The 461,373-nt window shown below is 43.4% G+C and carries 450 protein-coding genes, 11 pseudogenes, 1 riboswitch and 1 other annotated feature (2 of these 463 only partly in view); of the genes and pseudogenes, 156 read left to right on the top strand and 305 right to left on the bottom strand.

The window, feature by feature from the left end:
* The 16 genes from NYR53_RS17775 to NYR53_RS17700 form a co-directional block, all read left to right on the top strand.
* A protein-coding gene (locus NYR53_RS17775) for a YjgB family protein (RefSeq protein ID WP_261300590.1) crosses the window boundary here: on the top strand, positions 1 to 119 show its 3' end. The gene continues 571 nt to the left of window position 1, outside the view; the window shows 119 of its 690 coding nt (coding positions 572–690); the start codon falls outside the window, past its left edge; the stop codon is at positions 117 to 119.
* 295 nt (positions 120 to 414) lie between these two features.
* Complete coding sequence (locus NYR53_RS17770; protein ID WP_261300589.1) at positions 415 to 2,226, top strand: sensor histidine kinase; 1,812 nt, start codon at positions 415 to 417, stop codon at positions 2,224 to 2,226.
* Complete coding sequence (locus NYR53_RS17765) at positions 2,223 to 3,293, top strand: response regulator transcription factor (protein WP_261300588.1); 1,071 nt, start codon at positions 2,223 to 2,225, stop codon at positions 3,291 to 3,293. The genes NYR53_RS17770 and NYR53_RS17765 overlap by 4 nt, the downstream gene beginning before the upstream one ends.
* Before the next feature lie 115 nt (positions 3,294 to 3,408).
* Positions 3,409 to 4,716, top strand: a complete 1,308-nt coding sequence (locus NYR53_RS17760) for an ABC transporter substrate-binding protein (protein WP_261300587.1) — start codon at positions 3,409 to 3,411, stop codon at positions 4,714 to 4,716.
* 82 nt (positions 4,717 to 4,798) lie between these two features.
* Positions 4,799 to 5,683: a carbohydrate ABC transporter permease gene (locus tag NYR53_RS17755; protein ID WP_261300586.1), complete on the top strand. Its 885-nt coding sequence runs from the start codon at positions 4,799 to 4,801 to the stop codon at positions 5,681 to 5,683.
* Positions 5,680 to 6,504, top strand: a complete 825-nt coding sequence (locus tag NYR53_RS17750; protein WP_261300585.1) for a carbohydrate ABC transporter permease — start codon at positions 5,680 to 5,682, stop codon at positions 6,502 to 6,504. The genes NYR53_RS17755 and NYR53_RS17750 overlap by 4 nt, the downstream gene beginning before the upstream one ends.
* Before the next feature lie 94 nt (positions 6,505 to 6,598).
* On the top strand, positions 6,599 to 7,177 hold the full coding sequence (locus NYR53_RS17745; protein ID WP_261300584.1) for a DJ-1/PfpI family protein: 579 nt from the start codon (positions 6,599 to 6,601) through the stop codon (positions 7,175 to 7,177).
* Positions 7,178 to 7,668: 491 nt separating this feature from the next.
* A complete protein-coding gene (locus NYR53_RS17740) occupies positions 7,669 to 8,226 on the top strand; it encodes a TetR/AcrR family transcriptional regulator (RefSeq protein ID WP_261300583.1) in 558 nt (185 codons plus the stop codon).
* Between the two features lie 72 nt (positions 8,227 to 8,298).
* Entirely contained in the window at positions 8,299 to 9,723 is a 1,425-nt protein-coding gene (locus NYR53_RS17735) for an MFS transporter (protein ID WP_367618540.1), read from the top strand.
* Between the two features lie 84 nt (positions 9,724 to 9,807).
* Complete coding sequence (locus tag NYR53_RS17730; RefSeq protein WP_261300582.1) at positions 9,808 to 10,095, top strand: SDR family oxidoreductase; 288 nt, start codon at positions 9,808 to 9,810, stop codon at positions 10,093 to 10,095.
* 174 nt (positions 10,096 to 10,269) lie between these two features.
* Positions 10,270 to 10,458 carry a hypothetical protein gene (locus tag NYR53_RS17725; protein WP_261300581.1) on the top strand — a complete coding sequence of 63 codons (189 nt, stop codon included), beginning with the start codon at positions 10,270 to 10,272 and terminating at the stop codon, positions 10,456 to 10,458.
* 18 nt (positions 10,459 to 10,476) lie between these two features.
* The gene (locus tag NYR53_RS17720) at positions 10,477 to 11,325 is read left to right on the top strand and encodes an MBL fold metallo-hydrolase (RefSeq protein WP_261300580.1); all 849 of its coding nucleotides are present in this window, start codon (positions 10,477 to 10,479) and stop codon (positions 11,323 to 11,325) included.
* A 248-nt stretch (positions 11,326 to 11,573) separates the two neighbouring features.
* Positions 11,574 to 11,753, top strand: a complete 180-nt coding sequence (locus tag NYR53_RS17715; RefSeq protein WP_261300579.1) for an alpha/beta hydrolase family protein — start codon at positions 11,574 to 11,576, stop codon at positions 11,751 to 11,753.
* Positions 11,754 to 11,854: 101 nt separating this feature from the next.
* Positions 11,855 to 12,325, top strand: a complete 471-nt coding sequence (locus NYR53_RS17710) for a universal stress protein (RefSeq protein WP_261300578.1) — start codon at positions 11,855 to 11,857, stop codon at positions 12,323 to 12,325.
* 63 nt (positions 12,326 to 12,388) lie between these two features.
* Positions 12,389 to 13,108, top strand: a complete 720-nt coding sequence (locus NYR53_RS17705; protein ID WP_261300577.1) for a hypothetical protein — start codon at positions 12,389 to 12,391, stop codon at positions 13,106 to 13,108.
* A 100-nt stretch (positions 13,109 to 13,208) separates the two neighbouring features.
* Complete coding sequence (locus NYR53_RS17700; protein ID WP_261300576.1) at positions 13,209 to 13,400, top strand: hypothetical protein; 192 nt, start codon at positions 13,209 to 13,211, stop codon at positions 13,398 to 13,400.
* Between the two features lie 565 nt (positions 13,401 to 13,965).
* Here NYR53_RS17700 and NYR53_RS34650 read toward each other — a convergent pair.
* A pseudogene (locus NYR53_RS34650) lies at positions 13,966 to 14,362 on the bottom strand (MerR family transcriptional regulator).
* A 194-nt stretch (positions 14,363 to 14,556) separates the two neighbouring features.
* Here NYR53_RS34650 and NYR53_RS17690 point away from each other — a divergent pair.
* Positions 14,557 to 15,777: a metallophosphoesterase gene (locus NYR53_RS17690; protein ID WP_261300574.1), complete on the top strand. Its 1,221-nt coding sequence runs from the start codon at positions 14,557 to 14,559 to the stop codon at positions 15,775 to 15,777.
* A 219-nt stretch (positions 15,778 to 15,996) separates the two neighbouring features.
* On the opposite strand, the gene NYR53_RS17685 is transcribed toward NYR53_RS17690, so the two are convergent.
* On the bottom strand, positions 15,997 to 20,400 hold the full coding sequence (locus NYR53_RS17685) for a carbohydrate binding domain-containing protein (protein ID WP_261300573.1): 4,404 nt from the start codon (positions 20,398 to 20,400) through the stop codon (positions 15,997 to 15,999).
* Positions 20,401 to 21,030: 630 nt separating this feature from the next.
* Between NYR53_RS17685 and NYR53_RS34480 the strand changes: the two genes are divergently transcribed.
* Entirely contained in the window at positions 21,031 to 21,519 is a 489-nt protein-coding gene (locus NYR53_RS34480; RefSeq protein ID WP_367618539.1) for a VanZ family protein, read from the top strand.
* Between the two features lie 115 nt (positions 21,520 to 21,634).
* Here NYR53_RS34480 and NYR53_RS17680 read toward each other — a convergent pair whose 3' ends face one another.
* Positions 21,635 to 21,787 (bottom strand): hypothetical protein, encoded by a 153-nt coding sequence (locus NYR53_RS17680; protein ID WP_261300572.1) that lies wholly within the window; start codon positions 21,785 to 21,787, stop codon positions 21,635 to 21,637.
* A gap of 120 nt (positions 21,788 to 21,907) precedes the next feature.
* Here NYR53_RS17680 and NYR53_RS17675 point away from each other — a divergent pair, with 120 nt between their 5' ends.
* The 8 genes and pseudogenes from NYR53_RS17675 to NYR53_RS17640 all read left to right on the top strand — a co-directional run bounded on the left by NYR53_RS17675 (position 21,908) and on the right by NYR53_RS17640 (position 28,601).
* Positions 21,908 to 22,312: a nuclear transport factor 2 family protein gene (locus NYR53_RS17675; RefSeq protein ID WP_261300571.1), complete on the top strand. Its 405-nt coding sequence runs from the start codon at positions 21,908 to 21,910 to the stop codon at positions 22,310 to 22,312.
* Positions 22,313 to 22,984: 672 nt separating this feature from the next.
* Positions 22,985 to 23,368 carry a DUF4362 domain-containing protein gene (locus NYR53_RS17670; protein ID WP_261300570.1) on the top strand — a complete coding sequence of 128 codons (384 nt, stop codon included), beginning with the start codon at positions 22,985 to 22,987 and terminating at the stop codon, positions 23,366 to 23,368.
* A 627-nt stretch (positions 23,369 to 23,995) separates the two neighbouring features.
* On the top strand, positions 23,996 to 24,481 hold the full coding sequence (locus NYR53_RS17665) for a DinB family protein (protein WP_261300569.1): 486 nt from the start codon (positions 23,996 to 23,998) through the stop codon (positions 24,479 to 24,481).
* A gap of 153 nt (positions 24,482 to 24,634) precedes the next feature.
* On the top strand, positions 24,635 to 25,495 hold the full coding sequence (locus NYR53_RS17660) for a protein phosphatase 2C domain-containing protein (RefSeq protein ID WP_261300568.1): 861 nt from the start codon (positions 24,635 to 24,637) through the stop codon (positions 25,493 to 25,495).
* A gap of 205 nt (positions 25,496 to 25,700) precedes the next feature.
* Positions 25,701 to 26,219, top strand: a complete 519-nt coding sequence (locus NYR53_RS17655) for a hypothetical protein (RefSeq protein WP_261300567.1) — start codon at positions 25,701 to 25,703, stop codon at positions 26,217 to 26,219.
* A 157-nt stretch (positions 26,220 to 26,376) separates the two neighbouring features.
* Positions 26,377 to 26,961, top strand: a complete 585-nt coding sequence (locus NYR53_RS17650) for a GNAT family N-acetyltransferase (protein WP_261300566.1) — start codon at positions 26,377 to 26,379, stop codon at positions 26,959 to 26,961.
* 191 nt (positions 26,962 to 27,152) lie between these two features.
* Positions 27,153 to 27,287 (top strand): annotated as a pseudogene (locus tag NYR53_RS17645) (hypothetical protein); the annotation flags it as partial.
* Between the two features lie 162 nt (positions 27,288 to 27,449).
* On the top strand, positions 27,450 to 28,601 hold the full coding sequence (locus NYR53_RS17640; RefSeq protein ID WP_261300565.1) for a serine hydrolase domain-containing protein: 1,152 nt from the start codon (positions 27,450 to 27,452) through the stop codon (positions 28,599 to 28,601).
* A 481-nt stretch (positions 28,602 to 29,082) separates the two neighbouring features.
* Here NYR53_RS17640 and NYR53_RS17635 read toward each other — a convergent pair whose 3' ends face one another.
* Complete coding sequence (locus NYR53_RS17635) at positions 29,083 to 29,226, bottom strand: hypothetical protein (protein WP_261300504.1); 144 nt, start codon at positions 29,224 to 29,226, stop codon at positions 29,083 to 29,085.
* A gap of 174 nt (positions 29,227 to 29,400) precedes the next feature.
* Positions 29,401 to 30,666 (bottom strand): IS110 family RNA-guided transposase, encoded by a 1,266-nt coding sequence (locus NYR53_RS17630; protein ID WP_261300515.1) that lies wholly within the window; start codon positions 30,664 to 30,666, stop codon positions 29,401 to 29,403.
* A gap of 151 nt (positions 30,667 to 30,817) precedes the next feature.
* On the opposite strand from NYR53_RS17630, the gene NYR53_RS17625 reads away from it, so the two are divergent.
* From NYR53_RS17625 to NYR53_RS17615, 3 genes are all read left to right on the top strand, one after another.
* Complete coding sequence (locus NYR53_RS17625; protein WP_261300564.1) at positions 30,818 to 31,090, top strand: MBL fold metallo-hydrolase; 273 nt, start codon at positions 30,818 to 30,820, stop codon at positions 31,088 to 31,090.
* A 312-nt stretch (positions 31,091 to 31,402) separates the two neighbouring features.
* The gene (locus tag NYR53_RS17620; protein WP_261300563.1) at positions 31,403 to 31,933 is read left to right on the top strand and encodes a hypothetical protein; all 531 of its coding nucleotides are present in this window, start codon (positions 31,403 to 31,405) and stop codon (positions 31,931 to 31,933) included.
* Positions 31,934 to 32,270: 337 nt separating this feature from the next.
* Entirely contained in the window at positions 32,271 to 32,570 is a 300-nt protein-coding gene (locus NYR53_RS17615; protein WP_261300562.1) for a serine hydrolase, read from the top strand.
* 373 nt (positions 32,571 to 32,943) lie between these two features.
* Here the strand turns inward: NYR53_RS17615 and NYR53_RS17610 are convergent, their stop codons facing one another.
* A complete protein-coding gene (locus tag NYR53_RS17610; protein ID WP_261300561.1) occupies positions 32,944 to 33,906 on the bottom strand; it encodes an L-lactate dehydrogenase in 963 nt (320 codons plus the stop codon).
* A 514-nt stretch (positions 33,907 to 34,420) separates the two neighbouring features.
* Between NYR53_RS17610 and NYR53_RS17605 the strand changes: the two genes are divergently transcribed.
* The 13 genes from NYR53_RS17605 (at position 34,421) to NYR53_RS17540 (ending at position 53,814) form a co-directional block, all read left to right on the top strand.
* Entirely contained in the window at positions 34,421 to 34,609 is a 189-nt protein-coding gene (locus tag NYR53_RS17605; RefSeq protein ID WP_261300560.1) for a hypothetical protein, read from the top strand.
* A complete protein-coding gene (locus NYR53_RS17600; protein WP_261300559.1) occupies positions 34,582 to 34,821 on the top strand; it encodes a DinB/UmuC family translesion DNA polymerase in 240 nt (79 codons plus the stop codon). The genes NYR53_RS17605 and NYR53_RS17600 overlap by 28 nt, the downstream gene beginning before the upstream one ends.
* A gap of 123 nt (positions 34,822 to 34,944) precedes the next feature.
* On the top strand, positions 34,945 to 35,067 hold the full coding sequence (locus tag NYR53_RS17595; RefSeq protein ID WP_261300558.1) for a hypothetical protein: 123 nt from the start codon (positions 34,945 to 34,947) through the stop codon (positions 35,065 to 35,067).
* 38 nt (positions 35,068 to 35,105) lie between these two features.
* The gene (locus tag NYR53_RS17590) at positions 35,106 to 36,338 is read left to right on the top strand and encodes a hypothetical protein (RefSeq protein WP_261300557.1); all 1,233 of its coding nucleotides are present in this window, start codon (positions 35,106 to 35,108) and stop codon (positions 36,336 to 36,338) included.
* A gap of 77 nt (positions 36,339 to 36,415) precedes the next feature.
* Complete coding sequence (locus tag NYR53_RS17585) at positions 36,416 to 37,594, top strand: HesA/MoeB/ThiF family protein (RefSeq protein WP_261300556.1); 1,179 nt, start codon at positions 36,416 to 36,418, stop codon at positions 37,592 to 37,594.
* A 274-nt stretch (positions 37,595 to 37,868) separates the two neighbouring features.
* Positions 37,869 to 38,576, top strand: coding sequence for a hemerythrin domain-containing protein (locus tag NYR53_RS17580; RefSeq protein ID WP_261300555.1), 708 nt, complete (start codon positions 37,869 to 37,871; stop codon positions 38,574 to 38,576).
* Positions 38,577 to 38,664: 88 nt separating this feature from the next.
* Positions 38,665 to 46,713, top strand: a complete 8,049-nt coding sequence (locus NYR53_RS17575; RefSeq protein ID WP_261300554.1) for an S-layer homology domain-containing protein — start codon at positions 38,665 to 38,667, stop codon at positions 46,711 to 46,713.
* Positions 46,714 to 46,933: 220 nt separating this feature from the next.
* On the top strand, positions 46,934 to 49,591 hold the full coding sequence (locus NYR53_RS34355) for a winged helix-turn-helix domain-containing protein (protein WP_290428947.1): 2,658 nt from the start codon (positions 46,934 to 46,936) through the stop codon (positions 49,589 to 49,591).
* A gap of 408 nt (positions 49,592 to 49,999) precedes the next feature.
* Positions 50,000 to 50,398: a nucleoside 2-deoxyribosyltransferase gene (locus NYR53_RS17560; RefSeq protein WP_261300553.1), complete on the top strand. Its 399-nt coding sequence runs from the start codon at positions 50,000 to 50,002 to the stop codon at positions 50,396 to 50,398.
* 390 nt (positions 50,399 to 50,788) lie between these two features.
* Positions 50,789 to 51,583 (top strand): Cof-type HAD-IIB family hydrolase, encoded by a 795-nt coding sequence (locus NYR53_RS17555; RefSeq protein ID WP_261300552.1) that lies wholly within the window; start codon positions 50,789 to 50,791, stop codon positions 51,581 to 51,583.
* A 596-nt stretch (positions 51,584 to 52,179) separates the two neighbouring features.
* Entirely contained in the window at positions 52,180 to 52,746 is a 567-nt protein-coding gene (locus NYR53_RS17550; RefSeq protein WP_261300551.1) for a 2'-5' RNA ligase family protein, read from the top strand.
* A 280-nt stretch (positions 52,747 to 53,026) separates the two neighbouring features.
* On the top strand, positions 53,027 to 53,263 hold the full coding sequence (locus tag NYR53_RS17545) for a hypothetical protein (protein ID WP_261300550.1): 237 nt from the start codon (positions 53,027 to 53,029) through the stop codon (positions 53,261 to 53,263).
* 218 nt (positions 53,264 to 53,481) lie between these two features.
* A complete protein-coding gene (locus NYR53_RS17540) occupies positions 53,482 to 53,814 on the top strand; it encodes a hypothetical protein (RefSeq protein ID WP_261300549.1) in 333 nt (110 codons plus the stop codon).
* 78 nt (positions 53,815 to 53,892) lie between these two features.
* Here the strand turns inward: NYR53_RS17540 and NYR53_RS17535 are convergent, their stop codons facing one another.
* The 4 genes and pseudogenes from NYR53_RS17535 to NYR53_RS17520 form a co-directional block, all read right to left on the bottom strand.
* Positions 53,893 to 54,393, bottom strand: a complete 501-nt coding sequence (locus NYR53_RS17535; protein WP_261300548.1) for a hypothetical protein — start codon at positions 54,391 to 54,393, stop codon at positions 53,893 to 53,895.
* Positions 54,380 to 54,793, bottom strand: coding sequence for a hypothetical protein (locus NYR53_RS17530; protein WP_261300547.1), 414 nt, complete (start codon positions 54,791 to 54,793; stop codon positions 54,380 to 54,382). Before NYR53_RS17530 ends, NYR53_RS17535 begins: the two co-directional genes overlap by 14 nt.
* 180 nt (positions 54,794 to 54,973) lie before the next feature.
* Positions 54,974 to 55,129, bottom strand: coding sequence for a hypothetical protein (locus NYR53_RS17525; protein WP_261300546.1), 156 nt, complete (start codon positions 55,127 to 55,129; stop codon positions 54,974 to 54,976).
* Between the two features lie 97 nt (positions 55,130 to 55,226).
* A pseudogene (locus NYR53_RS17520) lies at positions 55,227 to 56,352 on the bottom strand (IS110 family RNA-guided transposase); the annotation flags it as partial.
* Between the two features lie 327 nt (positions 56,353 to 56,679).
* On the opposite strand from NYR53_RS17520, the gene NYR53_RS17515 reads away from it, so the two are divergent.
* Together NYR53_RS17515 and NYR53_RS17510 are read left to right on the top strand one after the other, a co-directional pair.
* Positions 56,680 to 57,321: a hypothetical protein gene (locus tag NYR53_RS17515; RefSeq protein ID WP_261300545.1), complete on the top strand. Its 642-nt coding sequence runs from the start codon at positions 56,680 to 56,682 to the stop codon at positions 57,319 to 57,321.
* Positions 57,322 to 57,560: 239 nt separating this feature from the next.
* A complete protein-coding gene (locus tag NYR53_RS17510) occupies positions 57,561 to 57,818 on the top strand; it encodes a Crp/Fnr family transcriptional regulator (RefSeq protein WP_261300544.1) in 258 nt (85 codons plus the stop codon).
* Between the two features lie 37 nt (positions 57,819 to 57,855).
* On the opposite strand, the gene NYR53_RS17505 is transcribed toward NYR53_RS17510, so the two are convergent.
* The 3 genes from NYR53_RS17505 to NYR53_RS17495 all read right to left on the bottom strand — a co-directional run bounded on the left by NYR53_RS17505 (position 57,856) and on the right by NYR53_RS17495 (position 59,048).
* The gene (locus NYR53_RS17505) at positions 57,856 to 58,299 is read right to left on the bottom strand and encodes a DUF6326 family protein (protein ID WP_261300543.1); all 444 of its coding nucleotides are present in this window, start codon (positions 58,297 to 58,299) and stop codon (positions 57,856 to 57,858) included.
* Positions 58,300 to 58,363: 64 nt separating this feature from the next.
* A complete protein-coding gene (locus tag NYR53_RS17500; protein ID WP_261300542.1) occupies positions 58,364 to 58,759 on the bottom strand; it encodes a hypothetical protein in 396 nt (131 codons plus the stop codon).
* Positions 58,719 to 59,048, bottom strand: a complete 330-nt coding sequence (locus NYR53_RS17495; protein ID WP_261300541.1) for a hypothetical protein — start codon at positions 59,046 to 59,048, stop codon at positions 58,719 to 58,721. Before NYR53_RS17495 ends, NYR53_RS17500 begins: the two co-directional genes overlap by 41 nt.
* Before the next feature lie 283 nt (positions 59,049 to 59,331).
* Between NYR53_RS17495 and NYR53_RS17490 the strand changes: the two genes are divergently transcribed.
* Entirely contained in the window at positions 59,332 to 60,288 is a 957-nt protein-coding gene (locus tag NYR53_RS17490) for an NAD(P)-dependent alcohol dehydrogenase (protein ID WP_261300540.1), read from the top strand.
* Positions 60,289 to 60,501: 213 nt separating this feature from the next.
* Here NYR53_RS17490 and tnpC read toward each other — a convergent pair.
* Positions 60,502 to 61,308: pseudogene (tnpC, locus tag NYR53_RS17485) on the bottom strand (IS66 family transposase); the annotation flags it as partial.
* 230 nt (positions 61,309 to 61,538) lie between these two features.
* Between tnpC and NYR53_RS17480 the strand changes: the two are divergent.
* The 27 genes from NYR53_RS17480 (at position 61,539) to NYR53_RS17350 (ending at position 90,233) form a co-directional block, all read left to right on the top strand.
* The gene (locus tag NYR53_RS17480; RefSeq protein WP_261300539.1) at positions 61,539 to 62,558 is read left to right on the top strand and encodes a LacI family DNA-binding transcriptional regulator; all 1,020 of its coding nucleotides are present in this window, start codon (positions 61,539 to 61,541) and stop codon (positions 62,556 to 62,558) included.
* A 40-nt stretch (positions 62,559 to 62,598) separates the two neighbouring features.
* Positions 62,599 to 63,423 (top strand): ABC transporter permease, encoded by an 825-nt coding sequence (locus NYR53_RS17475; protein WP_261300538.1) that lies wholly within the window; start codon positions 62,599 to 62,601, stop codon positions 63,421 to 63,423.
* A gap of 34 nt (positions 63,424 to 63,457) precedes the next feature.
* Positions 63,458 to 64,489, top strand: coding sequence for an ABC transporter ATP-binding protein (locus tag NYR53_RS17470; RefSeq protein WP_261300537.1), 1,032 nt, complete (start codon positions 63,458 to 63,460; stop codon positions 64,487 to 64,489).
* Positions 64,490 to 64,513: 24 nt separating this feature from the next.
* Positions 64,514 to 65,677, top strand: coding sequence for an extracellular solute-binding protein (locus NYR53_RS17465; RefSeq protein ID WP_261300536.1), 1,164 nt, complete (start codon positions 64,514 to 64,516; stop codon positions 65,675 to 65,677).
* Positions 65,674 to 66,519 carry an ABC transporter permease gene (locus tag NYR53_RS17460; protein ID WP_261300535.1) on the top strand — a complete coding sequence of 282 codons (846 nt, stop codon included), beginning with the start codon at positions 65,674 to 65,676 and terminating at the stop codon, positions 66,517 to 66,519. The genes NYR53_RS17465 and NYR53_RS17460 overlap by 4 nt, the downstream gene beginning before the upstream one ends.
* 109 nt (positions 66,520 to 66,628) lie before the next feature.
* The gene (locus NYR53_RS17455) at positions 66,629 to 66,880 is read left to right on the top strand and encodes a hypothetical protein (RefSeq protein ID WP_261300534.1); all 252 of its coding nucleotides are present in this window, start codon (positions 66,629 to 66,631) and stop codon (positions 66,878 to 66,880) included.
* Positions 66,880 to 66,981 (top strand): glycerophosphodiester phosphodiesterase family protein, encoded by a 102-nt coding sequence (locus NYR53_RS17450; RefSeq protein WP_261300533.1) that lies wholly within the window; start codon positions 66,880 to 66,882, stop codon positions 66,979 to 66,981. The genes NYR53_RS17455 and NYR53_RS17450 overlap by 1 nt, the downstream gene beginning before the upstream one ends.
* Positions 66,982 to 67,319: 338 nt before the next feature.
* Positions 67,320 to 68,135 carry an inositol monophosphatase family protein gene (locus tag NYR53_RS17445; protein WP_261300532.1) on the top strand — a complete coding sequence of 272 codons (816 nt, stop codon included), beginning with the start codon at positions 67,320 to 67,322 and terminating at the stop codon, positions 68,133 to 68,135.
* A gap of 87 nt (positions 68,136 to 68,222) precedes the next feature.
* A complete protein-coding gene (locus NYR53_RS17440; protein ID WP_261300531.1) occupies positions 68,223 to 69,089 on the top strand; it encodes a DUF6454 family protein in 867 nt (288 codons plus the stop codon).
* Positions 69,090 to 69,640: 551 nt separating this feature from the next.
* Entirely contained in the window at positions 69,641 to 69,847 is a 207-nt protein-coding gene (locus NYR53_RS17435) for a hypothetical protein (protein WP_261300530.1), read from the top strand.
* A gap of 346 nt (positions 69,848 to 70,193) precedes the next feature.
* Positions 70,194 to 70,826: a stalk domain-containing protein gene (locus tag NYR53_RS17430; RefSeq protein ID WP_261300529.1), complete on the top strand. Its 633-nt coding sequence runs from the start codon at positions 70,194 to 70,196 to the stop codon at positions 70,824 to 70,826.
* Positions 70,827 to 71,467: 641 nt separating this feature from the next.
* Positions 71,468 to 72,802 (top strand): group II intron reverse transcriptase/maturase, encoded by a 1,335-nt coding sequence (gene ltrA / locus NYR53_RS17425; protein ID WP_261300466.1) that lies wholly within the window; start codon positions 71,468 to 71,470, stop codon positions 72,800 to 72,802.
* A gap of 264 nt (positions 72,803 to 73,066) precedes the next feature.
* Positions 73,067 to 73,420 (top strand): hypothetical protein, encoded by a 354-nt coding sequence (locus NYR53_RS17420; RefSeq protein WP_261300528.1) that lies wholly within the window; start codon positions 73,067 to 73,069, stop codon positions 73,418 to 73,420.
* A gap of 530 nt (positions 73,421 to 73,950) precedes the next feature.
* The gene (locus NYR53_RS17415; protein ID WP_261300527.1) at positions 73,951 to 74,691 is read left to right on the top strand and encodes a LytR/AlgR family response regulator transcription factor; all 741 of its coding nucleotides are present in this window, start codon (positions 73,951 to 73,953) and stop codon (positions 74,689 to 74,691) included.
* Position 74,692: 1 nt separating this feature from the next.
* Entirely contained in the window at positions 74,693 to 75,979 is a 1,287-nt protein-coding gene (locus NYR53_RS17410) for an ATP-binding protein (RefSeq protein WP_261300526.1), read from the top strand.
* A 376-nt stretch (positions 75,980 to 76,355) separates the two neighbouring features.
* On the top strand, positions 76,356 to 77,525 hold the full coding sequence (locus tag NYR53_RS17405) for a serine hydrolase domain-containing protein (RefSeq protein ID WP_261300525.1): 1,170 nt from the start codon (positions 76,356 to 76,358) through the stop codon (positions 77,523 to 77,525).
* 376 nt (positions 77,526 to 77,901) lie between these two features.
* The gene (locus NYR53_RS17400; protein ID WP_261300524.1) at positions 77,902 to 78,459 is read left to right on the top strand and encodes a DUF1700 domain-containing protein; all 558 of its coding nucleotides are present in this window, start codon (positions 77,902 to 77,904) and stop codon (positions 78,457 to 78,459) included.
* A 1,015-nt stretch (positions 78,460 to 79,474) separates the two neighbouring features.
* Positions 79,475 to 80,587: a GerAB/ArcD/ProY family transporter gene (locus tag NYR53_RS17395; protein ID WP_261300523.1), complete on the top strand. Its 1,113-nt coding sequence runs from the start codon at positions 79,475 to 79,477 to the stop codon at positions 80,585 to 80,587.
* A 17-nt stretch (positions 80,588 to 80,604) separates the two neighbouring features.
* Positions 80,605 to 82,131, top strand: a complete 1,527-nt coding sequence (locus NYR53_RS17390) for a spore germination protein (protein WP_261300522.1) — start codon at positions 80,605 to 80,607, stop codon at positions 82,129 to 82,131.
* Positions 82,132 to 82,144: 13 nt separating this feature from the next.
* Positions 82,145 to 83,335 carry a Ger(x)C family spore germination protein gene (locus tag NYR53_RS17385; RefSeq protein ID WP_261300521.1) on the top strand — a complete coding sequence of 397 codons (1,191 nt, stop codon included), beginning with the start codon at positions 82,145 to 82,147 and terminating at the stop codon, positions 83,333 to 83,335.
* Positions 83,336 to 83,500: 165 nt separating this feature from the next.
* Positions 83,501 to 83,863, top strand: a complete 363-nt coding sequence (locus NYR53_RS17380; protein ID WP_261300520.1) for a hypothetical protein — start codon at positions 83,501 to 83,503, stop codon at positions 83,861 to 83,863.
* Positions 83,864 to 84,163: 300 nt separating this feature from the next.
* The gene (locus NYR53_RS17375) at positions 84,164 to 84,700 is read left to right on the top strand and encodes a hypothetical protein (RefSeq protein ID WP_261300519.1); all 537 of its coding nucleotides are present in this window, start codon (positions 84,164 to 84,166) and stop codon (positions 84,698 to 84,700) included.
* A gap of 224 nt (positions 84,701 to 84,924) precedes the next feature.
* Positions 84,925 to 85,185, top strand: coding sequence for a hypothetical protein (locus NYR53_RS17370; protein ID WP_261300518.1), 261 nt, complete (start codon positions 84,925 to 84,927; stop codon positions 85,183 to 85,185).
* Between the two features lie 187 nt (positions 85,186 to 85,372).
* A complete protein-coding gene (locus NYR53_RS17365) occupies positions 85,373 to 85,888 on the top strand; it encodes an AAA family ATPase (protein WP_261306413.1) in 516 nt (171 codons plus the stop codon).
* Positions 85,889 to 86,191: 303 nt separating this feature from the next.
* On the top strand, positions 86,192 to 87,226 hold the full coding sequence (locus NYR53_RS17360; RefSeq protein ID WP_261300517.1) for a DUF4303 domain-containing protein: 1,035 nt from the start codon (positions 86,192 to 86,194) through the stop codon (positions 87,224 to 87,226).
* A gap of 633 nt (positions 87,227 to 87,859) precedes the next feature.
* Entirely contained in the window at positions 87,860 to 89,194 is a 1,335-nt protein-coding gene (gene ltrA, locus NYR53_RS17355; RefSeq protein ID WP_261300466.1) for a group II intron reverse transcriptase/maturase, read from the top strand.
* Between the two features lie 589 nt (positions 89,195 to 89,783).
* Positions 89,784 to 90,233, top strand: a complete 450-nt coding sequence (locus tag NYR53_RS17350) for a hypothetical protein (protein ID WP_261300516.1) — start codon at positions 89,784 to 89,786, stop codon at positions 90,231 to 90,233.
* A 153-nt stretch (positions 90,234 to 90,386) separates the two neighbouring features.
* On the opposite strand, the gene NYR53_RS17345 is transcribed toward NYR53_RS17350, so the two are convergent.
* Entirely contained in the window at positions 90,387 to 90,530 is a 144-nt protein-coding gene (locus tag NYR53_RS17345; RefSeq protein ID WP_261300504.1) for a hypothetical protein, read from the bottom strand.
* Positions 90,531 to 90,704: 174 nt separating this feature from the next.
* Positions 90,705 to 91,970 carry an IS110 family RNA-guided transposase gene (locus NYR53_RS17340; RefSeq protein ID WP_261300515.1) on the bottom strand — a complete coding sequence of 422 codons (1,266 nt, stop codon included), beginning with the start codon at positions 91,968 to 91,970 and terminating at the stop codon, positions 90,705 to 90,707.
* Between the two features lie 327 nt (positions 91,971 to 92,297).
* Between NYR53_RS17340 and NYR53_RS17335 the strand changes: the two genes are divergently transcribed.
* Positions 92,298 to 92,771, top strand: coding sequence for a MarR family transcriptional regulator (locus NYR53_RS17335; protein ID WP_261300514.1), 474 nt, complete (start codon positions 92,298 to 92,300; stop codon positions 92,769 to 92,771).
* Between the two features lie 155 nt (positions 92,772 to 92,926).
* Entirely contained in the window at positions 92,927 to 94,162 is a 1,236-nt protein-coding gene (locus NYR53_RS17330) for an MFS transporter (protein ID WP_261300513.1), read from the top strand.
* 9 nt (positions 94,163 to 94,171) lie between these two features.
* Here the strand turns inward: NYR53_RS17330 and NYR53_RS17325 are convergent, their stop codons facing one another.
* On the bottom strand, positions 94,172 to 94,369 hold the full coding sequence (locus tag NYR53_RS17325; protein ID WP_261300512.1) for a hypothetical protein: 198 nt from the start codon (positions 94,367 to 94,369) through the stop codon (positions 94,172 to 94,174).
* A gap of 348 nt (positions 94,370 to 94,717) precedes the next feature.
* Between NYR53_RS17325 and NYR53_RS17320 the strand changes: the two genes are divergently transcribed.
* The 8 genes and pseudogenes from NYR53_RS17320 to NYR53_RS17285 all read left to right on the top strand — a co-directional run bounded on the left by NYR53_RS17320 (position 94,718) and on the right by NYR53_RS17285 (position 103,705).
* On the top strand, positions 94,718 to 95,131 hold the full coding sequence (locus tag NYR53_RS17320; protein WP_261300511.1) for a membrane lipoprotein lipid attachment site-containing protein: 414 nt from the start codon (positions 94,718 to 94,720) through the stop codon (positions 95,129 to 95,131).
* Positions 95,132 to 96,085: 954 nt separating this feature from the next.
* Positions 96,086 to 96,433, top strand: a pseudogene (locus NYR53_RS17315) (hypothetical protein); the annotation flags it as partial.
* A 154-nt stretch (positions 96,434 to 96,587) separates the two neighbouring features.
* The gene (locus tag NYR53_RS17310) at positions 96,588 to 97,292 is read left to right on the top strand and encodes a response regulator transcription factor (RefSeq protein WP_261300510.1); all 705 of its coding nucleotides are present in this window, start codon (positions 96,588 to 96,590) and stop codon (positions 97,290 to 97,292) included.
* Complete coding sequence (locus NYR53_RS17305; protein WP_261300509.1) at positions 97,289 to 99,118, top strand: sensor histidine kinase; 1,830 nt, start codon at positions 97,289 to 97,291, stop codon at positions 99,116 to 99,118. The genes NYR53_RS17310 and NYR53_RS17305 overlap by 4 nt, the downstream gene beginning before the upstream one ends.
* Before the next feature lie 177 nt (positions 99,119 to 99,295).
* Positions 99,296 to 100,003, top strand: coding sequence for an N-acetylmuramoyl-L-alanine amidase family protein (locus NYR53_RS17300; protein ID WP_261300508.1), 708 nt, complete (start codon positions 99,296 to 99,298; stop codon positions 100,001 to 100,003).
* Positions 100,004 to 100,262: 259 nt separating this feature from the next.
* On the top strand, positions 100,263 to 101,825 hold the full coding sequence (locus NYR53_RS17295) for an FMN-binding glutamate synthase family protein (protein WP_261300507.1): 1,563 nt from the start codon (positions 100,263 to 100,265) through the stop codon (positions 101,823 to 101,825).
* 784 nt (positions 101,826 to 102,609) lie between these two features.
* Entirely contained in the window at positions 102,610 to 103,107 is a 498-nt protein-coding gene (locus tag NYR53_RS17290) for a pentapeptide repeat-containing protein (RefSeq protein ID WP_261300506.1), read from the top strand.
* 223 nt (positions 103,108 to 103,330) lie between these two features.
* On the top strand, positions 103,331 to 103,705 hold the full coding sequence (locus NYR53_RS17285) for a VOC family protein (RefSeq protein ID WP_261300505.1): 375 nt from the start codon (positions 103,331 to 103,333) through the stop codon (positions 103,703 to 103,705).
* A gap of 86 nt (positions 103,706 to 103,791) precedes the next feature.
* Here NYR53_RS17285 and NYR53_RS17280 read toward each other — a convergent pair whose 3' ends face one another.
* The gene (locus NYR53_RS17280) at positions 103,792 to 103,935 is read right to left on the bottom strand and encodes a hypothetical protein (RefSeq protein ID WP_261300504.1); all 144 of its coding nucleotides are present in this window, start codon (positions 103,933 to 103,935) and stop codon (positions 103,792 to 103,794) included.
* Between the two features lie 174 nt (positions 103,936 to 104,109).
* Positions 104,110 to 105,375, bottom strand: a complete 1,266-nt coding sequence (locus NYR53_RS17275; protein WP_261300503.1) for an IS110 family RNA-guided transposase — start codon at positions 105,373 to 105,375, stop codon at positions 104,110 to 104,112.
* Positions 105,376 to 105,637: 262 nt separating this feature from the next.
* On the opposite strand from NYR53_RS17275, the gene NYR53_RS17270 reads away from it, so the two are divergent.
* From NYR53_RS17270 to NYR53_RS17245, 7 genes are all read left to right on the top strand, one after another.
* Positions 105,638 to 106,144: a hypothetical protein gene (locus tag NYR53_RS17270; RefSeq protein ID WP_261300502.1), complete on the top strand. Its 507-nt coding sequence runs from the start codon at positions 105,638 to 105,640 to the stop codon at positions 106,142 to 106,144.
* Between the two features lie 94 nt (positions 106,145 to 106,238).
* On the top strand, positions 106,239 to 107,018 hold the full coding sequence (locus NYR53_RS17265; protein WP_261300501.1) for a stalk domain-containing protein: 780 nt from the start codon (positions 106,239 to 106,241) through the stop codon (positions 107,016 to 107,018).
* Positions 107,019 to 107,322: 304 nt separating this feature from the next.
* Positions 107,323 to 107,805 (top strand): AAA family ATPase, encoded by a 483-nt coding sequence (locus NYR53_RS17260; RefSeq protein ID WP_261300500.1) that lies wholly within the window; start codon positions 107,323 to 107,325, stop codon positions 107,803 to 107,805.
* Positions 107,806 to 108,395: 590 nt separating this feature from the next.
* Complete coding sequence (locus tag NYR53_RS17255) at positions 108,396 to 109,571, top strand: ankyrin repeat domain-containing protein (RefSeq protein ID WP_261300499.1); 1,176 nt, start codon at positions 108,396 to 108,398, stop codon at positions 109,569 to 109,571.
* A 507-nt stretch (positions 109,572 to 110,078) separates the two neighbouring features.
* Positions 110,079 to 110,345, top strand: a complete 267-nt coding sequence (locus tag NYR53_RS34475; protein WP_367618538.1) for a hypothetical protein — start codon at positions 110,079 to 110,081, stop codon at positions 110,343 to 110,345.
* A gap of 215 nt (positions 110,346 to 110,560) precedes the next feature.
* Positions 110,561 to 111,418 carry a hypothetical protein gene (locus tag NYR53_RS17250; RefSeq protein ID WP_261300498.1) on the top strand — a complete coding sequence of 286 codons (858 nt, stop codon included), beginning with the start codon at positions 110,561 to 110,563 and terminating at the stop codon, positions 111,416 to 111,418.
* A 249-nt stretch (positions 111,419 to 111,667) separates the two neighbouring features.
* Positions 111,668 to 112,378, top strand: a complete 711-nt coding sequence (locus NYR53_RS17245; RefSeq protein ID WP_261300497.1) for an RDD family protein — start codon at positions 111,668 to 111,670, stop codon at positions 112,376 to 112,378.
* 297 nt (positions 112,379 to 112,675) lie between these two features.
* On the opposite strand, the gene NYR53_RS17240 is transcribed toward NYR53_RS17245, so the two are convergent.
* Positions 112,676 to 113,446, bottom strand: a complete 771-nt coding sequence (locus tag NYR53_RS17240) for an SDR family NAD(P)-dependent oxidoreductase (RefSeq protein WP_261300496.1) — start codon at positions 113,444 to 113,446, stop codon at positions 112,676 to 112,678.
* A 146-nt stretch (positions 113,447 to 113,592) separates the two neighbouring features.
* Here NYR53_RS17240 and NYR53_RS17235 point away from each other — a divergent pair, with 146 nt between their 5' ends.
* The 17 genes and pseudogenes from NYR53_RS17235 (at position 113,593) to NYR53_RS17155 (ending at position 124,930) form a co-directional block, all read left to right on the top strand.
* A complete protein-coding gene (locus tag NYR53_RS17235) occupies positions 113,593 to 113,940 on the top strand; it encodes a winged helix-turn-helix transcriptional regulator (RefSeq protein WP_261300495.1) in 348 nt (115 codons plus the stop codon).
* Positions 113,941 to 114,335: 395 nt separating this feature from the next.
* Positions 114,336 to 114,533 (top strand): annotated as a pseudogene (locus NYR53_RS34470) (MerR family transcriptional regulator); the annotation flags it as partial.
* Positions 114,534 to 114,689: 156 nt separating this feature from the next.
* Positions 114,690 to 115,034, top strand: a pseudogene (locus tag NYR53_RS34465) (response regulator); the annotation flags it as partial.
* A 340-nt stretch (positions 115,035 to 115,374) separates the two neighbouring features.
* Positions 115,375 to 115,704, top strand: coding sequence for a low molecular weight protein tyrosine phosphatase family protein (locus tag NYR53_RS17220; protein WP_261306412.1), 330 nt, complete (start codon positions 115,375 to 115,377; stop codon positions 115,702 to 115,704).
* Between the two features lie 107 nt (positions 115,705 to 115,811).
* Positions 115,812 to 116,168 carry a hypothetical protein gene (locus NYR53_RS17215; protein ID WP_261300494.1) on the top strand — a complete coding sequence of 119 codons (357 nt, stop codon included), beginning with the start codon at positions 115,812 to 115,814 and terminating at the stop codon, positions 116,166 to 116,168.
* Between the two features lie 236 nt (positions 116,169 to 116,404).
* Positions 116,405 to 116,923, top strand: a complete 519-nt coding sequence (locus tag NYR53_RS17210; protein ID WP_261300493.1) for a DinB family protein — start codon at positions 116,405 to 116,407, stop codon at positions 116,921 to 116,923.
* Positions 116,924 to 117,188: 265 nt separating this feature from the next.
* Positions 117,189 to 118,037: an AraC family transcriptional regulator gene (locus NYR53_RS17205; RefSeq protein WP_261300492.1), complete on the top strand. Its 849-nt coding sequence runs from the start codon at positions 117,189 to 117,191 to the stop codon at positions 118,035 to 118,037.
* 212 nt (positions 118,038 to 118,249) lie between these two features.
* Positions 118,250 to 119,509: an FAD-binding protein gene (locus tag NYR53_RS17200; RefSeq protein WP_261300491.1), complete on the top strand. Its 1,260-nt coding sequence runs from the start codon at positions 118,250 to 118,252 to the stop codon at positions 119,507 to 119,509.
* 70 nt (positions 119,510 to 119,579) lie between these two features.
* Positions 119,580 to 119,744, top strand: coding sequence for a hypothetical protein (locus NYR53_RS17195; protein ID WP_261300490.1), 165 nt, complete (start codon positions 119,580 to 119,582; stop codon positions 119,742 to 119,744).
* A gap of 46 nt (positions 119,745 to 119,790) precedes the next feature.
* Positions 119,791 to 120,585, top strand: a complete 795-nt coding sequence (locus NYR53_RS17190) for a hypothetical protein (RefSeq protein ID WP_261300489.1) — start codon at positions 119,791 to 119,793, stop codon at positions 120,583 to 120,585.
* Between the two features lie 162 nt (positions 120,586 to 120,747).
* Entirely contained in the window at positions 120,748 to 121,284 is a 537-nt protein-coding gene (locus tag NYR53_RS17185; protein WP_261300488.1) for a histidine phosphatase family protein, read from the top strand.
* Positions 121,285 to 121,318: 34 nt separating this feature from the next.
* Positions 121,319 to 121,756, top strand: coding sequence for a hypothetical protein (locus tag NYR53_RS17180; RefSeq protein ID WP_261300487.1), 438 nt, complete (start codon positions 121,319 to 121,321; stop codon positions 121,754 to 121,756).
* A 65-nt stretch (positions 121,757 to 121,821) separates the two neighbouring features.
* Positions 121,822 to 122,190 (top strand): hypothetical protein, encoded by a 369-nt coding sequence (locus tag NYR53_RS17175; RefSeq protein WP_261300486.1) that lies wholly within the window; start codon positions 121,822 to 121,824, stop codon positions 122,188 to 122,190.
* 56 nt (positions 122,191 to 122,246) lie between these two features.
* A complete protein-coding gene (locus NYR53_RS17170) occupies positions 122,247 to 122,495 on the top strand; it encodes a hypothetical protein (protein ID WP_261300485.1) in 249 nt (82 codons plus the stop codon).
* Positions 122,496 to 122,934: 439 nt separating this feature from the next.
* Positions 122,935 to 123,384, top strand: coding sequence for a VOC family protein (locus NYR53_RS17165; protein WP_261300484.1), 450 nt, complete (start codon positions 122,935 to 122,937; stop codon positions 123,382 to 123,384).
* A 142-nt stretch (positions 123,385 to 123,526) separates the two neighbouring features.
* Positions 123,527 to 124,384: pseudogene (locus NYR53_RS17160) on the top strand (aldo/keto reductase).
* 174 nt (positions 124,385 to 124,558) lie between these two features.
* Complete coding sequence (locus NYR53_RS17155) at positions 124,559 to 124,930, top strand: hypothetical protein (RefSeq protein ID WP_261300483.1); 372 nt, start codon at positions 124,559 to 124,561, stop codon at positions 124,928 to 124,930.
* A 359-nt stretch (positions 124,931 to 125,289) separates the two neighbouring features.
* On the opposite strand, the gene NYR53_RS17150 is transcribed toward NYR53_RS17155, so the two are convergent.
* Positions 125,290 to 126,201, bottom strand: a complete 912-nt coding sequence (locus NYR53_RS17150; RefSeq protein ID WP_261300482.1) for a LysR family transcriptional regulator — start codon at positions 126,199 to 126,201, stop codon at positions 125,290 to 125,292.
* A 384-nt stretch (positions 126,202 to 126,585) separates the two neighbouring features.
* On the opposite strand from NYR53_RS17150, the gene NYR53_RS17145 reads away from it, so the two are divergent.
* Together NYR53_RS17145 and NYR53_RS17140 are read left to right on the top strand one after the other, a co-directional pair.
* Positions 126,586 to 127,164, top strand: a complete 579-nt coding sequence (locus NYR53_RS17145) for a DJ-1/PfpI family protein (RefSeq protein WP_261300481.1) — start codon at positions 126,586 to 126,588, stop codon at positions 127,162 to 127,164.
* Between the two features lie 643 nt (positions 127,165 to 127,807).
* Positions 127,808 to 128,926: an alkene reductase gene (locus NYR53_RS17140; protein ID WP_261300480.1), complete on the top strand. Its 1,119-nt coding sequence runs from the start codon at positions 127,808 to 127,810 to the stop codon at positions 128,924 to 128,926.
* A gap of 208 nt (positions 128,927 to 129,134) precedes the next feature.
* On the opposite strand, the gene NYR53_RS17135 is transcribed toward NYR53_RS17140, so the two are convergent.
* Entirely contained in the window at positions 129,135 to 129,581 is a 447-nt protein-coding gene (locus NYR53_RS17135; protein WP_261300479.1) for a MarR family winged helix-turn-helix transcriptional regulator, read from the bottom strand.
* A gap of 285 nt (positions 129,582 to 129,866) precedes the next feature.
* Here NYR53_RS17135 and NYR53_RS17130 point away from each other — a divergent pair, with 285 nt between their 5' ends.
* The 5 genes from NYR53_RS17130 to NYR53_RS17110 all read left to right on the top strand — a co-directional run bounded on the left by NYR53_RS17130 (position 129,867) and on the right by NYR53_RS17110 (position 133,803).
* A complete protein-coding gene (locus tag NYR53_RS17130) occupies positions 129,867 to 130,421 on the top strand; it encodes an NADPH-dependent FMN reductase (RefSeq protein ID WP_261300478.1) in 555 nt (184 codons plus the stop codon).
* A gap of 348 nt (positions 130,422 to 130,769) precedes the next feature.
* Positions 130,770 to 132,176, top strand: a complete 1,407-nt coding sequence (locus tag NYR53_RS17125; RefSeq protein WP_261306411.1) for an MFS transporter — start codon at positions 130,770 to 130,772, stop codon at positions 132,174 to 132,176.
* Between the two features lie 107 nt (positions 132,177 to 132,283).
* Positions 132,284 to 132,766, top strand: a complete 483-nt coding sequence (locus NYR53_RS17120; RefSeq protein ID WP_261300477.1) for a DinB family protein — start codon at positions 132,284 to 132,286, stop codon at positions 132,764 to 132,766.
* A gap of 304 nt (positions 132,767 to 133,070) precedes the next feature.
* On the top strand, positions 133,071 to 133,325 hold the full coding sequence (locus NYR53_RS17115; protein WP_367618673.1) for a MarR family winged helix-turn-helix transcriptional regulator: 255 nt from the start codon (positions 133,071 to 133,073) through the stop codon (positions 133,323 to 133,325).
* A 112-nt stretch (positions 133,326 to 133,437) separates the two neighbouring features.
* Positions 133,438 to 133,803, top strand: a complete 366-nt coding sequence (locus NYR53_RS17110) for a DoxX family protein (RefSeq protein ID WP_261300476.1) — start codon at positions 133,438 to 133,440, stop codon at positions 133,801 to 133,803.
* A 146-nt stretch (positions 133,804 to 133,949) separates the two neighbouring features.
* Here NYR53_RS17110 and NYR53_RS17105 read toward each other — a convergent pair whose 3' ends face one another.
* Positions 133,950 to 134,795, bottom strand: coding sequence for an enoyl-CoA hydratase/isomerase family protein (locus tag NYR53_RS17105; RefSeq protein ID WP_261300475.1), 846 nt, complete (start codon positions 134,793 to 134,795; stop codon positions 133,950 to 133,952).
* Between the two features lie 1,139 nt (positions 134,796 to 135,934).
* On the opposite strand from NYR53_RS17105, the gene NYR53_RS17100 reads away from it, so the two are divergent.
* The 4 genes from NYR53_RS17100 to NYR53_RS17085 all read left to right on the top strand — a co-directional run bounded on the left by NYR53_RS17100 (position 135,935) and on the right by NYR53_RS17085 (position 138,113).
* Positions 135,935 to 136,480: a tyrosine-type recombinase/integrase gene (locus NYR53_RS17100; RefSeq protein ID WP_261300474.1), complete on the top strand. Its 546-nt coding sequence runs from the start codon at positions 135,935 to 135,937 to the stop codon at positions 136,478 to 136,480.
* 268 nt (positions 136,481 to 136,748) lie between these two features.
* Positions 136,749 to 137,162 carry an NUDIX domain-containing protein gene (locus NYR53_RS17095; RefSeq protein ID WP_261300473.1) on the top strand — a complete coding sequence of 138 codons (414 nt, stop codon included), beginning with the start codon at positions 136,749 to 136,751 and terminating at the stop codon, positions 137,160 to 137,162.
* Positions 137,163 to 137,241: 79 nt separating this feature from the next.
* Positions 137,242 to 137,520, top strand: coding sequence for a hypothetical protein (locus NYR53_RS17090; protein ID WP_261300472.1), 279 nt, complete (start codon positions 137,242 to 137,244; stop codon positions 137,518 to 137,520).
* A 323-nt stretch (positions 137,521 to 137,843) separates the two neighbouring features.
* Positions 137,844 to 138,113 (top strand): hypothetical protein, encoded by a 270-nt coding sequence (locus NYR53_RS17085; RefSeq protein WP_261300471.1) that lies wholly within the window; start codon positions 137,844 to 137,846, stop codon positions 138,111 to 138,113.
* Between the two features lie 240 nt (positions 138,114 to 138,353).
* Here the strand turns inward: NYR53_RS17085 and NYR53_RS17080 are convergent, their stop codons facing one another.
* Positions 138,354 to 139,709: a catalase gene (locus tag NYR53_RS17080; RefSeq protein ID WP_261300470.1), complete on the bottom strand. Its 1,356-nt coding sequence runs from the start codon at positions 139,707 to 139,709 to the stop codon at positions 138,354 to 138,356.
* 680 nt (positions 139,710 to 140,389) lie between these two features.
* Here NYR53_RS17080 and NYR53_RS17075 point away from each other — a divergent pair.
* Positions 140,390 to 141,964, top strand: coding sequence for an S-layer homology domain-containing protein (locus NYR53_RS17075; protein ID WP_261300469.1), 1,575 nt, complete (start codon positions 140,390 to 140,392; stop codon positions 141,962 to 141,964).
* A gap of 60 nt (positions 141,965 to 142,024) precedes the next feature.
* Here NYR53_RS17075 and NYR53_RS17070 read toward each other — a convergent pair.
* The 4 genes and pseudogenes from NYR53_RS17070 to NYR53_RS17055 all read right to left on the bottom strand — a co-directional run.
* Positions 142,025 to 142,475 (bottom strand): annotated as a pseudogene (locus tag NYR53_RS17070) (NADP-dependent phosphogluconate dehydrogenase); the annotation flags it as partial.
* Between the two features lie 989 nt (positions 142,476 to 143,464).
* Positions 143,465 to 144,556 carry a GerAB/ArcD/ProY family transporter gene (locus NYR53_RS17065; RefSeq protein WP_261300468.1) on the bottom strand — a complete coding sequence of 364 codons (1,092 nt, stop codon included), beginning with the start codon at positions 144,554 to 144,556 and terminating at the stop codon, positions 143,465 to 143,467.
* A 73-nt stretch (positions 144,557 to 144,629) separates the two neighbouring features.
* On the bottom strand, positions 144,630 to 145,784 hold the full coding sequence (locus tag NYR53_RS17060) for a Ger(x)C family spore germination protein (RefSeq protein WP_261300467.1): 1,155 nt from the start codon (positions 145,782 to 145,784) through the stop codon (positions 144,630 to 144,632).
* A 12-nt stretch (positions 145,785 to 145,796) separates the two neighbouring features.
* On the bottom strand, positions 145,797 to 147,311 hold the full coding sequence (locus NYR53_RS17055) for a spore germination protein (protein ID WP_437180048.1): 1,515 nt from the start codon (positions 147,309 to 147,311) through the stop codon (positions 145,797 to 145,799).
* Between the two features lie 847 nt (positions 147,312 to 148,158).
* Here NYR53_RS17055 and ltrA (NYR53_RS17050) point away from each other — a divergent pair.
* From ltrA (NYR53_RS17050) to NYR53_RS17040, 3 genes and pseudogenes are all read left to right on the top strand, one after another.
* Positions 148,159 to 149,493 carry a group II intron reverse transcriptase/maturase gene (gene ltrA, locus NYR53_RS17050; protein WP_261300466.1) on the top strand — a complete coding sequence of 445 codons (1,335 nt, stop codon included), beginning with the start codon at positions 148,159 to 148,161 and terminating at the stop codon, positions 149,491 to 149,493.
* A 100-nt stretch (positions 149,494 to 149,593) separates the two neighbouring features.
* Positions 149,594 to 149,826: pseudogene (locus tag NYR53_RS17045) on the top strand (IS1595 family transposase); the annotation flags it as partial.
* Between the two features lie 424 nt (positions 149,827 to 150,250).
* The gene (locus NYR53_RS17040; RefSeq protein WP_261300465.1) at positions 150,251 to 151,345 is read left to right on the top strand and encodes a tyrosine-type recombinase/integrase; all 1,095 of its coding nucleotides are present in this window, start codon (positions 150,251 to 150,253) and stop codon (positions 151,343 to 151,345) included.
* A 317-nt stretch (positions 151,346 to 151,662) separates the two neighbouring features.
* On the opposite strand, the gene NYR53_RS17035 is transcribed toward NYR53_RS17040, so the two are convergent.
* The 10 genes from NYR53_RS17035 to NYR53_RS16990 form a co-directional block, all read right to left on the bottom strand.
* Positions 151,663 to 152,637 carry an NAD(P)-dependent alcohol dehydrogenase gene (locus tag NYR53_RS17035; protein WP_261300464.1) on the bottom strand — a complete coding sequence of 325 codons (975 nt, stop codon included), beginning with the start codon at positions 152,635 to 152,637 and terminating at the stop codon, positions 151,663 to 151,665.
* Positions 152,634 to 153,296: a DUF4386 domain-containing protein gene (locus tag NYR53_RS17030; RefSeq protein ID WP_261300463.1), complete on the bottom strand. Its 663-nt coding sequence runs from the start codon at positions 153,294 to 153,296 to the stop codon at positions 152,634 to 152,636. The genes NYR53_RS17035 and NYR53_RS17030 overlap by 4 nt, the downstream gene beginning before the upstream one ends.
* Positions 153,297 to 153,331: 35 nt before the next feature.
* Positions 153,332 to 154,237, bottom strand: coding sequence for an NUDIX hydrolase (locus tag NYR53_RS17025; protein WP_261300462.1), 906 nt, complete (start codon positions 154,235 to 154,237; stop codon positions 153,332 to 153,334).
* 348 nt (positions 154,238 to 154,585) lie between these two features.
* Positions 154,586 to 154,804, bottom strand: coding sequence for a hypothetical protein (locus tag NYR53_RS17020; protein WP_261300461.1), 219 nt, complete (start codon positions 154,802 to 154,804; stop codon positions 154,586 to 154,588).
* 85 nt (positions 154,805 to 154,889) lie between these two features.
* A complete protein-coding gene (locus NYR53_RS17015) occupies positions 154,890 to 156,365 on the bottom strand; it encodes a protein adenylyltransferase SelO (RefSeq protein ID WP_261306221.1) in 1,476 nt (491 codons plus the stop codon).
* Between the two features lie 221 nt (positions 156,366 to 156,586).
* Positions 156,587 to 157,030, bottom strand: coding sequence for a DUF3888 domain-containing protein (locus NYR53_RS17010; protein ID WP_261306220.1), 444 nt, complete (start codon positions 157,028 to 157,030; stop codon positions 156,587 to 156,589).
* A gap of 250 nt (positions 157,031 to 157,280) precedes the next feature.
* Entirely contained in the window at positions 157,281 to 157,934 is a 654-nt protein-coding gene (locus tag NYR53_RS17005; protein WP_261306219.1) for a M48 family metallopeptidase, read from the bottom strand.
* 176 nt (positions 157,935 to 158,110) lie between these two features.
* Entirely contained in the window at positions 158,111 to 158,647 is a 537-nt protein-coding gene (locus tag NYR53_RS17000; RefSeq protein ID WP_261306218.1) for an NADPH-dependent FMN reductase, read from the bottom strand.
* Between the two features lie 91 nt (positions 158,648 to 158,738).
* A complete protein-coding gene (locus tag NYR53_RS16995; RefSeq protein WP_261306217.1) occupies positions 158,739 to 159,140 on the bottom strand; it encodes an ester cyclase in 402 nt (133 codons plus the stop codon).
* Between the two features lie 24 nt (positions 159,141 to 159,164).
* Entirely contained in the window at positions 159,165 to 159,512 is a 348-nt protein-coding gene (locus NYR53_RS16990) for an ester cyclase (RefSeq protein WP_261306216.1), read from the bottom strand.
* Positions 159,513 to 159,760: 248 nt separating this feature from the next.
* Between NYR53_RS16990 and NYR53_RS16985 the strand changes: the two genes are divergently transcribed.
* The gene (locus NYR53_RS16985; RefSeq protein ID WP_261306408.1) at positions 159,761 to 160,528 is read left to right on the top strand and encodes an ArsR/SmtB family transcription factor; all 768 of its coding nucleotides are present in this window, start codon (positions 159,761 to 159,763) and stop codon (positions 160,526 to 160,528) included.
* 247 nt (positions 160,529 to 160,775) lie between these two features.
* Positions 160,776 to 160,928: a hypothetical protein gene (locus NYR53_RS16980; protein ID WP_261306215.1), complete on the top strand. Its 153-nt coding sequence runs from the start codon at positions 160,776 to 160,778 to the stop codon at positions 160,926 to 160,928.
* Positions 160,929 to 161,084: 156 nt separating this feature from the next.
* Here the strand turns inward: NYR53_RS16980 and NYR53_RS16975 are convergent, their stop codons facing one another.
* Complete coding sequence (locus NYR53_RS16975; protein ID WP_261306214.1) at positions 161,085 to 161,321, bottom strand: hypothetical protein; 237 nt, start codon at positions 161,319 to 161,321, stop codon at positions 161,085 to 161,087.
* A 94-nt stretch (positions 161,322 to 161,415) separates the two neighbouring features.
* A complete protein-coding gene (locus NYR53_RS16970; protein ID WP_261306213.1) occupies positions 161,416 to 165,114 on the bottom strand; it encodes an FIMAH domain-containing protein in 3,699 nt (1,232 codons plus the stop codon).
* Between the two features lie 510 nt (positions 165,115 to 165,624).
* Here NYR53_RS16970 and NYR53_RS16965 point away from each other — a divergent pair.
* On the top strand, positions 165,625 to 166,695 hold the full coding sequence (locus tag NYR53_RS16965) for an SDR family oxidoreductase (protein ID WP_261306212.1): 1,071 nt from the start codon (positions 165,625 to 165,627) through the stop codon (positions 166,693 to 166,695).
* 57 nt (positions 166,696 to 166,752) lie between these two features.
* Here the strand turns inward: NYR53_RS16965 and NYR53_RS16960 are convergent, their stop codons facing one another.
* Positions 166,753 to 167,127, bottom strand: a complete 375-nt coding sequence (locus tag NYR53_RS16960) for a winged helix-turn-helix transcriptional regulator (RefSeq protein ID WP_261306211.1) — start codon at positions 167,125 to 167,127, stop codon at positions 166,753 to 166,755.
* Positions 167,128 to 167,298: 171 nt separating this feature from the next.
* Here NYR53_RS16960 and NYR53_RS16955 point away from each other — a divergent pair, with 171 nt between their 5' ends.
* On the top strand, positions 167,299 to 168,372 hold the full coding sequence (locus NYR53_RS16955) for an LLM class flavin-dependent oxidoreductase (protein WP_261306210.1): 1,074 nt from the start codon (positions 167,299 to 167,301) through the stop codon (positions 168,370 to 168,372).
* Between the two features lie 245 nt (positions 168,373 to 168,617).
* Complete coding sequence (locus NYR53_RS16950; protein ID WP_261306407.1) at positions 168,618 to 169,007, top strand: PaaI family thioesterase; 390 nt, start codon at positions 168,618 to 168,620, stop codon at positions 169,005 to 169,007.
* 150 nt (positions 169,008 to 169,157) lie between these two features.
* Here the strand turns inward: NYR53_RS16950 and NYR53_RS16945 are convergent, their stop codons facing one another.
* The 3 genes from NYR53_RS16945 to NYR53_RS16935 form a co-directional block, all read right to left on the bottom strand.
* A complete protein-coding gene (locus NYR53_RS16945; RefSeq protein ID WP_261306209.1) occupies positions 169,158 to 170,864 on the bottom strand; it encodes an ABC transporter substrate-binding protein in 1,707 nt (568 codons plus the stop codon).
* A 95-nt stretch (positions 170,865 to 170,959) separates the two neighbouring features.
* On the bottom strand, positions 170,960 to 171,895 hold the full coding sequence (locus NYR53_RS16940) for a carbohydrate ABC transporter permease (RefSeq protein ID WP_261306208.1): 936 nt from the start codon (positions 171,893 to 171,895) through the stop codon (positions 170,960 to 170,962).
* Between the two features lie 12 nt (positions 171,896 to 171,907).
* Positions 171,908 to 172,813 (bottom strand): ABC transporter permease, encoded by a 906-nt coding sequence (locus NYR53_RS16935; RefSeq protein ID WP_261306207.1) that lies wholly within the window; start codon positions 172,811 to 172,813, stop codon positions 171,908 to 171,910.
* A gap of 174 nt (positions 172,814 to 172,987) precedes the next feature.
* Between NYR53_RS16935 and NYR53_RS16930 the strand changes: the two genes are divergently transcribed.
* Together NYR53_RS16930 and NYR53_RS16925 are read left to right on the top strand one after the other, a co-directional pair.
* On the top strand, positions 172,988 to 174,724 hold the full coding sequence (locus tag NYR53_RS16930; protein WP_261306406.1) for a sensor histidine kinase: 1,737 nt from the start codon (positions 172,988 to 172,990) through the stop codon (positions 174,722 to 174,724).
* Entirely contained in the window at positions 174,721 to 176,241 is a 1,521-nt protein-coding gene (locus NYR53_RS16925; RefSeq protein WP_261306206.1) for a response regulator, read from the top strand. Before NYR53_RS16930 ends, NYR53_RS16925 begins: the two co-directional genes overlap by 4 nt.
* A 74-nt stretch (positions 176,242 to 176,315) precedes the next feature.
* Here the strand turns inward: NYR53_RS16925 and NYR53_RS16920 are convergent, their stop codons facing one another.
* Together NYR53_RS16920 and NYR53_RS16915 are read right to left on the bottom strand one after the other, a co-directional pair.
* Positions 176,316 to 177,296: an aldo/keto reductase gene (locus NYR53_RS16920; RefSeq protein WP_261306205.1), complete on the bottom strand. Its 981-nt coding sequence runs from the start codon at positions 177,294 to 177,296 to the stop codon at positions 176,316 to 176,318.
* Between the two features lie 174 nt (positions 177,297 to 177,470).
* Positions 177,471 to 177,812: a zinc ribbon domain-containing protein YjdM gene (locus NYR53_RS16915; protein WP_261306204.1), complete on the bottom strand. Its 342-nt coding sequence runs from the start codon at positions 177,810 to 177,812 to the stop codon at positions 177,471 to 177,473.
* A 153-nt stretch (positions 177,813 to 177,965) separates the two neighbouring features.
* Between NYR53_RS16915 and NYR53_RS16910 the strand changes: the two genes are divergently transcribed.
* Complete coding sequence (locus NYR53_RS16910) at positions 177,966 to 178,346, top strand: hypothetical protein (RefSeq protein ID WP_261306203.1); 381 nt, start codon at positions 177,966 to 177,968, stop codon at positions 178,344 to 178,346.
* A gap of 73 nt (positions 178,347 to 178,419) precedes the next feature.
* Positions 178,420 to 178,962, top strand: coding sequence for an NADPH-dependent FMN reductase (locus NYR53_RS16905; RefSeq protein ID WP_261306202.1), 543 nt, complete (start codon positions 178,420 to 178,422; stop codon positions 178,960 to 178,962).
* 679 nt (positions 178,963 to 179,641) lie between these two features.
* Here NYR53_RS16905 and NYR53_RS16900 read toward each other — a convergent pair.
* The 4 genes from NYR53_RS16900 to NYR53_RS16885 form a co-directional block, all read right to left on the bottom strand.
* Complete coding sequence (locus tag NYR53_RS16900) at positions 179,642 to 180,241, bottom strand: response regulator transcription factor (RefSeq protein WP_029197103.1); 600 nt, start codon at positions 180,239 to 180,241, stop codon at positions 179,642 to 179,644.
* A complete protein-coding gene (locus tag NYR53_RS16895; RefSeq protein WP_261306201.1) occupies positions 180,238 to 181,374 on the bottom strand; it encodes a sensor histidine kinase in 1,137 nt (378 codons plus the stop codon). Before NYR53_RS16895 ends, NYR53_RS16900 begins: the two co-directional genes overlap by 4 nt.
* Before the next feature lie 78 nt (positions 181,375 to 181,452).
* A complete protein-coding gene (desA, locus tag NYR53_RS16890) occupies positions 181,453 to 182,508 on the bottom strand; it encodes a Delta(5) desaturase DesA (RefSeq protein ID WP_261306200.1) in 1,056 nt (351 codons plus the stop codon).
* A 239-nt stretch (positions 182,509 to 182,747) separates the two neighbouring features.
* Positions 182,748 to 183,596, bottom strand: a complete 849-nt coding sequence (locus NYR53_RS16885) for a helix-turn-helix transcriptional regulator (RefSeq protein ID WP_261306199.1) — start codon at positions 183,594 to 183,596, stop codon at positions 182,748 to 182,750.
* Between the two features lie 118 nt (positions 183,597 to 183,714).
* On the opposite strand from NYR53_RS16885, the gene fabF (NYR53_RS16880) reads away from it, so the two are divergent.
* Positions 183,715 to 184,950, top strand: a complete 1,236-nt coding sequence (gene fabF, locus NYR53_RS16880; RefSeq protein ID WP_261306198.1) for a beta-ketoacyl-ACP synthase II — start codon at positions 183,715 to 183,717, stop codon at positions 184,948 to 184,950.
* Positions 184,951 to 185,036: 86 nt separating this feature from the next.
* Here fabF (NYR53_RS16880) and NYR53_RS16875 read toward each other — a convergent pair whose 3' ends face one another.
* The 4 genes from NYR53_RS16875 to NYR53_RS16860 all read right to left on the bottom strand — a co-directional run bounded on the left by NYR53_RS16875 (position 185,037) and on the right by NYR53_RS16860 (position 189,223).
* The gene (locus tag NYR53_RS16875; protein WP_261306197.1) at positions 185,037 to 185,237 is read right to left on the bottom strand and encodes a CLC_0170 family protein; all 201 of its coding nucleotides are present in this window, start codon (positions 185,235 to 185,237) and stop codon (positions 185,037 to 185,039) included.
* Between the two features lie 66 nt (positions 185,238 to 185,303).
* Positions 185,304 to 186,527: a Ger(x)C family spore germination protein gene (locus NYR53_RS16870; RefSeq protein ID WP_261306196.1), complete on the bottom strand. Its 1,224-nt coding sequence runs from the start codon at positions 186,525 to 186,527 to the stop codon at positions 185,304 to 185,306.
* Positions 186,499 to 187,620 carry a GerAB/ArcD/ProY family transporter gene (locus NYR53_RS16865; protein WP_261306195.1) on the bottom strand — a complete coding sequence of 374 codons (1,122 nt, stop codon included), beginning with the start codon at positions 187,618 to 187,620 and terminating at the stop codon, positions 186,499 to 186,501. The genes NYR53_RS16870 and NYR53_RS16865 overlap by 29 nt, the downstream gene beginning before the upstream one ends.
* On the bottom strand, positions 187,568 to 189,223 hold the full coding sequence (locus tag NYR53_RS16860; protein ID WP_261306405.1) for a spore germination protein: 1,656 nt from the start codon (positions 189,221 to 189,223) through the stop codon (positions 187,568 to 187,570). Before NYR53_RS16860 ends, NYR53_RS16865 begins: the two co-directional genes overlap by 53 nt.
* A 282-nt stretch (positions 189,224 to 189,505) precedes the next feature.
* Between NYR53_RS16860 and NYR53_RS16855 the strand changes: the two genes are divergently transcribed.
* Positions 189,506 to 190,762, top strand: coding sequence for an ATP-binding protein (locus NYR53_RS16855; protein ID WP_261306194.1), 1,257 nt, complete (start codon positions 189,506 to 189,508; stop codon positions 190,760 to 190,762).
* A 110-nt stretch (positions 190,763 to 190,872) separates the two neighbouring features.
* On the opposite strand, the gene NYR53_RS16850 is transcribed toward NYR53_RS16855, so the two are convergent.
* Entirely contained in the window at positions 190,873 to 191,370 is a 498-nt protein-coding gene (locus NYR53_RS16850; RefSeq protein WP_261306193.1) for a DinB family protein, read from the bottom strand.
* Between the two features lie 73 nt (positions 191,371 to 191,443).
* Between NYR53_RS16850 and NYR53_RS16845 the strand changes: the two genes are divergently transcribed.
* On the top strand, positions 191,444 to 192,094 hold the full coding sequence (locus NYR53_RS16845; RefSeq protein WP_261306192.1) for a CGNR zinc finger domain-containing protein: 651 nt from the start codon (positions 191,444 to 191,446) through the stop codon (positions 192,092 to 192,094).
* 22 nt (positions 192,095 to 192,116) lie between these two features.
* On the opposite strand, the gene NYR53_RS16840 is transcribed toward NYR53_RS16845, so the two are convergent.
* From NYR53_RS16840 to NYR53_RS16705, 29 genes and pseudogenes are all read right to left on the bottom strand, one after another.
* Positions 192,117 to 192,803 carry a DUF7002 family protein gene (locus tag NYR53_RS16840; RefSeq protein WP_437180154.1) on the bottom strand — a complete coding sequence of 229 codons (687 nt, stop codon included), beginning with the start codon at positions 192,801 to 192,803 and terminating at the stop codon, positions 192,117 to 192,119.
* Positions 192,804 to 192,890: 87 nt separating this feature from the next.
* Positions 192,891 to 193,055: a YozQ family protein gene (locus NYR53_RS16835; RefSeq protein ID WP_261306190.1), complete on the bottom strand. Its 165-nt coding sequence runs from the start codon at positions 193,053 to 193,055 to the stop codon at positions 192,891 to 192,893.
* Between the two features lie 90 nt (positions 193,056 to 193,145).
* The gene (locus NYR53_RS16830) at positions 193,146 to 194,108 is read right to left on the bottom strand and encodes a S8 family peptidase (RefSeq protein ID WP_261306189.1); all 963 of its coding nucleotides are present in this window, start codon (positions 194,106 to 194,108) and stop codon (positions 193,146 to 193,148) included.
* A 245-nt stretch (positions 194,109 to 194,353) separates the two neighbouring features.
* Complete coding sequence (locus NYR53_RS34460) at positions 194,354 to 194,437, bottom strand: putative holin-like toxin (RefSeq protein WP_367618672.1); 84 nt, start codon at positions 194,435 to 194,437, stop codon at positions 194,354 to 194,356.
* 116 nt (positions 194,438 to 194,553) lie between these two features.
* Positions 194,554 to 194,634, bottom strand: a riboswitch (cyclic di-GMP riboswitch).
* Between the two features lie 170 nt (positions 194,635 to 194,804).
* Positions 194,805 to 195,995, bottom strand: a complete 1,191-nt coding sequence (locus NYR53_RS16825) for an alanyl-tRNA editing protein (RefSeq protein WP_261306188.1) — start codon at positions 195,993 to 195,995, stop codon at positions 194,805 to 194,807.
* 37 nt (positions 195,996 to 196,032) lie between these two features.
* On the bottom strand, positions 196,033 to 196,671 hold the full coding sequence (locus NYR53_RS16820; RefSeq protein ID WP_261306187.1) for a ThuA domain-containing protein: 639 nt from the start codon (positions 196,669 to 196,671) through the stop codon (positions 196,033 to 196,035).
* Between the two features lie 24 nt (positions 196,672 to 196,695).
* Positions 196,696 to 197,430 carry an SDR family NAD(P)-dependent oxidoreductase gene (locus NYR53_RS16815; protein ID WP_261306186.1) on the bottom strand — a complete coding sequence of 245 codons (735 nt, stop codon included), beginning with the start codon at positions 197,428 to 197,430 and terminating at the stop codon, positions 196,696 to 196,698.
* 38 nt (positions 197,431 to 197,468) lie between these two features.
* Positions 197,469 to 198,227 carry a class I SAM-dependent methyltransferase gene (locus tag NYR53_RS16810; RefSeq protein WP_261306185.1) on the bottom strand — a complete coding sequence of 253 codons (759 nt, stop codon included), beginning with the start codon at positions 198,225 to 198,227 and terminating at the stop codon, positions 197,469 to 197,471.
* A gap of 221 nt (positions 198,228 to 198,448) precedes the next feature.
* Positions 198,449 to 199,231 carry a phytanoyl-CoA dioxygenase family protein gene (locus NYR53_RS16805; protein ID WP_261306184.1) on the bottom strand — a complete coding sequence of 261 codons (783 nt, stop codon included), beginning with the start codon at positions 199,229 to 199,231 and terminating at the stop codon, positions 198,449 to 198,451.
* A gap of 31 nt (positions 199,232 to 199,262) precedes the next feature.
* Positions 199,263 to 200,450, bottom strand: a complete 1,188-nt coding sequence (locus tag NYR53_RS16800) for a GntR family transcriptional regulator (RefSeq protein ID WP_261306183.1) — start codon at positions 200,448 to 200,450, stop codon at positions 199,263 to 199,265.
* Positions 200,416 to 201,606: a trans-sulfuration enzyme family protein gene (locus NYR53_RS16795; protein ID WP_261306182.1), complete on the bottom strand. Its 1,191-nt coding sequence runs from the start codon at positions 201,604 to 201,606 to the stop codon at positions 200,416 to 200,418. Before NYR53_RS16795 ends, NYR53_RS16800 begins: the two co-directional genes overlap by 35 nt.
* Positions 201,607 to 201,623: 17 nt before the next feature.
* Positions 201,624 to 202,454 carry a carbohydrate ABC transporter permease gene (locus NYR53_RS16790; protein ID WP_261306181.1) on the bottom strand — a complete coding sequence of 277 codons (831 nt, stop codon included), beginning with the start codon at positions 202,452 to 202,454 and terminating at the stop codon, positions 201,624 to 201,626.
* Complete coding sequence (locus NYR53_RS16785) at positions 202,455 to 203,336, bottom strand: carbohydrate ABC transporter permease (protein ID WP_261306180.1); 882 nt, start codon at positions 203,334 to 203,336, stop codon at positions 202,455 to 202,457.
* Between the two features lie 65 nt (positions 203,337 to 203,401).
* Entirely contained in the window at positions 203,402 to 204,772 is a 1,371-nt protein-coding gene (locus tag NYR53_RS16780) for an ABC transporter substrate-binding protein (RefSeq protein WP_261306179.1), read from the bottom strand.
* Positions 204,773 to 204,913: 141 nt separating this feature from the next.
* Entirely contained in the window at positions 204,914 to 205,195 is a 282-nt protein-coding gene (locus NYR53_RS16775) for a late competence development ComFB family protein (protein ID WP_261306178.1), read from the bottom strand.
* 217 nt (positions 205,196 to 205,412) lie between these two features.
* A complete protein-coding gene (locus NYR53_RS16770; RefSeq protein ID WP_261306404.1) occupies positions 205,413 to 205,958 on the bottom strand; it encodes a DinB family protein in 546 nt (181 codons plus the stop codon).
* 83 nt (positions 205,959 to 206,041) lie between these two features.
* Positions 206,042 to 206,395 carry a DUF6463 family protein gene (locus tag NYR53_RS16765; protein ID WP_261306177.1) on the bottom strand — a complete coding sequence of 118 codons (354 nt, stop codon included), beginning with the start codon at positions 206,393 to 206,395 and terminating at the stop codon, positions 206,042 to 206,044.
* Positions 206,396 to 206,449: 54 nt separating this feature from the next.
* Entirely contained in the window at positions 206,450 to 206,695 is a 246-nt protein-coding gene (locus NYR53_RS16760; RefSeq protein ID WP_261306176.1) for a hypothetical protein, read from the bottom strand.
* Positions 206,696 to 206,717: 22 nt separating this feature from the next.
* Positions 206,718 to 207,893, bottom strand: a complete 1,176-nt coding sequence (locus NYR53_RS16755; protein WP_261306175.1) for an ArsA family ATPase — start codon at positions 207,891 to 207,893, stop codon at positions 206,718 to 206,720.
* Between the two features lie 47 nt (positions 207,894 to 207,940).
* Entirely contained in the window at positions 207,941 to 208,414 is a 474-nt protein-coding gene (locus NYR53_RS16750; RefSeq protein ID WP_261306174.1) for a MarR family winged helix-turn-helix transcriptional regulator, read from the bottom strand.
* A 192-nt stretch (positions 208,415 to 208,606) separates the two neighbouring features.
* Positions 208,607 to 210,094 carry a phospholipase D-like domain-containing protein gene (locus NYR53_RS16745; protein ID WP_261306173.1) on the bottom strand — a complete coding sequence of 496 codons (1,488 nt, stop codon included), beginning with the start codon at positions 210,092 to 210,094 and terminating at the stop codon, positions 208,607 to 208,609.
* Positions 210,095 to 210,312: 218 nt separating this feature from the next.
* Positions 210,313 to 211,154: pseudogene (locus tag NYR53_RS16740) on the bottom strand (uroporphyrinogen-III synthase).
* 65 nt (positions 211,155 to 211,219) lie between these two features.
* Positions 211,220 to 211,438 carry a hypothetical protein gene (locus NYR53_RS16735; protein ID WP_261306172.1) on the bottom strand — a complete coding sequence of 73 codons (219 nt, stop codon included), beginning with the start codon at positions 211,436 to 211,438 and terminating at the stop codon, positions 211,220 to 211,222.
* Between the two features lie 360 nt (positions 211,439 to 211,798).
* A complete protein-coding gene (locus tag NYR53_RS16730; RefSeq protein ID WP_261306171.1) occupies positions 211,799 to 212,665 on the bottom strand; it encodes an SDR family oxidoreductase in 867 nt (288 codons plus the stop codon).
* A 107-nt stretch (positions 212,666 to 212,772) separates the two neighbouring features.
* Positions 212,773 to 213,189 (bottom strand): Rrf2 family transcriptional regulator, encoded by a 417-nt coding sequence (locus NYR53_RS16725; protein WP_261306170.1) that lies wholly within the window; start codon positions 213,187 to 213,189, stop codon positions 212,773 to 212,775.
* Between the two features lie 68 nt (positions 213,190 to 213,257).
* Positions 213,258 to 213,614 carry a hypothetical protein gene (locus tag NYR53_RS16720; protein WP_261306169.1) on the bottom strand — a complete coding sequence of 119 codons (357 nt, stop codon included), beginning with the start codon at positions 213,612 to 213,614 and terminating at the stop codon, positions 213,258 to 213,260.
* Between the two features lie 164 nt (positions 213,615 to 213,778).
* Positions 213,779 to 214,012 carry a hypothetical protein gene (locus NYR53_RS16715; RefSeq protein ID WP_261306168.1) on the bottom strand — a complete coding sequence of 78 codons (234 nt, stop codon included), beginning with the start codon at positions 214,010 to 214,012 and terminating at the stop codon, positions 213,779 to 213,781.
* A 361-nt stretch (positions 214,013 to 214,373) separates the two neighbouring features.
* A complete protein-coding gene (locus tag NYR53_RS16710; protein ID WP_261306403.1) occupies positions 214,374 to 214,928 on the bottom strand; it encodes a GNAT family N-acetyltransferase in 555 nt (184 codons plus the stop codon).
* Between the two features lie 298 nt (positions 214,929 to 215,226).
* Entirely contained in the window at positions 215,227 to 215,781 is a 555-nt protein-coding gene (locus NYR53_RS16705; protein ID WP_261306167.1) for a hypothetical protein, read from the bottom strand.
* Positions 215,782 to 216,012: 231 nt separating this feature from the next.
* On the opposite strand from NYR53_RS16705, the gene NYR53_RS16700 reads away from it, so the two are divergent.
* Positions 216,013 to 218,157, top strand: a complete 2,145-nt coding sequence (locus NYR53_RS16700) for a GAF domain-containing sensor histidine kinase (protein ID WP_261306166.1) — start codon at positions 216,013 to 216,015, stop codon at positions 218,155 to 218,157.
* A 47-nt stretch (positions 218,158 to 218,204) separates the two neighbouring features.
* On the top strand, positions 218,205 to 218,846 hold the full coding sequence (locus tag NYR53_RS16695; RefSeq protein WP_261306165.1) for a response regulator transcription factor: 642 nt from the start codon (positions 218,205 to 218,207) through the stop codon (positions 218,844 to 218,846).
* A 6-nt stretch (positions 218,847 to 218,852) separates the two neighbouring features.
* On the opposite strand, the gene NYR53_RS16690 is transcribed toward NYR53_RS16695, so the two are convergent.
* The 3 genes from NYR53_RS16690 to NYR53_RS16680 are packed head-to-tail and all read right to left on the bottom strand — an operon-like array spanning position 218,853 to position 222,584.
* Positions 218,853 to 219,980 carry a Ger(x)C family spore germination protein gene (locus NYR53_RS16690; protein ID WP_261306164.1) on the bottom strand — a complete coding sequence of 376 codons (1,128 nt, stop codon included), beginning with the start codon at positions 219,978 to 219,980 and terminating at the stop codon, positions 218,853 to 218,855.
* The gene (locus NYR53_RS16685) at positions 219,980 to 221,086 is read right to left on the bottom strand and encodes a GerAB/ArcD/ProY family transporter (protein WP_261306163.1); all 1,107 of its coding nucleotides are present in this window, start codon (positions 221,084 to 221,086) and stop codon (positions 219,980 to 219,982) included. Before NYR53_RS16685 ends, NYR53_RS16690 begins: the two co-directional genes overlap by 1 nt.
* Before the next feature lie 19 nt (positions 221,087 to 221,105).
* The gene (locus tag NYR53_RS16680; RefSeq protein ID WP_261306402.1) at positions 221,106 to 222,584 is read right to left on the bottom strand and encodes a spore germination protein; all 1,479 of its coding nucleotides are present in this window, start codon (positions 222,582 to 222,584) and stop codon (positions 221,106 to 221,108) included.
* 276 nt (positions 222,585 to 222,860) lie between these two features.
* Here NYR53_RS16680 and NYR53_RS16675 point away from each other — a divergent pair, with 276 nt between their 5' ends.
* The gene (locus NYR53_RS16675) at positions 222,861 to 223,043 is read left to right on the top strand and encodes a hypothetical protein (RefSeq protein WP_261306162.1); all 183 of its coding nucleotides are present in this window, start codon (positions 222,861 to 222,863) and stop codon (positions 223,041 to 223,043) included.
* Between the two features lie 78 nt (positions 223,044 to 223,121).
* Here NYR53_RS16675 and NYR53_RS16670 read toward each other — a convergent pair whose 3' ends face one another.
* Positions 223,122 to 224,351 (bottom strand): MFS transporter, encoded by a 1,230-nt coding sequence (locus NYR53_RS16670; protein ID WP_261306401.1) that lies wholly within the window; start codon positions 224,349 to 224,351, stop codon positions 223,122 to 223,124.
* 180 nt (positions 224,352 to 224,531) lie between these two features.
* On the opposite strand from NYR53_RS16670, the gene NYR53_RS16665 reads away from it, so the two are divergent.
* Positions 224,532 to 225,296: a C40 family peptidase gene (locus NYR53_RS16665; RefSeq protein ID WP_261306161.1), complete on the top strand. Its 765-nt coding sequence runs from the start codon at positions 224,532 to 224,534 to the stop codon at positions 225,294 to 225,296.
* Positions 225,297 to 225,393: 97 nt separating this feature from the next.
* On the opposite strand, the gene NYR53_RS16660 is transcribed toward NYR53_RS16665, so the two are convergent.
* The 7 genes from NYR53_RS16660 to NYR53_RS16630 form a co-directional block, all read right to left on the bottom strand.
* Positions 225,394 to 225,939 (bottom strand): GrpB family protein, encoded by a 546-nt coding sequence (locus tag NYR53_RS16660; RefSeq protein ID WP_261306160.1) that lies wholly within the window; start codon positions 225,937 to 225,939, stop codon positions 225,394 to 225,396.
* 15 nt (positions 225,940 to 225,954) lie between these two features.
* Positions 225,955 to 226,320: a VOC family protein gene (locus tag NYR53_RS16655; RefSeq protein ID WP_261306159.1), complete on the bottom strand. Its 366-nt coding sequence runs from the start codon at positions 226,318 to 226,320 to the stop codon at positions 225,955 to 225,957.
* Positions 226,321 to 226,457: 137 nt separating this feature from the next.
* The gene (locus tag NYR53_RS16650) at positions 226,458 to 226,718 is read right to left on the bottom strand and encodes a hypothetical protein (RefSeq protein ID WP_261306158.1); all 261 of its coding nucleotides are present in this window, start codon (positions 226,716 to 226,718) and stop codon (positions 226,458 to 226,460) included.
* A gap of 15 nt (positions 226,719 to 226,733) precedes the next feature.
* Complete coding sequence (locus tag NYR53_RS16645; RefSeq protein ID WP_261306157.1) at positions 226,734 to 227,114, bottom strand: hypothetical protein; 381 nt, start codon at positions 227,112 to 227,114, stop codon at positions 226,734 to 226,736.
* A 14-nt stretch (positions 227,115 to 227,128) separates the two neighbouring features.
* Positions 227,129 to 228,172: a rod shape-determining protein gene (locus NYR53_RS16640; protein ID WP_261306156.1), complete on the bottom strand. Its 1,044-nt coding sequence runs from the start codon at positions 228,170 to 228,172 to the stop codon at positions 227,129 to 227,131.
* Between the two features lie 173 nt (positions 228,173 to 228,345).
* Positions 228,346 to 229,251, bottom strand: coding sequence for an S-layer homology domain-containing protein (locus tag NYR53_RS16635; protein ID WP_261306155.1), 906 nt, complete (start codon positions 229,249 to 229,251; stop codon positions 228,346 to 228,348).
* A gap of 155 nt (positions 229,252 to 229,406) precedes the next feature.
* Positions 229,407 to 230,114: a class I SAM-dependent methyltransferase gene (locus tag NYR53_RS16630; protein ID WP_261306154.1), complete on the bottom strand. Its 708-nt coding sequence runs from the start codon at positions 230,112 to 230,114 to the stop codon at positions 229,407 to 229,409.
* 137 nt (positions 230,115 to 230,251) lie between these two features.
* On the opposite strand from NYR53_RS16630, the gene NYR53_RS16625 reads away from it, so the two are divergent.
* Positions 230,252 to 231,199, top strand: a complete 948-nt coding sequence (locus tag NYR53_RS16625) for an FkbM family methyltransferase (protein WP_261306153.1) — start codon at positions 230,252 to 230,254, stop codon at positions 231,197 to 231,199.
* Here the strand turns inward: NYR53_RS16625 and NYR53_RS16620 are convergent.
* From NYR53_RS16620 to NYR53_RS16540, 17 genes are all read right to left on the bottom strand, one after another.
* Positions 231,196 to 231,705 (bottom strand): GNAT family N-acetyltransferase, encoded by a 510-nt coding sequence (locus NYR53_RS16620; RefSeq protein WP_261306152.1) that lies wholly within the window; start codon positions 231,703 to 231,705, stop codon positions 231,196 to 231,198. The two genes, NYR53_RS16625 and NYR53_RS16620, sit on opposite strands and share 4 nt — an antisense overlap.
* Positions 231,695 to 232,042 (bottom strand): DUF962 domain-containing protein, encoded by a 348-nt coding sequence (locus NYR53_RS16615; RefSeq protein ID WP_261306151.1) that lies wholly within the window; start codon positions 232,040 to 232,042, stop codon positions 231,695 to 231,697. The genes NYR53_RS16620 and NYR53_RS16615 overlap by 11 nt, the downstream gene beginning before the upstream one ends.
* Before the next feature lie 12 nt (positions 232,043 to 232,054).
* Entirely contained in the window at positions 232,055 to 232,417 is a 363-nt protein-coding gene (locus tag NYR53_RS16610; RefSeq protein ID WP_261306150.1) for a hypothetical protein, read from the bottom strand.
* 163 nt (positions 232,418 to 232,580) lie between these two features.
* Complete coding sequence (locus tag NYR53_RS16605) at positions 232,581 to 233,435, bottom strand: 3-hydroxybutyryl-CoA dehydrogenase (RefSeq protein WP_261306149.1); 855 nt, start codon at positions 233,433 to 233,435, stop codon at positions 232,581 to 232,583.
* A gap of 21 nt (positions 233,436 to 233,456) precedes the next feature.
* Positions 233,457 to 234,638, bottom strand: a complete 1,182-nt coding sequence (locus NYR53_RS16600) for an acetyl-CoA C-acetyltransferase (RefSeq protein WP_261306148.1) — start codon at positions 234,636 to 234,638, stop codon at positions 233,457 to 233,459.
* 21 nt (positions 234,639 to 234,659) lie between these two features.
* Positions 234,660 to 235,304 (bottom strand): 2-oxo acid dehydrogenase subunit E2, encoded by a 645-nt coding sequence (locus NYR53_RS16595; protein ID WP_261306147.1) that lies wholly within the window; start codon positions 235,302 to 235,304, stop codon positions 234,660 to 234,662.
* A gap of 12 nt (positions 235,305 to 235,316) precedes the next feature.
* Entirely contained in the window at positions 235,317 to 236,297 is a 981-nt protein-coding gene (locus tag NYR53_RS16590; RefSeq protein ID WP_261306146.1) for an alpha-ketoacid dehydrogenase subunit beta, read from the bottom strand.
* Entirely contained in the window at positions 236,298 to 237,308 is a 1,011-nt protein-coding gene (locus NYR53_RS16585; RefSeq protein WP_261306145.1) for a thiamine pyrophosphate-dependent dehydrogenase E1 component subunit alpha, read from the bottom strand.
* A gap of 24 nt (positions 237,309 to 237,332) precedes the next feature.
* Entirely contained in the window at positions 237,333 to 240,608 is a 3,276-nt protein-coding gene (icmF, locus tag NYR53_RS16580; RefSeq protein WP_261306400.1) for a fused isobutyryl-CoA mutase/GTPase IcmF, read from the bottom strand.
* A 26-nt stretch (positions 240,609 to 240,634) separates the two neighbouring features.
* A complete protein-coding gene (locus tag NYR53_RS16575) occupies positions 240,635 to 241,777 on the bottom strand; it encodes an acyl-CoA dehydrogenase (protein ID WP_261306399.1) in 1,143 nt (380 codons plus the stop codon).
* A gap of 86 nt (positions 241,778 to 241,863) precedes the next feature.
* The gene (gene prpB, locus NYR53_RS16570) at positions 241,864 to 242,772 is read right to left on the bottom strand and encodes a methylisocitrate lyase (RefSeq protein WP_261306144.1); all 909 of its coding nucleotides are present in this window, start codon (positions 242,770 to 242,772) and stop codon (positions 241,864 to 241,866) included.
* A 39-nt stretch (positions 242,773 to 242,811) separates the two neighbouring features.
* Positions 242,812 to 244,260 carry a bifunctional 2-methylcitrate dehydratase/aconitate hydratase gene (locus tag NYR53_RS16565; protein WP_261306143.1) on the bottom strand — a complete coding sequence of 483 codons (1,449 nt, stop codon included), beginning with the start codon at positions 244,258 to 244,260 and terminating at the stop codon, positions 242,812 to 242,814.
* Entirely contained in the window at positions 244,257 to 245,408 is a 1,152-nt protein-coding gene (gene mmgD, locus NYR53_RS16560; protein ID WP_261306142.1) for a citrate synthase, read from the bottom strand. Before mmgD ends, NYR53_RS16565 begins: the two co-directional genes overlap by 4 nt.
* A 36-nt stretch (positions 245,409 to 245,444) precedes the next feature.
* Entirely contained in the window at positions 245,445 to 246,587 is a 1,143-nt protein-coding gene (locus NYR53_RS16555) for an acyl-CoA dehydrogenase (RefSeq protein WP_261306141.1), read from the bottom strand.
* 285 nt (positions 246,588 to 246,872) lie between these two features.
* Entirely contained in the window at positions 246,873 to 248,276 is a 1,404-nt protein-coding gene (locus NYR53_RS16550) for an MFS transporter (protein WP_261306140.1), read from the bottom strand.
* A gap of 471 nt (positions 248,277 to 248,747) precedes the next feature.
* Positions 248,748 to 250,310 (bottom strand): S-layer homology domain-containing protein, encoded by a 1,563-nt coding sequence (locus NYR53_RS16545; RefSeq protein WP_261306139.1) that lies wholly within the window; start codon positions 250,308 to 250,310, stop codon positions 248,748 to 248,750.
* Between the two features lie 94 nt (positions 250,311 to 250,404).
* Positions 250,405 to 251,907: a DUF4153 domain-containing protein gene (locus NYR53_RS16540; protein WP_261306138.1), complete on the bottom strand. Its 1,503-nt coding sequence runs from the start codon at positions 251,905 to 251,907 to the stop codon at positions 250,405 to 250,407.
* Between the two features lie 145 nt (positions 251,908 to 252,052).
* Between NYR53_RS16540 and NYR53_RS16535 the strand changes: the two genes are divergently transcribed.
* Positions 252,053 to 253,852: an ABC transporter substrate-binding protein gene (locus NYR53_RS16535; protein WP_261306137.1), complete on the top strand. Its 1,800-nt coding sequence runs from the start codon at positions 252,053 to 252,055 to the stop codon at positions 253,850 to 253,852.
* On the opposite strand, the gene NYR53_RS16530 is transcribed toward NYR53_RS16535, so the two are convergent.
* The 10 genes from NYR53_RS16530 to NYR53_RS16485 all read right to left on the bottom strand — a co-directional run bounded on the left by NYR53_RS16530 (position 253,845) and on the right by NYR53_RS16485 (position 266,600).
* Positions 253,845 to 255,818: an ATP-dependent DNA helicase gene (locus NYR53_RS16530; protein WP_261306136.1), complete on the bottom strand. Its 1,974-nt coding sequence runs from the start codon at positions 255,816 to 255,818 to the stop codon at positions 253,845 to 253,847. The genes NYR53_RS16535 and NYR53_RS16530 overlap by 8 nt on opposite strands.
* A 144-nt stretch (positions 255,819 to 255,962) precedes the next feature.
* Positions 255,963 to 256,841 (bottom strand): radical SAM/SPASM domain-containing protein, encoded by an 879-nt coding sequence (locus NYR53_RS16525; RefSeq protein ID WP_261306135.1) that lies wholly within the window; start codon positions 256,839 to 256,841, stop codon positions 255,963 to 255,965.
* Positions 256,842 to 256,924: 83 nt separating this feature from the next.
* Positions 256,925 to 257,722 (bottom strand): lipid II flippase Amj family protein, encoded by a 798-nt coding sequence (locus tag NYR53_RS16520; RefSeq protein ID WP_261306134.1) that lies wholly within the window; start codon positions 257,720 to 257,722, stop codon positions 256,925 to 256,927.
* Positions 257,719 to 258,153, bottom strand: a complete 435-nt coding sequence (locus tag NYR53_RS16515) for an SRPBCC domain-containing protein (protein ID WP_261306133.1) — start codon at positions 258,151 to 258,153, stop codon at positions 257,719 to 257,721. The genes NYR53_RS16520 and NYR53_RS16515 overlap by 4 nt, the downstream gene beginning before the upstream one ends.
* 37 nt (positions 258,154 to 258,190) lie before the next feature.
* A complete protein-coding gene (locus NYR53_RS16510) occupies positions 258,191 to 258,718 on the bottom strand; it encodes a DinB family protein (RefSeq protein ID WP_261306132.1) in 528 nt (175 codons plus the stop codon).
* Between the two features lie 532 nt (positions 258,719 to 259,250).
* Complete coding sequence (gene rpiA / locus NYR53_RS16505) at positions 259,251 to 259,922, bottom strand: ribose-5-phosphate isomerase RpiA (protein ID WP_261306398.1); 672 nt, start codon at positions 259,920 to 259,922, stop codon at positions 259,251 to 259,253.
* 440 nt (positions 259,923 to 260,362) lie between these two features.
* On the bottom strand, positions 260,363 to 262,273 hold the full coding sequence (locus tag NYR53_RS16500) for an ABC transporter ATP-binding protein (RefSeq protein ID WP_261306131.1): 1,911 nt from the start codon (positions 262,271 to 262,273) through the stop codon (positions 260,363 to 260,365).
* Positions 262,270 to 264,036, bottom strand: coding sequence for an ABC transporter ATP-binding protein (locus NYR53_RS16495; RefSeq protein WP_437180153.1), 1,767 nt, complete (start codon positions 264,034 to 264,036; stop codon positions 262,270 to 262,272). Before NYR53_RS16495 ends, NYR53_RS16500 begins: the two co-directional genes overlap by 4 nt.
* A 46-nt stretch (positions 264,037 to 264,082) precedes the next feature.
* Entirely contained in the window at positions 264,083 to 265,033 is a 951-nt protein-coding gene (gene corA / locus NYR53_RS16490) for a magnesium/cobalt transporter CorA (protein WP_261306130.1), read from the bottom strand.
* A gap of 124 nt (positions 265,034 to 265,157) precedes the next feature.
* Complete coding sequence (locus tag NYR53_RS16485) at positions 265,158 to 266,600, bottom strand: CoA-acylating methylmalonate-semialdehyde dehydrogenase (RefSeq protein WP_261306129.1); 1,443 nt, start codon at positions 266,598 to 266,600, stop codon at positions 265,158 to 265,160.
* 122 nt (positions 266,601 to 266,722) lie between these two features.
* Here NYR53_RS16485 and NYR53_RS16480 point away from each other — a divergent pair, with 122 nt between their 5' ends.
* Positions 266,723 to 268,336, top strand: coding sequence for a PucR family transcriptional regulator (locus tag NYR53_RS16480; protein ID WP_261306128.1), 1,614 nt, complete (start codon positions 266,723 to 266,725; stop codon positions 268,334 to 268,336).
* Here the strand turns inward: NYR53_RS16480 and NYR53_RS16475 are convergent.
* The 11 genes from NYR53_RS16475 to NYR53_RS16425 all read right to left on the bottom strand — a co-directional run bounded on the left by NYR53_RS16475 (position 268,333) and on the right by NYR53_RS16425 (position 279,943).
* A complete protein-coding gene (locus NYR53_RS16475) occupies positions 268,333 to 268,548 on the bottom strand; it encodes a hypothetical protein (RefSeq protein WP_261306127.1) in 216 nt (71 codons plus the stop codon). The genes NYR53_RS16480 and NYR53_RS16475 overlap by 4 nt on opposite strands.
* On the bottom strand, positions 268,541 to 269,983 hold the full coding sequence (hydA, locus tag NYR53_RS16470) for a dihydropyrimidinase (RefSeq protein WP_261306126.1): 1,443 nt from the start codon (positions 269,981 to 269,983) through the stop codon (positions 268,541 to 268,543). Before hydA ends, NYR53_RS16475 begins: the two co-directional genes overlap by 8 nt.
* Positions 269,984 to 269,985: 2 nt before the next feature.
* Positions 269,986 to 271,281 carry an NAD-dependent dihydropyrimidine dehydrogenase subunit PreA gene (gene preA, locus NYR53_RS16465; RefSeq protein WP_261306125.1) on the bottom strand — a complete coding sequence of 432 codons (1,296 nt, stop codon included), beginning with the start codon at positions 271,279 to 271,281 and terminating at the stop codon, positions 269,986 to 269,988.
* Between the two features lie 32 nt (positions 271,282 to 271,313).
* Complete coding sequence (locus NYR53_RS16460; RefSeq protein WP_261306124.1) at positions 271,314 to 272,678, bottom strand: NAD(P)-dependent oxidoreductase; 1,365 nt, start codon at positions 272,676 to 272,678, stop codon at positions 271,314 to 271,316.
* 20 nt (positions 272,679 to 272,698) lie between these two features.
* Entirely contained in the window at positions 272,699 to 273,580 is an 882-nt protein-coding gene (locus NYR53_RS16455) for a nitrilase-related carbon-nitrogen hydrolase (RefSeq protein WP_261306123.1), read from the bottom strand.
* Entirely contained in the window at positions 273,577 to 274,848 is a 1,272-nt protein-coding gene (locus tag NYR53_RS16450) for a M20 family metallo-hydrolase (RefSeq protein ID WP_261306122.1), read from the bottom strand. The genes NYR53_RS16455 and NYR53_RS16450 overlap by 4 nt, the downstream gene beginning before the upstream one ends.
* A 6-nt stretch (positions 274,849 to 274,854) precedes the next feature.
* A complete protein-coding gene (locus tag NYR53_RS16445; RefSeq protein WP_261306121.1) occupies positions 274,855 to 276,228 on the bottom strand; it encodes an aspartate aminotransferase family protein in 1,374 nt (457 codons plus the stop codon).
* Positions 276,229 to 276,308: 80 nt separating this feature from the next.
* Complete coding sequence (locus NYR53_RS16440) at positions 276,309 to 277,382, bottom strand: ABC transporter substrate-binding protein (RefSeq protein ID WP_261306120.1); 1,074 nt, start codon at positions 277,380 to 277,382, stop codon at positions 276,309 to 276,311.
* Positions 277,383 to 277,465: 83 nt separating this feature from the next.
* Positions 277,466 to 278,338, bottom strand: a complete 873-nt coding sequence (locus tag NYR53_RS16435) for an ABC transporter permease (protein WP_261306119.1) — start codon at positions 278,336 to 278,338, stop codon at positions 277,466 to 277,468.
* Positions 278,335 to 279,147: an ABC transporter permease gene (locus NYR53_RS16430; RefSeq protein ID WP_261306396.1), complete on the bottom strand. Its 813-nt coding sequence runs from the start codon at positions 279,145 to 279,147 to the stop codon at positions 278,335 to 278,337. Before NYR53_RS16430 ends, NYR53_RS16435 begins: the two co-directional genes overlap by 4 nt.
* The gene (locus NYR53_RS16425) at positions 279,131 to 279,943 is read right to left on the bottom strand and encodes an ABC transporter ATP-binding protein (RefSeq protein ID WP_261306118.1); all 813 of its coding nucleotides are present in this window, start codon (positions 279,941 to 279,943) and stop codon (positions 279,131 to 279,133) included. Before NYR53_RS16425 ends, NYR53_RS16430 begins: the two co-directional genes overlap by 17 nt.
* A gap of 405 nt (positions 279,944 to 280,348) precedes the next feature.
* On the opposite strand from NYR53_RS16425, the gene NYR53_RS16420 reads away from it, so the two are divergent.
* Positions 280,349 to 280,975 carry a C40 family peptidase gene (locus tag NYR53_RS16420; protein WP_261306117.1) on the top strand — a complete coding sequence of 209 codons (627 nt, stop codon included), beginning with the start codon at positions 280,349 to 280,351 and terminating at the stop codon, positions 280,973 to 280,975.
* 60 nt (positions 280,976 to 281,035) lie between these two features.
* Here the strand turns inward: NYR53_RS16420 and NYR53_RS16415 are convergent, their stop codons facing one another.
* The 4 genes from NYR53_RS16415 to NYR53_RS16400 form a co-directional block, all read right to left on the bottom strand.
* Complete coding sequence (locus tag NYR53_RS16415) at positions 281,036 to 281,959, bottom strand: S66 peptidase family protein (RefSeq protein ID WP_261306116.1); 924 nt, start codon at positions 281,957 to 281,959, stop codon at positions 281,036 to 281,038.
* Between the two features lie 106 nt (positions 281,960 to 282,065).
* Positions 282,066 to 282,986 (bottom strand): tyrosine-type recombinase/integrase, encoded by a 921-nt coding sequence (locus tag NYR53_RS16410; RefSeq protein WP_261306115.1) that lies wholly within the window; start codon positions 282,984 to 282,986, stop codon positions 282,066 to 282,068.
* A 140-nt stretch (positions 282,987 to 283,126) separates the two neighbouring features.
* Positions 283,127 to 283,378, bottom strand: coding sequence for a YolD-like family protein (locus NYR53_RS16405; RefSeq protein ID WP_029195000.1), 252 nt, complete (start codon positions 283,376 to 283,378; stop codon positions 283,127 to 283,129).
* Between the two features lie 24 nt (positions 283,379 to 283,402).
* Positions 283,403 to 283,606: a YwbE family protein gene (locus tag NYR53_RS16400; protein WP_261306114.1), complete on the bottom strand. Its 204-nt coding sequence runs from the start codon at positions 283,604 to 283,606 to the stop codon at positions 283,403 to 283,405.
* Between the two features lie 383 nt (positions 283,607 to 283,989).
* Between NYR53_RS16400 and NYR53_RS16395 the strand changes: the two genes are divergently transcribed.
* The 3 genes from NYR53_RS16395 to NYR53_RS16385 all read left to right on the top strand — a co-directional run bounded on the left by NYR53_RS16395 (position 283,990) and on the right by NYR53_RS16385 (position 285,721).
* Positions 283,990 to 284,412 carry a DUF3995 domain-containing protein gene (locus NYR53_RS16395; RefSeq protein WP_261306113.1) on the top strand — a complete coding sequence of 141 codons (423 nt, stop codon included), beginning with the start codon at positions 283,990 to 283,992 and terminating at the stop codon, positions 284,410 to 284,412.
* 31 nt (positions 284,413 to 284,443) lie between these two features.
* Positions 284,444 to 285,307, top strand: a complete 864-nt coding sequence (locus NYR53_RS16390; protein WP_261306112.1) for a helix-turn-helix domain-containing protein — start codon at positions 284,444 to 284,446, stop codon at positions 285,305 to 285,307.
* A gap of 132 nt (positions 285,308 to 285,439) precedes the next feature.
* Positions 285,440 to 285,721, top strand: coding sequence for a hypothetical protein (locus NYR53_RS16385; protein WP_261306111.1), 282 nt, complete (start codon positions 285,440 to 285,442; stop codon positions 285,719 to 285,721).
* Between the two features lie 151 nt (positions 285,722 to 285,872).
* Here the strand turns inward: NYR53_RS16385 and NYR53_RS16380 are convergent, their stop codons facing one another.
* The 7 genes from NYR53_RS16380 to sigV all read right to left on the bottom strand — a co-directional run bounded on the left by NYR53_RS16380 (position 285,873) and on the right by sigV (position 291,319).
* Positions 285,873 to 286,544, bottom strand: coding sequence for a DUF3892 domain-containing protein (locus tag NYR53_RS16380; protein ID WP_261306110.1), 672 nt, complete (start codon positions 286,542 to 286,544; stop codon positions 285,873 to 285,875).
* Positions 286,545 to 286,631: 87 nt separating this feature from the next.
* Entirely contained in the window at positions 286,632 to 287,477 is an 846-nt protein-coding gene (locus NYR53_RS16375; RefSeq protein ID WP_261306109.1) for an ABC transporter permease, read from the bottom strand.
* Positions 287,461 to 288,264 carry an ABC transporter permease gene (locus NYR53_RS16370; RefSeq protein WP_261306108.1) on the bottom strand — a complete coding sequence of 268 codons (804 nt, stop codon included), beginning with the start codon at positions 288,262 to 288,264 and terminating at the stop codon, positions 287,461 to 287,463. The genes NYR53_RS16375 and NYR53_RS16370 overlap by 17 nt, the downstream gene beginning before the upstream one ends.
* The gene (locus NYR53_RS16365; protein WP_261306107.1) at positions 288,239 to 289,258 is read right to left on the bottom strand and encodes an ABC transporter ATP-binding protein; all 1,020 of its coding nucleotides are present in this window, start codon (positions 289,256 to 289,258) and stop codon (positions 288,239 to 288,241) included. Before NYR53_RS16365 ends, NYR53_RS16370 begins: the two co-directional genes overlap by 26 nt.
* Positions 289,259 to 289,556: 298 nt before the next feature.
* Positions 289,557 to 289,874, bottom strand: a complete 318-nt coding sequence (locus NYR53_RS16360) for a hypothetical protein (protein WP_261306106.1) — start codon at positions 289,872 to 289,874, stop codon at positions 289,557 to 289,559.
* 64 nt (positions 289,875 to 289,938) lie between these two features.
* Positions 289,939 to 290,814: an anti-sigma-V factor RsiV gene (gene rsiV, locus NYR53_RS16355; RefSeq protein ID WP_261306105.1), complete on the bottom strand. Its 876-nt coding sequence runs from the start codon at positions 290,812 to 290,814 to the stop codon at positions 289,939 to 289,941.
* Position 290,815: 1 nt separating this feature from the next.
* Positions 290,816 to 291,319 carry an RNA polymerase sigma factor SigV gene (gene sigV, locus NYR53_RS16350; RefSeq protein ID WP_261306395.1) on the bottom strand — a complete coding sequence of 168 codons (504 nt, stop codon included), beginning with the start codon at positions 291,317 to 291,319 and terminating at the stop codon, positions 290,816 to 290,818.
* Positions 291,320 to 291,523: 204 nt separating this feature from the next.
* Between sigV and xerS the strand changes: the two genes are divergently transcribed.
* Positions 291,524 to 292,606 (top strand): tyrosine recombinase XerS, encoded by a 1,083-nt coding sequence (xerS, locus tag NYR53_RS16345; protein WP_261306104.1) that lies wholly within the window; start codon positions 291,524 to 291,526, stop codon positions 292,604 to 292,606.
* A 3-nt stretch (positions 292,607 to 292,609) separates the two neighbouring features.
* Here xerS and mgrA read toward each other — a convergent pair whose 3' ends face one another.
* From mgrA to NYR53_RS16300, 9 genes are all read right to left on the bottom strand, one after another.
* Positions 292,610 to 293,599 (bottom strand): L-glyceraldehyde 3-phosphate reductase, encoded by a 990-nt coding sequence (gene mgrA, locus NYR53_RS16340; RefSeq protein WP_261306103.1) that lies wholly within the window; start codon positions 293,597 to 293,599, stop codon positions 292,610 to 292,612.
* A 519-nt stretch (positions 293,600 to 294,118) separates the two neighbouring features.
* Complete coding sequence (locus tag NYR53_RS16335) at positions 294,119 to 295,147, bottom strand: phosphotransferase (protein ID WP_261306102.1); 1,029 nt, start codon at positions 295,145 to 295,147, stop codon at positions 294,119 to 294,121.
* Positions 295,148 to 295,171: 24 nt separating this feature from the next.
* The gene (locus NYR53_RS16330) at positions 295,172 to 295,678 is read right to left on the bottom strand and encodes an ADP-heptose synthase (RefSeq protein WP_261306101.1); all 507 of its coding nucleotides are present in this window, start codon (positions 295,676 to 295,678) and stop codon (positions 295,172 to 295,174) included.
* A gap of 146 nt (positions 295,679 to 295,824) precedes the next feature.
* Positions 295,825 to 296,418, bottom strand: coding sequence for a ribonuclease H-like YkuK family protein (locus tag NYR53_RS16325; protein ID WP_261306100.1), 594 nt, complete (start codon positions 296,416 to 296,418; stop codon positions 295,825 to 295,827).
* Between the two features lie 104 nt (positions 296,419 to 296,522).
* Complete coding sequence (locus NYR53_RS16320) at positions 296,523 to 297,476, bottom strand: C40 family peptidase (protein WP_261306099.1); 954 nt, start codon at positions 297,474 to 297,476, stop codon at positions 296,523 to 296,525.
* Between the two features lie 362 nt (positions 297,477 to 297,838).
* Positions 297,839 to 298,132, bottom strand: a complete 294-nt coding sequence (locus tag NYR53_RS16315) for a hypothetical protein (protein ID WP_261306098.1) — start codon at positions 298,130 to 298,132, stop codon at positions 297,839 to 297,841.
* Positions 298,133 to 298,202: 70 nt separating this feature from the next.
* Positions 298,203 to 300,506, bottom strand: a complete 2,304-nt coding sequence (locus tag NYR53_RS16310) for a thiamine pyrophosphate-dependent enzyme (RefSeq protein WP_261306097.1) — start codon at positions 300,504 to 300,506, stop codon at positions 298,203 to 298,205.
* A 34-nt stretch (positions 300,507 to 300,540) separates the two neighbouring features.
* Positions 300,541 to 301,551 (bottom strand): 2-oxoacid:acceptor oxidoreductase family protein, encoded by a 1,011-nt coding sequence (locus NYR53_RS16305; protein ID WP_261306096.1) that lies wholly within the window; start codon positions 301,549 to 301,551, stop codon positions 300,541 to 300,543.
* Positions 301,552 to 301,664: 113 nt separating this feature from the next.
* Positions 301,665 to 301,841, bottom strand: a complete 177-nt coding sequence (locus NYR53_RS16300; protein WP_261306095.1) for a hypothetical protein — start codon at positions 301,839 to 301,841, stop codon at positions 301,665 to 301,667.
* Positions 301,842 to 302,102: 261 nt separating this feature from the next.
* On the opposite strand from NYR53_RS16300, the gene NYR53_RS16295 reads away from it, so the two are divergent.
* Positions 302,103 to 303,302 (top strand): ATP-binding protein, encoded by a 1,200-nt coding sequence (locus tag NYR53_RS16295; RefSeq protein WP_261306094.1) that lies wholly within the window; start codon positions 302,103 to 302,105, stop codon positions 303,300 to 303,302.
* A 90-nt stretch (positions 303,303 to 303,392) separates the two neighbouring features.
* Entirely contained in the window at positions 303,393 to 303,791 is a 399-nt protein-coding gene (locus NYR53_RS16290; protein WP_261306093.1) for a hypothetical protein, read from the top strand.
* 83 nt (positions 303,792 to 303,874) lie between these two features.
* Here the strand turns inward: NYR53_RS16290 and NYR53_RS16285 are convergent, their stop codons facing one another.
* The 104 genes from NYR53_RS16285 to NYR53_RS15770 all read right to left on the bottom strand — a co-directional run bounded on the left by NYR53_RS16285 (position 303,875) and on the right by NYR53_RS15770 (position 408,668).
* Positions 303,875 to 304,357, bottom strand: a complete 483-nt coding sequence (locus NYR53_RS16285) for a low molecular weight protein-tyrosine-phosphatase (RefSeq protein WP_261306092.1) — start codon at positions 304,355 to 304,357, stop codon at positions 303,875 to 303,877.
* Positions 304,354 to 305,142, bottom strand: coding sequence for a phosphonate ABC transporter ATP-binding protein (locus tag NYR53_RS16280; RefSeq protein WP_367618652.1), 789 nt, complete (start codon positions 305,140 to 305,142; stop codon positions 304,354 to 304,356). Before NYR53_RS16280 ends, NYR53_RS16285 begins: the two co-directional genes overlap by 4 nt.
* Positions 305,143 to 305,234: 92 nt before the next feature.
* Positions 305,235 to 305,624 carry a YlbF/YmcA family competence regulator gene (locus tag NYR53_RS16275; protein WP_261306393.1) on the bottom strand — a complete coding sequence of 130 codons (390 nt, stop codon included), beginning with the start codon at positions 305,622 to 305,624 and terminating at the stop codon, positions 305,235 to 305,237.
* A 109-nt stretch (positions 305,625 to 305,733) separates the two neighbouring features.
* Complete coding sequence (gene miaB / locus NYR53_RS16270) at positions 305,734 to 307,215, bottom strand: tRNA (N6-isopentenyl adenosine(37)-C2)-methylthiotransferase MiaB (RefSeq protein WP_261306091.1); 1,482 nt, start codon at positions 307,213 to 307,215, stop codon at positions 305,734 to 305,736.
* 152 nt (positions 307,216 to 307,367) lie between these two features.
* Entirely contained in the window at positions 307,368 to 307,937 is a 570-nt protein-coding gene (gene pduL / locus NYR53_RS16265) for a phosphate propanoyltransferase (RefSeq protein WP_261306090.1), read from the bottom strand.
* 95 nt (positions 307,938 to 308,032) lie between these two features.
* Positions 308,033 to 308,899: a 2-oxoacid:ferredoxin oxidoreductase subunit beta gene (locus tag NYR53_RS16260; protein ID WP_057301495.1), complete on the bottom strand. Its 867-nt coding sequence runs from the start codon at positions 308,897 to 308,899 to the stop codon at positions 308,033 to 308,035.
* On the bottom strand, positions 308,887 to 310,635 hold the full coding sequence (locus NYR53_RS16255; protein ID WP_261306089.1) for a 2-oxoacid:acceptor oxidoreductase subunit alpha: 1,749 nt from the start codon (positions 310,633 to 310,635) through the stop codon (positions 308,887 to 308,889). Before NYR53_RS16255 ends, NYR53_RS16260 begins: the two co-directional genes overlap by 13 nt.
* A gap of 205 nt (positions 310,636 to 310,840) precedes the next feature.
* A complete protein-coding gene (locus NYR53_RS16250) occupies positions 310,841 to 311,782 on the bottom strand; it encodes a dipeptidase (RefSeq protein ID WP_261306088.1) in 942 nt (313 codons plus the stop codon).
* Between the two features lie 125 nt (positions 311,783 to 311,907).
* The gene (locus tag NYR53_RS16245; protein ID WP_028558349.1) at positions 311,908 to 312,168 is read right to left on the bottom strand and encodes a stage V sporulation protein S; all 261 of its coding nucleotides are present in this window, start codon (positions 312,166 to 312,168) and stop codon (positions 311,908 to 311,910) included.
* A 114-nt stretch (positions 312,169 to 312,282) separates the two neighbouring features.
* Positions 312,283 to 313,077, bottom strand: coding sequence for a TIGR00282 family metallophosphoesterase (locus NYR53_RS16240; RefSeq protein WP_261306087.1), 795 nt, complete (start codon positions 313,075 to 313,077; stop codon positions 312,283 to 312,285).
* A gap of 117 nt (positions 313,078 to 313,194) precedes the next feature.
* Complete coding sequence (gene rny / locus NYR53_RS16235; RefSeq protein WP_261306086.1) at positions 313,195 to 314,736, bottom strand: ribonuclease Y; 1,542 nt, start codon at positions 314,734 to 314,736, stop codon at positions 313,195 to 313,197.
* Positions 314,737 to 315,121: 385 nt separating this feature from the next.
* Positions 315,122 to 315,814 (bottom strand): regulatory protein RecX, encoded by a 693-nt coding sequence (locus NYR53_RS16230; RefSeq protein WP_261306085.1) that lies wholly within the window; start codon positions 315,812 to 315,814, stop codon positions 315,122 to 315,124.
* A 78-nt stretch (positions 315,815 to 315,892) separates the two neighbouring features.
* Positions 315,893 to 316,936: a recombinase RecA gene (gene recA / locus NYR53_RS16225; protein WP_290428999.1), complete on the bottom strand. Its 1,044-nt coding sequence runs from the start codon at positions 316,934 to 316,936 to the stop codon at positions 315,893 to 315,895.
* 175 nt (positions 316,937 to 317,111) lie between these two features.
* Positions 317,112 to 318,362, bottom strand: a complete 1,251-nt coding sequence (locus tag NYR53_RS16220) for a competence/damage-inducible protein A (RefSeq protein ID WP_261306083.1) — start codon at positions 318,360 to 318,362, stop codon at positions 317,112 to 317,114.
* Between the two features lie 63 nt (positions 318,363 to 318,425).
* The gene (pgsA, locus tag NYR53_RS16215) at positions 318,426 to 319,013 is read right to left on the bottom strand and encodes a CDP-diacylglycerol--glycerol-3-phosphate 3-phosphatidyltransferase (RefSeq protein WP_057301502.1); all 588 of its coding nucleotides are present in this window, start codon (positions 319,011 to 319,013) and stop codon (positions 318,426 to 318,428) included.
* Positions 319,010 to 320,338, bottom strand: coding sequence for a 30S ribosomal protein S12 methylthiotransferase RimO (gene rimO, locus NYR53_RS16210; protein WP_047672979.1), 1,329 nt, complete (start codon positions 320,336 to 320,338; stop codon positions 319,010 to 319,012). Before rimO ends, pgsA begins: the two co-directional genes overlap by 4 nt.
* 128 nt (positions 320,339 to 320,466) lie before the next feature.
* Complete coding sequence (locus NYR53_RS16205) at positions 320,467 to 320,958, bottom strand: YajQ family cyclic di-GMP-binding protein (RefSeq protein WP_047672977.1); 492 nt, start codon at positions 320,956 to 320,958, stop codon at positions 320,467 to 320,469.
* A gap of 142 nt (positions 320,959 to 321,100) precedes the next feature.
* Positions 321,101 to 321,982: a helix-turn-helix domain-containing protein gene (locus tag NYR53_RS16200; protein ID WP_261306082.1), complete on the bottom strand. Its 882-nt coding sequence runs from the start codon at positions 321,980 to 321,982 to the stop codon at positions 321,101 to 321,103.
* 48 nt (positions 321,983 to 322,030) lie between these two features.
* Positions 322,031 to 322,774, bottom strand: coding sequence for a DUF3388 domain-containing protein (locus NYR53_RS16195; RefSeq protein WP_437180185.1), 744 nt, complete (start codon positions 322,772 to 322,774; stop codon positions 322,031 to 322,033).
* Positions 322,775 to 322,902: 128 nt separating this feature from the next.
* Complete coding sequence (locus NYR53_RS16190; protein ID WP_261306081.1) at positions 322,903 to 323,754, bottom strand: hypothetical protein; 852 nt, start codon at positions 323,752 to 323,754, stop codon at positions 322,903 to 322,905.
* 93 nt (positions 323,755 to 323,847) lie between these two features.
* Positions 323,848 to 324,099, bottom strand: a complete 252-nt coding sequence (locus tag NYR53_RS16185) for a DUF3243 domain-containing protein (protein ID WP_029195270.1) — start codon at positions 324,097 to 324,099, stop codon at positions 323,848 to 323,850.
* 96 nt (positions 324,100 to 324,195) lie between these two features.
* Entirely contained in the window at positions 324,196 to 324,951 is a 756-nt protein-coding gene (gene ymfI, locus NYR53_RS16180; RefSeq protein ID WP_261306080.1) for an elongation factor P 5-aminopentanone reductase, read from the bottom strand.
* Positions 324,948 to 326,237 (bottom strand): EF-P 5-aminopentanol modification-associated protein YfmH, encoded by a 1,290-nt coding sequence (gene yfmH, locus NYR53_RS16175; RefSeq protein WP_261306079.1) that lies wholly within the window; start codon positions 326,235 to 326,237, stop codon positions 324,948 to 324,950. Before yfmH ends, ymfI begins: the two co-directional genes overlap by 4 nt.
* Before the next feature lie 3 nt (positions 326,238 to 326,240).
* Positions 326,241 to 327,521 carry an EF-P 5-aminopentanol modification-associated protein YfmF gene (yfmF, locus tag NYR53_RS16170; RefSeq protein WP_261306078.1) on the bottom strand — a complete coding sequence of 427 codons (1,281 nt, stop codon included), beginning with the start codon at positions 327,519 to 327,521 and terminating at the stop codon, positions 326,241 to 326,243.
* 101 nt (positions 327,522 to 327,622) lie between these two features.
* The gene (gene sleB / locus NYR53_RS16165; protein ID WP_261306077.1) at positions 327,623 to 328,405 is read right to left on the bottom strand and encodes a spore cortex-lytic enzyme; all 783 of its coding nucleotides are present in this window, start codon (positions 328,403 to 328,405) and stop codon (positions 327,623 to 327,625) included.
* Between the two features lie 124 nt (positions 328,406 to 328,529).
* A complete protein-coding gene (locus tag NYR53_RS16160) occupies positions 328,530 to 331,079 on the bottom strand; it encodes a DNA translocase FtsK (RefSeq protein WP_261306076.1) in 2,550 nt (849 codons plus the stop codon).
* 64 nt (positions 331,080 to 331,143) lie between these two features.
* A complete protein-coding gene (locus tag NYR53_RS16155; protein ID WP_261306075.1) occupies positions 331,144 to 331,383 on the bottom strand; it encodes a YlzJ-like family protein in 240 nt (79 codons plus the stop codon).
* The gene (locus tag NYR53_RS16150) at positions 331,380 to 332,114 is read right to left on the bottom strand and encodes a ClpP family protease (RefSeq protein ID WP_261306074.1); all 735 of its coding nucleotides are present in this window, start codon (positions 332,112 to 332,114) and stop codon (positions 331,380 to 331,382) included. The genes NYR53_RS16155 and NYR53_RS16150 overlap by 4 nt, the downstream gene beginning before the upstream one ends.
* A 216-nt stretch (positions 332,115 to 332,330) precedes the next feature.
* Positions 332,331 to 334,007 (bottom strand): ribonuclease J, encoded by a 1,677-nt coding sequence (locus tag NYR53_RS16145; protein WP_261306073.1) that lies wholly within the window; start codon positions 334,005 to 334,007, stop codon positions 332,331 to 332,333.
* Positions 334,008 to 334,177: 170 nt separating this feature from the next.
* Positions 334,178 to 335,041, bottom strand: coding sequence for a 4-hydroxy-tetrahydrodipicolinate synthase (dapA, locus tag NYR53_RS16140; protein WP_261306072.1), 864 nt, complete (start codon positions 335,039 to 335,041; stop codon positions 334,178 to 334,180).
* Positions 335,042 to 335,068: 27 nt separating this feature from the next.
* Positions 335,069 to 336,286, bottom strand: a complete 1,218-nt coding sequence (gene dapG, locus NYR53_RS16135) for an aspartate kinase (protein ID WP_261306071.1) — start codon at positions 336,284 to 336,286, stop codon at positions 335,069 to 335,071.
* A gap of 51 nt (positions 336,287 to 336,337) precedes the next feature.
* A complete protein-coding gene (locus NYR53_RS16130) occupies positions 336,338 to 337,375 on the bottom strand; it encodes an aspartate-semialdehyde dehydrogenase (RefSeq protein ID WP_261306070.1) in 1,038 nt (345 codons plus the stop codon).
* 36 nt (positions 337,376 to 337,411) lie between these two features.
* On the bottom strand, positions 337,412 to 338,005 hold the full coding sequence (locus NYR53_RS16125) for a dipicolinate synthase subunit B (protein ID WP_261306069.1): 594 nt from the start codon (positions 338,003 to 338,005) through the stop codon (positions 337,412 to 337,414).
* Positions 338,002 to 338,901 (bottom strand): dipicolinate synthase subunit DpsA, encoded by a 900-nt coding sequence (gene dpsA / locus NYR53_RS16120; RefSeq protein WP_261306068.1) that lies wholly within the window; start codon positions 338,899 to 338,901, stop codon positions 338,002 to 338,004. The genes NYR53_RS16125 and dpsA overlap by 4 nt, the downstream gene beginning before the upstream one ends.
* 157 nt (positions 338,902 to 339,058) lie before the next feature.
* Positions 339,059 to 339,514: a dUTP diphosphatase gene (gene dut / locus NYR53_RS16115; protein ID WP_261306067.1), complete on the bottom strand. Its 456-nt coding sequence runs from the start codon at positions 339,512 to 339,514 to the stop codon at positions 339,059 to 339,061.
* Positions 339,501 to 340,757, bottom strand: coding sequence for a M16 family metallopeptidase (locus NYR53_RS16110; protein ID WP_261306066.1), 1,257 nt, complete (start codon positions 340,755 to 340,757; stop codon positions 339,501 to 339,503). Before NYR53_RS16110 ends, dut begins: the two co-directional genes overlap by 14 nt.
* 106 nt (positions 340,758 to 340,863) lie before the next feature.
* Positions 340,864 to 341,916 (bottom strand): polysaccharide deacetylase family protein, encoded by a 1,053-nt coding sequence (locus NYR53_RS16105; RefSeq protein ID WP_261306065.1) that lies wholly within the window; start codon positions 341,914 to 341,916, stop codon positions 340,864 to 340,866.
* Between the two features lie 154 nt (positions 341,917 to 342,070).
* Positions 342,071 to 344,173 carry a polyribonucleotide nucleotidyltransferase gene (gene pnp / locus NYR53_RS16100; protein WP_261306064.1) on the bottom strand — a complete coding sequence of 701 codons (2,103 nt, stop codon included), beginning with the start codon at positions 344,171 to 344,173 and terminating at the stop codon, positions 342,071 to 342,073.
* Positions 344,174 to 344,442: 269 nt separating this feature from the next.
* Positions 344,443 to 344,712, bottom strand: a complete 270-nt coding sequence (gene rpsO, locus NYR53_RS16095; protein ID WP_029195252.1) for a 30S ribosomal protein S15 — start codon at positions 344,710 to 344,712, stop codon at positions 344,443 to 344,445.
* A gap of 155 nt (positions 344,713 to 344,867) precedes the next feature.
* A complete protein-coding gene (locus tag NYR53_RS16090) occupies positions 344,868 to 345,815 on the bottom strand; it encodes a bifunctional riboflavin kinase/FAD synthetase (RefSeq protein ID WP_261306063.1) in 948 nt (315 codons plus the stop codon).
* Between the two features lie 46 nt (positions 345,816 to 345,861).
* On the bottom strand, positions 345,862 to 346,776 hold the full coding sequence (gene truB / locus NYR53_RS16085) for a tRNA pseudouridine(55) synthase TruB (protein WP_261306062.1): 915 nt from the start codon (positions 346,774 to 346,776) through the stop codon (positions 345,862 to 345,864).
* A complete protein-coding gene (locus NYR53_RS16080; RefSeq protein WP_261306061.1) occupies positions 346,773 to 347,774 on the bottom strand; it encodes a DHH family phosphoesterase in 1,002 nt (333 codons plus the stop codon). Before NYR53_RS16080 ends, truB begins: the two co-directional genes overlap by 4 nt.
* Complete coding sequence (gene rbfA / locus NYR53_RS16075; RefSeq protein WP_047672920.1) at positions 347,771 to 348,130, bottom strand: 30S ribosome-binding factor RbfA; 360 nt, start codon at positions 348,128 to 348,130, stop codon at positions 347,771 to 347,773. Before rbfA ends, NYR53_RS16080 begins: the two co-directional genes overlap by 4 nt.
* Positions 348,131 to 348,136: 6 nt before the next feature.
* On the bottom strand, positions 348,137 to 351,064 hold the full coding sequence (gene infB, locus NYR53_RS16070) for a translation initiation factor IF-2 (protein ID WP_261306060.1): 2,928 nt from the start codon (positions 351,062 to 351,064) through the stop codon (positions 348,137 to 348,139).
* Positions 351,054 to 351,383 carry a L7Ae/L30e/S12e/Gadd45 family ribosomal protein gene (locus tag NYR53_RS16065; RefSeq protein WP_261306059.1) on the bottom strand — a complete coding sequence of 110 codons (330 nt, stop codon included), beginning with the start codon at positions 351,381 to 351,383 and terminating at the stop codon, positions 351,054 to 351,056. The genes infB and NYR53_RS16065 overlap by 11 nt, the downstream gene beginning before the upstream one ends.
* Positions 351,373 to 351,687, bottom strand: a complete 315-nt coding sequence (gene rnpM, locus NYR53_RS16060; RefSeq protein WP_029195245.1) for an RNase P modulator RnpM — start codon at positions 351,685 to 351,687, stop codon at positions 351,373 to 351,375. Before rnpM ends, NYR53_RS16065 begins: the two co-directional genes overlap by 11 nt.
* A gap of 29 nt (positions 351,688 to 351,716) precedes the next feature.
* Positions 351,717 to 352,814 (bottom strand): transcription termination factor NusA, encoded by a 1,098-nt coding sequence (gene nusA, locus NYR53_RS16055; RefSeq protein ID WP_261306058.1) that lies wholly within the window; start codon positions 352,812 to 352,814, stop codon positions 351,717 to 351,719.
* Positions 352,815 to 352,850: 36 nt separating this feature from the next.
* On the bottom strand, positions 352,851 to 353,315 hold the full coding sequence (rimP, locus tag NYR53_RS16050) for a ribosome maturation factor RimP (protein ID WP_029195243.1): 465 nt from the start codon (positions 353,313 to 353,315) through the stop codon (positions 352,851 to 352,853).
* A gap of 262 nt (positions 353,316 to 353,577) precedes the next feature.
* Entirely contained in the window at positions 353,578 to 357,888 is a 4,311-nt protein-coding gene (locus NYR53_RS16045) for a PolC-type DNA polymerase III (RefSeq protein WP_261306057.1), read from the bottom strand.
* Between the two features lie 66 nt (positions 357,889 to 357,954).
* On the bottom strand, positions 357,955 to 359,403 hold the full coding sequence (proS, locus tag NYR53_RS16040) for a proline--tRNA ligase (RefSeq protein ID WP_261306056.1): 1,449 nt from the start codon (positions 359,401 to 359,403) through the stop codon (positions 357,955 to 357,957).
* Positions 359,404 to 359,424: 21 nt separating this feature from the next.
* Entirely contained in the window at positions 359,425 to 360,684 is a 1,260-nt protein-coding gene (gene rseP, locus NYR53_RS16035; RefSeq protein ID WP_261306055.1) for an RIP metalloprotease RseP, read from the bottom strand.
* A 269-nt stretch (positions 360,685 to 360,953) separates the two neighbouring features.
* Positions 360,954 to 362,099 carry a 1-deoxy-D-xylulose-5-phosphate reductoisomerase gene (locus NYR53_RS16030; RefSeq protein WP_261306054.1) on the bottom strand — a complete coding sequence of 382 codons (1,146 nt, stop codon included), beginning with the start codon at positions 362,097 to 362,099 and terminating at the stop codon, positions 360,954 to 360,956.
* A 24-nt stretch (positions 362,100 to 362,123) separates the two neighbouring features.
* Positions 362,124 to 362,918, bottom strand: a complete 795-nt coding sequence (locus NYR53_RS16025) for a phosphatidate cytidylyltransferase (protein ID WP_261306053.1) — start codon at positions 362,916 to 362,918, stop codon at positions 362,124 to 362,126.
* A gap of 45 nt (positions 362,919 to 362,963) precedes the next feature.
* Positions 362,964 to 363,737 carry an undecaprenyl pyrophosphate synthase gene (uppS, locus tag NYR53_RS16020; protein ID WP_056832853.1) on the bottom strand — a complete coding sequence of 258 codons (774 nt, stop codon included), beginning with the start codon at positions 363,735 to 363,737 and terminating at the stop codon, positions 362,964 to 362,966.
* Between the two features lie 64 nt (positions 363,738 to 363,801).
* The gene (gene frr, locus NYR53_RS16015; RefSeq protein ID WP_029195236.1) at positions 363,802 to 364,356 is read right to left on the bottom strand and encodes a ribosome recycling factor; all 555 of its coding nucleotides are present in this window, start codon (positions 364,354 to 364,356) and stop codon (positions 363,802 to 363,804) included.
* Positions 364,357 to 364,359: 3 nt separating this feature from the next.
* A complete protein-coding gene (gene pyrH / locus NYR53_RS16010; RefSeq protein ID WP_029195235.1) occupies positions 364,360 to 365,085 on the bottom strand; it encodes a UMP kinase in 726 nt (241 codons plus the stop codon).
* 92 nt (positions 365,086 to 365,177) lie between these two features.
* Positions 365,178 to 365,828 (bottom strand): translation elongation factor Ts, encoded by a 651-nt coding sequence (tsf, locus tag NYR53_RS16005; protein ID WP_161405824.1) that lies wholly within the window; start codon positions 365,826 to 365,828, stop codon positions 365,178 to 365,180.
* 113 nt (positions 365,829 to 365,941) lie between these two features.
* Entirely contained in the window at positions 365,942 to 366,640 is a 699-nt protein-coding gene (rpsB, locus tag NYR53_RS16000; RefSeq protein WP_029195233.1) for a 30S ribosomal protein S2, read from the bottom strand.
* A gap of 250 nt (positions 366,641 to 366,890) precedes the next feature.
* Complete coding sequence (locus NYR53_RS15995) at positions 366,891 to 367,406, bottom strand: hypothetical protein (protein WP_261306052.1); 516 nt, start codon at positions 367,404 to 367,406, stop codon at positions 366,891 to 366,893.
* Complete coding sequence (locus NYR53_RS15990; RefSeq protein ID WP_261306051.1) at positions 367,399 to 368,019, bottom strand: hypothetical protein; 621 nt, start codon at positions 368,017 to 368,019, stop codon at positions 367,399 to 367,401. Before NYR53_RS15990 ends, NYR53_RS15995 begins: the two co-directional genes overlap by 8 nt.
* 34 nt (positions 368,020 to 368,053) lie before the next feature.
* The gene (locus tag NYR53_RS15985) at positions 368,054 to 368,377 is read right to left on the bottom strand and encodes a hypothetical protein (protein WP_261306050.1); all 324 of its coding nucleotides are present in this window, start codon (positions 368,375 to 368,377) and stop codon (positions 368,054 to 368,056) included.
* Between the two features lie 19 nt (positions 368,378 to 368,396).
* Positions 368,397 to 369,806, bottom strand: a complete 1,410-nt coding sequence (locus NYR53_RS15980) for a flagellar assembly protein A (protein ID WP_261306049.1) — start codon at positions 369,804 to 369,806, stop codon at positions 368,397 to 368,399.
* Positions 369,807 to 369,841: 35 nt separating this feature from the next.
* Entirely contained in the window at positions 369,842 to 370,630 is a 789-nt protein-coding gene (locus NYR53_RS15975; protein ID WP_261306048.1) for a FliA/WhiG family RNA polymerase sigma factor, read from the bottom strand.
* Between the two features lie 18 nt (positions 370,631 to 370,648).
* A complete protein-coding gene (locus tag NYR53_RS15970; RefSeq protein WP_261306047.1) occupies positions 370,649 to 371,083 on the bottom strand; it encodes a hypothetical protein in 435 nt (144 codons plus the stop codon).
* Complete coding sequence (locus tag NYR53_RS15965) at positions 371,083 to 371,577, bottom strand: chemotaxis protein CheD (RefSeq protein ID WP_261306046.1); 495 nt, start codon at positions 371,575 to 371,577, stop codon at positions 371,083 to 371,085. Before NYR53_RS15965 ends, NYR53_RS15970 begins: the two co-directional genes overlap by 1 nt.
* The gene (locus NYR53_RS15960; RefSeq protein WP_437180184.1) at positions 371,574 to 372,161 is read right to left on the bottom strand and encodes a chemotaxis protein CheC; all 588 of its coding nucleotides are present in this window, start codon (positions 372,159 to 372,161) and stop codon (positions 371,574 to 371,576) included. Before NYR53_RS15960 ends, NYR53_RS15965 begins: the two co-directional genes overlap by 4 nt.
* Positions 372,162 to 372,197: 36 nt before the next feature.
* On the bottom strand, positions 372,198 to 372,659 hold the full coding sequence (locus NYR53_RS15955) for a chemotaxis protein CheW (RefSeq protein ID WP_057301540.1): 462 nt from the start codon (positions 372,657 to 372,659) through the stop codon (positions 372,198 to 372,200).
* Between the two features lie 27 nt (positions 372,660 to 372,686).
* Positions 372,687 to 374,753, bottom strand: coding sequence for a chemotaxis protein CheA (locus NYR53_RS15950; RefSeq protein ID WP_261306044.1), 2,067 nt, complete (start codon positions 374,751 to 374,753; stop codon positions 372,687 to 372,689).
* A gap of 51 nt (positions 374,754 to 374,804) precedes the next feature.
* Positions 374,805 to 375,908, bottom strand: a complete 1,104-nt coding sequence (locus NYR53_RS15945; protein WP_261306043.1) for a protein-glutamate methylesterase/protein-glutamine glutaminase — start codon at positions 375,906 to 375,908, stop codon at positions 374,805 to 374,807.
* 49 nt (positions 375,909 to 375,957) lie between these two features.
* Positions 375,958 to 376,827: a MinD/ParA family protein gene (locus NYR53_RS15940; RefSeq protein ID WP_261306042.1), complete on the bottom strand. Its 870-nt coding sequence runs from the start codon at positions 376,825 to 376,827 to the stop codon at positions 375,958 to 375,960.
* Positions 376,824 to 378,134, bottom strand: coding sequence for a flagellar biosynthesis GTPase FlhF (gene flhF, locus NYR53_RS15935; protein WP_261306041.1), 1,311 nt, complete (start codon positions 378,132 to 378,134; stop codon positions 376,824 to 376,826). The genes NYR53_RS15940 and flhF overlap by 4 nt, the downstream gene beginning before the upstream one ends.
* A complete protein-coding gene (gene flhA, locus NYR53_RS15930; protein ID WP_261306040.1) occupies positions 378,131 to 380,164 on the bottom strand; it encodes a flagellar biosynthesis protein FlhA in 2,034 nt (677 codons plus the stop codon). Before flhA ends, flhF begins: the two co-directional genes overlap by 4 nt.
* 21 nt (positions 380,165 to 380,185) lie before the next feature.
* On the bottom strand, positions 380,186 to 381,280 hold the full coding sequence (flhB, locus tag NYR53_RS15925) for a flagellar biosynthesis protein FlhB (protein ID WP_261306039.1): 1,095 nt from the start codon (positions 381,278 to 381,280) through the stop codon (positions 380,186 to 380,188).
* A 10-nt stretch (positions 381,281 to 381,290) separates the two neighbouring features.
* Entirely contained in the window at positions 381,291 to 382,091 is an 801-nt protein-coding gene (gene fliR, locus NYR53_RS15920) for a flagellar biosynthetic protein FliR (RefSeq protein WP_261306038.1), read from the bottom strand.
* A gap of 12 nt (positions 382,092 to 382,103) precedes the next feature.
* The gene (fliQ, locus tag NYR53_RS15915; protein ID WP_029195371.1) at positions 382,104 to 382,373 is read right to left on the bottom strand and encodes a flagellar biosynthesis protein FliQ; all 270 of its coding nucleotides are present in this window, start codon (positions 382,371 to 382,373) and stop codon (positions 382,104 to 382,106) included.
* 25 nt (positions 382,374 to 382,398) lie between these two features.
* Positions 382,399 to 383,172: a flagellar type III secretion system pore protein FliP gene (gene fliP / locus NYR53_RS15910; protein WP_047672850.1), complete on the bottom strand. Its 774-nt coding sequence runs from the start codon at positions 383,170 to 383,172 to the stop codon at positions 382,399 to 382,401.
* Complete coding sequence (locus tag NYR53_RS15905; RefSeq protein WP_261306037.1) at positions 383,169 to 383,798, bottom strand: flagellar biosynthetic protein FliO; 630 nt, start codon at positions 383,796 to 383,798, stop codon at positions 383,169 to 383,171. Before NYR53_RS15905 ends, fliP begins: the two co-directional genes overlap by 4 nt.
* 48 nt (positions 383,799 to 383,846) lie before the next feature.
* A complete protein-coding gene (locus NYR53_RS15900) occupies positions 383,847 to 384,209 on the bottom strand; it encodes a response regulator (RefSeq protein ID WP_047672845.1) in 363 nt (120 codons plus the stop codon).
* Between the two features lie 24 nt (positions 384,210 to 384,233).
* Entirely contained in the window at positions 384,234 to 385,523 is a 1,290-nt protein-coding gene (fliY, locus tag NYR53_RS15895) for a flagellar motor switch phosphatase FliY (RefSeq protein ID WP_261306036.1), read from the bottom strand.
* The gene (gene fliM, locus NYR53_RS15890; protein WP_261306035.1) at positions 385,513 to 386,511 is read right to left on the bottom strand and encodes a flagellar motor switch protein FliM; all 999 of its coding nucleotides are present in this window, start codon (positions 386,509 to 386,511) and stop codon (positions 385,513 to 385,515) included. Before fliM ends, fliY begins: the two co-directional genes overlap by 11 nt.
* A 35-nt stretch (positions 386,512 to 386,546) precedes the next feature.
* Entirely contained in the window at positions 386,547 to 387,032 is a 486-nt protein-coding gene (locus NYR53_RS15885) for a flagellar basal body-associated FliL family protein (protein ID WP_261306034.1), read from the bottom strand.
* Complete coding sequence (locus NYR53_RS15880; protein ID WP_261306033.1) at positions 387,033 to 387,254, bottom strand: flagellar FlbD family protein; 222 nt, start codon at positions 387,252 to 387,254, stop codon at positions 387,033 to 387,035. It lies immediately after the preceding gene.
* A gap of 61 nt (positions 387,255 to 387,315) precedes the next feature.
* The gene (gene flgG / locus NYR53_RS15875) at positions 387,316 to 388,137 is read right to left on the bottom strand and encodes a flagellar basal body rod protein FlgG (protein ID WP_261306032.1); all 822 of its coding nucleotides are present in this window, start codon (positions 388,135 to 388,137) and stop codon (positions 387,316 to 387,318) included.
* Between the two features lie 90 nt (positions 388,138 to 388,227).
* Entirely contained in the window at positions 388,228 to 388,614 is a 387-nt protein-coding gene (locus NYR53_RS15870; RefSeq protein WP_261306031.1) for a TIGR02530 family flagellar biosynthesis protein, read from the bottom strand.
* Positions 388,611 to 389,054: a flagellar hook capping FlgD N-terminal domain-containing protein gene (locus tag NYR53_RS15865; protein ID WP_261306030.1), complete on the bottom strand. Its 444-nt coding sequence runs from the start codon at positions 389,052 to 389,054 to the stop codon at positions 388,611 to 388,613. The genes NYR53_RS15870 and NYR53_RS15865 overlap by 4 nt, the downstream gene beginning before the upstream one ends.
* 35 nt (positions 389,055 to 389,089) lie before the next feature.
* Complete coding sequence (locus NYR53_RS15860; RefSeq protein WP_261306029.1) at positions 389,090 to 390,529, bottom strand: flagellar hook-length control protein FliK; 1,440 nt, start codon at positions 390,527 to 390,529, stop codon at positions 389,090 to 389,092.
* A gap of 33 nt (positions 390,530 to 390,562) precedes the next feature.
* A complete protein-coding gene (locus NYR53_RS15855) occupies positions 390,563 to 391,471 on the bottom strand; it encodes a MotE family protein (RefSeq protein WP_261306028.1) in 909 nt (302 codons plus the stop codon).
* A 24-nt stretch (positions 391,472 to 391,495) separates the two neighbouring features.
* Positions 391,496 to 391,939, bottom strand: a complete 444-nt coding sequence (gene fliJ / locus NYR53_RS15850; protein WP_261306027.1) for a flagellar export protein FliJ — start codon at positions 391,937 to 391,939, stop codon at positions 391,496 to 391,498.
* Positions 391,940 to 391,948: 9 nt separating this feature from the next.
* Positions 391,949 to 393,274, bottom strand: a complete 1,326-nt coding sequence (gene fliI, locus NYR53_RS15845) for a flagellar protein export ATPase FliI (RefSeq protein ID WP_261306026.1) — start codon at positions 393,272 to 393,274, stop codon at positions 391,949 to 391,951.
* The gene (locus NYR53_RS15840; protein WP_437180152.1) at positions 393,271 to 394,113 is read right to left on the bottom strand and encodes a FliH/SctL family protein; all 843 of its coding nucleotides are present in this window, start codon (positions 394,111 to 394,113) and stop codon (positions 393,271 to 393,273) included. The genes fliI and NYR53_RS15840 overlap by 4 nt, the downstream gene beginning before the upstream one ends.
* Positions 394,097 to 395,113 (bottom strand): flagellar motor switch protein FliG, encoded by a 1,017-nt coding sequence (gene fliG / locus NYR53_RS15835; protein ID WP_047672819.1) that lies wholly within the window; start codon positions 395,111 to 395,113, stop codon positions 394,097 to 394,099. The genes NYR53_RS15840 and fliG overlap by 17 nt, the downstream gene beginning before the upstream one ends.
* Before the next feature lie 12 nt (positions 395,114 to 395,125).
* Entirely contained in the window at positions 395,126 to 396,709 is a 1,584-nt protein-coding gene (gene fliF, locus NYR53_RS15830; protein WP_261306024.1) for a flagellar basal-body MS-ring/collar protein FliF, read from the bottom strand.
* A 43-nt stretch (positions 396,710 to 396,752) separates the two neighbouring features.
* On the bottom strand, positions 396,753 to 397,025 hold the full coding sequence (gene fliE / locus NYR53_RS15825) for a flagellar hook-basal body complex protein FliE (RefSeq protein WP_496198193.1): 273 nt from the start codon (positions 397,023 to 397,025) through the stop codon (positions 396,753 to 396,755).
* A 56-nt stretch (positions 397,026 to 397,081) separates the two neighbouring features.
* Complete coding sequence (gene flgC, locus NYR53_RS15820) at positions 397,082 to 397,531, bottom strand: flagellar basal body rod protein FlgC (RefSeq protein WP_261306023.1); 450 nt, start codon at positions 397,529 to 397,531, stop codon at positions 397,082 to 397,084.
* A 6-nt stretch (positions 397,532 to 397,537) separates the two neighbouring features.
* A complete protein-coding gene (gene flgB, locus NYR53_RS15815) occupies positions 397,538 to 397,945 on the bottom strand; it encodes a flagellar basal body rod protein FlgB (RefSeq protein ID WP_261306022.1) in 408 nt (135 codons plus the stop codon).
* Between the two features lie 222 nt (positions 397,946 to 398,167).
* Positions 398,168 to 398,953 carry a GTP-sensing pleiotropic transcriptional regulator CodY gene (codY, locus tag NYR53_RS15810; protein ID WP_261306021.1) on the bottom strand — a complete coding sequence of 262 codons (786 nt, stop codon included), beginning with the start codon at positions 398,951 to 398,953 and terminating at the stop codon, positions 398,168 to 398,170.
* A gap of 41 nt (positions 398,954 to 398,994) precedes the next feature.
* The gene (gene hslU / locus NYR53_RS15805; protein ID WP_261306020.1) at positions 398,995 to 400,392 is read right to left on the bottom strand and encodes an ATP-dependent protease ATPase subunit HslU; all 1,398 of its coding nucleotides are present in this window, start codon (positions 400,390 to 400,392) and stop codon (positions 398,995 to 398,997) included.
* 132 nt (positions 400,393 to 400,524) lie between these two features.
* Positions 400,525 to 401,079, bottom strand: a complete 555-nt coding sequence (hslV, locus tag NYR53_RS15800; RefSeq protein ID WP_261306019.1) for an ATP-dependent protease subunit HslV — start codon at positions 401,077 to 401,079, stop codon at positions 400,525 to 400,527.
* A 195-nt stretch (positions 401,080 to 401,274) separates the two neighbouring features.
* Entirely contained in the window at positions 401,275 to 402,591 is a 1,317-nt protein-coding gene (trmFO, locus tag NYR53_RS15795; protein ID WP_261306018.1) for an FADH(2)-oxidizing methylenetetrahydrofolate--tRNA-(uracil(54)-C(5))-methyltransferase TrmFO, read from the bottom strand.
* A gap of 12 nt (positions 402,592 to 402,603) precedes the next feature.
* The gene (gene topA / locus NYR53_RS15790; protein ID WP_261306017.1) at positions 402,604 to 404,706 is read right to left on the bottom strand and encodes a type I DNA topoisomerase; all 2,103 of its coding nucleotides are present in this window, start codon (positions 404,704 to 404,706) and stop codon (positions 402,604 to 402,606) included.
* Positions 404,707 to 404,775: 69 nt separating this feature from the next.
* Positions 404,776 to 405,867, bottom strand: coding sequence for a DNA-processing protein DprA (gene dprA / locus NYR53_RS15785; RefSeq protein WP_261306016.1), 1,092 nt, complete (start codon positions 405,865 to 405,867; stop codon positions 404,776 to 404,778).
* A 117-nt stretch (positions 405,868 to 405,984) separates the two neighbouring features.
* A complete protein-coding gene (sucD, locus tag NYR53_RS15780) occupies positions 405,985 to 406,917 on the bottom strand; it encodes a succinate--CoA ligase subunit alpha (RefSeq protein ID WP_261306015.1) in 933 nt (310 codons plus the stop codon).
* Between the two features lie 50 nt (positions 406,918 to 406,967).
* Positions 406,968 to 408,128, bottom strand: a complete 1,161-nt coding sequence (sucC, locus tag NYR53_RS15775) for an ADP-forming succinate--CoA ligase subunit beta (RefSeq protein ID WP_060645134.1) — start codon at positions 408,126 to 408,128, stop codon at positions 406,968 to 406,970.
* A 282-nt stretch (positions 408,129 to 408,410) separates the two neighbouring features.
* Positions 408,411 to 408,668, bottom strand: a complete 258-nt coding sequence (locus NYR53_RS15770) for a hypothetical protein (protein WP_047672798.1) — start codon at positions 408,666 to 408,668, stop codon at positions 408,411 to 408,413.
* 199 nt (positions 408,669 to 408,867) lie between these two features.
* Here NYR53_RS15770 and NYR53_RS15765 point away from each other — a divergent pair, with 199 nt between their 5' ends.
* Complete coding sequence (locus tag NYR53_RS15765; protein ID WP_261306014.1) at positions 408,868 to 410,439, top strand: YifB family Mg chelatase-like AAA ATPase; 1,572 nt, start codon at positions 408,868 to 408,870, stop codon at positions 410,437 to 410,439.
* 103 nt (positions 410,440 to 410,542) lie between these two features.
* Here the strand turns inward: NYR53_RS15765 and NYR53_RS15760 are convergent, their stop codons facing one another.
* From NYR53_RS15760 to NYR53_RS15635, 26 genes are all read right to left on the bottom strand, one after another.
* On the bottom strand, positions 410,543 to 410,920 hold the full coding sequence (locus NYR53_RS15760) for a YraN family protein (protein ID WP_261306013.1): 378 nt from the start codon (positions 410,918 to 410,920) through the stop codon (positions 410,543 to 410,545).
* Positions 410,917 to 411,234 carry an EscU/YscU/HrcU family type III secretion system export apparatus switch protein gene (locus tag NYR53_RS15755; protein ID WP_261306012.1) on the bottom strand — a complete coding sequence of 106 codons (318 nt, stop codon included), beginning with the start codon at positions 411,232 to 411,234 and terminating at the stop codon, positions 410,917 to 410,919. Before NYR53_RS15755 ends, NYR53_RS15760 begins: the two co-directional genes overlap by 4 nt.
* Positions 411,231 to 413,075, bottom strand: coding sequence for a TP0910 N-terminal domain-containing protein (locus tag NYR53_RS15750; protein WP_437180183.1), 1,845 nt, complete (start codon positions 413,073 to 413,075; stop codon positions 411,231 to 411,233). The genes NYR53_RS15755 and NYR53_RS15750 overlap by 4 nt, the downstream gene beginning before the upstream one ends.
* 74 nt (positions 413,076 to 413,149) lie before the next feature.
* Positions 413,150 to 413,797, bottom strand: coding sequence for a ribonuclease HII (gene rnhB, locus NYR53_RS15745; RefSeq protein ID WP_261306010.1), 648 nt, complete (start codon positions 413,795 to 413,797; stop codon positions 413,150 to 413,152).
* A gap of 153 nt (positions 413,798 to 413,950) precedes the next feature.
* Positions 413,951 to 414,823, bottom strand: coding sequence for a ribosome biogenesis GTPase YlqF (gene ylqF / locus NYR53_RS15740; RefSeq protein WP_261306009.1), 873 nt, complete (start codon positions 414,821 to 414,823; stop codon positions 413,951 to 413,953).
* Positions 414,824 to 414,834: 11 nt separating this feature from the next.
* A complete protein-coding gene (lepB, locus tag NYR53_RS15735; RefSeq protein ID WP_261306008.1) occupies positions 414,835 to 415,446 on the bottom strand; it encodes a signal peptidase I in 612 nt (203 codons plus the stop codon).
* A 90-nt stretch (positions 415,447 to 415,536) separates the two neighbouring features.
* Positions 415,537 to 415,878 carry a 50S ribosomal protein L19 gene (gene rplS, locus NYR53_RS15730; protein ID WP_028558249.1) on the bottom strand — a complete coding sequence of 114 codons (342 nt, stop codon included), beginning with the start codon at positions 415,876 to 415,878 and terminating at the stop codon, positions 415,537 to 415,539.
* Between the two features lie 164 nt (positions 415,879 to 416,042).
* Positions 416,043 to 416,801, bottom strand: coding sequence for a tRNA (guanosine(37)-N1)-methyltransferase TrmD (gene trmD, locus NYR53_RS15725; RefSeq protein WP_261306007.1), 759 nt, complete (start codon positions 416,799 to 416,801; stop codon positions 416,043 to 416,045).
* Positions 416,798 to 417,313 carry a ribosome maturation factor RimM gene (gene rimM / locus NYR53_RS15720; RefSeq protein ID WP_261306006.1) on the bottom strand — a complete coding sequence of 172 codons (516 nt, stop codon included), beginning with the start codon at positions 417,311 to 417,313 and terminating at the stop codon, positions 416,798 to 416,800. The genes trmD and rimM overlap by 4 nt, the downstream gene beginning before the upstream one ends.
* 81 nt (positions 417,314 to 417,394) lie before the next feature.
* A complete protein-coding gene (locus NYR53_RS15715; RefSeq protein ID WP_047672782.1) occupies positions 417,395 to 417,625 on the bottom strand; it encodes a KH domain-containing protein in 231 nt (76 codons plus the stop codon).
* A gap of 26 nt (positions 417,626 to 417,651) precedes the next feature.
* Positions 417,652 to 417,924 carry a 30S ribosomal protein S16 gene (rpsP, locus tag NYR53_RS15710; protein WP_029195333.1) on the bottom strand — a complete coding sequence of 91 codons (273 nt, stop codon included), beginning with the start codon at positions 417,922 to 417,924 and terminating at the stop codon, positions 417,652 to 417,654.
* Positions 417,925 to 417,959: 35 nt separating this feature from the next.
* Positions 417,960 to 419,318, bottom strand: coding sequence for a signal recognition particle protein (ffh, locus tag NYR53_RS15705; protein ID WP_261306005.1), 1,359 nt, complete (start codon positions 419,316 to 419,318; stop codon positions 417,960 to 417,962).
* 35 nt (positions 419,319 to 419,353) lie between these two features.
* Positions 419,354 to 419,704, bottom strand: a complete 351-nt coding sequence (locus NYR53_RS15700) for a putative DNA-binding protein (RefSeq protein ID WP_261306004.1) — start codon at positions 419,702 to 419,704, stop codon at positions 419,354 to 419,356.
* Between the two features lie 170 nt (positions 419,705 to 419,874).
* Positions 419,875 to 420,867, bottom strand: a complete 993-nt coding sequence (gene ftsY, locus NYR53_RS15695; protein ID WP_261306003.1) for a signal recognition particle-docking protein FtsY — start codon at positions 420,865 to 420,867, stop codon at positions 419,875 to 419,877.
* Between the two features lie 32 nt (positions 420,868 to 420,899).
* Entirely contained in the window at positions 420,900 to 424,475 is a 3,576-nt protein-coding gene (gene smc / locus NYR53_RS15690) for a chromosome segregation protein SMC (RefSeq protein ID WP_261306002.1), read from the bottom strand.
* Positions 424,476 to 424,570: 95 nt separating this feature from the next.
* Positions 424,571 to 425,272 (bottom strand): ribonuclease III, encoded by a 702-nt coding sequence (gene rnc, locus NYR53_RS15685; protein ID WP_047672770.1) that lies wholly within the window; start codon positions 425,270 to 425,272, stop codon positions 424,571 to 424,573.
* A gap of 61 nt (positions 425,273 to 425,333) precedes the next feature.
* Complete coding sequence (gene fabF / locus NYR53_RS15680; RefSeq protein WP_261306001.1) at positions 425,334 to 426,569, bottom strand: beta-ketoacyl-ACP synthase II; 1,236 nt, start codon at positions 426,567 to 426,569, stop codon at positions 425,334 to 425,336.
* 95 nt (positions 426,570 to 426,664) lie between these two features.
* Positions 426,665 to 426,898 (bottom strand): acyl carrier protein, encoded by a 234-nt coding sequence (gene acpP, locus NYR53_RS15675; RefSeq protein WP_028558238.1) that lies wholly within the window; start codon positions 426,896 to 426,898, stop codon positions 426,665 to 426,667.
* Between the two features lie 84 nt (positions 426,899 to 426,982).
* The gene (fabG, locus tag NYR53_RS15670) at positions 426,983 to 427,723 is read right to left on the bottom strand and encodes a 3-oxoacyl-[acyl-carrier-protein] reductase (protein WP_261306000.1); all 741 of its coding nucleotides are present in this window, start codon (positions 427,721 to 427,723) and stop codon (positions 426,983 to 426,985) included.
* Positions 427,710 to 428,663 (bottom strand): ACP S-malonyltransferase, encoded by a 954-nt coding sequence (gene fabD / locus NYR53_RS15665; protein WP_261305999.1) that lies wholly within the window; start codon positions 428,661 to 428,663, stop codon positions 427,710 to 427,712. Before fabD ends, fabG begins: the two co-directional genes overlap by 14 nt.
* A 936-nt stretch (positions 428,664 to 429,599) precedes the next feature.
* Entirely contained in the window at positions 429,600 to 430,586 is a 987-nt protein-coding gene (locus NYR53_RS15660) for a beta-ketoacyl-ACP synthase III (RefSeq protein WP_290428998.1), read from the bottom strand.
* Complete coding sequence (gene plsX / locus NYR53_RS15655) at positions 430,583 to 431,587, bottom strand: phosphate acyltransferase PlsX (protein ID WP_261305998.1); 1,005 nt, start codon at positions 431,585 to 431,587, stop codon at positions 430,583 to 430,585. Before plsX ends, NYR53_RS15660 begins: the two co-directional genes overlap by 4 nt.
* Positions 431,571 to 432,185, bottom strand: a complete 615-nt coding sequence (gene fapR / locus NYR53_RS15650; RefSeq protein WP_029195322.1) for a transcription factor FapR — start codon at positions 432,183 to 432,185, stop codon at positions 431,571 to 431,573. The genes plsX and fapR overlap by 17 nt, the downstream gene beginning before the upstream one ends.
* A gap of 119 nt (positions 432,186 to 432,304) precedes the next feature.
* The gene (rpmF, locus tag NYR53_RS15645; RefSeq protein ID WP_029195321.1) at positions 432,305 to 432,478 is read right to left on the bottom strand and encodes a 50S ribosomal protein L32; all 174 of its coding nucleotides are present in this window, start codon (positions 432,476 to 432,478) and stop codon (positions 432,305 to 432,307) included.
* A 38-nt stretch (positions 432,479 to 432,516) separates the two neighbouring features.
* Complete coding sequence (locus NYR53_RS15640) at positions 432,517 to 433,023, bottom strand: YceD family protein (protein WP_261305997.1); 507 nt, start codon at positions 433,021 to 433,023, stop codon at positions 432,517 to 432,519.
* 89 nt (positions 433,024 to 433,112) lie between these two features.
* Entirely contained in the window at positions 433,113 to 434,237 is a 1,125-nt protein-coding gene (locus NYR53_RS15635; protein ID WP_261305996.1) for a SepM family pheromone-processing serine protease, read from the bottom strand.
* Between the two features lie 126 nt (positions 434,238 to 434,363).
* Between NYR53_RS15635 and NYR53_RS15630 the strand changes: the two genes are divergently transcribed.
* Entirely contained in the window at positions 434,364 to 435,662 is a 1,299-nt protein-coding gene (locus tag NYR53_RS15630) for a nucleoside recognition domain-containing protein (protein WP_261305995.1), read from the top strand.
* Positions 435,663 to 435,667: 5 nt separating this feature from the next.
* On the opposite strand, the gene coaD is transcribed toward NYR53_RS15630, so the two are convergent.
* The 6 genes from coaD to NYR53_RS15600 form a co-directional block, all read right to left on the bottom strand.
* Positions 435,668 to 436,168, bottom strand: coding sequence for a pantetheine-phosphate adenylyltransferase (gene coaD, locus NYR53_RS15625; RefSeq protein WP_261306390.1), 501 nt, complete (start codon positions 436,166 to 436,168; stop codon positions 435,668 to 435,670).
* A 34-nt stretch (positions 436,169 to 436,202) separates the two neighbouring features.
* Positions 436,203 to 436,760, bottom strand: coding sequence for a 16S rRNA (guanine(966)-N(2))-methyltransferase RsmD (rsmD, locus tag NYR53_RS15620; RefSeq protein WP_261305994.1), 558 nt, complete (start codon positions 436,758 to 436,760; stop codon positions 436,203 to 436,205).
* Between the two features lie 420 nt (positions 436,761 to 437,180).
* Positions 437,181 to 437,426 (bottom strand): RH3 domain-containing protein, encoded by a 246-nt coding sequence (locus NYR53_RS15615; RefSeq protein WP_261305993.1) that lies wholly within the window; start codon positions 437,424 to 437,426, stop codon positions 437,181 to 437,183.
* A complete protein-coding gene (locus tag NYR53_RS15610; RefSeq protein ID WP_261305992.1) occupies positions 437,413 to 438,177 on the bottom strand; it encodes a ParA family protein in 765 nt (254 codons plus the stop codon). Before NYR53_RS15610 ends, NYR53_RS15615 begins: the two co-directional genes overlap by 14 nt.
* Before the next feature lie 200 nt (positions 438,178 to 438,377).
* On the bottom strand, positions 438,378 to 440,111 hold the full coding sequence (locus tag NYR53_RS15605) for an AAA family ATPase (protein ID WP_261305991.1): 1,734 nt from the start codon (positions 440,109 to 440,111) through the stop codon (positions 438,378 to 438,380).
* 78 nt (positions 440,112 to 440,189) lie between these two features.
* A complete protein-coding gene (locus NYR53_RS15600) occupies positions 440,190 to 440,480 on the bottom strand; it encodes a hypothetical protein (RefSeq protein ID WP_261305990.1) in 291 nt (96 codons plus the stop codon).
* A 245-nt stretch (positions 440,481 to 440,725) separates the two neighbouring features.
* Between NYR53_RS15600 and NYR53_RS15595 the strand changes: the two genes are divergently transcribed.
* On the top strand, positions 440,726 to 440,896 hold the full coding sequence (locus NYR53_RS15595) for a hypothetical protein (protein WP_154669629.1): 171 nt from the start codon (positions 440,726 to 440,728) through the stop codon (positions 440,894 to 440,896).
* 88 nt (positions 440,897 to 440,984) lie between these two features.
* On the opposite strand, the gene NYR53_RS15590 is transcribed toward NYR53_RS15595, so the two are convergent.
* Complete coding sequence (locus NYR53_RS15590) at positions 440,985 to 441,269, bottom strand: hypothetical protein (RefSeq protein WP_047672726.1); 285 nt, start codon at positions 441,267 to 441,269, stop codon at positions 440,985 to 440,987.
* Between the two features lie 182 nt (positions 441,270 to 441,451).
* Here NYR53_RS15590 and NYR53_RS15585 point away from each other — a divergent pair, with 182 nt between their 5' ends.
* Positions 441,452 to 441,946 carry a GNAT family N-acetyltransferase gene (locus NYR53_RS15585; RefSeq protein ID WP_261305989.1) on the top strand — a complete coding sequence of 165 codons (495 nt, stop codon included), beginning with the start codon at positions 441,452 to 441,454 and terminating at the stop codon, positions 441,944 to 441,946.
* A 5-nt stretch (positions 441,947 to 441,951) separates the two neighbouring features.
* Here the strand turns inward: NYR53_RS15585 and NYR53_RS15580 are convergent, their stop codons facing one another.
* The gene (locus NYR53_RS15580; protein ID WP_261305988.1) at positions 441,952 to 442,986 is read right to left on the bottom strand and encodes a WD40/YVTN/BNR-like repeat-containing protein; all 1,035 of its coding nucleotides are present in this window, start codon (positions 442,984 to 442,986) and stop codon (positions 441,952 to 441,954) included.
* Between the two features lie 216 nt (positions 442,987 to 443,202).
* Here NYR53_RS15580 and NYR53_RS15575 point away from each other — a divergent pair, with 216 nt between their 5' ends.
* Both NYR53_RS15575 and NYR53_RS15570 read left to right on the top strand, forming a co-directional pair.
* A complete protein-coding gene (locus tag NYR53_RS15575) occupies positions 443,203 to 444,237 on the top strand; it encodes a polysaccharide deacetylase family protein (RefSeq protein ID WP_261305987.1) in 1,035 nt (344 codons plus the stop codon).
* Positions 444,238 to 444,370: 133 nt separating this feature from the next.
* The gene (locus NYR53_RS15570) at positions 444,371 to 445,387 is read left to right on the top strand and encodes a CobW family GTP-binding protein (protein WP_261305986.1); all 1,017 of its coding nucleotides are present in this window, start codon (positions 444,371 to 444,373) and stop codon (positions 445,385 to 445,387) included.
* Positions 445,388 to 445,461: 74 nt separating this feature from the next.
* On the opposite strand, the gene NYR53_RS15565 is transcribed toward NYR53_RS15570, so the two are convergent.
* Positions 445,462 to 445,920, bottom strand: a complete 459-nt coding sequence (locus tag NYR53_RS15565) for a Fur family transcriptional regulator (protein WP_261306389.1) — start codon at positions 445,918 to 445,920, stop codon at positions 445,462 to 445,464.
* 157 nt (positions 445,921 to 446,077) lie between these two features.
* Between NYR53_RS15565 and NYR53_RS15560 the strand changes: the two genes are divergently transcribed.
* The 3 genes from NYR53_RS15560 (at position 446,078) to NYR53_RS15550 (ending at position 449,922) form a co-directional block, all read left to right on the top strand.
* Positions 446,078 to 447,097 carry a permease gene (locus NYR53_RS15560; RefSeq protein ID WP_261305985.1) on the top strand — a complete coding sequence of 340 codons (1,020 nt, stop codon included), beginning with the start codon at positions 446,078 to 446,080 and terminating at the stop codon, positions 447,095 to 447,097.
* Positions 447,098 to 447,123: 26 nt separating this feature from the next.
* The gene (locus NYR53_RS15555) at positions 447,124 to 448,152 is read left to right on the top strand and encodes a TIGR03943 family putative permease subunit (RefSeq protein ID WP_261305984.1); all 1,029 of its coding nucleotides are present in this window, start codon (positions 447,124 to 447,126) and stop codon (positions 448,150 to 448,152) included.
* Between the two features lie 873 nt (positions 448,153 to 449,025).
* A complete protein-coding gene (locus tag NYR53_RS15550) occupies positions 449,026 to 449,922 on the top strand; it encodes a transposase (RefSeq protein WP_261305983.1) in 897 nt (298 codons plus the stop codon).
* Between the two features lie 476 nt (positions 449,923 to 450,398).
* On the opposite strand, the gene NYR53_RS15545 is transcribed toward NYR53_RS15550, so the two are convergent.
* The 13 genes from NYR53_RS15545 to NYR53_RS15485 all read right to left on the bottom strand — a co-directional run.
* A complete protein-coding gene (locus tag NYR53_RS15545; RefSeq protein ID WP_367618651.1) occupies positions 450,399 to 451,505 on the bottom strand; it encodes a CobW family GTP-binding protein in 1,107 nt (368 codons plus the stop codon).
* Between the two features lie 89 nt (positions 451,506 to 451,594).
* On the bottom strand, positions 451,595 to 452,158 hold the full coding sequence (locus NYR53_RS15540) for a hypothetical protein (protein ID WP_261305982.1): 564 nt from the start codon (positions 452,156 to 452,158) through the stop codon (positions 451,595 to 451,597).
* A 5-nt stretch (positions 452,159 to 452,163) separates the two neighbouring features.
* Positions 452,164 to 453,327 (bottom strand): metallophosphoesterase, encoded by a 1,164-nt coding sequence (locus tag NYR53_RS15535; protein WP_261305981.1) that lies wholly within the window; start codon positions 453,325 to 453,327, stop codon positions 452,164 to 452,166.
* Positions 453,328 to 453,364: 37 nt separating this feature from the next.
* Positions 453,365 to 454,045: an SOS response-associated peptidase gene (locus NYR53_RS15530; RefSeq protein WP_261305980.1), complete on the bottom strand. Its 681-nt coding sequence runs from the start codon at positions 454,043 to 454,045 to the stop codon at positions 453,365 to 453,367.
* A 154-nt stretch (positions 454,046 to 454,199) separates the two neighbouring features.
* A complete protein-coding gene (locus NYR53_RS15525) occupies positions 454,200 to 454,670 on the bottom strand; it encodes a YhjD family protein (protein WP_261305979.1) in 471 nt (156 codons plus the stop codon).
* A complete protein-coding gene (locus tag NYR53_RS15520; protein ID WP_261306387.1) occupies positions 454,667 to 455,614 on the bottom strand; it encodes a DinB/UmuC family translesion DNA polymerase in 948 nt (315 codons plus the stop codon). The genes NYR53_RS15525 and NYR53_RS15520 overlap by 4 nt, the downstream gene beginning before the upstream one ends.
* A gap of 448 nt (positions 455,615 to 456,062) precedes the next feature.
* The gene (locus NYR53_RS15515) at positions 456,063 to 456,905 is read right to left on the bottom strand and encodes a tyrosine-type recombinase/integrase (RefSeq protein ID WP_261305978.1); all 843 of its coding nucleotides are present in this window, start codon (positions 456,903 to 456,905) and stop codon (positions 456,063 to 456,065) included.
* 203 nt (positions 456,906 to 457,108) lie between these two features.
* Positions 457,109 to 457,354, bottom strand: coding sequence for a DUF3888 domain-containing protein (locus NYR53_RS15510; RefSeq protein ID WP_261305977.1), 246 nt, complete (start codon positions 457,352 to 457,354; stop codon positions 457,109 to 457,111).
* A gap of 189 nt (positions 457,355 to 457,543) precedes the next feature.
* Positions 457,544 to 458,062 carry a signal peptidase II gene (locus NYR53_RS15505; RefSeq protein WP_261305976.1) on the bottom strand — a complete coding sequence of 173 codons (519 nt, stop codon included), beginning with the start codon at positions 458,060 to 458,062 and terminating at the stop codon, positions 457,544 to 457,546.
* A gap of 231 nt (positions 458,063 to 458,293) precedes the next feature.
* Complete coding sequence (locus tag NYR53_RS15500) at positions 458,294 to 458,551, bottom strand: hypothetical protein (protein ID WP_261305975.1); 258 nt, start codon at positions 458,549 to 458,551, stop codon at positions 458,294 to 458,296.
* Between the two features lie 139 nt (positions 458,552 to 458,690).
* Positions 458,691 to 458,891, bottom strand: a complete 201-nt coding sequence (locus tag NYR53_RS15495) for a cold-shock protein (protein ID WP_261305974.1) — start codon at positions 458,889 to 458,891, stop codon at positions 458,691 to 458,693.
* A 130-nt stretch (positions 458,892 to 459,021) separates the two neighbouring features.
* Positions 459,022 to 460,647 carry a methionine--tRNA ligase gene (metG, locus tag NYR53_RS15490; RefSeq protein WP_261305973.1) on the bottom strand — a complete coding sequence of 542 codons (1,626 nt, stop codon included), beginning with the start codon at positions 460,645 to 460,647 and terminating at the stop codon, positions 459,022 to 459,024.
* Between the two features lie 56 nt (positions 460,648 to 460,703).
* Positions 460,704 to 460,972 (bottom strand) — a binding site (T-box leader).
* 129 nt (positions 460,973 to 461,101) lie between these two features.
* A protein-coding gene (locus tag NYR53_RS15485) for a hypothetical protein (RefSeq protein ID WP_261305972.1) crosses the window boundary here: on the bottom strand, positions 461,102 to 461,373 show its 3' portion. The gene runs 244 nt beyond the window's last position; 272 of the gene's 516 nt are visible here — the last part of the coding sequence; its start codon lies beyond the right edge, outside the window; its stop codon occupies positions 461,102 to 461,104.

The following is a 461,373-nucleotide window of genomic DNA, read 5'->3' as shown; positions in this document are numbered from 1 at the left end:
ATATTTATAAAGCATCTGATGAGTTTCAACTTAAATTTATTATTCCCAAATCAAGCGGAAAAGTAGACCACATTTCTGTTTTTGATACCAAGCACTCAGTCAATAACATGGCTGGTTAAATAACAAAAAAATCAAAGGGGGTTTACCCCTTTGATTTTTTTATTCATTGCTGGAGCTAGTTTAGGGAATCCTATCCGGAAAAGCGTGTTAACACATTAAAATACCACATAATTGCGCTATTTTTATTTTTGGGATCTAGGTAATGTGTATAAAATATAAGAACGATAGATCTAAGTAATTATTGACCATTGTTCTGTAACATGCTAAATTTGTTCTCGAAAAGGAGGCAGCAAGAAGATGGCCAGAACCAAGGAATTACTATACACGAAACTAGAATAAAGGACGGAAATTATCATGACTATATCAACACTTAGCCGATTCTCCCGTCATTTACTATCCCCTTTTAACAAGAGCCTCAGGTATAAACTTATGTTGATCATGGTCGCAATTGCTGTGCTGCCGTTAAGCTTAGTTACTCTTTTCGCTACCAAAACAACAAAGCAATCGTTGAGCTTGGAAGTCATTCGTTCTAATGAATCGAGGATGGAGTGGGCTGGCAAGTACTTCAATGAAAAGTTTGATCAGCTGCAAGCGATTTCATATTCCGTTTTGTTAGATAAAAATCTATTCCCGAACACAAACTCTTCCTCCAATAACATAAATATTGATCCAGATGATGTGACTGACAGTTACATTAAAGAAAAACTGAGAGCCTTATATATTGCAAATAATAGTCAAATTGCCCGAATTTCTTTATATATGAGATTCAAGCAGCAATTGTTTATTGCAGATAAAGATGCTGTCCGTACCACATCGCAACTGAGTACGCCGAGTATGGATTGGGAAACCACCGATGATTCTTTTGAAAGCGTGAACATCATCACGAATGTCAATCGAAATTTTTTCTCAATCGTTCGCAGCATGAACCGGTTTGAGGACCGCGAAGTTCTCGGCGGGGTGTCAATGGATGTCCGGTGGCAAATGATGAACAGCGTACTAGATATGCTCCAATCGGAATCCAGCAGTCAAGTGTTCATTGTCGATAGTAAAGGTAACATGATGTATGATCCTTACTCGGGTACAGAGCAAATCACCGTAAATAAAACGCTGCTTGAGCAGATCGTATCCAATCCGACGCTACCTGGCTATCGGCAATTAAAAGAAGGCTTTCTTTTTTATCAGCCCGTTGCCTCCGATAAGCTATGGTTGATCAAGTTTATTCCGATGAGTTATGTCACGCACGGCGCTTCCTCCACACTACATTTCAGTTTCGTTACGGCTGTCATTTTCATAGGTTTCGCGATTGCGGTTTCCGTGCTGACAGCGTATTTCACGACGAAGCCGATTATCCGTTTGACAAAGTCGATGAGAGCGGTGGAGTTTCAAAATTTCGACGTCGGCGTCAGCCGGGTTAGAAGGGATGAGATCGGCACCCTGGAAAGACGGTTTAACTCCATGCTCCTCAGGATTAAAGAACTGATTCAAACGGAATACAAGACCAAGATCGAAAAGAGAACCGCACAATTAAAGGCGATGCAGGCGCAGATTAATCCGCACTTTCTTTATAATGCGCTTCAAGCGATTGGCGGTATTGCCCTTGACCGTAAGGTCCCCGAGATCTACGAGCACGTACGCGCGATAAGCGAGTTGTTCCGTTATACGATTCGAATGAAATCCGATTTGGTCACCGTGACCGATGAATTGGAACATGTAAGCAATTATTTACATATTCAGAATATCCGGTTTCACGACACGTTGACCATTCATATGGACATAGATGAAGAGTGCCGTTCTTGCCAAATTCCAAAGTTTTCGCTGCAGCCGATTGTTGAAAACTGCTTCAAGCATGGGCTCGAAGACAAAATGGGCACGTGGTCGATCACGATTCGCGTGCAAATGATTTTGGACGAGGTGGAGATCAGCATTGAAGACAACGGCATCGGCATTCCGGATGAACGGTTGTGGCAAATTCGAAAACAACTGACACTAGAATCGGACGATCAAGAGCTGGGAGATAGTCTGGGGATGAGCAACATTCATACCAGGATCAAAATGATTTTTGGCGGCGACTATGGACTCTATATCACGAGCGAGAAAGACGCAGGAACGACCGTGAAGCTTGTGATTCCGTCATTGCCGGAGCGAAGAGAGGAGATCGGAGCATGAAGGCGGTCATTATTGATGATGAATATTGGACCCGGAGCAGCATACGCCAGCTCGCCGAATGGGAACGATTCGGGATCGGACAGGTAGAAGAGGCAGAAGATGGCCTCAGCGCTCTCCAAATCATACATAGCTTTCAACCGGATATCGTCTTCACGGACATGAAGATGCGCGGCATGGATGGGGTGGAACTGTTGAAGAAGCTATCGGATGATTACCCGTTCATTCGCAAGATTGTCATCAGCGGGTATGATGATTTTTCTTATACGAAACAGGCGATTCAATCCAAAGTGGATGAGTACATTTTGAAACCGATCAATCCGGAGGAGCTGAATCGCGCTTTGGAGAAGGCTGTCAAGGAATTGCACATCGCGCGGGGACTCTATGCGGTTCAGCCGCTTGACCAAGTCATTTTAACCATTATGACAGACGCCAAGATGAGCATCGCCAGAAATTTTCAAGAGCTGCAAATGGAAGCCGTTCGAGGAAAATTTACGGAGTTGGAGTTCTTCCTGACGGCTCAAGAGCCTTTGCAGTCAGGCATCAACAACTCGCTGTACAAGCAGTTCATGATTCTCTTGGAGGAACAGGCGTCCCGGATGAAATCCGATTCGAAGTTCGTAATCACTCCTGCTGCTAGATCACTATTAGTGACGGATGACACCCCGATTGCCAAATGGATCCAGGTTTTGTCGAACTCCTACATGGCGGTTATGGAGGAGCTGGTTCATAAACGAAGAAACAAAACGCGGATCGATATCGATGCAGTCAGGCACTATATCGAACTGTCTTTTGTAGAGCCAATCACATTGGAATCCATTGCCGGGCAGTTTTTTGTCAGTAAGGAGCATCTGTCCAGAACTTTTAAGCAGGAGATTGGCTCGACAGTGATGGACCATATCATCACCCTGCGGGTGGAAAAAGCAAGGCAGCTGCTGCAGAACCCGACGACCTCCATCAAAAGCGCTGCGGAAGCGGTCGGATACTCTGATCTGACTTATTTTCACCGCATCTTCAAAAAAATCACCGGCCTGACGCCCGGGCAAATCCGAAATGATAGCAGGGAGTAAATGCCATATCAATATTGTCCAATTCATTTCGCAAATCCAGTCCAATGTGCACGCCTGCGCTTGTCAGTATACTTAAATCGTAAGCGTTACCAAAACAAAGGGAGGCAAAACGAAAATGAAGAAGGCACTTGCAATGACGGCTGCCGTCATGATGTTGGTTTCTACAGTAGCTTGTTCTTCGGGCAGCAAAGACACGGCCGGCAAACCTGCGTTAGCTCAGGATAATAAAGCCGAAGCGGCTCCAAGGAAGGTGGAGCTGAAAGTGTTTCTTGGCGGTTTAGACCGCTTCCGCGATCAGTTCGACAAATATTTCGCCCAATTTGCGGAGAAAGAGAAGAAAGAAAAAAATATCGAGGTTTCCTTTAATACTGAATTCCCGGGCTCCGAAAATGCCACACAGATTTTGAAAACACGCCTCGCAACCGGGGATGTGCCGGACATCTTCAGCATCCATGCGGTAAACGATATTCCGGATTACTATAAGGCCGGGTATTTGGCGGACTTGACCAGCCAGCCTTTCGCCGCCAAGCTTCAGGACGGCATTAAACCGATTGTTTCCATCGACAACAAGGTCGTTGCGGTTCCAATGGAAAGCTTGCAGTGGGGCTACTTGTACAATAAAAAAATATTTAATGATCTGGGGCTTAAGCCGCCTTCTACGTTGATGGAAATGAAAGCGGTTGTACAGAAGCTGAATGACAACAAAATCAAACCGTTCCTGCTCAGCTACAAAGAAAGCTGGATTCCGCAGCTGTTCCTTCCGCTGGCGGTTGGCGCGCTCGTTAATACCTCACATAAAGATTTCATCGACAAGATGAACAAAAGTCAGGGCAGCTTCGCGGATGTAAAAGAAATGTTCGATATCATTGACTTGGTCAACGCGAACGGAACGGAACGCGCCTTTGAAATTGGCAATGACGACGGTTCCGCGGATTTTGCCGCCGGTAAAGCCGCCATGTGGGTGCAAGGCCCTTGGAATGCCAACAGCATTCTGAAAGCAAACGACAAAATGGAATTCGGTGTGGCGCCGCTGCCGATCAATGACGACCCGAAAGCATCGCTCATTAACGTCTCAGTATCCACTTCGTTAGCTATGACTTCGAACGGAAAAAATAAAGAAGTTGCGCTGGATATGCTGAATTATATACTTGACGACAAAGATTCCAACGGACTTTACCAAAGCTTGAAGTTCAATCCAGTCTCCAAAAATCATACGTTCAAACCGTATCCTTGGGTAGAGGAAGCCGCAAGCTACGCCAATAAGGGACTTTATTATAAGGACCCGTCGCTTCCCGCAGCTGTGAAGGACGAAGTGGGCAAAGCGCTGCAAGCTTACTTCAACAAGAAAATGTCCAAGGACGATGTCATTAAAGACCTGGATAAGACGTGGAAAGATGCAAACGCAGCGGCGAATAAGAAATAAGCTATAAAAAGTGGACCGCAGTCATGCCCTGCTGTCGTCGCCTGACGATAACAGGGCATGAGGTTCATAAAGGAGTGGAATCATGCTGAACCGATCCTATCAAGCATCATTGTCCTTAATCCTCTTTGTATTGCCAGCCTTTACATTGTATGTCGTTTTCCTTGTCATCCCGATGATTCAAGGCTCTTATTTCAGTTTCACCAACTGGGACGGCTTGAATAAATCTTACAGCTTCGTTGGTATCCAAAACTTCGTAGAAGCAATTCGCGACGACGAGAACTTCAAAACGTCTATTCTGTTTACGGCCAAATACGTCGTTTTTGCTGTCATTTTGCAAAATGCGATCGCTCTCCTAGTTGCCTTGCTTATAGAGTCGCAGCGAAGAGCAAAGGGATTGTTTCGGACCATTTTCTTCATGCCCAATATGTTAAGCATCATTATTAGTACGTTCATGTGGGTATTCATCTTCTCCAAGGTCATGCCGGCTTTATCCAATTTCAACGCGTTGAAATTTCTAGGCATTTCCTGGCTTGGTGACCCGAATGTTTCTTTTTGGACCATTATGCTTGTATCGATTTGGGGCGGAGTCGGGACACACATGCTCATTTACATGGCTGCCATCCAGGGAATCCCACAGCATTTGAAGGAAGCCGCTATTATTGACGGAGCCACGCCTTTTCAGATGCTTCGTTATATTACGATGCCTTTGATTGCTCACGCGCTCACAATTTGCATCTTCCTGACGCTAAACAGTTCCTTTAAAGTGTATGACCTCATCTATGCATTGACCGGCGGGGGACCGGCCCGAGCTACGCAAGTCATTACCATGAATATTTTGGAGGAAGCTTATCAGCGCAATTATCGGTACGGTTACGCGAGTGCGAAGGCGATCATCCTCTTCTTGATCATTCTTGTTATCACGATGATTCAAGTATCGGTCATGAAGAAGCGGGAGGTGGAAGCGTGAGCAGACGTGTGAATTCCGTATTGTCTCTGCTTATTCTTACCGTTCTTGCGGTCTACTTCCTGTTTCCGATCTACATGGCCGTGATCAATTCCTTCAAATCGCAGAGCGAGATGTACAGTTCCGTTCTAAGTCTGCCGTCTCGCTTGCAGCTTGATAACTATGTTCAAGCGTTCAAGAAAGCGAACATGCTCAAAAGCGCTTGGAATACGATTGTCGTAACGGTTACGGGAATTGTGGGTATCGTATTTTTCAGCTCAATGGCGGGCTATAAGCTATCTCGTACTCTGGGCAAGCTGAGTCAAGCGATTTTCTTGCTGTTCGTCTCATCCATGCTGATTCCGTTTCAAACGATTATGGTTACATTGACTAAGATGGCAAAAGACTTGGGGTTGCAGGGCTCTCCGTTCGGATTGGGGGTAGTATGCGCCGGATTAGGTGTCAATATGGCCATTTTTCTGTATCACGGCTTTGTCAAAGGTGTTCCGCGAGAGCTGGATGAGTCGGCCAAGATGGACGGCTGCGGAGAATTCAGAACTTATTTTGCGATCATTTTTCCGCTGCTGCTTCCCATCACGTTTACGATCGTCATCCTGAATTTGTTGTGGCTATGGAATGATTTCTTGTTGCCCATTTTGCTGCTGACGGACTTCCGCAAGTACACGCTCGTGCTTACGATCAATATGTTTTTCGGCAAGTACAGCAGGGAATGGTCCTTGATTCTCGCGTCGCTCATTTTATCATCGATTCCGATCGTGGTCATTTTCGCTATATTCCAAAAGTGGATTATTCAAGGCATTACGGATGGCGCGGTGAAAGGATAGTCTCAATGCTTATACATGGATGCCGTCAGCGTCAGGTTGCGCTATACTAGGGATTGGGGAACGTTTCCAAAAAAATGTGAGGGGAAGTTTACAAATGAAAATAGCAATCATTTGCTTTGATGATTTTACCGATCTTGATGTGTTCCTGCCTTGGGATTTGTTGAATAGAGTGAGATTGGTCGGTGGAATCGCTGATTGGGAAGTAAAGCTGCTTGGGACCGCATCATCGCATGTGTCTATGGCGGGATTAAGAATCCCCATGCATGGGATGGTTGAGGAGGCGAATACACAGGATGCTGTCCTGTTCGCAAGCGGAAGGGGGGTACAGCCATTGTTCAAGGACCCAACTTATCTAAGTCGATTTCAACTTTCACCGGATCGGCAATTGATCGGATCTATGTGTTCGGGTGCTTTACTCTTGGGAGCTATGGGATATTTGACAGGGAATCGGGCTACCACCTATCCAACTGCGGTCGGACAGTTAGCCGCGTTTGGCGTAGAGGTAGTTAACGAAAGCTTCGTAAATAACGGTAACATCAGCACGGCTGCCGGGTGTTTGGCCGGACAAGATTTATCCGCTTGGGTGATTGATTCTTTGATTGGGAACAAAATGACCCAGCGTGTTTTGGAGACGGTTCAGCCTGTCGGCCAGGGGCTTGAAATCGAATTGTAATTATGAATTTAAGGTTTAAGAATAACCGCCAATCGGCGGTTATTCTTATTTATAAGATAAGAATTCGCGGGAGAAGGAGGAGACAAGTAGGCAAGTTGTACAATATAACACAATTTCCTTGATTATTTCTGGGCATGCTGAAGATGTTGTGTGTTGTCAATTTATCCCTTTTTTGTATGATTGAACGGATTTTGGCCGAAAATGTTGTATGTTTTGCAACAATAACGCAAAAAACGCTAATTAGCATGCAAAATGTTGTATAAACTACAACAACACGGATAAGCAAGCGGATGTTTAAAACAAATACGTCTAAAGCGCAACTTGCCTATGGATAGCTATGTGTTATATGGAGGCGCAACCAGCTTAGTCGTTTTACGGCTCTAAATGATGACGACAGGGTGCTGGGGACCATGGATTAATGGTGGCGGCTTGGATTTATTTTGCTGCTATGTCGGCTTGACTCTTACCTACTAGTAAGTTAAAATACTGTTATGGAAAATCGAAAAAAGCAAATATTAGATCTCGCATTAAAACTTATTCGAGAAAAAGGTTATGTTGCCATAAGTTACGATGATTTATCCAAACAACTGGGCGTAACCAAGGCAAGCATTCATTATCATTTTGAAAAAAAGGAGGATTTAGGAGTTGCCGTTACTGAGCGGATGCAACAAAATTTAGAGAATTTCTTAATATTTATTAATAATGCTACGATGACAGTAGAAGAGAAACTTAGGGAGTTTATTGCTAGACAAATTGAAATAAGCGGGGAAGGGATATGTCCAATATCTTCTCTCCAATCTGATTTTGTATCCTTACCTGATATTATTAGACAAAAAGTACAGGAGGTTAGTCAGTTTGAATTAAAGGTTTTAATGATTATTCTTACAGAAGGGTATAATGAAGATATCGTTCAAAAATCAGAAGATGTTGAATCATTAGCTTATGCCGTACTGTCATGTATAAAAGGTGCTTTGCAATATAAACGTACATTGGGAAACGATGTATTACCCAAAGTTCTAAGTCAGATAAACCGCCTTATTAGAAGTTAAAGGCGGTTAATATATGAAATATACTTATCAACTAGTAAGTAGAATTAACATGAGAAAGTAGGAATTACTGAAATGAAAAGAATGCTTTGGGTTGTTCTTATGATGTCCTGCGGAGCTACGTTTATCTCCTCATTATTCCCTTTATATGGGGAGCATTATCGGCTGAGCAGTCTGGAAATCACCATATTGTTTGCCGTTTATGCCGCTATCCTGCTGCCCACTTTGCTTGTCGTGGGAGCGAGAGGAAGCGCTTGGGGATTGAAACGTGTTCTTCGCTTCAGTATATGGATTTCCATCGCATCGACGTTGCTCTTTATAGGGAGTTTCAACGTTTGGATGCTCTATGCGGCAAGGATTTTGGAAGGCATCGCCTATGGCGCTTTTACAGGTACAGCCAGCGCTTTTTTATTAAAACAAACCTCTCACGATAAAGTGAGTACGGCAATTAAGTTATCAGGAGTAACAGTAACCATTGGTTTTGGCCTGGGCCCCGCCATTGCAGGTTTAGTCGTGCAATATTTGCATTTTGAGCCGCTTCGTTTGCCGTATTGGATTCTGCTCGTCATGTTATTAAGCTCCTTGGTATTTCTGGAAATATTACCGAAGCACGAAGATTCCCAAACGCAGAAACCGGCTAAAACTAAGATTTCGCTCGGTGTTCCCGACAATATTCGTTCCCATTTTTGGTCTTTTATCGGACTTCCAATCTTTACTGTTTTCACGTTAAATGGAATTGTGTTTTCTCTTATTCCTTCTTTCGCCAAGAACGTCATTCACACTGCCAATCTCTCTATTTCCGGTTTGCTAATTTTGCTGCTTCTTGGCGGTGGGGCCTTGATGCAGTTCTTTCCTTGGCCGCGTAATCCCGTTACAAGGATGTGCCTAGGAATCCTGTTTCTTGCCATTGGATCGTGGGTCATTGTTTATTCCGGACAGACAGCAAGTTTAAATTTGCTTTGGATCGGCATCTTTATTCAAGCTATCGGCGGTGGGTGGACGTTTCAAGTTTCTTTAAGATTAGCCAGTCAGTTGCCGAAGCCGGAAGAACGTCCTCGAGTTATCTCGGCTTTTTATTTATGCGCCTACGCCGGATTCATTGTTCCCCCTGTTGGCGTCGGAGTGCTGACTCAATTTTTTAGTTTGAACTTCTCGTTGGTTCTTCTAAATTTGTTTGCTGCGCTAATCGTTATCTATGTGTTGATTTATTCAGTCAGATTTAATCGTTATTATTCTAAATATTCTAAAGTTGCATCAACAGAGAAATCCATGCAAGATTTTATAAATTGTCACAATAAAATGGAAGTAATGCTGGAAATTTTAAGAGAGAATGTAAAAATCCACGGCTCAGAGAGCATACAAGCCCAAATTGCGAATGAAAATTTCCAAGCAGCGAATCAAATATTACAGTTACTAAATGAATTCACTAAAATAGAATTCAATTCAAATGCGGAGCAAATTATGGAATTTGCAAAGGAAAATTTCGGAAGAAAATATTAAAGAGCAACATCCAAGTTTGCAGTTGAAAGCTTTTCCGAAGCGTTCGCGCAAGAGTTTGCAAGCTTCGGGATCAAGACGACGATCGTGGAGCCTTCCGTGTACGCAACAAAGTTTTTTGGCGAATCGATGCAGCATACCGAGAAGAAACAAGAATATGCTCCGTTGTATGGAGCATACGAGAAAGGTATATCGAACATCGAGACCGGCGACCCGGCAAAAGCAGTGCAACTGATTATTTCTGTTATAAAAAGCGACAATTCGCCGCTTCGTTTGGCAGTTGGATCTCAAGCTGCATATACGATCCGTGAAGCTTATACCAAACGGTTAGAAGAGGTCAACACATGGTTGGAGCGTTCGGTTGAAGCGGACTAAATGAATAACACGCTGAAACCGCGGCGGCAGTCTAAGACTTTCTTTTTAGAGACTTTAACCGACGCTGTTTCTTTATAATGGATCAGCCTAAAAACATTAATTTCATCAGACATCAGCTTATGTTTCGTCCAAAGCCGCGAACGATCGGTAAGGAATTAATTATTGCAAAACAGCTTGAAAGCAGGACAACCAACTCAATCTGAAGTTGAGTTGGAAAACCATATTTTAAAACTAAAAACCGACACGTTGTCACTCATCGTATCTGGAGAATCTTTAGCCCGCATACTACATGTAATTGAAAAATACTGCTGCTATTTATTGGGTGTGGATGGGTTTTCAGTCATTCCTGAGGTTATCGTATAGTAAAAATAAAATTTAAGGATGATTAAAATATCAAACTTACAATTCGCTGAATTATGCGTAAAACGTGCCGGTCTCACAAGAAACCTGCCAAAAGGAAAAGAAGAACTTCAATGGGTTTCCAATACTGCTACTTTAATTTATGGAGAAAAAGACGCAGTTTTAGTGGATACTTTTACTACAATTGGACAAAACCAAAAATTGATTGATTGGATAAAGTCTTTTGATCGTAACTTAAAATACATCTATATCACGCATGGTCACGGCGATCATTTCTTTGGAATCAAACAAATAAAAGAGGCATTTCCAAATGTTAAAGCACTAGCAACAAAAGGATCTGTTGAAGTGAGTTATAAACAAGGAAGTCCAAAACATATTGAAAGTTTTTGGGGTAAATTATTCCCTAATCAAATTCCTCAACCCCAAGTTTTTCCCGATGTGATCGATTCAAATTCTTTTGAACTTGAAGAACATGGGTTGGAAATCATTGAAGCTGGATTTACGGATACAGCAAATACAACGTCATTATGGATTCCAGATATTGAATTACTGGTGGCAGGTGATGTTGTTTACAACGGAATCCATCAGCATCTAGCTGAAACAACAGAGAGTTCTCGACTTGAATGGATCCTAGCGATCGATGGCTTGAAAGAATTAAATTCTAAATTTGTTATTACGGGTCATAAAGTCCCTGAAAATGATAATAAACCAAAAATTTTGGATGAAACTAAACAATATCTGTTAGACTTTATTCGTTTGGATAAAGAAACAGACAACGTTTTAGATTTATACAATGCAATGCTTGATCTTTATCCTAATCGAGTAAACCCTGGAGCGCTCTGGGGTTCAGCAAATGCTGTCAAAGCTTAATTAAAAGGGATCTTCGTTAGTTTTAAAATGCACATTAGCTGTACAATGGCGGTCTTTAAATAAAGCTTACAAAGCTCTCAATCACTCCTATTCAATAGTTTGAAAGTATTAGTTTACAAAATAAAGGGTTCTAGGATAAATCAACAAAGAGCGACTGGGAAACCGTATTCGCGAATAAGTCTCAAACCACATTTGCCGAGGCATTCGCAGGAAATGTTGCCAATATTACTCCTACGCCGCTGTTAATATTGGTTGCAAAAAACGATTTTATAACTCCTACCGATTTGGCACTTGCTGCATACGAGCAAGCACTGGAGCCCAAAAAACTGGTGCTGATACCGGGAGGACATTTTGATCCGTACACGCAATATTTCGACCAATCGAGCAGCGCAGCCGTGGAATGGTTCAAGACACATTTGCTCGATTAGCAGTAATTTTCAATGAAACTATTTTTCCATTTTATCGAGCTAGTTCGCTCGTACAGATTTAATCGCTATTATTCTAAAGTTACATCACAATAATCACCGTCATGGGTTTTATTATAAAAATAAGATTTTATAAAAAGGGGAGTGACAACATGTATGAACGGTTTTTGGTTCCAGTTGACGGTTCCGAACATTCCAAACATGCACTGAAATCGGCTAAATGGTTGGCGCAAAACATTGGGATAAATGCCCGTATAACGCTTCTTCATATCATTCCTAGTAACAATATCAATACAGTTGCTTACGGAGTGGATATTGAACAATTGCAAGTAGCGGAAGTTAGGAGGATTTTAGAGGAATCCGCACAGGCCTTTTCAGGGTCATCAATACAATATGATACCGAATGCTATATTGGAGATCCTGCAGAGATGATATGCAAGAAGGCAAAAGAAGGAGATTACGACCTTATCGTAATGGGTAGTAGGGGACTTAGCCTCTTCTCAGAGTTATTCGTGGGAAGTGTAAGCCATAAAGTGGTCCAGCACTCTCATTGTGCTGTAATGATTGTAAAGTAAATAAAGGTGATTAATAAAACTCATTTTCATAGTCGAATCATCTTTCGGATTAAGGAGGAGAATATGAACAACCTATTGGCAAAAGTTATTGACACGCACGGCGGAATAGACAGATGGGAAAAATTTAGTTCACTGACTGCCACGATTGTCACCGGTGGCGGTTTATGGGCATTGAAAGGGCTCGTACAAGATTCCAATCCTCGTGAGATGACAGTCGCGCTTCATTCGGAAAACGCATCTGTTACTCCCTTTGGTCAACCGGATTGGCGTACTGCCTTTACGCCCGATCGTATCGCGATTGAGACCCTCTCTGGGGAAACCGTCCGCGAGAAATACGATCCTAGGACCTTATTTGCTAACCATACGATGAACACACCGTGGGACCCGCTTCATCGCGCATATTTCAACGGGTACGCAATGTGGACATACCTGACAACGCCTTTTTTCATGGTCATGCCAGGATTCGAGGTCAGCGAAATCACCCCATTACAAGAGGGCAACGAGCTCTGGCACGGTTTGCGTGTGCGCTTTCCCGAACACGTCGCCAGTCATAGCAAGGAGCAAGACTTCTACTTTGGCGATGATTTATTACTACGCAGGCACGACTACCATGTCGATGTTTCAGGTGGCTTTCCAGCGGCGCAATATGTCTACGACTTCGTCGAGATTGAAGGGCTTCGTTTCCCGACAAAACGGCGCGCATATCTTCGTGGACCCAATCTGGAGCCAGTCAAGGATCTGCTGCTAGTCTCGATTGATCTAAGTAACTTCCGGTTCAGTTGAACTCCGGATTCTCTTTTTAGGGAGCCAAAACGTCTGAATAAAAAGTAAATATAAGGCGAATAATTGCCTAGTAATGAAATCCACCTTAAGGAGGCTTGCAATGACTGAAAACAACCAGTTTGATGAAGTCGAAGACTTCGTGAGCTTTGAAGCTATATCGGCTATGACTGCTGCTGAAACACCAGATGAAAGCGAAAAACCTGATGATCATGCTCCGAAGAAAGATAATCAATTCGATAATCAATTCTTATATCCCCCGATTAATCCGCATCCCCGAAATGACTTAGAATAGTGTCATCTAAACGAAACGCTTCCTAGTAGTTAAGATGGCAAGAATCCAGTGGATGAGTCTTATTCACGCACGCAATTATCGCTACCGAAGTAACAGAGAACAATAGTGAAGGAGTTTGCCTCGCGGCAGCTCCTCTTTTTGTTCGGCGCTTATCCCATTTAAAAGTACACTAAGACCCGCAGCCAACGTTGCTGCGGGTCTGTTTCTGTTTTTAAATTGTTAAAAAGGCGGACAGACGGATGGTGGGCTAAATTTACTATCGCATAGGTGGTTCGACAAGTTCAAGAAAAGATGGATTATCAATAATACTTCAGAGGATGATAAATGTTTGAAGATTGTCCTCTTGCGTTAAGCGAAGTTCTAACGGAGAACGATAGTGAAATAGCTTGAATGCCGGAACGGAAATATTCATAAAACGATAACATAGAAATCTCATTCTTAATGAACAATAACCACCTATAATTCTTCAATATGAATTCAGGTGGTTTATTTTGCCTACTTCGGGCTTATGACCGGATGGGCACGTATTATATTAATCCATCAAACTGCAGGCGGTGGACGCAGCCTATTGTCGTAAAGTTGGTTTTTTTAGTGGGCAATTGATGTTGTCTTTTTCCCATTTTGCCGGATTTGTGTTATCCGGGTCAGATTATTAATAATGTCACGGTAGTGTTTTTCTTTTTTGGTTATAAATTCAGCCATTAGTTTAGCTTCTTTCAGTTGAGCTAGAACCGCTTCTTTTTGTCTCAGTATAAATCTACATATTTTTTGATGTCTTCTACGGACATACCACATTTTTTAAAGTTCTTAGCACCGATTAGCCATTTAATAGAGTCATTATTAAATATTCGATTATTATTTTTATCACGCTGTAAATCGGGAACTAGGCCCTTATCTGTATAAAAACGAATGGAATGTTCCGTTAAATTGAATAGTTTAGCCACTTCTTTCACTGAATGCATAAAGCCCTCCCTTAAAACATTTGAGATCAAGCCATCCATAGAGCTACCTTTGAGTAGAGAAGATCAGCATTAGTAACCCACAATCATAGCCTTTCGATTTACATAACCTTTAGATTGAGGATATATTCACCTTACATTACTTCGATAGATTGAGAAGGGGGCTTATCCCAATAAATGTTAGGAGGTATTATTAGATGAGCCATGATGAGGCAAGTAAAAGCATAAGCAGGAGGGATTTTATTAAAGTTGGTGGGGTGGGTGCGCTGGCGATTACGCTCGGATCAGTGGGTGTTCCCGTCGAATTGTTTGGCGGTGGAGAAGTACAGGCGGCGACCAACGATAATGTGAAACTTCAATTTAACTCTAACGGAAAGTTCAAAATCGTCCAGTTCAACGACACGCAAGATGACGAGAATATCGATCGGCGGACCGTGGAGCTAATGGAAAAGGTGCTCGATAGCGAAAAGCCAGATTTAGTTGTCCTTAACGGCGACAACATTTCCTCAGGCTGCGATACGGCGATGGCGATGAAGCAGGCGATGAACAACATAGCCCAGCCCATGGAGTTACGAGGAATCAAGTGGGCAGTAACCTTCGGGAATCACGACGAGGACTCTACTCCGAACGCCGGTCTATACGAAGAGGAAATGCTGCAATTTTATATGGCGTACAAGTATAATGTAAACCAGCCCGGAGAAAAAGGGATAACCGGGACGGGGAATACCAACCTGTTGATCCGTTCCTCCCAAGGGTCGAAAGCAGCCTTCAACATCTGGCTGCTGGACAGCGGAAGGTATGCGCCAGATACAATTGCCGGTCAAAACTTCGAAGGATATCCGACTTGGGACTGGCTGCGGTTCGATCAAGTGGCGTGGTACTACGAAACCTCCAAAAAGCTGGAGGAGAAAATGGGTTATAAAGTGCCGTCACTCATGTTCATTCATATCCCGCTCTGGGAGTACCGATTCATGTGGTACGCCAGCGTGGACGGAAGGTCAGATGCTGACCATGTTAGGGCCGTTGGCAAGCACAATATTGTAGGGGAAAGGAACGAAGACGAATGCCCCGGTCCGATCAATAGCGGTATGTTCTCGGCAATTCTGGCCCGAGGAGATGTCAAGGGCGTCTTCAGTGGCCATGATCACGTCAATACGTACCACGGTAATTACTACGGCGTGCTGCTTGGCTATGCCGGAAGCATGGGCTTCGGAGCTTATGGTTTGCCCGGCGCGGATCGGAACCGACTGCGTGGAGCCCGGGTATTCCAACTCGACGAACACACCGAGAACGTTCTTATTGATACCCATATGGTTTTTGCCAAGGATTACGGGATCGATCTTACCGCGAACGACCAAAGTGTAGAGCCCGCCCCGATCCCGGAAAACAAGAAGCAGGAAAAGATTGTGAAGCCTTAAGTCACGCTATGCGACACAAGGTACCATGTGGTATGGGATCGCCTCCCCGCTGTGAAAAGCCATTACTCATTTTAAGGGATATTATTCGGTCAGTTGACAAGCTACGGTAATATATACAGAAGAGGTCCTTGCATTCTAGCAAGGACCTCTTTGAGCCTTCTGAGCCAGGCGTATGCCGTAAGACGGTACGCGCTTATCATCCGAGAGAGAATGCAATCGTCATGGACCGGCAGTACGCAGTCTCAAAGTACCGGTCGCATTAGGTAAAATAATCTTCGCATTTGCACCCAGGGTGATAGTCGGCTTTACCGCGCCAATCCGTTCAAAGATTAGGCCCGGGGGCGCTTCAAGAACCTCGTAATTCCCGGCCGTATTCGATAGCGAACCCCAAGCGGCTGTGCCGCCGAGTGCATTGCCGTAAGCGGACAGCGTTAAATTTGATGATACTCCGTTAATCTCGACGGGATAAGAAATCGTGCCCAGTGATGCCGGTGCCGTGATATTGCTAAGAAGAAGCTGGTGCTGTCCAGGCTCTACGTTGAACGTTAATGTGCTTCCGTCTCTGTCCCAATGAACGCCGTGCGTATTAACTGTTGTTGTTACACCCTTCGGAATGCTGCGGTATTTTTCATCGAGTACTGGCGCATTGCATTGTTCAGGCGTAACGCAGGGTTTATGCAAGCTGACCTGGGCCAATTGCGTTCCTGTGATTGACAGCTCGTCACCAGAGAGAGCGATGGTGGCCGGTTGTGAGCTGTTAATCTTTGTAACTCCATTTATCACCAATTGGGTACCGCCAACGAGCAGAATGGAAGCTCCTTTGACAACAGCCGCAATACCGTCGAATTGTAGGCTGCCAGCATTTACTAAGCCGCTTTCGGCTGTTCGCACATAAACGTCCGTATTATCTGTGAAATGCAGCTTCCGATAGTTACCGAAGACCTCGTCGACAATATTCTGAGGTGTGGATTCAAGCTGATAGGGTACATAAGTGGAAACAATCGTCGCATACACCGTTTGGGGTGTCTTAAATAATGTATGAAGCCTCGTCTTACCTACATAGGCGCCTTGCGGCGGCTGTTCAACGTTGCCAGCATCCAGAAACTGGTTGGTTGGTTGGGTGGCCGTTAATCCCGAATAGTAAAGTTTGACTTTCAACGCTGCCTGATTTTTGATAATCGTTGCGCCGTTATTGCCATCCGTTGTCATGTTAGTATCGGCATGCAGCCAATATTCAAATTCAGAACCGCCTGGCTTTCGCGCTTTCATATTATCGACGACGACGAAGGCGCCAGGTTTCACATAGATCACACTGCGCTGAGCCAGGTCAAGGCCGGTATTATTGGAATCGGCATTGTAGGCTGCTTTGGCGTCACCGACTACCGCGTCAAAGTCTTTATTTGTGGCGAAGCCTGTAATTTGTCCGGAAGCTTTCATATCGAAAGTTTTCTGGCCCTTTTTGCCGTCATACGTAATCGCATTTTTGGCAAACGTCTGTTTGGCATATTTCCGGTAATGATCGTTATCGTAACCATCGTAGAACCCGCCGTCAACCGCAAGTTCCTCGCCGAAGGCTTTGATGATAATGCCATTCTGATCCGCATGGCTGTGATTAAAGCTGCCGTAAGGGCTGGATCTGAAAAAAAGCGATATTCCCTTCGGATCGAACAAACTGGAGTGCATCGCTACCGTACCTAGCTGATCGAAATACTTAGCGGTCGGCATTTCCACAGGGGGACGCGCCGCCAAGCTGCTGTCTTCATATAAATACGTCATGAAGTTGTTATAATCGTATTCGTACTGTTTTGCGTACCACTGCATCACCTGTTTTTGCTGCATCTGCGCATTACGTGTTATACTCGCAGCGACATAGTCCCGAGATATCCCATCGCTGCCGTCACCGAATACGCCGTTCTTCTGACCGAAAGGCATCATATACAGCGGGTACCAGGACTCGTTACGAAAGTAAGCTTTCTTATACCCGTTAAATCCTGTTGCTGCATAAAGGGTATCCAGGAACTGCTTGCCGGTCATGGAGGACCATTGCCAGTAGCCTTCTCCGTTGCCCCAGCCGCCGTCCTCGCCGCCCCATGTAGGCGCTAAATTGATATATGCCGGAACAACCGTGTTGAACCATTCTTGTGCTTTCGTTGAAACGACAGTACCGTTAATGTTGATGTTCTCGTGCAGCAAGGAGATTGCAATGATGCCGAGGAAACCGTTCACTGTCCAACCGTGTGAATCATAGGGGGACTTAGTAATCGGATTATTATCAAACAGGACGTCGTCTGCAATCGTTTGGCCCCGATCCAGGATCATGGCCAATACAGCATCTCGCTCATTCGGATTATCGTCAATGAGATCGTAAATCCAGTCATAGGCCATGGCGCTCATTAACGTGATTTCCCGGTGAACCTGGTCGTTTCCACCTTTATCATTGTCATACTGAGTAGGACCTTCCTGAGTTCTCCAGGTGGAAACATGCAATAACCGCTCTTTGGCAAAATTCCCGTACGCGGAATTGCCAGTAACCAAATAGAGGAAGGCTGCATTTATCATGGGAGTTGTTACCGCTCTTGTTTGAGTAAGTATATTCCCATTTGCGGCAGTAGGCTCGCCCGGCATATTATGGTCGTTTAAATTAATTAATGAAACAAGTCTATCGTAAGTCTTTTTACCGGCACCGTATTTTCTGGAGCAGAATGTACTAGTCGATACTGGGCTGCAGGATTCGCTTGTCAGAATGCGCGGATGTGAGGTTGGCACGCTATTGAGTAGACTGGATACAGGTGGAACCGCGAAGGGTACGCTATTCGCATCAATGCGGAATTTCCTGGTATCGCTCCAAACCGACCATCCATCCGTGTTATGAAACCTAACTCTCCAGTAATACGATTGTCCTTCCGTAAAGGTATTCGGGAAATTATAGTAGTTGTTGGTTATATCATTTTTCTGGTAAGTGATATTCTGGAAATTGATGTCAGTCGCCACTTGTAGTTCGTACAAATCTGCGCCTTCAACCATTGGCCAACCAAAATCAGGCGGATTCTGGGTCGTTACGAAATCTTTGCCGGGTTGAAAATGCCGTGAAAATCCAGGGTCAAGCCCAGTAGGCCATATACCGGACGCTGTTAATGATGCCTGATCGAAATAAAGTTCAGCCGTTCCGGCGTCAGGTGTGGACAGTTCCACCTGCACATGGGTCGTTCCGGCCGGCGGTTGGGTTGTAAAGGTTAGCGTTTCCCAGTTTCCCGTACCAGTCGTTTGCGCTTTCATAAAAGGTTGGCCGGACGAGCCCAGGAAGTGCATGATCAGACTACCGCCGCCAGAAATGGCCTTAGCCATGACAGTGGCCTTATACCAATTACCGGATCGGACAGGTATTGTCGGGCTTTTCACGCTGTATGCATCCGTAGGGGAGTTATCCAGCAAATGGAGCGACTTGTTGCCATGAGTCAAATATAAGGCCCCTGTCGCTGAATCAATACTGGACGGTACTCCATGATCAACAGCAGTCCAGCCGCTTGGCCTTGTGCCTGTCACAGCTTCAAAGCTTGGATTGAGCAGTACTTCGGTTGTCGTAAGCGATGCGTCATCCACATAGACCGTACCGGTACCGGGGCTGCTCGGAATGACAAGAATCAACTGTAAATATACGGTATTGTCCGGGGGCGTTGCGCTACTTTCAAGCGTTTGCCAGTATTGACCTGTACCGCTGCTGGTTTTGACATTTTGCGTATCCGATTGGCCGTCAGCCTTAAAATAACGGATGATCATGGAAAGTGCGCCAGTTTCGACCCTTGCTTTAACGCTGGCCTTGAATGTGGTCCCGGGGGAATATGGAATCATTGGACTTTGAATTCCCGCCGCATAAGTGGTGGATGTATCCGTCAACTTGACGCTGTACGTTCCTTCCGCCGTCTGGGTGGTGACTGACTCTACTGTCACGTTGGTTGGATTACCGCCCACATACTTCGTCCAGTTTACCGGCATGCCGCCGGAAACCTCTTCAAAGTTTGGGTTAAGGAGCAGTTCGGTCTTGATCGATGCGTCATCGACGTAGACCGTACCGGTACCGGGGCTGCTCGGAATGACAAGAATCATTTGCAAATTAACGGTATTGGCCGGTGGTGTTGCGCTGCTTTCAAGCGTTTGCCAGTATAGACCTGTACCGCTGCTGGTTTTGACATATTGCGTATCCGATTGGCCGTCAGCTTTAAAATAACGGATGATCATGGAAAGAGCGCCGGCTTCGACTCTGGCTTTAACGCTGGCTGTGAATGAGGTCCCGGGGGAATAAGGAATCATTGAGCTTTGTATTCCCGCCGAATAAGTGCTCGATGTATCCGTGAGTTTGACGCTGCGCGCTCCTTCCGCCACCTGATTGGTGACCGACTGGGCGGTAACGTTGGTTGCGTTGTTGCCTGCAAAATTCGTCCAGCTTACCGGCATGTCGCCGGATACCTGCTCAAACCCTGGATTCAAGAGCAGCTCGGCGCCGATGGCGGAGTTGGCGCTTGCGGCGCTTGCAGTCTGCAATGAAAATAAATTCAGAGTCAGACTTAAAACCATTACGAGTACAATCGAAGCTGAAATTTTGCGTTGCCATGTAAGGTGGATCATTTCATTCGCCTCCTGCTATTTTGAATCGTCAAAGATAACTGTTTAACAGATCACCTCCTAATCAAATTCAAAATATCTATAGGCATATTCGTGTTGTATTCTTCATTGGCGTCACAATAGCTTATAATCATGGAAAGGCACCAGATTCGACTTTTGCTTGACGCTAGCGGTATAAGGGGTTCATGGGGAATAACGTTAGAAAGCCCCACCGCCAAGTTTCAATTCGATACTCATTAGGTTGTTCGTAATGATCTAAATTGCAATTCTGTCATCAAGATTCAATTATGAATCCGCTTTCAATTATTTTTGCCTCCTTGATACAATCATTTTAAAGCGCCGCCCAAACAGGAGTAAATCAACTGAAATTATCAACTTTTAACTCTTTTACGGTTTTCTCAGAATAATACCAACTTTCGGAAAAACGACTATGTTTCTGCGCGATAAAACGAAAAAAGCGCCTTTGTAGGCGGTTTGAAACAGCTCATTTTTACGAAAGAGATCGGATCGTTCGTACAATCTTGATTCAGAAGAATGAAATTTAAGAAAAATTTTATAAATACCCCACTTTATTATTAAAGAGTTTTTCTTATCCTTATTTGAAGAAGTAAGGAGGAGCGAGGGACTAGAACAATGAATCTAACGAAACTATTGAATCGACTTGTAATGCCAGGACTGTTTGCCTTGTACATGCTTACCTTATTTAGGGTCATTTTATTTAAGTACGGCTCGATTGATATAGACTTTCTTTGGTCTCGACTGCAGAAAAATCTGGAAAAGCCTGAGTATAGTATGCACCGAATGCAGTATGGTAATTTTATTCCGCTTAAAACAATTTTCGATACCGTTCTAAGTCCGTCAAGTCATGAAGTAATCAATTTGGTCGGAAATATCGTGGCATTCATGCCCTTTGGAATTTTCCTCTTATTATTGTCTAAAAGCAAAACGATTTCGCTTATTGGAGTATTTATCCAATCACTGGGAATGAGCTTACTCTTGGAATGCTTGCAGGTCTTTTTTTCCATTGGAAATTTTGATGTTGATGATCTGATCCTGAATACTTCTGGAGGCCTACTGGGGTACTGTGTTTTTAGATTGTATAGCTCTCGTCTTAAGTCATAAACCTAACGGGTACGATTGTGAAATTAAGCAGACAGCCGCGGCCGTCTGCTTTTTTGCTTCTTACCTACTATCCCAAAGGAGGAGTTGTATTTTTTAGCAGTTCAATCTTATTGTTTTAAGCCTCGAGCGATGGGGCAATCTTACGGAACATGGGACCTTCAGTTGTTGCGATTCGATCATCTTTCCAAGGAATATCTCTTAACTGTTGAATGGAGCAGCTCGGCATTCTAACAGCAATGAAAAAGCTATCCACAATGTGGATAGCCATGGTCACCTTGTTTATATTTGGTTTATAAATGGTTAATATCGGGTTTATATTCCCCTCGTATAATGAGTGTAATAAAACATTGAATGATGGCGCGATTGCCAACCTTAGGAGGAACCAAACATGTCGAAAGAACTCAACGCTTCACTTATCTCCGCAATGGAGACCTATTTAAACGCAGGACTTGCTATGGATTTGGAGAAAATGGACGCCATCTACGCGCCTGATTTCGAAAATATCCGAATGGACCGCGACGGCCGAACCTTTACAATTACAAAAGATCAATTTATGCAGCGGTTTCATGCCATGCGGAGTCAAGGCAAAAAACTGGACACAACCGACGACGTCGAGTTCCTCGCAACCACGCTCTACGATGGTCATGGTTCTGTAATTATGAGGCGCGTGAAAAACGGCAAACCGGTGCTCTATAATTTTGTTTGGCGAATGGAAGCGGGGCATCCAAGCACGCTAATCCGCGAATTTACCTATGAAGAAGACATCTCCTATCTGACCAACCTGCTAAAATAAAGCAACCTTCAAAAAGAAAACGATTGGCGGGACTAAACCCTTACCAACCGTTCCCTATCCAGGGATTTCCATTCCGATCAGCAGCGACAGGATAATAAGACTTATTACCTTTGTTATAGGAACTTATGTTCCTATAATGAAATTTAAGGATACCAATTCGGTTAATGAAGACCAAGAAAATAGACCTCCTGACCATGAATGGCGGGAGGTCTAGCATATCAGCTGATTTTGGCAACTTTACTGACATGTAGAGTCTTGTTGCTTGTTCTTGGGGTAAGCATTGACGGTTTAATTATTGTCGTGAGATAACGTCGCCGGGCATTTCGTTTCATCCGGAAAAGGATTTTATAGAATTCATCGCCGATACTCGTAAATGAATGAGTAGGTTTAATGCTTACAACCGCTTCCCCAAACATTGCTGAGATTTGACCGTATGTGTAATGATCAGTTGTAAACTCAGGGCATAACCTTACGCATCATTGATCTAAAAGGTGAACTATAGTTCAATCATCACATGATGGCAGCCGGCACACGATCGGCTGCCGTTGTCCGTTGAAGTAACGGGCAGTAGAGCGTGGTGTCATTGGAATGCTTTTGTGGAATTATTAGGAAAAATAACGCAACGATATAGAACGTATATACGTCTAATATGTGTAGAAACGGGGCGTATGCATGATACGAACAAAGATAACGATTGGAGTGCTTATTGGAATCATCGGGGTGTTGGTAATGATCTTAGTTATTAATTTAACGACTGACAACAAAAATGCACTTGAAAGAAATGATAGTATCCTTCACCATTTTAATAAGGTGGATGTAGACCGTTTAAATGAGATGGTTCAGCGTCATAAAAATGGAAAAGGCGACTATCTCGTGCTCATTCCACCGATTATCGACGGTGGTTACTGGATTCATGATGTGCAGTCAAACGGCAGGGAGGTCATCTGGACCATTGATAATACCAGGGATGGAATGAGTTCTGAGCATGGAAAACAGGTTTACAGATGCAAGAGGATTAGTATGGATGAGACAAAAGATCATTATGTATATACTTAATCAATGTGACAAAGAAGGTGAAAAGAGCATACCAATTTTTAGCCTATTCAAGGAAGATGTTTTGTTACTGAAACGATAGATAGTTCAATCAGGACATGACGGAAGCCGACCACACGATCGGCTGCCGTTGCCCGTTAAAGTAACTGGCAGTTTAGCGCAACTTCCTTAACTGCATTTCGTCTTATTAAGGAAAATATTGATTAATTTGGAAGGGTAATCTTAAGCGAGAGGGGATTTGAATTGTTGCGTACTTTAAAATTATTTGTATCAATCCAAGTAGTAAAATTAATGAATACAAAATTGATTTTGATTATTTAGGAGAATCAGCAGCATTAAGCCCATCACTTACTCTTAAGGGTAGCTTGACTGTTTCTACAGGTTTGATTCAGCCACATACTAAAGGGTTTACACTTAACAATGTTCACTTCGAAGGTAAAAAAATCACTGATGAATACATACTTAAATGGGTGCAGGACAATAAGGATTACGAAGAATCTGCAATAGTTAATATTACAACCCAATGAACTGTTAAGCTAACGCAGAACGATAGTTCAAATACGGGAACAGCTGCCCTCGCAGAAGAGCAGCTCCCTTAGTCGCATATTAGTAAGAAGGAGTGTGGAAAGTATGTTTCATGTAAAAGATATTTTATCCGATCAGTTATTAGCAAATGCTAATGACCCTAGTTGGTACCTACCATTTTCAGATGCAGTTGAAAATTTGTCGGAGGAAGTAGCTTTTTGGAAACCTAATGAAGATAGTAATAGTATCGCTGAAATTGTGCAGCATTTACTTTATTGGAATGAAACTTGGCAAACCAGGTACCAAAAATCTGATGTCAATGCTGTGCCTTCCATAGGAAATAATAATAAAAGTTTTATAATTCCCAAAGATCAAAAATTCACTGATTTAAAAGAACGATTATTAGATGTGCTTTTAAAATGGCAAGATCTACTTACTGAAGAAAAAGTCGAAAGTGATGTAATTGGTTTCCCAGTGGCTGCCAGGTGGTGGGAGTTACTCGGAAATGTGTCAACTCATAATGCATATCACATTGGTCAAATCTGTTATATTCGGAAGCTACAAAAGAGCTGGAATGTAGATGCAAAATAAGAAAAATTATGCAGAATAATTAAGTGAAGGAGCTTGCAACGCGGCAGCTCCTCTTTTTGTTCATTCAAGTAACGGGCAGGATAGTTCCAATACTTGGTAATGGGGAAAATGGTAAAATAGATCGAGGATATTACAGATTAATTTGAGAAAGGGGTGAACAACTTGAATGTTACTTATGAGGTGATCACCAAGAAAGGCGTTGGGGTACTAAATGAGGATGCTATTATTATGCATCCGAAAGCAAATTTGTATGGAGCTTTGGATGGTGTATCTTCCTTGGTACCCTATCTAAATTCCAAAATGGAAACTGGCGGTTTTATTGCGGCGAATCTGGTGAAAAACTACTTCGAATCTGTTACTGATCCTGGAAGTTTAAAGGACCACATGATTGAGGTGAATGATTTTCTTAGGGAACAAATGGTGCTCGCTAATATTGATCTGGGGAAAAAGGAAGAACTCTGGGGAGCCGCATTGGCAATCGTTCGTATTCAGGATAATGGTGTGGAGTTCATACAGACAGGGGATTGCATGATTCTAGCCGTGTATGCTAATAAAGAGGTTCGCCCATTAACATGGAGACAAGTTTCTCACTTAGAAGCTCCAGCATTCGCTAAATGGCAGGAAGGAATAACAAAAGGATTAAAAAGCCAGAAAGAGCTTCATGAAACCGTTATTGATACAATAAGAAAGAACCGATATCGCGCTAATACAGATGGTGGTTACGGGGTTTTAAATGGGGAAAAGGATGCAGTTCTTTTTTTAGAATACGGGAAAATTAATCTGACGTATTTAAAACATATCATTTTGTTGACTGATGGGATGTTTTTACCAACGAATATCGTACCCGAACAGAGTTCGTATTGGAGCTTTGTTGCGCAAAGAATATTGAATAAAGGTATAAAACTTTATACTCAAGAATTAATAGAACTTGAGGATAGCGATCCTGAGTGTATTCAACATATTCGCTTTAAGAAATCAGACGATAAGACCGCAATGGTGATTAATTTCCATTAGCAATCATGCTAACTGGGAACGATTGTAAAGCAGTGAAGGGCTGCCACATGGCAGCCTTTACTCCGATAGTGGGCAGGTATAGCTTAATACCTACAAACTCATCTTTAGTTGAGTTAATATGGAAACGGGACTAGAGTTACTACATACATGAATAACGATTACTTCTGGAGGATTTTTAGTGAGGAAGGTAGCTTGTTTTTGCTTCATGATTGTACTTTTAATATTTTTAGTTGCTTGCGAGAAAGTAGTTCAATTCAAAAAAATTGCAGATTGTAACTCTGTTGAGCCGCCAAATACTTTAAGCTCTACAGTTCCAGAGTGGGAAATAAGACCAAATATGCTGCTTTACGAAGCCAAGCAGAACAAGCCGTTATCTATTGTTTCTTATGAGGTAATTTTAAAAAATCTCGGCACGGAGGCGGCAAGAAACATACATGTATATATCGGCAACCAACTGTTTGGTTGGGAACGTATGAGCTTTGATTCTAAATCAGAATTAGCTTGTTCAGAATTACAGCTTAATCAATTCAATATTTGGGTATGGTCGCATGGTTGGGACACTCACTTTGACCCGTCATGGCGCTCTACGATGGAACAAACTGTACAGTTGCGTTTCGTGTGGGAGGACTCAGAAGGATGGCATCAGGTTCAAGGACATTTGCCAAATCAGTATTACAGCCAAAGTTTCATGGCAAAGGATTTAAGCCCTTTATCCGAAAATTAAACAAATAAGCCGTTAGTTCAGAAGTCTGCCACCAGCAATGGATCGGCAGACTTTTGAACTAACGGGCAGTTTTCTTCATAAAGGTTATAATTCTATATTGAAGAATCTATAAAATGCTGTTAATCTTATGGAAATATTTTCTAAAGGAGGTTATTGAATGAGCATCAAACCAACCGATCCGATACTATATACGATACCTGAAAGCTTTGAAAGTAAACGATTGTTTATAAGAGCTCCATTATGGGAAGATGGCGTGAGGGTAAATGATGCAGTTAAAGAAAGTATTGAGGAATTGCGTCCCTGGATGCCGTGGGCTGTGAACGTTCCAACAATTGAAGAGTCTGAAATAAATATCCGACGATCTAGGCTTCAATTCTTGGATCGCAGCGATCTAAGATTACTCCTCATTCAGAAAGAAACAGGTCAATTAATTGGTAGCAGCGGTCTACATCGAATTGATTGGCAAACGCGAAAATTTGAAATTGGTTATTGGGTGCGTACATCTTTTGGCAATCAAGGATATATTACTGAAGCAGTAGAAGCTATTACAAATTATGCAGTGCATGAGTTACAAGCTAATCGAATTGAAATCCGATGTGACGGACGCAATACTCGAAGTTCACGAATTGCCGAACGCCTGGGATTCACATTAGAAGGAATTCTTAGAAATGATAATTGTGATGTAGGTGGATCATTGAGAGATACTATGGTATTTTCTAAAGTTCGCGGTGTGGAGTTTTAATTATTTGTCCAACCCTTTTACGACTGAAAGAGAGGTGAGACTTTTTGAGGATCGGTGAAGTAACATCCAATGGTTTTACCTTCCTTAATTTATATAAGGAAACATTCGTCGATTTTAGAGAGTGTAATGAAAATTGGGTTATGTATAATAAGAGGAAAAATAATTGGACGGATGATGAAGTTCAAGCCTATTCAAGCATCGCAAAGCAGGCTCACAAGGAGGGGCTGACGTTGAAAGAGTCTGCGTTGCGCAGCAGTTATTTAGGAGCTGAACAGTTCGATAGTTACGTTCGTCCGGAAGAGATGGTGCACCCGAAGGGAACCTAGTTGTTACCGCAGAATCGGATATTCCTTCTATGAATTAATGAAATAACGGCCCTTGATAACGGCTCTATTCACATCTTTGTGAAAGAGCCGTTTAAATTTAGTTTATAAAACCATCGTATGCTTCAGGTAAGCAATCAAAAATGCATACAGGAGGATTGAACAGTGGAAAACCAACCATCCAGCGATTTGCAACAAACCATACAGGCGATGCTTGACGAATTAACGGAGAGTGGAATAGAAATCGGCCTGCAGGCAGCAGCCTATTACCAAGGCAAGCTAATACTAAACGCGCATTCTGGGGTGATGGATGCCCTAACAAGGAAGCCTGTGGAAAGCGATACGCTCTTTGTCAGCATGTCCAGCTGTAAAGGAATTACCGCGACTGTCATTCATATGCTGACGCAAGCCGGGAAGCTCGGGTATGACGATAAGGTAGCCGATTATTGGCCTGAGTTTGCCGCGAACGGAAAAGCGGATATTACGATTCGTCAGGTACTATGTCATGAGGCAGGCATACCGCAAATGCCGAACAATGTCAGTATGGATACCGTCTTAGATTGGGGAGCTATGGTTCATGAAATCGAACAGCTGTCGCCTGTTTGGGAGCCAGGTACCAAAACCGGCTATCATGGCTTCACTTTTGGTTGGATTCTGGGCGAATTAGCTGAACGTGTTGATAAACGCAAATTCGCGCAGATTGTACAGGAAGAGATTTGTGCACCTCTTGGCATAAGCCATGAGCTTTACTTCGGCGTTCCGGATGCAGCGGAATCGAGAGTTGCCAAAATTAGCGGGGAAGAGCTTCCTTGGATCGAAATGCCCGATCATTTATTGATTAAACGAATGCTACCGACGCATCTTATGCCTATTACAAATTCAGCCTGGAACGAATCTGTATTGCATCAGGCGGTTTTGCCGTCCGCCAATGCGTGTATCACGGCTAACGCGCTTGCCCGCATGTATGCTTCACTTATCGGCGATGGTGTCGATGGCATTCGTCTGTTGAATTCCGCCCAACTGGAACAGGCTACCTTACTCCAAACCAAGGAGCCCGATGAAGTGTTTATGGGGATGGTCGCCATTCCCAAAGCGCTCGGATACTGGCTGGGGAATAACGAATCAGCTTCAGCAATGGGGGACCGCATTCATACCTTTGGGCATACCGGTATGGGCGGCATGATTGGATTTGCCGATCCGAAGCGCCACTTTTCATTCGCCTTGCTCAAAAATCGCTTTTCCTTTAATCGCGGGGATCAGGATACGGACGTACTTATTGCGAATAAGGTGCGCGAATGGATTCAAGTATTCAATTAATCCTGCAAAAATAAAATCAATAAGACAATAAAAGAGGGTCTTATTATTAAATGTTTCATTTGCAATAAACAAGATGGAACAAACAAAGTTAATTCCCTTATAAATTAACTCAATCAGGCCGGGGCAAAAAGTCAGGAGGAAAACTTTGGGGAAACGATATATGTTTTTGTCAATTGTTGTCGCGGCTTTTTTTGTTTTAACGATATATGTTCTTGTCAAAAGTCAATACGTTAGTGTCCAATGACACAAAAGTGCCTACATAATTTATTCAGTAAAGGCTTGAATAATCAGGCTTTTTTATTTTTATGTAGGCACATTTTTGTCAACTAAAAATGCACAAATGTCCTACATTGTAGTCTTACGATGCAAATTCACCTACTTTATCGAAGCTCGAATTCGGGACAGCTCCTTATTTCATTAAGCTCCCTCGGTATGATTTGATTTCCTCACGCAAGCTCGTCTATTCGCAGGATTTCATCCTTTAGATATCAATGATGAATGAAAGATAGCGAGACATATTAGGATGTGTCGTTAAAAAGGCATGCGGGAACAGAGGTGGAGTTGAATCACCCAATTCATTCCAAATGCTGCACGTATTCTCCACGATGCCCTTAGCGATTTTCACTCCCATGTCTCAACGGGTCAAGCGCCCTATCATTCCTTCGTTACATCTATCTAAGGGGTGGAGGTCGGTCTTTCTAACGGAACAGGTCAGAGCCTTTTTGCGTAATGTATCCCGATACTCCGTGCTTTCTTTGTCTCCTGCGAATACGCCAACTTGCGTGAGATAAGGTTTATTTTAAGCTGCTAATACAAAGATTTTATCGCGGTTGTAAGCTTCATCACTACGAGCCATTCCTACTAAGAGTCGAGCTAGCTTTCCACATAGCTTCATGATAGACTTCATCTTTTTAAGCTTTTTCACCTGAACATTGTAGTGGTGTATGGCTTTAAATTCTTGGTTACTCATGACCATGCACATCGTAATTAAATAAAGAAAGTGACGCAGACGTGGACGACCTCGTTTGCTGAGCTTCAGTTGTCCCTTCCATTTCCCAGAGCTTGCTTCGGTTATATTAAGTCCTGCGTGACGGAGTAGAGCGTTCCCGTGCGCATAACCTCTAAGATCCCCAGACTCTCCTAAAACACCAGCTAGAGCAATTGGACTTATTCCAGTAATGGCAAGCATTTTTCCTGAATAGGGGATACGTTCAACAACGTCTTTGGCTTCTTTTTCTATCCTCTGCAGTTGTTTAGTGGCTAAGTCATGCTCCTCAAGGAGCTGCTCTAGATGGAGTTTGTAAGCATGTGTTGCCTGCTTAGATCCAATAGTTTTCTTGGCAAGATCGATGAGTAGATGAGCTCTACGCACACCAGAATGCCGCTTCATTGATTTCTGCCATCCTTTAATTACATCGTCAGGACTTAGTTTACATAGCTCAGCCGGGAGCGGAAAAAGCCGAAGGGTTAACAATGCACCCTTGCAAGTTAAGATTTTAAAGACTTGTCTCAGTTCAGGGAAGACAATGTCGACCCAGCGGTGGATCTGGTTAACGGCACTTACGAGTCGTTTAACGACCGTTTCTCGGTTAGCCATAAGCACTCGCAGCTCCGCGTATTCGGAAGAATGGAAGCGGACAGGGGAGTAGTAGCCGTTTTTCACCATGTCGGCAATAACTAAAGCATCTTTTTTGTCGCTTTTAGAGCGTGTATTGTCGCGGTTTTCTTTATTCTTTTTAACTAGGTGAGGATTAACAAGTACGGCTTCAATGGCTTTGTTTTTGAGCCACCCGGCAAGGCTTAGCCAGTAATGGCCAGTGGGTTCCATACCAACGATAACTTGAGATAATTTAAATGAAGCTAACAAGTCGCGAATCCAACGGTCGAGGGACTTGAATCCATCCTCGTCATTACTAAACACTAAAGGATTACCGAGAGCGACACCTCGAAAGTTAACCGCTCTGGCAACATGGGCCTCCTGAGCAATGTCTACACCAACAACAATATGATTAAAGGTAATGTTTTCAATGAGTTGATTTTGCTTATCTTGTGATTTAAACTTCATAGTAGAGCGTCCTCCTGGATGATGGAATTAAAGGGCTTTTGACCCGTAGCGTACTTCCATCGTACAGAGGCGCTCCTTTTTTTACAAAGCTGAAATTTATCCATCTACAGGAATCTAACGGGAGGTTAGCCAAGCAGATTTTGATCAAGTAATGATAACTCATTTTCATGAAGATCATTCAGGTTGTGCCGCTTATATTGAAGAAACTAAGAAACTACCAATTTATTTAAATGAAAAAACAATTGATTATTGCGCACGTCGTGCAGATTATCCTTTATATAGACAACTCTTTTGGGGGAGAAGAAAGCCGTTTCATGCTAAGGCTATGCCTGAAACGTTTACATCCAGAAATGCGACATGGAAAGTAATCGATACACCTGGGCATGCTTTTGATATTTATTATCAATTAAACATAATGTATTAACTTTACAAAAAGAAGGGAATTCAGCTGAAGTTATCCGTAATAAGCACCAAAAATACCCAATTATTAAATTTTCAGGCGGAGAATGGGATTCACTACACATTGTCACTCGATAATAAATGAAAGTAATGTACTTAAACCTGATTTATTGATCTATAGCGCAATAACCAGCCAGGGAGCAACTCACCACGTCGGTAGCTGTTCCCTGGTTTCGTTAAAGCCAACGATAAGCTACTCTGAGTATTTTTTGGACGAAACGAATAAATTAAGGGACTTGGAATAACACTACAAGAAAAAAATAAGGGGTTCAATGTCATGCAAGTAATTATTCTATGGTCTTTACTAATATTACCTTGGACGTCATTGTTGTTTTTGAAAATGGATACTGTACGCAGGTATATGCCTGTCGCTCTATTTATGACCGTCCTCGATACCTTGGCTTATCAAGCTGCTTACCATTACGGATGGTGGGAAGAGACAGGTTCCAGTCTGTTCGGTTGGGACAAAATCCTCCCGGTTCCTTGGGTGTATGGAGCATACTTGGTTATTGTTATATGGATATTCCGCTTCACATTCGGGAAATTTTGGATATATCTAATTGTCAATGTCCTTTTGGACGGGCTATTTATGTACATCGTTTACCCGATATGGCAACGACTGGGGCTTGTTTCGAGTGAATCGACTTTGCCTACAATAGCTACTATTGCTATGATGGTCGGTTTTGCACTGATCATTTATCTATATCAAATGTGGCAAGATGAAGTGTTCAAGGAGCCGAAGGCAAACCATAAGAATGACCAAGAATTGAATTGGCGTCCCTTACATTGGAGAAAGAAAGCAAGGTGACCGAAACACAAAGACTTAGATTTCATTTTTCTATGGAGTAGAAAATACACATCAGAAAATAAGAACAAGGCCACTTCCGACAATGGTAGTGGCCTCATTGATTTATATTTAGGTATATTTATGTACTATTCAATATGCACAGGAGAGCCATGACACTTTGACGATAGTGCGGCCAGTGTGTGTTTTGTATAAATAAAGTATTAAACTCAAGCGGACGGCGTTGAACTAACGGGCAGTAGAGCGTGGTTTCAACCAGTAGATTTGAAAAACAAAAAAGGAAGGTCCGACAGAACCTTCCTATATCATTTATACCATAATGGCGAAATAATTATGAGTCTTGAATTTACAATTATTCCCTGTAGAATTGTGTTATCAACTAAAAGGGGATGACTCTTTGCAACTATTAGCTGTTCAGGTAAATGAATTATTATCATCATTGCAAAGTAAAAATGAATTTAGTGAATGTGTGTTGCTCTCCAAAAAAGATAAAATCATTATTAATCAAGGATATAGATTTGCAAATCGAGAGCACCAAGTAAAGAATACTGCCGATACAAAATTCAGAATTGGATCGATAACGAAGCAGTTTACAGCAATGGCAATTATGATGCTTGAGGAACAAATCTATATTCAATAACTGGAGATTTATATAAGTGGGATCAAGCGTTATATTCGGAATGCCTAATAAAAAAAGAGAGTCTCGAAAGAATGTTCACTCCCCACGATTTTGGCTATGGTTACGGTTGGTTTATAAATAATAATGGAAATCTGAGACAAATTCATCATGGAGGAGGAATAGTTGGTTTTAAAAATAAAATAATTCGAATAGTTGATGAACGGTTTACCCTAAATATTTTAAATAACTTATCATCAGTAGATGTAGATTCGAAGTTTTGGACATGCGGTTGGATTGGGATGCAGAGAGCATGATGAAAGATTTCCTCCTAGCAGGGCATAAACTTCTTACTATTCGGTACTTGATTGGATTCCCTTATTGTCCGTTTTGGGCATCACAAACTGCCGATAATAGACGCTTGGAGAAGGTGCTTACGAATTACGCTACAGGAGTAACTAAGTTTCTCTTGTTCCATATTATCGAGATGTAGCTCAACTACTTCCTTAACTCCATCTCGAGATATGATGGCAGGAACGCCAATACATACGTTTCTCTCACCGTATTCTCCATCTAAGATCGCGGATACGGCGATAATCTTATGATCATCATTTAGCACAGATCGAGTGATGAAAGCCAATGCATTGCCGATACCAAAAGAAGTGGATCCTTTAAGGTTGAATATTTCCCATCCAGCCAGTTTGGTCCGTTGCTCCAATTGATCAAGATCGACGAGACCGAATCGATGCGGATGCTGGCTTATGATCTGATGCAGCGGTTTACCGCCAATGGTTACGTGTGACCAAGCCACGAACTGGGAGTCACCATGTTCACCGAGTACATACCCTTGAACGCTCTTCGGTTCGACTGGAAAGATTTCGGATAAGATCGTTTTCAGCCGTGAACTATCGATGGAGGTGCCTGTTCCGATCACACGATTTCGGGGAAGACCCGATAATTTCCATACGATATATGTAATGATGTCCACAGGATTTGTGGCAACAAGGAAGATTCCGTTAAACCCGCTTTGGATGATCGGTTGAATGATATTCTTCATGATATGAATGGAAGATTCCATCAGATCAAGACGGTTCTGATTTTTGTTCATGCTTGCCCCAGGTGTCAGAATCACTACATCTACATCCCCACATTGATCGAAATTGCCCGCAAATACCTTGGTCCGCGATTGAGTGAAGTCCATACAGTGAGACAGGTCTAATGCTTGAGCCAATGCGTAGTCTGGCGTGCGATTAATAAGCATCAATTCTTCGCAAACGGACTGATTGATTATGGCGTAAGCACAGTTTGAACCAACTAATCCCATCCCGACAATAGCGACTTTTCTCGGTTTCCAAGCCATAGTTACCTTCCTCCTTCAAACAAATAACGCTTGGTATATTATATATGGTTTTGGTTGTACTATGTGACTAAACATGACGCAAAACCACGATTTTCGGTTGATAAGTAATATTTTCTGACATGGAATATGATCAAAACATCTCCACAAAAATTGTGTTGCATAGGCGATACGTCTTTGGTATATAACATAGAACACAAACAAAAGTTCTTATTTTTGAGGTGATTAAATGAGTGTCATTACAAATATTGAGACTGACGAGGATGTTCAATTAATCAAGGAGTTTACACTGCTTCCTATTTTGCTCGATATGCTGGTAAGGATTCGGATGAACTCAAAGTTCACAAAGATAAAATCATAAATAGTCATGTTCTGTTTCACTTAAAAGAAGTGGAGAACGCTACCTACCCTGAATTGCAAAATATTAAGAACATTATGAAAAAGCGCGACATCAAGGGATGTAGAACGTGTCTTATGGCCTTTAAGTGTAGATAAGATGTATGGAGTTGGTTCGCGCATGACGAGACACTTTGTCACACTTGGCATGACTATGATCGGTCACGTAGCCAGGATGCCGCTACACATTCTCAAACAGAAGTTTCGTGCACGCTTTGGTAAACAATCGGACAATCAAGCGGATGTCATGTGGCGTACAGCTAACGGTGTCAGCAGCGCAAAATGCATTTTGCCACGAACAATACACTAAAAGTTCTCGGGTCCGCTCGCGAGATATTTCATCGTATCTGGAATGGTCATCCGGTGCGCAAAGTCGGCGTTACGCTAGGATCACTTGATGACGAGGAAGTCACACAGTTGGATCTCTTTGAAGACGTAACGAAGCTACGAAAACTAGATAGTGTCCTTGATGGTATTAAAGACCGTTTTGGGAGTAAAGCAATTATGGACTGCGGCAAATAGCCGTAGTCTTTTAGTTATTGTCAAAAGATATAACCGGTTTATATATCTTTCGTTAGATGGCCGAAGACAATCAAATTGATAAGATGATGTTGAAGGTCACCATTTGTTAAAGGAGGATGCTTTATGTTGAAAAAAGTTGTGTTATGCCTGTTGGTCGCAGCTGTCACCTTGATTGGTTCCGGTCTTTACGGTTCCGACGATCACGCCTTTGCCAGAAAAGTAAATGAGTACGAAGGGCAGCACTGAGTTTCATGCTCCAAGAGGGCTCAACGTCAAACGGAAGGGTGGGGAAACACTGTGCCGTCGAGCTGCACGAGCTCGTTTTTTATATCGAAAATGAAGACGAGGTAGTTATCGGCCGACGGGAAACCGGAACGTTCATCGCGCTGCCTGCGATCGGTCACGAAACGATTGAATTATTGCAGCGAGGATTCACAATCGGTGAAGTGGAACGCGTTTTGTATCAAAAATACGCTGAACCTATCGACGTTACCGCATTTGTCGAAGAGCTGGAAGCACATAAACTCGTATACCGCTTGGATGGCAGCATCGTCAACAGCCGGGAGCGAATCAAGGCGCATTTCACTTGGCTTCCTGCTAAAACCGGCCGTTTTTTCTTCAATCCGGTCTCATATTTCATGTATTTAGCCATATTTCTATCCGCTGCAAGCATCGTATTCTTTCATCCCGGATACTTCCCGAGCTATAAAGACTTCCTGCGAACTCCTACTACGCCTCTAATCACCATCATTTCACTTGCCGCTTCTTGGTTTTTCCTCTATCTACATGAATTTGCGCATTTGATAGCCGCTCGTTCTCTGGGAGTCAACTGCAGAATCGGTCTCGGACACAGGTTTCTGTTTCCGGTTGCCGAAACCGATATGTCCGGTATTGTCGTCGTTCCGCGAAATCAGAGATACAGCGCTTTTTTAGCAGGAATGTGCTGGGATGTTGTTTTTTTATCGACTGGGATATGGCTCGAATGGCTTTATGACCTGCAAGTGATAGGCATGAATGAGAATGTCCTGTTCACGATCCGTTTGATCAACTGCAATGGAATGGCACTGATCCTGTTCCAGTTTCTGTTTTTTATGAAAACCGATTTATATTATGTGTTCACGAATGTTTTTCGCTGCCCGGATCTGCTTGAGCATACTTTTTTATATTTCAAGCGCTGCTTGATATCAAATCCCTATTTGACCGAGCAATGGGACGAGGTCCCGCCCCGTGAAAAGAAAATCATTTATGGATTTGCCTGGTTCTATATGGTCGGAGTTACTGTAACTGTAGCAGGATGGCTCTTTTTTCAACTTCCAAGTCTATATAGGCTCTTGACCGCTTCGCTTGCACAACTGTCCACAATGCCGCTTCGATCGTGGAATTTCGCAGCAGGCATCCTATTGATCGGTATGTGTTTGCTTCCAACCGCAATGCTTATACATTCATGGCTTCAATCGATCAGGCGCAGATTCATGAAAAATGGGTTGAAAGGAGGTGAACAAGTTGAAAAAAATTAAGATCAAACCTGTCGCAACAGTGAAAACAACAGGGCTCACCACTAACTAATCCCTGTCATACAAAGGGTGGGATGAATGTGATTATAAATATGGCCATGAAGCCAATGGTGAAAAAAACGATATTTATGAGAGAACGGGAAAAAGGGCTATTTCGCATTAGCGAGCTTTTTCCCGATCGTGCTGTTGAAATCGAGGATGAGGACGGGTTCTTTCAGCTGCTGATTCAGCAAATGGACGGTACCCGAACCATCGATCAGATTTTAGCCGAGCTGCAGAGTAGAGATACACCGGTTACGGATGATGAGCTGCTTGAGCTGATCGGCGATCTTGATGCGATCGGTTTGTTGGATAACATGGCGTCGGCCGCATACAGCAGCTTTTCTTCCGAGGAACTGGAGCGATATAAAGCGAATTTGAACTATTTTCGCTCCTTTTCCAGTCTTGCCAGCAGTCCTTGGGAGATGCAGCAAGCGCTGAAGTCCGCGAAAATAACTGTTATCGGCGTCGGAACACTCGGATCGGGCGTGCTGTTTAACCTAGCAGGACTAGGCGTCGAAAACGTTCGAATTATCGATTTTGATCACGTTGAATGGAGCAACTTGAATCGGCAGCTGTTATTTAATGAAACGGATATCGGCAGACGAAAGATCGATGCAGCCAATGAGTTTATCCACCGCTTCCATTCCCGGATGGTGCTTGATTGTATTCCGGGCGAAATCAGATCAGCTGATGATGCGGAAAAAGCCGTTACAGACAGCGATTTCGTGGTACTCGCCGCAGATCAGCCCCATTTTATGCTGGAACGGTGGGTTAATCAGGCTTGTGTTAAGCAAGGCATTCCTTTTATCGGTGGCGGGGTGAACGCTGTTGAAGGGCAGCTGTATACCGTTGTCCCTGGACAAACGGGCTGCCTGGATTGCAACTATCTGCTACGCAGCCGGCAGGACGAGGATTATCTCCGTTATATTCAAAGTTGTATCACCTCCTGCTTTAAAATGCCCAGCACGGCCATAGCGCCGAATTACATGCTGCTAACCGGCATGGTGTGCGGGGAAGTCGTGCGCATGATTACAAAAACGAATGCTTTACAATCGGCAGGAAAAGTGGTTTCCATCCATTTCGAGACGTTTCGAACGGAGATCAAGATGGACTTTGCCAGCCCAACCCCTGAGTGCCCGACCTGCGGTCATGGCAAGGGGGAGGAAGCTATTTTTCGGTATTTTCGCGAATTGGAAAAGTCAATTACACCGTGCTAAAGAGGTGATTAACATGAAAAAAATTAAAATCAAACCGGTTCAAACGGTGAATACGACCGGATTGGCAACGAATTAACGGTTCAGCATCGAAGTTGAGACTGCGGCAAACGGCCGTAGTTTTTTTATTGATAAAACTTCCATGCCGCTTAGACGGCTCAAAAGATATAACCGGTATATATAACTTTCGTTAGACGGCGTATAAGGGGATTATTGGTAAGATGAGTTACATCGGTACACCGCGAGATTGTGAACAAATGCAGGAGGATGAAGCTAGATGTTTAACCGTTACGAAATTTACGGATCCGTTCACAAAGGACTTCGCTATGCGTTAAGCGGGCTTTGCTCACAAGCGGGATCGATAGACCTCGCAAATCAGCGGAAAGTGGAGGCGTTTATTGAAGAATGGAGGCGAGTTGTGATCATGTTGGAAGCGCATTGCCATGATGAGGATGTACATCTGAACGGCGTGTATGCGCAGTTTGCGCCCGAAACGGGGAAACAGCTGGAAGAGGAGCATGAGGATCTGGATTGGAAGCTGCAAGAGATTGACAACATCCTATGCCGGATTGAACATCCGGGGACTTCGTTGGAAGACCGTCCGCAGTTGTGGTACCAGTTAGGCAAAAAGTTAAATCGTTTTACGGCTGAATATTTCGTTCACCTACAGCGTGAAGAAGGGCCTGGAATGGAAGCGTTATGGAACCATCTGAATGATGAACAAATCCATGAGTTATCTTTTAAAATACGTTCCTCTATTTCTCCGGAAGCCATGTTGGTTCTTCTGTCATATATGCTCCCCGCCATCACCCGGACGGAACGGTTAGAGCTGCTGAGCGACATCAAACGATCTGCCGCTAGCGATTTTTACGAAGAGGTGCTTTGTTTGGCGGAGAGCTGTTTGGAGCAACAAGACTGGTTGGAGTTAGCGAAGGCGTTGGAGCGGAATGAAGGTTTTGATTCGAGCGAATTCATAGTTTCTTAGTCATTGAGTGAGCAAAAATGCGTTTTAATAGTGTTTTTGATACAAAATGTATCTAAAGAGTTAAGCATTTTTCAATTGGAGGTTTGATATGAGATCTTTATTTCAGCAAAAATGGTCACTCTTGATGGCTGTCGTTCTCATCTTGCAATCGATTGTTCCGGTCTGGGCATACGGGGCTCAGAATTCGTCGAACAGTCCAAACGAGCCCGCTCAGCAACGACAGGAGCAGGAGATTTTACCTGCGTGGGCGGTGAAAGAAATATCGACATTACGTGATAAGAACGTGATTCAAGGCTATGAAGATGGCAAGTTTTATCCGGAACGGCTGATTTCCCGGGCCGAGTTCAGTGCTGTTCTGAACAGAGCATTTGGCGAATACGCGGCGGATGATGCGCAGGGGGAGGTTGCAGCGTTTAAGGATGTAAGCTCAGGTTGGGCTGCGGAGGAAGTGAAGAAAGCCGTGCTTCGAGGCTGGGCTCAGGGCTTTCCTGACGGAACGTTCCGTCCAGAGCAGTCCGTCAGCCGCCAGGATGCAGCGGTTATGCTGAATCGGATTTTGAAGCTGAACCCCGCTAAGGAACTTAATTTTGAGGATCGGAATTCGATTCCCAAGTGGGCAACCGCCGATATTGCGGCTGTCTCCGAGGCGTCCGTACTGGAAGGGTATCCCGATGGTACGTTTCAGGGCGGAAAACTGCTGACACGGGCAGAAGCTGCTGTCATCTTGTTCAGAGTCCTTGAGTATTTGCGAAAACATGGGGAATCTCATGAAGCTCGGTCGGTTGAGATTCGGGCGCTATCCGTTACCGGAGCGCCGCTTGCGGACGCCGATGTATTCGTGCGAGAGAAAGGGAAGTTATCCGTACTTCAAAAGGGCAAATCGGGATCGGACGGAAAAATAGTTTTCCGGCTGCCGAACGGCATGTATGACGTTACGCTGCAGAAGGAAGGGCTTGCGGCTTATCAAGCGGTGAAATTTGGTAAAGAGAATTCCCAAATTAGCATTCAAGCGGAGAAGGCTGCCATCATTACCGGGAATTTGCTTCTGAAGGCAGGGACGCCCGCAGCAGGAGCGAGCGTGACGTTGACGACGAACCCGACTTTCCTCGTCGTTACCGGTTCGGACGGCCGTTTTCAAGTCGGAGTGCTGCCTGAACGAAACTACAGAATGAATGTGGGAGAGGAAGACGATTTCCAAAATGGCAAGCATGAACATGAACCTCTTAGGGTGTTGAAAGCGCCGAAAGCTGGGGAGACGCTTGATATCGGGACAGTGAATTTATCCGATCCGAAACCTCCAGGCGGAGGTGGCGGTTCCGACGACCGTACGCCGCCGGCCGTACCGGCTGGCTTGCAAGCCAATGCGGGAATCGGCAGCGCGGCTTTGCAATGGTCGGCGGTGAGCGATGCCGACCTCAGCGGCTACAACGTCTATATGTCCGCAGACGGAGGAAAGACGTGGAACCCGGCCTTGAAGGCCGGCAATGTAACGCAGTACACGGTGACGGGCCTGACGGCTGGCGTCACATATACGTTCGCCGTAACGGCGGTGGACACCAGCGGCAACGAGTCGGCGAAGTCCGCGACTGTGCAGGCGACGCCGCTCCCGGCGCCGGACCGTACGCCGCCGGCCGTACCGGCAGGCTTGCAAACCGCAGCCGGGATCGAAAGCGCGGCTTTGCAGTGGACTGCAGTGAGCGATGCCGATCTAAGCGGGTACAACGTCTACGTGTCCACGGACGGCGGGACGACATGGAACCCGGCCTTGAATGCCGGCAATGTGACGCAGTACACGGTGACGGGCTTGACGGCCGGTGTCTCTTATACGTTCGCCGTCACAGCCGTGGACACCAGCGGCAACGAATCGGCGAAGTCCGCGACTGTGCAGGCGACGCCGCTCCCGGCGCCAGACCGTACGCCGCCGAGCGTACCGGCAGGCTTGCAAGCCGTAGCCGGGATCGAAAGCGCGGCTTTGCAGTGGACTGCGGTGAGCGATGCCGATCTGAGCGGGTACAACGTCTACGTGTCCGCGGATGGCGGGACGACGTGGAACCCGGCCGTGAATGCCGGCAATGTGACGCAGTATACGGTGACGGGCCTGACGGCCGGTGTCTCTTATACGTTCGCCGTCACAGCCGTGGACACCAGCGGCAACGAATCGGCGAAGTCTACAACTGTGCAGGCAACGCCGAAATCTCAACCACAGACGCCTCCCGATGGGCAGCTTCCGCCGGATCCAAGTACGCAAGCTCCTGCTCTTCCGCTGGTGGGAGCGACAACTTTTGCGGACCGCAATTCATTCTTGTATACGGGACCGAACCCCATTCAGACGGGGGTGGCGCCGGATACAATCAAGCAGGACCGGACAGCCGTATTGCGCGGGAAGGTGCTGGACGACGCCAGTCAGCCTTTGCCGGGCGTCAAGATTACGATTCAAGATCATCCTGAGCTCGGCCAAACGCTCAGCCGCATAGACGGCATGTTCGATATCGCGGTGAACGGCGGCAGCAGGCTGACAGTCAATTATCAAAAAGACGGCTATATGTCCATTCAGCGGCAGGTTGAAGCGCCGTGGCAAGATTACGCTGCATTGCCGGATGCCGTGCTGAAGGCGTTCGATAGCAAAGTGACACTAGTTAATTTAAGCAACTCGACCGAAATGCAAGTAGCCCGTGGCAATCTGACGACCGATGTGGATGGTACGCGCACGGCTACACTGCTCATTCCGACCGGCGCCAAAGCGACAATGACGCTCGCCGATGGTTCCAACGCCGCGCTGGATGCAATGCATTTCCGTGCGACGGAGTATACGGTCGGCGACAACGGGCCTAAGGCGATGCCCGGCGAGCTGCCGCAATTCGTAGGCTATACGTACGCTGTCGAGTTATCTGCGGACGAAGCGGTGGCCGCGGGCGCTTCAACAGTCAGCTTTGACCAAACGCTGTATTATTACGTCGACAATTTCTTGCAGTTCCCTGTCGGGGAAACCGTGCCTGTAGGCTATTACGACCGCAAGACCGCAGCCTGGGTTCCTTCAAACAACGGCAAAATCATCAAAATCCTGCAAACCGACGGTGGCATCGCAACGATTGACAGCGACGGGGACGGCGCCGCAGATGATGACGCGAAGCTGGATGCGCTCGGCTTTACCATGGAAGAAAGAACGAAGCTGGCAGGATTGTACACCGTAGGCCAAAGTTTGTGGCGCGTACCGGTTCGACATTTTACTCCGTATGATTGCAACTGGTTCAACAAGGCTCCGGATGATGCGATTAGACCCGATGATGATAACAGGCCGAACCAAGATAATCCGGATATCAATGATCCGTGCAAGAAGAGCGGCTCGATCATCGGCTGCGAAGAGCAGTCGCTTGGAGAAAGCGTTCCGCTGACCGGCACTTCGCTCAGCTTAAACTACTATAGTAGGAATGAACCGGGTTATTTAGAGAAGTCATCTTTGCATATTCCGGTCAGCGGTACTGACGTACCGTCTTCCATGCAGGGGATACTCGTGAAGATTGAAATCGCCGGAAAAACCGTTTACAAAGAGTTTCCGGCCGAGCCGAACCAGACTTACTTGTTCCAATGGGACGGACGAGACGCTTACGGAAGAACTCTTACGGGGAGCTATCGTTATAAAGTATCGATCGGATACAAGTATCCGGTCACGTACTATCCTTCGATCTCCGGGTATATCGATTCGTTCGGACGCTTCCCGTTGAATTTGGCTCCCATGTCTCCGCGCGGCAGTGTTTCGACTTCCTACGAAGCCAGCTTCGAAGGGGAGCTGGAAAGCCCGGAAAACCCGTACAGGGAGGAAGGAATCGGAGGGTGGAGCTTAACCACTCACCACATCCTGGATACGGCGCAGCTGTATATGGGCAACGGCTCGGTCGTGGACAGGGCGGATCAGACGGTAGGAGCTGAAGTCAACTACCGCGGGGATGCGTCGAATCCAGACAGCATCGTGCTGAAGGATCAGGTCGGCAGCATAAGCGAAATCAATAACGCCGTGGATGCGGACGGATCAATTGTTTTCACCGCCCATACGACGGACGGCAAAAGTAATATAAATGTGTATCGAAGCGCCAAGGACGGGACGCTGACGAAATGGAGCCCGGCTCCGATTGGAAATGGCCTCATATCCGGCTTTTCCCTGGATAAAGACGGTTCACTCTACACAAGCCAGTGGGCCTCTTACCAAATTGTAAAAAGAACCAAAGCGAATCCGAACACCGCTGTCGTCGTAGCCGGAAACGGCCAGTACAGCTCCGACTTTGCAACGGTTACCGACGGTGCGGACGCGAAGACGGTGGGCCTGTTCAATCCGAAAGATATCAAATTCGGGAAGGATGGCAGCGTTTATTTTATCGATAATCAAGGGCTATTCAAAGTTGGCACCAACGGCAAGATCGCGGTATTGCACCAAAGAACACCGAGAACGACAGCGAACTTCGGGGCTTCAAGCGGCTTCGCTACACAAAGTAATGTTGGCATTGTGAGCGCACTGGAAATCGGGCCGGACGGCAGTTTGTACGTATTGGATAATTACATGAACGGCTGTTCCACCTATTATAATTGCAATCATTCCCGCATTCGCAGAATCGATCCGCAAGGACAAATATCGCTCGTCGCCGGTTCGCCGAAAGGCTATGTCTCGACCTCCGGCAAACAATTCAATCTGGATCAGACTGACAAAGCGGCGGATGCCGTATTCAAAACCGATAACATCGAGATGGACCAATACGGCAATCTTCATTTCATTGAAACGCAAACGAACAAATTATTTAGAATAACGCCGGATGGCAAAGTGGAGGAACTCGCACACGATTTCGTCGAGCAAGCAGTGAACGCGGCCATAGCGGAGAGCGGCAGCACGACACTTCGACTGATCGCAGGCGGTACGGACAGCGAGATGATCTTTGCTGCTTCAAGTTTGAGTAAGCCTGGTGATTTCTTTAACCAATATCGCATCGGCAAAAGCCAGCTGGACAGCGATCATGGCATTGCAGACTCCGGCGGTACGCAATTGTTCAAGTTCGATGAAATCACCGGCCTGCATAAACAGACGCTGGATACGTTGACCGGCAGAACGGTACAAAGCTTCGGCTATGACGCGAGCGGCCGGCTTACTTCCATCACGGACGGCGACGGCAATACCGTTGTGATCGAGCGCAATGCACAGGGCGTTCCGACCGCAATCGTTGCCCCTGGCGGCCAGCGGACAGAACTTACAGTCGAGAACGGACGGCTAACGGCAGTCAAAAACCCGTCCGGTGAAGCGTATACGATGCAGTACAATACCAAGGGGTTACTGACGAAGTTTATCGATCCGCGGAATCAGGCAAGGGAGTACGTCTTCGATCCGCAAGGGCTGCTTATTAGCGCCAAAGATCCTGGCGGGGAAGCCACGCTCGTTCGGAGTTATTTTGACGGCGGGAACACGATCACATACACCAAATACGGCCAAATTACGACTTATAAAACAAGTCAAGCGGACGGTGTCATTCGCCATGATGTTACCGGCTCCACAGGAGCGACAACGACCTCTTATATCCGGGACCAAGGCATGCAGCAGGAGATTCATTACCCGAACGGAACAGTTGTCACCGAGCAGATGAAAGGCGATCCGCGCTTCGGGGTGGAAGCACTGCTGCTGGACAGCATGACCGTATCGACACCCGCGGGAAGGAGCTGGACCCTCAGCGAGAAACGATCGGTGGAAGAAGGGAACGGCTCCCATCCGCTGGGACTTAAGAAGATGACCGTCACTTACAAAACGACGGACAACAAGAGCGGCAAATCGACGACGTCAACTGTTCAATACGATACCGTGGCTAAGCAACTGACCGAAACAAGCAGCTTGGGCTATAAGACGATCACGACCTATGACGATAACGGCCATGCCAGCAAGATCGAGCATCCTGGCCAGAATCTCGACCCGACAACGTATCAATTTGATACTAAAGGACGTATGGCTCAGACCCAGCAAGGCAGCCAGACCATTCAGTATTTCTATGACGACAGGAACAATCTGATCAAGACGCTGGACGCTCACGGCAATACGAAGGAATACAGCTATGACGGTTCCGGCCGAATAACCGGCTTCAAGCTGAACGGTCAAGAGGAGATTCAGCTTGGCCGCGATGCGAACGGCAATATGACGTCTGTCACGATGCCGAATCAAGCGGTGTCCAGGCAATCGTTCGACGGACTGGATGAACTCTCCGGCTTCTTGCCGGAAGGCGATGCCGTCGGAACGCAGATGTTCCGTGCGAACGGGCAACTCGATTACACGCTGCTGCCAAGCAGCAGAACGATCGACTACACTTACGACGCTGGCGGCCGGATGACGCAAATGAATGATGCCGACTTCCTTCGTACCTTTACGTATAAGGACGCAACGGCTCGTCTCGGCAGAGCGGAATCCGTCAATTCGTCGGTCTATGGCGTCAAGCAAGCGATCGACTACACGTACGACGGCAACGATGTAACGAAGTTGGTTTGGAGCGGGAAAGCGGCAGGGCAGTTCGATTACACCTATGACAGCTATTCCAAGCCGACGAGTATGAGGGCGGCGGTAGGCGGCGTAACGACCACGATTCCGATCGGCTGGGACGATGACGACAACTTGAAAACATTCGGGCCGTTCTCTTACTTACGAGTAGGCGGTTCCGGCTATGTCAGCTCCATTCAGGAAGGTACGGCCGGCTCCACCTTCAAGGTCGATAAAGGCTACGACGCGATGGGGCGAGAAAGCTCGCTGGTCTACAGCGTCAAAGGTGCGGAGGTTTACAGAGCAGGGCAAGAGTACAACGACAGAGGGCTGATGGTGAAGCGGACGTTGACGACCGGTGTTACGGCTGCCGTTTATGAGTACGGGTATGACGATTACGGCCAGCTCATGTCGGTAAAGGTCGACGGTACCGTTCGCGAGCAGTACGGCTACGATGCGAACCATAACCGGATCATGCGCACAATGAATGCAGGGGCGCAGGAAATCAGCCTTTACGGTAGGAATGACCAGCTGCAATCGTTGAACAACGTGCAGTATCAATACGACGCCGACGGCTACTTGATGCAGAGAGGTAGTGATACGTTCAAGTACGGCGCCAAGGGTGAACTGGTTCAGGCCCAATCCGGCGGCAAAACGATCCGCTACACGTATGATTCATTTCAGCGGAGAACGGCGCGTGAAGACGGGAAAACTACGACGCTGTACTTGTACGGCAACCCGATCGACGCTCAGCAGGTGACTTCGTCGGTCTACAACGGAACAGTGACAACTTATTATTACGATGAGGCGGGACTGCTGCTATCCTTCGACCGCGGCGGAGCGAGATACTACGTTGTAACGGATAGCGTTGGAACACCTCAAGTGGTGTATGACAAGAACGGCTTAGTCGTCAAGAGCCTACGTTATGACGGCTTCGGCCGAATGCTCAGCGATTCCAATCCGGCATTCGAGCTGGCGATCGGTTTTGCCGGCGGTATTACGGATGCTGATTCGAAGCTGATCAGGTTCGGTTACCGCGATTATGATCCGGAGACAGGAAGATGGACGGCCCGCGATCCGATAATGTACGATGGAGGGCAGGCGAACCTGTACGCCTATGTTGATAACAACCCGGTCATGCTCCGCGACCCGTGCGGCATGTTCTGCGTCGGCGCCAGCGCTTACGCGGGCCTCGGTGCAGGGTTCAAGTTCTGTGTCGACGGCGACGGCATATCCGCCTGCGGCGAAGCCGGCATCGGTGGCGGTGGAGGAGTTGATATCAATCCGTTCGAGGGCATTTCCAGCGATGAAAGCTCGATTGAAGCGACTGCCAAGTTGAAGTCGCCTATAGGAGGCATTCAAGGCGGGTTCAAATATAGACAGAATTTGGATGGCAACTGCCCTGATTTCAGCCCTATTCTAAAGGCGGACGCAGGACCGTTCAGCGTCGATCTGTTGAACCGTGGCCTGAGTGAAAATGTAGGTCCTTTTAACCTCAATGTGACGGACCCGGGAAAATCGGGGTTGAAGTTTAAGATCGACGGTCTAAGCGGACCTAGCTGGGATTTAAAAAATATCAAGACCAGCTTAAAGCTCGAAGCGGCAATAAAAGGCAAAGTATGTGCACAGCATAAGTGGTAAGAAGCAGACTCTCCATGTTCACGATCTCTCGTGACGTGGGGAGTTTTGCTTTTTTTTTGCTTTTTTTTATGGAAAAAAAAGTATACTTCCAAATTACATAAAATTATACTAAAGGATGTAGGAAGCGTGCGGAAATCATGGTACTTACTTTTTAGCATATAGTTATTAACCGGCGTCCGACCGCCAAACCAATTCGAATGGAAGAAGGAACGATGCAAAGATGGACCCAATCGAGAGAAAAGAAACGTCTGTAACGGCTCTTTATAATCATCCCATTTTACTTACGAAACTGAACGTCCCCCATCAACCCACTTATCTCGTTACGAGAGACCGGCTATTTACTGCCATGTCTCGGACCTTGCAATGCAAGCTGACTTTGGTTACCGCCCCTCCCGGATTCGGCAAGTCGACGATGGTCAGCGACTGGATTCGAAGAAGGAACATTCGAGCCGGATGGATTTCTCTCGAAACCGGCGAAAATGACCTCATTCGCTTTTGGGGTTACGTCATTGCCGCTTTCGAACGTTTGCAAAAAGGGATTGGCAAAAAAGCGCTCTCCCTGCTGCAATCCCCTGTAGCCTTCTCGATTGAACAAATGGTGGCTTGGCTTGTGAACGATTTGTTTGACATGGAAGAAGACTTTGTGCTGATTCTGGACGATTTTCATGTATTGGAATCTGATGATGTGCAGCGTTCTCTCCATTATTTCCTTGAACGGCTGCCGAATCGGATTCATGTGTGTATCCTAAGCCGCAAGGAGCCCGCTTTCCCCATCGGCGCATTGCGGGCCAAAGGAGAGCTGAACCAGATCGGGATCGTCGAAATGAAATTTACGCCCAGCGAAATATCCGCCTTCTGGTATGAGCAGACGGGCGAATCTGCGGATGAAACGTCGCTTAGGCTTCTTGCTCATCGGACGGAAGGGTGGGCAGCCGGCATTCAACTGGCAGCGCTTTCCAGAAATAGCGGTCAGCCCGATACACTGCGGCAATTTACCGGCAACCACCGCTATGTCACCGATTACTTGATGGAAGAAGTGTTTCAGCGGCAGCCTGAAACCTACCGGAAATTTTTGATGCAGACGTCGATTCTCGGCAGAATGAACCGCGAGATTTGTCACGCGGTTACTGGATTTGCTGCGGAAATGGAAATGCTGCACAGCTTGGAACGGGCCGGTTTGTTCCTGATTCCGCTGGACGGGGAGCGTTACTGGTACCGGTATCACCATTTGTTTGCGGAGTTTTTACGCAGCCGCCTAGTGCAGGAATGCCCCGCGGATGTAGCTGGGCTGCATCTGAAAGCAAGTGAGTGGTTCGAGCTGCACGGTTTCATGGAAGAAGCGATTGATCACGCGTTCGCGGGTGGCGACGATGCGAAAGCGGCGGATTTGCTGGAGAATATCGCTTTTGAGCTGCTAAGACGCTGGGAGCTTTCGACACTGAACCAATGGCTGCATCGGCTGCAGCTCACGATGGAGGAGCGGCCTAATTTGCTTTTCATCCTGACGTGGACCGAATTGTTCATGGGGCATTACGACCGAGTAAAAGTTAAACTCAGCAAGATGAAATCGACGCTTGCCTCGTTTCCGGTCACCGACAAAGCGATTTTAGATAAGCTGTGGTCGGAGACGGTGATCATTGAAAACTTCCTGGCGCTGCTGCAAGGCGACTTCAACCATGCTTTCGCTTTGCTGGAAATGTTATATGCGAATGACAATCTTCCCGACGGCGAAGAGCTATTACTGACACTCGGCATCGAGTTGAACGAGGGGACGGTTCCTTTTGTCAGAGGTTACTACGGATTCAGAGGGAGAATGAAACTTGCGGACCGGTATCACCAGCTTTACAACGCATTTATCGAAAAGAACGGGTTATATCAATACGCGTACAGCGCGTATCAACGTACGGCAATGAGCGAAATATTTTATGAACGCAATGACTTGCAGCAAGCGATGCATTATGCGGAGCAAGCGAACCAAGTGGCGCGGCAGCTCGGCGTTATGGGGGCCTATGTTTCCTCGGCTGTTGTCAAATCCCGCATCTATTGGGCTTTGGGGGAAACGGCAGCGGCGTTCCGAACCGTTCGCGAGGCTATGGATTATTTGGAGCGTTCCGATCAACGCGAAACGCAGTGGCACGAATTTCTCCGCGCTTATCAGGTGCAGTGCCAACTGGCTGCGGGAGAGACGGTTCCGGTTGACCGGTGGTTGGAGCAAGGTAAGCCTGACCCGGACGCGGAGATCACAATCAATCAAGAATTCGAATGGCTGACGTGGATCCGGGTTCTTACGGCCAAAGACTGTTTGCAAGAAGCGCTGCAGCTTGCAACCCGGATGTTCTCGTCGGCTAAACAAATCGGTCGGGTCATGACAGTGCTGGAAGCCGGCATTTGCCTTGCCGTCGTTTATGACCGCATGAGCCAAATTTATGATAGTATGCGATATTTGCACATGGCGCTCGAATTGGGCGAGAAAGAAGGGTATTGCCGCACCTTCACTGATTCTCCTGGACTGACCCCGCTGCTTATGAAATATGCCGAGTTCCGTAAAAACGGGTATATGCCGGAGCTGCAGTCGAGCGTGTCACTCCAATATGTCAAGGCTGTGTTGTCCGTTGCCAGCGAAAGCCAAGATAAAGCAGCGGCTTCAGACTTGGGTGGAGGGTATGACGCCGTAGCTAGGTATGAAGCGTTGACACCCCGCGAGGTGGAGGTATTGCAGTTGATTGCGGAAGGGTTGTCGAATAAGGAAATCGCCGAAAGACTCGTGTTGACGGAAGGGACCGTGAAGCTCCACTTACACCGGATTTACGGAAAGCTTCAGGCAAAAGGACGTGTTCAAGCGATCCAGATCGCGAGGCAGAACCGATTAATTCCATGATGATGTTCGGGAGACTGCGGGGTTTGTCTTCCCCGCGATTTTCCATCGAACAGTTAGTCCTCGCTCATCAGCTGACGAATCAGATTGCTGCGATTGTTGACTCCGACCTCTAAATGTCGGGTGACAAGTCTTGACCTCTGACATGGGATGTCGAATGTCAAGAATATATACCGATTGCCAATTGATGCCAAGAATATGTACCGATTGCCGATTTCCCCGGAGTGTTTCAACCTTGTCGCAAATCTAATGTAGGAGAGCCATGATACTTTGACGATAGTGCGGCCAGTGTGTGTTTTGTATAAATAAAGTATTAAACTCAAGCGGACGGCGTTGAACTAACGGGCAGATTACTTCCAATATGTGCTAATATATATCTGTATGTTTAGAAGGTTGAAATGGGGAAACGAAATGAAATTTTACATAGCGTCCAGTCTCAAAAACATAGAAAATGTGCGGTTAGTCGCTGAGAATTTGAAAGCACTTGGTTTTCAACATACGTTCGACTGGACAATACATTCGAACATAGATTGCATCACTAAACTACGTATAATTGGCGAAGAGGAAGTTTCAGGGGTTTTGGCTTCGGATGTAGTAATTGTCATGATCCCAGCAGGGAAAGGCAGTCATGTCGAGCTAGGAATTGCTCTGGGGTCAGGAAAGAAAATCTATTTGTATTCCTCAACAAATGAACTGAATGAAATCGGGAATACATGTACGTTTTATCATGTAGATTCAGTTGAACAAAGGATTGGCTCTTTAGAAGAATTGATAAATTCAATCCGTCTTGATTACCAGGATCATCATTAAGCTATCGGATAACGTTACTTCAATAAACTACAAGATGAGGCTGCCACCGCGAAAACAAGTGGCAGCCTCATTAAGCTATCGGGCAGATTTCTTCAACCGTGGACAGGATAGTGTGGTCACTTCGCGAATACTTCAATTTCGGATATTTTATTTTAATAATATCATTTATAGAACCCTTCGAATGTCATTGCCACCTCAATTGACGCTTTTGGTTCAACCTTTGGGTCATTAACCTAACGGATACGATAGCTGAATAAACCCACAACGGCAGCCGACCAGCGATCGGATGCCGTTTTCTCATTTAACGGGCAGATTAAATAAATAGTGAGTCTAGCTTCTCTCCAGAAAATAGGTTATCATTGGAAAAATTACTTTTGGGGAGAGGTGCAGATGTCGAATATACAGGCAATTGTATTAGACTTGGACGGAACATTGCTCGGCAGTGACAAATCCATATCACCTAGAAATTATGAGACTGTAAAAAGGTGTTATGATTCTGGAATTCATATTATTGTTGCCACGGCGCGACCGCCTAGAGCGGCTAATCAATTTGTAAAGAATATTCCTTTTGTAGACTACTTGGTTTATTACAATGGTGCTCTAATAACATGTAAGTCTAAGCAAACTCAGCGGCACATTAGTATCCCAAATGAGATTAGCCAACAGATTAACAAATTCATCGAGTTACATGCTCCTCATTCGTTAATTTCATACGAGGTTAATGATTCATGGTATGCGTGTACACCAGTTCCCGACTCGCAGCGTGCTCAATTCGGTCTCCGTTCGAATGATCCGATACCCCAGGTTATGGATAACGATTTTATTAGGTCACTATCTCCAACCAAAATATTGGTTCAAGGTTACAGCACATGGAGGGATATAATTGAGCAATTCGGCGACCATGTGAACGTAATCGCAACCGATGGAGGGGTATTGATTCAAATCATGCAAAAATCAGCATCAAAGGAAGAAGCCGTGCAATGGGTACTTAACGATATCGGGGTGAAGTCAGAAAATGTAATGGTATTCGGGGATGACTTTAACGATGTAGGACTATTCCAAATGTGCGGATTTCCGATCGCAATGGAGAACGCGATAATTGAACTGAAAAATTGTGCAGTCCACGTAACTGAATCCAATGATAACGATGGTGTTGCTGTTGCTCTCGAGAGGCTAATGGTGTAATCACTTGCTGATAATGATTGAACTAACGGAGAACGTTAGTTGATAACACACATTAGATGAGCAGGCACTACGGTGGCCTGCTCATTTTATTAAGATAGTTGGCAGGGTTAATAACAAAGGAGAAAATGATTGATAACATCATAAAAGCGAGGAACCCGCGAATTATATCGCAGAGTCCTCTTATAGTGGGAAGCGGTTTATTTTAAAAATGCACTTCTAATGCTAAGTCTTACTCAAAAAGTATCGAAGTAGAAATCTCGATCTTTTTATCCTTCTTCGTGTTTTCATGGTGAATCAACAACCTTTCGAAAACCAAAATTGAATTCCGTTTTTCGCTGTTTTTTAATACCACTTCCCACTTATCGTATATTTACCCTTTTCCTAATATTTTGAATCAATTAGTGTAATATGGCTCTCAGAAAATAAAGTTTTAGATTGACTTGCTTGATTAAGCTAAAGGGCAGTTTATCATAAAGCAGGATTTGGAAAATATTTGAGGAATACTCTCTAAAAACATAAATGTTCGGAAAGTTGATGATTGAAATAAATAGGAATGCTCCGAGAAAAATACACATTATTTATAAAGAGGTGTAAAAATGCCTTTTTTTATAGGAATCGTTCCACCTGAAGATTATAAAGAACAAATTTTGGTATTTCGTAATAAATGGGCTAAGACATTTCGAAATCGATGGGATAATAACGGATTTAGGGCTCCTGTGGAGCCTCATATTACTGTTAAACTCTCAAATGGACTTACGGAGGATATGAATTGGCTTGAAAAGGTAAGAGAAACTTGTTCTTCATTTCCAATCTTCCAGTTAACTTTGTCTGAACCAGGAACATTTGGAACAGCGGTTACATTCCTTAGTGTTGAATCGAAAGAGATATATAATCTACACAAGAATTTGGTAGATGCGGTTTCCCCACCGCCCGAACTTATTGACAGTAATATAGAGTTGGATAACTTCATTCCACATTTGACTTTGGGTCAAACAAAATGGGGCATGAATGAAGCAGAAATTATAGAAATGAAATTGGCTGCAAGAGAAGCATTACCTCCTTTTCCAAACTTCGATGTAACATTCGTGCGGGTATTTGATATCAAAACAAACGTACCTTTAGAAGATATCAAACTTGCCAAGTTGTTCCAATCAGATCATTGAACTAACTGGGAACGTTAGCTTAATAAAAACAAGCTGTCGACAAGATCGGCAGCTTGTTTTGCGAACGGCTGCAATTCAACACAGAGATGAATGAATTTAGGGTCAGGGGTGGAGGAAAGGAAGTACGATTACCATGTTTCGCTCAAGACGCGCATCCAGTTATCTTGCGCAATCTTCGCGATGGTGATTGGATCGTAGCCGATATTTTGCAGTACTGTCAACAATTCGGATCGATCCAAATTGGACAAGTTTCTCGTTCCCGACCACGTGGCATTACGACTTGTTGCGGGGGTTGGATTACTTACGCAGCGCTGGTGTCGAACCTGATGAACGGGTCGCCGAGGCTGTCGGTATGGTGGCTAAGAAACAAGACCAGAACGGGAGATGGCCAATGGAGAATCCTCACTCCGATCGAGTTCACTTCGACATGGAAGGTGTGGAAGTCGAGCCTAGTCGCTGGAACACTCTCCGCGCCTTACGAGTGTTGGCTTGGTATTCAACACGTGCTAATGCTTAAACAAAATAACAATACTATGGACTCCCAAAAAAGAGTTGGAGTTCCTCTCGAAAAGTAAGTGCGTTGGTCAGCGGGATATCTGTGCCAAACCAAGTTATTTTGAATTTTTCACAAAGCCTTTTACCAAGATTGAGTTTACAATAGTTGTTCAAAAAGAGAGCATATTAAACACCATGAGAATTGCATCTTTGCAAGGAAAGATGAAAGGGTGAGGATTCATGGAAGTATATGTGTTAGAACGTTTACCAAATCCAATAATTTTAAAAAAGCTAATGAAAATCCAAGCATCACTAAATATTATTCTTTGTGAAGATGAATGGCTTCGTTACCATAGGTTTGTTCAAGATTGGGATGAGGGTGTTTGTATGGCGAAAATAGATAATGGGGCAGGATTCCATACACCAGAGAATTTTGTAGAATTTGCAGAAGGTTATTTTGAATTATCACACCAAATAGATGATGATACATTAGATTCTGTTTCTTCTATGGCTGGAAGTTACATTTTTGAAGTGGCAAGAAGGAATTATGGTGGACAATACATTTGGGGTTGAAGTGACTAAAGACAACGCTTCAGACGTTTATAAGCAATTTGGAGGCAAATAAAAAAAGCTCATGATTAAAACGACCGTCTATGATTGGCGGTCGTTTTCTGTTTTTGATATAAAGCGGTAAAATAACAGTAGGCTACTTTCCGAAAACAAGTAGATGCAATAAGAGTAGTAAATCAAATAAGAGTCTTTATAGTGAAACACGCCGGCAAGCAAGTAAAGCCACTCAAAAGCGACCGAAAGCAACGAGAAGAGTACGATATAAACGACAGTTTTCATTCCTTTTAGATGGAACAGTTCATAAAAATAGATGAAAAAATAACCGAACGGGGCATAAAGAAAATAAACGACAAAGTCCATCACGGAATATTCAGGGCCGTCCATGATATCATACAGGTCAAATATACCTCCTCCTATGGAGTTATCCAACATACAGGCAAGCGTTGAACCGTAAATAAAGAGGGGTAACGAAGTGGAGTTTGAAAAACGTTTTGGCATGAAGTAAACAATACCATATACAATGGCGATATTTGAAAGCAGAAAGTAGTCGTTGAAATCGAACTTGTTTTCAACAAATGGCATGGCTGCACATCCTTTTGAAGCCTTTCAAAGCGAGATAGGCCATGTAAAAGAGCACTAATCGGTAAAAGATTAACCAAATCGCCGTATGGAATTGATGATAAGTAATCAATAGTAAAAGGTGACTCATCAGCTCCAAGCCAACCAGAACACCAATTGCAGCTAACTGAACGGCCAGTTTTCCAGTAACTGCCTGAGATTGAATGGAAGCATTAGCCATAATCGCAATCACATTTGGAATGATCAAACTTTGAAGCAAAGAAAAGGACACATAACGCGAGGGATCTTTCGAAATATCGAAGACATGGAAAGCATCGCCGAATAGATAATATAAATTCGTATTTAAGAAATCGACGATCAAAAATAGAAAGGCAAGATCCTTGGGAGGAAATTTTTTATGCATAAAAACTGTACTTGCAAAAAGAAACCAAGACAGGGAAATATATAAAGAGATGATCATACAACCTCGCACTGATCGTTATTTTCCATAGTATGGATTTGCCGGACAATGATTATACGAATCCTTTTGGACACAGTGAAAAAAAAGGACCTGAGAGGCAGCCTCAGGACCTAATTACCGTTTCTAGCTTATGGAAGGATAGAGAAGTACTTTTCCCGCAGTCATTTGAGTCTGATAATGGCTTATTGCAGAAGCCGTCTGTTCTAACGGAAAGGTCTGGCTGATCTCCGTTTGAATACTGGAACCGATGAATTTTTTCATCGAGCTTTGTAATGACAAGAGCTTGACACTCCGTGGTATACTTAAAAAAGTGTATTGTAAATAACCGTCCCATATCGCTCGGGAAGGTAAGCCATATATTTCCATTCAAGACTACTTACTCTAAACGGAACTTTTCTTTATTAGTCAAGATGGCAAAAATCCAGTGGATGAGTTTATTCATACAAGTAATTATCGTTACTTTGAACAACTTTCCTTCAGCACGTTTTTTATCATAATAAGCCCTTAATTTCTTATTTCTATTACTACGAGTACCACATCGTACAGCTTGATACAGGGCAGTACGAAGTCTCCTAGAGCCATGCTTAGTGATTTTATTTTGGGTAGCTACAAACTTGCCTGAAGAAAAAACACTTGGATCAACACCGGCAAAGGCAACTAGTTTCTTTGCGTGATCAAATCGATCGATTTCCCCGATCTCAGCTAAAATTGTTGCCGCAATCTTAGTACCAATACCGGGTATCGATTGGATTAAATAATATTCAATTAACTCTTCAGCCAGGGCATCTACAGATTTATCAAGGGTTGCTAGATGTTCCTGGTATTGAAGAAGCAATTTGATGAGCAACTGCAAGGAGATCAAATGGCTTGAAAAAGCCGTCTCCTTAAAGGGATTTCGCTTTGCTGCAGCCCCTAGGATTTGAGCACGTTCCAAGCACCATGAGACGGATCTGCCACGTCCAGTAAGACGCCCGATTGCTGTTGTAAGCTCCAACTCGGTCATTTCTAGGACCTCTTTAGACGTTGGGTGTAGAGCCAGAAATCGAAGGGAAACCTTTGAATAAAGGTCACCAAATACGCCATGATATTCAGGGAAAACTTGATCCAAAATAGCCTAAAACTGTAGTTTTGCTTGGACATACATACCCGTTAAAGATTCATGTTGTCGTGTTAGATAGCATAAATCATGAGATGCTGCCCCCGCTTTTTATAGGGTTCAAACTCTTCTTTATAGAACAGCACTAGAACAGCACCCCTAATAGATGGGCATCTGCGGCATCCGTCTTCAACCGTCGCAAATTGGTTTTCTTGGCGTTATGTGAGATTAAAGGATTAATGACAATGTTCAAATACTGTTACTGGTGCTCATCCAGAAACTGAACAACGGGGCTATGATAATGGCCTGTTGCTTCCATAACAATGGATGGACGCATCCCTGAAGCTGATTCCACTCCTCTAATATAATTTAGAAAAGCCGCTAATCCTTCAAGATCATGATTAATGTCTTCCACACTATCGCATGTGATTCGGGATCAATGTCCCAACCAGCCTAACTATGGTTGAACAAGTAGGGGGGATGAACTGAATAGCTCTCGGGATCCAGGTCCCACGGGCAGAATCGTTCGATCCCCGGTACCGTTATCTTACGGCCTCAAAAAAATGAGGTCGACCAGAAATATCTGGTGACCTCATAATACGAACGGGCAGGATAGTCGAATAGTTTCAAGAATATTTCAATAAAGGATAATTCAATAGTTGTTCAAAAAGAGAGCATATTAAACACCATGAGAATTGCATCTTTGCAAGGAAAGATGAAAGGGTGAGGATTCATGGAAGTAAATATGTTAGAACGTTTACCAAATCCAATAGTCTTAAAAAAGCTATTGAAAATCCAAGCATCACTAAATATTATTCTTTGTGAAGATGAATGGCTTCGTTACCATAGGTTTGTTCAAGATTATGATGAGGGTGTTTGTATGGCGAAAATAGATAATGGGGCAGGTGACCATCTAATTATTTTGTTTTCCCCTGAAGGCACCATAATAAAAGGTTTCGATCATGAATCTGAATTAAGCCCATATGCTCTAGATGAACATAAAGTATTGCAAGGGATTTATGATGACGTTCCTAAGGAATTATTATCTTTACTTGAAGACGATGCAATTGAAAAAGATGATGTTACTTTTTGTATTTGGCGTGAAAACAGTGACACTAACTGGCACAAGGGAAAAGTTGAAATTCCAAAAGGTAAAAGCGATGGTTCTGATTTTTTAGTGGGCTGTATATTCCATACACCAGAGGATTTTGTTGAATTTGCAGAAGGTTATTTTGAATTATCACCATCATTAGATGTTGTTGCAAAAATTTACGATGATTTCCCCATTACGGTAGAGATGATCAATATCTTAAATCCCGACTGTGATGTAAAGGAAGTTCTTCAAGAATTAGAGTTATTACGCTCAAGGATTTAGTGAAGGTAAAGATGATTGCTGGCTGGGAACTATATGGTTCAACAATCAACAGCAACATAGAACTTTATTTTCACTGGACATAAATATCGCTAACTGTAAGTCCACTAATTACGGGGGAGCATTATGCAGAGTAGATTAGTACATCAAATATTTAAACAACCTTTTTACGAAAGCGAAAAATAAGTTCGAAGAAGAGGAAAAATTCTACCACTCAGTTAAGTTCAATACATTTAGAATATATGCGTCAATACACCTCTCTGACCGATGATGAGCAACGGACGATTGCGGATCAGCTCGTTATCGAAGCTTTTTCCAAAGGTACGGTTCTTCTTCGTCAGGGCGATCCGATCCGCGACTGTTACTTTGTGCTTAAGGGTTGTGTTCGGCAGTTCGCCCTCGATGAGAAAGGAAAGGAAACGACGTCGAATTTTTACACGGAAGAGCAGTTTATAGCGTTATTTACAATTCTTAGTAATGCCCGAAACCCGCGTTGCTAGCTCTCCTGCCTAGGCCACTTACATGCAGTAAAGATAATTAGTAACTCGAAGAAGGCCATTTCCATGCATACCAGATAATTAGACAAAGAAGAGCGACTTCTACAACAGCGCCAAACACCATGTGCACCCAAGCCTCTCCTGTCAAATTAAACAATGTATAGGGAATATACACCGCGGCAATAATGATATTTGCCCAGCGACTTACTTTTGCCGGCAGGGCAACAGAAAGGAAAATCATAAGAGCTGGAATTGTTACCGAAATCAGTGCTATCAATAGAAAGACATATGAAATGTCAAATTTAAATATTTTTCCTGCCAGAATACCTTCTATTTTGCCCGGCATATATAAGGCGAAATAATCAACATAAATATAGAGAAACATAAAACTCGCCCACAGCGTAGCAATCTTCAGTTTCGAACTGACTTTGATGTCTTCCAGTGCATTTTGTGCTTTATTTTGTGTATTCATATTAATCTCCATTCATAAATTAAAAGTAGTAATCCCTATATTCCACGTCATTTTACGATATTTATTCACAACACGCTCAAAACAATAACAATTGCTGTTGTACGCGCTCAATCACAACATCCTTCGTCAACTCTGGTAAATGATCATCGACGTCTATTCCCTCAAAACCTTGGAAAAAAGGAAACTGCTTCAAACACTCTAGCTCTGCTGGCAGTTCTGATGTATGCCTGCGTTCACCTTTGTCCAAAGTTGACGCTACGTCCATCAACAAGCGCAGCGGAAGCGGAATCTCTTTCTTACTTATGTCGACCGTAATCGTCTTCGAGTCGTCCGCATGCTTCATCACGTTGAAATTATCTTTGAGGTCACCGACGATGAAGTCTAGAAGGGCTTCTTCTGCTTTATTCATCGAGCGATCGTGAAAGTCGTCCTCATCTAACCACTCGTCGTTCTTGCTTAGCCTGCTCATCATCCAGGTTGATCACCTGATAATGTAGATCGTTGGTCCGGTCTACTAGATAGACTTTCTCATCGTCGCCGCTATACACGCTGCCGCTACGTTCCACGCCTATTAGGGTGAAGTCGAAATCACTGTTCATGCTGTGTTTTTCTCCCGCATCCTCCACCTTCGCCGTTCCGTCAACGTATAGCACGGCCTCACCATCCACTGTAACGGTAAAGTTCCCCTTGACCGTCGCACTCTCGATCATTTCCCCCGACATAGGGTTACCTGCCGTATTCGGGCTCGACGCCAATGCCACCACCGAAAACATACTCACTGCTGCCACCAACGCAACGATCATCAACACTTTGCTTTTCTTTTTCATCTCCTTTAAGGTTCTATGGTTTCTCTTGCCTACAACCTTAGTCTAAAGGAGAAGTATAAACACCCTCGAAAGCAATTCTAAAAATTTTCTAAAATATAACATTTTGAACCGAACGGGGCCGGGAAGACGACGGCACTGCAAGCTGGGGCGATTAAACCTGAAGGAATTTCTTGATATTAGTGCTTGCATTCAGGTGGAGTAGATAGGAGATGAATGAATGAAAGCTGTTTTGTACGATAAAAGAAATTCTACCAATGCCCTTGTTCTGAGGGAAATAGAAAAACCCATACCTAGAGACAATGAAGTTTTGGTTAAAATTTGTGCTGTATCGGTAAATGCTGCCGACTACCGATCCATGAAGATGGGAATTATTCCAAAAAGTAAAATCTTTGGCGCCGATATAGCCGGACGGGTTGATGCGGTTGGGGAAAACGCAAGCAGGTTTGCTATAGGAGATGAAGTGTTTGGAGATATTTCCGCTTTCGGCTTTGGAGGCTTTGCTGAATATGTTGCTGTTCCAGAAACTGCATTGGCTATGAAGCCAACTGGTGTTACGTTCGAAACAGCCGCTGCCGTTCCAATGGCGGCAGTCACTGCCCTGCAGGCGCTGCGGGATAAAGGACAAATCCAATGCGGACAAAAGGTCTTGATTTGCGGTGCCGGCGGTGGTGTAGGTACATTTTCGATTCAGCTAGCAAAATACTATGGCACGGAAGTCACAGCTGTTTGCGGAGAGAAAAATGTAAAGGTAATTCAGTCTCTCGGGGCAGACGATGTCATAAACTATAAGGAAAATGACTTTACCAAATGCGGCAAGCAGTATGATCTCATTCTAGCAATAAATGGGAGCCGTTCTTTATTTGCATATAAGCGTCTATTAGCGCCTAAGGGTGTTTGTGTCATCGTCGGCGGTAGTTTATCACAGGTTATCAAATCCTTGCTGTTTGGAGCATTGCTGTCAATTGGCAGCAAAAAGATGCGCTCTCTGGCGGCAAAGCCAAATACAAAGGATTTGGAATTTATCATCAAGCTTGTTGCGAATGGCAAAGTTCAGCCTGTTATTGACAGGCATTATCTGCTTCATGAAACCGCTGAAGCTGTGCAGTATCTCAGTGGTGGTCATGCCTTGGGGAAAGTCATTATTGAGGTTGCATCAGCTCCGGTGGTAGATTAGGCCGCATTAGAATTTCCATTGCAGAGTTTATGGTCTTCCCCGGCTCATATTCGTAATACAATCTGCTCCTTAAATGCCTTATCAAACTTCTTCCGCGGACCCAATTTTAGGATAAACGACAATTTGACTAGCAATTCACCTAGTTTGGAACTCCTAACAAGTGAAACTCAAACAGCCCCCATCTAGGGATGGGAGAGAAGAAATATCTACTGTTTAAGATTTCAAACGGCAATGTGCTGGCAGTGAGGCTGACCATGGCATAAACGGCTCCAGCGCCTGCAGATCGAGCTGACCTGTTAGCTGAGGCAGCTGTTCAAAGAGAAACTTCAAGTAGTCATATGGCTTGAGTCCATTTTCCTTAGCCGTTTCGACAACGCTGTAGATGCTTGCGCTGGCCTTTGCGCTTCTCGGGGTGTTAGCAATGAGCCAGTTTTTTCGCCCGATTACAAAAGGTTTGATTGACCTCTCGCTGCGGTTGTTGTCGATCTCGAGTCGTCCGTCTGCAAGGAATGCCGTCAGTTTCTCCCATTGATTTAAGCTGTAGGTGATCGCTTGTCCAGCCAAACTATTAGGTAACGTTCGGGACCGCTGGTGCTTCAGCCATGTATGGTACGCTTCGATCAGAGGAAGACTTCGTTTCTGCCGTGCTGCATAGCGTTCCTCCGGCGTTGCTTCCCTCAGATCCCGTTCAATAGCAAAGAGCTCGTTACAAAACTTCAAGCCTTGCTTCGCTACCGCATCCAGACTGCTCTTTGCCTCTGGTGGTGCTGCCTTCAGTGACTCGTCGTATTTACGCCGTGCATGCTCCCAGCAGGCGACAAGTGTCACATCGGTCACTTTGTTATAGCCTGGGTATCCATCGACATGCAGATAGCCCTTGAATCCGGCCAAATAGTTTCGCGGATGCTCGCCGCCTCGGGTTGTTTGGTAATCATATACGACAGCCGGAGCTACACTGCGTCCGCTGCGATATAACCACAGATAGGATGTGGATTCAGCTGATTTGCTTGGCTCGCGCAGTTTTAGTAGAAAATGTTTAAATCTTCTACACCAATTGAGGAGGTTTCTAATGCCGTTTTTATATGTAATAAAACGAGCAGGCCTCTCTATTTACTTAGAATAATTTACAATACCTCCACACACAGTTAATTTTCATCAAATAATTCATTGCTAGAATAACGTTATAAGCCAATTTGAAATAAAATAGTCGGTGTGGGAACCTTCCCACATGGGAAGAGGAGATTTATTTATTGAATTACACAATCATAGACATTGCAAATATTTCGGGGGTATCGAAGTCAACGGTTTCGCGCGTGATTTCCAATTCAGGCTATGTAAGTCCAGCGGCCCGTGAAAAAGTACTTGCTGCTATTGAGAAACTGCAGTATAGACCTAATGCTGTAGCCCGTGCAATGGTTTCTCGTCACACCAAAAATATCGGCGTTATTATTTACAGACAGCATCATCCGATTGCTTCCCATCCATTTTATGGAAAAATATTAGATGCTATTCTTGAAAAGGCATCGGAATTAGGGTATTCAATATTTGTCATGACGGATAAAGAAATAACCAGCAAGTCAGCGGATTTTTTGTTAGAGAAACGGGTTGACGGACTTATACTGATAAGCCGGCTTAATCAGGAATTAGTCGATTATTTCAAGAGCTCGCAAATTCCGTTCGTCATGGTTAACGGGACAGCCGATGACAGTGACGTGATTCATCTCGTCAATGACGATGGGCGGGGCGGAGAGCTGGCAGCCGAACACATGCTGTCTCTCGGATTGACTAGAATTGCCATCATTGCCGGGCCTCAGGAGCACCGCAGTCACTTTTTAAGGTTACAAGGGTTTCGGAACACATATAAGCAAAACGGTATTGAATTAGATGAAAATCAAATTTACTACGCTGATTCTTCGCAATTTGAAGAAGGTTACAAAGCCTTCCAATTTATGTGGGAGCGTTCCCATGATTTCCAAGCTATTTTTGCAACAAACGACATGATTGCACTGGGAGCAATAAAGGCCATTTACGAAAAAGGGCTGCAGGTCCCCAAAGACATTGCCGTCGTCGGGTTTGACGATATTGATTATGCGGCGATGTCCAATCCATCTTTAACTACCGTGCACAGCGCCAAAACAAGAATGGGCCATGAGGCGGTATTGATGCTGGACGAATGGATACATGGAAATACCAGACAGACCAGAATGCAGATGTTTTCTCCTGAGCTTAAAATCAGAAATTCTACAAAAACAAAAATATTGGAGAATTAATCATAAAAAAATCATTTCATCTGAGAGGAGTGAATTCCGTATGCGTTGGTATTTAAAAGGGCTAGGTCCTCGTAAAATCATTGAATTTATCGTTCTTGTAGTATTTATTATCTTCTTCTTAGGACCTCTGCTGAATTTGGCCATTTTGGCCTTCACCGGCACATGGAACTATCCAGATGTACTTCCGCACCAATGGTCTTTGAAATGGTGGACGTTTGTATTCCAGCAGGAGGATATCGCTAAATCGATTAGCTTGTCGTTTCTTATTGCTTCAATCGTGACTGCATTGTCTATTGTACTCTGTATTCCGGCCGCCTACGCGTTCGCCCGAATCCGTTTCCCGCTCAGCCGCTTCTTCCTGTTTTCCTTTCTGCTCACGCACGCATTTCCGAAAATGGGGCTGTATGTGTCGATTGCGGTTCTGTTCTACAAACTTGGTTTAATGAACACTTTGGTAGGCGTCGTATTGATTCATATGATTAACGTGCTCATGTTCATGACCTGGATTCCGACGGCCGCGTTCCGTAACGTTCATGCTGCCCAAGAAGAGTCAGCTAGAGATGTGGGAGCGAGCCCATTTCGAGTATTTCGCAGCATCACGCTTCCAATGGCAATGCCGGGCATTATTGTCGCTTCGATCTTTACGTTTTTGAATTCGCTCGATGAGGCGCAAGGCACATTCCTGGTCGGCATCCCTCATTATAAAACGATGCCGATCGTCATGTATTCGATCATCGCCGACTATCCTGCATATGCCGGAGCCGTATTCTCTATCATTTTAACGGCGCCAACGATCATTCTGCTGCTCGTCGCGCAGCGATTCGTCAGCGCGGATATTATGTCCAGCGGATTTCAAATCAAATGACAGCACAACGGATCAGATAAAAAAGGTGGTTAATATGGATATTCAACTTTCAGTACAAAAACTGACAAAACGCTATAAAACCGGAGAAGGCGTATCCGACATCTCGCTCGATGTTCTGAAAGGCGAGCTGATCACGCTGCTTGGTCCGTCCGGCTGCGGCAAAACGACGGTGCTTCGCAGCATAGGCGGGTTTCTAGCCCCGGATTCAGGCGACATTCTCATTGAAGGCAAAGGCGTTCTGCAGGCTCCCCCGGAAAAACGCCCGACTTCAATGGTATTCCAGGGCTATAATCTTTGGCCGCATATGACCGTTTACGAAAATTTGGCGTTCGGCTTAAAAATACGAAAAATGAAGAAGGCCGAAATCGATCAAGCGATATCCGAAGTGCTGAAGCTCGTCCGATTGCCTGGGTCGGAGCATAAATATCCGTCTCAGCTTTCCGGCGGTCAACAGCAGCGGATCGCAGTTGCCAGATCGCTGCTGTTGAAACCGGCCGTTCTGCTGCTGGATGAGCCCTTCTCAGCACTCGACGCCAAACTTCGGCACGAGATGAGAGAAGAATTGCGTGAAATCCAGGCCAATACAGGCCTGACCATGGTGTTTGTCACCCATGATCAGGAGGAAGCGCTGTCGATCTCCGATCGCATCGTCGTCATGAACCATGGACACATCGAGCAAATTGCGTCGCCGCAGCATATTTATGATGAGCCCAATACGCTCTTCGTCGCGCAATTTATCGGTAAAATGAATTTTGTTAAGGGGGTGGTAGCAGGTGATCGGGTGAGCGTTGGACAACAGTCATTCCCGAATTACAAACAGCTTTCCGGAAATGTGAAACTGGCAGTTCGCCCTGAAGATGTAATCGTAAATGGCAATGAAGGACAAGGCCTTTCAGGAACGATCAAGCAGATTATGGTACTGGGGCATTATGCTGAAGTATCCATTCATTTGCGGGATCACGGAATTATTCGAGCCTTTCAACCGCGTCATAACGTCAAAGATCTTCATACTGGCCAAGAAGTTGATGTAATCTTTGCAAAAGTAATAGCTTTTCCGGAATCCTAACTATTATTAAGGAGGAATTTATCCATGTTTAGCAAGAAAACCGCCATTATGCTTACGACTCTATTCACCATCACCGGTACTGTATTAGCAGGCTGCGGCATGAAAGAGACCCCTGCAACTGCCAATCCCGCTTCCAGCTCCAAGCCTGCTGCACAGCCTGTAGAAATTTCGCTTTATGTGACAAGCTCGCAAAACGTTAAGGATTTCTGGAATGCAGTCATTCCTAAATTCGAGAAACAAGTACCTGATGTAAAAGTAAATTTAGTATTCACTGCATCCGGCACGGGATCCCAACCGACATATGACCGCATTCTTGCTGCCAAGCAAGCGAATAAAGGCTCAGGCGATATCGATATCCTTGAAGACTCCTTGGCATCTGTGACGCGCGGCCAAAAAGACGGTCTTTGGGAGACAGTAAGCACCGATAAAATTTCGAACTTGGGCAAGGTTGATCCTTCGACGATGAAAGATATTTCCAATATGGCTGTTCCATATCGTTCATCCGCTGTCGTGTTGGCTTATAACAGCGACAAAGTAAAAAAACCTCCGGCCAACTTGGACGAATTGTACGCTTGGATCAAAGCGAATCCGCAAAAATTCGCTTATAACGACCCGTCCACCGGCGGTTCCGGCAACTCTTTTGTAACGACGTCAATTTATAAATCATTGCCGACTGAAGCGATTCACAGTTCCGATCCAAGCATTCTGAAGCAATGGGATCAAGGTTTTGCGATGCTGAAGGATCTCGGAAAATATGTGTACGGCAAAGGCATTTATCCAAAGAAAAATCAAGGAACGCTTGATTTGCTCACTAGCGGAGAAGTTGACATGATTCCGGCATGGTCCGATATGGTTCTCGATCAAACCGCTAAAGGCCAACTGCCAAAATCGACAAAAATGACGCAAATTACGCCAGGGTTTAACGGAGGACCTGCTTATTTGATGGTACCTCAGCTTTCCACGAAAAAAGAGGCTGTCTATAAATTCCTGAACTACGTCATGTCTCCGGAAGCGCAATCCGTCGTCGTCGATAGTTTGCACGGCTTCCCGGGCATCCAGCTTTCGAGTATGCCGCAAGACGTTCAAGACGCTTTCAAAGGCGCTGCAGCAGGATTCCGCTCTTTCAATATCGGCGAACTGGACAAAGAGATAAATAAACGTTGGCAAAGTGAAGTTGCTGCCCAATGAGCAAACAGGTGAAAATGGGGATATTGGGATTACTTATGGTAATCCCCTCTTTTTTATTGCTGTTCGTCACCGTTGTCATTCCGATTGTCATTTCGTTTAAAGAAAGCTTAACTAACAAGGCCGGCGGCTACGATTTGTCCAATTATCAATATTTATTTACAAATAAGCTGATGCGGTCAAACATCATTTTCACACTGGAAGTTACGATCATTTCCGTCATTCTCGTGCTGATCATCAGCTATGCGCTGGCCGTATACATGAGATTCAATACCGGAGCATTGGCTGGCTTGATTCGCAAAACGTACATGATTCCCATCTTTATTCCGTCCGTTATCGCTACGTACGGTTTAATCCAGCTGCTGGGCAACCATGGTTGGATCGCCCGCATTTTGGAGACGGCGCATGCGGGACCGCTGCCGCGCATCATTTTCGATATGAAAGGGATCATTATCGCCCAATTGTGGTTTAATATTCCGTTTACGACCATGCTGCTCGGTTCCGCCTTATCCGGAGTCCCGAACTCGGTTATCGAAAGCGCGAAGGACGTTGGAGCCGGCGGCTTGCGAATCTTTTTCCGATTTGTGCTGCCTCTTACCTTTAAAACCACGCTCGTTGCGGTCACCTTTGCATTTATGGGCGTTCTCGGTTCGTTTACTGCTCCCTTTCTTCTTGGACCCAATGCACCGCAAATGCTGGGTGTATCGATGGAGCAAATTTTCAACGTATTCCAGGAAAGACAACTGGCTGCAGCGACTGCTTTCTTTACGTTCCTGCTATGCTCCGTGATGGGGTATTTTTATATCCGGAGCATGATTAAAGAAGAGAGCGCGAAACTATCATGAGCCGAATCATCCTTGATGTACAAGGGCAAGTGACGCCTGCTACTTCGAAAATGCATATTTCCAATAAGTTTCACCTCAGTCAGCCAAGAGGAAAACTATCGATCAGCCGGTGTCGATCACCTATTTTAACATCGACGATGACGATGAGAGCATGGTAACCCGAGCCGTTCGCGCCATCACAGCAGACAAAGCTTCTGTGACGATCGGACCGCTCGTAACGTTGGAAATCAACACCGATCTTTCTTCATACAAGATTGGTGATCGTATACCGCGCCAAGATCAGCGATCTGAATACAGGTTGCATGCAGCTGCAGATTTTTCAGTGCGGAAAGGGATTTGGCAACGATTGATAACACCTTGATGTCCGTTGAAATCGGGCTCAATCTCGGAGCGGACATCGTTGAAGAAGACGTGCGAGTAACGAAGGACGGCATTCCGGTACTGGCCCATGATGATTTTTGAAATATGTCGGACGGTCGAAAGTGCCATATTTCTCAAATGACCTACAAAGAGCTAAGCGAGCGGTAGTTTCTGTGGACCCACTGCACTATCTGTTGCGCAAACCACTTATGTTTAAACCGCAGTGGGTGAACGCGGCTCTTTTACTCATGACTGCTGTACAACTTCCATCCGAAAATGGAGTGGCCCGAACGGTTTCAGCGTTTATCGAGCTCTAAGTAACTTATAAAGAAATGGATTCCCTCGATCTTCTCAGAGGGTGATCGCGAACGGCTTCAAGCGAAATGGAAATCCTCTCCGGATAGAGCCTGAACCAAGATGCATATGTAAAGGATGAATGAATGATGAATCAAGCCAATGAAGAAACCTTACTACAGTCTGCCATAGCGTATGCCAAACAAGCGGGGGATCTCATTCGCGGGCGAATGGGCAATTTAGGAGACATTCAGGAAAAAAAGAACGGCTCCGATTTAGTAACCAAAGTGGATATGCTCAGCGAATCATTATTGCGGAATCATATTTTAAAGGATTACAGTGACCATTGGATTTTGTCGGAAGAAGATAACGGTACGGTGAATTCCTATGAAGCCTTGCAGAAAAAGGGATCAGGCTTAGGCTGGATTATTGATCCGATCGACGGTACTACCAATTTTATCCACGGAATTCCCCATTTTGCCGTATCGATAGGCATTGTTCGGGATCAGGAGCCTTTCATCGGTGTCGTTTATAACCCGTTGACGGATGAATTATTACATGCCAGAAAACATTTTGGAGCTTTCCGCAACGGTGAGCCCATCCAAGCGGGAAAAGAAAAACGATTAGGCGAATCCTTGCTTGCCGCAGGCTTCCAGGCTGAGGAATGGGGACCTAATTCTCATCTTTTGAAGCAGATGGACAAGCTGACGGGAAACTGCCGCAATCTGCGGATGAACGGGGCAGCCAGTCTCGATTTGTGCTGGGTCGCCATGGGGAGGTTGACCGGCTTCTGGCATAGTGGTCTACATCCCTGGGATACTGCGGCGGGTGTGTTGATTGTTCGTGAAGCAGGAGGTCAAGTAACCGACAATCACGGTAATCCATATCAGCTGCATCATGACACATTGGTTGCTTCAAACGGAAAGATTCATTCTGAATTTCTATCAGGGATAGAGCTTTAAGGGGTTTCCTTGTTGAAAATTTTGAACTATCAAGAAACAAAAGCACAATCAATAAAACCCAGTCTAACTGTGGAAGGACAAGCACATATGGATAACCATAAACTCATCGCTCAGTTCCGAAATCTTACACGCAACACGAAATGGGAGCAAAAAGATAAGATTGATCTACAATTTAACAACTATCACTCACAAGGAATGGTTCGAATCGGGGACCTCTTCTATTTGTCCTCGGTTGAACTTATCGAAAAGCCAGTAAAATATGACCAGCCCCAGCACGGTTATGACCGTACTCCTGGAAAGGGAATCGGTCACCTGTTTGTTTTTGATAAACAGGGGAAGCTTGTGAATGATATGCCCTTGGGTGAAGGGAACATCTATCACCCAGGCGGTATTGATTTCGATGGTAATAATATTTGGGTACCTGTCGCCGAATACCGACCCAACAGCCAATCTATTGTTTACAAAGTAGATCCTAAGACTATGAAAGCAGAAGAATCGTTCCGAGTCCATGATCATATCGGAGGATTGGTCCGTGACGGTCAAAATGGAAAGCTTATAGGTAACAGCTGGGGTTCGCGCAAGTTCTATGAATGGAACCAAAATGGGCAGCAGCTGCTTGTGAAAGAAAACTCGAGTCACTTTGTGGATTATCAAGATGGTCATTATGTAGGCGAAGGGAAAATGATTTTGAGCGGTATCTCTGAGCTGGTCAATCCTGCAGGCCGCAATTCCAAGCCGTACGAGCTGGGTGGATTAGCCCTGATAGACACGAAAACGTTGGATACGATTCATGAAGTACCCATCACTGAGTTTTCTCCGCAAGGACACGTAATTACCCGTAATCCGGTGTTCGTGGAGAACACCGGTCAAGAGCTGCGTCTTTATGCTGTACCGGATGACGATCACGGGTCTATGCTGGTATATGAAACAAGCAATTTGAATAATAAACTATAATCTTATCTTGCAGTAGGACATCTGGCTCTGGTGCAACAATTAAAACTGATCAAAGAAATCCATGATATTTGGTTTGATTATGCTGTCAAACCAAACAATTTATTGATTAATTCAACTTCAGACAGGGCAGACGAATGATTGCATTCGACCTGCCCTTTTCTTATCCTATGCATTTTGACGCCTTACGATGTGGCTGTGGTAAATGCGGCGGGAGTAAGAAGAAGTCGAATGGGAGAAGTATCCCCCTATCGAACGATATCGTATTTTTATTTTGGGCAAAGAATCCCTTGCGTCCTATGTCATTACGTAGAATTCGGAAAGTTAGTATCGTGGGATCCGCCGCCCCTTGTGGAAGCCTTCTCGTAATCGGAAAATCTCTTTTCCAGGCTGCAAGATGCCTACTCAGAAACGGTTTTGTCATTGCTAGTAGCCAGACGCCAAACGGCGTAACCGGATTCATAGTGTTTAAACGCCGTCGAAGAGGTCAACCTAACTCTTGTTGCTCTGATTCACATCTAAGAGCTCCAGGAATTAAAAGGAGATCCCCAGGAGTGTACTTTGCAGATGCTGATTTAGAGTGCTCTGGGCTGTGTACAGGTAGGGATAGAGATATTGTGTATGATTGGAAATTAACACCTACGGATAAAGATAATCCAGGTAATCTAAGAATTGTAGGAAGTTCACGTAAGGTAGGTGACGGCACAGTTCAAGTAGCTGGAACTGGTACTTTTGATTTAAATGTATTAGTTACGTTTTAGTGTACCGCTGGCCCTCTCGTAACAGCACTATGTAGTAGCCAAGCAACGGTTAGATTCACCCAGTAATAGGGAGAAAGTGCAAGGAATCAAATGAGTCTTTAAATTACGGTTTTGGGGTATATTCCACACCACAGAGTATCTGTGGTGTTTTTCTTATTGAACAAACGGATACGATAGTTAAGTTGAGCAGACTGCCACGGCAGTCTGCTTTGTTCGTTGAAGTAACGGGCAGATTAGTGGAATATCGTACCAATAGAAGTTTTGTAAAAAATTCCAATTTCAATGATAACTTATTACTTATTTGCTTCGTCTAATTCGTTAGAATGAACATTGGGAGTGATGAATTTTGAAAAAGTTTGTTTTAGGTCTAATTTGCGGAATTGGTTTAACCGCGACAACTGCTGTTTATGCCTCAGACACAATTCAAGCGTATTTGTTTCCTGCGAAATTCGAAGTGAATGGACAAAACAAAGAAATCGACAGTGAATATACGGTATTAAACTATAACGGTCATGCTTACGTACCTGTACGTTTTGTAGCAGAAAGCTTGGGTCTTGGAATAAGGTATGCAGACAAAGACAATGTGATTTCGATTATGAATGAGCCAACTAATGTTGACGTAGTAACAAAAAAGGTTTGGCTGGTCCAATACCGCATAACTAACGGAGTGGACAGAAATTATGTAAAAGGTCTTTTAGGCGAACCAAGCGTAGAACGGACGAATGATGATTCACAACAAGCGGTTTGGAGATATGATATATCGCCGATCCAAGGATATAAATACGATGATTTAAACAAAATTGACGTTAAGGGTCTTGAACAAGGAGACATTAAAGCTCAGATTTTCATTCATTGGTCTAATGAAGGCAAAGTTGAAAGAATTGCATTGTGGTACACAAAAAATAAAGATAAAGATAAATGGATTCACGTGAACTATTTATACGAAGACGGTTCAACCACAGATGCTATTTACGAATAAAGCTGGAAAAGCATCATTAAAGATGGTGTATCACTACGCTAACGGAAAACGATAGTTGAGGGGCTTTCTTCGCAAGCTCCTCTTTTTGTTCATTCAAGTAACGGACAGTGCGCGCCTAGCCAAGCTAGGCACAACTTACTGATGCAAGTTCAGTCGGGGTAAGGTCCAAGCCGCCCCGTAGCTAGCAGGCAGACGTCGGCGAAATCCGGCGGCTGAAGCCCTGTGAAAAGTCGCGCCTCGCGCGATGAAGCAAATCTGCAGGCCGTAATGAAAATGAATCCTACCGCATCGTGAAACTGAACCCGGGAGGGATAAGAGGGAGCCGAGCCACGACTGCCCCGGCGAAGGCCATGGAACGCGCAAAGATCTTGGAATGCAGCGCAAAAGAACCCTCCGGTGTAAAGGGATCGGCATGCAGAGACAGTTGTGTTTGGAACTAGGGAGACCCTCCCCCGCACGAAGTTTTTTTTTTCGTAACAAGCAAACCTATAAGCCCCAAAGGTGAAATGGCGAGCTGCGGGAAGGGAGTCGGAGGGGGCCATACTACCAATGATCCGGCGGACAACATAACCCCGGGGAGGGAAGGGCGCCGAAAGGCAATACCCCACTTCGTTTACGGGATATCAAGGAGGTAAGAGCAAGTGAATGCCGAATACACGGCTAACGCCACCAATGAAAACGCTCGACAACTCCAAAATACCCTCTATCTTGCGGCTAAGGAGAACCCAAAGCGTAAGTTTCATGCGCTGTACGACAAAGTATTCCGGAAAGATATCCTGCAAGAAGCATGGAGAAGAGTGAAAACCAATCGTGGAAGTGCCGGCATCGATGGACAATCAATCGAATTCATCGTCCGAGAGATTGGCGAAGAATCCTTCATCGAAGAGATCAGGCAACAGCTAATGAATGGGGAATACCGACCTTCTCCGGTCAAACGGAAAGAGATTCCGAAGCCGGACGGAAAGGCACGTCCCTTGGGTATTCCAACAGTCCGTGACCGGACTGTTCAGATGGCAACCAAACTGGTGATCGAAGGTATATTCGAATCAGATTTTAAAGATTGCTCTTACGGATTTCGCCCCAAACGGTCGGCTCACCACGCTATAAAGAGCATCCGGGAAAGCATCAATTGGGGCGTCATCAACTGGGTGGTCGACGTAGATATAACAGGCTACTTCGATAATATCTCCCACAGCAAGCTGATGAAACTGGTCGAAGAACGCATCTGCGACAGGCGCATTCTAAAGTTAATTAGACAGTGGCTTGAAGCAGGCGTTATGAAGGATGGCGTATGGCACAAAACGGAGATCGGTAGCCCACAAGGCGGTGTAATATCTCCTCTTCTCGCCAACATTTATCTCAACTACCTCGATACGATATGGGAGAAACAATTCTCTCATCTGGGCAAGCTAGTAAGGTATGCAGACGATCTTGTCATTCTATGCCGGTACAAACCGCAGGCACTCGAAGCTATTCATGTACTCAAGGCTATCTTCGGAAAACTAGAGTTGACCATGAACACATCCAAATCAAAGTTAGTATGTCTATGGAAGAATCAGGATGGGTTTGACTTTCTTGGCTTTCACCATAGGAAGATGCCGCATCTCCATAAAAAGGGGGTTATGTATAGACTTCGAAGCTTTCCATCGAAGAAAGCGATGAAGAAGATGCGTACTCGTTTGAACGAAGAAACGGCATCCCGAGGACGGTTAAACTGGCCGTTAAAGCAAATGGTTGGGCTACTGAATCCTATGATCCAAGGGTGGCGTAACTTCTACGCTCATCTGGATGTAGATCGAAGTATGGCAAACCGTTTCCTTGCGAAAGTGGACTGGTACATCCTGAGGAGATTGAGACTGTTCTGGAATAACAAACATAGGAAGCGCAAGCGGAATTGGTCAGAAATGCATATTCTGCTTCAACGTACAGGACTGAAAACATTATGCACTTGGGTAAAACCGTACTGCCCTGGATGAAGAACGTCGGAAAGCCGTATGCGGGAAAACTGCATGTACGGTTTGATGAGGAGGGGCTGGGATCTCCAGCCCTTTACTCTACTTCCAATATTTATTGGAACAATCATGCCCCCTTTGACGTCTACTAATCAATGATGCTTATTAAGCACCTAGGAGGTGAGTGTTTATGAAACAATTCATAAAGGTGAATCTTGTGTTTCTGATAGTAACCCTTCTATTTACCGCCTGTGGTGCCAAAATGGTAAGACGCAGGAGCCATCAACATTGGACCCCGCCATTAAGAAGTTTATGGCTGAGCCAAAGCTTATTCACAAAGATGACCAATTCGAGATGAAACTGAACATTGAGAAGACGAAATTCAAAGTAGGCGAACCTATCGTTTACTCTGCATCGCTCACTTACATTGGAAACAACAAGTCAATCTTTATCTGGGGCGGTCATACATACATTCTGTTTTCCGTGACAGATGGCAAAAAGATTAAGATGGAGAGCGTGAATACGGCAGAAGTGACCGCTACGAAATTGAGTCAAGGAGAAACACACGAATATCCTTTTTTTAAAAGCGGTAGCTACTCCGCTAATGACCCTGATGCAGGATTCTGGAAGAAATTTTATTGATACTGCCAGCAGGAACGTACCTAATCACAGCCAGAAGCGACTTTTCGCTAACAGAGAAAGTTATAGATAGCCATTATAACGGTGAAGTGCACACGACAATTACCGTGGAATAAGAAGTAGGCGAGGCAGGCAATCCATGGCAGACTTTTGTTAAACTACCCTGAAAGTAGCCGATCACCAATCGAATTTTCATTATTCTGGTGGTGTCCCGTGAGGGACATGGATGGCTAACGGAATACACTATAGTTCAATCGCGAGATGACGGCAGCTGGTATACGATCGGCTGCCTTTTCCATTGAAGTAACGGGCAGGATAGTTCCAATATGTGTTAATATTAGTGAGTCCTTATATTTGATTTTTGAGGAGTAAAAGACATTCAAAACACCTCCGGAATAGAATCTCGTTCATTTGGTGTTGAGGGATTTTAATCTGCATTTCATCCAAAAGCTATCTATACAAGGTCAAAAGGTTGTATCATGCTTATATAGAGTTTTAGAATAAAGGTACTGGAAATGAGAGGTGTATCATTTTTGTATAGAGTGGCTATTTGCGATGATGAGGAAAAACAAAGAGAGCTTGTTAAAAGCATCCTAATTACTTTGTCGATAAAGACAAATATAGATTTTGAAATTGAATTATTCGACTCGGGAGAGCAATTGGTATCCGATTATGAGCGTCATGAAACTCCATTCCATATTTTAATTTTGGATATTGAAATGGGGGGGATGAACGGGATTCAAACAGCCCGAAAAATAAGAGGGTTAAATAACCTGGATGAACAAATTATTTTTCTGACAAGCTATCCTGAATATATGGTTGAAAGTTTTGATGTCATGACATTCCAGTATTTGATAAAACCCATTGCTCCTTCGATCTTGGAGGAGAAAATGATCAAGATATGCCAATACTTTCAAGCACTTGATAAAAAGTTTATGGTTATCAAATCAACCTATGAAGAAATCGTTTTAAAATATGATGACCTCATTAGTATTGAAGCTGCCAAAAGCTTAACTATAAAAAGCAAACTACATTTTACGACCACTAATCAAACATATGAAAGCAAAGGCATCATTTCAGATTATGCTTTGGCCTTGAAAGACTGTAACTTCTTGCAAATCCATCGTTCTATTATTATTAATCTGCTTCATGTGAAGAAATTTGCTAGCGGAGTTGTTCTAATGTCCAATGGGTTGGAATTACCCATAGGTCGTTCTAAAATTAAAGAGGTTAAAGATACTTACACCAAATTTATGATTACGAAGGTCGATTGATATGATTCAAAATAATTTTCCTATTGTCTTTAGCATTGTACTTGTGATGGGCGTTCAAATTAATTTTTTCTTCAACTCGGTGTTTGATAAATCAGCTAAAAAACATAACCGGTTCATTTATTTCATTACGTTTGGGTTGCTTGCTTACCTGTATCTGGTTATTCCCATCTCTCCTATTTTATCATTGATTCTATCCTTGCTCATGATATTTAGTTTTGCACAATCTTATCAAGTAGAAATTAAAGACAAGATCATTTTTTCTATGTTTTACGGTGTTTTAATATCTCTAGTTAATTTTATATCCCTTTATTTTTTTTATACCCTATATTCAGTTGAGTTTAGCTTTGACCCTGTAAATGAACATGATCAATTAGCCTACACGAAAGCTATTTTACTCAGTTGCATGATCATGTTTGCTATCATTCAGATCATACGTCTACTTGCAAAACGTAGAAGTTACTCTTTGCATTATCGTTACTACATATTTTTTTCGGTTATTCCTATAGTAAGTATAAACCAATTGAATATTCTAACTTATAAGGACGCCTATTCTTTCATATCCGTCATTGTATTACTATTTTTAAACGTTATGATTTTCTATATTTTTGATACGGTCATTGATAAATTTCAATTCATGCATGAGAATACACAGTTGCAACATCAGATGGACTATCAGGATGCGAATTACGAAAAAGTCGTTCACAGCTTCAAATCCATTAAAAGAATCATTCATGATACGAATCAGCAGTTTTTGTATATTGAAGAGTGTATTAAGCGAAATGAGTTAACAACTGCTCTGGAACATATTAAGACGACATTAAATAAAGTCGAGGGGGCCTATCAACGGGTTAACACGGGGAATCTGGTTATTGATGCCCTTGTCACAAACATTCTTAATATTGGACAAGCCAATGGCATAAGAATAGATACAAAGATTAACTTATGTTCACAAGTAGTCCATATTGACCGTTATGACTTATGTGTTGTCATTGGAAATATGCTAGATAACGCAATAGAGGCTTCTAAAAAGTTAAAAATCGCAGAAGATAGGTACATTCTGATAAAAATACATGCTACCGAGTCTACCCTTCTCATTCACATCATGAATCATATGGAGAATGAACTTGCCCACTTAAACAGTCAAAAATCAAACCCGGAATTTCATGGTATTGGATTAACGAACATAGCTAGAATCTGCGACAAGTACGGTGGTCATATGACCATTGAAACGAAACATAAAGTATTTAATAATATGGCGCTAATACCATTTTATACCAACAATTCTTAAACAACCTGTTGTTTAGGGATTGTTTTTTGCGTTTCAGGGCGCTTTTCATTCTAACAGCGTTCTTCCTTGTATGATGAATTCAGTAAGTCCATCTAGAAGGAATACGAGGAGGAATTAAAAATGAAGAAGATGGTTTGCAATAACGGTCACCCCTGATTGATTTACCCGCTCTAGGATTTGGATTGCTACCGCCTCAAAAATATGTATATACGGGCAATGGACAAAATCTCCAATCCTCTAAATCGGTCAACTAAAACGGTATGGGAACATAGAAATGAAAAAACTACTACGCTTTGGATGAAAAGATAACTTCAATGATGTATCTGATCAAAGCGCTCTTGGCCAAAATAATATGAATAGAGAAGAGGAATGCCTTATGAAAGTACGTAGTCAAATTACATTTGCAAGTCTGGCCCTTTTAATATCTGGAAGTTCCTTGCTATACACATCGCCAACCTCAATTGTAAAAGCAGAGCCTACTCAAAATGAATCTAGTTCTTTACAAACAAGCACTCAACAAGATCATAATTCCGTCAAGCAAGCTATGCAGGATACATTGCAACTTGGATTCCCGGGGATACTTGCTAAAACTTCTGAGGGTGGAAAAAAGTGGGGTTATGCCACTGGGGTAGCGAATCTGAGCACCAAGAAACCAATGGAAACAGATTATCGCTTTCGCATTGGCAGTGTGACGAAGACGTTCACCGCAACAGTTGTACTTCAATTAGCTGGAGAGAACCTCTTGAATCTAGACGACTCCATCGAAAAATGGCTGCCTGGTCTCATTCAAGAAAACGGATATAATGGTAAACAGATTACAATACGGCAAATATTGAACCATACAAGTGGTATCGCTGAATACTCAAGATCCAAAGACGTAAATTTTATGGATACAAAAAAATCGTATACGGCTGAAGAATTAGTGAAGTTGGGGATTTCTCTGCCCCCAGACTTTGTCCCAGGAAAGGGCTGGTCTTATTCAAACACAGGATACGTAATACTGGGTATTCTTATTGAAAAAGTAACCGGAAACAGCTACGCGGAAGAGATTGAAAATCGGATTATTGAACCGCTGGAATTGTTGGATACATTCCTACCTGGTAATTCAAGCGTTATTCCAGGCACCAAGCATGCCCGGGGATATTCCCAGCCAGACGAAGCAAGTGAGATAAAAGACGTAACTTATTATAATCCAAGTGCAGGTAGCTCAGCTGGAGATATGATTTCTGATGCTGACGATTTAAATAAATTCTTCTCTTACTTGCTCGGTGGCAAATTACTGAAGAAAGAGCAACTAAAACAAATGCTTACTACAGTTCCTGTAGGAATACATGGAATCGAAGGATATGGTCTTGGAATCTCTGAAATTAAGCTTTCAAATGGTGTCTCGATATGGGGACACACAGGTGGCATTCTAGGGTTTTCTACGATTGCTGGAGGTACACTTGGAGGCAATCATACGTTGGTCGTCAGTTTGAACAGTTTGGGTAGAGATAACAGTCCTAATCCTTTTAAAAATATTTTACTTGCTGAATTTAACAAGTAAGCAAAAAGGTAAAACGGAATAAATGGAATAAACGGATAAATTTTGTCATAGCCCCAACTTACTTCTAAAAATAAATTTGGGGCTTTTATGGAATTATGGCGGCAACTTTTTGAACCTTGCTCCCCTCAAAACGCGCCTGGAAAACCCGCGCAATACAAGGGGTCTTGCGCCCCTATTGCGTACATTGTCCGCTGTTTCTGCTTGCGTTCGGCGGTTGTTGGTACTGAATTTACATGAAGTAGTGGAAAGTACAGAGGGCTTGCCCCGAGAAAATATTATACCCTTACAGAAAAAGGAAACGAATACTTAAGCGCGATGTCCTTAGAATGGGATAATTTATTAACAGCTATATCAGAAATTAAAGGGGAGTTAAATTATGGATAAAATTATAAATGACTATTTTATAAAAATTGAAAAGTATTTGAAATCTATGTCCGATTCCGAGCGTATTGACATTTTAAAAGAAATCAAAAGTTTAATGCTTGAATTACAAAATAATGGTGTATCTTCTGAGAAAATCATCGAACGGTTAGGAAACCCAAAAGAATTAGCGAAAGCATACTTAGGTGAAGCCATTTCAAAGAATAGTAAATTTAGTTGGCGTAAATTCGGCGCAATATTTGCATTTTGTAACAACTTTGCAGGCTTCAACGGTATGTTACTTTTGCCTTTCATCAGTACTCTTTCCATTGCTTTAATGATTGGTGGAGTTATTACGCCGATAGGCGGAATTGTTAAATTTGTCGGGTATCTTATGGGATATGATATTGCCGGAATAACAATCGAAATGGGAGCATTTACACCAAGCATAATGCAGTTCTTGCCAATTTCTATTGTGATTGGTGTGTTAATGTTTTGGCTTGGGAAAGTCTTATGGAAGCTTACTATTAAATATATACACGCAACTAGTCAGAAAGAGAAAACATTTTATTAAAAGAACGGGGTGCGGCGATCATTCATAGATCAACGAACGTTTTGAGAGTTATACGGATCAAGTTCGGCAGGGTTGTTGATATTGATGAAGTGTTTACCCTTATAATAAACATTGGAAAAAGCCTGGATTAACCGATGAATTCAAGTTTAAGAACCACTGATCAAAATGAATCAGTGGTTTTTTATTACTGACATACAGGGAAGGTATTCAAAAGGCATCTTATTATTTTTGACAAAAAAAGAGCTGTATATAATATTATTATGAGAGTGACACGAGAGACTTTTAGAACGAACTTATTATTTGATGATCAAAAATACACATTATATAATGTGTAACAATATATTAAAACTTAGACATGGGTGTCGAATGACAAGAATATAGTCCGATTAATATCCGCCAAAATGGCGGCTTTTTTATTTTATCGGAACATATTCTTGTCATTTCTCGATGTCAAGAATATGTTCCGATTGCCGATCTAGGCCAAGAATATAGTCCGATTGCCGACAAGACCCAAATATATACTTTTGGGCATTCAGCTAACGGGCAGGATACTGAGGTGGACTTATCACATAGTATAAGAACTGGACTTATTCATATTTTGCCATTGGAGAACAATGCGGGCATTATCGTAATCTTAAAATAATCATCTTCATCCTTCAGCAACTTGGTTCTTAACGCTAATAGGTGGATTTAATGATCATTATGTTTCAATTCTCACAGACCAAGTCTGATTGTCGAATAAAAATTTTCCAAAATGAACATCATAAACTAAAATGTACCAAAAGGAGTCGTTCCCACTTGGTTTCTTTGACGTTAATATTTGTATTTTTAAGCCTCATTACGGTTTTGGCTCTTTTCGACGCAACCATCTACCAGAAATCTTTGCTTCAATCTTATCTGGAATTGGCAAGCATTCACACGAGCTTCGGGAGGCCCATCCTGCTCCTGCAATTAGTTATAGCATTGGTCGTAAGTCTATTTATGGACATCAAAAAATTTCGATCGGTAAACCGCAATGAATCCAAGTCGTGAGCAAATATCTCTATCGCAACTATTTTTGCTGATGGTTACATTTGAAACAGGCAGCGCCATCATTTTCGGCATCGGCAGCGATGCTAAACAGGACGCATGGATTTCGATCTTACTGTCGTCTGCTGTGGGAGTCGCTCTTCTGCTGATCTACTTCGGGTTTATGCTTCGGCTGCCAGAACGGAATTTCTTTCAAATCATGGAATTTGCCATGGGTAAGCCAATTGCGGCCGTATTTATTTACCTTTATGTTATATATTTCTTCTACATTTGCATACGGGTAGATCGTGACTTAATCGAGATCATGAAAACCACACTCTTGACCCAGATGCCAGTTGAGATCTTGCATCTTTTCTTTTATATCCTTTGTATGTACCTTACAAGCTCGGGGATTCAAATCATTGGTCGGATCGGAGAGTTATTTGCTCCGCTCTTGATGGGTTTTTTATTTCTGATCGGCATTCTTTTAATTGCCGACGGGGACGTCTTGTTTAAAAGACTGTTGCCCGTTATGGGCGAAGGTATCGGACCGATTATTAAAGCTGCGTTCCCGAGCGTGATTACTTTTCCGTTTGGTGAGTTGATCGCATTCACAATGTTCATTCCGTTCGCCTCGCAGTTCTCGAAAGCTCGGCGCGTCGGTGTGTTTGCTATCTTGGCTAGTTCTTTTGTTATAGTTTTCTCTTGTATTATCCAAATCGGCACGATTGGCATAGATGCAAGATCAAGGGCAAATTTCCCATTGCTTAGCGCCGCACGCATTTTAACCATAGGATATTTTATTGAACGTATTGATGCGCTAGCGACATTCATCGTGATGCTGGGCATCGTGATCAAAGTGTCCGTCTTCTTTTACGGCGGACTAAAGGGATTGGAACATTTGACGAACGTACGATATCAATTGTTTGTCATTCCAATTGGGTTGATCCTTTCGGTCTTGTCTGTTGTAGTTTCCCATAATTTTGCCGAACACGTTTATGAAGGCATTAAACTCGTTCCCTATATCCTTCATATTCCGTTTCAAATCGCTTTTCCATGCGTATTATGCGGAATCGTAATGTGGAGAACTAGAAAACGGGTAGCTGCAGGCAATAAATAGTAAGGTGGGACTTTCCGATGAATAATACAGATCAAGCAACGACGAGAAACTCGCTGCTTCCCGAAGGAATGAACAATGCTCCCTTATCGCCCATATTGGAAACGAATCTGGATAATCTCAAAACGGCGTTCGGCAATACCCTTGACATTCGCTTCGACCGGACGCTTGTGGACAGGCAAAGCGCCTTAATATGCTTTCTCGATAGTATGACTAACGCGCAAGAAATCGACACCATCAGACAGCCGTTACTGTCTCCTGCCCATGCATCCCAAGATTTCAATGACTTGGAGCATTTCCGAATGCAGCTGTTTCCGGGATTTTCTTATCTTATCGTAACCGAACTTGAGAAAGCTTTATCATGCCTATTGGACGGATATGCTTTATTATTCTTCGATCAAATTGATAAAGCTCTTGCTCTTTCAATTGTTAATCTCAAGTCCCGAAGCATCGAAGAGCCTACAACGCAAACCATCATCCGTGGTCCGAAAGATTCGTTCACGGAAAATTTGCAAACAAATATTTCCCTTGTCCGGCGCCGGATCAAACATACCGCTCTTCGATTCGAATTTCTACAGCTAGGCAAAGATACGAATACCTCGGTTGTCATGGCTTACATGCAAAATATTGCAAACGAGCACATCGTGGCGGAATTGCGCCTCCGTCTACAGCGGCTGCAAATTGGCGCGTTGATGGATTCGTCTGTTCTCGAAGAATCGCTAAGCGACAATATGTATTCGCCTTTCCCTATGTTTCTTAACACAGAAAGACCTGATACTGCAGCCGGTAGCCTAATCCAAGGGAAGATAGTTGTCATCGTGGATGGAAGCCCGTTTGCGATTATAGCTCCAGCCGTGTTCAACGATTTTTTCCGAAGCCAGGAAGATTATTATCAATCATACCTAATGTCAATGTTCATCCGTTTGATTCGTTTCATTTCGCTTTTTCTTGTTACGATATTGCCAGCGTTTTATTTGGCAGTCACGACCTATCATCAAGAGCTGATACCGTCCTTGTTGTTAATCACGATTGTTTCACAACGGGAATTGGTTCCTTTCCCTACCGTCATCGAAGTACTGCTTATGGAAACCACCTTTGAAATTCTCAGGGAAGCTGGAATACGTATGCCGAGAGCTGTCGGCAATGCGGTGTCCATTGTTGGTACTTTGGTAATCGGACAGGCTGCAGTCGAAGCTGGTATCGTGTCGAGTGTTATGGTCATTATCGTTTCACTTACAGGAATTGCCAGTTTTGTCGTGCCGGTATACTCCATGGCACTTACTCTTCGTTTGCTTCGTTTCATGTTAATCCTATTAAGTGCTGCATTGGGTTTATACGGTATCGGGTTCGGTTTAATTCTCATCATGATTCATTTAGTAAAGCTAAATTCGCTGGGAATTCCTTACTTAACACCATTAGCGCCTTCCTCTCGACGGGATATTATCGGGGTATGGATTCGTCTGCCTTATCCGAAAATGTTCCAAAGAAGCTTCTTCTTAAAAACAAAATCGCCGCTTTACAAAATGAACAAAAAAACAAAAGATTGAGGGGCCTCCAGCAATGAATACGAAACGTTCTCTATTATCGGGAATAGCACTGCTAATCCTATTGTCAGGATGTGCCACAGTTGAATTGAACAATTTATTTGTAGTATTTGGGATGGCATTGGATAAAGGCGAGAACATGAAATGGAAGCTTTCCGTACAAATTATTAATCCGACGGAAATGGGCAAAAAATCAGGGGGAGGTTCTATTCCAGCTATCGTTTATAGTCAGGAAGGGAATTCGGTAGAGGAAATACGCCGCAAAATGAATGCAGGGCTTCCTCGAAAATTGATTTATTCGCATGTTCGAGTATTTGCACTGAACGAGGAAGTGGCCCGCGAGGGCAATCTGGATTTTTTGGATTTTCTGGAAAGAGATTGGGAACTGCGGGACGATTTCAACATGGTCTTAGTTACTCGCGGCACCGCTTTGGAAGTCATCTCTACTCTTATACCGGGAGGTATTTCACCCTCGACCAAATTGTTTCGGCAAAGCGATAATTTTAATAATGATTGGGGAGGAGCTCCGCAAGTCAAGATGAAAGACATGATCGAAGCGTTCACATCTGAAGGAAGGGACCCTGTCATCGAAACGGTTACCGTCCAAGGGAATGTGAAAACAGGCTCGAAAGATGAGAATTTAAAATCCGTTATCATTCGTAATAATGTGATCTTGTCGGGACTAGGCGTGTTTAACAAACAGAAACTTGTCGGACTCCTCAATTTAGATGATACGCGCAACTACTTATGGACACAGAACATGATTAAAAACACTGTAGTGACGGTACCTTGTAAAGACAAAGGGCATTTTGATGTCAGTGTTTATGATTCAGGAACAAAAATAAAGGCGTTTTACAGTGCCGGCACCCCTATCGTAACCGTTAAAGTATTCATCAACGGCATCGTTGAGGGGATTTCATGCAAAGCCGATTTATCCAAGCCTCAAACATTCAAAAAACTGGAACAATTGGCTGAACTTAAATTAAAAGCATCCATAGAGAGTACCATGAAGAAGGTGCAGGTCGAATACGGATCTGATATTTTTGGATTCGGTGAAGATATGTACAGACAAGATACGGCCGCTTTCAAAAAAGTACGTCAAAACTGGAACGAAGAGTTCAAGCGCGCAGTGCTTAAGGCCGACATCTCCATCTATATAAGAAGAACCGGACTAAAGATGAAAAGCTATACGGATGAGATTAAGTAAAACCGAGTTCTCACTGAAGTCGAGTGGAATTATCATGTACCGCTATATGTTAAATCAAAAAAATGATTAAACTAACGGCGAACGTTAGTGCAATGTCGAACTACTACCAGGAGTTGCCAGTGGGCTTCTCATAAGTTGCATGTAGTAAATGCGAAGGTGGAATGTATGACTAAAAAACTGTTTATCTCCTTGTTCGTATCCTGTGTATTGATTCTATTGAGTATCGGGATAGTTTTATTGTCTGCTTTTGGTGTGCCAACAAAAGTACAAAGTTACGAAGATATGAAAAATGCTCAATTTGGATTTCCTATCTCATTTATAAAGCAGGATCTTATAAAATCAGGAATTACAGGATATGAGGGTGGATTTCCAGATCGTTTCGAAATGCAAACAGACTTTCTTGATAATGATATAACCATGGATTTTTCAATGATGAATTTTATCTTCTCCACGGTAATTGTTTTCGGAATGGTACTGCTACTATACATACTATTACGAAAATTCGGGTCAAAATTATGGTATGGCTGACGATATGAAATTAATGAAGTTGATATGATTTAACATGAATCTTAAACACCGAAGAGGTCAGAGGGGCGGCAGTCGTTCATTCCGCTAACGCAAACGATAGCACAATAACAACAGGCTGCCGGCTTACTCGGCAGCCTGTTGAAGTAACGGGCAGGATAGCTTAATGACGAAATAGCATTATAATTATGGGTATTAGAAACCAGACAAGAGGTGTTTTAATGTCCGAATATTCTCAAATACAAACTTATATCAAGAGTAACCCGGAAAAATTTCAAGTGCGTTATAAAGCGATTTGCAGAAGTGTTAGAATCTCTGGGACTGGACTCTAAATACTTCACAACTGAGCAGGAATGGGAACTATTACACACTACGTGGCTTGGTGGTGACGCAGAAGAACAGTTATTCCATAATGATGGGGACCAACTTCGTATTCGACCATATGTGACGGGGTGGACCCCAGAGGTAAGGAAAGAACTCCAAGATACTTGGTTAGAAGTTAGTTTACTATTCTTGACAGTAGAAATTGAAAATCGAATTGGACAGCTAAAAGATGAACACAAATCGCTCATATGGGCAATGATGGAAAAGTTCTCAAAGGAATTTACAGAAAGTGGAGTATATTTCACAAACGAAGCTACGGACGGAAGACCTTGGGAAGCTTTAATATGTGGGGAAAATGAAGACAAATGGGAATTTGATGCAACGATTCTGCCTGAAAATTTGTCTCAAATATATAAGGATTATCCTACTGAAATGTTCATTAATATTAATGAAAAAACAACTTTTGTTGCCAGGAAAGCTATCTGGAGGAGTGCACCTTGGTTGACAATTGATTAACGGGCAGTAGAGTGAAATGAAAAAGACTGAAATTCTGTAAAATGATGGAACTTTAATGAGTGTTGAACGTCTAAATGATATTAGTAACTTACAGGAGGGTGGTTCAATGCAAAATAATCACGAAACGAAACCTAGCCTGAAAGTAAGTAAACAAAACGGCATCCAACGATATTGGCAAACGGTTCCGCAAGTATCTGAAAAATGTTAGGGGGGTGATGATTAAAATGGGGAATATCGAGCAACTCATTATGAATATCATCATGTTTCTTTTTTCCAAGCATAGGCGTTTAGTGTTTACTGCATTCAATCAATCGAAATATTATGATGCTGTAAATAAATTAAAAAGTCATGGCATTTCCTATCGCAGCCGAATAACAAGTCATGACACGGGTACAGTGGGTTCAGGCAGAAATGAAAACAGCCAATACGACATCTACGTCAAAAAGAATGAGGTATATCTCGCGGAGAAGGCTATAAATCGCTAGCGGTTTAATAATAAAAAATGCTGTTGTACGGCAGCATCTCATTGAGCTAACGGGTACGATAGTTCAATCAATAAAGACAGATCGGCCGCCTTTCTAATCTAACAGACAGGTTAGTCAATACTGGAAGGATATTTAAGCAGTTTAAGGAAATAAGGATTAACAACTTTTACAAAAAGCGGTGATCCGTCTGAACAAAAACATTCCGAATAAAATACATATTATTGGCTCAGTGGGTAGCGGTAAAACCACACTTGCAAGAAATTTATCCCGTAAGTACAGTGTTCCTTACTATGAATTAGATAACGTGGTTTGGATAAGGCATGGATCCGAAGATATTAGAAGATCTGACGTAGAAAGAGATCAGTACTTAGAAAATATAATTCGTTCGGACCGATGGATTGTAGAAGGTGCTCATAGCCATGATTGGGTTTTCAAAAGCTTTCAGAATGCTGACTTAATTATTTTCTTGGACACCCCGTATGCGCTAAGAATAATTAGGATTACAAGTAGATTTATCTTGCAAAAACTAGGGATTGAAAAAGCGAACTACAATCCAACATTTAATATTTTCATGAAGATGTTCAAATGGAATGCTGGATTCGAAAAACAAAGTAAACCGATGATCTTGAATATGCTCACTCAGGAAAACATTAAGTCATTGATTTTAAAGGACAACAGAATGATTGACCAATACTTTAAGTAAGTAGAGAACATGTAAGCATTAAATTGGTTTTCATTACTATGCACCGTTGAGCTCTAACGGGACACGATAACAACAGGGAGTAGATTGCCGCAAGCGGCAGCTACTTCCTGTTTTATTGAAGTAAAGGACAGTATACTGCGATCTTGCAGCCCGCAATGGAACAGTCGCACAGACACTAGAAGCTGTCGGTTTGCGTCCCCAAATGTGGTCTTGATGTTGTCGATTTCCTTATTTCCAGTAGGAGATTAGTAAATCAAGTTGTATTTATTAGAGGACGATCAACCAAGAGGGATGTGTTCTGAGATGAGTAGTTCGTATGATGTACATATTGGCAAATTAATCAGTGGGAGACGGGCTTTAGAAGGTGACGGGATCTATCTTCTCTGCACCCCTGATAAGGAAATACTTGAGGTCGGTACTTATGGACCTCATGACGGCATCTTTATCAGCTCCAAAGACATGGAGGATGCGCTATATGATTTCTGCAAATCTGCTTTGGATGATTACATCGCAGAAGGTCACAACAAGGATGTTTACACGTTTTCAATTTTCACAGATTCCTATCACGGTAGCTATGTGATTTACATCAATAATCTGGCAGCCCTAAACCAAACTGTAGATGAAGCCTATATCGATTACCAAAAACGATATCTCGAGAAAGGCTATGACCATTATAACCGAACCCGTGAACAGCTCTACACTGAATTCAAATACGCCGAAGGCGACTACCCCTTTATGTTCGAAGAAATGCCGCAACGTCTACAGAAGTGGTTGAGTATCTTCTACAGCATCAGTGTAGAAGAGCCTAGATCACTACGAATTGAACAATGTATTATTTTTGAAAAGAAAATCGTCGACTCTCAGCTCTTCCTGATTGCAATCGATGTTATCCGTCGCCTACAGGACGATCTCAATCGATTGAATCGGACCGATGACTTCATCGCATACGTATCTGCGGCTGATGGCGTCGGCGGTGACTATTTGACGGACAGCCAGCTGATACGGAGATGTGTGAGTGAAGATCAGCTGTATAAAGCTAGGCCCGAATTAAGGGAGAAGGATTTGGCATTTAATGCAGCTGTAACGGCGGTACAACAGAGGCCTATCAACGATCAAGTCCAACATTGGATATTAGTGATCGAACGGGGAGAATTCGGTGAGGGCAGCATGCGCAGCTTTTGGAAAACTGACTATGAAGCATATGAGCAGTTAGTTACGCTCGGATCTCCAGTTGTCCCTTACATCCAAGAGTATTTGAATGACAATCTCAAGCATGATACCAGACTCATCCTTGAGAAAGTGTTGAAAGATGTGGGGAGCACTCCTAACAGCATTTAATCGTGGTTGCTGTTAAGCATCAGGGAACTATAGTTCAGCACGACATGACGGCAGCCGATACACGATCGGCTGCCGTTGTCCGTTGAAGTAACGGGCAGTGCGCGCCTAGCCAAGCTAGGCACAACTTACTGATGCAAGTTCAGTCGGGGTAAGGTCCAAGCCGCCCCGTAGCTAGCAGGCAGACGTCGGCGAAATCCGGCGGCTGAAGCCCTGTGAAAAGTCGCGCCTCGCGCGATGAAGCAAATCTGCAGGCCGTAATGAAAATGAATCCTACCGCATCGTGAAACTGAACCCGGGAGGGATAAGAGGGAGCCGAGCCACGACTGCCCCGGCGAAGGCCATGGAACGCGCAAAGATCTTGGAATGCAGCGCAAAAGAACCCTCCGGTGTAAAGGGATCGGCATGCAGAGACAGTTGTGTTTGGAACTAGGGAGACCCTCCCCCGCACGAAGTTTTTTTTTTTTCGTAACAAGCAAACCTATAAGCCCCAAAGGTGAAATGGCGAGCTGCGGGAAGGGAGTCGGAGGGGGCCATACTACCAATGATCCGGCGGACAACATAACCCCGGGGAGGGAAGGGCGCCGAAAGGCAATACCCCACTTCGTTTACGGGATATCAAGGAGGTAAGAGCAAGTGAATGCCGAATACACGGCTAACGCCACCAATGAAAACGCTCGACAACTCCAAAATACCCTCTATCTTGCGGCTAAGGAGAACCCAAAGCGTAAGTTTCATGCGCTGTACGACAAAGTATTCCGGAAAGATATCCTGCAAGAAGCATGGAGAAGAGTGAAAACCAATCGTGGAAGTGCCGGCATCGATGGACAATCAATCGAATTCATCGTCCGAGAGATTGGCGAAGAATCCTTCATCGAAGAGATCAGGCAACAGCTAATGAATGGGGAATACCGACCTTCTCCGGTCAAACGGAAAGAGATTCCGAAGCCGGACGGAAAGGCACGTCCCTTGGGTATTCCAACAGTCCGTGACCGGACTGTTCAGATGGCAACCAAACTGGTGATCGAAGGTATATTCGAATCAGATTTTAAAGATTGCTCTTACGGATTTCGCCCCAAACGGTCGGCTCACCACGCTATAAAGAGCATCCGGGAAAGCATCAATTGGGGCGTCATCAACTGGGTGGTCGACGTAGATATAACAGGCTACTTCGATAATATCTCCCACAGCAAGCTGATGAAACTGGTCGAAGAACGCATCTGCGACAGGCGCATTCTAAAGTTAATTAGACAGTGGCTTGAAGCAGGCGTTATGAAGGATGGCGTATGGCACAAAACGGAGATCGGTAGCCCACAAGGCGGTGTAATATCTCCTCTTCTCGCCAACATTTATCTCAACTACCTCGATACGATATGGGAGAAACAATTCTCTCATCTGGGCAAGCTAGTAAGGTATGCAGACGATCTTGTCATTCTATGCCGGTACAAACCGCAGGCACTCGAAGCTATTCATGTACTCAAGGCTATCTTCGGAAAACTAGAGTTGACCATGAACACATCCAAATCAAAGTTAGTATGTCTATGGAAGAATCAGGATGGGTTTGACTTTCTTGGCTTTCACCATAGGAAGATGCCGCATCTCCATAAAAAGGGGGTTATGTATAGACTTCGAAGCTTTCCATCGAAGAAAGCGATGAAGAAGATGCGTACTCGTTTGAACGAAGAAACGGCATCCCGAGGACGGTTAAACTGGCCGTTAAAGCAAATGGTTGGGCTACTGAATCCTATGATCCAAGGGTGGCGTAACTTCTACGCTCATCTGGATGTAGATCGAAGTATGGCAAACCGTTTCCTTGCGAAAGTGGACTGGTACATCCTGAGGAGATTGAGACTGTTCTGGAATAACAAACATAGGAAGCGCAAGCGGAATTGGTCAGAAATGCATATTCTGCTTCAACGTACAGGACTGAAAACATTATGCACTTGGGTAAAACCGTACTGCCCTGGATGAAGAACGTCGGAAAGCCGTATGCGGGAAAACTGCATGTACGGTTTGATGAGGAGGGGCTGGGATCTCCAGCCCTTTACTCTACTTAGTGACATAGCATGCGTGTAAGAAAGTTATAAAATGGAAACTTTTCACTTGTTCCCTTCGTCTTATTTCTAGGATTAAATGTTGGGAGAGTAATAGGGGATGGCTATGAGAAGAGTTTCATACTTTTTCTTTTTTATAATCGGAACGGCTCTGATTCTTATTGGAGCATTACCATCTGTCTTTGCTTATCCATACAGCGATGGACCCAATTCAGGACCATCAAACACATGGGAACTAGCTCTAATGATTTCTTACGAGGGATGGATATGGTTCTTGATTATTGGGCTTGCCTTATCAATTTTTTCACTTCTTAAAATAAGAAGGCAATAACAGAAGCATCTGTTTAATGATTAAATACATTATTGCACTAACAAGAGAACGAGAGCACAATATTGAAGAAGGCGTTTATTAGGAAACAACAACGATGCAAAACGATTTCATAATCTAATGTATGGTGGTGGCTAATCTGCGAATTTGGGTATATTTTATTTTTTTAACTATCTGTGTGCTTGGAATTACAACGACTACTGAAGCAACAAGTTATCCTTCTGATAGAGTGTTGTGGAACGACAACATATATGACACTTTGAAAGAAATAATTCCCATGGATAGAATTGGGCAACAAATCGGCGAAGTAAAACGCAACGTTAATCCAATGCCGAAAAAAAACGGAGATTCTAATACTATTCCTGTTGGAACAAAATTATTTGAGATAAAAGGGATTAGTACGAAAGAAGCGATTGCTGTTCAAAGAGGTGGAGAATATAACAAAGCGTTAAATCATGGGGAATTTAAAAGTGATGAAACTTCTTTAACAATGTGGTATTTAAAATTTCTACTTACGTTTTTTGTTATTCTAGGTTTGGTTTTTTTATGTTTCGTTGGTTTCGTAAAAGTAAATAAAAGTGTAGTTCTATACACCACTCCATTGTTAGTAGTGGTCCTATCTTTATAAACTGATGTCTTACGTTCAAATTGTACTTTGTGTTTAAATACATTACGGTGAACCGTACCATAGATGACAAGTCAAGTCAGGTGAGGTCATTACGCTCCCTCGGTATGATTTGATTTCCTCACGCAAGCTCGTCTATTCGCAGGATTTCATCCTTTAGATATCAATGATGAATGAAAGATAGCGAGACATATTAGGATGTGTCGTTAAAAAGGCATGCGGGAACAGAGGTGGAGTTGAATCACCCAATTCATTCCAAATGCTGCACGTATTCTCCACGATGCCCTTAGCGATTTTCACTCCCATGTCTCAACGGGTCAAGCGCCCTATCATTCCTTCGTTACATCTATCTAAGGGGTGGAGGTCGGTCTTTCTAACGGAACAGGTCAGAGCCTTTTTGCGTAATGTATCCCGATACTCCGTGCTTTCTTTGTCTCCTGCGAATACGCCAACTTGCGTGAGATAAGGTTTATTTTAAGCTGCTAATACAAAGATTTTATCGCGGTTGTAAGCTTCATCACTACGAGCCATTCCTACTAAGAGTCGAGCTAGCTTTCCACATAGCTTCATGATAGACTTCATCTTTTTAAGCTTTTTCACCTGAACATTGTAGTGGTGTATGGCTTTAAATTCTTGGTTACTCATGACCATGCACATCGTAATTAAATAAAGAAAGTGACGCAGACGTGGACGACCTCGTTTGCTGAGCTTCAGTTGTCCCTTCCATTTCCCAGAGCTTGCTTCGGTTATATTAAGTCCTGCGTGACGGAGTAGAGCGTTCCCGTGCGCATAACCTCTAAGATCCCCAGACTCTCCTAAAACACCAGCTAGAGCAATTGGACTTATTCCAGTAATGGCAAGCATTTTTCCTGAATAGGGGATACGTTCAACAACGTCTTTGGCTTCTTTTTCTATCCTCTGCAGTTGTTTAGTGGCTAAGTCATGCTCCTCAAGGAGCTGCTCTAGATGGAGTTTGTAAGCATGTGTTGCCTGCTTAGATCCAATAGTTTTCTTGGCAAGATCGATGAGTAGATGAGCTCTACGCACACCAGAATGCCGCTTCATTGATTTCTGCCATCCTTTAATTACATCGTCAGGACTTAGTTTACATAGCTCAGCCGGGAGCGGAAAAAGCCGAAGGGTTAACAATGCACCCTTGCAAGTTAAGATTTTAAAGACTTGTCTCAGTTCAGGGAAGACAATGTCGACCCAGCGGTGGATCTGGTTAACGGCACTTACGAGTCGTTTAACGACCGTTTCTCGGTTAGCCATAAGCACTCGCAGCTCCGCGTATTCGGAAGAATGGAAGCGGACAGGGGAGTAGTAGCCGTTTTTCACCATGTCGGCAATAACTAAAGCATCTTTTTTGTCGCTTTTAGAGCGTGTATTGTCGCGGTTTTCTTTATTCTTTTTAACTAGGTGAGGATTAACAAGTACGGCTTCAATGGCTTTGTTTTTGAGCCACCCGGCAAGGCTTAGCCAGTAATGGCCAGTGGGTTCCATACCAACGATAACTTGAGATAATTTAAATGAAGCTAACAAGTCGCGAATCCAACGGTCGAGGGACTTGAATCCATCCTCGTCATTACTAAACACTAAAGGATTACCGAGAGCGACACCTCGAAAGTTAACCGCTCTGGCAACATGGGCCTCCTGAGCAATGTCTACACCAACAACAATATGATTAAAGGTAATGTTTTCAATGAGTTGATTTTGCTTATCTTGTGATTTAAACTTCATAGTAGAGCGTCCTCCTGGATGATGGAATTAAAGGGCTTTTGACCCGTAGCGTACTTCCATCGTACAGAGGTGCTCCTTTTTTTACAAAGCTGAAATTTATCCATCTACAGGAATCTAACGGAGTACGATAGTTCCATAAAAAACAGAAAGCAGGCTACCGTTATTAATACGGTAGCCTGTTGAAGTAACGGCAGAATTCATCAATAAAAGATGATAAAATAAAGAAGGGAAAGATACGAACAGAATATACCGAGGAACAAGGTCAATTCCATTTTAAAAATAATTTTTTTAATATTGTTAATGCACCAACGGGTGGGAGGACAGGCCATGAACAAAGAAGAACAGGTCATAATGGGTTTCAGGGACTTATATAACAAGATGGTTTGGCTTAATAAGGATAAGATGGAAGACAGTCTTAAGGGTTATAAGTCTTCGGAAGTACATTGCATTGAATACATTGAAAGAAATGTAGATTCCAACGTGACAAATCTTGCGGAGTCCTTTTATATGACTCGCGGTGCCATAAGTAAAATAACTAAGAAGCTCATAAAAAAAGGCCTTATCGAAAGCTACCAGAAGTCGGATAACAAGAAAGAAATCTATTTTAGGCTTACTGAGCAAGGGAAAGTAATTTATAAAATCCATGAGGATCTGCACAAAGAGTTTCAAGAGCGGGATAAAGCCGTATTTGAGCAGGTAACTGAGGAGCAATTTGACAGTATGCTTAGCTTCATGGAAAAGTATAGTAGGCACTTGGATACAGAAATAAAGAAACTGGGTATAGATATGAAGTCGGAATAAATTTAAATAATGAAAATGAAACCACAGGCAGCCGGGTTCTAGTGAGAACGGGCTGCATTTTTATTGCTATTAATTTGTTGACAAGGAAACAAAAATTCGGTACGATAAATTTGTTTCCAAGGAATCAAAATTATAGCTTTTGAGGTGAGAATTAAATGTCCATATTTAGATCATACAATGAACAGAACACAGAACAAGCCGTAGATAAACACGCTTTAATATTCGGTTTTATCTCCGTGTTTCTTTGCGGTATAGGCTTCAGTATCATATCACCTGTCGTCCCATTCTTAGTGCAGCCTTTTACAAGCATTCCGGGAGAACAAGCTATAGTTGTTACGCTGCTGACCTCTGTTTATGCAGTCTGCGTGTTTTTTGCTGCCCCCGTACTTGGAGCTTTGAGCGACAAATATGGCCGTCGTCCATTGCTCTTAGTATGCCTTTTGGGTTCCGCAATCGGGTACTTCGTTTTTGGCATAGGAGGAGCTCTATGGGTCCTATTTGCTGGGCGCATAATAGAAGGTATAACAGGCGGGAGCATAAGCACTATCTTCGCATATTTTGCAGACATTATTCCTCCAGAACAGAGAACCAAATACTTTGGATGGGTGAGTGCGGTTGTAGGTGTAGGCACCGTCATTGGCCCAGCTCTAGGCGGATTAATTGCCAAGTTTGGTTATTCTGCACCCATGTATTTTGGAGCAATAATAACTTTTTTGAATGTTGTTTATGGAATCTTATATATGCCTGAGAGTCTTGACAAGAATAATAGACTGAAAGAGATTACCTTTGTAAGGCTGAATCCATTTACACAGCTTGCAAACGTACTTTCCATGAAAAACTTAAAAAGGCTACTTGTCTCAGCGTTCTTACTTTGGATTCCCAACGGATCTTTACAGGCAGTTTTTTCACAATTTACAATGGATACTTTCAGTTGGAAGCCTGCAATAATCGGACTTATGTTTTCAATTATGGGCTTCCAAGACATCATTTCACAGGGTTTCATAATGCCAAAGCTTTTGATAAAACTTAGTGATAAACAGATAGCAATTCTTGGAATGGTTTCGGAGATTATAGGCTACAGTCTTATTGCGCTATCTGCTTTGTTCTCATTTTATCCTCTTTTTATCGCTGGAATGTTTATATTTGGTTTTGGTGATTCGATCTTTGGGCCTTCATTCAATGGGATGCTCTCCAAGTCTGTCGATTCTAGTGAACAAGGAAGGATTCAAGGAGGTAGCCAATCTATTCAGGCTTTAGCAAGAATGATTGGGCCTATCATCGGAGGTCAAATCTATGTATCACTTGGTCATGCCGCACCCGCTTTTATGGGTATAATCCTTATAGTAGCGGCAATACCAGTTTTATATAAGAGAACGCATGTAAATATGTAAATACTTACTTTACATTGAATGACAATGCAATAGAGCAAAATGTAAAAACAACCTGCCCTGTGGTAAATAAAAAAAACGCATTTTTTGCAGATAGCTTGTTGCGGCAATTTTAGCGGCAAGACCAATCGGCGGTTTTGAAAATAACAAATCAAAGCCGACGTTTTCCTTTGAAAGAAAGGATTTATGAGGGAGTAATAAATGCGCCATTTTTTAAGGATACGGTGGCAATAGGTTGCGGTTCCATAATCTATTTAAAAAACCTCTGGCAGGGTGTTGTATCAGAGGTTTTTTTGCTGTTTATTCCGACGACAACTTAAAAAGGACGGCTGCCGCCTTAAAAAATAAGGGTAGAACAATTTAATCTTATTTTTTCGTGGGCGAAAAGAACCTCATCTCATTCCCACAGACCACTAATGTTCAGTCCTGCGGATTAAGAGGGACGGGCAGTAGAGTGGAATAACCAAGATGGAAATTATGTAAAATGTTGGAACTTTTGTGAATGCTGAACGTCTAATGTTTAGTAGTTAATTAGTTAATAAGAAAAGGGGTAATTTCATGAGAAAATTTATTTTCGTTGCGGTTTTAAGCATGTTTTTGCTGAGTGCATGTTCATCTCAACAAAAGTATACTTCCGTAAATGAAGCCGTGAAGTCCATCGAACATAACATTAGTCAAATAGAATCAACTGTCGAAACTCATCTTGATGGCATTCAACCTATTAGCTATGAACTGGTTAACAACGAATTCATAAGGGTTTATGATTTTGGCTCGAAAGAAAAACGAGACCTTGGAAATAAACATTTCGAAGAGAAAATACAGCTTCTCAGTTCCCACGCACCAATCGTTTATCAGTCAGGTAATTATTTAGTTCTTTATTACAGCAATGTTAACTCAACAAGTCGAACCCCTAAGTTGACCGAAACGAAATACGGAGAAAAAATACAAAAAGCACTAAATATCATAGAATAGAGGATTGAACTAACGGATACGATAGTTGAATAACACACATTAGATGAGCAGGCACTGCGGTGGCCTGCTCATTTTATTAATCTAGCTGGCAGGGTAGCTTAATAACAAAGGAGAAATTGATTGATAACATCATAAAAGCGAGGACCCCGCGAATTATATCGCAGAGTCCTCTTATAGTGGGAAGCGGTTTATTTCAAAAATGCACTTCTAATGCTAAGTCTTACTCAAAAAGTATCGAAGCAGAAATCTCGATCTTTTTATCCTTCTTAGTGTTTTCATGGTGAATCAACAACCTTTCGAAAACTAAAATTGAATTCTGTTTTTCGCTGGTTTTTAATACCACTTCCCACTTATCGTATGTTTACCCTTTTCCTAATATTTTGAATCAATAAGGGTAATATGGCTCTCAGAAAATAAAGTTTTAGATTGACTTGCTTGATTAAGCTAAACCGAGGGAAGGTGAACGTTAGTTCAATAAAACAGCGACAGTCTAGGACATTATTTTCTCGTCCTTAGGCTGTCGCTGTTCAATTTCCAGGCTCAAATTTATGGAGACTGACGATATGGCAATTCGAAAAGCCGCGTGGAATAAAGTCAACCAGTCTAACTTTATTTTCTGCCAACAAACCCTGCGGGCTTTTTGCATATTAAAACGAATAAAATCTCAATTTCATCTTTATATAATCTTCACCTCATCTTGACATGTACGCATTATATTAATACCTGTAAGAGCAAATAAAACAATGAAAAGAGGTTACTAACATGGTAAAGAATAAAAAAAAGTTATTCACTGTACTTGGTATTTCTGCAGTACTGTTGGTGGGAGCTGCTAGTGCATATGCGTCAAATGCAACCAATGCAAGCCCAAAACAAGTAAATGAGGTAGTACCCGTACAAACAACGGACAAAGTACCCACTCCTCAAGAAATTGAATCCGTATTAAAAGGTGAACCAACACCAGCAACAATTAAAGTAGAAGGTTTATTTTCCAAAGATGGTAAGCCTGATTATACGGCAGATTTTTTTCTAAACGATGAAAAATTAATTTCGTTATTAAAAATGAGCGCACAAGAATTAAAACAAGAATTAGCAACAGGGAAGTCTGTCGTTGAGATTGCTGAGTCTAGAAATGTTTCAAAACAACAACTGATTGATGCTATTGCAAAAACACAGGTTGACGCACAAATTCAAGCCGAAAATAAAGGCGAAGTTCCTAAAAGCAATAGTTCAATGGAGAAAGATGTTCAAAGAAAAGTGGTACAAGTCATCGAGCATAAAACTGAAACCGCATGGAGTAAATAAATCAACCGACCACGTGTTAGTTCAACAAAGAAAGGAACAGTTATGCCGACGGAGGCAGCTGTTCCTTTTTAATTATCTTTACATAATCTTTATTTGGCTATGTTACAACTAAGTAGGTAAGAATGGTATTGAAAAGCAACGTAGGAGCAATCATATGCAAAAAACAATTTTAATTGTAGAAGATGAAGATATTTTGCGTGAAATTATTAAAGATTATCTCATGAATGAAGGCTATCTCGTATTAGAAGCGGCCGATGGGAAAGAGGCTTTATTATTATTTCAAGCACATGACGTTCATTTAATTATGCTGGATATCATGTTGCCAGAGCTTGATGGTTGGTCTGTTTGCAGAAGAATAAGAAAATCTTCGAATGTCCCGATCATTATGTTGACTGCAAGAGTGGATGAAGATGACACATTATTAGGATTTGAGCTAGGGGCAGATGATTATGTAACAAAACCCTACAGTCCAGCTGTTTTATTAGCCAGGGCTAAACGACTGATCGATAGCAGGAATAGGGAAGAACGACAAACGGAATCCCCCATGTCTCACGCTAGCAGCGATACCTTATCTATAAATGGGATTCAGATGAATCTATCTTCACAAACGTTGACTGTAGAAGGGGAACAAGTCCACCTGACATATACAGAATTCCAAATCTTAGCCTATCTCATGCAAAATAAAGGCATCGTCATTTCGAGAGATCAGCTCATTTCGAAAATTTGGGGCTATGAATACGAGGGAGATGATCGTACATTGAATACTCATATCCGTAACCTAAGAAGTAAGCTGGGAGATAAATCGAAGCTGATTACGACGATTGTGAGGACAGGCTATAAGTTCGAGGGTAACGCATGAGAGCGAGTATTGTATTTAAACTATTTTTGCTGACCACCCTGTTATGCCTATTCCTATTAACCACGATTTATCTAGGACAAACGATATTTTTCAAGCAATACTACGCAAACAGAAAAGTAAATGACATTCAGACGAATATCCAAACCTTTAAAGAAAATTATTTAAAAAGTAGCGGGGATGTACTTTCCATTCAGAAGTTGGAACAGGATTTTTATAGGCAAAATAATGCATGGATTACGACATTAGATAGCTTTGGAAACTTAAATAATGTGAATGATTTCTATGTGGAAGTCAAGATGGATACAGCTAAATCTAAATCTAACGCGGAATTCTCTGGAAAAACGATGACCTTTCCGCTTTATCATATGGTGAACATCAATGAGATTTTAACAAGCACCCCAAGTCAAGCGAAATCCCTTCTGACCTCGAAAGCACGTGTTGCTATTGCAGCGTATAAAGAGGATCTGGCGTTAATTCCATATCGTATGCAATTGGTTGAAAAAGGAAATATAATGTGGGAAAATGAGAAAATTTCCAAAAAGATATACGATCTTCAAATTGATATTAAATATAATAAGTCAGAGAAACCCGTACTCCCTGAGATTTTACTCAACGGTTCGATTACCAAAGTACAATTCCCAACAGGGAATGAATCCTCAAGTTTTATTTACACCAATAGCTTGTTTATGGACAGATTGAAGGATTTTCAAACGAATTTAATATTCAATGATACGAAAATCAGCTATGCTTCCTTGCAAATCCTTGATTTTACGCAAAATGACGTGAAGTACAAAGTGTTCATCGACCCGTTCAAAGATCAAGAGGGAACAATACGTTATATTTTCTCCATGGCTTCGCTACAACCCGTTGATGAAGCGGTGCAGATGCTTCAAGATTATTATGTGTACTTGATTGGGCTAGTTATGCTTCTTATTGTTCTTGCTGCTTGGTATTATTCTAGAAAGATCGCGAACCCCTTGCTGCAAATCAATAGGACGACTAAGCGGATGGCAAGTTTAGATTTTTCGGAAACGATTGCCATTCGATCGAATGATGAAATCGGCGACTTGTCTCAAAGTATTAATTCTCTTTCCCAATCTTTGCACGCCTATATCGAGCAGTTGCAGATGGACATTGAGAAAGAAAAGCAATTGGAAAATACGCGAAGAGAATTTATTTCAGGGGTATCCCACGAGCTAAAGACGCCTCTCAGCATTGTGAAAAGTTGCATTTCGATTCTGAAGGATGGCGTTGCTACACATAAAAAAGATTATTATTTCAATGCCATGGATAAAGAAGTGGATAAGATGAATCTGTTGATTGAGGATATGCTTGAGTTGGCTAAGTTTGAATCAGGCACCTATACAATGAAGATGGAAACGTTTAATATCGATAAGCTTATTGAGGATATTTGTGAAAAACTATCCGTGGAGTTCAGCTCGAAACAACTTCATGTGCATACCGAGCTTGCAACCGTTGCAGTCCTGGCGAATCAACATCGGATCGAGCAAGTCCTTACAAATTTTCTAACCAATGCGATTCGCTATACGCCAGAGAAAGAGCAGATTTTCATTTCGATAAAGGAAGAACTAGATGAGGTTAAGGTATGTATTGAAAACAAGGGGGCTCACATTCCAGCAGATCAGCTAGATAAAATATGGGACCGCTTTTATCGAGGAGATACGGCACGCCACCGCTCACAAGGCGGCACAGGTTTAGGGCTTGCTATATCGAAAAATATTTTGGAGTTACATCGTATGCCATACGGCGCGGCGAACACAGAAGACGGGGTTTTGTTTTTCTTCTGGTTAAAGAAACAAGTTTAAACAGTTAATAACCACTTTTCATGACATGCTTTTTAACGTATGGAAAAGTGGTTTTTTTTCGTGTAATCTTCACCTCATCTTTATTTCGGCTCCGCTTTATCTTCATCTGCCTCTATTAAAATAACTCTATGAAATGATCATTTCAGCCAGATAGAGTTTGCTTAGAGAGGAGATCCAATGATGAAAAAAAGTATGATCCTTGCCTTATCCGCTATCCTATTATTTGTTTCTGCTACATTTGTATTTAAAATACAGGCGAATAGCCTATCTAAGAATGAAACTATGAATTCTATAAAAAGCGAATCTATCAATAAAGAAAGCCGCATTTTAGAAGGGAAAACAATTGTCATTGATGCTGGGCATGGTGGAAAAGATGTGGGTGCAACGGGTCAGACCGGCACTTATGAGAAAGATATTACGCTTCAAACAGCCCTTAATATTGAGCGAGAGTTAGTAGCGAAAACGGGAGTAAACGTCGTTTTGACACGTGATAAAGATGAATTCCTAACTTTAGATGAGCGTGTTGATATTGCGAAAAATGATTCAGCTGACCTATTTATTAGTATTCACTTTGATTCGTTTACAAGCGATGATGTAGCAGGCATAACAACTTACTACAACAAATGGGAAGATCACGAACTAGCAAATATTTTGCACAAGCAGTTATTCAAGCTGAATATGGATACGAAGGACCGTGGGGTAGAAAAGGGAGACTTCCATGTATTGCGAGAGAATGCAAGTCCATCCTTATTACTTGAACTGGGTTATATTTCAAATAAAGAAGATGAACAGCGTATCCAATCTCAAGCGTTTCAAACAAATGTAGCAAATGCGGTTACCGATGGCATTATTGCTGTATTAAATAAACAAATTTCAGTTGCTTAACTTTGGGTGATTATTCTCTATTCCAGAATCAATGATAAATAATAAATTCGATTCAAAGATATCGAAACATTGTCCGAATGAAGTACGCGTAAAGGCAACAGCGTTGAACTAAGAATTTATTTCTCATTTCTTAGTTCGCCGCTGTTTTATTTTTAATCCAAGGTAAATCTAAGATCACGTTTACAATTGAATGCTTATTGGGGAATTGAGGAAATATAAATAGGATTCGATTTACAATTTGGAAGGGGTTAAATCATGTATGTTTAATATCCTACTTATTATTTTGCTGGTTATTCTAGTGTTACCTCCAATCATTTTTTTCGGTTACATGTATGCATTATCTAAGAACCCAAAGCATTCCATCATTCGTTCGCATCCGTTTCTCGGCTGGATAAGATATTTACTAGAAAAGTTGGGGCCTGAATTTCGTCAATACTGGTTTGACAATGATACAGAAGGGAAACCTTTCTCGCGTGCTGATTATGTCGGACTCGTTTATGCCGCGAAATATCGAACTGATCTTATTTCCTTTGGAGGAAGAAGAGACTATGAGAAGCCAGGATTCTATTTGTCGAACGCCATGTTCCCCAAATTAACCAGTGAGCTAAGAGTTGATAATGAAGTGCTCTTACCTGGAAGGAAATATGTTATTACTGACGAAGGGCTTTTCACAAGGAAAGAGAAGATCGTGGATGAACAAATTAAGCCTTGGCTACTACATGATAACGATACAATCGTTGTCGGACAAAACCGCTTGTATCCATGGAAGCTAAAAGGTATGTTCGGCGCCTCGGCCACTTCGTACGGAGCTGTAGGGGAGAATTATATACTGTCTACTGGAAGCGGAGCATTCATGGCAGGCGGTTCATGGATCAATACTGGAGAAGGTGGTGTAGCGGATGTGCATCTGGCTACCGGCGTTGATGTTATTTCCCAGATCGGCCCCGGCATGTTCGGTTTCCGCGATAGTACGGGTCTCTTCTCTATAGATGCATATAAACAAAAAGCTAACACCCCTAATATCAAGGCATTCGAGCTAAAATTTCATCAAGGAGCTAAAATTCGCGGGGGGCATTTGGAGGGCTCTAAGGTTACGGAGAGAGTTGCAAGAGCTCGTTTAGTACCCGTGGGGAAAACCGTTAACTCACCAAACCGGTTCGAGTTCCTAACTAATCCCGAAGATGCATTACGCTTCATAGATAGGTTACAAAGAGAAGGAGGCAAGCCGGTAGGTGTTAAAATTGTTGTAGGCGATCCAAAGCGAATCGAACCTTTTTTTCAGGCAATGGTGGACTTGGATATGTATCCTGATTTCATTACTGTTGACGGTTCTGAGGGAGGTTCTGGAGCAACCTTCAAAGCGATGGCGGACGGTATGGGGCTGCCACTCTTTACAGCACTGCTGATTTTAGATGATACGGCTAGAAGATTCGGCGTGCGCAATCGTTTTAAAATATTCGCTTCCGGAAAGCTCGTTACTCCTGATAAAGTAGCAATCGCGTTGGCATTAGGGGCGGATTGTGTGAACTCTGCACGCGGTTTTATGATGGCTAATGGCTGTATTATGGCTATGCAGTGCCATACTGGCAAGTGCCCGACTGGCATTACGACTACGGATTTTAAATACCAAAAGGCGCTAGCTCCTGAAGAGAAACAATGGCGGGTGATGAACTATATTCTTCAGTTGAGGGAAGGCTTATTTTCTTTGGCAGCAGCATGCGGCTTGGAAACTCCTCGAGAATTTAGACGAGAACATGTGGTGTTTACTAACGAAAAGGGTCAAAGCATAAAAATCATAGACCTGTTTCCTTATCCAAAATGAATTTAATCTAGGAACTTCACCTCTACCCAAAAGAATATATAACATGATATATTGCGTTAGGTACCGGTGTTAGTCAGCCGAACTTTTAAGCGGTTGCCTTTTATAAATTTATTTTTCAGAAATGAAAAAAAGAAGCTTGAGAAATTAGGAAATTACGTCACAGTAAAAAATGCGGAAATTCCCCTGTATTGTAGTCTTGTGACAAAAAAACAACCTACATAGTAGGATTTTGAAACTTGGCAGATCCACGGACAGGATTAGAGACTTTATTACGAGCGCTGCTGAATTAGTGTTCAAGGAATTTAGCAAACCTTTTAAGACTAATGAGACGGGGACTTATATAGTTTTTAAGGTGGAATGATATTAACGAGATCGCACATTTTATTACGCAAACGAGTTACTTATACAAACTACAAATTGAGGCTACCGCTGTGAAAACGAGTGGTAGCCTCATTAAGCTATTGGGTGGATAATGGGATGGCATTGTGGAAAAAGTGACAGTGATATAGTTAAATATTAACATTTCGTTAGGAGTGATATTTTGGGTACAACAAGATCTTTATCTCATTCCCGACGGAAGGCAGGGAGGAGTATTTTCAAACTGATTAAGCTAACGGGCAGATTTGCGTGGTCGTAGCTGTATTCATATTCTTTTGATAACCTATTAGTAGCAGCCCAGAGCTATGAGGATAAATGGGGAATTATAATTGGAAAAGTACAAAATAAGTTATTTACATAAAAAGGAAAACGGAGATTTAATGCGAATATTAAATCCTATTCAATCATGACGATTCTAAAAATTCATAATGAAAGGATGTTTGCAGTGCCACTTACAGAAAAGAAAGTATTGGATTCAAATAATGGACTGGAATTGCAGGATTTAAGAAACGAAGAGATAAATAAGGTTTGTTTTAAAGGGGCGACTTTTAAATATAATGATTTGAGGGATACTTCAATTGCCCATTCGAATTTTGTGAATTCTAAATGGAATCATATCTATTTTTCGAATGTAACTATTGATATGATTCAAATGGGAGGAACTATATTTGAGAAAATTGTTCGTCCATCAGCGGAGAAAAGTCATTTACTCGAAGAGCCTGGAACTGACAATTGGGTAAACGTGGAGCCAGTAATCTTTAAAAACAGTGATTTGAGTACAGCTATATTTGATTCATGTAATCTTACAAACGTGGAACTTAAGAATTGTAATATTAATGGGTTAAGTATTGATGGAGTATTGATTAAAGATTTATTAGAACAATATAATAAGAATTTGAACTAATTTAATGGATACTTCACTTAGAGACTATTCAACTAACGGAGAAAATAGATAGTTCATTAACAACAAGAAAAGGCAACCGACCGTAGTGAATCGGTTGCCTTTTCTCAACTAACGGGCAGTATAGCGGAATTAATCACATCATTCAAATTACATAAAAAGGTAATTTTAGTTATTCGTCGAATATATCTTTACGATTTATGTAAAAACAATTGGAGGTATTGCTATGGAAGAAATGAAATTAAAAGGACCCACCATGGTATTACTTGTCAGTAATTTAGAAGATTCAATCGAATATTATAAGAAACTTGGATTCAAGTATGAACTAATTGGTGGACCTGATATACAACATGTCCATATGAGTAGAGACACGGTTACTTTCATTTTACATCCTGCGAAGAATAAAAGTGATGTTAAGCCCTTTTCCTCGGTTGAGGGTGGATTATATTTTGACGCTTTTTGTTATACAGATGTAAGACGAATTCTTGAGGAGTTTAAAACAAAAGGAATAGAGATTGTTAAAGGACCTGATTTAAATGACTTTTTTAGTGAGTTTACGATTAAAGATCCAGATGGATATAGAATTTCATTCGGTGGATAGACTCTGGCAATCAATACCTTCGTTACGCTCCCTCGGTATGATTTGATTTCCTCACGCAAGCTCGTCTATTCGCAGGATTTCATCCTTTAGATATCAATGATGAATGAAAGATAGCGAGACATATTAGGATGTGTCGTTAAAAAGGCATGCGGGAACAGAGGTGGAGTTGAATCACCCAATTCATTCCAAATGCTGCACGTATTCTCCACGATGCCCTTAGCGATTTTCACTCCCATGTCTCAACGGGTCAAGCGCCCTATCATTCCTTCGTTACATCTATCTAAGGGGTGGAGGTCGGTCTTTCTAACGGAACAGGTCAGAGCCTTTTTGCGTAATGTATCCCGATACTCCGTGCTTTCTTTGTCTCCTGCGAATACGCCAACTTGCGTGAGATAAGGTTTATTTTAAGCTGCTAATACAAAGATTTTATCGCGGTTGTAAGCTTCATCACTACGAGCCATTCCTACTAAGAGTCGAGCTAGCTTTCCACATAGCTTCATGATAGACTTCATCTTTTTAAGCTTTTTCACCTGAACATTGTAGTGGTGTATGGCTTTAAATTCTTGGTTACTCATGACCATGCACATCGTAATTAAATAAAGAAAGTGACGCAGACGTGGACGACCTCGTTTGCTGAGCTTCAGTTGTCCCTTCCATTTCCCAGAGCTTGCTTCGGTTATATTAAGTCCTGCGTGACGGAGTAGAGCGTTCCCGTGCGCATAACCTCTAAGATCCCCAGACTCTCCTAAAACACCAGCTAGAGCAATTGGACTTATTCCAGTAATGGCAAGCATTTTTCCTGAATAGGGGATACGTTCAACAACGTCTTTGGCTTCTTTTTCTATCCTCTGCAGTTGTTTAGTGGCTAAGTCATGCTCCTCAAGGAGCTGCTCTAGATGGAGTTTGTAAGCATGTGTTGCCTGCTTAGATCCAATAGTTTTCTTGGCAAGATCGATGAGTAGATGAGCTCTACGCACACCAGAATGCCGCTTCATTGATTTCTGCCATCCTTTAATTACATCGTCAGGACTTAGTTTACATAGCTCAGCCGGGAGCGGAAAAAGCCGAAGGGTTAACAATGCACCCTTGCAAGTTAAGATTTTAAAGACTTGTCTCAGTTCAGGGAAGACAATGTCGACCCAGCGGTGGATCTGGTTAACGGCACTTACGAGTCGTTTAACGACCGTTTCTCGGTTAGCCATAAGCACTCGCAGCTCCGCGTATTCGGAAGAATGGAAGCGGACAGGGGAGTAGTAGCCGTTTTTCACCATGTCGGCAATAACTAAAGCATCTTTTTTGTCGCTTTTATAGCGTGTATTGTCGCGGTTTTCTTTATTCTTTTTAACTAGGTGAGGATTAACAAGTACGGCTTCAATGGCTTTGTTTTTGAGCCACCCGGCAAGGCTTAGCCAGTAATGGCCAGTGGGTTCCATACCAACGATAACTTGAGATAATTTAAATGAAGCTAACAAGTCGCGAATCCAACGGTCGAGGGACTTGAATCCATCCTCGTCATTACTAAACACTAAAGGATTACCGAGAGCGACACCTCGAAAGTTAACCGCTCTGGCAACATGGGCCTCCTGAGCAATGTCTACACCAACAACAATATGATTAAAGGTAATGTTTTCAATGAGTTGATTTTGCTTATCTTGTGATTTAAACTTCATAGTAGAGCGTCCTCCTGGATGATGGAATTAAAGGGCTTTTGACCCGTAGCGTACTTCCATCGTACAGAGGCGCTCCTTTTTTTACAAAGCTGAAATTTATCCATCTACAGGAATCTAACGGTGAACTATAGCTCAATTACAAACAACACAGGCTGCCGCGAAATTGAACGGCAGTCTTGTTGCGAACGGGCAGGATAGTGCAACAATAATTTCCAAATTGCGTCTATATTTTCGACTGCACAAACTGGAGTGAGGTGATAGTTTGAATAAAAAAAACTTAGCTGGTATTTTATTTATTTGTATTATATTCAGTTTGAGTGTACTACGCCCTAATACGGCGTATGCATGTAGTTGCGGCGATCCAGGCATCGAAAAAAGATTTGAACTATCTAGTGTCGTATTCACAGGTTCGTTAATAAGCAAAGATAAAGATGGCGGGAACATTTTTAGTGCGGATAAGGTTTGGAAGGGCAATCTCACAGATGGATATGTGTATAGTGGGTTCAATGGTATGTGTGGGACAGAATTTGAAGTAGGAAATAAGTATCTAGTTTATACAGAAAATCTTAAAGGTAAGGAATCCACCAGTATTTGTAGCGGCAATAAACTGATTACTGAGGCAAGCAAAGATATTCACGCTCTCAACCAATTAACAGAACCCGTGTGGAAAAATAAATCATTACTGATAATTGTTTTTGTTTTCTCAATAGCAATCTTAATAAAATGGAGAGTTAAATTGAGGTTCAAAAATAAACGTCCCTTACTCTAACGGAGAACAAGAGTTCAATCATTCAATTTATTGCATTTAAATCCGATATATAGCAAGACATATACATTTCAAATAGACAAATGGAGGAAGTCACGTGCGTAAAGAACTCAAAGGAATGGTAATCGGATTTGTTTTAACCTCACTCTTAGTTGGCGGCTCGGCTCTAGCTGCTGGCTACAAAAGTACAATTGAAGTTTTATTCAACAACGTCAATCTAACGGTGAACGGTAAAAAAGTAGCAAGTGACAATATTCTATACAACGGTACAACCTATATCCCTTTACGTGATGTGGCCGATCTATTAGGAAAAAAAGTTGGATGGGACCAGGCATCGAGTACTGCAAGCATCAACGATCCTGGATTTGTACCAGCGGATAATGGTGACGCCTCGGTGGCTTGGAAAGACGGGGAGGAAGACGCAAACTTATCAGTACAGTTTAAAGACAGAAGCGCAACCGTTGTTATTGGGCGTGATCATCCAAATGGTACAAAAATGAATGTAATCTTTAATGAAGATAAGTTTGGCTGGCCATTGGAATTGGATAAAGGCAGCAGTGCCGACATATTTAAACCTTATGGCGATTTAAACGATGGTTTTAGTATCCACGCAACGCTTCATGATTTCGATGGGGATGGTAACCCAGAGATCGTACTTACCGCAGGCAATGGACTGGTGACCGGCCATGTGTGGGTATTCTCATATACGTCGGTTTCCGACGTATCGAAAATCAATCCATTAAAACTCGAGCTTTCCGAAATGATTCAACAAAAGGTGGAGTTGGATAAGAATAAACTTATCATTCCTTATGGCAGCGTAGGGCTCTTTAATGAGTATGACTATACTAACGGTCATTTCGCTAAGAGTGTTCAATAGTAATATTTAAGATAATAGAGCATTTTGCATAATTGCGTTTTTAATTGATATCTATGCTTGTCTCAGGAGCGGTTGGAGTGGTAATAATATTCGACGGCAAAAGAAAAAATGAGACGTCAGGAAAAGGAGCTGCCACGGCAGCTCCTTTTCCATTGCACCTTCACAAAATAAGCGATTTTATACATATGTCCTACTGGGCGTTGAACTAACAGGCAGTTATCTATGGCTTAACTTACATTAAAAGGAATCCCTGCATATATGACGAAGAAATATGTATCACCGATATTAGGGAGCCAAAATAGGAATGAAAAAAATCCTCATTATTGGAATTGTAACTAGTGGTAAGACGACATTGGCAAAACGCTTATCAAAGAAAATTAATGTACCTTGGTATGAACTCGATTCCATTGTTCATCATCAAACGTCAACGGGGCGGTATAAGCGTACAGCAGAAGAGCAAATTGATGTATTAATGGAAATTGATAAAAACGGAACGTGGATATTTGAAGGAACTGATAGAGAATCCTATCAATGTTTATATCAAATGGCAGATACAATCATATTTCTTGATACTCCATTGTGGAAGCGTAGAATAAGAATTCTAACTCGATTCCTTAAGCAAAAACTCGGAATTGAAAAGTGTCATTATAAACTAGATTTTTTGATGTTAAAGATGATGTATAAATGGACACGGGATTTTGAACAAAATAGAAGCAGTTTTGAAACCAAGTTAAAACTATACAATGATAAGCTGATCAGATTAAGTAATGACCTGAACTTTCCCTAATCTGACAAAGATTACGCTAACAGAAAACGATAGTAGCATGACGAGCAGGCTGCCGGCATCATCGGCAGCCTGCTCAACTATCGGGCAGCATTGTGGAATTAAAAATCGAAAATCTTTTGTTGAACTTGAATTTTCATCACCATAAAAGGAACTTTATGGAAATGAAAACGTCTAACTTTTAAAATGAAATTAAGGTGTTTCCAAAAGGTATTTTACTTAAGACAGCTTGCTTGGTTAGATTACTTAAGAATTCTAAGGAAGGATAAAGAGAACTAGCTTCTAATTCGGGTTTTTTTATATGGAGATATGATATTTCACCGTTGCCTGGTTTGGTTATCTATATTGTGGACTAAATATCGATATTAATGGGCTTAGAACAATGTCAAAAAGTACCCAGCTTCTTGTACATTGGTCAGATGACGGAAAAGTAAATAAAATTGAACTCTGGTATACAAGACAGACTAATTTATACCCATTATCCATTTCCTGATGGTTCTACTAGCGGAGCTATTTACGAATAGGAATAATTAAGGCAAAACGTATTAACTGAACTAATTCTTAGAATTTTTTTATAGGAGGAAGTGATCCATTTGAAAAAATTTATATCAGGCTTACTTGTGGGGGCAGTTGCTAGTTTTTCCAGCGTGGCGATTGCATCAGATACCATACAAGCATTGATCTTCCCTGCAAAAATTAATATTAATGGTGTCACCCATGAAGTGAGTGAAGAATATCGGATTCTAAATGTGGATGGTCACGCGTATGTCCCAATTCGTTATATAGCAGAGAATACTGGTACGATCGTAGGTTACGACCAAAAAAATCAAGTAATTTCGTTGGCCTATGGGCAAATCAATCTTCAAGATCCAAATGACAAATCGATTTCCATCGGGGATTTAGTTGTTGAAACCATTTCGATTAATTTAGAGGGATTACAAGGACATATAAAAGTTGATCGAGTAGCTACAAGCTATGTGAATTTAACAATTGAATTTTACGATAAAGATGGTAAGTTACTGGGTTCTACCGACCTCTCTGATGATTTTAATCCGGGTATTCAATCTTTTAAAACAACTCTCTCTGGATTTAATTCCACGGGGTATACAACAGTTAAAGTCCGAGTGAATGAAGTACGTGACGGTGTTAAGTCGCACCTTGATAATCTTATTGCTTCTGCTAAACAACAGGATGAAAAACAAATTCAGTCTACTCTTTCACAATTGCCATCTGAGAAACTTGATCTTCTTCTTATAGAATTTATGAAGCGTTTATACAACTATGATCAGAATGCTTGCTCCTATCTGTATCCATATATTTTAAATACAAAAGCAAATGTTAATGTGATCGATAAGGTAACAGGCTATACACCTCTCATGTATGCAAGTACTTATTTCCCAACTATGATAGACCCCTTGTTGAAAAAAAATGCTGATGTTAAAAAAGCTGCAAAAGGTGGTTCTACAGCATTAATCATTATTGCAGGAAGGAATAACCCTGATGTTGTAAAGAAGTTTCTTGATCTTGGAGCAGATCCAAATGCAAGAACTGATAACGGAGGTAGTGTTTTATACTCGGCAGTTTACCCATTATTTAGAAATTATACGGAGGAAACTGTCAAATCCGTTCAGTATCTGCTTGATGCGAATGCATCTATTAATGTTACAGGTCCAGAAGGCAAGTCACTTTTGGAAGGATTTAAAGATTTCATGGGTATATCCGAAGCAAAACAAATTTATGATCTGTTAGTAGCTAGGGGAGCAAAATAGAGTAAATGACGCAGCTGTTCGAAGAAAATAAAGTCTAGAATAAAAAAGTATTAGAAAGCAAAAAGAAAGTTGCAGCCCAATATAGCCTTAGACTGACAATGTGTCATTAAGCTAACGGAAACGATAGCTGAATAGTGATAGACGTTCAGAGGAGGTGCTTGTATTGTTAGAAATTGAGAAGGTTAAAGAGACTTAGCCAATTAGACGAGTCTGAAGCAAGAAGCCTGCTGCTGATCATATACGCAAGGCTCGATACTGCAATAAATGGAACTGGTGGGGATGAAGTCATTAAGGAAACTGTGATGGATATATTTGATATTTTAAAAAGTTTACCTAGCAAACCAATTACCAAAAGGTAATTGAGCTAGCGGAGAACGATAGTTAAATACCCGAGGAGCGGTCTAATGGCGGCACTTCCCTACGCAAACGGGGCAGTAATGCGTGCGTAATTGTTATATCACTGATATAATATGGTAAAATAAGGATATTGAAAACGAGGAGGTAACTATGAAAAAACCATTTTTTCGAGCTCTCGTTGTAGGACTAATTTTTGTATTTGTTTTTTATGCTTTTCAGATTATTCAAGGGATGTATCTTACAATGAACTATGTTCCAAATATTGTCGAGACATATGAGTCAGTTGATTATCTACAACATAATGTCACATTTGGATATATATCAAGCCCGATGTGGAGAACGATAGAAATCCTGGGATTGATGCTACTTGGAATAATTGTTTTTTATACTGGAAAGGTATTGAGAAGGAAGGTTTAATACCCTGAGGAGTCGGAATTATGCTAACAGAGAACTATAGTTGAGGGGCTTGATTCGCGGCCTCTTCTTTTGTGTATTAAAGTAACGGGAGGTTACTTTGGTAGGTGTCCAGACGTCATGAGGCATTGATCCTGATGGCAGGGCCTCGTTGAGGGGTCGAAATTTACATTAAATATAATTAACAGAATAGACTGGTTGAAGGAGAAGAGAGCATTATGGTACATTCCTACGAAATACCGCCATTGTTGGATGAGATCATGGCATGGGAGAAGGAGATCAAGCAGAAATTTCCTTACTTGGAGACGCCGACAGGCTATTTTCTGCAATTCGATCCGTGTGACAACGGCGGGTACAGAAGTTCTCCAGCTGATGCGATTATGTTCGCGCGTACAGGCATGGATGGCATTCATTTTTCCCTCCTGACAGATTTCGGTTCTGTGACTGATTTAAGTTTGGCGCCGATCATTCGCGTTGACCCTATGGATTTTGGTAATTGCACGAAAATAGTCGCCAACAATATAAGAGATTTTTTCTTACTTCATTTTTCTGATCATGAAGGGCTTTTGCTGAACAATTTTGAATCCGAGGAACAATACCTGTCCTATTTGAGAGACCAGGAGGATGAGGACGACGAGGAAGAGAACGAGTATTTCGACAGGAAGAAGTGGCGACGGCAGAAGATCGAGGTGCGTGACTTCGCTATGCAGTGCTTCGGCTTTCAGCCCCTCCCTGACGGATATGCCTACATACAAGAGGTACGGCGAGCACGCTGGAACGAACTGATCTTGCCCACATCTGATGGATTGGGGGTCACGGCACGGGGCATATCAGTTGATGGCCTGAATAGACCGGCTCCTCACCCATGGCATATGAAGGAAATCCCGGGCCGGAATGTCGAACATTTAAAGGCCTATATTGCTAGCGCGCAGCAAGCAGGGTTATTTGGCTTTATCCGTGACTGTCAGGTCCAAGGAGTGGATGATGACAAAGTTATCCGGGCGATCTGCGATCAACTTATTTTGCTCGGTTTGCCTCTAGAAGCCAAAAGGCTGGCTTACTGTATGGGCATATAATCGTGGTACCGTGGTTTACTTGGTTAGATGCACTTTTAATATTGAGCTAACGGATACTATAGTTGAATAAAACATCAATGGACGAAGCTGCCGGCACGATCGGCAGCTTCATTACGTTAACTGGCAGTATACTTCAATAAGATATACCTTTTGAAAAGTATATATTTACCTGTGGTTATGCAAGAAAAATAGTGTTTCACTATATGAGCAGTGCAAAATATTCACGGTAGAGAAACGAGGCCCATCTAATTGATTGAATGGTTCTATAAAAATGAAAAGGATATCTACGGTCCTTTTACTACGGAGGAAATGTCGGAACTAATAAGGGCAGGGCACATTAACAAACGTACGCTTGTAAGGAAACACAAGCTTGGGGAATGGTTAGTAGCCGAAATATATACGCAATTTGAATGGAATGAAGAAAAAGCGAAGGTTAGACCATGGCTCCGATTATGGGCTAGATATTTGGATTCTTTATTATTTGTCTCTTTATTTCAATCATTATTGGATAATCCTTCCGTCCCTTTTGTTTCTCCAGTTATAGATTGGATCGTGTACGAGCCATTTTTAATATCAGGGACAGGGGGGTACGTATTGACAATGATTCTTTTGCTGGTCTGGATACCTTTCGAATCTCTGTTTCTGTCGTTTGTGGGAACAACACCAGGCAAATTTGTATTTGGGGTAAGAGTAAGAAATCCAGATGGCACTAGACTTTCTTTTAGTCAAGCTTGCAAGAGGAGTTTTCTTGTCTGGTGGCGTGGTGAGGCCGCTGGGGTTCCAGCAATCTACTTAATTACGTATGCGTCTGCCTATCGAACATTGAAGCATAAACTGCGACAGATTACATGGGACCGTGATATGAATATTAACGTATCGCATCGGCCTACTTCCATTTGGATCGAAGATCTGTACTATGTTATAGTTGCTGGTCTAGTGTACTATTCCTTCTTTGGTTAATAACCTGAAAATGTGGATGCTAATATGAATCAGCAGTCTCGTTACGCTAAAGGGCAGTTTTCTTCAGTTGTTCTCAATTGTAGTTTAGGTGTTAGAGAACAAGAAGGTTTAGACGTTAGAGACTAGAAGTTGATTCAACGGGCATCACAATTTAGTTAGTGCTGTTTGTAAGAAAACACACAGTCCATCGACTACTTGTACAACAGCCACGGTGTATATTGATCTATGAACGACCAAACGGCAGCCGGGAATTAATCATTCGGCTGCCGTTTGGCTTCAATATATCGCTTCGTTCAGTCACGGACGTAATCCGCCGATAGTGTAACCGCCATCTACGAATATGCTCTGACCAGTAACAAAACGAGCGTCGTCAGAGAGAAGCCAGACCACGACATCCGCCACGTCTTCGGATTGGCCCACCCGCTGTAAGGGAGTTTGCTTGACGAAGGGACGCGCCGTAGTCTCGTCGCTTAGAACCTCCTGCGACATCGGGGTTGCAATCATTCCAGGACTGACATTGTTAACTCGAATGTTGCTAGGACCAACCTCCAACGCCACGGTTCTCATCATTGCATCGAGTGCTCCCTTGGATGCTGCGTAGCCTGAAGTACCCGGCATTGCCCCATGCGCTGTCCACGAAGAAGTGTTAACGATCGAGCCACGGATTCCACGGTCGAGCATTGCAGCGATCTCGTATTTTAGACAGGCGAACACACCACGCAGATTGACCGACATCAGAGTATCGAAATCTTCAAAGGATAGTTTGTGTACAGGTGAGAAAGCACCAAGAATGCCGGCGTTGTTCCAAGCCATATCCAGACTTCCAAACACATCCAGCGTCTTGTTTACAAGCGCTTCGACCTGACGAGGATCGGCAACGTCAGTTTGAACAGCGAGGGCCCTACCTCCCTGAGAGACAATTTCTTCATAAACTTCTTGAAGCTCTTTTGTTCGTCGACCCGCTATGACGACATTGGCGCCTTCCCTGCCGAGCCTTAGCGCTGCAGCACGGCCCATTCCGGTGCCGCCTCCAGTGACAATCGCTGTCTGGCCCTCAAATCTCTTCATGTCTTCCGCTATCCCCATTGCAATCATTCCCTTCACATATTGGATGCCGTCGGCTATTTCATTATATTTAAGTTAGTAATATACTTAAAGTACGCAAATTAATAATACCAAGTAACAAAAATAATACTATGCAGAGGGATAACGAGATGGCAAATGCTCCAGAAAAAAAGTGTCCAGTCGAAACGACGTTTGATGTTATTGGTGGAAAGTGGAAAGGGGTGATTCTTTATCACTTAATGAGCGGAACGAAGCGGTTCGGCGAGCTTCGCAGAATTTACCCTCAGGTCACGCATCATATTCTTACCTTGCAATTGCGGGAACTCGAACGTGAAGGGATCATAGAGCGCAAAACGTACGATCAGGTGCCGCCAAAGGTAGAATACTCGCTAACCGAATTTGGTAAAACCTTGAACCCAATTATTTTGCTGATGAAAGAATGGGGAGAGCTTTACAATGAACGAGCAAGCCGGCATCCTCATTCTTCGGACGATTGACCTCGGATTCCCGCCAAAAGGGAAAGCCCCTTCCGCTTGACTATCAGCGTAAGGGGGCTGGGGCTACTGTCCCAATGCAGCCACGAACAGTCACTTTCTCAATTTTCACCCTTATGACCATCAAGGTAACCAATCATAAAGGAGAGTTAGGTCATTGAGCTAACGGGAGAACTATACTTCAATATCAAAAGGGCAGCCGTCGTGGTAGCCCTTCACTACGCTAACGGGCAGTTTAGCATAGGATGGTACCATTTATTAAAGTCGCCATTCGGAAAATTTGATACGAAATGAAACCTTCTAAATCATAAAAAATATGAAACATTGCTTGACCTTGGAGTTACCCGAGGGTTTATCATAGTCATTGTCAGAGGTACATATCGGAAAGGAGGGGTTTGGTGTATACAATTGGCGAAATATCGAAAATCGTTAAAACATCAGTTGATGCACTAAGGTATTATGATGAAATTAGCTTACTAAAGCCCGTACACGTTGAAGAGAGTAACCGTTACAGGTACTATTCAAAAGAGCAAGTTAGCCAACTATTATTAATAATTGAACTTAAGCAATATGGTTTCAGTTTAGATGCCATCAGGGAACTACTACATAATGGAGCGTATTTGGATAGACAAAGGTTAAAACTAGCCTTAAATGCAAGGGGTCAACAACTTGAGATTGAAAAAAACGCTCTAGAGAAGACAATCGCTTCTGTTAATCGAAGAAAAAATGAGATAGAAAGGGATGAAAAGGGAATGAGTGCGAAGAAGATTTTGGTTGTTGATGATGTAGTTTTTATGCGACAAATTCTAGGTGAAATCTTAGAAAAGCATGGTTATTTCGTTGTTACGGCGGAGAACGGTCAACAAGCTGTTGACAAGTTTGCTGATGAACAACCAGACATTGTTATCATGGATATTAATATGCCTATAATGGACGGCATAACTGCAACAAAAAAAATAAAGGAGATCGACAAAGACGCAAAAATATTAGCTTTATCCGCTAGAGGCTTCTTGCCTGTAATTTTAGAGATTCTTGGACAAGGAGCGAGAGACTTTGTAGTAAAACCATTTCAAGAAGAAACCATTCTTGATGCCTTAATTAGGATATACGATGTAAATGTTACTTTTAACGAACAAACATTCCAAGCAATAAAAAAAGAATTCGGAGAAGACAACACAAATAATGAACCAATGTCACAAGAAATGATTTCAAAAGTGCTTCAACTTTGTACTTGGGAGTATGACGAACGCACTCGTGAAGAAATAAAAGAGATCATGCAATATCAGTCCTAAATAACAAACCCCTATTCTAACGAGTGGGGGTTTGTCATCCAAATTATTTTTGATTATTTGCTCAACTAACGGAGTATATTAACGCAAACGCTGATGCCAACCTACAGTTTAATTTTCAGTGGGATTTGATAAGGGGATGATAAACATAAAAGTTCTGTTTATATGCAGCAGAAACAAATGGCGAAGCCCAACGGCCGAAAAAATATTTCATAAATATAATGGTTATGATGTGAGGTCTGCTGGGACAGAGGATGGTGCTAGGATTAAGGTAACAAGCGGACACATTGGTTGGGCAGATCTCATATTTGTAATGGAAAAAAAGCATTTGAGCCGACTCAAAGATAAATTTGGATCAACACTTAATGAAAAGGCGATCTGGAACCTAGATATACCTGATGATTATGGTTATATGGATGAAGAACTAATTGAAATACTAAAAGCTAGAGTATCGGAATATATTGAAGTCCCAGAGTGATGATTCTCGGTAAAATGAAACGGATGTGCTGTCTCGTATGAAACTTTTTCTTATTGAAATAACGGGCAGCTTAGTGCAAACAACCTTACTTTAAATGCGGTATAATTTTGTCAGAGGTGACGGCGGTGAAGACGGATAAAGAAAAATTGATATCGGTTATTTATGACGATACTTCAAGAGACGACGAAATTGACGATGCTGTTATGGATTTATCCAAATTTGATGACGATGATGTGATACAAATTCTTATGAAAGTAGCAAATGACGCTTCATTCGATGACATGATAAGAGCCAGTGCAGGAGAATCTTTAGCAGATATTTGGATAAGAAGAAGTATCGTCGACTATTCGCAGTTAGGAAGTCTGACAGAGACTGCTTTGAAAGAAGCACTGGGACTGATTAAATCCAAACGAACTGATTGGTATACGACTTTTTCGGAACTTTTCCCGATGAAAGTAAAGTAAATTAAGAACCGAGATTCCGCTAACGCAGAACGATAGTTCAAATAATGGAGCAGATTGCCTCAGCCGGTAGCTGTTCCTTTTTTATTGAAGTAACGAGCAGGTTTGTTCATTAGCTTTAAAGGTATATATCGATTCGTTCGCGAATAGTTCAATATCTTTTGGTATATTTTGTGAGGTTCGAAAACATACGGTCGAATTTCGAAACATCGGGATTAATTATAGAAAGGAGTAGTTATATGAATTTTAATATGAAAGAAGCTATTGAGGTTCTGGAACGTACACCACAAGCATTGGAGTTTTTTTTATCTGGTATATCTGATACATGGTTGAAATGCAATGAAGGCGAAGGAACCTGGAATGTCTCTGAAGTAATTGAACACCTCATTGAGTTAGAGGAAGATACTTGGATACCAAGGTTAGAATATATTCTTCAGGAAGGTGAAAGTAAACCATTTCCCTCATTTGATCGCTACTCTCATTTAAATGAAATGTCATCGATTGAACAAAAGTTACTTGAATTTAAAACGCTTAGAACACAAAATTTAACCAAACTTAAGGTTCTTATTGAAACTGAATTGAATCTTGAATTGACAGGTTTACACCCTAGATTAGGTGTGGTGAAGTTAAGAGAATTACTTTCTACCTGGGTTGTTCATGATTTAGCGCACATTGCTCAAATCGTACGGGTAATGGCCGATAGATACAGGGCGGACATTGGGCCTTGGAAAGAATATATAGGTATATTGAAAAAGTAATGTTGACATGTGAACCATCATTTCCCAGGAAACAAGAAATTTAGTTATTCAACTAACGGATACGATAGCTTAATATAGACACCGCGGCAGCCAACACATGACGATCGGCTGCCGTTTCCACGCTATGGGGACAGTATAGCTAAAATGTTATTAGCAATAAGAGGAGAATTATAGTTATCATCGATATCCTGACATTTTCGTGCAGAAAATGCACGGTATTCACTTTTTATCTGCAATAAAATTTATCTTGAAGGGAGGAAAAACGATGGATTGGTTGGATAGGATGAAAAGCGCCATGGAATATATCGAAACAAACCTAGCGGACAATATCTCATATGATGAAATAGCGCAGAGAGCCTGTTGCTCTACTTATCATTTTCAACGAATGTTTCCTTTTATTACTGGGGTATCGTTATCTGAGTACATTCGACGTAGACGGTTGACATTGGCAGCATTTGAACTACAGACAACAGATGCAAAGGTTATTGATGTAGCTTTGAAATATGGATATGATTCGCCAGAAGCGTTTGCACGGGCGTTTAAGAATCTTCATGGGATAATGCCAATATCTGCGCGCGATAAAGGTGTTACTCTAAAAGCCTATCCTCGAATGTCCTTTCATATTTCAATAAAAGGAGATGTCGAAATGAATTACCGCATCGAACCAAAAGGGCCTTTTGAGATGTTTGGAGCATATGGTCTGGTCAATTCCGATCCCCAAAAAGTATATGCTGAAGTTGCTCAGTTCCGTCAACAATGTGATGTAGATGGAAGTGTTGAAGGGATGAATGGATTACTGGGACGCTTTAGTAACACCATCTTGCACGCTGCCTTATATGATCATACTGGAACATCTTTTAAATACATGGTGAGCTATTTCTTACCAAAAGGACTTGAAATTCCGGAGAGATTTACAAAGCTTTCTGTCCCGGCACTAACGTGGGCGATTTTCCCGGAACCGCAATGTGATTTAATAAAGTTATGGGGAAGGATTTATTCCGAATGGTTTCCGACATCGGAATACGAACAGGTTGAAGGCCCAAGCTTTGAAATGTATTTTGGAACTGCAGGGTATGTGTCTGGGGAGATTTGGATTCCGGTTAAGAAAAAATAACTTGTTACTCCATGCACTACGCATGTGTTTCTCATCGGGCACCTGTTGTACTATATTGCGCAAACGGAAACTATAGTTAAACACTGAGGGCTGCTGCGGAGCAGCTCTTTATTTACGAAAGGGCAGGATAAGGCTATAGAAAAACAAGGATATCATTAGTCCTGTATCGAAATTTTTAATTAATACAGATACTTACAAAGGAGTGTGAAGATGTGGAAAATAATCGTAACTGGGCTGGAAACTACAGGTATAGCGCCTCTGAACTTCATGTTCCTGCAAACGTGGAACAAGTACAACAATTAGTGGCTCACAGTAAGCAAATAAAGGTGCTTGGTACGAGGCACTCGTTTAATAGCATCGCCGATTCTACCGAAAGCCTTATCTCGCTTCAGAATCTTAACCAAGTGATAGCATTAGACCATGCGAACAATAAAGTAACGGTTGAAGGTGGAATCCGGTACGGAGAGCTTTGCCAATATCTTCATGTCAATGGCTATGCGCTTCACAATTTGGCTTCGCTACCGCACATTACCGTTGCTGGTGCTTGTGCTACGGCAACGCATGGATCTGGTGATTGGAATGGCAATCTTGCTACAGTGGTTGATTCTATGGAGATCGTCCAAGCTAATGGGGACTTGGTCGTGTTCTCCCGCGAACAAAAAGTCGGAGGCATCGAAGGTGCGGTCGTTGGACTTGGAGGATTGGGCGTAGTTACTAAAATTACACTGGATGTGATCCCCACATTTCAAATGAGTCAGTATGTATACGACAATCTGTCTCTGGTGCAACTTAAAGAGCACTTTGACAATGTTTTCTCAAGTGCTTATAGTGTCAGCCTATTCACCGATTGGAAGAATGCGAATTTCAATCAAGTCTGGCTAAAGCGGAAAATGACAGAACAATCCTCTGATCAGCCAGAACCTGAGTTTTTTGGCGCGAGAATAGCATCCTCACATCGGCATCCAGTACCAGGACATACAGCGGAAAATTGCAGTGAACAGATGGGCATCCCAGGACCATGGCATGAACGGTTGCCGCACTTTCGTATGGATTTCACCCCAAGTGCTGGAGAGGAGCTACAAAGCGAGTATTTCGTGCCGCGACAAGATGCCTATCATGCATTGTGTGCGCTTGATCGCATACGGGAGCATATCTCGCCACTCCTTTATGTTTCCGAGGTTCGCACCATTGCAGAAGACAATTTGTGGATGAGCCCTTGTTACAAACAGGAGTCGGTTGCTATTCATTTTACATGGAAACCGAACTGGGAGGCAGTCAAACAAGTGTTGCCGATTATCGAAAAGCAACTTGCGCCTTTCCAGGCTCGTCCACATTGGGGGAAGCTGTTTACCATGCAACCCACTCAATTGCAGTCTCTCTACGAGAAACTGCCTGACTTTCGGCAACTTCTCCTTCAGTGTGATCCTCAAGGAAAGTTCCTTAACGCCTTTTTGAATATATATATGATGTAAGACTAAGGGCATTCTACTTGCTTAGGTTCGTGGGTAAAGTGAAATTTAAGAGAAGACTTTCGTAAAAGGTATGATAGATACACAAAATAAGTCTGCTGGTTTTGCAACGGGGACTGCTATGAAGTTGAATATCAGAGAGCCAGTGACGAATTATCGTGCAGGGGAAAACGGCCGGCCGTATTTGATATCGCGCCTCGTTCCGCTAACGGGCAGGATTCTTCAAGTGATACATTGAAATATAAAACGAATATTTAGAAGTATTATGCTAGAAGGGTGAAGAAATGGTGCTTTCCAAAGAAATACTATATTCATTTAATCTTAGTGGGGATATTGTGCCATTGAGTGGCGGACAGAATACATCAGTAAGAGTCAGTAATGCTGTATTAAAACCTGTGGATGACATACATCATTCTGAATGGTTACTGAGTATTATTTACAATATAATCCCTCAAGGTTATAGAGTATCAAAGCCTATTAGAAGTAAATACGGTACTTTTGTAAATAGAGGATGGGCTTGCACTCAGTATGAGGTAGGTAAGGATGTAAAAGGGCGAATAGAAGAAAAACTTCTGGTATCGAAGTTATTTCACCGTGACCTATCTTCCATTGATTTTCGGAACTTCCCTCATACTGATAATCCTTGGTCCAAGGGTCATCGTATAGCATGGCAAATAGATGAATTGCCAGGGGAATTACCGAGAGAAACACAAGAAATTATTAATAAATTACTAAGTAGGGTACGCTTAAAAGAGCAATATAAAGTGCAGATTGTTCATAGTGATTTGTCGGGAAATATTCTTTTTGACCATGTTTTGAGTCCTTTAGTAATTGATTTTTCTCCAACAATTGCTCCAGTAGAATATGCAGAAGCCATTTTAGCTTGTGATTGTATAGCATGGCAAGGAAGCAATATTTCTGAGATAGATCTGCTACCAGATAATGAACTATATAAAGAGATGATTATTCGAGCTATCATTTTTCGTTTATCTGTTTCCGCTATATTTTCAAAAGGTGATTATCTTAAATTTTGCCAAGAGTATCAGGCATTCAAATCCATAATAGAGTATATAAAGTAGCATTCAACTATTGAACTCCCTCGGAAACTTTAGCTGAATAAAGACAGACAACAAAGCAGGTGCTATGGCGACCTGCTTTGTTCATTTTATTAAGGACAGGTTATTCTAATCTCTCCGTCGAATGAATGTAATGTGTTATTTCAAAATTATGGAGATGATTTTTTGAAACTATATGTTGTGAGACATGGTCAGACAGAATGGAACTATGAAAATCGAGTTTGTGGAATAACTGATGTCCAGTTAACGGATAAAGGTGAAGAACAAGCAAAAGAACTTTCTAAAATAGTATATGAGAAGCAAATCGACATCATTTTAACTTCACCATTGTCAAGAGCAGTTAAAACAGCTGAAATACTTTCAAGAGCCATTAATAAAGATATTGTTATTGACCACAGACTTGTTGAGCAAAACTATGGGGAATTTGAAGGAACTAGTCGTGACAACCAAAATTTTAAAGAAGCTAAAAGGCATTTTTCGAATAAGCTTTCAGGTGGGGAGTCAATTTTACAATTATCACAAAGAATTTTTAATGTTCTTGATGAAATTAAAGAAAAGTATTTAAATCAAAATGTCTTAATTGTGACCCATGGTGGTGTCTGTAGGGTAATTAATGCTTATTTTAATGAGCAGACCAACGATGAATTTTATCATTTTCATATAGGGAATTGTGATTTGAAAGAATATCACATTAATAGATGAGATAATTTTGGATTCAACTAACGCAAAACTATAGTTGAACAAACTAAAAAGGCTGCTGCGTGCAGCCTTTTGTGCTAACGGGCAGTTTAGTGCAAAACTTCACTATAAATGCGGTATAATTTTGTCAGAGGTGACGGCGGTGAAGACGGATAAAGAAAAATTGATAGCGGTGATATATAACGATGCTTCAAGAGATGACGAAATTGACGATGCCGTTATGGATTTATCTAAATTTGATGACGATGATGTGATACAGATTCTTATGGAAGTAGCAAATGATGCCTCATTCGATAACATGATACGAGCCAGTGCAGGAGAATCTTTAGCAGATATATGGATAAGAAAAAGTATTGTCGACTATAAGCAGTTAGCAAGTCTGACAGAGATTGCTTTGAAAGAAGCATTGGCACTGATTAAATCCAAACGTGCTGATTGGTATACGACTTTTTCGGAATTATACCGACTAAAGTAAGGTGAATTTATAACCGAGGGACGGAAAACAAGTGTTTAAAATTACGGGAATATGAGGTGTAATTCTTGAATAAGATTTTAAACTTCAGTTTAATTACCGAGCAAATTAATAATTTTATTTGGTCGAATTGCAGTAAAATAAATGAATTTCGGTACTTCATTACACAAAATAAATACTATGAAGACATTTCAGTAATTGAAATTACTTTTGAATACACAGGATTGGATACTTATCTAATAAAGACTCAATTTAAGGAACTGGGAAGCTATGAGATTAGTTCAGGAGGTCTAATATTACAGTTAAGTTTATTTCAGGTTACTGATATTAGAGATGATGGTTGGAGTGAATTGAACTATAAAGCTTGTGATTATGAGAGTGAAAACATTGAGTTATTTTGTAAAGAAATCGAAGTGATTTCTCTGGAGAAATTGTAAGAGTTTTGCGTTACAGGGATTAAGCTAACGCAGAACAAATGTAAAGGGAGTTTTATATGGAACGGTTTACTATACTTGTCCAAGGGAAAAATTATGAACTAATTGTCGGTGAATACTACATCATAGATTACTTTGATGATGATATTAGTTTTCAGGGATTAGAAGCAAAGGTTGAAGACACGTTTTGGAAAGATGATGGTAAGACTTTCTTCTTTATTTGGGTTCCTGAACACAATGAGGATTATCTGGTATCGGACGTGGAAATAAGAAGCATATTCCTTAAGGGAGCAGAAAATTATGAATGAGAATGGTGATGACATCGACTCAAATAGAGAGAGAAATGAGTCAATAATCAATGGTTGTCTCATGGTACCAGTACTGTTTGTAATTTATTATATTTTATTTGGCAAAATTTACGGATTCATATACACCGAGCCAAAAGAAGGCTATGGAATGTTCTTTTTTCTGTTTACTAATCCGATTCTTTCACTATTTTCATCAATAATTACCGTGGTGATTTTCTATTCAAGAAAAAAGTTTTTGAAGAAATAACCTCGACAAAAAAGCTGGTACTGGACTAATCCAATCTATTCGAGGATTTTAGCTTTGAACTAACGTCGAACGTTAGCTGAATAAGACCCTGCAACAACTGCATACTTTATGACAGAGACGCTTAGACATAAACTTAATTGAGGACAGCTTTAAATAGAGATGATGACTTCTAATTCATAAGGAGATAAAACTATGACAAAAAATAAAGTACTACGAATGGACAACGTCCTTATCGTCGTTGACGACCTCGAAGCCGTTAAAGCCTTCTTTCTCCAGCTCGGATTCGAGTTGGAGGGCGAAACGAGCGTCGAGGGCTCCTCCGTAGATCGTCTCATTGGCCTTCAGAACGTCCGTGCTACCCTCGTGTTTATGCGCACTCCGGACGGACACGGACGGATCGAGCTGGACAAGTTCCACACGCCGGATGCGATTAGAACTGGGCCGGAGAGGGCTCCGATAAACGAACTCGGGATCCGCCGCATCATGTTCGCTGTCGATGACATCGATGACGTGGTCGCGCGCCTGCTTGCCCATGGCGCCGAACTGGTCGGCGAAGTGGTACAATACGGGGACACGAATCGACTCGCCTACATCCGCGGTCCCGAAGGCATCATCGTCGGATTGAGCGAGCAGCTCAAGTAATAAATCGGTAACTGTTACGCTAACGGTGAACTATAGTTCAATAGACATCTAAGAAGGCTGCCGACAGCATAGAGTGGCAGCCTTCTCAGCTAATTAGATTGTTAAACTATAACTGAATAATAACGTTCTAAGGAGGATTGTTATGCTATTTCGTGAACTGGGCAAAACGGGGATAAGTATTCCTGTTATAGGCCAAGGTACCTGGAAATTTGGTGAGGATAAAGATCGGGAGTTAGAAGAAATTGAAGCCTTACGTTTCGGAATAGCAAATGGGCTAAAGTTAATTGATACTGCTGAAGAATATGCAAATGGCGGAGCAGAAAAAGTTGTAGGTAAGGCAATACAAGACATAAGAAAAGAAGTCTTCCTAGTGACGAAGGTTTCTGCTAGGAATTGTTCTTACAAAGGTGTTCTAAGCGCTGCTGAGGCAAGTCTGGATCGTTTAAAGACAAGTCATATCGATTTGTATTTACAGCACTGGCCGAGTGATCAGTACGATGTTTCGGAAACAATGGGGGCAATGGTTGAACTAGTGAACAAGGGGTTTGTTAAATATGTTGGGGTGAGCAATTTCTCAATTAATCTAATGGAACGGGCCCAATCCCATTTAGGTAAAGTACCATTGGTTTGTAATCAAGTTGGATACCATTTGAATGATAGAAGTATTGAGAGTGACGTTTTGCCCTTTGCTAAGGAGAATGGGCTTACGATTATGGGATATTCACCATTTGGGTATGCACCAGGTGTATTTGGTATGAAGGGTTTCCCTAGGATCGGATCACAGGAAAGAAATGTATTAGATTCAATAGGGGTAAAATAAAGTAAGACTGCTCATCAAGTGGCATTAAATTGGGTGTTAAGGCAGGAAGGATTAGTTTCTATCCCCAAAGCGTCGAATAAGGAACACATCATAGATAATCTAAATGCATTGAACTGGGAGTTAGAAAAAGAAGATCTTGAACAGATAGAGTTTAACTTCCCATTCGGCGGAATAAGTTAAGCTAACGGAGAACGTTTGTTCAATACACAGTAAATGGGAGGCTGCCGGCACGATCGGCAGCCTTTCGCTCTCCTAACGGGCAGGATAGTTCCAATATGTGGTATATTTAGGTGGGGTCACAATTCATAAGCTCGAAACAATGTCCTTATAAGTTTTAAGGTGGGAGTTGGTTTTTTGTCGAAGAATTTGAAAACCATTGTATTCTGTTCCATCGCCATTTTATTAATCGCTTCATATTTTTTGAGCATTGGACTAAAAGACAATGACAAGGAAATTGAAGAAGCTGTTTTATCTTTAAACCAGCCGATGACAAAAATTGTTCATATTGAAGCAGTAGAGAATAAGAAAGCTATTGCTTTTTATGAATGGGGAACAGCACCCGATGATTATTTTGGGATTGCGATATTAAAGAAGGACCTTTTTGGTTGGCACTTTAAGGGTGGTTCAACTTCGGCATCACCAAAGGAATATAAAATAGGATGGTCTTTTAGTGACTTAAAAAGGGACTTTTCAAATTACACAGACATTCTCTATGGAAAAATATGAGACGCCGAAATCGTAGACGTACTTGTTAATACTAATGATGGTAAGCAATATTCAGCAAAAATCATTGGTGATAAAAACGATGATAGGTATTGGTTCTTAATAACAGATGGAGTAAACCTTATGGGTTCTACTGTTACAGCCCGTTCTCAAACTGGAAAAATAATCGAACAGATACCAAGATAAATATTGATCGTTGAACTAACGCAGAACAATAGCGTAATAAGTATAGCAACTAAAAGGGAGTTGCCGAGGGAGCTCCTTCGCCTTTTTCGCCGTTATGACCGTTAAGGTGAACCCTACCATAATAGATTTTGTTGGGGAAAGTGCGGGAGTGTTGATGAGAGTGTGAGTCTATCCCCTCATGGAATACCCGTACCTAGATACTTTTCTGCATAACGCATAAAAGTATCGGCTGCCGGCGAGAGATAACGTCCCTCGAAGGAAAAGATGGCCACCGAACGAGATAGAGGAAGATCCAGTGGGATAATCGAAATAGATGGCCCTGGCGTCTCTGCCATCAGCCTAGGGAGTATCGAAATCCCGAGGCCTTCTGCCACCAGTATCCGCGGAGAAGCGCATTCGTAGGTAATGATTGGCTCAAAACCCTCTCTGATGCACGCCGCATATACAAGTGAACGTAACCTCGATCCCTCTTTAAAAGATACAAACGATTCTTCTCTTAATTCCCGGATAGAAACCGCTTTATGTTTCTCGAATGCATGACCCTTAGCAACGGCAAGAACTAACTCGTCATTATACAGCGATTTCGCACAAATTCCAGATGGAGGATTTGAATCTTCCAACTGTGGAAGATATTTATCATCCCATTCATGTGCAAGAGCGAGATCCAATTCGCCCTTCTTAAGTGCCTCAAGAAGCGATCTGGTTGTATTCTCCCTTATAAATACTTTAATCCCCGGATACTCAATCCTGAAGGTTGCCAGCATTCGCGGTAGTCTGGTTTGCACTACGGATTCTAGCGCACCTACAGTTACCTTCCCTCTTAGCTGGTTGTTGAATCCTTTGGCGGAATCTTTGGCCCGTTCCGCCTCAGCTAATGTTTTTTCTGCACCAATAAAAAATATCTTTCCTGCCTCAGTAAGCGCTACACCGCGGGCAGAGCGGTTAAACAGCCTTACACCAAGTTCTCGTTCCAGGTTTCTGATTTGCTGCGAGATCGCCGGTTGGGCGACTTTCAGCCGTTCAGCCGCTCGTGTTAAATTGTTCAATCTCGCGACTTCAACGAAGTAAGCTAATTGTCTAAACTCCATATTTCGAGATCACCTAATTTTCAAGATATAAGTAAATCATATTGCTACAATAACATATATGTCTTTTTCTTATCAATTTAACTGTAGTAAAGTAATCATTAACAAAAGCAAGTTTGAATTTTCTTGGGAATGGAGGTCCAAAAGATGAAGCCGGCAATCATGAGAAAATTTTAAAAGTCGCGTAGTTCATAGGTTTTTCTTTTCTTTTAAAACAGTAAGCATTTAATAATCCTCCGTTTTCCTTATTGTTTGAAGCATCTGAGAATTAAATAGAAATTTTGTTATAAAAAAAGAAAAAAATTGGGAATTGTAAACTCATAAAGATGCGCTATACTAGGGATTTGGTATCGATTCCCAGAAAAAGGTGAGAGGGGCTGTTTACAAATGAAAATAGCTATCATTTGCTTTGATGATTTTACGGATCTTGATGTGTTCCTGCCTTGGGATTTGTTGAATAGAGTGCGATTGGTCGGTGGTATCGCCGATTGGGAAGTAAAGCTGCTGGGGACAGCATCTTCGCATGTGTCTATGGCGGGATTAAGAATCCCCATGCATGGGATGGTTGAGGAGGCGAATACATTGGATGCCGTCCTGTTCGCAAGCGGAAGAGGGGTGCAACCCTTGTTCAAGGACCCGGCTTATCTAAGCCGATTTCAGCTTTCTCCGGATCGGCAATTGATCGGATCCATGTGTTCGGGTGCTTTGCTCTTGGGAGCTTTGGGTTATTTGACAGGAAAGCGGGCTACCACTTATCCGACTGCAGCCGTACAGTTAGCCGCGTTTGGCGTAGAGGTCGTTAACGAGAGCTTTGTAAATAACGGTAACATCAGCACGGCTGCCGGGTGTTTGGCCGGACAAGATTTGTCTGCTTGGGTGATTGATTCTTTGATGGGGAATGAAATGACCCAGCGTGTTCTGGAGACGGTTCAGCCTGTCGGCCAGGGGCTTGAGATTACTTTGTAATTATGAAATTAAGGTTTTAAGAATAACCGCCAATCGGCGGTTATTCTTATTTATAAATTGCGATTGGGTATGGATATGAGGGGTTTATAAGGGGTATGGATATATGTTCTTGTCTTTTAATGATATATATTCTTGTCCAACGACATCATATGTGGATCCGTTTCAGAGGACGGAAATGTCCACTTTTTTGTGAAGATGAAGATTGGAGGATAGGGGGAAATGGCTTCGTTTTTTCATGTATACCGTTTCAAGCATTTACATTATCAGAGCAGAAACTCAAAGAAATAATTTTCCGGGGTCAGTAGAACGAGTGAATTTACGTCTGAATACGAAGCTGAAGAATTGGCAGAATATCTGCATTTTGCAAAGTGATATTTGTATTTATCTTTTTTAGAATGATCGTTCTTCATTTCTCTCTGTGCTTTGACAGATTTCTTCCTTCCTCCTTAAAATGTTGCACTTTTTAGAATGATCGTTCCTAATATGATCGACCTTTTGGTTTAATAATAAGGTCAGATTTATAAAGGAAAGAGCTGGGTGATGCTTTTTTAGTTAAAAGCTCGCTAGGCTGCGTGGAGTTCAACGAGCGCAATGCGATTAACAGATATTTACTAAATCATTTAATTTAACTGGAGGTACTATAATGAAACAACTATTCACTCCTTTCAGGCTTGGATCTTATCAACTGTCCCATCGAATCGTTATGCCGCCATTGACACGGATGCGCGCTGGTGCCGATGGTGTCCCATCTTCCCTAGCCGCCGCCTACTACAGTCAACGTGCGACCAAAGGCGGTCTGATCATTGCAGAAGCAACACAGATTTCACAGGAAGGACAAGGTTATCCGCAGACCCCTGGGATCTATACTCAGAATCAGGTTGCCGGTTGGGAAACCGTCACGGAAGCTGTTAAGAAGCAAGGCGCAATATTCTACCTCCAATTGTGGCATGTGGGGAGGATTTCACATTCCTCGCTACAAAGAGATGGAGCCCTTCCGGTGGCACCGTCTGCGATCAAAGCGGCTGGCAATGCCTATACAAGTAGTTGGAAACGCGAACCTTATGAAACACCGCGTGCGCTGGAACTGCATGAAATTGAGCAAATTGTAGCCGATTATCGCAGGGCTGCGGAGAATGCTAAGCAAGCTGGATTCCACGGGATCGAGATTCACGCCGCTAATGGCTATCTTCTTCAACAGTTTTTGGAAGATAAGACTAACCAACGGAATGACCGTTACGGCGGCTCGATTGAAAACCGTGCGCGCCTTCTTTTTGAAGTACTCGATGAAGTTGCAGAAGTCTGGCCGAATGAATGTATCGGTGTTCGGCTATCGCCTTTCAATGACGTCGGCGATATCGCTGACAGTGATCCTGAGAAGCTGTATACGTACGTGATCAAGCAATTGGCCGAGCGAGGTATTGGTTATTTGCACCTAATCGAGCCACAGGTTCGTTCTGGTCTGGTCGAGGAAATGAATCATGAGGCCCCATCATCTGTGGCAACGATGTTTCGTCCATATTTTTCAGGACCTTTGATCGTGTCGGGAGGATTTGACGCTGATACTGCAGAGCAAGCGCTTGCGGCTAGAACGGCAGACCTCGTTGCCTTCGGACGGGCATTTATCGCGAATCCCGATTTGCCGAAGCGCTTGAAGCTTGGTACGCCACTAAACATGCTTGATAAATCTACAATTTATGGTGGCTTTGAGCACGGCTACACCGACTATCCTAGCATCGACGATATCGATAAGAATACTAAATGATAAAACTGTAGGATGATAAAAAAATTGACTGAATAAAGTAACTACCGGAGAACGTTTCTTTAACAACAATGCATGCTGTCACACAATTAGTGACAGCATGCATTGTTAAATTCGGAAATTTTAGGGAGACTCTAGATGTTCTTATGTATGCTTGACTGACGGTGTGCCATTAAGCGAGGATCGAGCAGGATAGCTTAAGGATTTATCATTATAATTTCTGTGCCCCTATTCCTATTTTCTTCAATAAACCAATGAGTTGTTCTTTCTCTTCGTTGTTCAGAAAGGAAAAATTTTGAGAGATCGTTTCCACATGTTTTGGGAAAATTTCATCAAATAGAGCCTTGCCTTGTCCGGTCAGTATGGCATCACTCGCTCTCCCATCTTGGGGGTTTGGCTGCCGCTCGACAAATCCTTGCTTGACTAATTTGTTAACTACAAAGGTGATGCTTCCGCTCGGAATGGAAAATTTTTCACTAATTTTTTGAAGGGTATGAGGACCTTTACTATAAAGCAATTCCAGAATTCTAAAGGTTTCAGGACCAAGATTGTGCTTTGCAACATCTTTCCCGATGTTGATAGATACAGCTTCGTAAGCTTTCGCAAAAATACGTAACAATCTTAAGTCCAATTCTTTTTGTTCCTCTTTGAAGTTCATAAATCCGTCTCCCCCTTATCAGGCCGAATAGTCCTATGTATATTTGTATGCTAACAATAGGATAGGATTAATGGTTTGTCAATTTCACGGCTCATTTGACAAACAACTACAATAATTATATGATATAAATATCCTAATTATAGAGTTTATTAGGTTTACTTTTATGGGAAAGGAGTGAATACCACGGTTTTTTAAGGCGGAGTTAAATAGACATCCAATAATCAGGAAGCTTCTCAGGGAAGTGTGAATGAACCACTAAAATTGAAAACAAATGGAGGAATTACAATGTTAAACATAGGAGTTATTCTTGGAAGTACACGCCCAGGACGCAACGGTGAAGCAGTAGCCCGCTGGGTGACCGATGTTGCAAAGAAACGCAACGATGCTAATTTCGAGCTTGTGGATCTTGCCGATTACAATCTACCGTTGTTGGACGAACCGATCCCTGCTGCAATGGGCCAATATAGCAAGCCGCATACGATTGCTTGGTCGCAGAAAATTAATTCCTTTGACGGCTTCGTATTCGTTACACCGGAGTATAATCATGCAACTTCCGGCGCTTTAAAGAATGCCATTGATTTTCTTTTTCATGAATGGAAGGATAAAGCAGCAGGCTTTGTCGGCTATGGCGGCACCGGCGGCGCACGTGCAATCGAGAATCTCAGACTCATCGTCGGAGAGCTCCATATGGCCGATGTACGCGCACAAGTAGGGCTTTCGCTTATGACAGATTTTGAAAACTTTAGCGTCTTCAAGCCTGCTCCTCATCAGGAAGCTGCAGTCAACGCGATGCTCGACCAAGTTATCGCTTGGAGCGGCGCATTGAAAACATTGCGTTGAATCGATCATGTTATGTAGGGCAAATTAAGAATGACAAAAATGCAAGTTGTATCCTTTAGTATGCGCGTGGTACTGGACATTATATTCTTAATTCACAGAGTAGCTAAGTTTCAAAATGGGAATTGGCAACGTAGCAGTGGCTGAGCGATCGAAAGTTTCTGTTGATCGTATATTAATGAGAAGTAGCAACGTTTAACTATATTGAACGTCGGTGGTGCTCCCACTTCCCGCAGGCATAACACGATAATGTCCACCTGCGGCTCCTGCGGATTGTGATTGTGATGAAAACGCCGCAGCTGCATCGGAACAAAGCAAACGGGAAGAAAGGAAGCGTTAGAGTTGAATAGAGTGGAGAAAGTGGAGAGAATAGACAGAGAGAACCATACAAGCCATGATGTATCAGAAGTCAGGAAAAGCATCCTATGGATTTATTACATCTTTTTTTTCTCTGTCCTGAATGAATCAGTGTTTAATGTATCTACACCTAATATTGCCAAGCAGTTCACGCTGAACCCGTCTGAAGTCAGTTGGGTCGTGACGGTCTTTTTTATCGTCTTCGGCGTGGGGATGGTTGTGTTCGGAAAATTGTCCGATATCTTCAGCATTAGGAAACTGATTACGATCGGAATTATCCTTTACAGCGCAGGATCGGTTATCGGCTTTGCCCTTCAGGCTTGGTACCCCGCCGTCATTGTGGCCAGGGCGATACAAGGAGCAGGCTGTGCGGCGATCCCTTCGCTCGTCTTCGTGATGGTTGCCCGATATTTCTCGGCGGAAGAACGGGGCAAGATTTTCGGCATCATCACTTCGACCGGATCCTTCGCGATCGGAATTGGGCCGGTACTTGGCGGTTTTATCACTGAATCGTTTCAATGGGCTTACCTGTTTCTCTTCCCTCTTCCCATCGTTGCAGCCATCCCTTTCTTCCTGAAATATTTTCCGAAAGAGGGGCGCAAAGCGGGCAGTCTGGACATCATCGGAGGGGTGCTGCTCAGCATTACAGTAGCTATGCTGATCCTATTTACCACAGAAGGACATTGGCTTTATTTGGCTGGGGCTATGGTTGGACTATTCCTTTTCATTGTTCAAATCCGCCGGGCAAAAGAACCGTTTGTCGATCCTTCCTTGTTCGCGAATTCGCGATATCGAAACGGTCTCGTGATCGGTTTTCTCATTTTCGGATCCGTATTCTCGGTTTTGTTCGTCATCCCGATCATGCTTAATAAAACGTACGGTGTTGACGCAAATACCATCGGTATTGTCTTGTTTCCCGGAGCTTTCAGCGCCGTTCTTTTCGGCAAAGTCGCCGGTAATTTGACTGTCAAAAAAGGGAGCCACTTCGTTAATTATTTGGGGCTATGTTTGCTCGCGGTCAGTTTTCTGCTGCTATCTTCCGTCATTGGGCTTTGGGTAGGGTACATTGGTGCCGCCCTCATCTTGATGTACATCGGATTCTCCTTCGTACAGACGGCGTTGGCGGAGAGCGTTACGAAAATTTTGCCCGTTCAACAAATCGGCATCGGGATGGGTTTTTTCAATATGATATCCACCATTTCGGGGGCTGTCATCACGGCTCTTGTTGCCAAAATGCTGGAGGAAAAGCTGCTTGCATTTCCACTGCATCCGCTCCTCACGGAATCAAGTACTTACTTGTACGGAAATTTGATTCTCATCTTCAGTTTCATCGTTGCGGCCAGCGCTCTGTTATATATCAACAGCTTAGGCAGAAAATCTCGGCAGCCTCACTACGATTGAGCGATGAGTTCAACTGGTATTAAAAACGATTAAAGATTAGAAAGGCGAAAACTACAGAGCGTAGAATATTCGCTTTTTATAAAAATAGTTAACAAGGGAGAATTACGATGAACGGACAAAAATTATTAAATCAACTTGAAGTGATTCGAATGATGACGATTAAATCCATTGAATCCATTACAGACGAGATTGCGGATGAAATGCCGACAGGGTATAAAAACACCGTCCGTTGGCATCTCGGACATATCGCTGCTTTTACCGATGTTTTTCTGAATAATTTCGTGGGTTTGTCCCCTTATTTGTCCGAAGAGCATATAGCTATGTTCAAATCCGGGTCGAAGCCTTCTGATTGGCAAGCGCCACCTCCAAGTTTGGAGCAGTTGGCATCCTTGCTAATAGGGCAAATGGAGCATATTAAATCGCAACTCGGAACCCGGAATCTTGAAGAAAAAGCAAACAAGCCATTGAACCTGTTCGGCACTGAAATGGAATCTATCGGAGAGGTATTGAATTTTTGCTTTTATCATGAAGGGCAACATCTCGGGCATATAAAATGTCGTACTAATTCAAGTCCATTAAAACGTGCATGAATATAACTCGATGATTTACCATTGTAAGGTTCACATTTAATAGAAAGGGTCGTCCCGCAAAGGAAGGCCCTATTTGTGGGCTTAAAAAATGCTGAAACACATGCAATGAGAAAATGAAGAATATGATTTCATGAAAGAATTAAATTGTTTCACGTTATTGAACTATTGCAGAACGAGAGTTAAGCGAATGTAACATAATTGAAATCTTATATTCATGTTGCATTAATGAATTAAGCCTATATGAGCTTAAAAAGACTTTCCGCACTGCGTAACAGTATAATACTGGTATAACCATAAACATGGAATAATTCCTCACGGTGGCATAACATATGTAGTCGATAAATTAGAGAAAAAAGGACTCGTGGAAAGGCAAGCAAGTGCTACAGATCGAAGGGGATCAAATGTCCTATTGACCGAAGAGGGAACTATTTTATTTAATGATATATTCCCTAAACATGTGACAACGATCTCGCAAAATTTGTCATTCGTAAGCGATGAAGTAAAAGAATTGCTCACTGCATTGCTAAAAAAAATCGGATTGGGCGCAAAAAATTTATAAATAAAATGCAGGAGAAATGTTGTATTGATGGCATTAGCAGTATTTATAGCAAAACCGTTATTAAGTTTGTATGGAACAAAATAATAGATCACACACAAGGAGTTATGTAATTATGAAGTGGACTACACGTATTGTACAGGGATTATTGATTGTTGGTTTTATTATGTTTGGCATTATGAAACTTACAGGGAATGCACAGCAAGTTGTACTGTTTACTGAAGTCTTTGGATACGCAAAAGGCTTTATGTATTTTGTTGGAGCTTGTGAGGTTTTGGGAGCACTAGGCTTAGCAGTTGGGTTTAGAAAGCCCAAAATCACTTTATTTGCATCGTTGGGGTTCGTATTACTGATGGCAGGTGCCGTGTTCTCCCATTTAAATGCAGGTCAAGGTATGTCAGATGCAGCACCAGCAATTATTCTTCTTATTTTAAGCTTATTTGTCTTGATTAGAAGTAGATTGACTATCAATTCAGTTTAATAAGAAATTGTGCGAGTGTTTGAAGATTTTGCTACCATTGATTTAATATCGAATGGTCGCGTTACAGCTACCTTATCTGTTCTTGAGGTAGCTGTGGCGCTTTTTTTAACGTAAAAATTCCAATCCAACTGCGCAGTCTTCGTCAACTATTGGCTTATTTCATTGTTGAAGTCGATTTCGCCAAGAACTTTACCGTAATTGAGTTCGAGATCGCTGTATGTGCCGTGGCCATGTTTAGTGAGGATAGGAATACGTTTAGGAGGACCTTCCCAATTGTAGGCACTGAAAAAGATTTTCATAGATTCATCAAGCTCCTGCGCAGTCGGCAAATCGTGACGAATGTTTACAAGATGCTTGATTTCGGTAATAGCTCGTTTATCGAAGGAAGCCACACGTTGCGCGAACCGTTCTACGAAATTTTCAAACTCAGCATCTGGGATCGCACGGTTGACCCAACCATAACGCTCGGCCGTAGCAGCATCGTAATCGTCGGCGCTAAGCGCGATTTCCAGCGCGCGAGCGCGGCCAACGACTCTTGGGAGTTGTTCCAGGCCGCCACCACCAGGGAACAGTCCGAGTCCGATTTCAAATTGACTTAGAATTGCTTTTTCCAAGCTGGCGAAACGAATATCTGTCGCAAGAACAAATTCCGATCCGATACCGCGTGCTCGCCCACGGATGGCGGAAATTGTCACAACAGGGAGTTTAGACAGTTGAGAAGCAAAATGAGCCCACGGCAGCAACCCGTCTGGACGAGGGGTCAGCAGGTTTTTCGTTCCAGCAGCCGGGGTGAAGTGAGAAATGAAGAAATCTGGATTTGCGCTGTCAAACACGATGACTTTAAGCTCTTGATCAGCCTCAGCCAGTTCCAAAAGCCTCATATACTCAGGGATTGTGTTATCATCAATCAAATTTAGAGGCGGATTGTTAAAAGTAACTCTCCAATAGTAAGAGTTTTTACGATCAATCGTTAGCTGCGTTAATTCGGACATCGTTCATACACTCCTAATTAATTTTATTTTTGATTAAAGTAAACTTGGATGGGGGCGAAGGAAGGATTGATTCGCAACTAACTTTCCCCGACACGATTGATGGTATTCTAAATCCAGAAATATGGGAGATATTTCCTGTGTCTTTAGTTACTTTTGACGCATATAACTTAGAAAACTTGATATCATCAAAAAAATGACTTGCCAGCGTAAATCGTGTTTTTTTTGTTTTATGGGATAAAGTTCTTGTCAAAAGCAAATGACAAGAACTTGAAAGTGTCCAAAAGATTAGCATCCGGCATCCCGCATGAACCTCAAAAAGTCCGAGACAGGATATCCCTATGAGGTCGACATAGTACTGTTGGCAAGATGAAATAAGGTTGTTTAATCTGAAATAAAGTTATTTAACCTGAAATAAAGTGGTTTAATGAAATTTACAGTTGTAAACAAATGTGATTAGGGTAAAAGCAGGGATATGAGGATAAGGGCAAAGAGTGACGCGTCATGAAGGCAAGAATTATTAAAGGTTTAAGCCACTCCTATATCAGCTTACTGGAAAGATCTCTTAAAACAGTAGGCGTGCGACAGCTGAAAAATTGTGTGATCTGTTGGGAAAGAATTTGGAAGTTATGTATCGGATTGAGTGATTGTGATGTGGACCTTTATTTGTGTCAAGTTCACTATTATTAATTGCCAGAAGGACTAATGGATAATCTCAACGTCGACAAAATGAGAAAGAAAGCATGTCATATCGAAAAACGCTAGCACAATAATAAGCAATAAAGATTAAACCCTCCCAATTCTATAAAGCTAGAGATACTAATACTTGGGAGGGTTTTTATTATGACATTGAAGGATTTATGGATGCTGTATGAAGCTGACAAAACGTATTCTGGGATTCAGTACGCATACAATGAAAGCATACTTTCTACAACTAAAAATGTTGGTCGGTGAACTGGGTGATCTAGGAGATTGAAGAAATCTCTATAAATTTGCTAAAAGACTACTTCGCTAGGGTATCAGAGCGGTTAAAACCTAGCAGCTTAGGTCATCGGATTCGATTTGTACGCTCCCTTTTTCGCTTTGCATTTGAAGAAGGGCATATCACACGGAATCCTTCTCTCAAGCTGAGAGAGCCAAAGATGGACAAACGTATTCCGAAATTTCTAATTGAGGAGGATGTTATTCATCTTAAGATTACCTGTCGATCTCACCGTGAGCATGCTCTATTGGAATTTCTATACTGCACGGGCTGCCGCGTTGGAGAAGTGCAGAAAATAAACATTGAGGACGTGAACTGGGAGAACTGTTCAGCAATTGTGAATGGTAAGGGTTCTAAACAAAGAGAGGTTTATTTTACTACCGAGTGTAAGGTTTGGTTAAAGAGATACCTGGAGAGTCGTGGAGATACCTGTAAAGCATTGTTTGTCACCGAAACGAATCCGACCCGTCGATTGACTATCCCAACAATACGTTGGTCTTTAAAAAAACTAGCACAGCGTGGGAAAATTACTGCCAGTGTATATCCTCATCGATTCCGTCACACCTATGCCTGTCAATTGCTAGATAACGGTGCTCCACTTGAATTTATTCAGGGTATGCTTGGGCATGAAAAAGCATCTACTACACAGATTTATGCGCAGTTGCGTGGAGAGCGCAGGAGAGAATTATATCGCCGATATTTTTAGGGAATTCATTTATTACTTCTTAATTAAAGGGCAGATATGCTCAATAAGAGCTTTCACATTTTATTACATAAAAAGGAATTTAAGTATTCCTCACGAATTAATTCGTTAACAAGTTGGATTTTACTGTTGCAATCACTAAGTTATAAACAATTGCCTTAAACCGATATTAAAAACCAATTTTCATGGGGAATTTTAGAGATGTTAAGCTTTATTACTGAATTACCAACAGACAAACCCATTGGAGGTGTGCATTGTGTCCCTATTTTAGATGATGGTTTGGGATCAGGAAGAGAAAGTATTAACAACAATTGGTGGAAGACTAGAACCTGGTGAATCAATAAATGAAGGCTTAGATCGAGAAGTAATGGAAGAGGCAGGGCTTGAAGTAACAGACGATAGAATTCCATTTGCAAGTTGGTGTTGGAAAGAGACCAACTCTTATATTGTTTACTTTTTAACACGAGTGAAGAAATTAGTAGAAATGCCTAAAGGATTTGAAAAAACGGGATATGTAATAATGAATTTTAGTACCGTAATTGAAATGATAAAGGCTATAGAAGGAAGAGGAGAAAGAATAGAAATTATTACAAGAGCGGGGATTTTAACTGTAACGGGCAGAATAATGGGGGGGGGGGACTATAGTACAATCATTTTAGAACGAGTGCGTGAATTAGGGGGTTAGGCTGAGAATTAAGATAAAAAAATATGGAACAAACGGACTAGGTCTCCTTAGTCTATACATTTACTACATCCTGCTGATTTTGTTTGTTACTGTTTCGCTAGTAGATACCCCAGAATCAATAGCGCTAAATAGAGAACATGGGATTGGTCCTTCTTCAGCCTTTGCTATCATGTTTTTAATGCTTTCTGGTATAGGTCCAGTTTTGGTTATTTTTCTACCTCTTCTGTCATTTTGGTTATGTAAAAAAGCCAAACAAAAAAGTAATCGTTTATCACTTATTTCAAAAGTAGTTCATGTTATTTTGTTATTTGCATTTGGGCTAAGGTTTATCCAACTTTCCTCTCTTATAGGCGGTTAGTTATTCAACACTTTAAATAGCAAACAATATTTACGAAAACAGCGTTACTTTGTGTTATTACAGTACGTAGAACAGAAGCTAAGTCAAAAGTGCTAGTCATTATTTTAACGCAGAACAATAGCGGAATAAAATCAAAGGCAGCTGGCCTGAATGTTCAGCTGCCATTGCTGTTGAAGTAACGGGCAGGTTAGTGATATAGGATCGTAACATTTCCGCTCACTTTTATGTCTATAATTATGGGGTGATTATTGTGAGCAAAATTTTTTTCAATTATCATGTTGGTGTTTACGATAACTGGCTGTTCATAGGCATCTTCTACCGCAGTGTCTAATAATGGTTTATATCCGAGTGCCATCGCATGGTATGATACGCTATATGGAGTTTCTGCATATGAAGTTGCTTCAAACGATATTGGAAAAGAATTGGGAGAAATCAAGCGGATTGTAGTACCAATGCCCAAAAACAATGGGGATTCCAATGATAAACTTGGGAAGTTGTATGAATTAAATAGTAAGCAACACTTTGAGGCTCTCGCACTAGAGTCAAATGGACATTATTTTGAGGTGCATGTTTTAGGACCGTTAAATCATTGAGCTAACGGAGAACGATAGCTACAGTCGGCTATGACGATCGGCTGCAGCTTCTGCGCTAACAGGTGGATAATGATTAACACAAGGAGAAGACAATTGAATAACCAGGGAGCAGATCGCCGCGGCCGGCAGCTGCTCCTTTTTTCGTTGAAGTAACGGGCAGGCTAACCGCTTTGACTTGCAATCATAACCTTATATAAAGAAAGAGCCGTATTTGTTGTCAAATACGGCTCTTTTTGGTTTTCAACCCCTGGTCATTCCCTGGATGGCCCGAGAGACCCGTTCTCCAAGCTCGGCAGAAGCCTTGTACAGGTAGCCGAGCACGATGTTTTGCGTTTCGCGCGAGACTTGGGCAAGATCGCCGGTTAGGTTCGCAAACAAATGCTCTTGCTGCAGCGGCGCAAGCGATCGGTAGAACTCACCCGCCTGCATGAAGTCATCCTGCTTCGGGATGTCCGTACGCTCGAGGCGGCCTTCCACGAATCTTCCGTTGCCGCTGGTCACTTGGGAGTCCGGCGACCAGTGCTGCTGATGATTGATCGGAATGCTGCGGAAATCCGGACCAAGCCGTCGCCGCTGCGAATCCCAGTAAATGTTAGAGCGCCCTTGCAGCAGTTTATCGTCCGACAGCTCTGCGCCTGTCAGCAGGTTCGCAGGGGAGAAGGCCAGCTTCTCGACCTGTTCGCTATAGTTATCCGGATTGCGGTTCAAGACCAGTCTGCCGACCGACTGCAGCGGATACTGCCGCTCATCCCATATTTTCGTATCGTCCAGCGGGTCGAAGGGGAGGGTGGTCTCGTCTTGAGGGTTCATCAGCTGCACGTAAAGGCCGTATTCCACCGCTTTGCCCGCCTGCAGGGTATCGAACAAATCCTTAGCGGCATAATCGGGATTCTCGCCTGACAGTCGGGAGGCTTCTCGCTGATCGATGTACTGAATGCCGGCAAGAGGCATCCAGTGATATTTGACGTAGGTGCGCACGCCTTGCGCGTTTTCCCAGACGTAGGTATTGACGCTGTGGCCCGGGATGTGGCGAAGGCTTTTAATCGTGCCGACGTCAGAGTATAGCCAAAGCACGAAGTTGGTGGCTTCCGGCGCCCGGGCGACGAAGCTCCAGAACCGCTCCGGCTCGGTTAGGTTATTGACGGGTGAAGGCAGGAGGGAGCGGATAAACTCCGGAAAGCGGATGGCGTCCCGGACGGCGAATACCGGGATGTGGTTGCAGACCAGATCGAATACGCCCTGGTCCGTGTAGAACTTGGTGGCGAAGCCGCGCACGTTGCGGGACGTATCCGGCGTACCCCGATTGCTGACTGCAAGCGAAAATCTGACGGTGACGGGGACCTGCTGGCCCGCATTTTGCATGAAGCACAGCTGCGTGTAGGCCGTCATCGCGTTTACGGTCTGGAAGTAGCCGAAGGCGCCGCAGCCCTTGACATGTACGGGTCTCTCCAGCGGTTTCTCATGGATAAACGTCTCCAGTGTTTCGTGGAGCATGCTATCCTGCTCCAGCACGGGGCCGCGACTTCCAACCGTCTGCGAGTGTTCAACATCCGGGAGCTCCCCCGGGCAGAGGCGATTTCCTGTGTTCTCGTTCATCTCTTTACCTCCCAAGCCGCACTATAAATTGTATGGACATATTAAGGTATGAGGCGCTTGGCTATGAATATGACAGTGATCAAAGCATGAAAAAGGCACCCCGTGTGGGGTAACTTACGTTATTCCGCCAAAACATGAAAACGTCCAGTTGAATGTAATTTCCTAAATTGACGGCAAGGCTTTTTTAAAATGGATAAAAGGAAAGAAGCGGAAAATTTACTGTTATTATAAGGGGGGCATTATAATTGAAACAGTCCATTTCAAAGAACAATACGATTTCGAACCTAAACTTGTCTAAAACGACATTGCCAACGGCTAGCAGTTTTCGAATGATGAATACGAGTGCCATTATGCAATTGCAGCAAACAATTGGTAATCAGGCCGTTATGAGTATGTTACAACCGAAGAAACCCGCAAAACGGAGAAGGGAATTAAGACCAATAGGAAACGTTTCAAGATAGTGGCAAGGAAATAATGGGATGTTAAGCTAACGAGGAACTATAGTTCAATCACGACATGATGGCAGCCGGCACGATCGGCTGCCTTTGTCTGTTAACGGGCAGTTTAGCACAACAATTCCCGAAAATTTACTGCAAACGGCAGTTCATTTTTTTTGCAACAATTTCAACCAATCATACGTTTGAGGTACTGTAAGCGAAAACTCAACGAGGTGATAGAAAGTGAAATCCCGTAAAAAACTTCTTAGCTTATCCGCTGCCGCCGTATTGTCCCTTACCTTAGCTGGGCAAAGCCTTGCTGCAACTGCAGCTTTCACCGATCTGGACCAGGTTGCGGCCAAAGATAAAATTATTTCTCTACAATCGCAGGGCCTCGTATCGGGTGTCAGCAATGACCTGTTTCAGCCCAATGCTCCTCTTTCAGCTGCGCAAGGCATTCAATTGATCGTCAAGGCGCTTGGTTTGAACTTAGACGCTATCCGATTTGTAAAAGCGCCGCAGGCCACCGACTATTTTGCAAAAGCAAAAAATGACGCATGGTACTCGCAAAGCTTCATTATCGCGGCGAATAACGGCCTGAAGCTTCCTGCCGATCTCGATCCGGATCAGAAATGGACGAAAGCGACTTTCACCAAAGAATTGCTTCTTGCGCTTGACGGTCATAGCATTTTGCACATGATGAAGCTCCCGGTAATCGAGATTAAAGACAAGGCCGAAATTGCCCTTGACGATCTCGGTCCGGTCCAAGCCGCTATTTACAAAGGAATTGCAACGCTCGACGCCAACGGCAATTTCCATCCGAAAGCGGAGATTACACGCGCGCAAGCCGCTGAGATGATTTTTAACGCGCTTAAATACATCCACCCTACTCCGCATCAACCTTCAGCGCCTTCATCCAACGACACTCCAAGGGATGGAAGCAGTCAACCGATGATCCCAGTCGGTGGACAAACGGGTCAAGTAGGCCAAACCGTCTATGAGAATACCCAATATGGCTTCCGTTTCACGCTGCCGGACAGTTGGAAAGGGTACACGATCGTAACGGACAAATGGGAGGGTCTTTCCGTAGGCGATGCGCAAGGCGATAAGGTCGTAGAAAGCGGCGCGAAACTCAGCATCCACCATCCCGAATGGACTGCTGAACAGCCTAGACAGGATATCCCTATTCTCGTCTTTACTGTCGACCAATGGAATGAGCTTCAGCAGGATAAGTTCCACATCGGCGCAGCGCCTATCGGACCAAGCGAACTGGCGCGCAATGACAAATACGTGTTCGCACTTCCGGCGCGCTATAACTTTGCCTTCCCTGATGGCTACCAAGAAGTGGAGGGCATCTTGAAGAGCAATCCGATTCAACCGATGATCCCAATCGGCGGACAAACGGGTCAAGTAGGCCAAACCGTCTATGAGAATACCCAATATGGCTTCCGTTTCACACTTCCGGACAGTTGGAAAAGGTACACGATTGTAACGGACAAATGGGAGGGTCTTTATGTAGGGGATGCGCAAGGCGATAAGGTCGTAGAAAGCGGCGCGAAACTCAGCATCCGCCATCCCGAATGGACCGCTGAACAGCCTAGACAGGATATCCCTATTCTCGTCTTTACTGTCGACCAATGGAACGAGCTTCAGCAGGATAAATTCCACATCGGCGCAGCGCCTATCGGCGCAAGCGAACTGATGCGCAATGACAAATACGTGTTCGCACTTCCAGCGCGCTATAACTTTGCCTACCCTGATGGCTACCAAGAAGTGGAAGACATCTTGAAGAGCAATCCAATTCAACCGATGAAGTAATCAATCTTACAAAAAAAGGTTACCCTTTGCCGTATACGGCTTAGGGTAATCTTTCTTTTTTTACTTGTCGCTATCCATCCACTGAAAGTGGAAAGTGCCTTCGCGGTCAACGCGCTTAAACGTATGCGCGCCGAAGTAATCACGCTGCGCTTGCAGCAAGTTCGCCGGAAGTTTTTCCGACCGATTGCTGTCATAATAGGCCAGATCGGAAGCGAAAGCCGGAACCGAGATGCCGTGAGTGACGGCGATGCGACCACTTTCCGCCAAGCCGCTTGGCTGCTGAAGTAATCGTCCAGGAACAGGTTTTTCAGTTCCGGATCGCCGTCATACGTGTCCTTGATGTTTTGAAGAAAGCCTGCGAGGATAATGCTGCCGCCACGGAAGATCATCACGATGCTGCCATAATTCAGATTCCAGCCGAATTCATCGGACGCCGCGCGCATTTTCGCGAAGCCTTGGGGCGTACGAAGCGATTTTCCTTCGCGAACAGCGCTTGGCGAACTCCTTCGAGTTTATCGGAAGTACTGCAGATGAGTCATTTCTGCTAAATGGGATAGATATATTTAAGAAAAAATGGGAGAGCTCGGGTGAGACGGCTACGGTAATAGACCCAATATACAACGTAAAAAAGAACTTTACCATTTGGTCAGTTAAAAAAGAGAACGACGAAGTAATTACCTTTGCAGCTGGAGAATTTTCAAACTGTATTTGGGGGATATACACCAAGGGCTAGCTTAAACTACGAAGCTGCCGGCACGGTCGGGCAGCTTCGTTACGTTAAACGGGCAGTTATGCGTAATAAAGTGTTGGATTTATTTGGATGGTTATATATATTTACATGAGTTATGCACTTCGTGGTAATACCTGGTAATTGAGTTTCCTAAACGGGGATGTATCTGACGCGGCTATTGAAATCCCTATTGGCACGATAGGTGCAAAGAATGTGTTGCTGATTTATCACCACAATACCGATTCATGGAATGTAGTAGATTTTCAAGGACATCCCGTGGTGGACCGTAAGCCTCGGGGGATGTTACTCCGAGACCTATTATCTATGGCACATTTCTAACCAGCTAATAGTTTATCCAACATTTTTCTCTTAAGTTCTTAATGAGTAAGTCCTACTGTTAAATGGGCATACTTAATAACCCTCCGTCTAAAGCATATTTTCATAGTCGGTAAATTGAGGAGAGAAGGATAGCTTGAAAAAGAAATAGAATTAGCATTTATAATCTCGCCCACTAGCATGCATGGTGTCACGGGAAAGGAGGGGCACTTTATCCGATGAGAATTGGCGTAGTGGAAGATGAAATGACGATGCGAAGGGGCATTGTCGAGAAGCTGCAGGGTAGTTCAAATTTATGCGTTGAACGTTACTCATCAGCATTCCTGATATGGTAAGGAGGAAGCGATGGGTAACAAATAAAGGGATGGAATTAACAGAAGAACAAAAGAAAATGTTTAAACAAGATGATGCTATTCTACTTAGTGACGACTAGGCTAGGATATTGCTGCGGGTTTCCGCCGCTTAATCATGGAAACGATCCATAATAGTAGGGGAATCCCGATCGCGCAAACCGGAATCACAATTAATCTCCATAGTTCTTGCAACACTACAATTGTAGACTCATTCGGAATTAGGAGCGCAATAATAAAAATCATCGGTACGCTGAACCAGATCATTTTCCGCCAATTTCTTGTCTTGCTCAAATTCGCCAATTCATAGCTGGTAATGAACAAATAAAAGGAAATTTTAGCAAATACACCGAAAACCCATATGAAAACAATGAAGATATCGAGATTTTGAACGAAATTAAAAATATTAATGGATCTGACAAGCATGAAATAAGGAAATCTCAATTTGGCCGATACACTGGGTCCAAACACAAGCAGCACCATAATAGTTGCTGTAAGAACCATGAACACCGTAATACCTACGCTTAGCATGGACGTCGAAAGCGCCTTTTTAGGATTTTGCATAAAAGAGACGATGACCAATAACACAAACGTTTCTCCGAAGAAGGAAGCAGGAGCATACGACGCTTTTATAATATTTCTCCATCCTGAATCGGAATAGACCGGTAACATTAGATGCCATTCTGTGTTGCCTACATTCAATATTAAGCTGAAAATAAATACTAAAATCGTAATGGGACCGGCTATTTCGCAAAAACGGCCTATTCCTGTAATTCCTGTCGAATAGGTCATATACGTCATTAAACCCGTCATAAGCAGCATGATGATCCATACCGGCGTATTGTTGAGCAGAATCAGATGGATAAAGTCGGCAAACGAACGCAGTACATCACCGGCGAGGATATACCACGCGGTGAAATACGGAAGGACGATTATTCTCCCGAGCCATTTGCCCAACAATTTCTGGCTGAATACCGTCAAGCTTTGATTTGGGTGAAGTAGACTCAAACGAACAACTAAAAAAGTTATAGCTGCGGCTAGAATCCCTCCAATGATAATGGAAAGCCACGCATCCTGGTTGGATATTTCGATAGCTGGCGAAATTCGCAACCAGACGGCCATGACGAATTCAATCGTTACGATTGTACAAATCATTTGCCACCCTGACAACTTCACAAGTAATTCCCTCCTACTCGACATTATTACAATTTTTTCATCATATACTGACGATATTCGGTCCCCACCTTAATTAGGGAATGCCCATAAATGAGGTAGTCGTTTGGCCCGGGTCCTTGCATTGAAGATCAACCTCGACTGAAACAGACAGTTCAGCGAAAATCTTATTCCACTCTTGTTTCAATGCCTTCCACTTATGTGGATGTTGTTCGTGAACGCTTTGACCAAACCCGAAAATATCCGTATTATACTGCTTTTGTACTTTTTCGATGAGCTGCTGTATCGATTTCTGAGTTGTTTGACTGAGCTTATCTTGGATGATTCGCAGATCCTTTCGCTTAGTTGGATCGAGATTCGAACTATTTTCGACAAGTAATCCCTTTCCTGTGAGACGAACTTCAATTTGTATTTGATCTTTGACCTTTTTCGATCGGATTTGCCGATCTAATGATTGCAATTGTAAACTGACGATTCCATTTCCTTCGGGGACGAAAGCGGTGACGGTAAACCCGTTTAACCGGTCCAGTATCCAATTGGCGTAATAGGATTTTTTCGTATCTAAGAATCCCACCAATTTCATGCCATCGTCTTTGTTAAACACGGCAGTTCCCGCATATGTATACTTTTTTAAAGACGTTGAGCTGACAGCCGGCAATAAGGGATGTATGCCTTGACTCAAAGCATCCGATAAAAACTTTCGGTAAAAATAGGGTTTTAGGCCTAAAGAAGCTTGTTCATTAACCAGCGCCGTCGCTGTATAAGGATCAAAAATAGGCTCCAATGAAAGGAGGTCTTTCCCTAAACCGTCTTTTACAACATAGATCGTTGAACGAAGCTCCGATTGAGGATTACGAATAAACATGTCGAGAAAGTTGCCCACTCCATGCTCGGCCATTCGCTGTCCGATGAGAATCGTCTGGCGATGACCGTAAAACAAAGCTCGGGAAATCTGAGTCTGCAAGTTTTGTCCTGCATCCATAATGTTCTTTCCGGCTGCGGACACGACGCGGAAGCTTTTTTTATTTTCACCGCCGCCGCCAGAATCTTGTCCCCCAATAACCGAGGGAATCGCGATTTGTGAACTAATTTCAAACTGTCCGTCATTCGTTAGATCTAACGCTACACCGGTAATGAATGCGAGCTGATTCGGTTCCTGAAAGTCCCAACAACCGGTTAAACACAATATCGTAAGGAGCAATGCAAAGTAAAGTTTCCACGCTTTTTTCATTGAAGATCCGCCTCATTTTTTAGGTTCATCTTGCGCAGCGAGCTTAAGAGGCCAGCGAATCAGTACGTCCTTAAGCCTTCGAGGGACAAGCGGTGCCAGCGGGGTAAGAAAAGGGGTCCCGAATGAATTTAAATGAATCAGGTGAATGAGAATAGCGATGATCCCAACTGCCAATCCAAATAATCCGAATGTTCCGGTAAGCAACAATAAAGGAAATCTTAATATCCGAAGGGGAAAACCTGCCCGATACCGCGGAATGACAAACGATGCGATTCCAGCAGCCGATACGACTATGACAATAGGCGCAGAGATGATTCCGGCGCGCACAGCAGCCTCACCGATGACTAATGCCCCAGCTAAGGTCACAAGCGGACCAATCTGTTGGGGTAGACGGATACCAGCTTCTCGTAAGCCTTCAAACATGAGCTCCATCAAGAAGACTTCAATCACCGTCGGAAATGGCGACTTTTCCCGCAGGGCGGTAATGGTAATCATCAGTTTTGGAGGAACCATCTCCGGATTAAAATTGGTTAGAGCAATATAAATAGAAGGGAAAATAACCGAAAAGAGGATAAATAGATAGCGAATCCATCGACTGAAGTTTACGAACAAAATTCTTTCATAATAATCGTCAGGTGCCTGCAATCCTCCCCAGAACGTAATCGGGGCTACAAGCACAAATGGAGATCCGTTGGTTATGATTGCAAGTTTCCCTTCAAGCAATCCAGCTGCGACCACGTCCGGCCGCTCCGTGATCCCAATTTGCGAAAAAGGCGAATAGTTATGGTCTTCAATGAGTTCTTCGATATACCCGGATTCAAGAATTCCATCGATCTGTATTCGGTTTAAACGATCTCGAATTCCATTTATTACAGTCTCGGAAGCGATTCCTTCAATATAAGAGATGACGACATCGGTCTTCGTCAAGCTTCCGATTTGTAAGGATTCCATCTTTAGCTTTGGCGTTGACAAAATCCTGCGCAGCAATGTGGTATTCGTCCGTAGATGCTCGGTAAAGCTTTCTCTGGAGCCCCGAAGGGTAATCTCTCCGGAAGATTCTTGTATGCTTCGTGTTTCAAACTCTGCCACATCCGCAAGAAGGGCAATGTCATCCCCATCGGCCAATATAGCTATATTTCCTTTTAAAATATGTTCGGCTATATCTTGAAAACAGGAAACTTTTTTGGTGTGGAGAATAGAAAAGACCTCTTGATCAAACATCTGGGCGACATTGTCGATTGGCCCGAGGCCTTGGGGCATACCACTGTACATTAATGGTTTTAGAACGTTTGACATCATGACCTCGGCATTGATCATGCCGTCAACGTAAACAAATAACATCTTGGTGCGGCACTGAATTGTTATTTCACGAAACACAATATCCGAACAATTTTGAAATATATGTTTTAAAATTTGCTCATTCTCTATGATGCTATTGCTCAAATTTTGTTTTGGAATTTCGATGGATAAGGTATTATCATTTTGAAGTCTGTTTTTCCATAGATTAGATTTTTTAGAATCATTCATTTTTGAATCCGTCCTTCTTATTGAAACTTTTATGTAGAATACCCAATATTTTCATATTTAATTCAGGTTCATCACGAGACAAAAATTTAAAATGGGGTGGAGATTCATAGGGGAAAACCAATAAGTTGCAAATTTGGGCACACGGATCAAGTGGCAACCTCAATTCGCAAAGAGCAGGATAATTAATAATGCCTCACGAATTCTTCGTAAATAAGACAGTTTGCGATCTATTTTAGGAGGTCATCATTGAACTATAGCGCAAGAGCTGCATTGAAGCAGCTCTATTTTTGTTTCATCATTAAAGTAACGGGCAGTGCGCGCCTAGCCAAGCTAGGCACAACTTACTGATGCAAGTTCAGTCGGGGTAAGGTCCAAGCCGCCCCGTAGCTAGCAGGCAGACGTCGGCGAAATCCGGCGGCTGAAGCCCTGTGAAAAGTCGCGCCTCGCGCGATGAAGCAAATCTGCAGGCCGTAATGAAAATGAATCCTACCGCATCGTGAAACTGAACCCGGGAGGGATAAGAGGGAGCCGAGCCACGACTGCCCCGGCGAAGGCCATGGAACGCGCAAAGATCTTGGAATGCAGCGCAAAAGAACCCTCCGGTGTAAAGGGATCGGCATGCAGAGACAGTTGTGTTTGGAACTAGGGAGACCCTCCCCCGCACGAAGTTTTTTTTTTCGTAACAAGCAAACCTATAAGCCCCAAAGGTGAAATGGCGAGCTGCGGGAAGGGAGTCGGAGGGGGCCATACTACCAATGATCCGGCGGACAACATAACCCCGGGGAGGGAAGGGCGCCGAAAGGCAATACCCCACTTCGTTTACGGGATATCAAGGAGGTAAGAGCAAGTGAATGCCGAATACACGGCTAACGCCACCAATGAAAACGCTCGACAACTCCAAAATACCCTCTATCTTGCGGCTAAGGAGAACCCAAAGCGTAAGTTTCATGCGCTGTACGACAAAGTATTCCGGAAAGATATCCTGCAAGAAGCATGGAGAAGAGTGAAAACCAATCGTGGAAGTGCCGGCATCGATGGACAATCAATCGAATTCATCGTCCGAGAGATTGGCGAAGAATCCTTCATCGAAGAGATCAGGCAACAGCTAATGAATGGGGAATACCGACCTTCTCCGGTCAAACGGAAAGAGATTCCGAAGCCGGACGGAAAGGCACGTCCCTTGGGTATTCCAACAGTCCGTGACCGGACTGTTCAGATGGCAACCAAACTGGTGATCGAAGGTATATTCGAATCAGATTTTAAAGATTGCTCTTACGGATTTCGCCCCAAACGGTCGGCTCACCACGCTATAAAGAGCATCCGGGAAAGCATCAATTGGGGCGTCATCAACTGGGTGGTCGACGTAGATATAACAGGCTACTTCGATAATATCTCCCACAGCAAGCTGATGAAACTGGTCGAAGAACGCATCTGCGACAGGCGCATTCTAAAGTTAATTAGACAGTGGCTTGAAGCAGGCGTTATGAAGGATGGCGTATGGCACAAAACGGAGATCGGTAGCCCACAAGGCGGTGTAATATCTCCTCTTCTCGCCAACATTTATCTCAACTACCTCGATACGATATGGGAGAAACAATTCTCTCATCTGGGCAAGCTAGTAAGGTATGCAGACGATCTTGTCATTCTATGCCGGTACAAACCGCAGGCACTCGAAGCTATTCATGTACTCAAGGCTATCTTCGGAAAACTAGAGTTGACCATGAACACATCCAAATCAAAGTTAGTATGTCTATGGAAGAATCAGGATGGGTTTGACTTTCTTGGCTTTCACCATAGGAAGATGCCGCATCTCCATAAAAAGGGGGTTATGTATAGACTTCGAAGCTTTCCATCGAAGAAAGCGATGAAGAAGATGCGTACTCGTTTGAACGAAGAAACGGCATCCCGAGGACGGTTAAACTGGCCGTTAAAGCAAATGGTTGGGCTACTGAATCCTATGATCCAAGGGTGGCGTAACTTCTACGCTCATCTGGATGTAGATCGAAGTATGGCAAACCGTTTCCTTGCGAAAGTGGACTGGTACATCCTGAGGAGATTGAGACTGTTCTGGAATAACAAACATAGGAAGCGCAAGCGGAATTGGTCAGAAATGCATATTCTGCTTCAACGTACAGGACTGAAAACATTATGCACTTGGGTAAAACCGTACTGCCCTGGATGAAGAACGTCGGAAAGCCGTATGCGGGAAAACTGCATGTACGGTTTGATGAGGAGGGGCTGGGATCTCCAGCCCTTTACTCTACTATCTGTGGTAAAATTGAGGTAATGATCACATTCAACATGTCAATTCGTTTCATTCGCGACTGAAAGAATGGATGGACAGGTTTCATGGTGTCGCGACAAAGTATATCGATAACTTAACTACATGTTTTGGTTCCGCTTCTTGGAACTCCACAAGAAGCTCGACCATACGGATAAACAGAAGAAAATGCTGCTGGATACATGTAAACGGGCGAATTTTACCACCGTTCGGCAACTTAGAACAGCTGCTTAATCTATTGGAAGGGGTAAAAAAATGAAAAAGCATTTTACGCTTGTATTAACCGTAATTCTTATTTGTAGTTTAGGTTTTAATTTCTACCAATGTAAATACTTGAGTTAAGTAAATGTAACATAATTGAAATCTTAATTTCATGTGGCATTAATGAATCAATGGATGCGGGGACGTATCGATCGCGCTTCTGATCGATGCTGAAGAGAATGGCCAGGGGCAAGTTCTTGTCAAACCGACAGGGAAAATCGTAGTCAAGGATGCCCGAAACACAATTACAGACATATGTATAAAATACACTGTAATATTAATTTACAAGTTTCATTGACGAATCTATGATTCTACTATATTTTCATATAGTGTTACACATCATATGTGGACATCCGTTTTCGTTAAACGGAAATGTCCATTTTTTTGTAAAAAAAAGATGGGGGTGATGGAGGTAGTGGCCTCGTATTTTCATATATTCTGTCCTGAGGGAGTGAACAGTAAATACCGACTTATCGTATTTGATGATACTAAGGAGGCGTTCATTCCACTTACAGAGTATTATCATGACCAAGTCAACAGAATCAGTGAGAGCTCAGTAATTGCTTATTTAAATACTCTGGAACCATTCTTCTATTGGTTAAAGCACAAGAGTCATTACCAGGCCAAAAAGGTCCAATGGGATGACGATCCAGAGGCTGTTAAGGAAGCAGTTAGACAATATTTGATAGATCAGATGCATTGTAAAATCCGTGGTCGAGAGGGGCATGAGGGAATTTATTTAACAAGTAAAAGTTCCAAAACGGTACAACTCTTCTTAGCCGCAATTAAAGGATTTTATAAGACTATGATCCGTTTAAAAAAGTATTCACATGCCAATCCACTATTAGATATGGATTTCAAAGACAGTGTAACAGAGCAGCCAGGGGAAAGATCAAACAGACCAAGGATGCCTCAAGCAGCCGGTACCGAGGAACCTCTATCTTTTAGAAAGCAAACGGATTCATACTTCAAGGTCATCAATGAGGAGTGGGTACCTGAGATCATTGGCGATTGGGACCTACCCTATCGCATTTATCAAGCAGGGGATACCAATGGTTGGCGATTACTTGACGAAGTAATCACTCGGTTTATGTTTGAAACGGGCGCAAGAATATCAGAGATACTAGAACTAACTGCTGGTGATTACCGAAAACGATCAGACCTACATGAATTAGCTGCAACCAATAAAGGCAGCTATAAGCGTAGAATCAAGTTCATTCGTATATCCCCCGAGACGTTAAAGCTGTTAATTAAGTACGTGAACTCGGAGAGACGTCATTCCGCGAATGTACAGGTAAAGTTCAATGACTTGCCTGACTCCGAACCGTTATTTATATCTTCAAGAGGTACTCCATATAGCTACTCAGCATTCTATTCGAATTGGAGCAAAATCACTAAATATGCAGGGATCAAACTAAATCCGCATAAAGCAAGACATTGGTCTCAATGTTGCGTGGGATTTATGAACAGTCGGATACAGCCGCCCAAATAGAAGACAAGAAGAATCATAAAAAAACGAAGCTCACGAAAAATGTGCGCTTCGTTAGAAATTCACTCTATATAATGTATGACACCATATAAAAACAACTGATACATAAAAGGATTTAATGATTATAGTACATATGTATAAAATACGGGTTTTGTGAATATGTATTGCTACAAGGATCAATCACATCACTTAAATGATGAATGATGAAATTGGTCTGCCCTTGCGTGCTTTTAGCATAAAGAACGTTCATTATCCTCAATGCGGTCGATTGCTGTTTTCAATGCCCTTACAGCATCATCTTGACCCGAGCCATTTCTTGTTTAATGTTCCATACGAATGACGACTTTTCCTTTTGGGTGTCCTTCTCCAAGATACTGGAGGGCTTCAGCAACCTCGATTAACGGATAACTTCTATCTATCACAGGTACAACTTTACCAGCCTCAAAAAGCTCCTTCATAACAATTTGATCATTTTGGTTTGGTTTGTGCATAAGGATACCCATTTTCTTACTTCCGATCATTGAGATCCAAGGTCCTAGGAGCATCACTTGAAAGATTCGGGCTATGGAGCCACCGACCATGACATAAGTACCCTTGGGACTTAATGCACGCTTGTAATCATAAATCGATCGATACCCCGCAACATCAAGGATCAGGTCGTAACGCTGTCCATTTTGAGTGAAATCTTCTTGCATGTAATCAATTACCTGATCTTCACCAATCGATTGCAGCATATCCAATTTCCTTGCGCGATCCACCCCTATCACTTCAGCCCCAAATAACTTGGCAATCTGTACCGCAAATGTCCCCACACCTCCACCTGCGCCATTAATTAAAACCTTCTGTCCTTTCTGAATCTGCCCTTTATCTCGAAGTCCCTGCAAGGCGAGGACTGCCGTTTGAGGTATGGCCGCTGCTTCCTCGAATGTCATACTGGCTGGTTTCAGCGTTAATGCATTTTCACTAGCGCATACAAACTCCGCAAATCCTCCCCAACCACAACCGGAAATGTCCCCGAATACCTCATCACCTGGAAGAAACTGCTTTACGTCTCTACCAACCGCTTCAACCCGCCCTGCTATGTCAGCTCCAAGTATGTTGTATTTTGGTTTTAGAAGCCCCCCATCAAGGCGGACCAAGAACGGTGTACCTCTTAGGAGATCCCAGTCCCATGAATTTATGGATGCAGCATGTACTTTTATTAGTACCTCATTGTCCTTGGGAATAGGTTTTTCTACCTCATTAAGTTGAAGAGCGTCAGTAGTTCCATATTTTGTGTATACTATTGCCTTCATGAAGTTTTCTCCTTAAATCCTTTAACGATCAGCCATAGCGGTAGTAATATTTCAAATAAGGCTCCTGGAAGAAATAAAAGCATTCCTGCACTATAGCCGAAAATCTCTAACAAGGCGCTCGTTAATAACGATGCGTATCCAATAAATCCAAGGACTGATAGTAAACGTGGAATGAGTTTAGATTGATAAAATAAATAACAAAACAACAAGCTATAGAGACCAAGAACGAGCATTGCTAACTGAAAGGCCAATAATTTCCCTTTTATTGCTAACGTGCCTATAGTTTGAAAATAGGAAGCATCCGGGGCTCCTGTTTCTATATACTCCTTACTTAATGATATTAATAATAAAGGGATGATTGCCCCAACTATAAGGATTATAGCCTCAATAACCCTGAAAGAGACGTAACCCAGCGCTAAAGTTTCATTATGTTTTTTTAAGATTGGAAACAGTGTGATTGCAATGCCAACAACTGCAGCCGAATTAATGAACTCAAGGAGCATTCCTTCGATCACTTTGGTTCTATTTGGATAAACATGAATAAGATAATCTGGGTTATTTAGAACAGATTCTATAAGTCCATTACCTAGTATATAAGCAGCTGTTGCAGCGAGAAATAATACGCCCGCAATTCTTGCCGTTTTTTTGTTTGAATTCATTTTTAACCTCCAACTTCGTTATATGTGTTCTTGCTTTACAAATACCGCCATTTCGGATTGAACCTGAACAGCTTAGCCGGCCGATGCCCTGCATCCTTTGTAAATTGATTGGTTTCCATAACCATATCCGCAATTTTTCTTCTAAATGCAGCAGAAAGCAGCTCTTTTCCCAAAGTAACCTCATAAACCTGTTGAAGCTCCGACAATGTAAAAAGTTCCGGCATCAGATTGAAAGCTATATCTGTGTACTCAATCTTATTCCTAAGTCTCTCAACGGCGTATTGGATCATTTCCGCATGATCAAATGCAATTCCATTCGAAACCATTATCTCTCTTTCTACCATAATTACTTTTCCAGCATACTTTTCAATAACTTTTATCACAGCCTCAAGAGTGTCCTTATCGTTTGAAAGAGCAATTTTTATCACTTTTTCAAAGACAAAGTTCTTCTCTATTATCGTCTTCTTCTCTTCAAGCACACTGTACTTAACGTTGAACCACCTTGCATCATCCGCATCATCCCCTGCCTTCACCTCAAGTGATCTGCCATCAACAAGTGCCATGTACGAACAGCTTATAACTCGTGTACGAGGATCCCGATTTACATCTCCCCATGTATATAGCTGTTCCATATAAACATCATCAATATTAGTCTCGGTTTTTAACTCCCGCAAGGCAGCCTCATCCATACTTTCGTCCTTTGTTACAAAGCCTCCGGGTAAAGCCCATTGTCCTATATAAGGATGAACCCCCCTTTTTACCATGAGCAGTTTCAGTGACTTTTCCGGTAGCTTTCTATAGTTTTCTTTTTCTTCATCAACCACACTGAAAATTAACATATCTACTGTAACGGACGGTCTTTCGTAAATACTGGCATCATAACCCTGTAAAAACTCTATTTCTGTAAGTCCCTGCTTATCTCTAAGTTGCTCTTTGTCCATGTAGATCACCTATTCGTTGATTTTGAAATGATGTTACAAACATTTTGTTATTATCAAGTTGTTATTATCATTAAATCCTTATTTCCACTAATTGTCAAGAGTCTTTCAGAAGTTCATGATTTCATAACAATTATTATGTAAACAAATATTTGCGAATTTCCTAGAAAACTATTTGTTAAGAACAAATAGCGCGCTTACAGCGAGAGCTCTGCGTGCTGAAGCTCGCCGACAGAGTCTGAGAAGCCGAAAATCGACTTCTCAGCAGGTCATCCTGCGCGTTCGTTCTGAGTAAGCGCGGAAAACGCGCTTATTCAGGAGCACCCCAACAATTAAGCGCGTTTTCTGCGCTTACAGCGAGAGCTCTGCGAGCCGAAGCTCGCCGACAGAGTCTGAGAAGCCGAAAATCGACTTCTCAGCAGACCATCCTGCACTTATCCAGAAGCGCCCCAACAAATAAGCGCGTTTACCGCGCTTACAGCGATCTCTGCGAGCCGAAGCTCGTCGACAGAGTCTTAGAAGTCGAAAATCGACTTCTAAGCATCCTGCGTATTCGTTCTGATATATCACTTATCCACAAATTGGCATCTTGCATAATTTCCTATACAAAAAAAATAACCTGAAAGTCAGGTTATTTTTTAAAATTTCTTCTATATTAAGTACCGCAAAAGGTTCGGTAAGGCTGGGTTGATAACGTAGGCCGTGTAAAATCAGCCTGTTCGGAGGAGTGTGCGAAGGGATTCGAAAGAACACCAAGAAGCCGCTCCATTACGCTATAGTCTCCTTGATTTACCGCAGTTTCTAGTGCTTCTTCTACCCGGTGGTTACGGGGGATTACCGCAGGATTGCTGCTACGCATCAACTGATGTGAAGAAGCTTTTGTTTCCTCCTGCCTGCTTAGTCTCGCTTGCCACGACTCTTGCCACTGAGCAAACTCCGTGGAGCTAAAAAGGTCCGTGTCTTCCAGTTTATCAAAAGTTAATGCGCGAAAAGTATTGGTATAGTCCGCACTATATTTCTCCATCATGGTGAGCAGGTCTTTAATAAGAGATTCATCCTGCTGTTCGCCATTAAAGATTCCGAGCTTTGCCCTCATTCCCGAGAACCAATTGCGATGATACAGCTCGGAAAAATTTGCAATCGCGTTCTCAGCCAATTTGACTGCTTGCTCTTCGTTCTCATGCAGCAGCGGCAGTAGAGTTTCAGCAAATCTGGCGAGATTCCACGCGGCAATATAGGGCTGGTTACCGTAGGCATAGCGTCCCTGTCTGTCAATGGAACTGAATACCGTTGCCGGATCGTAGGCATCCATGAAGGCGCAAGGACCATAGTCAATGGTTTCTCCACTGATCGCCATGTTATCGGTGTTCATTACTCCGTGAATAAAGCCAACGAGCTGCCATTTGGAAATGAGACTAGCCTGACGCTTGATCACTTCCTGAAGTAGGACAAGATAGCGGTTCTCATCAGCAACATCCACTTCTTGAAAGTGTCTTTGCAATGTGTAATCAGCCAGGGCTAGAAGGTCTTCTTTGGTGCCAAGTTTCGCAGCATACTGAAAGGTACCGACGCGCAAATGACTGGCAGCTACGCGGGTAAGAATTGCTCCAGGCTGTTCAGTTTCACGGATGATGGACTCACCGGTTGTTACCACCGCTAGGCTGCGGGTTGTTGGAATACCAAGCGCATACATGGCTTCGCTGATGATGTATTCACGCAGCATCGGGCCAAGTGCAGCCCGACCATCTCCCCCGCGGGAGTATGGCGTCCTGCCTGAACCTTTAAGATGAATATCAACCCGTGTGCCTTGGGGAGTGATCTGTTCGCCAAGAAGCAGAGCCCGGCCATCCCCTAAACGGTTAAAATGTCCAAATTGATGCCCCGCATAGGCTTGGGCCAGAGGCATAGCGCCTTCAGGAATCTGGTTACCAGCAAGCGCCGCTGCCCCTGCATTGCTTTGCAGTGATTGTACGGATAATCCCAAGGATGTTGCCAACTGATCATTAAGAATGGCTACCTCCGGTGAGCGCACAGGAGCTGGATGAAGTCTGGTAAAAAGAGATTCCGGCAGACGAGCATAACTGTTGTCGAAGTTCCATCCTGTTTCTAACATTGTACTTTTCTCAGTCATCGTATCTCCTTATTATTAGCTTTTTGTTATATTATCTCAGTTCAGTTCTACGCTATCAACTGCAACGTTTTCATTGCTCTAGTTATTATGTCCCATAGCTGTCTAATCACGCCTTCCATCGCTAGACCAATCCCTCAATTTATTTGAAATTATTAAATCATATTAATTATTAATAACATTAAGTGTAATCCATATTACCAATTCGATAGTCCAGTAAAATGTTAATTTAAGAGGTCTTTATAATTAGGTGGAAAGTCCTTTTCGTTGGGCCCCTTCAAATGTTCAAATTTTACGAGTTTTACATCTTCTCCGGAATTCACTTCAAACGTAAAGAGATCGGCGCCAACAGGAATATGAGGTCCAACAGTAGGAGTTGCTTCAAGTGTAATCTGAAATTCAAAGCCTCGAAACCCATTTAATCGTTCAACATGTTTGACATCAATATAATACGGGTACAGATCTGGTGCACTTTTTAAATCCTTGGCATACACGTCAGATAGTTTGTTATTCATATATGGTAATAAAAACAGCACAACCATATCTTGAAACTTCAATTCCGTAGAATCTTTTTCGGGCATTTTATTGGCTGCATCAGCCCAAGAAATTTGCCATGTTACTAGAGATGCAATGATTAGAACAAAAACAATGAACCATTTGTTTTTCATGGATGCCCACCCCCTCTGTTAAACTACATAGATAAGTTTTCCAAAAGGAATGATGTTCATCACTTGAATCTGTTCTTTATCATCAATAAAGCAGCTCGTCGCGGCGCCTGCTTCATTATCCTTTTCTATTAGTTAACGCTCCTCATTATTCGTTTTTGCTTTACACTCCTCTGAAATGCTTAAAATAGAGAAAAATCAACCAATCCACTAGACCGGCTGACTTTTCCTGTTATTATTGAGTTCTCGTTTCTCAAAGCGTCATAGCATGCCCATACCTTGCCAAATACGCTTCCTTTTCTTTATAATCCGGCATAATGCTTCCTACACGTCTCCAAAATGATCGATCATGATTCATATGAAGGAGATGACATAGTTCATGGATGATGACATAATCAATAACTTCTATTGGAGCCATGGCTAATCGATAGTTAAAGGTTATTTTTTTATCCGAGCTGCAGCTTCCCCATTTGGTTTTGGACTCATCTACCTCAATCGTTTTGGGTTTTACTTTTAGCACGGTTTGATAAATTTTGATTCTTTCCCCAATTATCTTCTTGCAGCTTGAGAAATAGAACTTTTTAAGATTCAATTTCAATTCTTCTTCATTTAACTCATTCGTCTCGATTAATTCATGGAGAAAAACATATTTCCCAAGATGAAGGAACTTGCCTTTATCCTGATACTCTCTTGTCTTCGGGATTTCTCGAGCCTTCGCAATGAGTTGCAATTTTCCCAAGATCGTTTTCCCATGTTGTTTCACTGCACTCATAACCATTTCCTTACTTGTATCATTAGGAGCTTTTAAAGTTATGAAACCCATGGAATCGATGTGAATCGAGATCTTTTTTCGAATTCCATATTGAACATTAAATTCTATCGTATTATTTTCAAATTCTATTTTCATAATCATCATCGTTCCTATAAGGTTATTTATAAATCGTATAAAAGTATCAAATCACTAATCTGTTTATTTTGCAAATCAAAAAAACGCTTGATCCCTGAGTTAAGGGGCCATGCGTTTCTCAAATGGTGACAGTTCAGTTCTCATTTATCCGTAGTAGCAGGATTCTTGTTCTGAACCTATTGGCGTAGGGTTTGAAGTGCTCCACTCCATGCGATCACTTGATCCAGCATAAGTGTGATATTCCCAAGATGTAATTCTGCTGGCTTAAATGTGCTATAATTCTCAAAATCGGTAAATATCGATAAAGTCGGATGTGCTTTTACGTCAGCAACTAGTAATTCTCCTAATATGCCTCTCAAATGTTCAGCCGCTCGCGCTCCGCCAGTTGATCCATAACTAACGATACCTGCTGCTTTGTTATTCCATTCCACACGAGCTAAATCGAGTGCATTTTTCAAAGCACCAGTAATGCTGTGATTGTATTCTGGCGTAACAAATACAAAACCATCCAGGCTATTCAATTTTTCAGTCCAATTTTTGATTTGTTCTTCGCTACCCGGTTCACCAAAAAAGGGCAATTTGTAATCTGCGATATCCACGATTTCATAGCTTGCATCTCCGCGTTTATCTGCAATGTCTTTGACCCAATTCCCCACTTGTGGACTCATCCGGCCCGGTCTAGTACTTCCCAATATGATTCCAATTTTCAACATATAAGATCCTCCTCGATATAAATTCCTATTTTGAGTGTATGATTTGATTTTACAAGTATTCTTATGGGGAAAATTCACTACATCCAAGGTATTAGTTCGCTTTTATTTGACGCCACATGGTCATCATATCGATCCAACCTCGGTGTTCGGCTATCATACCATCTACGACGCGATATTGACGGTACAGTGTGACATCTATAGAATTACCCGTAGGTGCGATTCCAAAAAACACTCCTTTATGCGTACCTTTCACAACCATTCGTACGAGTACTTTCTCCCCTTGCGCTATGATCTCTTCCACTGTGTATTGTTTATCAGGAAATGCCTCCAGTATTTTTCCAGCAAATTGTTTCAGACCTTCTTTTGATTGATAAGAGAGCTCTTGATAATCGGTTGACAAAAATTGTTCTGTACAATCCATATCACTTTGATTCCAAAAAGCCTCGATAAACGCTGATACCGTCTCCATATTTTTCTCTTCAATCGTTATCACAATAAAACATCTCCTTTGTTTTGGTTAATTGGCTTTCATTTGGGGCAAAAGTGTCGCTGTATCGAACCAACCACGATGTTCAACAATCTGGCCATCAACTAAACGAAATTCACGAAACTGTGTTGCCTTAACGGAATTTCCCGTAGGTAAATTTCCAGCAAACGTACCTTTATGCGTTCCAGTCATAAAAATTCTTGCTATTACCTTCTCACCTTGGGCTATGACCTCTTCTACTGCGTAGTGTTTATCAGGGAATGCCTCCCCTATTTGACTAGAAAAAAATTGATCCGTATCATCCAACTCATTTTGATTCGCAAAAGCCTCAATAAACGCAGTTACCGTTTCAATATTTTTCTGTTCAATCGTTTTCATAATAAAAAACATCTCCTTTTTTGTGTATTTCGTATAAGGACTCTGCTGCAGCAATTAAGTATTGGCGAAAGAATTATGTTGCTAAAACTAGTTGAGTTAGATGGGTCTATTTGCCGCCGGCTGACAAACAAACTTGTTTGTGCTAATATGTGACTATACTGTCACCTTTATAATACGTTACCATTAGGTCACATGTCAAGAACAAAAAAGCATGCTTGTAAGGATACTTTTGAAAGGAGGCGTTCCAAATAGATAACGATATATTCAAGGCACTTGCTGACCCTAGCCGCCGTACACTCCTAGACCTGCTTCACACAGCTGATGGGCGAACGTTGAACGATCTTTGTACCCCTTTGCAAATGTCAAGATTCGGTGTAATGAAGCATCTTAATATTCTCGAGGAAGCTAACCTCATTACCACCAGAAAAGTTGGCAGAGAAAAGCTTCATTATCTAAATTCAGTACCTATACGGCAAATTTACGACCGATGGGTGAGCAAATACGCCGAACCTTGGGCTATCGAATTAACATCTCTTAAAAACGAATTGGAGCGTGAAATGAATATGGAGAACAAGCCACGGCATGTAAACCGTATTGCCATTAAAGCAACACCCGAACAAGTTTGGCGAGCCCTTACTGATCCAGCTAAGACATCAAAGTTTTGGTACAATTGCTCCATCCGATCCAACTGGGAAATCGGCTCCTCTTTCGAACTATGGAACCCTGAGGAGAAAAAACTTGCAAATGGGATCATTCTCGAAATGGCACCTCCGCATAAGCTGGTTATGAGTTGGCAGTTCCCCGCGTTTCCAGACACAGCCTCTGAGAGCCCGTCACGTATTACGTGGGAAATCGATGCTCATACCGAATTAGCCGGCGTTACCCTTGTAACAGTCGTACATGATGAATTTGAACAGGCGATAAACACCGCAAAAATTCTTGAAATGGGTTTGCCAATTGTTCTTTCGGGAATGAAGACATTGCTTGAAACCGGGTCAGCACTCACTAATGACTAAATAAGAACATGAGAAAACGACGCTTTCTGTATTGAAGCGTCGTTTTTCCCTGTCCTTTTGCATACCACAAGATTGGACAATAGAAGCTGTCTATTTGTTCATCTTATCTAGTACGACATACAAGATCATAAATCGGAATCCATAATCATGTATGCTCATTTGAAGTTGGATAGGAGCGTCAAGTAGTACCTACTCGAATAAATGGCTTGATCTTGGAAATTCTAATTCAATGAAAGGAGGTTCAAACATGGTTGAGTATACAAATATTCAAGACAATTCCGAAGAAATAATGAAGTGTATTGTGAACTGCGACACCAACACGGATCAAGATCAGAAAAAGATTGATAAAAACCTTTTGAACAGCATCCCGGACGAAGAAGAATATATAGATGAACCTTAAATGACCGTACGAAATACATACTTCCATTGGAAATTTCCAATGGAATCGACTCTAAAGGTCTGAAATTCGTACTTTGATTGGATTAACTCCAATGTAATTGACTTCTGAGCTGAGAAATCCCGACTTCCACTGGAGTTAATCCAATGGAAGTCGGTTTCAGATTCGAAATTTGGGTAAATCCCGCCTCACTTCGCGCCTCTCTTCTATCCCGACCATACGAATGTAGCTGCCGCTCCTGTAGGAAGATCCGAATGCATAACACTCCGGGTTAAAGGAGATTGCCCCTGTCTTCTGATCGATCTGCAAGAAGCCGCGACAGTTGTGAATCTTGGATTCCCAGGCTCCCACCGATGTGCGGTTCGATTTATGCGGAGAAAATGAAATCGATTTCAATGGAATATTTCAACACGAGCCCCCTTGATCATAAAAAACATCCGGCCTTCAATGATGGCCGGATGCTTTTGCAGTTACAATACGTTATTGTTCTTTACTTTGTGGACCAAACCTCGATCAACGCGTTAACATCAGCCGTGAGAATGGACTTTACGGTTTCGGAGATGTTATCCGTCATCGACTTATTATTCAGATGACTGAGGAAATCCTGCATATGTTTGGCCGCTTTGTCTTTGTCACCTTTGCTCAATTGATGTTTTGCCTGATCCAGGCTGTTGCGTAATTGGTTAACCAGCGGTCCCTTCAATTCACCGGCTTTGACAGAACGGTCAATCAAGTTGGACATTCCTTCGATGGTGGCAGCAATCGTGAAGTGGACAAGTTCATCCGTCTTATTGCCGGCCTGATCCGTGATGACGATCTTCAGCGTATGCATCCCAAGCTTGCCGGCCATATCAACGGAAGCGCCATTATCCAAACGCTTTCCGTCCAGAGTGAGTTCTTGGCTTGCAATGCCTGATAGTCCATCGTTCGCATTCAAGAGCAGCGCTATCAAAAGGTCGTCGGAGAAAACAGCACCTTCTACAAGCGGTTCCCCGTTTGCCTTCAGCACAAAGATCGGCTTCGTTTTGTCAATCTGGACACTTAGCTCCTTCGTTTGCTCGATGTTGCCCGCAGCGTCAGCAGAACGGAACTGCAAACGATACAAGCCGTCATTCTTGAAGGCGATTGGCCCGATATAAGTTTGCCATTCCGTGTCATCCCCAAGTTTGTATTCCGTTTTCGCAACAGCGGAGAGATCGTCATGTGCTGTCAGTGCAACGGCTCCATCCGTGTTTAGCCAGCCGTTTTGCAGCGCCGGTTCGATCCCTGCTTCCGTTTTAGGCGGAGTCACATCTTGTGGATCTACCACTAAGGCTGGTGCTGATATCATAAACTTGCGGGAGTTCGGGTCCGTTCCTTTTGACCTTATAGTGACTTTGGACACATCAGTTATGCTGCTTGGTAAAGTATAGCTAGTTGCGCCTGCCGGTAAGTCAGCAAGTACCGCTGTGCCATTATAAACTGTATATCCTTCATTCAAGTCATTGGAGTCCCACTTCAAAATATTAGCTGAACTGTTAGTTTCAATACTAAGATTCTGTGGAGGACGTGGCGCATTAAACACTTGAACCTGTGTAAGGCGTGGAGGCCCTGTTAGATCCGTGCCAGAATTGCCGCCGGATGCGTTCTCTACCATTACCTTGATATATCTGGAATGATAGGTATTACCAAGGTTAATTGGATAGGAGCCATCTTCCGAATCAATTCCCCCATTGTTGTTGCCTGTTGCATACGTAAAACTTTGGGCTGTCTGTCTTTCTACTTGTTTAAATGTCATTGCGTCAAATTCAGCAGCCGATGTATGGTTTCCAGAATCATCAGATACATAAACGGTTGCACCTTTTAACCTCGTAGATTTGGCAAACAATCGTATTTGGCTAAAATCCATGACCTGACCAAGGTCTATGACGAAGCTGCCTTTTCTCTCTCCATCGGTGCCCAGCCACGAATAGTTTCCTATTTGATCCAGACTGCTAACGTTGGAAACATTCCATTTTGTCGGATCTTCCAATACACCATTTGTCAGTTTGTTTGCATTGCCGAATTCGTTAGCCGTAGCAGATTGAATCTGAAGCGGGTTGGCTCCAGCTGTCGGGCCTACGTTATACGCTTTTTTATTAAGCGCAAGGTTAACCGATGACAACCCTGCAGCCACCTTGCTGATAGTGATATCGGCTAGCTGAAGCGAAGCATCATAGGCAGAGTTGGTTCCGTTAGCGGAGCTGCGGTAAATGCCCCATTTTGGACGCAAATATTGATCAAAAGCAGCTGGATACTCCGTCTCGAAGCCGCCGATTCTCTCCGGTCGTCTCCATATATCCTTCGTACCGTCGCTCGCACCTTTGATTGTAAACACCTGATAAACATCCGGACTATCATAATTGTATACTTTACCGGTTACCTTGTCCGTTATTTTGATTGTGAACCAGCCGCTATCCGAAATAAGCGCTTTAAGCTCAACCTTAATCCAGTGGCCATCGATTTCTTTTAACGGAATTCGCATCATGGTCTTATCGCCGTCATATCGGTTATGATTCACGACAAGATCCCTGCTGTTCGTTCCCGAAATCGACATCGCCATGATATAAGCACCGTTTTCACCGCCGTTATTTCCGCCCGGTAATGTATCAGGTGCTTGGCGATTCACAGCCTTCAATTGAAAGATATGTCTGAAATTTGACTGATTCCATTGGTTGCCGTCCGGAATATTCCAGAGCCATTCATAGGAAACCAAGTCGCCTTCATAGGCTACAAAATCACCGCTTGAATCTTCGCTGGGGCGAATTTCAATTCTCTGCCTGTCCGTAACAGCCGCTCCGTCAACCACATAGCCTAAATTTCGGTCAAAAACACCTTTGTGTCCATACTCGCCATCGCGAACCTTATCAAGGAATTCATTATTCAAACCTCTGCCGTGCGCAATAACCTTAAACACATTTCTTTGTAAGGAACTGTCCCAAATGCTCACAATATGGTCGTCGGCTGCAGTCGCCTTAGGTTGATCACCATAAAATTCGTGGTAAGCGTCTCGTATTCTTTTGGTCACGCCTTCAACCGGTTCGTCCGTCCCCATGGCTCCGCCCAAAATGTTATAAGGAGATACGCCTTCAATTGCGTTCATCTTGATCGTCTTGTCATTCACGCCATAACCGCGTGCTGTTACGTCCAATGCATATATGGATGGGTTGCCGCTGTTAAAATGAAATGTGAATTCATTTGTGCCGAGTGGCAGTTTGGCCAGATATGGAAGTGTGAAAGTAACTGTGCTACCAGTTACAGAGTAATCGATATTAGGATGAAGTGTAGTATCGCCTTTGGTAATACTCATTAGCGCCTGTCCGCTAGCAAGATTTATAGTTGTAGATTTAGGTACGACCTGATCCCATGTACTGTAGGTATCCTTTGCCGGTACAAGTGCGATTGCGTTAGCAACCGAATCTTTGCCGTATATCGCCAAAGCGGATATCCCCATCATCGAACTGGTAACATTCGCGCGCTTATCGCTGGGACCAACCAGTAGCGTGTTGATCATCACATACCGAGCAGTAAACGGATATAGGAATGTCTTTGTGTCATAGCCCCATTGTTGTCCGTTGTAGGTGACATAAGACCATAAACCTTCCGTTTCCGTACCGCCAGCCAGCGTCCAGCCGTTAGCCTTCCAGTTGTAATTGTTCGCTGTGTCAGAGGCTGTGGGAGCACTTGCCCAAGAATTGGGGTCATTGGTGTAATAAACCTCAAATCTTGTGGCATTACTTTGGATATTTGCAATTGTATTGGGTATTTCGAGGTACAGTTTATCTATTGTTTTTAGAGCACCTAAGTCGAGGGATAATGCCAATGAGGATGGCGAGTAGTTACTCTTATAGATATTAGAGCTTGAATTGCGCCAATAGCCGCTGCCTCCCGATCGTAAAGCATCAACGCCCGGATGATCAGAAGCTTCTGAACTTACCTTGAGATTTACGCCTGCTTGTGCTGTAAAACGAGACGGGTCCAACAGGTTGACTGAACCCGTTGCTGTAGGAGTATAAACAGCATCCGTTACCGAAGCGTCGAGCAAGTTGGGAACTGGTGTGTTTGCGTGAACCGTTGATGCTGGATGATCGGACAGGTTAATAAACGAAAATGCAAGTGCGAATGAAAGAGCTGAGCTTACTATCTTTTTTTGAACTTGTTGCTTAAACATCTGAAAGCCTCCTTTATTTTCGTACTAGTAAACATGACGCGCCTATTGTTCGGCGGTGAGGGAAGGGCTGCTGAGCTTCGACTCGTCGTGCTCTTGCTGAAAGCGCGGTTTCCGCGCTTATTTGTTCGGCCCCGCCGGATTAAGCGCGTTTTTTCCCTTAATGCACCCCTCTTTCCACATTTTCGCGATGCTAGTAAACGCTTTCAATTACCATCATAATGAATTGATAAGATTTCTGTATTAGTTAATTTATGATACACATGGAATTTTTTACGATCTTACAAGCGCTGATCTCGTTCGCAGCTAACAGAGCAAAAATGCTCAACCGCCCCGATATTCTGTCATCCTACAATTACTAATTGTTCGCCTGATCCAACTTGATTTTTTATGATACCACTCCCTTATATGACTTCCAGGTAACTATATGACCTCAAAGTGCGTACTTTTCATTCCACACTTCAAAGTGCACAATTGATGGTGTAACCACCACAAAGTAGGAGAGGATATTTTATGAATACAAAAGAAGCCACGCCACGCAAAACCGCGCTTGTTGTTGGAGCTAACGGTGTTATTGGAAGAAATCTTATTAACTATTTGGTGCAGCTCCACGACTGGGATATCATTGGTCTGTCACGACGGGGCGGGGAGTCCAACAATCGAGTCCGATATATCGCTGTCGATCTGCTTAATGAAAATGATATCCATGAGAAACTAGAAAGTCTTACGGAAGTTACCCACATCTTCTATGCTGCTTATCAAGACCGTCCTACCTGGGCCGAATTGGTTCCCCCAAACTTAGCCATGCTCGTCAACATCGTCAATGCGATGGAGCCAATCTCTCCAAGTCTCCAGCATATCAGTCTCATGCAGGGCTACAAAGTATATGGCGCGCACCTCGGTCCCTTCAAAACACCAGCCCGTGAAACAGATGCCTATCACATGCCGCCAGAGTTTAATGTCGACCAACAGCAATTCCTCGAAAATCGGCAGCAAGGGCGCAGCTGGACCTGGTCGGCCCTTCGCCCATCCGTCGTTTGTGGATTCGCTACGGGTAATCCAATGAACCTAGCGATGGTTATTGCAATCTATGCTTCCATGTCAAAGGAACTCGGGTTACCGCTCCGTTTTCCTGGTAAGCCAGGGGCCTACAACAGCCTGCTTGAGATGACAGACGCTGGATTATTGGCTAAGGCTACTGTCTGGGCAGCGACAGATGAACGCTGCGCGAATCAAGCGTTTAACATCACGAACGGAGATCTCTTCAGGTGGAACGAGCTTTGGCCAAAGATTGCCACGTATTTCGGGCTAGAGTCAGCACCTCCTCTGCAGATGTCCTTGGATGTAGTCATGGCCGACAAGGAGCCGTTATGGAATACTATGGTGAAGAAGCATGGGTTGGTGAATAACAGCTACCGTGACGTTTCCTCTTGGCGGTTCGGTGACTTTGTTTTTTCTTGGGATTATGACTTTTTTGCAGACGGCACGAAAGCACGACGTTTCGGTTTTCATGAGTTCATTGATACAGAAGCAATGTTCCTAAGTATCTTTGAGGATTTGCGGCAACGCAAGGTTATTCCATGACCAAACACAAGAAACCGGACTCTGAAATCCAGAGTCCGGTTTCTCTCTTATGAATGATCATGTTCCATTCTCGCCTGGTACCCTTTCTAAGATCTTGACATTATCACCGAAAACTCGCTCAACATGCCTATCTCCCCATCTGCACATGATATGAAGAAGTTCCTTCAAACTCCAGCCATACTCGGTCAGCTCATACTCGACTTTTGGTGGTACCTGGTTATATGAAATTCGGGTAACAACCCCATCCTCCTCGAGTTCTCGCAGCTGCTGGGTTAGCACTTTTTGTGTAACCGTTGGCATCAAGCTCATTAGCTCACCATTACGTTTCTTTCCGAACGTGAGATGGAATAAAATGACTGGCTTCCACTTGCCTCCGATCACTTCGAGCGTTACTTCCACTGCCGTATTATACGTTTTTCCCGGATCCAGCATAGGATTCGCATCGCCTCCCTGATCTTTACGATACCGTCTTGAGCTCGTACGTGCAAGTCTTACGTAGTGTATTATCGTTCTAAGTCTTCGTTACTCCCTCTCAATCTCTTACTAAAGTTGAGAAACCATAAATAAATGAGTTAATATAGATAATGAAGGAGGCGAAACATTATGTCCGATATAACAACCAACATAGAAATAGGAATTAGTACATTCTTAGAGACGACACCAGACCCAGTTACTGGAGAGGTCATCAGCCATGCCGAGCGGTTACGCAATGCGGTTGAGGAAATTGTATTGGCCGATCAGGTCGGGCTGGATGTCTATGGCATTGGAGAACACCATCGTGCCGATTACGCAGGCACATCGCCTGCTGTCGTACTGGCAGCCGCAGCTGCCATGACCAAGCGAATAAGGCTCACGAGTGCCGTAACCGTGCTGTCCTCAGACGATCCGGTTCGCGTGTATCAAGCTTTCTCTACCCTCGACGGCATCTCTAACGGCCGAGCCGAAATTATGGCGGGACGGGGTTCGTTCATTGAGTCTTTTCCGCTTTTCGGATATAGTCTAGATCATTATGACGAATTGTTCGATGAAAAGCTGGAACTGCTGCTTGCGATCAGATCTTCCGAAAAGGTAACTTGGCGCGGCGGTCATCGTCCCGCCATCCAAAACCTCGGTGTCTATCCTCGGTCCGTTCAGAGCCCACTTCCGGTATGGATCGCAAGCGGCGGGAATGCTCAATCCGCTGTTCGGGCAGGAATGCTGGGTCTACCGATTGTATTCGCCATTATCGGCGGAATGCCCGAGAGTTTTGCTCCCTTAGTAGCACTCTACAAAGAGGTTGCCATGAAAGCTGGGCACGATCCTGACAAGCTTTCAATTGCAACACACTCGCACGGATTCGTCGGAGAAACCACCGAACAAGCTGCCGATCTATTCTTCCCTTCTACTCAGGCTCAAATGAACGTTATCGGGCGTGAAAGGGGTTGGGGACACAATTACAACCGCAGTACTTTTGATGCTGCACGCAGCATTCGGGGCGCTCTTTATGTCGGCGATCCTGAATACGTCGCAGAAAAGATCATTCTCCTTCGTAAAAACTTGGGGATAACTCGTTTCTTCCTGCATGTAAATGTTGGCACAATGCCGCACCGGGAGGTCATGCGGTCTATCGAATTGCTCGGCACCAAGGTAGCACCAATTGTACGACAGGAGCTTGCCCGAAACGAGGCCAAGAAATAAGATGAGCTGTGGAGAGCCCCTCCCTCGTCCATTCTGACCGAAATTATGAGCCTATGTTTGAATTTTTGGACATAACATATATACAGCTACTACTTTTTATTTTCGTTGTCGATTGGTCCGAGTTGTTCGGTTGCTGACGAAAGGATTCGTAAAGTTTTCTAAACCGGCGGGAGGTTATCGTTATGATCGTATCCGAAGAAATTTATCAGTCCTACGGCATGGATAAAGATTCCTTTATTGCGTTTATGAAAGAAAGAAGTCAGAACACCGCTATCCGAGCACTAGGTATTGAAATTATGGAGCTAACTCCCGATCGCGTTGTGATGACGATGCCAGTCGGACCGGCAACTCACCAACCTGCGGGGATTTTACATGGCGGGGCTTCTGTCCTATTAGCTGAGACTGCCGCCTCTATCGCTTCTGAAATTAATATCAATAAAGAAAAACATGCAGCTGTAGGACTTGAAATTAACGCCAACCACCTCAAAAGTAAAAGAGATGGTATCGTCACAGCTGTTGCGACCCCATTGCACAAGGGCAGGAAAACAATGGTTTGGGAAATTAAAATTTCCGATGAGAATCACCATCTCATATGTATTTCTCGCTGTACGGTCGCAATCATTGACAAAAAATGATTTTGCATAATAAAATGAATTAGCTGTCCCAACAATGATAAATACATTTGGGGGCAGCTTTTACATGGATACGATCAACAGATAAAGAACCTTCAACCCTATCATAGGTTTGAAGGTTCTTCATAAACTCTTATTATCCGACACAATTACTTATTTTTTATACACTTTGTCGTAAGCATCCTGATAGATTTTGATGAATTGATCCATGCCGGAGTCTTTCAGGCCCTTCAAGTAAGCATCCCAGTCTTTGTCGATGCTCTTGGCTCCCATGATAAACTGCAGCATGGACTGTTTGACGTAATCTGTAATGATCGGTTTCAACTGCTTCACTTGATTCGCCTGTTCGCTCGTCAAGAATATATCTGTCGGAAACTCTTCTTTCGGTTGATGTCCTTCGTACAATTCTTTTGTTGCTTTATATAAACGAGTTTCCAAGCCATCCATGGTATAAATGTCTTGACTGGCTGCATACGAAGTTTCGCGATACTCGGCTGAACGAAGGTTCGGTCCCATTTGATTCCAATGGTCGTTCTGCACTTGACCTACCCCGTAAGATGTTTCTTTCACCTTGAACTTAGCTGCGGTTCCACGTGTGTTTTTATCGGACGGTTCCGCCTTCACCCAATTGCGGCCTTCTTCCCCAAAGTTGGACATTGTTGTGCCCTCTTCTGAGTATAGATAATCCGCAAGACGAATAGCTGCTTCCGGATTCTTATTTTTATTCGTCACAGCAAACACCGAGTTTCCAATACCGATGTAATGTGCTGTGAACGAGGCTCCATCCGGTCCCGTAAGCGGCGCGATCGGATCATAGTCTTTGTGGCGTGTTGCCTTTGGCGACGCATCCGTGAATTCGCCGAACCAGCCTGCTGGAATAGCACCGGCAATCGCCGCATCAGGACTATTCCCTTTTTGGGTGAGCGCATCCGATTTTTGTGTAAATGCTTCCTTATCAATCAAGCCTTCCGTATACAGTTTGTTCAAAAATTGCAAACCTTTTTTGAAGCCTGGTTGGTCGACCGATGTTGCCAGTTTGCCGCCGTTCATCATGAAATAGTTGTTATCCGCATTGTAATAGACGAACGCGTTCATTACGAACGTCTCAACATCCGTGTGCCAACCAGTCGGAGAACCGGTGAACGCAATTTCATCAGCCTTACCGTTTCCATTCGGATCTTTTTCTTTAAATGCTTTCAACATGTTATAGAAATCGTCAGTCGTCTTCGGCGCGGTCAGACCGAGCTTTTGCAACCATTTCGTGTTCACCCACATTTTGGCTGAAAACTGGCAGTGATAGCATTCATTTACGGAAGGGATCGCATAAATATTTCCATCCGGTGCAGTGATAGCCTTCTCCAAATACGAAATGTCTTTAAACGCCTTCTTAATGTTCGGTGCGTATTGATCGATTAACTTGTTTAACGGGATCAATACGCCTTGTTGACCGTACAGCAGCTGCTCTTCTTTTGTTAGATTCCCTTGCATGAAAATATCGGGATAGTCGCCGCTGGCGAGCAACAGCTGCTTTTTCTCATTCAACGCCGCTGATTCACCCGGAACAAGCTGCCAGTTCAAATGAATATTCGTCTTATCTTCCAAATACTTGGTAAACCAATTTGTATTCAAATCTGCAATATTAGCCGATTGCGGCGCGAAAGCACTCATCGTAATTTTATTTTTGGCGATAGGAAAGCCTGTAGCATTAACATTCGCTCCCCCGACTGCGCTTCCAGCCCCATTAGGGCTTGCGCTATCCTTCGGCTCATCGCTTTTGGACGTACAGCCGATTACAAGCGAAGTGATGAATAAAATCAAGGCCACCGATTGCCATGTTTTTCTAGTTCCTCTACTTACCATATTCAAAACCCTCCTTGTTTTTAATAGCCAATTAATCCTCGGGGGCAAACCTGATCTGTTCGTGCCTCGCATCCCTCCTTTAATAGCCACTAGATTCAACCTTTCAGAGAACCAATCAATAGCCCCTTCACAAAATGACTTTGTACAAAAGGATACAGAATAAGAACAGGTGCGCTTGCGACGACGATTAGTGAATATTTAAGCAGCTCCTTCAGTCCCTGCCTTTCCGCAAGTTCTCTCACATCTTTAATCATCGTAGGATCAATCGAATTCAGAATCAGAATGTTCCTTAAAATTAGCTGCAGCGGATACAACTTAGCCGATTTCAAGAAAATTAAGGCTTCAAAATAGGAATTCCAATAGCCAATGGCGTACATGAGCACTAGAACAGCGATGATGGGTTTGGAAAGCGGTATCACGATTCGAAATAAAAACTTGAAGTCGCTGCATCCATCCAAATGTGCGGCTTCCGTTAGTTCTGAAGGAATCGACGTCTGGAAAAACGTCCTCGCCAGAATGACCTGCCATACCGAAATCGCGCCTGGAATAATCATCGCCCATCTCGTGTCGAGCAATCCCATCCCTTTCACGGTCAAATAATAGGGAATTAATCCCCCACTGAACAGCATTGTAAATACGAATAGTGCAGTAATAACGTTTCGTCCATAAAAGTTTTTGCGAGAAAGCGGATACGCAGCCGTTATCGTTAACGAAACGCTAAGCAATGTCCCAAAGAAGAGATAGAACAAAGAGTTGCCATACCCAGTCAAGATCTGCGGATTTTGAAATACAGCTTGATAACCACGAAGTGTAGGTTCAACCGGAAACAGCCAAACCTTACCTGAGATGACGGCTGATGACGAGCTGAATGATGAACTAACAATGTAGATGAGCGGATAAGCCACAATAATCAAGCATAGGATCAAAAACAAATAGACAAAGAACAAATAGATTCTGTCCACACTGTTTTCAAGTATGCGGGTAGGTGCCTTTCGTACATCTAGCGTCAATGTCTGATCGGGATTACCCATATTTTCTACCTCCTACCACAAACTCGTCTCCGAATTTTTTCTTGCCACATAATTGACTATAATGAGCAGCAGCAAATTTACGATTGAATTAAACAGTCCGACTGCTGCGGAGAAACTAAAATTCGCCCCGACCAAGCCCATTTTATAAACATAAGTAGAAATAACCTCAGACGCCCCAACATTAATCGCATTTTGCATCAGGTACACCTTCTCGAATCCAACATTCATGATTTGCCCTGCATTCAGTATGAGCAAGATGACTGCAGTCGGCATTAGGCTCGGCAAATCGATATGAATCATCCGTTGAAACCGGGATGCACCATCCACCTTGGCCGCCTCATACAAATGCGGATCTACCCCTGCCAGAGCGGCAATGTAAATGACCGAAGCATAACCTGTAAACTGCCATACGTCGGAAAGTACATACACGGTTTTGAAATACTCCGGCTTTGACATGATATTTTCCGCCGGAAATCCGAACTTATCTGCCAAGAGATGGACGAAGCCAAGCTGCGGCGAAAGGAAAAGCATAATAATCGAAACCATGATGACCGTTGAGATGAAATACGGCGCGAACGTGACCAGCTGTACGGCCCGCTTAAAAATCCCGTTTCTCAATTCGTTCAATGCAAGAGCGAGTATAATCGGCGCCGGAAACCCGATAAGAAGCGAATAAAGGCTAAGCAGCGATGTGTTCTTGATTACCCTCCAAAAAATAGGCAGATGGAAAAAGTCTACAAAGTGCTTAAAACCAATCCAATCGCTTCCCCATATCCCATTGGTAACCATATAATTTTTGAAAGCGATCTGCACGCCTGCCATAGGTACGTATTTAAAAATGATCAAATACACGAGTGACGGCAAGATAATCAGATAGAGCTGCCAGTTTTTCTTTACCATTCTAAGTGCTATACTCATGATACTCCCCCTCACTACATTTACGTCAAAGTTATTATTAAGCGCTTACAGGATCTATGATATAGGAGCTAGAATTAAATTTATAGTGATCATTCTTAAGCAGTAGTGTCCGTTCATAAGGTGGTGAAATGAGTCATAACGAGGCCAACGATTAACTTCCAAAACTTGTCCATTGTGAAAAAAATGGCGATAGGCTATATCGTCATCATCTTCATTCCGATTATTTCGTTCGGCCTGTTTCTGTATAATCAGAACTACAACAGTTTTCTCGAAGAGTATGCGCAAGGCAGGCAGAAAATTGTTAATCAGGTACTTAATAACTTAAATGTAAGCACAGTGCAGATCGAATCCGCGTATCAGCTTTTTCAAAACAATTCGAATACCATTGCTTATTTAAGTGGGAACTACCGGACCGATTTCGAACAGGTATCTAATTTTTTAACCTATATCAGACCCCTTTTCTCATATATTTTGTCATCCAATCGGTTGATCGACGGCATGACCATTTACATGGAGCAGCAGAACGGTATGGTTTTTCGGCCCGAAATGGCCAAGATGGACGAGTCCAAATTAGACGACAGCATCAAGAAGCTTCCGCTTGGTGTTGGGAAATGGATTACGATAAACAACGAGTCGAATCCAGATATTAACCTACATTTTGTCCATAAAATCGGAAACCGGAATTTTGAACAGGATATCGGTCTCCTCGATATTAAAGTAACTTCAAAATTGATTAAGCCTTTGTTAGAATCACTAAATTTGAACAACAGAAGCAATTTATATGTGCTCGATCAGGATCACCAAGTCATTTCTCTTGTAAAAAAAATCCCCTTATCTCAGGATTCCGAACAGGACTTATTTGCCGATGTTTCCCAAACGAACGCAAAATACTCGTATCAACAAGTTAGCGGAAATAAAATGCTCATTGAATCGTTTTATGCCGAAAGTCTTAAGCTGCATTTTGTCATGATAGAGCAAGTTGACGACGTCTTTATTGGCATCAAAAAAAATAAGTACGTACTCGTATTAACGGTGTCCATCCTTTTATTACTACTTTCCGGCATTTACTATCTGATCGCTAGTTCAATTACGAAGCGCATTTTGAAGCTTTCCAAACATATGCGTCGAGTTGACGAAAACCATTTCCCACTCTATCATGGTGAAATTAATAAAGATGAGGTTGGACATCTAACCTCCGCTTATAATGCGATGATCAGGCGCATGGATGAGCTGGTAAATACCGTACATCGCTCGGAAATGCTGCGGAAGGAATCAGCCTATCTCATGATGCAGGCCCAAATTAAGCCTCATTTCCTGTACAATACTCTCGAATCGATTCGCATGATCGCGGAAACGAACGATGACCCTGAAGCAGCAGAGATGTCCTATACACTTGGCAAACTATTTCGCTATAGCCTATCGGGAACGAAAAGAGAGACTTCGCTGAAAGAAGAAGTTGAAAATGTTCAAGATTATATCAAAATCCAGCAAATTCGACTGGCTGACAGGCTGCAAGTATCTTTCGAAATAGCCGCTGATATCGATAACTTTCATTGCCCCCACTATATGCTGCAGCCGATTATTGAAAACAGCATTGTTCATGGGATCGCGAATGTTAGAAAACAAGGCTCACTTTCGATACGCATTTGGGAAGATTCCGCGTTTATGTTCATTTCCGTAGAGGATTCTGGTGCAGGCATTGAGGCAGAAAGGCTTGTACTCATCCAAAACATCTTAAACGGTAAAATGGATGACCATCTTTTACAGACGGATGGCGGAGGTCTCGGTATTTTCAATGTAAACGAACGCGTAAAAATGTTTTTTGCTGAAGGATCGGGCATTCAATTGGAGAGTAAGCTTAATGTGGGGACTACTTGTATACTCAAGTTAGCTAAGGGGGCAGCTCAATGAAGCTGATGGTTGTCGATGATGAGCCTATTATTTTAAACGGAATTATCCGCATGATCCAGAAAGCGAACACATCGTTTATCGAAATCGTCGGCGCTGCCGACGGCATTGATGCCTTGCAGAAGCTCGCCGATTTTCAGCCCGACTTGATCCTTACGGATATTCATATGCCGGAAATGGACGGACTCGCTCTTATAAAAGAAATACAAGCTCAGAACCTTTGCAGCCGTTTCGTCATTTTAACGGGTTATGGCGATTTCGCCTATGCTAGACAAGCTCTGCGCTATCAAGTCATCGATTATTTATTGAAACCGATTAATAAGGAAGAACTGCTTACTGTACTCTCGAAAGTTGAGCAAACGATTCGTGAGGAACAGCAGCAAACTAATGAGCATGACCTTCTGCTTCTCAAAGAACATATTCTTTACAATACGCCGTTGGAGGACATGCCGCTGAGGCCTGAGCAGCTGCATACCCTGCTTCCTGATCCCTATACGACGATCGTCGTATTCCAGGCGTACGAGAGTGTTCCCCTTTTGACAGCCGAACGTCTGGAACGTATTTGTGCCCTTCTGGCGCACGTTTGCAAGAAAACTTACACCGTCCAGTCCCGTTTCTTACGGCAAACTGTACTTATTGCGAACGGTGCGGATGTACCTACTGACGAAGAGTTTCAGCATGCATGCGGCGAGTTGTTCGATAAGAAGAGAATACAGGGGAGCGGCGGATATTGCATCGGGGTTAGTGTGAGGAAAAACAATAACGATCATTTGCGTGATCTGTATATTGAAGCAATGGCTGCGATGTTATTCAATCGGTACTTTTCCAACTCCATTTTGACGATACACAGACCCGAGACGGAGAACCTTCATAGTGACTATGATCACCTTGTGCAATATATTGAGCATTCGCTTGTCCAGCAGGTTACGATCGAGCAGATTGAGAAGGACATTCAGTCCATACTTCCTCATTTCTCAGCCCATGCCGATTGCAATAACAAGCTGCGTGAAAAGTTTCTTATCTGTGTTGGTGTCTACTTGCAAAGTGTTGGACTAACGCCTGAAACCATTTGGGGTGAACATGCGGCAACCAAACTATTTTCGCCCGGCCACACCCCGCTTGAGAATAGTAGTGTATCAGAGATCATCGCTCAGCTAATTCGCTATACACGCAGCACGGATCGCCACCAGCCTAACTCACAGGCAATCGATAAAATCGTCGCATTCGTGGAACAAAATTACAAGCTGGATTTATCGCTCGATGCCGTTGCGGATCATGTGCAAATGCATCCGAATTACATCAGCATGTTGTTTCGTAAAGAGATGGGACTAACCTTCCTCCACTACTTGCATACGTTTCGACTTGCCAAAGCCAAGCAGATCATGCAGGAGAATCCGGAATGGCCGATCAACACCATTGCAGAACTTGTTGGTTACGAAAATCCGCGGCACTTTTTCAAAGTGTTTAAAAAATTCGAAAACATCACACCTGGGCAATACCGGCTTGAAAATTCTTCGTGATGAATTCCTGGCGGCTGCTTCCTCTTCCAAATTTGAAAAAGCCGCGAATAACGCGGCTTTTTTTAATATCATTTTTACCAAGCATAAGCCTGCGGAGCAGAACCCCCTGGACCCGGGAAGATTTCATCTAGTCTCTTCAATGTAGATTCATCCAGTACAATATCAACAACACGCAGTGTATTTTGAAATTGTTCCAATGTTCGCGGCCCAATTATAGGCGCTGTCATAGCTGGGTGAACTAGCGTCCATGCCAATGCCACATTCGCTTCACTCTCACCAAGTTCCTTGCTTAAAGTCGAAAATGCCTCCAGCTGTGAGCGAAACTTCTCAACCCTTTCAGGGTTACTTGCTCGTTTTGAGCCCGCAATCGGCTTCAAAGCATTGCCGCCTAACAGACCGCCATCTAGCGGGCTCCATGCGATTACGCCAATTCCAAGTTCCTGAGCCGCTGGCAGTACTTCTAGTTCAGGCAGTCTGCAGAGCAAACTATATTTGTGCTGCTCAGAGACGAGACCAATAAGATGACGAGCTTTAGCTTCATATTGCGCTTTCACCAAATCACGACCTGCAAAGTTACTTGAGCCTACATAGCCGATTTTCCCTTGGTACACCGGAACTTGAAAAGCTTCCCAAAGCTCATCCCAAGATACATTCCGATCCACATGGTGCATTTGATATAGTTCAATATGATCCGTTTGTAGGCGGCGTAATGACGCGTCCAAGTGACGACGAAGCTTGTAAGCGGAAAGCCCGCCTTCCCGGTTAGGTCCATCATTCACATCATGCATATCTCCATAGAACTTCGTAGCTAGGATCGTTTTCTCTCTGCGTCCTCCGCCTTGTGCGAACCAGCGGCCTATAATTTCCTCCGTACGCCCTGCATTTTCACCCCAGCCATAAATATTAGCCGTATCGAAAAAGTTGATTCCGGCATCCAATGCGGCATCCATGATTCGAAAAGCTTCTTTTTCCTCTGTATCTACACCGAAGTTCATCGTTCCAAGGCACAATTTACTGACTTTTAAACCCGAACGACCTAAGTAAGTATATTTCATTATTATCGCCTCCATTTCATCATTATCATACCTGAATCTTAGAGGCTTCAAAAGTACGCACTTTTCCTTAACATAGTGGGTTTTGGGTAATCTACTTACCTGAAAGTAAGTACTATTTTGATAAAAAAATAGGCTGAAAAATTAAAAAAGCCGCGACTAGCGCGACTTTCAAGCTTATACCTTTTTAACAAATTCAGATTTTAATTTCATAGCTCCGAAATCATCAATTTTGCAATCAATATCATGATCGCCATCAACCAATCGTATATTTTTAACTTTTGTACCTATTTTTATGACGGATGAACTTCCTTTAACTTTAAGATCCTTGATGACTGTAACCGTATCACCGTCGTTTAAGACATTTCCATTCGCATCTTTAACAATTTTGTTATCAGCACGATCTTCAGCTTCCAATTCTAACGTCCACTCATGTGCGCATTCCGGGCAAATCAATAGACTCCCATCTTCGTACGTGTACACTGATTGACATTTTGGGCAATTTGGTAATTCTGGCATTAATCTCATTTCCCCCATTCGTTAAATGCTTATATACTGCCATAGTCTGCTTATATTAACAACCCTTCACCCTTCTTTCGTAACGTACAAAAGTACAAACACACTTGCCGCTATTGCATTTACTGTATTAACGAAGGAAGGAGAAGTGATAGGATGATTGCAAAGCGAGTGACATTCTCAACTGGTATTTTGCGGAGGCCAAATAAAACGAAGTTTGCCCTTGTCGATGTCGTAAACTTCAATAAAAAATGTTCCCGCAGGATAACGGTACAAGTGTTTGACTGGTCCACGGGTTCACCAATTCCCTTGAGGGTAAGTCCTTGCAACAGAAAAAAATGTACGGTTACAGTTGCAGGGGGTAAATCGGTTTTCTTGTTTGCAGACGTGTCAAAGGTAAAGTTTAAGTATGAGGTTCGGATTACACAGCATAATGATCGCAAATTAATAACGAATGTAACTGGTGTAACAAATGCCCCCTTTACGCCACAAGAAGGCGATACGGTGCTTCAACGAAGCTTAATAAGAATAAAATAGTTTCTCTATTTTACTTTTAACTATCGAAACATGTAAGATAAAGGAAACAACGTAAGAAATGAGATGATTTCGGATGGTGAAAACAATAAAAGTGTTAGCGATTTCGGGAAGTCTTCGCCAGAAGTCTTCTAATACAGCCCTTATGCACGCTATTGTAGGTCTAGCCCGAGAAAATATGGTCTTTACTATATATAACGGGTTGGGTGATCTACCGCATTTTAATCCCGATCTTGACGTCGATGACGGACCTGTATCGGTTCTTGAGCTGCGCTCACAACTTAACGAAGCGGATGCCGTACTGATATGCACACCAGAATATGGGAACGGAGTACCTGGTGTATTGAAAAATGCATTAGACTGGCTAGTATCTTCAGGTCAATTTATGAATAAACCGACAGCGGTAGTCACCGCGTCTCCCACTCCTATGGGCGGGGACAAAGCGCATGATTCAATTCTGCTTACGCTAAACATGATCAATGCCAGAATTGTTGAGGAGGGAACTATGATGATTCCCCATATTAACTTAAAACTTAATAATGAGGGCGTCATCACGGATGTTTTAACCAAGAGAGGTTTAATATCACTGCTTGAAAGTCTTGTAAGAGCTTGTTCATAAGTAAGCTTCGCCCTCTTATTGCTCATATTTTACTATTATGAAAATCAAAAGGGGCTGTCTCAAAAGCCAATTTATGATTATCGAGCACCCACTAAGAGTCAAATTTCATATGTAAATAACCTCCATCTCCCACTTAATTAGTGGAACTGGAGGTTATTTTGTGTAATATTTGAGACATTCTCTATCATGCGAACACTTTTGAGACAACCCCATTTTCCGTATATCCCCCGAGTTGCGCTTAAGGACTCGTTTAACTCGGTTCGATGTTCGATACGGAAAATAGGGCAACTTAAGCTGCTTATTTGTTCGAATAGCTCCTGTTATGGATGCTTAAGCAAGATACGTTTGCTTATTGTTCGCTAAAGCTCCCAGAATGTAACGCTGTGCAGAACATTAGCATGATCTGTTGTCTTATCACACGTGATACCTCGATAGTTAAAAGCAATTAACACACCTAGCTTGCCTATTCATTCCATAGCACAATGTAGATATTTTAAATGACCTAAACACAGGCTAGGTTTATACTCAAAATAGAAATGGATTTGTTTTACATGTCAAATCAGCAATAAAGAACCTCCATCCCCACTGTGTTAGTGGAGTTGGAGGTTCTTTTGCGTAAAGTTCGGGACGTTCTAATCATGCGAACACTTTTGAGACAGCCCCTCTTTAGCCGTATGTGTCACTTGAACCATCCCTTTTCTTTAAAACGCATAATAGCCTCAATTCGATTGCTTACGTTGAGCTTATCAAGGATTACGGAAATATAGTTACGGACGGTTCCTGTGGTTATATACATCTGATCAGCAATTTCCTTCGTATTTTTACCGTCGGCGATAAGGATCAGTACTTCCTTCTCCCGCTCGGTCAAAGGATTTTCTTCCCCATATGCGTCATCTACTAACTCTGAGGCATAAATGCGGCGGCCGGCCATGATACTGCGTATCGAAGTAGCGAGCTCCTCACTGGGGCTATCTTTCAACAAATAACCGTTGGCACCAGCCTTCACAGCCCTTTCAAAATATCCGGAACGAGCAAACGTAGTCAGTATCATCACCTTGCAGCCAAATCCCTTTAGTTCCTCAGCCGCGTCTAATCCGCTCTTGACTGGCATCTCAATATCCATGATACAAATATCTGGCTTATGAAGATGAACCAGTCTCACTGCATCCTCCCCATTGCTAGCTGTACCAACGACCTGCATATCCTCTTCCAAATCCAGCAAGGAAGCAAGTGCGCCAAGCAGCATTCGTTGGTCCTCGGCAATTACAATTCGAATCATATCCCCGCCTCCCTTTCCGGTGGTTTGAAGACATTTGGCACTTTGATCACGATCGTCGTTCCTTGGTTTGAGACAATTTCCATGCATCCGTTCACAAACTCAAGACGCTCTTTCATGCCTCGCAGTCCATTTCCAAGTAAGACAACGGATTCTTTGGCCATGCCGACCCCATTGTCCCCTACTTTGATAACCAAATCGGATTGTGATGGCTCAATGGCGATCGAACAGGTAGAAGCGCTGCTATGTTTAATAATATTGGTAACGGCTTCCTTTAAGCACATACTCACTACATTCTCGTTCATCAAGGAGGTGTTCGTTAACTGAGGATCCCCTTCCACAATGAGGTCGATCTCAGCAGCCTTCAAAATTTGCTTAACGCGAAACATCTCGTCCTCTAGTCTAGTACCTCGCATGGATGTAACCATTTCTCGAACTTCCTTCAATGCACTTCTCGCCGTCTGCCGAACATCATTGATTTCAATTTGTGCTTTAGATGGGTTCTTGCTAATTAATTTCCCTGCCAAATCACTCTTTAAACCAATTAATGAGAGCTTCTGACCGAGTGTATCGTGTAGGTCACGAGCGATTCTTTGGCGTTCTTCCAATTTTACCAGCTCAGAAATACGCTTATTAGCATCCTCTAGCTGTCCCTGCAGTTTATCACTCCTGTTTCGGTTGTACGTGGTGACCGGAAGAAGAATTACGCCAATCACGCTAATAATGACAAACGGCAGCTGCGTAATATAGACAGGGTTCTGGGATACTAATCCATAGTTGATCGTAACAATTGTACTTATTAGATGAATAGCGTACATCGTAATAAATCCGGCCCGATTTTGAATATTGCCAATAAAAAAGGCTAAAAACAGCGAGAAATATACGTAGCTGAACAGTAAAGTCATGGTGATTGAAATCAGAATTTGTACACTCGTCCAAAAGTACATGAGCCAGCCTTTAGAGACAAAAGAAAGCACGTAGCAAATAAAGAAAACAACAATCATAACAGCGCCCAAAACAATTTGGTAAGTGGCAGAAGAACTTAATATAAAATAAAAAGGAAGAATGTAAAAAACAACCCATACATACGGACTAAGACCAGTTTTTTTATGAAATATTTGATGCCACTTTTGCATAGTCCGTTTACCCTCTTTTTTGTGCCATTGATTTCATTCTATTTTAGCATAAACATGTATAGACAAGATTATTTTTCCTTAAATGATCGATCTACGGACTTTTATGTTGTTCCCCAAAGAATCTAGCTTATCTGGGTTAGGGAGCACCTGTTTTTTATTTTTATAACCAACAAACTTTTTGTTCTGCTCGTCCCAAAGACGAAAACGTAACGATTGTAGACTCGTGCTAATTGTAATCGTCGTTGCTTTTTGCAGCGGAGGGGTTGCATTATGCGCCTTCTCCAAGTTATAATTTGGCACTTTCGGACTCAAATGATGCACATGATGAAAGCCGATATTTCCCGTTATCCATTGTAAAAGCTTAGGCAGCTTGTAATAAGAGCTTCCATCTACCGCGGCTTTCACATAACTCCACTCATCTTCGTTCTCAAAGTAGGAATCCTCAAACTGATGTTGTACATAGAACAGCCAAATTCCCAGCAAGCCGGCTACGAAAACGAGCGGAACTTGAATCATCACAAACGCCTGCCAGCCAATAGCCCAACACATACATGCATATAAAATGATGATGGAAACATTCGTCAAGTAAGTACTGATTCTTTCCTTACGCTTCGCACCTTTTGTATTAAAACGATTCGTAACTAGGAATAAAAAGATGGGACCAAGTCCAAACATAATGAGTGGATTCCGATATAATCGATAGGCAACTTTGAGCAATAATGGAGAAGCCGCGTATTCGTCGACCGTAAGAACCCACATATCACCTGTGCCGCGTTTCTCAAGGTTGCTGCTCGTTGCATGATGGATAGAATGACTGTTTTTCCATTGTTGATACGGAAAGAGTGTAAGAATACCCGTTATCGTACCTATGATATCGTTAGCTCGGCGGCTTTTGAAGAACGATTGGTGACAACAATCATGGAAAATGATAAAAGTCCGTATGACAAACCCGGAAGCAATGAACGTAATCGGTAACGTTATCCAATAAGATACGGATAGGCTTAGATATGCAGCGTACCACAGCAGCAATAAAGGTCCTATGGTGTTGAACAGCTGTTTAACACTCGCCTTCGTATTCGATTTTTCATAAGGGGCAACCTGTTTTTTTAAATTGGATAGCGTAGATTGAGTCATTGTATAGTTCCTCCTCAGGTATGGTAAGCGGGTCATGTTGTCGAACGTAAGTCACAATAACCTATCTTCATTATAGATATCGCTTTCATTTCGTTGTAGTCATAAACGTCAAGTAGCGGGTATGACAAATGTCATGTCCCATATTAAAAAAAGTGCCGCTACTCCGTAAATTACGAAAATAGCAGCACTTTTTTCATGGATTTAATGTACATTCGACATCCTTACTTTAGACGTTGACCTTAGTCATGCTCCTCTAATTTACTCATCAAAAGTCTAACTTTCGAATCGGTATCCGAACCAGGAGAAGGTGTATACACACTGCATCTCAAATCGGTACGTCCTTGTACTTGAAGCGTAGTCAAATCGAACAGCATTTTCCCCACTTTGGCATGCCTGAATTCAATGAACACTTCGGGTGCTGAACTCACATCACTTTGGTTCCAAAAAGTTCTAAAATCCTGGCTCTGTTTACTAATCTGCTCGATAAACTCACTGTACCAATTATCCCCGACATATTGCCCGTAATAGGATCGAAACATCGCCAAGAATCCTTTTACAAAATCATGCCAGTTTACGGCCAGAGCTTTCAATTCTTTCCGTGTAAAAAGCAGCCAAATCATGTTTCTTTGCTCTTCAGGGATAATCGCGAAATCTAGGAATATAGCAGCAGCTGCTTGATTCCAGCCAACAATATTACAGCGGCGGTCCGAAATAATCGTGGGGCAATCATGAAGCTCTGTCAGAATTCTGGTTAACGCTGGACTGACCGTAGGTATTTTATCTACAAATGTAGTCGGTGCCGGCTGCTCGAGAGCCAACATGAAGAGATACTGGCGCTCATCCTCATTAAGCTGCAAAGCAAAAGCAATACGATCCAGTACTTGCACGGACATTTTGATATCTCTTCCCTGCTCTAACCAGGTATACCAGGTCGTGCTGACACCAGCAATTGTTGCCACTTCTTCTCTGCGTAAGCCAGGGGTTCGTCTACGACTCCCGCCAAGTACTCCAGCCTCACTGGGTTGAATTCTAGCACGATGAGTCGTTAAAAACTCGGACAGTGCCTGTAACCGTTCCTTTGTATTCACGCCACAATCCTCCTACATTTTTATCATAGAAGCTATTATACCAGTATAAACCATAACTTGTAATAGGATAAATAATGTGACATTCTAATGGAAAGTAAACGATTAGGAGGAATTACAAATGAAACGTGTAGTTGTGACAGGAATGGGTGTCATTACACCCATTGGGAATCAGGTGGAAACGTTCTGGAGGAATCTTACAGATGGTAAATCAGGCATTACCAAGATAGATCATATGGATGTAACGGATTATAAAACCAATTTCGCTGGTGTGGTACGGAATTTCGATGCAGAAGCAGCTGTTGGTCGGCGAGATGTACGCCGGATGGATCGATACTGCCAATTTGCCGTTGCCGCGGCCAAGCAGGCGCTTGATGATGCGGCCTTAGTGATTGATTCGACGAATGAAGAACGTATCGGCGTCTATATTGGCTCTGGCATTGGCGGTATTCAGACGATTCTGGACAATTACCGGACGTTGCTGACCCGCGGACCCAGCCGCGTGAGTCCGACCGTTGTCCCTATGATGATCGCCAATATGGCTGCGGCACAGGTTAGTATTCTGTTCGGTGTCAAGGGCCCAACACTAGCTCCAGTGACCGCTTGCGCCACAGGAAATAACGCCATTGGCGAAGCTTTCAAGCTTATCCAGCGCGGAGGCGCAGACGCCGTCATTGCCGGCGGCGCCGAAGCGACGGTCACCGACCTCGCGCTGGCGGGCTTCGGCAATGCGACAGCGCTATCGACGCGCTGTGACGCGCCGGAGCAGGCTAGCCGCCCGTTCGACGCGGAGCGGGACGGCTTCGTCGCCGCCGAAGGCGCCGGCGTGCTCGTGCTGGAGTCGCTCGAGCATGCCGAGCGTCGAGGAGCCCGTATCCATGCCGAGCTCGTCGGCTATGGATCAACCTCGGACGCCTACCACATTGTGGCGACCGATCCTGAAGGCTCGGGAGCTTACCGAGCCATGCGCGAAGCGATCGCCGACGCCGGGATCGCCGCGGCGGAGATCGACACGATCAACGCGCACGCGACGAGCACGATCGCTGGCGATCTCTCAGAGACGCTCGCCATCAAGCGGCTGCTTGGTCGCGGTGCGTATGACGTGCCGATCAGCGCAAACAAGTCCATGATCGGCCATATGCTCGGCGCAGCTGGCGGTGTGGAAGCCGTCGCGCTGATCAAAACCTTACAGGACGGCCTTATCCCTCCGACTATTAATCTAGAAAATCCAGATCCCGAGTGTGATCTCGATTATGTTCCACTCGTTGCAAGACGAGCTGAACTTCGTTATGGCTTGTCCAGCTCATTCGGATTTGGCGGGCATAACGCCGTCCTCATTTTCAAAAAATATGAATAACCAAGCCCTACCATCTACTCACTTACAAAATAAACCTAATCTGCTCAGCAAATGCTGAATAGATTAGGTTTATTCATTAAATATGTCTACTTCCAGAACCATTTCTCATACATATAGTAGGTGCAAAATGAAATGAAAGCGAGGGCTATACTGAGCCACCCTGTAATCAGGGCACCTTTCTTTTCTTTCATCATATTCGTCTTCACATAGATTCTAACATCAAAACTTAGCGTGAGGATCCCAGAAATTAGTAAAAGCAATACCGTGTAATAGTTAAAGGTAATCATCGTCGAACCCCTTCTCACTCGAGCCGCGGTTGTAAAACTCAAAGTATGGAACCAAGCTTTAACGGATTATTTGGTTTTTGTGCCAATTCGTCGAATATTTATACGTAGACTTACCTCAACGGACATTTCACGATACATCTCTTCCCATTTCTGCTTCGTTTTAATTTCCCTATTCCAATAGGAAGGATGGAAAGCACGCACGTCTTCCCCGAAACCGAAAATGTCGCAACCGTCCTTTTGGGTCTGGTGAATTAGTTTTTCAAACCCTATTTTCCCGTCCTTTTCTATGGATTGCTCTAATTTTTTAATCGTTTCCTTCGTTAACGTCAAATTTTCATTCGATTTCTCCCGTAAATCTCCTTCGATTTGACTCACAACTTTGGCATGAATTTTACCGTCTTTGATTTCTGTTGTGATTTTCGCTTTACGATGGGTAGATTGAAATATGACAGAAGTGTCAGATCCGGGTATATGTGTGATGACGCTATATCCACCGGGATTGATTTGCTTCATTGCCATAAAGTGACCGATTTGTAGAGGCGTAGTGATTCCCTCCATTTTGTCACCTTTAAAATATGCCATTCCAGCGATTTCAATATTAGATTCTTTCTTCAATTCCAGATAAGGGAGAGATCCTTCCTGTCCTTTAGCAGAACTAGCACTATAGAAAACACCTAGGAAATTATTAGGAAGTTTCCCCATTTCCTTGGCATGATCTAAGGTGGCTACTAGGTATAAAGTGGGAACACGCTCCAATTGCGGAGTAGCTCTCATGATATCAGAAGCTTTCCCTTTGGATACAACCATCCAAACTGTTCTTCTTACCTGAGGTTGACGACGAAAGAAATCTTTCTCATTTTCGATTCCCTTCCTTGCCATTACTTCGGACACGACGATTACACGCAAATGTCCGAAGAATAGGCGATCTGCCAGTTGCTGCTGCAGATTCATGATGGAATCGTTAATGGTACTCCCGATGCTGCTCAGCACCCAGACTGGTTTCTGCCCAGCCGGAACGCCTCCGGTACCACCTGTACCCAAAGGAATGCGTCCTGGAACGGCAATTTGTACAGTGAGTCGTATTAAACTTTTATTCGACTTAGGAGCTTTAAGTATCTGTGTTGCATTGCTGCTTTCATTCGCCTCTTGCGGTTTGGCCTCATCGATGGCAATCGCTAACACAACGGCTCGATCTTCGATTTCTAAACGATCCCAGCAACCTGTAAGCATGGGCAAAAGCAACAGTATAACAAGAATCCGGCTAATCCGTTTTCGCCACACGTTGATCACCCCGACTCCCCTTCTTTTTCTTGCGAATGAGGGCTACGATCAGTAAAACCAAAGGATAGAACACCGTAATGACCAGTCCCCAACGACCAACAATTTGAATAATGCCATACATCTGAAGCAGGTTTTGGGGAAACATGGCAATGACATAAATGAAGGGAATGAGAAAAAATGAAAACAGCTTGTGATCGCGCAAATGTAACAGTTGGCTTAGAAAGTGAATGGCCAAATAATAGGTCGACAACAATGTTGTAAATACCGCTGTGACCCAAACGGCAAGAAAGGCGCCATCCAACCTCTCCAGGATGTTGGCGGGAAGTGAGGTGGTTTTGGCTAATTCCAAGGTAGGCCAAACTAGGTTTTTGATTTCCTCTGCTCCAAATACACCAACCGTAGCAACTACGATGAGCATGTAGAGTCCCCCTGAAATCAACATGCCGACTAAGCTTGCCAACATCGCTCTATCCGGTTTACGCATCGCAGGAATGACGATGGTCATGACGAAAGAACCTTGAAATAAGGCAGCCATGGTAAGAATTCCTTTGGACATGCCGCTCGGTTCATTCCCCCATATTGGCAATAAATTGACCAACTGTGCATTTTTTAGCGAGAGAACGACGATCAATACAAGCGGGAAAACAATAAGCGGGAAATAAAAATGATGGAAATAGGTAAAGGTCGTCATGTCAGCACGTGAGGAAACTGCAGCTAACAAGAGCATCACAATAACCGTCACTTCCAGCGGCGTTTTCGTTAAAACGGAAGTCACGACGACTTCACCGAATTCGCGCGATGCCAGTGCTGTGAGTACGGAAAAGAAAACGATGATTAAGACGCTGAATACCCGAGCCGTCCATTTACCGATCAGAACTTCACTGTATTCAATAATCGTTTGAGTTGGAAAGCGCATGCCGAGTACGGTAACAAGCCAAAGCCCCAGAGAGCCGATTAAGATCCCTATAAAGGTTACGAGCGGCGCCCCCGAATCGGAAGCTCTAACAGCAAAAAGCGAAAGTGCAAGAACTCCTACCCCGATAATCGTACTAATCAGAATGATCGCCGCTTGAATCATCGTTACTTGGCGAGGATACTCCATCTTCTATATCCCTCCTTATATTCCCAACTTTCAATGGATCTAAGGTATTGCTTTGCGGATGCTTCATTTCCTTCGTTTTCATTCCCAGACGGGTATCATTCGGCGTATGCAAGAGTGCCGGTCTCTTTGGCATGGACCAGAGTGGCAGCCGCGCCAATGTATCTTTCATCCCTTGGAAATTCCCAGGGACAATCGGACTCAAGTAAGGCACCCCGAACGATTTTAGTGAGAGCATATGGTTGGCGATCAGGATAAGCCCGATCATCACGCCGTACAAACCAAACATACCAGCCAATATCACAAGCGGAAAGCGCAGCATCCTTAATGCAAGCGCTGCGTTGTACGCCGGTGTGGCAAAAGAACCGATCGTTGTTAAGGCGATGATGACTACCGTTATCGGACTGATGAATCCAGCAGCAACCGCGGCTTGTCCGACGACTAGCACACCAACAATCGATAGCGCTCCCCCTACTTGCTGTGGCAGACGCAGAGTCGCTTCCCTCAGAACCTCCATGGAAACCTCCATAACCAGAACTTCAATTAGAGAGGGAAAAGGCACTCCTGCTCTCCCACCCGCAACGGCCACGGCAAACTCTGTAGGTATGAGCTCTGGGTTAAAAGAAATCAGCGCCACATATAACGAGGGGAAAATCAAGGAGAAAATAAGAGCTACCAGTCGTGCTAGCCGAATAAAGCTGACCAAAAGAAATCGTTCGGAGTAATCTTCGACCGTCTGGTAAAACTGACTGAACACAGTCGGCAATATGAGGGCAAAGGGAGAACCGTCGACCAGCAAGATTACCCTGCCCTCCAGTAGATTGGCAACCGCCTTATCCGGGCGTTCCGTATTTTGAATCTGCGGGAACGGGGACAGATGGTTATCTTCAATAAACTGTTCCAAGTATCCAACATCGAGAATGCCGTCAATGTCGATCAACGCTAATCGTCTGAACACCTCTTCAACAAGTTGGGGATTAACAATCCCATCCAAGTAACAGATAGCTACTTTAGATTTAGTTACACGCCCTATTCGAATCGTTTTTACCCGTAGATCCGGTGTCGGAAGCCGGTAGCGAAGCAAGGAAAGGTTCGTACCCAACATTTCTATGAATCCTTCTCGTGCTCCGCGGATAACCTGCTCTGTTTCAGGTTGCGTGATCGAGCGTTTGTCCACATTTCGTGTACTGAATAGCAGCGCATCCTCCATCCCGTCCACTACAAGAACCGTTTCTCCTTGTACAACGGCTTGGATAACCTCAGATAACTGTTTTTCTGTTCTCCCTTCACAGGCATACAATGTATCTCGAAATAATACATCCTTTAAGGGCCGGCTATTCTTTGCTCTCCCCTGCTTGTTAGTCGACGATAGCATCAGCGGTTTTAAAATGTGCTCATTCAAATACTGCTTCTCAATTAAGTCGGAGAAATACAATAGCACTGCCGGGTACTGATCAAATATACGAAACCGGTGCATGACAAAATCGTCATTTTCACCAAGTATCTTATCCATGAATGAAATCGTCTCTTCAAGATGTGGCGTGATTTTCCCTTCTTCATTTTCTTCCAAAATCTGATGGGCAGGCGGTTCCTTTGGCGGAATCATACGAGGTTGCTGGCTTTGAGATACTTTTATAGACCTTCGTTTATACCATTGCCACATAGCCACGTTATCACCACCTCCTGAAAACAGTCCCCAGTTGTTGTATTCTTCCTGTTTCCCATTCATTTCCTTCCCCGTATTTTTATCCATTTTCCCGATAATATACATGGAAATAGGTAATCTATCCTGAAGTAGCTGCTCTTCCGTAATTCCAAAGAGGAAGTTTCCACAGATACATCGAATATTTGTATGGTAAATTATTTCCGAGCTAGCAAGGGGGCTTTTATGCTTTATATCAAAGATATTTTGCTGCAATTACTGTTCGCCTTAACTCCCTTTGTTCTTTATAACATCTACTACCGTGATAAAACCGCAAACTATTCCAAACGATTTATCACTTTTACGTGTATGATTTGCCTGTTTATGTCCATGACCTTTCCTTCTAGCGTGCAGAACGGAATCATTTTTGATATCCGTTACGTGATCATGTTTTTCGGAATGGTTTACGGCGGTATGACTACTGGATTTATATTACTTGTTGAGTTTGTTTTGTACCGCCTCCTAATAGGCGGACAAGGACTATTTTCAGCGATGATTATTCTTGTGATTACTTTTAGTTTATCTGCCCTATTATCATTCTTATATCGCCGACGCTCCGAGTACCGAAACCTAATAACTTTCCTAGCTGGGTTAAGCTTTTCCGCTATACCTATTTGTGTAATGTTTGTAACTGAACGTAAATATATAGTCGAGCACTTGACGTTTAATATCCTAGCCATGCCCGTACAAAATTCCTTGGGTATTTGGTTATTGATTTCCCTTTTCAATAAGGCTGTTTCGGATAAGCAGCTATTCCAGAAATATCTTCAAAACGAAAAAGTTGAAACCATCGCTCACGTTGCCGCCTCACTTGCCCATGAAGTACGCAACCCACTTACAGCCGTAATGGGATTCTTGAAATTAATTCGTAATGATTCGATCTCCAAAGAAAAGATCAACTATTATATTGATATTTGTGTGGAAGAGATGAAGCGAACCGAAGTCATTCTTTCCGAATATCTATCCATAGCTAAACCTAGCAGTCCAACTTATGAACATGTGGATCTTGTGCCGCAGTTAAACTCCGTTATAGAAATCATGACACCATACGCTAACATGAATAATGTCGCATTAGAAGTACACCATCAGGGGCAAGAACTATATATATCTGCGAATCCAAATGAAATCAAACAACTACTCATTAATTTTATCAAAAATGCCATTGAGGCATGCTCTTATATCTCAAGAGGAAAAGTCAGCATTCAGATGGCTACCGAATCCCAAATTTATGCCAAGATAACGATCCATGATAATGGGGTTGGCATGAGCAACGAGCAGTTGGAGCGGCTTGGCACCATTTACTTCTCAACGAAAAGCCAAGGGACAGGATTAGGACTAACCTCATCTTATCAATTAATCCGTTCGATGAACGGTGCTGTCAATGTTCGGAGTACGTTAGGAAAAGGAACAGAATTCGTTATCTCGTTGCCTTTAACCAACTGACAATTTACTTTAAGGCTTAATGCAAGATGGATAATAAATGAGAAAAAAGACACCCCGAGGTGTCTTTTTTTCATGCCAAACATATGGCATACTCTTTAGTCGTAGCCCCATTAGTCAAAAGAACGACGAGATGGCCAAGACCCTTGCAGCTTTCGAATGAACATGATCTGACCCGTGTGATAAGCGTCATGCATAATAAGGCTATTCACCCACCGGCCAACAGATTGAGACCGATTAGGGAATATGTACTCGAAATCTTCCTCATCCCAGCGTGCGATCTGTTCACGAATTCCTTGATGAATGGATTGCAAACGGTCCAAGGTTTCTTGCCAATCCTTATTCGAAGATGACTGCACGGCAAAAGTATCGTCATTGGTCAGTCCATCAGGATAATCGGATTCTTCACCCGTCATTCTTTTCAATAATCGTTCTTTATAAAAAATCAGATGATGGACATTTTCCCAGATCGTGTTGACAGCTTCACCCTCAGGCCGCCAATTGGCTTGCTCTGCGGACAGTTCTTTTAATGCATCCGTAAGTGGCGGATACCAGTCTTCCTTCTCATAACAGCTATCCCATCCGTGAAGCAGCAGCTCAACTTTATTCATTACATATCCTCCTTAGATAACACTTATGTAACCACCTAAATATTATTTATTGGTTACATAAGTGTAATTTAACATGGAATATTATGGAGGTCAAGTAACTAGCAAAATTAATTTTAAGGTGTTACAATATGTTAAAAAAAGAACGGGGTTACCAGCTATGCTGTGGGACGATTTCCTGAATAGTTTACATCATGATTGGCGAGGTGACGGAGCCGTCGATGATCGCCTAGATCAACCAGAATGGTTGGATCAATGGGTTGCGGAGCACCAACTTTCCGTTGATCATCGCCCTACTCCTAAAGAATTAAATGCGCTGAAGCAGTTAAGAACGCTCCTTCATCGGATAGTGACGGATTTCGTAGCCAATTCCTCGCCTAAGGAGGAAGATATAGAAGCTCTCAACAAAGTCATGGCTGAAGGGGCTGTTATTCGTCAACTTGCAAGAACCAATGAACGTTATCAATTAAATTTGAATGCAATCGGTCATCAATGGTCTCATATTCAGGCTGAGATTGCATCCTCAATGGCACAAATGATAGCTGAGGGAGAACCCTCTAGGATACGCATTTGCGATAATCCAAACTGCTTATGGGTTTATTATGATGATACTCGCAACCGCTCCAAAAGATACTGTGATGACAAGCTGTGCGGTAATTTAATGAAAGTACGTCGATTCCGCGCACGACAAAAAGCAGCTGCCGATTTGCCCAAGCATGAGCACTAACGACAACTGCTTATGTCGAGTATCATTTTGCACTCAAATCAGACAGAGGCTGCATCAAACTTCTCCAGCTCTCGGGTACATCTTCCCTTTTATTGACGTAAACGGTTTGCAAATATTTTGACACTCTCGTAACTTCGCCTTCAATTAAAATCTCTCGTATTTCGGATGCCTTTGTTGGCACTAAGTTATTCCATACAAGCTTGAATTCATCTATAGGTAGAAACATATCCAAGCTTTTCTTGTAGGAACAACGAGTTGGATATCGCGGTGAGCTTCCTGAATCGTATTTAGATAGCTTAACTGCGGAATAATGCTCGGTTAACAATGCGTACGCATCAAATTCCAAAACAGCAAACCCTTCATCCGGTTCTCTTCGTGCATAGGTGTCCATCATTTTCTTACAATCCCTTAAGGTAGGCCAAAAAAATACATGCTTGTCCAAACACGCCCGAAATTGTTCCTGTGTGATTGCCGCATCGATCATGCTGTTAGCTATCCTCAGATGAGCATTTAGTGTGATCGTATATTCATGATAGTTCACTTTCTCGGGCTTTAATCGGCGCTCACCTGTAGGAATGGGATTTATTTGATAACTGGCCAATAGCTGGTCGAAATGTGCCATAACCGCTAAATTCCTTACTCTAGTAAAATGGAATAAGTGCTTTCTGCTCTTTGCTTTTGTTATTGCAGTTACAACAGCGTCACACATCGTTTTGCTCCTCTAACCTCCATCCTGTTGTTCTCCATGTCTTATACGTTATAGAAGCCTTAACCGGTTAACGGTCAAGGCTTCCAGTTATTTTTGCCCGGATTCGAAAGGTTCGTCCGTTATTTTGACCTCACCATCAGCAAGCTGGTGTATACCGTCGCTCGTCCCCGCTGCATACACATCCGATATTTGTTCATGCGTAAGTGAACTGCCTTCTAATTTTTTGTCATAGGAATCCTTATCCTTTTTCACCGCATTCACCTCCATTTTCCTTCTATATCCGATATAGTTTGTACGTTCTGCCTGAATCTATACAATGAACCATGTCTTTTCTGCCATTCATCATAAGCTCAGTAATTTAGCAACGAATTTAGGATTAAATACTTCGGAGAGCTCGTCCATGACAGTTAAATAGACAAGCCCATTGCCTTCAAGTTTCGCAGAATTCCCTAAGGGTACAGTTCTTTTAATTAATTGGGCATACAGCTCACGCTCTGTGAGTGTTCGCTCGAAGCTTGCATTCACAAGTACTTTTATTAGCGCCATTGCTCCGGCGACATGTGGAGTTGCCATAGAAGTTCCGCTTAATGTCGCATACGTTCCGTTTAAATAGGTTGATAAAATTTTCTCTCCTGGGCCCACTAAATCGACTTCATTGTTCGAATTCGAAAAATTGGAAGAGTGTCTCTCCAAGTCAATCGCACCTACGCTAATGACTTCGTTATAACAACCTGGATAGTCAAACTCATCTGTTGAATCAACGCCATCGCCTTCATTACCTGCCGCACAAATCACTAGAATGTTAGCGGCAACGGCTTTTTGAATAGCTTCGTGTAACGCAGGAAGATTTTCTGGACCGCCAAGGGACATGGAGATAATATCCGCTTTTTGTTCGACCGCATAGTTAATGCCATTAATGATCCACTCGTATTGACCAGACCCATGTTTATCAAGGACCTTAATAATAAGCAGATTAGCCTCAGGAGCTACACCGACAACACCATTATTGTTTTTGGTCGCAGCGATTGTACCAGCAACATGCGTGCCATGACCATTGTAATCCATGTATACATCCGTCTTGCCGCCATCATCATTCGTAAAATTAATTCCGCCTATGATTCGTTCTTTTAAGTCAGGGTGAGTGAGATCGCAACCAGTATCCAATATGGCAACCGTTATCCCCTTCCCTTTGGTTTGTTCCCAGATTTTTGGGGCTTGAATCATTTCCACCCCTGTTGGAATTTCATTGACCTGTTCAATCTTCTCAAGAACTTGAAACGGAATCACATGCACTTGTCGCTCCATTTTTATTCCCTCCTAATTAGGATAAAATAATAAAAGCTTGATTCATTCAAATTTGATGTTGATCGACGGGTTATCTCTATGCTATTATTTGGGAGAACATTTTTACCTTATCGTTGGTTTTTGCTAAAAAAAACAAGAGTGCTACCAACACTCCTGTTTTTTAGATACATTGGCTTTTGGGACCTCCTGGGGCTAATGGTTCATACACACCTACCTGATCGTTTAGCGGCGAAGGGGTAGGTTTTTTAGTGTATTCTAACAATAATTAACGCTATAAAAGTTAACAATGCCAAGAGGAAACTCCCAAATTGAAGAATCAACTTTATCATTTCATCTGGTTTCACCTTTACCCTCCTCCTTCCTGACGAAAGGGAGATCCGGGTGGCCTAGTATCTAACTAAAGTGTCTGCAAGAAGTCATTTTGGACAGAAAAAGCCTACCCTCATGTGATAGCTGGCTGGCATAGTTTCCCTTAGCCCCTCTAGCTTTGCGTCACCGCCTTTAAACGGTTTTGCCAATAACGTGGGTAGACTTCTATATACTGTAAATCTATTATATGCCTATTTATTATATAAGAATATAGGGAGTAAGTCACATTATAGATTGTAAGTGCATACAACAAATTTGTCGAACTGAATCAAGAAATACACCGAATCATTGAAAATCGTCTTTCGACTAGTTCAAAAGCAATGTATGCTAAATCTTCGCCCCTAATTTCTCATTAAACTGCCGGATTGTGAACTCATAGAAAGCAAAGGCTTCCTCCCAGGTCTGGAATCCCGCCTGCGCGATGATATCGCTGCCTCCGCCTTTTCCATTGTAAGTTCCTACATATTCTTTGAAGAAGGCACCGCAAGAAAGGGGACAATTACTGTTGTTAGCAAGAATAACTTTGTTCTCAGCAACAGTAGCGAGCAGTACTGGTGTATCACTTTCCGAAGCTAGCTTAACCGCCAGACTTTGTAAATCTTTAAACGTCTTATCCTCAAACACACTTGCTATCAATTTGCCATCACTGCTTGATAACAGCTCCTGAGCCACATAAGCGTTGTTTCTTTCTTTGAGAGCAACAATTTCAGACTGAAGCTGCTTTTGTTCATTTTCCCACTTTTCAATTCGATCGATAATCTCGTCTTTACCCGTTTTGAATTTGGATGACAAGGCACCCAAAATCCGCTGGTTTTCATTAAACTCCTTCAAGGCGCGATAACCGCATAAGAAGTAAATCCGAGTGTTTCCCTTTTGTTTTTCGGCTTTCAGCAGCTTTATCATACCAATTTCGCCCGTTGATGAGACATGTGTCCCACCGCAAGCGTTGTGTTCCACACCTTTTATCTCGACAATTCGAATATGATCCGTCACTTTGGGCTGTTTCACTAGCTGCAGTTGAGCAGCTTCTTCTTGGGTTACAAAATAACTAACAATGCTGTTGTTCAGGTAAATTTGACGGTTCACTTCATTCTCAATGGAAGCAAGCTGGTTCAGCGTCAGTTCTGGCTGTTCCACATCGATGGTGGCATAATCGTTACCTAAATGAAAGCTAACTGTCATGGCCTGATAGAGATCACGGCACACTGCAGAGAGCAGATGCTGGCCGCTATGCTGCTGCATATGGTCGAATCTTCGATTCCAATCGATTTGGCAAGTTACCTTGCTCTCATCGGGAAGTCGTGCCAGCTTGTGCAGCACTTCATCCTCTTCATTGATCACATCGAGCACAGGAATCCCGTTCATATAGCCAACATCGCAAGGCTGTCCGCCCCCATGTGGATAGAAAGCTGTCTCCTTCAGGATGACATAATACCCATCTTCTCTTTCAAGCGTTTGGAGAATGTCTGTTTGCCATTCGGTTACATAAGCGGAATTGTAATATAGTTTTATGGACATGATGATTTCCTTTCTCTTGCTAGACATTACAAAATCATTAACTGCTAGCGCTTAACCAACGTGCGCTGTTGAGCACAAGTCGCCTATAAGCATCCGCTTTAAATGATGGAGCATGATGCCCGGGTTGTAAATAGATAACTTTCCCAAGACCGTAAGCTTGCTCCCAGGCAGCTGGATACCTATTTCCTTCAAATTCGTACTCTAGAAATGCGGTTTTCTTGGTAAAAGGGTCAAAATCGAACATATAGGGCTCTTCCTCCATGCTGAAGTCCTCGACACCCTCGAGTAATGGATGATTGTCCGCAGATCGATAATAGTCCAGAGATTGGTAAGGGGGGTGGCCTGTAAACTTAGCTCCGATCATATGAATCAGCTCGTAACTGCGTTGAACTGAAATCCCATTATGGATCACAAGCAGGCCGCCTCCACCCGCCACATATTGAATCAAACCGGCTGTTTGTTGCAGAGTAAGATCACGGTTCCAGCAATCCGTATAGGAAATGCAAAGTGGAAATTGTTTCCGATCCAATGCCGTGAAATGGTTGTAGTCCTCCGTACTCGTAATCAGAAAATCTTCGCCAAGAATTCCACTAAGCTCCTGCTTGGCAGGCTCCAATGGATGCCATGGAGCATCTGTCATGTCACCGACCAAAAGTACATTCGTAATATCACTCACGGCTCTACTCCCTCACCTTTTGATTTACCAAGGCAATTCCTTTCCGGTGTCTGCTTCAAGATAAACCGGCTTTTCGCGCAGCGTTTCTTTAGTTTCTTTATATTCCTCTATTCGTTTCAAAATATTAGCAGCCGCTTGTTCCGCTGTATACGTACCCGCCTCGTTCCATGTGCCGCTCATATACGTTTTGACCCAACCAGGATGGAGAATGAGGACACGTCCGCCTTCTTTACGAATCTGGTTGTGGATGATCGTGGAACCCATATTGAGCGCGGCTTTGGCCATACAGTAACCGAACCACGCTTCACGCCCGCTAATGCCAATGCTGCCAGCTTCCGAAGAAATATTGACAATTAGCTTGCCGCCATCCATAATAGGCTCAATTAAGGCGTTCGACATTCGGATAGCACCGAGGGCTGTCACGTTGTAAACACGCTGAATTTCATCGAAATCGAGCTCGTCTTTCACTGTTTTTTCCGTATCGCCAAGGATAGCGGCATTGTTGATTAAGATTTCCAGCTTAGATGTTTTGCTTTGAATGAAGCTAGCGGCGTTCTTTACGCTTTCGTCCGATCCTACGTCCAACACAAATGCGTGCAGCTGATTTGGGAATTGAGCTGCCAACTGGTCTATATCTATGTTGGATTCCATGATACCCCCCGCATAAACCGTATACCCTTCACGCAATAATGACCTCGTAAGCGCTAGGCCAATCCCTCTATCCGTTCCCGTTACACAAGCCGTTTTATTGTTCGACAATTGAACGTCCTCCTCCGAATAGATTGATCGCGCTTTTACTAAACCTCTCCCCAATATACCTCAGTTTCATAGTCGAAAAACACATTTCCACCTTGCTCATGCCGTTCAAATAGTTGCTGCAGTTCCGTCATCATCGGCGCAAAATTGGGGTGCTCAGGTACGGGAATGTAGGAAGATGACATCAACCTCCCCTTCAAACCTTCAAAATCAAAAACCTGTGTTATCGAGAATCGTTCTACCTGCATACTCTCGTTCTTAAAGAAAGACGCCAGCGTTTCCTGCGAAATATTTTTATGAGTAACTTTTTCATAATCGCTTCCGAATGTACGAAGCAGTAAATCGTACTCTTCTCTGAAGGCATTGCCATGTTCCAGACGCGAGTTCCAGATTAGCAGCCCCTTCCCGCCAGGCTTCAGGATCCGATGGAATTCGGTTTGCGCGGCCGTACGATCAAACCAATGAAACGCTTGGGCACAGACGATAAAGTCGACGGACTCATTCGGTAGACCAGTCACTTCAGCAGACCCAGGCACGGTACGGAAGTTTGCATCTCCGCTTAGCATTTGCTCAGCGGCTTCCCGCATCGCTTGGTTCGGTTCAACAGCGATGACTTGGCTTCCTCTTTGTAAGAGCAGCTTTGAAAAAATACCTGTCCCTGCGCCAATGTCCGCAACTACTGCATTTGCGCGCAGACCAACGACGTCGTACAAATAATCAATAGCCTCTTTCGGATAACTAGGGCGGAATTTCACATAGGTATCAACACGATTCGAAAAACGGTCTTTAGGATTATTCATCTCATACCTCTCCCATCTGATTATATATCCTTCTGCAAACAAAGTGGCCATCTGTTGTTGAGTCAAATAATGATTTCAATTGTTTCATTTGGTGAAACGATGTTTCATAATATACATCACTATCATATTCAATTATTTAGCAAAAGTCCATTACAAATACATCGCTTTACAACACAAAAAACGACCGCTAAACTCGCGGCCATTCCAGCTTTTATTCAACTTCAGCTATTCTCGAATTCAGTAGGATAACTAGCTCCGAAGGGCGCATCCGGTCTTGTAAATTGTCCCATTAAATAACGGCGTGTTGGTGTTGTGCGATCTAAAAATTCTTGATTATTCTCGAAACGATCTGAGCAACGAACCCACGGCGGACTATAAATATAGTGCATCGTATACCGGTCGTAATCACCATCATGAGCAAAAGTCCGGTGCCAGACGGCATTATGAAAAAATAAGACCGATCCCGCCGGTGCACAGATGACATGACCGATTGGAACATCATCCTTGGCTGTTCTAATCACACCTGGCAGCTGCACTTGGCTTCTATGGCTGCCTGGGATCATCTCCATATTCCCTGTTCTTGGTATGGTTTGGTCCGTCAATAAGAAGGAAGCACGAAGTTGAATAAGTGGTATTGGATAGCCAAGTTTGCTAAATTCATAGGCACCTGACCCATCCTGATGCCAACCGCCCACCCCGCCGAATGCCGGCTGTTTGGTACACCAGGCAGACTGTAAAATGAAGCGATCTCCGTAGAGCGCCCTAACTTTAGGCAATACAGCGGGATGATCCATCAATCGCTCCAAAGCGGACTCCGTTTCAAAACCTTTCCCCACCTGTGCCCAACCTTTAGTACCCTCTGACTCGTGCAAGCGGATGGATGCTTCCAGGCATTCCTTCACCTCCTCTGCGGAGAGTACGTTAGGAATAACCAGATAGCCCCATGATTCGAACATAAACCGATCAAGCTCCGTAAATTCTCCTGGGCTGGATATAGGATTCATCGTATAAATCCTCCTTTTTTTAAACAAATGATTATTTCTTAACTGATAGTTCTTCCGTAGATTCACCACACACTAAGGCCGATTTTACAATAACTTTATTGGGCTCAGTCACACTCTCCTGGTTATTCAGCAATCTAAGCAGAAGTTCAGCCGATTTAGCACCAATTTCCAGCTCATGTTGGTCTATATGCGTGAATGTAGGTTTTTCGTCAATCGCTGATGAGGGATTATCGTACGTTAAAATAGAAAGATCGCGCGGTACTTTCATTCCCAGTTTTTCAACCATATCGGCTATATTCATGCCCAACTTCAAATTCAATGTAATGAACGCGGTTGCTGTGCGATATTTGAGATAATGATATAACGGGTGCTTTTCGATTGGGATCGTATCCGTTAATTGAAAATCTGTCACGATTAAAGCTGGGTTAATCATCGAACCTTTTTGTTTCAGTGCTTCCATATAGCCGCGAATCCGCTCATCGACAGTCATTGTATGGATCGAAATATCGGAGCAAATAGCAATGTCCCTATGGCCTAGCTCCCACAGATGGTTGACCGCTAATTGAGCGCTCATCCAATTATCCGAACAGACACAATGGGTATCAAAGCCTGGCAAGTAGCGGTCAATGAGCACGAACGGGAATTTCCGCAGTTTCAGTACCAAGATTTCTTCATTGTACGTTTCAGCGTCATTCGGAAAAATAATAAGTCCAGCGGCCCCATTCTTAATCAGTTCCTGAATCGCCTCCTTTTCCCGCTCCTTGTTATTATGAGTTAGCACTATCGACACATAATAATCGGTGTTCGCGAGCACGGAATGGATTCCTTTTAATAATCGGATAGCAAAGAAATCCTCAAGTAAGGGTAGAACGAAGCCGATCATTTTACGGGAGGACGCACGCTCATCAGGCTCTATCACATCTAAAGAGTCAAGCTGCTTGTTCTCCAGGCTCTCAATTGCTTCCGAGCGGGCTTCTGGACTAACGAAGCTTCCTCTCCCTGGAATTCGGTAAATCCAACCGTCTTTCGCCAGCTGCGTAAGCGCATTGGAAACCGTCATTCGACTGACTCCGAATTGCTCCATCAGCTGCTTTTCTGTCGGAAATTTGTCGTTCTCCTCCATAGCGCCTAATTGGATCAATTGTTTAAAATGCTCTTGGATCTGCAAGTATAGCGGTTGTCGTTCATCCGTCCTGGCTGATACCCGCATTCTGCTCATATATCTCCCCCTCTGAAGGGCTCTGTGTGACAGATCGCCATGCTTCTTCCATATCCCGAATTAAATCATCCGGATCCTCGGAACCTATATAGAGTCGAACAAGCGAGCCAGCTTGCTGATCATCGTTATTTAAGGCATTTACATTGACTAAGCTTTCGAAACCGCCCCAACTGGCTCCAATCCGGAAATAGTGCAGATGATCCGCCCAAGCCCTTAATTTGACAACCGACTCATCGGATTCGAAGGAAAATAAACTGCTGTATCCCGACATCTGCGTACGAGCCAGCTCATGCTGAGGGTGGTTGGTTAACCCCGGATGATTAACCTTCCGGACATAATGCTGCCTGCCTAAATAATCAGCGACCTTCAGCCCGCTCGTTTCATGCCGCTGCATCCGCATTGGCAGTGTACGCAGCCCCCGCGTAACCAAGCCCGCTGTCTGTGGCGTCATAATGCCGCCGAACAACATATATTCCGTTGACATGAGTGGGTCCATGAATCTGTGAGAGCCGACCACAACTCCCCCTACGCAATCGCTATGACCAGAGATGTACTTCGTGATTGAATGGACGACGAGGCTGACCCCCATCGTGAGCGGATTTTGATGACAAGGTGTTGCCCACGAATTATCGAGAATCGTCTCTGCTCCAATATGTTGAGCCAGCGCCACGCAACTTCGGATATCTTGGAGCTGGAACATCATGCTAGTCGGGCTCTCCAAATACAGCAGTTTAGTATTCGGCTGAACGGCACGTTGCCAATTTGCCAATGAGCTGCCATCGACAAAAGTCGTCTCGACCCCAAACTTTTGCAAATAGACACCTAGAAATTCTCGTGTCGGTCCGTACGCCTGATGAGTGCAAATGACGTGATCACCTTGCTTGACTATAGACATAATCGCTGCCGAAATCGCCGCCATTCCGGACGCAAAGCACTTGGCCCTTTCCCCTTGCTCTAGCTGGGCGAGCTTGTCCTCCAGGTACCTCACCGTAGGATTATTGCCTCTGGAATACACGAAGTTTTCTTGTTCATCGAGTCTTGCCAAGTTGAATTGCTCGTACGTATCGAACGAAAATAAACTCGTCTGATAAATGGGTACACTTATCGCTCCGTGATGACGATCATCGTGCGCGTCATGCGCCACTATGGAGTACATCTTCTCCTTTGCGCTCACTACCCTTTCACCGCCCCTTGAGTCAATCCTTCTACAATAAATCGCTGTGCTAGGGCAAACAACAGTATTGTCGGGAGTACAGACAGAACAGTTCCTGCAGACATGGAGCCCCAATCGACATTAAATTTGAGGATAAAAGAATTCATTGCTACCGGCAGTGTCTTTAACGATTCGTTATCGATAAACATGACGGCCAAGAAAAGCTCGTTCCAGTTCTGGACGAAAGCAAAAATGAACATGGAGGAAATGCCCGGCATCATAATTGGGATAATGACTCGCATGAGGGCAGACAGCTGGGAACAGCCGTCGATCATCGCCGCTTCCTCCAGATTGGAAGGGATTCGCTGAAAGAAGCCTCGCAGCATAATCGTGGAGAACGGAATCAAAATGACCGTATACATGAGGATCAATGAGATTCGCTGATTAAGCAGATGCAAGTTTGACATCATCATGTAAAGCGGAGCCAGCGCAATGAATCCAGGAAGCATCTGGGTGACGAAGAATGCGAGCATAATTTGCTTGTGGCCGCGAAACCGAAATCGTGCGAGTACGTAAGCGCTGCATATGGCGATCACGATTACGATCAGAGCAGAAGAAATCGAGACGAGAAGACTGTTGGCAATATACACGTTAAACTTAGATACTTTGAAAATGTTGACGTAATTTTGAAGTGTGAACTGTTCGGGCCAGTAATGGACGGGATAACTGAATATTTCCTTTTGCGGCTTTAACGAGGTGATGACGATCCAGTATAACGGAAACACCATCACGACGAAGTACACGGAAAGAAAGCCAACTTTGATGAGCCGATACCCATAATTTCGTTTCATTTAGAAGTCACCTACCTTCTCCGACTTCGTTACCATCAAATAAAACAATGTGTACAAAAACAACATGACGATCATAATGACCCCGACTGCTGAGGCAGCCCCATAATCGCCGTCATAAATAATTTTATTGAGCATCAAAGAGGATAAAATGTGGGTCGCCCCTCCCGGTCCGCCATTCGTCATACCGTAAATGAGTGTAGGATCGTTGAAGATCCAAATGACCCGCAGCAGCGTTGTCGCGATGATGGTCGGCATAATGTACGGAATCGTCACATAAAGCAGCTTTCGATAACCGTTCGCTCCGTCGATACTCGCTGCTTCATACAGCTCCGAAGGTATAGATTGCAAAGCAGCCAACAGCATGATGGTAAAAAAGGCTATACCGTACCATACGTTGGCGACGATAACGGAGGACATCGCCCATTTGGGATCCGACAAGAACCCGATCCGATCTTCAATAATACCAAGACGCAATAAGAGATCGTTGATGACGCCGATTTGTGAGTTAAACAGCCACTTCCAAATAAGGCCGATCAGAAATCCCGATAATGCCCATGGATAAAAAATAAAGGCTTGGTACACGCCTCGTCCCCAGAATTTCTTGTTCAGAAACAGCGCCAAGATAAACCCTAATAGAAATTGCAAAATTAAGGAGAAAAACACCCAGTAGGCACTGTTTTTCAGTGCTGCAAGAAATTGATGGTCTCGAAACGCATCAACAAAGTTTTGCATGCCGACAAAATGTACTTGCTTAAGATTGAACAGCTTGTAACTTTGAAACGCCATTACCACGCCCTTAAAGAACGGATAGTAAGTAAAGATCAGTACAAGCAGCAGTGCTGGCAGCAAGCTGGAGAGAATAAATTTTTGCCGAGAACTCACGTGTTCACCCCCCCGGTAAGAAAAAGCGGCAAGCGATGACCGCCCGCCGCTTCCAACTACTTTCGTTATTTTTTCATTCCCGCTTTCTGATCTAACCAAAACTTATCCCATTCCTTCAGCGTATCGTCCGTCGATTTCTTGTCGAGCAAATACGATTGCTGCCCTTTCATGCTGAGTTCACCCCAGCTCCCGTTGCCTGGATATTTGAATGGCGGAGTAAAGTTGACAAAAACATCTGCTTTTGCCGTCATGTCGAGCAGCGTCTTGTAAGGGCCTGTTTGGAAAAACGTATCGGCTGTCGCCGATGTATGAATCGGAATTGTGCCAATTTGCTTAGAAAATTCCGTATTTTCTTTCGGGCTCGAGAGATATGATATCAATTTCCAAGCTTCATTCTTACTTTTGGAATTTGCTGTTACGCCCCATCCAGCAGCCCCGGTACTGACCAGAGATTTGCCGTTAGGACCGAGTGGCATCGCTGCTGTTTCTAATGTTTTGGGGTCCATTTTATCCTGAAGCACCTTGATAACGTCCGGGTCCTGGAGCAAAATACCGGTTACCCCAGATGTAAAGGCTTGAACCTGATCCTGGAATCCCCAGTTGATCGAGTCCGGTGGTGACGCCTCTTTATAAAGCTTCTTGTATAGCTCTAATGCCTGCTTAGCTTCAGGTGTGCTGTACACCGACTTGCCGTCCTTCGTAAACGGCGCATCGTCGAGATTCATCACTTTATCGTTATAATCATAAATCATATGATCGAAGTTGCCGTTAGCTCCCGGACCTCCGCGGAATGAGAAACCGTACCGGTTTTGCTTCGGATCAGTCAGCTTCTTGGCAGAATCGACCAGTTCTTCCCACGTCTTCGGTGCAGTAAGCCCCTTAGCGTCGAACCAATCTTTTCGATAAAACATTTGTCTTTGATAAAGAGCGTTCGCGATAAAGTAGAGTTTGCCATTATTCGAGCCTACAACTTTGGACGTACCAGAGAGCGTTTTACTATCCGCCCAACTTGATGCGTAGGTATCCAATGGTTCCAAATATCCATTATTCACATACTCGGCAATATTCAGATCCCTTACCTCGAGGATGTCGAGTTCTTGCTTGGCAGCAAGCATCGTTCTGATTTTGTTGTCCGCTTGATCGAATGGCGGGGAGATGAGTTCTACTTTGATGGTTGGATTGTCCTTTTGAAACCGAGCAATGGCATCTTGAAGCAGTTTGGTGCGTTCCGGACTCGTTAAACTTTCAATCATATGAAGCGTTACTTGTTTGGCTGGTGCCTCCGTGCTCTTCGCGCTCTCACTGGGCGCGGCCGTATTTCCGCTTGGCGCTGCCGTGTTCTCATTGCTTCCACTCCCGCTACACCCTGCTAAGGTACTTAACAACATAACGCCGGCAAACAAAGTTGTCCATCCTTTGACCACAGCTGCCCCCATATCTTACGCCCCCTCAATTTAGTCATATTCAACTATATTGTCTTAATTAAATAGATATGTCTTAATGCCGCCTCTTTGTTTAATAAAACAAAAAAACGCTAATGACATTCAAATGTCATCAGCGTCTTATGTTCCTTTTACTTATACCCATTCATGAACTAGATGGTTTTGTTTATGCTCTACGACCAGAGCAGCTCGCATGAGCTCTCTCATAACATCGGATTGCAGTTGTGGATTTAAATAGAGGGTTTTGATATACAGCTGGCCTTTTTCACTCGATGTGTATTTGGGAGGTATGCGATTTAAAACTAGAGCAAGAATATCCTCTTTGCAATGCTGACAACCGCATTTGATTTCATAGCTTTTCTGAAACTCTTCAAACAAATTACTAACGATTGCTTCTACTGCATTAACTAATCCCATACTTGTTCAGACCCCTCTATGCCGGCATTTATTTCACTTAACTATCGACTCTATGATTCATTCAACAACCTTTGTCAAAGGGTCTCTTGTACCTATTCAAACATGAATATGTTTAGTAAGTGTTAGGCTGCGATAAATGGAACTTTTACTGAAATTAAACTTTTTTGCAATAAAATAAACGAGAGAGCTCTATATGAGCTCCCTCGTTTTGTTGATATTAAGCGGTTTCCGTGCTGTTTAAATCTGCTTTCAAACGCTCTAATTGTTGCAGATGATGACGATAATGCATCTCAATGAGAGCAAACCATTCTTTCGCGTTAAGCTCGCCTAATCTTGGATGCAGCGCGGTACATTTCGGAGATATGTCCGCAAGCAAAGGTTCGATTTCTTTCATTCTTTGCAATACTGTTTGCATGCCATCGATGATCTGCTGTTTACTAGCTGGCTGCTCGGGCGTATATTGTGGTGAAGCTGGAACTTTAATGCGTACAGGTGGAAAACCACCTAGAGAAAAGATGGCTGCTCCCGCTTCTGTTTTTTCCCCAACTGTATCGACTGCATCTGCACTTTGACTTTGGCATTTCTCAATATTGCCAATCTGCATGAAGAGAGCTGTTTTGATGAGATGGAGGTACAACTGTCCTAGTGACCATTCATCCTCATTGGACTGAAGCTTCAGTTGTTCCATGCTCAGTGGATGCAATTCATCTAGGTAATGGTGCGTAAGTTTCTCAATTCGTTCCAATGTTTCGGCTGTTTTGATCATTTGATTAGCTCCTCTCGAATCTTGTAACATAAGTATACCAAACACTACTGACAGCTGTATGTCAGTAGTGTTTATGCGATTTAAAACTTTCGTATGATATAAAGTCCTTGCGGAATGGCAAGCCAAAAACCCGATATAGGCATTATTATTGCTCCTACAACAGATAAAATGAGCATTTGCCAGCCTACAAAGCGAGGAATCACAAGGCTTTTCTCTTTGGTCATCCAACGCATCATTCGTCCAATCATCCACATCAATACACCAAAAAATAAAAACCAGATTGCTGCCATCTTTTCGAAGGACTGATCAACGGAATTCCACACACCTGCTTTCACCATATCGCTGAGCGGTTTCCAAAACAATATCAAACCGACTGCCGTATGAAGATAAGAAGTCCACTCCATCATCCATCCACTGTGCTTCTGAATGGTCATGCTGCACCTCCTTAAAGTTTCGTTCTACTAAAACTAGCTAACGTAATCAGAGCTTTAATCTTCAACAGGAATCTGTTTCAAATGATTGCTTTCGTTCGCTCGTTTCGTGAAATCATCTTCTTCTAATCTGACAATAGCCGCATCAATTAGAGATTTGACTCCTAATAAGGCTTCTTTTTCCGCTTGTCGAAAATGAACTCTTGCAGCCTCTGGAACGAGTCTTGCCACAGCGATGTTCTTAATTTCCTCGAAGAGGCTAGCAATACTTTCTAAATCCTGCATGTTTGTACGAATGCTCATGAAACCATCTCCTCCTTCCTGTTTACAATTCTTCGTTAGGACCGAAATGAATGGTCAGTATGCCGTCTGCAAGCCGTGCCGCTTCCACCTGACGCCCTAGCAAGACTCTCGGCAGTGCAACGATCCGTCTATAGCTGCCGACCTGCAGGGTCAATTCATCGCCTTTTTGATTTAATTGGAGCTGCTTCTTTTCGGTAAAAGGCAGCGAGATGCGGAGCTCGTATCCTGCTTCTATTTTTCTAACTTCCTCTATGATACCTTTGTGTAAAATCGCACCGCATTCCCGCTCGTGGAACGCCGCCGCTGCAACGCGCTCAAGCATCTCCTTACCAACAACCTCTATAGGCATCAGAGGCACTTTCAGGATCGGGAGAGGACTAAAGCACTGGATGATTTCTTCTTCGTACTTGTTCTGAATTTGTTTCCACTGTGCGAAATACCCTTCGGATGCTTCCTCAGAAAGCACTTTATTCACAATGACCGCATCGGTGTGAAATCCATATAAGTTAAGGTTAGTAAAGGCTCTCCGCGCTTCGGAAATAACCATTTTTTCTGGATTAACAACAAGGCGAATACTCGTGATTTCGGGATCAGCGATGACTTGCTGCAGCTTTTCCAATTGATCGACAACTTGCGTAAAGCTGTCCATAACATCGTCGCTGGGCAGTTCCAAGCCCTTGGATACTTTCATAATTGGGCGGGCTATCTTGAGAATTTTACGCTCGTAAGGAAATATATTTCGCACCCACCATCGTAGGAGCTGAGGATAGCTAAGCAAGCGAAGTGTTTCTCCAGTCGGTGCGCAATCCACAATGATGGCATCATACAGTCCGCTTTCAGCATGCTCTTTAATTCTCAGGAGACTGAACAATTCTTCAAACCCTGGAAATACCATAAGCTCTTCAGATCCGATATCATCCAGGTTAGCCCACTGCATAAAGTTCGAGAACCAACTGCGAACACTCCCCCAATACCGCTGTGTTTCCTTTAAGCTATCGATTTCTTGCGCCCACAATCTCTCATGAATTAAGATGGGTTCATGCTGCAACGGAATACCGAGCGAATCCGATAAGCTGTGGGCAGCATCCGTACTTATCACGATCGTTCGCTTTCCTTCAGCTGCCATTTGGTAAGCCGTTGCTGCGGCGATACTGGTTTTACCTACTCCGCCTTTACCTGTATAAATAATAATGCGCATGCTTTGCACCTCCGTTAGTACGATTTCGTAGTAATTGCACAAAAAAATTAATCGATTTCAATCGTTCTCGTCTGTGTCAATTTCGAAGGTCCGGCAGGATCTGCGTTTTGCTGCAACGCTTTAGCCACTTTCAACGAGAGATGAATAAATTGCTGAAGCTCTTCAGCTGTCAAGGCACGTTCAATACGTCCAAACATGATATTCATCGTACCAAGCGCCTCTTCGGCTATCAGTTCTCCGTCTTCCGTCAATCGATTAACAATAATTCGCTGATCTTGCTGCGATTTCTCTCTATAGATGTAGCCTTTTCGAACTAGCCGCTTGGCAATACTGGTCGCCGTACTAAGAGGCGCACCCAAGTGCTCTGCCATTTGAGACATGGTCAACTGCCCATGAAATTTCAGCAACAGCAATGTAGAAAAATCTGAACTTGTGAGCTGCAATTCCAAATAGGTCGTATCAGGAAACATACTAAGTGGACGAAGTCCATTCTTGAAAATAAGTTCGAACAGCTGCTGCATGAAGATTCCTTTCTTCTTTCATAAACTACGATATCGTAATTAATTCCTGTTTTTAAATTACTACGTATTCGTAGTAATGTCAACTACCAAGTTGGAATTTTTTTCTGGCTGTAAGCGCCTTTCCGCACTTATCGAACGGGCTTGCGCGAAAGTAGTAAAAGCAGGTCGCCATGGCGTCCTGCTCATATAGGTTTATAACAAAGGGGAAAATAGCCGCGCTGTTTGCTCAATTATGCGCTGTGGATAGGTGCGCTGTATCAATTCTTCCATTTGCAAAGGTACGGAATCAAGCAGATCTCGATCGAATTGCTTCGTGAGTTCGCGTCCCACATCGACACTGTATAAAAGTTCAATGACCTCGAAATTTAGTCGAAAACTTCGCATATCGTAATTCGCCGAACCTACGCCAGCCATTTCTTCGTCAATGATCATCACCTTTGCGTGTAACATGCCCTTTTCATACATATAAATTTGAACTCCAGCTTCAATCAATTCTCCATAATATGTACGGCTTGCAGGCCCCACGATTTTAGGAATAACGTGCCGAGGTACTAACAATCTTACTCGTACACCGCGTGCCACTGCTGTCTTCAACGCCATAATGATATCAGATTCAGGCACAAAGTAAGGCGTAGTTATATCTATGGTCTTAGTCGCTTGTGTCAGACAAATGAAGTAAGCCTGCCGCATAACTTCAGTAGGAATACTAGGATTACTTTCTAACGTTTGCATGTACGCATGGTGATGCGACTCTGTGGCAGAAACGGGATCAACACCCGCATCAAATTCCGCGCCCCATTCTTCTGACCACCCGGAAAGTGAAACTTTAGCAGTTGGAATGATTGGCTTTGAACTGTTTCTTATACCTTGTTTAGTCTTCTGCGCCGACTTATTTTTCAACTTTTCCGGCGAAGCAATATGCCAATGGGAGTCGAATATAGTCCGCAAATCGGTTGCTACTTCTCCGACTAATCGTATATGAGTATCACGCCAAAAACCTACTTCCGGCTTTAATCCCGTATATTCATATCCAACATTGATTCCACCTGTGAAAGCTTCGATTCCATCAATGACGACTATCTTACAATGATCCCGATAAGTTAATGTGGGTATCCAAGGATAACGCAATGGAAATATCGTTCTACATTCAATTCCGGCGTTCATCATCCGATTGATCTCATGTTTTGGAAATTGCTTGCTCCCCCATCCGTCTTTAATGAAACGGATCTTTACGCCAGCTTCCGCCCGTTCAATCAGAATATCTGTCATTCGTTTGCCTATCCGGTCATCCCGATATGTGTAATATTCCACTTCAACGGTGCTTTGCGCATTCTGTAGTGATGTATTTAGTTGCTCATAAGTTTCTATACCGTTCGTAAGCAGCTGAACTCGGCCCCTCCTAATTCCATGCACCGTCAACTGACTTAAAGATTGCGCGATGATGGAGGATGCAGGACTAAACGAATTAGGTAATGGATCTGACACATTGTTTGGTGAAGTGAGCCTCTCTTTACGAAAATGCAACGGGTTTGCAATGATTCGATATACAACGAATCCAATAACAGGAAATATTAGACCTATTGCTAGCCAATTCAAAGCTTTTTCCGGACGACGCACATCACGGATCGCTATGATTAACATAAATATTGTATTCAAAACGTAAAGTCCAATAAACCCCATGAAATAGCCCCCTAAAGTTAATTCCAAGGACAACATATAGAAATAAACATCCAAAAACTTGACAACAAAGCTTTTCCTTATGATTCACATACGCACCGAAATGCATACTGAAATATGAAGTACCTTTACTGATAAATAAAAAAACCGCTCATTTCCCGTTAAAGGAATTAAGCGGTACCCGTATCAAAATCTTTTATTAGTCGATCACTGCCATAGCATCAATCTGAACCATAATTTGCAGAACTCTTTGGAACCTTTTGATTTTCATAAAACTTAACTAATTCAATGACCATTGCACCCATCCGTTCAATTTGAGGTACGATGACATGGGCCAACCCTTCTTCTCTCAACGCTTCTTCCGTTACTTTGCCGACCGCGACTGCATACACTTGTGTGTTGAACGATTCTCGAATTAGATCCGTAATCCCCTGACGTTTCGCATATTCAAACAGATAACGTACCTGCACCGCGGTTGTGAAACAAACAGCATCAATCGTTTTCGTTGAAAGTTCATGACACAGCGTCTCCAACGTAGATGATTCCGGCTCAACATGGCGATAAGGCAGCAGTTGAATCACATTCGCCCCCCGATTCTCTAAGAATTGGATCAAATCGGGCTGAGGTTCACCATGTAACTGGACAACGACCGTTTTGCCCGCGAAATCGCAAAGATTCATGCTGCGAATTAATCCTTTCGTCGTGCCATCTTCATCGACAATCTCAGGCTTTATACCTAATTTCTTAAGCAAAGCATACGTCTTATAGCCGCGTGCCGCTACTTTGGTTTCTTTCATTTTTTGAATCAAAGTTGAATGAATGCCTAACCTTTCTGCAGCACCCAGCAGCGTATCAGTTCCAGTGCCTGTTGTAAAAACAAACCAATCCATCGTATTATTCACGCAAAATAATAACTCTCGCTCTATTGTCGACTCATCCAAATATAAAAAGCCTTGTAATGGACGAATGACAGGTATACCCCCTGCTTCTCAATTAATAGGCTCATTTCCTCTGTTTTTCTAGAGCCGGCAATGACGATTTTCTTGTTGTTTAGCTTTTCCATTTTTCTAAATTCCCCTTTTTTAAAATGACCACGCTTCGCGTTGAATAACGAAGGCGTGGTCATTTTTATCCGATCGAATAACGAATATAAGCTATCAAAGCTAGCAATCCTGCAGCAATTGAAATCACATAAAACGATGTAAGACGAACCCATTTCACTTCTGTTTTTTGGAAGTAGGTTTGATCACCTTCCCGATTCTTACGAGAAAAACCAATCATAAAAGTAACGACTAAACCAAATATTAGTATAATTGAAAATATCCCAAAATAGATATACATATTCATAAAATAACCACCTTTTCTTTGTAAATGGGTCCTTCGGTGAAAATTATAGCGGAATTTGATCTGAAATTCATCAACCACTTTCGTGCTATTTATACCATCCAATTTCTAATCTAGTTCAAAAATGCTGGTATTCATATACTATTTAAAAACGAATTCCCTAAATAAAAAATTCCCGATATAAATAAGCCTGATTTCTCGGTTCTTTCTGATAAGACAATGCAGACATTGAACAGTTGATCTATGTTCTCGAGAGCGTGACCGAATATCTGTGAATGACAAAAAGAGCCCATCAGCCTTTCCATCGGAAAGCAAACGAGCTCTTTTTGACTTAAAATTGTCTTCTAATCGTGTTTCTACGTATTATGATTTCAATCCGTTCACAATCTCTTCAATCGCCTCACTCAGCGGTGTAACCGGACGACCAAGAAGTGTCTGAAGATCGTTGCTCTCCAATTCTAGTACGCCGTCTCTAATCGCACTCTGGATGGCAACAAGAATGGGAACGACTGGCTCAGGAACCCCTGCACTTGCCATGATTTTACCGTAAGTCTCATCATCTACATGCTGAATCGGAACTTCACGATTAAGGACCTTGGACAGAACCGCAGCGAGATCTTCATGCGTGATCAGTGCACCCGAGAGTTCATAAACGGTATTGTCATGTCCGTTACCTGTAAGTACATTTGCTGCTGCTTGTGCATAATCACCGCGAGAAGCCCACCCGACTTTGCCAGCTCCTGCCGAAGTCACGAGCGGTGCGCCCGCCAATACGCCTTGAATCGTTCCAATCTCGTTCTCGATGTACCAGTTATTGCGCAGAAATGCGTATGGAATTCCCGTTTTACGAATCGCTTCCTCTGTCGCACGATGCACGGGCACTAGAAAGAGAGAGCTTTCCTCTGCGTTTGTGGCACTCGTGTACGCGATGAAACCAACCCCAGCGCGCTCAGCCGCGGATACCGCAGCTAAATGCTGACGAATGCGAGTTTCGTTATCCCCTTGCGTTGAAACGATAAGCAGGCGATCAACGCCAGCGAATGCTTTATCAAGAGATGCTGGATCATCAAAATCACCATGGCGTACTTCAACTCCCCGAGAACGTAAATCGGATGCTTTCTCCGTATCTCTTACGCTAACAGCTACATTTATAGCTGGCACGGCTGCAAGTAAAGCCTCCACCACTTTTGATCCCAATTGTCCCGTAGCACCAGTTACTAGAATTTTCATTTGTAAAAACCTCCATCAGATTATTTAAAAATAAGTTAGAATCACTATAGTTATAACCATCTCGGTTACAACTAAGCTATAAAAATTAGCTCATTTAAGAGCTATTTTTATTTAAAATTAGATATTAGTTGTTGCAAGGTAACATTAGACAATCTCTGTTCCATTGCGGTTTGAGCATCACGCATTTCTGCACGGAGGGCCGATTCAATATTTCTTCCTACCGTACAATTGGGGTTGGGATGATTGTGGAAATTGAATAATTCTCCATTCTCGATCACTTCCACTGCCCGGTATACATCGAGTAATGTAATCTGGTCCGTCTCCTTACACAGCGAAGCTCCGCCAACTCCAGCACGTACTTCAACGAGTCCTGCCTTCTTTAGCATCCCAATAATTTTGCGAATGATCACAGGATTCGTATTCACGCTGCCAGCAATGAAATCACCTGTACATTCTGTTGGAATAGTCGCTATTAGCGACAGGATATGAACAGCTATTGAAAATCGACTGCTAATCTGTTTCATTCATCATCACCTACTCGTTGTAACCAGTATAGTTCTAACTGGATTCAAAGTCAAGTTTGGCATGACGATTAAATCGTTTTGTTCTTTACTTGTTCCAAAATACGTTCTTTGATTTCCGATGGGTTCTCTATTTGAAAAACAACTTTTCCAAACTGATGATTATTTAATTCAAGGATGACGACATCTTTATGATTCTCATAGGATATGAAACACCACTTATCTCCGATCAGAAAGCGCCCTTCTCTAATGTCAGCTATTGAAGTACCTACTCTAATTTGAAACATGGATAACTGAAAGTCATCTATGGAAACATTCAAGATTTCCGAATAAGGAATATCAACACGTTGTTTCAAAGCAGCCGCACTTGTCAATCCCGATAGATGAAGAATAAGCGCATCCTTCGTAAATTCAATTGTTCTAGCCATTTTAACTACCTCCGCTTAATAAATTTGGTATGTTCAAGTGGAAACACCTATAGTACGACTGAGTATGTAAAATCGTTCAAATCATTTTAAAAATAATTAAAAAAGAGCTGCTCCCTAAGGTCATGAACCTTAAGAGCAACCCTAACATAATCATTATTGCAAATTTACTCATTAATTTTTGAATCCTTGAGGAGATCTTTTTTCCAAAATTCGATGACAACATGGTCCGCCAATTCCATGGAAGCCCATGAATTTTTATATTTAAAGTCGTATTCTTCCATTTTTTCCACTGTCATATCTACTTCGGATTTTTTTACTCTTAGTTCCATCGAAACGCAATTGGCAAGAATAGTTGTTAGCTCATTTAATTCTTTATTTGGATTTTCAGTAGTCGTCAATTTATCCGCACCCTTCTAGTATTTTGGCTTGTGATTTGGTTAGTTAAGAAGAAAAAGAACTCCTTTCGGAGTTCTTCATGACGGTGAATTGATTGATGGTACTTATGCCTTGATCCTTACTTGGCTTGGTCTATACCTCATCCATTATTGCAGTACAAGTACTACACTAAGTGTTTACGGCACATCTCCTCGCTTCTATACGGATTCAAAAACAACTTCCCTGGTATTTATCTCGTTGAATGTTCAACGGAACCACACCTCTCTTGTTTCACCGTCATAAGTATTATGTCTGATTAGATTCAAATTATACGCATTCATTCCATCAAAAGAGTTTACGTCCCAATGTTGATTCTTCAATACTTTATGTAGTTCTCTCAGGGTGCTCCGTCCTATGTTGCAGAGTAAGGTCCAATCTCCAGTCGTTGCAACGCATAAAGCTCCCGGGCGGATATTCGAAGCTGCACTCGGCCATGAATGTGAACCCGAGTTTCCTGCAAATGGCATTCGATGCGGGGTTGTCGACCGACGGGAACGCATGAATGTACCTACTCTTTTGTTCCGCTTGGGCGCTGGCTACAGCCGCCGAAGTTGCCGCGCTGGCAATACCTTTGCCTTGGAAAGTCGGCAGGACGCCCCAACCGATCTCGTACACGTTCTCTTCCTGCCAGACACGCTCCCAGTAACCGATGCTGCCGACTGCTTCTAGTTCCGGAAGCAGGACAATGCTGAACATCCGGCCATTTCCCTTACCGCCAATCTCGACGTAACGTTGGTGGCGCGCCAAGATCTGTTCCTCCGTCTCCGGACCACCCAAGTGTTCCAGCATCTCTGGTGCATTCATACGATACAAAAGTTCAAGATCAGCCTCTTTCCATGGCTCGATCCGCACCTGCAAATCGTTCGTTCGATTCAGCATCATTTTCACTCCTAATAGGAAATTCATGTCATAATAAGTACTTATTCATTGTACTGCTGAACCATAGTAACTGTCGATTCATACATTAAGCCACCTCATAACTGATAGGCATAACTCCAAATTTCGATTTTAGCATCGTTATGATAAAAGACTCCGATTTAAGACATCCCAATGCGATGCTTACCATTCATGAAAAGTTAACAGAAAGAGAAAAAAAGCCGAAGTCCTCTAATAGAGGCACAACGGCTATCGGACTAACCATTTACGTATTCACGACATCAGCAGCAGCGCGACCCACTTATTTCACAGCTGATATGTTTAATTTATTTGCCCAGATACAGTAACCCATCCCCACATACGTCAATCCCCAGAAGAATGCAAACCATTTATTATCTGCGACTGGAATTACCATGGCGAGAATCATAAGCAGGAAAAGTCCAGGAACCCAGAGCGGAAACACTTTAGCCCGGAAGGTCAAGATTACAAATAACAAGGTGCCACCCATGAAACCGATCATGCTAAACATCCTTGAGATGTTAACTAACGTACTCTCCGGCATGACCGCTTCCGCCCCACCTGCTGCGAATTGGGACCACAGCATCGCAGTCGTTAAAATGTTCCCCACAATGATAAACAGCGTCGTAATGAATCCGATAACTCCCGTTTCACGCGATTGTACCATATAGGTGACGATCGTTCCGACTGACATTAGTATACAAGCGATCAAGCCCGTTGTCAGCTCTTGTGTACTGTCCGACCCCCAAATTATCGAAGCCGGTGTCATTCCCATTCGCGTAATCCCCGCCAGAATACAGATCATGCCTAACCATTTGATGATTTGCCTCTCATTCATTTTTACCTCATCCTCCAACATCGAATATGTGCTGCTCTGTTTTTAGATTACACGGTGGGAACTCACGAAAAACAGAGCAGATCCATCCCGACTTTTCGGGAAAATATCAGATCTTTTTTGGGAATGAGCGGGAAACCCCATGGAAATTATCCTTTATCCATTTTCATGAGGCCAGGGATCGGGCTATAATTAACGAATAAAGAAAGAAATAGAAAGCGATTGGGGATTTCAATGGAGACAGTCAAAGGAAGTAATCCGGAATTACGAAATGAAAAACCAACTTGGAGAATGCTCGGCTTGCAGCTGTTTGTGCTTATTTTCAGCTTGGTTACAGTTGTTCTCTATATAAGCGGTATTCCTAAGTATTATACGGCTTTGGTAACCACGTGTATTGTGCAAGGATGTGGCGTTTTAGTGCCAGCCATGCCATTACCCGAACAAGGGCTAAGCTTAGAAAGTTATGCTTTATTGTTTGTACTCATTGACTGCATCTTCACGCTCGTATTTTACTCCACTTCTGCCATCGTGCTGTGGAAAGGTTTTCGAGAGCCCATGGGACTGCTTGCAGCTCTCGCAATGGTTTCTTTTGGCACATCATTTCCCTCGCTAGTCATGGTAGCCTCAGAGGGTTCTATTTTCGCTCATAGCTGGTTTATGTTTGTTTCCATGTTAGGCTGGATTTCTTTATCGTTATTTTTCTTTCTTTTTCCTGACGGAATGTTTGTGCCCAAATGGACTCGCGCTGTCTTTGTTCTACTTGTGTTTGTTGATGTATTAAACTTCTTATTCGAAGGGAATATGTGGAAATTATTCCATGTGCCCGAATTCGTTCAACTATTCTGGTTTGGCGGATCAACTCTTATTCTCATTTATTCACAAGTTTACCGTTTCCGCAAAGTGTCCTCACCAGCTCAGCGGCAGCAAACCAAATGGGTGGTATTTGGCGTTTCGATCGGAATCATCGGATTCGTTGGGATGAGCATTTTGTTTAACCCCAGTCTCAACGACGGTTCGGCTATGACTTACGTTTATTTGAACGCCATTTTGAACCTCTCCTTAACGGCAATCCCCGTTACACTCATGTTTGCGATTTTGCGGCAGAGGTTGTGGAACATCGACCCCCTCGTTAATCGGACGTTAGTCTATGCGGCACTATCCATTTGTGTTGTGCTGCTTTACACACTGGCTATACTCTATTTAAGCCGCTTATTTCAAACTCGGAATAACTATCTCGTATCCCTGTTGGCCACAGCCGTAGTTGCAGTAGCGTTCGCTCCATTAAAAGAATGGCTGCAGCGCCAAATTAACCGGCTTATGAAAGGCCGACATGATGACCCGTATGCGGTACTATTAGAACTTGGCAATCAATTCATTCAACCGCTAGCACCGGACGCCATGCTTAATGCCGTAGTTAGAACGGTGAAAGATGCTTTACGCCTTCCTTATACCGGTATCTCTATAGGTGTTGGTGGTCAGGATACGTTGGTTGCTTCTGCTGGTGAGCCTCTCCATGACCTTCATTCGATGCCAATTATCCATAGAGGTGAGCAGCTTGGCACGCTTCATATTGCCAGTAGATCGCATGGAGAAACATTTACCTTAGAGGACAGTAAGTTTCTAGATGTCCTGTTGCGGCAAGCTGGGCCGATCGTTGAAAATGTAAACATGACGCTGGGTATGAAGCTTCTGGCTCAAGACTTACAGGAGTCGCGGGAGAAGTTGGTGCTAGCCCGGGAAGAAGAACGTCGGCAAATTCGCAAGAATTTACACGACGATCTAGCGCCAAGACTGGCCGCGCTAGCTTTAAACGCAGCGACGGCTCAGAAATACGTCGTCAAACAGCCCGATACCGCCATCGAGATGCTGACGGATTTACGGCAAGTCATTCGATCCACGGTGGATGAAATCCGCACCTTGGTCCATGACTTGCGTCCGCCCACGCTGGATGAGCTGGGATTGATCGGCGCGATCCAAGAACGGATCGCCCTGCTGTCCAAGCCAGTTCAGCTGCTTGCGGATGAAGCTGGAGCAGCTCCATTGAACGTGGAGCTGCACGCGCAGCAGCCCTTGCCCTCTCTGCCTGCAGCGGTGGAGGTGGCTGTGTATCGAATCGTTACCGAATCACTTGTTAACGTCATTAAACATGCCAAAGCTACCTCCTGTACCATCCGGTTGGACGTCTCATCTTCCCACCAGCTGCGGGTAGAAATCACGGATAATGGCACAGCACTCCCATCTAGATCGGGGATTACGGGCAATAAAGGAGGCATTGGCCTTGTTTCCATTCGGGAAAGGGCCGCCGAATTGGGTGGACACTGCACAATAGAGAGTCTTGAAAACGGGGGCACCAAAGTGTTGGCAGTGCTTCCGTTGTAAGCGTTGGTTGCCGAGAGATTGAAATATGAAGGAGTTTGATGATAAACATGAAGATCATAATCGCTGATGACCATCCGATGTTTCGCAGCGGAGTCAGAAATTTGCTTAGAACGACCGAGGATTTGGAAGTTGTCGGAGAAGCTTCCACTGGCGATGAGGCTTTGAAGCTGGCTGAACAATGCCAACCTGACTTGATTTTGATGGATATTCGCATGCCCGGACTGAACGGAATCGAGGCTACACGGTTGATTAAAGAGAAATTCCCGAATATCGAGGTACTAATCCTTACAATGTTCCGCGATGATCAGTCGGTCTTTACCGCCATGCGTGTAGGGGCTAAGGGATACGTGCTGAAGGACGCGGACGAAGTTGAGTTGATGCAGTCCATCCGCATGGTTGGCAATGGCGGAGCTGTTTTCAGCTCGGATATTGCGGGACGGATGATGCATTACTTTTCAGCACCCAAGCTGGTGGACACCTTGGAACACCCTGCGTTGGCTGAGCTGTCCAAGCGGGAGATGGAGATATTGGAGCGAATCGCTGAAGGTGAAACCAATGCTCAAATCGCCACACGCTTGCATATCAGTTCCAAGACCGTTGCCAACAATGTATCTACGATACTGAACAAGCTTCAAGTTGTAGATCGGAACGAGGCTAGGCGGCTTTTAAAGGAATCACGGGAGGGTTGAAGTACATTACTCAATCACACCTGAGCGAACCATGGTTGCCTTGATGTCCACTCGAACCTTGGCTTTGGTATACATCTCCCTCCACTTCTCATCTGTCAGATTGGCATGTCGCACCTTGGATTGGAAAACTTCACCAAACCCAATCGGATCCGATTGAACCGCTTGGGTTTTGGCAATAAGATGATTCGCACGTCGGACCAATTCCTTAACAATCTCGTTTTCAAGGGCATGAACGACCTTTTGATCTCCTAAATTCAATTCGTTTGAAATCTCTTGAACTCTGGCATTTATAGATATGCGGACAGAAAATGACGGAATTGAGGGGTCTATTAACTTAATTTTACTGGAACTTGAAATATTTTCGATCACAATATTAATTTTATCTGACTGAATACCAGAATTAAATTGTTGAAAGGGTTCCGTATCCAAGATTAGCTCCAAAGCACCGGCTCTGTAACGATCTCGAATAAGTTTTAACACAAAAGACTCGTCTACCGAAAGCCCTCCTACCATCCTATCATTCTGAAACATTGCCGTATTATGCATTGCGATTTCGTCGCCATTACGCTCAACTATAGGGAGAACCGGGTCTTTTCCTACTGAATAAACGTCATGAATAAACTCATGAAGCGTGCATGAGAGGATTTGTTCTCCTTGAATATTTTGACGGATCATTTTATAGAGGTAGGTTCCGATATTGCTTATTTCCGGAAATCGATGCGTGATGATATTCTCCGTACTCCCTTTACTGATCGTTACAAACATCGTATCCGAAATGGCAGAGTCTCTTGAGAGTGTATCGGTAAAAGTTAAGATCCCACTCTGGGCTAATTTCTCATTATACATGGCTATTCGGAGCTGTCCACTAACGACACGCTTAGAGACTTCACGGTTTTGAGCATTTCGAATCCCTTTGCTTGTGTTACCAGTTGTAACAACAACCTGAACCTTTTCTTTCGCTTCCGGATCGATTTGATGAAGCAGCGCTGTTCCCTTGATGCGGTCATTTTCAAAAGGATCATAACCCACAATGACGATAAGTCCTAATTCTTCCAAAATCCTCTTTTGCACACATCCTGTCCAGATAGGAATAAGGAATACGATAATCGACAGAACTAGCAGGGATTTCTTCATCAGATCCCTCCTCTTTTCTTCTGAAAATGTCGTTTGAGCAGAACAGCTGCGTAAAGTACCCAGGGATAACCAAATACAAAGATCAGAGCCACTTTCGAAAAAATGTCATTTAAAGTATTAATCTGAATGCGTGTTTTAAAAAAGAGCGATACAATAACTAATATAAAGGCAAAAGTATAAAGGGCATATTTTTGCTTCCAGCCAAATATTCGTTTAATTCCTTTGGAAGCAGCCCACATGTACAACATTAAGTTTGGTAGGACTATCAACATCCATATACTGATTGCTACATACTCAAAACGTTCCAGAAAAGGAAACTCTACAATCTTAAACAAGCTGAACGTAGCCCAAACGGTCTTCGATAATTGTCCAGGACTGAAGTATACTAGCGTGACAACCATAACAGCAGCATAAATGAGCGTGGTTGTAAAAAGTCCCAAATGAGCGGCCAAAGGGGCACGTTCTTTATTTCGAATAAAAGGATATACAAACATCAGAATTTCGAATCCGACGATGGTCAGTGACATTTCCAACATGCCTTGAGTTAATTCGGAAATGCTTGCTTCCATTATCGGTGTAAGATGTGTCCATTCGGCATAACGAACAGGAAAGTACAGAAATACAATCAACCATATTGTAAAAATTACCGACATAAACGAGATCCCAACCACAATCCGAATCCCGCCATGAACGCCATAAGTAATTAACATAGCCAAAAAAGTGCTCAGGAGCCATGTTGACAGGTCCGGGAATATCCAGGTTTGGACCATCTCCACATAATTGCGGGATATCAGTATGACAGCAGTAAACATGTAAAGCATAATCAATGCGTTAATTATCCCCCCGAAATATCGACCATATATGTCCTTGTGAACTTCGTAGAGGTCCAGGTTCGGATTCATCTTTAAAGTTCGCAGCATAACCCAAACCGTCAGATGAGACCATGCACCAGCCATACAGACGGATATCCATGCATCGTGCCCTGCTGATTTGAAAATGATACGCTGAAATCCTGCCAAACCAGTTCCTACTTGATTAGCAAGAATAACAAAGTATACGAGAAATGAACTAAACATTAATCTCTTTGGAGGACTACCAGTCTTCACCTTACCCCCCCCTTATCCATTATTCGTCAATATCTCCGTGAGTAGTCGCCGTCTCTTGTTCCTCAAACCTGTAGGTATCATCGCCACGAATATACATGGAGCGTTCGCGCAAAAAAGGGAAAGGCAATCTCAAAATGCTATCTTTCATGTCCCCTTTTCGAAACGGATAGAGGGGATACAAATAAGGTTGTCCTAGACTTGTTAAACGAAGAAGGTGAATCATCAAAAAGCAAATACCAATCATGATCCCAATTCCTCCATAATAGCCTGCAAGTATAATGATTGGATACCGGATGATACGAATTGTAATACCCATTAGATAAATCGGCGTTATAAACGATGACAACGTTCCTAGAGCTACAATAATGATGAGAATATTGCTAGTAAATCCTGCCTGTACGGCTGCTTGTCCGATGACTATACCACCTACGATACCGATGGTTTGACCAATCTTGGTTGGAAGTCTTGCGCCTGCTTCACGAAGCAGTTCGATCGTAATTTCTAGAAATAAAGCTTCCATTAATGGGGGAAATGGTACTCGCGTTCGAGATTCAGCTAGCGGCACGACCATGGCGGAAGGAATGATTTCATAATGAAACGTTAATGCAGCTACATAGACAGGTGTGAATAATAAAGATAAAACCATGGCTCCAACCCGCAAAAGCCGGAAGAAGGTAGCCATATTCCACCGAGCTTGATGGTCTTCCGGAGAAGTGAAGAAATCCATCATCGTCGATGGGCATATAATGGCAAACGGACTTCCGGAAACAAACAACACAATTTTCCCCTCTGATAGGGAATACGATGTACGATCTATACGTTCGGTCATTACAAACTGTGGGAAGATCGTAAATTTATTATCCTCTATGAACTGTACGAGTTGTGCACTGGATACCATACCATCTATCTCAAGACTATTGATCCTGTCGCGCACTCGTTTAACGAGCTCATTATCTGTAAGATTTTTGATATAAAACATCGCCACTTGTGTCTTGATTTCCACTCCAACTTCCAAGTTCTCCTGACATAAGTTTGGACTCGGCAGGTACATCTGGAGCAAAGCAATGTTGGACCTTAATATTTCGTTGAAGGCGATCTGTGGGCCAAATACTTGGCTTTCAATTTCAGCTTTTGAAAAGCTCCGATTAGGAGATTTGTATACATTCAGCAGAAAATTGAATTTGCTATCGTCGGAATGTAAATATACCCACCCAAGCAATAATTTCTCCACAACAGACTGAACATCTTTAACCTTAACAATCCCTGCGATGGGAAATCGGTCTGTTTCACTTATTGAAGGTACATCGACTAAAGTTAATAAAGGTTGAATAATATCTCTTTGAAGCAAATCTTGGTCAACTAGCGTCTCTATGTAATAGATGGCAGCCGTTTGTTGTCCAATCATGATATATTTGGCAATTAAATTGGGATTTTCATTAAGAGCCTCTTCGAGCAGTTGTTCCAACTCGATAATATCCGCAGGTATGTAGTTGTTCATGTTCTGCACGTTAAACAATCCCTCGTTTCACAATGCCATATCGCATAGTATGTCAAAATGTCAGGAAAACAATCCCATATGCTTTAAAAAATACAAAAAACCATCGCGTTGGTTGCGACATTATCTCCTATAATGAATAAAACAACCTTATTCTCACAGAGTTATCATCGTCTTTATCATCCAGATAAGCGTTTAACTTGTATAAGAGCCCACTGATCCGAGCATATTACAGTTTGTTGAATCCTTATAAATAATAGCGAGGGAGCATTCTGAGCGATGACAACAAACAGCGGACATCAAGGAGCGCACGGGACCGGCCAAGAAATTGAACAGTTAAACAATCAAGCGCAAGCGGCAGAGCTTATGCAAGGAAAAAATAAGGTAGATCAAGAAATCATTGCTGCAGCTAACGAGCACAGTTCCGAACTAGAGGAAATCATTGAACGTGAAACAACGTAATTGTAACGAATTTAGTGAAAAACACAGAGAAACCACGCATAGATGCGTGGTTTTTTTGGTATTGATCTAAGAAAATTATTAGCTTTTATCTGCAGTATAATCTGGATCCGTATTTTTTGTTTCTTTGCCAAAAAACAATAAAACCAGTGCTCCGAAGACAATCGCTACGAAGAACACCATAAAAATGGAACTAATTGCTTTATTATTTGCCACAAGCAAACCTACAAGGTACGGACCAATAATACCGCCAACACGTCCAAAAGATGCGGCAAGCCCTACACCCGTAGAGCGTACTTCAGTCGGGTACAACTCAGGTGTGTAAGCATACATGGCTCCCCATGCACCAAGATTAAAAAATGATAAGCTAACACCCGCCGCTATCAACATCCCTTCCGTTTCAGCACTGCTAAACCATATTGCGCTTGCAGCAGTCAGCAGCAAATAGGTGACGAGCACAAACTTACGCCCGAATTTCTCAATCAAATAAGCAGCGGTAAAATAACCTGGAAGCTGTGCCAACGTCATAATCAATACATATTGAAAGCTTTTCACGAGACCAAAACCCTTAAGTACCATGACAGTTGGAAGCCAAAGAAACATGCCGTAATAGGAAAATACCACTGTGAACCACAAGATCCAAAGTGTTAAGGTGGATCTTCGATGTTTAGATGACCATACGGAGGCTACACGCTGACGGAATGACAATTTCCGGCTGCGCAGCTCGGTATATCGAGGTGAATCTTGTATCGATCGTCTGAGGTATAAAGCATATAAAGCCGGCAGCGCACCGATAACAAAGGCCATACGCCAACCATAAGTAGGAATGACGAAGTAAGCAATTAGCGCCGCGACAATCCACCCACACGCCCAGAAGCTTTCAAGCAGAACGACTGCACGTCCCCTTTCATTAACAGGAAACGACTCAGACACAAGAGTTGACGCAACAGGAAGTTCCCCGCCAAGACCTACTCCAGTAACGAATCGCAAGATACAAAGGATAACAAAGCTAGTGGCAAGTGCAGAGAGTCCGCTTGCAGCAGAGAATATAATAAGTGTTCCAAGCAATACCATCCGACGTCCGTATCGATCAGCAAGGGAGCCAGCTAGTAAAGCCCCGACGGCCATTCCGATCGAATTAATGGCTGCCAGCAGACCAATCTGCTGTGCGCCTAACTTCCACTCGACTGCTAACGCAGCCACAATAAACGAGATAATCCCTACATCCATAGCGTCGAACAACCAGCTAATGCCAGCACTGAAAAGCAGCTTTCGTTTCGCTGGTTCACGCAACAACTTAGTTTTATTCACATTCAAAACGCATTCTCCTAATCTTCGCAATAGCTTGCCTTATCCCTATTTTGTGTTACATAACCGAAAAACACTCCCTCTGCAATCGATTTTTCAGACCTCAAGTTGATCTATACCTCCATCGCACATTAAATATGATCAATCTAAACATAATATGGGTATCAACTAAAGGAGGCAATCATGAAACATACAAAAAAATTTCTTGCAATAGTAAGTTGTATACTTGTTTTAACCGGTTGTGGTAAAGGAAATGTTGCCCCTCAAAAGGTTGGAGTCTCCACACAACAAGGCGGTATGGATAATCGAATATTGGATCCTAACATAACAAATCAAGACTTGCTGCTTCAAAGAGGAGATGCCAACATTGAACTAGAACAACGTGGCTATCGGGCTCAAGATGCCGCTTCTTCCACGAATGGCTCAATCAAAATCCTCGGAGGATCACGTGAACTCGTTAAAGTTACACCAAATCACTCCATCCAGCCCAAAGATGGCAGTTATGTAGAGAATGTGCTCTCACAAGCGGCTAGTTACTTCGGAACTCCCTACGAATTTAGTTCGGATCGATCGGACCCATCCACTTTTGACTGCTCCGACTTCACACATTGGGTTTATCTTTCTTCTCTAGGGATGGATATCCCAAAAGATTCGCGTAGTCAAGCGACTTATGTTCAAACTTTTTCCAATCGGACATACACATCTATCGATCAAGCCCAGCGTGGAGATCTTCTCTTCTTTGTCAGTTATACAGGGACAAATCCGGATAACTACATCGGAGTAGATAAATCAATCGGAAGCATTACTCATGTAGGGATGTATTTGGGTAATGGAAAAATCATTCATACAGCCTCAGCGGCCACAGGCGGCGTACGTATTGATGAAGTTGCCAATAATCATCTAACCTATCGCTTTGTCTTAGGCGGTTCGGTACTAGACACCAAATAATCCTTGCTAATCGTGTAATCAATGAGGACTTCCGCCCATAGTGGGAGGTCCACATTTTCTTGAATTAGAGCTTGTTACATGTACATATATTAATCTATCACATATCAGATTTCCCTGGTTTCCATCCAATTTCTTGAGACCAACTATGAGCCCTCTGTAATATCTCCCAAACGACTGGCCCTTTGCCTTCAACATACTTGGTTCGATCATTTGTAAATAAATGCATCAATCGATGTTTTTCCTGCGCATATCTCAAACAATCTTGTGGATGCTGTCGCAAGTAATCCCTGAATAGCAACGTTTTTTGTTCTGAAAAACTTCCCGTCTCTCTTACATGTATATGTGTTCTTCTGTTTCCTGGCTGCTCTCGAAAATACTTTTTGGTTTTGTCAGGATTCTCTTTCCTTAATATAAAGCCAATTTCTTCAATTATAGATCTATAACTAGCATCATCATCCAATTTAACAACGGAGATCTGAATATCAATGATCGGCTTAGCATCCATACCAACAATTGATGTGGATCCAACATGATCAATACGAACGGCCACTTTGCCTAAAGAGTCCCTTAATTTTAAGCCAATCTCATCAAAAAGGGCTCTCCATTCTGAATTATACTCCGCAATTTTCCATTGATCCTCCATGTTTGTATTATTCACTTATAGAAATTTATTTTTCATATTTTGTATTAAACCGATCCCATTCCCTACTGGATCTACTAAATAGGCTAGATAGAAATCATCAAATTCCATTTTACCCCTAACAACTTGTGCTCCCGATTCAACGGATTTAGTAAGTGCCTCATCGATGTTGTCAACTTCGATTTGAATTCTTATTCCATGTGGAAAATCACTGGGTCCCTTAGAAATACCGCCATTAATTCCAGGTTTATCATCATTACCTGTTGTCACAGGGTGATATCCCCAGTTAGGCTCTGCAATCTTCCAACCAAAAACAGACGAATAAAAACTTGCAGCACGTTCCGGATCTTGACTATTCATTTCAAATAATACAACACGGCCCAAATGATTCAACCTCCATAATTGGTATTTATACCCATCTTCATAATACCGAATATTTGTTCCCATGTAAATGAATTTATTTTGAAATGAACAAATAAAAAACCGATCCTTGATGACCAAGGAACGGCTTCTTTGGGGTATTAATTATAAGTAATCTTTAAACCTAATTCCAAGGCACGGGCAAGCGCCCCGTCAGAAAATTTAGGTTTCTTATATCTCTCTTCAAATTCTTCCTTAGATAGAGGTGTCCAGATGAAATCTTTATTCTGATAGATCCACGTTTTGGTTCCCCAATCGACGTGAACCGTCCGGCTTGCAACCTTTTTTACGACGCCAATCTCGATAATAACACCCGTTTTACCGAATATTTTGGCACAGTATTTGTTAAGCATTTCGCTCACAACAACACCCCATTTCTATACGCCTGATCTTAGTGAATGCAGAATACTTGAAGCTATTTCAATCGACTGTTCGTCTGCTTGAAATTCATCACGAAAAGAATCAATCAACACCTTATTCATCGCATTGCCGAGTGACAGAGCATCCAGATCGTCAAGATGTTTAGTGATATAAATGGTAATCGATCTCGTTTCACCATCATACTCATCTTCTGGACTGCCCAAGGCTAGAAGCTTTATGGGGTCCCATCTATCGATGTGATGTTTCACGACCTCCATAATTGGCGTAGGGTCATAAGGTAAGGATTCTAGATACCTATTCTCTTTCATGATTTCCTTTTTAATACTCCAAAGCATAACATTCACTTTCGTTTGATCAGATACTGCTCTAAATTTCAATAGAAAAGCCTCCTTTACAGGACGCTTTCTCGATCTTCTGTCACAATCTTTTCAGACCGCTCAATTATCGCCCCATTGAAGTTTAGCATTTTACCTGTACCTTGAGCAATACATTCCATCGGGTGCTCTGCGAGATGAACGGGTACTCCTATGTCCTGCTGAAGTCGCTTATCTAATCCTTGCAATAATGCGCCTCCCCCGCACAGCAGAATACCCTGCTCCATCACATCCCCGGCAAGTTCCGGCGGGCACTTCTCCATCGCGAGTCGAATACAATCTATAATGGATTTAATAAAATCATCCATAATCTCGAAAATTTCCTTCGATGAGATCGAAATCATCCTTGGCAAGCCCTCCACAAGGTCACGCCCTCTTACATCCATCTTCACTTCATTCATAGGCCTGACAACGGCAGCGACGTTCTTCTTGATTTCCTCCGCAGTCCGTTCTCCAATAGCCATATTATACGTTTTCTTCACATACTCAATGATATCTTGATCTATCGACATGCCTCCACGGCGAACCGACTCGCTTACTACAATTCCACCCAGAGAAATGATGGCTACTTGGCTTGTCCCTCCGCCGATATCAAGGACCATACTACCAATTGGCTCTGCAACAGGAAGCCCGGCGCCCATAGCTGCAGCCAGCGGCTCCTCGATCGTGATTGATCTCCTTGCTCCTTTATGTACAATCATTTCTTCGACGGCACGCTTTTGCACATTCGTAATTCCACAAGGCACTGAAATCAACACTTGGAAGCTGCGAAACCATTGATAACCTCTTTTTATTTTGCCAATAAAATATTTCAGCATCGCTAAGGTCATATCGAAATTCGCTATAACCCCATCCTTTAAGGGATAGATGACCTCCACATTAGCTGGAGTTCTCCCAATCATGTCATAGGCTTCCTTGCCAAAAGCTTTAATTTCCCCCGTATCCGTTTGAATGGCGACGACAGACGGCTCTGACAATACAATCCCCTTTTTTTGTTGATAAATAAGTGTGTTACAGGTGCCCAGATCTACTCCAAACAGTTCTTCCAATCTCTTTAACATGACTCGCTCCTTCTCGCTGATTAATAGACTATGCCCATAGTAGCGTGTATATTAGTTGATTTTGACTTAACTGCATCTTTCATACTTGTTCGCATAGAGCAGCTATTTTAGGAGGGTAAGCAAAAAATGCTGCCCACCCATAACGGTGAACAGCACTCTTAAGTAAGCTTAATTTATTTCACAGCAGCTGGTTCTGCTACTGCTTTATACGCTGAGGAAATGTACGTTACGGCTTTCGCCTCCGTGATCACTTCCGCATACATCGTGTCCGGTTTTGGATCTTGCAGGATATACGAAATCACCGCTTGACCGTTCTGGTCAAAGTGAACATTTTGAATCGCAATACTGTAACCTGCATTCGGTTTTTGACCTCTTGATAAGGTAACCTTGTTCACATCGTCATTTACTTTCTCCACAGATACAGCTACATCTTCGATAGGTGCCGGTTTTTGGATATGTGTATCCAAGAAACGAATCGCATTATAGATCCAGCCTGCAGCTTCTCCACGAGTAAGTTCAGCTTTAGGATTAAACTTGCCATCGTTGTCTAATTGTGTAATTTTATAAAGCAGCAATCGCTGTAAAGCCCCTTGATATTCAACTGTGATCTGATCTTCATCTTTGATCGGAATAAACATTTTCACCAACGGAAAATTGCCCTTCTTTTCCAAAGCTCGTACGAGCATTTCCCCAAATTGTTCACGAGTAATCGTAGCGTTCGGGTTTACATCCTTCGGAATGTTCATACCATTGTAGTGTGCTATGATAAAGGCCTCCGCATACCAAGCATCATTCGGAATGTTGGTGTAAGTGTCAGAAGCTAAAGGCTGTTTAATAAAACGCAATGTATCCATGTTTAAATTCATGCCTTTTACAATCATCTGAACGGTTTGGGCATAACTAATCTTTCCTTTTGGTACGAAATGATCCTTATCAATACCGCTCACGATTCCGCGATCTTGCAGAGCAGTGATTGCTGCAGCTTGTCCTTCCTCTACATCCGTAAAAGCGAAGGCACTGCTAAAAGTCAAACTGCTAACTAGAGCTGTTGTCAAAGTTAAAGCTGCTATCTTTTTCATAGTTAATTCTCTCCTTTTAGTTGATTATCTTATTACACACTCTTAACGTATCGTACGTGAAAAATGTTTCAGCGATTTCAAAAAAAAAATTAAACCGTAGGATTACCCCCGGTTTAATTACTTTAAATGAAAATCTAACATCTCCTGCTGATCCATTATTTTCGAACGACATACGTCAAACAATCACTCTTGAGCAGAATTTCGTGCCCGTTTCTCTCAATGTTGAACTCCAACTGCTTTAAAGTAGTATAGATTATTTCCCAATCTGGATACGCCGATGATAATAATTGTTTCGCATCATTTGTTGTTAAGTTAAGTTCCATCAATGGTTCTAGTTCGATTCCTGATTTTACATCTATTTCTCGAATGTTAGTGCTCATAATAACGCAATTAATCCCGTTCTCTTTCGTTCCTCGTGCCATTCTCTCTAAGACTTGTGTAAATTTCGGGACGGATTCCACATGTTCTAATGCAGAAACCGCAATGATGTAATCAAAATGATTTTCTTCAATGAAATAGTCTCCAATATCAGATAACTTGGGTTCTATGTATGCACGAACACCATTCTGTTCACTATAAGCTGCTAATTTCTGAAGTGCAGATTCAATAATATCCACACAAACAATTTTTCCCGTCTGGCGCTCCTTTAATAATTCAGCAATTGGAATACAGTTTCTGCCCACTCCGCAACCTAAATCTAATACAGTGAGATTTTCTTTGGATTTAAAATGAGTTAATGTTTCCATCACTGTTTTTACAGGTTTTGAAAGCCATGATCCCTCTTCAAATAATTTGTAGTTATCATAACAAGCTTCATGATATTTCCGCTCTTCATCTCTAATGATTTTGATCCTATTATCCATTATTGTTTTCCTCATTTTCTTTTCACATAAATATACATTCACTTTACATTCACATAACTCATAAATAATAACTATTTGATAAAATAAAAAGACGATACGTTCCTATCCAAAAACTTTAATTAGAAAGGAACTACACGATGCCCCATAAACACTCTTACGAAGCTGCTATTAAACATGAGTCTTCTTTACGTTATTGGGAAATTTTGAAATCAACGGCCCGCTATGTGCTTTCTCGCACGATTATAAGACGATGGCGCACTGACCGAATTGTGCTTCCCGGTTCATCTCGTATTCTGTATGTCGATCCAACCGAAAACCGCGGAAGAATTCTGTATATGACAGGTGGCATGACACAGCCAAGGCTTAATCTGTTCTGGAAAACGGCAGTTTCCTCATTCCGACCTACTTTGATCGTTGACGTAGGCGTAAATTATGGCGAATGCCTATTTTCCGTGATCTATCCCAAAAACAGTAAAGTGATTGGAATTGAAGCCAATCCTAATTTGCAGCCGTTTATTGAGCGTTCCAAGAAAGTACATCCTAACCGCAAAAGAATTAAAACCGTTTATGCTATGGCATCTAATGAAGATAGCGAGAAGCAATCTTTCTTCATTAATAAATATTGGTCTGGCCTTTCAACCGCAGCTCTTGACAAGGGAGGCGTATCCAAGCATTACCAGCAGCGCGATATTCCCAGCATTACACTCGATGCTATACTTAGCCAGTATCAGCTGGATAAAGAAAAGATCTTATTTAAAATTGATGTGGAAGGTCATGAAGAGAAGGTCATCCAAGGGATGCTTCGATCCATTAAAAATTGTCCTAATTTACTTGGATTTATTGAATTTGACAGTAAATATTTAGCCAAAAGTGAGACAGATGCCCATGCATTTTTAGCTTTTTTACAAGAGCATTTCAATCTTTATGTTTACTTAAATAATCAGGAACTGTATCACTTTGAGCAAATATCTCTGGAAAAACTGCAGCTGTTATTCAAAAAGAAACATATTCATACGGATATTATCTTGGCCTCACCGGGCGTGATGATTCCAGAAATCTATTCGCAGATTATACAATTGGATTAGGACAGTTTCTTACTCATTACATACCAGCTATCTGTCCGATCAGGATAATATTTTTGTTCAATTACTTCGTATTTGAGCCTTTTATACACGTCTATATTCTCTGGAATTGACAACCGTACCCCAACTCTTGATTCTTTAATTCCACTTGACAACGCTTTGTTTTCTAAAAAATTTAATAATGATTTACATATTCCTCTTCCGCGATATTCCTGTATTACAGAAACTCTCCCAATATACATATAATGATCAATGTATCTATATCTGGCAGAGCCTACAGCACAAATTTCGTCCCAAGCTAATACGGCTCCTCCACCTTCTTTAAAGATATTTATTATATGTTGAGTCGTTTCAGAAAGCGCTCCTGAAGGTGGATTCAGTTTCCCACTATATTCCATAAACGACTCTTGCATGGTACGAAATACAATGTCTGCTTCTTCTATTTTAGCTTCTTTAATTTCTATTGACATGTAACTCACTCCACTATTTGTTGTGATTTCAATCTTCATGTTTCCCATTTAACCATTTGTTCAGTATGTCTTTCCTCGTTACAAGCTCAATCGTCTTTATAAAAAACCATGTAAACCCAGAATAGAAACCTATAAGTGGATAGCGAAATGATGCTGGCTTATTCCCCTCAAAATAGAAATGTCCTATCCACGACAGAATGTAATGGAATATGGCTAATATAAATGTTACTTTTAGATCATAAAACAAAAATAGCCAAGCCAAAAAAGCCGACATAAACGCAAAATAGTGCAGTATTCGATTGGTCTTATTCTGATGCTCTTTGAGATAAAAATCTAAGTCGCGTTGTACTCGAACTATGAGCTTCTTTTGTCTCATCTCTATTTTCCCTTATTTATCCTTGTCCCTATCTTTATTTTTATCATTCATTTTGTTCAAATAAGTCTCAAGCTCATCTTCAATTTCCACATTAATCTTCTCAAGTTCCTTTTGTTCTGATTCACTAAGCACTTCAAATTCCCCTTCAAGTTCCTCTTCAATTTCCTCATTCGTCATCTGAAAATCGTTACGATCCACGATGCCTAATCGTTCTTTTATTCTCTGTACATCTTCATACATTTTTTTATTTCTTTGATGTGTACTTAAAACAAGCCCAAAAATACCTGCCAGTAAAACGATCCCCCCATATGGCCCAAGATAAATAGATATCAATATTGCAAAAATAATGGCTGTAATAATTCCAATAATCGTCATTCGTTTATTCCTTTCGGTGATTGATCAATTTTCAACTACTTCCTTTGGTTTAATTCAATAAATCCCAAAATATCCCTGCACAAACCCCCACATTTCCCAATTCTTATGGTCGAATCAAAAAGGACAGCCCTATGTGAAGTGACTGTCCGCAGAAATCTTTTTTTCAACCATGATACGAATAAAAACCCTGACCAGATTTGCGCCCCAAACGACCTGCTTTGACGTACTTCCGCAGAAGTGGACACGGTCGATATTTTGAATCCTTAAAGCCTTCATAAAGGACTTCCATGATGGATAGGCATGTATCCAATCCAATGAAATCCGCCAACTCTAGCGGTCCCATGGGGTGCTTCATACCAAGCTTCATCACCGTATCGACTGATTCAACAGATGCAACGCCTTCATATATGGTAAAAATTGCTTCGTTAATCATCGGCATCAAGATGCGATTCGACACAAACCCAGGAAAGTCTTTCACTTCCACAGGGGTCTTCCCCATCTTTTCGCTCAGTTTACATACAGCTTCGAACACTTCCTGTGAAGTTTCCAAACCACGGATGACTTCAACTAAAGGCATAACCGGAACCGGGTTCATGAAATGCATGCCAATTACCTGTGCCGGACGCCCCGTAACCGCGGCAATTTCGGTAATGGGAAGCGAGGACGTATTCGATGCCAAGATCGTTTTTGGCGGGCATATCGCATCCAACCTTTGGAATAGTGAAGTTTTCAACACCATATTCTCGGAAATGGCTTCTATCACAAGATCTACCTGTTCCGCTAGTTCTAATTGCTCCGCAGGCCCAATCCGACTTCGAATTTCAGCTTTCCTAACTTCAGTAAGACTTCCTTTCTCAACACCTCTAGATAGTTGTTTGTCTATCGAAGCTAACCCTCGATCAATAACCGCTATGGAAATATCATGCAATAGCACATTCAAGCCCGAAGCTGCAGCAACTTGAACGATGCCACTCCCCATTTGTCCCGCACCTACAACCATGATAGTCTGTAGAATCATCTTTTCACCCCCTTCACGAACTTATGGATCTACATGCAAAAGAATCGCATCTCCTTGAGCTGCGCCGCTGCATATCGCAGCTATGCCATAGCCTCCACCAATTCTCCGCAGTTCATGGATCAAAGTCAGAATAATCCGCGCTCCGCTGGCGCCAATGGGGTGACCCAGAGCAATCGCTCCGCCATTTACGTTGACGATCTCCGGATTCCAGCCAAGTAATCTTCCACTGGTTAGCATCACGGCCGCAAATGCCTCATTTACTTCAAACCTATCGATTTGCTTAAGCGACATAGCCGTTTGACGTAATAGCTTCTGAATCGCCATGGCTGGTGTAGTCGCGATATATGGCGCTCTTTCGCCTACAGCAGCGTGACCTATAATCCTAGCCAGAGGCTTTATCCCCTGAGAAACTGCCTTCTCTTTGGACATAACCACCATAGCTGCAGCACCGTCATTAACGCCAGGGGCGTTACCGGCTGTTATAGTTCCATCCTTAGAGAACAAGGAAGGTAATGCAGCAAGCTTTTCAAAACTTGTATCTGCTCGGGGGACTTCATCTTGACTAATCGCAATGGTTCCTTCTTTACTCTCGATCGTTACTGGAACGATTTCCTCCGCAAAATATCCTTTATTCATCGCTTCTACAGCTCGAATATGACTGCGGAGAGCCCATTCATCTTGATTTTTACGGCTAATTCCGAACTCTCCGGCAACCGTGCTGCCATGAACGATCATATGCACGTTGTGAAAAGAACACCATAAACCATCATGAATCATAAGGTCCACGAGGCTTTGATCTCCCATTCTTGCTCCCCACCTAGCGCTTGGCAGGGCAAATGGTGCGTTACTCATGCTTTCCATCCCACCGGCTACAATAATATCTGCATCCCCTGAACGTATAATTTGATCGGCCATTGTCACACATCTCAGTCCGGAAGCGCACACTTTGTTGATGGTCTCCGTCGTTACGCTCCAATCTAAACCAGCCCACCTTGCAGCCTGGCGAGAGGGAATTTGTCCCGTTCCTCCCTGCAGCACCATACCCATAAGCACTTCGTCAATCGTTGCCGGATCAATCGAGGATCGAACTATTGCCTCTTTAATTGCTGTTCCACCGAGAGTGACGGCCGGGACACCTTTCAAGGCACCGCCCAATTTACCAAACGGGGTTCGGGCACCGCCAACAATGACACTTTCCCTCATGGATACGTCCCCCCATCGTTCTCAATAAATGATCGTTTCTTGATTATATTGTTCCAAATAATACTTAACCCGCTGCATGAACCGACTGCAAATCAACCCATCCGCAATCCGGTAATCATAGGAGAGGCAAAGGTTGGCTATCGAGCGGATTGCAATCATCTCCTGAATAACTACGGGCTTACGGACGATCGACTCCAAAGTCAGTATCGCTGCCTGCTGATTATGAATAATTGGACAGGAAAGCAAGGATCCTACCGAGCCGGTATTACTAAATGTAAATGAAGCCTCAACGAAATCAGAAGGCTGTAAGGAACCACTTCGCGCTCTCTTGACCAATTCATACAGCTCAATCGCGATTCCTGCTATGGATTTATGATCCGCATGATAGATCACTGGGGTTGCGACGGTATCGTGTGAAATAGCAACAACAATCGATAGGTTGATATCCTTTTTGACAAGGATGCTGCCCGAGTGCCAGGTTGAATTCAACAAAGGGAACTCCTTCAAAGCATTCACAATCGGTTTCAATACGAACGGGCTAAGCGAAAGCGGGATGCCCTCTCTACGCATAAAATCATCTTTCAACTCTTGCCGTAATGCGACGATATTACTGACATCCACTTCGATCATCATCCAAGCATGGGGATTTTCAGAGCTCCTCTGCATACCCAGCCTCCTTCAGATTTCCGCTAATTGGCGCATGGCTTCTTTGACGATGTCGACATTCGGCAGGTAAAACTTCTCTAAGGTTGGCGCCATGCCAACAGGGGGTATATCAGGAGGGCAGCATCTCATAATAGGTGCATCCAATTCGTACAACAGGTGTTCTGCAATTAGAGCAGATATTTCAGCACCAATGCCACCTGTTTTATTATCTTCGTGGACGATCAATATTTTACCGGTTTTGGCTGCCGCCTCATAAATAGCAGACTTATCGAGCGGATGAAGCGTCCGCAAATCCAATATCTCTGTACTTACCCCATCTTGTTCCAGCTCAAACGCAGCTTTTATTGCGTAATGCACCGACAAACCGTAGGCAATCACTGTGATATCCGCACCCTCGCGCCTTATGGCTGCTTTGCCAATAGGAACTGTGTAATCTTCATCAGGTACTTCATCGGATATCGAGAGATAGCATTTCTTATGTTCGAAAAAAAGGACAGGATCCTCGTCCCGCACGGCCGCTTTCAGTAAACCTTTGGCATCGTATGCTGTAGACGGCGCTACAATCTTGAGTCCCGGCGTGCCAAAAAAGACCGATTCCGGACACTGTGAGTGATACAATCCGCCTCCGCCTGTCGCGCCGTAAGGTGCGCGAATAACGATTGGACACTGCCAGTCATTATTCGAGCGATAACGGATTTTCGCGGCCTCGCTTATGATTTGATTAGCTGCTGGGAAAATAAAATCGGCAAATTGGATTTCAGCAATCGGCCTCATTCCGACCATAGCTGCTCCAATTGCCACACCCACGATGGCAGATTCTGAGAGTGGCGTGTCTAGGACCCTCAGTTCACCGAACCGATCGCGCATGCCTTTCGTCGCATTCAGAACGCCGCCCTTCCCAATATCCTCTCCGAGCACAAAAACATGCTCATCGCGTTCCATTTCCTCGATCATCGCACGACGAATGGCCTCCAAATACGTTAAGATTGGCATTTAAGCATCACTCCCATCTTCCGCATAAACATGCCGTAAAACATCCTCGGGAGCCGGATATGGGGCTTTTTCAGCATATTTCGTTGCTTCATTCACTTCTTTAGTAACACTCTCATTCAGCATTTGTTCGATCTCTTCAGACATAACACCGCATTCGATCAAATAACGACGAAACCGCTGCAAGCCGTCCTGCTCCTTATGGTATTCTACCTCTTCCTTGGTCCGGTACAGCATATCATCATCTGCGGTGGAATGCGGCGGAATTCGATAAAGCATCGCCTCGATCAACGTCGGCCCATACCCGCGAACGGCACGCTCCCTCGCTTCTTTGACCGCGCGATACACCTCCAGCGTGTCATTTCCGTCAACTCGCTGACCCGGGAAGCCATAGCCTGCGGCACGATCGACAACACGTCCGGCAACCTGTCTATGCGCAGGAATGGAAATAGCATACTGGTTATTTTCACAAAGAAAGATAACAGGCAGCTTGAATACACCGGCAAAATTGAACGCTTCGTGGACATCCCCTTGATTGCTCGCCCCTTCGCCAAAGCTGACAAAAGCGACATGATCTTCCTTTTTCATCATGGACGTTAATGCGATGCCAACAGCATGCAAGGCTTGCGTGGCAACCGGACTTGATCCTGAAACAATATGATGCTTCTTATAGCCAAAATGCCCTGGCATCTGCCTTCCCCCGTTAATGTCCTCCGCTTTAAATAAGGCTGCCAGCATGAGTTCACGCACGGTCATGCCTACAGTTAGGACAAAGGCATAATCCCTGTAATAAGGCAGAAAATAGTCGTGCTGCTTATTTAATGCGAACGCCGCTGCCACCTGGGTAGCTTCTTGACCGATGCTGGAGATATGAAAGGCCGTTTTGCCTGACCGTTGAAGAAGGGTTGCTCGCTCGTCAAACTTCCTTGCTTTGAGCATGAAGGTATACATCTGCAGCACCTGTTCATCGGTTAAACCGAGCTGTTGATGCTTGGTAACTTGCTGAGAAGACATAGGAACTCCTCCTCTCTCCTGCTGCTACATATTTCTGCGATATTGCCCGCCTACCTGATACAGCGCGTGGGTAATTTGCCCCAAGCTTGCTACCTTGACCGTTTCCATCAATTCGGCGAAAATGTTGCCGCCATCCAGCGCAATTTGCTGCAGCTTTGCCAAAGATTTGGGTGATTCTGTTTGGTTTCTCGAGAGGAACTCCCTGAGATTCGTAATTTGCTGCTCTTTTTCTTGCGTTGTTGCCCGAGCGAGCGGGATATTCAGGTCATTTTCTTTGGAAGGATTAGGATGAAGGAACGTATTCACACCAATAATGGGCAGCTCGCCATGATGTTTTTTCATTTCATACAGCATCGATTCATTCTGGATTTTACCCCTTTGATACTGAGACTCCATGGCTCCGAGTACGCCGCCCCTTTCGCTAATTCGTTCTAATTCCTGCAGTACAGCCTCCTCAACCAAATCGGTTAATTCCTCAATAATGAAAGATCCCTGCAGCATGTTTTCGTTTTTAACAAAACCAAGCTCCTTCGTGATGATCAATTGAATCGCCATTGCTCGGCGCACAGATTCCTCTGTTGGTGTTGTTATCGCCTCGTCATACGAATTCGTATGCAGCGAGTTGCAGTTATCAAGAAGGGCCATCAGCGCTTGCAGCGTGGTTCGGATATCATTAAAATCAATTTCCTGCGCATGCAGAGATCGCCCTGACGTTTGGATATGATATTTCAACTTTTGGCTGCGTTCATTAGCGTTATACTTGTTCTTCATAACCGTAGCCCATATTCGCCGAGCCACCCGTCCAATCACGGTATATTCCGGATCAAGTCCATTGCTGAAAAAGAAGGACAGATTCGGAGCAAAGTCATCAATCGGCATGCCTCTAGCCAAATAATACTCCACATAGGTAAATCCGTTAGCCAGTGTAAAAGCGAGCTGTGAAATCGGATTCGCCCCCGCCTCGGCAATGTGATAGCCCGAAATAGAAACCGAGTAATAATTACGGACTTCATGATCGATAAAATATTGCTGAATATCACCCATCATCCGCAGTGCGAACTCCGTGGAAAAAATGCACGTATTCTGTCCCTGATCCTCCTTCAAAATGTCAGCCTGTACGGTCCCTCTCACCGATTTCAGCGTCTGACTGCGGATCTGATTTGCCTCTGCATCGTTTGGAAGTCTACCCTTTTCGCGAGAGAATTGTTCGATCTGGAAATCGATCGCTGTGTTCATATACATCGCGAGAAGAATCGGTGCTGGTCCGTTGATCGTCATTGAAACCGAAGTCAACGGATCACACAGATCGAACCCGGCATACAACTTTTTCATATCGTCTAATGAACAGACACTAACTCCGCTCTCACCGATCTTGCCGTAAATGTCCTGCCGTTCATCTGGATCTTCTCCATACAAAGTGACGGAGTCGAAAGCTGTGCTGAGACGCTTGGCTTGATCGTTCTGGGACAAATAATGAAAGCGCAGATTCGTGCGTTCCGGCGTCCCTTCGCCTGCAAACTGGCGCTTGGGGTCCTCCGCTGTTCGTTTGAAAGGAAAAACACCTGCTGTAAAGGGAAATTCACCTGGAACATTCTCACGGTACATCCAGCGAATGAGATCTCCTGCATCGCGGTATTTCGGTAGGCTTACCTTCGGGATGTCCAGCCCTGACAAGCTTGACGTTGTCAGCTCTGTCACGTAATCTTTATCCCTTACACGGGTAGTGAATGTTCTGCCAGTGTATTTTCTTTGCAGCTCTGGCCACTGAGCGAGTAGGTTGCGAGTTTCTTTTTGCATACGGTTCTCGACATTCATCTTAAGTGTTTGAAGCACAGATATACTTTCGTCCGCTACTAACTCTTGCTGTAAGGCTGATATAGCTCCTTCAATTCGGTAGCAGGTAGTGGCCAGCTCAGCTTCCCCTTCTGCAAACGCATGATATGCCCGAACCGTATTCGCGATTTCTCCTAAATACCTTGTGCGATCAGCTGGTATGATGACATGCGTCTTAACAGCAGCATGACCAGTCGATAATCCATGAACAGGCCACTGCAAAGCACATTTACGATTCAAGGAATCGACGAGTGCATGGAATAACGCATCCACCCCAGCATCGTTAAATTGACTAGCCATCGTGCCATAGACAGGCATGTTTTCAAAATTCAAATCAAATAAACCGTGATTTCTCTGAACTTGCTTCTTCACATCTCGAAGCGCATCCGCAGAGCCTCTGCGATCGAATTTATTAATCGCGATCAGGTCTGCGTAATCAAGCATATCAATCTTCTCTAATTGCGAAGGTGCACCGAATTCGCTTGTCATCACATAGAGAGACACATCGGCAACTTCAGTGATCTGATGATCACCTTGACCTATTCCGCTGGTTTCCACCATAACGAGATCAAAGCCGGCCGCCTTCAAGACGGCAATGGCAGGAGCAACAGCCATGGACAGCTCATTGCCTGAACCCCGAGTTGCCATACTTCGCATATACACGCGGTCGTTGTGAACAGCATTCATGCGGATGCGATCCCCAAGCAAAGCGCCGCCGCTTCGCTGCTTGGTTGGATCGATCGATAGGATAGCGATGGTTTTATCCGGGTACTGGCGCAGAAAACGCTGGACTATTTCATCGGTTAGGGAGCTTTTTCCCGCTCCGCCTGTGCCCGTGATGCCAATGACTGGACATGCGGTCACAGTCGACTGCATATTACCTATTGTCACTAACTCCGATTTGGATTCCCTGCTTTCACAAGCTAGTTCGACAGCTGTAATGAAGCGGGCTATCGACCTATGATCTTTGAATTGCCCTACTCCGCTTACTTCACCTACTTCACAACCTTGGGCATAGCCAGAAACCGGACTAAAATTACACTCCTTCATCATGAAGTTAATCATCCCTTGCAAGCCAAGCTCCCTTCCATCGTCAGGTGAAAATAGGCGAGTAACGCCGTAGTCATGCAGCATTTTGATTTCTGAAGGAAGGATCACTCCCCCTCCGCCACCGAAGACTTTGATCTCAGGAGCTCCTTTTTCCCGCAATAAATCCATCATATAAGTAAAGTACTCGACGTGCCCGCCTTGATAGGAGGATACGGCAATTCCTTGAACGTCCTCTTGAATAGCTGCTTGCACAATCTCACTAACAGATCGGTTATGCCCTAAATGAATGACCTCCGCTCCGCTGGCTTGAAGAATTCGCCGCATGATCGTAATGGACACATCATGGCCGTCAAATAAAGCAGAAGCCGTTACGAATCTCACATTATGCTTCGCACGATAGTTGGTTTCCGAACCCACAGTTGACACGGCTGCACCTCCCTTCCTCAATCTGCCAGAAGGCTCCGAGAAATAACCATTTGCTGGATTTCGTTCGTCCCTCCATAGATTTGCGAAATCTTGGCATCGCGCATATAACGTTCAACGGGGAAGGCTTTCGTATAGCCATATCCCCCAAAGATTTGAACAGCTTCTACCGTCACCTCCATGGCCGTGTCTCCAGCAAAAAGCTTGGCATAAGCAGATTCTTTGCCATACGGTAACCCGTGACTTTCTCGCCAAGCGGCTTGATACGTCAGTAGTCTAGCTGCCTCGATTTGGGTTGCCATATTCGCAAGCTTAAAGCCAATGGCCTGCTGCTGAGCAATCGGCTTTCCAAACTGCTTGCGGTCTTTGGCATAGGAGAGCGAGGCATCCAGCGCACCTTGTGCGATCCCTACCGCTTGAGCCGCGATTCCAATTCTAGCTCCGTCAAGCGCACGCATGGCGATCTCAAACCCATCTCCTTCATTTCCGAGGCGATTTTCCATGGGTATGCGGCAGTTATCAAAGAGGATCTCCGAAGTTGGTGATGAACGAATGCCCAATTTTCTTTCCTTTTTGCCAAACGTAAATCCGGGTGTATCTTTTTCTATAATAAAAGCGCTGCAGTCCTTATGCTTTTGCGAGGGGTTTGTCGAAGCCAACACGATATAAATGTCCGCAGCACCTGCATTGGTAATGAATTTATTGGAACCGTTTAATACATAGTGATCACCATCTAGTATGGCTGTTGTTTCCATGGAACCTATCTCGGAGCCTGAGCCAACCTCTGTCAGACCACATGCTCCAAGCTTCTTTCCTTCTGCCATCGGACGTAAAAACCTTATTTTCTGCTCCTCCGTCCCAAATGTATAAATTGGCCATCCCGCAAGCGAAATATGTGCTAACAGAGTAATACCTGTAGAGGCGCACACACGAGATAATTCCTCTACAACTAGACAATATGTCACATAATCGGAGCCAAGCCCGCCATAGTCTTCAGCCCAAGGAATCCCCGTCAAACCAAGCTCTCCCATTATGTCAAATAAGGTCCGATCAAACCGTTCATCCTCATCTCGAAGTGCCGCACTCGGTGCCACCTCGTTTTCGGCGAAATCACGGACCATATTGCGAACCATTTCCAGTTCCTCCGACAAGCCAAAGTCCATAGCCATAACGACCTCCTCCTGATGACTTATGTGTACGCAAAGACCCCACCGACAACAGCAGATCAGTGAGGATGTTTCAAAGGCCGCTACTCATTTTCATTCAAAATCGTTTTAGCAATTGTTTCATCTAATGCTTCATAATCGTAATATCGAATCGTATCATACAGCTCACTCCGGGTTTGCATATGGCTAAGAGATTCCTTCTGAGATCCTGTTTGACTGATTTCCTCAAATACTCTTTCATAGGCTTTGGCAGCTACGCGAAGCGAAGTCACCGGGTAAATCACCATATGAAATCCCCAGCTTTCAAATTGCTCCGCCGTATAATACGGTGTTCGTCCAAATTCCGTCATATTCGCTAAAAGTGGTCCCTTCACTTCTTGGCTGAAGTATTGAAAATCCTCTTGACTCTCCAGAGCTTCTGGAAAAATCGCATCCGCTCCGGCTGCGAGATATTGCTGTGCTCTACGAATCGCTTCCTCCATGCCCTCGACGCTTTTGGCGTCCGTACGCGCAACGATATATAAAGTCGGACTCACTGCTTTGATCGTTCGAATTTTTTGAACCATTTCCTCAGCCGAAATAAGCTTCTTTCCATTCAAATGACCGCATTTCTTCGGCATATCCTGATCCTCGATCTGTACGGCTGCGACTTTCGCCTCCACCATTTCCTTAGCTGTCCGTGCTACGTTTAAAATACCGCCGAATCCCGTGTCTATATCGACAAGTAGAGGAAGACCCGATGCCCGAACCAGCTCTCGGGCACGTTCCGCCACCTCATTCGAGTAAATGAGGCCCAAATCAGGCAGTCCCCTGCTAGCTGTATAAGCTGCTCCCGATAAATAAATGGCTTTAAAATGAGTCTGTTTAGCTATTCTCGCAGCCATTCCGTCGTGTGTACCAGGGATTTTGACAATGGGACCAGCATCAACAAGCTGACGAAATTCAGCGGCCAATCGTTGTTGATCCGGTTCTTCTTCAATCAGCCATGACATAGTGACCTCCTGCATCTTGCGAGCTTTATTAACCAATGATCAAATAACGAAATGCGCCATAAACTCATGAACGGGCGTACGAGCCAACGCCTCATAATCAAGAGAGAGCTTCAGTATTTCTGTCGACTTCTTACGAGGAAACCGAGTCAGTAAATTAGCTTCATATTTTTCAATCACTTTCGGCAAACCTTCCTCACGCCGTCTGCGATGCCCGATCGGATATTCGCTAACGACTTTCTCCGTTTTCGTGCCGTCTTTGAAATGAACTTGAACCGCGTTGGCGATCGAACGTTTATCAGGATCCAAGTAATCTTTGCTATACTGCTCATCCTCGACCACGACCATTTTCTCCCTAAGTGCATCAATCCGAGGATCTACAGCGACCGTCTCCTCATAATGCTCAGCGGTCAATGAGCCAAAAAGCAGCCCTATCGCAACCATGTATTGAAGACAATGATCCCGATCAGCAGGATTGTGCAAGGGTCCCTTCTTATCAATAATTCGAATCGCAGATTGATGGGTAGTCAATGTGATATGAGCAATCTCATCCAGTCGCTTATGTACCGTAGGGTACAGCTCCAAAGCGCATTCGACGGCGGTTTGAGCATGAAATTCAGCGGGAAATGATATTTTGAATAAAATATTTTCCATCACATAGGAGCCTAGTGAACGACCTAATGTCAGTTCTTTTCCTTGAAACAACACATCTTGGAAGCCCCAGTTTTTCGCAGTAAGAGCAGACGAATAGCCCATTTCACCACCTACAGCCATCAAAGCTAACCGTACCGCGCGACTAGTCGCATCACCGGCTGCCCATGATTTACGTGAACCTGTATTCGGTGCATGTCGATACGTTCTTAAGCTAGCCCCATCAATCCATGCGTTGGAAAGCGCGCTGCACAGCTCTTCTCTGTTTGCTCCCAACATTGCCGCAGCAACGGCTGTTGAGGCTATTTTCACAAAATGAACATGGTCCAGCCCTACTCGGTTTAAGCTGTTCTCAAGAGCTAGCACTCCCTGAATCTCATGTGCTTTAATCGTCATGGTGAGGACATCCTTCATAGTGAGCGGCTTTTTCCCCGCAGCAACTTGATTGCGGCTAAGATAATCGGCGACGGCAAGAATACTGCCTAGATTATCCGAAGGATGCCCCCATTCGGCTGCCAGCCATGTATCGTTATAATCCAGCCAACGAATCATACAGCCGATATTAAAAGCCGCATGGACAGGGTCTAGCTCGTATCTCGTCCCTGGCACACGGGCACCCCCTGGTAAGTTTGCACCTGGTACAATCGGACCCAAATGCTTCGTACAATCCGGGAATCGTAAAGCGAGTAATCCGGTGCCAAGTGAATCCAATAAAACATGCTGCGCGATGTGGTATGCTTCTTCACTTTCAATCCCTTTAGCCATTGTATAATCGGCAATCTCCTCGATTAAGGGATCAAAGGTCATCTCCTTATTCTCTAAATACCCGGAATCACTCATTCGCATTCGCCCTTTCTGCTTAAGCGATTCTGCTGTTGAGGAGGGTGTAGATCTCGAGATCCCTTATAATGAACACGCGGTCGAAAGAGTCGATTATGATCATGTTGTTCAATCACATGCGCGCTGATGCCGATGGTCCGGGCAGCAAGAAATACCGGTGTAAACAATTCAATTGGAATTCCAAGCAAATAGTAAACAGGAGCTGCATAATAATCCAAATTCGGATGCAAATTCTTTTCACGCTTCATGACTTCTTCCCCAAGAACACACATGTTGTAGAGCTCTGGTTGATGTTTCTCTAATGCGAGTCCAGCTAGTGCTTCTTTCATTAGCAGTGCACGGGGATCTGCCTTTTTCATATAAACCCGATGTCCAAAGCCCATAATTCGTTCTTTCTTTGCTAATTTATTTAACATAAGTGCTTCAAGACTTGCTTCCGATCCCGCTTCCAAAAGCATAGCCATGACCGCTTCATTCGCACCGCCGTGCAGTGTCCCTTTGAGTGAAGCAACCGCGCCAGTTAAGGCACCATAAAGATCGGATTGTGTAGATGCAATGACACGCGCAGCAAACGTAGAATTCGGCATTTCATGCTCACTATAGACGATCAGTGATTGATCAAAGATAGCTTCTTCCATCTTGGTTGGGATACGTCCCGTGATCATATATAAGAAATTAGCGGTATAGGATAGCTCTTTGCGCGGGTCTATGAATGGTTGCTTCTTCTGCGCGCGATATCCGTTGGCTACAATTTCCGGCACTTTCGCGAGCAATCGAATGGCTTTACGGGTATTGGCTTCTCTGGAACGATCCTCAAGATCGGTATCGTAACTAGCTATAGCGGAGATGCCTGTTCGCAGAACATCCATGAAGTCGGCTTGCTCCGGGAGTAGTTGTAGAATCGCGTTCACATTTGAAGGTAAACCATATTCCGCTCTCAACTTCTCTTCGATGTCATGCCGTTCATCTGGATTAGGCAGCGCTCCGTCTAGAAGCAGACCCACAATGTCCAGATAGGTTACATGTTGGGCAAGCTCAATAAGGTCATACCCGCGAACAACAATTTCCTCCTTCTCCACATCCAGATACGAGATGTTCGTCTCGCTAGCAATGACATTTTCAAGTCCAGGCACATAGTCGTCACTCATTTCTTCACTCTCCCTTCCTCCGTTCGTTCACTTTCTTCAGTCGGCAAGAAGCATTCGTGATATCACAATACGCTGAATCTCATTCGTCCCTTCGTATATTTGGGTCACCTTCGCATCGCGCAAAAACCGCTCCACAGGGAAATCCTTAGTATAACCGTCCCCTCCAAAAATTTGCACAGCCTCAATGCACACCTTAACGGCGGTATCACTGGCGAAAAGCTTGGCTATTGCAGCTTGTTTGCCATAGGTTACCCCCTTGCTTTCACGCCAAGCGGCCTGATAGGTAAGCAGTCTAGCTGCTTCAATCTGCGTTGCCATATCAGCAATTTTAAAAGCCATCGTTTGCTGTTCACCGATCGGCATTCCCAATTGACTTCGCTCTTTTGCATAGGCGATTGAAGCATCTAGCGCACCTTGCGCAATGCCAAGTGCTTGAGCAGCAATGCCGATACGTCCGCCATCCAGACTTTTCATGGCAATTCGGAAGCCTTCACCCTCCGGCCCTAGCAAGTTTTCCGCAGGAACACGGCAATTCTCAAACCTCAGTTCCATTGTCGGCGAAGAACGGATGCCCAACTTCTTTTCTTTGCTGCCTAAAATGAATCCAGAGACTCCCTTTTCCACGATAAACGCGCAGCACCCTTTTTGCCTTTGCTGCAAATCCGTCATCGCAAAAACAATGTAAACCTCCGCCTCCCCTCCGTTTGTTACAAATAGTTTGGAGCCGCTCAGGACATAACTGTCCCCGTCCTTTGTCGCTGTTGTCCTCATCGCCCCAGCATCGGAGCCGGAACCACTTTCCGTCAAGCTATAAGCTCCCAACTTCTTGCCTTCTGCTAAAGGCAGCAAAAACTTTTGTTTCTGTTCTTCTGTGCCATACTTATAAATCGCCCAACTGACTAGAGAGGTATGAACGGAAAGCATAACTCCAGTGGAACCACATACCCTAGAAAGCTCTTCAACAACCATGGCATACGTTAGAAAATCAGACTGGAGGCCACCGTATGCTTTCGGCCACGGAATACCCGTCAAACCAAGCTTCCCCATTTTATCGAATATAACTCGATCAAATCTCTCTTCTTCATCCCGCTCAGCAGCCGTCGGCTCTATTTCGTTAATCGCAAACTCACGCACCATGGAACGAATCATGTTCTGTTCATCCGTATAGGTCACATGCATCCGTCTGCCTCCTTCGACATGATGGTCTTTCCTTCATGTGCTGCTGAGGTTATATTCGGTCGATAGATAGAATGGGACAAGCTGTAATCGCTTTCATATTTATGTTTTATATATACACCCTTTTACAAATGCTTATACCTTCGGGGCTGCATGATTTTAAACGACGCTTCGTAATGATAATAAAAGCATCCTATACTTTTAGTGTTCCACTCCTAAGGGTGAAAAAATGAAAGAGCCAGACCTTGTACAGGTTGGGCTCTTCCATATTCATCGTTATGCCATTATTTATGCCGGATCATTGACTAGCTGTTGATTAGTTTTGCCAAAAGAAGCGAAATAAAGCAAAGTGCATGCTATTACAACAAAGCATAAGATCAGAATGAGATTACCATACAAGTAGGCATGCGAGTCTGAAATTAGTGGATGAAGCGGGAAAGCAAGCAGCTCTTTCTCCATCACTTTGGCAACGAGTGCCGTCACGACCGCTCCGGAAATCGTTGAAGTCATATTGAAAAAGCCCATCCCCACGCCAATTTGATGAACTGGCAAGATTTGCGTTACACTTTCCGTTAATGCCGTCTGCATGAAAGAAAATCCGATGTACATCAAAATGAGTGCTACTCCAATGTACCATACCCAAAGTCCGATCGCTGAAGATTGCAGAAGAAGACTTGCCGCGATTAATATCAATCCAAGATATACGACATAATGGCTTCCTCGCTTAACCGTCATATTGCCGGCAATTTTTCCGAAGACAACCGCGCTTATAGCTCCTGGAAACATAATGAGCCCAATATGTTCCGTATCTAGGCCGTACATCTTTCTAAGCATCAGCGGAATTACGAACATGACCGACATTACTGTGCCAAAAATAAGAAACCCAATGATGAGACCATTTCGATAAAGTGAATTTTTGAAAAGAGCAGGCTCGACAAACGGTTCCTTCGCTCTACGAATTTGTACGATAAATAGGACAAATGCGATCAGTACGATTCCTAAATATATCCAATTCCCATTTGTCGTAAACAAGATTAGCATCGATATCACAATGCCAAGCAGTACCGCTCCTACTACATCCAGTTTACCGGTTTTCCGCGGTTCAACGGGCAGAAACCTTTGAAAAAAAGGAATAGCGATGACTACCGGTACCGAAACAAGAAACAAAAAGGCCCAGTGGAACGATCCAGCTATGTATCCGCCTAGTACAGGACCGATCCCAATCGCGAAGGAAACAGTCGATGTGATGATACCAAACATTTTCCCCCGTTCTTTCACTGTGAAAAATCGGGCAACCATGACGAATATCAATGCAGGGATCGCTGATCCGCCAGCACCCTGAATGGCCCGTGATAAGATAACAGCTGGGTACCACGATTGGCATACAAAGCCAAGTATTGATCCAATTGCGTATAAAGAAATTCCGATTGTAATCAATTTTTTGATGCTGTAGATATCGGATAGCTTTCCGAATATAACCATGCCCATACCGAAAACGATAAAAAAGATCGTAACTACCCAGCTTACACCGGAAGCATCCAGCCCGAACTGCTCAGCTATACTTGGGGTGGATACGTTGAATACTGATTCATTCAATACGGCAAAAAAGATAACATAATAAATCCAAATGACACTCTTCTTTATTTCTGAGTTGCTCTCTGCAGAATTAGTTTGACTCTCTACGATATTCATTTCGATTGACTTCCTTCCTCTTTTGCGAATTTCATTTCAATTTCAATTTCAATTTCATTACATCGATCAGACTATTCATTTACTCCTTGATTCACCCCATTTTTTACCAACTTAGTTTTCAATAGTATACCAAACGCACGTTCTCATGTATAGTACTTAACACAACAAAAATAATTGGCTCACGCCGTCCTTTGGTGAGAGCTTTTTGTAGCGGTTGGTGCAAAGGAGTTACTTAACACGTATTTGGTAAAAAATCTACTTGCTTATCAGGGAATTGTTGTATGATGTACAACTTGCCTTTCTACTTCACCATCTCTCCTGCACCGATTCGTATGTCTATACATGTTCCATCCTCTCACTCTGCTCGACAAGTACCCTAGCTACTTACCATGCTAAATAGGTGTAAAGCTTCGTCTTAACAAAAAACTGCCTACTCTCCGTTGTCAGAGATTAAGCAGTCCTTAAGATCGTTTAATTTACATCCACACTCACCATCGCATTAGCTGCCTCGCTATAAATGGTAATCTTATGCGTGCTTTCTTTCAGTGGCTTAGCAGTCAGCCTAACTTCGAAACGGGCGTTCCCATTTTCATCAAATAAATCAGTTGTCCCGAGCGTAGTGCCCGCCTTCACAATCTCGAGGCTTGGATTTTCAGGTGATACAACAGGCACCAAGCTCTTTGAAGTTACCTCTCTGAGATCTAACTGTTTTTTGATGATGGGGTTCCCATACTGGTCAAACAAATTCAATGAAATGGAAGCTTTATCGCCCACTTCAATCAATCTTGTTTTCATATTCGAATAGATAATTTTGTTCGGTTCAATGAAGCTCAGCACAGGCGCGTTGCCAACTTTGAAGCTTCGGGCTGCACTAAGTTTGCTATTATGCACATAAACGGTTACAGGCAAATGTTCGTTCATTTGGGACATTTTGACGTTTGCAATTATATTGAGGTTGCCCCACTCATCCTTTTTAAAATCTGCTGGAGCTGAACCCGCTACAATAGCCGTGAATCCCGAAGTTCCTAGAGTTGCCGTCTCTCCATATTGATTTAGGGCTTTTACTTTAATCGTTGCAGCTGAGCTGTTCGCAATGGTTTCCTCTGGATTGACGAAATTGATTTCGGTTACCTGCTCCGCTTGTGCTCTGAAATAGACTTCATTTCTCGATACCGTTGATGCGTCTAATCCAGAAATTGCAACTGTATACTCACCTTCACTGATCGTTGAAGATGTGAGTAATGTAGCCGATTTGCCATCATCAGACCATGTCACAGTTACCGGAACATGCAATGTTCCTTTACTTAATGTAAGGTTTGCTTTTGTCTTATCTACCGTTTGATTAAACCAAACTTTCACTTTACTTGCTCCAATAGCTTGTGCGCTAACTAACGCGATTTTACCCGGTACATATTGTTGTTTTGCTTCATAAGCGCCAGTGACCAAAAGCTCGCGGGTGGCAGGCATCAGGCCTTCAAAAGCACCAATTGTTTCTGGAAAAAGCTTCAAGTTCAAGGCAAGAGCTACATACCCTTTGGCCCAATTGGAGACAGATCCATCCGTTAATGTCTTATGGCTTGCCTCTGCATCCTTACCTAAGATTCGAATCAAGAAAGCAGCTAACTCTTCCTTTGTCACTAGTCCAGCTGGGTTGTAAGCACCATCGCTAACGCCATTCGTAATGCCAGCTGTTTTCAAAGCTTCAATATAGGGTAAGGCATAGCCATTAGCTTGATCATATGTACTTACATCTGTAAAAGAGGAAACTCTTAGACCAGCATTAATCGGAAGCTCCAAGATCATCGCTGCCACTTTAGCGAACTGTGCACGGTTCATTTGACTCTTTAAGCCGAAAGTCGTTTCGGTCATTCCATCAAAAATACCCGCGCTAATCATCGCATCGAATTTGGCTTTGGTAGCGGCGTCTAGTTGACTCAAATCCGTGAAGTTAGAAGACGTTTTGCCCAGTGCGACAGATGAGAACATGGATACAGCCATTACGGATGTAAGTACGAAAGTTAATTGTTTTTTCATAACGTTTCATCCTCCTAAGTCTGGGTTTTGTGTTGATAGGGAAAAATACCCAGATACTTCGAAATCGAAACGTATCTTATCATTTTTTTTAAAATTACCTTCTCGCTTGATACTTGGATAAATTCCAGGCAGGCCATGAATCATCTCCAGAGTCTGCTTTAATACGATCTATCGTTGCTTGTAGTGTCACCAACTCAGGATGCTTGACTTGCAGTTCCTTGAGTGGTGGTACCACGTCGGTTGAGAGTCTCCCTAGATATTCAAGGTCGATGATTCCCGTTCTTTCGTACCGCTCCATGTTGTTGATGACGATTCTTTGTTCTATATTCATATAATTCATCACGAGATAGGCCAGAATTGCCGTTGTGATAACCGCTTTTGATAAGGACATCCGTTCTATCCAGATTCGGAAAAAAGCAATGATAAACAGAACACCTAAGAAAATCATGAAGCCATGAACAAGCAATCTCGTTTGGGTGAATCCATAAGCCTCTTCATACAGCGAAAGCCTTCCGTAAGCGGAAATGAGCATCACGATCGTGCATCCGACAAGCATCGTCAGCAGCCCTTTTCGAATATTTTCACCCATTTGCCCGCTGCGGCGGATCGCGTGCAGGCCTGGAAATAGCAGAGAGATGTTGATGATTGCGACAGCTACGAGCTCAGCAAACCCTCTTCGCGCGTACTCCGCATAGAGCACACCATTTGGCAAAAGCCCATTCGCTGCTCCGAATAAATAGGAGAACTGAATGAAAGCGAACAGCACATAGACGACATTGACACATACAAGCAAAGTACCGGCTGTTATTGGATCAATCAGGAACTTTTTGCTTTCAGCAGCAGATTCCTCACTAAACTCTTGAGGCGTCTGGCTGACTTCAAGGACTTTTGGAAAAAGAATTCCCCATAAATAGCAGAAGGTGTATAGGGTTATTGCAATCCCAAAACCGGTACGTACAACCCCCTCAGCAACTGATATTCCGTTGAACCAATGCGGGATTCCTTCTATCCAAGATTGAAAAACACGATCCGCAGAAGCTAACAACCCAATGACGATGAACAATATAGGGGCTGCCAACAATAGACCTGCACCAACTTTCCCTATCTTTCCCCAAGCAGACTCCTTTTCGGTCTTTCTACTCGGCAGCCAAGCTTTGATCATCCCAAATGGTACTGACAAGTAAGCTATCGGCCTGCCAAAGCAGTGTCTCAGCAGATCCTGCAGGAATGTAGCATGATACCATGCGTGTTTACTATTGCGCGATAAGACAATCGTCTGCATCGCCATGCATAAGGGTAAGGCAAGCAAATTAAGCGTATGAAACAGTTTGTTAGCAAACAATGTATACGTCAAAGCAATTAACACAACGGGAGCTAGAAGGAACCAACCGGCTTTATTTTGTCCTTCCCACGGCTCAAAACCGCCTAATCTTCCCTTTATGGCGTAAAAGTAAAGGCTGTAAAAACCAACCACACTAATTAGAACAGAGATGCCGGGAGCATGGTCCCAAAACATGTATTGAACCATGAAACCAAATAAACATGCGTACACAAGCATTAAACTGTATTTTCTTTGCCATGGAGCAGGATCTCTCATTGGACTTTTTCTCCTTTGTTTGACAGATGGTAAGGCAGCCTAAACGTTTGTTATTTCCTGCCTTTTATTGTAACCTGTAAAACAAGAACAAAAAGTGTAAGTTTAAATTTCATAATTTCATATTTTATAAAACGGAGGCTTAAGGGTGAAAATACGCAAGCATTATTTGACACTTCGACGCTCATTTCCCCATGTTCTTGAAGATCATCCACTTGACATAACGCTGGAAGAGCTAGCGTTGCATTTGGACTGTACACATCGCAACATGGTGCTGCTTCTTAAGCGAATGCAGCTGGACCAATGGCTCACTTGGCTGCCCAAGAAAGGCCGCGGCAATCGCTCTACCCTTATATTCCATGTGCGCAAAGAAGATATGCTTATGGAGGAAGCTAAGGAATTAGTCGCGAAACAGGATTTGCATTCTGCACTTGAACTGCTGCAAGCAGCCGAGCATGCCTCTTCCCTGCGAGAACAATTCCAAGTTTGGTTGTCAGGGCAGTTCGGCTTTCGGTCTGAGGTACAAGGCCAGCGGCGAACGGATATTTTGCGCTTTCCACTCCCTCAAACGATTCACGCCTTAGACCCTGCAGCCATTCATTATACCGGGGAATCCCATCTAGTGAATCAACTCTTCGATGGACTCGTTCGCATGGATGCCAAAGGGGATCAGATTCTTCCGCATCTGGCTCACGCATGGGATGTAGATGATTCGCGCACCCGATGGACCTTTTATTTACGCAAAGGCGTGCAGTTTCATCATGGCCATGAGATGCTGGCAAGTGATGTGAAATATTCACTCGAACGGCTTGGGCGCTTAGCGCCGCGCGGTCTTTACAGTTGGGCTTATGCGGGCATCACTGACATTACAACACCGGATGAAAGAACGGTCTGTATTCAATTGTCTGAACGTAACGAATTATTTCTAGGATTCTTAACTACTAATCGCGCTTCCATCGTTCCTGCGGATGTATGTGAAGCAGCCGGCGGACTGATGGACAAGTCGCCCGTTGGCACTGGACCTTTCCGATTAATTGGACATGAACAAGGCATTTGGATCTTAGAAGCTTTTCCTGCTTATTTTCAAGGGCGCGGGTTCTTGGATCGGGTTGAGGTGTGGACATTGCCGGAGAATGAACAGACGGAATTAACAGCGCAAAAACAGCCCTTCCAAGTCATGCACAATGTGCGAATTTCAGACATGGAAGCACAGCGTTGGCAGCAAGTACGGCAATCTGGCATGACGACAAAATTCATGACCGTGAATGAGTTGAAAGACGGACCATTAAAGAACCCATTAATTCGCGAGGCACTTCACTTAGCTTTGGATCGACTCTATTTGCTGGAACAGCTCTCTGGCGATGTCATTGAAGCGGCAAGTAGCTTCTTCTTGCAGCCACAACAAGATAAGAGTCGATCCAATCATGAAATTAGCACGACGAGACAGCCACTTGAAGTCGAACGCCTGCTTGCAGCTGCTAATTACAAGGGTAATGTATTGAAGCTGGCGACCATCCCGCAATATGAACAGGATGCGCTCCTCTTGCAGAAAATGTACGCCATGTCCGGAATCACACTGGAAATTCTGCTCATTCCTGCAGAAGAATTCAAGGGCGAGCTGCGCATGACAGCGGATCTGCTGCTTTTTGCCGTCATGCTAGACGAGCATCGCGAGCTGCGGCTCTACGATTTGTACAAGAGCATGCGGCAGCATGCTGCGCCAGAAGTGCAGACCATGCTCGATGACAGCTTGCGACAACTGCGTTCCGAGTCCGACCCGAAACGCAGAATAGCGCTGCTCGAGCAGTTGGAATCCCAGCTCAAGCAGCGCCACAGCCTGCTATTTCTATATCGAAAACATCTCAAAACCGCTTACCATCCATCGATTCGCGGCATCTCCCTCGACTCACTTGGATGGGTTCGATTTCGCGACATTTGGTTCACATAGTGTCACTCAGCGAAGTGAATGGCTCGCTCTTCAGTGTTACACCAGCGGGTAAAATACGAACAATATGATCGCGAAGCACCGCGTTATCATGCAGCTCATCATGGAAGATGGCAATTATCCCACTGTCTTCACGGGTCCTAATCAAACGTCCTATTCCCTGTCTAAGCCTTAACAGCATATAAGGAATATCCACCTCTTCGTATGGTGAGTTTGATGCTTGACGCTTCGCATTGAATACGGGATCTTGTGGAGGAAACGGCAGTGACCAGACAATGACATTGGACAACGAAGGACCCGGTATATCGAGTCCTTCCCATAAGGTGACTGCCGACAACACGCTGTGTTCATCCCCTTGGAAAGAGGCAATCAAATGGCTGATTTCTTGATCCCCTTCAAACAAGAATGTCAATTCCGAACAATCGGATCGACCTTTGATTTCCCGCTTAAACCGCTGCAGCTCCTCGTGGGTTGGGAACAGAATTAGCGCTCTTCCTTCTGTTCTTTTTAACAACTGAACCGCGGTTTCCATCTTTTCTTGAAACGTTCCGCCAGACGCCCACTTAGGTGCGATCACTTCCATCCGCTCTGCATAATCAAATGGAGAATTTACAGAGAATGATAGATACTGATCAAGGCCCAAACTATTAGCCACATAATCGAATGAACCTTCAACAGATAGAGTAGCCGATGAGAAAACGATTGGCATTTTGGAAGAAAAAACATGTTCTTTCAGCACTTCTTTCACGGTTCTCGGCATTATCACTAGGCTAAGACCTGTAATGCTTTCTGTGGCCCAACAAATGAAGGTTTGATCGTTGCGGAACAAAGCCAGCGCTTTCTGCATCATTTCCAAATGTTCTTCCACGATCTTAAGTTGGTAGTCGTTTAAAGTGAACATTTCACCTTCAAAGACAAGCTCCTCTTCAATCTCCGATAAAATATCACTTAACCGATGGATTTCTCGCAGCAATCGATCGTTGATGACAATCTGCTTGCGATCCGATCCAACAATCGGTTGACAGCAGCTTTCAAGCACTTCGAACATGAGCTCACTTTGCTCAATGGCCTGATCAATGCAGACGGCTAACGTCTCGCGTACTTCCCCTTTTAACAAACGAACCACTAATTCCTCGAACACGATATGCTTCAGCTTGTACGTTAATGCTTTCTGAGCAGCCGATTCCATCAGATGTCCTTCATCGAAAACAACCGTACAGTGATCCGGCAGCAAAGGAAGCTGGCCTTCACGCTTTCTTCCGTCGTACGTCCACACATGTTCCATATAGAAATCATGCGAGCAGATAATCAGATCCGCCGAACGTCGATACGCTTCACGAGATAACGTTTGACCGCAGCGATGGCGCTTATCACAGACGAAACAATCCTGATAGGCATCCCAACTCACTTTGCTCCATTGTTCATCATTCAAGTGTGGGTAATTTTTGCGGTCCCCATAAGCATGAAAGGTTTGCAGCGCTTCACGTGTATGAACGAAGTCAGGAAGACCTTCATGCAGCTCTCTATATAAGCCAATATCCTCATGTCCGAATCGCGCCTCATCAAGCTTGACGAGACATACGTATTGGTCAGGTGATTTGGCAAGTCGCGCATCAATAACGAGATCCAAATGACGCGATATTTTATCAATATCCCCACCAGGCTTGACCAATTGCTCTATTAAGGATTCATCCGCACAAGCGATGATAGCCGGTTTCTTCATGAAACGCGAGTAACATATCGCATACAATAAATAGACAAGCGTTTTCCCTGTACCCACTCCTGCTTCAGCAAAAATGGTCGATTTCTCAGCAAAAGCACGTTCTAATTGGAACGCCATGTAAATCTGTTCGTCACGCACCTCAAAGCCCGCTTCAGGCAAAACTTCATAAAAAATATCCGCAATCCAGTCAGAAACCTGCTGCATGAATGGCTGTGCGTGATCATATGCAAATGGATAACGTCCCACGTAATGTGCCCCCAACGAATAGAATGGAATCAAACTTGTATTATCCCACGAATGCTGTTTAAAAGCAAAGATTCACTAGAAAAAGAAACATAAGAAAAAGCCCATCCCCCAGCACACATGCTGCTAGAATGAGCTCCACTTATTTTACATGCTAAAACGTTCGCGATATCCGCACTTGCGGCATAATTCCTCGACAACTTCACGTCTGGAAAAACCCTCAAACAATCGATTCGCCCGTTCTCCCTCTACGATTTCGGAAAAAGGAGTTTGGTTGATATTGCCCAGATTAATGACCCCTTCCCCATCCAGACAACAGGGTATCACAGTGCCATCAACAAGAATGCCTGCTTGATTCCGCAGCGCGTGACAGAAGCCCGGCCCTTCAATTTCTTCTGCTTTCAAATCCGGCCACTGGAACTCATGATCCTGATTCAGATAGACACGATCAGCCAGCTTAACACCCGTGCCGCGAACGAATTTCTCATCGATTTTGTAATCCAGTTCGAACTCTTTCTCGAGCAATTCCAGCACTTCACGGTTTAGCTGCCGTTCTTGATTCGTCTGATTGTCCGTATCCAGATTCCATAAACGGAATGAGATAATCACATTGGACTTGGCGACGATTTCCTTAGCAAATCGCAGGATACTCGTGACATATCCTTCTTTATCCTCAGATCCTTCGTGGCCATCAAAGCTGTGCAAGGAGAAATTCATTTGGCGCAGCGCCGGTTTATCCAGCAGCTTGTGTCTATTTTTGTTAATCAGCGTACCGTTGGTTGTGATATTCACCTTGAAGCCTTTCTCATGGCTCAAATCCAGCAGTTCGTCAATCTTCGGATGCAGCAAAGGCTCCCCTTTGACATGCAAATAAATGTGATCCGTGTGGGGCTTTATTTGATCTAATATATGGGTAAAGGTATCGATTTCAATAAAATTAGCTTGGCGCTTCGTCTGTGGGCAGAAAGTACAGGCCAAGTTACAAACACTTGTAATTTCGATATAAAATTTCTTGAACTTCTTCATTCTATGGCTCCGTTTCTAGCTGCGCTCCTATGATATTTGCTATTATACCAAGCAAGCGCTGTGAAGGAAAGGAAATCGAACAATTAGAAGATCCATTTGACCACCCATCCAATAAAATGAGCAGATGGAATAAGGAAAACTTGCGCTAGCAGTGTTCCCAGAAATCGAGATGTCATGAGCAGCGCATAGATCTTGCCAAGCTGTCTACGCTGCGATTCGTCATGCAATGCTTTGTCCGTGATAAGACCTAACTGCGGATCTATGAATATGGTAAGCAAAATAGTAGCAATACCGTTAATAAGTCCAGATGCTTGCGACGCTGTCGTTGCAAATTCAGGCAATAAATGCGCGGCATATAAGGAAGAAAGCACACCCACCGAATAGAAAGCTGTCACAATTATATTAATCAAAAGAAATCGCTTTGGAATCCCCAAATAACGGAATTGGCTAAGCAGCTTGACATTCGGCTTTTTCAAATATTTTTTCGTGTTCTTCAACTGTGTCACCGTTACACTCGATATGAGTTTTGGAATCGAACCAGCGACTTCCAAACGGGAAATGACTCGAACACTGAGATTGATAAAAGACGGGAATAAAGCAATCGCAATCAGTGTCCCAATCGACGAGGCGAATAAAATGATTCGCAAATAGCGCTCCAAATCGAAGGTCGATTCGATCTTCGCAAAATCAACGAATTTCGCAGTCATTGGCGCCTGAATCAAATTCGCAGTACGAGATACAAGGACGACAATGCCGACTAAAGAAAGTGCCACGGCCAGCTTGTTCACTCGCACTCCAGCGTACCGAATCGAGTATGACAACGTTTCCGCTGTATGGATAATCATCGTCAGAATGAAAACTAGTATGAGCGTGTTCGTCATCGTATGGACTTATCCTCAGAAATGGCTAATAACCCGCTGATGACCTCTTCCCAATGTACTTTCATAGCTTCTCTCTGCTCCGCAGTGTCCAGCTTCTCTTGATGGAAGCTAATCGTCGTTTTTCCTGGACTAGCGGCAGGCAGCAGACGAATTTGAAGTGTTGACGAATTCGGGAAGCCCGCAGGCTGCCAACTCAATCGAAGCTGTTCCTGCGGCTTTACCACACGAAATTCCCCCGTCGTTCCTTCTTGCGTCGCGAATTTGTGACCCTTCACGATCTGGGCTGACGGTGCATCGCCTAACCAAAGCTTTCGCCCTCTTGTTGAAGTCAACAACTCCCAAGTTTCCTCTTGAAAAAAGGGTAGTGTACGTCTAACACCAATTTGAAAGCCTACCGAAGCGGTCAGACCGACTGGTTTATTGGTATTCATCTCTTCTAGCCTCCTAACAGGGTAAAATTTATTGATTTTATACCGGAAGTCGTTTTCTCATCCAACGAATCTGTCCCCGATGATTAATCTCATCCTCAAACACGTGGTACCACATGAAATAATGATTGGCTGGCTGGTTCTGCCAGAATGGATACTCCTCATATAACCAATCGTCTGTCTTCGTCTTGAAAACTTCATACGTTTTGCTGCGCACCTCGCTCAAGATATTGAGATAATAGTCAAGGTTATTTCCCTTTATTTGGGCTCTACCTTGATCACCAAGATCAAGGGCTGCTCCCCAGATCTTCATTTCTTCCTCGTTCAAGTCACGGTGCTCGAATGTCTCCAACTGATAAGCAACCTCGACAGCTGCGAAATGCAGCAGCAAAGAGCCGATCGAGTTGCTTGTCGCGTCGATTGTGTAGTCTAATTGCTCAATTGTGAGTCCTTCCACACTTCTCAGCGTCGTACTTCTCGCGTAATTCATCATTGACATCAGCCTACTGATTTGAGGAGTATAGCCTGGTATATCTGTGATTAAGAGAAGATTTGGCGAATCATGCATATGTACTTTCGCTCCTTGTTTAATTGTCAGGATTATCTTAAATAGATTCGTTCTTTTGGTAGATTTTCCCTTCTTGCGCATAAAACGACTCTATGAAACTTCCGTTCGGTGATTTCCATTAGTCTAAATTCTAAAGAAATTGCTTCTTCCATAATAGCAAGAACAAGATCAAGATCAAGATCAAGATCAAGATCAAGATCAACTACAAGAACAACTACAAGAACAACTACTACACTTAGCCTCTGACAGTGCCAAGCTATAGTTCCAAGCTTCAATTTCTAAGACCAGATCCCAGTTCCCAGTCCCCGTAAGACCACTCAAACAATATTTGCTGTAAAACATACAGTTAATTTTTCTTCAATTACTCTACTCTCATGAATTACATGCATTTCCTACATCAAATTCAACCGAAAAGCTCAGTTTGAGCCTTTGATGAGGAAATTAGCTGCACATTTTGCAGGTAATCCCCTCCAAATAACGTTCAACGCCTAATTTTGATGCACAAAATGCATGTTGTGATTTCATTCCTCCCTCATGGTTGGACAATAATCATAACTTTTCCATCGTTATATCCAATGATTAATGAACTGACCATGCGAGTAAATAAGCCATTATCAACAACACCTGGAATCAAGTTAATTTGTTTATTTAGCTCTGTTGGCTCTACTATTTTTTCAAAGTTACAATCTACGATTATGTTGCCATTATCCGAAATATACTCCTTATCGTTACTCATTCGTATCCTTGTGCTACACCCTAGTTCCTTTAATTTATTTATCGTTAAATTCACAGCAAAAGGGACGATTTCGACCGGTAATGGAAATTCGCCTAAATGTTCTACTCGTTTTGATTCATCTACAATGACGAAAAATCTCTTACTATTACTTGCTAATATCTTCTCTCTGACCAATGCGCCGCCTCCGCCCTTGATTAAGTTTAAATGCGTATCAACCTCATCAGCACCATCAATTGTTAGGTCTATTACATCTACTTCTGAAAAAGGTACTATAGGAATTCCTAATTTGTTTGCCAAATCTTCCGAGTCTTTAGAACTCGCTACGGCCCGTATACGAAGTCCTTCCTGTATTCTTTGAGCAATTTTTTGGATTGCCCAATAGGCTGTTGATCCAGTGCCTAATCCTACTACCATGCCATCCTCAATAAATTCAACAGCTTTCTCAGCTGCTAATTGTTTGGGGTTCATCATTTTCTATTTTCACTCCCTAAATTTGCTTTTGAATATTAATTTTGCCCTTAACCTAACTGAATTACAATCTTTGTCCTATGGAAAAGGAGTTCATATATGTTCGTGAAACCCGCACAATTTTCCTTTATATAAATAAAAAAAGGAGCTGTCTCAAGTCTATTTGGAACATTCAGCCCTACTTCATGCATTTCACTTGTCTACCTGCTACCTGCTACTTCCATTGGAGTTAATCCAGCGGAAATAGCGATTTGGCGCCAATTCGATTGGAGTTATTCCAATAGAACCACGAATTTCGAATGCTGAGAGTCGATTCCATTGGAAAAACCCAATGGAAGTATGGTTTTCGCTTAGAATACCGATTCGAATGTCCGATAAACTTTAAGGGGCTGTCCACAAGTAGATTTATCTACTTACGGGACAGCCCCTCTACTTTTTCATTAGGTATGCCGCTCATCGCCATACCACAGTTCCCGGAACGTCGCGCTCTGCCGAAGCAGTTCGTCCGAGTTTCCTTCAGCCTCAATGCGGCCTTCCTTCATCACAATGATGTGGTCCGCCCGCGTGAGCGCCGTTTTGCGGTGGGATACGACCAGACAGGTCGCGTCGCTTCGACGCTGGAACATCCGCTCCCACAGCTTCTGTTCCGTCTCGACGTCAAGCGCGCTTGACAAGTCGTCGAAGACATACAGCTCGGCGTCGCGCACGAGCATGCGCGCTGCAGCCGTCCGCTGCGCTTGCCCGCCGGAGAGCTTCACCCCACGCGGACCGATGACGGTGTCCAGCCCGCCTGGCAGCTGCGCGACGTCGAACTCCATCACCGCCGCGTGTAAAGCCAACTGCAAGCTATCGCCTTGCTCCGCTTGCCCGAGCAAAATATTGTTGCGCAGCGTATCGCTGTATAGCCGCGGCACCTGCGCGGTATATGCGCTCCGCGGCGGTGTAAAGAATGTGCCCGGATCATCGACGGGCACGCCGTTCCACGCAATCGTTCCCTCTCCCTTGGGCAGCAGCCCAAGGAGCGAGCGAACAAGCGTGGTCTTGCCCGAACCAATCGTTCCCGTAATCACGGTGAACGATCCTCTTTTCAAGCTGAAGTGAATGTCCGAGATCCCTCTGCCTGTATCCGAGTAAGCGTAGCTCAGTCCATTCACATCAAGCCGCTGCAGCGAGGCCGCTATCTGGTTTTCATCTTTGATGTGTCCTTGCCCTATATTCACTCCACTGGCACTTACTCTCTCGAGTCCTCGCGCTACCTTTTCACTTCCCTCACGATCATCCCCACTCTGACGCTCACTCTCTCTCCCATTCTGAGCCAAAGGGATAGCGGACACAGCAGCCTCTGCAACTTTACTCTCCGCCTTCAAATGCAGTGAATTAACCATCGTAAGAACCTTCGCTGAAGCCCCCTGTAAAAGAAACGTCAATCGCTCGAGCGACACACTCATCTGCTTAAAATATGTAATAAATTTACCCACGTTTGTAATAAACTGCGTAACAAAAGTTAAATAGTACACGAACAAAGCGAAATCTCCGACGGTAAACGTCCCAGCTCTCATTTTCGTTCCAGCCAGCAATAAGATAAGTCCCGTTCCCAAATTAACCGAGTTAGAAAACACCGAATCCAGCAGTTCACCCATAAGCCGATCCTTCAGCATAGCTTTCCTACGATCGTCACCGAAGCTGCTGAACCGAGCGATCACTCGTTTCTCCGCACCTGCGACTTGAATCGCCTGCACATTGCCGAACATTTCGCTGATCTCTCCCGTTACCTTGGAGGTCGCTTCGCGGCTAGCTGCGCGATATTTCTGTAAGCGTACCGTCGCCAACTGTGCAGCCGTAATCACGAGAACGATTGGCATAAACACAAGCAGCGTCATTTGAGCATCAATCCGAATCAGGATATAGCCCGATACGAGGGCAAAACAAGTCATTCCGAACACATCGACCGACCAGCTTGCTGCCTCTTCCGATTGATCGACATCATCTCGGAAATGACTGATCGCTTCCCCCGGAGAAACGGGAATGGCCTGTGCCCCTGGCTGCTTTAATACATGCTCAAGCAGATTTCGTCTAAGCAGCATCCCCATACGAAAGCGAAAATTAACATCCGTAATGAAACCAATAATAATCAGCATGATGCGTCCTAAGGCCGCAGCCATCAACAATGCGATCAATCCCCATACACCGTAACCTAGCGCCGATGTACCTGTCAGCGAATCAAAAAACTCTTTCGTTATAAGTCCAGGCGCAATTGGCGCCAAATAAATAACGGTCCAAGCAATAGCGTTAATCAGATACCGTATGGGTCGGTACATGATAAGCCGCCACAAATAATGATACGTATTCATGCCAATACCTCCTCTAAGCCTGTGGCCAGTAATTGGCTAAAGCGAGAATTCGGATCTGCGGCCAGATGCTCTCTTTTTCCCGATTCCAAGACTCGCCCATTATCCAGAATAAGAATATGATCCGCTCGTTGAACGGTAGTGAGACGGTGCGCAATCATGATACAGGACCGCTGTGTCAACAGCTTAGAAACCGCTTTTTCCATACGCTGCTCGGTCAGCGGGTCAAGTCTTGAAGAAGCTTCATCCATAATCACAAGTCCGGGGTTCGTTAAGAAAACACGTGCAAAGGCTAGCAGTTGCGCTTCCCCGGCAGATAGGCTTCCTCCACCTGAGGCTAAACCTGTATCGAGTCCTTCAGGCATGGCTTCATACCACGCGCCGAGTCCAAGCTCCTTGAGTACTTCAATAATTTGTTCGTCCGTGATCGAATCGTCGTAGAAAGTTAGGTTATCTCGAATGGTCCCTTGCATAATTTCAATATTTTGCGTCACCAGGGCTACACGTTTACGAAGATCAACTAATTTACAGCTTCGGATATCCGTCCCACCAAGCGCGATACTTCCATTTTGAGGATCGTAAAAGCGAAGCAGCAATCTGGCCATCGTTGATTTTCCGCTCCCCGTGCGGCCAAGGAGTCCTAGGACTTCTCCAGGTTTCAGTGTCAGATTTAGCCCCTCAATCGTAGGCTGATCCCCATCATAACTAAACGTGACATCACGGAACTCAACACTAAGCGGTCCTTCCGGTAACGGTGCTCCGGGTCCATCCTTGATCTCGGACTGGATGGCGAACAGCTCGCGAATACGTGAGATACTGGCGTCTGCTTTTTGCAAATCTTCCATTTGCGTACGAATCTTCTCAATCGGCTTGGCTAATAATTCCGTATAGAAGAAAATCAGATACACAGTACCTAGAGAAATATGCTGGGTATGCCACAGATAAGCGCTAATGCCAAACGCCATGGCGTTGCCAAGCGCAAAAACGAAAATAGACATGTTCCACATCGCACAGAAACCGAGAAAGGCTTTGACCCGAAGCGGCAGCATTTTTCTGAGCATGGTATAGAAACGATTCATCACGAACCCAACAGCACCATTGGCACGAATATCTTCAGTACCTTCCAGATGCTCACCAATAAAACCATAAAACTCCGCATTCGCCTGCCGCCATCCCGCCCAAACTGGAACAGCAAATTTACGGATCCACTGAATCATAAAGACCGCAAAAACGACGAAAAAGGCCAGCCCCGCGCCAATCAACCAATTTTCTCGAAGCAGCAAAATAATAATACCAGCCATCAACAGCAGATTACCTAATAAATGAATGATCATGCTTGAGAAGAAATTGGCCAACGCATTGACATCCCCATCTACGCGCTCTATGAGCAAACCGGATGTATGCGATTTATGGAAAGACATATCCAGTGATAGGCAATGAGCGGCCAGATCCACTCGCAGTTTATTCGTTGTTTTCCACCCTACATTTTCACTAAAATAGGTAGCAATGACCGAAACCAGCTGCTGAACAAGCGCGAAGCCAATAAACATAATCGCTGCTGTGATCAGTGGCTGCATCGCCCCTTGCGTTTGAGCGGTATCGATAAAATAGCGAATAATTTGCGGATTTATGAGCTGAAGACCAATAGATGCGAATAAGAGCATCGTCAAGACAATGAGCGTACTCTTTTGCGGGAACAAATATCGGCTAAGCAGCTCCGTATATTGCCCCATCGTGTTATGCTTTTTTTGTTTATGTTTCATCATGGAAGCGTCCTCCACTGATAATTAATGACATTAATATTTAATGCTACTAATCAAACCATTTCTTTTTTCTGAATAACAAGTACATACCGAAACCAATGCCGAACATGATAAATAGAACAGTGAAATACCCCCAACGCCAAGTAAGTTCCGGCATATTTTGAAAATTCATTCCGTATATCCCAGCAATAAATGTAAGAGGCATGAAAATGGTCGTAATCACCGTTAAAGTCTTCATAATCGTATTCATCCGATAGGAATTTATGGAAACATAACTATCTCGTATATCCGCAGTTAAATCTCGGTTGGAGTCAATAATTTCGGAGAGCTTTAGCAAATGATCGTAGATGTCTGTAAAATAGACGACATGTTCTTTAAGACCTTCAATTTTTTCGGTATTAATAACACGGTAAAGAAGATCCCTCATAGGTACAATTGTCTTTCTAATCTTTAATAGCTTAGCTCTTATTTCAAATATTTCATTCATTAAGATATGAACCGGAACACTTTTACCTCTTACTTCGATTTCATCTAACTGATCTTCGATTTGATATAGACTCGGGAAATATTCATCTACCAGCTTATCTATAATTAAATAGGCCGTGTATATGATGCCTTTCTCACAAAACTTTTGTTGGTCTGCCATCCGATGCCATGCCTCATCAATTTCCTTAGACGGTGAATAATGAAAGGTAACTATGAAGTTGGTGCCCCAGAACAAGTCCACCTCTTCCGCAGCTAACGTTTCAGGATGCAAAGCATGAAGGACAAAAAAATGAGTATCCTCATAGTGATCTAGTTTAGGTCGCTGTAGATGATGATAGCAATCTTCTATAGCCAGTGGATGAAATTGAAAGTGCTTCTGTAAGAGTAAGGCCTCCTCCTTGGAAGGCGCATTGAAATCAACCCAGTATCGATCTATCTTTGCATGTTTAAGATCGTCTAATGAGGAGATATGGATAATCTCCTGTTCTTCGTTAACAGCCAATATTCGAATCAATTGTGTCTCCCCCTTAATTCCTTATTCTTAAACCTACATCAACGATTAAAGCTTGTCCATACACGACGGCAAAAAAGCCGCAATCGCTCGCGGCCCTCATTCCCCTATTTTTTAAAAAATAATTTCAAAAATAACGTGATGTTATCATCTTTTTCTTCGTATAAAATTCTACACCATCTTTGCCATTTGCATGCAAATCCCCATAGAAGGAGTCTTTCCAGCCGGAGAATGGGAAAAAGGCCATCGGTGCCGGTACGCCAACGTTTACGCCAAGCATTCCCGCTTCCACTTCTTCTCGGAATTTGCGTACGGCTTTGGCATTTTCCGTATAGATAACGGCTGAGTTGCCGAATCGCGATTGATTCACAAGGAGCAGCGCTTCGTCCAGATCCTCGGCACGGAACAGGGATAAGACCGGCCCAAATATTTCCTCTTTCGCAATCGTCATATTCGGTTTCACATGATCAAATACCGTAGCTCCAAGGAAAAATCCTTCAGCCGAACAAGCCTCCGCACGTCTTCCATCTAATAAAAGCTCCGCTCCCTCTTCTATCCCTTTGTCAATAAAAGCTTCAATCCTAGTGCGCTGCTCGCTTCGAATGATCGGCGTGAGTGTTACTTCTTCCTTCATCCCATTGCCAATTACCATATTACGTGCTGCTTGATGAAGCTTATTTACGAAATTCTCCCCATCGCCAACAACCACAACAGCTGAGCATGCCATGCATCTCTCCCCCGCGCTGCCAAAGGAAGACATGATAATATTCTCAACCGATTTTTCAACATGGGCATCGGGCATCACGATATGATAATTTTTGGCCCCTGCTAACGCTTGCACACGTTTACCAGCGGAAGAAGCCTTCTCATAGACATATTTCGCAACAGGCTGCGAGCCTACGAATGAGATAGCTTTTACGGCGGGTATAGTTGTTAAGGCATTGACGACATCATGTGCACCATGGACGACATTCAATACTCCATCAGGTAGACCCGCTTCTTGAAAAAGTGCCGCTAATTTCATAGCAGTCAGCGGTGTTCGCTCTGATGGCTTTAACACGAACGTGTTTCCACAAGCAATGGCTAAGGGAAACATCCAGCATGGCACCATCATCGGAAAATTAAAGGGGGTTATTCCCCCAACCACGCCAAGCGGAACTCGAAATAACTCAGAATCCATATCTGCGGATATATTAGCCAATGTCGATCCCATTATATGCGAAGGCGTTCCTGCTGCAAATTCTACGCATTCGATCCCACGGAGCACCTCACCTAACGCTTCTTTATAGCTTTTACCGTTCTCAGACGTGATGAGCTCTGCAAGTTCTTGTTCATGTTCCTGCAATAACTGCCAGAAGTGAAACAATACTCTTGCTCGTTTGGGTACGGGTGTTCTGCTCCATGATTCGAATGCGGTTTGTGCTGCAAAGACAGCCGCTTCCACGTCTTCAGATGAAGAAAGCGGCACACGAGCGATGATATCTCCTGTTGCCGGATTCATCACATCACTCATTGAACTGTTTTCTGAATCGATCCAAACGCCATTAATGAAATTTTGTAAGAGTTTCATATTCGTTCATCTCCTGGTAGGAAGAATTTTTCCCAAAAGTCTCTGAACACATTGTATAATAGGTGAAATTACAATTTCGCTATGTCACGTCAACTTTCCTTACATGAAGGTGGTGAGCTCGCTTGGTACAGACACTTTTACAATTAACAGTGAAAGATATTTTGCAGAGACCGCTATTTCACAAAGCAGAAGCCATCGCAAGTGAGGAAGCTTTGAACCGAAAGGTACGTTGGGTACATATCATGGAAGTGACCCAGGTCGGCCATCTTCTCAATGGAAACGAGCTTATTCTAAGCACAGGCATTGGTTGGCATGATAACGAGGAGCTAAGTCTTTCCTTTTTGCAGCAGTTGATCGACAGTGGTGCTTCAGGGTTATGTATCGAGCTCGGCATATATACGAAACAGCCGCTTGAACGGATGAAGAAGCTAGCCACCCAAGAGAACTTTCCACTTATCTTTTTCCACGAAGAAGTACGATATATCGACATCACGCAGGATCTACACACCTTCTTCATCCATCAGCATCACAAAATGGTGTCAGACCTGGAATCCCTCTCAACCCAGCTGAATCAGTTACTCCTCTCGGGGAAAGGATTGCAAGCCCTCTTAAAGATGCTGCATCAAACAACCCACTCACAAGTCGCCTTCTTTCCTTTCGGCGCGGAGGCGCAGTTCGTCCCTGCCATGCCGAAAACGAAGGCCGATGCCTTTTATGAGAAATGGATTTATGGCGAGATCTTTCAACTTCCTAATGCCAAAAACAAACTGGCCCATCGACCTATTTTAGCCTTGGAACATTTGTTCGCAGACTTACTTTTATATGCCGATCAAGAACTCAGTGAATTTCAAATCCTTGCTTTAGACAGGTTCGCAACGGCTATTGCACAAGAAATGATGCGCACGAAATATATGGAGGAGAAAACGCGGTACAAACAGAATCTCTGGGTCACTGATTGGCTGAACGGTAAACATACAGGGCAAGAAATTCGCGATTATATGTTCTCCATCAAACCCACCATGAAGCTGAACCAAACCATCGTCTGTCTATTTGACATCGTCCCAACAGCCGAAACTTCCAAGGACTATGAAGACCTCCTTTTACAGAAGCAGATGATTGCCCGCGCCCTTTTCGAAGGTGAAGGTTTCTATCTCATGCCAAGCGTCATACAGGATCAAATCGTATTCATCCTTCTTGACCAATTGCCTGCCATACCATGCAATGAACGAATCTCCAGAGCCATACAAAGACTTCAAAAATCAGAGACTAATCAGGAAACAACCTTACTCTCCCCTTGGTTCGGTATCGGAAAACCATTAAGTGACCCAACTCGCGTTAAGGAAAGCTATGAGACCGCTCAAGAAACGATTGAGATACAGAAAGATACCGGTATGCTTACAAGTCCTTTCTATCATGATCAGCATGTGAACAAAGTGATACTAAAAATGAAACATACCGGTCAGCTGGAGTCATTCATTGATGAATATCTCGGAAAAATAATTCATTATGATCGGGAGAAAAATGGACAGCTTCTGAAGACATTGAAAGTTTATTTAGCGCTATGCGGATCCAAACAAGATACTGCCAAGGAGCTGTTTATCGTCCGGCAAACCCTGTACCATCGTCTGTACAAAATAGCAGCGCTGCTTGGTGAAGATTACATGCATCCACACAAGAGGATTGCCATTGAACTGGCCCTACACGGCTACGAATACATACATGGCGCGATCGTTTAAGCTTGCGTTTGTTCTTGCTTAAGGAGCAAGGACACATAATACTTCCTAGCACTGGCCGTCTTTAGATGGAGATTCGCCGTTTCACCGCCGGGATGTTCGAGATCGAGCCACGCTCCCTCCAGATCTTCCTTCACCCCGACGATTCTGAACTTCTGAGCCACAAAGTCATCCAATTTCTGCTTCTCTAGCTTAAATTGCACATACTCAGACATGTGTGGCTCCCCCTTTAACAACTTCTTCTTGCTTCGTCTTTTCATCACGTGAGGCTGAATGGTAAATGCCTCGTTTCACGAATTGGCCACTACCTGCCGTACCTACGAATTGTTTATTCCGAATCACATATTCGCCTCGAGACAGTACAGTGACAGGCTCCCCAGTGATCACGATCCCTTCAAATGGATTGTAATCCACATTCATATGGTGGGTTTCAGCTGAGATCGTCCGAGTTACGTTCGGATCAAAGATAACAATATCCGCATCGCATCCAACGGCGATGGTCCCTTTTTGGGGAAATAAGCCAAAAAGCTTCGCAATTCGCGTAGACACGATATCTACGAACTGATTCAGTGTGATGCGGCCCTTCATTACGCCTTCTGAATACAGGATGGAGAATCGATCTTCAATGCAAGGTCCTCCATTCGGAATTTTGCTAAAATCGCCAAGTCCCAAGTCTTTTTGCCCATTGAAATTAAATGAACAGTGATCAGATCCGAGCGTCTGCAGCTGTCCATTTTTCAATGCGGTCCACAGAGCCTCTTGGTGATGCTGCGGGCGCAGCGGAGGCGACCATACATATTTTGCCCCTTCGAAGTTCGGCTTTTCCAAGTAGGTCTGATCCAGCATCAAGTACTGCGGGCACGTTTCCCCCCAGATATCAACGCCTTGATTCCGCGCTTCGGCAATCTGCTGAACGGCTTCTTCGCACGTCACATGAACGACATAGAGCTGAGAACCAGCCAATGCAGTAAGCTTAGCCGCACGCCCTGTCGCTTCTCCTTCAATTAAGGATGGACGCGTTAATGCATGGTAAATCGGATCTGTATTTCCCGCTTCCAACGCTTCTTTAATCAAATATTCAATCACATCGCCGTTCTCTGCGTGTACCATGACAAGAGCTCCGTGCCGTTTTGCCTCGAGCAGTGTCCGATACAGCGTGCCGTCGTCGGCTTGGAACACATTTTTATAAGCCATAAACACTTTGAGCGAGGTGATCCCTTCATCGTGAATCATTTTCGGCAGCTCTGCCAGTACCTCATCGTTGATTTCCGCAATCATTAAATGAAATCCATAGTCGATGACGGCTTTGCCTGCGGCTTTTTGATGCCAAGTTTGAACAGACTGACTTAGCGGTTTTCCTTTGTTCGTTAAACAAAAATCAATGATCGTTGTCGTCCCACCGAAAGCGGCCGCTCTCGTGCCTGTTTCGAAATCATCGGCTGTAACCGTGCCGCCAAAAGGCATGTCAAGATGGGTATGCGGATCAATACCGCCTGGGAACACGTAATGACCTGCGGCATCGACAATTTCTGCCCCTTCCTTGGAGAGGTTCAAACCTATTTGCGTAATGATCCCGTTCTCGATAAGGACGTCCGCTTGGTACTGGTCAACAGACGTCACGATCGTTCCGTTCTTAATGAGCTTGGACATGGTTACACAGCCTCCTTCTTGGTGGTTTCTTTGCCTGCTGACAGCTTGGCGACGGCCTCCTGCCTTTCGTTCCAAGTCATTGGCGCTTCTGTTCCTGATACCTCAATCATAGAAATGGCGCCTTCAACGGGACAAACAATCGCACATAAGTTACATCCCACACAATCTTCTTCGCGTACTTGCAAATAGGACTGACCCTGATCGCCCGTCAACATATCTATGCATTGATGAGACGTATCTTCGCAAGCGATATGGCATTTGTTGCAGTTGATACAGGTATCCGTGTCAATTCGCGCCACAACCGCATAGTTCAAATCCAAGTTCCCCCAATCGGAGTAGCGCGGAACGGATTTCCCGATCAATTCTGTGACGCTGGCGAGACCTTTTTCATCCAAATAGTTGTTCAAGCCATCGATCATATCCTCCACAATGCGGAAACCATGGTGCATCGCTGCCGTACACACTTGAACGCCCGTCGCGCCCATCAGCATGAACTCAACGGCATCTCGCCAATTGGAAATACCGCCAATGCCAGAAATAGGTACGCCAACCTCTAGGTTTCGCGCACAATCAGCAACCATATGGAGGGCAATGGGTTTAACTGCTGGTCCGCAATAGCCGCCATGAGAGCCCTTGCCCCCGACATGCGGAATCGTGTTCCACGAATCGATATCCACGCCAGCTAATGAGTTAATCGTATTGATCAACGATATCGCATCCGCTCCACCTCGAACCGCCGCCTTAGCGGTGCTCGTAATATCTGTGATGTTCGGCGTCAACTTCACGATGACCGGCGTCGTCGCCGCTTCCTTCACCCACATCGTCTGCGCCTCCACGAGATCTGGCTGCTGCCCCGAAGCAGCACCCATGCCGCGTTCAGCCATGCCATGCGGGCAGCCAAAGTTCAGCTCCAAGCCGTCGACACCGACAGCTTCGACCTTTTTTACAATCTCATGCCATTTCTCTCGGTTCGGCTCAACCATCAGGGATACAACAACCGCATGATTCGGAAAACGCTTCTTCGTCTCATAAATTTCTTTAAGATTAACCTCTAACGGTCGGTCCGTGATGAGTTCAATATTATTGAAGCCTGCAACGCGTTGTCCGTTGAAATGAATAGCTGCAAAACGCGAAGACGTATTAATAATGGGATCACCAAGTGTTTTCCAAACCGCTCCACCCCACCCCGCTTCGAAAGCGCGTTGAACTTGATAACCCGTGTTGGTCGGTGGCGCCGATGCTAACCAGAACGGATTAGGTGACGCTATACCTGCTAGATTTATGCGTAAATCAGCCATGTTGAATCCCTCCCGATCCATTTAGAAAGTCATTAAGCCGAAGCATTTTCCCTTTTCACCAGTTGATTATAAATAGCATAAGCCGTTTGTTTGCCTTGCTGAGCCGCCGATACAACCATTGCTTCTCCCTGTCCTTCTCCGAAAATGACGTCGCCCGCTGCATACACCTTGGGATTGGACGTTTGACCTGTTGACGGATCAACTGTAACGGTTCCTCGTGTATGTGCAAGTTCGAATTGATCAATGAGGGAAACATGCCTCGTCTGCCCAATCGCCTTAATAACGGCATCTACCTCCATGATAAATTCTGAGCCTTCAATGGGAAGCGGACGTTTGCGCCCCGCATCTACTTCCACTAGTTCCATGCGCAAGCATTCTAATGCTACGACATTCCCATTCGCATCCCCAATGATCCGTTTTGGAGCCGTAAGCCACTGAAACGCAACGCCATCCTGCTTAGCGAAATCATATTCAAAATCATACGCCGTCATCTCTTCCTGTGTACGCCGATACACAATTTGCACTTTTTCAGCTCCTAGCCTTACTGAGCACGTCGCCGCATCTATTGCTGTATTCCCCGCTCCTATGACAGCTACCCGCTTACCAACGAGGGATGTATCCAGCTCCTGTTCTGTCTTCGTAGATTCCACAAAATCGATGGCATCGTACACGCCTTTTAAGGCTTCGCCTTCAATACCCAGCATCGGAACCCTTGACATTCCCACAGCCAGAACAACGGCATCATAGTCGCCCAGTAAATCTGCGCTGCTTATATCTATGCCGACTCGCGTGTTCATATGGAATTCCACACCTAACTGCTTAACCTGCTCGACTTCCCATAGTGAAATCTCCTGGGGCAGCCGGAACGAGACGATTCCGTAGGTATCTAACCCTCCAGCCTGCTCCTTCGCCTCAAACACCGTAACCTTGAACCCGAAGCGGGCAAGCTCCCGAGCTGCCGATAAACCAGCAGGCCCGCCACCAATCACAGCAACTGACTTCCCATTACTTGTCCCGGCCTTGAACAATATTTGTTCATTCTTAATAGCCCAATCCGTCGCATAGCGCTGTAAGTTGCCAATTAGGATAGGCTTGGACGAATGATTGAGTACACAAGCTCCTTCACAAAGCTCCTCTGTGGGACATACCCTTGAGCAAGAGGCCCCTACCGGATTCGCTTCCATAATTGTACGTACGGAGCCTTTGAGATTGCCGGAAGCAATCTTTTTGATAAAAGAAGGAATATCAATCCCCGTTGGACAGGCACGAATGCAAGGAGCATCATAACAAAATAAGCAGCGGTTCGATTCCTCGATCGCCTCTTTCGGCTTCATACCGGATTTGACCTCCGCGAAATTGCGTTTCAAATCGGTTAAGGAAATAAATGTTGAACTCATCTTCGCTCCCCCTCCCACGCTTATAAGCTAACAATTTGTTCATAGGTTTCAGGCCTGCGATCCCGATAAAATTGCCAAACATTGCGGACTTCACGGATTAACTCTTTGTCCATTTCGCCGATGACCACTTCATCTTGATTCCGACTTCCGATGGAAACAATCGAACCGCGCGGATCCACCAAGTAAGATTGACCATAGAATTCTCCCATGTTCCACGGAGCTTCGTGACCAACACGATTAATGGCACCGACATAATACCCATTGGCCACGGCGTGAGCCGGTTGTTCAAGCTTCCAGAGATACTCCGACGTCCCCGATACTGTAGCGGAAGGATTGAACACAATCTCTGCTCCGCCAAGTCCGAGAGCCCTTGCTCCTTCTGGGAAATGGCGATCGTAACAGATGTAAACCCCAACCTTAGCAAACGCTGTATCAAAAACGGGATAGCCCAGATTACCTGGTTTAAAATAATACTTCTCCCAGAACCCGCAAGTACCGCCTCCCGCCGCCACATGCGGAATGTGATGTTTGCGGTATTTGCCCAAATAGGTGCCATCCGCATCAATCACAGCAGCCGTATTGTAATACGAAGCGATGCCTTCTCTCTCATATATAGGAAGGATGATGACAACCCCGAGTTCCTTCGCCAGTTCCTGGAAGAGCATAGTCGTTGGCCCCTTTGGTATTTCCTCTGCGGCATCGTACCACTTAGTTGTTTGCTCTGCGCAGAAATAAGGGCCGTAGAATATTTCTTGCAAGCAAATGATCTGCGCGCCTTGCTGCGCCGCTTTACGAACCAACGCGATATGCTTTTGTATCGCTGCTTCTTTGTGTTTGACCACGGCCTCATCGCCATGCACATCATGCGAGGCTTGAATGAGGCCAACTTTCACTTTGCTCATGGCTGGAAGCCCCCCTTTTCCGTGGCGATCCGTCGTGCGGTACGGTATAAAAGCTCCGTGCCCATCGTAATGTCCTCTGGACTAGCATATTCTTTGGGATTGTGACTGATGCCTTCGAGGCATCGAACGAAAATCATCCCATAGTCACAAACATAGGACATGGTAAGCGAATCATGAAAAGGTCCGCTCATCAGCTCTGGCGGAGCCAACCCCATCAGAGCTGCTTCCTGATGCAGGCTTTGCTTGATCCAGTTCGCACAGTAGCGGGGTTCACTGTTCGTATCTTCGCGAATCGTATACGTGAGACCATGCTCGTGCGACACGTTCTCGATCACGCTGATCAGCTCCGCTTCTACCGCATTGCGACGCCGTAAATCAATGTCCCGCAAGTCAATGGTGAAGGATACCTTCTCCGGGATGATATTGCGGGAATCCGGAAACACCGTAAGGGAGCCTACCGTTCCGACGGTCGGAGCACCTGGCTCCTGCCGCACTAACTCATTGAGCGCCACAATGATTTTGGCACAGCCTAGAAGCGCGTCTTGGCGCATAGACATCGGCACCGAACCCGCGTGCCCAGCGAAGCCGGTCATCTCTACCGTGAGCCATAATGGACCAGAGATTCCGCTGACGATACCAATCGGAGCATCGAGTGACTCCAGAACTGGACCTTGCTCGATATGCAGCTCCAGAAAAGCGCCAATCCGACCTTCTTGGAACACATAGCTCTCGAATTCAACAGGGTCACACCCAAACTGAACCAAAGCTTCTCTACGTGTAACGCCATTTTTATCCGTACGCTCCAACTCATTTGCTTCAAGCTTTCCGGTCATACCGCGAACGCCGAAAAGCCCTTTGTTGAAGCGGCAGCCCTCTTCATCGCAGAATGCCACAACTTCAATATTACATTCTGGCTTTATCCCTTCCTCCACCAGCGTTTGGACCACCTCAATCGCACCAAGTACGCCTATCGCACCATCAAATCTACCGCCATAAGGCTGCGAATCCACATGAGAGCCTAGCATAAGTACAGGCGCACTCGGATTGCTCCCCTTAAGCACACCAATTAAGTTGGCGAATGGATCGATTGAAGCTTCCATCCCAGCTTCCTGCATCCAACTTTTCACTAACTCCACGCCTTCTCGATCTTCTTTGGACAAGGCTAATCTGCATACGCCCGTCTCTCCAATTTTCCCGATTTCGGCGAGCTCCTGAATTCGCTGTTGCAGTCGTGAAGCGTTAATTTGTATCTGAGGTGCTTTAGGCAAGACCTATCATCCTTTCTCCTGATTGGCATCAAACACAGCAAGCAAGGTCTCGATGATAAAAGCAATATCCTCATTTGTCGAAGATAAAGGTGGACTTAGCGTGAGAATGTTAGCAAATCCAGGCACTGTATCCCCGTTCCTCCCAATGAGCAGACCTTTTTGCTTGCAGCTTGCTATGATCTTCGTCACGCGGTCAGCAGTTGCCGGAAGCTTCGACTCTTGATCTTCTACAAGCTCGATACCCATCGCTGATCCAAAAATGCGTATCTCCCCAACATGCGGGTGGTCAAGCAAAGGTTCCAATTGAGTTCTAAATGTGTTTCCGATATGAGCAGAGCGCGCAACCAGGTTTTCTTTTTCCAAAATCTCCATATTCTTCATTGCAACAACGCAAGAGACTGGATTACCTCCAAACGTATTGATGTGTCTTAAATGGCTGGTCGCTTCTTTATCTTTGAACGATTCATACAGTTCAGCCGAAACAGCGGTTGCAGAAAGAGGCGAGTACGCACTGGTCAAGCCTTTGGCCATTGTCACGATGTCCGGTCTCACTCCATAATTCAGATGACCGAACTTCTCGCCGGATCGACCGAATCCGCAAATCACTTCATCTACAATGAGGAGCACTTTATACTTATCACAAATGCTGCGCACCATGGGCAGGTACTCGTCCGGAGGAACAATCATTCCGCCTCCCGTAATCACGGGCTCTACGATTACGCCGGCAACAGAATCTGGCCCCTCCCAAACAATGGCATCCTCGATGGCTTTGGCGCATTGAAAACTGCATGACCCTTTTGTCTGGCCGAATGGGCAGCGATAGCAATAAGGCGGTGGCACATGCTGAAAGCCTACACCAAGCGGTTCATATTTCAACTTACGCTGCGCTTGCCCTGTTGCACCCAGTGCCCCCATTGAATTGCCATGATAAGCACGGTGTCTTGAGATGAACTTATGTTTGGACGGCTTTCCATTCTGATGATGGTATTGGCGAGCAATCTTGAAAGCCACTTCATTGGCATCCGACCCTGAATTTGAGTAAAAAATCCGATACTCACCATCCAGCCACTCATTCAATTTCGCAGCTAATTCAATCGCGGGTACATGAGATTGGACGAGCGTAGCATAAGCGATTTTCATCATTTGCTCAGCGGCAGCCTCCGCAATTTCTTTTCTGCCGTGACCCACATTCACGCACCATAATCCGGACATGCCATCCAAATAGCGATTCCCATCCACATCCGTAACCCAGCTTCCCTCACCAGAAGCAAGTATCATCGGATTTTCGTTATGTGCTGACATGTGATGCCACACATATTTGCGATCTTTCTCAAGCAGGTCCTCCTTCGTTAGCAGATCACTAACTTCGTTAGCGCTCATAAGCCCAGCTCCCCTCTCCTGATGATGTAAAGAAGGATCGCAGACTACAGTCATCCACGATCCTCTTGCCTTTCCAAAACTCACTTGCCCTGTAAAATCGTTTTATCAATAGCCCCAGTCAAATCAGCTGCTTTCTTAATCAAGCCATATTTAAGCGCAATGTCAGCTGTCCGTTTCACCGACTCATCGACGAAAGAGCCAACTTGCTCATTCGTAAATCCTTCCGGCTTCACAAGCTTCGCCATTTCCTTCAGCATCGTCGTTTGATGTTGTTTTGTTGTACTGCCTGCCGCTACACTTTTCATCACAATATCAACGACTTCGTCCTGATGCTCAATCGCGTAGTTCCAGCCTTTCAGGGTTGCTCTCACGGCTTTAACTGCGAGATCGTGGTTCTTATCGACCCAGTCCTTCTTCGCAATAAGCGTATCCTCCAGCATCGCAACACCGGCATCATCAAAGTTAAACACATTCAAATCTGTCTCTTTCACACCGCTCTCAAGCACAACATAGTACTCGTTATAAATCGTTGCTGTCGCCACATCCAGCTGATCCCCAAAGAATTGATCCATTGTGAAGCCTTGTTTGACCAATTGAATGTCTTTCTTCGGGTCAAGTCCGTTCTTCTCCATAAAAGCAAGCACTTGGAACTGCTGGCTTCCCATCCATGTCCCGACCTTTTTGTCCTTCATTTTGGCTGGCGCATCGATACCGGTCGATTTTTTGGATATTAAACGGTACGAACTCTTCTGTGTTACTTGCGCCAACGAGACGAGAGGTAATCCATTGTCACGGTTGACTAACAAAGAGTCAAAGCTCGATACGCCAATATCGACAGCGCCATTTACAACTTGCTGCTCGATGATAACATCCGGTCCGCCAGGCACAATTTCTACATCGATTCCTTCATCCTTGTAAAAGCCTTTCTCTTTAGCGGCATAGATTCCGGCGAACTGCGCTTGTGGCACCCATTTCAACTGAATTTTGACCTTCTTGAGCGGCTCTGCCGAAGGGGACTTGGTTGCACCTGCTGCGGTAGATGCAGCTGGCGTTGTGGTTGCAGATTTTTCGGAAGCACAAGCTGAGATGATAATTAAAACCATGAACATACTAAACATCAAAGCCAATTTGCCAGTAAGGATTCTCTTTTTCAATCGAACCAATCCTCTCCTATTTATTTCTATGTATGTAAAGATGGTGTCATCCCTTGATGCTCATGTTAAATATTCTTTTTCATCTAGCGATTGGAATTTGACCACGGTATAAAGCGTTTCTCTAGAAGTTGAATGATCGTATATAAAACAATTCCCAGGATAGCTGCGATGACAATACAAGCCCAAGCTAAGGGCATATTGGCCAGTCGGATTTGGTCCGAAAGCAAGTATCCTAAGCCACGCGATGCAATGAAAAACTCCCCCACGATCGCACCGATGATACTCGTTGACATGTTGATTTTAAGGGCTGAGAATATCGATGGTAAGGCTTTGGGTAATCTTAGTTTGAGAAAAAGCTGTCTTGTGCTAGCCGCGTACGAAGTCATTAGCTCTAGGTAGGACGGCTCAATGGAGCGCAGCCCTTTGTAGGTGCTGACCGCCATGGTAGCCATCGTCATGACTGAGACGATACCCATTCGTGAAGCGACGCCGTCTCCCAACCAATTATTCATGATTGGCGCAAGAGCTACGATCGGCACCGCATTGAGCGAGGCCATGATCGAAATTGCACCCGCACCTGCTTGTGGCCTGAAGGAAGCTGCGACTGCAGCAAGCCAACCCAGCAGCGACCCAACGAGAAAGCCGCCGATCATTTCTACACCTGTGTATAGCGTATAAATGAGCAGGATATCGCCATTCTCGCGCATGGCTGTGATGATATCCGAAGGAATAGGCAGCTGATAGCGTTCTAAGCTGAATAAGGTGTGTATCCCTCTGAATTGCCAAAGCAGCAAGAATACGAGACCGAATAAATACGGAAATAACTTCATTGGCTGCGTGAATATAGCCGTGTAGCCTTCTTGTGCTTTTCCCGTGTACACTCTGGTAGGTTCTTCTAAACTCGTTAGCGGCGTTACCGAAACTTGTTGTTCTTTACTTAAAATGACCTCTTTCATGCGCCTCCCCTCCTGCTTTCGCGGAAATCAGGCTGCCACGGTGTCAGCCATCTTTCTAAGAGAACTAGTAGAAGAAAGGTTGTAAAGCCAATGGCAATCGAAACAAGCACCGTGCACCAGAACATGTATACTTGTGCAGCTCCGTAATATAGAGAGCTAACCATTAGCACGCCGATTCCATCGGGAGCCCCCATTAGCTCAACGATGATGGAAGCTGTGATCGCCAGCGGAGCTGAGATCTTGAGTCCGGCGAACAATCCCGGCAGCGCGGATGGCAGCTTGAGCTTCAGGTAGCTGTGCCAGGTTGAAGCAGCTAAGGAGCGCATAAGCTCCAGCTGTTCAGGCTGCACACTGCGCAGCCCGCGAAGCGAGTTAATGGTGACAGGGAAAAATGTCACATAACCTGCCATAACGATCCGCGAAAGACTCGGATCATGGAGGATGCCGTACAGGATCGGTGCAAGACCGATGATGGGCACCATTTGAGAAGCGACCATGTAGGGAGTTAGTGTGTGTTCAACCGTTTTGGAGAGGCTTATGGTAATGGCTAAGGCAGCGCCGAAAATGGTACCAATCAGGAAGCCAGTCATCGCATTGCCGAACGTTGTGAAACCCTGCTTGATGAGCGTGGGAAGGTTGTCTTGTAAAGAGGTTATCACCTTATGCAAATAAGGCAGTTTGGAGTCGGGTTGTGATACTTGAATCACGTTATGGATCAGCCAAGCGAACACTTCCCAGAGGAGGAGCAATGACGCTATCCAACAAGCAATAACAGCAGCTTGATGCCATTGTCTATCCAATTTGATCATCAAGGGCACCACTCTCCTCGTAGAAGCAATTTCGAATGGAAGCGGTCAAAGCATGGAAACGTTCCGATTCTCGGGCTTGCAAAGTACGATCCTCTCCCAAATCGACGTGGTGAACGGAGTGTACGCGACCAGGATTTGCAGATAATACAATGATTCGATTGGATAAAAACACAGCTTCCGGAATACTATGAGTCACGAAAACGATCGTCTTATTCGTCTTTCTTTTAATTTCAAGCAGTTCGAATTGCAGTTTCTCCTTTGTGAATTCATCAAGCGCCGAGAATGGTTCATCCATAAACAAAATAGGCGGATCCAGCGATAAAGCACGTGCAATTGCCACTCTTTGCTGCATGCCGCCACTTAGCTGCCAAGGGTAATAATCTTTAAATTTCGTCAAACCTACGGTTTCAAGCAGTTGATCGACCATACCTCGATACTCCGCGCGATTACGTCCCATCACCTCTAAGGGAAGCTCCACATTTTCGCGTACAGTTCGCCACTCGAACAGCGTGGGATTCTGAAACACAATGCCGAATTTCCTGCGTAGGCGCACTTCCCGCGGATGATCCTTTTGAATCATAATTTGCCCACTCGAGGGTTGCAGCAGGTCAGCCATCAGCCGCAGCAGTGTTGATTTGCCACAGCCTGAAGGCCCAAGTAAGGATACGAATTCATTCTGGACTACATCGAACGAGATGTCTTGGAGTACAGTCACTTGCTTTCCTTTTTTCCCAAACACCATGCAGACGCCATCCACCGATATTTCCACTTTCTGCTGGGAAAGATCTGAATTCATTGGGTCCCTCCTCATTTGAACTTTGTAATTACGTTATATTAATGTAATGTATTATCACTGTATATGTTATATTATATTACTTCTATGACGATTTACATTATACAAAGTGTTCCAAAATTAATTTCTGCATTTGACATAGTGTAAAACAACCACTAAAACAACCACTAAAACAACCACGTAGCATTGATATCATCTAGTTGCCCCTACTCAATTTTTGATTCATGCACGGGGAAGAAAGTTGTTTATTATGAGACTTCCTAAGAGGTTATATACATAATGTATGTTATGTAAACAAAAAGAACGGAAATTGACCCACATCACGTTTATCCATAATTTGCTCATATTCTCTATTTCTTCATTTTGATAGAATATTTAAGTAACTACATAACTTCTAGGAGGAAATTCATGAGAAAGATTATTCTTTCAACCGTAATGGCGACAAGTCTCTTATTCGGCGGAATCGCTACAGCAGCAACTTCCAATCAATACGTCGCTACGGATTCTGACACTTTCTGGACCATTTCACAGAAATTCAATGTTCCTTTAGCCGATCTTATCGCTAGTAATCCAAACGTTAATGAGCGAAATATCTACGCAGGTATTGTTATCAATATTCCTGTTAAGGCTCCTGTTAAACAGAGCTGGGAAGTAAAAGCAGATGCCATCATTGCAACTGGTATGAAGCAGCTTGGAACGCCATATGTATTTGGCGGCAATACGCCATATGTTGCTTTTGATTGCTCTGGCTTTGTTCAATATGCGTTTAATCAAAACGGGTTTAACCTTCTTCATTCATCTCTATTGTTGAGTCAATTAGGAACGCCAGTTGATAAAAGCAATCTGCGTAAAGGTGATCTTGTGTTTCTTCAAGATACTTATACAAGCGGAGTCTCCCATGTAGGTATCTACATTGGAAATAACAAAGTTCTTCAAGCAGGTACGATGGGAACAAGGGAAGTTAAAATTAGCACTTTCTTTGGTACTCCCTACTATGATGCTCATTATTGGGGCGCGCGGCGTTTAATTAACTAGTATGAGAAAAAGCCGGTTTTTACCGGCTTTTTTCGTTTTAGACAAATTGTAAAATATGCGCTAAGCCATTACCGTGGGTTCAAGCACAGTAAGCCTGTTGTTGTATGTATCAAGGTTTACGTTAGCTCCAATGGGGATTGCTGCTTTATAATAGCTATGAGCTGTACTTACATTGGTCATGAGCGGTTTTCCTAGAGGAACAATCAGCCCAGTTATCAAGTCGTTATACGTCGTAGAATATGATATGGTACAATTCGTGCATTGTCCCATGACCACTCCAATGCAATCTTGAAATTTCCTTGCCATAATCAGATGAGTCAAATGTCGGTAAATCACATTCGTTGCTTCGTGTGTTTCTTCGATGACCAATATTTTACCCGTCGTATCAATTTCGTATGGAGTTCCAAGGGTATCCACAAATGAAGTGAGATTCCCTCCTACGACCGGACCTCTCACATTTCCCTCAATCAGACTGATCTGCTGCATGCCGGGTGGATTCTGAATCACTCTTGGACTACTGAGGGTTGATGTAGCCGAATAAAATTGGTTGAAGTTATACGTTGGTGTGCTTGTGCTAAAATCGATTAGCAATAGACTTTGAAAAGTAATTAAATTAGAAAATTGGTATAGGATATTTAATAAAATCGTGATATCACTGTATCCGGTTACGATTTTAGGATTGTTTTTTATAATCGTGTAATTAAGGTACGGCAAAATATCTTTGACCCCTGTCCCTCCTCTTGTAGGTAATATCATCTTCACACTGCGATTTTCAAACATACTCATAAGGTCTTCAGCACGCTGCTGCGCTGTTGAGGCAACAATGCCACCATAAGCATACGCATATTTCCCTACAACTACTTTGAATCCCATATTTTCAATGGTTCGAATTCTTTCATCAATGATAGCTGCATCAAGCGGACTTCCTAAAGTTACAATTCCGATGGTATCACCCCTTTGTAAAATGGGGGGCTTTATAGCCATAACAATGCCTCCTACCAAAGAGAACATATTCAAAAATTGGATCCAACTTTGTAATCTCTTTGTTGCCTTATATGCAACACCCGAACTAATTATTACATGATCTGTTCTATATCCCCATCCCTACTGGAATAAACGCCGAAACCCGGTTCATGGCATCCTGCTTTTGTTTATCTCCGACATGGGTGTAAATCTGTGTAGTTTGTATGCTCGCATGGCCAAGTAATTCCTGTAATGTTCGGATATCCGTTCCTGCCAGAACCTGCATCGTGGCGAACGTATGCCGCAGCTTATGACTTGAGATTGATTTCCCTTGTAGTTCAGCATACTGCATCTTCAGCACCTCGAAATGCTTCTCCGCAATCGTTTGAATCATACGAACACTTATTCGCCGACCAAATTGAGAAACAAAAAAAGGCTGCTCCGCTGAGCTCTTTGTATCCATTCGTTCCGTTAATGCTTTATTCAGGACTTTAACCAGTTCGGCAGGAAGAGGGATGACACGCCATTTCCGCCCTTTGCCAAACACCTGCAGCGTATTCGTTGAACGATTGAAATCAGCGATGTTGAGTCGATGCAGTTCACTGACACGCAAACCTGCATAACTCATCAATAGAAACATGGCCACATTCCGGATCTGATACTTCCCCTCAATAGATTGCAAAAACACAGCAAGCAGCTGCTCGCTGAGAAAGGTAGGGATTTGATTTTTCTCTACCTTCGATTTCTTCACGTTAAGCGAAGGGTTGAGTTGCACAATTTGGAGTTCGATCAACGCCGCGAAAAATGTTCGAATCGAAGATAAATAGCGATTACGCGCGGCATCCCCTGCCCCGCCCTGTCGCATTTTCGTCAAAAAGCGCATGATATCAATTGCCTCAATCGTAGGTAAAGATTTCTCAATATTGGAAAGGAATAACCGAACATCCCCTAAGTATGCTTGTTGTGTTCGTTTCGTAAAGCCCTGATCTTTCATCCATGAGTCAAATAGTTCCAAATACTCATCATCATACTCATATCCTTGCCCCAATCAACTTCACTCCGTCCGTTACAATCTAAGTTGCGTTAAATATAGATTTAGTGCAATTTTTTTGACAGAAAAAAACGGTCAAAACTTAACCCGTTTAGTAACGAACAACGGAATAAGCTTATTAACCGTTTTTATCGGTCTTAGTCCCGAGGGTATTCGACTTTCATTATGTCCATGAACGGTACTTTATCAATTTCACCATTCGTTTCCATATGTACTCTTCCGGTCCGAGAATCCATCGTCGTGATGAGGCCGCGAACAGGTTCTTCACGCCCCCAAACCGTCAGAACAATCTCGGAGTTCTCCTGCTTCGCTTCGGACAATTGATTACCAATCTCTTCTAATACAAATTCATCCCGCGTTGGTCTTTTTGCTACCTTTGCTTTCGCCATCTCACGTTCCCCCTGGATTATAAATCACCTTGTCGGCGATAATATTTCTTTGACACGTCCAACCTGTCCATCTGCAAGTCTTACTTTAATCCCATGCGGATGGGTTGGCGAGTTCGTTAATAAATCTTTGACAATTCCACGTGTTAATTTCCCGCTGCGTTGGTCTTGCTTCAAAACAATATTCACTTCAATACCTGGAATCACATCTTTACGATTTTGGCCATTCATGCTGTGTAAGTCGCCTGCTTTCTTTCATTTGTGTGCTTTATTATAACATAGTTTCCCACCATTCCCCATCATGATGCTTACAATTGCAAAACCCTTTACAACGGCTTACTAAATCCATACGATTAATCTAAAAAATAAATAAATTAAAGAATTAAAATCTGGGCACTCGAAACGCTTCACCTTACATAAAACACGATATTTTTACTCCAAGGTTCGAGTGAATATATTTAATGATATTAATATTTAATGTAGTTAATTCATATAAAAACCACAATTCAAAACGGTTTTCCTAACATTTCGTGCTTATTCCTATTGAATAAAACTTATTTCAGTTAAAATTATGACAGATATGCCATTCGTTACAGAAAGGTTGTGATTCAAAGATGATAATCAGTGGAATTTCTGTATTCTTATTGTTTTGTGTCGGAGGCTTACATGTGTTCTGGGCATTTGGTGGTCAATGGGGAAGCAGAGTTGTTATCCCTGCTGCAAGCGGATCAGGGGAACTGACGTTCAAACCAAGCACAATAGCCACTTTAATCGTAGCCTTTCTCTTGTTTATCGCTGCACTTTTACTATCTATTCAAGGGCGTTTACTTCCATCCCTCCCTTCATTTCCATGGATAAAATGGGGCTGTTGGGTTTGTGTCTTCGTATTTGGACTACGTGCAATTGGGGATTTCAAGTATATCGGTTTATTTAAGAGGGTCAAACTAACTCGTTTCGCAAGATATGATACATTTTTGTTCACACCACTTTGCTTATGGCTTTGTTTCACATTTTATTACACGCTCATTTACAGCTAAACATGTCGCTTATACGGAGGGAATACACGATATGCCAAGATTCATGGACTATATGATTAGTCCTTATCCGCTTCGGATCATTACATTACCAATTGATTCTAGTAAATTAAAGCTGCAATCCTTGATTATCCGTGCCGTTGGGCATCTTCCAGGCCGGATTTCCTTTCGATCTAATGCTTCATTTGAGAAATGGGCGTTTGTCTATATAGCCGGTGGAAAAGGCTCCTATCAAGTCGATGACGGCGGCGTTCAACACATTGAAAGCGGCAGTCTGTTCTTCCTACGACCTGGAGCTGTTTATAATTATGGACCCGATGCAGACGGTTATTGGGACGAGTACTACTTCACATTCGAGGGAAGCCGTATTGCGGAATGGCTGGGCAGTTGGCTTACACAAGTCGATTTGGCGAAACAGGTTGGGCATGAAGATGCCGCGCAGCACAATCGAATCGAGCGCATTTTTATCCTTATGGAAAGTGGTATCCCCGATAATATAGACCGTGCTGCCTTGCTGCTTGAATCCTTGCTTTTTGAATTTATTCTTGAGAATCAAGTGCCGGCAGAGACCACAAAAACGCAACAATTGATCGATCTCATGGACGACCTAGGTAATTCGTTATTCGAGCCTTTTGACGCGACGCTAATTGCAAAACGCCACCATATCTCGCTTTCTACGCTACGGAGGATCGTGAGCGAATATACCGGTTACCCGCTAGGTGCTTATATTCACCGATTGAAAATGGCAGCAGCGAAAAATATTCTATTAAATACGGACGATACGGTTAAGGAAATTGCAGATTCGCTTGGTTATAAAGATGTTTTTTACTTCTCACGGTTATTTAAGAAATACGTCGGTGTATCGCCCCTTATTTATAGGAACAATATGCAGGTTTAGTTTTGTTTACATAATTATAATTATGTAAACTAGATTTTAAAAATAAAATAAGTGTGTCGTCTAGTACGACTTGTCATATGGCAGCATATGATAAAGTAGAAAGAAAATCTTCCTACGGGGAGGTGAATCTAAATGACACTAACACTTACGGGTTGGATGCTCTATTCGATGTGGGCAGTTCTGGGCCTTATGGGGCTTAGCTTTTTACTAGGCTTATATAATGCACTCAAAGCTGGCAGCTTCTCCAGCACTCTGATTCTGACTTATCTGCAAGATATGCTGTTCTATGTTTTCCCTTTATTTTTAATTGCCAACATGATGTCCCTTGATCCAACAGGCTTCGTATTATTAATTGCTTATTACGTCGGCGCACTTGGACTTGTTCTCAAGTATTTGGCAAATTTTAAAAAATAACATGTATCCGCATTCAAAGAATGCTATTATATGAGCTCATTAGAACGCTAGAGCAAAAAGGCTGCCGACTTATAACGGTGGCTTTTTCATTTGGGTACCCCTATTCATAAAAAAGCAGTTTGCACATGGCAAACTGCTTCAGATAGGCATTTTAAAATCGAGGTAAATTAGATAAATTGTTGCTTGGATCGCCATCCGGATAAGATCTGAGCGTTTTTTGACCTTCACGATTCTTTCCAGTGTTCACATCTTCAATCAATCCTGCTTCTGTCATAGCAATGGCATTGGCAATATCAACGATTCTACCATCTTGGAATTGAACCGCACTAATGCCGCCATCTCCATAATGGACAGATTGAATAATCGCTTTGTTGGGGTCAATCGTATGAGGACCTGCACCATACTGTGTTCCATCCCGCATAAAAGTACCGTATTGGGTTGGTTGGCCATTCGCACCATAGCCGGTATATCCCCCTTGAAAGCCTACATTTCTCGCATCCGCATTGTTGATTCCTGTGTTTCGCTGACCATATTCGGCATTCATGTTGCCTGAAGAACCTGGAACTGGCATTCCACCTTGGGAAGTCTGAGTCCCATTGTTACGAGCTTGGGGAAAAAATGACTGCTGCCCACTTTGCCCAGCTTGCTGGTACATCTGTGTTGGAATCGGTTGACCATTCCAAGCAAAATTCCCATTATGGGTAGGTTCAACCGCATTGCTATAATTTTGAGAGGGTTCAAACTGTGTATTCGTCAACCCATACGGTTGATTCTGCATCATTGGTTGTTGCATCGGTTGTTGACCACGTCGGCGTCGCGCCATAGATATCAGCTCCTTTGTTTAAATCTATATAGAGGTTTCCACCTATAGCATGCGTCACCTCTATGAAGCTTATCCCTTATAATCCAATTAACGCCGAAGTCCCATCATATTGCCAGAGGCATATCTCCGGAGCCCTGTGTAAAACAAATAGATGCCGCCTAAGCAAAGCAGCCCTGTTACCGCTATGGCACCTGATATATAAGGAATGTCCACCTGACGTAACAACCCAATGGGTAAGTAGCTAATGAATCCCGCCGGTAAAACTGTAAAAAGCACGATTTTACCCAGCCCCCGAAATATGCTCGTTGGATACGTAGTGAATGTCAGGAGTCCATTATAAAGCTGAAAACTCAGCCCATCTGCACTTCCTAACCAGAATGCAAGACAGTTCACAATAATCGTGAAAAATAAGAAAATCAGCGTCGATAACAGCATGGCTAGACCAAACTTAATAAAGCCTATCATCGATTTATCTCCAAATGAAACGTAAATTAAAAGTGCGAATAAGACGTCCCCAATTGCACTTACCGACATGCGGCTAATGAGAACATGAAGAAGCACCGGCTTTGGCTGAGTTAAATAAATATCAAGCTGTCCGGTTGAAATCAGATTCGAAATTCGCATGGCGTTACCGAAAAACGTAGCCATAACACCAAAGCCGCCAGCTGCTACAGCCCATAGCATCATCACATCCTTCAGTTCCCATCCGTTCAATACAGGAAATCGGCCAAAATAAAGTCCCCAGAACACAATCCAAACCACATTATTAATAATCATCATACCGGCCGTGAGAAAGAAGCTCATTCGGAACTCCATAGCGCCAGCAAGATTAAGTTTCCAACATTGCCAGACGAAACGAAGTAAACGCCTGAATTTGCCTGGTTGATCAAATTCACTAATGGGTGTCAATTTGCGGCTATCCACCATTAACATTGAGCTTTTTCACTCCTTTTCTATAGACCAATGAGACAATTATGCCAATAATAACAACCCAAATTAGCTGTGTGCAGAGCATTCGTGGCAATTGAACGGCATCAAAGGTCACTGTTGACTTAGCCGGGATGTAGACAATGGCTTGGAACGGCAGCCAACGACCTACCCGCTGCAGCATGTCGGGAAATAACTCCAGAGGCATCAGCATGCCGCCAATCGTAAATAAAAATTTATTGTATACGAATTCCAGCCCGCGCGTCTCCTCCACCCAGAATGAGCTAAGCGCTAAAACCATGTTCAACATGAAATTAACCGTGAAACCGCACAATGCCACAATCGGCAACCACAGTAACCCATAACCAAAATCTGGCGGACCCATAATGAGTAATCCTAACAAACCGCCGAGCGCCGCGTTAACGAGAAAACGAATCGAAGCTTCACTCATGTATTCGACATAATGAAAGGCGACAAAATTGACAGGCCGGACAAATTTGAACACGATATCCCCGCTTTTCACTTCTTCCTCTACACGTGAGCAGAGACTAGGACAAGCGAGGATCATCGATTCCGTTATAACGAGATACCACATGATCTGCTTGAAGCTGAAGCCTTCTATGGTTTCCGTTCCCTCGCCATGAAACGTTGTCTGCCAAAGTTGAAGAAAAATATAAAGAATCAACAGCAGAAACAACGAGCGGATAAGAAAATCGGCCACATAAGCAAGTTGATTGCGAAGTGTGATTTTGCCGATAAAGGCATACTTAACCGATTTTCTCCAGTTGTTCATGTCCTATCTCCTCCTTACCGAAGTTCCCGTACATACGTGTGATGATGTCCTCCATCGGTGGATCTTCAACCGTAACGTCAATGATTCGGTGCTCAGCCATGATCTGGGACAGCGCGGCTTCGATCGTCGTTTGACCCATATCGACAGAGAGTGAAATTCTTCCCCCATTGCGTTCGAGTACCTTCACCCCGACAATTTCTATGGCATCCGGCTCAATTTCCAGGACAAGACGAACTGTTTTCTGTGTCAAAAACTGCTGCTTCATAACCTCGACACGGTCATCGAAGACAATCCGTCCATGATTGATAACAATCGCCCGGTCACATAGCCGCTCAATATCACCAGCATCATGTGACGTAAGGAAAACAGTTGTTCCTTCTTCACGTTTTAACTCTAAAATAAGCTCGCGTATTCGCTGTTTAACGACAACGTCTAGCCCAATCGTAGGTTCATCAAGGAACAGCACCTGCGGCCGGTGCATCAAGGATGCTGCGATCTCACAGCGCATCCGTTCTCCAAGCGAAAGCTTCCTCACTGCCGTATGCAGATAGGGTCCCAGTTCAAATCTCTCTATGAGATCATCTCGCCGGCTAATATACTCACTGCGCCGTAGCTCGTAAATACGGCTCATTAACTCAAAGGTATCGATTGGAGGCAGATGATACCACAACTGCGACTTTTGCCCAAAGACAGAGCCTATTCGATAGCTTAGCTTCGACCGTTCCTTCCATGGACAGCAGCCTAGAACTTCTGCTTGACCTTTTGTAGGATGAAGGATGCCTGTCAGCATCTTAATCGTCGTGGATTTCCCAGCACCATTTGGTCCAAGAAAGGCAAGCGTTTCCCCCTGATCCACAGAGAACGTTATGCCCTCTACAGCTGACTTGTCTACATACTCCGGCTTTAACAGTGCCTTAACACTCGCCATAAAGCCTTCTTCTTTTTTCTTGAGTCGAAAGGATTTCCCCAATTGCTCCACACGGATCGATGCCATCACTGTACCCTCCACTTTTTATTTCGGTAAAGCAAAAAAGACCTCAGTCCGTTTCGCCTAAACAGGCGGAACTTTCCGAAGGTCTTTTATCCCTTACGGTGTAACACGTCATGTATCCGTGTCGGCTTCGCTCGGTTCGCCACCTTTGTAGGTTCGGATCCCTAGAAGCCCTTCCGTTTATTTTCCACATATTAACACATGATGTCATGTACAGACAACACTTTTTTTACGACTCATCCAAGCAAAAAAAGCCTGTTGCAGATGCACAGACTTTTTACGCTTACTCACTGACGTTACCTTATTGGGATTGATGAGATTGCGAAGATTGTTGAGAATGCTGAGTTTGTTGGGATTGTTGGGATTGTTGGGATTGCTGTGATTCTTGTGTCGTTTGTAATTCTTGCTTTAAATCTTCCGTCTTTTGCTGGGCTTGCTGGATTTGTCCCTGAAGATCTTGCAGCTGTTGCTCTGCTTCGGACAGTGCAGCTTCAGTCGCCTGTGAATAAATCTCTTGAGCAACTTGCAGAGTTTGTTCAGCAGCTTGCTCAGCCTTTTGGGCAGCTTCTTTTATTTGCTCAAAGCCTTGTTGATTTTGTTGCTGCGTTTGTTGTTGCATAGAGATACCCCCAGCTGAATTTATCATACCTGATTAATTTTAGTAAATGTTCCTTTTTTTATTCCTAATGAATATACTCGCCTCTCATCGACAAAACATCAGACAGCACAAGAGTCGGAATGATAAACTCTACAACGCCCATATAACCGGGAGCGACCTCGTATTTTTGGAATGAGAGAACGAGTTGGCCGTTAGCGTTGATATAGAAGTTTTGATCCTTGGTGATGGCTTTGAAGTATGAATTTACCTCATTAGAAACACCCTCAACCCAATAAATCTTCTTCGGGTCCAGTTTCATCTGTTCCTTCATTTGCTCCTTAATATTTTCACTAATAACACGGATATATGCATCATCTTTAAACAAACTTGGCAAAGTGATCAACAGCTGTTTCTTCTTGTCGATTGTGTCGTATTTGAAAGTTGTTGAGGAGGATCCAACTGTATTTACCACGTATCTTCCTACGGAGAGGATTTGATCGTTATCGGTTTTAATCACATAACCGCTATCTACACCTAGATGACCGCCGCCATTTTGCTTCAATTGTTCCATCTCAATAGTGAAATCCGTATATAATTTTTTACCTTCTTCCAGATATTTGGTATTTAGGGTATCTTCCAAGGTTTTATTATCCAAATTCGTGATTGAAGGCACTTCTACATTAGCTTTATAGGTTCCATCATTGAACTTATATTCTCTAAAAGTTAGCACCTTAACGAGGTCACCGACGATAGGCACCTCAGACAAAGCATGAGCCAAAGCAGGACTGGTATTGATACCTGTGACAAATATGATAGCCGCTGCCGCAGCTGCAATCCCCCATATAACATTGCTTTTTCTTTTCTTATTTTGCTTAATGGCTTGGTTTACGATAAAATCCAGTTCTTTAGGGATCGGAATATCCATATAGTGTTGTTTCATTTGTTCTATTTTCTCATTCAATTTAGTTGACCTCCTCTAACTTATCGTCGACCATTTTAATCCGAAGTAATCGAAGGGCTTGATACAATCGTGTTTTTATCGTACTGCTGTTTTCTTGTAAAACCTCGGCGATTTCATCAATCTTCAAATCTTCAAAAAATCTTAGTACGATCACACTTCGATAGATTGTGGGCAAATCATCCATTGCCCTTTCCAGATCAATATTAGGATAGGTATCTTCGCTGCCCTCCGCATACGATTCCATCGTGATTTCATCGACGACTTGAATTTTCTTATGCTTCCTCAAGAAATCCAATGAAGTATTTACAACAATTCTGTAAAACCAGCTCTTCATAGATGCCGTGTCTTTCAGTGAGCCTGCAGAGGCAAAAGCCTTATGTATGGCGTCTTGAACGATATCGAGGGCATCTTCTGAATTTTTCACGTAACTGTAGGCTAATCGATAAACATTTTCTTTATGTTCCGTTATACAGGCAATAAGTAACTTTTCTAGCTTTCCATTCATCGTCATGAGTGTAAAAGACGCTCCTTTTTCTACGCGCGTATAAGAATTGGTCTTGTATATGCTAGGACGTGCGAGTGCGTAGAATAGTTTGGTACACTACATATTAGCACATGGTCATATGCTTCGAGTCGACCTTCTTCTACCAATTTCCCTTACCCACTGCTATACTAACAGCAAGAGAAGCTAGCGAGGTGACATTTACCTATGAACATCATTAAAGTCAAAGATCGCCTAGAATTAGAAAAAAGAATCCCCACCATGCCGTGGTATATTGAGAAATTTATCAATTATAAGCTGCCAGACCTCTCTCCATCCTCCTTACTTGAGTATGTGCGTGATTACGAAATCTTTCTATCCTGGCTGTTGGCTGAAGGATTAAGCTCTGCTCCCTCTATGAACCAAGTTCCTCTAGAGGATTTGGAGAAATTACATATGGATAGCGTTGACAACTTTCGCATGTTTCTAGCTACACGTAAAGTTCAGGCTAATGTGAAAACCACGATTAACCGTAAGCTTTCCGCTTTGCGTTCCTTATTCCATTATTTAAGCCAAATTGCCGAGGATGATAATTTCTACCCGCTTCTAAAGCGGAATGTGATGGCCAAAGTGGAAATCAAGCGCTCGCATAGGCCCAAGGACAGTGCCGCTAAGCTTGAGGGCAAGCTGCTTCAAGAAGAGGAGATTGAAGAATTTATTGCGTATGTGAAGAATGGCTATGAGCACGATGTTGCTAGCAATAAGCAAGCTCTCTACTCCTACGAGTTGAACAAGATAAGAGATACTTGCATCGTTACACTCATACTAAATTCGGGGCTTCGTGTATCTGAAGTGTTCAACCTGAACGTTGATGATATTGACCTCAAGAAGAAACTTACGTATGTATATCGCAAAGGTAAGAATGATGACACATTCAAAACTCCCGTATACTTCCGTAATGAAGCAATTCAATCACTAACTGACTATATCGCCATTCGCTCAACCCGTTATAAGCCGCTCAAAAAAGAAAAAGCCCTCTTCCTTGCCATCGCTAATGGCAAAAAAGAGGGCGAACGTATGACGAAACGGGCTATCCAAGAACTCGTTATCAAGTACGCTAAGCGCTTCGGCAAGCCCTACCTGTCTGTTCATAAGCTGCGGCACTCCTTCGCCACCGATTATTACTTACAGAATGACTTGTACAAAACACAAGAGCAGCTCGGGCATGCCTCCCCTGAAACAACGCAAATCTATGCGCATCTCACCGATAAAACAATGTCCGAAGCGATTGATAAACGGCTGGAATCCTGAAGGTTACTTCAGGATTTTTTCAATTTCAGCCAATTCTTCTGGCGTAAATTCCAAGTTTTTAAGTGCAGCTACGTTCTCCTCAATTTGGGACACGCGACTTGCTCCAATCAACGCAGACGTTACTCGCTCGCCGCGGAGAACCCAAGCTAGCGACATTTGCGCCAAGCTTTGGCCGCGAGTGCTAGCTAATTCATTCAGTTGATTAATTTGAGCAAGTTTTTCTTCCGTAATATCTTTCGTATTCAGGAATTGACTCTTCCCGCCCGCGCGAGAATCACTTGGCACTCCACTCACGTACTTGTTCGTCAGCAAGCCTTGTGCAAGCGGACAGAACGCGATGCTGCCTACGCCAAACTCATCCAGCACATCCTGCAGGCCATTCTCAATCCAACGATTCAACATGCTATAGGAAGGTTGATGAATCAACAGCGGTGTTCCCAGACCTTTCAGAATGGATACTGCTTCTTTCGTTTGCTCTGCCGTGTAATTGGAAAGTCCTATGTACAACGCTTTACCTTGACGAACAATTAAATCCAGAGCAGCCATTGTCTCTTCGAATGGTGTATTCGGATCCGGTCTGTGTGAATAGAAAATATCTACGTATTCCAGTCCCATCCTTTTCAAACTTTGATCCAAGCTGGATACTAGATATTTCTTGGAGCCCCACTCCCCATAAGGACCTTCCCACATGTGGTAACCCGCTTTCGTAGAGATGATCAACTCATCACGATACGCGGCCAAGTCGCTTTTCAATACCTTACCGAACATTTCCTCAGCTGACCCTGGTGGCGGCCCGTAGTTATTAGCCAAATCAAAATGAGTAATCCCTAAGTCAAAAGAACGAAGCAGCATAGCCCTTCCATTCTCATGAAGATCTAATCCACCGAAATTGTGCCACAAACCTAATGAAATGGCCGGGAGCTTTAGTCCCGATTTGCCTGAACGATTATATTTCATTTCCGCATAACGCGTTGAGCTTGCTTGATAGACCATGTTTGTCCTCCTTAGAGTTTTCGTAGAAAACTTACTTCGTAAGCATCCACTTATGTTTTCATATTCTTAAGTACTAGTATAGGTTAACCGAGGCAACAAAAAAAGAACTGAAAAAAACGTGTCTTACTTACCTCAAGGTTAGTCATGCATTTATTTGGCCTCTAAAAAGAAACAAAACTGCCGAATTCCTTCGACAGTTACTTCAAATCTATTTACATTTGCCACAACCGCAATGACATTTACGATTAGATTTGTGATTCATTTTTCCTTTTGTTTTCACATTCGACTTTGCGCTACCGCGTAATCCACCACACCGCAGACAATCCGCAATACATTGATTGCGCCCAACTACGAATAATCGTGTACACACATTACGGCAAAAACGACCACAGTTAGGCACAGCGAGAACATTGCCCAGATAAACACCTTTAGGCATACCTAAACACCACCTTTTCAATTGGTGCTATATGGTATTCCAACGGTAGAATTATCGCTTGTACGATTACCCTCATTTTCAAGCTATTTGAGCAAAGTAAGCACAAGAGCTGAGCCATTCATTTGAAGCCACTTCGTTTTGTCAAACGTATTATGAATAATATCAACAAGCACGCCTTCAGCATCTACACTATCTAAGTATCTTCCTAGAAAATGGATAAATACATCCAATCGACGAAGCTCAATCAGAAGAGGCAGCAACGCAATTTCTTCCTCCTCCAAATGGATCGATTGGCGATACCCCTCATAAAAGGCTTTGCAATTGCGTCGTATTTCTTCTACCGGCAGCGTGATATCGATAAGATCCGATAAGCAGACCGCCAGCTCCATCACTCGGACATCTAACGTTACAAACTCAAAATCAAGAACGGCCGCTATTTGTCCATCGTCATCAATCAACATATTAGACCCATTGATATCACCATGGACGAGTTGATGAGGAAGCTTTCGGAGAGCAGGAATAGCCTTATAAAAAGCAGAAAATCGTCCAAATATATAGGAAAGTTCATCGCGCTGCTGCCTGAACGGTTCTGGTGGATGAAGGCAGAACTCATGAATTGAATCTGGCGAGCAGCGGGGATGGATATGTTCAATTTCATAATAAGGCGGGTAGACAGGGTTAAGTTCCATGGAAATCTCAGCCAGTACAGACGACAGCTGTCCGACAGCTTCTCCGAATTGCAGCAGTTGACGCGTATTCCCCCAAGTAGGATTGCAGCCATCTGTGTATGTAAATAAGGCAGCCAGTTTGCCTTCACTAGCGTCTAATCGAACAACGGTCCCCCCTGTTGGGAGCTCCACTGGCACAGGAACACGAAATGGAAGTTTATCTTTTTCTTTATCTAAAGCCAAAAGAACACGATGCTCGAAAATAATTTTGTCCATGTCACGATGAGTTTCGTACAATCGAAGAACATAGGAAGTACCTTCCACGTCTACGAACCGAGTTGTATTATTCATACCACCCGCGCCAACACGTATGGACCACGTTTGAGCAGGAAACCAGTATGTTGGTAGTAGGGTTAATTGCTCCTCTTGATCTTTGACACGCATAATTGCATTCCTCAACTCCTCTTTCTAAACCTGATTGTCACCTTCTACCGCAAACTCAAAATCCTCTACGTCATATGCTTGGACTGGAATTCCCGCTTGAACTATACGTTCAATGAAATCTAGCTGGTCCGTTAACAAAGCAGCCTGTTCTTTAATCGCGGTCAGAATTAATTCGGTTTCAATCGGGTCGAAATTGTCCCCATACTCCTCATTGTCAATCGCAAAAACAACCATCAAAGTCACATGCTCATTAATGGGCAAAGGTGGGCTTTTCCGCCAAGGAACAGTTAACGCTTTTTCAATTTTTTTCTTATTAAAAGATTCCTCGAAGAAAGCAATTAGCTCACCAATCATTTGCTTCACGAAGCCATCGTCTTCTTCCTCTAACATAATCGGCTCGCTGCCTACCTGAAGCTCGTATAGCTCCTGTATGCTGGTATAAGGTATCACATAAGTAACAGGCTGTTCTGGGAGCATCAACTGACCATGCACTGCTAACATGACGGCCTCGATAATAAATGTTTTGCTCATCTGGTTCTCCCCTTTCTATCTAACCTTGTAAAAGCATATTTCGCTAAGAAGCTGAGGAATCCTCTTTTCACAACCTTCTCAACTAAACAAAACCGTCAGTTCCTATGATCGAGGTGACCACTTCGAACTAACGGTTTCTATTTCTCTTATAGGATGCCATCGATGACCTCATGATTCTCATAAATTGGTTGATACGGCTTCTTCGAATAACGATTAGCATAGGCCGAAGCTACATAACAATCCGGTTTAATAACAGGAACCATACCGACAGATTCCACTCGCCGCACCATCTCTTGGACGAATTTAGCCGTCCGGTTCTTATTCTCATCATCACCCGCATCAATATGAATAAACATATCGATTGAGGCACCTTGATACAGATAAGGAAGAATAATGTTTTCCATATCCTGTCGCTTAGACTCATCAAAGTACATCGCAATCTCTTCACTTAATGCGGTTTCCATCGACAGCTTTTCTTTAATCGAATGTAGGGCTCGATGAACGATGACTTGACGATAACACGCCCACGCTCCTTTTCCTAACCGCTGGATCACTACACCGGTAATGAATTTCGTATGACCTGAGTGCACCTGACAATCCGTACCAATAATAAATTTGTAGCTTGCTACGGGGTCGTGACGCATGAAATGGAGAATACGCTCGTGTACGGTATCTAGGTTAAGTCCTCTTTCCGTTGTGTTCCGAAATTCCAATGGATGGGGCGTCGTCGAAGGTTTCAAAGATAAGGCTTCCTTTCTCCTTAGAATGAGGAAGAAGCGGATGCTGAAGCTGCACCCGCCCCTATCTATAGTATATGGCAAAATTCCTATGATCGAACCATCACTTATCGTAAAACACTGCCGCCGAACAAAAATCGATTTTCCCATTGCTTCCCAGCGATCGTATCTGTACGAACACCGCCGGATTCGATCGAATACGTATGCAGCATATTCCCATTTCCTAAGTAAAGTCCAACATGCGTGATCGGTTCTGTTAGAACATTCACGTTATCATAATCTGATGCTTTACTCCCTTTGTAGCTGCTGAAGAACATCAGATCTCCACGTTTCAAAGTTGTCCAATCCTTCTTTACAGGGCCTAACGATTTAACGTAGTTACCTTGTGCCTGAGAATCACTTGGAATGGAGAGTCGAAGGGCATCCCAGAACATCGTTTGAGTGAAATCCGAGCAGTCGAAGGTCGTGGTATCATTGCGTTCCGAACCAAACTCATAGGGTGTACCTAAGTAAACTCGGCCAGCTGCAACAACAGCTTCTATTTCTTCAGTAAGAGGTAGACTGGGTTTGATGACAGAGAAATCAGTGCTTATGTATTTACTATTTGTACTTACATACCCGCTAGTTCCATTAGCGTCTTGAATTTTATACCAACTGTCATTGACTTTATCTGTAACTAGGACATCTTCTCCTTTACTGAGCATTCGAATCACTTTGGAGCCTGTTTCAGAAGAAGGAAGTGTGCGAAAGTTAACGCCATAAATGATTTCCGCATTGCTAGTTATTTTTATGTATTTACTATTCGTCGAAACATAGCCGCTTACACCCTGTGCATCCTTGATTTTGTACCAATTCGTCGTTACATAATCCGTGACGGTGACAATTTCGTTTGTTTTCAATACGCGTATAACATTGCTTGATGTGCTTGGTTGATTTCTGAAGCTTACCCCTGAAACAATTTGTGCTTTTGTCGTTACTCCTTCATCTGCCTTTATTGCTGCAGGATAAACAAAAGTAAGCGCAAGCATAAGCATTCCGATAGCCATTATCCATTTTCTCATCGTTTCTTCCTCCATAGGTGGTGTGTCACTAGCTGAATATGGGACTTGTATAACCGATCTGACGATATGGGTACTTGTGCGTGCCTGACACCTCCAATAGATAGTAAAAAGGACAACCCGTTAGCCTTCATCGGGTCATCCTTTTCTATTAGGAAGATCCCATCGTATTTGGCAGCTTACTAGAACTGTAGGCACGAGACCCTTGTTTTACCCAAGCTTTTGCTCGGTTTGCCATTTCGTTGTGATGTTAATTTTTTCTTCCGTATACTTATTATAGTTTGAGGGGGTTCTTCACGAATATAGGCGAAAGGTTGCGTTTCTTGTCGAACTCATAGTGGCTGCGTACCTATTGACGCTAGGGTTTATTTTTCCAGTTTACGGACTTCCGGTTTTCGTGTATGAGGCCAAAACACATGCAAATTAGGGTCGTTTTTCAACTTCACATTGCAGAGCTTCATTTCACTTTCCGCGAGCTCAGTCACATGCCAAGCATCCGGATCCATTCCCTCCATGTTATGTAGAAAAGTAGGAAACTGCTGCTCAGCCTCTTCTAAATCCGACCAAAATTTAACGCCATAATAGGCTAAACCGTAGTGATTGACCTGTGTACACGTGAAAATCTGTTGCGATGTTTTGTGCTGCAGGACATAGGGCATCTTTCATTCCTCCGATAAAAAGGCACGTTCACCATAGAGGTGAATGTGCCTTCATTTTTATAATGCCGACTTATAAATAAGCATTCTCATGTTTCGCTTTTAACCTATTCCAACGACGCTCAACTTCCGTCTCGAACGATTTCAGGGAACCCTCATACTCGGGCTTCGTCATATGCTTCGTTTTCCCCATCGTCTTGAGCCAATCCGATAGTGGTATCTTCTTGCTCTTATCCTCCGGATTATACGTGATGGTTGTAACCCCGTGCTCCACTTCATAGAGCGGGAAGAAGCAGGAATCTACCGCTGCTCCGACGATATTGGAGCCTTCTTGGTCATCCGAAAGCCAATTCAGTGGGCAAGCGATGAGTATTTTCCCATACACCAATCCCTCATTTTGGGCGTACCATTGAGCTTTCGCGGCTTTCTTCACAAGATCCTGCGGATACGCTTCCGATCCCGTAAAAACATACGGAATATGGGTAGCGGCCATAATTTGGGCTGTATCTTTGTGATGGAACACTTTACCACCTTGATGCTTCCCAACATTCGAAGTTGAAGTACGATGCCCCATTGGCGTCGAATAAGACAACTGTGCACCCGTATTCATGTATCCCTCGTTATCGTACTCGAGGATAATCATTTTATGATTGCGCAAGGCTGCTCCGATCGCTGGTCCCATACCGATATCCATTCCGCCGTCACCAGTGATCATCACGAAGGTGAAATCGTCCTTCAATCCTAAGTGATCAAGTTCGCCACGACGCTTACGTTCCCAGAACATCTCTACAACCCCTGAGAGGGTCGCTGCGCCGTTCTGGAACAGATTATGAATATAGGTCGCTTTGTGAGCCGAATACGGATAACCCGTCGTTACAACCATCGCACAGCCAGTATGGAAGATCGAGACAATATCACCTTCAATCCCTTTGAAAAACAGCTCCAAGCCGGAGAAAATACCGCAGCCTGGACATGCGCCGTGCCCCGGAGCAATACGCTTCGGTTTCTTCGTCAATGCACGTAGGGGCGGAATACGTACATTCAGCTTGCCTGTATTTTCATCCGGCGTTACCGTGATGAGTCCCGTCTTAAGATCCTCATACTTCATCGGCGTCAACACCCGCTTCGGCGCTTTCGAAGGATCACCAGGCGTGTGGCCGTAGTAATCAAAAGGAACTTCCACCTTGCCGCTTTGTACAGCATCAATGGCAAACTGGAACAAGTTATGCCCATCTTCGGCATAAAAGTCCTTGCCGCCTAAGCCGTAGATTCGGCTTATAACAAGCGTATCTCTGTTCCCATGTGTGAACAGGGCCGCTTTAATTTCGTTGACCATATTGCCACCATGGCCGCCATAGGAATCCGCGCGATCCCCAACGGTGATCGCCTTCACATGCTGCAAAGCTTCAGCGATCTGCTTTGCTGGGAATGGACGGATGATATTCGGCGCGATCGATCCGGCCTTAATACCCTTCTCGCGGAGCTGGTCGACGACGTCTTTGATGATTTCGGAAGCCGAATTCATCAAGAACACCGCGACTTCCGCGTCTTCCATCCGATATAGCTCAAGAATCGGATAATCACGGCCCGTCAGCTCAGCGTATTCCTGCCGAATACGATCATAAACACCTTCTGCGTTGTACATGGCCATGGACTGCTGATAGCAGTTATTAATATAATCCGGCTCATTCATATAAGGACCTACAGTGATCGGATTATTACGATCCAGCGTATCCGGGAAGCCCTGTGGCTTCTCTCCGATGAAAGCATGCACATCCTCACGATGCGCGAACGTTTGCACTCTACGCTTTTGGTGGGACGTGAAGTAGCCGTCCGAAGCAACCAAAACCGGCAAACGAACTTCAGGATCCTCAGCTAGCTTTAAAGCTATGATATTCATGTCATAAACCGCTTGCGGATCACGACACATTACAATTGGCCATCCTGTATTTAAAGCATAATACAAGTCCGAGTGATCCCCATGAATATTCAGCGGCCCTGATACGGAGCGGCATACCAAGTTCATTACCATGGGAAAGCGTGTCCCGGATTGTACCGGCATTTGTTCCAACATGTACAAATAACCGTTGGCGCTGGTCGCGTTAAATACGCGGCCGCCAGCAGTTGAAGCGCCATAACATATGCCTGCCGAACCATGTTCACCGTCTGCTGGAATGAGCACGATATCATGCTGTCCGTTGGACTTCATAAGATCTAGAAATTGTGCTACCTCCGTAGATGGAGATATCGGAAAGTATCCCATAACATGATAATTAATTTGATGAGCCGCATATGCCGCCATCTCGTTGCCTGATTCATATACAATGCGTTGTTCGACCTTAGCTTGCCCTAGTTCCTTCTTGATATCAATGGACATGCGAGTAGTTCCACCCTTCTCCCATAAATTCTCTCTAAGAGTTTACAGCTAGATTGAAACGATGCGGCATGCGATGTAAGTCCGCATAACCATCTTCTTCCCGCTCATTAGTGAGCGCTTCGGTCGGACAAGCCTGTACACATTTAAGGCAGCCTTTGCAATATTGATAGTCGATTCCCTGTAAGAACATTTGAGGCCGCCCTTTCTTGTCAGGGAGTTCATCCCAAACGAAACAGAAATCCGGACAAACATTATCGCAGGAAGCACAGTGAATACATTTATCTTCATGGAAATGCGGCATCATCCCCGCACGTGAAATGCTTAAATCTTTTAGAATGCTGTTCCCAGGATTTGTTATAACGCCTCCAATGGATTGCGTTTCAAAGCCAAGTACTGGCGTATCGAAACGAACGAAATCGGGCATCGTCTCCCCTTCTGGAAGCGCATACGTTTGGAACTTAACTTCATTGTAACCGCGGTCAAACGTTCGTAAGGCGGGTGCAACAGCAAGCGGATATTTCTTTTCTAACGATTTACGAATAACGCCTCTCATGACTTCGGGATCAAGAAAATCACACAACCGGAACAGCGCGCCAAGCATTGCCATATTCACACGGTTCTTCTCTTCTAGCGAGATTCCAATCGCATCGATAACGGCAATGGTACCGCCCCGGAGCTTCATCTTTTCCTTCAACTCATCCGGCGTTTTTGTCGAATTTACAAGTACTGTACTATCTTCGTAGATGCCACTGATAACGTTTACAGTTTTGGAAAGCGACTCGTGAAAAACACCCACAACATGCGGTCGTTCAACCGGTGAAGTATCTCGAATTCTCGTATCCATGTCACAAAACCTAATATGTGCTTTGACTGCCGAACCTTTCTTCTCAGAACCATAGGAAGAAAAGCTAACTCCGTTCAACCCCACCCCTACGACTCCCGCTTCCGCCAGCATCTTACCCGCTAGATTAGCGCCGAGTCCACCGATGGATTCCAGTCTAATCTCAAAAAAACCGAGATCGTTCAATTTAGGTAAAGTTACCATGCCAGGTCTCCTTTCAAAAATGAACTGCATAAAGAATGAATAGTATGAATAGTGAATCTACTCTCATTGTAACAAGAAATCTCTGGTAATCAACCTTTTTTTGAAAGGTCCATTCATAGCAAATAATCGATGATGAGGCCGCACCCTCCCAAATAGTAACTTCTCGGTCCTGTATGCTCGTCTTGAGTAGAATTATCTTTCTCAGCATCCTCACAATCCTCACATACGTCCACATAATCTTCATCAATCGGATTAAAGACAACACCGCAAACCTGTGAGCACGCCCGCATTCTCATCTCTCCTTGTTTGCCAAGCAACTGGGATTGTAAACGCTTGCATCGTCGTGTTCCTTTATTATACCGCGGTTTATAGGAATAACACCATAAGTCTTTATCAAATCTTTAGCATTCGAAATGCCCTGTTTCCCTTGATTAGGTCAGTTTTTGTGAGATAATGTAGAAATAAATAAGATACTGTCGGACAGCGGAAAGGATGGCATTCATTTGTTCCATTCAATCATTTCCAATGAACTACATGGTCTCTTCTACATCATGAGTGCTATATTAATCCATCTAGTTCTTACCCCAATTTTCATTTACAAAGAATATCAGCGTAAATCTCTATTCGCAATTATTTTAATCGTACTCATCTTTTTGTATTGGAAATTTGAAGACATTGATCCTTTAATTTATTCCCTCCATTTATTTCCGATCAGCTTGATTGCTGTGCTTCTGTATGTCGGCTTCATACCAGCTTTTATAACCTGTACCTTATTTATTATAGGCTGTATGGTCGTCCTGAATTACTACTGGCAACCCGCTTTAATAAGCAGTGCAGTTATATTATTAGTTGGATTTTTCATCAGAAATACGATAAGTCAACCAACACTCAGGATGAAATTAAAATATGCAACGGGTATGCTGCTCGTGTACGAAGTATTGTATGCGCTTCTAGCGCTACACATACAATCTCATATTACCTTGTATGCTGTATACACCGTAATTTTTTCCTTTTTCTCACTTTGGATGATTACATACTTACAATTTTTTGTGGAAAAGCATGAGATTCACAAACAGAGACTTGTCGCGTTGGAAAAAGATCGAATGCTCGGCCAGTTTGCAGCCACCATTTCTCATGAAATACGTAATCCTCTCACATCAACAAGAGGCTTTCTTCAATTACTGGATCAGAAAGAGCTTTCCTTCATTGATCACAAACGATATGTCGACCTCGCATTGTCAGGTGTAGATCAGGCGAACGCCATCCTCGGTGATTACTTAAACTATGCCAAGCCATATTCTAACTTGCAGGAACAATTAGAACTCAAAGAAGAGATAGAAGCCATGCTCCGTTTCATCACGCCTTTTGCTGCAGATCACCAGGTTGCTATCCATACTAGTCATCAAAATGAAGAACCCCTTTACATCTTAGGTGAATCCAAGAAGCTGCGCCAATGCTTGATGAATCTGGTTAAAAATGCGATTGAGTCCATGCCTAACGGCGGTAAAATTTCATTAAGCACCTGTAAGCTGCCTAATGCTGTACAAATTTCTATTTCTGACACTGGCGTTGGAATGAGTAAGCAGCAATTAAATTCACTCGGAATGCCATTTTACACGACCAAAGAACAAGGAACTGGACTTGGGCTTGTCGTGGTCATGAGTATTATCAAAATGATGAACGGAAAAATCTCCTTCTCCAGTCATTTGAACCAAGGCACCCAATGCTCCATTTTATTTCAGCAAAAGTGAGCACCCAGCACCCTCCATTAACAACCTTGATGATCTGTGCTATTCTGTTAAGACAAGCGATCACAATGACTGGTCAGGAGGGCCTTTGCTATGAATTCAGATTTCATTCCGATTAAATCACTTGAGGGTGACTTGAAAATGTCGCATAAGAAGAGGGATTTCGGTCTTACCGTCTCATCCAAAGAGTTGATCCTTCACAAACCTCACATTAATTATTATTTCAAGTTGGAACATATAATTAGCATTCTTCCATACGATAAATCTGCTCTCAAAGCTGTTACCTTCGTTAACTTGAGGTCAGCCAATCAAGAATTCACACATGTTGCTCCGGGTTCTGATTACTTCCGCATTTATGTCCAAGCAGCAACCGTCCATAATCGCAGCGGGCTGTTCGAAATAGGGCCAACCGATATCATCATTCCCATCCATCCGAGTATGCTCAAAGTCATTTCTGAATATATGCAGCGTGTCGGCTTAACCATATTTTAGAACTCCCCCACAACGAAAAAGCAAGGGTGAAAAGAAAAAAAATCTTTTCTTACCCTTGCTTTTTTATTTCCTAAGAGGTCATCTTACAGATTTTCTTTCTCGACAATAAAGGCTAGTAAACGTTCGCAGCTCTCTTCTACCATCTCGTACACTTCTTGAAAATTACCCGTGTAATAGGGGTCCGGAACATCTTTATTAACGCGATCAGGAGCAAAATCCAGCAATTTATGAATGGCAGCTCGTTTCTCACCTTCTACTAAAGCAGGAGCAAACGATGCCAGATTTGTTACATTACTCTCATCCATCGCAATGATATATGTATATTGTACAAAGTCATCGGATCTAACTTGCCTTGCCTTTAGACCCTCATGATTAATTTGATGCTGATCCAATATGTCCCTAGTTCCTTGATGTGGAGGATGCCCAATGTGCCAATCACCGGTTCCGGCAGAATCAATAGCAATTACAGCATCGAGACCCGCCTTTTTGACCTGGTGACGAAAGACCGCTTCAGCCATGGGAGAACGGCATATATTTCCTAAGCAAACGAATAAGACCTGGATCATACTTCACCAAAGATGAGCTTTTTTTCACGCATAGTGAGCGACCTAGCCGGAATATCCAGCACAATTTTACCTTCAGAGAGTCCCCAGATGCGAGTGGCATATCTCTCCGCAAGTTCAACTTGGTGCAGTGTAGCAATGACGCTCATATTCCGATCTTTGCAGAGCGATCTCAAATCCTGCAAGATATATTCGGTTGATTTCGGGTCAAGACCAGATACAGGTTCATCGGCTACAAGCACTTTTGGTCCAAGTATTAACGCTTTAGCAATAGCAACACGCTGCTGCTCACCACCGCTTAACTGACCAACCTTCTTATCTCCCTTATCAAGCAAACCCACTTTTTCTAAATAATCCATGCTGTCCACATGTTCATCTCTTGAAGTCATGCCAGTTAAAATTCGCAGAGGTGTTTGATAGACACGCCCCATCATGACGTTCTTGACAGCGCTTTTATTTCGATTCAAAGCAGGCTTTTCTTCAAGAAATGCGAAATCTCTACCTAGTTTGAAACGTTCCAATGGACCAGGCTTTGATATATCAATAGAGTTATAGATCAACTGCCCACTTGTCCATTTCTCTTGATGACTGATGCAGCGCAGTAACGTGGTTTTCCCGCTTCCACTGCCCCCAATAACCGCAATGAATTCGCCCTCATCAACTTGAAAGCTCACTTGCGAAAGTACCTGATTGTCCGGAGGATATACTTTACTTAAATTACGAACTGTAAGCATGACAATGTCTCCTTCGAGTAAGTCTTCTTCCGTCTTTCCGATAGAAAGACTCATTTCATAAATTGTCCTTTTGGGAAAAAATCGCCACTCATTTCAAGCAATAGCCTGATTAGAGGGCGATTTTCTAATTCCCAAAGAAGGTTATCTTAATCGCAAGATGTCGGAGCTTCCGCCGTACCTGCTTCTACATTAATTTTATCGGAAATCGTGTCACGAATGACCGACATAACAAGCTGCAATAAATAGTTGATGTCCTCTTGTGTTTGCTTAAATTCATTCACAATCGGAATCTCGTCTAATTGGTCCTGCAGCACTTCAATCTCATTCTCAATTTTCTCGATCATTTTAGCATTCTGGAAAGTCTCGAAAGCAACGATTTCCTTCTGTTTCTTTTTGATCGCACTAATGAGTACTTGGATATCAGGATTCGTAGCGATTTGCTTTTCAGCCTTTTGATAAAACTGTACCTCATTTGAAGTCGTTAACAAATCAGCCAATTCCTTGGCTTTGGTTAAAATATCTTCGCGGACGATCATTTCCGTATTTGTAAACTCCTCTACTTTAAAAGCATGAGGCTCATTATCGTTATGTTTATGATCACATTGGGACACTTCAAAACACGCTCCTATCTATTTCAGCTTCAAATTAAATGGACATTTTCATGGGTTTATGAACAATCTCACCCTTCAAAATCCAAGTTTGTGCATGCGTCACTTCCACTTCAACCATTTGACCAATTAAAGACTTATCGCCTGTAAAATGGATCAATTTATTCGTCCGCGTGCGACCTGCTAGCACATCAGCGTTATTCTTGCTTTCGCCTTCAACCAATACCTCAACGGTCTGACCTAACAAGCTCTCGTTGCTCGCTTTACTGTGTTTATTTACTAGTTCATTCAAACGATAAAGTCGTTGTTTTTTTACTTCCATCGGTACATTGTCTTCCATATCGGCAGCAGGCGTACCTTCTCGCGGCGAATAAATGAATGTAAACGCGAAATCGAAGCCCACTTCCTCATAAAGGGACATGGTCTCATTGAACTGCTCATCCGTTTCACCTGGAAAACCAACAATAATATCTGTTGTCAGAACGACATCAGGCATCGTATCTTTAATTTTGCGGGCCAGCTGTAAATAATGATCTCTGGAATACTTTCTGCTCATTCTTTTCAGAACCTCGGTATTACCCGATTGAACAGGCAGATGAATATGCTCAACAAGATTACCGCGTTTACCTAGAACTTCAATCAAGCGATCATCAAAATCTCTTGGATGCGAAGTCGTAAAGCGAATACGCGGCACATCAATTTTACGAATATCGTCCATCAAATCAGCGAATGAATACGTAATATCCTCAAAATCTTTACCATAAGCATTGACATTCTGTCCAAGCAGCGTAATTTCCTGAAACCCTTGCCGAGCCAAGTCTCTAACTTCAGCAAGCACGTCCTGTGGTCGGCGACTTCTCTCTTTACCTCGCGTATAAGGAACTATACAGTAAGTACAGAACTTATCGCAGCCGAACATAATATTCACCCAAGCACGGATACCTTCACGCTTTTTGGGTAAATTCTCAACGATATCGCCTTCTTTGGACCATACCTCAACGACCATTTCTTTGTTATAAAAGGCATCCTTCAAAAGGGATGGAAGTCGATGAATATTGTGCGTACCGAATATCAAATCTACAAAAGCATGCTTTTGCATAATTCGATTCACGACCGCTTCTTCCTGCGACATACAACCACAAACCCCCAGAACAAGGCCTGGTTTCTGTGCTTTCAGTGCCTTTAAATGGCCAAGTTCACCGAACACCTTGTCTTCTGCATTCTCCCGAATTGCACAAGTGTTGAGCAGAATAACATCTGCTTGGTACTTGTCCTCTGTCGGTTGATAGCCCATTTGCTCGAGTAAACCCTTCATTACTTCTGTATCATGCTCATTCATCTGACATCCGTAAGTGCGAATCAAATAATATTTATCTTTGCCGAACTCCTGCATGTCCTCAGGAATGGTGAAGTCATAGTGTACGGCGATCTCTTCTTTTCCGCGCTTCTTTGCATCTGTCAGTGAAGGAGGCTGAAAATATTGGGAATAATCCTTGTCGGATTTCTCTTGGTTAGCCAATTTCTTTCCTCCTAAGAGTTTTCGTAGAAAACTTTCTTCGTAAGCGTTAACTGAGTTTTGCTATAGTAAACTGACGCAACTTTTATTATAGCATCACATGCCTATATAGTACAAAAAGAAATTAACATATATATGAATATTTACTTACAAAACTAATCAATAAGTTCAGCCAAATCGCCAGTTTTCACCCCAGCAGCATTTCCTTCATCCGTGTCAATATGCATGTCTAATGCATATTGATCAGATACACGCGCGATGACATTCTCGAAAATTAATGGTCGTTCTCCCTTCACTTTGACACGCAGAAGCTGTTTATCTTGAATGCCCCATTTCACAGCATCCGAAGTATGGAAGTGAATATGCCTAGCCGCGACAATTACGCCTTGCTCTAGATCGATCTCGCCTTTTGGACCAATGACTCGGAGCCCAGGAGTATGTTCAATGTGTCCGGATTCACGTACTGGCGGGTTTATCCCCAATGAAAAAGCATCCGTTCGTGATATTTCAATTTGTGTACTCGGACGAGCAGGTCCAAGAATACGTACTTTCTCAATCTTCCCTTTGGGTCCAACAATCGTGACCATTTCTTGGGCTGCAAATTGTCCTGGTTGTGAGAGATCTTTAAACGTCGTCAATTCATATCCCTGACCAAATAAAATGTCAATATGAGCTGGAGATAGATGTATATGTCTTGCTGAAACCCCTACCGGGACTGTTTTCATAGAATCCATCCTTTAACTTTTGTGATAGTAGACAGTATTGCCGCTCAGCAAAAAAGGCATACGGAAAATCTCCATATGCCTTCAAGATATAACTATTATTTGAATTCAGTAAGCATTTTGCTGAAATCAGCTTCTGAAAGCTTAAGGTCTTGTTTTGAAAGCCCTTCTTTAGCAAAGCTTGGAATGGAATCTTCATAGCTCTTTTTCTCTTTGTTTTGATAGATGATACCCGTCAACATGGAGTTTGTTTCCATGATTTTGGTCATTGCCATCACACGGTTTGTATAATCATAATCAGGAATTTCATCCAGATCCACGATATTCTCTTTAAACCAGTCATACGTATTTACTTTATTGAAAGTTACGCATGGGCTAAATACGTTAATCAAAGAGAAACCTTTGTGATTCAAACCAGCTTCGATAACAGCCGTTAACTGTTTCAAGTTACTGGAGAACGATTGAGCTACGAAAGAAGCACCTGCAGCCATTGCAACTTCTAAAGGAGAGATTGCTGACTCAATTGTACCGGATGGAACGCTTTTCGTTTTGAAACCTTCGGCACTACGTGGGGAAGCTTGACCTTTCGTCAAACCGTAGATTTGGTTATCCATAACGATATACGTTACATCAATGTTACGACGAATCGCATGTACAGTATGTCCCATACCGATTGCGAAGCCGTCGCCGTCACCGCCTGAAGCGATAACTGTCAAATCGCGGTTAGCCATTTTCACACCTTGTGCGATTGGCAAAGATCTACCGTGAATACCGTGGAAACCATAAGCATTGATATAACCAGAGATACGACCGGAACAGCCGATACCAGATACGATTGCTAAACCTTCAGGCTCTAAACCAACATTAGCTGCTGCACGCTGAATTGCCGCTTGAACGGAGAAGTCTCCGCAACCTGGACACCAGTTAGGCTTTACATTGTTACGAAAGTCTTTTAATGTTGCCATGCTAAAGTCAACTCCTTACATTTTTGTTCAATTTCTGCCGGCAAGAATGGGTTACCGTTGTATTTAAGAACGTTTTTAATTTTATCTGCATGACCAACATGCAGTTTAATTTGATCTGCCAATTGTCCAGTTGCGTTGTTTTCAACAACGATAACTGTTTTCGCTTTTTCAACAAGAGGTCTCAGCTGCTCTGCAGGGAACGGATGAATCAAACGCACAGTAGCGTGATTTGTTTTAATTCCTTCCAGTTCAACGCGGCTTCTTGCTTCATCGATCGTTCCACCCGTGGAACCCATTCCGATAATCAGAAGATCTGGATTCTCATGAGGAGCGTCGAATTTAATGGCATCTGTAACTTGAATGTGTTTTAGCTTCTCAAGACGCTTATCCATCATACGTTGACGGTTTTCAGTGCTTTCCGATGGACGACCTGTTTGGTCATGTTCAACACCTGTAACATGGTGAATACCATTCTTCACGCCTGGAATCACACGTGGTGAAACACCGCTCTCAGTGAACTCATAGCGTTTGAACAATTGATTCGCTTCTTGCTCAGGAGCTTCTGATACAAGTGCTCCGCGGTCAATCACAATGCGGTTGTAATCTAGCATTTCTGCGGATTGTTTACCCAAGGAAAGCTGTAGGTCCGTCATCAGAATGACTGGAACTTGATATTTCTCAGCAAGATTGAAAGCTTCAATTGTATCGTAGAAGCACTCTTCAATCGTGCTTGGGGATAGAACGATTTTCGGGATTTCACCGTGTGTACCGTAAACCATTGCGTTCAAGTCGGATTGCTCTTGTTTCGTTGGAAGACCCGTACTTGGACCACCACGTTGTGTATCTACGATAACAACAGGCGTTTCAGTCATACCAGCAAGGCCAATGGCTTCCATCATCAATGATAGACCAGGACCTGCAGAAGCAGTTAGTGCACGAGCTCCAGCGTAGTTAGCGCCGATAGCCATTGTACATGCTGCAATTTCATCTTCGGTTTGGATAACCGTTCCACCCAATTTAGGAAGTGCTTTTTGCAAGTATTCCATAACTTCAGATGCTGGTGTAATTGGATAAGCTGGCATAAAGCGGCAACCTGCTGCTACAGCTCCAAGAGCGATTGCATCGTTACCGATCATGAACAATTTTTGGTTGCCGTCAGCTGGTTCCAATTGGAAGTCAGCAATAGGTCCACCGGCTAATTCTAGAACGGATTCTGCACCCTTACGAACAGCTTCAATATTTTTTTCTACCACAGCTGCGCCTTTACGGCCAAATTCTTCTTCAACAGCTTTATTAAACACGTCAAGCGGCAAACCGAGCAATGCCCATGAAGCGCCTGATGCGGCCATGTTCTTAAATAAGGAAGTTCCTAGCTCTTCTGCAATCGCTGTAATTGGAACTGGAAACAACCGTGCTTTAATTCCTTCTGGTAAAACGGGGTTAAACTTAGCATCTGCAACGATAACACCGTTATCACGAAGTTCGTGTGCATTAAAATCGATACTTTCTTGGTCGAAAGCGACCAAAATGTCCAAATCGTCTGAAATTGCGCGAATCGGTTTAGTGCTGATGCGAATCTTGTTATTTGTATGTCCCCCCTTAATCCGCGAAGAGAAATGACGGTACCCATACAAATAGTAACCGAGACGGTTCAATGCAGTAGAGAAAATGCGGTCTGTACTTTCGACCCCTTCACCCTGCTGACCTCCGATTTTCCAAGATAACTGACTAATCACCGTACGTCCACTCCTTTTGATTGTAGCTGCATGAAGACCTCAAAAAGCTAATTTGTAGAAATTAAAGATGATGCTATAAAAAATTTCTTTCACTTGTCAAACAAATTCTATGCCTTTACAGAGCAAATTGCAAGGGGTTTAAACGATTCTAAAACATAGAGTTTTTAGATCGAATCCATATCAATATTAGAATGATTCATAACTTTCATTTCGGAAGATTGGTGACCATGAAATTCCGCCAATTTCCGTACAGGAATGCCTCCACTTGTGATTCGTTATAGTTTTTACATAAAGCTTCTATTATATTTCCGTATTGACCGACATGTCTCAAACCTTTCATCCATTGCTCTATCCCATCAAAATCCGATCCAAAGCCAATATGCCTTTCCCCACCCAATGAACAAACATGATCAATGTGCTTCAACAGTGCCGTAATGGGAACAGCTAAATTAGTGCTATCCACAAAGTAGGGAACAAACGTAATCCCGATCTGTCCTTGACACTGGATGATAGCTTTGATTTGATCGTCTGATAAATTTCTTGGATGAGGACAAACTTTTTGAGCGTTCGAATGGGATGCAATGAATGGTTTCGCATACACCTCAACCAATTCCCAGAACGCTGCTACCGATAAATGTGATACATCTGCTATTATGCCCATACTTTCTAATTCTTTTAACATCAGCTTGCCTTTTCGTGTAAAACCACTTTTACGCGGCTCCATAACACCATCTGCAGCCCAATTTGCATAGTTCCAAGTCAAACCAATACTTCTAACCCCAAGGTGATGAAGAATCCTTAAATGTGTCATGTTACCTGCTAAAGCATCTAAACCTTCAAGAGTGAGAATAGCTCCAATCTGTTCCCCTGCTTCAACAGCACGCCAGTCTTCTACATTTTGAATAAATTTCATTCCTGGATGACGAATAATCTTTCGGTGAAATAGATCAACCATTTGCAAAATATGTTCGAATGTAGGCTGCTGAATAGAGTCCGATAAGTAGATAGCAAAACACTGAACTTTTACTCCCGCTTGCTTAAGCCTTGGATAATTAACATCCAACTCCTGTTCTTCCTTATCGAAATCCAGCTTGGGGTTCATATACAGTTTCGTAAGCGCATCGCAGTGACCATCCATTATTCTCATCTTTACTGCCTCCTATACACCATCTTCTAGACAACACAAAAACCCCTAAGCAGAGGTTTGATAGGCATTGTGAAAAACCTGTCTACTAGGTAAACAGGCTAGGTATTTAGTATGGTACGGTTTAATTACCTTGGCTCAACAATAAGTTTAATGGCCGTCCGATCTTCCCCGTCAATCACGATATCTGTGAAGGCTGGTACACAAATTAAGTCAACTCCACTGGGCGCCACAAATCCTCTTGCGATAGCTACTGCTTTGATGGCTTGGTTTAAGGCGCCTGCACCTATAGCTTGGAGCTCAGCAGCTCCACGCTCACGCAAGACACCCGCCAATGCACCTGCTACGGAGTTTGGATTGGATTTTGCTGAAACTTTTAATACATCCATGAATAGTACCTCCTCGGGAATGATGGATAGATTCCATTACCCATCATATTCTCAAGGTTTAACAAACATGCTATCGTATTCAATTTAAATATTCGCAATAGTTAGAATTATCTGCTAATCCATGAATACTTGATCTTCATCATAACGGATAAGGTTAATTCCTTTTGCCAAACCGGTCTGATCGTTCAATTCAATCACGACCGCATGGAAATGCCATTTGCCCTCGTCGGTTACGAATCGAACCGGAAGCTGGGTTTTGAACTTTTGCAGTACAGCATTACGTTCAACGCCAAGAATACCATCACGAGGCCCTACCATCCCTACATCGGTTACATAAGCTGTTCCTTGCGGCAAAACACGGTTATCATTCGTTTGTACATGTGTATGTGTGCCGACAACTGCTGATACTTTTCCATCCAAATGCCAACCCATCGCAATTTTCTCAGAAGTTGCTTCCGCATGGAAATCAACAAATACAAATTTATGTTTTTTCTTATCAGCTTCAATAATTTCATCCACTTTACGAAATGGGCAATCAATCGGCGGTAAGAATGTGCGACCCTGTAAATTAATAATCAGTAATTCCTGATCCTTGACCTTAATAACCGTATGTCCTCTACCCGGTGTTCCTGGAGGAAAATTAGCGGGTCGAACCATCTTCTCGTCACGATCAATGAAATCAAAAATCTCTTTTTGGTCCCACGTATGATTACCCATTGTTAGAGCCTGTATGCCCATCTCATAGATTTCCTTAGCAATAGCCGCTGTAATACCTTTCCCTGCGGCAGCATTCTCACCATTCGCAATGAACACTGCGTGAGGGTGAGCTTGTTTTAATCTAGGCATCATATTTTTTAACGCTTTTCTTCCAACAGATCCTACAATATCGCCAATAAATACAATTTTCATAACAATTTTATAGCTCCTTTATAAACCATAGATGCAAAGACAAGCAATTGATGTATTCAATGGCCAGCCTGAAAATAAGGAAAAGTGGCTATATCAGCCACTTTTCGCATTGGTATCTTATTTAGCGTATTCAACAGCTCTTGTTTCACGAATGACCGTAACCTTAATATGTCCTGGATAATCGAGTTCACCCTCGATTTTCTTCGTAATATCACGGGCTAGTCGGAACGCTTCGGTATCATCCACTTTCTCCGGTTGAACCATTACGCGTACTTCGCGACCTGCTTGAATGGCGTATGATTTCTCAACACCTTCGAAGGACTCCGAAATCTCTTCAAGCTTCTCCAGACGTTTAATATACGTTTCAAGCGTCTCTCTGCGTGCTCCAGGTCTTGCTGCGGATAAAGCATCTGCAGCTCCTACTAACATCGCAATAACAGAGGTTGCTTCCACGTCACCGTGATGCGAAGCAATACTATTAATAACGACTGGATGCTCCTTGTACTTCTTACCAATCTCAACACCGATTTCCACATGAGATCCTTCAACCTCGTGATCTAGCGCCTTACCGATGTCATGAAGCAGCCCGGCACGTTTCGCCAAAGTTACGTCTACCCCGAGCTCCCCGGCCATCAGACCAGCCAGATAAGCTACTTCCATGGAATGTTTCAACACGTTTTGACCGTAACTTGTTCTGAATTTCAAGCGACCCAAAATTTTGATCAAGTCAGGATGCAATCCGTGTACACCTACCTCAAACGTGGCTTGCTCCCCATACTCGCGAATACGTTCGTCCACTTCTTTACGGGATTTCTCAACCATCTCTTCAATGCGTGCTGGATGAATTCGTCCATCAGCAACAAGCTTTTCTAAAGATGTACGAGCAATTTCGCGTCGGATTGGATCAAATCCTGATAAAATAACCGCTTCTGGCGTATCATCAATAATAAGGTCAATACCCGTCAATGTTTCCAGAGCGCGAATATTACGTCCTTCACGACCGATGATTCGGCCTTTCATTTCTTCATTTGGCAGTGAAACAACTGAAACGGTTGTTTCAGCAACGTGATCAGCAGCACAACGTTGAATGGCGAGCGTGATGATTTCACGGGCTTTCTTATCGCCTTCTTCTTTGGCCTGCTGTTCGATTTCTTTAATAAGCTGTGCGGTTTCGTGACGAACTTCCTGTTCTACATTTGTAAGAATGATACTCTTCGCTTCATCCATTGTAAGACCAGAAATTCGCTCTAACTCCGAAACTTGGCTTTTATAAAGCTGATCAATTTGTGATTGTGTATCCTCGATCCGCTTCTCTTTGTTGGCAACTTGCTCTTCTTTACGCTCGAGAGATTCTAATTTTTTATCCAGCGATTCCTCTTTTTGCAACAATCGTCTTTCTTGTCGTTGAATTTCATTTCGACGTTCACGAATGTCTTTTTCAGCTTCGGACCTCAGTTTGTGCACTTCGTCCTTTGCTTCCAGAACCGTTTCTTTTTTCAGTGCTTCTGCTTCCTTCTTGGCAGATTCTCTAATCTGTTCAGCGGCTGTTTCAGCACTGGAAATTTTCGCTTCTGCAAGAGATTTACGGATAAAATAACCAATCCCTAAGCATGCAGCTCCAACAATGAGAATGATCGCGATCCAGATGACTGGCATCATCTTGTTCACCTCCTCGTTGGTTTCTCCAAGGTGTTAGCCTGGGATTCCCTTCGGTTTTTTAATCCGATTTTTAATTGTTTGACTAGTCATACATACCCTGCTTAATTAAGAGTATGGCTTTTAAATGAATGCGCACCGTGCGTTAGAGGCACTATAGTGCTAATAATCCATAATCAACAGTGTAAAAATTGGCGGTTTCTACATCTGTCCCCTCAAAATCAATGAAATGAGTATGATTTTGAATACATTATGAAAATATACACTGTTATTTTATCTTTTGTCGAAGAAGCTTGTCAAGCGAATGTCCCTGAGAAGAAGGAATAACTATTTCCAGCCCTCAACAATGTTTAATGTCATTAACTAATTAAATATATAATTAATGGCATTAATAATCAAGCGAGTCATCTGAGATTTCGAATTCCTCATCACTCGATTCACTGCTTAATACCCCCAAAACCTTGTTAACAATAGAGCCTGTATAGCCTCTCCGCATAAGAAAAGCTCCCGTCTTTCTTTTACGATCCATGGTCTTTCCTGAGGTTTGCTTCCATTTCGTTTGCCCCAACCTCATTGCCCCCGCAAACTCGTCTTCAGGATCGATAGTTTCCATGGCATTTTTGACCAATTCTTTATCGATGCCTTTTTGTTGAAGCTCTTGTCGTACGAGATTCCGACCTTTTCGCTGCGAAATAATGCGATTATCTGTCCACATTTTCGCAAATTCCTCATCATTAATATAATTTTGCTGGACTAACTTCTCACATGCCCATGTAATAATAGACATTTCGAAGCCTTTCTCTTTCAGCTTACGTTTTACTTCACTTAATGAGTGTGGTCGTCTGCCTATCATGCTTACGGCCTTTATATATGCCATATTCTGTTCCTCATCAAGCGTTATACTTTCGATTTCTTGTAGCTGTATGGTTTCCCCTTTATTTAACCGATGCTTGATGAGAATGTCTTCATGAACGGAGAATGCATATTCTTCATTTAAAAATATATTATAGCGATGATTACCGCGCTTCTGTTTCTCAACCTTGGTGATGATTAACAATGGTTGTTGCTCTTCACTATTCAAAACTAACCAACTCCTTCTATGAAGAAAAGCACCTTAACACAAGGTTTAAGGTGCTTTCAAGTATGATTTATTGAAAAATTACTCGAAATCTGGTTCTAATTCATCATCTTCCTCGTCAACATTAGGAGCGACAACTTTAATTAAATTACTGTTCTCACGAATCCTTAATTCTATCGTTTCTGAAATACTTTTGTTCTCTTTCAAAAACTGCTTCGCATTCTCACGACCTTGACCAAGACGCTCACCTTCATATGAATACCAAGCTCCGCTTTTATTAACGATATCCATCTCTGTTCCGATATCAATAATACTTCCTTCGCGTGAAATTCCTTCACCGTACATAATATCCACTTCCGCTTGTTTAAACGGCGGAGCTACTTTATTCTTAACGACTTTAATTCTTGTGCGGTTACCAACCATATCATTCCCCTGTTTGATTGTCTCCACACGACGAACGTCTAGTCGAACTGATGAGTAGAACTTAAGTGCACGGCCACCAGGTGTTGTCTCTGGGTTACCAAACATAACGCCAACTTTCTCACGCAACTGGTTAATGAAAATCGCGATAACTTTGGACTTGTTGATCGCACCAGACAGCTTACGAAGTGCTTGGGACATCAAGCGAGCCTGAAGACCCACGTGAGAATCACCCATATCGCCTTCAATCTCTGCTTTAGGTACTAATGCCGCTACAGAGTCAATTACAATAATATCTACAGCACCACTTCGTACTAAAGCTTCAGCGATTTCAAGTGCTTGTTCACCGGTATCCGGTTGAGAGAGTAGAAGCTCATCTATATTAATACCAAGCTTGCTTGCATAAGAAGGATCCAATGCGTGCTCCGCATCGATAAAAGCTGCTTGTCCACCAGTCTTCTGTACTTCTGCGATAGCGTGTAGAGCTACCGTCGTTTTACCGGAAGACTCGGGTCCGTATACTTCTATAATTCTTCCACGTGGAAACCCACCTATACCAAGAGCGATATCAAGAGCAAGAGCTCCAGATGAAATCGTTTCAACTTGCATATGTGTAGATTCTCCAAGCTTCATGATGGAGCCTTTTCCGAACTGTTTCTCAATTTGACGTAAAGCATTATCAAGTGCTGCGCGACGATCTGACAAAACACTCACTTCCTTCTTCTATCATTATAGGTATATGATAACTTGTTTTCAGGTGTTTGCCAAGCATTTTTTCGAACATACATTCGACTTTTTAGCGAACAAACAAAAAACCGCAACAAAGTTATCGCTTTGCTACGGTTCTTCCGTTAACACTTAGTCTTATTATATGCGAACTCTAGCTATCTTTCAACTGTTTCCATAATTGATAGAGCGCACTTTTGGCTGCTCTATGCTTTATCGACTCCCGATTGCCAGATAGCTGCAAAGTAACTACCTTTGTTGCTATATTCTTTTGAGCAAAACCTATATAAACAAGTCCTACAGGTTTGCCTTCTGACGGACTAGGACCGGCTACACCCGTGACGGACAGCCCAAAGTCACATCCAGTCACAGTAATCAATTGCTCCGCTAAAAGGGCAGCTGTCTCGCTGCTAACAGCACCTGGGGAACCCTTCCCTTCAAGCACTTCCATTGGAACACCAAGAAGCTTATGCTTCAAGGCGTTCGAATAACAAATAATTCCTCCAAGGAAAGATTGGGAACTCCCCGATATCGCAGTAATCATATCACTTAGCAGGCCGCCTGTGCAGCTTTCAGCCACAGCAAGTGTCTGGTTCTTCTCACCAAGCAATTGCAGTACAATCGTCTCGATAGGAACATCTTGGTCGGCATAGAGATGCTCACCTAATCGCGTTCTAATCTCTTGTTCGGTCGCTTGAAGATTCCGTTCACCTTCTGCAGCTGACTTTGCACGTGTTGTTAAGCGAATCGTCACTTCGCTTTCTTTGGCATAAGGAGCAATCGTTGGGTCGGTTTGAGCTTGGATAAGATCAATTAGTTGATGTTCCAAGTTAGACTCACCGATACCGGCAAATTTAAGCATTTTGGAATAAAGCGGAATCTCATCCGTCATCCGTGCACGCAGCCAAGGAACTGCATACTTGGTGAACATTGGCTTCATTTCTTTTGGCGGGCCTGGTAAAAGAATGAAATGTGTCTCTTCGTATGTAAATGCAACACCAACAGCAAGCCCTGTTTCATTATGTAAAGGATCACTTCCCTCTATCATCATCGCTTGTCGTCTGTTGCTTTCAACCATATGGATCCCGCGCGACTGAAACATATCCGTAATTGTTTTCATAGAGGGCTCATGCATAATCAATTCACGGCCTACAAATGCAGCAAGTACATCCTTCGTCAAATCATCCTGCGTAGGTCCAAGACCGCCTGTACAAATAACGACATCAGCCCTTGAAGCAGCTAATTTGAAGCTTTCTAGCAATCTCTGTTCATTATCACCAACGACGGTTTGGAAATACATATCTACGCCAATCGCAGCACATTCTCTGGAGAGAAATTGAGCATTCGTATTTACAATTTGGCCTAGTAAAAGTTCCGTTCCAACTGCGATTATTTCTGCTTTCATTTCAAATTCCCTCCTTAAAATGAGAAAATCTCTGTCAGTAGTAAAAAAAAGCAATAGGTTTCCCTATTGCGCCTTTTCTGAAAAATCTATGACATGCTTATTCTTTACAAAGTACTCCACACCCGAATACACGGTAATAATTGCTGCTACCCAACTAGCTATAACATCAAAAGGGAAGTGCAGAAACGTAAAAGGAAAATTATTGATAAGTAGTGCAATGATGGCTGTAATCTGAGCTGCTGTCTTCGCTTTACCCCATTTGCTAGCTGCCATCACGGTGCCTTCCAATAGAGCAATTTGGCGAAGTCCTGTGACGGCCCACTCTCTACTGATAATGACAATAACAATCCAAGCATCTACTTTACCCATTTCCACTAATGAGACAAGCACAGCCGTAACAAGCAGTTTATCCGCTAAAGGATCAAGCAGCTTACCCAAGTTGGTTACAAGATTACGTTTTCTGGCAATGTAACCATCTAAACTGTCTGTACTCGCTGCAATAATGAAAATTAGAGCCGCAATAATTTGATTATACGTTATGCTAAATTCCTCTATCCGTATATGAGGGAATTTCACCTTAATCAACAGAAAAAACATGATAATAGGTACTAATAAAATCCTCGCCACGGTGATGCGGTTAGCTAGGTTCATGCAATTACCTCCCCGGATAAGTCAAACTCATAAGAGTGGGTAATACGAACTTTAGCTAGTTCACCAATGTTAAGTTTCGCATTCGACACGAATACTTCTCCATCAATCTCAGGAGCATCAAATTGGGAACGTCCAATATATACATCACTTCTGCCATCGTATCTTTCGATCAGCACATCAATTTCCTGCCCAATGCGACGTCCGCCACGCAGATTCGAGATTTCACGTTGAATTTCCATAATCGCGTTCGCGCGATACTCTTTTACATCATCAGGAACTTGGTCCGGTAAACGTGCTGCTGGCGTATCATCTTCCTTGGAATAGGCAAAAACTCCAAGACGATCAAACTGAACGTCGCGAACAAATTGTTTCAAGTTTTCGAAGTCCTGCTCGGTTTCACCTGGGAAACCTACAATGAGTGAGGTACGTAGGGCGACATCCGGAATCGCTTCACGAATTTTACGAACTAATTCACGTGTATCCTTCTGGCGACCAGGTCTACGCATCCGTTTAAGAATAGAATCTTCACTATGTTGAAGCGGCATATCGATGTACTTACATACCTTTGGATTAGATGCCATCACGGCAATCAGTTCATCGCTAAAGAATCCAGGGTAAGCATAGTGCAGCCGCACCCACTCGATGCCTTCCACTTCACTTACTTTATTCAGCAAGGTAGGCAGCATAAAGCCATCATAAAGATCTGTGCCATAATTCGTGGAATCCTGCGCAATTAAACTTATTTCTTTAACGCCTTGAGCAGCAAGATTGGCTACTTCCGCAACGATGGACTCCATACTTCTGCTTTTGAAGCTGCCTCGCATGATTGGAATACTGCAGAATGTACATGCGTTATCGCAGCCTTCTGCAATTTTCACATAGGCTGTATATCGTGGAGTAGTCATAAGTCTTGGCAGGTCCGCATCATAATTAAACACCGGATTCCCAACAAGAACCGGTTTCTTTCCGCGAAGCGCTTCATCTACGATATGGTTGATTTTATCGAAATCTCCAGTACCCACAATGCCATCAATCTCTGGCATTTCTTCCATCAACTGCTTTTTGTAGCGTTGTGTAAGACATCCGGAGACGATTAGCGCCTTGAGATTCGCTGTTTGCTTTAGTTCTGCCATATCCAAAATTGTATTAACGGATTCTTCTTTCGCTGCATCAATGAACCCGCAAGTGTTCACGATAATGACAGTGGCATCTTCCTTGTTATCAACAAGTTGAAAACCACGGCCATGAATTAATCCTGACATAATCTCGGAATCGACCAAATTCTTTTCGCATCCGAGAGTAACTACTTTAACCTTTTCTGTCATGAAAGAAACAACCTCCAATAGTCCTAAAAAACACTCCCTACCAGTATAATACAAGCCCTATAGGGTGTCAAAATGTAAAAACCCCCTACATGTAGGGGGAGTCCATCCAAAGAACTTCGTATGTATGCCTATTTCAAGTTTACAAATTGTAAATCAAGAGGAATTTCCGCCTTACGCAAAAGCGCAATAACAGCTTGTAAATCATCTCGACTCTTCCCGGTTACGCGGATTTGATCACCTTGGATTTGCGTCTTAACTTTAAGTTTGGAGTCACGAATAAGGATGTTAATTTTTTTCGAGTTCTCCTGATCGACACCTTGTTTCATGCTAATTTTCTGCCTTACAGTGGAACCAGCCGCTGGTTCGACTTTACTGTACTCGAGATTCTTAATCGAGATACCACGCTTTGTCATTTTGGCATGCATAATATCAAGAACATTCTGAAGCTTAAACTCATCATCGGAAGTGACAACAAGCTGGTCCTTATCTAATTTAATGCTGCTCTTACTACCTTTAAAGTCAAAGCGGGTAAGAATCTCTTTTTCCGCCTGCTGAATGGCGTTGTTTAGTTCCTGCATATCCACCTTGGATACGATATCAAACGAGCATTCTGAACTCATCTTAGACAAAACATCCTTTCCATCAAATTACAATAGCATTATAGCAAGAAGCCGTAAAAAAAGAAACATCCCAAGCCCTCTCAGCCTAGGATATCTCTTCGTATTATTCATTACCCGGGAAAGCGCAGGAACCGTCAAAATGCTAGCTTTTTTGCAAATTGAGCTGTACCCTTTTAGGGTTTGGTGTATCCCCGACAGGAACGACCGTACCATTCACAGTAAGTTCTAAAGCACTGGCTGCACCTACATTTAAATACGCTGAACTGGTTAAATCAAAAGAGTCTGTGTCACCGGCTTTGTAAAGCTTCTGTCTAAGCATTTCTTTACCGCCTGCCTCAGTAAGAGAATCCACACGAATCCAACAAGAACCTGTTATTTTCATCTGAATATCCAGATTGGAAGCGCCGGTTATCGTGTAATTATCTACACCTTTCTCGCTAGTGCTAAACTTAACTTGAACAGATGGCGTTGGTGTAGGTGCTGGTGTCGGTATTGGAGTCGAAAGAGGCGCCACTTTACCGTCACCGGACGTATTCATTGTCGTACTAGGAGCAGGGCTAGTCGCTGGATTCGTAGTATCTGTGATTCTCGGAGATTGCGTTTGGGAAGGTTTTTCGTCTGCAGGCGTCCCCTTATAATTCTTGTACGTATAGTAGTATACGATACCGAATATAAGCAGAATGAAACAGACAAACATCGTACCAGAAGCCCAACGGCTCAATTTCTCGGTATTACGGACACTCGTTCTATTTTTACGAATCGTTTCTACAACTGGTTTCTCTACAACTGGTGATGGATTCGTTGTTTGGTACATGTTAAGAACTTCAGCAGGATCAAGTCCCACCGCCTCGGCGTAGCTTTTAATAAAAGCACGTACATAGAAACTGCCTGGCAGAACCTTGTAGTTTCCTTCTTCAATCGCTTCCAGATATCGTTTACGAATTTTCGTAACTTCTTGAAGATCGTCAAGCGAGATCTTCTTTTCCTGGCGTGTTTTGCGTAAAATGTATCCGAGATCAGACATATGGTCACCTCCTCGCGGGATCTTCTTTATTTAATGACGTTACAGACATTAAAAAGGTTCGGACGTATACGTAAATGAATCATAATTGATTTCTTCATCTGGGCTATTTCGCAGCTCAATAATATAATCGAAGTGATTATATGTGTATTCCGACTCCCGAATAAATATATCCGGATGCTCGATAACCTTCGTAGAAGGCATCCCCATAATCTCCTGCAAAAGGCTGTAATGCTTCTCATTGGAACGTATGGTGGAAACAATACCATCAATAATATATACATTATTTGGAGTCATTTCATCTTCCGACAGTTGACTGCGCACGGTTTGTCTGAGTAATGTAGAGGAAACGAAAGTCCAACGTTTGTTTGCGCATACACTTCCTGCAATAATCGACTCCGTTTTACCGACACGCGGCATTCCGCGTAGGCCAACAACTTGGTTCCCTTCTCGCTTGAAAATCTCACCAAGGAAGTCAACTAATAATCCCAATTCATCACGAGTAAAACGGAATGTTTTGCGATCATCCGAATCACGCTCAATATACCGACCATGACGGACTGCTAAAATATCAACAAGTTTTGGGGGTCTAAGAGCAGTAATAGTAATATTATCTACTTTTCTTAGCATTTTACCCATTAAGTCAATTTTTTCTTCATCATTGGTTTGTAGAAGCATACCACGTGTACGATCTTCTACCCCATTGATGGTCACAATATTAATATCCAGCATCCCCATCAAGGAGGCAATATCCCCTAATAAGCCGGGACGGTTTTTGTGAATTTTGTACTCCATATACCACTCTTTTACGTCCACTCTTTCCACCTCATCGCAATATCTGTAACGAACAAGTCGATACCTATTCAAGTAATTTCTACAATTTCCGTCAATATCCTTCTTTTATCGCGTAAAAATACACAGAGTTATTTCATTTTTAGTTCTTTAAGCTCTTGTTGGTTGTAAATCGCACCACCTTTTTTCCAAGAGCTGCTTTTCATCACTGCCAAACGATTGTCTAGTATTTGGGCCCAGTTAAGCTCAGCCGATACAGCTCCTGAAATATCCACAACCGATACTCCGATAGACTTAGCCTTTTGTACTTGCGCCTCATCTACTGGTGTATAGAAAATAATGGTGCTAGAGCGATGCTGCCTCGTTTGGAAGGATAACTGCTGAAACCATTGTTCATTATTATCAAGTAAAACGATATGATCCGCTTCCTCCGAAGGTGCCCATGCAGAAGGAATCGGACGATCACTTCGAGTCACCCACTCCACAACAATGTTTTGTGCTAACAGGTCTTGGATCCATTTATTTTTCAAGTTCTCAATCTGAAGCGAATCAATTTGCAAGAACGAAGCTTGCTCATTTACCTGACTAGTGATCCCTTTGGCATCAAGCTGACTTTGTAATAAGGTCCATTTCCCAGTCGAAAGCCCTTGTCCAATCACCTCATTAGCAGAAGGAAACAGTTCATTACCAATGACATATATGTAATCATATTTACTTGCTTTCAACTTTGTTATAACGCTTTCATCCAGTTGATTCAAATCCTTGATCCAATCGAAGGCTATAAAATTCGCATCTCTCCACTGTTGAAGCGCATTTCCTACTGACTGTTTAGCTGGCGCAGACATACTAGCGCCTGTCAACATTAGTACAGATAATTTATTATCCAATAACTCTTGCTTAATGGCTGGAATTCCACGATTCCCACACCCTGTTAAAATAAAAGATAAGAGCAAAAAAGCAAGCAAAAAATGTTTGATTACCATGAAATTACAATTCCTTTCTTCCTTATAAAGCGTGCAAAAGCCTCCGAAAGAGGAGGCTTTCACATAGTACCCTATTGAATTGTAAAACGGTTATTAACCTTTGTCTACTAATTTTACCATGAGGCGGGCAATTGTACGCTTTTCTTGCTCATCCCCTGCATCCCATAGCTCTTTGAGCACTCGCTCTTGTTCATTTTCGGGATCTACTTTATTAGCTAGAAATTCACCAATTTGAAAAGCGAGTTTAGAAATGGTTTCTTCACTCATCCCCGCATGTCCAGCCTGACTCACACGTTCAGCCAAAAACTCTTTCCACTTATCAAATACTTTAAGTACAGTAGCCATTGTAAGAAGCCTCCTTTAAATTATGAGAAATGGTCATTACATACGTAATATTCACTTCCCCGCTTAAAATTATGCGCGAGGCTTCCTATTCTGCACTCAGGTTAACCATCCACCGTTCGGACTTATGATTTGACCCGTAATATAACCGGATTCAGGAAGTGCTAGAAAGTATACAAGTGAAGCAACTTCATCAGGCAATGCAAAACGACCTGCCGGAATTTCATTGGCAATCGCTTCCCGCTCCTCGGGCTGAAAACCTGCCATCATTTCGGTCTGAACTGCACCAGGCGCTACGGCATTCACCGTCACACCAGAAGGTGCCAGTTCCTTCGCTAATGCCTTTGTGAAGGCGTTCAACCCACCTTTGGCTGTTGAGTATACAACCTCACAGGAGGCACCTGAGATGCCCCATATAGAGGATACGTTAATAATGCGGCCATACTTTTGTTTGACCATTGCAGTCATGAACGTTTGTGTACAAAGAAAGGCGCCTTTAAGATTAACATTCATCACTTGGTCCCAATCTTCTTCGCTTACATCAGAAAGCAAACCAAAGTGCGAAATTCCTGCATTGTTTACGATAATATCAGGGACCATGTCTCTTTGTTCCAGCTTTTCTTGCATCTTGTAGATTTGTTCACGAGATATTACATCCGCGGATACGGTTAATACTTTGGCGCCATGCTTCATGCAGGATCTGGCCACTTCATTAGCAGCTTCATGCGACTCGCGGTAGTGTATAACAACATTCATACCTACCGCGGCAAAGCGCTCAGCAATGGCTGCACCAATCCCCCGGCTAGCCCCTGTTATCAGAACTGTTTGTTCACTGAATGGCTTAGGAAACGTCACGATGGCTTACGACTTTGCACAATTGAGATAGCAAGTCTGCTCCAATCAAAGTGCTCGCGGAATCGACGGTTCACATCTTCAAGTGTAATTTGCTCGTAAACAGGCAATATATCGAATAAATCAATATCTTTGAATCGGTATTTAGTGAATTCATTCGCAATAGATTCCGGTGAGTTCATCATCCGTAGGAAATTACCAATTTTCTTCTTACGGCTTCGCTCGAAAGTGATTTCATCAAGTCCAGAATCCTTACGTTTCTCAACCTCTTCGCGTATACGTGCTACTAGTTGGTCCGGATCTTTGGTATCTCCTCCAAGAATAGAGAACGCATATCCCTCGCTGCAATTATATTCATGACCAAAATTATCAGAAATCAATTGCTCATCATATAGTGCCTGATAAATATCAGAGCTTGAACTGAACAAAACATCTAACATTAATTTCGTCGTTAATTCTTTAACTAACAAGTCCTTTCCGCTTACGGAAGGTGCAGGTTCTTTGAATCCGATTAAACATTTTGGCAGTGAAACAGGAAGGAGAGTGACTCTGCGCGCTTCCTTCACTTCCAAAGGCTCTTCTGGGAAATATCGTTGGATATTGCCTTGTGGTGGAAACGTTTTGGCAGCTTGATTCTCTTTAACTAACGAAATAACCTCTTCTGGATCTACGCCTCCAACTACAAACAAGCTCATATTGCTGGGATGATAGAAAGTGTTGTAGCACTCATATAAGGTTTCTTTTGATATTTCGGCAATGGATTCTACAGTTCCAGCAATATCAATATGGATAGGATGCTTAGCATATAAGGATTCAATTAATCCATAATAGCTTCTCCAATCCGCATTATCTTCGTACATTTTAATCTCTTGACCGATAATCCCTTTTTCCTTTTCTACATTTTCATCTGTAAAATAAGGATTTTGCACAAAATTAATTAATGTCGTTAAATTGGTTAAATAGTGATCCGTAGATGAAAATAAGTACGCCGTCCGATCAAAGCTTGTGAAAGCATTAGCCGAAGCGCCGTTAGAAGCGAAAGTAGCGAAAATGTCACCTTCAGGTTCCTCAAACATTTTGTGCTCCAGAAAATGAGCAATACCATCCGGAACTTGAACTGACTCTTTCCCTTCTACTTGAAAAAAGTTGTCAACAGATCCGAATTGCGTCGTGAACGTCGCATAAGTTTTCTGGAAACCATCTTTGGGTAGAACAAATACATGTAGCCCATTATCAAGCTTCTCGTGATAAATGGTTTCACCAAGGTGTGGATAAGGAATAACCTGCATCTTCTACTCTCCCTTCTGGTCCCGCAAAAAGTATATCGTATCCAGTTGAACACGTTTGGCAGCCTCAGCAATAGCCGCCACATCTACCTGCTCCACAGATTCAATCAAGCCTGAAACTGTTCGTTCTTTTCCAGATAAAATTGCATTAAAGTCAAAAGAAATTAATTCAAATGCGGAATCCTGAATTTCGCGGAGTTGATTGGCAATCATGGCTCTGGTTTGATTCCATTCAATATCACTGATTTCACCTTGCTCCATAGCAGTCAGCTGCTTTCGAATGATTTCAACCGCTTTCTCATAATTCGCCATTTCAATCCCTGACTGAATCGTTAGTATGCCTTTGTGACCATCAAACCGAGAAGAGGCATAATAGGCCAGACTCGCTTTCTCACGAACATTCGTAAACAATTTGGAGTGTGGGTAACCTCCGAGAACGCCATTATACATCAGAGCTACTGGGTACTGATCATCTCGATACGAAATATTTGTACGAAGTCCCATGTTCAGTTTCCCTTGATTAACATCCAGACGTTCAACGATTGTCTTCACATCTCCCGTTGTTCCTCGCGGTGCAGATGTTACATATCCGACATCCTCCTTACGTTCAATGGAGAAAGCTTGCTTCACAATACCCTCTACTTCAGAAAGCGTCGTATTTCCGACGACATAAATATCGATAGGTGCCGTTTGAAGCCAGTTTTTATATTGTTCGTAAAGTTGTTCGGCATTGATAGGGTCCAAATCATCTATTTTGCCCAAAGGGTGTAGACGATAAGGATCATCCTTGCACATTTCTTCGATACAGCGTTCAGCCGCGTAACGAATTTTATCATTAATGACTGATTCTATGCGCTTCTGGAGAGTCTGCTTCTCCGCATCAACATATTTGTTACGAAAATGTCCTTCTTCGAGCGCTGGCTTTGTCAACGTTTCCCCAACGAATTCAAGTCCTTGCTTTAATAAAGATTGTGCTGATTTCACGAATCGGTCATTGATGATATCCATACGTAACTGAACAATTTGGTAATCGCCCCGTTTGTAAATATCAAAACCGAAACCTGCGCCATATAAATCATCTAAGTATTCTCGAAATTGCTTCGTCTCTGGGCGTAATTCCGTACCTCTACGCAGTACAAATGGTGTCAATGCGGTACTCGTGACCGTTTCATCCTCTAGAGGACGGCCTATGTACACAGAAATTGCAAACGTTTTAAACCGGTCTGTCGGCAGCACATGTAAACGTATATGATTCCATGTAGTGCGCTCAAATTGTATATGCTTCAAAGGTCGGTCTCCCTTCTTTGTCCGTGATATAAATCCATTATATTCCTATACGAAGAGGAGAAGCAACCAAAGCTGGCTCCTTCTCCTTGTCCTTTGTATAATTATTTACAGAAGATATGTTTCCCAATCGTTTTGACTTGCGGCCTGCTCCAAATCCATTTGGATGTCGCAGTTGCCGGATTGAAATAATAGATACAACCACCCGAAGGATCCCATCCATTCAACGCATCTTTTACAGCTTTTTTCGATGATTCATCAGGTGTTAACCATATTTGGCCATCCGCTACGGCTGTGAAAGCACCAGGCTGAAAGATAACACCAGAAACCGTATTAGGAAAACTAGCCGACTTCACTCGATTCAAAATGACGGCTGCTACGGCTACTTGCCCAATATAAGGCTCTCCGCGAGCCTCTCCATGCACCGCATTCGCCATGATCTTCAGATCCTGTTCAGACAAGCCCAGGTTATTGGAAGGAAGCAAATTGGCTGGCTTTTGATTTGAAGTTGCCGTTTCTTTGTCTCCGCCGCTTTGTCCTCCTCCTGTGGTTGGAGCTGTAGGCTTCCAATTCTTCGTAGCTTCCCACAGTTTAAGCTTGGTCTTGGGACCTACAATGCCATCTACTTTCATCCCAAACTCACCTTGGAATCGTTTCACTGCCGTTAAAGTTTTATACCCATAATCTCCGTCTATACTGCCGCTATAGAAGCCAATGAACTTCAATCTGCCTTGCAGTTCGTTAACGTCAGCTCCAGTAGCTCCATAACGCACTTCATTTTTACTAAACGTTTCTTCTGCTGGCGGATTGAACTTTCCTTTCAACTGAAAAGCGACAACTAGTACGAAAACAATGCAGAATGTAAGAACAATTAATCGTTTATTCATTCCCCTTCTCAACCTCACTTTTCAAATTACAGCCTTTTCTTGCTTATTATGAGAAAGGGGCTCCCTGTTTATACAAAAAAAAACACTCTCCTGAGGAGAGTGCTTGTACAATTGTTTATTTAAGCTAGGAACTGATCCGATTATGATGGTATTGTTCAATCGACATCAGCACCTCACGAGGCTTACTGCCTTCGTACGGCCCGACAACCCCTTTGGCTTCCATGGAGTCAACCAGCCTTGCCGCACGTGTATACCCGACTCTCATACGTCGTTGCAACAGGGAAACTGAGGCTTGCTTGGCTTCCAAAACAATTTGAACTGCCTGGTCGTACAGCTCGTCTTCAAATTCATTTTGCTGCTCCGGCATTTCTTCAACATGCGGGACCATTTCTTCTTGATAATTCGCCTGCTCCTGCGTACGAACAAAGCCAACCACTTGTTCAACCTCTTGGTCAGATAGAAAGGCTCCCTGTATGCGAACAGGCTTAGATGCGCCAACCGGCAAATAAAGCATATCGCCTCGACCTAACAACTTCTCGGCTCCGACCATATCTAAAATGGTCCGTGAATCCACTTGAGACGAAACACCGAACGCAATACGCGATGGAATATTCGCTTTAATCACGCCCGTAATAACATCAACGGAAGGTCGTTGTGTAGCAATAATCAAATGAATTCCCGCTGCGCGGGCCATTTGTGCAAGGCGGGTAATGGAATCTTCCACATCATTAGCAGCAACCATCATTAAATCGGCTAACTCATCTACGATAACTACGTAATATGGCAAGGGGGCTGCTGTTCCGCTTTCTGTCAACATCGCGTTGTAACCCTCAATATTTCGCGTTCCGCTTTTCGAGAATAGTTCATAACGCTTTTCCATCTCAACGACGACTTTCTTAAGTGCTAGCGAAGCTCGTCGAGGATCCGTTACAACTGGTGCCAGTAGATGAGGGATCCCATTGTAGACATTCAATTCAACCATTTTCGGATCGATCATTAGAAACTTCACTTCATTAGGCTTGGCTTTGTACAAAATGCTCGTAATAATCCCATTAATGCACACGGATTTACCTGAACCGGTGGCACCAGCTACAAGTAAGTGAGGCATTCTCGCCAAATTTCCGACGATGGGTTGTCCAGAAATATCTCGCCCAAGTACAACGGATAGCCGTGAGCTGGATTCCTGAAAAGCAGATGTTTCCATGACTTCACGCATGGTTACAATCGAAACCTCCAGATTCGGCACCTCAATGCCGATCGCTGCTTTTCCAGGAATCGGCGCTTCCATCCGAATATCCTTGGCGGCAAGCGCCAAAGCGATATCATCGGTTAAGGAGACGATTCTGCTAACTTTCACACCCACGTCGGGCTGTATCTCGTAACGTGTCACAGCAGGGCCTCTGACGACCTCCAGCACCTTCGCACGCACCCCAAAGCTCTCCAACGTGGCTTCAAGCTTCCTTGCATTCGCTTTATAGTCCGCCATCTCACTGCCTTTGCCAACAGCAGGCTTCGCTAATAAATCAAGTGAAGGCATTTCATATGGACGTGTTTGCACAATCGGCACATTATCCTGAAATTCGAGCGTAACTGTCTCATCCTCTGTGTCAATAGCCCCTGCCTCTTGTACTTTTGAGACCGGCGCTGTAGAGGAAGCTGCAGGATGTTTAACAGCCTGCTGAGCTTCTTGAAAAACCTGCTCCTGAAAATCACGGATAATTGGTGTGATTGGTTGATCCGAAGTAGGTGAATCTGATTCAGCAGCATCCTTCCCACTTGACTTATAAAGAACTTGCTCGGTTTCATCAGCTGCATCTAAATCATTTAATTCATCTATATTTGAATGATTCTCGACTGCTGTCTTCTTCCGATTTTCCTTATTAGGACGAAGAAGTTCCATGAAAAGCGGTGTTTTCTTTGCCCGTTTGACAGGCTGGAAAACCTCTTCATCAAATTCATCATCAACTGGAACGTAAGTAGATTTCTTCGCCTTAGGTGCAATAGCACCTGTGGAGGTTGTTTGAGGCTGACGTGTTTCCCGATCCTGCAGCCACTCTTTCATTCTATCTTTAAAATTTTGGCCAACATTACTAAATCGACCCTTCACGAGATTGCCAACGTCTACGTAAGAAATCCCTGTTGCCAGAATAAAACCCATGACAAACAACGCATATTGGATTAATCTCGCGCCCAAATAATCGAACAGAAAGTAAAGGATACTGTACAGCATAGCGCCAATCATACCGCCGCCAATACCATGCTCGAGTGCCGACTTGCCTGCTTCTGTTGGTTTCAGACCATCTAACATGGCATTCCATGTTGATGCAATGACTTTACCAGACGTGAAACCGCCATCAGGATATAATTGAGCGAACAAATCAATATGATTTTTTATTAGCAGTCCAAGTATAAACAGCAATATGCCTGCTTTCTTAGGCGTAACCATCTGCGGCCATGCTCTCTTAATCATCGCATATAAGGCCACATATATGAAAATCAGCGGTATAAGTGAATACCACGTTCCCACAAAAAATCGAAAAAGGTAAATCAACGAATTCCCAACATGCCCTTGATGAGCAAGTGCAATGACGGAGAAGATTAGAATGAGAATACCATATAACTCGAATAACAAGCTTGTTTTTAGTGCCTTACCTTTTTTCTTGCGTTTCGCCACGCTTGCCACCCCCAAGTCCACATTATACCATATTTAACTTGGGGGATGATACAGGAAGAGCAGGCTAGAATGTTAAAGCTGCCTCAACAACAGGACTATATGAAATAATAGTTCCAGGGGCATATTGATTGTTCAAATAATCCTGAGGATTACTGCTAAACAGTCTGACAATTCGCGCCTGAAAGCCACTAATCGGTTCAATTTGCATTTTGACTCCACCCTGATCGATCTCGATAAATTTGGGTTCATACGTATCCATTCCTTCAAAAATCACGTCCATAGGAATAACGGAGTAATGTATCATTGTACGATGCCTCCGCTCGCTGCTGCTTTCTTACTCTCTATTCGCTGATTAAGCTCTCGGATTGCATCACCAATTCCGCCAACTTGATCTATCAAGCCATATTTAACAGCGTCAATTCCAATAACTGTAGTCCCTATATCCCTTGTCAACTCACCAGTCTTAAACATCAACTCTTTAAACTTTTCTTCTGTTACATTAGAGTGCTTCGTAACAAACCGTACAACCCGTTCCTGCATTTTATCCAAATATTCAAATGTTTGGGGGACTCCAATAATTAAGCCATTCAATCGAATGGGGTGAATCGTCATCGTTGCTGTTTCGGCAATAATGGAGTAGTCCGCTGATACTGCGATGGGAACACCAATGCTGTGTCCGCCACCTAGCACCAAAGCAATAGAAGGCTTCGATAACGTGGCGACCATTTCCGCAATAGCTAGCCCCGCTTCGACATCTCCCCCTACCGTGTTTAAAATAATCATAACGCCTTCTATCTTAGGATTCTGCTCTGCGGCGACTAATTGCGGAATGATGTGTTCATATTTGGTCGTTTTATTCTGGGGAGGGAGAACGATATGTCCTTCCACTTGACCAATAATGGTCAGGCAGAAAATATTAGATTCGCCAGAAAGCGTATTCGTTTGACCTAACTGTTGAATGTTTTCGAGGACTGCATTTTTTTTACTTTCTTCCGTTTCCGGTTCTTGTTGTTTCGGTCCTGTGGGTGCTGCCACTGAAAATCCCCCTTCGAGTTTTGCTTTTACAAAAGCACTTAAACTTTAACCGCATTTTGTTAGCAAACTTTGCATGTACGATTCATAATCTCCCATAGTATGAATAAATTTGTGTACTTTCATGCATTTGCAGCATTCGAACTGAAATAAAAAAAGCTCCCTCCAGTGATGGAGAGAGCTTTATGATTTGCATAGGTTCAAGTGACTTGTTCGAGCCTAGACTTCCATGATAATAGGAAGGATCATCGGTCTTCTTCTGGTTTGTTCATATAAAAAGCGTCCGAGAACATCTTTCACATTTGTTTTTAAAGATGCCCACTCATTTACATTTTCATTCATTAATTTCGTTAACGTATTCGTTACGATACGATTGGCTTCTTCCAAGAGACCTTCAGATTCACGTACATACACGAATCCGCGGGAAATAATATCTGGTCCAGATAGAATTTTGCCATCTTGTTTGCTGAGTGTAACTACGACCACAAGAATTCCGTCTTGAGACAGTAATTTACGGTCACGCAACACAATGTTGCCTACATCTCCAACGCCAAGTCCATCAATCAGAATGTTGCCGCTTTGAACTTTAGATCCTTTGCGAGCAACGCCATTTTGAATTTCTACCGTATCACCGATATCGCACATAAATATATCTTCTTTAGGAATGCCGACAGACTCGGCAAGGATGCCATGTTGACGCAGCATGCGATATTCGCCATGAATCGGAATAAAGTACTTAGGCTTTATAAGATTGAGCATTAATTTCAATTCTTCTTGACTACCGTGACCTGATACGTGTACACCAGTAACTGAACCTGGACCGTAAATCACATTAGCGCCAATACGGAATAACTCATCTACGGTACGGCCTACATAACGCTCATTCCCCGGAATTGGAGTTGCCGCAATAATAACCGTATCACCAGGTAAAATATCGATTTTACGATGGGTTGAACGTGCCATTCTTGTAAGAGCAGACATTGGCTCTCCTTGGCTTCCAGTGGAAAGAATGACAACGCGATCAGCGGCAAGCTTGTTAACTTCCTCTGGCTCGATTAGCATGCCATCCGGAATGTGCAAGTACCCTAACTCGCTAGCTATCGAAACCACGTTAACCATACTGCGACCGATTACTGTTACTTTGCGATTAGTTGCTGCGGCTGCATCAAACACCTGTTGAACACGGTGAATGTTGGATGCAAATGTCGCAATAACAACTCTTTGCTTAGCTTTACGGAACACTTCCTCAATTTCAACCCCAACACTGCGCTCAGAGCCTGTGTAACCAGGGCGTTCTGCATTGGTGCTATCGGAAAGCAAGGCAAGTACGCCTTTCTTCCCAATCTCTGCCATACGATGCAAATCCGCATATTGATCATTCACAGGAGTTTGATCGAACTTAAAGTCTCCTGTATGAACAACGACACCTTCTGGTGTATCTAAAGCGACACCCACAGAATCAGGAATACTATGATTGGTTTTGAAGAAAGATGCTGTAAGAACACCTAAGGAAAGTACGGATTCCGAATTAATAAGGATCCGGTTCGTAGTACCAAGTAAATTTGCTTCCTTCAACTTTGCTTCGATAAGTCCCATTGTAAGCTTAGTAGCATAAAGTGGAACGTTAAGATGCTTAAGTACATAAGGTAAGCCGCCAATATGATCTTCGTGGCCGTGAGTAATGATAATGCCGCGTACTTTATCCCGATTCTCCGTTAGGTATCCAATATCTGGAATGACAATGTCAATTCCAAGCATGTCCTCCTCTGGAAATTTCAAACCACTATCAATGACGATGATATCGTTCGCATACTGAACGCAATACATATTTTTTCCGATTTCGCCCACGCCGCCAAGAGCGAAGATCAAAAGTTTATCAATATTTTTTTTGGACAAGAATATACCTCCTTCTTAGATTGGACGACGAATTTTAAATGAAAAAACCGAACTAGTCACTTGCAACCATTATACATGAAAAAAAACAACAAATACAAGTTAATACCGATTACTTTAGATTCCCCAAAAAAAGAAAACCGATGCCGGAAGCACCGATTCATTAGGCGTTATCATACAAAAAGTGATTGGATGAATTGTCCTTCTTGCTCGGATACACGAACTAACGGAAGTCTTACGCCCCCAGTTTGAATGCCTTTCAGTGCTAGAGCATGCTTAATTGGAGCAGGGCTCGGTACACGGAAAATGCCTGTAAAAACTGGATGAAGCTTACGATGAAGTTCTGCCGCTTGCTGAATGTTACCTTCTAAATAATACTTTATCATAGATTGCATTTCTTTTCCAATCACATGACTAGCAACACTGATAATACCCTGACATCCTACCGCTAGAGCAGGCAGCGCATTGCTGTCATCTCCGCTATAAACAAGGAAATTAGGAGCTGCATCATTAAGTATACGTGTCAATTGATCCGTGTTAGCGCAATCTTTGGTAGCCACGATATTAGAAATTTGGGAAAGACGAATGGTTGTTTCCGCATCCAAATTCACACCTGTGCGTCCCGGAACATTATAAAGCATAATCGGTACCTGAACAGACTCAGCTACTGCTTTAAAATGCTGGTACAACCCCTCTTGGGAAGGGCGATTATAGTAAGGAGCAACGATCAGTAACGCATCGACTCCAAGTTTCTCCACTTTTCGGGAAAATTCAACAGTGTCCAGAGTGTCATAACTTCCTGTCCCTGCAATAATCTTGCAGCGTCCCCTGGCATAACGAACCGATAGCTCAATAAGCTTTAACTTCTCATCGTCTGTTAATGTTGGTGCCTCACCAGTCGTGCCGCAAATAACAAGACTATCCGACTGCTGTTCTTCGATCAAATAGTTAATTAATGGTTCTACTTGTTCCCAGTTCACTTGTAAGTTCTCATCAAACGGAGTGACCATAGCTGTAATTACTCTTCCAAAATCCAAAAGTTATACCTCCTCAATCTCACATTTTCACTTATATAAATTGAACTTATGATGTAGTGCCCTAACAGATTTAATCATATCAACACCATGGACAAGTACCCAAATTGTTGTATTTGAATCAGCTGATTGAAGGATACGTATGTCCTCTACCGTTAATGCCTCAACAATATGTGCCATTATACCTGGCACTCCGTTCATTCCGCCGCCGATTACCGAAACTTTCGCACATCCGCTTACAGCTTTAGGATCATAGCCTTGACTCCTGAGTAGTTTTAGAGCGCGTTCCGCTTCATGATCGAACACCGTGTACACGACACCCGATGGATTAACATTTATAAAATCAACACTAATCTGATGCAGCGCCATGGTTTTAAAGACACGAAGCTGAAGATCAAATTGACCTTCAACAGCTGCAACATGAATTTGAGTGATGTTCGTAAATTGGGCTATTCCCGTAACGAAGCGATCCCTAACTTGGCTCATATCCGCAAGGATATTGTCTGAAGCTGTCACCAATGTTCCTTCTTCTTTGGAAAACGTAGATCGCACGCGAATTGGAATGTTAGCCTGCATGGCTACTTCTACCGCGCGTGGATGGATTACCTTTGCACCATTATGTGCCATATTGCAGATTTCAGCAAAGCTTACGCGAACTAGCGGTTTAGCATCCTCTACGATCCGTGGATCCGCTGTCAATATCCCGTTCACATCAGTGAAAATATCTACAATTTCAGCTTTAAGGGCAGCACCAAGAGCAGTAGCCGATGTATCACTACCTCCGCGTCCTAGTGTTGTCAATTCATCCTGACTTGTTTTACCTTGAAATCCGGTAACAATGACGACCATATCTTGCTCCAGCAATTCAAGGATCCGGTTAGGCTGCATGGCTACAATCTGAGCATTACCGTGAGTATCATTCGTAAGAATGCCAGCTTGCCCACCTGTCAAAACTGTAGACTTTATGCCTGTTGCTTGTAATAAGCTGCACAAATGTACCGCAGAAATTAACTCTCCGCAGCCCATGAGCATATCGAGTTCCCGCGCTGGCAGCCCCTCCCCGTTCTTTCGAACGAGGTCTAAGAGCGTGTCAGTCGCATAAGGTTCTCCTTTTCTTCCCATCGCGGATACAACAACAACTAATTTATAATCATGATTAAGTGCGTCTTGAATGTGTCCAATAACGTGTTCTCTGGCATGAGCGGTGGAAAGCGAAGTGCCTCCAAATTTTTGTACAAGGATTCGCATGAGTTTCCCCCATATTCACTGCATAATGGTTAACGCCGTCTTACTTGCTGATTATTGTTCTATAGCTATATATTCAGCAATTTGTACAGCATTCCATGCAGCGCCTTTTAGCAGGTTGTCAGAAACAATCCACATATTTAGCGCTTTCGGATTGCTCAAATCACGGCGTACACGACCAACGAAAGTTTCCAGCTTACCCGCTGCATCTGTTGCAAGTGGATATTGCTGCTCAGCCGGATTGTCAACAAGAACAATACCAGGGGCATTAGCAAGTAAAGTCTTCACTTCTTCTACGTCGAAATCTTCTTTCAATTCAACATAGACAGACTCAGAATGACCATAAACAACCGGAATACGAACACATGTAGCAGTAACTTCAATGGACTCATCGCCCATAATTTTTTTCGTTTCAAGAATCATTTTCATTTCTTCATTCGTAAAACCGTTATCAAGGAATTTATCAATTTGCGGAATCGCATTGAAGGCGATCTGGTGTTTCACTGGCAATGAACCAACCGGCAAAATATCCGGATTCGCATCATTTCCTTCAAGCACTTCTTTGGATTGTCTCAACATTTCGTTAATCGCTTTAGCACCTGCTCCAGAAACAGCTTGGTACGTTGAAACGATGATACGGGAAATCCCATAACGATCATATAAAGGCTTAAGTGCAGCAACCATTTGGATCGTGGAACAGTTCGGATTTGCAATAATGCCTTTGTGTTCGTTAATTTTCTCAACGTTTACCTCAGGCACCACAAGTGGAGTTTCAGGATCCATGCGGTATGCACTCGTATTATCAATACAGATCGTACCCGCTTTAACCGCGTGAGGAGCTAATGCCTTCGTAACATCGCCACCAGCACTAAATAAAGCAATATCAACGCCTTGAAAGCTATCAGGAGTAGCTTCTTGAACGGTTACTTCTTGACCTTTAAAAGAAAGCTTTACGCCCGCTGAACGAGCGGAAGAAAGTAATTTCAATTCCTTGATGGGGAAATTCCGTTCTTCTAATAGACGGATAATTTGTTCTCCTACTGCACCTGTAGCGCCTACGACTGCAACGTTAAAAAGTTTCTGGTTCGACATGAGCTGGACTCTCCCCTTCAAGATGTTATATATGAATTAGTATTGAAATCTCTCAATAATCATGGGCTGCAATTGCTTTCCTTCAAGAGCAGCTTCACAGGCCTCCATAATCAAGTCCATTCGAGCAACCAACGAATTTGGCTTCGCTCCAGGTGCATCTTGACCATAAGGCACAAAATAAATGTTTTTGGTAATGAGAAGCTTAGCGATATTCATCGCGTTCAATCCCAGCCCATCATTCGTCGAAATGGCTAAAACTAGCGGCCGCAAGTTTCTCATTTGCGCTTTTGCAGCCATAAGTACTGGACTCTCTGTCATCGCGTTTGCTAGTTTACTAGTTGTGTTCCCTGTGCATGGTGCAATAACCATCACATCAAGCAGCTTGGATGGACCTAATGGCTCAGCGGCTACAATCGTAGATATAATTTCGTTCCCGGTTATATCCTTAATCTGTTGCTGCCAATCTGCTGCATGGCCGAAACGTGTGTCGGTGGTCATGACTGTATTCGATACAATCGGTATGACACGTGCACCTGCATCTACAAATCTCTTAATCTGAGGCATGACTTCTTCCAACGTACAGTGAGAACCAGTTAAAGCATAACCGACTGTTTTCCCTTGCCAATTCATTCCACATCGCTCCTGTCTTTGAAGTCTTCCACGATCAGCTGACTAAGTGTGTTTGCCATGATGCGGCCAGCTGTTTTGGGGGCGACGATGCCAGGTAAACCGGGCGCTAACATCGCTTTGATGCCTCTTTTCTCGGCAAATCGGAAGTCCGTTCCACCAGGTTTAGAAGCCAAATCGATGATGAGCGCGCGATGTGGGATATTAGTGATAACTTGCGCTGTGACTATCATAGTCGGAATTGTGTTAAAAAGCAAGTCAATATTCCCCACTTCCGGGTACAGGTCCTTTGTATAAAAAGGCTGAAAACCCATCTCCCACGCCCTTGCAAAATGCTCCGGTTTCCTCACGCCAACCTTCACGGTTGCCCCTAATCCCTGCAGAGTTTTGGCCATTGTAAAACCTGTACGACCAAAACCTAAAACCATACTAACTGAACCGTGGATGGTAATATCGGTGTTCTGGATCGCCATCATCAGCGCTCCCTCGGCTGTCGGAATGGAGTTATAAATCGCTATATCATCACGCTCGAATAACTCCACTACCTCAATTCCATTTGCCGCACAAAGCTTTTTCAGAAAGCTTTTGGCCATTCCTGTATACACTTTGGCATGCTTTGGAAGTGAAGACATAAGATCATCCGTCAATCTCATCTCTTCACTCGAGAATATAGATTCCACTTGTCCCGAATCATCCGTACCTACAGCAGGTAAAATAAGTACATCAATGGTTTGAAACAGCACAGGATCGAGTTTAGCATTTGAAACACCGCTAAATTGTCTCCCTAAATTATCAAAACCGATCAATGTTACCGTGGCATCAAGTTCAGTAAATTTCTGAATTACTTCAAGTTGCCGGGCGTCTCCACCCATAATTGCAACCGAAACTCCAGTGAGCATTCTCGCTTACACCCCTTTCTCGGTCCGTTTCGATACGTTATAGTATGCGTTCGCCTAAGGATGGGTGACTTTCCGTGCTCAGTTCCTTGGAAAACAAAAAGAACCCCTTCAATTGAAAGGGGTTCTGGCATATATGCTTACGTTTGTAGTAGATCTATTACCGTCCGGTGTGACCGAAACCGCCTGATCCTCGCTCCGTCTCCGTTAATTCCGAAACCTCACCCAGCCGGATCTGCGGCACAAGCTGGAAAACCATCTGCGCAATTCGCTCATTCCTTTGAATGGTGAACGGCTCCTGTCCATGGTTAATCAACAGCACTTTCACTTCCCCGCGGTAGTCGGCATCGATCGTTCCCGGTGAATTCAGAGTTGTGATGCCATGCTTATAAGCAAGCCCGCTCCGCGGTCGGATCTGAGCTTCAAGCTCGGGCGGCATACTGAGTGCAAAGCCTGTCGGGATGAGCTGACGCTCACCCGGCCCGAGCACTACCGGCTCGCTCACTGCAGCATGAAGATCGAAGCCGCTGGCAGCAGCGGACATTTTCTGAGGCAGAAGGATATCCTCCTGTCCGGATACCCGTTTTATTTGGACATCAAAGTTATAGAGAGACAAGTTGATCCCTCCTGAAGCCGTTAATGACATCATCCGAATTTCCCACCATAGACAGAGCAAAAGGTGTCCCGAATAGCGTTTTCGTTAATTGACGAATGTCCTCCATCTGAACGCCTTCAATTCGTTCAATCATTTCATCGAGACTATAATGCTTACCTGTCATCAACTCATTTTTCCCGAATCGATTCATACGGCTGCTGGTACTCTCCAAACTAAGGATCAAGCTGCCTTTCAACTGCTCCTTGCCTTTCTTGAGTTCGGAATCCGTCATTCCTTTGACAGCTATATCATGCAGCAGTTCCATAGTCACTTTGAGCACTTCTTCCGTCTGTTTCGGTGCTGTACCTGTATAAATCGTGAACATGCCGCTGTCGATATGCGAGGAATGGTAGGAATAAACGGAATAAGCAAGTCCGCGTTTCTCCCGAATCTCCTGGAACAATCTAGAACTCATTCCACCGCCAATGGCATTATTGAGCAGCACCATCGGATATAGATTCTCTTCTTGAAGCGATAGACCTGGAAGCGATAGACAGATGTGATTTTGTTCCGTTTTTTTCGCATGGAAAATCAGTTCTCCAAGGAAATCCGGTGCATCATAACTTGTTTCCACACCCGTTTGAGCGAATTCACCGAAATGCTTCTCAATAAGCTCGCGCACACTATCATCAATATTGCCAGCGATGCTAAGAACCGTATTTTCCGTATTATAATATTGCTTCATATAGTTACGCAGATCATCCGATTTCATTTCCGATAAATTGTCCTGGGTTCCAAGGATCGTATACCCTAGCGGATGTGAGCCATACGAAGCTTTGGCCAATAAATCATGAACCAAATCGTCCGGTGTATCTTCATACATAGAGATCTCTTCATATATGACATTCTTCTCTTTTTCTAACTCACTCTCATCAAAAGCAGAATGGAAAAACATGTCCGAAAGCATATCCATGGCAAGAGGCAAATGATCATCAAGAACCTTTGCATAATAGCATGTATACTCTTTGGAGGTGAATGCATTCACATTACCTCCGATTCCATCAAATATCTCCGCGATATCTTTGGCTGAATGGCGCTCTGTCCCTTTGAATAACATGTGTTCAATAAAATGCGAAATGCCGTTCTTATCTTGAGACTCATTACGCGAGCCCGTCTTCACCCAAATCCCGAACGTTACTGATCGAAACGTAGGAATTTGTTCCATGACGACTCTCAAGCCATTATGTAAGCGATATTTGATCACCAAGGTTCCTCCTCGAATTGTAACACCTAAAGTCCTATTCCCAAATTATACTTACTCAGTCTAACAAAAATGTGTGAGCGACTCAACTTTCGAGCTGATTCATCGATTAATTCGCGATTTGACCTGCTTCAGCAACACGTTTTGAGGATAAAAGCTCAGATACAGTGCCAATCGTCAATCCTTTATTTTTAATCATACGGATCATGCCTGGCAATGCATCCTTGGATGAGGTCGTTGGGTGCATCAAAATAAGTGAACCAGGCTCGACGCTTGTCGATAACCGTTGAAGGATTCGCTCAGCTCCTGGATTTTTCCAATCTACCGTATCAAAAGTCCAAAGTACAGTCTGCAGATTGAACTCCGAAGCAACTTGAACCGTTTCTTGGTTAAAATATCCCGAAGGAGGCGCAAAAAGCATGTTTTTCACACCAAGCTCCTGCTTCAACAAATCCTCTGTTTTTGAAATTTCTTCAACAGCTTTACTACGCGTTATACTTCTCATATCTTTGTGAGAGTAAGCGTGATTAGATATTTCATGCCCCTCACTTTGGATCTTTTTGGCCATTTCCACGTTCTTCTTTAGCCACGACCCATCCAAAAAGAATGTCGCATGTACATTTTCTTTGCGGAGAGTCTCTAGCATACTTGGCAAATACTCATTTCCCCAAGCAACATTGATCATTAAAGAAGCCATAGGCTTCTTGGGATTTCCTTTATAAATCGGATTCGGACCGAGATCGTTCAATTGAATACTAGGCTGTACTTCCTTCATTACATAATTGATTTTATTCGGCGTTAAATGATGCTCTGCAAGCTTGAGCGTCTCCTCAATATCGACTTCCAAGCCATTATAACCAGGAATAGCTTTCCAAACAGGATCAAGTTTGGCGTTAATAGGGGGAATCTTTCGTTTTTCAGCTTCTTTCATAATCGTTTCTAGTAAAATGCTTATCTTTGACTTCTTTTGTTCGGTTGAATTTAAAGACGCAGAGGCAAAGACCGGGAGTGCTTCTTCGTCCATCCAATTGAAATCTGCCAGATACGAGCTTTGATTATTTTTCACTGCAATAATATAAGTTCCTATGCTAGGGATTGCATCCAATGTAAGCAAAACCATAGCAAAAAAACTTCCAAGAAGAAGCCATTTTTTGTGGAGCATACACCGATCCCCCTTCCTATGTCCTGATTTTATGCAGGAAAGGACAAGAGTAGAACGAGGCATGTCCAGCTATGACTAAAATGCAAAAAAGAGACAGATTGATCTGACTCTTTATCCAAAACTATTTAAAAAGGGACTTCACAAGTCTCGCGGCTTAGGTTTGAGCCGGGACTTGCGAAGTTAGTGTTGCTTTGCGAGAAAGATTCACTCTTCCTTGTTGGTCAATCTCGGTTACTTTAACGGTGATTTGATCGCCAATATTCACTACGTCTTCCACTTTTGCTACACGCTCTGTGGAAATTTGTGAAATATGAACCAAACCTTCTTTACCAGGCAAAATTTCTACGAATGCCCCGAATTTCTCAACGCGTTTTACTGTTCCTAGGTAAGTTTCACCCACAATAACCTCGCGTACGATGCCTTCGATGATAGAACGTGCTTTTTCATTCATCTCTTGATTGGATGATGCGATGAATACACGGCCATCTTGTTCGATATCAATTTTTACGCCGGTTTCTTCAATAATTTTATTGATGATTTTACCGCCTGCACCAATAACATCACGGATTTTGTCCGGATTGATGTTCATTGTAAGAATCTTAGGTGCGTATTTGGAAAGAGCTTTCTTAGGCTCAGAAATACGAGAAACCATTTTACCCAAAATGTGCAACCGGCCTTCTTTGGCTTGTTGCAAAGATTGCTGCAGGATGCTGCGATCAATCCCATCGATTTTGATATCCATTTGCAGGGCTGTAATACCTTCAGCTGTACCTGCAACTTTAAAGTCCATATCGCCAAGGTGATCTTCCATACCCTGAATATCGGATAGAATGGAGAAATGATCTCCGTCTTTGATCAGACCCATCGCAATACCAGCAACCGGAGCTTTAATCGGAACACCAGCATCCATAAGAGCAAGTGTACTTGCACAAATACTCGCCTGGGATGTTGAACCGTTCGATTCCAACACTTCTGACACGAGACGAATTGTGTAAGGGAATTGAACTTCATTAGGGATGATTGGCTCAAGGGCTCTCTCCCCTAACGCACCATGTCCGATTTCACGACGACCTGGTGGACGCAGTGGTCTTGCTTCCCCAACGGAAAACGGAGGGAAATTGTAGTGATGCATGAAACGTTTCGTTTCTGTAAGATCCAAACCATCTAATATTTGAACATCGCCTAAAGCGCCTAATGTACAGATGCTAAGTGCTTGTGTTTGTCCACGCGTGAACAAGCCTGAACCGTGAGTACGCGGTAACAAATCAATATCACAATCAATTGGACGAATTTCTTCTGGTTTACGTCCATCTGGTCTTACTTTATCATGCGTGATCAAACGACGTACTTCTTCTTTAACGATATCATACAGCGTTTCTTTCACGTCACCTAGTAAGCCCGGAGTTTCTGCATACAAAGCAGTAAAATGTTCCACAGCTTCGGCATTCACAACATCGATTGCTTCTTGTCTAGCATGCTTCTCAGGAATTTTAATCGCATCAACTAATCTAGCTTGAGCAAATTCACGAACTGCACGATTTACTTCGGCATCAACCGTATGGAGTTTAACTTCCATTTTCGGTTTACCCGCTTGTTCAACCAATTCTTCAATTACCGCGACAATCTTACGGATTTCATCATGTCCGAACATGATAGCTTCGAGGACAGCTTCCTCAGAAACTTCATTCGCACCAGCTTCTACCATCATTATCGCATCTTTGGTTCCGGCAACAGTCAAGTGAAGATCACTTTTCTCTGCTGTCTCACCCGTTGGGTTAATAACGAATTGACCATCAACTCGTCCAACAATAACGCCACCAACTGGCCCATTGAAAGGAACGTCAGAGATTGCCAGAGCAGCAGAAGTACCAATCATTGCTGCCATTTCTGGCGGACATTCTTGGTCTACGCTCATAACAATAGAAACGATTTGAACGTCATTACGGAAGCCTTCTGGGAAAAGAGGGCGAATCGGACGGTCCGTTAAACGGCTCGCAAGGATTGCTTTCTCACTTGGGCGTCCTTCACGTTTAATAAAACCACCAGGAATTTTACCAACGGAATACAATCTTTCTTCATAATTAACTGTTAACGGAAAGAAATCCAAATCTTTCGGTCCGCTTGAAGCAGTTACTGTACACAGCACAACCGTATCGCCATAACGTACAGTTACAGCTGCATTGGCTTGTTTGGCCAGCCTACCCGTTTCAAGAATGAACGGTTTGCCGCCAAGTTCCATTTGTACCCTTTTCTCCATAAAATCCTCCTAAGGAATTGTTCTATTCAATTCATATGTGTTTGATAAACATTTGCACAGAAAGTAAGGTATTGAAACCATTACTATTATGCTCCGTATGTACTCAAAAATTGCCTAACGCTGGAGTCATCCACTATTTCTGCGTAATGTCTAGTATTTCCTTCTTTTTCCGTTTTAAAAATACAAGAAAAAGCAACCTCGTTGCTTTTCTTCGCCAAAGCTTTATCAAGCCCAGCAAAGGAGCAACAGGTTGCTTCTCATTGTCGGTTTTATCGACGCAAACCAAGCTTTTCAATCAAAGCACTGTAACGGCTCACATCTTTGTTCTTCACGTATGCTAGCAGCTTACGGCGTTGACCAACCATTTTGAGCAAACCGCGGCGGGAATGATGATCTTTCTTGTGAGTCCGCAGATGATTTGTCAGGTTGACAATGTTTTCTGTAAGGATAGCTACTTGTACCTCAGGTGAACCCGTATCGGTATCATGTACCTTGTGAGTTTGAATCAGTTGTGTTTTACGCTCTTGAGTTAATGCCATGTTTGTTCATCTCCTAAATTCTATTGTATCCCCGCTAGCCTAGAAATCGCCGATGATAGCGTATGTCCAAGCTAAGGTTCATGCCAGAAGGCATAGATCCTTTTGGCAACGTTATTCAGTATATCATAATCGCACAGTAGAAGTAAATGCTTGTTTCAACTGAAACGTTTTAATTTGTTTTTGGCCGTTTCGACGTCAAGTTTAATTTGAGTAACCAAATCATCTAAAGATGAGAATTTTCGCTCTGGTCGAAGGAAAGCAATGAGCTCAACATTCATATGCTCCCCGTAAATTTGTTCGGAGAAATCAATTAAATGAGCTTCGAACGAGGGCTTCAATTCTCCGGTTGTAAAGGTAGGCTTTACACCAATATTCATAACCCCTTTATAGGTTTCCCCTTTAACAGAGGCTTTAATTGCATAAACACCATTTGTAGGGATAACATAAGACTCATCCAATTGGATATTAGCAGTAGGAAATCCAAGTGTTCTCCCACGCTTCTCTCCATCCACAACGATGCCGCTAATACTATAGGGACGCCCAAGAAGTCTGGTGACGGTGTCTATGTCCCCTTGCTGCAATGATTCACGAATGAGTGTACTGCTAACTTTTTCGCCATCCATATGAAAGGGTCTCACCACTTCTACAGAAAATTTCCCATGACTCAACTCGCAGAGCGAATCCGGGGTACCTTTACCTTGAAAGCCAAACGTAAAATCAAAACCACAGATGACACTTTCAACACCAAGTCGATCCAATACTTGATCCACGAAATGTTCCGGGGATAACCGCATTAAATTGGCATCAAAGGTAACAATGTAGGTATGATTCACACCCAGCGATTCAAACATCTTCATTTTCTTACTCATAGGAGTAATTAGATCTGTATATTTATCTTGACCCATTACTGCTCTAGGATGTGGGTGAAAGGTCATAATGGCCGCCTTCAGCCCAAGTTTCTTAGCCGTGCGCAGAGCTCGTCCAATGACTTCTTGATGTCCCAAATGTACACCATCGAAATCACCAATTGCGACTACTTGCTCTCCTATTATTAGGTCCATATCATCCATACTAATGGGGTATGATATTGGTATTATGCGCATAAGTTCATTTCACCTACCCATGTCAACCTGTCCCGTGACGTTATTATTAAAGGAAAACTTTGGCTGGGATCAGGACTTGGCTAGCGCTGTTCCATTCATACAAACCAAGAAAACGTTCATCAGGCGAATAAGCCCTGAAAATGGTTTGCGATGCATCTGCATGCGCCGTTCGATTCGCTGTCATAGCTATTTTCTTCCCCTGTAGTGCATGTACGGCTTCCCCGGCAGATAGTTCAATGAATGGGATATGTGAAATCGCCTGATCCATAGGAATCATATGCGCCTGCAGTAATCCTTGAACCTTCATTTGTTCAATCTGTTCAAATGTTAAGCACTGCTCTTGGCGAATACTGCCCGTCGATGTCCGAATCAAACTTTTCATCACCGCCGGGTAGCCAAGAGCCTTGCCAATATCCACACATAAAGTTCTTATATAGGTCCCTTTGGAGCAAGAAGCACGAAATTGAATCTCTGGATGCTTCTGCGATAGGTCCATATGAAGAATGTCTAGCTTATGAATCGTCACTTTGCGTGATTTCCGCTCTACTTCTTTGCCTTCTCGGGCTAATTCATAGAGACGTTTCCCATCAATCTTGACAGCTGAGAACATCGGTGGAATCTGTTCGATTTCTCCGACAAAAGAATGAAGAACCTCACGGACCTTCTCTTCATCCAAAGTCACCTGTGAAACTTCTTCCAACACAGTACCTGTCATATCCTCCGTGTCGGTAGAAAGACCGATTCGGAGTTCAGCTTCATATTCTTTAGGCAACTCCTGAATGTACTCAACCATTCGTGTTGCTCTACCTATACATAATGGCAAAACACCGGTTACTTGCGGGTCAAGCGTCCCCGTGTGGCCGATGCGTTTGATCCCAAGGATACCTCTAACTTTGGCTACAACATCATGAGAAGTGAAGCCCGCTGGTTTCCATACAGGCAAGATGCCTTCTAACGTCATATTAACTCGTTCCCTACTTCCTGAACCATTTTGGCTACTGCTTCCTCAAGTGTACCTTGAATTGTACAGCCTGATGCACGAACATGGCCGCCTCCGCCAAGTGATTGCGCAATCGCAGCAACGTCAACAAGTCCTGATGAGCGGAGACTTACTTTAATTACGCCGGCTGCTTTCTCTTTAAATAGCATGCCCACTTCTACGCCTTCGACATTACGCGGATAGTTGACAAGCCCATCCAGATCATCGCTTGAGGCACCAGTTAACTCTAAATCTGAAAGAGAAACAGCAAGCCATGCCAATTTACGATCATTCGCAAATGAAAGTGTAGATAAAGCTTTCTGCAGAAGTACGATTTGTGAGTAGGTGACTCGTTCCAGTACTTGTTCAGCTATGACTGATCCCTTAACACCAAGAGATAACAGTGTTGCACCAATCTGCATAACCTCAGGTGAGGTATTCGAATACCGAAAACCACCAGTGTCTGTCAGCAAGCCAGTGTAAATGCAATCACCAAACTCCAAATTCGGTACAAGCTTCATATGTATAGCTAAATCATACAGAATTTGAACAGTTGCAGCGGCATCATGTTTAATCAAATGGCATGAACCAAATCTATCGTTCGTTGGATGATGGTCAACATTGAGCAGCTGAGCTTGGTCATCAAAAAGAGTGCTGATCCTACCCATTCTGGAGAAATCAGCACAATCAACACTTATGATGGTTTGGTAAAGTTTACAAGGAACTTCCTTGCCAAAATCAAGAACCTGATCACTTCCCCATAAATAGGAAAATTTAGAGGGCATAGCGCCCTCATTGATCATTGTAAAAGATTTTCCCAGTTGTTTAAGAATCCAACCGGTTGCATACGTAGAACTGGCGGCATCCCCATCCGGTTGGATGTGAGATACCACCAGGAAATCATCATGCTGCTCGATAAACTTAGCTGCTGCTGCCAGCTGCTTGCTGTATTCGGTGGCATGGTTCATTCCAATGCTCATACGTTTGGATTTCCTTCCTGATTAAGCTTGTGCAACAAGTTATCAATATGACTTCCATAATCAATAGAAGCATCGAACTTAAATTGCAGCTCTGGAATTTTACGTAAACGAATTCGTTTGCCTAATTCCGAACGAATATAACCAGAACCTACAGAAAGAGCTTTAAGCGTTGCTGCTTTCTCTTCTTCTGTCCCCATTACGCTAAGAAATACGCGAGCTAAGGATAAATCGTTCGTTACTTCTACACCCGTAACGGTCAAGAAACCAATACGTGGATCTTTCAATTCGGACTGAACGATCTGGCTTAATTCTTTCTTGATTTGTTCGCCAACTCGACCTACACGAACTCTAGCCATTTGTCATCACCTCTCAACGGACTCCATGATGAAGGCTTCAATAATGTCGCCCTCTTTAATATCATGATAACGCTCAAGAGATATACCACACTCATAACCTTGTGCAACTTCTTTTTGGTCATCCTTGAATCGTTTCAGGGAGTCAATTTTACCTTCGTGTACGACAATACCGCCGCGGATCAAGCGAGTTTGTGCGTTACGCGCAATTTTTCCTGATATAACCATACATCCAGCAATTGTACCTGAACCCGTAATTTTGAATACATTACGAACTTCTGCCTGACCGAGTACAACTTCTTTAAAGATAGGATCCAGCATGCCCTTCATAGCTTGCTCGATTTCTTCAATTACGTTGTAGATAATGTTATGCATACGGATATCAACTTTCTCTTGATCTGCCGTTGCTTTCGCCGCAGGCTCAGGACGAACATTGAAACCGATAATAATCGCATTAGATGCAGAAGCCAGAATAATATCAGACTCCGTAACAGCACCAACACCGTTGTGAAGAATTTTGACGCGAACGCCTTCCACTTCGATCTTCTCAAGGGAGCTTTTCAGAGCTTCAACTGAACCTTGAACGTCACCTTTGATAATTACATTGAGCTCTTTGATTTCGCCGTCTTTAATGTGTTTAAAGAGGTCATCCAGCGTGACGCGTGAATTCGCCGTCATCTCGGATTGTCGAAGTGCTATGGAACGACGATCTGCAATGTCTCTTGCCTTACGCTCATCTTCATAAGCAAGGAATGGATCACCAGCTTGTGGAACTTCTGTAAGACCCGTGATTTCAACTGGTGTTGAAGGACCCGCTTCTTTCAGACGTTTCCCTTTATCATTCACCATCGCTCTTACGCGGCCGAAGCACACGCCAGCTACAAAGCTATCTCCGACTTTCAATGTACCATGTTGAATCAGGATTCTGGCAACTGGACCACGACCTTTATCCAACTCGGCTTCGATGACGGTCGCTCTAGCACGTTTATTCGGGTTAGCTTTATACTCTTGAACTTCCGCAACAAGCAGAATCATCTCAAGCAGATTTTCAAGTCCAATCCGTTGTTTTGCAGAAATTTCTACGAAGATTGTGTCGCCGCCCCACTCCTCCGGTACCAATTCATAAGCAGTAAGTGCTTGTTTAATTTGATCCGGATTAGCGCCTTCTTTATCAATCTTGTTCACAGCTACGATAATCGGAACGCCCGCCGCTTTAGCGTGGTTGATCGCTTCTACTGTTTGAGGCATTACACCGTCATCAGCAGCAACAACGATAATCGTAATATCTGTTACTTGTGCACCGCGGGCACGCATCGTTGTAAATGCTTCATGACCCGGTGTATCCAAGAACGTAATCTTCTTATGGTTAACTTCTACTTGATATGCCCCGATGTGCTGCGTAATACCACCAGCTTCTCCCTCGGTTACGCTAGTTTTACGAATGGCATCGAGAAGCGTCGTTTTACCGTGATCGACGTGACCCATAATCGTAACAACGGGCGGACGCTCAAGCAGATCAGCTTCATCATCCACTTCTTCGAACGTCTCGAAATTATCTTCTTCGACTTTGATCTTAATCTCAACTTCAACACCAAATTCAGTTGCAATCAATTGAATCGCGTCCAAATCGAGCTCTTGGTTGATTGTTGCCATTGTACCCAAGAATAAAAGTTTTTTAATAACTTCAGAAGCATCTTTGTGAAGTAATTTCGCTGTTTCACCAACGGTCATACTACCACGAACGATGATTTTCTTAGGTGTGTTGTCAATTTTCTCTTTTTTAACGGTTTCTTGTTGGTATCTGCCTCTATTGTTACCGCGTTGATTACCTCTGTTTTGACCACCAGGCCCGCGATTTCCGCCAGAACGGTTATCATCAAAACGTTTAGGTGTTGGTTTGGATTTCTTAGTTGTAATTACACCCGCTTTAGCTGCTGCATCATCCAATTCAGCTGCTGTTGCACCTACGTGGAACTGCGGTTTAGCTTCTTGAATGACTGGTCTTCCGCTTTGATTATTGTTACGGTTATCAAACGGTTTAGACTGACGGTTTGGACCAGCACTGCGGTTCGGTCCTGCATTTTGCGGACGGCCGCTATTCGCGCTCTGTCCACCACCAGCTCCCGGTCCTCCAGTACCCTGACTTGGACGGGAACCTGCATAGTTGCTATTCGTACGTGGAGCTCCGCCTTGGCCGCCTTGACTGTAGCCTTGACCGCCGCTAGGACGCCCACTATTGTAGCCGCCAGTGGATCCACTTGGACGCTGGCCACCTGGATTGGAACCTTGATACCCCGTACGTTGTCCACCTTGGCTGGAGCCTTGACCACTTGGGCGCTGCCCGCCTGGGTTGGAACCTTGATAGCCCGTACGTTGTCCGCCTTGGCTGGAACCTTGGCCGCTAGGGCGCTGTCCGCCTGGACTTCCACCTTGGTAACCAGTACGTTGTCCACCTTGGCCCTGACTGTTAGGACGTTGCCCGCCTTGCGATGATCCTTGACCACTTGGACGTTGATCGCGCCCTGGCTGAGCTGGACGACTAGCCGCATTAGGCGTAGATTGTCCTTGAGGCGCTGTTACAGCACCATTTGTAGTCGTGCCGCTGTTCGTTGGTTCTGAAGCAACTGGCTTCGAAGCCGGTGTTGCTGCACCTTTATTCTCTTGTGCTGGAGCCTGCGTTGCAGGATTCTGATTCGTCGTAGATGAACTCACATTTCCTCCGTCCGTAGCTGCTCGTTTGGCAGCCGCATTGGCTTTAATATCACGAAAAAACTTTTCTACACTGCTCACTGCGTCATTTTCCATTACACTCATATGATTGTTAACGGGAATATTCAGACGTTTGAGGATGGTTATAATTTCTTTGCTGCTCATATTGAGTTGTTTTGCGTATTCGTAAACGCGAGTCTTATCTTTATTGTCTTGTTTATTGGTCAATATGTTTCACCTCCGCAGGATTATCTTGACTCTTCTGCAGCATCTGCGCGAAGCCTCCGTCCAATACACCTATGGTGACACGCATTTCTTTCCCAATGCTGCGGCCCAATTCATACTTCGTACCTATTTCCATGAGTTTAACCCCATAGAATTGGCATTTGTCTTGAAATTTCTTACGTGTATTAGCGGACGCATCCTCCGCCATAATGACAAGTTTGGCTTCTCCCGAGCGAATCGCTTTGAATACACCTTCATCACCGGTAACTAATTTCCCTGCCCGCATCGCCAAGCCTAATTGGGATAAAAATTTAGGATTCATCCTCAGACTCCTCTTCTTTGGAAGAGAGGAACTCATCTTCAACACGAATGAAGTCTTGCTCCAATTGGTCATAAATATCGGCACCAACGGCGTGCTTAAGGGCTCTATCCAGGGCTTTACTTTTCTTCGCCAATTTAAAACAAGAAACTTTACCGCACAGGTAGGCACCGCGCCCAGATTTTTTCCCTTTAAGATCAATGAGAATTTCATCTTCAGGCGTTTTGACGATGCGGATCAAGTCCCTCTTCGGCATCATTTCCTGGCAGGCCACGCATTTTCTCAGAGGGATTTTTCTCTGCTTCATTCCGATCACCCCTTGCTCCGAACAAAAACTTAATCGACACTCACAGAATCTTGATGCATTTCTTCTGAATAAGTTTTCACTCTACCAAATTCTTGTTCGGCTTGTGTTTCACTTTTGATGTCTATTTTCCAACCTGTCAATTTGGCAGCAAGACGAGCATTTTGCCCTTTAATTCCAATTGCCAGAGAAAGCTGATAGTCAGGTACAATGACACGCGCCATTTTCTCATTTTCATGAATTTGCACTTCAAGCACTTTGGAAGGGCTAAGCGCATTGGCTACGTATTCTTCCACGCTTTCCATCCAACGTACGATGTCTATTTTCTCGCCGCGCAGTTCGCTTACAATCGTTTGAACACGTAATCCTTTAGGTCCTACACAGGATCCAACTGGATCAACTTCAGCGTTGCGGGAATGAACAGCAATTTTTGATCGGAAACCGGCTTCACGCGCAACCGAACGAATCTCGACCACACCATCAAAGATTTCAGGAACTTCCAGTTCAAAAAGACGCTTCAATAGTCCTGGATGAGTTCTTGATAAAATGATTTGCGGTCCTTTCGTCGTATTTTCCACTTTCGTGATATACGCTTTAATCCGATCGCCTTGTTTGAACTTATCCGTAGGCATCAATTCAGTCAAAGGCAGCACAGCCTCAACTTTACCCAAGTCTACATAAATGTTACGTTGATCTTGACGTTGAAGGATACCTGTAACGATATCTTCTTCCTTATCAATAAAAGCATTATAAATTAAGCCACGCTCGGCTTCACGAATACGCTGAGTCACCACTTGTTTGGCAGTTTGAGCAGCAATACGTCCGAAATCACGAGGAGTCACTTCAATTTCAACGATATCTTCCAATTGGTAATTCGGATTAATTTCACGAGAAGCATGAAGTGAAATTTCCAATCTTGGATCTAATACTTCCTCAGTTACGGTTTTACGAGCAAATACCTTGATGAGGCCAGTATGGCGATTGATATCAACTCGCACATTCTGTGCGGTGTTGAAATTACGTTTATAACTTGAAATCATCGCTGCTTCAATTGCATCGATAAGTAACTCCTTTGAGATACCCTTCTCACGTTCAATTTCCGACAGCGCTTCGATAAAATCCGTGTTCATTTGAACTGAGTCCCCCCTTTCAATAAATAACGATCACTAAAAAACGATAGCTAGACGAGCGCTTGCTACTTTAGCGAACGGAATAATTATTTTCTTTTTGCCAATTTCAATAACGAGTTCTTCCTCGTCAAAAGAAAGCAGCAAACCTTCAAATTCCTTGGAACCGTCTATCGGTTCATAGGTGGTAACAAATACATGACTATTCACAGCCTTGTGATAATCTTGTGTCTTCTTAAGCGGACGTTCAGCGCCTGGTGAAGAGACTTCCAAGAAATAGGCATCAGCAATAGGATCTTTCTCATCCAATTGAACACTTAAGTATTCACTGATGCGGCCGCAATCATCTATATCAATTCCGCCTTCTTTGTCTGCATAGACGCGAAGGAACCAGTTGCTGCCTTCTTTGACATATTCAATATCCACGAGTTCAAATCCATTTTGTTCAATGAAATCCTTCAGCATGTCCTCAATGACGGATTTGATTTGCGCTTGTGTAGCCACAGATAAATGTACCTCCTAAATTGACTTTCCTTAATCGCATTCCGAAAAGTCCTATATCAAAATGTAAAGAGTGGGTTTCCCCACTCTTTAATCACAAGATGATATCCTCATTATTGCCAATAAAAATTATACCATAACCATTCTTTGCATTACAATAGCAAACTTGTTAATCATTTTCACTTGACAGCTAAAAGTTTTCTTTAGCAAACTCACTTCGGAAGCATCAACTTTAAAATTTATCTTTAGAAACAGAATTCTATGCTTAGAATAAGGACAATTGATTCGATTCCGGCAGTCCGCGGAAACATCCCATAGCACTGAGCATCTCTATGACCGTCTTTGAGGCTTTGGATCGGTTTTGGAAATCCTCGATGGAGAGGAAGTCGCCCTCTTCCTTGGCAGCGGCAATATTTTTGGCTGCATTATCACCGATACCTGACATTGCCGCAAATGGCGGGATAAGTGATGTACCATCGATAATAAACCGTGTCGCATCCGATCGATAAATGTCAATTGGCTTGAAACTGAAGCCACGAGACGTCATTTCGAGTGACATTTCAAGAATGGATACCATTGCTTTCTCCTTCGGCAGCGCCTGGAAGCCTTTCTCTTCAATCTCAATCAACTTTTTAAGAATCGCATCATATCCTTGGCAGAGAAGTTCAAGATCAAAGTCCGCTGCACGAACACTAAAGTATGTCGCATAATAAGCAATTGGATGATACACCTTAAAGTAAGCTGTACGAACAGCTGAGATAACGTAAGCAGCAGCGTGCGCTTTTGGAAACATATACTCAATCCGTTCACAAGATTCGATATACCATGCTGGCACATTACAGCGTTTCATCTCATCTTTCCACTCATCTGTAAGCCCCTTACCTTTACGAACACTCTCGGTAATTTTAAAAGCAAGACCTGCATCCATGCCTGCTTTATAAATCAAGTAGAGCATGATGTCATCCCGACAACCAATAACGGTCTTAATGTTACAAATCCCTTTTTTAATTAACTCCTGTGCATTACCAAGCCAAACGCCCGTTCCATGGGATAATCCCGAAATTTGCAATAAGTCGGCAAAGGAGCTCGGCTGCGTTTCCTGAAGCATCTGACGAACGAACTTGGTTCCCATTTCAGGAACACCATAAGTGGCTACAGGAGATCGGATTTGATCCGGTCTGACCCCAAGCGCTTCCGTCGAGTTGAAAATACTCATCGCTTTCGCATCATTCATCGGAATGGTTGTTGGATCAACACCTGTTAAATCCTGCAGCATCCGCATCATCGTCGGATCGTCGTGTCCGAGAATATCAAGTTTCAGCAAATTGGCATCAAAGGCATGATAATCAAAATGGGTCGTTTTCCATTCCGAATTCTTATCATCAGCTGGATATTGCACAGGTGTGATGTCATCAACTTCCATATAATCCGGTACTACGACAATACCGCCGGGATGCTGCCCCGTGCTTCGCTTAACCCCTGTACAACCAGCAGCCAATCGGCTAATTTCAGCACCTCGCCACTTCTGACCTTGTTCTTCCTCGTACTTTTTTACAAAACCGAAAGCAGTCTTTTCAGCGACAGTACCTATGGTCCCCGCGCGGAATACATTTTTCTCACCAAAAATTTCCTTGGTGTAATTATGGGCAACGGGTTGATAATCTCCGGAGAAGTTCAAATCAATATCGGGAACCTTATCCCCTTTAAAGCCAAGAAAGGTCTCAAACGGAATGTCGTGACCGTCACCTTTTAAATTACCGCCGCAATTCGGGCAAACTTTGTTCGGAAGGTCGAATCCACTCGGAACGCTCCCGTCTAGGAACCACTCACTATGCTGGCATGATACACATATATAATGAGGAGGCAGCGGATTAACCTCGGAAATTCCTAACATCATCGCAACGACGGAAGAACCAACGGAACCCCTTGAACCTACGAGATAACCGTCCGCATTCGACTTTTTCACAAGACGTTCAGAAATCAAATAGTTGGCAGAGAAACCGAACTTAATAATCGGAACAAGCTCTTTCTCAAGCCGGGCTATAATGACTTCCGGAAGTTCGTCCCCATACATGGACTTCGCTGTATTATAACAGGTTGTCCGAATTTCTTCGTCGGCCCCTTCGATAATGGGTGTGAACAACTTATCCGGGAATAGTTCAATGACTTCGAACCGATCTGCCAGGTCATTCGTACTGCGCACGACAACTTCAAATGCCTTTTCTTCACCAAGAAACTTGAATTCTTCCAGCATCTCTTTGGTTGTACGGAAATGAGCATCCGGTTTCTTCATCGCTTTGAGTGGGCTAAACCCAGTAATCCCATTAATCGTAATATCTCTGCATACTTTTTCACGAGGATTCAGATAATGCGCGTTCCCTGTAGCAATAACCGGTTTGCCAGTCTTATAACCAATCTCACAAACGCGTCGCACAGCATTTTCTAAATCTTCAACGCTGCCAACAAGCCCCTTTTCTACTAGATGCATGTTATAGCTCACAGGTTGAATTTCAAGGATGTCATAGAACTCAGCCACTTGCTCGGCTTCTTCGATCGATTTATTAAGCACAGCTTCAAAGAATTCCCCTTTTTCACATCCAGAGGTGATAAGAAGACCTTCTCTTAATTCTACCAGCACACTTTTGGGAATTGTTGCGGAACGCTGTAAATAGGTTGTATGAGATAAGGATATAAGTTTGAATAAGTTCTTCTTCCCTACGGCATTTAACGCATAAACACAACAATGAAAAGGGCGCTGATTGGACAAATCTTTTCCAACATAATCATTCAATTTAGCAAGATTCGATATTTGTCGATCATTAGCCTCGTTAATTAAATGATATAAAACAAAACCTAATGCAATAGAGTCATCAATCGCACGGTGATGGTTGTCCAAGCCTACTTTAAATTTATCCGACAACGTATTCAAACGATGGTTCTTCATGGAAGGGAATAAAAATCTAGCAAGCTCTAGGGTATCAAGAACGGAGTTCGTAACCTCCGGCAATCCCATACGTTTCAAATTCGCTTGAAGGAACCCCATATCAAATCGTGCATTATGGGCTACGAGAACGCAATCACCAACAAACTCAATGAACTTAGGAAGCTCTTCCTCAATATCAGGCGCATCTTTGACCATGTCATCGTTAATGTTCGTCAATTGTTGAATGTTGTAAGGAATTTTCTCGTGGGGATTAATGAACGTTGCAAATCGCTCAATTTCTTTACCGTCCTGCATTTTAACACCTGCAAGCTCGATAATTCGATTATTGGTAACCGAAAGTCCCGTTGTCTCTACGTCAAATATCACATATGTTGCTTGCTTCAGATCCATATCCCGACCATTCATCACAATAGGAACAGAGTCATTCACAACGTTGGCTTCCACACCATAAATCACTTTAATTCCGTGCTTTTTGGCTGCTTTTCCAGCATCAGGGAAACATTGAATGTTACTATGATCGGTAACCGCGATGGCTTTATGTCCCCATTTAGCTGCCATTTTCACATACTGATCGATCGGTGTTAATGCATCCATCGTACTCATGGTCGTGTGCAAATGAAACTCAACACGCTTCTCAGCGGCATCGTCCATACGATCTTTAGGCGCCATGACTTCATACAGGTCGTTTGGAATCATGACAAGTTCAGGAATTTGCATGAAACGATCATATTCGACCTTACCTCGCGCTCTAATCCATGTTCCATTCGCAAGCAAGCTCATAATCTTCACATCATCTTTGGTTTTCGCAAATACCTTCATCGCCAAAGAATCAGTAAAGTCGGTCAGGTTAAATGTAAATAACGTGTTTCCATTTCTCAATTCCTTGACGTCTAGTCCAAATACGGTACCTTGAACCGTCACTTTCTTCTCTTCTTCTTGAATGTCTTTCAGAGGTGTTGGCACTTCTTTGATATCAATACCCATGACAAGCTTGAGATCCGTATCTGGTAATGAGGATTCTTCTTCTTCCATGTCGATGGACATCATGATCTCTTGGGTGATGGTCTTCTCGCCTTGCTCGCGCTGCTTCGCAAATTTCTCGTACTCAGCTTCGATCTCAGTAGAATCACTAACCGCATATTTTACGTTTAATTCTGTTTGAAAAAAGTTATGAAAAAAGTTCCGTATGAACATATCTACATTTTTCTTTTTAGCAAGTTCAAGTCCGATCTGATCAAGCATAATAAGCGTTAGTGTATGACCTTGTACCTCAAACCTTGATTTCGACATCCAACCGTTAATCGATGCTACTTCTCGCTGCAGCCATTCCATAAATAGGCTCCAGTATTCCTCTACCAAGGCAGCAGGTTCTACTTGCTCATATTTCCAAATAAAACGAATCTTCGCAATTTGAGCGAACTTCTCTTGAATCATTTTACAAAAAGAGCGGTAAATATTCTGAGGCACAATTTCATTTTTCACCAAATAAAAGGTCCAGTCGCGATTTTTACGACTAATTTCTACCTGCTCGATGTAGCCTTCCGCAAAAAATGACCGCACGATATCGGCTGGAATCTCGGCTTGCTGCATCAAAAGCTCAAAGCGATTCCGTTTATCAGCCAAATTACTCATGAACAGCCTCCCCATAAAAATACCAAGGGCAATGGAATTATTGCTTCCATTTGCCCTTGATTGTCATTAATAACTTCGGCCAAAAACGACCGTATGTTTAGCAGCATCGCCACAAACCAGACATGTTGATTTCGTTTCTGAAGGTGTGAAAGGAATATTCCGGCTTGTTGCACCCGTTTCTTGCTTCACTTGCTCTTCACAAGCGTCAGAGCCGCACCAGCCAGCTAGAGCAAACCCGCGCTTGGTCTCCAAGAACGTTTTGAACTCATCAATGGAATCCACCGCTATGTAATGCTCGTCACGGAACTGCTTCGCTTTATCATACATCTGCTGATGAATCTCAGCAAGTAAATTTTGAATTTCTTCGACAAAATTCGCTTGCTGCACTGTTTTCTTCTCCCCGCTTACACGAGAGACAAGAACAACTTGTCCATTTTCCATATCTCGAGGCCCTAATTCAACACGAATCGGTACACCGCGCATTTCATATTCATTAAATTTCCAACCTGGGCTTTGGTCTGCACGATCATCTACTTTAACTCGAACGCAAGCTTTCTTAAGCTCAGCATATAATTCGTCTACTCGTCCAATCACTTGTTCACGTGTTTTTGGCGGACCAATCGGAATCATGATGACCTGTGTAGGGGCAACTTTAGGCGGCAATACCAATCCACGATCATCGCCATGCACCATGATAAGTGCACCGATGAGTCGAGTACTAACTCCCCATGAAGTTGTATGTGCAAACTGATGCTGATTTTCACGGTCCAAGAACTTGATATCGAATGCAACTGCAAAATTCGTACCTAGATAGTGAGAGGTCCCTGCTTGCACCGCTTTCCCATCTTTCATCATTGCTTCGATGGAGAACGTATCAACAGCTCCTGCGAACTTCTCGGAAGGAGTCTTCTGCCCAACGATGACTGGGATCGCTAAGAAATCTTCCGCAAATTGGCGGTATACCTCCAGCATTTGCATCGTTTCGCGGCGAGCATCCTGCTCATCTTCATGAGCCGTATGACCTTCTTGCCACAAGAACTCTGTAGTTCGCAGGAAAGGCAATGTGCGCTTTTCCCAGCGAACAACGTTAGCCCATTGATTAATCAAAAGGGGAAGATCGCGATAGGAGTTGATCCATTCCGAATACATGTGACCAATCATCGTTTCCGAAGTTGGACGAATAGCTAGACGTTCTTCGAGCTTCTCTCCACCTGCTTCAGTGACCCAAGGCAGCTCTGGATTAAAACCTTCCACGTGTTCTTTTTCCTTCTGGAAAAAACTCTCTGGAATAAACAAAGGGAAATAAGCGTTCCGGTGACCCGTTTCTTTAAACTTACTATCGAGTTCACGTTGTATGTTTTCCCATATTTCAAAGCCATCCGGTTTAAACACGATACAGCCGCGCACTGGCGAATAACTCATCAGATCAGCTTTCTTGATCACATCTATGTACCAACGGGAGAAATCCTCTCCCTGTGGTGTTATCTCTTTAACAAACTGTTTATCGTTTGACATAAACCCTCCTACAATTTAGGACTATCCCTTAATTAATCTTAAAATATCATTGTAAGTAACTGCCACCATGAGCAGCATGAGCAGTGCAAAACCAACAAAATGAACCATACTTTCTCGGTTCGGATCAATTGGTTTCCCGCGTAATGCCTCTAGACCCATAAATAGAAGTCGACTTCCATCTAAAGCAGGAATAGGCAGGAGATTAAATATACCAAGATACAAGCTTAACGTAGCTGCCCACGAGATTAAGTAAGTTATTCCCATTTTGGCAAACTCAGCTGATACTTGAGCTGTCCGGACAGGTCCGCCAAGATCATCAAGTTTAAACTGCAGCATAACTAGCTTCTTTAAACCTGTGACAATGCCAATCGTTGTTCCAACGACTTGTTCGTATGTGCCAGTTAATACTTCGCTAAAGGTTGCGCTTCTGCGATCCCCAGAAATGACTACGCCGAGCTTGCCAGCCCCTGCTTCCATTTCAGGTGTAACTTGAAGTGTAATTGGATTCCCAGCACGATCCACAACCCAGGTCATCGGCTTTCCTGCGGAGTATTGAATTGAGGTGACAAGCTTCTCGCGGTCATCACCAATTGGCTGATTATCAATCGATATGATGATATCCCCTTTGTGAAGACCTGACTTCTCGCCGGCCTTACCTGCAAGTACGGAATCCAGCTTAACGTTTGTAAATACACCCGACATAATAACAACGATTAAGAACAACACAATGGCGAGGATGAAGTTCATCACAGGCCCCATGACGATAGCAATGGCTCTCTGGCCTACCGTTTTCGAACCAAACTGACGATCATATGGAGCAATCTGTGTCTCTGTCCCTTTGGTCACCATCATAGCTTGTGGATCAATGGGATAAGTAACCCTTTCTCCGTCAACATCAAGTGATACTTGAAGCGCTCTTTCTAAATCAATCTGTTCCACGACACCAATAATAACATTTGAGCGCCGATCTAGTTGATCAAGATATAGAGATGACACTTCATTTTGTTTATTTAATTTAACGGCAACCGTTTGTCCTGGGTTCACTTGGACGATTTCTGGGTCTTCCCCTGCCATCCGAACGAATCCACCAATTGGCAAAATGCGTAAAGTATAGCGCGTTTCCCCTTTTTTATATGAGAAAATTTTGGGTCCAAAGCCGATTGCAAATTCACGAACTAAGATGCCTGCGCGTTTCGCAAAGTAAAAATGACCCCATTCATGAATCGTAACGAGAACGAAAAACAACAAAATAACCTTCAATCCAACTTCTATGGCTGACAAGTCGTATTTCCTCCTTCGAGTTTTCTTCTGAAAACTTACCTATGTTTGCAAAAACCATAACGTTTTCGTTTGAAAACCTGCCTTCTAAGCATCCATGTATGGACAGCATGTTCTTAGATTACCATTATTGAACTGCTGAATACAAGCTATGCCCTTTTAGCACAGTATACGAGCCGGGAGTTTGAATTAGACTTTACTTTATAAAGCGCCTAGGTGATTGATTGAAAAAAAGAGCCGAGCCAACCTCGCTGACCTAAGCTCTCATGAAATTAAAATACGATGGATGATGCCATGGCTCTTGCCCAAATATCCTGCTCATGAATGACCTCTAGATGAGGGTTCGAATGGGTCTCGTGTTTTTGCAAAACAGCATCAATGATCTGTTCAATTTGCAAGAACGTAATCTCACCTTTGAGGAAGCGTGCAACAGCGATTTCGTTCGCTGCATTATACACAGTAGGTGAAGTGCCTCCCTGTTTGCCGCTTTCAAAGGCCATTCGCAAACATGGATACCGATTGTAATCCATCTCGCGAAAATGAAGCTTTCCGATGGCAGCCAGATCTAACCGATTGGTAGGCGTGGGATATCTGTCTGGATAGGTTAATGCGTATTGGATAGGAACTCTCATATCCGGATTGCCAAGCTGAGCAATAACACTATTGTCAACAAATTCTACAAAGGAATGAATGACACTTTCAGGATGAATAAGAACATCTATTTGGTCATAGGAGAGATCGAATAACCAGTGAGCTTCAATGACCTCAAGGCCTTTATTGACCATCGTTGCGGAATCAATCGTAATCTTGGCTCCCATCGACCAATTCGGATGTTGGAGGGCTTGCTCGACCGTTACTCCTTCTAATTCTCCACGTGACCGATCCCGAAAGGAACCACCAGATGCGGTTAGTATAATCTTGTCTATTTGTGAGCGATTCTCGCCATTCAAACATTGAAAGATAGCCGAATGCTCACTATCGATTGGCAGCAAAGACACTCCTTTTCGACGAATCGCATCCTTTACGATATGGCCTGCACTCACTAGCGTCTCCTTATTTGCAAGACCAATGTGTTTACCAGCTTCTATCGCTGCCATTGTTGGCTTAAGCCCCTGACTCCCTACCAACGCTGTTACTACCAAATCTGCATCAGTTGATGCCGCGACTTCCATTAATCCCTCTTCACCATATAACACCTTGGTTGATGACGAAACATTTCTAGAAACTTCGTCGGCCAGTTCCTTGGTCGCAACCGATACAATTTTGGGGTGAAACTTTTTAACCTGTTCAATCAATAATTGACTATTATAACCGCCAGATAATGCTTCAATCTGAAATTTATCTGGGGCATGCTGAGCAATATCCAAGGTTTGTGTACCAATAGACCCTGTTGAACCCAGAATGGCAATCCGTTTCATCCTATTCCACCTCTCCTATGACTGTTAGTGAGTAAGAATTCCAAGCCAATGAATAAATGGAAATACGATAAGCCAACTATCCATTCGATCGAGTACACCACCGTGCCCGGGAAGCAAGGTTCCCGTATCTTTAATCCCCTTAACTCTCTTATAAGCTGATTGTATTAAGTCTCCGACTTGTCCAACTACAGCAATAACGAAGCCAAGCACCAAAGCCTTGCCAAGCCCAAGCATATCCGGTGCATACCAAGCAAAACCTAGCGCGGCAATCATCGAAATAACGACGCCACCTATAGCACCCTCAATTGACTTCTTAGGACTGATTTGCGGCCATAGAGGATGTTTACCCAACTTCGAACCGACAAAATAAGCTCCAGAATCCGAAGCCCAAATACATACAAATACAACGATTGACCAAAATAAGCCATGCTCCGCTAAGCGTGTAGCAATCATATAATTGAATCCAAAACCTATGTAAATGACACCAAGCAAAATAACAGAAACCTGATCGATTGTAATCGTATTTTTTGAAGCGACTGTTATGAAAAGCAAGACAAACATAGTCAGCCAAATAATAGCGGACGTAGAAACGGGAAGTGAACCACCAAACGTTTCCCATGGCACCGTTAAGTATAACAAGGAGATTAAACCAACAACCGCTGTTAATTTATACTTCGTGAAGCCATTCATTTGCATATATTCACGATAGCCGATAATTGACAGTAACACGATTAATCCCGCGTACCAATAACCACCTAATACTAATAACGTAATGAATACGAGCCCGGCAATGACTCCCGTGACGATCCTTTGCTTCAAGATGAATCCCCCTAGATGAACACGCGCTGGAAGCATACGAAGTGATTAGATACCTCCGTATCTTCTCCCGCGGCGCTGATATTCTGCAATTGCTTGCATAAATAATGATTCCGTGAATTCCGGCCAGTACGCCTCCGTAAACCAAAGCTCCGAATATGCTAATTGCCAAAGAAGAAAGTTGCTTAGTCTAAGCTCACCACTTGTTCGAATTAACAAGTCTGGATCTGGTAAATCCGAAGTTAACATATAGGAAGAAAAACTTGCCTCATCCAAATCTTCTATTTGTAGTTTGCCATTTTGAACATCACGAATCATATCCTGAACACCAGCAATCATTTCTTTACGTCCACCATAATTTAAGGCAAAGTTCAGAATGAGTCCTGTATTATCTTTCGTCCGTTCGATAGCTCCCTCAATCGCTTTGAGTGTGTAGTCAGGTAAGCCTTCTTTCCAACCCGTCATTCGGATACGAACATTGTTTTCGATCAGCTCTTCAATTTCTAAAGGAAAAAATTCTTGAGGAAGTTTCATTAGAAATTCAACTTCTTCCTTCGGTCTTTTCCAATTTTCGGTTGAAAAAGCATACATCGTTAACACTTTAACACCGATCTCATTGGCAGCCATCGTAATTTTCTTAACATTTTTCATCCCGGAATGATGCCCTGCTACACGTGGCAAGCCTCTTTGCTTAGCCCAACGGCCGTTACCGTCCATAATGATAGCGACATGTGCTGGCACTTTATCTAATTCGATAGCTGGTATAGCTGAAGAAACAGACTTACCGTTGATACCTAACCATTTCTTAATTAGCTTGAGCACAGTTGTTCCTCCCAACTAGGGAAAGATGAAAAACCCCCAGCGAATACCCGGGGGCATATCTATCTTATACTTCCATGATTTCTTTTTCTTTAGCAGCCAAAACTTTCTCAACTTCAGCTACGAATTTATCCGTAAACTTTTGGATATCCTCTTGATGTTTGCGGGACTCATCTTCCGATATCCCTGCTTTTTCTAACTTTTTGATCTCATCGTTTGCATCACGACGGATGTTACGAATAGCGATCTTTGCTTCCTCGCCAAATTTCTTCGTCATTTTCACAAGGTCGCTACGACGCTCTTCTGTTAAAGCTGGAATAACGATTCGAATAACCAAGCCATCATTAGATGGCGTTAATCCTAAATCAGACTTCATAATCGCTTTCTCAATCGATGTCATCGAACTTTTGTCCCATGGTTGAATGAGTAAAGTACGTGAATCCGGTGTTGTTAAATTCGCAAGTTGATTCACAGGTGTCATCGCTCCGTAATATTCCACTTGGATGCGATCTAACAAAGATGGCGTAGCACGACCTGCACGAAGAGATGTTAAATCTCTTCTCAAGGCGCCAATTGCTTTATCCATCCGATCTTCTGCATTCTTTTTTACTGATTGTGGCATGGTTTAGACACTCCCTTTAACTGTAGTCCCAATTTTCTCGCCAAGGACCACTCGTTTGATATTCCCTTTTTCTGTGATATTGAACACCACTAACGGGATGTTGTTATCCATACAAAGGGAAGATGCGGTGGAATCCATGACACCAAGATTGTTACTGATAACTTCCATATAAGTTAACGTCTCGAATTTCTTCGCTGTTGGATCTTTGAATGGATCAGCCGAATATACGCCATCTACTTTGTTTTTGGCCATGAGAATAACTTCTGCTTCAATTTCAGCTGCTCTTAAAGCCGCTGTTGTATCGGTTGAGAAGTATGGATTCCCTGTACCTGCCGCGAAGATAACAACTCTCCCCTTTTCAAGGTGACGCATTGCTCTTCTACGGATGTATGGCTCAGCCACTTGCTGCATAGTAATGGATGATTGAACTCTTGTAGGCACATCCAGATTCTCCAGTGCATCCTGCAGAGCCAATGAATTCATGACGGTTGCAAGCATACCCATGTAATCGGCTGTCGCACGATCCATACCTTTCTCACTACCTGCAATACCACGCCAAATGTTTCCACCGCCCACAACGATAGCGACTTCTACATTTAATTCCACAACATCCTTCACCTGTTGGGCAATGGAAGTAATCACTTCCGAATCAATGCCATAACCCTGCTGTCCTGCCAAAGCTTCGCCGCTCAATTTTAGCACTATTCTTTTATAAAAAGGTTGACCCAACTTGTATAACCTCCGTTTCAATGCTTAAAAACATCTCTCTTATGGGCTAAAAAAGAAGGAACACCAAGTGTTCCATCTTTAGTAAATGCCTATTATAGTTTAACTTGGGACATAACTTCTTCCGCAAAGTTCTCTTGTTTTTTCTCAAGACCTTCACCAAGGCCGAAACGTACGAAACGACGAATGGAGATGTTCTCACCGATTGCAGCGATTTTTTCATTCAACAATTGGTCAATGGTTTTGTCTGGATCTTTAACGAATTGTTGCTCCATCAAGCAGAACTCTTCATAGTATTTACCAATACGGCCTTCAACCATTTTGTCAATGATTTTCTCTGGTTTGCCTTCATTCAAAGCTTGGTTACGAAGAATTTCTTTTTCTTTCTCCAAAGCTTCTGTTGGTACTTCTTCACGGCGAACATAAGTCGGGTTAGCCGCTGCGATATGCATTGCGATGTCTTTACAGAAAGTACGAAATTGCTCTGTTTTACCAACGAAGTCAGTTTCACAGTTAATCTCAACAAGTACGCCTACTTTACCGCCGGCATGAATGTAAGATTCAACTGCGCCTTCTGTAGCAATACGGCCTGCTTTATTAGCTGCTGCAGAAAGACCCTTCTCGCGAAGCAATTCGCCTGCTTTGGTGATATCACCATTTGCTTCTTCAAGCGCTTTTTTACAATCCAACATCCCTGCGCCTGTTTTTTCACGTAACTCTTTCACTTGTGCTGCTGTAACTGCCATTGAAAGAAACCTCCCGATAGTTGTTATTGGTATGTAATACCTATTGATTCTTTAAAAAAAGGGTGGTGACAGGCTGTTACACCTTCCAACCACCCTTTTCACATTCCTATAGATTAAGCTGTTGTTTGCTCACCTTGGTGTGCTTCGATAACTGCATCAGCAATTTTAGCTGTTAATAATTTAACGGCACGAATCGCATCATCGTTACCTGGGATCACGTAATCAATTTCGTCCGGATCGCAGTTTGTATCAACGATACCAACGATTGGGATACCCAATTTGCGAGCTTCCGCAACAGCAATACGCTCTTTGCGTGGGTCGATAATGAAAAGTGCACTAGGCAGACCTTTCATGTTCTTGATTCCGCCCAAGAATTTCTCAAGACGATCTTTCTCTTTGCGAAGAATGATAACTTCTTTCTTAGGAAGAACTTCGAATGTACCGTCCTCTTCCCATCTTTCAAGAGTTTTCAAGCGGTCAATACGTTTTTGAATCGTTTGGAAGTTTGTTAGAGTACCACCCAACCAACGTTGGTTGATGAAGTACATTCCGCAACGTTCTGCTTCTTCAGCAACGGAATCTTGTGCTTGTTTTTTCGTTCCTACGAAAAGAATCGTACCATTATCTTCAGAAACGGATTTAACAAAGTTGTAAGCTTCCTCAACTTTTTTAACCGTTTTTTGTAGATCGATAATGTAAATACCGTTTCTTTCTGTAAAGATGTATTTGTCCATTTTCGGATTCCAACGACGTGTTTGGTGACCGAAATGTACGCCAGCTTCTAAAAGCTGTTTCATGGAGATAACTGCCATCCCCAATCCCTCCTCTAAAATGGTTTATTTGGTATCCGCCGCCTGTCGCATCTTTGCATAAAACTTACCGAAGCAAGCACCATTATGCAAATTGACGGGCGTGAGTTTTTAACACCGTGAATAAATATACCACAACTGAAATGCCTATGCAACCCTTTGTCATGATAGTCATTTTGCCCTACAAATGGGAAGTATATGTAAAGAAACAACAAAAACAGACCTCATGATAAAGATCCATTTGTCGGGCTTTCTATTGAACTGTAATTAAATTGGTCACGACTTTGGGGATATCCGTAACACCTTCAAAAACATGGTAACCAATCTGAATTTTGGTGCTGCCACCTTGTTTATCAAGCTCAGTTATGAAAGCTTTACGATCGGTAATAATGCCAGATTTCACGAGAAGTTCACTGACAGCTGTTGCATCAAGATTTGGCTGTACGTAAATAACTATTTTCGGAGTAACTTCAGGTGTATTTGCTTTGGGCTGATCCTGAGGTTTTGCTGCCGCCAATTTGTCAGTTTCCTCTTTGACCTTTTTCAATACTGCTGCATCGAGCTCCGATTGCGTAAATACTTTTGTATTCTTATCGAACACTTGATAGTACTTCGCAGCTTCTACCTTTAGCTTCTGTGGATCCATTTCATCCAATGCTATTCCCGCTTGACCAGGTGCGCTAGCCCGCACGGACATAATTTGCAGAAGTAAGGCTCCTATAATAATTCCAGTCCCAATTCCAAAAACGTACGACCTATTTTTAAACACGGGCCCTTTCCTCCTGTCTGGATAGTTGAAGGATTAGACTGACCTCGCCTTTATTCATCCCTAGCTTCTTAGCAATAGCTTCGACGCCTTTTCCTTGATCATGTAATGAAAATAGCTCTTGGTATCTGCTCTTCATACTCAATCCAGTATAGATAGGTTCTTCTACTACCGATTCTTTAGCAGGTGCCACAAGCTCAGAAGAAGCGACTTGAACAGAATGGGCTGAATTATCAGTAGGAATTCCCGAGATAACAGCAGGCTGAATATCAGAATGTGCGTCACTTGCCGCGACGGTTCTTTGATTCATTTGATGATTGACATGCACTTTCGTTAATTCCTGCGACAGTTCATGCTTTTGCTTTTCCAATGATTCAAGTCTGCCTGCAAGCTTAGCAAGCTCTATCTCGTAATCTTGTTTCGTTTTGGAGAACAGATTGAGCAGCGTTTGATTTTGTTCATCCATCTCCGCAGCGAAATGCTCGATGGTTTCCTCGATCTCTTGGACTACGTTCGTCTTAGTGGACACTGCCGCTTGCTCTTTAGGCAGGAAACGCGCGTATACAATCAAAACAAGACCTAGAAGTACGACATACATCCACGGCTGCATAGCCATTGGGTTCACCTTTTTCTATGTGTGAGATAACTAGTTATAAGGATAAATCAATATGATGCCCTTTATACGGATGATCTGGTTGATTGGTGCCTTCAGAGGAAGCCGAAACTGTCTTTCCTTTGTTCTTAGCCTTACCTCTATTAGACTCCTGACGCTGGTCGCCATGATCCTTGAGATCTGCACGAACGCTCTCTTCAAGCTTGCTGCTGCGATGGCGATCCTTCTCCGTTGTTTGGGCAGTTTGATTCTCCAAAATCGTTTCGTCCTGCCGTGGCTTTTGCATAAGCTGATTTTGGCGGATGCCCGCTTCATCGTTTTTGTGTACAGCGAACTGTAAATCGATGGCTTTAAAACTCATCGCTTACCCTCTCCTTCACTCACACATAGGCACTCATCGAAATATCGCCTTCACTTAAGCGGAACGTCATACGGCTTGTTGGATCTTTGACAAATTTCGTATACCGGCCAATGACAATTTTTGTTCCCCCGTACATCGTAGACAATACTTCTACTTTTGCTTTTTCGGAGTCTTCTAACGATTTCTCGATCTCAAGAATACGTTCTTTGATGGTATTTTGCTCTTCTAGTGCTTGCTTTTTCGTATGAGTCAGCTTAATTCGCATGGCCACTTTATCCGGGCCTAGTTGACCAGCAGCTGCTAATTGATTTAATAGCGTAAGCGCTTTATCCGTTTTATCCATATTTTCCATGTGTACTTTTAGTTGGTTGCGTAGATCAATCATTTCATTACGAAGCTCTGGAAGAACACCAACTTCAACAACTGTAGCCGTTGACATCGAATTCCCAATTGTCCTCGCAGTGACACGCTCCCCGGCTTGTATGGTCCCTCCGACTATGAGTCCTTTGGAACCACTACAATTTACAGCTTTGCCTGCTCTTATCGTTGAATGCATAATACTCTGAGAAACCGTTAATTCTCCTGCGACTTCAACGATAGCATCTTGAATGAAGGAACTCTTTACATTTTTACCTGCTTTGACATGTGCTTTATTCTGTCCAACAATACCAGCACTAATTTCAATCGAACCTTCAGCTTCAAGTTCTGCGGCTTCCACACCACCGGTGACACGTATATCCCCTGCTGCACGGATTTTAAAACCAGGAAGAACATTTCCTCGAATAACGACTGTACCGATAAAATCAATATTCCCAATATTATAATCAACATTTCCATTCACTTCATAGACAGGAAATACATTAATTTTGTCACGATCTGTTCTTACTACCATGCCATCAATTGTAGAATAAAGGCCCATTTGTTCAGCGTCTGTTACTACATTCTTGCCTACTTTAAATCTCGCTTCTTTCCCTGCTTTAGTAAAAAGAGTCTCACCTGTAACGGCTCTACCCGGTGTGCCTTCCGTTGCCAGAAAACGCTGTCCGATAAGCTGTCCTTTTCTAACATTATGAAGCGATACAACTTCTTTATAATTCACCCTGCCGTCATCCAGCTCTTGAGGTTTTTTCCCATCCTCATCAAAATCAAAAATATATTTAATATAGCCGCTCTGGCCTTCTATTGCCTTCGTTCCCGTTGCAATTGCAACTTTTTGATGATAAAAAGGTTTCGGATTTGCAGCAATTTGAGCAAGTAAAGGTCGATTTAAACCGTTAACGATGTGATTCGTTTGAACTAATTCTTCCAATTGACCTGCTGTTACTTTAAAATCGTCTTCAGCATTGTTAATTAACAAATAAGCTGTTAATTTGTCATCCGAGATGGAAATACTAATGTAGAAATCCAAAGGCATGTTCCTCTCAAGCATAGACAAACCACCTTTCATAACCTTCTAAATGTATATTATGTATCTTGAAATAATTGCGTCTTAAATCGACCTAACACACCTTTAAGTCGAAGAATTGCTTTCGAATGTAATTGAGAAATACGAGAAGGAGACAAACTCATAACCTCAGCAATTTCACTTAAGGAGAGCTCTTCGAAATAGAATAACGAGACAACCGTTCTCTCTTTCTCCGTTAATCGTTCAATAGCCTTCGCCAATGACTCCTTCAAATAAAACTCATTAACTTGAAACTCTGGGTTCTTTGCTTTTTCGTCAACAAGTAATGAAAGACGTGTTTCCGAATCTTCCTCACGGATGGGATCATCAATCGAACAAACGGTGGTAATCGAAATATCCTGAAGCATCTGCTGAAAGTCTTGCTCGCTAATTTGTAAATAGTTGCTAATCTCAGCATCCGTAACGGAACGTAGATACTGCTGTTCGAGCTTCTGGTAAGCATCTTCAACTTTCTTGGCTTTTTCTCTCACAGAGCGAGGTACCCAATCTCCTTGACGAAGTCCATCAATAATAGAACCGCGAATTCTCCAAGAAGCATACGTTTCGAATTGCAGTCCGCGCGAATAATCAAATTTCTCTACGGCATCGATAAGGCCCATCACACCAAAGCTCGATAGATCCTCTCTCGAAACACTCTTGGGAAGTCCAATTGCCATACGTCCAGAAACATAATCGACTAAGGGCAAGTAACTCTCGATAAGCGACTGCTTAGCGGGTACCCAGCCCTGCTCCTTCCATTGCTTCCATAACTCTATGTTAACTAGTTGTGATTGCTTTTGTTCGATCATGATTACGTTTCACCATCCTTAGTCTTCAGACATTCGCCTTAAGGCACCCGCCAGTTGTTCAGGGTCCAAATTATTCTTGGTGACTAGCTTAGGTGGATTCAGTGGTGAAAATTGCATTTCGTTAGATAGTAAAGAGTTATTACTGCCCAGGTTAGCTTTCATCATCTCCCGTGTTTCTTCATCCTCATCTGGTGTAGTCAAATCCAATGATTGACCAACGGACGATTCTGTCGTGGGATTAACATATGATGCTCCGCCTGCAGCATGTTCAGCTCCTATCATTACACCCAACACCCATCTAAAACCAAATGTCAGTACGAATAAAATAAGAAAGCTGTATGCACTTTTAAGACAAGAAGAAAGAAATAAATTATTGCCGATCGATAAGGCAAATGTAAATAAGCCAGCCAAAGATGCTACGATGACATTAATTCGCATGGTTCCTATCATCATTAAATTTCCTTTACTCCTAATTGGACACTTCGAATAACCAGGATGCCAGTTTCACTATGGAATTCTATCGTTCGACCGTAATTAGCCCCGGTATCCTCAGCGCGAATCGGAATTTTGTATTTATTCAACATTTCCTTACAAGATTCTACATTTCTCGGACCAATTCTCATCGTATCATTATTTCCCGCAAATGCAAACATTTGAGCACCGCCAGCAAGCTTAGCTTCTAGCCTATTCACTGTAGCTCCGAGCTTTTCCATTCTGGAAATCAACTCAGGAATAGCTGTATCCGCGTATTTCGCAATGTTCAGCGAGCCTTCACGAGCTATCTCAGAGGAAGGCAGCATGACATGAGCCATACCTGCCACTTTTACGCGGTTATCATATAAGGTTACACCCACACACGAACCCAGCCCCGTTGTCTTCAATACACCTATCTGGTGAGCAACATTCAGGTCAGCCATTCCTACTTTAATTAAATTATCTAACGTCATGGAGACTCTACCCCTAATGCCGAAAATATTTTGCCAAACGATTCCGGATCAGGAATTAAGAAGAAATGCCCTTGTACTTCATTTTCCCCTTCCATAAACTTGGTATCAATGAGAAGTGCTTGATCTCCCATTTGGCCAAATTGCAATAATCCATAGCTTAAAATGGCACCAGCCATGTCAATGGCTAAAGCAGGGACAGTAGGCTGCATATTCAAATTCGTAAAATCAGCAAGAGAGGATAAATAAGAACCGGCTAGAATATTCCCGATTTCATTCAAAGCAGATAATTCCAGTTCTGAATACTCTTCTTGATTTTCGATATTTAACCCAATCAAGTCCCTTAGCATATTTTTGGCAGCATCTAAATCAAGAATAAAAAACATATTTCCAGGCGCGTCTCCATCTACTCGTAAGAAGATCGCAAGAACTACCGTCTCTGCTCCGCCAACACTTTCACAGATTTCTTCGAAAGGAAGCATTCTAACCTTAGGAACAAGCATATCAATCGGCTTATCCAGCAAAGTAGATAGGGCGGTAGCAGCATGCCCCGCACCTATGTTACCTACTTCTTTGAGAACGTCCATTTGAAAATCTTCTAAACGGCTAAACACATCCACAAGCTATTCCTCTACTCTTTCTAACTGTTGAAGTTCATCGCGATCCAAAACTTGCTCTAAATTCAGCAAAACAAGCAATCTTTGTTCGCCGACACGTGCGATACCATCCAGATACTTGGCTTTGATGCCGCCCACAATTTCTGGTGGATTATCAATATTGTCCGTGTCCAGATCGATAACATCATTCGCAGAATCTACGATGAGACCCACTTCAAAGTCACCTGCAGATACAATAATAATACGAGTAGCATCAGAATTAGCTTGCTCTTCAAGTCCAAATCTTGAGCGAAGATCAATAATAGGTATAACAACACCGCGAAGATTAATAACGCCTTTAATAAATGCCGGTGCTTTAGGTACGCGCGTCATTGGCTGCATTCTTTCGATCGTTCTTACTTTCTCAACTTCCACACCGTACTCTTCCGTTCCAAGTGCGAAGACGATTACCTTTTTCTCTTCTCCCATTGTGAAACCCTCCCTAAAAGTATGTAATTATTTAATCAATGCATTTGGATCAATAATCAATGCGACTTGTCCATCCCCTAGTATCGTTGCACCGGATATTGCAAATAAGCCGGATAAATATTTACCTAACGTTTTGAGAACGATTTCTTGTTGACCAATAAATTCGTCTACCATCAAGGCAACTTGTTTATCCCCTTTGCGTACAACAACAATTTCGGTCTCTTCTTCAAGATCCTCATTGAAATCTGGCACATCAAACAACGTACTGAGCGATACAAGAGGAATAACAGAATTACGGTACTCCACCATTTTGTTACCGTGAATGTTGCGAATCTGTTTCTTTTGAATAGCTGATGTTTCAACAATGGATGACAACGGAATCGCATATTTTTCACTACCAAGACGCACAAGCATGGCAGAAATAATAGACAACGTCAGTGGTAATTGAACAGAGAATTTACTTCCAAAACCAGGTTTGGAATCAACTTGAACATGTCCGCCCAACATCTGAATCTTCGTCTTCACAACGTCAAGACCAACGCCGCGTCCAGAAATATCAGAAATTTTCTCAGCCGTACTAAAACCGGATGCGAACAACAAGTTGTAAACTTCCAAATCACTTAGCTTTGCTGCTTGTTCAGCTGTTACAAGGCCATTCTTCAGTGCAGTCTTCAAAACTTTTTCTCTATAAATCCCTCTACCATCTTCTTCAATTTCTATAAAGACATGATTCCCACTATGGAAAGCACGCAGTTGAATGGTACCCTGCTCACTTTTGCCAGCAGCCAAACGATCGCTAATTGACTCAATACCATGATCCACAGCATTACGCAGTAAATGTACTAGTGGGTCACCGATTTCATCAATAACGGTCCGGTCTAATTCCGTTTCTGCACCAGTAATAACCAAATCTACTTTCTTATCTAGCGATTTAGCCAAGTCCCTTATCATCCGTGGGAAGCGATTGAATACAGAATCCACAGGAACCATGCGGAGCTTCAATACAATATTTTGCAAATCGCTGCTGACTCTAGACATATGTTCAACTGTTTCAGTCAGATCATTACGTTTGACCTCACTAGCAAGCTGTTCTAAACGTACACGATCAATTAATAGTTCGCTGAAAAGATTCATGAGCGCATCTAATCGTTCGATATCAACTCGAATCGTACGACTTGCTACAGGAGCCCCACCTGCCGTTGGTTTCGCAGCAGCTGTAACCGGCTCAACACGTTGTACGGTTTCGACGGATACCACAGGTGAGATCGCTTCTGCAACCGCTGCAGCTATTTCTTGTCTTGCCATCTCAACTTCATTTCTTGGCCGGGATAATTCGACAAGCGATTCTGAGTCAACTGTGATAATGACGGCTGATTGGATTTCGGATACGTTTAAAATTTCTTTCTCTAACGTTCCTTGATCCACCTTAGAAATAAAATAAAGCGAGAAGGAACGATCAAACTTCTCTTGTTCGATTTCTTGTACGGATGGCGTCGCTTTTACAATTTCGCCCATTCTCTCAAGTGCATCGAACACCATATAGGCTCTTGCTGCCTTAAGTACACAATTCTCATTTACGCTTACTTCGATATAGAAAACAAGAAAACCCGAATCAATGGACTGTTGAAGAATAGAAAATTGAAACTCATCCACTTCAATACCTTTTGCTGGTTCTTTCGCAGCTGTCACTTCTGGAGCTTGTGCGGTTTTATAGTCACCAGTCACGATGGAACGTAGAGCAGCGACGATTGGTGAAACATCCGCTTTTCCTGTACCGCCTTGAATAATATCTTCAACCATAGACTCTAATGAATCAAGACTTTTGAAAATGCAGTCAAAAATGAATGGGTTCATTTCAATTTTACTGTTACGTACTAAGTCCAACACATTTTCCATCTCGTGCGTTAGGGCAGCGATATCCTCGAAGCCCATTGTTGCAGACATCCCTTTCAACGTATGAGCAGAGCGGAAAATGTTATGCACAATACTAATATCCTGAGGATTGCTTTCTAAACTAAGTAAGTTCTCATTCAAAGATTGCAAATGCTCTTTCGATTCATCGATAAACATGGATAGATATTGACTAAGTTCCAAAACCACACACCTCCAAAAGAATCATTATGTAACCTGTTTACTAATTTTCATTTAATTAAGTACGCATTGCGCTAATCGATTTGCAATATCTTGCTGTGGCAGAACAAACATCGCAGCTTGGATCTCAACAGCAGCTCTAGGCATCCCGTATACGACACAAGTTTCTTCGCACTCGGCAATGGTCGTTGAGACACCGGCTTGCTTTAATGCGAGCATGCCTTTGGCTCCATCGCTGCCCATACCAGTCATCAGGACGATGTGCCGCTTCAACTCACTCATACCAAGTAAGGACTCAAACATGACATCCACCGAGGGGCGGTGGCCAGAACGAGGTTCTTCTTTGGTCAAGCGAATCTTGTACGTTTTATCCGTATCCTTGTAGATGACCATATGCCATCCTCCCGGTGCTACATAAGCTGTTGCCGTTTGGAGCACATCCCCTTCCGCAGCCTCGACTACCTGTATCTGAGAAATGTCATTCAGACGTTGGGCTAATGATTTGGTGAAATTAGGTGGCATATGTTGAACGATTAAGATCGGTGCAGGAAAACCTGCAGGAATATGAGAGATCACCTGATGTAAGGCACGAGGACCTCCTGTTGAAGTACCTATGGCTACTAGATGATCGAAATGCGTAGAAGCAGGCTTTACTATAAGTTTAGTCTCGGGTGTTTTCACCAAGCTAGCATTACTCTTGGCTATTAACGGTTGAGTAACCCTCGGAGACACAAGCTGCTGCGGAACCGGCCTTAACTTCGTCCGAACTGCCATATGCAGCTTCTCATGAAGAAGTTGCTTAACTTTATACAGGTCAAGAGATATGGAACCTGACGGCTTTCGAATAAAGTCGACAGCTCCCCACTCGAGTGCTTTAATCGTTTCTGATGCACCCTCCTGGGTTAAGGAACTTAACATAATGACAGGCGTTGGTTGTTCTGCCATGATTCGCTGTAAAGCATCCAAGCCGTTCATAATTGGCATTTCTACATCCATCGTAACGGCATCGGGGCGTAATAGCTTCACTTGTTCAATGGCTTCTTGACCATTTTTGGCTGTTCCTATTACTTTGTACTGAGGATTATCTGAAATCAAATCACTTATGATTTTTCGCATAAAGACGGAGTCGTCTACGACAAGAATGTTATATGGTGCCAAGCTGCTTCCCTCCCTCTTATGAGCATATTCGACATGATTTGCGAAAATCCTATTTCAAAAGTTTCATCATTTTATTTAAAAAGCCCTTGACACCGGATGATGGCGTTTCGATTACTCGATAACCATTCATATAATTAGCAACTAACATTTGAAGACTTCGTGATGCAGCTGAATTCGGAAAAGCAACCGTAAAAGGAATTTGCTTTTTAACCGCCTTAGACACAGCCACGTCATCATCAACGAATCCTAGTGTAGGGATATGGATATCCAGAAATTGTTTAGCTACTAAAGAAATTTTATCAGCCGTGTGCTTACCTTCTTTTGCATCGGTTACTCGGTTAATAACAAGTTTAAAAGAAACATCATGTCCCATGGAGTTAACCATTTTTATAATGGCATAAGCATCTGTTATGGAAGTAGGCTCAGGCGTTGTTACTACAAACGCTTCTTCGGCAGCAAGTATAAATTTCAGCGTTTCTTTGGACAATCCGGCCCCTGTGTCAAAAATGATAAAATCAACATATCCGTTAAGCTGCATGACTTGCTCGGCAAAGTAGTTCAGTTCTTCATCGGTTAATCGAAGTAAATCGTTAAAGCCAGACCCACCTGCTATAAAATCTAAATCATTGTAGCCTTTCTGGATAATTTCCCAGATCGTTTTTTCCTTTTTCAACAAGTGATATAAATTGTATTTGGAAGAAATCCCCATCAGCACATCGATGTTGGCAAGCCCAATATCTGCATCAAAGACAAGAACCTTATAACCTTGGGACTGAAGCGTTAAAGCAAAGTTTAGCGTAAAATTGGATTTACCTACGCCTCCCTTTCCGCTAGTCACGGTAATAATCCTGGTTGCTTTTGTGCCTTTGTCATTCTGTAACTGTACCAGGTTCCGCAACCCTTCTGCTTGATCCTTCATGCTTTAGGTTCCTCCAATAACAAATCGATGATTTGCCACTCATTCATTTCTGTAATATCGTCGGGTACACTTTGACCGTTCGTAACATACGAAAGTTGTAGTGAGAACTCGTTAACAATATTTACAATAGCACCGTAGGAGTCAGTTTCATCCATCTTGGTGAATAATACTTTGTCTAGCTTAAACTTATTAAAATTATTCGTGATCGCTCTCATGTCCCGATACTTTGTTGTTAAGCTCAAAACCAGAATGGTCTCACTATTTCCTTGTGTCTTAAGCAAAGAGTTAAGTTCCGAAACATACATTTCATTGCGAAAATTACGACCAGCCGTATCCATGAAAATGACGTCACATTCTGCTAGATTATGAAATGCTTTCGCTAAATCCTGAGGTGAGAAAACAACTTCAAGTGGGACATTCAAGATTGTTCCATATGTTTTTAACTGCTCAATGGCCGCAATTCGATACGTGTCTGAAGTAATAAAGCCAACCTTACGTTGATACTTCAACACTTGTTCTGCTGCTAACTTTGCTATGGTTGTCGTTTTTCCAACTCCTGTTGGACCTACAAAATGTACTACGCGAGTTTCTGGAGAAATTTGTTTGCTGCGTTCAGACTGAAGCATTTGCCCAAGTTTGGATCGTACGACTTGAACAGCTGTCTCGTCTGTTACAGGCTCATCTGCAAGCTGAAAATCGGCAATAACTTCATCCATGATTTGACGTACTAATGTAGGATCAACTTCTTGGTCTATTAATCGTTGTTCAATCTTCTGTAATGGTTCAGGGAGATTTGACTCCTCGGACGCATGAGTAAGCTTTCTCATCATTTCCTTCATTTGTTTGAGCTCCTCCAAGAGGTGCTCATCTTTGAGAATAGCTCTATTAGGCGTATTTACTGAAACCGGTGAGTAAGACTGCTGTGAAGCAAAAGTTTTTTGCGTCTCAACACCTGCGCTTACGGTAACTGGTTCTTTTTTGATTGCAACAGGAGCGATCACATCTGGGACTTCTGGAAAATCAGATAGATGAGATTGGGCTTTTGGAATTTGATCTTGACTCATGACTCTTTGCTGTTGAGACTGAGGCTGAGGTTGGGGTGTAAACCGCTGAGCAGCCCCTCCTTGATTCGTGTTTGCTCCATCAATTGCTGCGATAACTTCGATCTTTTTCTTACCGAATAGACCAAGAAAACCCCCTGTGCGAATTTCCTTGGTATTGAGGATTACAGCATCCTTGCCTAAATCCGTGCGAATTTTTTGTAAAGCGTCTGGCATGGAATCGACAACGTATCTTTTTACTCTCATAAATTGACTACCCCCATACTCTGAATTTCAACGCTAGGCTCTAATTCGCTGTAGGACAATACTGGAATATCTTGCAAAGTTCTCTCAAGCAATTGTCTTAAATACATCCGAATCGTTGGTGAGGTTAAAATAACTGGCTGTTGTCCAGATTGAATTAATTTAGAAACCTGCTCACTGACACGGTGATAAATAATTTGTGAAGAGGATGGGTCAAGTGCTAAATAGCTGCCTTGGTCAGATTGCTGAACAGAATCCGCAATTTTCTTTTCTACAGAAGGACCAACCGTAATGACTTTTAGGGAATCTCCTAAAGAAGTAAACTGTTGAGTAATTTGTCTAGACAGTGATTGTCTTACATACTCAGTCAGTATTTCCGGATCCTTCGTATAAGAGCCATAATCAGCAAGTGTTTCTAATATCGTTACCAAGTCACGCACAGAAATTTTCTCACGCAGTAACTTAGCCAATACCTTTTGAACGTCCCCCACCGACAACACGGAAGGAATAAGATCATCAACAAGTGCTGGATATGACTCGCGAACATTCTCAATAAGTGCTTTAGTTTCTTGACGACCCAGAAGTTCATGTGTATGTTTCTTAATAATTTCGGTTAAATGTGTAGCCACTACTGAAGGAGGATCAACGACTGTGTAGCCAGATAGCTCCGCTCTTTCTTTGGTCACTTCATCTATCCATATAGCAGGCAATCCAAAGGCAGGCTCAGTCGTTTCAATGCCTGCAATTGAATCATCATCTATGCCAGGACTCATGGCTAGGTAGTGATTAAGAAGTAGTTCGCCGCGTGCTACCGTATTGCCTTTTATTTTGATGATATACTCATTCGGCCGCAGTTGAATGTTGTCGCGAATACGAATTACGGGTACAACAACCCCAAGTTCAAGCGCACATTGTCGGCGAATCAAAATAATCCGATCTAGTAAATCCCCACCTTGTTGAGTATCAGCAAGAGGTATTAAACCATACCCGAATTCAAATTCAATAGGATCGACTTGTAATAAGGAAATGACACTTTCAGGACTACGAACTTCCTCAATTTGCTGCTCTTCAACCAATTGTTCTTCTTTGATCGCTTCGCGCTCCAAATTCTTTTGCATTTTAAAAGCGGCGTAAATTAACAATCCGGCAATCGGGAACGTAGTGTACCAATGAATGGGTGTGAATAGGCCAAGCACCATAAGAGTACCTGCAACAATATAAAGAAGTTTAGGTTGTCCGGTTAACTGTTTGGTGATATCGTGACCTAAATTTCCTTCTGATGATGCCCGAGTTACGATAATACCCGCAGCCGTTGAAATCAACAGAGCAGGAATTTGACTGACGAGTCCATCACCAATGGTTAGAATCGAGAATGTTTCTAGTGCTTTGGTAAAAGACATCCCTTTCATCGTCATCCCAATAATGAAGCCACCAATCAGATTGATGACAAGGATGATGATACCGGCAATGGCATCCCCTTTAACAAACTTACTTGCACCATCCATAGCTCCGTAGAAATCAGCTTCTCGTTCAATCTTTTGTCTACGTTCACGAGCTTGGACCTCGTTGATTAAGCCTGCATTCAAATCTGCGTCAATACTCATTTGTTTTCCCGGCATCGCATCGAGTGTAAATCTCGCTGCAACCTCGGCAACGCGCTCAGAACCTTTGGTAATTACGATGAATTGTACCAAGACAAGGATGAGAAACACGACGAATCCCACAACGATATTGCCTTGAGCAACGAAAGAACCAAAAGTTCTGACCACGTCGCCTGCTTCTGCATGCGACAAAATGTTCCGCGTAGTGGAGACGTTTAACGCTAAACGAAACAATGTCGTAATCAAAAGTAAAGAAGGGAAGATTGAGAACTGAAGCGCTTCTTTTGTATTCATAGCAACCAAAATAATCATTAAAGCAATCGATATATTTATTATTAATAGAAAATCCAGCAAAGGGATTGGAACCGGTACAATCATCATTAATACAATACCGATAATACCTATAAGAACCAATAAATCCTTGATCTTCATCTGATTGTACCCCCCTCCTTATTAGTTCGTTTTGCCCTTCACCTTATATACATAAGCCAATACTTCTGCGACAGCCTGGAACAGCTCAGCGGGAATGGAGTCACCAATTTCCACCTGTGCAAAGATCGCTCGAGCAAGCGGTTTATTTTCCATCGTCATAATTCCGTTTTTCTTCGCAACTTCTTTAATCTTTAAAGCAACATAATCTGCGCCCTTAGCAATAACAGTCGGGGCTTGCATATTATTCGAATCATATTTCAAAGCAACCGCAAAATGGGTTGGATTAGTAATAATTACATCTGCTTTGGGAACCTCTTGCATCATACGCTGCATGGCCATCTGGCGCTGCTTCGCACGGATCTTTCCTTTGATAAGTGGATCCCCTTCACTCTTCTTATACTCATCTTTAATATCCTGTTTGGACATTTTGAGACTTTTCTCATATTCATACTTTTGATAAATGAAATCAAAAATGGCAAGGACAATTAATATCGCGCCAATTTTGATCCCTAGTTTAAGCGTGACCGAGGCAATAAATGAAAATGTACTCTCCAGTGGCGCATGGCCAAGGCCCAGTAGTTTAGCTTTTTCCCCCATTAATGTCGTGTACACGACATAACCGATAATTAACATCTTCAGTGTCGACTTAAGAAAATCCATCACGGTTCGTAGCGAAAAAATTCGTTTGAATCCCTCGATCGGATTAATTTTGTTAAACTTCATCATCAGGGTATCGCCAATGAACATAAAGCCAATTTGTGCATAATTTCCAATAAAAGCAACTAAAACAACTAGGATGAAAATGGGAGCTAAAATGGTTAACCCTTGTTGGACTAAATCTACGAATAGTACCTGAACGTTTGCAGAAGTAACGTCCATCGTCAGTTGATTTTCATAGACGTTGCGAAAAATATTGACCATCTTCTCTTTCATATAACCACCGAACATGAGGAACGATAGAAATGAAAATAATAAAATAAATGCCGCAGGTAAGTCCATGCTCTTCGCAACTTGACCCTTTTTACGAGCATCTTGCCTTTTCTTTGCTGTCGCAGATTCCGTCTTTTCCCCAGCAAACCATTGTAAATCGAGCTTCAATCGAAATGTTTGGGACACGGCTTACCTCCTACTTAGGTGATGGTTGCTGTGTGCCGCTAATCAGTTGAAGCAACTTCTCCATGTAATCAAAAATGGTTGCAAATAAATATTGGAATTGTGAGATTAATTCTGGGAAAAGAATAATTAGCAGAAAAAAGCCAAGTATCATTTTCAAAGGTGCGCCGATAACGAAAATATTGAATTGCGGAGCAACCCTCGTTAAGAGCCCCAACCCCAAATCAGTCAAAAAAAGGGCTGCTATGATAGGAGCAGCAAGTTGAAACGAAAGATAAAACATTTTAGACAGCGATTGAAACAAGAAATTGGAAATTTGTCCATCATAGATACGTGCGAACAGTTGATTGTCCAGCGGTATCCAACGGTAGCTGTCAATAATCGCTCTGATCAAATAATGGTGCCCATCAAATGAAAGAAAAAGCAGCACGGCGATCATATACTTAAGGTTACCTAACATTGGGCTTGAGACCCCTGTTAGAGGATCAATTACACTCGCCATACTGAAACCGATTTGCATATCCATGAAAGAGCCGGCAGTCTGGACAACTGTAAAAAAGATATAAGCGAGAAAACCAAGTAAAACGCCAACAAGCATTTCACGAATGATCAATAGAATATATTCACCATCCATGGGAATGGGTTTATCCAGCCCCATAGTCGCAAAAATGATTAACGAGATGAATACAGAAAGACCGATTTTGAACATCATCGGAACATTTCTCGAAGAGAGAATAGGTACTACGACAAAGAACGATGTAATTCGACAAAAAATAAGCAGAAAGATAGGAATAACTTGAAAAAAGTATGTCATATCGCTCACAACCTATCCAACGAATTTGTAAAGGTTGTTGAGTAAATTAAAGGTAAAGTCAACCAGTGTATTCATGATCCAAGGTCCAAATATTAAGATTGACAGCAGAACCGCAACAATTTTGGGAACAAACGCTAAGGTTTGTTCTTGAATCTGCGTCGTTGCTTGAAAAATACTGATGATCAGACCAACGACAAGCCCAATAATAAGCATGGGCGCACTTGCTTTAAGCACGGTATAAACAGCCTCACCAGCAATTCGTATTACAAATTCAGAGCCCATCTAGAAACCTCCGATATCTTGATCCTCAACCATAGCTTAGGAGTAATGATCTCACCACAAGATACCAACCATCTACAAGTATGAAAAGTAGAATTTTAAAAGGGAGTGAAATCATAACAGGCGGTAACATCATCATTCCCATTGCCATTAAGGTACTGGATACAACCATATCTATGACCAGAAACGGGATGAAAATCATGAACCCCATCTGGAAAGCTGATTTCAGTTCACTTATTGCGTATGCCGGAACTAATGAAGTAATCGGTATATCTTCTACGCCTGTTGGTGCCTTAGCTTTGGTATAGTCTAAGAACAACTTAAGATCCTTCTGACGTGTATGTTTGAACATAAACTTCTTCATGGGTAAGGATGCTTTCTCAAAAGCCTGGGTCTGATTAATTTCACCCTTCAGATAAGGCTGTAGAGCTGTTTGATTAACCTCTCCCAAGGTAGGAGACATAATAAAAAAGGTTAAAAACAGAGCTAGTCCGATTAAAACCTGATTAGGCGGCATCTGCTGGGTTCCAAGTGATGTTCGAACGAATCCAAGCACGATGACAATTCTTGTGAAACTAGTCATTAGAATTAGAAAAGATGGTGCAAGACTTAATACGGTTAATAAGAGCAGTAAGGTTACTGTGTTAGAAGATCCACCGGCAGTGCCACTAGTCCCAATATTCACATTTAAACCAGGGATCGGATTGTTTGGATCTGTTTCAGCAGCAGAAGCTGTCAGTGATAAAAGGAACACTGAAATCAATACAATCAGAAGTGTAAGAACTAATTTATTTCTTTTCATTCATCATTCAACCGATCTGTATGTTTTTGATCAGAAAGCCATTCGTGAGCATCTTTATTACGGTTTGATACTCTCTGCAGCCTATCATGAAATACTTGTTGAAAGGATGAAGTGATTTCTACTTCTTCCTCGATCTCTTTCTTTCTAACAGGAAGTTTGCTTATCCACTTACTTATTGCACCAAAGCCTACGCGATCATCCTGAGATGAAGTAAGCAATTCCGAGATGTAGGCAACTTCATCGGCGTCATTGATTTTATCCAACAATTGAATGTTCTCACCGACGCCAACCACGAAGAGCGAATGACCAATTTCAACGATCTGAATCGATTTATTTTGTCCGAGGGGAACCCCACCTAAAGAACGTATTGAGTTCCCGAACATAGTGCCTTTATTTTTCTTAGCGATGTACTTCATAAGTACAAAGAATAAGAGAATAATTAATACGAGAAAGAATATGACCTTAACAATCATGCCAAACGAACTAAATGAGTCGGTCGTCGGAAATTCCGATGTTGGAAGACCTTGTCCCGGCTCTGTTTCAGCAAAGCTCATGGAATTGGTATATAACAATGCGACTACACTTATTAGCGCAGTAATCAGTCGTTTCGATTCGAGTCTTCTCATAGTCACAACCCTTTCGGTTTATGTAAGACTCAACCGAGTGTTGACGGTTTAACCTAGAGTCTTTTTAATCGCTTCGATAACACGGTCTGCTTGAAATGGTTTCACGATAAAGTCTTTTGCTCCTGCTTGAATAGCATCAATTACCATGGCTTGCTGCCCCATTGCGGAACACATAATGACCTTTGCAGAAGGCTCAATTTTTTTAATTTCTTTCAATGCTTGTATACCGTCCATCTCAGGCATCGTAATATCCATGGTAATTAAATCAGGTTTCAATTCCTTATATTTTTCGATGGCTTGAGCACCATCATTCGCTTCTCCACAAACCTCATAACCATTTTTAGATAAAATATCACGAATCATCATTCTCATAAATGCAGCATCATCAACAATTAGAATACGGTTAGCCATGAATAAAATCCCCCTAAATTTAAATTATTGTAACTTTTGAATTCGTTCCCATTGGTTAACAATGTCAGTAACACGAACCCCAAAATTTTCATCGATGACGACAACTTCACCTTTGGCAATCAACTTATTATTTACTAAGATATCTACAGGCTCACCTGCCAGCTTATCCAATTCAATGATCGATCCCTGGGAAAGTTCTAAGATGTCTTTAATCACCTTGTGTGTTCTGCCTAATTCTACAGTTACCTTAAGAGGTATATCTAGTAGTAAATTAAGGTTTGTATCATCAGCTTGCGCCATTGAACCCGATTGTAAATTCCCGAATTGAACGGGTTGAACATTTACATTCCGATTGGGCATCCCACCATAAGCTGCCGGAGGCTGCTGATACATGGGTTGCTGTGGCGGGTACATGGGCTGTTGTGGTGGATACATCGGCTGCCCCATTGGTGGCTGTTGATACATCGGTTGTTCATACATGGGCTGCTGTTGTTGGTACATAGGCTGCTCGTAAATGGAACCTGGAGCTGCTGCAGGCTGCGTATGAGCTTCCTGTGTATGTACTGGTGACGGCGCTGCAGGAGCAGGTGCTTGAGCCGCAGGTGCAACCTCCATTGAAGAGTCAGAATCACCACCCATAAGAATCGATACCATTTCTTTGGCGAATGGAACAGGTAATAATTGCATGATGTTAGAATCAATAAGATCGCCAATGGTTAGTCGGAACGATATCTTTATAAATACGTCCTCGTCGGGTAGTTTTCCTTCTCCTTTCGACAAATTTAATATGTCGATTCCTGGAGGAGAGATATTGACAAATCGATTAAAGATGGTAGACATGGACGTAGCAGAAGATCCCATCATTTGATTCATGGCTTCTTGAACAGCACTGATGTGAATTTCACTAAGATTCTCATCACCGCCGGTACCATCACCGCCCATCATTAAATCAGCAATGACCTGAGCATCGCGTGTTTTAATGACAAGTAGATTAATCCCATCAAAACCATCAACATAATTCACATGAACGGCTACATGAGGTCTTGGAAACTGCTCTTCCAATTCGTCTTTACCAATAATAGAAACCTTCGGAGTCGTAATGTCTACTTTCTTTCCAAGCAATGTAGAAAGCGCTGTGGCTGCACTACCGAAAGTGATATTTCCAATTTCACCCAGTGCATCCTGTTCTAGGGGAGATAAATAGTCTTCAACTATAGGAGGCCCGTTAAAAGAAGAGGCTGAACTATCGTCCGATGACTGTCTCAACAAAGCATCGATCTCTTCCTGGGACAAATAATCTCTGTTATTCGTCATAATCTTCTTCTCCTTCGTTTACGATTTCTGTAATTTGTACAGCCATCTTCCCTTTTAAGGTACCGGGGCTTCCGAGATATTTCAGCTTCTCGCCCACTTTGACTTGAAGCGAATCTTCGACGGATTTATGCAGCGGGATTACATCGCCAGCCGTTAAGCCAAGGAAATCACGTATGGAAATTTCGGACGACCCCAATTCTGCAATGAGTGGCAGCTTGGTTTTTTCCAAGCGCGATTGAAGTGCTTCCACTTCTTCAGGTGCTCTCGTCTTCTTCTGGGAGACAAACCAATGATGCACAGAAAGTCGAGGCATGATGGGTTCAATGACCACATGAGGGATACACAAGTTGATCATCCCTGTAGTATCACCGATTTTGGTGCTAAGTGAAATAAGTGCAATGGTTTCATTAGGTGAAACAATCTGCATGAACTGCGGATTTGTTTCAAGGGCCTCTAAACGAGGTTGAATATCAATGACAGTCTTCCACGCCTCTTGTAAACTATCGAATGCTCTGCTAAAAATACGTTCCATCACAATCGTTTCAATCTCAGTTAAAGCATTAATTTTGGTTGGGCTCGTACCTGCACCGCCCAACAAACGGTCCAACATAGCAAATGCGACATTGGGATGAACCTCAAGCACCATTCGACCCTCTAAAGGCTCCGCTTCAAAGATGTTCAAAATGGTCATTTTCGGGATCGAACGAATAAATTCGTCGTAAGGGAGTTGTTCAACCTGGACAACACTGATCTGTACGAACGTACGGAGTTGAGCCGAAAAATACGTTGTTAAAAATCGTGCAAAGTTTTCGTGAATCCGGGTTAAGCTACGAATATGATCCTTTGAGAAACGTACGGCTCTCTTAAAGTCATAGGCCCTTACCTTCTTCTGCGTTTCCTCTTTTTTAAGTTCGTCCGCATCCATTTCGCCTGAGGACAGAGCAGCTAGCAAGGCATCGATCTCATTTTGCGACAGAACATCAACCATTCGAGTCACCTCCTTTAAGCAAAATCAAAAGCGAGTTATTGAAGTACTTTATCGGTTATCCATATTTGCTTGATTTTACCCTCATGCAGCAAGGGGTTAAGTTTGTTCATTAACGTAGAAGTTAAACCATCAGAACCTTTACTACCTTCAATTTGTTCCTTTGTCAAATCCCCTAATGCTTGTACAATTGTGCCTTTAACAGCAGATTCAAGTAGACTATCAAATTCCGTTTTCGTTTTCGAGTTCTCTAACTCAAAAGCGAAACTGATTTTAATGAAATTCTGACTTCCAGATAAGTTAGTCAAAATATCTTTAATGATAGCTGTGTTTGCCTTTACAGCCTCAGCAGATGGCGCTTTCGTCGGCTTCACGCTTGCAACAGCTTCCTGAGCTTGTACCGCCGGGTCTTTGGATTGATTATTTTTCTCCATAAAGTTCCACAAAACAAAGGCAGCCGTCAAAATCAGAGTAATTGCAATTAGAATAGAGACAATGAGTATGAAAATTTTGTTCTTAAACACTTACGAACCCTCCGCATCCCTGGACTTTATTGTCGCTCGTACTGAGCCAATCTCCTGCATGTAGGTCCGCACTAAGCTTACCACAACCTCTGCCTTTTCGAGTACTGTGATTTTCTTTCCTGTCGTTAATGTGATCATTGTGTCTGGCGTCTCTTCAATAAATTCGATAAGCAAGGCATTCAGGATAATCGCTTTCCCGTTTAAACGAGTGAGAGAAATCATGCTTCTCCTCCTGTATCAGGATAAGGGGAGACTAGCTCCCCTCTTTCACATCAATTTAAGATTAATGTTTGAGATTTACGACTTCTTGAAGTACTTCATCGGAAGTCGTGATAATCCGAGAATTCGCTTGGAAACCACGTTGAGCGATAATCATTTCGGTGAACTCACCTGTTAAGTCTACGTTTGACATTTCCAATTGTCCTGAGATCAGTGTCCCTGTTCCCGTTTCTGGATTACCGGCTGCACCAACTTCAATTGCACCCTCTGGGTTCGCATTAGCTGTCATTCGATACAAATTCCCGCCAATTTTCTCAAGACCTGAAGGGTTAATGACTTTAACGACGCCAACTTTCTGACCTGTAGTAACCGTTGCTCCTGTATTGTTGACACCAATGATATCTCCGTTTTGTGCAATCGAGAATGATACAATATCATCAGGAATGACAATCGGTCCAGCACCACCAGCACCCATAACATGAAGTCCTTCAGCATTAACAAGATTTCTGTTAGCATCTAAAGTAAAGTTACCTGATCTTGTCAAGTATGGTGCGTCAACCTGCTCGGTTGTCCCTACAGCAAAGAATCCGTCGCCGTTAATACGCAAATCAGTGGTGACATTCGTTGTCATTGCACTTCCAGCTGTATGTACAGTATCTATGGCAGCCAAACTAACACCTAATCCCACTTGCTGAGCATTCACACCACCGCGGTTCTCATCGGCAGCACTAACACCAGCAACGGTTTGACTGAGAATATCTTTAAACATAACACGGCTGCCTTTGAATCCGATGGTATTTACGTTTGCGATATTATTACCAATAACATCCAATTTCGTTTGAAAACCACGCATACCTGAAACGCCTGAGTACAAAGATCTTAACATCTATAATAGGCCTCCTAATCGGATATAAATATAATGAGCTGCTTCAATCGTTCCACAGCCCCAGGCTTCCTGCACGGTCGAGCCTGATGGTTAAGAAATAATAATGGCACTGTCTATTTGCGTAAATACATGTTCATTCATCGCGTTTCCATCAAGCGCCGTCACAACAGTTCGGTTGGGAACATTAACAATTAAAGCATTTCCACCTAAAATCATAAGTGCATCCTTAGCACCTTTTGCGGCTACCTTATCGATGGCTGTACTAAGCTTATCCAATTGCTCGGGCTTTAGTTGAATGCCTCTCTCTTTCAGTCTAACCTCTGCATGATGACTGAAACGAACAAGTTGCTCCTGAAGAAGTTTCTGAAAAGTAGGATTACCGGATTGGGTGACCGGCTGCTGTACAGGTGTTCGTCTCGTAGACGCTGGAGAAACCGCATTAGGATAAAGCTGCCCTAAGGATATTCTCTCTGTCATTTGGTTTCGCTGGCATTCTCAATTTTCTTGAGCTTGTCCAGAGAAATTTCCACTCCCTTCACATTCGCGAATTGATTTCCGTCTTTAAATGAGATGGAATCAACAACACCAGACTTTTCAACCGATGCTCCTGAAGAGTCAATCTCCGTCCATGTGATTGATTTACCGATTAATCCCGAAACAAAACCAAGAGATTGACGCATTAATTTCATTTCACCAGCCATATTGGTCAGTTGCTCTACGGATGTGAATTGCGCCATTTGTGCAATAAACTCTTTATCTTGTAAAGGTTGCGTCGGATCTTGATTTTGAAGTTGAGTAATCAAGATTTTAAGGAAATCATCCTTGCCTAACGTTTTGTTGTCATTATCTTTCGATTTTGCTTTATTTCCGGAATTGATCAAATCCGAAACATTACCTGATATCGGGCTTGTAGCCACATTTTCACCTCCAGCTGAATCACATTGATGACTAATTAAGCAATAACATCGAATGAATTTCCGTTAACTGCTGTTCGAACTTGTGCAACATTCTCAATTTCTTGGCCAAAATCAAGAGAATCGCCTTCATAGTCACTTGAACGATTTTTATTTTGATGCTGTGATTGACTAAACGGTTGCTGTTGACGTTGATCTTGGAACATACTGGATTGCATGTTTTGGTTTTGAGTGACCTCAAGCTTCTCAACTTGCAAACCTTGTGTTTGAAGTGCTTGCCTTAACTGCGGAAGCTGACTTTCCAACATCTGCTTACCTGCTAAGGAATCAGCTGCAAATTGAGCTACCAGTTGACCATCCTGCATCGAAATTCTTACATCAATATGACCGAGATTTTTAGGGAATAAAGATAGTTTAGCTTCAGAAAAACCGCCAGCCATCGTTATCTTCATGTTCTTCAATACATGCTCTGTCATTTCTTCAGTAAAATTCGCCGCATTAATTGTGGTTGTTGCCACTTTATCAATTGGAATAGCTTGTTGCGCTTTCTGCAGATCACCGATCGTAACGATGGAATTCGTTGTTGGAGCATCTTCAGTCGGCAAATCAACCAAGGCTACAAATGATTCTTCGGACGCTGTAGTAGACTCTACAACTGGTGCGTGAAGTACATTTTTCATTGCTAAAAGCTCAAGCTTGGACTTTGTAGGTTGCATGAGTGTAAATGAATCACCATCAATCTTCTGCTCAACACCTGGCTTACTTGCCTTTTTAACATGATTAGCTCTGTTAACAGATGTTGTATCACTCTTACTTACTTCTACCAAACCTTCAGTAGCTTTGGGTGCTTTTGTTGCTGCATCTGTTATTGAAGCTGGTCCTTTCAATGTCGCCATTAACTCTGGAAGCAAAGGCTCAATCGTGTTAAGTAAGTCTTGGTTCAAAAACTTCAAAATAGGATTGTCAGGCTGCTGTTTAGTCAAAGTTGTCAATGTAAGCAAAGTATTCTGGGCCTGCAAGTTTAAAGTATCTGCTGGCTGATGATTCAATCCATTCGGTAGAGTGAAAGCTGCGTTAGATTGTGCATCGCCAAGTGTACTTAACAACTGCTCAGCATCTTCGAACCACTTCTTTACGTTCTGGCCTTGTAATAATTGTTCAGCTAGCTTAGGATTACTGTTCATTGCCTCCAAAAGCATTTCTGGTAGAGGTTGATCTTCCGTTCCTTGTTCAACCTGCTGTACAGCGGCACCTTGAAGGGGCATTACCAAGCTTTGAAGCATTTGAAGCAGCATGTTCAAAGAAAGAGCTGGATCAGATGCATTGGCATCACCAGAAGCACTCTCTTGTACAATTTGACCATCTAAGACTTGATTAAAAGAAGTATCTTTGGTAGCCGTTTCAGTCGTACTTGCTTTACCTGTTGCTGATGAAGCCGCATTGTTTCCAGTAGGTACTGTTGGCATTTGAACGTCCATTTTTTTCACCTCCCTTCGTGAAATCAATTGACATTACTGAACAAGTTTAGCTGAAATTGAAGCAGCGATTTCTTTATTTGCGTCTGACAATGAAGACATTACTTTAGAACGAGAAGCGTTATCCATCCCGCTGAGAATTGCTAACACTTTATCAGGGTTAGATTTATTCATTTCCAGCAGGACGTTGGAAGCGCTTTTCGGTGTCATGTTGGCAAAAGTTTGCCCTAAATCTGTTTTACTTACGAAAGTTACAGTTTTCGTCGCTCCATTCGTTGCCAATCTCTCTTGCAAGGCAGCAATTTCTTTATCACGAACAGGAACAACATCTTTAACTCCAATAGAAGCCTCCGCCGCTTTAGCAGGGGTCATTTTTTCAAGAATAGCTCCGCGACTATCTGCTTTCATCATAGAAAACACAAGAACCATTTCTTTTGGTGTCAATGCTTCAATGATAGGGGCAGCTTTACTAGGATTCATTTTTGCGTACATATTCGCAAGTTGAGTAATTTGATTGTTATATTCTTCTTCGGTTTGAGTTTTACTTTTCAGCTTCTCTTCCAAATCAGTTAACTTCGCCTGAGCATCTTTCAATGAAGTATCCTTCTGCTCGGTTGTCGAATCAGCTTTCTGCAAAGCTGTTTGAAGTTCAGCAATTCTTGCGTTTAGCTTCGTAATCTCTTCATCTTTAATCTTGATGCTTTGCTCAGAAGTCGGTGCTTTACCATCACTCGTCACTACTGCTTTTTCTTTGGGAGCAGGGACGATTGCCCCAATGACCGGTGTATTGTGCAGCACCTTCTGTATACTGCTCTTAATATCATAATCAAAAATTGACAACAGCACGAAGAGCAAAACTGCCGTAAACACAAAGGGGATGACAAACCATATCAGAAATCGTTCCAGTGCACTATAAGATGCACCCTCTATGCTTGTATCGGCCATCTCCTCTTCCCTCCTTTACCTTCCTCAATACGTTAGTCGCCTGAAACGGTTGGTGGCCATTTCATCTAGAGCTTCTTGCTCTTTTTTAGCGACAAAGGATTGAAATTGGTTATAAGCCTTCTCTCTTGCCTTTGACCATACTTTCTCATCAATCATTCTTTCCGAAAGATGTTCCTGCTTTTTGAGCACGACATGCTGTGCTTGCTGCACATCCAGATATTTGCGGGCGATCTGTTGATCAACATGGTTCATGTAATTTTGCATTAACAGCATCTTGGAAATAGATACCGAACCGCTAGATACATTTGCCATTTCGTTATGAAGGCTATCTTTTTGCTCAAACAATCCATGCAAGCTCGTTTCTTCGTTCCTTAGCTGCCCCATTGCCTCAGACAGTATCCACTCTGCCTGTGTTCGTTCATTGTTTTTCAAATCGACAATTTGCTGGAAAGAATAACGAAAATTCATTCAGGAGCCTCATCCCTTATAAAATTCATGAATCAAACGTTCTTGAGCTTCTTCAAACGTTAACTTCTCAGAAGTTTTTTGCTTCGTGAAATCCCATATAGCCTCGATATTATCCATAGCGATATCAATATTTGGGTTAGAACCTTTTTGGTATGCCCCTATATTGATAAGATCTTCCGAATCTTTATATATAGAAAGAAGTCGCTTCAATTGATCCGCTGCTTCCATGTGTTCTGTAGGAACAATTTCTTTCATGACTCGGCTTACGCTGGATAAAACATCGATGGCTGGGTAATGACCCTTATTAGCAATGTTGCGATTCAGGACAATATGTCCGTCCAGAATACCTCGTACTGCATCAGCGATAGGTTCATTCATGTCATCCCCGTCTACAAGCACGGTATAAAAAGCGGTAATGGAGCCCTTTGGTCCCGTACCTGAACGTTCTAGAAGCCTTGGCAGCATGGCAAAAACCGAAGGCGTATAACCACGTGTAGCTGGAGGTTCTCCAACAGCAAGTCCGACCTCACGCTGAGCCATTGCAAAACGAGTGACTGAATCCATCATCATCATGACATTTAAGCCGCGATCTCGGAAATACTCGGCAATACTAGTAGCGATCATCGCACCTTTGATTCGAATCAAAGCAGGTTGATCCGAGGTTGCAACAATCACAACGGATCTAGCAAGTCCTTCAGGACCTAAATCTCTTTCGATAAAGTCTAGAACTTCTCTACCACGCTCACCAATAAGAGCAATGACATTAACATCAGCGGATGTATTACGAGCAATCATACCCATTAAAGTACTTTTACCTACACCAGAACCAGCGAAAATACCGACACGCTGACCCTTACCAATCGTTAATAGGCCATCAATGCAGCGAACACCAACCGAAATTGGATTCAGAACGCGCGGACGTGTTAGCGGGTTTCCGGGTACATTATTCGTAGAATATTGTGCCATTCTAGAGGGTAAGAATGAACCATCTAAGGGTTGACCCAAACCATCTAAAACCTTACCAAGCAGCTCATGGCCAACTTGAACAGTAAGCGGCTTGCCTGTACCTACGACATCGCATCCAGGACCTATTGCATCCAAATCACCGAGTGGCATCAGAATTACTTTATTGCTGCGAAATCCAACGACCTCAGCCTTTAACGGCTTGTTAGACTTGTGCGGATAGATATAGCAAAGATCGCCAATGCTCACATCAGGACCTTCTGACTCAACTGTCAGACCTATCACTTGCGTCACTTTACCGTTAACTCGGATCGGATCAATCGAATGTAGATGCTCCTTGTATTTATCAGCATTAGGCTGCTTGCTGCTCATGACTCGGATACCTCACTTTGAGTTGCCAATTGTCTTAACGCAGACTTAATCTCTTTTAACTGAGTATCAATTCTGGCATCAATGCTTCCAAATGAGGAACGTATCACACATCCACGGTCTTGTACGGTAGAGTCTGGAATAATTTGCAATTCCGCTTGTGAATCAATGGAAGTTAGTAACTCTTCGCGTGCATCTTGGATATATGCAAACTGTGAAGGTGCTACACAAAGCGCGATAATTCCTTTTTCTCGTCTACGTGAAAGTACCATCTGAATTAAATCAATGACCCATTCTGGATTCAAAGTTAACTGACGTCCAATTACTTTCTCAGCAATGGAAGTACTAAGCTCAATTAAGAATGGTTCAGATTCTTGAATAATTTGCTGCTTAAGCTTGTAGGCTTGTTCTAAAATGGTTCGAGCCTCTGTTAACATCTCACCGTATTCTTGTCGGAGATTAGCTTCGGCTTGAGCAATCCCTTGTTCATAGCCCTCATCGAATCCTGATTGCCTGGATAGCGCAATGTGCTCTTCATCCTCAGCACGGCGACTCTCCCACCAACTCGTGATTTCTGCATGCGTTTGTTCTTTAAGCGCTGCACACTCTCGCATCGCCTGATCGATTTGTTCATGGGCAAAAGCTTCAGCGTCTTGTAGGATCTGCTCCTTCATACTTGTAGCTTCTGTTAGTTCCTGCTGCTGTTCAGGAGTCAATTGATTGGCTTCATCCGTTAACATACCAGCGCGTAATAATTCAAGAGGAGATATCGTTTCTACTAATTTCTTATCATCTAATGGAAAATAAGCGAATGATTTAATGACATTAGACAATAATATCATCTCCTCCACCACGTGCGATGATGATTTCGCCAGATTCTTCTAAGCGGCGAATCGTTGCAACAATCCGGGTCTGAGCTTCTTCAACATCACGTAAACGCACAGGTCCCATAAATTCCATTTCTTCCTTAAAGGTATCCGCCATACGTTTGGACATATTCTTGAACAAGGCATCGCGAACTTCTTCGCTTGCAACTTTAAGAGCAAGTTGTAAATCCGCATTCTCAATGTCGCGAATAATTCGCTGAATGGAACGATTGTCGATATTGACAATATCTTCGAAGACAAACATCCGCTTCTTAATTTCTTCCGCAAGTTCCGGATCCTGAATTTCAAGGGAATCAAGAATGGTTCGCTCTGTACCCCGATCGACACCATTCAGAATTTGAACGATGGAAGCAATACCACCTGCATTTGTGTAATCCTGAGTTACCGTTGAAGATAGCTTTTGTTCAAGGACGCGTTCTACCTGACTAATGACTTCAGGAGAGGTGCTATCCATGAGTGCAATACGCTTAGCAACATCAGCTTGCTTTTCCTGTGGTAATGAAGACAAGATGATTGAAGCTTGATCTGCCTGCAAATAAGACAAAACTAAAGCGATTGTCTGTGAATTCTCATTTTGAATGAAGTTTAGAATTTGCGCAGGATCTGCTTTTCTTGCAAAATCGAAAGGTCTCACTTGCAGAGTGGCTGTCAAACGATTGATGATGTCAAGCGCTTTTTGAGATCCCAACGCCTTTTCCAAAATATCCTTGGCGTATGAAATACCACCTTGAGAAATAAATTCTTGGGCTAAGCATATCTGATGAAATTCAGATAAAATAGCTTCTTTTTCATAAGAATCTACTTTTCTAACATTCGCAATTTCTAACGTTAATTGCTCAATCTCTTCTTCTCTCAAGTGTTTAAATATTTGAGCAGACACCTCAGGGCCTAAACTGATCAAAAGAATGGCTGCCTTTTGTCGTCCTGTTAACCCTTGCAGAGCAGCTTTAGCCATACAAGTGCACCCCTATTCGTCTACTAACCATGTACGAAGCAAATTGACAAAGTCTTCTGGTCGCTTTTTTGCAAGAGTCTCTAACTGCTTGCGTACTTGATTTTCATTCGTAACATTTTCGATATCAATCGTAGGAAGCTCTGCTTTACCAGCTGCGATATTCATTTCTTGATCCAATTGTTGCTGCGCAGCTTTTCTACGTTTTCTAATAGCGAACCCTGCAATTAATCCAATTGCCAGTGCCGCTAGTGCTAAGCCTGCATACGTCAAGTATGTAGTTGTTTTCGAAGCAAGTGTATCCGTAGGTCTTGCAAAAGAATGTGCGAATACCGTAACTTTTTTCTGTAAATCTGCGTCTGTATATGTAACCTTATTATCTGCTAGAGCGGTTCTAACGATATTTACTAGTGCACTTTGCACCGCGGCCTTGGTCTCAGCCGTTAATGAGTTGGGATCATCTTTAACCGGAGGCTCAATCCCTACATTTATACTTAAGTCTTTTACAACATAAGGCGTAGAGATAATATCGTTTGTAATTCGATTGACTTCATAATTGACAGTCTTATTATTTTTCTCTGAGTTAGATTTGCCTGAGCTGGCCGCCCCTGGATAGCCTGGAACATCTGTAGTCCCTGTACCTGGTACACCGCCTGTATCTGCACCATTGTTCTGATACGACTCACTTGCTTCTTGCAGAGAAATTTCCAGCCCTTTTTGATCCACTTGGTTCGGGGCACTGACTAGCTGTTCTTTACTTTTCTTTTGATCAAAATTCATTGTAGAGAATACACTTACATTTACTTTATCACGGCCAAACATCGTACCCAGCATCGTATTAATATTCTTCTGTAAATCATTTCGGAATTGGTTATTAATATCTGCTTGACTACTTACTAAACTCGTTGATGACGTCCCGCCGACCTTCGAAGATACAAGACTTTGTCCATATTGGTCAGAGATCGTAATATTCTCTAAAGGAAGATTCTTAACACTATGCGAAACTAAGTTATAAATCGTATCAACCTTTGCTTGATCTAATGTGTAGCCCTGTTTCGTCTGCACGACAACAGATGCCGTTGCTTTCTCTTGCTGCTGTTGTAAGAAAGGTCCTTCTTCTGGAAGAGAAATGAGAACTTTAGAACTTGCGATTGCTTGATTCGCGTTAATCAACTGTTGAAGCTCGCCTTGAATCGCGTTCAAGTATTTGACTTTGAATTCGTTGTCTGTAATACCAAATGAACTGCTATCGCTAAATGCGCCAAAGCCTAAAGAGCCGTTCTTATTTAAACCTTGGGACTCAACACCAAGCTTTACATTTGCTACTTCACTTGTTGGCACTTCTATACTTTTACCATCAGCGCTAAGATGATACGGAATCTTTGCTGTATCCAGATATGACTTGATCGCTGAAGCATCACTTGGCTGTAATTCCGTAAATGCGAGTGAATACTCCGTTTTTGATAAATTAATACTTATAATTGCCGCAGTAAGAATCAGTAGGACAACCGTTGCTATAAAAGTGATTTTCGTTGTTCTACTATAACGATTCCAATATTGCTTCACCTTTTCCCAGTACTGGAGCAGGTTCTCGTTCACTCTGTCACCTCATCGAACCAAAATTTAGCAGCATCTAAGTCAATCACAGCTGCATTCTCATCATTTCTTGGTATGCTTCAAGGACTTTGTTTCTGACTTGAACAGTCAACTCAAGCCCTAGCGATGCTTTCTCAGAGGCTATTGTCAATTGATGAACATCGGAAAGCTCACCTTTGATGAAACTCTGATTCAAATTGTCCACTTGCTGTTGTTGTGTGTTTAAGTTTGTTATGGCGTCATTCAGGAACGAACCGAATCTTTTGCCAAGGTCAGCAGCCCCTTCACCAGAGTTATCCTTTGGTTGAATGGAACTCATGATGTTTAGTGGACTGTAACTTATTTTGTCAATCATGATGCAACCTCCTGTAGTGGTTATCTACCAATCTCCAAAGCTTTGGTTATCATTGATTTACTAGCATTAAGAGCAGTTACGTTCGCTTCATAAGATCTAGTAGCAGAGATCATATCGACCATTTCTTTAAGCACATCGACATTGGGCATATAAACAAATCCATTGGCATCCGCATCTGGATGAGATGGGTTATACACTTGTTTCAATGGTGACTTATCTTCAAAAATTTTATTCACCCTTACACCTTCGCCAGTACCATCAGCCATAGCTGATTTAAGCGACTGCGCAAAGCTGGGCTGCGACTTCGTTTCGAAAGCAACTAACTTCCTTGTATAGGGAACCCATTTCCCATCTACGAATTTTGCACGTGTTGTATCAGCATTCGCTATATTAGAAGAGACAACATCCATTCTTAATCGCTGAGCAGTAAGTGCCGATGAACTGATGTCAAATCCATTGGTTAACCTCATTGGTTATTACTTCCCTCCTAAGACTGTGCGCATTTTTTTGAACTCGCTGTTCATTTGCTGAATCATTGCATTGTATTTAAGTTGATTTTTGGCCATTAACGACATTTCATAATCCATATCGACATTGTTCATGTTGTTGTTAATTGCTGTCGATTCATCTGTTTTTATTTCTGAATTTGGCAGATTTGTGGATTTCCCTATTAAGAAATGCCTAGGGTCTGTCCGATAACCTTCTATAGAGGGTGTTGAAGAATCCATCTGACCTTGTAAAAGTTCTTCGAACACGACATCCGAACGCTTGAAGAAGGGTGTATCCGCATTGGCTACGTTGTTTGCTACAACCTTTTGTCTTAGAGTCGATGCATCCAGTGATCGCTCCATCAAGTTCCAACTTGGTTTGTCTATCAAAGACATTATGATACCCCCGTTAATAGAATATTCGACTTATACTTCAACATTGTATTTATCGATTCCTTCTTATTTCGACATTATTTTCATAAAATAATTTGAAATGGACCTTATTGTAGAAATATGTAAAACATTCGGTAACCTTTCTTATCATCTAAGATATTACGATAACTTACAATAAGAAAAAAGCCCTATCTTTTACAAGACAGGGCTTTTTTATGTGTTAATCTATAGTTTTGTTTTTAATTGCTCGATACTTTGTATTAATTGCTCATTCAAAATACGGATATAAGTGCCCTTCATACCTAGCGAACGAGTTTCAATAACTCCGGCACTTTCCAGTTTGCGAAGTGCATTAACAATAACAGAACGAGTAATGCCTACCCGATCGGCAATTTTGCTCGCTACCAAAAGTCCTTCCTTACCGTCTAATTCTTCAAAAATATGTTCCACCGCTTCCATTTCACTGAAAGATAAGGAACCGATCGCAACTTGAACGACCGCTTTACTTCTAGCTTCTTCCTCTATTTCCTCGGCACGTTCTCTTAATATTTCCATTGCGATAACTGTTGATCCATATTCAGCCAGAACTAAGTCATCATCAATGAAAGTCCCTTCGCTACGACTTAAAATAAGTGTTCCCAAACGAGAGCCACCACCAATAATTGGTACTAAGGTCGTATGCGTGTATGGAAACATATCTTTCATTTGCTCCGTGTAATAGAAATAAGGACTATCCGGTTCTGCAGTTGATGCTGTTTCCTCAATCTTCAAGAGCAGATTGTTAGACTCCATTGGAAATCTGCGTTCAATTAAAATGGTCTGATTCATTTCGGGCGAAACAGGATCATTCGTTACAGCATATCCAAGAATTTTGCCTTTGCGGCTAACGACGTAGATATTCGCGATTACAATATCACGCAGCACTTCGGCCATATCCATAAAGCTAACTGCATTGCCAGCTTCTTTTTGCAGCAAGCGATTTAGCCTTCTTGTTTTATTTAATAAACTCATTTAACTGCCTCCTACTTACTTCACCATGCGATAGTTCTTTATTATAAGATATATTGACTTAAATCTCTGTTTTGTACAATATCACCGAGCTTCTCACGAACATATTCCGGATTAATGACAATAGACTCCAATGTAATTTCTGGTGCTTCAAAAGATAAATCCTCCAGCAATTTTTCTAAAATGGTGTGTAATCGCCGGGCACCGATATTCTCGGTATTCTGATTAACTTCAACAGCAATACGAGCAATTTCATAAATAGCTTCGTCCGCAAACTCAACCGTTATACCTTCCGTTTGCAACAACGCTGTATATTGTTTTGTTAATGCATTTTTGGGTTCTTTTAAAATAGAAACAAAGTCTTCCAAGGTTAAGTTACTTAGCTCTACCCGAATCGGGAACCTTCCCTGAAGCTCTGGGATTAAATCAGAAGGCTTAGCTATATGAAAAGCACCTGCACCAATAAATAAGACATAATCCGTCTTTACGGGCCCATATTTGGTTACGACCGTCGATCCTTCTACAATCGGCAAAATGTCTCGCTGAACACCTTCCCGAGAGATGTCCGGTCCGCTGCCGCCGCGGCTATTACTTGCGATCTTATCGATCTCATCAATAAAAATAATACCGGATTGTTCTGCGCGGTTTACAGATTCCTGGATCACTTCATCCATGTCAATCAATCTTTGCGCTTCTTCCTGCGTTAACACTTTCCTAGCTTCTTTTACAAGCAGCTTACGTTTCTTCATTTTTTTCGGGAGTAGATTGCCGAACATCTCCTGCATATTCATTCCAGCTTGTTCATTGCCTTGGCCAGCCAGCATATCCATCATCGATGGTGAAGAGTCTTCCACCTCGATTTCAACAACTTCATTCTCTAATTTACCATTAGTCAATTGCTCAGCGATTTGAGCCCTTTTTGCGGCAAGTGAAGGATCTGGCGCACTTTCTTCTTGATCCGGTTGGTTTTGCCCACCAAACAGCATCTCAAGAGGATTACGCTGTGTTTTGGCACGCGTCGGACTTGGTGCCAGCAAAGTAACAAGGCGCTCGTTAGCGAGCTTCTCAGCACGGTCTTTGACCTTCTCCATCCGCTCAGCCTTAACCATGCGTACAGAAGTTTCGATCAGATCACGTACCATTGACTCCACATCACGACCAACATAACCAACTTCCGTGAATTTAGTAGCCTCTATCTTAATAAATGGTGCGCCTACCAATTTAGCTAGTCTGCGCGCAATTTCAGTCTTTCCTACGCCGGTTGGCCCGATCATGAGTATATTCTTTGGAACAATTTCATCCCGCATCGCTTCATCCACGAGGTTTCTCCGATAGCGGTTTCGCAGAGCAATAGCAACCGATTTTTTCGCTTTTTTCTGACCTACTATGTATCGATCCAATTCTTGGACAATTTGTTTAGGTGTAAGGGAGCTGTTTGCCATTTTGTACCCTCCTAAAAGTTTTGCTTTAGCAAAACTAACATCGTAAGCGTAAACTGAGTTTTCCGTAGGAAAACTTGCATCGTAAGCGTTGGCTTAGTTTTGCTTTAGCAAAACTAACATCGTAAGCGTAAACTATTCAATCTCTTCCACAATAATATTATGATTTGTAAACACGCATATTTCAGCTGCAGTTGTTAAGGCAGCGTGGGCTATTTCCTTAGCGCTTAGCGACGACGCATGACGATGCAATGCTCTTCCTGCAGCTAATGCAAAACTGCCACCAGACCCAATAGCCAAAATACCGTCATCAGGCTCAATAACTTCACCATTTCCTGAGAGCAGCAGTAAACCGGTTGCATCCATAACGATCATCATGGCTTCAAGCCTCCGCAGCACGCGATCTTGACGCCAATCCTTCGTAAGCTCTACCGCAGCACGCGACAAATTACCGTGGTGTTCCTCCAGCTTGCCTTCGAATTTCTCAAAAAGTGTAATCGCATCGGCAACAGAACCAGCAAAACCAGCGATGACTTTCCCTCTATGTAAACGCCGAACTTTTTTGGCTGTGCTTTTCATAATCATACTGTTGCCAAATGTCACTTGCCCATCTCCGGCAATAGCTCCCTTACCTTGATGACGAATGGCAAAGATTGTTGTCGCATGAAACGTAGCTTGATTAGGATCCATCTCTTCTCACCTCTCAAATGGAATCATACACCATGAAAGTCACTCTTTGCGTTGGTTTCGGTCTCATAAATGAGATAAACCTCTAGCGAGGTCAATTCGAGAAATGACCGCATCTAGAGGTAAATGTATGAGGAAACGAATGAAAAATGCTACAAAACATAATTATAGTAACATAGCCGATAGTCCAATTACAACCTACTCTGCATATGTTTTCTTAAAATTCTGAATACTTTCCAAAGCTCGATTAGCCAGTTTCTCGTATTTTTCTTTTTTATTGCGAATTCTTTCGGGTAACTGTGGAAGTAAACCGAAATTAGCATTCATCGGCTGAAAATGTTTGAAGTCAGCTGTCGTGATATAATGTGCCATACTCCCTAAAGTCGTTTCCTCCGGTACAACCAAACAAGACTGCCCTTTAGCTAAACGCCCCGCATTCATACCTGCTATCAGACCAGAAGCCGCAGATTCCACATATCCTTCTACACCCGTCATTTGACCTGCAAAGAACAGATTCTCACGACGTTTAAATTGATAAGTGGGTTCAAGAAGCTTAGGAGAGTTAATAAACGTGTTACGATGCATCACACCATAACGTACGAACTCTGCTTGCTCTAACCCTGGAATCAAGGACAATACCCGTTTCTGCTCTCCCCATTTCAAATGGGTTTGGAAACCGACTAAGTTATACAAAGTTCCCGCTGCATTATCTTGACGGAGCTGAACGACAGCATGCGGCATCTTACCTGTGTGTGGATTTATTAAACCGACTGGTTTCATTGGTCCGAACAGTACCGTTTGTCTACCGCGCTTCGCCATGACTTCTAAGGGCATACAGCCTTCGAAATAAATTTCTTTCTCGAACTCCTTCAGCTCTGCAACCTCAGCAGTGATTAAAGCTTCATAGAAAACATTGAACTCTTCTTCTGTCATAGGACAGTTAAGGTAAGCAGCCTCTCCTTTGTCATAACGGGAAGCCAAGTACACTTTATTCATATCAATGGAGTCCTTCTCCACAATCGGAGCTGCTGCATCATAAAAGTACAAGTACTCCTCACCCATAAGCTCTTTGAGGCCTGCAGAAAGTGCTGGAGATGTTAATGGACCTGAGGCAACTACTGTAATGCCTTCAGGCAAGGTTTGAACTTCCTCATTGCGAACTTCTATGAGCGGATGGTTGCGAAGTGTTGTTGTAACCGCTTGAGAGAACCCATCGCGGTCAACAGCTAACGCGCCTCCTGCTGGTACAGCATGCTCATCTGCACAAGATAGAATGAGTGAATCCATACGTCTCATTTCTTCCTTCAGTACTCCAACAGCGTTGGTAAGGCCATTCGAACGTAGAGAGTTACTACAGACTAGCTCAGCAAATTGATCAGTTATATGGGCTGGGGTTTTACGGACATTACGCATTTCGTATAAAGTAACAGGCACACCCTGACGGGCAATTTGCCAGGCGGCTTCACTTCCAGCCAATCCTGCACCGATGACTGTTACTCTTTGATATTCTGGCAAAATCGGACACCTCTAATCTTTCATATCATCTGAATTATCGTCACTAACTTCTTCTTTATGATCACACGCGGTACATTGAATAGTTACGCCGTTTTTGCTTCTTTTCTCGATCATCATCGAGCTGCAAACAGGACATGGCTTATTGACCGGTTTATCCCACGAGACAAAGTCACAGGTTGGATACTGATCACAGCCATAGAAAACTCGGCCCTTTTTGCTTCTGCGTTCGACAATTTTCCCTGTATGACAAGTTGGACATGTAACACCAATATCTTTAATGATCGGTTTCGTATTGCGGCACTCAGGGAATCCAGAACACGCTAGAAACTTACCGAAACGCCCCATTTTATAGACAAGATGTTTACCACACTTCTCACAAATCTCATCCGAGATTTCATCTTGAATTTCGATTTCCTTCATTTCCTCTTCAGCGAAGATAAGCCGCTTTTCAAAGGATGAGTAGAATGTATCCAGAACCCGAACCCAGTCCTCTTTCCCCTCTTCGACGAAGTCAAGCTCTTCTTCCATATGAGCCGTGAACTCGATATCTAGAATTTCAGGAAAAAACTCCTGCATTAATTGAATAACTAATTCACCAAGCTCTGTAGGCACGAATTTCTTCTCTTCGATGGCAACATACCCACGCTTCTGAATCGTCTCCAGTGTCGGTGCATACGTACTCGGACGTCCAATGCCCATTTCCTCTAACGCCCTAACTAAACGCGCTTCTGTATACCTTGGAGGCGGTTGAGTAAAGTGCTGCTTCGGATCCACGCTTTGCTTCTGCAAAGAATCACCCTTAGAAAGTGGCGGCAGCAACTTATCCTCTTCTGTCGTCCCGTCGTCATTGCTCTCGACATAAACTTTCATAAATCCAGCAAACTTCATCTTTGACCCATTTGCTCTAAACACGGTTTCTCCAGCTGTTAAATCAATGGTCATCGTATCCAAAACGGCTGAAGCCATTTGACTCGCTACAAAACGATCCCAAACCAGCTTGTACAGACGATATTGATCTTTACTGAGAAATGCCTTCATTTGATCAGGTTCCCGCAGAACAGATGTAGGTCGAATACCTTCATGCGCGTCTTGCGCATTAGCATTTTTCTTCGTGTACTGGCGAGGTGTCTCCGGGTAGAAATCAGGACCATATTTATTAAGAATAAAATCTTTAGCCTCTTCTTGGGCAACCGGAGAAATACGGGTGGAATCGGTACGCATGTAGGTAATCAAACCAACCGTACCTTCTTTTCCTAAATCTATTCCTTCATATAATTGCTGTGCCACTGACATCGTCTTTGATGCACGGAAATTAAGTTTCCTTGCCGCTTCCTGCTGCATAGAGCTAGTAATGAAAGGAGGAGAAGGATTACGCTGGCGCTCTTTCTCTTTCACTTCTTTCACAGTAAAAGCATCACTGCCCATCGCTGCTAAAATCAGATCGACGTCTTCTTGCGAATGCAGTTCCTTCTTCTCACCGTTAATGCTGTGATACTTCGCTTCGAACACGGTTTTGCCAGCATCCAAAACAACGGTAATTGACCAATACTCTTCAGGTTCGAAGGCCTTGATCTCATTCTCTCTGTCTTGAATTAATTTAACCGCAACCGACTGTACACGGCCTGCAGATAATCCTTTTTTTACCTTTTTCCAAAGTAAGGGACTGATTTTATAACCAACGAGTCGATCCAATATGCGCCGTGCTTGCTGTGCGTTAACGAGATCTTGATTAATTCGGCGCGGCGTTTTGAATGCATCCTTTACCGCATCCTTCGTTATCTCATTAAATACAACACGGCAGAGTTCTTCGGAACCTACATCCAAATAATGAGCTAAGTGCCAGGCAATAGCTTCACCTTCACGATCCGGATCCGCCGCCAGATATATTTTTTTCACTTTTTTACTCGCATCTTTTAATTCTTTGAGTATAGAACCTTTACCGCGGATTGTTATGTATTTAGGCTCAAAGTTACGATCCACTTCTACGCCAATTTGGCTTTTCGGAAGGTCGCGAATATGACCCATTGAGGCTTTTACGATAAATTTACTTCCCAAATATTTGCCAATGGTTTTGGCTTTTGCTGGTGACTCAACTATGACTAAGGAATCCGCCATGGATCGTCCTTCCTCCCCTCTTGGTTTCAAGGTAAAGTCTATTGGCGAGAAGAAAAGCTTCGTATTAGCCTATGCTAGTATGTAAGTAGAACCCGGAAGCTGTTTAATCGCCTTTTTCATTAGTAAAGATAACAGAACTGCATGCAAATGTCCAAACGTAAATTGACCGTCCTCTAACAGAGCATCAATTGAGACCGGCTCATTCGACAACTTTCGAACGATTTCGCCTTCCTCATCTGTAAGTGAAAATGTCGGCAATGGCATCTTCATGGCACCATGATCTTCCGCGCTTAACATATGTTTATAATCTTCTACAATCTCGTCAACACGGGTAACCAGTTTAGCGCCATCCTTTAGAAGCTTGTGGACTCCACTACTTTGGTTAGAGTCAATAGGACCGGGAACGGCAAATACATCTCTTGATTCATCCACGGCAAATTCAACTGTAATCAGTGATCCACTATCTTCTGCTGCTTCTACAACCGTAACGCCTAATGACAATCCTGCAATGATTCGATTCCTCTGCGGGAACATACCTGGCCTCATACCCGTGCCAATGGGATATTCAGATAAGATGACACCCTCTTGTTCTATATTTCGATATAATAATGCATTCTCACGCGGATAAATTTGATTAATCGCACATCCAAGAACAGCAACTGTTTTGGATTTACCTTGCAATGCACCAATATGGGCCTTGCTGTCAATCCCTCTCGCTAATCCACTCACGATACCGAATCCTGCTCTTGAAAGGGCAGCTGCCCACTCCTCAGCAATCTTTTTCCCATAAAGTGTAGGGGTACGTGTTCCTACCATACCGAGGAGACGCCCATTCAATAAAGATACATTTCCTTTCACATATAACACCCAAGGAGGCTGCGCAATTTCTTTAAGAATCGAAGGGTAATCCTCATCCAAAAGTGTAAGAATTTGAATGGATTGCTTCTTATATAACTGAATCTTTTGCTCAATAAAAGTCGGTGTAAACCGCGAGGCGATTTGTTCAGCAATGGAAGTTCGTATACCTCTGGAGGCAATTGCTGCAGCGGAAAGCTCAAACAGCTCCTCAGGTTCTGGAAAGCGGCTCAGGAGCTGAAGTATGGTTTTCCAACCTACTCCCTCGAGCTCGTGAAGACCAAACAAAATAAAACGATTATCCATAAGTATATACACTCCTTTCTTGAATAACAAATGGTTGCAAAGCCAAGAAAAACAAAAAACCTCCCAAATCCCTGAAGCAGGGAGATGGAAGGTTGCTTACCTTCGTTTAGAAGAAAACTATTTTTTTGTAATGACTTTATCCAACATTCCTTTTTCTTCAAGCACGCTTACAAGTGTTGAACCCATCTCGGATGGTGTAGCCGCTACGCGGATACCGCATCTTTCCATCGTTGCAACTTTCTCAGCAGCTGTACCTTTACCACCGGAAATAATAGCGCCAGCATGGCCCATACGTTTTCCTGGAGGTGCTGTTTTACCGCCGATAAAGCCTACAACAGGCTTCGTCATGTTAGCAGCAACCCACTCAGCTGCTTCTTCTTCAGCCGTACCGCCGATTTCACCGATCATGATAACCGCATACGTGTCTGGATCTTCGTTAAAACGTTTGAGGATATCGATGAACTCGGAACCTTTAACAGGGTCTCCACCGATACCTACTGCAGAGGATTGTCCAATTCCACGAGTTGTCAATTGGTGAACAGCTTCGTAAGTTAGTGTTCCGGAACGGGAAACTACACCTACGTGACCTGGCGTATGAATGTAACCCGGCATGATACCAATTTTGCACTCGCCCGGTGTGATTACACCCGGACAGTTTGGTCCGATTAGAACGGTTTTCTTGCCTTCGAGGTAACGTTTTACGTTAACCATATCAAGAACAGGAATACCTTCTGTGATACAGATAACGAGATCAAGCTCAGCTTCAATAGCTTCAATGATCGACTCTGCAGCGAAAGCTGGTGGTACATAGATAACGGATGCCGTAGCACCAGTTGCATTTTTAGCTTCGATAACCGTGTTGAAAACTGGAAGCTGAACTAGCTCACCGTTTTCCAATGTGATATCTACTTTTGTTCCGCCTTTACCTGGGGTTACGCCACCAACCATTTGTGTGCCGTATTCCAGACCGCCTTTGGTATGAAACAAACCCGTAGCGCCGGTAATCCCTTGAGTAATGACTTTTGTATGTTTATTAACCAAAATACTCATGATCTTTTGTTCACATCCCCTATATTATTTGAAACCGCTCGGGTTTAATATTATTTAACTAATGCAACGATTTTTTGTGCGCCATCTGCCATGGAGTCAGCAGCAACAATGTTCAGGCCGGATTCGTTAAGAATCTTTTTGCCAAGTTCAACGTTTGTTCCTTCAAGACGAACAACTAGCGGACGAGAAAGTCCAAGCTCTCTAGCAGCAGCTACAACACCTTCAGCAATAACATCACAACGCATGATGCCGCCGAAAATGTTAACGAAGATCCCTTTAACTTGTTCATCGGACAAGATGATTTTGAAAGCTTCTGTTACTTTCTCTTTCGTCGCACCGCCCCCTACGTCTAGGAAGTTAGCAGGGTCTCCGCCGTAGTGCTTAATAATGTCCATAGTGGCCATCGCAAGTCCTGCGCCGTTAACCATACAACCGATGTTACCATCAAGAGCAATGTAGCTCAGGTCAAATTTAGAAGCTTGAATTTCTTTCGCATCTTCTTCTTCAAGGTCACGAAGTTCAACGATATCTTTGTGACGGAAAAGAGCGTTAGAATCAAAATTCAATTTGGCATCAAGAGCCATAACGTCACCAGAACCAGTAACAACCAATGGGTTGATTTCGGCAATGGAAGCGTCTTTCTCTACAAATGCTTTATAAAGAGCAAGCATGAATTTAACCGCTTTGTTAACAAGCTCGTTAGGAATGTTGATGGAATAAGCAAGTCTGCGTGCTTGGAAAGCTTGAAGACCGATCGCAGGATCCACAACTTCTTTGAAGATTTTCTCAGGAGAATGCTCAGCAACCTCTTCAATCTCCGTACCGCCTTCTTCAGATGCCATCAAAACGACGCTGCCTGTAGCACGGTCAACAACAACACCAACATAATATTCTTTCTTAATGTCACAGCCTTCTTCGATCAAAAGACGTTTAACTTCTTTGCCTTCAGGACCTGTTTGGTGAGTGACAAGAACTTTACCCAGAATTTCGCTAGCATATGTACGAACTTCATCGAGGCTTTTGGCTACCTTAACGCCGCCTGCTTTCCCGCGACCTCCGGCATGAATTTGCGCCTTTACAACAACGACGGATGTTCCGAGTTCTTTCGCTGCTTCAACAGCTTCGTCAACGGTAAAAGCAACTTTTCCGTTAGGAACGTTGACTCCGTACTGTCTCAGGACTTCTTTGCCTTGATACTCATGGATATTCATTTCCTAAAATCCTCCTATCAGTATGGACTTTCTAAACGTGCTATACAGGGAAAAAGTGTAATTTCCTATTTGTGTAGTGCACGAAATAAATCTTGCTGCCGGAATTAGTATCACACTTCTTCGCAAGCCCTAACCATTGTATCACTAATTTTCGACAGTTTCCTTATTTTTTTCGTTAATGCGTTCGAATTTTCCTTTCACACTGAAAAACTTTAGCTATCACTTTCCACATAAAAAAAGACGCATTTTCAATCGCTGAAAAATACGTCTAGCTTTGACTTTTTAGTAGAGCGGCGTTGTTGGTGTATTCATTCGCGGTTCACGCTCCGCTTGTTTAATGAAGCGCAGCTCATTACCCGTGAAACTGCACACCAGGCATTGGATCGTAGGTTCTGGCTCTGGTATTGCGTCAGGATCCTTGAATTCAGTAATATTTCCTGATAAAGCGTCCTTCAAAAACGATTGAGAATAGCTTGTGATTACACTGAACTTGATACGATTGGAACGACAATTGGGACAAAAATAGGGTTTCTCCTGCATATCATCACCTCTAGTTCCAGTATGTTCAAGCCGTGCATTTTTAAAACGTATGCAGTGATCATTTCCGGATTGCGTAATTTTACCATTATCGTATACAATTAGGACAAAGAATAAAACGGATCAATAAGGAAGCACCTTTTATCCCACTTTATGACAGCTCGAAACAGCTGCGTAACTATGGAGAGGAAGGTGTTTTTTCATGTATGGCAAAGTCATGAGCGCTTGCTTGCAAGGTATAGAAGGTCAAACGATCGAAGTAGAGGTCGATATCTCCAGTGGCTTACCCCAAATTAACTTGGTTGGTCTCCCCGACTCAGCCATTCGAGAATCTGTCGAAAGAGTGCGCTCCTCCATCAAAAACTGTGGCTATACATTCCCCATGGATCGGATTACGGTCAATCTAGCGCCAGCAGATTTACGCAAAGAAGGCTCATCTTTTGATTTAGCCATTGCGGTAGGAATCTTGATTACAACCGGTCAGGTTCCAATGGACGGTTTCATGAACACTTTGTTTCTAGGTGAACTCGCATTGGATGGTTCTCTTCGTCCCATACCGGGCGTTCTCTCTATGGCGCATGCCGCTAAAAAGCTAGGGATAAAACGAGTCTGCCTTCCCTTCGCGAATGCTTCTGAGGCTGCTTTAATAGAAGGTATTGAGGTCTGCGCGATAAATAACCTTTCTGATTTTAAATCCTGGAATAAGCAATCCCATCACGAATTTATATTTAATGGCATTAATTATAAAGGTGATGAGTTTTCGACAATTTCTGCCGAAGAACAACACTTTGTCGAAGATTATGCCGATGTCAACGGGCAGCACCAAGTGAAGCGTGCGATGATGATCGCCGCTGCTGGGATGCACAATATACTATTAATCGGTCCTCCTGGAACTGGGAAAACAATGCTTGTGAAGCGCATGCCCTCGATTCTGCCGCCTATGACTGACAAAGAAGCCTTAGAAGTCACGAAAATTTACAGCGCCTCAGGAAAGCTTATTGATCGCTCATTTCTCATGCGTACAAGATCTTTTAGAGCGCCTCACCATACGATTTCACCTGCCGGACTTGTCGGAGGCGGAACAATACCCAAACCTGGAGAAGTTAGCTTATCTCATCGTGGCATTTTATTTCTAGATGAACTGCCGGAATTCACGAGAACGGCCCTCGAAGTACTTAGACAGCCGCTTGAGGATCGTCACGTTACAATTGCAAGAGCAAGAGCGGTTTACACTTTCCCCTCCCACTTTATATTGGCTGCCGCCATGAATCCATGTCCTTGCGGGTATTATGGAGCCCAAACAGAAGCAAATGCTTGCATCTGCAGTCCAGCTAAAATTGTTCATTATCGTTCTAAAATATCTGGTCCCCTGCTTGATCGTATCGATCTTCATGTTGAAGTTCCTAAACCAAGTTACACACAACTAAAGGAACGAACCAATCACTTGTCCTCCAAAGAAATGTTATTGCAAGTTATGCGCGCACATGAAAGACAACAACAACGCTATGTCGGAACAGGTATTCAGCATAATAATGAATTGAGCGGCAAGCTAATGAGACAAAATTGCCATCTAACACCAGAAGGTGATCAACTGCTTAGTGCCTCTTTTGAAGCTTTGGGACTTAGTGCAAGAGCCCATGATCGCATCCTACGGCTAGCTCTAACCATAGCTGATCTCGAGGAATGTGACAGTATCCAGCCACAGCATCTGGCAGAGGCAATTCAATACCGTAATTTGGATAAAAAGCAGCGGATTGAGGAGATTGAGATTTGAAACTATCACACTCACGTTCCGCTAAAGCAATCTAATCTTGACATTACTTCAATTTCTGTAAAAAAAGAGCCCTTTGACGCGTTGTCTTATCGACAGACGGTTCTCAAAAGGCTCCTTGTATGTGTTCAATAATAGGTGCTGCTCCATCCACGGATACTTCTACCGTGATCACATCAAATTGAATGGATTGCTCGTATTTTTGAAATCGATGTAAGTAAAATTGTGCCGTCTCTTTGACTTTCAACTGCTTGCGATAGTCGACGGATTCTTTGGCTGAGCCAAAACGACCTGAAGGGCGTCTAGTTCTGACTTCAATAAAAATTAACTTATTGGCTTTCTCTGCAATAATATCAAGCTCACCCGTACGGCAGCGCCAATTACGTTCCACAATTCGGTAATCACGCTCACTTAGAAATGCTTCAGCCAACTCTTCACCAAGCTTCCCCAACTGCTTCCGATCATCTTTACGAAGTTCTGTCATCTTTCATTCCTCGACGATCTCATTCGGTTATCTGAACGATAGATAAAACTTAATACCTCTGCAACCAATTGATACAATTCCGGGGGAATTTCTTGATCCAAATCTAACTTAGACAACACTTCAACCAAAGAGGAATCCTCCTGAATGGGGATCCCATTCTCCTTGGCTTTCTGCAGAATGGCTTCTGCCATGTGCCCTTTCCCTTTCGCAATGAGGGTTGGGGCTTTTTGTGCTTCAGGTGAGTAGCGAAGCGCTACAGCCTTCTTAAGAGGAGTTGATTGCGACTCCTCAGAAGTATTCCTTTGCTTGGTCATGCTCGGAAATCCACCCCTTTATAGGCTTTTGGCTGATAGAGCGCTCGAAGATCTACTCTGCCATCAGATGCCCCTTGCTTGGAAGCTTCATTCTCCGCAACAGGCGGCAGCGGATATGGCGAGCATTTTAATGAGATAAATTGATAACCCGCTTTATTCATGGCTGTTGTTATTTCTTCTTTGGACTCCTCCATTAAGGGAGCTAACGCAGGATGATCATTGTGGATATTCAAAGATACGATTTTATTGACGACATGCACGTCGAGCAACGTATTACCCATTACTTTCATTTGCAGGTCGAATAGCAAACGACAATTGCTCGCGTCTACTTCCCCGCGCTTTCCTTTGCGGGATTGGATGTGAACGGCGGCAGATTGCTGGCCAGTACCATCCATGAAGGGGACAAACAACGTCATATGGGCAAACATAGAGCTCTTGTCACCAGTCAACATGAGCTGTTGCCCTGTAATTTGTCCAATCGCTTGCTGCGCCGCCTCTTTGAGCGGCGCTGGCGTGTCATCAGAGGCAGTAAGCTGCAGCAGCAGACTCTTCAGTGTGTCAGCAGCAGGCTTGACGGAGTCGTCCTGCTGGGATCCTATGGCGATCAGATTAGGCAGCTGATCGTCTGTGTTGTTGCGGCCCCGTAGAATCGCGTCTGCGCGCTCATCCAGCTTCACCGCTAGATGAGACTCGTGCTCCACGCCTACGGCTTTGAGCATGCGGCTGATCCAGTTTGGCTCTGGATCAGCCTCGGGCTCTTGAGGCGCGCTATTATGCGCCTCTGTCGTTGCCGCCTTCTGCTTCGCAGGCGGCTCTGGTTGTACCTGCGAACCCGCCACGGGCGGTTCGCCTTTTGCAGGCTCAACGCTGCGCGCCTGAGCCTCTGGCGAGGCCGCCTCCGCTGCGCGGGCGGCCTGCGGTACCGCCGCCGGCTGCGCCAAGCCGGCGGCAGCGGTCTCCGCGCGTGCCGCAGCCGCCGCGGGAAGCTCCTCGCCCGCAGCAGCAGCTGCAGCGGGCGGAGCCGTAACGGCAGCGGCCGCAGGCGCGCTGCCGGAAACCACAGGCGGCGACCCTGCGGGAGCCGCCTTAGCTTCACCGCCAGCCTGCGAAGCAGCTGGCGTAACAGCCACATTCGCGGCCGGCGCCTCCGGCGGCCGCGCGGAAGGCCACGCAGCTGCGGCGGAAGCCCGCAGCTCCTTGAGCAGCGATACCACCTGCTTCGCGGTTTCCGCTGCCGGATGTGCGGGATCTTGCTCAATCAGGGCTGTGGCCTGCTGATCAAGCTGCTCCAGCACCTTACCGACAGGCGGCCCCGTGGTAACCTGCTTCAAAGCCCCCACAGTCGCCTCTGTGAGCGGCAATCCCTTTTTATAAGCAAGTACAGCAGCCTGTGCCCATTCTTCCTTATTGGCACCCTCAGGCATGCTGCGCATTACAGCCTCGAAAGCCTTCACATTCTCCTTCGATACTGGAACGCCTTCCTGCTGCATCTGCTGCACCATTTGACGATTACCAGCCGTATCTTTAACCGTGAATGCTTTTAACAGCTCACCAAGCGAATCATCCGCAATTTGTACATCTGACGCCGTTAATGGCTTGAGCAGGATTTGACCCCCGCTAGATTCCGGCTGCACTTGCAGCATCGTAACATCCCCTTGCTTAAGGGGTGTTTCCAACTTAGCTCGAACCTGCACACCGCCAATATTAATCAACGCTTCTTGGTCACTCAGCAGCTGAAGCACAACACCTTTAACAATTTGTCCTACTTTAAGTTCAAGCACCTTACTTTCAGATGCTGTTAAATCACCGACTAAACTGCGAATTAAACCACTAATATTCATGGCGCTCACCTCAAATCTTCCTAAACACTTATGTATATTATCGGCGGCTTGTTGCCTTTTCGTTACAAAAGATGTTAAATGAGATCCAGTTCTAGCTGTTCAGACTCGAGCACTATCTCTTTCTCTTCCAATTGAGCCATCACTTTACGTATAAATAATTTCCGATGCAGCGGTGTAGGTCCATAGCGCAAAAGCATCTCTCTATGGTGCTTTGTTGCATATCCTTTATGTATAGCAAGTCCATACTCGGGATACTGCTCATCCCATTCCACACACATGCGATCTCTGGTAACCTTAGCAATTATTGATGCGGCTGCAATAGATTGACTAAGTGCATCTCCATGAATGATCGCGGATTGTTCTATGTCCAATTCGACGTTCTCAGCATCAACAAGCAGAAAATCAGGTACGATAGCTAACTGCTGCACAGCCTGTTTCATAGCAAGTCTGGCCGCTTGTTTAATATTAATGGCATCAATTCTATCCACGTCAACAATACCTACACCAACAGCTAAAGCCTCATTCATAATCTGCTCATAGAAGACATCTCGCTTCTTTTCAGAAAGCTTTTTGGAATCGTCCACACCCTCCAGCACATATCCCATCGGAAGAATAACGGCAGCCGCGACGACATCCCCAAATAAACAGCCTCTTCCTACTTCATCGATACCCGCTATAAGAGTAAAACCTTGCTCCCACAGTTGTTTTTCATGCTCTAGCAATGGCTTTCGCCCCTTTCCATCTCCTCATTATAAAGGATTGGCGTTTAGACAAGCCACACCCATTTTTTCACATTCATTGTGTAAAAAATAAAGCCACCCCCGAACCCGCTTGACCAGCTGAGTCCAAAAGTGACATTCTTTTTTACTACTTGACTATCTTTTATCTAAAGGCTTCTCCAATGAAATACGCCCCATCTTCCCTGCCCTAAGCTCTCGAATAATGATTAAAGAGGCTTTGTCCAAATCCACTTTGCCCCCACTCACAATCGCACCACGCTTACGACCAATAGCCTCCATGACTTTAACCATTTCCTGTATGTTGTCCAAATCCTCTGGAAGGTCTTGAACCCCAAATCGTTCTTGAATACCGGCCCAATAATTCTGAACCATGTATTTAACGACAAAGAGTGCAATCTCATCTAAATGAAGAAGCTCTTCTTTAATGGCGCCCGTTGCTGCCAATCTCATTCCAACCATTTGGTCTTCGAATTTTGGCCACAAAATACCTGGTGTATCGAGCAAGTCCATTTCGGTACCAACTTTAATCCATTGCTGACCCTTAGTAACACCAGGCTTATCTCCGGTTGCTGCAATCTTTTTACCTGCTAACTGATTAATCAGTGTTGATTTCCCAACGTTCGGGATACCTACAATAAGCGCCCTTACGGCACGAGGATTAATCCCTTTGCTAAGCTGCCGTTCAATTTTATGGGCCCAAAGCTGCTTTACACGCGGCAAAATTTCTTTGACGTGCGTTCCGGTTGCTGCATCAATCGGCAATGCTGGTAGGCCCTGATCAGCAAAATACTTAACCCATTCTGCCGTCACTTGCGGATCTGCCAAATCATTCTTATTCAGCAGTACCAATCGCGGTTTATCTTTCAAAATCTCATCAACCATCGGGTTCCGACTGGAGAGCGGTATGCGGGCATCCAAGAGCTCGATCACAACATCAATCAGCTTAAGCTTTTCTTCAATTTGTCTTCGAGCCTTGGTCATGTGACCGGGAAACCATTGAATGGTCATTCTTCTTCACCTCAAAAATGTATGAAACTGATTTTACTTACTGGCCAAAAAATAACTTCCGCACGGCCTACAATTTTGTTGTAAGGTATGAAGCCAATCGCTCGGCTGTCTTTGGAGTTACCGCGGTTATCTCCCATTGCGAATATTTCACCTTCAGGCACTTTTTTCTCTTGAAAATCAGATAACGTATTATAGGCATGTCCTTCTTTTTTCGCCTGCTCAATCGCATCCTTGATGTAAGGTTGATCAATTTCTTGACCATTAATGAACACTTTGTCACCCGTAACCTTTACGGTCTCACCTGGGAGAGCAATTACGCGTTTAATGTAATCCTTACCTTCCGGTGCATGGAAAACGATAACCTCTCCGCGTTTGGGTGAGCGAATATCATAAACAATTTTATTGACGATGAGTCGTTCACCTGTGAAAAAATTCGGACGCATGGAATCTCCATCAACAATAAAAGGAGAGAACAGGAACCAACGAATGATAATCACGAGCACTCCCGCGATCACTAATGCTTTGATCCATTCCCATGTTTCGCTTTTCGTTGACTTAACGGGAGTCGTTTCTGTTGTTTTATCCGGTTCTATGTAAGGCTGTTCTTGATTACTGTGTTCCATCACTGATTGCCTCTTTTCCAGTTTTGGTTAATATCTAGTATGTACCATGAAAATGAAAAGGAGACTTGCCTGAACAAGCCCCCCGTTTTCTTATCGAATTTCTTTAATTCTTGCTGCTTTACCACGAAGACCACGCAGATAATAAAGTTTCGCACGACGAACTTTACCACGGCGAGCCACTTCAATCTTGTCAATCTTCGGAGAATGGAATGGGAAAGTTCTTTCCACACCCACACCGTAAGAAATTTTACGAACTGTAAACGTTTCGCTGATTCCACCGCCGTGGCGTTTAATAACAACACCTTCGAACAGCTGAATACGCTCACGTGTACCCTCGATAACTTTTACGTGTACTTTAAGTGTGTCTCCTGGACGGAAATTAGGAATATCCGTACGGAGTTGCTCTTTCGTAATCTCTTGAATAAGATTCATAGTTGACTCCCTCCTTCCACACAGGTGTTCATTCCGCTTATTGGCATAGTCGTTCTTAGTTGTTATGCGTAGAGGACCACCAGACTCGAACTGTTGAAAAATTCACAACAGAATATATAATATCATAGACAGGAAAGAAATTCAATAGAGAAGTTTTTGGGGGCTTACTCCTCTTGCTTCCGCCCTTTCCATTCAACAACCCAAGCTTTTTCTTCTTTGGAAAGTTCCCTTCCTTCAAGCAAATCAGGACGGCGTTCTAGTGTTCGGAACAAAGACTCCTTGCGGCGCCAACGCTTCACATTTTCATGATGCCCTGATAACAACATCTCAGGCACTTCCCAATCCCTAAACTTAGCAGGCCTCGTATAGTGGGGATATTCCAGCAATCCTGTAGAGAATGAATCTGTCACGGCTGACATCTCATTACCAAGCACACCAGGCAGCAGCCTCACTACGCTGTCTATAACGACCATAGCAGGTAACTCGCCGCCTGTTAATACATAATCACCGATAGACAACTCATCCGTCACTAGGTACTGCCTAATGCGCTCGTCATAGCCTTCATAATGACCACAAATAAACACAAGATGCTGTTCTTTAGACAGCTCTTCCGCTTTCTTCTGTGTGAACGTCTCCCCTTGCGGGCACATAAGAATCACTCGCGGTTTCACTGGGTCTTGTCCGTCTTCTTGATGTACAGGCAAACTCTCCACAGCAGCAAATATCGGTTCTGGCTTAAGAACCATCCCTCCACCGCCGCCATATGGATAATCATCTACTGTGTTATGCTTATTATTGGAATAATCTCGAAAATTAACCGTGTTGAGAGCAACAATCCCCTTGTCACGTGCTTTCCCTAAAATGCTGGACGAAAACACACCCTCGAACATTTCCGGGAACAGGGTCATTACATCGATTCTCATTCCATTAATCCTTCCATCAAATGAATACGAATCGTTTTGTTGGCAATGTCCACATCAAGTATCACATCATCAATAACAGGAAGCAGCAGCTGTTTGCCTTTCGGCAAAGAAACGACCCATACATCATTAGCACCCGGTGTCAAAACCTCAGAAACAAGCCCTAACTCTTGACCTTCTTCCGTAACGACCTTACAGCCAATGATCTCGTGATAATAGTATTCTCCCTCTTCAAGAGGCTGCTGATCCTTCGCTTCAATCTTAAGGAGTGAGCCTTTGAATTTCTCAACATCATTAATATTAGAGAACTCTACAAACTGCAAGATAAACATATTTTTATGTAAGCGGGAGGTTTGCACCGTCACCGGCGTTTGCTTATTTTGAGAATCTACAATAATCAATGCATTTCCTTTATCAAAACGCTCAGGAAAATCAGTTTCCGGAACCACTTTTAGCTCTCCACGAATACCATGGCTATTCACAATTCGACCAACTGTCACAAGTTTTTCGCTCATATGCGCTTGCCAACCTCCACATTAATTTACCTTCAAAACCATACAAGAAAAAGGTTAGGAACTAAATCCTAACCTAGTTTCTTATGAAACGATTTCAACGGCTACCCGTTTCGTTTCTTTCACTGCTGCCGACGTGACAACTGTGCGGAGCGACTTCGCAATCTTGCCCTGCTTGCCAATCACTTTACCGACATCGTCGGGGTGGACAGAAAGCCTGTACTCGATCTTGTCATCTTTCTCCACCACAGCGACACGTACTTCTTCCGGATGATCGACAAGAGCCTTAGCAATAACGGTGATAAGATCCTTCATGAACCCACCCTCCGAAAGATAACAGATTACTTCTGTAATTTCAGCTCGTGAAACTTAGTCATCAGACCTGCTTTTGAGAACAGGCTGCGAACTGTATCGGACGGTTGAGCGCCAGTTTGAAGCCATTTCAGCGCTTTCTCCTCATCAAGAGTTACAGCTGCTGGTTCAGCAATTGGGTTATAAGTACCGATTTCTTCGATAAAACGACCATCACGCGGGGAACGGGAATCCGAAACCACCACACGGTAAAAAGGAGCTTTATGAGCGCCTACACGTTTAAGACGAATACGTACTGCCATGAAAAATCACCTCCTACTTAGAATAAAATACTTATTTAAAAAGGGAATTTAAATCCTTTGCCTAGCTTCTTCATTCCTTTGGCACCTTTAGGTCCCATCATGCCGGAAAACTGCTTCATCATTTTGCGCATATCATCAAACTGCTTGATGAAACGGTTGACCTCTTGCACCGAGTTTCCGCTGCCTTGAGCAATCCGTTTGCGACGGTTCGCATTGAGAAGTTCAGGCTTGCGTTTCTCTTCTTTTGTCATCGACTTCACAATAGCCTCAACACGTGCCATTTGTTTGTCGTCAACCTTCATATCTTTCATGCCCTTGATCTTATTCGCGCCTGGCAGCATTTCAAGAATTTGATCCAGAGGCCCCATCTTCTTCACTTGCTCCATTTGATCAAGGAAATCCTCGAAGGTGAATTCGGCGTTGCGCATTTTGCGCTCCATCTCTTTCGCCTTGTCCATGTCGATACCGGCTTGCGCTTTCTCAATCAAGGTAAGCATATCGCCCATGCCAAGAATTCTTGATGCCATACGATCAGGGAAGAATGGTTCTAGAGCATCCATTTTCTCGCCGCTAGCCACGAACTTAATTGGGCATCCTGTAACAGCTTTTACTGATAACGCCGCACCACCGCGGGTATCGCCATCCAGCTTTGTCAGCACAACACCCGTAAGTTCAAGCTGTTGATGGAAGCTTTCTGCAACATTGACTGCATCCTGACCGGTCATCGCATCGACAACGAGCAAGATTTCATCCGGTTCAACAGCAGTTCGAACATTTTTCAGCTCGTCCATCAGATTTTCATCAATGTGCAAACGACCCGCGGTATCGATAATGACATAATCATTACCGTTATCCTTGGCATGCTGAAGCCCTGCTTTAGCAATATCGACGGGATTTACTTGATCTCCAAGTGAAAATACCGGAACATTGAGCTGTTCTCCAAGGACCTGCAGCTGTTTAATCGCAGCCGGACGATAAATGTCACAGGCTACAAGAAGCGGTCTATGGTTTTGTTTAAGGAGCATCTTCGCTAGCTTACCAGAGGTTGTTGTCTTACCAGCCCCTTGCAAACCAGCCATCATGATGATAGTTGGCGGTCGATTCGATCGAGCTAACTTACTTTGTGTACCGCCCATAAGCGCTGTTAGCTCTTTGTTAACGATATCGATAACAACCATGCCTGGTGTGAAAGATTTCAATACTTCTTGTCCGATGGACTGTTCCTTCACCTTAGCAATAAAGTCTTTAACTACTTTAAAGTTAACGTCCGCTTCAAGCAGCGCCAATCGTACTTCGCGAAGCGCTTCGCCTACATCTTCTTCCGTCAGCTTACCTTTGCTTCTCAGCTTACCGAAAACGTTTTGCAACCGGCTTGCCAATCCTTCAAATGCCATGCGCTTCACCTCCTGCTTCTGGACTTTTCTATGTTTTAATCGATCCCTACTATTGTATCAAAAAGTTCCGTTGTTTTCCTCTTTAGCTCTGGTTCACAAACTTCAAGCACCTGAACCAGTTCCGCACGCAGCTTCATGCGTTGTTCGTGCTTATGTACCAGATGCAATTTACTCTCATATTCCTGAAGAGTTGACTCTGCTCGTTTAATATGTTCATAAACCGCTTGGCGGCTAATTTCAAAATTCTCAGCGATTTCTCCTAGCGAGTAATCATCATGAAAATACAGTTGGAGGAACGTTCTCTGTTTATCAGTCAACAGCGGTTCATAGAAATCAAATAGCAAGTTAACGCGATTCGTTTTCTCAAGCATTTGATCGATCGACATGATCCACCTCCGTAAAGGTTGCACGCTTGACAGCAGCACAACAAAACCTATCATACTGAATTCCAAGATGAATGTCAAGCATTTGACCTTGTCAGTTTAAGAACAAAAAAAATCCCCCTCTAACCGACAAACGGCTGAGGAGAATTTTCATACATCAATGAAACAAATGATTAAGCATTTTCTTCTTTTTGCTCGCCGATCCATTTACCAAAAAGGGCATGCACGAATTGCTCGGAATCAAAAGGCTGAAGATCATCCATTTTCTCACCGAGGCCAACGAACTTCACAGGAAGTGACAACTCCTGACGAATCGCAACGACGATACCCCCTTTAGCCGTTCCATCGAGCTTGGAAAGCACCAAACCTGTCAGACCAGTCTTATCACCGAAAAGCTTCGCTTGGCTGAGTGCATTTTGTCCCGTAGTAGCATCTAAAACGAGAATTACCTCGTGAGGAGCATCTGGAATCTCACGTTGGATAACGCGATAGATCTTATTCAGTTCCTCCATCAGATTCACTTTGTTTTGCAAACGTCCTGCCGTATCGCATAATAAGATGTCTACACCACGCGTTTTTGCAGCCTGGACCGCATCAAACATGACAGCGGCAGGATCGGAGCCTGATTGCTGTTTAATTACATCCACACCAACACGCTGGCCCCAAGTTTCCAATTGCTCAATTGCTCCGGCACGAAATGTATCGCCTGCAGCCATTAATACTTTTTTCCCTTGAGATTTGAACATATGTGCCATTTTACCAATTGTCGTTGTCTTCCCTACGCCATTCACACCAACAAACAAAATGACGGATAATCCATTTGGATTTAATTTCAGTCCTGCATCAGCGTCACCCTTTAACAGCTCAATCAACTTTTCGGAAAGAACGGGTTGCAGTTCCGCCGGATCTTCAATTTTGCGTTTCTTCACCTCGGCGCGCAGCTGATCGATTAGCTTAAGCACTGTATTCACACCTACATCAGCGCCTATTAGAATTTCTTCAAGCTCCTCATAAAAATCTTCATCTATCTTCTTGCGGCGGCTAAATAAATCATCCACACGATCGACGAAAGCGTCCCTTGTTTTCGTTAGTCCTTCTCTGAACTTATTCGTGACCGCTTCGGCCTTACTGGAAATGCTTTCTTTTAATCGTTTAAAAAAGCTCATAGTTCCTCCTAATAAAATAACATTCAACCTAATTATGATGCGGACATGGCGGCTTCTTCATCCTCCAGACGAACGGAAACGAGCTTGGAAACACCGCCCTCTTGCATCGTTACCCCATACAGCACATCCGCTTCCTCCATTGTCCCCTTACGGTGCGTAACCACAATAAATTGCGTCATTTCAGAGAACTCACGCAAGTATTCGGCAAAACGAGATACGTTCGCTTCGTCCAAAGCAGCCTCTACCTCATCAAGTACGCAGAATGGAACGGGCTTTACGCGGATAATCGAGAATAGCAGCGCAATCGCTGTGAGAGCCCGCTCTCCACCGGAAAGAAGCTGAAGATTTTGCAGCTTTTTGCCAGGCGGTTGTGCAACGATCTCAATACCTGTATCCAGCATATTCTCCGGCTCAGATAGAATCAAATCCGCACGGCCACCGCCGAACAATTTTGCAAATACGACGCCAAAGTGCGAGCGAATCGCATCAAAGGTGGTCTTAAACCGTTTGGACATTTCTTGATCCATTTCACGGATGACCTGATAAAGTGTCGTTTTGGCTTCGATCAAGTCGTTTTTCTGAGAGTCTAGGAATTCATAGCGCTCAGAGACCCTCGCATATTCTTCAATAGCACCAAGGTTCACATCACCAAGCGAAGCAATCTCGCGTTTAAGTTCACGCACTCTGCCCTGCGTACCTTGGATATCCTCAGGAACTGGATACCGCTCTTTAGCTAACTCATAGCTAAGCTCATATTCTTCCCCTAGCTTCTTCAGCAAGTTTTCTAGCTCAACATCCAATCGAGTTACACGAACCTCAGTTTGATGCAGACTCTCTTCAACTTGTTTCAGCTGAATGCGTTGTGTCCGGGTTTCATTCTCTTCTTGCTCGAGCTTATGTAACCAATCCGTTCGCTCAGCACGTTTGAAATCAATGTTTTCTGAGCATTGCTGCTTTTTGAGCTTGAGATCGTTTAGTAATTCAACTTGTAGTACTGTCTCTTGCTCAAGTGCAGCCATATCTTGCTCCAGCTGCCCAAGCAGACCGCGGTTCATTTCCATCTCGCGCTCAACTTCACCAAGATCCTGCTGCAGTCGACGCTGTTGATCCTGGAGTGACTGTTTCTCTTGTGAAATAGAAGCAACCTTGACCTTCAAATCTGTTAACTGGCTTTGCAGCTCTTCCTTTTCCGACTCACTCGCCTTACGGGAGTGCTCGGCGTCACGAATCGCTTGCTGCAATGAAGCTTCCTCTTGCTGCAGTTCAGCCAGTGCTGCTTCGGACTCGACTTTCTTCCGTCCAAGATCAGCCTGCTCTTCTAGCAGCGAGCCTCGATCTTGACTATCCAACGTAAGCTGTTCCTCGACTGTACGGCTCTCAGACTCAAGCGGATTCAATTCAGCCCGAATTTGCTGCTCGGTGATACGCTTTTGCTCACCTTGCTGACGGAGCTGTTCAATCGTCATCATATCATCCGTAATCTCGCGCTTCATCACACTAGATTGGCTGCGCAAACCGCTGAGCTGCTGCTCAGAAGTTTTAATTTCCTCATCCAGCTCTTCAATTTGGCGTTGACGACCAAGCAGATTCGTTGATTTCTTCTGCAAGCTTCCGCCTGTCATTGAACCACCAGGGTTCACAACGTCGCCTTCCAGCGTCACAACCCGATAGCGATACTGTGCTTTAGCAGCAATATGGTTCGCATCTTCTAGACTCTGCGCCACAACAACATTGCCAAGCAGGCTTGAAAAGATGTTTTGGTAGGTGGACTCAAATGAAACAAGATCAACCGCAAGGCCGACAAAGCCTTTGGAAGATTTCAAAGAACGAAGCTCATGATCTGAAATCGAGCGGCCGCGAATAACATTCATAGGCAGGAACGTAGCCCGTCCCATTTGACGGCGCTTCAAGAAGGCAATGGCTTCACGCCCATCTGCTTCGGTCTCGACAACGATATTTTGCAAGGCGCCGCCGAGCGCCGTCTCAATCGCAATCTCAACGTCAGCCGGCACCTTAACAAGCTCGGCCACGGCCCCGCGAATACCACGCAAATCCTTGCGGCTCTTCGCTTTAAGAACTTCTTTAACTCCTTGCATGAAGCCATCGTAATCGTTGGCCATCTCTTTCATCGTGTCGCGGCGAGATGTCAGCGCATCCAGCTTCTGCTCCCATTTGCGGACCATGCCTTGCGCTTCATCGAGCAACCCTTGCTTGCTTTTCAAGCTTTGGGTTAGCTGCACATACCTTTGTCGTTCATTCTCAATTTCACTAACCGTTTGTTCCAATTTAGCCGTCAACTCTTGCTTACGGATCAAAATTTTCTCACGCTGTTCCGCCCACTTCTGACGTTCTTCATCAAGCCTTTCCAAACGACGACCGATGCTTTCCGTTTGCTGCTCAGCGTAACGAATCTCATTCCTCGCCTGAGCCATTCGGTTTAGCGTTTCCAACAATTCGCCCTTCAACTGGTCTTCAGGTGAGGAACTGATACCGCCGTTAACCCCAAGTAACCGCTGTTCTTCTGCAGTCAGCTTCGCTTGAAACTCAAATAGCTGGGCGCCAATTTGGATGATTTTCTCCCGCTGCCCACTCAGCTCATCTTCTTTATCTATTTTACGCTGCTCTTGCAGTGCGATTGTAGTGCTTAGCTGCTGGTGATTAGCTACATAATTCTTATTACGTTCTTTGAGCACTTCGCCATGCCCTTCGCACTTCTCGAATTCTTCGCTCAGCTGGAGCAGACTTTCTTGAAGCTTTTCAAGTTCCTCCTCTAATCTGCGAGTCTCCCACCGATGCTTCTCCAAGTGCGCATCATGCTGACTCACAATAGTCGAAAGCTCTGTTTGTTCCTTGACTAGCTTCTCTAGCAGCTGCTTCGCATCATTCCATGAAATATAAATCTGATCAATTTGATGTACATACATAGCAATCTCACTGCTTTTGAGCGTCTCCCGAAGCTCTTTATAACGAGTCGCCTTCTCAGACTGTTCACGTAGAGGTCCAATTTGATCCTCAAGCTCAGAAACCAGGTCGTGAATCCGCAGCAAATTTTGCTCGGTATCACTTAATTTCTTCTCGGCTTCTCGTTTACGCGATTTATATTTAACAATCCCCGAAGCCTCTTCAAATATCCCGCGACGATCTTCGGATTTCGTACTTAAAATTTCTTCGATACGACCTTGTCCAATAATTGAATAAGCTTCTTTCCCTATCCCCGTATCCATAAACAATTCCGTAATATCTTTCAAACGGCAGGGCTGCTTATTAATTAAATACTCACTTTCCCCATTGCGATGGACTCTACGAGTAACCGTCACTTCATTGAAGTCAAGTGGAAGCGATTGCGACGTATTATCCAGCGTCAGCGAGACTTCTCCATAATTGACAGCTCGACGCGCATCACTGCCTGCAAAAATAACATCTTCCATTTTACCGCCGCGTAAGGACTTCGCACTTTGCTCACCTAACACCCAGCGGATACCGTCCGAAATGTTGCTTTTTCCACTGCCGTTAGGACCTACAACCGCGGTAATACCGCGTACAAATTCCAGTTCCGTACGGTCTGCGAAAGACTTAAACCCGGATAATTCAATCCGTTTCAAAAACATGGTCTCACCTCAGAAATTATTGTAACATATCCCTTATAAAAATAAGAGAAAAAAACAAAAAAGGCGGCCGCAGCCGCCCCTTTAAGCCATATGCATTACCGCTGAACGGTCACATTTAATTTCGACAAGGCTCCAGCAGCTGCCTGCTGTTCCGCTTCTTTCTTGGAACGTCCTGCTCCGGTTCCCAGAAGGTCGGCATCCATGTGCACTTCTGCTACAAACTCACGTTCATGAGCAGGCCCACGTTCGTTCACAATGCGGTATTCCAATGAACCCATGTTGTGATGTTGGGTATGCTCCTGCAAGAGAGTCTTGTAATCAATAATTAGCAATTTACCTTCACTGGAGATTTTTGCGAAAACGTGCTTTTTGAGAAAACCTTTTACGATATCCAAGCCTTGATCAAGGTATAATGCCCCAACAAAGGACTCGAAAACGTCGGCGAGGAGTGCCGGGCGAGACCGCCCTCCAGTTAACTCTTCCCCTTTACCAAGTAAGACAAAAGCACCGAAATCCAAATCATCAGCGAACGTAACAAGTGACGGCTCACAAACGATAGACGCCCTGAGCTTCGTCAATTCACCTTCCGAACGCCCTGGATAAGAATCATATAAAAATTCCGAAACCGTTAGTTCAAGAACAGCATCTCCTAGAAACTCCAGACGCTCGTTATCTTTATGCCCAGCAATACGGTGTTCATTGACATAAGAAGAATGGGTAAAAGCTTGCTGAAGCAGCTCTTTTTTACGAAATGTAATCCCTATTCGCTGCTGCAGCTCTTTGATATCACGATTCATTGCCTTTTTTCACCACCCAGAGAGAATGATATTCCGTTATCTTTCTTCGTAGGAAGGCAAATTATGCTTCAAACCTTTTCAAGATAATCGTTGCATTATGTCCACCAAAGCCAAACGAGTTCGACATCGCAATGTCTACCTTTGCTTCACGAGCTGTGTTTGGCACATAATCCAAATCACACTCTGGGTCTTGGTTGACCAAATTGATCGTCGGTGCAATCAAGCTATTAGAAATAGTTAAACCACAGATAACAGCTTCTACACCGCCTGCAGCGCCAAGTAAATGGCCTGTCATTGATTTCGTCGAACTGACAGCTACTTTGTAGGCGTGCTCGCCTAATGCTTTTTTAATCGCTGTTGTCTCAGATTTATCACCTACTGGCGTAGAGGTTCCATGAGCATTAATGTAAGAAATCGACTCTGGACTAATGCCCGCGTCTTTAATCGCTTTGACCATACAACGTGCTGCGCCGTCCGGGTCTGGATCTGTCATGTGATAAGCATCACCGCTCATCCCATAACCGATCACTTCCGCATAGATGCGTGCCCCACGCTTCTGTGCATGTTCAAGCGATTCCAAAATCATCACGCCTGCTCCTTCGCCCATGACAAAACCATCACGGTCTGTATCAAATGGGCGGCTAGCCAAGTGAGGCTCTTCATTACGAGTCGACATCGCACGCAAAGCACAGAAGCCGGCCACACCAATCGGTGTAATCGTTGCCTCAGCACCGCCGCATATCATTACGTCAGCATCGCCGCGTTGAATCATTTTGAACGAATCACCGATGGAGTGAGTTCCTGTCGCACAGGCAGTAACAGCCGTGGAGTTCGGTCCTTTTGCTCCAGTAATCATAGAAACTTGACCAGACGCCATATTCGCAATCATCATCGGAATAAAGAAGGGAGATACGCGTTTTGGACCCTTTTCCAAAAGAATTCTATGCTGTTCTTCCCATGTATTCAATCCACCAATGCCTGAACCAACCGATACGCCCACGCGCTCAGGGTCCGTATCTTCCTTTACATTCAAGTTCGCGTCTTTTAGCGCATTAACCGCACCAGCAACAGCGAATTGAACGAAACGATCCATTCGACGCGAATCCTTACGATCGACATAATCTTCAATATTAAAATCTTTAACCTCAGCAGCAATACGAGTCGGATACTCGCTAACATCAAAATTCTCGATCAAACTGATTCCGGATTTACCGGAAGTCAGATTGCCCCAAAACGTTTCCAAATCTTGACCAAGGGCAGTAACTACGCCCATACCTGTAATTACAACTCTGTTCATTTGTACCACCTTCTATGTAGTAAACCATCATTTTTTTATTGTTCGAAAATGGAGAGAAAGTCCCGTCTTGATTAGAAACGGGACTCGGTAGACTATTACGTATGAGATTTTATGTAATTCGTAACTTCTCCTACAGTCGTAATCTTCTCGGCATCTTCATCGGAAATTTCTAAATCGAACTCATCTTCTAATTCCATTACTAATTCAACTACATCGAGAGAATCAGCACCTAGATCTTCTTTGAAAGATGCTTCGAGGGTGACTTCAGCTTCATCAACCCCTAGACGATCGACAACAATTCGCTTAACACGATCCAATACGTCGGACATCCGGTTCACCTCCTCTTTGGTATTATACGAGAATCTCTGACAGATTGCCAGTAGTCAATTTTGAGATTCTCTTTCTGGTAAAACTTACATGTACATGCCGCCATCTACATGGAGTGTTTGGCCGGTCATGTAGGACGCATCGTCCGATGCTAAGAAGCGAACAACCTTAGCAATTTCCTCAGGTTGGCCAAGGCGTTCCAGTGGAATTTGCTTCAACATTTGCTCCCGCATCTCTGATGACAACTTGTCCGTCATATCGGTTTCAATGAAACCTGGCGCTACTGCATTCACCGTAATGCCTCGAGAAGATAGTTCTCTAGCAGTCGCTTTGGTTAAGCCAATAACGCCTGCTTTTGCTGCTACATAGTTGGCCTGACCCGGGTTACCGAGCACACCTACTACAGAAGATATATTAATAATTCGACCGAAACGCTGTTTCATCATCGGGCGAGTAACGGCTTTTACACAGTTGAACACACCCTTGAGATTCGTAGCGATAACTTGATCGAACTCTTCTTCCTTCATCCGCATGATTAAATTGTCTCTTGTTATGCCAGCATTATTCACAAGAATATCAATTTTACCAAAACTTTCTAGCGTTTGCTTTACTAAATCATCGGCTTCCTGAAAACTGCTTACGTCGGCACGCAGCTTAATCGCTTTACGTCCCATCGCTTCAATCTGCTCAACAACTTCTCCAGCAGCAGCTTCACTTCCTGCATAGTTCACAACAACATTGGCCCCATGTTCAGCCAAATGCAAAGCAATCGCTCGGCCAATACCTCGAGATGCCCCTGTTACCAGTGCCACCTTACCCGTTAACATGATCGTCATCAGTCTCCTTCATATACTTCTCCAAAGCTTCTAGGCTACCGATTGACACGGTCTTCACTGTTTTGTCTACCTTTTTGATCAGACCGGCGAGAACCGTTCCCGAGCCAAGCTCAATGAACGTATCGACGCCTTGGCCGATCAGATAAACAATCGTATCCTCCCATAATACTGGGGAGTACACTTGCTCTACAAGCAGACCGCGAATATCGCCGGGCTGCGTGACAGGACGAGCCGTTACGTTGGCTACAACGGGCACGGCTGCATCACTCATCTCGATCGACGCGAGCACCTCAGCGAGGCGCTCAGAGGCTGGCTTCATAAGTGAAGAGTGAAAGGGCCCGCTCACCTCGAGCGGTATGGCACGCTTCGCTCCGGCTTCTTTGCAGCGTTCTACAACCGCTGCAACGCCCTCTTTACTGCCCGAGACGACGATCTGTCCCGGGCAGTTCACATTGGCGAGCTCCACGACGGAGCCGCCGTTTGTGATAGCCGCGCATAGCTCCGCAAGCGCTTCGCGCTCGGCTCCCAGCACGGCTGCCATCGCACCCAGGCCGCCAGGGACGGCCTGTTCCATGAATTCGCCGCGGGCCCGCACCGTGCGGACCGCGTCTTCGAACGCGAGCACGCCCGCTGCGACTAGCGCGCTGTATTCACCGAGACTATGTCCAGCGACATAGTCTGGCTTAATGCCAGCAGCCTTGAACACTTCCAGACAAGCGATGCTTGTTGTCAACAGCGCAGGCTGCGTGTGATACGTGATCTTCAATTGGTCCTCTGGACCTTGGAAGATCAGATCAGATAAAGAGAAGCCTAGCGCTTCGTTAGCGCGCTCAAAATATGCTCTAGCTGCAGGATGATTCGTGTATATATCATGCCCCATACCCACGGACTGCGAGCCTTGACCAGGAAATACAAATGCTATTTTACCCATACGAGAAAAGGATCCCCTTCCGCGATAATTTTCAGTAATTAATTATATTTTTTACTTAAAATTCCATTTTATTTCCGAGCTATTATTTTTCTATACCCCTTATTGACACTATCCCCTTGGCTCAGTTCTTCAGTTCTTCAGTTCTTGAGTTCTTAAGTTCTTAAGTTCTTAAGTTCTTAAGTTCTTAAGTTCTTAAGTTCTTAAGTTCTTAAGTTCCTCAGTTCCTCAGTTCTTCAGTTCTTCAGTTCTTCAGTTCTTCAGTTCTTAAGTTCTTAAGTTCTTAAGTTCCTCAGTTCCTCAGTTCTTAAGTTCCTCAGTTCCTCAGTTCTTAAGTTCCTCAGTTCGCCCACTCAATTTGTTTACTGAGTCTCAGGGATAGTGCCAATAGCTTCACTCGGAAAAGTTTTATCAACTGCAAGGTTTCCAGTCGACCGCGCCTTTATCCAGCGTTGCCTCGAGTCCAGCGAAAAAAAGAAAAGAAAGGCCTTTTACCAGTCACATGAGTCTTATGGATAGTGTCAATAGCATCACTGGGAAACTTTTATTAGCTGCAAAACTTCCTCTATAGTGCATTTATCCTGCATAGCCCTCAGGTTCAGTTGAAAAGAAGAAAGATTTGTCGCTTCAAGACACATGAGCCTAAGGGATAGTGCTAATAGCTTCACTCGGAAAAGTTTTATCAACGCAATTTTTCCAGTTGATTACTCATTTTTCCAGCGTTACCCTCAAGTTCAGCAGAAAAGTAGAAAAGAAAGGTCTTTAAAACACCTGAGTCTTGGGGTAGTGCTAATAGCAACACCCGAAAACTTTTTCAGATGCAAGTATTTTCGGTTGACCTGCATTTATCAAGCGTAACCCTCAAGTTCAGTGGAAAAAGAAAAGAATGGTTATTTCCTAAACACCTGAGCCTAAGGGATAGTGACCGATAGTAACGGTCTACCAAACCAAAGCAGCTGCGCCCCATGTTAGGCCGCCGCCGAAGCCAACTAGCACGAGGCGGTCGCCTTCGTTCAATCTTCCCTGCTCAACTGCTTCTGCGAGAGCTACCGGGATAGAGGCCGCGGACATGTTGCCGTACTTGTCTAGGTTGATCATGCATTTATCGTCAGTCAGTTCTAGACGATTTAGTGAAGCTTGAATGATTCTCATATTCGCTTGGTGCGGTACGAGCAGATCGATATCTGTTTTTTCCCAACCTGCTTTGCGCAGCGCTTCATCAGCGGCATTGCCCATGATCCGGACGGCAAATTTGAAGACTTCAGCTCCAGCCATGTAGATGTAGTGCAAACGTTGGTCAATGGAGGCTTGTGAGGAAGGATTACGCGACCCGCCACCTTCAATTTTCAGGAGCGGACCTCCTGTGCCGTCAGCGCCCAGCTCAAACGATTTGAAACCTCTATGTTCAGGCACTTCCCCGATAACAACGGCTCCAGCACCATCGCCAAAAAGAATGCACGTGTTTCGGTCTGTATAGTCAGTAATTTTGGATAAACAATCTGCGCCAATGATAAGTGCATGTTTATATGTTCCTGTGGAAATGAAGTTAGAAGCATTAGCAAGTCCATATACAAAACCTGAACAAGCTGCAGACAAGTCAAAAGCTGCTGCTTTTTTAGCTCCCAGCTTCTCTTGGAGAATACATGCCGTGGAAGGGAATGACATATCAGGTGTAATCGTCGCTACTATAATCAAGTCAAGCTGATCTGCCGTAACCCCAGCATTTGACAGAGCAATCAATGCGGCTTCATAACAAAGATCAGACGTAGCTTGTCCTTCGGAGGCTATTCTTCTTTCACGAATACCCGTTCTAGTCACGATCCACTCATCATTCGTTTCAACCATGGTTTCCAATTCTTGATTTGTTAAAATTCGTTCTGGTACATATTTACCCGTTCCGAGTACCCCAACTGGTATTAAGTTCATGTTGTTATATCTCTCTTCCCGTGGCTAATTTCGGCAGATATCGTGCCAACCAAATCATTTTGCAAGGCTATTCTCGCTTGACGCACTGCATTCTTAATGGCATTCGCATCGGAGGAGCCATGGCTTTTTAGGACTAATCCATCAATACCCAAAAACGGGGCTGCCCCATGTTCATTATAATCCAACTTTTTGCGGAATTGTGTAAGTCCTGGTTTCAAGACAGCCGCTGCAAGTTTAGTGAAAAAGGTTTTGGTGAACTCTTGTTTCAATGCCGAGAAAATGGTAGACGCAGCACCTTCCAATGATTTCAGCATGATATTTCCTGCGAATCCATCGCACACGATGACATCGCATTTGGCACGAAGCACTTGTGAGGATTCGACATTTCCCACAAAATGAATAGGAGCTTGTTCCATTAAAGGATATGCCGTTTTCGTTAATTCATTCCCTTTGGTCGCTTCGGTACCCACATTCAACAGGCCTACACGTGGCTTGGCAATGCCATGCACTTTAGCGCGGTAAATACTGCCCATAATGGCGTATTGAATCAGCTGTTCCGCTGTTGCATCCATATTAGCTCCTAGATCGAGCGCAAGAACACCGTTTCCGTCCATAGTTGGAATCATAGGCGCCAGTGCTGGACGTTCAATCCCAGGAATTCTACCTACGACTAACAATCCAGTCGTCATCAAAGCACCTGTATTTCCTGCGGAAATCATGGCTTCCGCCTTCTTCTCACGTACTAGCCTTCCCGCTACCACCATAGAAGCGTCTTTTTTGCGGCGGACAGCCTTTACGGGTTCATCCTCTGCTTCAATGACTTCTTCCGTGTGATGGATCGTTAAGTTCGCTGGCCTTTCTGTGAGATGCGCTTCAATCGCGGCGCTGTTGCCGACCAGAATGATTTGTACATCTTTCCATTCTTTGGCCGCTGCGAGTGCACCTTCCACTACGATTTTAGGGGCATTGTCGCCTCCCATTGCATCAATCGCGATTCGCATGCAGCTTGTCCTCCCTATCTAGATGTTGCTCTTTCTTCGAATGAAAGATCACAAAGTTGCCTCGAAAAACCGTTTCATCGCCAACATATGAAAACACCTCGACTCTTGCTTTCCCTTTGGAAACGGAACGCACATAAGCTTTGGCGATACATTTCTCTCCGAGCTTTACAGAACGAATAAAACGGATGTCTGCAGAAGCTGTTAAAGCTATGGGATCGTCGATGACGGCAACCGCCAGGGAGTTCGCTTGCGAGAAAATATGATGTCCTCTTGCAATTTTGGTTCTTGAGAAAACATGTTCTTCTTTAATTTCAAAAATCGAGATACCGCTTTGATCGAGCTGTAAATCAATCACTTCTCCAATAATTTCATCAATTGGCAGTGAGCGTACATGATCATACGTTTTGACCGCCATATGCTTCATTCGTTCCCGCAGCTCAGGAATGCCGAGTTCCAACCGATCCAAGCGAACGGTTTGGATACTGACCTGAAACGTTCGCATCAGTTCCTCGTCTGTCATAAAAGGATTAGCTTCAATGGCTTGAAGCAATTGCTGCTGCCTTTGTCGTTTAGGAAGGCGTTCGATGGCGAGCACCACCTTATCTCGTGAGATCTCATCTTATTACCAGATACTAAACTGTAGTATATTAAATTTATAGCCAAAAAGAAAGCAAAAAAAATAGCACCTCACACTAGGATGAAGTACTATGTCCAATCTTATGCTTTTACGATCTCTCTACCTTTGTAAGTTCCGCAAGACTTGCACACGCGGTGTGCTAGCTTCAGTTCTCCACATTGTTCACATTTCACCATGCCTGGAACTTCCAATTTAAAGTGAGTACGGCGCTTGTCGCGACGAGTTTTGGACGTTCTTCTTTGAGGTACTGCCATATTCAAAACACCTCCTTATACGAATTTCGGGCGTTGCCTTATTCTTTGTTAAAAAAGTCCGCGAGACCTGCAAGCCTAGGATCAATCTTCTCCTGCTTACAGCCGCAATCACGTTGATTGCGATTCTCTCCGCACACGGGACAGAGACCTTTGCACGCTTCGTCACAAAGTGGTATGTACGGTAAACCGACCACTACATTTTCTACAACGTAAGGCTCCAAATCGACTTTATCTCCTACCACCAAATGAATATCCTCGTCTAAATCCGGATCTTCTTCTTCTGGTTTTTGCATAAAGACTTCCTCAAAAGGAAGTTCGATTGTTTGGTTAGTGTGCGATAAGCATCGTGAACAGCTTAACTCCAAGTCTAGCGTTAACGTACCGTTAACTTTTACTGCTCCATCTTCATACACGGCTTGAAGATCGACGTGTACGGGACCATGACCAAGGATATCTTGACGTCCTTCAAAAGGTTCGGTCAATGTTAATTCTTCGGTCATATGAACCTGTCCTTTAAGAGATAGCTCCATAAAACGAATTTGCATGTGTATTCACCCCAAACAAACAAAGATTATTATATCCAGTTTGCATGCCTTTTGTCAATTTAAATTATATTATTTTCACTGGATCTAGCTTATTTCGGAGGCAATGCTGCTAGAAATTTGAGCGCATCTTCCATGGTGCCGATTTCGACAATTTTCATTTTGGTCTTAATTTGATTGGCTCTCTCGACAGCCGTTGTGTAATTCTCAACTTTGGTACCATCTTTATAAGTCATATCTTTGGGTGCAAAGAAATAATCGGCCTTTTCCCGATCCGCGGCAATGATCTTATGCTGAATACCGCCAATTGGACCTACAGTGCCGTCGCTTTCAATCGTCCCTGTTCCTGCAATGCGATAACCTTTGGTAATATCATCTGCCACGAGTTGATTGTATATCTCTAAGGAGAACATTAGTCCAGCAGAGGGACCGCCAATCTCACCAGCCTTAATAGATACTTGTTGGTCCTCTTGGTCTGCCTTTACAGCCTGCATATCCGCTGGTACAACCCCAATGCCGGCCCGCGACTCGCCCTGCTCGCCCTCCTGCTTAGGAAGCGCACCAAGGGTCAACGTAGCTTGCTGTTCGACTTTTTTCCTAGAATACGTGATTGATATTGTATCCCCAGCCTTTTTACCTTTAAGTGAGTCTAGTAAATCTTGAGCGACCTTCACTTCTTTATCTCCAGCTTTTAGAAGCACATCTCCCGGTTTGAGAGCCTTTTCTCCAGATAGGCCAGGCAGCGTCTGGAGCACCATAACCCCTTCATGATTGATATGAAAAGGTATTTTCGCTTGCTTATATGCCGCTTGAATAGCACTCGCTTGAGATGTCAACATAACATACTCTTGACGCTGTGAATATTCTTGCTCCGATTCACCCTTACGTAAAACACTCGTTTTGGGCTGAATCTCTTCATAAGGATGTACGAGACCGATTAAATAATTGACCATGTTGGCATCGGCAACTCGCACTGTGGTTAGCATCAGCGTTCCCTTTTCGTCACCAGTGCCTTTGGGGATCGTCACCATCGGTTTAATTTCTTCCGCTGTCCCTGGCATGAATATAAAAAATGGAAGTCTCACAAAAAATAACAAATAAACAATGACAACTCCGACTAATGCGGATATTAAATAACGCCTAGTCGCCGATCTTCTCGGATATTGATATGAATCATTCGACCATGTTCGAATCGTATTCTCTTCTTCGTTCTCCATGCAGGTTCCCCTTCCTGATGCCTTATACAAGTGGTGTCTTTTCCTTTACCTGACAAGCGAAAGCTTGGTCTAAACCCGCATCCTCTAGCGTACAATTGAAGCATGTTTAAAGGACGAGGTGATATTATGCAGCCTAAGAATGTAAGATCCAACTCCAAACTCACAACGCTGGTACTGGGGTCTTTGGCTGCCCTTGTAGTCGTGTCTATCATTTTATTCCCGGACAAAGCATTTCAGTCTTCGCTCGAGGGACTTACAATTTGGTGGAAGCTTGTCTTCCCAGCACTGATGCCTTTTCTCATTATGACCGAGCTGTTAATCGGTTTTGGCGTTATTCAAGGGATAGGCATTCTTCTGGAGCCGCTGATGAGAAATGTATTCCGTCTTCCCGGTGTAAGTGGATGGGCGCTAGCCTCTGGCCTTATAGTAGGATTTCCTACTGGAGCCAAAATTACAGCTACTCTGAGGGAAAAAAAACTCATCTCCCAAACAGAAACAGAACGTTTAACGGCACTGTCCCATTTGTGCAGCCCCTTATTCCTGATTATGGTTGTAGGTGTCGGCTTTCTGCACAGCGCTAGGCTGGGCTTCATACTTGCAGTAGTCCATTATAGCTCGGCTATTTTAACAGGAATTTTGATGAGAAAATCAAAAAAAACAGAGCAGCCCATATCTGACTCTCATGAATTCCAAATAGCCACTTTACGGCCTAATCATCAAGCATCCAGTTCCATCTGGAAACTCGCCATATCAACGATGCGCCAAGCTTATTTACACGACGGACGTCCTTTCGGTAAGCTGCTTGGGGATTCGGTAACCTCTTCCGTGCAAACCTTAATGCTAATTGGCGGTTATATGATGATTTTTTCCGTACTGATTAATGTAGTTAACATAACTCATCTGACGGATGTCTTTCGACCCGTCACACACTATTTACTTGGTTTTATGAATGTCCATATCGATACCACACCTCAGTGGCTCAAGGGGATTCTGGAAATTCATCTGGGCGCCTATGCATTTAGCCAAGCACAAGGCCTCTCCTTACTTCCGCAAATGGCGCTTCTAAGCGCTTTTCTTGGCTGGGGAGGCTTGTCTGCTCACGCGCAAGTTGCTGGCTTTCATCAAAAAACAGATGCTCGTTACCTATTCTTCTTCCAGTTCCGTGTTCTGCACGCTGTACTCGCTTCAGTCTTTACCGTTCTGTTTTGGAAGCCTCTGCAGCTGCTCTTGCTGGATTCTGAGCCCAGTTTTCTTTGGTTAGACAAAGCCAAAAGCGAATATCCTACGGTTGCCTTTCCATTGAACGGCGAATCGGCATGGGGCCTGTTGGGACCTATGCTGATTCAGTTCCTTCTATTATTCACTTTGATGATGTTTATTTCAACGGTTCTGAGAACTTTCAAAAAGAAAACGATTGATTCATAACCCCATTAGATTCGAGGGAATTTCTTTTTCAATGCTTCTTCCACCTCAGCTGGAACTAGATCTTCCACCGGTCCGTGAAACTTAGCAATCTCCTTCACAATACTTGAACTCAAGTATGAGAACTGAGGCTTCGAAGTCATGAAGAAAGTTTCGACATCTGGATTCAGCTTGTGATTCGTCGACGCCATCTGCAATTCATACTCAAAGTCAGAGACCGCCCGAAGCCCACGAACAATTAGACGCACGTTGCGAGCCTTCATATAATTAACCATCAAATCTCTAAAACCATCCACCTCTACATTCGGCAAATCCTTGGTCACTTTCCTAATAAGCTCCATCCGTTCTTCCAATGTGAACAGAGGATTCTTGGACGTGTTATTCAGTACAGCTACAATCAACTTATCAAACACCTTTGCCGCTCTATGTATAATGTCAAGATGGCCGTGTGTCACAGGATCAAAACTGCCTGGATAAACGGCAACTGTGCTTCCGTGTTCTTGCCTCATCATGCTGTTCATCTCCTTAAAAACTTGCTCGTATTTATTCTGCTGATCTTTTGTAAATCGTGACGGCGGTATCTCCGTAATCGGATCTTCGCTGCTGTTTAAACCCACCAATGGTGTCATCGAGGACATCCTTTGCATCGTGCTCTACAACTATCGTGGCATTCAATTTAATGATCGACTGCTCTTCCATCTTACTGATCAGCTCCGCGATAAATTTCATTTTGTACGGAGGATCGAGGAAGACAAGTTCAAATTGCTGCTCCCGCTTCGCTAACGCTTTCAAAGCCCGTGTAGCATCCGTTCGGTAGATCTCGGCTTGGTCCTTGAGACCTGCGGTTACTAAATTCTGCCCAATCGTGTCGATGCTTTTCTTCTCGATATCAATGAAGACAGCCTTATCCATCCCGCGGCTAAGCGCTTCAATCCCGAGTCCGCCTGTACCGGCGAATAGATCAAGCACTTGTCCTCCATCAAAATAAGGACCGATCATACTGAAGATCGCCTCTTTCACTTTATCCGTTGTTGGCCGGGTGCTGTTACCGGGTACAGCTTTTAACGGCCTGCCTTTGGCGGTGCCTGAAATCACTCTCATCTTACGTATTTCCCTTCTAGCTGGCTCATTCTTTTGCTATCGTACCACAAGCTCTAATCGGACACAAAAATTTTATCCCTGTGATGTATAAATTTCCCGTAAAACGGTCATCCTTGAACTATCGACATCAGAGAATGTCGTAGACAACCGCGGAGAAGACTTACGTTTCCCCATAAGCTCTTCGTCCGGTTTCTCCTCTCCCATGAGGCGGCTGCGCAAGCAGTCGCCGTTATTATTTATAATACAGTTTACTAAAACCCTTATTCTATAAGGGTTTTTTCGTTAAAACAGGACCTAGAATGTATATAGTACAGCTTGGATTTTTAGCACATGATGACCGATTAGTGACCAAATTATAAAAAGCCTATTAGCGTGTCGCGGTTGTCGTGCAGTCTGTAAAATGAACGAATCCCCACTGGCCTAGTCGACCGGTGGGGTATTCTTATGTCTTCGCATATACTCTTTCACGGCCTCTACCACAACATCTACCATCTTCTTATTCTCTTTCGCGGCGAATATCTTTAACTCAGTATGGAATTGATCATCGAAATCAAATGTTGCTTTTTTCTTATTTACAGGTTTCTGTATACCTGTATTTACAGTTTCCTGTATTTCTTGACTCCGCCGTTTTCCTAATAACTGTTCAATCGCATCACGCTTGGACACGCTGCTCCAGCTCCTCGACAAAATTTCTATAATTTCTTAGTGCCGATGTATCCATATTACTGTATTCCTGTATTCCTGTAATAGAAAACTCCTTGATTCTATTTCTTCGCTTTATTTCCGCTCTAAACACAACTCCCTCGTATTCTCTCCTTACCCTATCAATGATTGTTTTATCAATGATTGTTCTAGAATCGATCATTGTTGGCAATATGCCGCATAAAACAAGGTCCAGCTTTTTAACCTCTTTGATGTGAATCATTGTTGCGATGTATCTGTCCAGCGCGTCATAACACATTGGTTCGCATTGTAGCATGACGATTGCATAGTCTGAAGCCACTAATCCATTAATAGTGTGTTCTCCGAGATTTGGAGGTAAATCAATAAGTATGTAATCGTATCTGGACTTTACTTTATGTAGTGTATCTCTCAAAATGGTCGAACTCATTGAAGGATTTTGATGGATAAGCATGGGCAAAGTTGCAAGCATTTCGTCAGCCGGAATGAAGTGAAGGTTGTAGGTTAACTTGCGGATGTAGGGGGTGGGATTCATGTTTTTACATGCCTCAAAAATAGTCATTTTGGAGTAATCGTGTATATCTCGTTGAGTAAGAAACTGTGTCAAATTACCTTGGCTATCGAAGTCCACACAGAGAACCTTGTACTTCTTAGAGAGGAGATACCCCGTGATGGCTGTGGTTGTCGTTTTGCCAACACCGCCTTTTTGATTACCGATTGAAATAATGGCTCCCATAACCCATTCCTCCTTATTTCTGTAAACCTTTATTCCTGTATATAGTTCTACAATTGATCTATTTAATAGGGGGTCATGCACAGTTCGATAAACGAAAAAAGCCCAAGGGAAAACTTACCCTAGAGCCTTTGTTTTGTTTATTTATTATAAAATATAGGCGACTAAGCAAGCAGTCGCCGTTATTATTTTATAGCGCTTGTTTATTCGGAATCCTTCGTATCATTGGCATCCTCTTCTGGCAGCTGTTCCTGAGCAACTTGGGCGGGGGAATCGATAACCGTCTGGGACTTTACCTCAGTTGGCTCAGGCCGGCTACGGCCATACAGCCGTACATAGATCTGCTCAATCTCCTCGCCGGTGAGATCCCCTTGTTTTAGTAACTCCTCAGCAATGGTGTGAACGAAGTCAGCGTGTTCCCTTACTAGATTTTTTACTTGGAGCATCTGATCCTTCAGAAGCTCGTTAATTTTTGGCCGGAGTGCCTTAAGTGCATCGGCCCGCGAGCCCGTTGCAAGCCAACTGAACAGTTCATCGCCCATACCGACCATTCCGAGGTAAGCGCCGGCCATCTCGGTAGCCTGCTGCAGATCGGAGGTGACACCGTTTAATTTTTTTTCTAAGAACTCCTCTTCCACTGCCCGGGCTGCCAGACAGACTTGGATCTCCGCTAAGATCTCACTATCGCTTCGGTTATACCGTTCATGCATTGGCTTGGTGGCAGCTAAACCTAGCGCGCCGCCACGGCGGATGATCGTCACTTTCCAGACCCGGTCGTGGGGCTTTAGTAGGTACTGGGCCACCGCATGGCCGGCCTCATGGTAGGCAACATTCCGCTTCTCGTCGTCTCTCATGGAACGGAGCGGCTGTTTGAGTCCCCACTCATAGGTCTCCATGGCAGCCCGGAAGTCCTCGTAACTGGCTTCTTGGGCTCCCCGTTGGTGGGCGATAACAAGCGATTCATTAACGATATGTTTGATCTGCGCAGGGCTATAGCCGACTGTATCGAGTGCCGCTGCTTCCGGAGTTAACGAAGAGTCCCGTTTCACTTTCCGGAGATAGTACTGGAAGACGTCTACCCGACCATCATAGTCGGGGGTATCGACCCAGAGCTGCCTGTCGAAGCGGCCGGGCCTGAGAAGAGCGGAGTCGAGTACATCAGGCAGGTTGGTCGCTGCGACCGTCAGCACCGCTGGCCGTTCTGCCTTCTTGCGCCGCAGCCCCAACGAGCGAAGCATCTTGGAAATCTTGGAGTTGTCGATATTCGGCGGGTCCATCTGCAGGAGCAGCTCGTTGAGCAGGCCAGAGCCGCCACCCATGCCGAACATGCCTCCTCCTCCAGCTCCGGACTGTCGACTCATCCCAATAGCGTCAATCTCGTCGATGAAGATAATGCAGGCTCCGTACACAGTCGCCAGCTTCCGGGTCTTCTTGTAGAGGCGCATCACCTTCAGGTTGCCGACGCCGAAGAACATGTTTTGAAAGCTGGGAGCCGAGGCATAAGCAAAAGGCACCTGTGCTTCGTTTGCAATCACCTGAGCCAGGTAGGACTTACCGGTGCCAGGAGGACCGCAGAGCAGCAAGCCTCTGATCGCCTCGCCACCCATTTCCTTGAACTCCTTTACACCTTTGAGCAGAGTGACGATTCGTTTGGCATTCTCAACGATTTCGGGGTTACCCCGGTAGTCATCCCAAGTGGCCCCTGTCTCTCCAGGCAAAATCCAATACGTGCGTCCACGGGCTAGGAACCAGAAAAGGGCTACGAACTGGACAATCATGAACATTATGGCAAAGAGCAGCTGCATCACAATACCGATAATAGTCAATGCGATATTCCAAGATGTCGGGCCTCCTGCCCATAACAGCATGCCGGTTAAGACGAGCGCTGCGACCCATAGGATGAATGTTCGCCACTTTATCCACTGATATCTCTTCATGGACTCACTTCCTTTAAGACGGTTTGTATTATTCTATGAAAACCATAGGCCTCCCATGAAGGAAGGCCACAGTCTTATTTATTGAAATTTTCTTTTAATGTCCAATAAATACTTGAGAATTGCAGCGATACCTCCAACGAAATAAAAAATAATAAGAGTCCACCTTGTTGGATCTGTTGGAATCAAGGATAAAACAATCTCTAATGGCAGAACAATATATAGGACATCTTTCAAATAACCTAATACAAAAGTTGGATCAAAAGAGCCTTTCCAAAATGATTGGAAAAAGGCGATTAGAAAATCAATGATCATTAATCCAAATATGGCCCACATGGTGTATATCATCCAGTCTGCAAGTGTAAATGTCATTTATCTCACCACCTTCCTACATACTATGCTAGGAATTCTGACATGATACTGTTTTTGATCAATCAAACTGGAACCAAGTTGTCCGATACCGCTTTTACCGAGGCAAGATGCACCTAGTTATTTTTTATTAGCAAAAAATTAAGACCTTGTATTCCCTCCTGTGTACTTCATGTGATATGATAGAAACAAGAACATACATTCTCTTTATTTCGCATTCATCTTACAGTCAGAAAAGAAGGTATCCTATGCAAGATCACACAATTTTTGAGCGTTTGCGTAACAAATATGCGGATGAAGACAGGGCCAAGCTGGTCATGCTGCAATTAAGAACGTTAATGGAGCAGAAGAAAAAGAAGAAATGGTATCAAAAATGGATGAAGCCGACAAAAACGCAGCCATCGAGTTGGAACGAATAACAGGATGAGTTTAATTGAAGAAAATCAGGAATATAAAAATAGAAGCTTTCCATTAGTAGTAGAACTACTGAGGAGAGCTTCTTCGCCTTTAGTTGCTTCTTTTTCGTGAATAATACAATACACCGAGATAATGCGCTCCTGTAAATAGAGTAAGAATTCCAAAGAACAGCAGGAACCCTCCTTCACGATCACGGAAGAAAAATTGCAGAACGAAAAGCGCAAGTGATATTTCGCTCCAGAGCAGCGTTCTTCTTTTGAGCTGGGTCAGATCTGCCGTAGATCTGCTTATTTTGCGAAGATTCATGAATGTAAGACCAGCGAGTACGATTACGCCAATGACGATCACGAGAATGTAACTTGAATTGCCCGACATGTGACTCCCCCTATTTCCGATGTTGAACTTTATCTTCTATTAATAGTAAGACATTATATCTAAGATACATGGAATATGGGTGGATGTCTATTTAGAATTGTCCCTTTTAAAAAGGATTTTAGCTTCTTCCGTTGAACATATTTGAATGTGTTGTCTAAATCTCACAGCGAGGAGCTTACACCATGTCCGCCCTAATATTTAAAGAATTAGAAGAGTCTGACATTCCCCTTCTGATGGATATTTACAATTATTTTGTCATGCATACGACTGTTTCTTTTCACACGGAGCCCGTAGAACTATCAGAATTTACGGAGAGTGTTATTCATCCTAACCCGCGTTACCAAACTTATGTAATAACATGGGATGGGAGCCTTCAAGGATATGTACAAGTCATGCCGCACAAGAAAAAGCAAGCCTATGATACCACCGGGGAAGTGACGATCTATTTGCATCCGGCATGCACGGGCAAAGGATTGGGCTCGGCAGCCATTCAGTACATTGAATCTGTTGCCAAAGAACGCGGCTTTCACGCTCTGGTCTCCACAATTTGTGCGGATAATACACCTAGCATTCATATGTTTGCGAAAAACGGCTATACACAGTGCGCACATTTCCGTGAGGTTGGTTTTAAATGGGGCCAATTTCTCGATATCGTTACCTATCAGAAAATCATATAAGAGGTTTATGGCGTTAGTAAACGCCAGTTCAACCCGCCGTCTGTCGTTCGCCACAAATCTTTAGCATCCAGAAGCCAGCCGCTAGTCGCTGTAGGAAAACCTAGGTATAAACTTTCAGCTAGCGGCTGGAATGTGCTAGGAAATTCGTGTTGGCTCCACGTTTCGCCTCCATCAAATGTCCGAAGGAATTGCCATGTTTTTTCACTACTTTGTGGATTTGTTTGCAAGAGAATGAACCCATTTTTAGAATCAGCAAAAGAAATGGCCTGCGGCGTAAGGATACTCGGCATCCTGCCTGTTTCTTGCCATGTCTCCCCGTCTGTCATGTGATACAGTATCGATACCTCTTTATCCTTCTTACTGGGCTCAATAAACCAACCCTCCATAGTTGAAAGGAACGTAAACACACCCTTTTCTTCAATGGGCATGGAGATACGGCTTGATGCGGACCAAGTCAACCCCCCATCTTGTGTACAAAGGAGCATCATCTCTTTACCGCTCTGGAACGCAATCAACCCTTGATGTCGGTCAAAAAAGCGAAAAAACAGCTCTTCTCCATTAGTCTCTAATCCAGGTAAGCCTTTTGCGATTACCTCCCACGTTTGACCACCGTCCAAGGTTAATCGTAGTTCTGATTTATCATTTGAAGCTTCACTTGCAAGCAGCCAACCCGTTTGAGAATCAAAAAAAGAAATCGCAATTGGCTTGATTGTACGAGGTAATCTACTCAGAGCCCGCCAGGTCATCCCACCGTCACTGGATTTCAAAAATTGGAGATCACGAGTGCTCGAAGCAACACCATAGCCATGAAGCGCATCCACGAATGAGATCACTTTGGTTGGTTTTAAGTTCATAGGGTGAACTTGATCTTGAATACCAATTCTTTCACCTGGAACGACCGAAAAATCACTGTCATGTTTTTGAGTTGGAGACGTTATTTGATCGGGAGACGGAGTCAAGACTCCTTCATGAAAACAACCTGCGCACAGCAGAAAAACCAGCAGCACAACTAATTTTTTGTTGCTTATCAAGGCTGTCATGAACTCATCCCTCTCCTTTCTCTCTGCTTATTCTGCTTTGGGTATATGTAATGACGGTCCATCATCCAAAATAGTTCATGTCCACTTGCTACATCGAGAGCATACGGATATTTCTCAACAGGCTGCAGACTCTTTGGATTCCGTTATTTTCACTGGATAGGATGTCCCTTATTAACAAAAGCTAGAGCATATTGATAATGCTCGGAGGGGATTGCCATGACCAGATGGCTTTGGTCCATCGCCATCGCAGGCTTGTTAGCGACAGGCTGCGGTGTGTCAAAAAATAAGCCTATTTACGATCAACGCTCTACGCAAAATACTCATGTAGAAGAACAAGATTTAACAGCTGATTCTAGTGCCCGCAACGACGAAATGGATACTGAGCATCTTGCGAGTCCGAGGAGCATGGATAGTCCACTCTCTGCTGGAACACCCACGACTTCAGCTCAACCTGAAGCAGCATCTACTGCTTTAACGCCCAAACCTTCGCCCAAGCCTAGCCCAAAAAAAGCAGCCGTACATCCAGAATCTTCTAAGAAACCTTCCGTTCCTGTTCAAAAAAATCAAGGCCAAGCCAGAATTTCTCAGAAGAAGCTTACGCTCTCTCAACTGGTCGTGAAATATCCAGATACCTTCAAGGTACGCGGCTCTGCTCAGGAAAAGAAAGTAGCTTTAACCTTCGATGACGGGCCTGACACCCGATTTACACCTAAAGTGCTTGATGCCCTCAAGGCGAGCCAAGTGAAAGCAACCTTTTTCGTGCTTGGCTCCCAAGCAAACGCCCACCCCGATATGATTAGGCGGATTGTCAATGAAGGCCATATCATCGGGAACCACTCCTACAGTCATGCGAACCTGCCAAAGCTGACGGCGGACAAATTTCAAAGTCAGATTATGAGCACGGAAAGCGTGCTGCAAAGCTTAATCGGCTACGCTCCTAAGTTAATCCGCCCTCCGTACGGCGCGATAAATGAAGAGCAGGTCAGATGGATTGCTGACCACCATTATTTGATTGTGAATTGGAATGTCGATTCTCTTGACTGGAAATCGCTGAACTCCGATCAGGTGCTGAACAATATCATGCAGCAAACGAAGCCTGGTTCTATCATCCTTCAGCACTCCGGAGGTGCTGATAGCCAGGATTTGTCCGGGACGGTACAGGCCATCGGACCGTTAATTAGTAAGCTTAAAGCAGCTGGATACTCGTTTGTAACCGTACCTGAGCTGCTTCATGTCGCAAAAAGCAAATAAGCCGGAAGCGCATCCTGAGGGTGCGCACCCGGCTTATTCTTTTGCAAACTTATCCTTGCAGCCAGCCCAATTTTATACTACAATTCAATTCGTAATAATTACTTTTTAATCCCATGGCGAAGGAGTCCTTGTTTTGAGCAAAGTTCCCGTTATCGTACTGAGTGGATTTCTAGGCAGCGGCAAGACAACATTGCTTATCCGCATGCTTCAAGAAGCTGCCTCTTTTAACCTCAAACCAGCTGTTCTTATGAATGAGCTTGGGAAACAAGATGTAGACGGCCATCTGCTCCAAGAAGCCTCTCCTGATGTTAACATGGCCAAATTGCTCGATGGCTGCATCTGCTGCAGTAAGAAAAGTGATATTAGTGATTCCATTAAACAACTGTTAGTGCGCAAGCCTGACGTCATTCTCATTGAATTAACCGGTGTTGCCAACCCAGAGGAAATCGTTGATGCATTGACCGAGCCCGCACTACTTCCTCATGTGAAACTACATAAAGTCATCACCATACTTGATGCCGAAAACGTACTTGAATATAACAGTATTTTTGCCTCGGACCGAGAGCTTGTCCATACACTTCGTAGACAGATGGAAGTAGCGGATCTTCTTATTCTGAACAAAATCGACTTAATCTCTGATAAACAACAGAAGTCCATCGAAAAAACAATTCGCAAATTCAATGAACGTTCTTCACTACTGCCAACCGCACATAGTCAATTCGATTTAGAGCTTATTTTCGGCACTCTCAGTCCACAAGAATCGCAATCCACCGTCTCGCCGAATTTCAACAAAAAGTTTCAGTTTCAAGCTATTAAACCTGCACAGCCGCCAAGTGAAACTTCCAATCACGCTCGATCTTTCTCACGTATTCAGACAATTACAATCCCCATGGATGAAGACCTTGCTTTGTCACAGCGCATTGTGGAACGTTATTTAGCAAAATGGGGCTCTATACTTCTTCGCGCGAAAGGCTATTTGATAATTGGCGCTAAGCACGAATCCTTTGTTATGCAATTCGCAGGCAAACGCACGAACTGGCAGCAGACCACTTTCCAAGGAGCGCCTTATCTCGTCCTCATAGGTATGGATCTGGATGCAAAAACCCTCGAAGATGACTGGCAAAAGCGATTAACGGAATCCCAACTATAAAAGCAATGCATACCAAAAAAAGCAGTTCCGCTGAGTTCATCTTCAGCAGACTGCTTTTACTTTTCCTTGACTTTTTAGTGCAGCTCCGAAGAGGGAGATATGCCCGACTTACAATCTGAGCAATATCCAAATATCTCAAAACGATGGCTTTGAATTTCAAAACTCTCCGGCAAATCCTTCACCATCTTCATCGGACAGAACTCGAAGGTGACCGTCTTTTCACAACTGATACAAATCATGTGGTGATGATGATGGGATAAACAACTCGCCTTGAATTTCAAGCCATCCGCCAAGTGAAACTGCTCCAGAACACCCATCTCACTCAACAATCGAAGATTACGGTAGACGGTGTCAAAACTCACACCAGGATATTTAACTTTCATGTATTCATAAACGTCTTTTGGCGACAAATAACTTCCGGATTCAGCGAATAACGTTGCCAAACTTCTGCGCTGCTCAGTAATTCTCCATCCTTGCTGAGCCATAGCCCTTAGCATCTCGTCAATCGTATGCGTATGAGTGCCCACTTGCATTACCCCTCTGTCATAAATTGTTCTATTAACATAGTGCAGCAAATGGACCTCTTGCGTCAAGTAGATGAACACCTCGTCATTAACAAAGTTGTCCTATTCCCCTTTCATTCATCATAGGTTACAATAGTAATAATTATGATTAAGGAGCCTTCATCAAATGCCTACTACTGTCTTTAGAGCGAGCATGCATGTTATATTCGCGATCTGTTTCCTTTTAATTGTGCTTATCCTTCTAAACAACGACATGCCTACACTTTCTCTGCTAACAACTGAACGCATTCAAACTTTCAAAACTTTGTTCATCAGCATCCTATTAGAAGCCATTCCCTTCATTTTACTAGGTGTACTGCTTTCATCCTTGCTCCAAACATTCGTATCCGAACAAACCATACGCCGCTTCATTCCCAAGAATCCTATTCTTGGCATCCTGTTCGCCTGCGTTTTAGGCATCCTATTCCCAATGTGCGAATGCGGCATGATTCCTGTCGTTCGAAGATTAATACTCAAAGGAATGCCCGTCTATATCGCAGTCGTTTTCATCATAACCGGCCCCATCATTAACCCTATTGTATTCGCGGCTACATTCATGGCTTTCCGAAATCATCCCGCAATTGCTTATTCCCGCATGGGACTTGCTTTTGCAGTTGCCATAATAATCGGACTCATCCTCTACCGTTTTATCAAAAGTAATCCGCTGCGTATTAGCCGCGCCAACTTTTCCAGTGAAGAAGCGTTGGAGGGTCATCAGCACCAGGGTGGCAGCATAACCAGTAAGTTAAATACATTTTTCGTTCATGCTTCTGATGAGTTTTTCGAAATGGGTAAATATCTCGTCTTTGGCTCCCTGCTCACCGCACTGATTCAAGTTTTTATGCAGCGCGAAAGCCTGCTTGCCATTGGTCAGGGCCCTATCAGTTCCCATTTGTTTATGATGGGCTTCGCCTATATTCTTTCTCTATGTTCCACATCAGACGCTTTTGTCGCTTCATCTTTTCAAACGTCATTTACGTCTGGTTCACTGCTTACTTTCTTGGTTCTCGGCCCCATGCTTGATTTCAAAAGCACACTTATGATGCTTTCCGTTTTCAAATCCAAATTCGTACTCCTGCTTTCGGCATTAATTCTTATCACCGTGCTGGGTTGTTCACTGCTTTTGGAACGCTTTTCTAACTTTTAAAGTCATAAAATCTAGGAGGAATTGACATGAGCGAAATCCGATTAATAAGCTTTCATTATTTCTTTCGTACGTTAATATTACTTGGTTTTTCCAGCTATATCGTAATCCTCACCAAGACAGATGCCCTTCAATACTACATAGCTCCGCGTATGATGATTTATGTCAAAATCGCCTCCGTTATCCTTTATATCATCGCCTGCTTTCAAGGTTATATGGCACTGCGTGCTTACTGGGGCAAACCAGTTGCCTGCGAATGTGAACAACCGGTTTCTCGTTCAACCCTGCGCAATACAGTTGCTTACGGACTGCTCATTCTTCCGCTGTTAATAGGTTTCCTGCTGCCTAATACAGCATTAAGTAGTGCTATGGTAGCTGCCAAAGGGATGAATCTCTCTGCTGCGAAAGCTAGTATAGCCAAACAAAATACAGACCTGATCACCGATAATGGTACCTCATCAGGAGGGAATGCGTCCAATCAGGGAATTGCGGCTGCTCCAAACCCTTCATCAGTTCCATCTGTGAACAATAGTACAGCTAACAGCCCTGTTCCTGCTTCTAGTACAGAGACTCCAGCAATCGCTAAATCCGATGCCGAGCTCCAAAAGATGTTCCACGCTGATAACGAGTGGGATGAAGATTTTTCCAAAATAGGCATGATCCTTTATAAAAAAGACACCATCGTCGTAAAGCCAGAAGTATACATGGAAATCCTTTCGTCCATTGACCTTTTCAAAAACAACTTCATAGGCAAAAAAATCGAACTCACCGGCTTCGTCTACCGCGAAGAAAACATGCCAAAAAGCCAATTCGTCGTCGGACGCTTTGCTGTAAGCTGCTGTTCCGCTGATGCTACCCCTTACGGAGTCATGGTTGACTTCCCGACCGCTCAAAGCTATCCCAAAGACATGTGGGTAAAAGTCACAGGTACCATCCAAAACGGCAGCTACAACGGAAACGAAATCTTCACCATAAAAGCAACCCAAATCGAAAAAACCGCAACCCCAGACTCACCGTATATATACCCAAACTTCGAACCGCTCAAAGAGCTTAACTAGTCAGCACAACGAACGCTAACCAAAGCCCAAAAACCGTCAGGACCACCACTCATGATCCTTGACGGTTTTTTCTTTACCTTGCGGTTGTCCTATTAAGATTAAATGTTCCTGTTCCAGTTCGATTATGTTCTTAATTTTAATTGCTTTATTGTTCTTTACTTAACCAACACGCATCAGCCCTAGCTCATACCTCTGCTCCGCACTCCTCATTTCTCACCTCCTCAATCCTCACTTCTCACACCTCCTCCCCCTCACTCCTTACTCCTTACTCCTCACTCCTCACTCCTCACTCCCCACTTCTTACTCCTCACTCCCCACTCCCCACTCCTCACTTCTTACTTCTTACTTCTTACTCCTTACTTTTCCTTACCATATTTTCACTTTTTTCCACAACCAGGAATCATCTCCACCTATACATTAACTTCCAACTCGTATATAGACACTATCCCCACTACTCATTAAGTTTATATATCCACCGAATTCTTTGTTCTAAATCGCTGCTCAGATCCGATAGAATTTATGACTCTCATACTTTGAAATATTATTTTAATCACCGACTTCTTGTATTCTTTCAAAAATAAGTCTTTCCACAGGCCATAATCCTCATTTTGATCATATACCCAAACCATAAGATTAAAACTCTTTTTGCTAAGACTCTCATTCTCCTGACTAACCTTCATCCCCTGTACCCGTTTTCCGCCTACTTTATAACTAATTGTTACTTTATTTAATTTGCTATACCCTGATTAATAATTTCACCCTCATACTTAAAAATACAAAAGAAAAGTAGAAATTAGAGTTGATATAAGAACAAGTATTCGATATAATAAAATAGAACAAATGTTCTTAACACGGTCGAATTGAGGTGTCATAATGGGGACAAACTATCATTTACCAAGCACCCTAGAGCAGTTTCAGCAGCAATTCCCCACTGAAGAAGCTTGTATAGATTTCTTTTTCTCAACAAAATGGCCCTCTGGTTTTTCTTGCCCTCACTGTGGGCATTCGCATGCCTATATAACAAGTACACGTCGACTTCCTCTCTATGAATGTCTTCAGTGCCATCACCAAACATCCCTTACAGCTGGAACTATAATGGCAGGTAGCCGCACGTCTTTACATAAATGGCTTACAGCTATTTTTCTGATATCGCGCACGGAGGAGGGCACGAATGCTGTTGCGCTCTCCAAAATTATTAGTGTCACCTACAAAACAGCCTGGCTCATCCTCCACAAAATTCGTCACGCCATAAGTACAGCAGACCAAGGCACATTACTCTCAGGTATCGTCCAAGTAAACTCTGCCGTCTATGGAAAGCCGTATAATCCTTACTTCCGCAACCATCCACAGGAACACTATCTTCTAGCAGGTTCCTCCCTTAACATTCAGGGCGAGCATTCCTATATCAAACTCAAACTTGTCCCTAAAATATATGTAAAAGATAAGCTTTTTCAACGCTCCGCGACATTGGACTTCACCCAACGACATATCGAATCTCATACAAGCAACATCGAATTTATTACTGGCCGCTTTAGTTCCAAGAGATTTCGCACTCTCATTGATTACGCTGCACAGGCCGGTAAATTTATTAACAACACTTTCCATGGCATTGGCCAAAAGTATCTACAACACTACTTGGATGAGTTTTGCTATAAGGTAAATCTCACTCTACAGAAAACACCCATCTTTCAGCATTTGACCCGCTTATGTACCGCACTTCATCCCAAGTTAAGCTTTTTCAGTCCCCAAGATACACCCATGTGCGCCTAATAACAAGTGTATTTATTACAATGTATCTTTAAGCGTCCTATCTTGTAAGATAATTGGTTTTGCATTAACCAAGCTATTTGAGGTAATGTTCACTAGGTTTCTTTGTCGATATACATAAGCAGAATACAGATGGGAGTTTTTAGTCATCACTACACCCTTACTACTTTACTGTAGCCTGAGGCAAAGGGATAGTGGGATAGTTGGCGTACATAGTTGGTGAGAGGTACTAGGATAGTACTCTTTTACTTAGGCGATTTTTGCACCTGAGCCAACGGGATAGTGATCATAGTCCCCCGCCAGAAAATAAGCATGCCCCCACATAACAAGTAACCCTTATCACTCCGCCCTCTGCTTTCTGAGCCAAAGGGATAGTGGCTACAGTGGCTCCTTAGGCTATTTCCAACCCGTGCGCTACCAAGACTATTAAAAAAAGAATCCGCAGCTTGGTCGCTGGGACTCTTTTGATATTGCATTGCTTATTTTACAGCTATTTCGGAATGGGATTCCAATTTGAGCAATTCTGTTCGGACTGCGTCTTTGGAGAAATTCTCTCCGATAAATACGGCAACGTCTGGTACATCGCCTTTGGGAGTGATTTTGACGAAATCCATTTCTCTGTAAGCATATTGAAACAAGAACCGGCTTGAGGTATCAGAAAAACTGAGAATCCCTTTAGCACGGTAAACCTCTTGCGGTAGCTTACTGACAAACTCTTCGAATGCGTTGCTATCTACTGCCCGCTCAAAGAAGTGTGTATACGCCATCACATGATTGTGCGAATGATGATGGTGACTGTCATGCGCATGATCATGGCCTTGATGTAGATTATCGCGAGATTCATGTGGCTCATGATCCTCAGACGAATGGGTCGCATGGCGGACGTCATGATCTCGATCGGCGTTATGCCCTTGCTCTTCTTCCAGCATTTCGATGAGTCTCATGTCGATTTGACTGAACACGGTGTAGTGTATAGATGCATATGGATTCCATTCGCGTACTAGAGCATCTACTTCCTGGAGCGTCGCTTCCTGTAACAGATCTGCCTTGTTCAGTAAAAGTAAGTTCGCACAACGGATTTGTTCCTGCATAAGCCGGTAGGTCTTGCCTCGGCTTGTCCGGCTTAACTCCAGCAATTGCGGTGCATCCACTACGGTGATGACGGCTTTGAGCTCCACTGGGAGTATAAGCGAAGCATCTGTTACTTCATCAATGATTTCCATTGGATTCGCGATACCTGTAGATTCTATGAAAATCAGGTCAGGCTGCTCTTCAGTCACAAGTTCTTTGAGCGCCGTTGCAAGATCTCCTCGGCTCGAACAACAAATGCAGCCGCCCAGCAGTTCAGACATCGGTACTTCATTGGCAATTAATTGCCCATCCAGATTAACTTCACCAATCTCGTTCATAATGACTGCGGGTTTACGTCCTGCTTCGGTAAAGTGATCAATTGCCTTCGTTAATAAGGTGGTCTTGCCGCTTCCGAGGAATCCGGATAATATATACACGGTAACTCTTTTGTGTGCTGCCATACTCATTCTACCTCCGTCAAGCAGTATGATAGCAAATGCTTCTAACCTGCTCATAATTGATTTCTCTTCTATTATTCGTAATTATTACTCTTAAGTCAAGGGGATCCAACTTTTCCTTAGATTTGGGCATGTTGATTCCTTGATTATGTTTCTGTTATTTCAGAGGACTTTTGCTTCACTTCGAATTTAGTAAAAAGGATCGGCCATTTCCCTACAAGCTGGACAAGAAAGGGAAATAGTTTTACCCACAACAGGCTGTTTACCCGATCAGTTGGCTTGAGCGGAAGCTCTAGTCGATCGTAAAGGATTGTCGCAGCTTCTTCGACAAGTGCTAGCGCCAGATCCGTGGGAGCAGCTGCGTAGACTTCTTCCAACCGCGGAAGATAGTGCTGACTAATGGGTTCCGCTAAGTGATGCTCAGACAAGTTGTCTGAACCCATCACTTCCCCCATTCCTAAGCTGACGAGACGTGCCACGTCTGCATCGAAAGCATGGGGAATGCAGTAAATTTCCAACGCTAAAGCTGCTATATAGATCTCCCTTAATAACTCATCTTCTTTAGACTCGGATAATACGGGATCTTTTAGGTAGGCCGTAACGGCCGGTTTGATTGTGTCCCAGCTATTTTCAATGCTTTTCATTGTAAACTGCATCATTGCTGCAGCTAGCTCTGTAGGTGTAATTTGTTTTCTGTCTGTCTCTTGCATGCTGATTAACCCTCTTCTCTCTCGTTACTTTTAAAATGAATGATGAGTTCAATAATTTCTGAGCGACTACCTAGACGAATGGGTGGTCCCCACGTACCAAAACCTGAGGAAACGATAGCATGAAGGTTGCCTTTACGCAAGTAGCCCCAATCCAGCTCAAAGAGCCTTCTTGTTATAAGGTGATTAGGCGCCATTTGACCTCTATGTGTATGACCTGATAGCATCACATCTGCACCAGCATCGGCTGCTTTGTCTAGGTGGTAGGGTTGATGGTCCATCACGATTATAGGTTGTCTGGAATCTGTGCCATCCAGCAATGCAGCCAACGCTTCACGTCCATCAGGCGTTCGCTCGGCCGCTTTATCTTTTCTCCCAACGATGTAAAGCCGTTCCTTGATATGAACGGTTTCGTCCATGAGCACACGAATGCCGATCTGCTTCATTTGTTCCACGAAGGCAGGAATATGTCCGCCAATGTACTCATGATTACCGAGCACAGCATAAATCCCTAGTGGAGCTTGCAGTTCTCGCATGGTTTTACCCATATTGTAGCGGATAAACGGCTTAATATCATCGTCAATGACATCCCCCGGCAGAAGAATCAAGTCCGGTTTTAAGCCATTGACTTGCTCTACAAGCTTACGCAGATGGCGGTTTCCGACAATTGAGCCCAGATGGATGTCGGAGGCCACTGCGATGCGAAGCTGCTCCCAGTCTCCCGCTTTTTTGGGAACCGTAATCTCATATCTGCGTATAACAGGGCTCCGTGCATTATAAGAACCACGAATCATAGCGATGAGTAGAATCCCTACATTGATCCAACCGAGAATCGGAACGTATGTATTTGAAGGAATGGATGCCAAATGGAACACGCCAATCGCCAAATCAGTAAACGGCAGCAGCAGAACTCCAAATTGCATGATGGCAAACCAGTAGGAGCCGATAATTTTTAATAATCGGGACACACCGGCAGGCAGTACCCGCGAGCTTACCCATGCTAATAGATATGACAAAGCGATAATCCAGAAGGCAACCCAGTATAGTGCCGGATAAAACCAAGAACCTAGTTGGTCGGATAGAAAGACTTGACCGTGCCAACCTATGTAGCCATTTACACCAAAGACAATAATGAATATAAATGTGATGCTTATTGCCATACGAACTTTCATGCGGTAACTCTCCCATTCTGTTCTCCAAGCCAGCTCTTCATATGAGCAGGCTTAACGGTTCTATACATAGTTCATCGTCGTTGCGAACATTGCCCACTCGGCTTGACACTGAATACGCAAACATTTGCTCAGCCGGATACGGTTGCAATAATGGTCGTAGCGTGTCGGTGTTTGTGATGCTGCGATCCAGCCAAACCGCCTCCATCTCTCTCGGCAAAATGACCGGCATACGCTCATGAATATCCGCCATCATTTCGTTCGCTTCCGTTGTAACGACGGTGCATGTAGAAATGCGCGTGCCATCCGGAGATGTCCACGTGTCGTACAGCCCCGCCATACTAAAGATGCCTTTGCTGCGCAGCATAATACGCATCGGCTGCTTATGCTTACCTGTCCCTTTCCAGTCGTAGAAAGAGTCCGCCGGAATCAGGCAGCGCTTGCGCTCAAACGGCTTGCGGAAGGCCGGCTTGTCCGCGAGCGTCTCAGCTCGTGCATTGAGCATCCGGTAGCCTAGCTTCTCGTCCTTAGCCCACTCTGGAACGAGCCCCCAGCGCAGCTCCCCAAGCTTATTCTTCTCCCCGTCATGGACGATCGCCATGACTTGCTGTCCAGGTGCTATATTATATTTGGGGCTGTATTTTCCAGAATATTTGTAATAAATATCATAATGAAGCATAAGCTCCTCTAGCGTCACGGTGATCGTATAGCGTCCGCACATTCGTGCACATCTTCTCCTTTGCATCGTTCTCCCACATGAGAACTAATTCTTTTAGCTGCTGCAACACTCTTCCTCCATTATGAGAAAAAGAAGTACTCACGTCAATTCGCGAAAGCCCGAGGAAGATTTCTCCGTCGGGCTTTCATTCTCCTGGTTATTTTTCATCTGCTACTCGGCCGATAATTTCTTTTATATATTTTTTCAACTGGACACTGATTTCCGAACGCATAACATCACGAGTCATCCCAAAACGATCCTCATAACCTCGACATAGAAAACGGTGATACACGACCAATTCCGCATGTTCGTCACTGATGATTTTTATGTTACGCTTAGTCAATTCACGCCGTATATCATACATATCTCTGCTTATCTTGTTCATGACCACTTGACCAGTTGCTAGATAAAGCTGCTTTAAAAGGTTAGGACTACTCTTAATGTCATCTACGCTTTTTTGTACTATCGTAAGCATGTGGGGTAGTAAGATGTAGTCACGAATCATATTGAGTTCCTCTGATGTAGGGCGAGATGTTTTTTTTGGATCAGTTCGACTTTCATATTCCTCTTGATGTTCGGTGAGTAGCATCTTTGATTTCCACCGCTCATTACCGTCTAGTTTGCTCATTTGTAATGACCTCCGATCTGTCCCGCTCGTTCTCGTGCTACTCCGGCCGTTAATAAAGAGGATGCCCGCATAATAGCGGCGCTGCCAAATCGATCTTTGATTTCATCAGTCGCTTTTTCCAAGCCGTACGCTTTCTCACGGTCCTCGAATAGGGTAAGCTGGTAAACGCTATCGTCCACCAATTGTGTAAGTGATACATGCAAGTGACTAACGGGCATTCCACTCCAATATTTACGAAATATCCCGAGCACTGCTGCCGCTACTTCATGAGAGAGCGACGTAGCTTGTTGCAGTGTTACCTGCCGGCTAAACCCTGTAGACCGTACCCCATCGGTCTCCGCTGCACCAACGGTCACCACATGGCCCATGTATCTATGTCTCCTGCTGCGGCGACAGACCTCCACGACCAACTCTAAAAGCACAACCTCAATATCTTCAAGCTTACGATAAAGGCTGCTTCGCAGCGCCTTACCATGGCTAATAGATTTCAGTTTGTTACGAATACTTGGTACGACCGGGCTAGGATCGATGCCTCGCGCCGTCTGCCAGTAGTACTCCGCTTGAATATCGCTTTGCTTTCCCATCTCCCAACGCATGCGTCGTTTAAATTCGGCCAATTCCAATCGTGCTATGTCACCAATCGTGTTTAATCCCATTCTTATAAAATGACGAGTCATTCGCGATGCAACCATAAACATTTGGTGTACGGGCAGCGGCCACAAATCAGATTCAATATTGTCAAAGCCTAGTTTGAAGATACCTTCAGGCCTTTTTTTCGCGAAATTGTCCGTTGCCATCTTGGCTAATATTTTTGTTGGTCCGATTCCGCAGCGAGTCCAGACCCCAGTTGATAGCAGCACGCGAGATTGAATTTGTAGTGCGATTTCTTCCGGAGAACCAAAACATGAAGTAGAGCCGGTAACATCGAGAAATTGTTCATCGATTCTGTTGTCAAGCGTTTGTTTACGATTTGTAAATGATTATTTAAATGAAATTTTAGAGATTATGACAAGAACATTATTTCATAACTGCGAGAGCCTATCGGATTCTTTTCAGAAGGTGCGATTTTTATGGCTTGCATTTCTGCTGACCATAAGCATACTTACGTAATTTCCCAGTTCACAATAGAATAATTTTAATCATCTCCGCTTTAGAGAAAGAATGTATAATGATAGATAGTTGTTGTTAAGTTCTTTGGGGTTACTGTAGGAGGAGAACATGGACGGAAAAAATGTAGGTGTATACATTATAAAACATTGCAAGTACGCCAAAAAGCATCTGAATAACCATATTTCAATTGTGTTCAAGTCATACTACTATTTCTTTAGGACAATTAAAATGATCTCAGCATTAGTAGCAATATTAAAAGACCTGCAGCACCTCACATGGATCCTAAAAATAACGTCGATACAATTCTCTCCGTCTTTCACCACGCAATTGAGCATAAATCTGAGTCGTTGATGCTTTTTCATGCCCAAGCATCCCTTGTATAAACTCCAATGGTGCACCGTTATCTAAAAGTTGACAAGCATATGTATGCCGAAAACGATGTGGGTATACACTTGCTGCCACTTCCGCCCGCCCCGCCAACAGTTTTAATGAATGACGAATCGTTGGGATACTCAATCGACGGATCGGATGACTTTCGGTGACAAACAATGCTTTACTGGAATCCTCACGACTCTCAATATATCTTTTTAACCACACCTTGCATTCTGTCGTAAAATATATTTCCCTTTGTTTTGAACCTTTTCCATTTACAATTGCCGAACAGTTTTCCCAGTTGATGTCTTCAATATTTAATTTCTGTACTTCACCGACACGACATCCCGTACAGTACAGAAATTCTAGAATTGCATGCTCACGTGGAGAATTACAGGATATCTTGAGATGGATAACATCTTCTTCAATCAGAAATTTGGGAATCCGTTTATCTGTCTTTGGTTCTCTCAATTTAATGGAAGGATTTTGGGGAATATGACCTTCTTCAAAAGCAAAACGAAATAGAGAACGCACAAATCGGATCCGATGTCCTAAACTACTTGGTTTTAATCTCTCTGTTTGTTTGGCCAAATAGTCTTTTAGCAGATATAAAGATATTTCCTCGATTTCAAGATTACCAATTTCGCGGATCAACATCTTTAACTGAAGAGAGTAGGCTTTTAATGTGTGAGGACTGAATCCCAATATTCGCTTATCGGCTTCATACAGCATCCATAACTCGTCTAGTTTCATTACAATCCCTCCCAATTTATCAATAATTCTAGTTTTACTAGAATAGGGAGGATTTAATCACCTTTCGTCTACTTTCATAGGAAATTGATTTTGGTGTTTACACAAAAGACTTTACAGACTCAAATTGCAGATTCCTGCCGGTTAGAACAAAAAGCTGCTCGCGTCAGCCTTTTTAAGTTTGTTCAACTATAGTTTCCGTTACTTCAATAGATCTTGGTAATTGGGGGGGGGAAGTCGTCCTTATTCGGTCCTCTAAGATGTTCAAAATTTTTCAGTTCGACCCCAGCAGCTGAGATCCTATATGTAAAAACATCTTCACCGATTGGGATATGAGGGCCAACTGTTGGTCGAGAATCAAGTGTAATTAAAAAATCAAAACCACGGAAACTATTTACCCTTTCAGTGTGCGTCACATCAACAAAATAAGGATAAAGGGGTCCCGCCAACATTTTAACGAAAATATACGCTAAGCCCTAAATCGCTTCCGACTTGGCGTTTTTTCTTACTCTAAGCTGAATCGGTACGACCGACATGTCGATTAACTAACTCGTTAAAAAAAGCAGTGACGGACTAGGAAGCGGAAGATCTAGACACAGCCGCTGCTTTTATTGTGCTTTCGTTCCCGTTTGAACATATCCTTATAATTTTCCTAACATATATTTTGAGAAATTTTTAAGAATGTTTTGATCTTCAATTTTTTTAAAATCTTCATTTTTACTATATACACCTATAATAAATAATCCTATAAAGATATTAATATAAACATCTTTTAAATCAAACGTAAATAGACCATGTAATAATATGTAATCCAAACTTCCATCCCAAAACACCTTATCAATTAATGAACATGTTGCGCCAGCAAAAATAAAAGAAAACATTACATGAATTAAATTAGCTTCAATCTTTAAAGACTTATTTAAAAATCGATAGATCAAATAAATTAGACTAATTACTACAACAACTAATGCGATATGGATACTCTTCCCAACTCCCAATTGAAGCATGGAGTTAAACCAAGAGTAATCCTTATTGAACATCGGATCGAAATACATAAAAGAAGGAATAATAGGTACACTTTTATCAAGGAATTTACTATTGATGATAATTTTAATACCTTGCTCTATAGCAATTAAAATCAAAGTTAAAATCCATGTCATTCTATTGTTCATATTTAGTTTCAATACCTCCTTCATCATTTATAATATATGCGATTGATTGTCTATAATCAATATGGCGATCTTACACTGTTTTACAGGCTGTGACCCATAGTGTGAATATCTCCATACACGCCTGCCATACCCAGCATGCTTTTCGATACGCCGGAAATTCCTCATATTTCCACGTTTCAAAATATACTAAAATCATCTAGACACGTATCATCTTTCTCTTCATGATTGATTTCGAAGAGAACCCTTATGTTCCGATCCGCAGCCAATATAACCTTTCACCGATCTAATGTCACCAGTTGGAGGAATGGTAAGCAAACCTTTCAGCCCCTGGGCGATTCGCTCTTGAATTTGCTTCCCTCCCGCATCGCTTTTCAACTGGCGAAGTTCATCTTCACTTAGCGGTTCATCGTCGGGTTCCTGTCGATCTATCTCTTTAAAACCTTCAAGATAATTTCCCCTTCCTATACCTAAATCCACCAATCACATCTTAATCTGTCCAGGTAAAGGAAGAGTATTCATTTGCGTAATCTGCCCGTTAGTTCAGTAAGTTCATTGGCAAAAGATAATAAAAAGCCTGCTCTTGACATATCGTCAAGAACAGGCTTGGATGTCAGTATTATAGTTTTACGACATTCTCCGCTTGAGGTCCGCGTTGGCCTTTTACAACATTGAATTCAACGCGTTGCCCTTCGTCCAAAGATTTGAATCCTTCGCCTTGAATGGCAGAAAAATGAACGAATACATCGTCGCCGGTTTCCCTTTGAATGAAGCCAAACCCTTTTTCCGCATTAAACCACTTAACAGTACCTGTTTCCATTTGTAAATAACCTCCAAAGTTTAAATGCCCCCAACAACAAAACCGGACTATTCACTAGTATATCTCAAAGAAGACGCAAAATCTGTTGAAATATGTCTCAAAAAAATATCTAAAGTATTTTTCAGATTAATCAATGGCTTTTTAGTCGGTGTACCTCCTCTTCAATTCGACTAACGTCAATCCTTTGGAACAATACTTCAACTTGTGTTAACTCTCTTCCATCTGGACACTCAACATATTCCCAGGTGGGAACAGATAAGCTTAGAAAACCTCGAATCTTTATACAGGAAAAAGGTACAAATGGTTCCAATAGGTTCGACAGATTAGCAATGATTTGAACACATGTATTAAGAGTATGACTACATGAGTCCACATTTTCTTTGATCTGGTTCCAAGGTTTTTGTTCATCAAAATATTTATTACAGCTACGAATGAACGTAAATACGGTCTCCAACGCTTCTTTTAGCTTTCCTTTCTCAATAAGCTCTCCACATCGAATATACAGGTCTTCAATTTGATCTTTAATGTTAATATCTATCACACCATGAGGGATTTTACCTTCATAAAATTTTTCAATAAATACTAAACTTCGATTCACAAAATTCCCAAACGCACCAAGCAATTCCCCATTATGGCTATAAATAAATTCTCTCCAAGAGAAATCCGTATCCCGATTTTCTGGACCATTGGCAATTAGGAAATACCGTAGTGAATCCGCATCATACCTCCCTAATAGATAGGGTACCCATACTGCCCAGTTTCGACTTGTTGAAAATTTTCTTCCTTCTAAAGTAAGAAATTCGCTAGAAACGATTTGATCTGGCAGGTGCAAATTCTTCAAACCCAGCAGAATAGCTGGCCAAATTAACGTATGAAAAGGGATATTATCCTTCCCATGGATATAGTAGGCTCTTACACCTTCTTTGGACCAAAACTTCTCCCACGATTCACCACTCTGATTGGCCCACTGCTTACTGGCAGAAAGATACCCACTTACAGCCTCTACCCACACATAAATTTTTTTCCCTTCAAAACCTTCAAGGGGTACATCTACGCCCCAATCCAAGTCCCGAGTAGCAGCTCGATCCTGTAGCCCTTCTCCTAAATAACGTCTTGAAAGTCCAATACCGTTTTCCCTCCACCCATCCGCCTGATCAACAAAGCTTTCTAGCTCATTTTGAAATTTCGATAGTGCCAGAAAGTAATGATCAGAAAACCTTGATGATGGACTCCCATTGCATAACTTACATGAACGATTATGCAGCTCCAAAGGATCCAATAATGCTGAACAGGCGTCACATTGATCACCACGAGCTGCACTGCCACAATGAGGACAGTTCCCTTCAACGTAACGGTCTGGCAGAAAACGATCGCAACCGTTACAGTAAGTTTGTTCAACTGCTTTTTTATACAGAACACCATTATCCAGTAGTTGATTAAAAACCTCTTGTACAACTTCGCGGTGAAACGGATCATCCGTTCGAGTATAAATGTCGTAGGAAAATCCAATTTGACGGAAACAATCTACAAACTCATTATGGTATCTGTCGGTAATTACTAGAGGGGAAACACCTTCTTTGTTAGCTTGAATTGAAATTGGCGTTCCGTGACAATCACTTCCTGATACATAAAGTACTTCTTCTCCCTTTAACCGAAAATACCGCGCAATCACGTCACCTGGCAGTAAACTCGATACTCTTCCTAAGTGAAGTGATCCGTTTGCGTAGGGCCACGCTCCTCCAATAAAAATGCTCATTTTCAATTTCCTCCCTATTATAAAAATTCTTGATAACAAAAAAAGCCCTCGCCCTCAAAAAGGACGAAAGCTGTCGCTCACGTGTTTCCACCTAAATTTACCAATCCCTCACGGTGACCGGCCTCTACAGGTACGTCACCACATGAGGTGATTATACCCTGGCACGTTAACGGGTGCACCCGGTGCGGCCTACTACCTCACTGGGAGGATTCGATGCACAGCTCTGAGACCATGTTCGTCAGACGTTTCTTTACTCCTTTTCACCTACCGGAGCTCTCTGTTAAAAGAACGGGGTCCAACTACTCTTTCTCGTCGTTGCCTTATTCATATTCCTTATATAGCCAATTATAATTATATATTTCCAAAAATCAATTTAATTTTCAAAAAACTCTAGGATATGATTAAAGTTACCGCGACAAGTTACTCCCTGAATCGATTCAACTAACGTTCCTCGTTAGCTTAATCCATCTAGATAACTTTTAGGACGAAATAATGAAAAAGCATCACCACGTGATTGGTTCTCTACATGTTCATCCATCCACCATACTCCATATGAATAAAAATATGTCCCTTTTTGTGTAGGTGCATGAAAACTATTTTCTTTCACCACAACTTCTGTAAGTTTCCCTTCATTGATTTGCTCGACATGGTATTTGTTCGGTTGCGGCTCATAATTCATAACGAACTTAATAACTTCACCAGGTTGTACTGAAACTGGATTCTCGC

This window comes from Paenibacillus andongensis (assembly GCF_025369935.1).
Taxonomy (GTDB): Bacteria; Bacillota; Bacilli; order Paenibacillales; family NBRC-103111; genus Paenibacillus_E; species Paenibacillus_E andongensis.
The sequence above is the reverse complement of the archived record's forward strand: the minus strand, read 5'-3'. Positions and strand labels throughout refer to the sequence as shown.

Bases quoted from the DNA above. Each gene is read 5' to 3' on its own strand.
- NYR53_RS17770 (WP_261300589.1), top strand. From the start codon at position 415: ATGACTATATCAACACTTAGCCGATTCTCCCGTCATTTACTATCCCCT.
- NYR53_RS17765 (WP_261300588.1), top strand. From the start codon at position 2,223: ATGAAGGCGGTCATTATTGATGATGAATATTGGACCCGGAGCAGCATA.
- NYR53_RS17760 (WP_261300587.1), top strand. From the start codon at position 3,409: ATGAAGAAGGCACTTGCAATGACGGCTGCCGTCATGATGTTGGTTTCT.
- NYR53_RS17755 (WP_261300586.1), top strand. From the start codon at position 4,799: ATGCTGAACCGATCCTATCAAGCATCATTGTCCTTAATCCTCTTTGTA.
- NYR53_RS17745 (WP_261300584.1), top strand. From the start codon at position 6,599: ATGAAAATAGCAATCATTTGCTTTGATGATTTTACCGATCTTGATGTG.
- NYR53_RS17740 (WP_261300583.1), top strand. From the start codon at position 7,669: ATGGAAAATCGAAAAAAGCAAATATTAGATCTCGCATTAAAACTTATT.
- NYR53_RS17735 (WP_367618540.1), top strand. From the start codon at position 8,299: ATGAAAAGAATGCTTTGGGTTGTTCTTATGATGTCCTGCGGAGCTACG.
- NYR53_RS17720 (WP_261300580.1), top strand. From the start codon at position 10,477: ATGATTAAAATATCAAACTTACAATTCGCTGAATTATGCGTAAAACGT.
- NYR53_RS17710 (WP_261300578.1), top strand. From the start codon at position 11,855: ATGGGTTTTATTATAAAAATAAGATTTTATAAAAAGGGGAGTGACAAC.
- NYR53_RS17705 (WP_261300577.1), top strand. From the start codon at position 12,389: ATGAACAACCTATTGGCAAAAGTTATTGACACGCACGGCGGAATAGAC.
- NYR53_RS17700 (WP_261300576.1), top strand. From the start codon at position 13,209: ATGACTGAAAACAACCAGTTTGATGAAGTCGAAGACTTCGTGAGCTTT.
- NYR53_RS17690 (WP_261300574.1), top strand. From the start codon at position 14,557: ATGAGCCATGATGAGGCAAGTAAAAGCATAAGCAGGAGGGATTTTATT.
- NYR53_RS17685 (WP_261300573.1), bottom strand. From the start codon at position 20,400: ATGATCCACCTTACATGGCAACGCAAAATTTCAGCTTCGATTGTACTC.
- NYR53_RS34480 (WP_367618539.1), top strand. From the start codon at position 21,031: ATGAATCTAACGAAACTATTGAATCGACTTGTAATGCCAGGACTGTTT.
- NYR53_RS17680 (WP_261300572.1), bottom strand. From the start codon at position 21,787: ATGGCTATCCACATTGTGGATAGCTTTTTCATTGCTGTTAGAATGCCG.
- NYR53_RS17675 (WP_261300571.1), top strand. From the start codon at position 21,908: ATGTCGAAAGAACTCAACGCTTCACTTATCTCCGCAATGGAGACCTAT.
- NYR53_RS17670 (WP_261300570.1), top strand. From the start codon at position 22,985: ATGATACGAACAAAGATAACGATTGGAGTGCTTATTGGAATCATCGGG.
- NYR53_RS17665 (WP_261300569.1), top strand. From the start codon at position 23,996: ATGTTTCATGTAAAAGATATTTTATCCGATCAGTTATTAGCAAATGCT.
- NYR53_RS17655 (WP_261300567.1), top strand. From the start codon at position 25,701: ATGATTGTACTTTTAATATTTTTAGTTGCTTGCGAGAAAGTAGTTCAA.
- NYR53_RS17650 (WP_261300566.1), top strand. From the start codon at position 26,377: ATGAGCATCAAACCAACCGATCCGATACTATATACGATACCTGAAAGC.
- NYR53_RS17630 (WP_261300515.1), bottom strand. From the start codon at position 30,666: ATGAAGTTTAAATCACAAGATAAGCAAAATCAACTCATTGAAAACATT.
- NYR53_RS17625 (WP_261300564.1), top strand. From the start codon at position 30,818: ATGATAACTCATTTTCATGAAGATCATTCAGGTTGTGCCGCTTATATT.
- NYR53_RS17620 (WP_261300563.1), top strand. From the start codon at position 31,403: ATGCAAGTAATTATTCTATGGTCTTTACTAATATTACCTTGGACGTCA.
- NYR53_RS17610 (WP_261300561.1), bottom strand. From the start codon at position 33,906: ATGGCTTGGAAACCGAGAAAAGTCGCTATTGTCGGGATGGGATTAGTT.
- NYR53_RS17605 (WP_261300560.1), top strand. From the start codon at position 34,421: ATGACGAGACACTTTGTCACACTTGGCATGACTATGATCGGTCACGTA.
- NYR53_RS17600 (WP_261300559.1), top strand. From the start codon at position 34,582: ATGCATTTTGCCACGAACAATACACTAAAAGTTCTCGGGTCCGCTCGC.
- NYR53_RS17595 (WP_261300558.1), top strand. From the start codon at position 34,945: ATGTTGAAAAAAGTTGTGTTATGCCTGTTGGTCGCAGCTGTCACCTTG.
- NYR53_RS17580 (WP_261300555.1), top strand. From the start codon at position 37,869: ATGTTTAACCGTTACGAAATTTACGGATCCGTTCACAAAGGACTTCGC.
- NYR53_RS17575 (WP_261300554.1), top strand. From the start codon at position 38,665: ATGAGATCTTTATTTCAGCAAAAATGGTCACTCTTGATGGCTGTCGTT.
- NYR53_RS34355 (WP_290428947.1), top strand. From the start codon at position 46,934: ATGGACCCAATCGAGAGAAAAGAAACGTCTGTAACGGCTCTTTATAAT.
- NYR53_RS17560 (WP_261300553.1), top strand. From the start codon at position 50,000: ATGAAATTTTACATAGCGTCCAGTCTCAAAAACATAGAAAATGTGCGG.
- NYR53_RS17555 (WP_261300552.1), top strand. From the start codon at position 50,789: ATGTCGAATATACAGGCAATTGTATTAGACTTGGACGGAACATTGCTC.
- NYR53_RS17550 (WP_261300551.1), top strand. From the start codon at position 52,180: ATGCCTTTTTTTATAGGAATCGTTCCACCTGAAGATTATAAAGAACAA.
- NYR53_RS17540 (WP_261300549.1), top strand. From the start codon at position 53,482: ATGGAAGTATATGTGTTAGAACGTTTACCAAATCCAATAATTTTAAAA.
- NYR53_RS17535 (WP_261300548.1), bottom strand. From the start codon at position 54,393: ATGCCATTTGTTGAAAACAAGTTCGATTTCAACGACTACTTTCTGCTT.
- NYR53_RS17530 (WP_261300547.1), bottom strand. From the start codon at position 54,793: ATGCATAAAAAATTTCCTCCCAAGGATCTTGCCTTTCTATTTTTGATC.
- NYR53_RS17515 (WP_261300545.1), top strand. From the start codon at position 56,680: ATGGAAGTAAATATGTTAGAACGTTTACCAAATCCAATAGTCTTAAAA.
- NYR53_RS17510 (WP_261300544.1), top strand. From the start codon at position 57,561: ATGCGTCAATACACCTCTCTGACCGATGATGAGCAACGGACGATTGCG.
- NYR53_RS17505 (WP_261300543.1), bottom strand. From the start codon at position 58,299: ATGGAGATTAATATGAATACACAAAATAAAGCACAAAATGCACTGGAA.
- NYR53_RS17500 (WP_261300542.1), bottom strand. From the start codon at position 58,759: ATGATGAGCAGGCTAAGCAAGAACGACGAGTGGTTAGATGAGGACGAC.
- NYR53_RS17490 (WP_261300540.1), top strand. From the start codon at position 59,332: ATGAAAGCTGTTTTGTACGATAAAAGAAATTCTACCAATGCCCTTGTT.
- NYR53_RS17475 (WP_261300538.1), top strand. From the start codon at position 62,599: ATGCGTTGGTATTTAAAAGGGCTAGGTCCTCGTAAAATCATTGAATTT.
- NYR53_RS17470 (WP_261300537.1), top strand. From the start codon at position 63,458: ATGGATATTCAACTTTCAGTACAAAAACTGACAAAACGCTATAAAACC.
- NYR53_RS17465 (WP_261300536.1), top strand. From the start codon at position 64,514: ATGTTTAGCAAGAAAACCGCCATTATGCTTACGACTCTATTCACCATC.
- NYR53_RS17460 (WP_261300535.1), top strand. From the start codon at position 65,674: ATGAGCAAACAGGTGAAAATGGGGATATTGGGATTACTTATGGTAATC.
- NYR53_RS17450 (WP_261300533.1), top strand. From the start codon at position 66,880: ATGTCCGTTGAAATCGGGCTCAATCTCGGAGCGGACATCGTTGAAGAA.
- NYR53_RS17445 (WP_261300532.1), top strand. From the start codon at position 67,320: ATGATGAATCAAGCCAATGAAGAAACCTTACTACAGTCTGCCATAGCG.
- NYR53_RS17440 (WP_261300531.1), top strand. From the start codon at position 68,223: ATGGATAACCATAAACTCATCGCTCAGTTCCGAAATCTTACACGCAAC.
- NYR53_RS17410 (WP_261300526.1), top strand. From the start codon at position 74,693: ATGATTCAAAATAATTTTCCTATTGTCTTTAGCATTGTACTTGTGATG.
- NYR53_RS17405 (WP_261300525.1), top strand. From the start codon at position 76,356: ATGAAAGTACGTAGTCAAATTACATTTGCAAGTCTGGCCCTTTTAATA.
- NYR53_RS17400 (WP_261300524.1), top strand. From the start codon at position 77,902: ATGGATAAAATTATAAATGACTATTTTATAAAAATTGAAAAGTATTTG.
- NYR53_RS17395 (WP_261300523.1), top strand. From the start codon at position 79,475: ATGAATCCAAGTCGTGAGCAAATATCTCTATCGCAACTATTTTTGCTG.
- NYR53_RS17390 (WP_261300522.1), top strand. From the start codon at position 80,605: ATGAATAATACAGATCAAGCAACGACGAGAAACTCGCTGCTTCCCGAA.
- NYR53_RS17385 (WP_261300521.1), top strand. From the start codon at position 82,145: ATGAATACGAAACGTTCTCTATTATCGGGAATAGCACTGCTAATCCTA.
- NYR53_RS17380 (WP_261300520.1), top strand. From the start codon at position 83,501: ATGACTAAAAAACTGTTTATCTCCTTGTTCGTATCCTGTGTATTGATT.
- NYR53_RS17370 (WP_261300518.1), top strand. From the start codon at position 84,925: ATGGGGAATATCGAGCAACTCATTATGAATATCATCATGTTTCTTTTT.
- NYR53_RS17360 (WP_261300517.1), top strand. From the start codon at position 86,192: ATGAGTAGTTCGTATGATGTACATATTGGCAAATTAATCAGTGGGAGA.
- NYR53_RS17340 (WP_261300515.1), bottom strand. From the start codon at position 91,970: ATGAAGTTTAAATCACAAGATAAGCAAAATCAACTCATTGAAAACATT.
- NYR53_RS17335 (WP_261300514.1), top strand. From the start codon at position 92,298: ATGAACAAAGAAGAACAGGTCATAATGGGTTTCAGGGACTTATATAAC.
- NYR53_RS17330 (WP_261300513.1), top strand. From the start codon at position 92,927: ATGTCCATATTTAGATCATACAATGAACAGAACACAGAACAAGCCGTA.
- NYR53_RS17325 (WP_261300512.1), bottom strand. From the start codon at position 94,369: ATGGCGCATTTATTACTCCCTCATAAATCCTTTCTTTCAAAGGAAAAC.
- NYR53_RS17320 (WP_261300511.1), top strand. From the start codon at position 94,718: ATGAGAAAATTTATTTTCGTTGCGGTTTTAAGCATGTTTTTGCTGAGT.
- NYR53_RS17310 (WP_261300510.1), top strand. From the start codon at position 96,588: ATGCAAAAAACAATTTTAATTGTAGAAGATGAAGATATTTTGCGTGAA.
- NYR53_RS17305 (WP_261300509.1), top strand. From the start codon at position 97,289: ATGAGAGCGAGTATTGTATTTAAACTATTTTTGCTGACCACCCTGTTA.
- NYR53_RS17300 (WP_261300508.1), top strand. From the start codon at position 99,296: ATGATGAAAAAAAGTATGATCCTTGCCTTATCCGCTATCCTATTATTT.
- NYR53_RS17295 (WP_261300507.1), top strand. From the start codon at position 100,263: ATGTTTAATATCCTACTTATTATTTTGCTGGTTATTCTAGTGTTACCT.
- NYR53_RS17290 (WP_261300506.1), top strand. From the start codon at position 102,610: ATGACGATTCTAAAAATTCATAATGAAAGGATGTTTGCAGTGCCACTT.
- NYR53_RS17285 (WP_261300505.1), top strand. From the start codon at position 103,331: ATGGAAGAAATGAAATTAAAAGGACCCACCATGGTATTACTTGTCAGT.
- NYR53_RS17275 (WP_261300503.1), bottom strand. From the start codon at position 105,375: ATGAAGTTTAAATCACAAGATAAGCAAAATCAACTCATTGAAAACATT.
- NYR53_RS17260 (WP_261300500.1), top strand. From the start codon at position 107,323: ATGAAAAAAATCCTCATTATTGGAATTGTAACTAGTGGTAAGACGACA.
- NYR53_RS34475 (WP_367618538.1), top strand. From the start codon at position 110,079: ATGAAAAAACCATTTTTTCGAGCTCTCGTTGTAGGACTAATTTTTGTA.
- NYR53_RS17250 (WP_261300498.1), top strand. From the start codon at position 110,561: ATGGTACATTCCTACGAAATACCGCCATTGTTGGATGAGATCATGGCA.
- NYR53_RS17240 (WP_261300496.1), bottom strand. From the start codon at position 113,446: ATGAAGAGATTTGAGGGCCAGACAGCGATTGTCACTGGAGGCGGCACC.
- NYR53_RS17235 (WP_261300495.1), top strand. From the start codon at position 113,593: ATGGCAAATGCTCCAGAAAAAAAGTGTCCAGTCGAAACGACGTTTGAT.
- NYR53_RS17210 (WP_261300493.1), top strand. From the start codon at position 116,405: ATGAATTTTAATATGAAAGAAGCTATTGAGGTTCTGGAACGTACACCA.
- NYR53_RS17205 (WP_261300492.1), top strand. From the start codon at position 117,189: ATGGATTGGTTGGATAGGATGAAAAGCGCCATGGAATATATCGAAACA.
- NYR53_RS17195 (WP_261300490.1), top strand. From the start codon at position 119,580: ATGATAGATACACAAAATAAGTCTGCTGGTTTTGCAACGGGGACTGCT.
- NYR53_RS17190 (WP_261300489.1), top strand. From the start codon at position 119,791: ATGGTGCTTTCCAAAGAAATACTATATTCATTTAATCTTAGTGGGGAT.
- NYR53_RS17170 (WP_261300485.1), top strand. From the start codon at position 122,247: ATGGAACGGTTTACTATACTTGTCCAAGGGAAAAATTATGAACTAATT.
- NYR53_RS17165 (WP_261300484.1), top strand. From the start codon at position 122,935: ATGACAAAAAATAAAGTACTACGAATGGACAACGTCCTTATCGTCGTT.
- NYR53_RS17150 (WP_261300482.1), bottom strand. From the start codon at position 126,201: ATGGAGTTTAGACAATTAGCTTACTTCGTTGAAGTCGCGAGATTGAAC.
- NYR53_RS17145 (WP_261300481.1), top strand. From the start codon at position 126,586: ATGAAAATAGCTATCATTTGCTTTGATGATTTTACGGATCTTGATGTG.
- NYR53_RS17140 (WP_261300480.1), top strand. From the start codon at position 127,808: ATGAAACAACTATTCACTCCTTTCAGGCTTGGATCTTATCAACTGTCC.
- NYR53_RS17135 (WP_261300479.1), bottom strand. From the start codon at position 129,581: ATGAACTTCAAAGAGGAACAAAAAGAATTGGACTTAAGATTGTTACGT.
- NYR53_RS17130 (WP_261300478.1), top strand. From the start codon at position 129,867: ATGTTAAACATAGGAGTTATTCTTGGAAGTACACGCCCAGGACGCAAC.
- NYR53_RS17120 (WP_261300477.1), top strand. From the start codon at position 132,284: ATGAACGGACAAAAATTATTAAATCAACTTGAAGTGATTCGAATGATG.
- NYR53_RS17110 (WP_261300476.1), top strand. From the start codon at position 133,438: ATGAAGTGGACTACACGTATTGTACAGGGATTATTGATTGTTGGTTTT.
- NYR53_RS17105 (WP_261300475.1), bottom strand. From the start codon at position 134,795: ATGTCCGAATTAACGCAGCTAACGATTGATCGTAAAAACTCTTACTAT.
- NYR53_RS17100 (WP_261300474.1), top strand. From the start codon at position 135,935: ATGGACAAACGTATTCCGAAATTTCTAATTGAGGAGGATGTTATTCAT.
- NYR53_RS17095 (WP_261300473.1), top strand. From the start codon at position 136,749: ATGATGGTTTGGGATCAGGAAGAGAAAGTATTAACAACAATTGGTGGA.
- NYR53_RS17080 (WP_261300470.1), bottom strand. From the start codon at position 139,709: ATGAACGAGAACACAGGAAATCGCCTCTGCCCGGGGGAGCTCCCGGAT.
- NYR53_RS17060 (WP_261300467.1), bottom strand. From the start codon at position 145,784: ATGAAAAAAGCGTGGAAACTTTACTTTGCATTGCTCCTTACGATATTG.
- NYR53_RS17055 (WP_437180048.1), bottom strand. From the start codon at position 147,311: ATGAATGATTCTAAAAAATCTAATCTATGGAAAAACAGACTTCAAAAT.
- NYR53_RS17040 (WP_261300465.1), top strand. From the start codon at position 150,251: ATGGGGGTGATGGAGGTAGTGGCCTCGTATTTTCATATATTCTGTCCT.
- NYR53_RS17035 (WP_261300464.1), bottom strand. From the start codon at position 152,637: ATGAAGGCAATAGTATACACAAAATATGGAACTACTGACGCTCTTCAA.
- NYR53_RS17030 (WP_261300463.1), bottom strand. From the start codon at position 153,296: ATGAATTCAAACAAAAAAACGGCAAGAATTGCGGGCGTATTATTTCTC.
- NYR53_RS17025 (WP_261300462.1), bottom strand. From the start codon at position 154,237: ATGGACAAAGAGCAACTTAGAGATAAGCAGGGACTTACAGAAATAGAG.
- NYR53_RS17015 (WP_261306221.1), bottom strand. From the start codon at position 156,365: ATGACTGAGAAAAGTACAATGTTAGAAACAGGATGGAACTTCGACAAC.
- NYR53_RS17010 (WP_261306220.1), bottom strand. From the start codon at position 157,030: ATGAAAAACAAATGGTTCATTGTTTTTGTTCTAATCATTGCATCTCTA.
- NYR53_RS17005 (WP_261306219.1), bottom strand. From the start codon at position 157,934: ATGAAAATAGAATTTGAAAATAATACGATAGAATTTAATGTTCAATAT.
- NYR53_RS17000 (WP_261306218.1), bottom strand. From the start codon at position 158,647: ATGTTGAAAATTGGAATCATATTGGGAAGTACTAGACCGGGCCGGATG.
- NYR53_RS16990 (WP_261306216.1), bottom strand. From the start codon at position 159,512: ATGAAAACGATTGAACAGAAAAATATTGAAACGGTAACTGCGTTTATT.
- NYR53_RS16980 (WP_261306215.1), top strand. From the start codon at position 160,776: ATGGTTGAGTATACAAATATTCAAGACAATTCCGAAGAAATAATGAAG.
- NYR53_RS16970 (WP_261306213.1), bottom strand. From the start codon at position 165,114: ATGTTTAAGCAACAAGTTCAAAAAAAGATAGTAAGCTCAGCTCTTTCA.
- NYR53_RS16965 (WP_261306212.1), top strand. From the start codon at position 165,625: ATGAATACAAAAGAAGCCACGCCACGCAAAACCGCGCTTGTTGTTGGA.
- NYR53_RS16960 (WP_261306211.1), bottom strand. From the start codon at position 167,127: ATGCTGGATCCGGGAAAAACGTATAATACGGCAGTGGAAGTAACGCTC.
- NYR53_RS16955 (WP_261306210.1), top strand. From the start codon at position 167,299: ATGTCCGATATAACAACCAACATAGAAATAGGAATTAGTACATTCTTA.
- NYR53_RS16950 (WP_261306407.1), top strand. From the start codon at position 168,618: ATGAAAGAAAGAAGTCAGAACACCGCTATCCGAGCACTAGGTATTGAA.
- NYR53_RS16945 (WP_261306209.1), bottom strand. From the start codon at position 170,864: ATGGTAAGTAGAGGAACTAGAAAAACATGGCAATCGGTGGCCTTGATT.
- NYR53_RS16940 (WP_261306208.1), bottom strand. From the start codon at position 171,895: ATGGGTAATCCCGATCAGACATTGACGCTAGATGTACGAAAGGCACCT.
- NYR53_RS16935 (WP_261306207.1), bottom strand. From the start codon at position 172,813: ATGAGTATAGCACTTAGAATGGTAAAGAAAAACTGGCAGCTCTATCTG.
- NYR53_RS16925 (WP_261306206.1), top strand. From the start codon at position 174,721: ATGAAGCTGATGGTTGTCGATGATGAGCCTATTATTTTAAACGGAATT.
- NYR53_RS16920 (WP_261306205.1), bottom strand. From the start codon at position 177,296: ATGAAATATACTTACTTAGGTCGTTCGGGTTTAAAAGTCAGTAAATTG.
- NYR53_RS16915 (WP_261306204.1), bottom strand. From the start codon at position 177,812: ATGCCAGAATTACCAAATTGCCCAAAATGTCAATCAGTGTACACGTAC.
- NYR53_RS16910 (WP_261306203.1), top strand. From the start codon at position 177,966: ATGATTGCAAAGCGAGTGACATTCTCAACTGGTATTTTGCGGAGGCCA.
- NYR53_RS16905 (WP_261306202.1), top strand. From the start codon at position 178,420: ATGGTGAAAACAATAAAAGTGTTAGCGATTTCGGGAAGTCTTCGCCAG.
- NYR53_RS16900 (WP_029197103.1), bottom strand. From the start codon at position 180,241: ATGATTCGAATTGTAATTGCCGAGGACCAACGAATGCTGCTTGGCGCA.
- NYR53_RS16895 (WP_261306201.1), bottom strand. From the start codon at position 181,374: ATGCAAAAGTGGCATCAAATATTTCATAAAAAAACTGGTCTTAGTCCG.
- desA (WP_261306200.1), bottom strand. From the start codon at position 182,508: ATGACTCAATCTACGCTATCCAATTTAAAAAAACAGGTTGCCCCTTAT.
- fabF (WP_261306198.1), top strand. From the start codon at position 183,715: ATGAAACGTGTAGTTGTGACAGGAATGGGTGTCATTACACCCATTGGG.
- NYR53_RS16875 (WP_261306197.1), bottom strand. From the start codon at position 185,237: ATGATTACCTTTAACTATTACACGGTATTGCTTTTACTAATTTCTGGG.
- NYR53_RS16865 (WP_261306195.1), bottom strand. From the start codon at position 187,620: ATGGAGTATCCTCGCCAAGTAACGATGATTCAAGCGGCGATCATTCTG.
- NYR53_RS16860 (WP_261306405.1), bottom strand. From the start codon at position 189,223: ATGATTCCGCCAAAGGAACCGCCTGCCCATCAGATTTTGGAAGAAAAT.
- NYR53_RS16855 (WP_261306194.1), top strand. From the start codon at position 189,506: ATGCTTTATATCAAAGATATTTTGCTGCAATTACTGTTCGCCTTAACT.
- NYR53_RS16850 (WP_261306193.1), bottom strand. From the start codon at position 191,370: ATGAATAAAGTTGAGCTGCTGCTTCACGGATGGGATAGCTGTTATGAG.
- NYR53_RS16845 (WP_261306192.1), top strand. From the start codon at position 191,444: ATGGAATATTATGGAGGTCAAGTAACTAGCAAAATTAATTTTAAGGTG.
- NYR53_RS16840 (WP_437180154.1), bottom strand. From the start codon at position 192,803: ATGTGTGACGCTGTTGTAACTGCAATAACAAAAGCAAAGAGCAGAAAG.
- NYR53_RS16830 (WP_261306189.1), bottom strand. From the start codon at position 194,108: ATGGAGCGACAAGTGCATGTGATTCCGTTTCAAGTTCTTGAGAAGATT.
- NYR53_RS34460 (WP_367618672.1), bottom strand. From the start codon at position 194,437: ATGATAAAGTTGATTCTTCAATTTGGGAGTTTCCTCTTGGCATTGTTA.
- NYR53_RS16825 (WP_261306188.1), bottom strand. From the start codon at position 195,995: ATGTCCATAAAACTATATTACAATTCCGCTTATGTAACCGAATGGCAA.
- NYR53_RS16810 (WP_261306185.1), bottom strand. From the start codon at position 198,227: ATGAATAATCCTAAAGACCGTTTTTCGAATCGTGTTGATACCTATGTG.
- NYR53_RS16805 (WP_261306184.1), bottom strand. From the start codon at position 199,231: ATGAATCCTATATCCAGCCCAGGAGAATTTACGGAGCTTGATCGGTTT.
- NYR53_RS16800 (WP_261306183.1), bottom strand. From the start codon at position 200,450: ATGAGCAGAATGCGGGTATCAGCCAGGACGGATGAACGACAACCGCTA.
- NYR53_RS16795 (WP_261306182.1), bottom strand. From the start codon at position 201,606: ATGTACTCCATAGTGGCGCATGACGCGCACGATGATCGTCATCACGGA.
- NYR53_RS16790 (WP_261306181.1), bottom strand. From the start codon at position 202,454: ATGAAACGAAATTATGGGTATCGGCTCATCAAAGTTGGCTTTCTTTCC.
- NYR53_RS16780 (WP_261306179.1), bottom strand. From the start codon at position 204,772: ATGGGGGCAGCTGTGGTCAAAGGATGGACAACTTTGTTTGCCGGCGTT.
- NYR53_RS16775 (WP_261306178.1), bottom strand. From the start codon at position 205,195: ATGGGATTAGTTAATGCAGTAGAAGCAATCGTTAGTAATTTGTTTGAA.
- NYR53_RS16765 (WP_261306177.1), bottom strand. From the start codon at position 206,395: ATGACCATTCAGAAGCACAGTGGATGGATGATGGAGTGGACTTCTTAT.
- NYR53_RS16760 (WP_261306176.1), bottom strand. From the start codon at position 206,695: ATGAGCATTCGTACAAACATGCAGGATTTAGAAAGTATTGCTAGCCTC.
- NYR53_RS16755 (WP_261306175.1), bottom strand. From the start codon at position 207,893: ATGCGCATTATTATTTATACAGGTAAAGGCGGAGTAGGTAAAACCAGT.
- NYR53_RS16750 (WP_261306174.1), bottom strand. From the start codon at position 208,414: ATGCAGCAGCTGTTCGAACTTATTTTCAAGAATGGACTTCGTCCACTT.
- NYR53_RS16745 (WP_261306173.1), bottom strand. From the start codon at position 210,094: ATGGGGTTTATTGGACTTTACGTTTTGAATACAATATTTATGTTAATC.
- NYR53_RS16735 (WP_261306172.1), bottom strand. From the start codon at position 211,438: ATGAATATGTATATCTATTTTGGGATATTTTCAATTATACTAATATTT.
- NYR53_RS16730 (WP_261306171.1), bottom strand. From the start codon at position 212,665: ATGAAAATTCTAGTAACTGGTGCTACGGGACAATTGGGATCAAAAGTG.
- NYR53_RS16725 (WP_261306170.1), bottom strand. From the start codon at position 213,189: ATGAAACAGATTAGCAGTCGATTTTCAATAGCTGTTCATATCCTGTCG.
- NYR53_RS16720 (WP_261306169.1), bottom strand. From the start codon at position 213,614: ATGGCTAGAACAATTGAATTTACGAAGGATGCGCTTATTCTTCATCTA.
- NYR53_RS16710 (WP_261306403.1), bottom strand. From the start codon at position 214,928: ATGCTGAATCGAACGAACGATTTGCAGGTGCGGATCGAGCCATGGAAA.
- NYR53_RS16705 (WP_261306167.1), bottom strand. From the start codon at position 215,781: ATGAATGAGAGGCAAATCATCAAATGGTTAGGCATGATCTGTATTCTG.
- NYR53_RS16700 (WP_261306166.1), top strand. From the start codon at position 216,013: ATGGAGACAGTCAAAGGAAGTAATCCGGAATTACGAAATGAAAAACCA.
- NYR53_RS16695 (WP_261306165.1), top strand. From the start codon at position 218,205: ATGAAGATCATAATCGCTGATGACCATCCGATGTTTCGCAGCGGAGTC.
- NYR53_RS16690 (WP_261306164.1), bottom strand. From the start codon at position 219,980: ATGAAGAAATCCCTGCTAGTTCTGTCGATTATCGTATTCCTTATTCCT.
- NYR53_RS16680 (WP_261306402.1), bottom strand. From the start codon at position 222,584: ATGAACAACTACATACCTGCGGATATTATCGAGTTGGAACAACTGCTC.
- NYR53_RS16675 (WP_261306162.1), top strand. From the start codon at position 222,861: ATGACAACAAACAGCGGACATCAAGGAGCGCACGGGACCGGCCAAGAA.
- NYR53_RS16665 (WP_261306161.1), top strand. From the start codon at position 224,532: ATGAAACATACAAAAAAATTTCTTGCAATAGTAAGTTGTATACTTGTT.
- NYR53_RS16660 (WP_261306160.1), bottom strand. From the start codon at position 225,939: ATGGAGGATCAATGGAAAATTGCGGAGTATAATTCAGAATGGAGAGCC.
- NYR53_RS16640 (WP_261306156.1), bottom strand. From the start codon at position 228,172: ATGTTAAAGAGATTGGAAGAACTGTTTGGAGTAGATCTGGGCACCTGT.
- NYR53_RS16635 (WP_261306155.1), bottom strand. From the start codon at position 229,251: ATGAAAAAGATAGCAGCTTTAACTTTGACAACAGCTCTAGTTAGCAGT.
- NYR53_RS16630 (WP_261306154.1), bottom strand. From the start codon at position 230,114: ATGGATAATAGGATCAAAATCATTAGAGATGAAGAGCGGAAATATCAT.
- NYR53_RS16625 (WP_261306153.1), top strand. From the start codon at position 230,252: ATGCCCCATAAACACTCTTACGAAGCTGCTATTAAACATGAGTCTTCT.
- NYR53_RS16620 (WP_261306152.1), bottom strand. From the start codon at position 231,705: ATGAAGATTGAAATCACAACAAATAGTGGAGTGAGTTACATGTCAATA.
- NYR53_RS16615 (WP_261306151.1), bottom strand. From the start codon at position 232,042: ATGAGACAAAAGAAGCTCATAGTTCGAGTACAACGCGACTTAGATTTT.
- NYR53_RS16610 (WP_261306150.1), bottom strand. From the start codon at position 232,417: ATGACGATTATTGGAATTATTACAGCCATTATTTTTGCAATATTGATA.
- NYR53_RS16605 (WP_261306149.1), bottom strand. From the start codon at position 233,435: ATGATTCTACAGACTATCATGGTTGTAGGTGCGGGACAAATGGGGAGT.
- NYR53_RS16600 (WP_261306148.1), bottom strand. From the start codon at position 234,638: ATGAGGGAAAGTGTCATTGTTGGCGGTGCCCGAACCCCGTTTGGTAAA.
- NYR53_RS16595 (WP_261306147.1), bottom strand. From the start codon at position 235,304: ATGCAGAGGAGCTCTGAAAATCCCCATGCTTGGATGATGATCGAAGTG.
- NYR53_RS16590 (WP_261306146.1), bottom strand. From the start codon at position 236,297: ATGCCAATCTTAACGTATTTGGAGGCCATTCGTCGTGCGATGATCGAG.
- NYR53_RS16585 (WP_261306145.1), bottom strand. From the start codon at position 237,308: ATGTCTTCTCAGCAAGTTACCAAGCATCAACAGCTCGGTTTAACCGAT.
- NYR53_RS16575 (WP_261306399.1), bottom strand. From the start codon at position 241,777: ATGGACTTTGGCTTGTCGGAGGAACTGGAAATGGTTCGCAATATGGTC.
- prpB (WP_261306144.1), bottom strand. From the start codon at position 242,772: ATGTCATGGCTGATTGAAGAAGAACCGGATCAACAACGATTGGCCGCT.
- NYR53_RS16565 (WP_261306143.1), bottom strand. From the start codon at position 244,260: ATGAGTGATTCCGGGTATTTAGAGAATAAGGAGATGACCTTTGATCCC.
- mmgD (WP_261306142.1), bottom strand. From the start codon at position 245,408: ATGAGTGACGACTATGTGCCTGGACTTGAAAATGTCATTGCTAGCGAG.
- NYR53_RS16555 (WP_261306141.1), bottom strand. From the start codon at position 246,587: ATGCATGTGACCTATACGGATGAACAGAACATGATTCGTTCCATGGTG.
- NYR53_RS16550 (WP_261306140.1), bottom strand. From the start codon at position 248,276: ATGAATATCGTAGAGAGTCAAACTAATTCTGCAGAGAGCAACTCAGAA.
- NYR53_RS16545 (WP_261306139.1), bottom strand. From the start codon at position 250,310: ATGAAAAAACAATTAACTTTCGTACTTACATCCGTAATGGCTGTATCC.
- NYR53_RS16540 (WP_261306138.1), bottom strand. From the start codon at position 251,907: ATGAGAGATCCTGCTCCATGGCAAAGAAAATACAGTTTAATGCTTGTG.
- NYR53_RS16525 (WP_261306135.1), bottom strand. From the start codon at position 256,841: ATGAAGAAGTTCAAGAAATTTTATATCGAAATTACAAGTGTTTGTAAC.
- NYR53_RS16520 (WP_261306134.1), bottom strand. From the start codon at position 257,722: ATGACGAACACGCTCATACTAGTTTTCATTCTGACGATGATTATCCAT.
- NYR53_RS16515 (WP_261306133.1), bottom strand. From the start codon at position 258,153: ATGAATACCAATAAACCAGTCGGTCTGACCGCTTCGGTAGGCTTTCAA.
- NYR53_RS16510 (WP_261306132.1), bottom strand. From the start codon at position 258,718: ATGCATGATTCGCCAAATCTTCTCTTAATCACAGATATACCAGGCTAT.
- rpiA (WP_261306398.1), bottom strand. From the start codon at position 259,922: ATGAACCCCAAACAATTAGCAGCTGAGAAAGCTGTTGAATTTATTGAG.
- NYR53_RS16500 (WP_261306131.1), bottom strand. From the start codon at position 262,273: ATGAATACGTATCATTATTTGTGGCGGCTTATCATGTACCGACCCATA.
- NYR53_RS16495 (WP_437180153.1), bottom strand. From the start codon at position 264,036: ATGATGAAACATAAACAAAAAAAGCATAACACGATGGGGCAATATACG.
- NYR53_RS16485 (WP_261306129.1), bottom strand. From the start codon at position 266,600: ATGAAACTCTTACAAAATTTCATTAATGGCGTTTGGATCGATTCAGAA.
- NYR53_RS16475 (WP_261306127.1), bottom strand. From the start codon at position 268,548: ATGTCTGAGTATGTGCAATTTAAGCTAGAGAAGCAGAAATTGGATGAC.
- hydA (WP_261306126.1), bottom strand. From the start codon at position 269,983: ATGTCCAAGCTCATTAAGAACGGAACGATCGTGACGTCTGTTGACCAG.
- preA (WP_261306125.1), bottom strand. From the start codon at position 271,281: ATGGCTGATTTACGCATAAATCTAGCAGGTATAGCGTCACCTAATCCG.
- NYR53_RS16460 (WP_261306124.1), bottom strand. From the start codon at position 272,678: ATGAGTTCAACATTTATTTCCTTAACCGATTTGAAACGCAATTTCGCG.
- NYR53_RS16455 (WP_261306123.1), bottom strand. From the start codon at position 273,580: ATGAGCAAAGTGAAAGTTGGCCTCATTCAAGCCTCGCATGATGTGCAT.
- NYR53_RS16445 (WP_261306121.1), bottom strand. From the start codon at position 276,228: ATGAGCGCTAACGAAGTTAGTGATCTGCTAACGAAGGAGGACCTGCTT.
- NYR53_RS16435 (WP_261306119.1), bottom strand. From the start codon at position 278,338: ATGAAAGAGGTCATTTTAAGTAAAGAACAACAAGTTTCGGTAACGCCG.
- NYR53_RS16430 (WP_261306396.1), bottom strand. From the start codon at position 279,147: ATGATCAAATTGGATAGACAATGGCATCAAGCTGCTGTTATTGCTTGT.
- NYR53_RS16425 (WP_261306118.1), bottom strand. From the start codon at position 279,943: ATGAATTCAGATCTTTCCCAGCAGAAAGTGGAAATATCGGTGGATGGC.
- NYR53_RS16420 (WP_261306117.1), top strand. From the start codon at position 280,349: ATGAGAAAGATTATTCTTTCAACCGTAATGGCGACAAGTCTCTTATTC.
- NYR53_RS16415 (WP_261306116.1), bottom strand. From the start codon at position 281,959: ATGGCTATAAAGCCCCCCATTTTACAAAGGGGTGATACCATCGGAATT.
- NYR53_RS16405 (WP_029195000.1), bottom strand. From the start codon at position 283,378: ATGGCGAAAGCAAAGGTAGCAAAAAGACCAACGCGGGATGAATTTGTA.
- NYR53_RS16400 (WP_261306114.1), bottom strand. From the start codon at position 283,606: ATGAATGGCCAAAATCGTAAAGATGTGATTCCAGGTATTGAAGTGAAT.
- NYR53_RS16395 (WP_261306113.1), top strand. From the start codon at position 283,990: ATGATAATCAGTGGAATTTCTGTATTCTTATTGTTTTGTGTCGGAGGC.
- NYR53_RS16390 (WP_261306112.1), top strand. From the start codon at position 284,444: ATGCCAAGATTCATGGACTATATGATTAGTCCTTATCCGCTTCGGATC.
- NYR53_RS16385 (WP_261306111.1), top strand. From the start codon at position 285,440: ATGACACTAACACTTACGGGTTGGATGCTCTATTCGATGTGGGCAGTT.
- NYR53_RS16380 (WP_261306110.1), bottom strand. From the start codon at position 286,544: ATGGCGCGACGCCGACGTGGTCAACAACCGATGCAACAACCAATGATG.
- NYR53_RS16375 (WP_261306109.1), bottom strand. From the start codon at position 287,477: ATGTTAATGGTGGATAGCCGCAAATTGACACCCATTAGTGAATTTGAT.
- NYR53_RS16370 (WP_261306108.1), bottom strand. From the start codon at position 288,264: ATGAACAACTGGAGAAAATCGGTTAAGTATGCCTTTATCGGCAAAATC.
- NYR53_RS16365 (WP_261306107.1), bottom strand. From the start codon at position 289,258: ATGGCATCGATCCGTGTGGAGCAATTGGGGAAATCCTTTCGACTCAAG.
- NYR53_RS16360 (WP_261306106.1), bottom strand. From the start codon at position 289,874: ATGCAACAACAAACGCAGCAACAAAATCAACAAGGCTTTGAGCAAATA.
- sigV (WP_261306395.1), bottom strand. From the start codon at position 291,319: ATGAATGGAAAGCTAGAAAAGTTACTTATTGCCTGTATAACGGAACAT.
- xerS (WP_261306104.1), top strand. From the start codon at position 291,524: ATGAACATCATTAAAGTCAAAGATCGCCTAGAATTAGAAAAAAGAATC.
- mgrA (WP_261306103.1), bottom strand. From the start codon at position 293,599: ATGGTCTATCAAGCAAGCTCAACGCGTTATGCGGAAATGAAATATAAT.
- NYR53_RS16335 (WP_261306102.1), bottom strand. From the start codon at position 295,147: ATGCGTGTCAAAGATCAAGAGGAGCAATTAACCCTACTACCAACATAC.
- NYR53_RS16330 (WP_261306101.1), bottom strand. From the start codon at position 295,678: ATGAGCAAAACATTTATTATCGAGGCCGTCATGTTAGCAGTGCATGGT.
- NYR53_RS16320 (WP_261306099.1), bottom strand. From the start codon at position 297,476: ATGAGAAAATGGATAATGGCTATCGGAATGCTTATGCTTGCGCTTACT.
- NYR53_RS16315 (WP_261306098.1), bottom strand. From the start codon at position 298,132: ATGCCCTATGTCCTGCAGCACAAAACATCGCAACAGATTTTCACGTGT.
- NYR53_RS16310 (WP_261306097.1), bottom strand. From the start codon at position 300,506: ATGTCCATTGATATCAAGAAGGAACTAGGGCAAGCTAAGGTCGAACAA.
- NYR53_RS16305 (WP_261306096.1), bottom strand. From the start codon at position 301,551: ATGGTAACTTTACCTAAATTGAACGATCTCGGTTTTTTTGAGATTAGA.
- NYR53_RS16300 (WP_261306095.1), bottom strand. From the start codon at position 301,841: ATGCGGGCGTGCTCACAGGTTTGCGGTGTTGTCTTTAATCCGATTGAT.
- NYR53_RS16295 (WP_261306094.1), top strand. From the start codon at position 302,103: ATGAGTGCTATATTAATCCATCTAGTTCTTACCCCAATTTTCATTTAC.
- NYR53_RS16290 (WP_261306093.1), top strand. From the start codon at position 303,393: ATGAATTCAGATTTCATTCCGATTAAATCACTTGAGGGTGACTTGAAA.
- NYR53_RS16285 (WP_261306092.1), bottom strand. From the start codon at position 304,357: ATGATCCAGGTCTTATTCGTTTGCTTAGGAAATATATGCCGTTCTCCC.
- NYR53_RS16280 (WP_367618652.1), bottom strand. From the start codon at position 305,142: ATGAGTCTTTCTATCGGAAAGACGGAAGAAGACTTACTCGAAGGAGAC.
- NYR53_RS16275 (WP_261306393.1), bottom strand. From the start codon at position 305,624: ATGATCGTCCGCGAAGATATTTTAACCAAAGCCAAGGAATTGGCTGAT.
- pduL (WP_261306090.1), bottom strand. From the start codon at position 307,937: ATGAAAACAGTCCCGGTAGGGGTTTCAGCAAGACATATACATCTATCT.
- NYR53_RS16260 (WP_057301495.1), bottom strand. From the start codon at position 308,899: ATGGCAACATTAAAAGACTTTCGTAACAATGTAAAGCCTAACTGGTGT.
- NYR53_RS16250 (WP_261306088.1), bottom strand. From the start codon at position 311,782: ATGAGAATAATGGATGGTCACTGCGATGCGCTTACGAAACTGTATATG.
- NYR53_RS16245 (WP_028558349.1), bottom strand. From the start codon at position 312,168: ATGGATGTATTAAAAGTTTCAGCAAAATCCAATCCAAACTCCGTAGCA.
- NYR53_RS16240 (WP_261306087.1), bottom strand. From the start codon at position 313,077: ATGAAAATTGTATTTATTGGCGATATTGTAGGATCTGTTGGAAGAAAA.
- rny (WP_261306086.1), bottom strand. From the start codon at position 314,736: ATGATGCCAGTCATCTGGATCGCGATCATTCTCATTGTTGGAGCTGCA.
- NYR53_RS16220 (WP_261306083.1), bottom strand. From the start codon at position 318,362: ATGAAAGCAGAAATAATCGCAGTTGGAACGGAACTTTTACTAGGCCAA.
- pgsA (WP_057301502.1), bottom strand. From the start codon at position 319,013: ATGAACCTAGCTAACCGCATCACCGTGGCGAGGATTTTATTAGTACCT.
- rimO (WP_047672979.1), bottom strand. From the start codon at position 320,338: ATGACAGAAAAGGTTAAAGTAGTTACTCTCGGATGCGAAAAGAATTTG.
- NYR53_RS16205 (WP_047672977.1), bottom strand. From the start codon at position 320,958: ATGAGTTCAGAATGCTCGTTTGATATCGTATCCAAGGTGGATATGCAG.
- NYR53_RS16200 (WP_261306082.1), bottom strand. From the start codon at position 321,982: ATGTCTGATCTCGGATACATTTTACGCAAAACACGCCAGGAAAAGAAG.
- NYR53_RS16195 (WP_437180185.1), bottom strand. From the start codon at position 322,774: ATGGAGTACAAAATTCACAAAAACCGTCCCGGCTTATTAGGGGATATT.
- NYR53_RS16190 (WP_261306081.1), bottom strand. From the start codon at position 323,754: ATGGTAATCAAACATTTTTTGCTTGCTTTTTTGCTCTTATCTTTTATT.
- NYR53_RS16185 (WP_029195270.1), bottom strand. From the start codon at position 324,099: ATGGCTACTGTACTTAAAGTATTTGATAAGTGGAAAGAGTTTTTGGCT.
- yfmH (WP_261306079.1), bottom strand. From the start codon at position 326,237: ATGCAGGTTATTCCTTATCCACACCTTGGTGAAACCATTTATCACGAG.
- sleB (WP_261306077.1), bottom strand. From the start codon at position 328,405: ATGAATAAACGATTAATTGTTCTTACATTCTGCATTGTTTTCGTACTA.
- NYR53_RS16155 (WP_261306075.1), bottom strand. From the start codon at position 331,383: ATGATACATTACTCCGTTATTCCTATGGACGTGATTTTTGAAGGAATG.
- dapG (WP_261306071.1), bottom strand. From the start codon at position 336,286: ATGCGAATCCTTGTACAAAAATTTGGAGGCACTTCGCTTTCCACCGCT.
- NYR53_RS16130 (WP_261306070.1), bottom strand. From the start codon at position 337,375: ATGTCGAACCAGAAACTTTTTAACGTTGCAGTCGTAGGCGCTACAGGT.
- NYR53_RS16125 (WP_261306069.1), bottom strand. From the start codon at position 338,005: ATGAATTGGCAAGGGAAAACAGTCGGTTATGCTTTAACTGGTTCTCAC.
- dpsA (WP_261306068.1), bottom strand. From the start codon at position 338,901: ATGCTCACTGGAGTTTCGGTTGCAATTATGGGTGGAGACGCCCGGCAA.
- NYR53_RS16105 (WP_261306065.1), bottom strand. From the start codon at position 341,916: ATGCTCCACAAAAAATGGCTTCTTCTTGGAAGTTTTTTTGCTATGGTT.
- pnp (WP_261306064.1), bottom strand. From the start codon at position 344,173: ATGGAGAAAAGGGTACAAATGGAACTTGGCGGCAAACCGTTCATTCTT.
- rpsO (WP_029195252.1), bottom strand. From the start codon at position 344,712: ATGGCATTAACTCAAGAGCGTAAAACACAACTGATTCAAACTCACAAG.
- NYR53_RS16090 (WP_261306063.1), bottom strand. From the start codon at position 345,815: ATGCGCATAATACCAATATCATACCCCATTAGTATGGATGATATGGAC.
- truB (WP_261306062.1), bottom strand. From the start codon at position 346,776: ATGACGTTAGAAGGCATCTTGCCTGTATGGAAACCAGCGGGCTTCACT.
- NYR53_RS16080 (WP_261306061.1), bottom strand. From the start codon at position 347,774: ATGAGCATTGGAATGAACCATGCCACCGAATACAGCAAGCAGCTGGCA.
- rbfA (WP_047672920.1), bottom strand. From the start codon at position 348,130: ATGGCTAGAGTTCGTGTAGGTCGAGTTGGCGAACAAATCAAGAAAGAA.
- NYR53_RS16065 (WP_261306059.1), bottom strand. From the start codon at position 351,383: ATGAATCCTAAATTTTTATCCCAATTAGGCTTGGCGATGCGGGCAGGG.
- rnpM (WP_029195245.1), bottom strand. From the start codon at position 351,687: ATGAAGCAGAGAAAAATCCCTCTGAGAAAATGCGTGGCCTGCCAGGAA.
- nusA (WP_261306058.1), bottom strand. From the start codon at position 352,814: ATGAACACGGATTTTATCGAAGCGCTGTCGGAAATTGAACGTGAGAAG.
- NYR53_RS16045 (WP_261306057.1), bottom strand. From the start codon at position 357,888: ATGAGTAATTTGGCTGATAAACGGAATCGCTTTGAGCTTTTGATGCAG.
- proS (WP_261306056.1), bottom strand. From the start codon at position 359,403: ATGTCAAACGATAAACAGTTTGTTAAAGAGATAACACCACAGGGAGAG.
- NYR53_RS16030 (WP_261306054.1), bottom strand. From the start codon at position 362,099: ATGAAACGGATTGCCATTCTGGGTTCAACAGGGTCTATTGGTACACAA.
- frr (WP_029195236.1), bottom strand. From the start codon at position 364,356: ATGCCACAATCAGTAAAAAAGAATGCAGAAGATCGGATGGATAAAGCA.
- tsf (WP_161405824.1), bottom strand. From the start codon at position 365,828: ATGGCAGTTACAGCAGCACAAGTGAAAGAGTTACGTGAAAAAACAGGC.
- rpsB (WP_029195233.1), bottom strand. From the start codon at position 366,640: ATGGCAGTTATCTCCATGAAACAGCTTTTAGAAGCTGGCGTACATTTC.
- NYR53_RS15990 (WP_261306051.1), bottom strand. From the start codon at position 368,019: ATGGCTATGCAGCCGTGGATGTATGTCGTACTTCTAGGTCTTGTTTTG.
- NYR53_RS15985 (WP_261306050.1), bottom strand. From the start codon at position 368,377: ATGAGTTTTAAAGCCATCGATTTACAGTTCGCTGTACACAAAAACGAT.
- NYR53_RS15980 (WP_261306049.1), bottom strand. From the start codon at position 369,806: ATGCTTGAGAGGAACATGCCTTTGGATTTCTACATTAGTATTTCCATC.
- NYR53_RS15975 (WP_261306048.1), bottom strand. From the start codon at position 370,630: ATGATCGAACAAAAGCAATCACAACTAGTTAACATAGAGTTATGGAAG.
- NYR53_RS15970 (WP_261306047.1), bottom strand. From the start codon at position 371,083: ATGATGATAGGAACCATGCGAATTAATGTCATCGTAGCATCTTTGGCT.
- NYR53_RS15965 (WP_261306046.1), bottom strand. From the start codon at position 371,577: ATGACGTTAGATAATTTAATTAAAGTAGGAATGGCTGACCTGAATGTT.
- NYR53_RS15960 (WP_437180184.1), bottom strand. From the start codon at position 372,161: ATGGACGTTCTCAAAGAAGTAGGTAACATAGGTGCGGGGCATGCTGCT.
- NYR53_RS15955 (WP_057301540.1), bottom strand. From the start codon at position 372,659: ATGGGAGAAGAGAAAAAGGTAATCGTCTTCGCACTTGGAACGGAAGAG.
- NYR53_RS15940 (WP_261306042.1), bottom strand. From the start codon at position 376,827: ATGAAGGATCAAGCAGAAGGGTTGCGGAACCTGGTACAGTTACAGAAT.
- flhF (WP_261306041.1), bottom strand. From the start codon at position 378,134: ATGAGAGTAAAAAGATACGTTGTCGATTCCATGCCAGACGCTTTACAA.
- flhA (WP_261306040.1), bottom strand. From the start codon at position 380,164: ATGAAGATCAAGGATTTATTGGTTCTTATAGGTATTATCGGTATTGTA.
- fliR (WP_261306038.1), bottom strand. From the start codon at position 382,091: ATGACATACTTTTTTCAAGTTATTCCTATCTTTCTGCTTATTTTTTGT.
- fliQ (WP_029195371.1), bottom strand. From the start codon at position 382,373: ATGGGCTCTGAATTTGTAATACGAATTGCTGGTGAGGCTGTTTATACC.
- fliP (WP_047672850.1), bottom strand. From the start codon at position 383,172: ATGAAAAGAAATAAATTAGTTCTTACACTTCTGATTGTATTGATTTCA.
- NYR53_RS15905 (WP_261306037.1), bottom strand. From the start codon at position 383,798: ATGAGAAGACTCGAATCGAAACGACTGATTACTGCGCTAATAAGTGTA.
- NYR53_RS15900 (WP_047672845.1), bottom strand. From the start codon at position 384,209: ATGGCTAACCGTATTCTAATTGTTGATGATGCTGCATTTATGAGAATG.
- fliY (WP_261306036.1), bottom strand. From the start codon at position 385,523: ATGACGAATAACAGAGATTATTTGTCCCAGGAAGAGATCGATGCTTTG.
- fliM (WP_261306035.1), bottom strand. From the start codon at position 386,511: ATGGTTGATGTTCTGTCGCAAAATGAGATCGATGCCTTGCTAGCTGCT.
- NYR53_RS15880 (WP_261306033.1), bottom strand. From the start codon at position 387,254: ATGATTTCTCTCACTCGTTTAAACGGGAAAGCGATTATCCTGAATGCC.
- flgG (WP_261306032.1), bottom strand. From the start codon at position 388,137: ATGTTAAGATCTTTGTACTCAGGCGTTTCAGGTATGCGTGGTTTTCAA.
- NYR53_RS15870 (WP_261306031.1), bottom strand. From the start codon at position 388,614: ATGACAGAGAGAATATCCTTAGGGCAGCTTTATCCTAATGCGGTTTCT.
- NYR53_RS15860 (WP_261306029.1), bottom strand. From the start codon at position 390,529: ATGGACGTTCAAATGCCAACAGTACCTACTGGAAACAATGCGGCTTCA.
- NYR53_RS15855 (WP_261306028.1), bottom strand. From the start codon at position 391,471: ATGGCCGATACAAGCATAGAGGGTGCATCTTATAGTGCACTGGAACGA.
- fliJ (WP_261306027.1), bottom strand. From the start codon at position 391,939: ATGAATTTTCGTTATTCTTTCCAGCAAATTGTCGATTTGAAAAACAAT.
- fliI (WP_261306026.1), bottom strand. From the start codon at position 393,274: ATGAGCAGCAAGCAGCCTAATGCTGATAAATACAAGGAGCATCTACAT.
- NYR53_RS15840 (WP_437180152.1), bottom strand. From the start codon at position 394,113: ATGATATTATTGTCTAATGTCATTAAATCATTCGCTTATTTTCCATTA.
- fliG (WP_047672819.1), bottom strand. From the start codon at position 395,113: ATGGCTAAAGCTGCTCTGCAAGGGTTAACAGGACGACAAAAGGCAGCC.
- fliE (WP_496198193.1), bottom strand. From the start codon at position 397,025: ATGAGTTCCATTCAACCAAAGGATAACTCTGGTGAAGGGGCTGCTGAC.
- flgC (WP_261306023.1), bottom strand. From the start codon at position 397,531: ATGAGGTTAACCAATGGATTTGACATCAGTTCATCGGCACTTACTGCT.
- flgB (WP_261306022.1), bottom strand. From the start codon at position 397,945: ATGTCTTTGATAGACAAACCAAGTTGGAACTTGATGGAGCGATCACTG.
- codY (WP_261306021.1), bottom strand. From the start codon at position 398,953: ATGAGTTTATTAAATAAAACAAGAAGGCTAAATCGCTTGCTGCAAAAA.
- hslU (WP_261306020.1), bottom strand. From the start codon at position 400,392: ATGGCAAACAGCTCCCTTACACCTAAACAAATTGTCCAAGAATTGGAT.
- hslV (WP_261306019.1), bottom strand. From the start codon at position 401,079: ATGGATCCTAATCAAGCTACGTTTCATGCGACAACAATCTTTGCCATT.
- topA (WP_261306017.1), bottom strand. From the start codon at position 404,706: ATGGCGGATTCCTTAGTCATAGTTGAGTCACCAGCAAAAGCCAAAACC.
- dprA (WP_261306016.1), bottom strand. From the start codon at position 405,867: ATGGATAATCGTTTTATTTTGTTTGGTCTTCACGAGCTCGAGGGAGTA.
- sucD (WP_261306015.1), bottom strand. From the start codon at position 406,917: ATGAGTATTTTGGTTAATAAACATACAAAAGTCATTACTCAAGGGATT.
- sucC (WP_060645134.1), bottom strand. From the start codon at position 408,128: ATGAATATCCATGAGTATCAAGGCAAAGAAGTCCTGAGACAGTACGGA.
- NYR53_RS15770 (WP_047672798.1), bottom strand. From the start codon at position 408,668: ATGCAGGAGAAACCCTATTTTTGTCCCAATTGTCGTTCCAATCGTATC.
- NYR53_RS15765 (WP_261306014.1), top strand. From the start codon at position 408,868: ATGTATGGCAAAGTCATGAGCGCTTGCTTGCAAGGTATAGAAGGTCAA.
- NYR53_RS15760 (WP_261306013.1), bottom strand. From the start codon at position 410,920: ATGACAGAACTTCGTAAAGATGATCGGAAGCAGTTGGGGAAGCTTGGT.
- NYR53_RS15755 (WP_261306012.1), bottom strand. From the start codon at position 411,234: ATGACCAAGCAAAGGAATACTTCTGAGGAGTCGCAATCAACTCCTCTT.
- NYR53_RS15750 (WP_437180183.1), bottom strand. From the start codon at position 413,075: ATGAATATTAGTGGTTTAATTCGCAGTTTAGTCGGTGATTTAACAGCA.
- ylqF (WP_261306009.1), bottom strand. From the start codon at position 414,823: ATGACCATTCAATGGTTTCCCGGTCACATGACCAAGGCTCGAAGACAA.
- lepB (WP_261306008.1), bottom strand. From the start codon at position 415,446: ATGGAACACAGTAATCAAGAACAGCCTTACATAGAACCGGATAAAACA.
- rplS (WP_028558249.1), bottom strand. From the start codon at position 415,878: ATGAATCTTATTCAAGAGATTACGAAAGAGCAACTCCGTACGGATATT.
- trmD (WP_261306007.1), bottom strand. From the start codon at position 416,801: ATGAGAATCGATGTAATGACCCTGTTCCCGGAAATGTTCGAGGGTGTG.
- rimM (WP_261306006.1), bottom strand. From the start codon at position 417,313: ATGAGCGAAAAACTTGTGACAGTTGGTCGAATTGTGAATAGCCATGGT.
- NYR53_RS15715 (WP_047672782.1), bottom strand. From the start codon at position 417,625: ATGAAGGATCTTATCACCGTTATTGCTAAGGCTCTTGTCGATCATCCG.
- rpsP (WP_029195333.1), bottom strand. From the start codon at position 417,924: ATGGCAGTACGTATTCGTCTTAAACGTGTAGGCGCTCATAAAGCTCCT.
- ffh (WP_261306005.1), bottom strand. From the start codon at position 419,318: ATGGCATTTGAAGGATTGGCAAGCCGGTTGCAAAACGTTTTCGGTAAG.
- NYR53_RS15700 (WP_261306004.1), bottom strand. From the start codon at position 419,704: ATGTCGATCGATCAAATGCTTGAGAAAACGAATCGCGTTAACTTGCTA.
- ftsY (WP_261306003.1), bottom strand. From the start codon at position 420,867: ATGAGCTTTTTTAAACGATTAAAAGAAAGCATTTCCAGTAAGGCCGAA.
- smc (WP_261306002.1), bottom strand. From the start codon at position 424,475: ATGTTTTTGAAACGGATTGAATTATCCGGGTTTAAGTCTTTCGCAGAC.
- rnc (WP_047672770.1), bottom strand. From the start codon at position 425,272: ATGAATCGTGATATCAAAGAGCTGCAGCAGCGAATAGGGATTACATTT.
- fabF (WP_261306001.1), bottom strand. From the start codon at position 426,569: ATGAACAGAGTTGTAATTACAGGTATGGGCGTAGTTACTGCCCTTGGT.
- acpP (WP_028558238.1), bottom strand. From the start codon at position 426,898: ATGTCCGACGTATTGGATCGTGTTAAGCGAATTGTTGTCGATCGTCTA.
- fabG (WP_261306000.1), bottom strand. From the start codon at position 427,723: ATGTTAACGGGTAAGGTGGCACTGGTAACAGGGGCATCTCGAGGTATT.
- fabD (WP_261305999.1), bottom strand. From the start codon at position 428,663: ATGGGTAAAATAGCATTTGTATTTCCTGGTCAAGGCTCGCAGTCCGTG.
- NYR53_RS15660 (WP_290428998.1), bottom strand. From the start codon at position 430,586: ATGAACTTAATACCAGTTGGGGTACTCGGAACGGGTAAATATGTACCA.
- plsX (WP_261305998.1), bottom strand. From the start codon at position 431,587: ATGCGAATCGCGATTGATGCAATGGGAGGCGACAATGCCCCTAAAATC.
- rpmF (WP_029195321.1), bottom strand. From the start codon at position 432,478: ATGGCAGTACCTCAAAGAAGAACGTCCAAAACTCGTCGCGACAAGCGC.
- NYR53_RS15640 (WP_261305997.1), bottom strand. From the start codon at position 433,023: ATGCAAATTCGTTTTATGGAGCTATCTCTTAAAGGACAGGTTCATATG.
- NYR53_RS15635 (WP_261305996.1), bottom strand. From the start codon at position 434,237: ATGGAGAACGAAGAAGAGAATACGATTCGAACATGGTCGAATGATTCA.
- NYR53_RS15630 (WP_261305995.1), top strand. From the start codon at position 434,364: ATGCAGCCTAAGAATGTAAGATCCAACTCCAAACTCACAACGCTGGTA.
- coaD (WP_261306390.1), bottom strand. From the start codon at position 436,168: ATGAGGCAAGAACACGGAAGCACAGTTGCCGTTTATCCAGGCAGTTTT.
- rsmD (WP_261305994.1), bottom strand. From the start codon at position 436,760: ATGAGAGTGATTTCAGGCACCGCCAAAGGCAGGCCGTTAAAAGCTGTA.
- NYR53_RS15610 (WP_261305992.1), bottom strand. From the start codon at position 438,177: ATGGGAGCCATTATTTCAATCGGTAATCAAAAAGGCGGTGTTGGCAAA.
- NYR53_RS15605 (WP_261305991.1), bottom strand. From the start codon at position 440,111: ATGAAGAGATATCAGTGGATAAAGTGGCGAACATTCATCCTATGGGTC.
- NYR53_RS15600 (WP_261305990.1), bottom strand. From the start codon at position 440,480: ATGACATTTACACTTGCAGACTGGATGATATACACCATGTGGGCCATA.
- NYR53_RS15595 (WP_154669629.1), top strand. From the start codon at position 440,726: ATGCAAGATCACACAATTTTTGAGCGTTTGCGTAACAAATATGCGGAT.
- NYR53_RS15590 (WP_047672726.1), bottom strand. From the start codon at position 441,269: ATGTCGGGCAATTCAAGTTACATTCTCGTGATCGTCATTGGCGTAATC.
- NYR53_RS15585 (WP_261305989.1), top strand. From the start codon at position 441,452: ATGTCCGCCCTAATATTTAAAGAATTAGAAGAGTCTGACATTCCCCTT.
- NYR53_RS15580 (WP_261305988.1), bottom strand. From the start codon at position 442,986: ATGACAGCCTTGATAAGCAACAAAAAATTAGTTGTGCTGCTGGTTTTT.
- NYR53_RS15575 (WP_261305987.1), top strand. From the start codon at position 443,203: ATGACCAGATGGCTTTGGTCCATCGCCATCGCAGGCTTGTTAGCGACA.
- NYR53_RS15565 (WP_261306389.1), bottom strand. From the start codon at position 445,920: ATGCAAGTGGGCACTCATACGCATACGATTGACGAGATGCTAAGGGCT.
- NYR53_RS15560 (WP_261305985.1), top strand. From the start codon at position 446,078: ATGCCTACTACTGTCTTTAGAGCGAGCATGCATGTTATATTCGCGATC.
- NYR53_RS15555 (WP_261305984.1), top strand. From the start codon at position 447,124: ATGAGCGAAATCCGATTAATAAGCTTTCATTATTTCTTTCGTACGTTA.
- NYR53_RS15550 (WP_261305983.1), top strand. From the start codon at position 449,026: ATGGGGACAAACTATCATTTACCAAGCACCCTAGAGCAGTTTCAGCAG.
- NYR53_RS15545 (WP_367618651.1), bottom strand. From the start codon at position 451,505: ATGAGCAGGTTAGAAGCATTTGCTATCATACTGCTTGACGGAGGTAGA.
- NYR53_RS15540 (WP_261305982.1), bottom strand. From the start codon at position 452,158: ATGCAAGAGACAGACAGAAAACAAATTACACCTACAGAGCTAGCTGCA.
- NYR53_RS15535 (WP_261305981.1), bottom strand. From the start codon at position 453,327: ATGAAAGTTCGTATGGCAATAAGCATCACATTTATATTCATTATTGTC.
- NYR53_RS15530 (WP_261305980.1), bottom strand. From the start codon at position 454,045: ATGTGCGGACGCTATACGATCACCGTGACGCTAGAGGAGCTTATGCTT.
- NYR53_RS15525 (WP_261305979.1), bottom strand. From the start codon at position 454,670: ATGAGCAAACTAGACGGTAATGAGCGGTGGAAATCAAAGATGCTACTC.
- NYR53_RS15515 (WP_261305978.1), bottom strand. From the start codon at position 456,905: ATGAAACTAGACGAGTTATGGATGCTGTATGAAGCCGATAAGCGAATA.
- NYR53_RS15510 (WP_261305977.1), bottom strand. From the start codon at position 457,354: ATGTTGGCGGGACCCCTTTATCCTTATTTTGTTGATGTGACGCACACT.
- NYR53_RS15505 (WP_261305976.1), bottom strand. From the start codon at position 458,062: ATGACATGGATTTTAACTTTGATTTTAATTGCTATAGAGCAAGGTATT.
- NYR53_RS15495 (WP_261305974.1), bottom strand. From the start codon at position 458,891: ATGGAAACAGGTACTGTTAAGTGGTTTAATGCGGAAAAAGGGTTTGGC.
- metG (WP_261305973.1), bottom strand. From the start codon at position 460,647: ATGAGCATTTTTATTGGAGGAGCGTGGCCCTACGCAAACGGATCACTT.